The organism is Mesotoga infera (assembly GCF_900157305.1).
GTDB lineage: Bacteria > Thermotogota > Thermotogae > Petrotogales > Kosmotogaceae > Mesotoga > Mesotoga infera.
The window spans coordinates 1,092,792-1,554,164 of the sequence record NZ_LS974202.1; the positions used below are offsets into that span (position 1 = coordinate 1,092,792).

369 protein-coding genes, 4 tRNA genes, 3 rRNA genes, 5 pseudogenes and 3 CRISPR repeat arrays (1 of these 384 cut by a window edge) are annotated in these 461,373 nt (G+C 48.9%); of the genes and pseudogenes, 183 read left to right on the forward strand and 198 right to left on the reverse strand.

What is annotated here, in order from left to right; all coding sequences use genetic code 11:
• On the reverse strand, positions 1-164 hold the start of the coding sequence (locus MESINF_RS05025; protein WP_169698820.1) for a DUF2207 family protein. It extends 1,438 nt beyond the left edge of the window; only the first 164 of its 1,602 coding nucleotides appear in the window; its start codon is at positions 162-164; its stop codon lies off the left edge, out of view.
• Positions 165-226: 62 nt separating this feature from the next.
• Between MESINF_RS05025 and MESINF_RS05030 the strand changes: the two genes are divergently transcribed.
• From MESINF_RS05030 to rrf, 6 genes are all read left to right on the forward strand, one after another.
• Positions 227-1,015, forward strand: coding sequence for an HAD-IIA family hydrolase (locus MESINF_RS05030; protein ID WP_169698821.1), 789 nt, complete (start codon positions 227-229; stop codon positions 1,013-1,015).
• 23 nt (positions 1,016-1,038) lie between these two features.
• Complete coding sequence (locus MESINF_RS05035; RefSeq protein ID WP_169698822.1) at positions 1,039-1,602, forward strand: LemA family protein; 564 nt, start codon at positions 1,039-1,041, stop codon at positions 1,600-1,602.
• A gap of 5 nt (positions 1,603-1,607) precedes the next feature.
• Positions 1,608-2,615, forward strand: a complete 1,008-nt coding sequence (locus tag MESINF_RS05040; RefSeq protein ID WP_169698823.1) for a M48 family metallopeptidase — start codon at positions 1,608-1,610, stop codon at positions 2,613-2,615.
• A gap of 178 nt (positions 2,616-2,793) precedes the next feature.
• Positions 2,794-4,322: ribosomal RNA gene (locus MESINF_RS05045) — 16S ribosomal RNA — on the forward strand.
• 93 nt (positions 4,323-4,415) lie between these two features.
• Positions 4,416-7,342, forward strand: a 23S ribosomal RNA gene (locus MESINF_RS05050).
• A gap of 33 nt (positions 7,343-7,375) precedes the next feature.
• Positions 7,376-7,492: ribosomal RNA gene (rrf, locus tag MESINF_RS05055) — 5S ribosomal RNA — on the forward strand.
• Together the 16S, 23S and 5S rRNA genes form the textbook arrangement of a ribosomal RNA operon.
• Positions 7,493-7,560: 68 nt before the next feature.
• Here the strand turns inward: rrf and MESINF_RS05060 are convergent.
• From MESINF_RS05060 to MESINF_RS05090, 7 genes are all read right to left on the reverse strand, one after another.
• Positions 7,561-9,051, reverse strand: coding sequence for a S10 family peptidase (locus MESINF_RS05060; RefSeq protein WP_169698824.1), 1,491 nt, complete (start codon positions 9,049-9,051; stop codon positions 7,561-7,563).
• Between the two features lie 954 nt (positions 9,052-10,005).
• Positions 10,006-10,449 (reverse strand): poly-gamma-glutamate biosynthesis protein PgsC/CapC, encoded by a 444-nt coding sequence (locus tag MESINF_RS05065; protein WP_169698825.1) that lies wholly within the window; start codon positions 10,447-10,449, stop codon positions 10,006-10,008.
• On the reverse strand, positions 10,446-11,552 hold the full coding sequence (gene pgsB / locus MESINF_RS05070; RefSeq protein WP_169698826.1) for a poly-gamma-glutamate synthase PgsB: 1,107 nt from the start codon (positions 11,550-11,552) through the stop codon (positions 10,446-10,448). The genes MESINF_RS05065 and pgsB overlap by 4 nt, the downstream gene beginning before the upstream one ends.
• Positions 11,545-12,654 (reverse strand): poly-gamma-glutamate system protein, encoded by a 1,110-nt coding sequence (gene pgsW, locus MESINF_RS05075; RefSeq protein ID WP_169698827.1) that lies wholly within the window; start codon positions 12,652-12,654, stop codon positions 11,545-11,547. The genes pgsB and pgsW overlap by 8 nt, the downstream gene beginning before the upstream one ends.
• Positions 12,655-12,672: 18 nt before the next feature.
• A complete protein-coding gene (locus MESINF_RS05080) occupies positions 12,673-14,292 on the reverse strand; it encodes an OPT/YSL family transporter (RefSeq protein WP_169698828.1) in 1,620 nt (539 codons plus the stop codon).
• A gap of 138 nt (positions 14,293-14,430) precedes the next feature.
• The gene (locus MESINF_RS05085) at positions 14,431-15,186 is read right to left on the reverse strand and encodes an AAC(3) family N-acetyltransferase (protein ID WP_169698829.1); all 756 of its coding nucleotides are present in this window, start codon (positions 15,184-15,186) and stop codon (positions 14,431-14,433) included.
• A gap of 77 nt (positions 15,187-15,263) precedes the next feature.
• Positions 15,264-15,818 carry a hypothetical protein gene (locus MESINF_RS05090; RefSeq protein WP_169698830.1) on the reverse strand — a complete coding sequence of 185 codons (555 nt, stop codon included), beginning with the start codon at positions 15,816-15,818 and terminating at the stop codon, positions 15,264-15,266.
• Between the two features lie 506 nt (positions 15,819-16,324).
• Between MESINF_RS05090 and MESINF_RS05095 the strand changes: the two genes are divergently transcribed.
• Positions 16,325-16,732 (forward strand): hypothetical protein, encoded by a 408-nt coding sequence (locus MESINF_RS05095; RefSeq protein ID WP_169698831.1) that lies wholly within the window; start codon positions 16,325-16,327, stop codon positions 16,730-16,732.
• A gap of 148 nt (positions 16,733-16,880) precedes the next feature.
• Entirely contained in the window at positions 16,881-17,780 is a 900-nt protein-coding gene (locus MESINF_RS05100) for an HD-GYP domain-containing protein (protein WP_169698832.1), read from the forward strand.
• Between the two features lie 74 nt (positions 17,781-17,854).
• Here MESINF_RS05100 and MESINF_RS05105 read toward each other — a convergent pair whose 3' ends face one another.
• Both MESINF_RS05105 and MESINF_RS05110 read right to left on the reverse strand, forming a co-directional pair.
• Entirely contained in the window at positions 17,855-19,042 is a 1,188-nt protein-coding gene (locus tag MESINF_RS05105; RefSeq protein WP_169698833.1) for an anaerobic nitric oxide reductase flavorubredoxin, read from the reverse strand.
• Positions 19,043-19,196: 154 nt separating this feature from the next.
• Positions 19,197-20,372, reverse strand: a complete 1,176-nt coding sequence (locus MESINF_RS05110; protein ID WP_169698834.1) for an outer membrane protein assembly factor BamB family protein — start codon at positions 20,370-20,372, stop codon at positions 19,197-19,199.
• A gap of 224 nt (positions 20,373-20,596) precedes the next feature.
• On the opposite strand from MESINF_RS05110, the gene MESINF_RS05115 reads away from it, so the two are divergent.
• From MESINF_RS05115 to MESINF_RS05135, 5 genes are all read left to right on the forward strand, one after another.
• Entirely contained in the window at positions 20,597-22,183 is a 1,587-nt protein-coding gene (locus MESINF_RS05115; RefSeq protein WP_169698835.1) for an outer membrane protein assembly factor BamB family protein, read from the forward strand.
• Between the two features lie 177 nt (positions 22,184-22,360).
• Positions 22,361-24,601: a cation:dicarboxylate symporter family transporter gene (locus MESINF_RS05120; RefSeq protein ID WP_169698836.1), complete on the forward strand. Its 2,241-nt coding sequence runs from the start codon at positions 22,361-22,363 to the stop codon at positions 24,599-24,601.
• A 208-nt stretch (positions 24,602-24,809) separates the two neighbouring features.
• Positions 24,810-27,893 (forward strand): PD-(D/E)XK nuclease family protein, encoded by a 3,084-nt coding sequence (locus MESINF_RS05125; protein WP_169698837.1) that lies wholly within the window; start codon positions 24,810-24,812, stop codon positions 27,891-27,893.
• Positions 27,883-30,801, forward strand: coding sequence for a UvrD-helicase domain-containing protein (locus MESINF_RS05130; RefSeq protein ID WP_169698838.1), 2,919 nt, complete (start codon positions 27,883-27,885; stop codon positions 30,799-30,801). Before MESINF_RS05125 ends, MESINF_RS05130 begins: the two co-directional genes overlap by 11 nt.
• Positions 30,791-31,513 carry a PH domain-containing protein gene (locus MESINF_RS05135; RefSeq protein ID WP_169698839.1) on the forward strand — a complete coding sequence of 241 codons (723 nt, stop codon included), beginning with the start codon at positions 30,791-30,793 and terminating at the stop codon, positions 31,511-31,513. The genes MESINF_RS05130 and MESINF_RS05135 overlap by 11 nt, the downstream gene beginning before the upstream one ends.
• A 15-nt stretch (positions 31,514-31,528) precedes the next feature.
• On the opposite strand, the gene MESINF_RS05140 is transcribed toward MESINF_RS05135, so the two are convergent.
• A tRNA-Arg gene (locus MESINF_RS05140) sits at positions 31,529-31,605 on the reverse strand.
• A 14-nt stretch (positions 31,606-31,619) separates the two neighbouring features.
• Positions 31,620-31,710: transfer RNA gene (locus MESINF_RS05145), tRNA-Ser, on the reverse strand.
• A 219-nt stretch (positions 31,711-31,929) separates the two neighbouring features.
• On the opposite strand from MESINF_RS05145, the gene MESINF_RS05150 reads away from it, so the two are divergent.
• The gene (locus MESINF_RS05150) at positions 31,930-32,391 is read left to right on the forward strand and encodes a GNAT family N-acetyltransferase (RefSeq protein ID WP_169698840.1); all 462 of its coding nucleotides are present in this window, start codon (positions 31,930-31,932) and stop codon (positions 32,389-32,391) included.
• Positions 32,392-32,571: 180 nt separating this feature from the next.
• The gene (locus tag MESINF_RS05155) at positions 32,572-33,573 is read left to right on the forward strand and encodes an alpha/beta fold hydrolase (RefSeq protein WP_169698841.1); all 1,002 of its coding nucleotides are present in this window, start codon (positions 32,572-32,574) and stop codon (positions 33,571-33,573) included.
• A 154-nt stretch (positions 33,574-33,727) separates the two neighbouring features.
• On the opposite strand, the gene MESINF_RS05160 is transcribed toward MESINF_RS05155, so the two are convergent.
• Complete coding sequence (locus MESINF_RS05160; protein WP_231936874.1) at positions 33,728-35,491, reverse strand: transporter substrate-binding domain-containing protein; 1,764 nt, start codon at positions 35,489-35,491, stop codon at positions 33,728-33,730.
• Positions 35,492-35,850: 359 nt separating this feature from the next.
• On the opposite strand from MESINF_RS05160, the gene MESINF_RS05165 reads away from it, so the two are divergent.
• Positions 35,851-36,462 carry a non-canonical purine NTP pyrophosphatase gene (locus MESINF_RS05165; RefSeq protein WP_169698842.1) on the forward strand — a complete coding sequence of 204 codons (612 nt, stop codon included), beginning with the start codon at positions 35,851-35,853 and terminating at the stop codon, positions 36,460-36,462.
• Positions 36,463-36,993: 531 nt separating this feature from the next.
• Here MESINF_RS05165 and MESINF_RS05170 read toward each other — a convergent pair.
• Positions 36,994-37,380, reverse strand: a complete 387-nt coding sequence (locus MESINF_RS05170; protein ID WP_231936875.1) for a formylglycine-generating enzyme family protein — start codon at positions 37,378-37,380, stop codon at positions 36,994-36,996.
• 221 nt (positions 37,381-37,601) lie between these two features.
• On the opposite strand from MESINF_RS05170, the gene MESINF_RS05175 reads away from it, so the two are divergent.
• Positions 37,602-38,291 (forward strand): flavodoxin family protein, encoded by a 690-nt coding sequence (locus tag MESINF_RS05175; RefSeq protein WP_169698843.1) that lies wholly within the window; start codon positions 37,602-37,604, stop codon positions 38,289-38,291.
• 496 nt (positions 38,292-38,787) lie between these two features.
• On the opposite strand, the gene MESINF_RS05180 is transcribed toward MESINF_RS05175, so the two are convergent.
• The gene (locus MESINF_RS05180; RefSeq protein WP_169698844.1) at positions 38,788-39,240 is read right to left on the reverse strand and encodes a type II toxin-antitoxin system RelE/ParE family toxin; all 453 of its coding nucleotides are present in this window, start codon (positions 39,238-39,240) and stop codon (positions 38,788-38,790) included.
• A 407-nt stretch (positions 39,241-39,647) separates the two neighbouring features.
• Here MESINF_RS05180 and MESINF_RS05185 point away from each other — a divergent pair, with 407 nt between their 5' ends.
• From MESINF_RS05185 to MESINF_RS05195, 3 genes are all read left to right on the forward strand, one after another.
• Positions 39,648-40,064 (forward strand): helix-turn-helix domain-containing protein, encoded by a 417-nt coding sequence (locus tag MESINF_RS05185; RefSeq protein WP_169698845.1) that lies wholly within the window; start codon positions 39,648-39,650, stop codon positions 40,062-40,064.
• Positions 40,065-41,957: 1,893 nt separating this feature from the next.
• Entirely contained in the window at positions 41,958-42,512 is a 555-nt protein-coding gene (locus MESINF_RS05190) for a hypothetical protein (RefSeq protein WP_169698846.1), read from the forward strand.
• A gap of 322 nt (positions 42,513-42,834) precedes the next feature.
• The gene (locus MESINF_RS05195; RefSeq protein ID WP_169698847.1) at positions 42,835-44,250 is read left to right on the forward strand and encodes a DUF1254 domain-containing protein; all 1,416 of its coding nucleotides are present in this window, start codon (positions 42,835-42,837) and stop codon (positions 44,248-44,250) included.
• 389 nt (positions 44,251-44,639) lie between these two features.
• Here the strand turns inward: MESINF_RS05195 and MESINF_RS05200 are convergent, their stop codons facing one another.
• The 12 genes from MESINF_RS05200 to MESINF_RS05255 form a co-directional block, all read right to left on the reverse strand.
• Complete coding sequence (locus MESINF_RS05200) at positions 44,640-46,337, reverse strand: aldehyde ferredoxin oxidoreductase N-terminal domain-containing protein (RefSeq protein WP_169698848.1); 1,698 nt, start codon at positions 46,335-46,337, stop codon at positions 44,640-44,642.
• Complete coding sequence (locus MESINF_RS05205; protein WP_169698849.1) at positions 46,334-47,284, reverse strand: DMT family transporter; 951 nt, start codon at positions 47,282-47,284, stop codon at positions 46,334-46,336. The genes MESINF_RS05200 and MESINF_RS05205 overlap by 4 nt, the downstream gene beginning before the upstream one ends.
• A 60-nt stretch (positions 47,285-47,344) precedes the next feature.
• On the reverse strand, positions 47,345-47,989 hold the full coding sequence (locus MESINF_RS05210) for a class II aldolase/adducin family protein (RefSeq protein WP_169698850.1): 645 nt from the start codon (positions 47,987-47,989) through the stop codon (positions 47,345-47,347).
• A gap of 19 nt (positions 47,990-48,008) precedes the next feature.
• Entirely contained in the window at positions 48,009-49,046 is a 1,038-nt protein-coding gene (locus tag MESINF_RS05215; RefSeq protein WP_169698851.1) for an NAD(P)-dependent oxidoreductase, read from the reverse strand.
• Positions 49,047-49,059: 13 nt separating this feature from the next.
• A complete protein-coding gene (locus MESINF_RS05220; protein ID WP_169698852.1) occupies positions 49,060-50,559 on the reverse strand; it encodes an FGGY-family carbohydrate kinase in 1,500 nt (499 codons plus the stop codon).
• Positions 50,556-51,563, reverse strand: coding sequence for an ABC transporter permease (locus tag MESINF_RS05225; RefSeq protein ID WP_169698853.1), 1,008 nt, complete (start codon positions 51,561-51,563; stop codon positions 50,556-50,558). The genes MESINF_RS05220 and MESINF_RS05225 overlap by 4 nt, the downstream gene beginning before the upstream one ends.
• On the reverse strand, positions 51,544-52,500 hold the full coding sequence (locus tag MESINF_RS05230; RefSeq protein WP_169698854.1) for an ABC transporter permease: 957 nt from the start codon (positions 52,498-52,500) through the stop codon (positions 51,544-51,546). The genes MESINF_RS05225 and MESINF_RS05230 overlap by 20 nt, the downstream gene beginning before the upstream one ends.
• Positions 52,501-54,015, reverse strand: a complete 1,515-nt coding sequence (locus tag MESINF_RS05235) for a sugar ABC transporter ATP-binding protein (RefSeq protein WP_169698855.1) — start codon at positions 54,013-54,015, stop codon at positions 52,501-52,503.
• Positions 54,016-54,114: 99 nt separating this feature from the next.
• The gene (locus MESINF_RS05240) at positions 54,115-55,026 is read right to left on the reverse strand and encodes a substrate-binding domain-containing protein (RefSeq protein WP_169698856.1); all 912 of its coding nucleotides are present in this window, start codon (positions 55,024-55,026) and stop codon (positions 54,115-54,117) included.
• 19 nt (positions 55,027-55,045) lie between these two features.
• A complete protein-coding gene (locus tag MESINF_RS05245) occupies positions 55,046-55,987 on the reverse strand; it encodes a sugar-binding transcriptional regulator (protein ID WP_169698857.1) in 942 nt (313 codons plus the stop codon).
• A gap of 412 nt (positions 55,988-56,399) precedes the next feature.
• Entirely contained in the window at positions 56,400-56,633 is a 234-nt protein-coding gene (locus MESINF_RS05250; protein WP_169698858.1) for an IS3 family transposase, read from the reverse strand.
• Positions 56,634-56,644: 11 nt separating this feature from the next.
• Positions 56,645-56,911, reverse strand: coding sequence for a transposase (locus MESINF_RS05255; protein WP_169697945.1), 267 nt, complete (start codon positions 56,909-56,911; stop codon positions 56,645-56,647).
• Positions 56,912-56,947: 36 nt separating this feature from the next.
• Between MESINF_RS05255 and MESINF_RS05260 the strand changes: the two are divergent.
• Positions 56,948-57,457, forward strand: a pseudogene (locus MESINF_RS05260) (ATP-binding protein).
• A gap of 250 nt (positions 57,458-57,707) precedes the next feature.
• Here MESINF_RS05260 and MESINF_RS05265 read toward each other — a convergent pair.
• The 5 genes from MESINF_RS05265 to MESINF_RS05285 all read right to left on the reverse strand — a co-directional run bounded on the left by MESINF_RS05265 (position 57,708) and on the right by MESINF_RS05285 (position 66,188).
• Positions 57,708-59,084 carry an acyl-CoA thioester hydrolase/BAAT C-terminal domain-containing protein gene (locus MESINF_RS05265; RefSeq protein ID WP_169698859.1) on the reverse strand — a complete coding sequence of 459 codons (1,377 nt, stop codon included), beginning with the start codon at positions 59,082-59,084 and terminating at the stop codon, positions 57,708-57,710.
• A gap of 194 nt (positions 59,085-59,278) precedes the next feature.
• Positions 59,279-64,117, reverse strand: coding sequence for a DUF4011 domain-containing protein (locus MESINF_RS05270; protein ID WP_169698860.1), 4,839 nt, complete (start codon positions 64,115-64,117; stop codon positions 59,279-59,281).
• Between the two features lie 516 nt (positions 64,118-64,633).
• Complete coding sequence (locus MESINF_RS05275; protein WP_169698861.1) at positions 64,634-64,813, reverse strand: type II toxin-antitoxin system RelE family toxin; 180 nt, start codon at positions 64,811-64,813, stop codon at positions 64,634-64,636.
• 143 nt (positions 64,814-64,956) lie between these two features.
• Positions 64,957-65,457 (reverse strand): nucleotidyl transferase AbiEii/AbiGii toxin family protein, encoded by a 501-nt coding sequence (locus MESINF_RS05280; protein ID WP_169698862.1) that lies wholly within the window; start codon positions 65,455-65,457, stop codon positions 64,957-64,959.
• Positions 65,454-66,188, reverse strand: a complete 735-nt coding sequence (locus MESINF_RS05285; protein ID WP_169698863.1) for a DUF6577 family protein — start codon at positions 66,186-66,188, stop codon at positions 65,454-65,456. The genes MESINF_RS05280 and MESINF_RS05285 overlap by 4 nt, the downstream gene beginning before the upstream one ends.
• Before the next feature lie 283 nt (positions 66,189-66,471).
• On the opposite strand from MESINF_RS05285, the gene MESINF_RS05290 reads away from it, so the two are divergent.
• Positions 66,472-67,065, forward strand: coding sequence for a site-specific integrase (locus MESINF_RS05290; RefSeq protein ID WP_169698864.1), 594 nt, complete (start codon positions 66,472-66,474; stop codon positions 67,063-67,065).
• A gap of 38 nt (positions 67,066-67,103) precedes the next feature.
• Here MESINF_RS05290 and MESINF_RS05295 read toward each other — a convergent pair whose 3' ends face one another.
• From MESINF_RS05295 to MESINF_RS05340, 11 genes are all read right to left on the reverse strand, one after another.
• Entirely contained in the window at positions 67,104-67,523 is a 420-nt protein-coding gene (locus MESINF_RS05295; protein WP_169698865.1) for a 5-methylcytosine restriction system specificity protein McrC, read from the reverse strand.
• 256 nt (positions 67,524-67,779) lie between these two features.
• Positions 67,780-68,907: an ISL3 family transposase gene (locus tag MESINF_RS05300; RefSeq protein ID WP_231936876.1), complete on the reverse strand. Its 1,128-nt coding sequence runs from the start codon at positions 68,905-68,907 to the stop codon at positions 67,780-67,782.
• Positions 68,907-69,353 carry a transposase family protein gene (locus MESINF_RS13655; RefSeq protein WP_231936877.1) on the reverse strand — a complete coding sequence of 149 codons (447 nt, stop codon included), beginning with the start codon at positions 69,351-69,353 and terminating at the stop codon, positions 68,907-68,909. The genes MESINF_RS05300 and MESINF_RS13655 overlap by 1 nt, the downstream gene beginning before the upstream one ends.
• Positions 69,354-69,641: 288 nt before the next feature.
• Entirely contained in the window at positions 69,642-70,499 is an 858-nt protein-coding gene (locus tag MESINF_RS05305; protein WP_169698866.1) for a hypothetical protein, read from the reverse strand.
• A gap of 137 nt (positions 70,500-70,636) precedes the next feature.
• Entirely contained in the window at positions 70,637-72,049 is a 1,413-nt protein-coding gene (locus MESINF_RS05310) for a zf-HC2 domain-containing protein (protein WP_169698867.1), read from the reverse strand.
• A 35-nt stretch (positions 72,050-72,084) separates the two neighbouring features.
• On the reverse strand, positions 72,085-73,629 hold the full coding sequence (locus tag MESINF_RS05315) for a hypothetical protein (RefSeq protein WP_169698868.1): 1,545 nt from the start codon (positions 73,627-73,629) through the stop codon (positions 72,085-72,087).
• Between the two features lie 225 nt (positions 73,630-73,854).
• A complete protein-coding gene (locus MESINF_RS05320; protein ID WP_169698869.1) occupies positions 73,855-74,589 on the reverse strand; it encodes a hypothetical protein in 735 nt (244 codons plus the stop codon).
• A 25-nt stretch (positions 74,590-74,614) separates the two neighbouring features.
• Positions 74,615-77,353 (reverse strand): WD40 repeat domain-containing protein, encoded by a 2,739-nt coding sequence (locus MESINF_RS05325; protein ID WP_169698870.1) that lies wholly within the window; start codon positions 77,351-77,353, stop codon positions 74,615-74,617.
• Positions 77,350-77,850 (reverse strand): hypothetical protein, encoded by a 501-nt coding sequence (locus MESINF_RS05330; RefSeq protein ID WP_169698871.1) that lies wholly within the window; start codon positions 77,848-77,850, stop codon positions 77,350-77,352. The genes MESINF_RS05325 and MESINF_RS05330 overlap by 4 nt, the downstream gene beginning before the upstream one ends.
• 805 nt (positions 77,851-78,655) lie before the next feature.
• Positions 78,656-78,991, reverse strand: coding sequence for a type II toxin-antitoxin system PemK/MazF family toxin (locus MESINF_RS05335; protein WP_169698872.1), 336 nt, complete (start codon positions 78,989-78,991; stop codon positions 78,656-78,658).
• Complete coding sequence (locus tag MESINF_RS05340) at positions 78,976-79,173, reverse strand: hypothetical protein (RefSeq protein WP_169698873.1); 198 nt, start codon at positions 79,171-79,173, stop codon at positions 78,976-78,978. Before MESINF_RS05340 ends, MESINF_RS05335 begins: the two co-directional genes overlap by 16 nt.
• A gap of 243 nt (positions 79,174-79,416) precedes the next feature.
• On the opposite strand from MESINF_RS05340, the gene MESINF_RS05345 reads away from it, so the two are divergent.
• Together MESINF_RS05345 and MESINF_RS05350 are read left to right on the forward strand one after the other, a co-directional pair.
• The gene (locus MESINF_RS05345; protein ID WP_169698874.1) at positions 79,417-79,710 is read left to right on the forward strand and encodes a WGR domain-containing protein; all 294 of its coding nucleotides are present in this window, start codon (positions 79,417-79,419) and stop codon (positions 79,708-79,710) included.
• Positions 79,711-79,805: 95 nt separating this feature from the next.
• Positions 79,806-80,399: a site-specific integrase gene (locus tag MESINF_RS05350; RefSeq protein ID WP_169698864.1), complete on the forward strand. Its 594-nt coding sequence runs from the start codon at positions 79,806-79,808 to the stop codon at positions 80,397-80,399.
• Between the two features lie 62 nt (positions 80,400-80,461).
• Here the strand turns inward: MESINF_RS05350 and MESINF_RS05355 are convergent, their stop codons facing one another.
• The 9 genes from MESINF_RS05355 to MESINF_RS05395 all read right to left on the reverse strand — a co-directional run bounded on the left by MESINF_RS05355 (position 80,462) and on the right by MESINF_RS05395 (position 98,645).
• Complete coding sequence (locus MESINF_RS05355; protein WP_169698875.1) at positions 80,462-81,715, reverse strand: McrC family protein; 1,254 nt, start codon at positions 81,713-81,715, stop codon at positions 80,462-80,464.
• Between the two features lie 67 nt (positions 81,716-81,782).
• Positions 81,783-84,017: an AAA family ATPase gene (locus MESINF_RS13725; RefSeq protein ID WP_169698876.1), complete on the reverse strand. Its 2,235-nt coding sequence runs from the start codon at positions 84,015-84,017 to the stop codon at positions 81,783-81,785.
• A 624-nt stretch (positions 84,018-84,641) separates the two neighbouring features.
• Positions 84,642-85,568 carry a DUF4268 domain-containing protein gene (locus tag MESINF_RS05365; RefSeq protein WP_169698877.1) on the reverse strand — a complete coding sequence of 309 codons (927 nt, stop codon included), beginning with the start codon at positions 85,566-85,568 and terminating at the stop codon, positions 84,642-84,644.
• Positions 85,569-85,808: 240 nt separating this feature from the next.
• A complete protein-coding gene (gene brxL / locus MESINF_RS05370) occupies positions 85,809-87,824 on the reverse strand; it encodes a protease Lon-related BREX system protein BrxL (protein WP_169698878.1) in 2,016 nt (671 codons plus the stop codon).
• 15 nt (positions 87,825-87,839) lie between these two features.
• Positions 87,840-90,053: a PglZ domain-containing protein gene (locus MESINF_RS05375; protein ID WP_169698879.1), complete on the reverse strand. Its 2,214-nt coding sequence runs from the start codon at positions 90,051-90,053 to the stop codon at positions 87,840-87,842.
• A 4-nt stretch (positions 90,054-90,057) separates the two neighbouring features.
• Positions 90,058-93,852: a BREX-1 system adenine-specific DNA-methyltransferase PglX gene (gene pglX / locus MESINF_RS05380; RefSeq protein ID WP_169698880.1), complete on the reverse strand. Its 3,795-nt coding sequence runs from the start codon at positions 93,850-93,852 to the stop codon at positions 90,058-90,060.
• Between the two features lies 1 nt (position 93,853).
• Positions 93,854-97,348 (reverse strand): BREX system P-loop protein BrxC, encoded by a 3,495-nt coding sequence (gene brxC / locus MESINF_RS05385; protein ID WP_169698881.1) that lies wholly within the window; start codon positions 97,346-97,348, stop codon positions 93,854-93,856.
• Positions 97,349-97,372: 24 nt separating this feature from the next.
• Complete coding sequence (locus MESINF_RS05390) at positions 97,373-97,906, reverse strand: hypothetical protein (protein WP_169698882.1); 534 nt, start codon at positions 97,904-97,906, stop codon at positions 97,373-97,375.
• The gene (locus MESINF_RS05395; RefSeq protein ID WP_169698883.1) at positions 97,890-98,645 is read right to left on the reverse strand and encodes a hypothetical protein; all 756 of its coding nucleotides are present in this window, start codon (positions 98,643-98,645) and stop codon (positions 97,890-97,892) included. The genes MESINF_RS05390 and MESINF_RS05395 overlap by 17 nt, the downstream gene beginning before the upstream one ends.
• 1,034 nt (positions 98,646-99,679) lie before the next feature.
• Here MESINF_RS05395 and MESINF_RS05400 point away from each other — a divergent pair.
• Positions 99,680-99,817 (forward strand): hypothetical protein, encoded by a 138-nt coding sequence (locus MESINF_RS05400; protein ID WP_169698557.1) that lies wholly within the window; start codon positions 99,680-99,682, stop codon positions 99,815-99,817.
• Positions 99,818-100,013: 196 nt separating this feature from the next.
• Positions 100,014-101,282, forward strand: coding sequence for a group II intron reverse transcriptase/maturase (ltrA, locus tag MESINF_RS05405; RefSeq protein WP_169700841.1), 1,269 nt, complete (start codon positions 100,014-100,016; stop codon positions 101,280-101,282).
• A gap of 317 nt (positions 101,283-101,599) precedes the next feature.
• On the opposite strand, the gene MESINF_RS05410 is transcribed toward ltrA (MESINF_RS05405), so the two are convergent.
• From MESINF_RS05410 to MESINF_RS05455, 10 genes are all read right to left on the reverse strand, one after another.
• Complete coding sequence (locus MESINF_RS05410) at positions 101,600-103,426, reverse strand: PfkB family carbohydrate kinase (protein WP_169698884.1); 1,827 nt, start codon at positions 103,424-103,426, stop codon at positions 101,600-101,602.
• Positions 103,427-103,431: 5 nt separating this feature from the next.
• Positions 103,432-104,436 (reverse strand): hypothetical protein, encoded by a 1,005-nt coding sequence (locus MESINF_RS05415; RefSeq protein ID WP_169698885.1) that lies wholly within the window; start codon positions 104,434-104,436, stop codon positions 103,432-103,434.
• A 27-nt stretch (positions 104,437-104,463) separates the two neighbouring features.
• Positions 104,464-105,045, reverse strand: a complete 582-nt coding sequence (locus tag MESINF_RS05420; protein ID WP_169698886.1) for a D-sedoheptulose-7-phosphate isomerase — start codon at positions 105,043-105,045, stop codon at positions 104,464-104,466.
• 3 nt (positions 105,046-105,048) lie between these two features.
• Positions 105,049-105,975, reverse strand: coding sequence for an ROK family protein (locus MESINF_RS05425; RefSeq protein WP_231936878.1), 927 nt, complete (start codon positions 105,973-105,975; stop codon positions 105,049-105,051).
• Between the two features lie 27 nt (positions 105,976-106,002).
• Positions 106,003-109,119, reverse strand: coding sequence for an alpha-mannosidase (locus MESINF_RS05430; protein ID WP_169698887.1), 3,117 nt, complete (start codon positions 109,117-109,119; stop codon positions 106,003-106,005).
• A 58-nt stretch (positions 109,120-109,177) separates the two neighbouring features.
• Entirely contained in the window at positions 109,178-110,332 is a 1,155-nt protein-coding gene (gene aar, locus MESINF_RS05435) for a bifunctional L-alanine/L-glutamate racemase (protein ID WP_169698888.1), read from the reverse strand.
• A gap of 21 nt (positions 110,333-110,353) precedes the next feature.
• Positions 110,354-111,193 carry a carbohydrate ABC transporter permease gene (locus MESINF_RS05440; protein WP_169698889.1) on the reverse strand — a complete coding sequence of 280 codons (840 nt, stop codon included), beginning with the start codon at positions 111,191-111,193 and terminating at the stop codon, positions 110,354-110,356.
• The gene (locus tag MESINF_RS05445; RefSeq protein ID WP_169698890.1) at positions 111,190-112,074 is read right to left on the reverse strand and encodes a carbohydrate ABC transporter permease; all 885 of its coding nucleotides are present in this window, start codon (positions 112,072-112,074) and stop codon (positions 111,190-111,192) included. The genes MESINF_RS05440 and MESINF_RS05445 overlap by 4 nt, the downstream gene beginning before the upstream one ends.
• A 115-nt stretch (positions 112,075-112,189) precedes the next feature.
• A complete protein-coding gene (locus tag MESINF_RS05450; protein ID WP_169698891.1) occupies positions 112,190-113,440 on the reverse strand; it encodes an ABC transporter substrate-binding protein in 1,251 nt (416 codons plus the stop codon).
• 30 nt (positions 113,441-113,470) lie between these two features.
• A complete protein-coding gene (locus tag MESINF_RS05455) occupies positions 113,471-114,622 on the reverse strand; it encodes an ROK family transcriptional regulator (protein WP_169698892.1) in 1,152 nt (383 codons plus the stop codon).
• Between the two features lie 893 nt (positions 114,623-115,515).
• Between MESINF_RS05455 and MESINF_RS05460 the strand changes: the two genes are divergently transcribed.
• Complete coding sequence (locus tag MESINF_RS05460; RefSeq protein ID WP_231936879.1) at positions 115,516-116,790, forward strand: ATP-binding protein; 1,275 nt, start codon at positions 115,516-115,518, stop codon at positions 116,788-116,790.
• Positions 116,791-117,341: 551 nt separating this feature from the next.
• Here MESINF_RS05460 and MESINF_RS05465 read toward each other — a convergent pair.
• Both MESINF_RS05465 and MESINF_RS05470 read right to left on the reverse strand, forming a co-directional pair.
• Positions 117,342-117,417: transfer RNA gene (locus MESINF_RS05465), tRNA-Pro, on the reverse strand.
• An 86-nt stretch (positions 117,418-117,503) separates the two neighbouring features.
• A complete protein-coding gene (locus tag MESINF_RS05470) occupies positions 117,504-117,965 on the reverse strand; it encodes a hypothetical protein (RefSeq protein ID WP_169698893.1) in 462 nt (153 codons plus the stop codon).
• Between the two features lie 298 nt (positions 117,966-118,263).
• On the opposite strand from MESINF_RS05470, the gene MESINF_RS05475 reads away from it, so the two are divergent.
• Entirely contained in the window at positions 118,264-118,635 is a 372-nt protein-coding gene (locus tag MESINF_RS05475; protein WP_169698894.1) for a NifB/NifX family molybdenum-iron cluster-binding protein, read from the forward strand.
• Between the two features lie 27 nt (positions 118,636-118,662).
• A complete protein-coding gene (locus tag MESINF_RS05480; RefSeq protein WP_169698895.1) occupies positions 118,663-119,025 on the forward strand; it encodes a PadR family transcriptional regulator in 363 nt (120 codons plus the stop codon).
• An 8-nt stretch (positions 119,026-119,033) separates the two neighbouring features.
• Here the strand turns inward: MESINF_RS05480 and MESINF_RS05485 are convergent, their stop codons facing one another.
• A complete protein-coding gene (locus tag MESINF_RS05485) occupies positions 119,034-119,801 on the reverse strand; it encodes a DeoR/GlpR family DNA-binding transcription regulator (RefSeq protein WP_169698896.1) in 768 nt (255 codons plus the stop codon).
• A 245-nt stretch (positions 119,802-120,046) separates the two neighbouring features.
• Here MESINF_RS05485 and nagZ point away from each other — a divergent pair, with 245 nt between their 5' ends.
• From nagZ to MESINF_RS05545, 12 genes and pseudogenes are all read left to right on the forward strand, one after another.
• The gene (nagZ, locus tag MESINF_RS05490) at positions 120,047-121,585 is read left to right on the forward strand and encodes a beta-N-acetylhexosaminidase (RefSeq protein ID WP_169698897.1); all 1,539 of its coding nucleotides are present in this window, start codon (positions 120,047-120,049) and stop codon (positions 121,583-121,585) included.
• A complete protein-coding gene (locus tag MESINF_RS05495; RefSeq protein ID WP_169698898.1) occupies positions 121,582-122,190 on the forward strand; it encodes a BPL-N domain-containing protein in 609 nt (202 codons plus the stop codon). The genes nagZ and MESINF_RS05495 overlap by 4 nt, the downstream gene beginning before the upstream one ends.
• Positions 122,184-122,918 (forward strand): SIS domain-containing protein, encoded by a 735-nt coding sequence (locus MESINF_RS05500; RefSeq protein WP_408631263.1) that lies wholly within the window; start codon positions 122,184-122,186, stop codon positions 122,916-122,918. Before MESINF_RS05495 ends, MESINF_RS05500 begins: the two co-directional genes overlap by 7 nt.
• An 18-nt stretch (positions 122,919-122,936) precedes the next feature.
• Positions 122,937-124,610 carry a glycoside hydrolase family 10 protein gene (locus MESINF_RS05505; protein WP_169698900.1) on the forward strand — a complete coding sequence of 558 codons (1,674 nt, stop codon included), beginning with the start codon at positions 122,937-122,939 and terminating at the stop codon, positions 124,608-124,610.
• Positions 124,611-124,624: 14 nt separating this feature from the next.
• Positions 124,625-125,899, forward strand: a complete 1,275-nt coding sequence (locus MESINF_RS05510) for an ABC transporter substrate-binding protein (RefSeq protein ID WP_169698901.1) — start codon at positions 124,625-124,627, stop codon at positions 125,897-125,899.
• Positions 125,900-125,952: 53 nt separating this feature from the next.
• Positions 125,953-126,843 (forward strand): carbohydrate ABC transporter permease, encoded by an 891-nt coding sequence (locus MESINF_RS05515; RefSeq protein WP_169698902.1) that lies wholly within the window; start codon positions 125,953-125,955, stop codon positions 126,841-126,843.
• Positions 126,844-126,855: 12 nt separating this feature from the next.
• Positions 126,856-127,704 carry a carbohydrate ABC transporter permease gene (locus MESINF_RS05520; protein WP_169698903.1) on the forward strand — a complete coding sequence of 283 codons (849 nt, stop codon included), beginning with the start codon at positions 126,856-126,858 and terminating at the stop codon, positions 127,702-127,704.
• Between the two features lie 3 nt (positions 127,705-127,707).
• Positions 127,708-128,667, forward strand: a complete 960-nt coding sequence (locus MESINF_RS05525) for an N-acetylglucosamine kinase (protein ID WP_169698904.1) — start codon at positions 127,708-127,710, stop codon at positions 128,665-128,667.
• The gene (locus MESINF_RS05530; RefSeq protein ID WP_169698905.1) at positions 128,651-129,778 is read left to right on the forward strand and encodes a hypothetical protein; all 1,128 of its coding nucleotides are present in this window, start codon (positions 128,651-128,653) and stop codon (positions 129,776-129,778) included. The genes MESINF_RS05525 and MESINF_RS05530 overlap by 17 nt, the downstream gene beginning before the upstream one ends.
• Complete coding sequence (locus MESINF_RS05535) at positions 129,759-130,853, forward strand: M20/M25/M40 family metallo-hydrolase (protein ID WP_169698906.1); 1,095 nt, start codon at positions 129,759-129,761, stop codon at positions 130,851-130,853. The genes MESINF_RS05530 and MESINF_RS05535 overlap by 20 nt, the downstream gene beginning before the upstream one ends.
• A gap of 65 nt (positions 130,854-130,918) precedes the next feature.
• Positions 130,919-132,033 (forward strand): annotated as a pseudogene (locus MESINF_RS05540) (CaiB/BaiF CoA transferase family protein).
• 742 nt (positions 132,034-132,775) lie between these two features.
• Complete coding sequence (locus MESINF_RS05545) at positions 132,776-133,795, forward strand: SIS domain-containing protein (protein ID WP_169698907.1); 1,020 nt, start codon at positions 132,776-132,778, stop codon at positions 133,793-133,795.
• 75 nt (positions 133,796-133,870) lie between these two features.
• Here the strand turns inward: MESINF_RS05545 and MESINF_RS05550 are convergent, their stop codons facing one another.
• The 4 genes from MESINF_RS05550 to MESINF_RS05565 form a co-directional block, all read right to left on the reverse strand.
• Entirely contained in the window at positions 133,871-135,208 is a 1,338-nt protein-coding gene (locus MESINF_RS05550) for a cyclic 2,3-diphosphoglycerate synthase (RefSeq protein WP_169698908.1), read from the reverse strand.
• A 155-nt stretch (positions 135,209-135,363) separates the two neighbouring features.
• Positions 135,364-135,552 (reverse strand): hypothetical protein, encoded by a 189-nt coding sequence (locus MESINF_RS05555; protein ID WP_169698909.1) that lies wholly within the window; start codon positions 135,550-135,552, stop codon positions 135,364-135,366.
• Positions 135,553-135,567: 15 nt separating this feature from the next.
• Complete coding sequence (locus MESINF_RS05560; protein WP_169698910.1) at positions 135,568-136,632, reverse strand: HesA/MoeB/ThiF family protein; 1,065 nt, start codon at positions 136,630-136,632, stop codon at positions 135,568-135,570.
• Between the two features lie 98 nt (positions 136,633-136,730).
• The gene (locus MESINF_RS05565) at positions 136,731-138,461 is read right to left on the reverse strand and encodes an ABC transporter ATP-binding protein (protein WP_169698911.1); all 1,731 of its coding nucleotides are present in this window, start codon (positions 138,459-138,461) and stop codon (positions 136,731-136,733) included.
• A 217-nt stretch (positions 138,462-138,678) separates the two neighbouring features.
• Between MESINF_RS05565 and MESINF_RS05570 the strand changes: the two genes are divergently transcribed.
• Both MESINF_RS05570 and MESINF_RS05575 read left to right on the forward strand, forming a co-directional pair.
• The gene (locus MESINF_RS05570; protein WP_169698912.1) at positions 138,679-139,332 is read left to right on the forward strand and encodes a hypothetical protein; all 654 of its coding nucleotides are present in this window, start codon (positions 138,679-138,681) and stop codon (positions 139,330-139,332) included.
• Positions 139,333-139,505: 173 nt separating this feature from the next.
• Positions 139,506-140,795 (forward strand): ArsB/NhaD family transporter, encoded by a 1,290-nt coding sequence (locus MESINF_RS05575; RefSeq protein WP_169698913.1) that lies wholly within the window; start codon positions 139,506-139,508, stop codon positions 140,793-140,795.
• 902 nt (positions 140,796-141,697) lie between these two features.
• On the opposite strand, the gene MESINF_RS05580 is transcribed toward MESINF_RS05575, so the two are convergent.
• The 3 genes from MESINF_RS05580 to MESINF_RS05590 all read right to left on the reverse strand — a co-directional run bounded on the left by MESINF_RS05580 (position 141,698) and on the right by MESINF_RS05590 (position 143,111).
• Positions 141,698-142,096: a putative toxin-antitoxin system toxin component, PIN family gene (locus tag MESINF_RS05580; protein WP_169698914.1), complete on the reverse strand. Its 399-nt coding sequence runs from the start codon at positions 142,094-142,096 to the stop codon at positions 141,698-141,700.
• Positions 142,080-142,328: a type II toxin-antitoxin system Phd/YefM family antitoxin gene (locus tag MESINF_RS05585; protein WP_169698915.1), complete on the reverse strand. Its 249-nt coding sequence runs from the start codon at positions 142,326-142,328 to the stop codon at positions 142,080-142,082. Before MESINF_RS05585 ends, MESINF_RS05580 begins: the two co-directional genes overlap by 17 nt.
• 363 nt (positions 142,329-142,691) lie before the next feature.
• A complete protein-coding gene (locus MESINF_RS05590) occupies positions 142,692-143,111 on the reverse strand; it encodes a group II intron maturase-specific domain-containing protein (RefSeq protein WP_231936849.1) in 420 nt (139 codons plus the stop codon).
• A gap of 56 nt (positions 143,112-143,167) precedes the next feature.
• Here MESINF_RS05590 and istA point away from each other — a divergent pair, with 56 nt between their 5' ends.
• Together istA and istB are read left to right on the forward strand one after the other, a co-directional pair.
• On the forward strand, positions 143,168-144,259 hold the full coding sequence (istA, locus tag MESINF_RS05595; RefSeq protein ID WP_169698555.1) for an IS21 family transposase: 1,092 nt from the start codon (positions 143,168-143,170) through the stop codon (positions 144,257-144,259).
• 1 nt (position 144,260) lies between these two features.
• A complete protein-coding gene (istB, locus tag MESINF_RS05600) occupies positions 144,261-145,037 on the forward strand; it encodes an IS21-like element helper ATPase IstB (RefSeq protein WP_169698556.1) in 777 nt (258 codons plus the stop codon).
• Positions 145,038-145,179: 142 nt separating this feature from the next.
• Here the strand turns inward: istB and MESINF_RS05605 are convergent, their stop codons facing one another.
• The gene (locus MESINF_RS05605) at positions 145,180-145,317 is read right to left on the reverse strand and encodes a hypothetical protein (protein ID WP_169698557.1); all 138 of its coding nucleotides are present in this window, start codon (positions 145,315-145,317) and stop codon (positions 145,180-145,182) included.
• 458 nt (positions 145,318-145,775) lie between these two features.
• Between MESINF_RS05605 and MESINF_RS05610 the strand changes: the two genes are divergently transcribed.
• On the forward strand, positions 145,776-146,363 hold the full coding sequence (locus MESINF_RS05610) for a TetR/AcrR family transcriptional regulator (RefSeq protein WP_169698916.1): 588 nt from the start codon (positions 145,776-145,778) through the stop codon (positions 146,361-146,363).
• Positions 146,364-146,446: 83 nt separating this feature from the next.
• Positions 146,447-146,896, forward strand: a complete 450-nt coding sequence (locus MESINF_RS05615) for a hypothetical protein (protein WP_169698917.1) — start codon at positions 146,447-146,449, stop codon at positions 146,894-146,896.
• A gap of 153 nt (positions 146,897-147,049) precedes the next feature.
• On the opposite strand, the gene MESINF_RS05620 is transcribed toward MESINF_RS05615, so the two are convergent.
• Together MESINF_RS05620 and MESINF_RS05625 are read right to left on the reverse strand one after the other, a co-directional pair.
• Positions 147,050-149,344 (reverse strand): hypothetical protein, encoded by a 2,295-nt coding sequence (locus MESINF_RS05620; protein WP_169698918.1) that lies wholly within the window; start codon positions 149,342-149,344, stop codon positions 147,050-147,052.
• A 71-nt stretch (positions 149,345-149,415) separates the two neighbouring features.
• Positions 149,416-150,741, reverse strand: a complete 1,326-nt coding sequence (locus MESINF_RS05625; RefSeq protein ID WP_169698919.1) for a hypothetical protein — start codon at positions 150,739-150,741, stop codon at positions 149,416-149,418.
• Positions 150,742-151,098: 357 nt separating this feature from the next.
• Between MESINF_RS05625 and MESINF_RS05630 the strand changes: the two genes are divergently transcribed.
• The 6 genes from MESINF_RS05630 to MESINF_RS05655 are packed head-to-tail and all read left to right on the forward strand — an operon-like array spanning position 151,099 to position 156,912.
• Positions 151,099-152,079, forward strand: coding sequence for a LacI family DNA-binding transcriptional regulator (locus MESINF_RS05630; RefSeq protein ID WP_169698920.1), 981 nt, complete (start codon positions 151,099-151,101; stop codon positions 152,077-152,079).
• A gap of 14 nt (positions 152,080-152,093) precedes the next feature.
• Positions 152,094-153,344, forward strand: a complete 1,251-nt coding sequence (locus tag MESINF_RS05635) for an extracellular solute-binding protein (protein WP_169698921.1) — start codon at positions 152,094-152,096, stop codon at positions 153,342-153,344.
• A gap of 19 nt (positions 153,345-153,363) precedes the next feature.
• Positions 153,364-154,248 (forward strand): carbohydrate ABC transporter permease, encoded by an 885-nt coding sequence (locus MESINF_RS05640; RefSeq protein WP_197712711.1) that lies wholly within the window; start codon positions 153,364-153,366, stop codon positions 154,246-154,248.
• Positions 154,245-155,063, forward strand: a complete 819-nt coding sequence (locus MESINF_RS05645; protein WP_169698922.1) for a carbohydrate ABC transporter permease — start codon at positions 154,245-154,247, stop codon at positions 155,061-155,063. The genes MESINF_RS05640 and MESINF_RS05645 overlap by 4 nt, the downstream gene beginning before the upstream one ends.
• A 6-nt stretch (positions 155,064-155,069) precedes the next feature.
• Positions 155,070-155,957: a glycoside hydrolase family 130 protein gene (locus tag MESINF_RS05650; RefSeq protein ID WP_231936881.1), complete on the forward strand. Its 888-nt coding sequence runs from the start codon at positions 155,070-155,072 to the stop codon at positions 155,955-155,957.
• A gap of 4 nt (positions 155,958-155,961) precedes the next feature.
• Positions 155,962-156,912 carry a glycoside hydrolase family 130 protein gene (locus MESINF_RS05655; protein ID WP_169698923.1) on the forward strand — a complete coding sequence of 317 codons (951 nt, stop codon included), beginning with the start codon at positions 155,962-155,964 and terminating at the stop codon, positions 156,910-156,912.
• Between the two features lie 698 nt (positions 156,913-157,610).
• On the opposite strand, the gene MESINF_RS05660 is transcribed toward MESINF_RS05655, so the two are convergent.
• From MESINF_RS05660 to MESINF_RS05670, 3 genes are all read right to left on the reverse strand, one after another.
• Positions 157,611-159,293 carry a dipeptidase gene (locus tag MESINF_RS05660; RefSeq protein WP_169700873.1) on the reverse strand — a complete coding sequence of 561 codons (1,683 nt, stop codon included), beginning with the start codon at positions 159,291-159,293 and terminating at the stop codon, positions 157,611-157,613.
• A 268-nt stretch (positions 159,294-159,561) separates the two neighbouring features.
• Positions 159,562-161,049: a hypothetical protein gene (locus MESINF_RS05665; protein WP_169698924.1), complete on the reverse strand. Its 1,488-nt coding sequence runs from the start codon at positions 161,047-161,049 to the stop codon at positions 159,562-159,564.
• 329 nt (positions 161,050-161,378) lie between these two features.
• Positions 161,379-161,687: a thioredoxin family protein gene (locus tag MESINF_RS05670; protein WP_169698925.1), complete on the reverse strand. Its 309-nt coding sequence runs from the start codon at positions 161,685-161,687 to the stop codon at positions 161,379-161,381.
• A gap of 61 nt (positions 161,688-161,748) precedes the next feature.
• Here MESINF_RS05670 and MESINF_RS05675 point away from each other — a divergent pair, with 61 nt between their 5' ends.
• The 4 genes from MESINF_RS05675 to MESINF_RS05690 all read left to right on the forward strand — a co-directional run bounded on the left by MESINF_RS05675 (position 161,749) and on the right by MESINF_RS05690 (position 165,853).
• Complete coding sequence (locus MESINF_RS05675) at positions 161,749-162,291, forward strand: NUDIX hydrolase (RefSeq protein ID WP_169698926.1); 543 nt, start codon at positions 161,749-161,751, stop codon at positions 162,289-162,291.
• A gap of 4 nt (positions 162,292-162,295) precedes the next feature.
• Positions 162,296-163,459, forward strand: coding sequence for an iron-containing alcohol dehydrogenase (locus MESINF_RS05680; RefSeq protein WP_169698927.1), 1,164 nt, complete (start codon positions 162,296-162,298; stop codon positions 163,457-163,459).
• A gap of 281 nt (positions 163,460-163,740) precedes the next feature.
• Positions 163,741-164,376, forward strand: coding sequence for a hypothetical protein (locus MESINF_RS05685; protein WP_231936883.1), 636 nt, complete (start codon positions 163,741-163,743; stop codon positions 164,374-164,376).
• Positions 164,377-164,758: 382 nt separating this feature from the next.
• On the forward strand, positions 164,759-165,853 hold the full coding sequence (locus MESINF_RS05690) for a KamA family radical SAM protein (protein WP_169698928.1): 1,095 nt from the start codon (positions 164,759-164,761) through the stop codon (positions 165,851-165,853).
• Between the two features lie 23 nt (positions 165,854-165,876).
• On the opposite strand, the gene MESINF_RS05695 is transcribed toward MESINF_RS05690, so the two are convergent.
• Entirely contained in the window at positions 165,877-166,614 is a 738-nt protein-coding gene (locus MESINF_RS05695; RefSeq protein ID WP_169698929.1) for an acyl-[acyl-carrier-protein] thioesterase, read from the reverse strand.
• A gap of 106 nt (positions 166,615-166,720) precedes the next feature.
• Between MESINF_RS05695 and MESINF_RS05700 the strand changes: the two genes are divergently transcribed.
• From MESINF_RS05700 to MESINF_RS13665, 5 genes are all read left to right on the forward strand, one after another.
• The gene (locus tag MESINF_RS05700) at positions 166,721-167,065 is read left to right on the forward strand and encodes a DUF3795 domain-containing protein (protein WP_169698930.1); all 345 of its coding nucleotides are present in this window, start codon (positions 166,721-166,723) and stop codon (positions 167,063-167,065) included.
• Complete coding sequence (locus MESINF_RS05705; RefSeq protein ID WP_169698931.1) at positions 167,062-167,964, forward strand: lamin tail domain-containing protein; 903 nt, start codon at positions 167,062-167,064, stop codon at positions 167,962-167,964. The genes MESINF_RS05700 and MESINF_RS05705 overlap by 4 nt, the downstream gene beginning before the upstream one ends.
• A 249-nt stretch (positions 167,965-168,213) precedes the next feature.
• On the forward strand, positions 168,214-169,239 hold the full coding sequence (ltaE, locus tag MESINF_RS05710; protein WP_169698932.1) for a low-specificity L-threonine aldolase: 1,026 nt from the start codon (positions 168,214-168,216) through the stop codon (positions 169,237-169,239).
• Positions 169,240-169,730: 491 nt separating this feature from the next.
• Positions 169,731-169,868 carry a hypothetical protein gene (locus MESINF_RS05715; protein WP_169698557.1) on the forward strand — a complete coding sequence of 46 codons (138 nt, stop codon included), beginning with the start codon at positions 169,731-169,733 and terminating at the stop codon, positions 169,866-169,868.
• Positions 169,846-170,226 (forward strand): hypothetical protein, encoded by a 381-nt coding sequence (locus tag MESINF_RS13665; RefSeq protein ID WP_231936884.1) that lies wholly within the window; start codon positions 169,846-169,848, stop codon positions 170,224-170,226. The genes MESINF_RS05715 and MESINF_RS13665 overlap by 23 nt, the downstream gene beginning before the upstream one ends.
• 158 nt (positions 170,227-170,384) lie before the next feature.
• On the opposite strand, the gene MESINF_RS05725 is transcribed toward MESINF_RS13665, so the two are convergent.
• Positions 170,385-174,068 carry a leucine-rich repeat domain-containing protein gene (locus tag MESINF_RS05725; RefSeq protein ID WP_169698933.1) on the reverse strand — a complete coding sequence of 1,228 codons (3,684 nt, stop codon included), beginning with the start codon at positions 174,066-174,068 and terminating at the stop codon, positions 170,385-170,387.
• A 1,433-nt stretch (positions 174,069-175,501) separates the two neighbouring features.
• Here MESINF_RS05725 and MESINF_RS05730 point away from each other — a divergent pair.
• Genes MESINF_RS05730 through MESINF_RS05755 form a run of 6 tightly spaced genes read left to right on the forward strand, consistent with a single transcriptional unit; the run spans position 175,502 to position 181,635 of the window.
• Complete coding sequence (locus MESINF_RS05730) at positions 175,502-176,473, forward strand: LacI family DNA-binding transcriptional regulator (RefSeq protein ID WP_169698934.1); 972 nt, start codon at positions 175,502-175,504, stop codon at positions 176,471-176,473.
• Complete coding sequence (locus tag MESINF_RS05735) at positions 176,470-177,687, forward strand: ABC transporter substrate-binding protein (protein WP_169698935.1); 1,218 nt, start codon at positions 176,470-176,472, stop codon at positions 177,685-177,687. Before MESINF_RS05730 ends, MESINF_RS05735 begins: the two co-directional genes overlap by 4 nt.
• Positions 177,688-177,745: 58 nt before the next feature.
• Complete coding sequence (locus tag MESINF_RS05740) at positions 177,746-178,618, forward strand: carbohydrate ABC transporter permease (RefSeq protein WP_169698936.1); 873 nt, start codon at positions 177,746-177,748, stop codon at positions 178,616-178,618.
• Positions 178,615-179,433, forward strand: a complete 819-nt coding sequence (locus tag MESINF_RS05745; RefSeq protein ID WP_169698937.1) for a carbohydrate ABC transporter permease — start codon at positions 178,615-178,617, stop codon at positions 179,431-179,433. The genes MESINF_RS05740 and MESINF_RS05745 overlap by 4 nt, the downstream gene beginning before the upstream one ends.
• The gene (locus tag MESINF_RS05750) at positions 179,430-181,301 is read left to right on the forward strand and encodes a beta-galactosidase (protein ID WP_169698938.1); all 1,872 of its coding nucleotides are present in this window, start codon (positions 179,430-179,432) and stop codon (positions 181,299-181,301) included. The genes MESINF_RS05745 and MESINF_RS05750 overlap by 4 nt, the downstream gene beginning before the upstream one ends.
• A 52-nt stretch (positions 181,302-181,353) precedes the next feature.
• Entirely contained in the window at positions 181,354-181,635 is a 282-nt protein-coding gene (locus MESINF_RS05755) for a hypothetical protein (RefSeq protein ID WP_231936885.1), read from the forward strand.
• A 389-nt stretch (positions 181,636-182,024) separates the two neighbouring features.
• On the opposite strand, the gene ltrA (MESINF_RS05760) is transcribed toward MESINF_RS05755, so the two are convergent.
• From ltrA (MESINF_RS05760) to MESINF_RS05770, 3 genes are all read right to left on the reverse strand, one after another.
• Positions 182,025-183,293 (reverse strand): group II intron reverse transcriptase/maturase, encoded by a 1,269-nt coding sequence (gene ltrA, locus MESINF_RS05760; protein ID WP_169700841.1) that lies wholly within the window; start codon positions 183,291-183,293, stop codon positions 182,025-182,027.
• Between the two features lie 196 nt (positions 183,294-183,489).
• Positions 183,490-183,627 (reverse strand): hypothetical protein, encoded by a 138-nt coding sequence (locus MESINF_RS05765; RefSeq protein WP_169698557.1) that lies wholly within the window; start codon positions 183,625-183,627, stop codon positions 183,490-183,492.
• A gap of 813 nt (positions 183,628-184,440) precedes the next feature.
• Positions 184,441-185,415: a tocopherol cyclase family protein gene (locus MESINF_RS05770; RefSeq protein WP_169698939.1), complete on the reverse strand. Its 975-nt coding sequence runs from the start codon at positions 185,413-185,415 to the stop codon at positions 184,441-184,443.
• A gap of 155 nt (positions 185,416-185,570) precedes the next feature.
• Between MESINF_RS05770 and MESINF_RS05775 the strand changes: the two genes are divergently transcribed.
• Genes MESINF_RS05775 through MESINF_RS05790 form a run of 4 tightly spaced genes read left to right on the forward strand, consistent with a single transcriptional unit; the run spans position 185,571 to position 189,386 of the window.
• The gene (locus MESINF_RS05775) at positions 185,571-185,969 is read left to right on the forward strand and encodes an OsmC family protein (protein WP_169698940.1); all 399 of its coding nucleotides are present in this window, start codon (positions 185,571-185,573) and stop codon (positions 185,967-185,969) included.
• Positions 185,970-186,012: 43 nt separating this feature from the next.
• Positions 186,013-187,875: a thiamine pyrophosphate-dependent enzyme gene (locus tag MESINF_RS05780; RefSeq protein ID WP_169698941.1), complete on the forward strand. Its 1,863-nt coding sequence runs from the start codon at positions 186,013-186,015 to the stop codon at positions 187,873-187,875.
• Positions 187,876-187,884: 9 nt separating this feature from the next.
• Positions 187,885-188,460, forward strand: a complete 576-nt coding sequence (locus MESINF_RS05785; RefSeq protein ID WP_169698942.1) for a 2-oxoacid:acceptor oxidoreductase family protein — start codon at positions 187,885-187,887, stop codon at positions 188,458-188,460.
• Positions 188,461-188,477: 17 nt separating this feature from the next.
• Positions 188,478-189,386, forward strand: a complete 909-nt coding sequence (locus tag MESINF_RS05790; RefSeq protein ID WP_169698943.1) for a carbohydrate kinase family protein — start codon at positions 188,478-188,480, stop codon at positions 189,384-189,386.
• 146 nt (positions 189,387-189,532) lie between these two features.
• Here MESINF_RS05790 and MESINF_RS05795 read toward each other — a convergent pair whose 3' ends face one another.
• Positions 189,533-190,474, reverse strand: coding sequence for a right-handed parallel beta-helix repeat-containing protein (locus tag MESINF_RS05795; protein ID WP_169698944.1), 942 nt, complete (start codon positions 190,472-190,474; stop codon positions 189,533-189,535).
• A 529-nt stretch (positions 190,475-191,003) separates the two neighbouring features.
• On the opposite strand from MESINF_RS05795, the gene MESINF_RS05800 reads away from it, so the two are divergent.
• Together MESINF_RS05800 and MESINF_RS05805 are read left to right on the forward strand one after the other, a co-directional pair.
• Entirely contained in the window at positions 191,004-191,432 is a 429-nt protein-coding gene (locus MESINF_RS05800; RefSeq protein ID WP_169698945.1) for a MarR family winged helix-turn-helix transcriptional regulator, read from the forward strand.
• Positions 191,433-191,535: 103 nt separating this feature from the next.
• Positions 191,536-192,369 carry a permease gene (locus MESINF_RS05805; protein WP_197712713.1) on the forward strand — a complete coding sequence of 278 codons (834 nt, stop codon included), beginning with the start codon at positions 191,536-191,538 and terminating at the stop codon, positions 192,367-192,369.
• A gap of 267 nt (positions 192,370-192,636) precedes the next feature.
• On the opposite strand, the gene MESINF_RS05810 is transcribed toward MESINF_RS05805, so the two are convergent.
• From MESINF_RS05810 to arsB, 7 genes are all read right to left on the reverse strand, one after another.
• Positions 192,637-193,326, reverse strand: coding sequence for a cytochrome c biogenesis protein CcdA (locus MESINF_RS05810; RefSeq protein WP_169698947.1), 690 nt, complete (start codon positions 193,324-193,326; stop codon positions 192,637-192,639).
• A complete protein-coding gene (locus MESINF_RS05815; RefSeq protein WP_169700876.1) occupies positions 193,323-193,880 on the reverse strand; it encodes a thioredoxin family protein in 558 nt (185 codons plus the stop codon). Before MESINF_RS05815 ends, MESINF_RS05810 begins: the two co-directional genes overlap by 4 nt.
• A gap of 111 nt (positions 193,881-193,991) precedes the next feature.
• Entirely contained in the window at positions 193,992-194,678 is a 687-nt protein-coding gene (locus tag MESINF_RS05820; RefSeq protein ID WP_169698948.1) for an aromatic aminobenezylarsenical efflux permease ArsG family transporter, read from the reverse strand.
• Positions 194,679-195,164 carry a nitrophenyl compound nitroreductase subunit ArsF family protein gene (locus MESINF_RS05825; RefSeq protein WP_169698949.1) on the reverse strand — a complete coding sequence of 162 codons (486 nt, stop codon included), beginning with the start codon at positions 195,162-195,164 and terminating at the stop codon, positions 194,679-194,681. It lies immediately after the preceding gene.
• Positions 195,165-195,237: 73 nt separating this feature from the next.
• A complete protein-coding gene (locus MESINF_RS05830) occupies positions 195,238-196,008 on the reverse strand; it encodes a metallophosphoesterase family protein (RefSeq protein ID WP_169698950.1) in 771 nt (256 codons plus the stop codon).
• Positions 196,005-196,331, reverse strand: a complete 327-nt coding sequence (locus tag MESINF_RS05835; protein ID WP_169698951.1) for an ArsR/SmtB family transcription factor — start codon at positions 196,329-196,331, stop codon at positions 196,005-196,007. Before MESINF_RS05835 ends, MESINF_RS05830 begins: the two co-directional genes overlap by 4 nt.
• A complete protein-coding gene (gene arsB, locus MESINF_RS05840) occupies positions 196,328-197,389 on the reverse strand; it encodes an ACR3 family arsenite efflux transporter (protein WP_197712715.1) in 1,062 nt (353 codons plus the stop codon). The genes MESINF_RS05835 and arsB overlap by 4 nt, the downstream gene beginning before the upstream one ends.
• Before the next feature lie 177 nt (positions 197,390-197,566).
• On the opposite strand from arsB, the gene MESINF_RS05845 reads away from it, so the two are divergent.
• The 7 genes from MESINF_RS05845 (at position 197,567) to MESINF_RS05875 (ending at position 201,747) form a co-directional block, all read left to right on the forward strand.
• Complete coding sequence (locus tag MESINF_RS05845; protein WP_169698952.1) at positions 197,567-197,929, forward strand: putative zinc-binding protein; 363 nt, start codon at positions 197,567-197,569, stop codon at positions 197,927-197,929.
• 50 nt (positions 197,930-197,979) lie between these two features.
• A complete protein-coding gene (locus MESINF_RS05850; RefSeq protein ID WP_231936886.1) occupies positions 197,980-198,198 on the forward strand; it encodes an ArsR/SmtB family transcription factor in 219 nt (72 codons plus the stop codon).
• Positions 198,199-198,204: 6 nt separating this feature from the next.
• Entirely contained in the window at positions 198,205-198,684 is a 480-nt protein-coding gene (locus tag MESINF_RS05855) for a permease (protein ID WP_169698954.1), read from the forward strand.
• The gene (locus MESINF_RS05860) at positions 198,681-199,214 is read left to right on the forward strand and encodes a permease (RefSeq protein WP_169698955.1); all 534 of its coding nucleotides are present in this window, start codon (positions 198,681-198,683) and stop codon (positions 199,212-199,214) included. Before MESINF_RS05855 ends, MESINF_RS05860 begins: the two co-directional genes overlap by 4 nt.
• An 18-nt stretch (positions 199,215-199,232) precedes the next feature.
• Positions 199,233-200,348 (forward strand): permease, encoded by a 1,116-nt coding sequence (locus MESINF_RS05865; RefSeq protein ID WP_169698956.1) that lies wholly within the window; start codon positions 199,233-199,235, stop codon positions 200,346-200,348.
• 14 nt (positions 200,349-200,362) lie between these two features.
• Complete coding sequence (locus tag MESINF_RS05870; protein WP_169698957.1) at positions 200,363-200,602, forward strand: thioredoxin family protein; 240 nt, start codon at positions 200,363-200,365, stop codon at positions 200,600-200,602.
• A gap of 284 nt (positions 200,603-200,886) precedes the next feature.
• The gene (locus tag MESINF_RS05875; protein WP_169698958.1) at positions 200,887-201,747 is read left to right on the forward strand and encodes a DegV family protein; all 861 of its coding nucleotides are present in this window, start codon (positions 200,887-200,889) and stop codon (positions 201,745-201,747) included.
• 1,136 nt (positions 201,748-202,883) lie between these two features.
• Here MESINF_RS05875 and MESINF_RS13815 read toward each other — a convergent pair.
• Together MESINF_RS13815 and MESINF_RS05880 are read right to left on the reverse strand one after the other, a co-directional pair.
• Positions 202,884-203,254, reverse strand: a pseudogene (locus tag MESINF_RS13815) (hypothetical protein); the annotation flags it as partial.
• A 645-nt stretch (positions 203,255-203,899) separates the two neighbouring features.
• Positions 203,900-205,099, reverse strand: coding sequence for a DDE-type integrase/transposase/recombinase (locus MESINF_RS05880; RefSeq protein ID WP_169700878.1), 1,200 nt, complete (start codon positions 205,097-205,099; stop codon positions 203,900-203,902).
• A 235-nt stretch (positions 205,100-205,334) separates the two neighbouring features.
• On the opposite strand from MESINF_RS05880, the gene cas6 (MESINF_RS05885) reads away from it, so the two are divergent.
• From cas6 (MESINF_RS05885) to MESINF_RS05910, 6 genes are all read left to right on the forward strand, one after another.
• Positions 205,335-206,048: a CRISPR-associated endoribonuclease Cas6 gene (cas6, locus tag MESINF_RS05885; protein ID WP_169698959.1), complete on the forward strand. Its 714-nt coding sequence runs from the start codon at positions 205,335-205,337 to the stop codon at positions 206,046-206,048.
• 4 nt (positions 206,049-206,052) lie between these two features.
• Positions 206,053-207,591: a type I-B CRISPR-associated protein Cas8b1/Cst1 gene (gene cas8a1 / locus MESINF_RS05890; protein ID WP_169698960.1), complete on the forward strand. Its 1,539-nt coding sequence runs from the start codon at positions 206,053-206,055 to the stop codon at positions 207,589-207,591.
• Positions 207,588-208,709 carry a type I-B CRISPR-associated protein Cas7/Cst2/DevR gene (cas7i, locus tag MESINF_RS05895; RefSeq protein WP_169698961.1) on the forward strand — a complete coding sequence of 374 codons (1,122 nt, stop codon included), beginning with the start codon at positions 207,588-207,590 and terminating at the stop codon, positions 208,707-208,709. The genes cas8a1 and cas7i overlap by 4 nt, the downstream gene beginning before the upstream one ends.
• Before the next feature lie 11 nt (positions 208,710-208,720).
• Positions 208,721-209,515, forward strand: a complete 795-nt coding sequence (gene cas5 / locus MESINF_RS05900; RefSeq protein WP_169698962.1) for a CRISPR-associated protein Cas5 — start codon at positions 208,721-208,723, stop codon at positions 209,513-209,515.
• Positions 209,512-211,836: a CRISPR-associated helicase Cas3' gene (gene cas3 / locus MESINF_RS05905; RefSeq protein ID WP_169698963.1), complete on the forward strand. Its 2,325-nt coding sequence runs from the start codon at positions 209,512-209,514 to the stop codon at positions 211,834-211,836. Before cas5 ends, cas3 (MESINF_RS05905) begins: the two co-directional genes overlap by 4 nt.
• A 278-nt stretch (positions 211,837-212,114) precedes the next feature.
• A CRISPR array of direct repeats spans positions 212,115-215,774; the repeat unit is 30 nt; unit sequence GTTTCGAATCAACCAAAGAGGGATATAAAC.
• A gap of 681 nt (positions 215,775-216,455) precedes the next feature.
• On the forward strand, positions 216,456-218,618 hold the full coding sequence (locus tag MESINF_RS05910; RefSeq protein ID WP_169698964.1) for a hypothetical protein: 2,163 nt from the start codon (positions 216,456-216,458) through the stop codon (positions 218,616-218,618).
• Between the two features lie 570 nt (positions 218,619-219,188).
• Here MESINF_RS05910 and ltrA (MESINF_RS05915) read toward each other — a convergent pair.
• Both ltrA (MESINF_RS05915) and MESINF_RS05920 read right to left on the reverse strand, forming a co-directional pair.
• Positions 219,189-220,457, reverse strand: a complete 1,269-nt coding sequence (ltrA, locus tag MESINF_RS05915; RefSeq protein ID WP_169700879.1) for a group II intron reverse transcriptase/maturase — start codon at positions 220,455-220,457, stop codon at positions 219,189-219,191.
• 196 nt (positions 220,458-220,653) lie between these two features.
• Positions 220,654-220,791 carry a hypothetical protein gene (locus MESINF_RS05920; protein ID WP_169698557.1) on the reverse strand — a complete coding sequence of 46 codons (138 nt, stop codon included), beginning with the start codon at positions 220,789-220,791 and terminating at the stop codon, positions 220,654-220,656.
• Positions 220,792-221,841: 1,050 nt separating this feature from the next.
• Here MESINF_RS05920 and cas6 (MESINF_RS05925) point away from each other — a divergent pair.
• The 10 genes from cas6 (MESINF_RS05925) (at position 221,842) to MESINF_RS05970 (ending at position 232,007) form a co-directional block, all read left to right on the forward strand.
• Positions 221,842-222,576, forward strand: coding sequence for a CRISPR-associated endoribonuclease Cas6 (gene cas6, locus MESINF_RS05925; RefSeq protein ID WP_169698965.1), 735 nt, complete (start codon positions 221,842-221,844; stop codon positions 222,574-222,576).
• A gap of 4 nt (positions 222,577-222,580) precedes the next feature.
• The gene (locus MESINF_RS05930; RefSeq protein ID WP_169698966.1) at positions 222,581-224,341 is read left to right on the forward strand and encodes a TIGR02556 family CRISPR-associated protein; all 1,761 of its coding nucleotides are present in this window, start codon (positions 222,581-222,583) and stop codon (positions 224,339-224,341) included.
• Positions 224,342-224,362: 21 nt separating this feature from the next.
• Entirely contained in the window at positions 224,363-225,313 is a 951-nt protein-coding gene (gene cas7b / locus MESINF_RS05935; protein ID WP_169698967.1) for a type I-B CRISPR-associated protein Cas7/Csh2, read from the forward strand.
• Positions 225,314-225,324: 11 nt separating this feature from the next.
• Entirely contained in the window at positions 225,325-226,047 is a 723-nt protein-coding gene (gene cas5b, locus MESINF_RS05940) for a type I-B CRISPR-associated protein Cas5b (RefSeq protein ID WP_169698968.1), read from the forward strand.
• Between the two features lie 62 nt (positions 226,048-226,109).
• Entirely contained in the window at positions 226,110-228,389 is a 2,280-nt protein-coding gene (gene cas3, locus MESINF_RS05945) for a CRISPR-associated helicase Cas3' (protein ID WP_231936905.1), read from the forward strand.
• Positions 228,386-228,883: a CRISPR-associated protein Cas4 gene (gene cas4, locus MESINF_RS05950; RefSeq protein WP_169698970.1), complete on the forward strand. Its 498-nt coding sequence runs from the start codon at positions 228,386-228,388 to the stop codon at positions 228,881-228,883. The genes cas3 (MESINF_RS05945) and cas4 overlap by 4 nt, the downstream gene beginning before the upstream one ends.
• Before the next feature lie 4 nt (positions 228,884-228,887).
• Positions 228,888-229,877 carry a type I-B CRISPR-associated endonuclease Cas1b gene (gene cas1b / locus MESINF_RS05955; protein WP_169698971.1) on the forward strand — a complete coding sequence of 330 codons (990 nt, stop codon included), beginning with the start codon at positions 228,888-228,890 and terminating at the stop codon, positions 229,875-229,877.
• A 3-nt stretch (positions 229,878-229,880) separates the two neighbouring features.
• Positions 229,881-230,150 (forward strand): CRISPR-associated endonuclease Cas2, encoded by a 270-nt coding sequence (gene cas2, locus MESINF_RS05960; protein ID WP_169698972.1) that lies wholly within the window; start codon positions 229,881-229,883, stop codon positions 230,148-230,150.
• Positions 230,151-230,167: 17 nt separating this feature from the next.
• On the forward strand, positions 230,168-231,226 hold the full coding sequence (gene cmr1, locus MESINF_RS05965) for a type III-B CRISPR module RAMP protein Cmr1 (protein WP_169698973.1): 1,059 nt from the start codon (positions 230,168-230,170) through the stop codon (positions 231,224-231,226).
• Positions 231,216-232,007, forward strand: coding sequence for an RAMP superfamily CRISPR-associated protein (locus MESINF_RS05970; protein WP_169698974.1), 792 nt, complete (start codon positions 231,216-231,218; stop codon positions 232,005-232,007). Before cmr1 ends, MESINF_RS05970 begins: the two co-directional genes overlap by 11 nt.
• Here MESINF_RS05970 and MESINF_RS05975 read toward each other — a convergent pair.
• Positions 231,914-233,008 carry a transposase gene (locus tag MESINF_RS05975; RefSeq protein WP_169697944.1) on the reverse strand — a complete coding sequence of 365 codons (1,095 nt, stop codon included), beginning with the start codon at positions 233,006-233,008 and terminating at the stop codon, positions 231,914-231,916. The two genes, MESINF_RS05970 and MESINF_RS05975, sit on opposite strands and share 94 nt — an antisense overlap.
• Positions 233,009-233,107: 99 nt before the next feature.
• Here MESINF_RS05975 and MESINF_RS05980 point away from each other — a divergent pair, with 99 nt between their 5' ends.
• From MESINF_RS05980 to MESINF_RS06000, 5 genes are read left to right on the forward strand one after another with little or no spacing between them, the layout of a single operon-like run.
• Positions 233,108-233,671 (forward strand): hypothetical protein, encoded by a 564-nt coding sequence (locus MESINF_RS05980; RefSeq protein WP_169697926.1) that lies wholly within the window; start codon positions 233,108-233,110, stop codon positions 233,669-233,671.
• A complete protein-coding gene (locus MESINF_RS05985; RefSeq protein WP_169698975.1) occupies positions 233,664-236,642 on the forward strand; it encodes a CRISPR-associated protein Csx11 in 2,979 nt (992 codons plus the stop codon). The genes MESINF_RS05980 and MESINF_RS05985 overlap by 8 nt, the downstream gene beginning before the upstream one ends.
• Positions 236,639-237,565 carry a type III-B CRISPR module RAMP protein Cmr4 gene (cmr4, locus tag MESINF_RS05990; RefSeq protein ID WP_169698976.1) on the forward strand — a complete coding sequence of 309 codons (927 nt, stop codon included), beginning with the start codon at positions 236,639-236,641 and terminating at the stop codon, positions 237,563-237,565. The genes MESINF_RS05985 and cmr4 overlap by 4 nt, the downstream gene beginning before the upstream one ends.
• A complete protein-coding gene (locus MESINF_RS05995; protein ID WP_169698977.1) occupies positions 237,565-237,963 on the forward strand; it encodes a hypothetical protein in 399 nt (132 codons plus the stop codon). The genes cmr4 and MESINF_RS05995 overlap by 1 nt, the downstream gene beginning before the upstream one ends.
• Complete coding sequence (locus MESINF_RS06000) at positions 237,963-238,787, forward strand: RAMP superfamily CRISPR-associated protein (RefSeq protein WP_169698978.1); 825 nt, start codon at positions 237,963-237,965, stop codon at positions 238,785-238,787. The genes MESINF_RS05995 and MESINF_RS06000 overlap by 1 nt, the downstream gene beginning before the upstream one ends.
• 174 nt (positions 238,788-238,961) lie before the next feature.
• Positions 238,962-247,636: direct repeats of the CRISPR family, unit length 30 nt; unit sequence GCTTCCAGACTACCTATGAGGAATTGAAAC.
• 1,027 nt (positions 247,637-248,663) lie between these two features.
• On the opposite strand, the gene MESINF_RS06005 is transcribed toward MESINF_RS06000, so the two are convergent.
• From MESINF_RS06005 to MESINF_RS06040, 8 genes are all read right to left on the reverse strand, one after another.
• Positions 248,664-249,158, reverse strand: coding sequence for a putative toxin-antitoxin system toxin component, PIN family (locus MESINF_RS06005; protein ID WP_231936887.1), 495 nt, complete (start codon positions 249,156-249,158; stop codon positions 248,664-248,666).
• Positions 249,109-249,381 (reverse strand): AbrB/MazE/SpoVT family DNA-binding domain-containing protein, encoded by a 273-nt coding sequence (locus MESINF_RS06010; RefSeq protein WP_169698979.1) that lies wholly within the window; start codon positions 249,379-249,381, stop codon positions 249,109-249,111. Before MESINF_RS06010 ends, MESINF_RS06005 begins: the two co-directional genes overlap by 50 nt.
• A 633-nt stretch (positions 249,382-250,014) precedes the next feature.
• A complete protein-coding gene (locus MESINF_RS06015; protein ID WP_169698980.1) occupies positions 250,015-251,499 on the reverse strand; it encodes a hypothetical protein in 1,485 nt (494 codons plus the stop codon).
• Between the two features lie 292 nt (positions 251,500-251,791).
• Positions 251,792-253,138 carry an AAA family ATPase gene (locus tag MESINF_RS06020; RefSeq protein WP_169698981.1) on the reverse strand — a complete coding sequence of 449 codons (1,347 nt, stop codon included), beginning with the start codon at positions 253,136-253,138 and terminating at the stop codon, positions 251,792-251,794.
• Between the two features lie 368 nt (positions 253,139-253,506).
• The gene (locus MESINF_RS06025; protein WP_169698982.1) at positions 253,507-253,668 is read right to left on the reverse strand and encodes a hypothetical protein; all 162 of its coding nucleotides are present in this window, start codon (positions 253,666-253,668) and stop codon (positions 253,507-253,509) included.
• Between the two features lie 911 nt (positions 253,669-254,579).
• Positions 254,580-255,224 (reverse strand): class II aldolase/adducin family protein, encoded by a 645-nt coding sequence (locus MESINF_RS06030; RefSeq protein WP_169698983.1) that lies wholly within the window; start codon positions 255,222-255,224, stop codon positions 254,580-254,582.
• Positions 255,217-256,728 carry a xylulokinase gene (gene xylB / locus MESINF_RS06035; RefSeq protein WP_169698984.1) on the reverse strand — a complete coding sequence of 504 codons (1,512 nt, stop codon included), beginning with the start codon at positions 256,726-256,728 and terminating at the stop codon, positions 255,217-255,219. The genes MESINF_RS06030 and xylB overlap by 8 nt, the downstream gene beginning before the upstream one ends.
• Before the next feature lie 189 nt (positions 256,729-256,917).
• Positions 256,918-257,088, reverse strand: coding sequence for a hypothetical protein (locus MESINF_RS06040; RefSeq protein ID WP_169698985.1), 171 nt, complete (start codon positions 257,086-257,088; stop codon positions 256,918-256,920).
• Positions 257,089-257,232: 144 nt separating this feature from the next.
• On the opposite strand from MESINF_RS06040, the gene MESINF_RS06045 reads away from it, so the two are divergent.
• Genes MESINF_RS06045 through MESINF_RS06065 form a run of 5 tightly spaced genes read left to right on the forward strand, consistent with a single transcriptional unit; the run spans position 257,233 to position 262,506 of the window.
• Positions 257,233-258,243, forward strand: a complete 1,011-nt coding sequence (locus tag MESINF_RS06045; RefSeq protein WP_169698986.1) for an autoinducer 2 ABC transporter substrate-binding protein — start codon at positions 257,233-257,235, stop codon at positions 258,241-258,243.
• Positions 258,244-258,286: 43 nt separating this feature from the next.
• Positions 258,287-259,777, forward strand: coding sequence for a sugar ABC transporter ATP-binding protein (locus tag MESINF_RS06050; RefSeq protein ID WP_169698987.1), 1,491 nt, complete (start codon positions 258,287-258,289; stop codon positions 259,775-259,777).
• Complete coding sequence (locus tag MESINF_RS06055) at positions 259,755-260,762, forward strand: ABC transporter permease (RefSeq protein ID WP_169698988.1); 1,008 nt, start codon at positions 259,755-259,757, stop codon at positions 260,760-260,762. The genes MESINF_RS06050 and MESINF_RS06055 overlap by 23 nt, the downstream gene beginning before the upstream one ends.
• Positions 260,749-261,741 carry an ABC transporter permease gene (locus MESINF_RS06060; RefSeq protein ID WP_169698989.1) on the forward strand — a complete coding sequence of 331 codons (993 nt, stop codon included), beginning with the start codon at positions 260,749-260,751 and terminating at the stop codon, positions 261,739-261,741. The genes MESINF_RS06055 and MESINF_RS06060 overlap by 14 nt, the downstream gene beginning before the upstream one ends.
• A gap of 24 nt (positions 261,742-261,765) precedes the next feature.
• Positions 261,766-262,506: a DeoR/GlpR family DNA-binding transcription regulator gene (locus MESINF_RS06065; RefSeq protein WP_169698990.1), complete on the forward strand. Its 741-nt coding sequence runs from the start codon at positions 261,766-261,768 to the stop codon at positions 262,504-262,506.
• An 80-nt stretch (positions 262,507-262,586) separates the two neighbouring features.
• Here MESINF_RS06065 and MESINF_RS06070 read toward each other — a convergent pair whose 3' ends face one another.
• The 14 genes from MESINF_RS06070 to MESINF_RS06135 form a co-directional block, all read right to left on the reverse strand.
• Positions 262,587-262,784 (reverse strand): hypothetical protein, encoded by a 198-nt coding sequence (locus MESINF_RS06070; RefSeq protein ID WP_169698991.1) that lies wholly within the window; start codon positions 262,782-262,784, stop codon positions 262,587-262,589.
• A gap of 762 nt (positions 262,785-263,546) precedes the next feature.
• Positions 263,547-264,740: a glucoamylase family protein gene (locus MESINF_RS06075; protein ID WP_169698992.1), complete on the reverse strand. Its 1,194-nt coding sequence runs from the start codon at positions 264,738-264,740 to the stop codon at positions 263,547-263,549.
• Complete coding sequence (locus MESINF_RS06080) at positions 264,737-265,993, reverse strand: glucoamylase family protein (protein WP_169698993.1); 1,257 nt, start codon at positions 265,991-265,993, stop codon at positions 264,737-264,739. Before MESINF_RS06080 ends, MESINF_RS06075 begins: the two co-directional genes overlap by 4 nt.
• 4 nt (positions 265,994-265,997) lie before the next feature.
• Entirely contained in the window at positions 265,998-266,903 is a 906-nt protein-coding gene (locus MESINF_RS06085) for a carbohydrate ABC transporter permease (RefSeq protein ID WP_169698994.1), read from the reverse strand.
• Positions 266,900-267,769 carry a carbohydrate ABC transporter permease gene (locus MESINF_RS06090; protein WP_169698995.1) on the reverse strand — a complete coding sequence of 290 codons (870 nt, stop codon included), beginning with the start codon at positions 267,767-267,769 and terminating at the stop codon, positions 266,900-266,902. The genes MESINF_RS06085 and MESINF_RS06090 overlap by 4 nt, the downstream gene beginning before the upstream one ends.
• On the reverse strand, positions 267,766-269,895 hold the full coding sequence (locus MESINF_RS06095) for a DUF5696 domain-containing protein (protein WP_169698996.1): 2,130 nt from the start codon (positions 269,893-269,895) through the stop codon (positions 267,766-267,768). The genes MESINF_RS06090 and MESINF_RS06095 overlap by 4 nt, the downstream gene beginning before the upstream one ends.
• Positions 269,885-271,867: an NHL repeat-containing protein gene (locus MESINF_RS06100; RefSeq protein ID WP_169698997.1), complete on the reverse strand. Its 1,983-nt coding sequence runs from the start codon at positions 271,865-271,867 to the stop codon at positions 269,885-269,887. Before MESINF_RS06100 ends, MESINF_RS06095 begins: the two co-directional genes overlap by 11 nt.
• Positions 271,868-271,875: 8 nt before the next feature.
• Positions 271,876-272,745: a carbohydrate ABC transporter permease gene (locus MESINF_RS06105; RefSeq protein WP_169698998.1), complete on the reverse strand. Its 870-nt coding sequence runs from the start codon at positions 272,743-272,745 to the stop codon at positions 271,876-271,878.
• A 4-nt stretch (positions 272,746-272,749) separates the two neighbouring features.
• Positions 272,750-273,550 (reverse strand): carbohydrate ABC transporter permease, encoded by an 801-nt coding sequence (locus MESINF_RS06110; RefSeq protein WP_408631269.1) that lies wholly within the window; start codon positions 273,548-273,550, stop codon positions 272,750-272,752.
• A gap of 88 nt (positions 273,551-273,638) precedes the next feature.
• Positions 273,639-276,263 carry an extracellular solute-binding protein gene (locus MESINF_RS06115; RefSeq protein WP_231936889.1) on the reverse strand — a complete coding sequence of 875 codons (2,625 nt, stop codon included), beginning with the start codon at positions 276,261-276,263 and terminating at the stop codon, positions 273,639-273,641.
• Positions 276,264-276,454: 191 nt separating this feature from the next.
• On the reverse strand, positions 276,455-277,765 hold the full coding sequence (locus MESINF_RS06120) for an ABC transporter substrate-binding protein (protein WP_169698999.1): 1,311 nt from the start codon (positions 277,763-277,765) through the stop codon (positions 276,455-276,457).
• Between the two features lie 27 nt (positions 277,766-277,792).
• Positions 277,793-280,168, reverse strand: coding sequence for a GH36-type glycosyl hydrolase domain-containing protein (locus MESINF_RS06125; protein ID WP_169699000.1), 2,376 nt, complete (start codon positions 280,166-280,168; stop codon positions 277,793-277,795).
• A 503-nt stretch (positions 280,169-280,671) separates the two neighbouring features.
• Positions 280,672-282,729: a glycoside hydrolase family 3 N-terminal domain-containing protein gene (locus tag MESINF_RS06130; protein ID WP_169699001.1), complete on the reverse strand. Its 2,058-nt coding sequence runs from the start codon at positions 282,727-282,729 to the stop codon at positions 280,672-280,674.
• The gene (locus MESINF_RS06135) at positions 282,713-283,729 is read right to left on the reverse strand and encodes a LacI family DNA-binding transcriptional regulator (RefSeq protein WP_169699002.1); all 1,017 of its coding nucleotides are present in this window, start codon (positions 283,727-283,729) and stop codon (positions 282,713-282,715) included. Before MESINF_RS06135 ends, MESINF_RS06130 begins: the two co-directional genes overlap by 17 nt.
• A gap of 131 nt (positions 283,730-283,860) precedes the next feature.
• On the opposite strand from MESINF_RS06135, the gene MESINF_RS06140 reads away from it, so the two are divergent.
• From MESINF_RS06140 to MESINF_RS06165, 6 genes are all read left to right on the forward strand, one after another.
• The gene (locus MESINF_RS06140; RefSeq protein ID WP_169699003.1) at positions 283,861-285,969 is read left to right on the forward strand and encodes a beta-galactosidase; all 2,109 of its coding nucleotides are present in this window, start codon (positions 283,861-283,863) and stop codon (positions 285,967-285,969) included.
• Positions 285,970-286,020: 51 nt separating this feature from the next.
• Positions 286,021-286,818 carry an electron transfer flavoprotein subunit beta/FixA family protein gene (locus tag MESINF_RS06145; protein WP_169699004.1) on the forward strand — a complete coding sequence of 266 codons (798 nt, stop codon included), beginning with the start codon at positions 286,021-286,023 and terminating at the stop codon, positions 286,816-286,818.
• The gene (locus MESINF_RS06150) at positions 286,811-287,809 is read left to right on the forward strand and encodes an electron transfer flavoprotein subunit alpha/FixB family protein (protein WP_169699005.1); all 999 of its coding nucleotides are present in this window, start codon (positions 286,811-286,813) and stop codon (positions 287,807-287,809) included. Before MESINF_RS06145 ends, MESINF_RS06150 begins: the two co-directional genes overlap by 8 nt.
• A complete protein-coding gene (locus MESINF_RS06155) occupies positions 287,806-289,212 on the forward strand; it encodes an FAD-binding oxidoreductase (protein WP_169699006.1) in 1,407 nt (468 codons plus the stop codon). The genes MESINF_RS06150 and MESINF_RS06155 overlap by 4 nt, the downstream gene beginning before the upstream one ends.
• 26 nt (positions 289,213-289,238) lie before the next feature.
• Positions 289,239-289,895, forward strand: coding sequence for a class II aldolase/adducin family protein (locus MESINF_RS06160; protein ID WP_169699007.1), 657 nt, complete (start codon positions 289,239-289,241; stop codon positions 289,893-289,895).
• Between the two features lie 70 nt (positions 289,896-289,965).
• Positions 289,966-290,307 (forward strand): cupredoxin domain-containing protein, encoded by a 342-nt coding sequence (locus tag MESINF_RS06165; protein WP_169699008.1) that lies wholly within the window; start codon positions 289,966-289,968, stop codon positions 290,305-290,307.
• Positions 290,308-290,712: 405 nt separating this feature from the next.
• Here MESINF_RS06165 and MESINF_RS06170 read toward each other — a convergent pair whose 3' ends face one another.
• A complete protein-coding gene (locus MESINF_RS06170) occupies positions 290,713-291,255 on the reverse strand; it encodes a hypothetical protein (protein WP_169699009.1) in 543 nt (180 codons plus the stop codon).
• 170 nt (positions 291,256-291,425) lie between these two features.
• Here MESINF_RS06170 and MESINF_RS06175 point away from each other — a divergent pair, with 170 nt between their 5' ends.
• Entirely contained in the window at positions 291,426-292,202 is a 777-nt protein-coding gene (locus tag MESINF_RS06175; protein ID WP_169699010.1) for a phospholipase C/P1 nuclease family protein, read from the forward strand.
• A gap of 86 nt (positions 292,203-292,288) precedes the next feature.
• Here the strand turns inward: MESINF_RS06175 and MESINF_RS06180 are convergent, their stop codons facing one another.
• A complete protein-coding gene (locus tag MESINF_RS06180; protein WP_169699011.1) occupies positions 292,289-293,194 on the reverse strand; it encodes an alpha/beta hydrolase in 906 nt (301 codons plus the stop codon).
• Between the two features lie 172 nt (positions 293,195-293,366).
• Here MESINF_RS06180 and MESINF_RS06185 point away from each other — a divergent pair, with 172 nt between their 5' ends.
• The 3 genes from MESINF_RS06185 to MESINF_RS06195 are packed head-to-tail and all read left to right on the forward strand — an operon-like array spanning position 293,367 to position 295,824.
• Positions 293,367-294,938: a hypothetical protein gene (locus tag MESINF_RS06185; RefSeq protein WP_169699012.1), complete on the forward strand. Its 1,572-nt coding sequence runs from the start codon at positions 293,367-293,369 to the stop codon at positions 294,936-294,938.
• A 15-nt stretch (positions 294,939-294,953) separates the two neighbouring features.
• Positions 294,954-295,442, forward strand: coding sequence for a GNAT family N-acetyltransferase (locus MESINF_RS06190; RefSeq protein WP_169699013.1), 489 nt, complete (start codon positions 294,954-294,956; stop codon positions 295,440-295,442).
• 7 nt (positions 295,443-295,449) lie between these two features.
• Positions 295,450-295,824, forward strand: coding sequence for a VOC family protein (locus MESINF_RS06195; RefSeq protein ID WP_169699014.1), 375 nt, complete (start codon positions 295,450-295,452; stop codon positions 295,822-295,824).
• A 36-nt stretch (positions 295,825-295,860) separates the two neighbouring features.
• Here MESINF_RS06195 and MESINF_RS06200 read toward each other — a convergent pair whose 3' ends face one another.
• A complete protein-coding gene (locus MESINF_RS06200) occupies positions 295,861-296,730 on the reverse strand; it encodes a GNAT family N-acetyltransferase (protein ID WP_169699015.1) in 870 nt (289 codons plus the stop codon).
• Positions 296,731-297,248: 518 nt separating this feature from the next.
• On the opposite strand from MESINF_RS06200, the gene MESINF_RS06205 reads away from it, so the two are divergent.
• A complete protein-coding gene (locus MESINF_RS06205) occupies positions 297,249-298,613 on the forward strand; it encodes an ATP-binding protein (RefSeq protein WP_231936890.1) in 1,365 nt (454 codons plus the stop codon).
• 286 nt (positions 298,614-298,899) lie between these two features.
• On the opposite strand, the gene pepT is transcribed toward MESINF_RS06205, so the two are convergent.
• From pepT to MESINF_RS06220, 3 genes are all read right to left on the reverse strand, one after another.
• Positions 298,900-300,144 carry a peptidase T gene (gene pepT, locus MESINF_RS06210; RefSeq protein ID WP_169699017.1) on the reverse strand — a complete coding sequence of 415 codons (1,245 nt, stop codon included), beginning with the start codon at positions 300,142-300,144 and terminating at the stop codon, positions 298,900-298,902.
• Positions 300,128-301,492, reverse strand: coding sequence for an MFS transporter (locus MESINF_RS06215; RefSeq protein WP_169699018.1), 1,365 nt, complete (start codon positions 301,490-301,492; stop codon positions 300,128-300,130). Before MESINF_RS06215 ends, pepT begins: the two co-directional genes overlap by 17 nt.
• A gap of 155 nt (positions 301,493-301,647) precedes the next feature.
• Complete coding sequence (locus MESINF_RS06220; RefSeq protein ID WP_169699019.1) at positions 301,648-303,489, reverse strand: alpha/beta fold hydrolase; 1,842 nt, start codon at positions 303,487-303,489, stop codon at positions 301,648-301,650.
• 197 nt (positions 303,490-303,686) lie between these two features.
• Between MESINF_RS06220 and MESINF_RS06225 the strand changes: the two genes are divergently transcribed.
• The 4 genes from MESINF_RS06225 to MESINF_RS06240 all read left to right on the forward strand — a co-directional run bounded on the left by MESINF_RS06225 (position 303,687) and on the right by MESINF_RS06240 (position 306,696).
• On the forward strand, positions 303,687-304,460 hold the full coding sequence (locus tag MESINF_RS06225) for a GNAT family N-acetyltransferase (protein WP_169699020.1): 774 nt from the start codon (positions 303,687-303,689) through the stop codon (positions 304,458-304,460).
• 114 nt (positions 304,461-304,574) lie between these two features.
• Positions 304,575-304,985, forward strand: coding sequence for a nuclear transport factor 2 family protein (locus MESINF_RS06230; protein ID WP_169699021.1), 411 nt, complete (start codon positions 304,575-304,577; stop codon positions 304,983-304,985).
• Positions 304,986-305,099: 114 nt separating this feature from the next.
• On the forward strand, positions 305,100-306,308 hold the full coding sequence (locus MESINF_RS06235; protein WP_169699022.1) for an L-lactate MFS transporter: 1,209 nt from the start codon (positions 305,100-305,102) through the stop codon (positions 306,306-306,308).
• Between the two features lie 49 nt (positions 306,309-306,357).
• Complete coding sequence (locus MESINF_RS06240; protein WP_169699023.1) at positions 306,358-306,696, forward strand: hypothetical protein; 339 nt, start codon at positions 306,358-306,360, stop codon at positions 306,694-306,696.
• Here the strand turns inward: MESINF_RS06240 and MESINF_RS06245 are convergent.
• The 4 genes from MESINF_RS06245 to MESINF_RS06260 form a co-directional block, all read right to left on the reverse strand.
• A complete protein-coding gene (locus MESINF_RS06245; protein ID WP_169699024.1) occupies positions 306,693-306,974 on the reverse strand; it encodes a metal-sensing transcriptional repressor in 282 nt (93 codons plus the stop codon). The two genes, MESINF_RS06240 and MESINF_RS06245, sit on opposite strands and share 4 nt — an antisense overlap.
• 1 nt (position 306,975) lies before the next feature.
• Positions 306,976-307,182, reverse strand: coding sequence for a heavy-metal-associated domain-containing protein (locus MESINF_RS06250; protein WP_169699025.1), 207 nt, complete (start codon positions 307,180-307,182; stop codon positions 306,976-306,978).
• Positions 307,183-307,195: 13 nt separating this feature from the next.
• Positions 307,196-309,616, reverse strand: a complete 2,421-nt coding sequence (locus tag MESINF_RS06255) for a heavy metal translocating P-type ATPase (RefSeq protein WP_169699026.1) — start codon at positions 309,614-309,616, stop codon at positions 307,196-307,198.
• 584 nt (positions 309,617-310,200) lie between these two features.
• Positions 310,201-311,712: a YifB family Mg chelatase-like AAA ATPase gene (locus MESINF_RS06260; protein WP_169699027.1), complete on the reverse strand. Its 1,512-nt coding sequence runs from the start codon at positions 311,710-311,712 to the stop codon at positions 310,201-310,203.
• A gap of 90 nt (positions 311,713-311,802) precedes the next feature.
• Here MESINF_RS06260 and MESINF_RS06265 point away from each other — a divergent pair, with 90 nt between their 5' ends.
• From MESINF_RS06265 to MESINF_RS06275, 3 genes are all read left to right on the forward strand, one after another.
• Positions 311,803-312,285 carry an NUDIX domain-containing protein gene (locus MESINF_RS06265; protein ID WP_169699028.1) on the forward strand — a complete coding sequence of 161 codons (483 nt, stop codon included), beginning with the start codon at positions 311,803-311,805 and terminating at the stop codon, positions 312,283-312,285.
• Between the two features lie 77 nt (positions 312,286-312,362).
• Positions 312,363-312,899, forward strand: a complete 537-nt coding sequence (hpf, locus tag MESINF_RS06270; RefSeq protein WP_169699029.1) for a ribosome hibernation-promoting factor, HPF/YfiA family — start codon at positions 312,363-312,365, stop codon at positions 312,897-312,899.
• A gap of 69 nt (positions 312,900-312,968) precedes the next feature.
• On the forward strand, positions 312,969-314,474 hold the full coding sequence (locus MESINF_RS06275) for an Rne/Rng family ribonuclease (RefSeq protein WP_231936891.1): 1,506 nt from the start codon (positions 312,969-312,971) through the stop codon (positions 314,472-314,474).
• A gap of 12 nt (positions 314,475-314,486) precedes the next feature.
• Here the strand turns inward: MESINF_RS06275 and MESINF_RS06280 are convergent.
• The 4 genes from MESINF_RS06280 to MESINF_RS13730 all read right to left on the reverse strand — a co-directional run bounded on the left by MESINF_RS06280 (position 314,487) and on the right by MESINF_RS13730 (position 316,575).
• A tRNA-Val gene (locus tag MESINF_RS06280) sits at positions 314,487-314,561 on the reverse strand.
• Between the two features lie 147 nt (positions 314,562-314,708).
• Complete coding sequence (locus tag MESINF_RS06285) at positions 314,709-315,539, reverse strand: ABC transporter permease (RefSeq protein WP_169699030.1); 831 nt, start codon at positions 315,537-315,539, stop codon at positions 314,709-314,711.
• On the reverse strand, positions 315,536-316,330 hold the full coding sequence (locus MESINF_RS06290) for an ABC transporter ATP-binding protein (protein ID WP_169699031.1): 795 nt from the start codon (positions 316,328-316,330) through the stop codon (positions 315,536-315,538). The genes MESINF_RS06285 and MESINF_RS06290 overlap by 4 nt, the downstream gene beginning before the upstream one ends.
• 116 nt (positions 316,331-316,446) lie before the next feature.
• Positions 316,447-316,575 (reverse strand): hypothetical protein, encoded by a 129-nt coding sequence (locus MESINF_RS13730; RefSeq protein WP_269460647.1) that lies wholly within the window; start codon positions 316,573-316,575, stop codon positions 316,447-316,449.
• Positions 316,576-317,253: 678 nt separating this feature from the next.
• On the opposite strand from MESINF_RS13730, the gene MESINF_RS06295 reads away from it, so the two are divergent.
• Genes MESINF_RS06295 through MESINF_RS06305 form a run of 3 tightly spaced genes read left to right on the forward strand, consistent with a single transcriptional unit; the run spans position 317,254 to position 320,465 of the window.
• On the forward strand, positions 317,254-318,882 hold the full coding sequence (locus tag MESINF_RS06295) for an ABC transporter substrate-binding protein (protein WP_169699032.1): 1,629 nt from the start codon (positions 317,254-317,256) through the stop codon (positions 318,880-318,882).
• Positions 318,883-318,913: 31 nt separating this feature from the next.
• On the forward strand, positions 318,914-319,837 hold the full coding sequence (locus tag MESINF_RS06300; RefSeq protein WP_169699033.1) for a prenyltransferase/squalene oxidase repeat-containing protein: 924 nt from the start codon (positions 318,914-318,916) through the stop codon (positions 319,835-319,837).
• Between the two features lie 19 nt (positions 319,838-319,856).
• The gene (locus MESINF_RS06305; RefSeq protein WP_169699034.1) at positions 319,857-320,465 is read left to right on the forward strand and encodes a bifunctional 4-hydroxy-2-oxoglutarate aldolase/2-dehydro-3-deoxy-phosphogluconate aldolase; all 609 of its coding nucleotides are present in this window, start codon (positions 319,857-319,859) and stop codon (positions 320,463-320,465) included.
• 113 nt (positions 320,466-320,578) lie between these two features.
• On the opposite strand, the gene MESINF_RS06310 is transcribed toward MESINF_RS06305, so the two are convergent.
• Positions 320,579-321,274, reverse strand: a complete 696-nt coding sequence (locus tag MESINF_RS06310) for an aspartate/glutamate racemase family protein (RefSeq protein WP_169699035.1) — start codon at positions 321,272-321,274, stop codon at positions 320,579-320,581.
• On the reverse strand, positions 321,271-322,527 hold the full coding sequence (locus MESINF_RS06315) for an alpha/beta hydrolase family protein (protein WP_169699036.1): 1,257 nt from the start codon (positions 322,525-322,527) through the stop codon (positions 321,271-321,273). The genes MESINF_RS06310 and MESINF_RS06315 overlap by 4 nt, the downstream gene beginning before the upstream one ends.
• 206 nt (positions 322,528-322,733) lie before the next feature.
• On the opposite strand from MESINF_RS06315, the gene MESINF_RS06320 reads away from it, so the two are divergent.
• The 4 genes from MESINF_RS06320 (at position 322,734) to MESINF_RS06335 (ending at position 327,576) form a co-directional block, all read left to right on the forward strand.
• Complete coding sequence (locus MESINF_RS06320; protein WP_169699037.1) at positions 322,734-323,747, forward strand: phospholipase C/P1 nuclease family protein; 1,014 nt, start codon at positions 322,734-322,736, stop codon at positions 323,745-323,747.
• Between the two features lie 72 nt (positions 323,748-323,819).
• Positions 323,820-324,863 (forward strand): M15 family metallopeptidase, encoded by a 1,044-nt coding sequence (locus MESINF_RS06325; RefSeq protein ID WP_197712717.1) that lies wholly within the window; start codon positions 323,820-323,822, stop codon positions 324,861-324,863.
• A 32-nt stretch (positions 324,864-324,895) separates the two neighbouring features.
• Complete coding sequence (locus MESINF_RS06330) at positions 324,896-325,954, forward strand: uroporphyrinogen decarboxylase family protein (protein ID WP_169699038.1); 1,059 nt, start codon at positions 324,896-324,898, stop codon at positions 325,952-325,954.
• A 308-nt stretch (positions 325,955-326,262) separates the two neighbouring features.
• Positions 326,263-327,576, forward strand: a complete 1,314-nt coding sequence (locus MESINF_RS06335; protein WP_169699039.1) for an MFS transporter — start codon at positions 326,263-326,265, stop codon at positions 327,574-327,576.
• 59 nt (positions 327,577-327,635) lie between these two features.
• On the opposite strand, the gene MESINF_RS06340 is transcribed toward MESINF_RS06335, so the two are convergent.
• The 10 genes from MESINF_RS06340 to MESINF_RS13780 form a co-directional block, all read right to left on the reverse strand.
• The gene (locus tag MESINF_RS06340) at positions 327,636-328,787 is read right to left on the reverse strand and encodes an MFS transporter (RefSeq protein WP_169699040.1); all 1,152 of its coding nucleotides are present in this window, start codon (positions 328,785-328,787) and stop codon (positions 327,636-327,638) included.
• A 122-nt stretch (positions 328,788-328,909) separates the two neighbouring features.
• A complete protein-coding gene (locus MESINF_RS06345) occupies positions 328,910-329,539 on the reverse strand; it encodes a hypothetical protein (protein WP_169699041.1) in 630 nt (209 codons plus the stop codon).
• Position 329,540: 1 nt separating this feature from the next.
• Positions 329,541-329,744, reverse strand: a complete 204-nt coding sequence (locus MESINF_RS06350; protein WP_169699042.1) for a helix-turn-helix transcriptional regulator — start codon at positions 329,742-329,744, stop codon at positions 329,541-329,543.
• A gap of 915 nt (positions 329,745-330,659) precedes the next feature.
• Positions 330,660-331,481, reverse strand: coding sequence for a MurR/RpiR family transcriptional regulator (locus tag MESINF_RS06355; protein ID WP_169699043.1), 822 nt, complete (start codon positions 331,479-331,481; stop codon positions 330,660-330,662).
• A complete protein-coding gene (locus MESINF_RS06360) occupies positions 331,460-332,659 on the reverse strand; it encodes a glycosyltransferase family protein (protein WP_169699044.1) in 1,200 nt (399 codons plus the stop codon). Before MESINF_RS06360 ends, MESINF_RS06355 begins: the two co-directional genes overlap by 22 nt.
• Positions 332,660-332,680: 21 nt before the next feature.
• Positions 332,681-333,976, reverse strand: a complete 1,296-nt coding sequence (locus MESINF_RS06365) for a carbohydrate ABC transporter permease (protein WP_169699045.1) — start codon at positions 333,974-333,976, stop codon at positions 332,681-332,683.
• Positions 333,970-334,842 (reverse strand): carbohydrate ABC transporter permease, encoded by an 873-nt coding sequence (locus MESINF_RS06370; RefSeq protein ID WP_169699046.1) that lies wholly within the window; start codon positions 334,840-334,842, stop codon positions 333,970-333,972. The genes MESINF_RS06365 and MESINF_RS06370 overlap by 7 nt, the downstream gene beginning before the upstream one ends.
• Positions 334,843-334,899: 57 nt before the next feature.
• On the reverse strand, positions 334,900-336,195 hold the full coding sequence (locus MESINF_RS06375; RefSeq protein ID WP_169699047.1) for an ABC transporter substrate-binding protein: 1,296 nt from the start codon (positions 336,193-336,195) through the stop codon (positions 334,900-334,902).
• Between the two features lie 1,239 nt (positions 336,196-337,434).
• A complete protein-coding gene (locus MESINF_RS06380; protein WP_169697944.1) occupies positions 337,435-338,529 on the reverse strand; it encodes a transposase in 1,095 nt (364 codons plus the stop codon).
• Positions 338,530-338,693: 164 nt separating this feature from the next.
• Positions 338,694-340,775: direct repeats of the CRISPR family, unit length 30 nt; unit sequence GTTGAGCGAGAACCATAGTGGGATGGAAAC.
• Between the two features lie 56 nt (positions 340,776-340,831).
• On the reverse strand, positions 340,832-341,926 hold the full coding sequence (locus MESINF_RS13780; RefSeq protein ID WP_408631264.1) for a transposase: 1,095 nt from the start codon (positions 341,924-341,926) through the stop codon (positions 340,832-340,834).
• Between the two features lie 730 nt (positions 341,927-342,656).
• Here MESINF_RS13780 and MESINF_RS06395 point away from each other — a divergent pair.
• The 12 genes and pseudogenes from MESINF_RS06395 (at position 342,657) to MESINF_RS06450 (ending at position 355,831) form a co-directional block, all read left to right on the forward strand.
• Positions 342,657-342,794: a hypothetical protein gene (locus tag MESINF_RS06395; RefSeq protein WP_169698557.1), complete on the forward strand. Its 138-nt coding sequence runs from the start codon at positions 342,657-342,659 to the stop codon at positions 342,792-342,794.
• Positions 342,795-342,990: 196 nt separating this feature from the next.
• Positions 342,991-344,261: pseudogene (gene ltrA / locus MESINF_RS06400) on the forward strand (group II intron reverse transcriptase/maturase).
• A 398-nt stretch (positions 344,262-344,659) separates the two neighbouring features.
• Positions 344,660-345,613, forward strand: a complete 954-nt coding sequence (locus MESINF_RS06405) for a sugar-binding transcriptional regulator (RefSeq protein ID WP_169699049.1) — start codon at positions 344,660-344,662, stop codon at positions 345,611-345,613.
• Positions 345,610-346,419 carry a BtpA/SgcQ family protein gene (locus MESINF_RS06410; protein ID WP_169699050.1) on the forward strand — a complete coding sequence of 270 codons (810 nt, stop codon included), beginning with the start codon at positions 345,610-345,612 and terminating at the stop codon, positions 346,417-346,419. Before MESINF_RS06405 ends, MESINF_RS06410 begins: the two co-directional genes overlap by 4 nt.
• Positions 346,416-347,903, forward strand: a complete 1,488-nt coding sequence (locus MESINF_RS06415; RefSeq protein ID WP_169699051.1) for a sugar ABC transporter ATP-binding protein — start codon at positions 346,416-346,418, stop codon at positions 347,901-347,903. The genes MESINF_RS06410 and MESINF_RS06415 overlap by 4 nt, the downstream gene beginning before the upstream one ends.
• Positions 347,900-348,859, forward strand: coding sequence for an ABC transporter permease (locus MESINF_RS06420; RefSeq protein WP_169699052.1), 960 nt, complete (start codon positions 347,900-347,902; stop codon positions 348,857-348,859). The genes MESINF_RS06415 and MESINF_RS06420 overlap by 4 nt, the downstream gene beginning before the upstream one ends.
• Positions 348,860-348,873: 14 nt before the next feature.
• Positions 348,874-349,782 (forward strand): sugar ABC transporter substrate-binding protein, encoded by a 909-nt coding sequence (locus MESINF_RS06425; protein WP_169699053.1) that lies wholly within the window; start codon positions 348,874-348,876, stop codon positions 349,780-349,782.
• Between the two features lie 59 nt (positions 349,783-349,841).
• Positions 349,842-351,284: a xylulokinase gene (locus MESINF_RS06430; RefSeq protein WP_169699054.1), complete on the forward strand. Its 1,443-nt coding sequence runs from the start codon at positions 349,842-349,844 to the stop codon at positions 351,282-351,284.
• Between the two features lie 1,189 nt (positions 351,285-352,473).
• The gene (locus MESINF_RS06435) at positions 352,474-353,136 is read left to right on the forward strand and encodes an ABC transporter permease (protein WP_169699055.1); all 663 of its coding nucleotides are present in this window, start codon (positions 352,474-352,476) and stop codon (positions 353,134-353,136) included.
• Positions 353,137-353,148: 12 nt separating this feature from the next.
• Positions 353,149-354,282 (forward strand): betaine/proline/choline family ABC transporter ATP-binding protein, encoded by a 1,134-nt coding sequence (locus MESINF_RS06440; protein ID WP_169699056.1) that lies wholly within the window; start codon positions 353,149-353,151, stop codon positions 354,280-354,282.
• A gap of 4 nt (positions 354,283-354,286) precedes the next feature.
• Complete coding sequence (locus tag MESINF_RS06445; protein WP_169699057.1) at positions 354,287-354,928, forward strand: ABC transporter permease; 642 nt, start codon at positions 354,287-354,289, stop codon at positions 354,926-354,928.
• 18 nt (positions 354,929-354,946) lie between these two features.
• Positions 354,947-355,831, forward strand: a complete 885-nt coding sequence (locus tag MESINF_RS06450; RefSeq protein WP_169699058.1) for an ABC transporter substrate-binding protein — start codon at positions 354,947-354,949, stop codon at positions 355,829-355,831.
• A gap of 50 nt (positions 355,832-355,881) precedes the next feature.
• Here the strand turns inward: MESINF_RS06450 and glnA are convergent, their stop codons facing one another.
• Positions 355,882-357,279 carry a type I glutamate--ammonia ligase gene (gene glnA, locus MESINF_RS06455; protein ID WP_169699059.1) on the reverse strand — a complete coding sequence of 466 codons (1,398 nt, stop codon included), beginning with the start codon at positions 357,277-357,279 and terminating at the stop codon, positions 355,882-355,884.
• A 703-nt stretch (positions 357,280-357,982) separates the two neighbouring features.
• Between glnA and MESINF_RS06460 the strand changes: the two genes are divergently transcribed.
• Entirely contained in the window at positions 357,983-359,488 is a 1,506-nt protein-coding gene (locus MESINF_RS06460; RefSeq protein WP_169699060.1) for a bifunctional metallophosphatase/5'-nucleotidase, read from the forward strand.
• A 309-nt stretch (positions 359,489-359,797) separates the two neighbouring features.
• Positions 359,798-360,940, forward strand: a complete 1,143-nt coding sequence (locus MESINF_RS06465) for an MrcB family domain-containing protein (RefSeq protein WP_169699061.1) — start codon at positions 359,798-359,800, stop codon at positions 360,938-360,940.
• 107 nt (positions 360,941-361,047) lie between these two features.
• On the opposite strand, the gene MESINF_RS06470 is transcribed toward MESINF_RS06465, so the two are convergent.
• Genes MESINF_RS06470 through MESINF_RS06485 form a run of 4 tightly spaced genes read right to left on the reverse strand, consistent with a single transcriptional unit; the run spans position 361,048 to position 364,202 of the window.
• Positions 361,048-361,959: a TPR end-of-group domain-containing protein gene (locus tag MESINF_RS06470; RefSeq protein ID WP_169699062.1), complete on the reverse strand. Its 912-nt coding sequence runs from the start codon at positions 361,957-361,959 to the stop codon at positions 361,048-361,050.
• On the reverse strand, positions 361,956-362,567 hold the full coding sequence (locus MESINF_RS06475) for a DedA family protein (RefSeq protein WP_169699063.1): 612 nt from the start codon (positions 362,565-362,567) through the stop codon (positions 361,956-361,958). Before MESINF_RS06475 ends, MESINF_RS06470 begins: the two co-directional genes overlap by 4 nt.
• Positions 362,564-363,355 carry a J domain-containing protein gene (locus tag MESINF_RS06480; protein WP_169699064.1) on the reverse strand — a complete coding sequence of 264 codons (792 nt, stop codon included), beginning with the start codon at positions 363,353-363,355 and terminating at the stop codon, positions 362,564-362,566. Before MESINF_RS06480 ends, MESINF_RS06475 begins: the two co-directional genes overlap by 4 nt.
• On the reverse strand, positions 363,348-364,202 hold the full coding sequence (locus MESINF_RS06485; RefSeq protein ID WP_169699065.1) for a DUF5685 family protein: 855 nt from the start codon (positions 364,200-364,202) through the stop codon (positions 363,348-363,350). The genes MESINF_RS06480 and MESINF_RS06485 overlap by 8 nt, the downstream gene beginning before the upstream one ends.
• 167 nt (positions 364,203-364,369) lie before the next feature.
• On the opposite strand from MESINF_RS06485, the gene MESINF_RS06490 reads away from it, so the two are divergent.
• Together MESINF_RS06490 and MESINF_RS06495 are read left to right on the forward strand one after the other, a co-directional pair.
• On the forward strand, positions 364,370-365,128 hold the full coding sequence (locus tag MESINF_RS06490; RefSeq protein WP_169699066.1) for a GNAT family N-acetyltransferase: 759 nt from the start codon (positions 364,370-364,372) through the stop codon (positions 365,126-365,128).
• 150 nt (positions 365,129-365,278) lie between these two features.
• A complete protein-coding gene (locus MESINF_RS06495; protein ID WP_169699067.1) occupies positions 365,279-365,518 on the forward strand; it encodes a hypothetical protein in 240 nt (79 codons plus the stop codon).
• 112 nt (positions 365,519-365,630) lie between these two features.
• Here MESINF_RS06495 and MESINF_RS06500 read toward each other — a convergent pair whose 3' ends face one another.
• From MESINF_RS06500 to MESINF_RS06545, 10 genes are all read right to left on the reverse strand, one after another.
• On the reverse strand, positions 365,631-366,737 hold the full coding sequence (locus MESINF_RS06500; protein ID WP_231936894.1) for a formylglycine-generating enzyme family protein: 1,107 nt from the start codon (positions 366,735-366,737) through the stop codon (positions 365,631-365,633).
• Between the two features lie 470 nt (positions 366,738-367,207).
• A complete protein-coding gene (locus MESINF_RS06505; RefSeq protein WP_169699068.1) occupies positions 367,208-367,963 on the reverse strand; it encodes a transposase in 756 nt (251 codons plus the stop codon).
• Between the two features lie 645 nt (positions 367,964-368,608).
• The gene (locus MESINF_RS06510; protein WP_169699069.1) at positions 368,609-370,087 is read right to left on the reverse strand and encodes a xylulokinase; all 1,479 of its coding nucleotides are present in this window, start codon (positions 370,085-370,087) and stop codon (positions 368,609-368,611) included.
• Positions 370,088-370,258: 171 nt separating this feature from the next.
• Positions 370,259-371,188 carry a sugar ABC transporter substrate-binding protein gene (locus tag MESINF_RS06515; protein WP_169699070.1) on the reverse strand — a complete coding sequence of 310 codons (930 nt, stop codon included), beginning with the start codon at positions 371,186-371,188 and terminating at the stop codon, positions 370,259-370,261.
• A 26-nt stretch (positions 371,189-371,214) separates the two neighbouring features.
• Complete coding sequence (locus MESINF_RS06520; RefSeq protein WP_169699071.1) at positions 371,215-372,156, reverse strand: ABC transporter permease; 942 nt, start codon at positions 372,154-372,156, stop codon at positions 371,215-371,217.
• Positions 372,149-373,663, reverse strand: a complete 1,515-nt coding sequence (locus MESINF_RS06525) for a sugar ABC transporter ATP-binding protein (RefSeq protein WP_169699072.1) — start codon at positions 373,661-373,663, stop codon at positions 372,149-372,151. The genes MESINF_RS06520 and MESINF_RS06525 overlap by 8 nt, the downstream gene beginning before the upstream one ends.
• 2 nt (positions 373,664-373,665) lie before the next feature.
• Positions 373,666-374,460, reverse strand: a complete 795-nt coding sequence (lsrF, locus tag MESINF_RS06530; protein WP_197712718.1) for a 3-hydroxy-5-phosphonooxypentane-2,4-dione thiolase — start codon at positions 374,458-374,460, stop codon at positions 373,666-373,668.
• Positions 374,453-375,436, reverse strand: a complete 984-nt coding sequence (locus MESINF_RS06535) for a zinc-dependent alcohol dehydrogenase (protein ID WP_169699073.1) — start codon at positions 375,434-375,436, stop codon at positions 374,453-374,455. The genes lsrF and MESINF_RS06535 overlap by 8 nt, the downstream gene beginning before the upstream one ends.
• The gene (locus MESINF_RS06540) at positions 375,433-376,398 is read right to left on the reverse strand and encodes a sugar-binding transcriptional regulator (protein ID WP_169699074.1); all 966 of its coding nucleotides are present in this window, start codon (positions 376,396-376,398) and stop codon (positions 375,433-375,435) included. Before MESINF_RS06540 ends, MESINF_RS06535 begins: the two co-directional genes overlap by 4 nt.
• Before the next feature lies 1 nt (position 376,399).
• The gene (locus MESINF_RS06545; RefSeq protein ID WP_169699075.1) at positions 376,400-377,128 is read right to left on the reverse strand and encodes a class I fructose-bisphosphate aldolase; all 729 of its coding nucleotides are present in this window, start codon (positions 377,126-377,128) and stop codon (positions 376,400-376,402) included.
• 198 nt (positions 377,129-377,326) lie between these two features.
• Here MESINF_RS06545 and MESINF_RS06550 point away from each other — a divergent pair, with 198 nt between their 5' ends.
• Positions 377,327-379,036, forward strand: coding sequence for a M3 family oligoendopeptidase (locus MESINF_RS06550; RefSeq protein ID WP_169699076.1), 1,710 nt, complete (start codon positions 377,327-377,329; stop codon positions 379,034-379,036).
• Between the two features lie 99 nt (positions 379,037-379,135).
• A complete protein-coding gene (locus tag MESINF_RS06555; RefSeq protein ID WP_169699077.1) occupies positions 379,136-380,929 on the forward strand; it encodes a WD40 repeat domain-containing protein in 1,794 nt (597 codons plus the stop codon).
• 227 nt (positions 380,930-381,156) lie between these two features.
• On the opposite strand, the gene MESINF_RS06560 is transcribed toward MESINF_RS06555, so the two are convergent.
• Together MESINF_RS06560 and MESINF_RS06565 are read right to left on the reverse strand one after the other, a co-directional pair.
• Positions 381,157-381,783, reverse strand: a complete 627-nt coding sequence (locus tag MESINF_RS06560; protein WP_169699078.1) for a glycerol-3-phosphate acyltransferase — start codon at positions 381,781-381,783, stop codon at positions 381,157-381,159.
• Positions 381,776-382,855, reverse strand: coding sequence for a glycosyltransferase (locus MESINF_RS06565; protein WP_169699079.1), 1,080 nt, complete (start codon positions 382,853-382,855; stop codon positions 381,776-381,778). Before MESINF_RS06565 ends, MESINF_RS06560 begins: the two co-directional genes overlap by 8 nt.
• A gap of 188 nt (positions 382,856-383,043) precedes the next feature.
• On the opposite strand from MESINF_RS06565, the gene MESINF_RS06570 reads away from it, so the two are divergent.
• Complete coding sequence (locus MESINF_RS06570) at positions 383,044-384,426, forward strand: MATE family efflux transporter (protein ID WP_169699080.1); 1,383 nt, start codon at positions 383,044-383,046, stop codon at positions 384,424-384,426.
• Between the two features lie 7 nt (positions 384,427-384,433).
• On the opposite strand, the gene MESINF_RS06575 is transcribed toward MESINF_RS06570, so the two are convergent.
• Both MESINF_RS06575 and MESINF_RS06580 read right to left on the reverse strand, forming a co-directional pair.
• Complete coding sequence (locus MESINF_RS06575) at positions 384,434-385,339, reverse strand: isoaspartyl peptidase/L-asparaginase family protein (RefSeq protein ID WP_169699081.1); 906 nt, start codon at positions 385,337-385,339, stop codon at positions 384,434-384,436.
• Positions 385,340-385,517: 178 nt separating this feature from the next.
• Positions 385,518-386,381, reverse strand: coding sequence for a MurR/RpiR family transcriptional regulator (locus tag MESINF_RS06580; protein ID WP_169699082.1), 864 nt, complete (start codon positions 386,379-386,381; stop codon positions 385,518-385,520).
• Positions 386,382-386,674: 293 nt separating this feature from the next.
• Between MESINF_RS06580 and MESINF_RS06585 the strand changes: the two genes are divergently transcribed.
• The 4 genes from MESINF_RS06585 (at position 386,675) to MESINF_RS06600 (ending at position 391,562) form a co-directional block, all read left to right on the forward strand.
• Positions 386,675-387,655: an ABC transporter substrate-binding protein gene (locus MESINF_RS06585; protein ID WP_169699083.1), complete on the forward strand. Its 981-nt coding sequence runs from the start codon at positions 386,675-386,677 to the stop codon at positions 387,653-387,655.
• A 143-nt stretch (positions 387,656-387,798) separates the two neighbouring features.
• Entirely contained in the window at positions 387,799-389,493 is a 1,695-nt protein-coding gene (locus tag MESINF_RS06590; protein WP_169699084.1) for an ABC transporter permease, read from the forward strand.
• Between the two features lie 4 nt (positions 389,494-389,497).
• Complete coding sequence (locus tag MESINF_RS06595; RefSeq protein ID WP_169699085.1) at positions 389,498-390,577, forward strand: ABC transporter ATP-binding protein; 1,080 nt, start codon at positions 389,498-389,500, stop codon at positions 390,575-390,577.
• 1 nt (position 390,578) lies between these two features.
• Positions 390,579-391,562, forward strand: a complete 984-nt coding sequence (locus MESINF_RS06600) for a phospholipase C/P1 nuclease family protein (protein WP_197712649.1) — start codon at positions 390,579-390,581, stop codon at positions 391,560-391,562.
• Here the strand turns inward: MESINF_RS06600 and MESINF_RS06605 are convergent.
• The 8 genes from MESINF_RS06605 to MESINF_RS06640 all read right to left on the reverse strand — a co-directional run bounded on the left by MESINF_RS06605 (position 391,496) and on the right by MESINF_RS06640 (position 403,419).
• Positions 391,496-394,654, reverse strand: coding sequence for an HD domain-containing phosphohydrolase (locus tag MESINF_RS06605; protein ID WP_231936646.1), 3,159 nt, complete (start codon positions 394,652-394,654; stop codon positions 391,496-391,498). The two genes, MESINF_RS06600 and MESINF_RS06605, sit on opposite strands and share 67 nt — an antisense overlap.
• Before the next feature lie 242 nt (positions 394,655-394,896).
• Positions 394,897-396,207, reverse strand: a complete 1,311-nt coding sequence (locus MESINF_RS06610) for a metallophosphoesterase (protein ID WP_169699086.1) — start codon at positions 396,205-396,207, stop codon at positions 394,897-394,899.
• A 137-nt stretch (positions 396,208-396,344) separates the two neighbouring features.
• A complete protein-coding gene (locus MESINF_RS06615) occupies positions 396,345-397,415 on the reverse strand; it encodes an ABC transporter ATP-binding protein (protein ID WP_169699087.1) in 1,071 nt (356 codons plus the stop codon).
• A gap of 14 nt (positions 397,416-397,429) precedes the next feature.
• Positions 397,430-399,106, reverse strand: a complete 1,677-nt coding sequence (locus tag MESINF_RS06620) for an ABC transporter permease (RefSeq protein ID WP_169699088.1) — start codon at positions 399,104-399,106, stop codon at positions 397,430-397,432.
• Between the two features lie 59 nt (positions 399,107-399,165).
• On the reverse strand, positions 399,166-400,146 hold the full coding sequence (locus tag MESINF_RS06625; RefSeq protein ID WP_169699089.1) for an ABC transporter substrate-binding protein: 981 nt from the start codon (positions 400,144-400,146) through the stop codon (positions 399,166-399,168).
• Between the two features lie 29 nt (positions 400,147-400,175).
• On the reverse strand, positions 400,176-401,036 hold the full coding sequence (locus MESINF_RS06630; RefSeq protein ID WP_169699090.1) for a MurR/RpiR family transcriptional regulator: 861 nt from the start codon (positions 401,034-401,036) through the stop codon (positions 400,176-400,178).
• A gap of 16 nt (positions 401,037-401,052) precedes the next feature.
• Positions 401,053-402,582, reverse strand: coding sequence for an alkaline phosphatase family protein (locus MESINF_RS06635; protein ID WP_169699091.1), 1,530 nt, complete (start codon positions 402,580-402,582; stop codon positions 401,053-401,055).
• A 9-nt stretch (positions 402,583-402,591) separates the two neighbouring features.
• Positions 402,592-403,419 carry a sugar phosphate isomerase/epimerase family protein gene (locus MESINF_RS06640; protein ID WP_169699092.1) on the reverse strand — a complete coding sequence of 276 codons (828 nt, stop codon included), beginning with the start codon at positions 403,417-403,419 and terminating at the stop codon, positions 402,592-402,594.
• 262 nt (positions 403,420-403,681) lie between these two features.
• Between MESINF_RS06640 and aglA the strand changes: the two genes are divergently transcribed.
• From aglA to MESINF_RS06665, 5 genes are read left to right on the forward strand one after another with little or no spacing between them, the layout of a single operon-like run.
• Entirely contained in the window at positions 403,682-405,088 is a 1,407-nt protein-coding gene (gene aglA / locus MESINF_RS06645) for an alpha-glucosidase AglA (protein ID WP_169699093.1), read from the forward strand.
• Between the two features lie 19 nt (positions 405,089-405,107).
• On the forward strand, positions 405,108-405,686 hold the full coding sequence (locus tag MESINF_RS06650; protein ID WP_231936647.1) for a DNA-3-methyladenine glycosylase I: 579 nt from the start codon (positions 405,108-405,110) through the stop codon (positions 405,684-405,686).
• 60 nt (positions 405,687-405,746) lie between these two features.
• The gene (locus MESINF_RS06655; RefSeq protein WP_169699095.1) at positions 405,747-406,721 is read left to right on the forward strand and encodes a DUF5700 domain-containing putative Zn-dependent protease; all 975 of its coding nucleotides are present in this window, start codon (positions 405,747-405,749) and stop codon (positions 406,719-406,721) included.
• Between the two features lie 25 nt (positions 406,722-406,746).
• Positions 406,747-407,904 carry a beta-aspartyl-peptidase gene (gene iadA / locus MESINF_RS06660; RefSeq protein ID WP_169699096.1) on the forward strand — a complete coding sequence of 386 codons (1,158 nt, stop codon included), beginning with the start codon at positions 406,747-406,749 and terminating at the stop codon, positions 407,902-407,904.
• On the forward strand, positions 407,879-408,367 hold the full coding sequence (locus MESINF_RS06665) for a flavodoxin family protein (RefSeq protein WP_169699097.1): 489 nt from the start codon (positions 407,879-407,881) through the stop codon (positions 408,365-408,367). Before iadA ends, MESINF_RS06665 begins: the two co-directional genes overlap by 26 nt.
• Before the next feature lie 74 nt (positions 408,368-408,441).
• Here the strand turns inward: MESINF_RS06665 and MESINF_RS06670 are convergent, their stop codons facing one another.
• Positions 408,442-409,113: a class I SAM-dependent methyltransferase gene (locus MESINF_RS06670; RefSeq protein ID WP_169699098.1), complete on the reverse strand. Its 672-nt coding sequence runs from the start codon at positions 409,111-409,113 to the stop codon at positions 408,442-408,444.
• Positions 409,114-410,079: 966 nt separating this feature from the next.
• Here MESINF_RS06670 and MESINF_RS06675 point away from each other — a divergent pair.
• Together MESINF_RS06675 and MESINF_RS06680 are read left to right on the forward strand one after the other, a co-directional pair.
• Entirely contained in the window at positions 410,080-410,577 is a 498-nt protein-coding gene (locus MESINF_RS06675) for a type II secretion system protein (RefSeq protein WP_231936648.1), read from the forward strand.
• Between the two features lie 135 nt (positions 410,578-410,712).
• Positions 410,713-411,198, forward strand: coding sequence for a prepilin-type N-terminal cleavage/methylation domain-containing protein (locus MESINF_RS06680; protein WP_169699100.1), 486 nt, complete (start codon positions 410,713-410,715; stop codon positions 411,196-411,198).
• Between the two features lie 211 nt (positions 411,199-411,409).
• Here the strand turns inward: MESINF_RS06680 and MESINF_RS06685 are convergent, their stop codons facing one another.
• From MESINF_RS06685 to MESINF_RS06695, 3 genes are read right to left on the reverse strand one after another with little or no spacing between them, the layout of a single operon-like run.
• Positions 411,410-412,420, reverse strand: a complete 1,011-nt coding sequence (locus tag MESINF_RS06685) for an acyl-CoA dehydratase activase (protein WP_169699101.1) — start codon at positions 412,418-412,420, stop codon at positions 411,410-411,412.
• A gap of 21 nt (positions 412,421-412,441) precedes the next feature.
• On the reverse strand, positions 412,442-413,533 hold the full coding sequence (locus MESINF_RS06690) for a 2-hydroxyacyl-CoA dehydratase (protein ID WP_169699102.1): 1,092 nt from the start codon (positions 413,531-413,533) through the stop codon (positions 412,442-412,444).
• Complete coding sequence (locus tag MESINF_RS06695; protein ID WP_169699103.1) at positions 413,530-414,519, reverse strand: acyl-CoA dehydratase activase-related protein; 990 nt, start codon at positions 414,517-414,519, stop codon at positions 413,530-413,532. The genes MESINF_RS06690 and MESINF_RS06695 overlap by 4 nt, the downstream gene beginning before the upstream one ends.
• 205 nt (positions 414,520-414,724) lie before the next feature.
• Between MESINF_RS06695 and MESINF_RS06700 the strand changes: the two genes are divergently transcribed.
• On the forward strand, positions 414,725-415,612 hold the full coding sequence (locus tag MESINF_RS06700; RefSeq protein ID WP_169699104.1) for a DUF4382 domain-containing protein: 888 nt from the start codon (positions 414,725-414,727) through the stop codon (positions 415,610-415,612).
• Here the strand turns inward: MESINF_RS06700 and MESINF_RS06705 are convergent.
• Positions 415,595-416,686, reverse strand: a complete 1,092-nt coding sequence (locus MESINF_RS06705; RefSeq protein WP_169699105.1) for an RNA-guided endonuclease InsQ/TnpB family protein — start codon at positions 416,684-416,686, stop codon at positions 415,595-415,597. The two genes, MESINF_RS06700 and MESINF_RS06705, sit on opposite strands and share 18 nt — an antisense overlap.
• A 193-nt stretch (positions 416,687-416,879) precedes the next feature.
• On the opposite strand from MESINF_RS06705, the gene MESINF_RS06710 reads away from it, so the two are divergent.
• From MESINF_RS06710 to MESINF_RS06745, 8 genes are all read left to right on the forward strand, one after another.
• A complete protein-coding gene (locus MESINF_RS06710; RefSeq protein WP_169699106.1) occupies positions 416,880-417,557 on the forward strand; it encodes a hypothetical protein in 678 nt (225 codons plus the stop codon).
• A 5-nt stretch (positions 417,558-417,562) separates the two neighbouring features.
• Positions 417,563-418,240 carry a response regulator transcription factor gene (locus tag MESINF_RS06715; protein ID WP_169699107.1) on the forward strand — a complete coding sequence of 226 codons (678 nt, stop codon included), beginning with the start codon at positions 417,563-417,565 and terminating at the stop codon, positions 418,238-418,240.
• Between the two features lie 5 nt (positions 418,241-418,245).
• Positions 418,246-419,523 (forward strand): HAMP domain-containing sensor histidine kinase, encoded by a 1,278-nt coding sequence (locus tag MESINF_RS06720; protein WP_169700907.1) that lies wholly within the window; start codon positions 418,246-418,248, stop codon positions 419,521-419,523.
• A 146-nt stretch (positions 419,524-419,669) separates the two neighbouring features.
• Entirely contained in the window at positions 419,670-420,188 is a 519-nt protein-coding gene (locus MESINF_RS06725; RefSeq protein ID WP_169699108.1) for a type II secretion system protein, read from the forward strand.
• Between the two features lie 284 nt (positions 420,189-420,472).
• Complete coding sequence (locus tag MESINF_RS06730; protein ID WP_169699109.1) at positions 420,473-421,756, forward strand: metallophosphoesterase; 1,284 nt, start codon at positions 420,473-420,475, stop codon at positions 421,754-421,756.
• 775 nt (positions 421,757-422,531) lie between these two features.
• Entirely contained in the window at positions 422,532-423,125 is a 594-nt protein-coding gene (locus MESINF_RS06735; RefSeq protein WP_197712650.1) for an isochorismatase family protein, read from the forward strand.
• Positions 423,122-423,913 carry an NAD(P)/FAD-dependent oxidoreductase gene (locus tag MESINF_RS06740; RefSeq protein ID WP_169699110.1) on the forward strand — a complete coding sequence of 264 codons (792 nt, stop codon included), beginning with the start codon at positions 423,122-423,124 and terminating at the stop codon, positions 423,911-423,913. The genes MESINF_RS06735 and MESINF_RS06740 overlap by 4 nt, the downstream gene beginning before the upstream one ends.
• Positions 423,914-423,918: 5 nt before the next feature.
• Positions 423,919-424,869: a radical SAM protein gene (locus MESINF_RS06745; protein ID WP_169699111.1), complete on the forward strand. Its 951-nt coding sequence runs from the start codon at positions 423,919-423,921 to the stop codon at positions 424,867-424,869.
• 80 nt (positions 424,870-424,949) lie between these two features.
• Here MESINF_RS06745 and MESINF_RS06750 read toward each other — a convergent pair whose 3' ends face one another.
• Both MESINF_RS06750 and MESINF_RS06755 read right to left on the reverse strand, forming a co-directional pair.
• Positions 424,950-426,188, reverse strand: coding sequence for an anaerobic sulfatase maturase (locus MESINF_RS06750; RefSeq protein WP_169699112.1), 1,239 nt, complete (start codon positions 426,186-426,188; stop codon positions 424,950-424,952).
• 745 nt (positions 426,189-426,933) lie between these two features.
• A complete protein-coding gene (locus MESINF_RS06755; RefSeq protein ID WP_169699113.1) occupies positions 426,934-427,083 on the reverse strand; it encodes a hypothetical protein in 150 nt (49 codons plus the stop codon).
• 120 nt (positions 427,084-427,203) lie between these two features.
• On the opposite strand from MESINF_RS06755, the gene MESINF_RS06760 reads away from it, so the two are divergent.
• Together MESINF_RS06760 and MESINF_RS06765 are read left to right on the forward strand one after the other, a co-directional pair.
• A complete protein-coding gene (locus tag MESINF_RS06760; protein WP_169699114.1) occupies positions 427,204-427,800 on the forward strand; it encodes a GerMN domain-containing protein in 597 nt (198 codons plus the stop codon).
• 250 nt (positions 427,801-428,050) lie between these two features.
• Positions 428,051-429,766: an HD-GYP domain-containing protein gene (locus MESINF_RS06765; protein WP_169699115.1), complete on the forward strand. Its 1,716-nt coding sequence runs from the start codon at positions 428,051-428,053 to the stop codon at positions 429,764-429,766.
• A 44-nt stretch (positions 429,767-429,810) separates the two neighbouring features.
• On the opposite strand, the gene MESINF_RS06770 is transcribed toward MESINF_RS06765, so the two are convergent.
• The 4 genes from MESINF_RS06770 to MESINF_RS06785 all read right to left on the reverse strand — a co-directional run bounded on the left by MESINF_RS06770 (position 429,811) and on the right by MESINF_RS06785 (position 431,826).
• Positions 429,811-429,957, reverse strand: coding sequence for a hypothetical protein (locus MESINF_RS06770; protein ID WP_169699116.1), 147 nt, complete (start codon positions 429,955-429,957; stop codon positions 429,811-429,813).
• A 70-nt stretch (positions 429,958-430,027) separates the two neighbouring features.
• A complete protein-coding gene (locus tag MESINF_RS06775; protein ID WP_169699117.1) occupies positions 430,028-430,174 on the reverse strand; it encodes a hypothetical protein in 147 nt (48 codons plus the stop codon).
• A 591-nt stretch (positions 430,175-430,765) separates the two neighbouring features.
• Positions 430,766-431,296 carry a chromate transporter gene (locus MESINF_RS06780; protein ID WP_169699118.1) on the reverse strand — a complete coding sequence of 177 codons (531 nt, stop codon included), beginning with the start codon at positions 431,294-431,296 and terminating at the stop codon, positions 430,766-430,768.
• Positions 431,293-431,826: a chromate transporter gene (locus tag MESINF_RS06785; RefSeq protein ID WP_169699119.1), complete on the reverse strand. Its 534-nt coding sequence runs from the start codon at positions 431,824-431,826 to the stop codon at positions 431,293-431,295. The genes MESINF_RS06780 and MESINF_RS06785 overlap by 4 nt, the downstream gene beginning before the upstream one ends.
• 210 nt (positions 431,827-432,036) lie before the next feature.
• Between MESINF_RS06785 and MESINF_RS06790 the strand changes: the two genes are divergently transcribed.
• The 8 genes from MESINF_RS06790 to MESINF_RS06825 all read left to right on the forward strand — a co-directional run bounded on the left by MESINF_RS06790 (position 432,037) and on the right by MESINF_RS06825 (position 440,921).
• Positions 432,037-432,657, forward strand: coding sequence for a PRC-barrel domain-containing protein (locus MESINF_RS06790; protein ID WP_169699120.1), 621 nt, complete (start codon positions 432,037-432,039; stop codon positions 432,655-432,657).
• A 7-nt stretch (positions 432,658-432,664) separates the two neighbouring features.
• On the forward strand, positions 432,665-433,210 hold the full coding sequence (locus tag MESINF_RS06795) for a hypothetical protein (protein ID WP_169699121.1): 546 nt from the start codon (positions 432,665-432,667) through the stop codon (positions 433,208-433,210).
• Between the two features lie 42 nt (positions 433,211-433,252).
• On the forward strand, positions 433,253-433,975 hold the full coding sequence (locus MESINF_RS06800) for an ABC transporter ATP-binding protein (RefSeq protein ID WP_169699122.1): 723 nt from the start codon (positions 433,253-433,255) through the stop codon (positions 433,973-433,975).
• Positions 433,956-436,976 (forward strand): FtsX-like permease family protein, encoded by a 3,021-nt coding sequence (locus MESINF_RS06805; RefSeq protein WP_169699123.1) that lies wholly within the window; start codon positions 433,956-433,958, stop codon positions 436,974-436,976. Before MESINF_RS06800 ends, MESINF_RS06805 begins: the two co-directional genes overlap by 20 nt.
• A 15-nt stretch (positions 436,977-436,991) precedes the next feature.
• The gene (locus tag MESINF_RS06810; RefSeq protein WP_169699124.1) at positions 436,992-438,110 is read left to right on the forward strand and encodes a PP2C family protein-serine/threonine phosphatase; all 1,119 of its coding nucleotides are present in this window, start codon (positions 436,992-436,994) and stop codon (positions 438,108-438,110) included.
• 76 nt (positions 438,111-438,186) lie between these two features.
• A complete protein-coding gene (locus MESINF_RS06815; protein WP_169699125.1) occupies positions 438,187-438,528 on the forward strand; it encodes an STAS domain-containing protein in 342 nt (113 codons plus the stop codon).
• Positions 438,529-438,586: 58 nt separating this feature from the next.
• Entirely contained in the window at positions 438,587-438,940 is a 354-nt protein-coding gene (locus MESINF_RS06820; protein ID WP_231936906.1) for an ATP-binding protein, read from the forward strand.
• A gap of 232 nt (positions 438,941-439,172) precedes the next feature.
• A complete protein-coding gene (locus tag MESINF_RS06825) occupies positions 439,173-440,921 on the forward strand; it encodes an ABC-F family ATP-binding cassette domain-containing protein (RefSeq protein ID WP_169699127.1) in 1,749 nt (582 codons plus the stop codon).
• A gap of 16 nt (positions 440,922-440,937) precedes the next feature.
• Here the strand turns inward: MESINF_RS06825 and MESINF_RS06830 are convergent, their stop codons facing one another.
• From MESINF_RS06830 to MESINF_RS06855, 6 genes are all read right to left on the reverse strand, one after another.
• Positions 440,938-441,498 (reverse strand): DUF1700 domain-containing protein, encoded by a 561-nt coding sequence (locus MESINF_RS06830; RefSeq protein ID WP_169699128.1) that lies wholly within the window; start codon positions 441,496-441,498, stop codon positions 440,938-440,940.
• On the reverse strand, positions 441,485-441,814 hold the full coding sequence (locus MESINF_RS06835) for a PadR family transcriptional regulator (protein WP_169699129.1): 330 nt from the start codon (positions 441,812-441,814) through the stop codon (positions 441,485-441,487). Before MESINF_RS06835 ends, MESINF_RS06830 begins: the two co-directional genes overlap by 14 nt.
• Positions 441,815-441,856: 42 nt before the next feature.
• Positions 441,857-442,924, reverse strand: coding sequence for a DUF4097 family beta strand repeat-containing protein (locus MESINF_RS06840; RefSeq protein ID WP_169699130.1), 1,068 nt, complete (start codon positions 442,922-442,924; stop codon positions 441,857-441,859).
• Positions 442,925-443,128: 204 nt separating this feature from the next.
• Positions 443,129-443,836, reverse strand: a complete 708-nt coding sequence (gene araD / locus MESINF_RS06845; RefSeq protein WP_169699131.1) for an L-ribulose-5-phosphate 4-epimerase AraD — start codon at positions 443,834-443,836, stop codon at positions 443,129-443,131.
• A gap of 62 nt (positions 443,837-443,898) precedes the next feature.
• Positions 443,899-445,404 (reverse strand): L-arabinose isomerase, encoded by a 1,506-nt coding sequence (araA, locus tag MESINF_RS06850; RefSeq protein ID WP_231936649.1) that lies wholly within the window; start codon positions 445,402-445,404, stop codon positions 443,899-443,901.
• A gap of 145 nt (positions 445,405-445,549) precedes the next feature.
• Positions 445,550-446,320 (reverse strand): protease inhibitor I42 family protein, encoded by a 771-nt coding sequence (locus MESINF_RS06855; RefSeq protein WP_169699132.1) that lies wholly within the window; start codon positions 446,318-446,320, stop codon positions 445,550-445,552.
• Between the two features lie 207 nt (positions 446,321-446,527).
• On the opposite strand from MESINF_RS06855, the gene MESINF_RS06860 reads away from it, so the two are divergent.
• Entirely contained in the window at positions 446,528-448,060 is a 1,533-nt protein-coding gene (locus MESINF_RS06860) for a histidine kinase N-terminal 7TM domain-containing diguanylate cyclase (protein ID WP_231936650.1), read from the forward strand.
• A gap of 30 nt (positions 448,061-448,090) precedes the next feature.
• On the opposite strand, the gene MESINF_RS06865 is transcribed toward MESINF_RS06860, so the two are convergent.
• From MESINF_RS06865 to MESINF_RS06900, 8 genes and pseudogenes are all read right to left on the reverse strand, one after another.
• The gene (locus MESINF_RS06865; RefSeq protein WP_169699133.1) at positions 448,091-448,714 is read right to left on the reverse strand and encodes an SGNH/GDSL hydrolase family protein; all 624 of its coding nucleotides are present in this window, start codon (positions 448,712-448,714) and stop codon (positions 448,091-448,093) included.
• Positions 448,715-448,743: 29 nt separating this feature from the next.
• Positions 448,744-449,877: an amidohydrolase family protein gene (locus MESINF_RS06870; RefSeq protein WP_169699134.1), complete on the reverse strand. Its 1,134-nt coding sequence runs from the start codon at positions 449,875-449,877 to the stop codon at positions 448,744-448,746.
• The gene (locus tag MESINF_RS06875; RefSeq protein ID WP_169699135.1) at positions 449,877-451,196 is read right to left on the reverse strand and encodes a glutamine synthetase family protein; all 1,320 of its coding nucleotides are present in this window, start codon (positions 451,194-451,196) and stop codon (positions 449,877-449,879) included. Before MESINF_RS06875 ends, MESINF_RS06870 begins: the two co-directional genes overlap by 1 nt.
• A gap of 69 nt (positions 451,197-451,265) precedes the next feature.
• Positions 451,266-452,801 (reverse strand): phytoene desaturase family protein, encoded by a 1,536-nt coding sequence (locus tag MESINF_RS06880; protein ID WP_169699136.1) that lies wholly within the window; start codon positions 452,799-452,801, stop codon positions 451,266-451,268.
• The gene (locus tag MESINF_RS06885) at positions 452,798-454,690 is read right to left on the reverse strand and encodes a phytoene desaturase family protein (protein ID WP_169699137.1); all 1,893 of its coding nucleotides are present in this window, start codon (positions 454,688-454,690) and stop codon (positions 452,798-452,800) included. The genes MESINF_RS06880 and MESINF_RS06885 overlap by 4 nt, the downstream gene beginning before the upstream one ends.
• A gap of 167 nt (positions 454,691-454,857) precedes the next feature.
• Entirely contained in the window at positions 454,858-455,721 is an 864-nt protein-coding gene (locus MESINF_RS06890; RefSeq protein ID WP_169699138.1) for a fasciclin domain-containing protein, read from the reverse strand.
• A 464-nt stretch (positions 455,722-456,185) separates the two neighbouring features.
• Positions 456,186-456,971 (reverse strand): annotated as a pseudogene (locus tag MESINF_RS06895) (formylglycine-generating enzyme family protein).
• 313 nt (positions 456,972-457,284) lie between these two features.
• A complete protein-coding gene (locus MESINF_RS06900; RefSeq protein WP_169699139.1) occupies positions 457,285-458,214 on the reverse strand; it encodes a class I SAM-dependent methyltransferase in 930 nt (309 codons plus the stop codon).
• Between the two features lie 228 nt (positions 458,215-458,442).
• Between MESINF_RS06900 and MESINF_RS06905 the strand changes: the two genes are divergently transcribed.
• Positions 458,443-459,057, forward strand: coding sequence for a DUF6305 family protein (locus MESINF_RS06905; protein WP_169699140.1), 615 nt, complete (start codon positions 458,443-458,445; stop codon positions 459,055-459,057).
• 109 nt (positions 459,058-459,166) lie between these two features.
• Here MESINF_RS06905 and MESINF_RS06910 read toward each other — a convergent pair whose 3' ends face one another.
• The gene (locus MESINF_RS06910; protein WP_169699141.1) at positions 459,167-460,093 is read right to left on the reverse strand and encodes a GNAT family N-acetyltransferase; all 927 of its coding nucleotides are present in this window, start codon (positions 460,091-460,093) and stop codon (positions 459,167-459,169) included.
• A gap of 100 nt (positions 460,094-460,193) precedes the next feature.
• Complete coding sequence (locus MESINF_RS06915) at positions 460,194-461,285, reverse strand: glycerol dehydrogenase (RefSeq protein ID WP_169699142.1); 1,092 nt, start codon at positions 461,283-461,285, stop codon at positions 460,194-460,196.
• Positions 461,286-461,373 lie beyond the last annotated feature (88 nt).

Below are 461,373 nucleotides of genomic sequence, written 5' to 3' on the forward strand. Positions count from 1 at the left end.
CTCAAAAATCCGTTTCTATCTAGAGTCGCCTTTATATCAACGGAGCTTATTTTGTAAGGGGCGTTTTCCCTCCAGTAACCGTTCCCCATCGCGACGAACATGAAGAAGCCGCTCACTATCATAAAAATGATGAAAAAATCCTTTCTCTGGAATCTCCTCTTCAATTTATCTCACCCTCTGCATTATACTCTTATATAGTTGTTCCAACTGAAACCCGGAGGTAGAGATGCTAAAAAGTAAAAAGCTGTTCGTTTCCGATATGGATGGAACCTTTTACCTGGGCGACAAGTTGCTGCCCGGTAGCTTAGATTTTGCCATAAAAGTACGTGACATGGGTGCCCGGCTCGTGTTTCTCACGAACAATTCCTCACGTACACCTGATGAATATATCAGAAAACTGACCAAAATGGGAGTGAACAGAGAGTTATTCGAAGTCTATACATCGGGCGAGGCTACCGTTCGATTCTTGATGGAAAAGTATCCGGGCAGACGCGTGTATCTCCTTTCAACTCCTTCGGTCAGAGAGATGTTTCACAGAGCCGGTATAAACCTGGTGGAAGAGGATCCTGAAGTGGTAGTTCTCACTTACGACACCACCATAGATTTCGGCAAGATCAGAAAAACGGCCCTTTTTCTCAGAAAGGGAGTCGCATACGTGGCCAGTCACCCCGACATAAATTGCCCGACAGAGGAAGGTCCCGTTCCAGATGTAGGAAGTTTTATAAGTCTCTTCGAGAGTTCGACCGGAAGAAAACCGGACTGGATAATCGGGAAGCCGAGCCCCACGATTCTCGAGATGCTTCTGGAGGACTATTCTCAGACCGCCGACGGGTGTGTCATAATCGGAGACCGCCTCTACACCGATATAGAATGCGGTTTGAGGGCCGGGGTAGATGCAATTCTGGTACTTTCCGGAGAAACTACGCCCGAAATGGTTTCTCCAGATCATCCTTACATTATTGCAAATGATGTGGGAGAGATTGCAAAACTGATTAGTCAGGAGTTTACTGTATAATTCTGATAGCTGGAGGTGATTGAATGGTCATTCTTTTTATCGTACTAGGTATAGTTGTTGTTCTCGCTCTTTGGATAATAGGTGTTTACAACAACCTGGTCACCCTGAAGAAGAGAGTCGAGAATGCATGGTCTCAAATCGATGTGCAGCTCAAGAGAAGACATGACTTGATTCCAAACCTTGTAAATTCCGTAAAGGGATACATGAAATTCGAACAGGAAACGCTGGAGAAGGTTATGCAGGCCAGAGCACGCGCAGTATCGGCCCAGGGCGTGGGGGATAAGATAAAGGCCGAGCAGGAACTCGGCGGGGTGCTCGGAAGATTGCTCGCCATTGTCGAAAACTATCCCGATCTCAAGGCCAACACCAATGTCTCTCAACTCATGGAGGAACTGACCAGCACCGAGAACAAAATATCCTATGCCAGACAGTTCTATAACGATTCGGCGACTAAATTCAATACCAAGATCGAAATTTTCCCAAACAACATAGTGGTGGGTTTCTTCGGTGGCAAATTCGAAGCCTTCCCGCTTTTTGAAGTCACTGAAGGCGAGAGAGAAACTCCCAAAGTAGATCTTTCATTCTGAGGGATATGGCCTTTACAGTAGATTTCTACGAACAGGGCAGAAAAAACGTGAGAAAGACCATCGTTCTCGTGGTGGTCTTTCTCGTCATGATGGCAGCCTTTGGACTGATAATCGATATAATCTTCGGAATACTGCCGATCTTCACCCTGATATTTCTGGTGGTCGCTCTGGTACAACTTCTGATATCGTTGAGCTCGGGGAAGGAGATAGTTCTAAAGTCGGTTAGGGCAAGAGAAGCGCGGCAGGACGATCCTGAAGAGAGACAACTGAAAAACATAGTCGATGAGCTGTCTCTTGCGGCCGGGATGGCGAAGCCGCCGGAAGTGTACGTTGTTGACGACGATACGGTAATAAACGCCTTCGCGACCGGCAGAAAATCCGAAGATTCGGTTATCTGTGTCACGAGCGGTTTGTTGAAGCAGCTTGATCGCGAAGAGACGTCCGGGGTAATCGGCCACGAATTGAGTCATATCGTGAACAGGGATATTCTAATAATGACGCTGATTTCGGCGCTTCTGGGCGCTGTCGTGATAATCCAGCTGATGGCCTTTAGGGCTTTGATAGCCTATGTGAGGTTCGGCGCTTTCGGCGCGGCGACCAGATCGAGAAGGTCTTCAAAGAAAGGTGATAACTCTACGCTCGTGATACTGGCCTTCCTCGCGGCCGTTGCGGGATTGGGGGCCGTCTTTTCCTTCATCGGAAGGTTGTCGCTTCTGGCAGTCTCCAGAACAAGAGAGTACTTCGCCGATGCCAGAGCGGTGGAGCTGACCAGAAACCCGGTCGGACTTTCTAGGGCTCTCAGAAAGATAGTCACAAACTCGCAAAAAATGAAAACCGCCAACATCGCCACTGCCCATCTTTTCATATCCGACCCCCTTAAAAGGCACATAAACAACAAGAGCTCTTTCTTCGCATCCCTCTGGAGTACACACCCTCCGATCGCAATGAGAATCTCGATACTCGAGAACCGTTCGCTAAAGGAGGTGGAAAGCGAGCTCGCAAGTTACCTGTAGACCCAAAAACGAATTCACCTGTACAACGCAGATAAGGAAACCAATCTGTAACTTGACAGTGAAGGGAGGTACTGGTAGTATAGGAATTGCTGACGCGGAAAGGGAGCGAAGGCGAAGGTGGAAGGAAAGGGTCATTGAAAAATGGATAGCAATCCAGCGAGTTTCAAAGAATGAGTCATGGATGGAGGGTTTGATCCTGGCTCAGGGTGAACGCTGGCGGCGTGCTTGACACATGCAAGTCGAACGGTATGTGGCAACACATAGAGTGGCGAACGGGTGAGTAACACGTGGGAACGTATCTTTTGCAGGGGGATAACTGACCGAAAGGACAGCTAATACCGCATAAGTCCGGGAGGAGAAAGGTGCAACAGCATCGGCAGAAGAGCGGCCCGCGGTCCATCAGCTAGTTGGTGAGGTAAGGGCTTACCAAGGCGACGACGGATAGCCGGCGTGAGAGCGTGGCCGGCCACAAGGACACTGAGATACGGGTCCTACTCCTACGGGAGGCAGCAGTGCGGAATTTTAGATAATGGAGGGAACTCTGATCTAGCGACGCCGCGTGCAGGAAGAAGGTCTTCGGATTGTAAACTGCTGTGGTAAGGGAAAAATGCTATGTAGAGTGGAAAGCTACATAGAGGGATGGTACCTTACTAGAAAGCCCCGGCTAACTACGTGCCAGCAGCCGCGGTAATACGTAGGGGGCGAGCGTTACCCGGAATCACTGGGCGTAAAGGGAGCGTAGGTGGCCTAACATGTCAACTGTGAAAACCCGGAGCTCAACTCCGGACTTGCAGTTGAAACTGGTAGGCTTGAGGACGGTAGAGGAAGACGGAACTGCCAGTGTAGGGGTAAAATCCTTAGATATTGGCAGGAACGCCGGTGACGAAGGTGGTTTTCTGGGCCGGTTCTGACACTGATGCTCGAAAGCCAGGGGAGCGAACGGGATTAGATACCCCGGTAGTCCTGGCCCTAAACGATGTTCACTAGGTGTGGGGAGCGGAAAGCTCTCCGTGCTAAAGCTAACGCGATAAGTGAACCGCCTGGGGAGTACGCCCGCAAGGGTGAAACTCAAAGGAATTGACGGGGACCCGCACAAGCGGTGGAGCGTGTGGTTTAATTCGATGCTAAGCGAAGGACCTTACCAAGGTTTGACATGCTAATGGTAGTGAATTGAAAGAGGAACGACCACACTATGTGTGGAGTTAGCACAGGTGGTGCACGGCCGTCGTCAGCTCGTGTCGTGAGGTGTTGGGTTAAGTCCCGCAACGAGCGCAACCCCTGCTCTTAGTTACCAGCGGTAAGGCCGGGTACTCTAAGAGGACCGCCGCCGACGAGGCGGAGGAAGGGGGGGATGAAGTCAGGTATCGTGCCCCTTATATCTTGGGCGACACACGCGCTACAATGGGTTGGACAGAAGGGACCAAGACAGCGATGTGGAGGAAATCCTCAAACCAACCCCCAGTTCAGATTGCAGGCTGAAACCCGCCTGCATGAAGCCGGAATCGCTAGTAATCGCAGATCAGCCAAGCTGCGGTGAATACGTTCCCGGGTCTTGTACACACCGCCCGTCAAGCCACCCGAGTTGGTAACACCTGAAGATGAGTATCCTAACCGAAAGGAGGGAGCTTGTTTAGGGTGGGATTGGCAAGGGGGGCTAAGTCGTAACAAGGTAGCCCTACCGGAAGGTGGGGCTGGATCACCTCCTTTCTAAGGAGTTTATGGATTGCTATCCATCTTTGAGTTACTCTTCTGGTCATTGAAAAGTGCATAGGGAAGAAAGATAGGAGCGAGTTAAAGAAAGGTAAAGGTAGAAAGGGCTCACGGAGGATGCCTAGGTAGCGGGAGGCGAAGAAGGGCGTGGCCAGCTGCGAAAAGCCGCGTGTAGGTGCAAGCGACCGTAGAAGCGCGGATGCCCGAATGGGGAAACCCACCAGGTAGAGACACCTGGTATCCCGAAAGGGAAGCGAACCTTGCGAACTGAAACATCTTAGTAGCAAGAGGAAGAGAAATCGAAGAGATTCCCTGAGTAGCGGCGAGCGAAAGGGGAAGAGCCTAAACCGATGCAGTGTAAGCGTACGGGCGTTGCTGGATCGGGGTAGAGGGATATTGGCGGGCCTGACCGTACAGGGCCGGATGAAGCGAAGGGCTAGTCGAATTACCTTGGAAGGTAAACCGGAGAAGGTGAAAGTCCTGTAGGCGAAAGCTTAGAGCTAGTCTTGCTAATATCCCGAGTAACGCGGGGCACGAGGAATCCCGCGTGAATCTGGGGAGACCACTCTCTAAGGCTAAATACTACCTGCTGACCGATAGAGGAAAAGTACCGTGAGGGAAAGGTGAAAAGCACCCCGGGAGGGGAGTGAAAGAGTACCTGAAACCGTGAGTCTACAATAAGTGGGAGCACGAGAGTGCGACCGCGTGCCTTTTGATTAATGAGCCTGCGAGTTACCGTAACTGGCGAGGTTAATCCGAGAGAGGAGGAGCCGAAGGGAAACCGAGTCTTAACAGGGCGGGAGTCAGTTGCGATAGACCCGAAACCGGGTGAGCTATCCATGGGCAGGTTGAAGGTGGGGTAACACCCACTGGAGGACCGAACCAGTTAGCAGTAAAAAGCTATTGGATGACCTGTGGATAGGAGTGAAAAGCTAACCGAACTCGGTGATATCTGGTACTCCTCGAAACGTGTCTAAGCACGGCCTTGCATGGTTAGTGGAGGGGGTAGAGCACTGATTGGGCTAGGGGGGCGACCTCCGACCTCAGTCAAACTTCGAATACCTCTACTCAAAGTGCAGGAGACAGACTGCGAGCGATAAGGTCCGTAGTCGAGAGGGAAACAGCCCAGACCACCAGCTAAGGGCCCAGAGAGATAGCTAAGTGTTAAAGGAAGTGGAGAGTCAAAGACAGCTAGGATGTTGGCTTAGAAGCAGCCATCATTAAAAGAGTGCGTAACAGCTCACTAGTCGAGACTCACCGCGCCGAAGATGTAAGGGGGCTGAAGCTATCCTCCGAAGCTGTGGAACAGGAAACTGTTGGTAGAGGAGCATTGTGTAGTAGGGAGAAGGTAGACCCGTGAGGGCTGCTGGACGAGACACAAGAGAGAATGCAGGCATGAGTATACGAAAGGAGAGTGAGAATCTCTCCCCCCGAAAGCCTAAGGGTACCTGGGGAAGGTTCGTCCGCCCAGGGTTAGTCGATACCCTAAGGGGAACCCGAAAGGGGTAACCGATGGGAAACCGGTTAATATTCCGGTACTGGCGTAGCACGAGTTATGGGGTGTGACACAGGAGGATAGGCGTTGCGTACTAGTTGCATAGTGCGTCTAAGTTTCGAGTCCGATGATCGCGGCAGGGAAATCCACCGCGGGAGGGTGAGGGACGAATGGGAGTTTCTTCGGGAGCAACAACGTTGAGTTCATACTGTCGAGAAAAGCATCGCATAGCGTTGAGTGTTGAGCCAATCGTTCTGAAAACCGACACAGGTAGGCAAGCTGAGAAGGCTAAGGGGAGCGGGATAACTCCTGTTAAGGAACTAGGCAAATTAGCCCCGTAACTTAGGGAGAAGGGGTACTCTGGTTGGTTAATAGCTGACTGGAGTCGCAGTGACAAGGCAGCGGCGACTGTTTACCAAAAACACAGGGCTCTGCGAATTCGATAAGAAGACGTATAGGGTCTGACGCCTGCCCAGTGCTGGAAGGTTAAGGGGAAAGGTTAGCGCGAGCGAAGCTTTGAACCGAAGCCCCAGTAAACGGCGGCCGTAACTATAACGGTCCTAAGGTAGCGAAATTCCTTGTCGGGTAAGTTCCGACCTGCACGAATGGCGTAACGATCGCTGCACTGTCTCAACAGGAGACCCGGTGAAATTTCAGTCTGGGTGAAGATGCCCAGGACTCGCAACTAGACGGAAAGACCCCATGGAGCTTTACTGTAGCTTGGTATTGTGCTTTGTTGTATGGTGTACAGGATAGGTAGGAGGCGGAGAACCCGGTTCGCCAGGATCGGGGGAGCCAACGGTGGGATACTACCCTCTATACAACGGAGTACTAACTTGTGGATGTGGAAAGCATCGCAAGGACAGTGCTAAGTGGGCAGTTTGACTGGGGCGGTCGCCTCCCAAAGAGTAACGGAGGCGCGCTAAGGTTGGCTCAGGTTGGTTGGAAATCAACCATAGAGTGTAAGGGCAAAAGCCAGCTTGACTGTGAGACTGACAGGTCGAACAGGAGGGAAACCTGGCCCTAGTGACCCTGCGGCCCTGAGTGGAAAGGCCGTTGATCAGCGGATAAAAGCTACCCTGGGGATAACAGGCTTATACTGCCCGAGAGTTCACATCGACGGCAGTGTTTGGCACCTCGATGTCGGCTCATCGCATCCTGGGGCTGGAGCAGGTCCCAAGGGTTAGGCTGTTCGCCTATTAAAGCGGTACGTGAGCTGGGTTCAGAACGTCGTGAGACAGTTCGGTCCCTATCTGTTGCGAGCGTAGGAGACTTGAGAAGGGTAGCCCCTAGTACGAGAGGACCGGGGTTAGTGGACCTCTGGTGAATCAGTTGTCGTGCAAGCGGCAGTAGCTGAGTAGCTAAGTTCATGAGTGATAACCGCTGACAGCATCTAAGCGGGAAGCATGCTTCAAGACTAGGTCTCTCAGGATCGTTCGAGAAGAGGACGTAGATAGGCTGGAGATGTAAGCATCGTGAGGTGTTGAGTCGACCAGTACTAATCATCCGATTCCTTTACCTTTATTCCCTGTGCACTCTTGAGTGACTAGATATTCTGGGTGAAGATACCGGGGCGGGAAACACCCGGCTCCATACCGAACCCGGCAGTTAAGCCGCCTCGGGCCGATGGTAGTATGTGGGCAACTGCATGCGAGAGTAGGTATCGCCCAGATGTTTTCAAAAAGGAGAGTCTTTTGACTCTCCTTTTATTTTTGCTTTGCCGGAAATCTTCCCGTAAGTTCATCTGTTGTAAAAATCCCGCAGGTCCTCCAGGAGCTGCTTTTGAGCCTGTGGATTGAAGTAGATCATGTGTCCGCCGGGATAAACTTTGTGGGTTATATTTTTTTGCAGGGATTTGGGTATCTCCAGATGGTTCAGACTGTAAGCCACCGATTCGTAGGGACATTCCAGGTCGAATCTACCGCTGGCGACGAAAACTTTGAAGTACGGAGCCCTGATTATAGCCTGGGCGAGCGCCTTGCTGGCGTCGGGGTATCCCGTGTTTAGCGAGTCGGGACTCACTGGAGCCGGTCTGCCGCTCTCCCAGTTCCAGTTGAGATAGACCTCCGCGTTGCCGCTACGGTAGGGTAATGTAGTAAGATAGCCTAGCTCTCTCTTGAAATAGTCGTTGGCACATGTTTTTAGCTGACCTGAAAGAGCGAACATGGCTTCATCGTTCGAATCACCTACATAAGGGCCGAAAGCCGTTATTCTGGCATCGTACATACTCAAGGATCTTCCCTCTTCCTCCAGCAGGAGAGTGGCGAATTCCACGGCGTTAACCCTCAAATCTCTTTTATAAAGGACTTCGACGTCGATTCCTGTAAAATCGCCGAGCTTCGAAGCCGCCTCCCATTTTCTCTCCTCGGAAAGCCCGCTTCCTTTCCACAGTGAGACTATGTACTCCTCTTCCACCCACTTTCTGGATAAATCGATAGCTTTCTGAAGATCAGTCATGAGGTAAGCCGGCAACTTCCCGTGGTACCAGGCGGCCGCAGTATAGGTCGGGATCGATAACGCCAGCGCGGTGTCGTCCATTGAACTCCACTGAATCGTTCCGAGATCGAAGACCGGCGAGATGAAGATGATGCCCTCGGGGAAAACTCCAAGGTCCTGCAAATAGCTGGCCAGGTACGAACCACGAATACCTCCGTAACTCTCGCCGAGTATGTACACGGGAGAACGTCGCCGGCCGCTCCAGTCGAGGTAAGACTGAATGAAACCGGCAAAGACTGCCACGTCTTCCTTTACATCCCAGAAACGCTGTGGATCGATTCCGTCGGCAACTTCGCTGTATCCCGTACCAACGGGGTCAATAAACACCAAGTCGGTTACGTCCAGCAGAGTGTAGGGATTATCCACCAGACTGTACGGCGGCGCGGGGATCTCAGTGCCGTCACCGCTCCTGTCTACAACTCTGGGACCGAAGGCACCTAAATGGAGGAACATGGCTGCGACACCGGGACCGCCGTTGAAGGCGAAAGTCACGGGTCTTGAGGGGTCTTCTCTTTCCAGCAACCTTTCGTACGAGACGCTGAAGATCCGTACCATCTCTTTTCCATTCTGGTCTGCCACGGGGAGAAGTCCCGCCGTGACTGTGTATGTTATGTTCTCACCATCGATTACAACGGTGTTTGTTTTACTTACCTCGTTGATCTGCTCGGTGGATAGAGCTACAGAGAAAGCGACCAAAAACAGAAAGAAAACTAAGAACGTTCTTTTCCCGGCCATTCGAAACACCTCCTTTGTATTATTATAGTCTTCATGTCTTCTTGTAGTAGGTGTCTTCAAATGTACTGATGTGCAATCTGCGTATCAGATAGTCAACGTAATGGAGGTTACAGGTTAGAAAGTCTAGATCTTCACATCTTCACACCTTCACACCTCTCCCCTCCTACCTCTCACCTCGGATTTACCGAGAACCTGGACGCGCAGCGTCGGAACGATGAACGGTTCTTTTGCTCTTTCCAAGGACCGGGATCCACTCCTTAGAAACCCGTGATTCTGAGTCAAGCTCAGAATGACGAGAAGGGAGAAAGACTGTCATCCCGTGTCATCCCGTTAACCGCTCCCATCCTGTCATCCCGTAGTGCTCCTATACGGGATCCCGCTCTTACCGTTTTTCGCGAAGACCGGGATTCTGGCTAGGAACATGCCAGGATGACGTGAGGGGAGAGCCTGCCCTGAAATGCTCCTATTCAGGGTTCCTATTCAGGGTCATCCCGGACCCCGATCCGGGATCCACTCCTTAGAAAACCGTGATTCTAAGTCAAGCTCAGAATGACATCAAGTGAGTCCGGCATGACGTTAGGGGACTGTCATCCCGTGTCATCCCGTAGTGTTCTTATACGGGATCCCGCTCTTCTCGCTCGTCTCTAACCAGAGGTAAGAGGAATGAGGTCAGAGGTAAGAAGATCAAAATCTCGCTCTTCTCGCCTCACACCTCTACCCTCTCACCTCTGGTTCCGCTCTTTCGAAGGACGGAGATGCCGGATCAGGTCCGGCATGACGTGAGGGGACTGTCATCCCGTATCATCCCGTTAACCGCCCCCATCCTGTCATCCCGTAATGCTCCTATACGGGATCTCGCTCTTCTCACTCTTGCAAAGGACGGGTCCATGCTCTGGGGCACTGGACGCCTGACGGCCACTAATAATCCTCGTAACGTTCAGTCTTTGCCTGCGCTTATAGCAGAGACAGCCCCTTAAGAGATATGTTCAAAACCCACACGAGGAGCGTAACGAAGGCCAGTGAAAGCGAGGTCTTTACAACGCCCTGTCTGTAGAAATCGTTGGCGATCAGACCCGGTACCACCGTACCTATAACGGTCGAAAACAGTTCGAGAGGCAAATTCGGCACCAGAAGAGTATCGAGAGCCAGTTTCACGAAGACCCCCATCGTTATTCCCAGAGCGAGCCTTTTTCTACCGTAGAGTATCAGATACCGCTGGAGGAAGTTCAGAATGATGAACGTCAAAAGCCCCACGGCCCAGGTATAGACGAGCCGCAAAGGCTGATCTATGAATATGAAGAGATAAACCGGCGTTACGATGCCCCCTGCGGAGAGGCCCGTGATCCACCAGAAAAGCGTACTGATCACTACTCCTATCGAAAATATGGCCGGGTTCATTCGATCACCTCCAGATTGCTCAACCACTGTACCAGACCTCTTATATTGCCAAATCCGAAAACTATATCGTCCTTTTGCAGAAACTCCTCTATCGACTCGCAGTCTTTAACCTTCCTGTAACTGAGACCTTTGAACTTGTGCACAGGAATCGAACCCCTGATCATCAGATTGTCGAACTTTCTGGTGAAGGGCTCGAAAACCAGTGCCCTGTCGGGTCGATCGTCTCTGGAGTTGAAGAACCCCACTACTCTTCTGCCGGGGAAGTCCGCCAAGGTCTTCTCCAGAAGGTAGGTCGTGGAACGTATATCGTTGGCGGCGAAAGCATTCGCGAGAATCGCTCTGCCGTTACTGAGCTTCAGCCCGAGGTATCTGAACGTGCCAATGTCTGGCAGTACTCTCGCCATTCCTTCCATCGAAGCCTTTTCATTCAGCCCGAAAATCTCGATAACCCTCTCGATGAGCCGCAAATTGTCAGGATGCGGCGTGAAGGCCATTCCTTTGTCGGATATCGTTCCCTCTCCGACGCCGAGTAGCTGGCTTCCAACTTTTTCACAATGAGTTCTCATAATTTTCAGGGCACCATCGCCGAGATCGCCGACGAGGCACTTTTTGTTACCCGGCACGGAAAGCGAGAGTACCCCGGCTGTTGCTTCTTCGCTCGCCCCGATCTCTTCTATGTGGTCGGGATAAGCGTTTGTGATCACTGTGAGATCGGCGTCAAGTATCTTTCCACTGGTCAGTTGCATCTCGGGCCTGATCGCCATGCACTCTACGACGAGTGCATCGCATTTCAATCTTCCGGCCTGCTTAAGCGCCCTGTATTGCTCCTGTATATTTGCAGGACCTCTTCTCTTTATTTCACGATGACTGCCATCGGGCATTATCCAGAGTGGTACCGTACCGGTTGTCTTGGCCAGCACACGGTAACCGTTCCCTGACAACGCACCGTGGATCAGCCTGACAGTCTCGCTCTTTCCCCTGGTACCGTTGACCTGGACAACGATCTTCAGTCTCTTCCTCCGTCGTCTGAGGACCAGCTTCTCGACGACGAGAACCGTCAGCAATGAGAGGAACGCGACGAACGAAAGAATCAGGTTACTCATTTTTCACCGCCAGTTTGCCCGCGATAAGCGACAGGATCATTAATGCCAGGAAAAGCAGCGCCAGGGGTAGCGAGTAGCTATCGATATAATAAACACCGCTCTTTCCGGGTTCCGGGAGCGGCACAGGGTCGATCGGTATTCCATTTTTTAGGGCCAGATCGCGGATGTTGAGCAGGTGAATGAAGGGCACTCCGCGAGAGGCGTATTCAAAAATCAGACCCCTATCCTCGCCTGAGGGGATATTCTTGAGGGAAGTTATTAGCCCGTTCTCGAGACTGAGGGCCGCGGGACTCTCTCCGAAGTTCGGACTGGCGCCTCCGACGTTCACGAAGACTTTAGGAAGACCTCCTGCGTGTTCGGAGTAGATCTTAAACCTCGCGTCTATACTTTTCTGAAGCGTGTCTTCGTGTATGAAAGTCTTTCCGCTTGATAGAGCGATTTCCGTCATTTTCTCGACCGCCCCCGGGAAGAACATACCCCGGGCGTTGTCGTTGTTGCCGCCAAGAGAAACGGCTATTAGACTGTCACGCAGAAGACCTTTCTCAACGAGCCTTTGTAGCATCCTGATGAATGTGAAATCCGGATGAGTCGCCCCGTGCTCCGAGGCTCCGATCGAGTAGATCAGGAGAGGCTCCAGATTCATCACTTCACAGGCGCAGAGGGTAGCCAGCACCAGCGAAGGGAAAGAACCGCTCGCACCTATGGCCACCGGGTCTCCCTTCCTCAAACCCAGCTCCTTGAAGTACTTGACGAGCAGCGCGGCGAAATCCGGATTCGTCGATGTCCTCTTGGCCTGGAGATTTCCAAGCGTCGTAGTGAGCACGGTGAACTCGGGACCTATGAGTCCCGTGCCGTTGGGATCGAGAAGCGGGTCTATCTCTATACCGAGCGAAAGTCTATATGAAGAGATCTCTCGAGTGGCCTCCATCATCAAGCTGGCGGCCGCTAGCTGGGTGCTTATGAAAGGTGTCTCGCTTCTTTTCGCTGAAGAGGTGAGAAGAAAGAAGGAAATCAATCCTATTACGACTCCGACAGAGAGCCATTTCAAAGAAACTCCTGTCTTGTTCAATCCGGAAAGACTCACGAAAGAATGACTTTTCAAGATAACTCCCCTTTTAATTCAACTTACAGTCAGGACTCTTATTATCGCTATAAGCACTCCGGCGATTCCTTCGCCCCCAAGAAGACCCGAGGAAATCACGAGGCCTTTATCCTTCGACGACGGTCTGAACTTTCCGACCAGCAGGTTCAGCAGTCCGCCCAGAAAAGCCGCCGACGATATCTCCATCGGCAGGTATAGTCCGATCCCCAGAGTCATTCCGGGCAGCTTCAACAGGTAGATGATTATGCCCATCATAAGGCCGAAGAAGAAGGCCGTAGGATCCGGCAAACCGCCGACCATAGTAGATACGGCGAAAGCCTGGGGGGCGGGCAATTCCGTCCCCGGGCCGAAGGCGCCGTATGCTCTGAACATTATGAAAAGCACGACGACTGAAACGACGGCGCCGACTATACCTCCCACAGTTTCGGCGACGATCTGTGCCTTTGGGTCCGTTTTCAAAAGGTGCCCGGACTTGAAATCGTTCAATACGTCTCCGGCCAGCCCACAGGCCACCGCAACGACGCCGGCGATCATGAACGATTCAATGGTACCGGGTGTCGCCACGATTTTCACGGCCAGGAGGACGATGATACCGAAGATCTCCATCGGGTTTATTCCTGACTGGCCGGTTATAGAAGCTGCCATCGCCGTTGTCAGCCATACTCCGATGATGGTGAGCAACGCCGGGATCAGAGTCATCTCACTCAGCGTTGTCAGAAAAACCGCAACTGCGGCGAAGACAATGGGAATCCAGCCGGAAAGGGGGTTTTTCGCGTTTTTTTCCGGTCTGAAGATCGGACCGTAAATCTCTCTCGCTTTCGGCGCGATGCCCTTTAGCAGTATCCCTATACCCGTCCCAACCATCAGACCGATACCGAGACTGTCCTTGAAAGCTCTGGCCGCAGCGATATCTGCAAACCAGCCCAGTCCGACACCGACCGGTATTATAAAGAAGTAACTGAGAGCGGCGCCGAGAAACCATACGCCCGTGAAGAGCGGACCGATTATATAGCCAATCCCAACTGCCATCGGAGATATCCAGACGCCGAAAAAGATATTTCTCGCGTAAAGCCAGGCCGAGGACCAGGCTCCTGGAATCCAGCCAAACCAGTCTCTTATGGCGACGAAAATCGCCGCCACTCCCATGGTAGAGAAAAGGTATCTGGCTTTGCTGCCGCCTTCGTCGCCGGCGACGATCGTCTCGTATGAGGCGATTCCCATTGGAAATGGGAGTCTCTCCCTTTCTACGAAGTACTTTCTTATGAGTCCAGTGAAAATAACGCCGAGAACCGTTCCAGAGAGCGTCAAGACGAGGAGTGAAAGAAAACTCATACTGGCGTTCGCGTCGAGAATCCATATCCCCGGAACCGTGAAGGCCAGTCCACCGGCTACCATCGAACCTGCAGACATAGCCGTGTGCGTGACGTTTACCTCGTTGAGGTTCGTATTGCCCAGGGCTTTCAGTATCGCCAGAGACATAACGGCGACGAAAATCGTGGGCCATGGAAGGGCTCCCATCCGCAGGGCCACATACATAGAGCTGGTGGTTATCACGACCGAGCCGATGGCTCCGATTACGAGACTCCTGAGAGTCAGCTGTCTGTTGCCATCTTTCTCCAGAGAAACGTTCCCGCTCAAAGCAGTCTGCCTCCGTCCGTATCCTTATAATGACCAATTATACATTACCTCCGGAAAAGCTTCCCGGAGAATGAAGGTGACACATCTTCTCGCAACGAACCGGAAATATCTCCTTTCAAGTATTGCCGACGGATATCTCTACCCTTCGAGTGTCCTATCGACAAAAGCCAGTTCGTTTTTCTTAATCTCTTTGAGCGCTTTCTCCCAGAGAGGAACGGCCTTTAGTGCGTAGCATTCGGCCTTCAGCACTCCTCCCCTTATCATTTCGTCTTTCGTAAGAAGCTCTGCGATCCTGTCGTACCTCTGAACGTACCCCTTGAAGTCGTGGGTGAGGTAACTGGCGGAGTACTCCGATCCTTTGCCGGTTACGATGGTGTACGAAACCTCCCCGTTGAAAAGGTATGGCGGTTTCACTAGCTCCTCGACCCCGTGCATCAGTGTGTTCGGCCTCAATCCACATCCAATGAAAATCACGACTCCATCTTTCTCGACAAGCTTTCTGAAGGGCGATCTCTCACCCACCGGGGTCCTGTCCTTTGCGTGTTCGACCATTACGACTTGCGCGAGTGGACCGAAGGCACAGACCGAGTGGGTAGGATGCACGCTTCTGATTACCCCTTCACTTTTTCTGAAGGCTTCGGGAATAACTCCGACGTTGGAAGGTGTTCTCTCCAGATCGAAGAGAGGTCTTTCCGGCGTTACGCGCTCATAAGAAAGGGCGGGCATCATCACCGTGATCCCTCTTTCCGCGAGTCTCGCTACGGCCTCAACGACTGCCGAGGGGCCCCCATGAACACGGCCCATGGCTGAAAGCGACGAGTGAATCATCGCCACTTTCGCACCGTCGATGAGTCCAGCGATGGCCCGTTCTATTTCTCGTATCTCTTCGAACAACTACACTACCTCCCCACTTTCAACGTGAAAAAGGACTTAAAAATCGGCCTTGATTCGACGACTTCACGTGCACTACGTTACCAATGCCATGAATATTTGACTTCGGCAGCGTCTCTTCCGCCAGGAGAGAGGGGATATTCGAAGAGAAGCGTTTCCGCGTTTCGATCGAAAGAGGGCTTCGGGCCGAACATATGATTCCACGTGTTCACGTACACAACCGGTCTCTGCTCTAGGAAGAGAATCTCATCGGCTGTTATGTATGCCGAGCCGTGAAGATCTCGCGTATCTTCGAAGCGGTGATCGCCAGCAGAAACGCCGGGAAACTCTATGCCCTGGAGGGAACCATCGGCGTTCAGGCAGAGATAAAAGGTCTCGATATCGAAAATACGGCCGTATCTGAAAAACCTGTAAATATCGTACGGGATATCCGCCAGCCAGCACGGGTGATCTTCGTCTTTGAACACAACGGTCACCGAAATCTTCGAGGCGTCGACCGATTCTTCACAAAAAACCTCCACGATCCCATTCTGACTATCGAACGAAGGTTGAGAGAAGATTGGCAAAGGTGTCTGCAAAGCCGCTATAGATACAGTTGCCAAAAACATAATCAGCACCGAATTGAGAAATTTCATGACACTCTCCCCCTGTACACGAAATTAGTTTTAAACATCAATCTACTCACTCACCACTACCAGTTCTTTCATGGATCTATTCTATCTTTTTGAAGCGTCAACTGCTATCTTTTATCTCTCCGGCCAAACCTTTCGCGGCAGACGTATAAAGTGTGGTTGGAGGCTCGAAGAAGAACTCCGCATCGGACTCCTTTCCACAAAAAAACCGGTGTGAATAAAATGGTACGCTGCTGTTGAAAATCGAAGCGATCCCGGGGAACCTGCTGCCTGACACTTTCAATATCGAAATTCTCTTGGTTTGTTAAATCGCAAAAAGAAAGTTGAGCTATAATATGGTTTTGATAACCGGCTTTTCTGACTGATTTTTTGCGAACTAGTGTTTCCAGGCAAGAGGCTTCTCGATAGTCCCGATCTATTCGTCAGCGATTGAAGAAGTATTTTGAAATCTAATGATTTTATGATATGATTTATACGCATGAGTAAATAGCAGAAAAGAGGTGACAGTTATGCGGACCCGATTAATAGTGGTTTTTTCTATTTTATTGCTCTTCTTGACAACGAGCGTCCTTGCTTACACTCTCGAGGATGCGCAATCGGTGGCGGATAGAGCTAACTCGACGGTTGAGACGCTGATCGCCAGCGCGGAAAAAACTGCGGAAGTCCTCACAGAAAATTATAAGAAGCTCGCCGAGACGTTCAAAGATAGCGAGTATTCGTTGTCTCTTCTGGAGGAAAATTACAACAGAACAATCTACATTCTCGGTACCGGTCTGGCTGAAACGGCCTTTAAAATCAGCTCGGCAGCCATTGACAAGATCGCGACGATGGGATATAAGGCCGTATGCTATTATATTCCCATCACCCTTGGAAACCAGGTTTTCCTGATCGATCCCATAATAATCATCGACGACTGATTTCAATAGTTTCAACCCATACAGGCCGCGAAGTAATCGTGGCCTTTTTATTTGAAGCGCATTGGGGTACCCATATCTGTGCTAAACTCTATATTGATGATACGAATATCCGGAAAGTAATATCGATTTCATTGTTATCGGGGGGATTATGACGGATTTTATCGTTAGAAAGTCCGGAGAAGCAATCGAGAGAGTTGTCCAAAAAAGCGGTTCGCTTTCCCTTCTCGGTCAGGGAGATGGCGTGGAAATACTTATACAGGAGATTAAAGAAGGTTCTTTAAGCTATCTCGAACCGTACGGAGAGGAACTTCTCGAATTTTACTACATTCTCGAAGGAGAAATTTACTGCCATTGCGAATATGGTGAGATGATCCTGAAACCGGGAGATTACTTCTATGCCCATAACCTGAAAGCACCCGTCGAAATAAAGCCGCAAACCGACGCTAAGCTCATATATGTGTCTTCGAGAGCCCTTTTTAAGCACATAAGCCATAACATATCCGTGTTCAAGGAGATACTCAAAAAAGTCGAAAAGAAGGACGCATACACGCATGGCCACGGAAAGAGGGTCAGAGATGTCTCTCACGCGATAGGAAAGAAACTCGGCCTCGATTCCAGAAAGCTGGAAAGGCTGGCGATGGGCGCACTTTTCCACGATATAGGCAAAATAGATATACCCGATGAAATACTCAAAAAGCCAGCCAGATTGAACTCCGAAGAGTTCGAACTCATAAAGAAGCATCCGATATATGGCTATAAGATGGTATTGAACACACCGCTTGAAGACACGTCTGACATCATACTCCATCACCATGAGAGAGTCGATGGATCGGGATATCCCGATGGTATTCCGGGAGAACTGATGACGATCGAATCGAAAATAATCGCCGTTGCCGATTCTTTCGATGCGATGACTTCGATCAGACCGTACAGGGAGGCCATGACCGACGAGGATGCCCTTCGGGAGATCAAATCGCTCTCTGGCACACTTTACGACCCGATAGTTGTCCAGGCACTGGAAGAGTGCCTTCGCGAAGGCCTTATCTAGCATCGTCTTGCCCACACACAACAGGATAAAAAAACAAGGGGCCGATTATCCGGCCCCTTTTTTGTATCTATTTTTTAGAGCTTTGCGGCGAACTCTTTGCCGAACCGCTCGCAGTCTTTGAGGTTAATCTCATCAGGATACCAGAGCTTCTTGAGGCCCTCCTGAATCACTTCGAAACCCGCATCTTTGACGAACGCGCTGAGAACATCTACCGACTCGCCGCTCCAGCCGTAAGTTCCGAAAACGGCCGCTTTCTTTTTCTTGAAGGCCAGGCCCTTTATCTCGTGCAACATTCCCGAGAGCGGGGCGAGGATCCCTTTGTTTACCGTGGGAGAGCCGAAAAGTACGGCCTTCGCCCTGAAGATTTCGGTCACTATGTCGTTTTTATCGCTCTTTCCCGCGTTGAAAAGCTTTATTGTCACGGTTCCGTCTGTCTGGTGGATGCCCTTCGCGATCGCTTCGGCCATCTTTTTCGTACCGTCCCACATCGTATCGTAAACGATGGTCACCTGGTTCTCCTGATAATCTCCGGCCCACTCGAGATACTTCTTGACGATCTGGGCCGGATCCTTTCTCCATATCACTCCGTGGCTGGGACAGATCATCTTAAGAGGCAGCTTGAAAGCGAGTACCTCTTCTATCTTACGTGTAACGAGCTTGCTGAAAGGAGTGAGTATGTTGGCGTAGTATTTTATCGCTTCCTGGTAAAGCTCGGCCTGATCGACCAGATCGTTGTAGAGAAGCTCGGTCGCGTAATGCTGGCCGAAGGCGTCGTTACTGAAGAGAATCTCCTCGCCGTCGAGGTACTCGAACATCGAATCGGGCCAGTGCAGCATTGGGGCTTCAACGAATGTGAGCGTCTTTTTTCCGAGTTTGAGAATATCTCCGGTCTTAACGGTCACGAAGTTCCAGTTTTCGTGGAACTGCCCCTTGAGGGACTTGACTGCGTTGGCCGTACAGTAAATCGGCGTATCTGGTATTTCGCGCATCAGGGCGGGTAAACCTCCACTGTGGTCTATCTCTCCGTGGTTGGCGATTATGTAATCGATCTTCGAGAGATCGATCTCCTTCTTCAGTTTTTCTACGAATTCTTCTCCGAAGGGCGACCATACCGTATCGATGAGGGCAACCTTCTCGTCCCGCACGAGATAGGAGTTGTAACTGGAACCCCTGTGTGTCGAATAATCCTCGCCGTGGAACTTCTTCAATTCCCAGTCAACCTTTCCAACCCAGGTTACGCTTTCGCTTATTTTCACTCCCATAACAACACCTCCCGTGTATTTCGATTTAATTCTACCTTATTTGACGGGATTCAGCGGTAACATTTGTTACACTCTTTTCCTGTTTTTCGGATTCAAAGAAAAAGATGCACCGAAAGCGGAAAGGTGAGGATTTCAATACCTTTGGCGGATATTTTCAGTCAATGTTTCCAGTGCGCCTTTGGTCTATTCCGTACATGGGCCACATTCCCGCGGGGGCCCCATCGGTTTTAAGAGAGACTAGCTGGCTCCAGGTACCGATATCCACGAGCGTGGCGGTGAAGTACAGCGTACCATCGTCCGTCATGAGGGGGGAGCCGGCGCTGTTGCGCCCCATGCTGGAGAGTTTTGACACTCCTCCGTCGCGATCTACAACGTACAGTCTTGAATCGTCCCAGCCCAATAGATAAGCCAGGCCTTCGGACGACAGGACCGGGGTGGAAAAGATCGTGGTGCCGAGAGAGACCGTCCACTTTATCGATCCGGCCGGAGAGATGGCGTACAAAGTCCCCTCGTTGGTGCAGAGATAGACAGTCCCGTCCAGTCCTACAACCGGGCTGGAGGCTATGGCGCTGTCTCCACCGGGTTTTGCCGGAGCCAGTCTTAGAGTCCAGTCGAGCGTCCCCTCCAGGGTGTCCAGGCAATAGAGATATCCGTCGTGGCAGGCGACATATACGTTTCCCTCCCCGTCCAAAGCTGGACTGGAGTAGAAACCAACCGACGGAGCCTCAGTCTCGAAAACCCATAAGGGCTGCCCGTCTTTGATCGCAAAAAAACTGTGAGTTTCACTGCCACCTGTTACCAGCGTGCCGAAGAAGGCCGTTCCGTCTCCCCCTATCGCAGGCTTGGACCAGATCTCTTCACCCGTATCGTAATGCCAGAGTTCCACTCCCTCAGGCGATACGCAATACATGGTGCCACCGGTTGTTCCGAAATAAAGATTACCCTCGCCGTCGATCGAAGCGTCGCGAACGGTGTGGTTTCCAGAAGGCTGTGACGGAAAGGACCACAACAGAAACCCTTCGGGGGAGATCTTGAGCAGCCGGCCGCCGGTTGTTCCGATATAAATGTTTCCGTATTCGTCGATAGAGGGATTGCTGCTGAACCATTCTCCCGATCCAAGACCGTAAATCGAAGCGGATTTGCCGGTATGTGTGAAAGCGTAAAGATCCTCCTGCGTGGCGGCGTACACAATCCCCTCGCCGCTCATGGCCGGGCTGCTGAACTGGAAAGAGCCCCTGACTCTGGAAGTCCAGCTCCAGGGCGAGAAGATCGGCACACAGCCGGAAAGAATCAAAAGAACGATGAACGAAAGAAACAATAGCCTGCGCATCAGGCAACAACTCCCCGCGAAAAAAAGGATCTGTACTGAGATTATATCAATCTCCGGAGCGGTAACCGAACGAGTGCGGGAGAAAAACTCGAGTAAATCGATTCCAGATAGGCATTTGATCGGCAGCTATTCGTTGAATTGTATTGTATAATCATGCGTTTGAAGCAAAACATACGAGGGATATCCTGGATAAAGACGGCAAAAAAATCGCTGAAGAGGGAAAGATGCTCTGGAGATTCCCGAAAAACGCCGGTGAAAATATGGGGAGCATTCAGGGAGGCCTGGCGATGAACGACGGGGGATTGCTGCTGGTTCCTTCTACCGGCTGGCAATTCTACGCCGTTCAAACCGACGCACGCGGATTGGGAGAAATCCCGTGGCCCAGGTACGCCTACAACAGTCAAAACACTTCGGGTATATCGTACATTCCCTCTTCCCTGTCCATAACCATGAAGAACGCACCGCATATCCTCAGAATGGAAGGCGAGAAGGTCACGCTGGAGGTGGAAGCTGCCGGTGGAGTAAAACCCTATACCTACCAGTGGATGCGAGGAGGCTTTCCCATAGCTGGCGCGAATGGATCTACCTGTACTATCGAAAATCTCGAGGTAGAAGACGAAGGCGAGTACTATGTAATTGTGAGGGACAGTTTCAGACCCCATCCAAAGGTGCTGACCTCTAATACCATAAAAATCGAAGTGAATTCGACCCGGACCGGTGAGAAGAGATGGACCATATACGACTCGTTCGCTCTCAGCCCGGCCGTTGACGGCTATGGATACCTCTACGCCATCTCGAGATCGAGAACCATGTACCGGTTGGTAGTCGAGAGCGGTGAAGCAGCGTATGTACTGCCAACGAAAAACTCTTACGGAACGCCGGTGATATACCAGAGCCATGAAGAGAGTCCAATTTTATTGACCTTCAACGAAACAACCGATAGAATAACTGCCTTCGACGCCAACCGCTTCGACAAACTCTGGGAAGAGGCATTGTACAGTTTCGAGTTCGGCAATTTCGGAGTAGTTGGAGACACGGTCATGGCCATTCGAAGAGAAATGATCTATTCGCTGAACTGCATCGACGGAAAAAGGGGCAAAAGTTTGGTCAGTAATATCATAGCCCTCCCGCTGGAGTTTTCGATGACCGGACCGGGAAACGCGTTCTACTTCGGGACAGAGAACAAAGAGGTTGTAACTCTCTATATTGATCCGGTGGGAGCTTTGCGATGGAGATACTCCACCGTCGGGAGAGTGGTCTCCCCGATCGCGATAGACAGCGATTCGACTATCTATTTCACGTATGACCTGGGCCGTTTCTACGCTATCGATGCCGGCGGGAAGGAAAATTGGACGTACGATCTCACGGAGGGCAAAAAAGTCGATCTGAACGGGGTGACGGCTAGCCCGGTTGTATCCTCTGGAGGGCTCGTGTATGTGGCGGCCGACAACGGAAAAATCTTCGCTTTCGATAGATCGGGCAAGAGGAAATGGGTCTTTCAGGCAAACGGAAGTGTATATTCAACCCCGGTTCTGGGCAACGACGACAGGATATATATCTGTACCAGTTCGGGGACGGTGCACGCTTTGAATTCCATAACCGGAGTCGAAGAGTGGAAGTACAGTCTCGGAAACTACCGGATACTGGGAAGTCCGGTTCTGTACGAAGGAAAGCTCCTGGTCGGCTCCGAACCGCTGGATGAAAAGGGCACCGGGAAACTCGTTGCCATCAACGTCTCCAGTACGGGTCTCGATTCCGGACCCTGGCCGAAATACCGGCAGAACAACATGAATACCGCTGCCATTGATTAGGCCAGATAAAAACACACTTGAGAGCGCCTGTACAGTAAGGCAAGCTCCCTTCTGTCCCGGTCGTTTTACGAAATCTAAAAACCTTAGAATTGTAGTTGGATGCCTTTCTATGCTCTTTATAACCATCCGTGAATGCTATAATTCTCTAAATTGGTGGAAATTATGGGGGGAGACCGAATGCGAAGAATGATTTTGCTTTTCTTGATTGTTTTAATGGTTTCTCTGGTTTTCGCGGGTGAATTCAGGAGTATAGAAGCTATAAAAGCTTCCGGAGAGCTGAGAATACTCCAGACTGAGAATTACTGGTATCCCTTCTATTATCTGGACGAAGAGGGAAAGCTCGGGGGAATCGACGTCGAGCTTGGGAAGGACATCGCGGCCGCACTCGGGGTGAAGCCTGTCTTTATCCGGGCCATCGCGACACACGAGACGCTGGCCACACATCTGAAAGAAGGCGAGGGCGACATAATACTCAGCTATTACTCCTACTCCCCTTCCAGAGCCTCTCAGGTTTATATCTCGCGCGATTATCTGGTACAGAACCTGTCGCTGCTGATAAACAATCAGATACTTCAAAGGATAAAAAACGAATTAGATGAGCTCACACCCGAGAAGCTCGTCGAGAGCCTGAACGATCCGTCGATCTCCGTGCTGGTGATGATGGGAACGGTTTACGAGAAAATCGCCCTTGAACTTTTCCCCGGTGCGAAGATATTCAGTATCGGGACGACGGAAAACCTTGCCGGGCTTCTCTTCGAGAAAAATTACGATGTTTTTTTCATGAACGATCTCTGGACCGAGACCTTTCTGGTGAAGAATCCCTCTCTACTGATCCATTATTCCATCTACCGCCTCCCTTCGGAGGATCAGATCGTGGTGGGCGTCAACCCTGCCAATGCCGATCTGCTCGAGTGGATCAACCGGTTTCTGGACAGCGACTACAACAGGACGCGAGAGTATCTGAACAGGTACATCGATTACGAGTTGATCGCAAAGCTCCATCGAGAAATTTCAGCAGAGAGTCGGGTAAAGTTGCTGCTGGAAGATCCTTACAGATGGATAGTACTCTTTCTTATCCTCTTGCTGGCCTTTCTGGTCGTATGGAGCAGTCAGAAGAAGATCAAGAAAAAGAGTGAAAACGGTAAGGCTCCCCATTGGCTGCTGAACATCTGGACGATCCTCTTCGCGATGGTTCTCGGGTTCTACTCGGGTGGCGCCTTCCCGGACATCGTCGAAGGTCTCAGTCCGCTGGGTGAACTCTTCTTCAACTACATGTTGCTCTGTGGACTTCCGATCCTGTTCTGCGTGGTCACGCTGAACATCCTCAGGCTTCTCATGAAATCCGGAGGCGGGGGCTTCCTTTTGAAATTTCTGGGGGTGGTGCTCGTCTTTTTCGTCCTGGGAGCTTTGATCGGAATAGTCGTGGCGATGATAGTCGAGCCGGGAACAGGCGTCCCCAAAGAATCGCAGGAGGCGCTGGTGGTATCCATGAAGGCGACCAACCCCTTCGAGGAAGTTAACGTAACGACCGGCTCGATCCTTTGGTCCCTTCCAACCAACATGATAAGCAACAGCATAGTCAGGGCCTTCGCCGAGAACAAGACGCTTGCCATCGTCTTCTTCTCGATCATTCTGGCCTTTGCCATTAAATTCGTTAACGACTCCAAGAGAGAAGCGATAATCGATTCACTGGAGACGGTCGGAGAGATCTTCATATTTCTCTTCAGGCTTTCCTATTACATACTTCCTTTCGGCATTTTCAGTCTCATGTTGAGCCAGGCATCGGTCTTCACCGGAGACACCAGTGTTATGAAATCGCTCATAATGCTTATAGGCTGTCAGTTTCTCTGCTTCGTCGTCTGGTTTATCTTCTCGACAGTGTTGGGGGCGAAACTGGCTAAAATGTCGCCCCTCGAGTATCTTGGAGCCATAAAGAAGCCGACGATGCTTCTCTTCGCTCTCATGTCTTCGGTGGCGGTGATCCCCGAGGCCCTTCACACGAGCGAGCAGGTAGAGCAATTCAACGATGAGAATCAGAGGGGGGTTTTGCCGCTTCTGGTGGTTATGCTCCAGCCGCACACCGTTTCGCTTTTTGCGGTCGTGGCGATCTTCAACCTCCAGCTGCTGGGTCGCAGCCTCGGCCCTATGGATTATATGTATATAGCTATATCCTCGATCATCGCTGTTATAGCGACGATAGGAGTTCCAAGTCCACTGGACCTCTTCACCATTTCCATGGTCGTTCTTCCCTTCAATATCCCACCGACACAGGCGATCTTTTTCATGTTGCCATGGATGTACACGGGGAGGAGGCTGGAGGTTATGGGTATGATGATCAACAATTTCGCGGCGGTGCAGCTCTTCAGAAGCAAGAAACCGAAAGAAAACCTGTCTCCGGCTGCCAAAACCCTCGAATGAACCCGAATTTACAGCCGGCTCTCATGGCATGCTCCAGTACATCATCCCAGACGAGAACTCGACAATCTTTCTCGCCTAATAACGTCCCGGCCATAATATACCGTTTTGAGCCGGGACCCATGGAACTTTGAGGAAGCGGGAAAAGAATCCCGACAGGCCCTTTCAACGTTACAGGTGATAAAATTGTATCGCTGACAGGGGGTGTCCCATGAAGTTGTCTTTGTTTTTCGGACCGACCGCTTCGGGAAAGACAGAAACTATTCTCTCACAGCTCGAAAAAGTCCACAGGGCCGATCCCTTTTCTTATTACTTCGTCGGTCCGTCGGGTGACCATGTACGCTATTTCAGGGAGAATTTCGTGTCAAGGGTTGGCACGATTAACTCCTCCAGGTTTCTCGCCATGGACCAGTTCGCCGTCAATATATTCAGATTGCTGAATCCCGGTTCCTATCATATAAGCGACTACATCATAAGATTGGAAATCGGAAACGTCCTCGAGAAGATGGGAAAGAGAGAGCTCATAGACTCGACCATGTTCATAGACTACATACTCGAGATGATCCACGACGTGAAGGAGCAGGGAGGTTTCACCGAGATCTTCGCCAGTGACGACGAGGTGGTCTCGACGCTGATTGATATATACCGGACCCTTCAGGAGAGGTTCGCGCAGAACACCATCTTCGACACGTTCGACGCTTACACCGGGATAGAGGAGCGCGCCGACGAGATACACAAAGGCGAGTTCGGCAGGTACCTTTTCATAGACGGGTTTCACGATTTTAGCCCGGCGATTTCGAAATTCTTCGGCTCCGTCTTCCCCTCTTTCGAGGAGATCTTTATAACTATCCCCGACGACCCCGACAGGGAGGAACTGTATTCGGAGGTCGCCTCTATCAGGAGATTCATAGAGGATTTCGAGAAGCGGACTCCAGATATCGAGGTAAGCAGGATCTTCCTCAAGGAGAAGCATTACCCGGTTAAGCTAGAACACTTCATGTCGAATCTCTTTTGCGAGAATAAAAAGGCCGGACTCTGCCCGGCCGTGGAGGTAACGGCCTTTCCGGATCTCTTCTCGGAGGTGGAATGGACTGCCAGGCTCGTAAAGAAATACCTGGTCGATGGCTATGAACCGGGAGAGATTTCACTGATTGCCTCCGATTTCCAGATCTACGACAGGCTCCTTTCTCAGAAATTGCGCGAATACGGCGTCCCCTGGAGAAGCGAAGGCGATGAGCCGCTGCTCTCCTCTCTGGCCGTCAAGAAGCTTATATTGCCGCTTGAGGCTGCCGTCCTCGGCTTTCCGCCAGACAAGATTATAGCCATGGGTGACAGTGGCTATGGCGGGGAGATCGACGCCAGGTTTCTCGAGATGGCGGCCACCATGTCGCGAATAATATACGACAGGGCTCACGTCAGGCTGAAGTTGGAAGAGAGGCGCGCTTCGTGGGTAGAGCGGCTGGAAAAGTTCATTGAATTCACCTCCAGAAGGCGTGATGCGGTTCTCTCACTGGCTGAAGACGACCTGGATAGCACGGCGGCCCTGGAGATGGACGAGACTATCCGCAGGGTGAGGGAAGATTTACTTCCGGCCGTCGGCAGGATCTTCGATAAACTCCGGCCCTTCGAGAGTATGCGTATGAGACCGGTCGGGGAGTACTCACAGATGTTCGCCGGCTGGGAGAGAGATCTTGCCATAATCGATTCGTACAGGAAACTCGACCGGAACGACGGCGAGGGCGAACTCCGGGCTCTGAAAGAGTTCTTCGACAGGGTTCTGCCCGAACTGGAACGCATTCTTCTGTTTATGAACCGTCCCCGGATAGCTCCGGCGGAGTATTATTCCTATCTCATGCTGATGCTCAGGAAAGAGAGCTACCCGGCCTCACGCAGCATAGCCAACAGGGTAGAGATACAGTCGCTCCTCAAGTCGCGTTTCTCGAAGAGGAAGGTAAAGATCTTCCTGGGCTTCGTTGATGGGGCGTACCCCTACGTCAAACTGAATCCGCTGTACAGCTTCACGCAATACAGCGAGAGCCGGCCGAAGGATCTTCTTCTCACGCGCGAGAAACAACAGAGGCTGAACCTCTATCTTTCAATAACGACGGCGGGCGACGCGATCCACTTCACGTTCCCCGAATCGACAGTCGAAGGTGAGCCGATCCTGCCCTCTCCGTATCTCAAAGACATACTGGATAGCTCGGGGGCGACCGTTCAAAAGCGCGGCCTGATAGCCGGGAAACGTCAGGGACTGATTCCCGAGCTGAAAGACGCGATGAGCCGTCTGGAACTGGATGTGGCCGCCTCGAAATACTTCGACGGTCCCTTCTGGCCCGGATTGAGGGAAAGATTCGACCTGCAGAGACTGGAGGCCTCGCTTATAGACTTCAACAGGGAGTTCAGTTGGGAAGTGAGGGATCTCGAAAAGCTCCGCAAACATCTGGGGGAGACCTTCTCTTTTTCGAGGCTTAAATCCTACGACGACTGTCCCTTTCTCTTCTTCCTCTCGTACGTAGCCGGACTCGATCAGAAAACCGACCATATCTTCGAGCTAACTCCCCTGGACGAAGGGAACGTCTATCACGCAGTGTTGAGAGATTACTTTTCTGGTAGGGGCGAAGAGTGGGAGGGCTCACTGGCCGAGAACCTCACCAAATACCTCCTTCACGACAGCAGCGTCGTCTTCAAATTCGAGTTCGCAAGATTGAGAGAGATCCTTCAGGAATATATAACGATCCGCGAATCGAAGAGGCCCCGGCTGATGAGCGGAGAGTACTACCCGTTCGATTTCGAGAAGGGCTTCGGACTCAACGGAACCGCAAGGGTGGAAGTGATCCCCGGCGTCTATCTCAGAGGAAAGATCGACAGGGTTGATCTGGACGAGACGAGCGATTCTATATACATCATAGATTACAAAAGGGGCAACAGCGGAGATAAAGAGCAGCTGATCCTCTACTCGCTGGCCGCGGATACGCTCTTCGCCGACAGCGGCTATACCGTTGCCGGCGGTGTCTTCAAAACGCTGACCGGAAACACCGTCAACAGGGCGGCCTTCAAAGTCGAGACGATCAACGGCGAAAGGGTCTGGCGCTTCGTCGGGGGTCGCGGCGAAGGCGGCGATTGGAGCGAGAGCGATGCGCTGGCCTGGGTTAGGGGGATAACGGAGGGATTGTACGCAGGGAAGTTTACCCCGATCTGCCTTTCCCAGAGTGGCAAGTGTTTCAATTGCCGTTTCAAGAAGATGAAACGTGTGGCCACATGGAGGGATGGAAAGGAGTTTGCCGATGAGGAGTGACATCTTCATATCCGCCTCGGCGGGTACCGGAAAGACCTACAACCTTGTCAAGAACTATATAGAGGTCTTCGAAGAAGCCTTCAGACGGGGCGAAACCCTGGATGTCCACAACGTAGTGGCCATAACCTTCACCAACAAGGCGGCCAAAGAGATGAAAGACCGTGTCATAAGCTGGATCGACGATCGAATCGCCCTTGGACATCCCGGCAAATGGAAAACTCTCAGAAACAGGCTCACTTACGCCTGGATCTCCACGATACACTCCTTCTGCGAGAGACTTCTCCGCGAGAGCGCCCTCTTTTTGGGAATCGATCCGGGCTTCCAGATACTGAGCGGCATGAAGAGGGTGATGCTGGAGCAGCAGACCGTTCGAGGCTTTTTCGAAGAGAACCTTGAAAAACTGGAGCCCTTGATCGAACTCACCGGACTCGACGAGGCCTTCAAAATCTTCAGAGACTCGCTTTCGAAACTCAGACACGAACTGGCCGTTCACCCCTCTCCTGCCGGCTATTCCAGTTTGGAGCTGGGGGAACACGCCGAAAAAGTCATGGCCGGTTCGGAGTGTTTCTGCGTGAACTTCCGCGAACTGCTCGACAGGTACGAGGCCCGCAGTTATAGGATGGGCCTGGTGGATTTCGATCAGCTGCTGACCAAGACCCGCGACCTGCTTCTTCAGATGCCGCAGGTCAGGGAGAAATACAGAGAACGCTTCAAATACATACTGATCGATGAATTTCAGGATACCGACGAGCTGCAGAGCGAGATCGTATCGCTCCTAAGGAAGGAGGGCATGAATTACTGCCTCTTCGTGGGCGACGCGAAACAGTCTATCTACAGGTTCAGGGGAGCCGATGTGACGATCTTCAACAGAACTATGGACGAATTCAAATCCAGCGGGCGGGAAGCGCTCCACCTGACAGTCAACAGGCGTTCACACCCGGTGCTGGTCGAGTTTCAAAACCGCCTCTTCCAGAAGATCATGCCCCCCGACTATTCTGGCGATTACTTCCGCTCCGTCTATGAAAAGGAGGTAGAGGCCCTCCCTTACGAAAGCGACGAACTGCTCGAGAGGATAAGGCTGATCCGGAGCGAAACGTCCGACGATTCGAAAACCGTGGCCGCCGCCATCAGGGCGCTGCTTGAGGAGGAGATCCACTTCAGGCGAAAGGATGGAAGCTGCCTGAAACGCAAGATAAAGCCGGGCGATATCGCGATACTGCTCAGGACCTTCTCGAGGGTTTCGAACTACGAACAAGCGCTGGAGGAGCTTAACATTCCCTTTTACACGGTCGGAAGCAAGAACTTTTACGACAGACCGGAAGTTGCCGGACCGTTGGCCTGGCTAGATCTGCTGGTGGATCCGCTGGACGACTGGAACTTCGTGACCTTCCTCCTCTCGCCCTCGTTCGGTTGCTCGCTGGACGACATCCTCTCGCTGAGGAGTCTTCCGGGATCCAAGGGAAGACCTCTCTACTATGCGATTCAGGAGAGTAAAGAAAGCAAATTTATACACCTCAAAGAGCTCTTCGACAAATTCGCTCAACTGAAGCACGTGTTTTCTCCCAGCGAGATACTGGAAAGATTCGTCTCGGAAATCGACTATCTGGCCAGACTTGCGACGCTGAACGGCGCTGAGAGAATGATCGCAAACGTTAGAAAGATGCTTGAACTGGCCAGGGAACTGGACAGACTGGGGAGCTCTTTGCGCGAGCTCTCTTCAAACCTCAAGGCCTTCGTCGATTCTAGTGAGGAATCGGAGGCCTCTCTCGAGACTGAGGAGTCCGACAGCGTCAAAATCATGACCGTCCACAAATCCAAGGGGCTGGAGTTCCCGGTCGTTGTGCTGGCCGACCTCTTCTGGAAAGAGAAGGGGTCGCTCAGGAGGATACTCTTCGACGACAGGGGTTTCATTATCGTCAAGGAAAGCTCCGGCAGGAGGAACGAAGAAGAGACCGTACCTGGAAGGCTCCTTTCAAGAGAGGAGCAGAAGAGCTTCGAGGAAGAGAAGAGAACGCTTTACGTCGCCCTGTCTAGGGCCAGAGATATGCTACTCATGAGCGCCAATGGAAGGGGCAACGCCACCAGACCCTGGTCGAGGATGCTGGGGGGAACGCTCCTGGATATCGAATCGGGCGAATTGCTGCCAGAGATGGAAGATATAGTCTCTCAATTCGAGCCGGTCAGGCTTGGGCCTCTTCCGAAGAGAGAGGTAGAGGAAGGTTACGAGTTGCCGGATGAAAGGTATGTGCTTCCCGTCGAGGACCGATCTTACGTCAAGTATCTCTCCCCGACGGCTATCACGGCCGATATCGACGACGAATTCGAACTCTCCGACAGAGGCGGGGACGCCGGGCTGGGCAGAAAGTCTATGGACCTGGGAACGCTGGCCCATAGTCTGCTGGAGCCGCTGGGAATTAGAGGCATACATGGAACCTCTCCCTCTCTCGGAGCGATACTGGACGGCGGAATGCCGGCCACGGTCGACAGGATAAGATTCACCCGGGAGGACCTAAACGGGGTAAAGCGCGTTCTGGACGGACTGAGGGACCATAGAATCATCAAAGAGATAGAGGAGAGTCAAAGGGCCATGAGCGAGGTTCACTTTCAACACGGTTTCCGGAAGTACGTATTGATGGGAATCGTTGATAAACTATACCTGAAGGATGGAGAATGGAAGATCGTAGATTTCAAATTCGCGCGAAAGAATCTCTCGAACATAGACAAATACAGGTTCCAGATGGAGTTCTATCTCTATATGCTGAGGGAATTTCTTTCGCCGGTCGAGGCGACGCTTTTTTTCCTCAAAGACGGCGAGATCGAAACCGTGAGATTGGCAAGGCCGGAAATTTTCGAAAAGAAATTGATAGAGAAAATAGTCGAAAGCGGGGGTGATAGAGGTGAATCTTAAGCCATCGAGACGGGCGTTTTTTATCAGGTACATCATTTTTCCATATTACTTCGTTCTGGGCATCATCTTCTATTTGAATTTCGACCTTTCGGGGATCGACGGCAACAACAGGCTCTTTCTTATTTTCGGCTGGATAGCCCTCACGGTTATACCGGGGGTACTTCTCGCCTTCTCGCGGAGGAGATTCGGCTGGTTTTTCTGGCCATCCCTGATCAACACGGCGGGATGGTTAGCAAGGTTTATCTTTCCCGAGAATATCTACATGGACTTCAAACCCGTGTTCGATAACGGGCCAGTTCTGCTCTTCATGATCGTGAGTTTGATAGCGATAATCTATCTCGAACTGTACAGAAACACCTTCAAGTACGATCTAAGCGAGAAAGGCGTCGAGATAAGCTTCGGCTTCTTCGGCGCCAACACTCATATGATAGTGTCCAAGCATATAACCAACGTAATGCTCAAACGAAACTTCCTGGAGCTTCTTCTGGGAGTGGGCCACGTCATACCGGTCACCTCCTCGGGACTTGGAACGGGCGATAAGGGAGTCGTCGGCGGTTTCACTGGCGACACCGGAACGAAAAACGTCAGGGGTGGGGCTTTCATAGGAAGCACGGCCTCCGAAAAGGAATTCGTGGCCAATCCCAAGAACTGCATCTACGGTGTCTCAAAGCCCAGAAAAGTCATGGATTCGCTCAAGGAGTTGGTACTTTGAAGTGATAAAGGGATATGGCGTGCCCGGGGCGATTTGAACGCCCGGCCTCCAGATCCGCAGTCTAGCGCTCTATCCAGCTGAGCTACGGGCACCCACAACAATACAATGGCGGAGAGAGAGGGATTCGAACCCTCGGAGGGTTAAACACCCTCACGTGCTTAGCAGGCACGCGCCTTCGGCCTCTCGGCCATCTCTCCACCCTACAGAGTTCATTCTATCACGCTGACCTGAAGGTGTCAAGGCAACGCGTGTTCGATAATTATCTTTCAAAGCCCTTCAGCCAAGCCTCTCAGCGTTAATGACGCGCCTGAAGACGCCGTTGTTTTCGAATGAAACTCCCCCCTTCGGGGATCTGGCAACGCAAAGCACCTGCACTGGGCATAAAGAGAATTACACGAAAACTGCCGGAGGTAAAAATGACGATTAGAGAAGTGAAAATGGAAGACGCGGCCAGCCTGAGAGAGCTCCTCATAGACATCGGGTGGTTCAATCAGGGCAAGATAGCCGAAGAGGGTTTCATACAAAAACTTGAGATAATGGTCTCCTGGAATATAGAGGGGGAGGATCATCTGTTACTGGTTGCCGAAGAGAATGGCAGGATTATCGGCTACGTGGCGATCCACTTCATACCGTACCTGTTTATGGGCGGTCCCGAAGGCTACATCTCCGAATTGTTTGTCAAAAATGACGCCAGAGGAAAGGGAGTTGGTTCCAAACTGCTTTCCGAAGCCGTCAAAGAGGGTATATCGAGAGGTTGCTCGAGATTGCAACTGGTTAACATGAAGAACAGAGAGTCCTACGCACGCGGCTTTTACACGGCGCGGGGTTGGAGGGAACGGGTGAATGCCGCCGATTTTGTGTACGAAATAGATGACTAAAACTCAAGGAAACATCGACATGGGAGAGTAATCTTTCCCGACTCCCGGAATAACCGAAAAAGTTCTTCACTTACCTGCAAAGACCGCGGTTCGGACGGTGGGTTCATGGTATTGACCGAAAGTCGCTCCGAAGTTTATACTTGTTATGATCACAGACCGCAGACAAAGGAAGGTGAAGAGATGAAAGCGAAAATTAAGTTCCTGCCATTGCTTCTGGCAATGATCGCGTTGTTTGTTACCAGCGCTTTTGCAACAAAGCAGTACACCGTCGTTAAGGGCGACACCCTGTGGAGCATCGCCCGGAGGTACGGCGTGGACTGGACGGAAATCGCATCCTTCAACGGTATCGAGAACGAGTACTCCCTGAAGGTGGGGACGATTCTGAAGATTCCCCATAGCTTTTCGGAACAGACCGTTCTGATCACAAACGGCGACCACGAAATTCCGGCGGTCGTGTGCATGCCTGACGGAGACGGTCCCTTCCCGGCAGTCGTAATGCTTCATGGAACGGGTTCGAACAAGGACGAAGCGGGCGGAGGCTATCTTTTGACAGCGCCGGCCCTTGCAAAAGCGGGGATCGCCAGCATTCGTTTCGATTTCATCGGCAACGGTGACAGCAAGGCCGACTACATAAACTACAACTTCACGTCGGCCGTATCCGACACCAACGCGGCATTCGATTATATGGCCGGACTGAAAAGTATCGACCCCAACCGCATCGGTGTTATGGGCTGGAGCCAGGGCGGAACGATTGCCATGCTGGCCGCCGGCCATAACCGCTCCTTCCGGTCGGTAGTCTGCTGGGCAGGCGCCCCCGATCTCAAGTTGATAGGAACGGCCGAGAACTATGAAATCGCCAAAGCCAACGGCTATTACGAACTCACCTTCGACTGGCGCCCGTCGTTGAAGCTCGGTCTTCAGTGGTTCGAAGAAGTGTATAACACTGATGTTTTGCAGGTCTTCTCTAATTCCTCCGCCCCCGTGCTGGCTATCAACGGTGCAATGGACACCGTGGTCGATCCAGTCAACGCACAGCGCATAGTCGATGCGTCCAGTAACAAAAACTCCAGAGTACTCCTGATAGAAGGCGCGGACCATACGTTCAACATCTTCACCGGCGACATGACGGCTTTCAACAAACTCATCGCCGCGACTGTTGACTGGTTCGCAGATACTCTCTGACCCTTTTCATGGTGGAAGCTCGAGTTCTCAAGAATCAACGGTGATGGAAGACGCACTGCCCGATCTCTTTGTGAAGGATTCGAAGCGATACCGTCATAGACTCTCTAAAATGAAACGGCCGGGAAGAAACCCGGCCGTTTTTTGTCCACTTCTACTATTCCACTTTGACGTTTATCGCGAAGGTCTTTATCGGGTGTACGCTCTCCCAGGGTCTCCGCAGCGAAAAGACGATCACGCACTCTCCCGGACGTTCGGCCCGGAAGGTCCATTCCACTTCATAGGGGGCCCCCGTGAGACTTTCCTTTCCAGTATCTACGACACCATGTTTTACAAAAGCCAGTGAAAGCACATTCGGGTTGGAAATCCCCACATCCCAAACGTAACCGGTGCTCCCATTTTCTTCGAGTGTCAAGCTTGCCAGCTCCCCGATTTTCAGCGAGTTGACTACCGACTGCAGCATGACGGTAGAGGGTGTCGAAGACTGAAATAGCAACGGCGTGATCAGCACATTGGGAACATATTTACGAAGAATTTCTTCGAAACTGCCGTCGCGTTTCATGCTGTCAAGCGTCTTTTGCAGACTCAAAACCGTCTCCGGGTCGGTGCCTCTGGAGGCCGCGATGTAGAAATAGTTCGTCTGGATTTCGAGCAGACGGTCTAGATTCTCCATCTGGTAACCGGCGTTCTGCACCAGTTCGCTGACGGTGAGATCGGTGAATATCGCGAGATCGGCTTCGCCGCTCATCAGCTGCCGCACGGTGTCCAGAGGATCCAGAAAACTCTTCAGATTCGTGAAGCCCAGATCTATAAGGAGCTGTTCGGTCCACCAGTCCTTTGTAGTGGCGATCGTTCCGACCTTCCTGGCTTCTTCGAGATCGGCGGGAGCTACTGACGAACCGGCCCGCCCGTAAAGGTAAGCCGTGTTCCTGCCAACCGGTCCGATCCACTCGAAGAGTGGCTTTCGAAACTCCGTCTGATCCATACTGAAGAGAAGAACGTTGGGCAGGTTCGAAGCCAGTTCATAGCCTATCGTCCACGGAACAAGGAAGATCTCTTCTTTCATACCGTTTCGATCCATGAGCTCTCTCACTATCTCGATCACAAAGCCTTCAGGTTCTCCGTCGCCCATGTATGTAACGGGCGGATACTCCTCAGTGAGCAGGGTATAGATACCGGGAACGGGACGGCCCGGCAGCCATTTTTCATAAAGTCCAGCAAAGTCGCCGGAACTTTTCAAACTGTCCAGCGCCTCCTGCCACATCCGAAGGGTATCGAGCGGTACATCCTTCGAGAAACCTATATAGGTCATATCGAGGTCAAGAACGATCGTAGCGTGCAACTTTGAAGATTCAGGTATGTTCTCCGTCAGATGCTTATAGACATCGTAGTTGAAGGGTGCCAGGTCGATGCCGCCCTCCAGAAGGCTCTTCAACAAAGTCGTCTCGTCGTCGAAGATCACCGTATCCAGACCCTGTTCGGCCAGGAGTTGCTGGGAGTAATACCCCCGCACGGCGCCGACTTTCCCCGCTTTTCTTGCATCGTCTATCGAACGAATGTCTCGAGAATCATCGCGGGCGTAAAGGTATGTGGGTGTTACCGCGATAGGACCTACCCAGTTGAACTGGGATTTCCGCTGCGGGGTGAATACTAGCGTGGGCAGGGCGTACTCACCACCGTCCTGCAGCTTCGTGTAAGCCTCTTCAAAGGGCATAGCGACCATTTCCGCTTCAAGCCCGAATTCAGACGAGAGCAATTTTACAAGTTCGACCGCAAGACCCTTGAGCGAGCCATTTTCCTCGTAGCTGAAGGGGCTGTAAGACGGGTTGACGAGAAAGGTCACCCCCCGCGCCATCGCCATGGAAAGCGGGAGAGACGCTAACAACAGAAGAAAAAGTATCCTGCGCGAAATTCGCTTCACTTCATCGCCTCCCTTTTCAAACCTTTTTCAAGGCATTAATACAATATATCACACAAATATGCGACAACAGAAAGGAAATCTTGTTATGGAACAGGGTAAATATATACAACTGACTCCTACACGCCTCAACTTGCAAGTTGCGAACTATACCACCTGGAACGGTGGTGGATTGTGGGTAAGAGCAAAAGAACCGTTGTTGGTGGTGAGTTGGCGCAGCGTCGGAACGATGGATGCAGGATCGGTGCCCGGCATGCGGGAAGGAGGATCGATATCCAGAGCGGCTAATGTCTCTTCTCACTGTCCAATCCGTGTCATGATAATATCTTTTATGGTTCCATAAATGCAACGGAGGTCAAACAATGGAACTGATATATGCGACTACCAACATAAGCAAAATAGAATATATGCGAAGAATGCTAGACGGTCTGGGGATCGATATACTCGCGCCGGACAGGGATATCGCGCTCCCGGAGGTACCCGAGGAAGGCGACACCCCGGCTGAAAATGCGTACTTAAAGGCTCAAGCGTATTATGAAGCGATCGGAAGACCTCTCTTTTCATGCGATTCAGGTCTCTACATACAGGGTCTAGATGAGAAGAGACAACCCGACCCGAGAGTCAGAAGAGTCAACGGCAGAGAATTGAGCGACGAAGAAATGATTGAGTATTACTCGAAACTCGTCAAGGAGCTCGGAGGAATGGCGAGGGCGAGTTACAGAAACGCGATCTGCCTTATTATTGATCATGAGAAAGTCATAACTTACGATGGGGAAGACCTGGCCGAGAGTTTCCTTCTCGTCGATAAGCCACACGCGATAAGAAAACCCGGCTTTCCCCTCGACTCTCTATCGGTAGAAATCGGCAGCGGCGAGTACTTCGTCGAGCTCTATGAAAAGGGAATGATCAACAGCAATGGTTGCGATGCGGGTTTCAGGAAGTTCTTCACTAACTTAAGCCACAACTTCAGATAATCCAAGCTCACACAATTTTTTAGCCATGGTGACCCAACAAGATACGGTGAGAAAAGTGAATTCGCAACTCGAGAATTCAATTTCTCAGCCAGAATGTGGATTAAATGGGCTTGTTTGAGGATCAGCAAAAGCAAAACAGAAGCATATAATAACAGTGGCATTATCTGTCGCCTTAAGGAGACGGTTTTTGCTCGCTATATTACCGTGGAGGTGATCAAATGATGATAATTGCCAGCTTAATCCCACTCTTTATCGTAGGTTTTGTTATTGCCGAGATTGTTGTAATAATCTACTCGTTGGCGCTGATCATAAAGTATTTTTAGAAACTGAAATTAACGGGTGGGCGCTGCCGCCTTCAGTCAGAAACTGTACTGGAATTCTCGATTGTGCAATCTGATCTATCGGATTCTGGAACAGTTATCCCCGGCGACAATCCAGGCAGCGTCTAGAGGTCCAAACATCTTTGTTGTGCAGAATATATGAAACTCCAATTCCACCAGCCGCTTCTATACAAACCAGTGTCGTAGCTGGCTACCTGATCCGATAGGCGGTGTTGTGTGGTTCGGGCTTTCCAACTCGCAGAAGGCAGTCGCGATTCGCCACACGTGCGTTCGACGCATCGTCGTCCCAGCTACCACCACGCACCCCCCGGCCGGAACCAGCTGTACTGTTGTACGGATTAGTCTGCGCAGAACTGGAGTAATCTCCATACCAGTCGCTGCACCATTCCCACACGTTACCCGACATATCGTATATTCCAAGCTCGTTCGGCGCCTTCTTCCCAACTTCCTGGGGTTGTCTCCCTGAATTGTCTTTGTACCAGGCAACATCACCGACGTTATCGCTCCCTGCGTACTTGTATCCCTCAGTTTTGTTTCCGCCTCTGGCCGCGTATTCCCATTCGGCTTCTGTCGGCAATCTGTATCCGAGTACCTTTGTTATGTCTGTCGTTACTCTGCCGTCTTTGTCCAGTAGGTTTCCGTTGCTGTCGTACGCTTGCTGATTCGTTTATCCACACTTCTGGATCCAGGAGTCGATGTGACAGGGTCAGCATCTTTCTGTGGATGCCTTATAGCTCATATAAAGAATATAATCTATTTAGAAGACCTGATCCCGTCTTTTTGAAAGGAGATGAAATGATGAAAGCAGTTGTCTTCAATGGTAGCCCAAGGATGGAAAGAGGCTTCACTTCAAGACTGTTATCTCCGCTCCTGAAAGGAATTCAAAGTGTGGGATGTGATACCGAACTCTTCTATACCAGCACTATTTCACCACGACCTTGTAGTTGCGGGACTATGCACTGCTGGGACAAAGAACCGGGAATCTGTTGCATAAATGATAGTTTGCAGCCGATTTATCAGAAGATCAAAGAATCTGAGATTCTCATTCTGGCTGCTCCGGTTTACATTCCTCTGCCGGGAGAGATGCAGAATCTCATAAACAGGCTATGTCCTATGATAGATCCAGTGCTTGCCATTGTCGATGGCAGGACGAGAGCAAAGATGAGAGCCGGATGGAAGACGGAGAAGATTGTGCTGATATCCACAGGCGGCTGGTGGGAAAAGGAAAATTTCGACACTCTCATAAGAATCGTGCGTGAAATCGCGGAAAATGCGAACATAGTGTTTTCCGGAGCGATAATCAGGCCGCATGTTCACCTAATGTTTGACAGGGGAAAGCCAACAGATGAGGGGAAAGAGATACTCCTCAAAGTCGAGGAGGCGGGTCAAGAACTTGTGAGAAAAGGGACAATAGATGATGCTCTTCTAAACTTCATTAGCCGGCCGCTCGTCTCTCATCAGAGATTCATCGAAACCTGGAACAGTTGAAGGATTTTCTGGAAAATGCTTTTTCGTGAATTCAAACGGATAAATATGAGAAGAATTCGCAGCCAGTGAAGACTTCGCCAGTATCACTCCGCGGGACCAATTACCCGGTGGCTCATTTTGTCTCACAAATCGCCCTCAGACCCCGACAAATCGTAGCGCTCTCGCAGGGAAGATAGATCGCGATCCCTCTAAGCAGCGTTGGCTGAACCACTATGTCGTATTCTTTTTTATTCAGCGTCGTCGTCTTTGAGCTCAATCTTCTGCGAAGCTTCAAGCTTCTCAACTATAGACCCTTTCAGAGAGATCATATGTGAAGCTAATACCAGGAACATCAAAAAGAGCTCAATGAACAGGAAAGCTAACACATTCAATAAGAGGATAAACAGGACTGGGACAATGAAGTACACAATTTGCTCGCGGTAGATCACACAAAAAATTGTTGCTAAGAAAAGCAGAGCGCTCACAATGAACAGTACTATCACCTCCACCAGCAGAATTACTTATGCTTCTCAAAGTACTCCTGATACCTGGAAAGAGCAACCTTTATATCCTTATTTTGCCTCTTGTCGTCTGACTTAAAGCACGCATTGAGAAACACAACTTTTTTGTTCTTGGAATCAACCGAGAAGTAGACTCTTAGGTGCTTTCTCAGTTTGCTTGAATACTCTCTCAACTCATACAACTTGTCTCCTTGCTCAACTTTCTTGATCTTTGGCTTCTTACCCTTTATCATTTCGACCTGCAAGCCTTTGCCTCCCTGGAGCCTCTCGATGATATTGACAATATTCTCTGCTGTAGATGGGTCTGATTTTACCAGTTCCAAAATAAATCCCCCGACAAAATCGCGGTTTATGTCTTCATCAAACAAGTAAACGGAATAATCCTTCCATAGAAGCAATTCTTCTGAACCCTTTGTGGAGCTTACTTGCGTGAATTTCTTGTCTTTCATACAATCACCTCCAGCAGGATCTTCGAAAATATTATACACGTTCCGGGTCCAAAAGTCAAGGGCCATTTTTTACATTAGTAATATTGGGCCCACTCAACATTATTATATAAAGCCCTATAATTCTTATATAATAAGGATCATACTAAAAGATAAGCACATAGGTGAGTTATAATAAAAGTAATACAAAAGTTATATATAATGAAAAGTAATACTTGGGTTATATATAATAAGAAGTAATACTTAAGTATGTCATACCAAAAAAATAGATATCCTAAGGAAGATTTATAGTTAGCACTTGTAGTAGTAATAAAGATAGAAACCAAACCAGTATAGGTATTGATTTATATTATCATATGTGATAATATACTGATGTAAGTGAGTAATTAATCTAGAAGGTGGTGTTATAGATGACAGGATTCGATAAACTCAAGGCTAATCTTATGAAGAATTCGGAGTTTGCAGCAATTTATAATGAGAAGAAACCACTGAGAAACTTCATAGATGAACTGATCGAACTCAGAGTCGAAAAAGGTATGACCCAAAAGGACCTTAGCGAACTCACAGGTATAAGCGTTCCGAATATCTCCAGGATAGAGTCTGGGAAACAGAATTTATCGTACAAAATGATGTACAAGCTAGTGAGTGCCCTCGGCGGCAAGATAGCTCTCACTCCAAAAGCGGATAACTACATTAAGCTGTCCGAAGAGGCTTCAGAAATGCTCACTGAACTGAGCCAGCAGGCAGACACCACCCCGGAGGAGTTTCTGAATTCTCTTATAGAAAAGGCCGCCAAGGATTCCACAGCTGCCGGTGTGAAAGGCTAAAAGCCTGGTGACGAAAGTGATTGTTGCCTATCACCACTACTTGTCGATAATTTCGACTCATAGGCAAGGTGAATAGATCGTCCGTCAAGATTGGCGGGTTTGATTTAACCGGTTTTGTGAAAACCACAAAAGATGCCTTTATAGTTCCCTCGAATGATCCTGAATGAAGTCCCGGTGGCATTCATTGTCTGCCAGAAAACTTGCCGATCTGGTCAAAACTTCGCTGCAGATGTTCTTTCCTTTTCACATTTCAGGTTGGTGTTGACATGAACTTCTGAGATTGAAGACCATTATGGGCTAGTTCATGAGTTATGAGGAAGAATCCGCAATAGCCTGCCCTGATGAGCCTGTCCTGAAGTGTTCCTATTCAGGGTTTCTATTCAGGGTCATCCCGTGGTGTCCCCGTACTGTCATCCCGGGCTTCGACCCGGGATCCACTCCTTAGAAAACCGTGATTCTGAGTTAAGCTCAGAATGACGGGAAGGGAGTAAGACTGTCATCCCGTAGTGCTCCTATACGGGATCTCGCTCTTCTCACTCTTTCGAAGGACGGAGATGCCGGATCGGGGTCCGGCATGACGGGAAGGGAGGAAAGACCGCGAAAATGGGGACTGACGGGCTCCTGACGTCTGTCCCGTTTTTCGCGAAGACCGAGCATGACGTGAGGGAGGAAGAACGTGATTCTGGCTAGGAACATGCCAGAATGACGTGAAGGGACTGTCATCCCGTGTCATCCCGTAATGCTCTTATACGGGACCCCGCTCTTGCTCTTTCGAAGGAGCGGAGATGCCGGATCGGGGTCCGGCATGACGGGAAGGGAGGAAAGACCGCGAAAATGGGGACTGACGGGCTCCTGACGTCTGTCCCGTTTTTCGCGAAGACCGAGCATGACGTGAGGGAGGAAGAACGTGATTCTGGCTAGGAACATGCCAGAATGACGTGAAGGGACTGTCATCCCGGGCTCCGACCCGGGATCCACTCCTTAGAAAACCGTGATTCTGAGTCAAGCTCAGAATGACGTCAAGTGAGTCCGGCATGACGGAAAGGGAGGAAAGACCGCGAAAATGGGGACTGACGGGCTCCTGACGTCTGTCCCGTTTTTCGCGAAGACCGAGCATGACGTGAGGGAGGAAGAACGTGATTCTGGCTAGGAACATGCCAGAATGACGTGAAGGGACTGTCATCCCGTGTCATCCCGTAATGCTCTTATACGGGACCCCGCTCTTTATATGTGGAGTGGAAAACCTGTCGGTACGGATATCTTCGAGACTTTACGCGAAAAGGCGAATCTACCTCAATGGGATAACTTTAAGAAGAAAGAGTACGCAATCTTCAGCAGATCGGGCTTCACAAAAGCTGTAATCGAAGAAGCGAAGTCAGATAGATCTCTGATACTGGTTTCTGGAGACAAACGAATCGTTTAATCTCCCTCCTGTGCATGGCAAAATCGAAACGGTTCTTCCTAATAACCTATGAACTAGCCCAACTGACCTCGTAGACTATTCGGAAATGAGACAGAGACAATCAAGCGACTCTTCGATCTGGGAGTCCTTTTTGATAATCTGGCAAGTATCAAGGCGTTCAAATCATTCTCGTTCAACAACAGCTACTCTCCGGAAGACGCCATAAGAAGTTCAGCGAAGGTAGCGTGTCTTGTTCAGTTGCTCAAGACCGGCAAGGAAAGTCATGAAAAGTTTCGAGAAACGATCGACTTGCGTGATGTCAATATCGTCAGCAGGAATCGACTGGAGATTTCCGGCATTGATCCTCGCGAGATTTGCTATTATTTGATATTGAAAATGTGTAGGGAGCCCCAGTTTTTTCAGGTTTGGCAACATACACTTCCGGATCGTTGATCTTAGGCACTTCAGCTCCTTCGATGGAGGTGAAATCTATGAGCAAGAGAATAAAGCTTATTTCATTACTGACAGCGGCAATTATTATCCTTGTTCTTGGAGGATGCGTGCTGCCTCGATTCATGCACAACACTCTTATCGAGAGAATGATCGCGGCCGCAAGAGAGTATCTGGCACAGAACCATCCCGAATTCAACCTGAAGCTGTTCGCCGTCTATGCTTCTACAGACGAGGATCCAGAACCTTTTGAAAAGGCCGATGATCTGGCGTACTGGAGATTGATTTTTTCGGATTTCGATCTCTCCAAGATTGTTGAAGCCATTTATAAGGATGGATCATGGACCTCAAAAGTTGTCGACGATATCTGGTATGAGGATGCGGTTCTCGTTGATCCGCTTTACATAATCTTCGACATTCAGGACGCCATAAACATCATTCATAACCGCAACCCCCTCTTGAAGTATCTCGGGGTGTATTTCCATCTCCCACTTGATCCGAACTTCAAACATCCGCAATACAAGTTCAAAATAGAAGACGGTGGCTTTGTGATCTTCAACTCAGTAACAGGCGAATTCGAGTTTTCCGATTATTGAAATCTGCCAGAGAACTATAACGGCTCTCAGCCGCAGGAGTCAATAATACCTGCCGGTAGGGCTTCTAATATCCGCCCCTTCGCCGATTTTTCGTCATAATTACGAGTTGCCGGAAACTTCTGCCTGTTTTGAGAGCCGTAAAAACTCAGGAATAACCGCTTTTCCTGCGAGATATTTTTCTGTTAAGAGTCTGCTTTTTCCCCTGATTTAGAATCGTTCTGCAGTACAATAGGTCGTGTGCTTTCAAAACCGTAGCCACACATTTTCTCTTCTGCCGAAGCCCTTACATTCTTTAATTGGAGTGCACAAGGGGGTGTGGAAAGTGTCGCAATGCAAGAATCTGATCACGCTTGTCATTCTCTGTCTCTTCCTGTTTTCTTCTCCAATTGCAAACGCAACGGAACTGACAACCGATTTCGAGCAAGCAAAGGAAATCGCTAAGCAGGCCTACATCTTTGCTTATCCAATGTTGGAGGATTTCAAAACCATGTTCATCCAGGCGATCGATCCCGGGCTATTCAGCATGTTCTATCACAAAAGGGAGCTTCGCGGACCTGATTACAGAGAAGTTGTCCGGCCGAATAACGACAGCATCTATTCCAGGCTCTGGCTAGACCTTAGATCGGAGCCTGTTGTTGTAAGCATACCGGCAGTAGAGGACCGTTATTACTCATTCGAGATGATCGACATGTACACACATAACTTTGCCTACGTTGGCACAAGAACCACCGGAACGGGTGCGAGAACATTCGTGATATCCGGCCCTTTCTGGCATGGTGACACGCCTTCCGGAGTCGATGACGTCTTCCGCAGCGAGGGCAATTTTGTCCTGTGCCTGGTTCGGATTTCGGTCAACATGCAAGTCGAAGGCGACCTTGAGAAGGTTTTGGTAATACAGGATGAGCATGAGATTCAATCTCTCAGTTCGTATCTTGGGGAAGAGGCTCCGCCGGCGGCAGACCCCGCTATCTTCCCGACCTATGACAAGACGAAGGCTGAATCCGCGGAGTTTATCTCATATTTCAATTTCCTTCTGGGCCAGCTGCAAATACACCCAAGTGAGAAGGAGCTGATAGAGCGGTTCGGCAAGATAGGCATTGGTCCGAACCTCCCATTCGATGTCAATGCTATGCCATCAGGCATAAGAGAGGCAGTGGAGGAAGGGATCAAGGAAGCTCTGGAGATAATTCAGAACCCGGAAGAAATGGTGGGAATATCGAAAAACGGCTGGAATCTGAGTATCTTCGGCAATCGAGAAGAAATGCAGGGAGAGTATGAACTGCGGGCAGTGGCGGCTTATCGCAGCCTGTACGGGAACAGCCTTGAAGAAGCATATTGCCCAAATGGGCTGGTAGATGAAGACGGAGATGCTTTTGATGGATCGAAATTCAAGTACGTTCTCTCGTTCAATAGCGATGAGGTTCCGGCAGTTGAACCAAAAGGATTCTGGTCAATCACGATGTACGGCGAAGATCAATTCCTGGTTGCCAATGAGATAAATCGCTATTCGATAGGCGATCGTACAGATATGAAGTATGGGGAGGACGGTTCGCTGGTTATCTATATTCAGCATGAGTCGCCAGGCGCAGACAAGGAATCTAATTGGCTTCCCGCTCCCGATGGAATCTTCTCACTCACCATGAGAATATATCTTCCTTCATGGGAAGTGCGGGATCCTGTTCATTGTCTGGTTCCAGTGAAGAAATCTGGAGCTGTCGATAGTGGCGGCAAACCGTGAAGAGTCCGAAATTGAGCCTGTTTTTTGAATGCTGGGGTAATCCGTGACGGATACACTTTTTACAGAGCGGTGGTTGGCAAGACTCAACTTATGCACTTTGACTTAACCTGAAGAAAACAGAACAGGGTCTTTGAAAAAGACACGAAACCACCGTATATTCGTGGTGGCCAGACCATACAAAAGGATGATTTCATGCCCACCACGAATATATCACAGACTAACATCGGATATCATCGATTCAGTTCACTACCTACATCTCGAGAATGTTGAGCTCTCAGTCCCTTTCCACAAGAGACCTTTCATACGCGAGAGTAGATTACATCTCTAGATTCCTCCAGGAGAATTCTCTCGAGTTCAAGTACATTGCTAATTCTTTCGGTTTTAAAGCTTCACTTTCTGATTTCAAGTCCTTTCAGTATCTCTGGTGCTGCTCGAAGCTCAGAATTTGGTACATCATACTTGTTACCACGACTGTCTTCTTCTTCAATAAAAAACTCCGGCATTAAATTGTGTCTGGAATTCAATCCACAGGCCTCGTTGAATTTCATCTCAAGAGTGATAGTACTCTTGGCAATTTCGAAGATATCTTCTTTAGTTATTTGCTCATTGTAAAAGAGATTCACCAAAGTTGCAATAGTATCAAGGTTTTCTTCTGTAGCACCTACATATATGCAGAGAAATATATCAAAAGCTGTGTACATTATTTGTCTATATAAAGACTCCGCAACTTGGCCCTCTCCATTTCTAACGTCCACTTTGCTAACTGCTGGAAAAACGTTTCCAGCTGTATGATCAGCACCCATTGTTGAAGTAGCATAGGTTGTTCCTGTACCCTTAAGACCTCTTGGGTCATAAGCGGCCATGGATTGGTTTTTGATAGCTGGAACTCTTGTTATGCCGAATACTTTTCCCAGTAGGCCTGACCCAGAAGCAAGAAGTCTTCCAAAAGGAGAGAGAGATCTAATCTCATGCGTTAGGGCGCTAAAGCTTTCAGCATTACCAAATTCTGCGAGTCCAGCTTCCGCTGCTACTGCAAATGAGGCACCTGTCTCAATTGTATCAAGGCCAAACTCGTCGCAAAATCTTTCAAGCGGTACCACTTTATCGAAGTTGAAGATTCCTAAATTAGAACCTAACATTACTATTGATTCATACTCGAATCCCGAAGTAACATATTCTCCATTCTTGTCATGAATAATGTTTGAACATCGAACCACACAACCTTTGGAGCAGGCATGCCCCATCCTTCCTCCTCTCGATTTCAGTTCATCAACGATATTCTCGCCGGACAACGCTAGAGCTTCTTCTGAAGATGACTCTCTATAATTTCTGATTGGAAGGGCTCCGAGTCTGTTAATATAACTCACTAGAGAAAGATTACTGAATAAGGTCATGTTCACCTTGCTCTTTATTATTCTTTGCGCGAAATCCCTAGATACTTTGAGGAATTCTTTTTTTGTATCTTCAGGAGGCATAATCATAGGAGAGCCTGGTTCCAAGAAAATAATGGCTTTTATGTTCTTGCTTCCCATGACAGCTCCCATTCCCCCTCTGCCTGCATGACGAGAAGCATGCCCTTCAAGATCGTTGCCCGAAATGGTGGAGTTAATCAACTTATTTTCACCGGCAGGTCCTATTCCAAGTATGCCGACATTTTTTCCATATTTCTCGTAAAGCTTCTCAAACAGTTCGTAGTTCATAAGACCCTTTAGCTCAGGAGCTTTTTCGAATCTGCAGTTTCCTTTGTCTATTATCAATACTGACAGTTCTTCAAGTGCGCCAGAAACTGTTATTGCTCTTATACCACTTCTAGCAATCAGATCAGGAACTCTCCCTCCTATGTTCGATTCCTTTATTCCTCCTGTAAGAGGACTCTTCGCACCAATTGAAAGCCTATTTGAATTCGGCACTGGAGTTCCTGCAAACGAAGCCGGACATATTACAAGTACGTTCTTTTGACTGAGTGGATGTATGTCTGGTTGGACATATTTAGCTATGAGCCTTGATGAAAGAGTTCTTCCTGCAACAAAGTGTCTGTATTCTTCTTTGTTTGAAGATTTTTTGTTCAGATCAATATTTAAAATCATGTAACAGCCTCCTTATCTTTCGAAGCCTTACGATGGTAGTTTACAATCATTATCCCTATTGCGACTAGAAACAGAGCGGCAGGTAGTGCAGGGGGTATTACTTCACCCGGAACAATCAATGATGAAATCAAAGTTCCCGCTAAGGGCACTATGAACTTGTATACTGTGATTTCACCCGCTTTGTTATATTTAAGGACAGAATACCAAAGCGGGAAGATTATCGAGGAAATTGCTCCCGAATAAAGTATGAGTAACCAACCTTTTTCTGATATATGTAAAATGTCACCAGGTTTCATGAAAACCAGCCCAATTAATAGAAGAATTAGGGAGCCCACAATCATTTGCCAGGTAGTTACAATAATGGGATTCGCTTCTCTAGATATCTCCTTTGCCATAAAGTAACCTATAGCCGACACAAGTCCAACAAGGATAAGTAGAAACTCTCCGTTCATTTTGAAGGTCCAACTCATTCCTTCATCCCAATTTGCAAGAGCTATACCCGAGAAACCAATAATAAGTCCTATGAATTTTGTGAGATTGATTTTGTCGTCTTTATAATAGAAGTGGCAGATTATGATGAGAAAAAAGTTGAGAGTCGAAGTGAGTATTGATCCCTTCGAACCTGTTGTGTTCGCCATTCCAACGTATAGAAAAATGTACTGCAGAATGGTTTGGAAGAATCCTAACACTATAATCCTTGGGACAAGCTCCTTTTTAACTAGAAGTTGATTTCGAAACGCAAGAAGACTAATACAAAGGAGAATTGCGGAAGCTATAAGAAATCGTAAACTTGCAAGAAATATTCTCGCTGGCACCGAAACAGACTCGACTCCCAACTCTGAATAAATCAGTTTTATAACTGGAAAGGCGCTTCCCCAAAGAATTGATATCACTATTGTAAGAGGGATGACAGTGATCTTCTTAGTTAAGAATGATTGTACAGTCATTTTTTCTCCTTTGGAAAGGCGAGAACAGAGTCTTCTAAAAGCCTGTCCTAGTTTCTTCTATTACTTTTGTCCGTAAGAGGTTTTGATGTACTCTCTCAATTCGTCACATTTTTCAGGAGATATTGGATACACTTGGCCAACGCTTCTTGCTAGAATATATATTTGAGCACAATGTTCGACACTAACACAAGTTTTCAATGCCTTAGCAAGAGATTCATCTGCTGCAAGTTGGCCATGATTTGCCATTAGAACCGCCTTCCTGTCTCCAAGCGCATTCACAACATTCATGGCAAGCTCCATACTACCATGCCTTGCATAGTCGGCAACTTCGATTTGCCCTCTCATTAGAACAACACTTGACTCAATTTGGGGCAAAGGTTGCCTTGTTATTGAGAGAGCCGTTGAGTAAAGTGAATGAGTATGGATTATGGCATTAACATCCTTTCTTTTTTTGTAGATTTCTCTGTGCATACCATGTTCAATGGATGGTCTTCTTTTCCCTTCAATTACTTTCCCATTCATGTCAATCAGCACGATATCATCCGGTACTATCTGTTCGTAGTCAATACCACTTGGAGTTATCAGGTACATATCACCGTTCTCTCCTACTCGCATGCTCAGGTTGCCACCCGTACCGTGTACCAGACCACTCTTGAAGACCTTTATTCCGTACTCGATTAGTTCTTTCTTTTCTGCTTCAAACATTTCGTCCACACCTCCTTATTCAGATTACCCTATACGGAATCTCAATGTTATTTGCATAAGCTAGGATACTTTCCAAAGCCATTTTCGAATGATGTGTTATTACGTCTAAGCTTGCACCACCAATATGAGGCGTAATTATGAAATTATCAAGTTTTAGGAAAGGATCATCGAGAGCTATCGGTTCGTAATAGAAGACATCAACGGCCGCACCTGCGATCCTTTTTTCTTTAAGAACTCTATAAAGAGCGTCGTGATCAACTAAGGCTCCTCTAGCTGTGTTTATAAGATACGCCGTGTCTTTCATTTTGAGAAACTCTTGCATACCAATCATCTTTTCGGTCTCTTTTGTTACACTAGCATGAAGACTTACAAAATCTGATTCGGATAGAAGTTCGTCCATTGAAGAGGGTTTGGCTCCAATTCTTCGAATTTCATCTTCAGAGACATAGGGATCGAAAACCTGTACATCCATTCCAAGAGCTATCGCCTTTGATGCAGTTTTTCTTCCTATTGCACCAAGACCAACAAGACCTAAGGTCTTCCCTTGAATATCAAATCCTCTAAATCTAATGTATGGTATAACTGCCAGTTGTGGATCTGACCAGATGACGTCTTTGCCCTTGGCGGCTACATTGGTCATTTTGTCGACTGCCGCCGTTCCATCTTTTATTGCTTCGAAAGATTGGAATAAATTCCTCGCTGAGCAAATCATAAGCGCTATGACAAGTTCCGCTACGCAATTCGCATTTCTCGCCGGTGTACATGTCACAGTTATGCCCTTTTCTTTGCACGCATTAATATCTACATTCACAGGATTCCCGCGCGTAACCACTATTAATTTGACGCTATCAGTTGCTTTGATAATTGCCCTGTTAATCTTGTCTGCACTTATTATCAAGATTTCTGGTTCTAGGGCGTTTATCTGTTCGATCATAACGCTTTCCGAAAGGAAGTTTTTTTCTCCCGCTGCCCGACCTTTCAAGGTTATTATAAACCCCTTCTCGAGCGCTTCTAGAGTCTTATTGTCTAGCTCGGATGTAATGAGAATCTTCTTCATGACATTCCTCCAGTCATGTTATGCTAATCATCTTTGAGTACCATTGTTTCCACATTTCAAATTTCTTATTGTAGAAGTCACCCACCATGTCCTCATTTGAGGAAAGTCTGCTTAGTGAATTCAATAATGCTTTCTCAATTTCAGAGTCCTTCTCTCTGCCTATTATTGAAGCACCTAATGAAGTAGTATCGAGGTTGTCAGTAATTAATAATTCGTTTTCTCTCAATATTCTTGGAAGGATAACTCTTAGTAAGCTATTTCTTGATGCACCTCCTGTTAGTATGATTCGCCTTAGGCTAATGTTTGATATCTCCTTCAGCTGTTCTATGTTCGCTTTTATTGCAAAGGTCAGGTTCTCTATATATCCTATCAGAATTGCACTAAAGATATTGACTCGCTCATCGTAAAAGGAGAGAGAGATCGGGAGATCTTTGCCCTGTGAAACGTCAAATATACCAGGGCCAAGGAAAGCCATTGTGTCAAATGATCTATCTGCATTGATTGAAATAATCTTATCTAATTGTTCACTAGTAAGAGATAGACTATCATCGAATTGCGAAAGCAATTCTTGGAGATCATTCTTAATCTTTCTGAACATTAGACCTGTCTTTCTGCAGTTACTCTCAAGTGTCCAGAGATCGGGTAGATACGGACAAGTCCAAGTTCTACGCCGGTTATCTAATATGGGGGAATCTGTAACTAGCTGTACAGGAGTCGTGGAACCATTAACAATTACAATGTCTCCAGGTTCAAATCCGCCCGACCCAAGAACTGCTGACTGAGTATCGGCCATAGAAATCTTGACATCAACACTTTCTGAGATTCCGATTTCTCGGGCTAGTGAACTGCTAACAGATCCGACTATTGTACCTGGCTTCTCGATTTTTGCAAGCCGAAGATGTGAAAGCTCAAGCAATTCGATAATTTGATGCGACCAAGTTCTCTTTCGCACATCAAAAAGCATTGACTCCGAAGCATTTGTCTCCTCAGACACTGATTCATCCTTATTCTTTCCGAGCAACTTATATACAATCCATTCATTAAGCATCATGAATCGGCTGATCTTTGTATACGTTGAAGGCGCTTCGTGCTTGAACCAAAGAAGCCGCATGGCCGGAAAGTAGCAGTCCGGCCAATGGCCAGTTATATCGTAGATTTCCTCTTTAGTGCTTCTAGGAAGTGATTTAGCAATTTTAGATGCCCTAGAATCAATGTTAGGACAGGCAGACAAGACTCGATCTTCTCTATCCAAAAAGACGCAGCCTTCACGCTGGCTTGTAACTGCGATCTCAGAAATTCCTGCTGTAAGGTCTGGCCTAAATCGTAGACTTCGCATCATTTGAATTAGCAACGCCCACAGGGTATCAGTATCAATTTCCTTTGCGCCAGGAATCTCTGACGTCAAGTACTCGAACTCCTTGTATTCTTTGTGGATAATCTGCATCCTCTTATCAACGATGCATATATGAATCCCACCTGTACTAACATCTATTGTTAGCGTCGAGCTACTCAAAACAAGCGGCTCCTTTCATAGCGCTTCTTCATGACAGAAACAAGTAGCATGATCAAAATTATCAGACCCTTGGCAAACTCTTTCCAGTAGAAAGCGAGTCCCATCAATGTAAGGCCATTTGCGACCGTAGCCATGACAACTGCACCAAAAAGCGTTCCAAATACATTTGGTCTGAAGTTCCTTCTTGACATTATTGTACTCAAGTACGCGGCACCGATGGCGTCCCACATGTAGGAATGACCTACGAGTGGCTGACCTGAACGTATCTGAGAGCAGAGAATTATTCCGCCTATAGTTGCACACAAAGCACTAATAAAATAAGCAGCTCCATAGTAAAGCCTTACAGGAATGCCGGAAGCTCTTGAGGCCTTAATACTCTCCCCACATGCATAAAGTCTTCTTCCATATTTGCTCTTCTCAAGAAACAAATAGAGCAACAAGGTAAGTATTATGAGAATCAAAATCGGATTTGGGATTCCGAGAGTGCTACCGCGATATATTTGATTGAGAGCAGGAGGGGCGGGATAAAGATAGACTGGGAGCCCTCCCCTTGTGACACTCTTTTCTATACTGTTGCCAATAAATAGCACAGATATCGTTGCTATAAACGGATTCAGATTGGCTTTTGCAATTAAGAAAGCATTTACTAGTCCGACAGCAACTCCAACTAGGACCGCAAGAAGTATTGAAAGACCAAAGTTCATTCCGGCTGTAACGCCGCTTGCGACAGTAATTCCGACAAGCCCCATTGTTGTTCCTGGAGTAAGATCAATGCCCTTTGCTACAAGTGCTAGCATTACCCCATATGCAGCTGGTGTTGTTATAGAAAGTCTCAGAAGAATGTCGGAAATGTTGTCCCACTTGAAGAATGAGCTACTCGTTATAGCAAAGAAGATCACAACACCAACAAATCCGATTATTATGCTTCCATTTACCAGAAAATCAATAGCTTTCCGGGACGTAGTACTGCTGGTTGATATCACACTACTTTTCGAGTTGGACAATTTCACCACTCCCCATAGCATTTGTTATGACTACGACAATCACTAGACAACCCTCAATGAGTTTTATCCAGTATGAGCTGACACCTGAAAGTGCAAGTCCATTTGCCAAGAGTGCCACGAAAAGAGCACCTACAACAGCTCCCGGAATAGTTATGACGTTTTTTCTAGAAATCGACATTCCGAAAAACACTGACAGTATCACTTCATTCAAATTAGTGTACGCAGCTTCTGGAGTATAACCTGAAAGCTGTGACAGGTAAACAAGTGAGACAATCCAAATGCATACCCCCATTGCTGCGAAGGAACTAAAACGTAACCTTTCAACCTTGAGACCGGCCTTTCTTGCAGCTACCTCATTCCCTCCCACAGCATATAGATGCATACCAAACGCAGTTTTGTGAACGAGCAAGTACATCATTAGAAAAGACAGGCCAAGAATCCATACAGGGAGAGGAACTCCTATAAAGCTCTCAAATCTGATTGTTTGAAAGAACGAATGCGAAGTTGTCAGAAAGTAAGCCTTGCTTATAGCTTTCTCAAGACCGAGAGCAGCTAACATCGTTGATATTGTGGTTAACCAAGGATGTATCTTCAATTTGATTATCAGGAAAGCGTTTGCCAGTTCAAATCCCAAAGCAATTGCTAGTGCTGTTATCAACACAACTGGAATTGGTATTTCAGCGTGAACCATTCTGATAGACGTTACTGATACGACCCCAATTATTCCTACAAAAGAAAGATCAAATGATCCTGATAACATAATTGTTCCAAGCCCCATAGCCGGTATTGCTACAAAAGTGGCGGAGACAATTACGTTCATTAGATTGTCGAATCTCAAGAAGCCCGGGGATACGATGATCAGATAAATTATTACTGAAGAGAATATTCCAAAAGTGATGTAACTCTTGAATTTTGTGATTCTCAATGCGTTTTCCATTTATGACACCACACTTCCGGATGATCCGATAGCATTCTTCAGAAGTATATCTTCATCTATGTCTTTCACATCAAGAGTGACTCTATGTTGCCCATCCTTCAGAATCATTACTCTATCGCAAAGCATTTTGATCTCCTCATATTCTGGGGTGATTATTATTATCGATGTTCCTTCTGAAGATATCTTCTTTAGGAGACGATAGATTTCCAGTTTAGCCTGAACATCAACCCCCATAGTTGGATAATCGAGTATTAGAATCTTGAGAGGAAATGCTAGCCATCTTGCAATCGCAACCTTTTGCTGATTACCACCACTGAGGAAGCTTACTACTGTTTTCGCGCTTCGTGTACTTATCGCCAAATCTTTTATCATCTGATCTGCAATTTCTAGTTCGGATTTTTTATTTACAAAACCGACTGGGGAAAATGCATTTAGATGAGAAAGGGTTATGTTTTCGGCCAATGTAAATGTCCTAACCAAGCTTTCTTCCTTTCTATCTCTAGGAACATATCCGATTCCTTTCCTTATTGCATCGGTCGGCTTTCTAATGTGCGTTTCCTTACCGTTCAGCTTGATTTTTCCTTTTTTTGGTAGCAACCCGTAGAATGCTCGAACCAATTCAACTTGACCTGCTCCCTCAGCACCGAAGAGTCCAAGAACTTCACCTTTATAGAGCAAAAAGGAGATCTTGTTAATTCTTTCAGTTTCTAGATCCTCAACTTCAAGCATGATTTCGTCGGAAACCTTTCTCTTTTCTCCTTCACTTCTACTAGCAATCTGCATATTTCCACCCGTCATATGGCTAATGATCTCGTCCTCATTGGTTTCTTTGAGATTGAGATCAACGATTTTCTTTCCATCACGCATTATCGTTATTGAATCGGCTATCTCAAATATCTCTTCAAATCTATGACTAATATATATGATTGTTATTCCATGAGATCGAAGTCCACGAATGATTTCGAAAAGTTTATCGATTTCTTTAGCTGAGAGGGGAGCTGTTGGCTCATCGAATATCATTATCTTTGGTTCTCTTACAAGTGCTTTTGCAATCTGAACTAACTGTTTCTCAGAAACGCTGAGATCTCTTATAAGTTTTCTTGGATCAATGTCTATGCCTATCTTTCCTAGTAGCAATTGATGTGCCTTTTCATTCATGTCTCTCCTGTCAATGAATGCCCTCACTGTGCCTCGGGGTTCGTTGTTGAGCATTATCGACTCTCCGACAGTGAAGTATGAGACCAAATCGTTCTCCTGATATATTGCTTGGATTCCTTCAGAATACATAACATCTGGTGTTATATGGCTGAAATGCTTTCCCTCGATTTCGACACTCCCAGAATCAGGAGTATAGATTCCCGTCAGGATCTTGATTAGCGTGGATTTGCCTGCGCCGTTTTTTCCAACTATGGCTCTTATTTCACCCTTTGGAACATCGAAGTCTACTGAGTCCAAGGCAAGAATACCCGGAAATCTCTTTGTGATTCCTTTCATATTGAGTAATGATTTATTCATTTCGACACCTCAATGTTCTCTTAATATTGAGCCCCGTCGTCATTTCCAGACGGGGCTTTTCCTTAAAAAACTGAGAGCTGACTAGTTGAAGAATTAGCCCTACTTTAGAAGATCCTTTACATTTTCTGTAGTAACCAAAATGTGATCTACAAATCTGAGAACTGGAACTTCCTTTCCAGCAAGGAGATCCATTGCGACTTCCGCACAGGTCTCACCTATTTTGTAAGGTTGCTGTGCTACTGTAGCTACAAAGGAGGAGTTAGGATCAGCAATCATTTTCAGAGCAGTAGGATCTCCGTCAAAGCCATAGCACTTGGCATGATATTGACTTCCCATATCATCGATTGCTTGTGCAGCCCCTATCATTGGCTGATCGAAGAGAGACCAGAAAGCATCTATCTCTGGATGGGCTCTCAACATGTCTTTTGTTTTGTTGTAAGCGTCAGGAACTGTTCCCGGAACAACGTAAGCTTCTTCGGCTACCACTTTGATGTTTGGATATTCGCTCAAAACCAAATCGAAGCATTTCTTTCTCAATTCGGCTATTGGACTGCCTGGTCTGAAGAAAATTCCAACTTCGCCTTCACCTTTTAGGTCAGCTACCATTCTCAAAACAAGCTCAACCATTGCAGTCATGTTGTTTGTTGAAACATTACACTGACTGTAGACAGACTGAAAATCAGCTGTAACTACCTTAATACCTTTTTCTCTTGCGATCTTCAATTCAGGCTCAATTACATCTCGATATCCCAGAATTACGATCAGAACATCTACATCTCTCGAGATCAAGGTCTTTACATCGTTCAGCATCTTCTCAGGTCTTCTTTCACCATCGAATGCAATGACCTCAGCCCCTAGTTCTTTTGCCTTTGCAATTGCTCCATTGTAGGCCTGAATATCCCAATCATGCTCTGTGCCGATAACAGAAATTCCAATCAATGGTGCATTAGCGAACATTACAGCAGAAAGCATTAACACGACAGCAATCACTAACAAAGTTCTTGTTTTCATTTCATTACCCCCTTTCGGATTATTTGGAACTCGATCTAGATTTGTTCTCAAGGATTGTATTTGCAGTGCTTTCATCAGTTATAAGTACATCTATTAGATTTCCTTCAAGTGCGCCCTGGATCGCCTCGGCTTTTTCGATGCCCCCAGCTACTCCAATGGTCTTTCCTGGTGTCTTTACATCCGCACCAATAACTCTCCTGTTTAGTTCTTCGCAGACAAACTTGCCTTCAATGTTGAACCATCTTCCAAGAATATCTCCGACCGCACCCTTTGATTTAAGCAATTTCATCTCCGCCTCATTTACAATGCCGCTGTTCAAGTTTCTATTTATGGTACTACCTATTCCTACTACCGAAATTTCAACCCTCTTAATAATTTCAAGTACCTCAGACACGGCTTTCTGTTTCACCACGGTATCTACCGCCTCTACTGTATCGAGTTTGTAAGGAACCCAAAGACCATAATAAGGAACTCCAAATCTATCCGAAAACTTCATCCCAATGCTCGTGGGGTTCGAAGAGTAATTCCTAAGCAAATTCCCCAGTAGAGAGACCACCTTGAAATCTTTCTTGAACGTAATTGATGGATCGACATAATTCGGAAGGTGACTTAGAGTTGCCCCGTTTCCCAAACCAAGAATGCTTATCTTCTCGAGTTGAGGAGACAGGTAATTGGCTGCGGCGCGAGCAAGACTTCTCCTGAGTTCCTCACTATCTTCGGCGGTAGGTACAACGACAGCATCGTGAATTGAGAATACCTTTCTCAGCTTTCCCTCAACCGAGAGCAGGTTATGAACAGAATTGAGGATTTTTACCTGAACCAAGCCCTGTTCCTTTGCTTTGCTCAGAAGTCTCTGCACCTTCTGTCGTGACATCTTCAAGATAGAGCTGATTTCGCTTTGAGTCTTGTCCTCACAGTAGTACATCCAAGTGACACGAATCATCATATCGTATTCGAACATTTGCTCACCTCATTGGGCATTTACTCGATAATTATAAAGTCCTTTCTCAAAATAATCCTAAAACGATTAGGATGTATTATACGTAGTCTAAGGCTTACAGATGCAATTAATGGAGAAATCCTCATTTTTTGGTAGCTGCTAGAGATAAGTGTGTATGGAAAAGTCGAAATGCTTCTTCCTAATACTCAACTTTGGCAGCAATGATATGCCCCCAAAAGTGAGACAAGTATAAAGAGAAAGTGTTGCATAAAGAGTGTCTCAATAGTGATGATTCACAGCGAATCATCACTCGCGAATCAGTAACTGAGAATATGGAATCTGATCGGTGTTTCATAAGCGATACTCGAATGTGGTCTTTGACAATTATGCTCTTTGATCCAGCCATAGATAGCCTAATTAATCTCTTTCAAGGTCATTGCGAGCAGATCCTGTAGACCTTCTTGTGATTGACCTTAATGCCTTCTCTCTTGAGGAGAACGTGAATCCTTCTGTAACCATATTCCGGGTGTTCGTAAGCGATCACCGCCATTGTGGATGATAATGGATCTATCTTCGAAGGGGCCAGCAACCTGTAGAGCTTGGCTCTGGATATTGAGAAGCCTTCACAGATGATCCTGGCTGGCAAACCGAACTCCTTCAAGAACATCACCGCATCTCTCAAGACTCGTTTTTTTTAATGAACTCCCTGAGAGCCTGGTTTTCCAGCTCCTTCTCAACTACAAGCTTTCTTAGGGATTCGTTCTCCTCCTTGAGGACAGCCATTTCTTTTGCCTGATTTGAAGATAGACCGCTGTAGTTGTCTTGCCAGCGATAGTATGTGCTTGTGCATATGTTGTACTTTCTGCAAACGGCAGTCACTGAGGTCATCTTTGCTTCCGAGAGGATCTGAATTATCTTCTCGATTGAGTACTTTTTCCCTTTCATTTTGGTTCGCCTCCCTTAGTAAGTCTATCATTTACCTTGTATCATTTTAGGGGAGCAGACCAGAAAGAGAATGTCGTTCTGCTTGGACCTCCCGGGGTTGGAAAAACACATCTGGCAGTAGCCCTGGGAATGGAAGCGCTCAGAGAAGGGAAGAAGGTTTACTTTGTGAATGCAATATCGCTTGTGGACAAGCTGAAGAAGGCCTTTTCTGAAAGACGGTTCGAAAAGACGATAGGTTACTTCAAATCGATTGAGCTACTCATTGTAGACGAGTTGGGGTATCTCCCACTTGAAAATGAAGGTGCAAAGCTCTTCTTTGAACTGGTGAGTGAGAAATACGAAAAGGGAAGCATAGTCCTTACTTCAAACAGAGGCTTTGCAGAATGAAACAGAATCTTTGAAGACGAGATACTTGCAACAGCCGTTCTTGACAGACTATTGCATCACTGTACCATTGTCAACATACGAGGAAAGAGTTACAGGCTTAGAGAGAAACAGAAAACCGGTCTTATTGGTACACAATTGATTAGTTTGCCTGGTCATTGATTTCACAAAAATCGTTGATGTTTTTCCACATTTCCGGTTGATGTTGACACTTCAACAAACCTTCTCTGCTCTATACGGAAGAAGCGAACTGAACCGATGACATCCGAGATAATCTGTGATATATTCGTTGTGGGCATGAAATCATCCTTTCGTATGGTCTGATCACCACGAATATACGATGATTTCATGCCTTTTTCAATGACCCTGTTCTATTTCCTTTTCTAGGTTAAGTCAAAGTGCATAAGTTGAGCTAGTCACTATCGGTCAGCAATTCACGATGCAGAAAATCAATGACCTTTTCCCAGGAATCTCGAGCCGCCCTGGCCGCATCTTCCGCTGTTCCTCCCAGTCCTTCCCAGACACTTATGGTAGGCAGATAAAACTGGCGCATAGTAGTCGGATAGTAAGGGTATGTAATCAGCATATGTCCACCGTTGTCGTAGCTCAGGAGCTCATAATAACGGGAATGGTTATTAGCCTGAAGTCTATCGATTGTGACTTTGGATAGTATGTCAGATGGCCAAACTCCGTCACCGGGATTGCCTATGAGCAGAAAGGCGGCTTTTGATTTTTCCACCTGAATGGTAGCCGCTTCCAGAGAGTCGGACTGCATTTTTAAGCTGTACAGGAAAGAAGATGAACCAAGATAGGGTGTGCCGTTATCTTGAGCTTCCTTGAACCGTCGCAGAGAATCTTCATCCTCCATGAACTTCAGGTAAGGAAAAGGCTTGCCTTGATACGTCCAGGCAGGGCTCTCGCTGGAGCCTATTCCCTGCCAGATAACGCCGCTGGGGGTATATCCAACCACCGCTTTAATCTGGGGAAAAAGGGACGCTGCCAGGATAGCCAGCTCGCCTCCCCGGGAAGCTCCGATAATCCCAAAGCTGTCGGAGACCACGTTCGGTTGCCTGGCCAACCAGTTCAAGGCTTTTTCGATAGTCTCCAAAGGGATATTTTCCAGCGTTGGTGGCAAACCTTCAGCCCCAAAATAGCCCAGCGCCAGAGTAGGAAGTCGGGTTTTGGAAGCAATAATAGCCGCCCAGGCTTCTTTTACGCCACCCTCGGAACCCCCCAGAACGATAAGCGCCGGTGTAGGCTTGCTAATCTCGTGGGGCATCAGGAAGACTCCGACAATCTCATCGGAAACTTCCAGTCGATCGAGATTGTGATTGACAATTCGGGTAACGACCTGTTGGTCTTTCTCCTCTCCATCTATAAATAAAGCTATTGTAAAAGTAGGCGGTGTAGCGAATGGAGAGACCATATTGCTTGCAGGCTTACAGACCATGGACCAGAATAATCCGGCTGGGTCCACACCACGGTAGGAGCCTTCTATCGGAGCATCCCGCGAAGGATCGACGGTTCCGTTTTTATCCGCCTGGAAAGATGCTTCAGACGACCAAGTATTACCAAACTGGTCCTTCCCGGAAACGATGAGTGTTGCAATCTGTCCAGCCGTAAGCCCTGTCACTACAATATTCACAGGGTCGCCGAACAATACTTCTTGCGGTGACACATTGAGTTTAGCTTGCATAGGTGTAGCCGCTTTTGCCGTCTTGGTAAATGAAGGAAACAGTAGCCCCAAGAGCAATACTTCTATCAAGGCTATTGTGAAGAGTTTTTTCAAGTGCCACTCCCTCCTTTAATCACCGTTCTCAGGTAAAGTCATGTAACATTTATTGTTATGATATTTCCATTATAGCATTAACACTATTACACCTCTGCCAAATTCCTCATCCACCCTCTACGATTTATTTCGCTTCTCTCCTGTCTTACGCCCTTTTCTCCGTTCTCCAATATATGCTGAGGAAGAACCTGTTTTTATCTTCCTATACTGATCTTCTCTCCTTGAACTTTGATTTCATGGTTGCGAATCAGAAAATCGATTTCTTTGCCTATAACATTCGATATGATAGCCCCCATTCTTTTGAAACCGAACAGTCCGGCTACATCTCTTTTCAAGTCCTCTTTAGACATTGTGAACGCGTTCTTCAAACAAAGTTTAATCGCTTCTTGGATCTCGACCGGAGCGATGTGCTCAGGCTTTCTTATATCGTCTTTGCTGGCCGATTTCCTTGGAAGTATCTTTTCGTTGCGCTTGATCAAGAAATCTCCCTGAAGAACGTACGAATCCCTAGGAAATTGTGTCATAACGTATTCCCTGAGACTCTTACGCGAGATATTTCCAGACTTGGTGTACATATCCCAAGTCATCATCTGAAGTCGCTGAGGATTCGTCTCATAAAACGAGGCAATCCTCGATACAACTTCATCAAGGTGAACGGGAGCTTCTTTTTCAATAATCGCTTTCATAAGGACATGCATGTAGACAATCTTTTGCGATGAAATCAATCTGTTTAAGTCGAACATCGAAAATTTTTCGTATTCGGGAAGAGTCATCTCTTCTCTTTTTATCGACGGCAAACGGTTTTCGATCGCTGACTCTTCCTGACTGTGAGGATATTCAACCTTCCCAGAAGAAGAGCTCACGGCTTCTATTTCTGCAATAACCCTTTCAATTTCCGATTTTCTGTCGAAGACCCAGTCCCTTGACCATATTCTTATAATCTTCCAGCCGAGTCTTTCGAGTACTTGTTGACGAAGTCTATCTCTGTCTCTGGCTGTCCTTGCCGAGTGGTACATGGCGCCATCGCATTCGATTCCGGCGATGTATTTTCCCGGGTGTTCTTTATCGACAATGGCGAGATCTATTCTATAACCGGAGCATCCCACCTGCTTGTGTACATTGAAACCACGGGCAGTAAGCTCTTCATATACCTCTTGTTCAAATGGCGACTCGAACTCACCAGCCGTGTACTCTGCCTCCTTCAGAAGGAATTCCCTGCTTCCTCCCCGCTCAGCGTAGTTCAAATACTCTCTTAGCGCTTTGACTCCTGGAGTTTGGATTTCAGCAGGAATGTCACTTCCCTTAATTGAGCTTACAACGATCACCCTTTGTCTTGCCCTGGTTATAGCAACATTCAGTCTTCTCTCTCCTCCGCTTTTGTTTAGGGGGCCAAAGTTCATGGTCAGCTTTCCCGAAGCATCTCTACCATATCCAACGCTGAAGATCATTTCATCTCTTTCATCACCTTGAACGTTTTCGAGATTCTTCACGAAGAACGGTTCCTGCCTGTCTTCTTTGAAGAAACCTTCTAGAGACTGATTCTGTGAACGTAGTTCTTCAATTCGATCAAGTATTGCCGTCTGCTGGGCCTCGCTAAAGGCGACAACTCCCAGAGATACACCCGGCTTTCTTTCCGCATGGTTCATAACCATCTCTGCCACTCTGCGGGCTTCTTGTAGATTCTTTCTGCTCTTGGCCCTATCATAAACTCCGTCTGAAACGTATTCAAAGGAAATTCCAGAATCGAGTCCGTCGAAATTGCTGCCGGGGAAGGTACTCAGTCGATTCGAGTAGAAGTGATAGTTTGAGAAGGCTATCAGTGATTCATGGCGGCTCCTATAATGCCAGAGAAGCTTCTTCTCAGGAAGTCCCGCCGTGCTACATTCATCTAGAATACTCTCAAGGCTCTCGAGATCAAACTCTTCATCTGCCAGTTCGGCTTCATCAGGTTCAGAGATTTTAAAGAAACTTGTGGGAGGCAGCTGTCGGTTGTCTCCCACGACTACCACTTGTTTAGCTCTCATGATTGACCCCACCGCGTCTTCAGGAAATACCTGGGAAGCCTCATCGAAAATGGCAACGTCGAATTTGAACTTCTCTGGATCGATGAAAACACTAACCGAAAGAGGGCTCATCATCATGCATGGTTTCAAAACTTGAAGTAGATTTGGTATTTCTGAGAACAGTCTCCTTATCGATTTGTTTCGTCTCTTTTTTGCGATCTCTCTCTTAAGAATTGAAGTCTCGGCACTTCCAGAGTTCACAAGATTGGCAACGGGAACCCTCTGAGCGAGCAAAGAAGCGAGTCTCTTTCTGGCGTACAGCTGTTGCTTCGAATCGAGAACCCGGAACTTTTCAACAAGAAGATTATGATCGCTTGCGGAGAATGAGTTCAGTATTTCATCGTTGTTATAGAACGCTGACAAGAGCTTGCTATAAAAGCTCTTGAGGAAGACCTTTACGAGCATTCCGGGCTCTACTTCATTTGTCTCTGCTCTTTCAAGAAAGTCTTCCAGCCCGGAGCTTCTAAGAGCGATCATGCTCTTTTTCATTGACAGCCAATCATCTAGTCTGGGAAGGGAATCATGGAGTCTATTTATGAATTCCTCAAACCCTGAGAAGTCGAAGAGAGACTTACCGTCTGAGAATGGCTCTGTGTTTACCATATCGAAGAGATTCTCCAGCTCTATGTACAGTGCTTTCAGTGTTGAGATTACACGCTCTATCCAGTCACCCGCTCCTGAGAGAGATTGCGAGGTGCTGGATCCGTATGGTAGAACAGCAAAGTCTGAAAAATAATCAAGGAGTTCCTTAAGATCTGATTCGCCATTCCTAAGAGCCTTTTCGAAATTATGGTAGCACTCGTAGAAACTCTCGATGCCGCCTTTCGAGCTGTCGAGAACAGTTTGCAACTCCTTTTCGTCACAGGCCTTTGTAATCGTTCCACACTGGGAGAGAACTCTTTCCGCCTTTTGCATATCTTCAACGATTGTCTCGCTACTGAAAACTCCGTCGTATTTAAGCGAGGAAAGAATACGGACATTCTTCTTGTAACCCCCAAACAACCTACCGAAGAAGTTATTGTATGAACCCGAGAACTTTCTCTGAAGCTCTTTGTGATTCAACTGAAGAATAGCCGGTCGATATTTGCTGAGCAATGACACCGTCTCCTCGAATGACTTCACAGACTTCAAGGCATTATTTATTCCCAAGAGCGAGCTAACTTTATCGAACTGACGGCTGACATCCTTATGCGAGGCCAAAGTGTTTTCAATCGACTCTTTTAGCTTCATAAATGACTCTCTGCGTTTCGATGGAACGTCTTCGATGATTACTGTAATATCCGAAAGGAGATCCTCCGCAAGTTTCAAGACTCTGGTTTCCTTTGAGCTGTCATTCTCAAAGATTTTGAGAATCTTCGATAGCTTTGAATATACATCCAAGAACTTTTCATTCAAAGCCGACCTCGATTCCAGGGACACTTCTTCGCAAATTCTCCGCAGTTTCGCGATTATCTCTTTCATCCTTTCAAGAGACTCGCGCAGACGCATAGCGAAAAAGGCATCCGGTGCAAGTGCTTTGACTTTGTCGAGAACGTCGTTTTTGTAGTTTCTGTACATTTCAGCGCGACGCTCAAGGTTACCAAGATCGCCGATAATCTCATCTAGTTGCTCTCGTGTTATCTCCTGTGCATTTCTAAAATCGAAACTCACTTGAGGAACATCATGTAGTACGGCGAGCTTTCCGTGAAGATCAAATGCCGAGATCTCAAGACCGGCCCGTTTCTCGTGCAGCCTTTTAACATAGTTATTGAGCCTATTTCTTATTTCCTTCAATCTAGATAGCTCATGCTCAAGATTCTTTGTATCTACCGCATGATTGTTCGCTTCATTAAGTACTCGATCCAGTTCATCCAGTACCACTCTCTTTCCGGTCTTTTTACTGTGAAGCTCCAGACAGAAATCTCCCAATCCACAATCATCCAAACGCCTCTTGACAACCTCAAGAGCCGCCATCTTCTCGCTGACAAACAACACTCTCTTTCCCTGACTAAGACACTCTGCAATGATGTTTGCTATCGTCTGGCTCTTTCCGGTTCCGGGAGGACCTTGTATCACGAGGTCCTGACCCTTCTTAACTGCAATGATAGCCTCTTGTTGACTGGAGTCGGCATCCAGTATCTGATAAGAATCAACAGGATCAACTATTTCATCCAGATCTTCAGTCAGGTCGGACTCGTAATCTTTAACATCCGAAGGCTTTCCCTCTGCGATGGTTCTTAAAACAGAGTTCTTGTATATCAGTTCCACATAGTTCTCAAGGTCCTTGTACATAGCAAGCTTTGCAAAAGAAAAGATCCCCAGAGCAACGTCTTCGATGACTGTCCAGCCCTCGATCGGTTCAACTAGCTTTTTAACACTGAGGAACAAATTACTGAGAGTCGATTTATCGGGTGATGAGTCCTGATCGAAGGCGGGATTAATATCAAGGCCGAATTCCTCCAGCTTCTCAGTAAGCGTTGGATTGAGCACTATATCATCATCGATGATCCTAACCGTATAGGAAGAAGCGATCGTTTCGCGGTCAATCGTAACTGGAACAAGCAACAGAGGGGAGATCACGAAGTTTTTGCCATAATCTACTTCTTTCCATCTAAGGAATCCGAAAACCATGAACAGAGTGTTTATCCCCATCTCCTCATAAGACGTTCTTGATCTGAGCTTCAGTCTGCTCAGAACAAGATTCATCTCCTTTTCTTCACGGTCGGTCAGTATCTGGTTTGATTTAGGGGAAACAAAGTTTTGAGTTACTCGCCTTTCATCATCTTCGCTTACCGTGGGGAGAGGAATGAAGCTCATCTGTTTTTCTTGAAGAACAACCTTTTCGAAAATCTCATCGATTGAAGGTTTGATCAACTTCAGATTGCTCGTCTTGCTTTGCCTGAAGTTGATAAGCATATTTCTCATCGAGAGATCTAGCAATGCCTTCTTCCACTTCTCGATCTTAACCGAAACAGCATCATTACTCTGCAATTACATCCCTCCTGACGAATGGGTCATACAGCTTCTGCCGCAAAAGAGCAAAAGAAATCTGGAAAGCGCATAGACAATGACTCAACCCACCAATAGCTTGGAAATATGTGATGTTGCAAGTCTTATTCATCCCGATCGACAGAACTTGCCGGCCCTATAATAGACATCACCAATAGCGAGATTCTCTGAGAATCAGCTTTTTAGACAGTACGAACAGTCATGAGTTTACATGGCTTTAGTCGTATTAGATTCTGGGCATTTGTTCAGCATGATTATATCAGTTTTGTGAACACACAAAAAATGTGAAGAACCTCGATATGCATGAGTTGAGACTTCGAAATCCCGTTAAACACCTGGTGACACTACAAACCGAAGGATTTCTTCTACGAGAGTATCGGGGGTATGGTCTCTATTTCTTTCCTCAGGAGCTGACGTGTATCCATTAGACCGCCCCCTTTCAATGTGATCATATCATCGCCAAATCATCCAGGTATTCAGCCTGTGTATAAAGCGGGACTATCTGTAAATATCCTCCAGCCTGATTATTATGATAATCAAAATCACGAACTCATCTCCCCGGAGTTTGAAGATGATTCTGTAATCTCCGACTCTCAGCTGAAGGAGTCCATAGTATTTGCCGGTAAGGCTTCTAACATAGGGTTTCTTGTCGGTTTTTCCATCGTAGTATCTGGACACGCCGACCGATCGGCCGGCTCGAAAGTAGATTCTCCACGCAAGCGCCTGATTTCACTCGCAGGTAACTGGAACCTACTGTTCGACCAACTTCAATGCGTTGAATAGATAAAAGAAGGCTTCTGGATCTGCCTTCTTCAGCTTGTTCAGCTTGCTTCACGAGCGGTCACCAACACGTCCGGCGGTGCTGTCTCTATTACCCTATGCCTCACAGGGACTTTCAACAGCGACCTCGTGCCGACCTCCTGGTAAAGGATGTCCAGAAAGACTGCCCGTTCTCTCCCGTCCAGCACCGATTCCCTCACGAATCCATAGTGAGCTTTGGGAACATCCGAGGGAGTCTTGCGTTCATCCTCGAACCAGCTTTTGAATACGCCCTTCTTGCAGATTGCATCGAATATATCCTCGAGGCCTTCCCGCTCATCGCGGAGCAATATGTCTATGTCCAGCGAAAACCTGCTGAAATTATCCAGCAGAAGCATAAGAGACGTCCCGCCTTTGAATATGAAGTCGAGGCCTTCAACGGAAAGCTGTTCGAGCAACGTCAGCGCCATTATGCTCTTCTCGACTATTCCGGGATCGTTCTTCTTGTAGGATTTCATAACCGCATCCAGCCATTGTCCGGTAGCGGAGTTCTTTGTGATCATATGCTCTCCCCTTCTTGCTCAATAAGTCTGTTGACCTCTTCCAGCCTTCCACGGCGGCTCGCATATCTTCTGATCGTGCTCAGGCTCACATCGTAATCGGTCAAAGCTCTCCTGTATATGTTGCGCAGCTCCTCTCCCTGGAAGGATACGAAGAGATCCTTATCGCAGACAAGATCGACAAGTATCTTCTCCAGCTTCGGAATGGAGACGTCACCAGAGGACGTTATAGGGGCTTCGGTCACAAGCGGCCTTACAACGAAACACTTCTCGCACCCGAGGATGTAGTTGTCTATCTCTTTCGGAGTCGGATCGATGAAAACCCGGGAGCAGGAAGCTTTGACGAATTCAAACACTGCCTTCTCTGTATCTCGCTCACTCTCTATGATCACTATCGAAGAGAGAGCCTGGTGAACCGTGAACTCGTTCAGCCATCTGCTGTCCCAGACACACAGGCTCTCCAGGTACGGGAACCTCTTCCGGAGCTTCTTGGATAAACCTGCGAGTTCCTTCGATACGGCAGGCTCGAACTCCCGCTTGCTTCCGGCAGCGTATAGGCCTCTTCTGACGTTTCTCACGAGCCCCTCTCTCTTCAGTCGGTGGAGCTTTGCGTGAAGAGTCCCAGCCTTCGCGTCGGGGAAACGAAGACTCAGCCTCTTAACCAGTTCATCGGTTGTCAGAAACCGATCGTTCTCGAACCAGTTTCTTATATCGCTTTGGTCAATATAGCTCATAGAAATCACCTGCAATTAACGGCAATATATAGTTATCATTGCCACTTATATATTATAGCATAGCGTCTTTCTTTCATACGCTTGCAGAAGTTATGCTTGGAGTCACAGACCCAAGAGGACCCGAGAAGTTGGAAGACTGGAAGGATCGCGCCAGCAATTAAGGCGGGCAGATTCCTCTGTATTAAACGCGCCGTGCTGAAAGTTTTGTCTCCGGGCATATAGGTGAGGTTTTGAGGGTACCGCACAAGAAAACGCGTTACAGGGCATTTTACGAGGTGTAGTTATGGAGGAAGTCCAGCCGATACGAGACACTAAGAAGATCGACGCGATGAAGTCAATAATGAAGGGTGAATCCAACTACCGGGACCTTCTTCTCTTCACTCTGGGTATTAACACCGGCCTGAGGATCTCTGATATTCTCGCTCTGAAGTGGAGCAGCTTCATAAACGGTGGAAGTAGACTTCTGAAGGCAGGGGATCAGCTGAATGTAATGGAGATCAAGACGAAGAAGGTGAAGACGTTTGTTATAAACAAGTCGGTCGCGGAAGCGTTGAAGCTGTATTACGATTCTCTCGATAGTGTATCTCCCGAGGATCCTGTATTTCTGTCACGAAAAACCGCTAAAGGCGAACTGAAACCCATAACACGCATCGCCGCCTGGCAGATGCTGAATAGATATGCGAATATGGTCGGACTGGATGAGGGGATCGGCACGCACACGCTCCGCAAGACCTTCGGCTATCACCTGTACAAAAAAGGCGTGGCTCTGGAGTACATTCAAAAGATGCTTAACCATTCCTCGCCGGCGATAACCCTGCGGTATATTGGTATCACCCAGGAGCAGCTTAACGATATCTATGTGGAGCTGAACTTATAACAGCTGGCTACTCCTACGATGTCGGACCGGTATTATCCTTAAGGCCATAGAGCCTCCAATATCTGCGTCTTCTCGCGCTTGCGGGCTACTCCTTGCCCGGCGCTCGAAGCCACAGCATCTGTAACCTCAGACAGAATGTCGGAAATGCTGCTATCGGGATTTCTGAGGTCAACGAAACGCACGTCAACCTTAACGTTGTCATTGGAGGCGTATCTGATATCGGTCCTGCTGATCCTGTCGGAATAGGGATAAAGCAAGACAATCCTGTCGGCCCCGTACTTCTTGCCATATGCGTACATCTGGTACATATCTAATTGCGAAATACCACTGTTTCGCTCGGTATCTGAGAGGAGTTTCCATTTTGTATCCATAACGACTTTATGCTTACCGAATTCCAGCACAATATACGGGCGAAGAGCAAAGGCGCGCCTGGGTGTATCAAAGAGGCTATAAGTCATATCCTGAGTCCTGATGTTGATACTTGAAAATAGGAGTCTGACCCTGTTTTTTTGGTCCGAAAAATATCAAGGTAAATTCTGCTGTGCCAAACACGGAAATAGAGAAGTATCTCCAAGTGTTTTTTGGTCTCTCTGTCAAGGACTCACAAGAAGCGCTTGTTAATCTAATAGAACTCGGTTTTCTAAAGATAAGCTATTATCGCTGGAACTCGTGTGAATGGCAAAATGGAAATGGTTCTTCCTCACAATCTATGAACTAGCTCATAATGGCCTTCAATCTCAGAAGTTCAAAGGAACATCTGCCATACATTATCCGTTTAATCACCTTTATCTTGTTTATAACGCCTTCTATGATTCCGTTGCTGAACTCGGTTCTTATCGCATTCTTCACCGCTTCAATGTCTCTCTCTACCGACATGATGAAAGTGTTCAGCTCGCGGATGTTGTATCTCTTTACTTCTGAGAGCCAGTCCTCAAGTCTCGATTCATCTTTGCCCTTCAATATTTCTCTGAACCTGTTCACAGCCGAGTACAGGTTCTGTAAGTTACCGTCGGTTTCTATATACTCTTTCATCTTCTTCTGATCTGCCTCTTTGAATTTCGAGATGTCTTTGTTCAGAAGCGAGATCAACATTCCTCTTCTAAGCGTTGATTCAGGTGAAGTCTTTCTATGTCTCCTTCCCAGACCTTCGTTATATTCAGCCAAAAAGGCGCTTAAGCTTCTGTAAGAACCTTTGTAAACGTCTTTTGCGATAGTTCTGAATATGTAAACTATCTTCTTTCTTTCGTGGTTGAGGGCAATTATGGTGTCCTTGTATGGATCGAGAATGCTTTTTCTTTCTCTTGAGGCGTTCACAAAGCGTCCCTGGTGCTTTATGTATTTGATTGCCGTCTTAATGTCTATCTTGAGTTCTCTAGAAATGGCATTCGCTGAATAGCCGTTGAGGTGCATTTCTTTCACTGTCCTGACAAGCTCATTCTTTGCCTCTTCTCTATCTTGCTTTCTGATTGCAGCTTTGGTGAGCTTTTTCGCTTTTTGATCGGTTGGGGTGATGGATGCTTCCAGCTTTATCCTCACAGGTATTGTACGCTTTATATACTCCTTTGCCCCATCGACCAGGTTCTTTACCAGGTGAAAACGATCACTCACCTGCATCGCCTCGGGAAAAGCTTCTCTTATAGCTTTTGCGTATCCGATCGATCCGTCTCTTGAAACCACTTCTATCTCGGGATAGCTTTTCAGCCATTGGACAACTGAATCTGTATCTCTCGATGGAATCATGTCCACAACCCTCGAAGTTTCATAGTCCACTATTAATGTGCCGTAGGTCTGCCCCTTCTTGATCGCGAAATCATCTATGCAGACTATCCTTGACTGAGTCATTACTTGACTGCTGTTTTTTTTAACATCCTCAGTATCGTATCGTCCGATATCTCGACAAGCCCATTACTGACAACTCCCTCTGCTTTCAGAGCGCTCATGTTGGCTGCCAGTTCGATTATTCTTTCGTTCAGCCTTTTCGTTCTTCTTCCATAGTCCTCCACGAAAGAGTATCTCTCTGCGAATTGCGACTTAGCGCACTCTGGATTCTTGCAGAAGAACACCCTTCTCTGCAATACTATCCTCACCTCTTTGTCTTGAACCGGCAGATCGGCAATTGTCTTGATATATATCTTGTGTACACTCCTCGATTTCGCTCCACAATACGGACAGATTGCTTCTTCCCTCGCCATCTTCGTATGTAACTCTATTCTGTTCTCGTGAATCACTGTTTCGGTCAGTACTAAATCCCGGTCAAGTGTCTTCAGCATCTCTTCCAAGTTCCTCATCCACCCTCTACAACTTATTTCGCTCCTTATCCTAATTTTACACCGTTTTCTCTTTTCCCTCATACATACTGAGGAAGAACCATTTCCCACTTGCCAAAAACAAACTCGTCTCCTAAATGGGTTCATGATGCTGGTTGGAATTATTTAGTATCATCGAACCTGCAATGAGATCATTTGGAGCACTTGGGAAAGGGATGTGAAGAATAATAACATCTATCGAGACCTTCTTTCACTATAGAGACACCCTATGTTTATAGGAAAAAGCGCGGCGTAAAGGCCGCGCTCAATTCAAAATTCGTACTGCATTTCTTTCCATCCACCTTCAGGTATTTGAACCTGTACCGGCAAAGGCTCTGGAATATCTTCCCATTTGTAATCAGTCTTTGCTGAGTTCATTTCAGAAATGATCTTATCAACTTCCTGCTGCTTCAAGAACGCTTCTTCGATCGACTTTGCAGTTGCCATTAGGCTCTCAAGCTTGGATTTACTTCCGGTATACATTTCTGCCTGATCCTTCAAAAATGATCGTTGCATCTTATTGTTTTGTAGTATTATTTTGAATTGTACAATCTTGTTTTCCCATTCCATGATATCAAATTTCAACTTGTCTATCGTCGCCCTGGAATTTTCGACCAATTGCTTCGTGCTTTCATAATACTGTCTTTTCAAGTCTACCGTCTGGGCTTTAAGAGAGGTTTCGGTGTTAATATGTGAAAGATTGATCTGGTGTTCTCGCAGACTGGCGTTTACACCTCCTATTTCTACTACCTTGTTAAGATCAGACTCTCCCGCATATGCACTCAGTTCTTCTTGAAGTCTGTTAGCTTTTCTTGCAGATAGATTGTAATCTTCCAAAGCCTTTTTAAAGTCTTCTTCGACTCCTTTTTCCTTTAGATTGGCCTCGGCGAGCTTTTCAATATATACGATTTGTTCGTTCTTTAACTCCACAACGAGTTGTTCGGCAGCTTTTATTGCTTTTTCATTAGCTTCCACCTTGTTTGCCATGTCATCTAGCGTCTTCTTGATTGCCAGATATTCCACACTCCCGCTAGGCCTATTAAACCACCAAAGAGCTCCACCAATTCCAACTCCAGCAATGCAAACCACTATAATTACTAAAAGTGTTGCAATTCCTTTCTTACGCATATAACACACCTCCCCTTTTGGAGTACTTTGCCTGTTTTTTCTTCAACACCCTTCTGAACTATATTGGTGCTATGGCTGTGTTATTATTCCTGTTCAAAATTTTTCAACTAGAATTAAACTAAATCTTTATAAAAGCCTTAGTTGAACATATTTCTGGGAGATTCTTCCTGAGAAATTCTCAATATCTCTTCCCAGAATTGCCATTCGATGTTCTCCAGCATCTTGTCGATAGTGGAGAGTTTCTTAATTGAATCGGCAAAGCTTAACTGCATTTCGTAATTGATTAATCTAATTTCCCACAAGTTCAGACTGTTAGACAAATTCTGCAAGTATTTCCCGCTGTAATACATGGTTTCATTGTAGGTATCAAGCTTTGATGAACTGATATCGTAGTTCTTGTAGATAATCGCTCTAAGGTTATCGAGTCTATTGAATAATTGCTTCCTGTAATTCTCAATGTTTCTGTTTTCCATTACCAAGAAGAAAGCAAGAGCTGCTAATGCAGACAAGCCAAGTCCAGTTGCCCAGTAAGCCGGTTTTCTCGAGAAGCGGGAGGTTTTTGCAACTCTTTCGGCTATGATAATATCATCAACTTTCGACAAACCTATGATCAAAGTGGCGCTTATGATATCGTCCCCTAATTCCGGATCAATTCTTATCGCAATTGAATACCCAGCTAAAGCTTTTTTTATTTGCTTTTCAATTGTAGCAAAATTAAGACCTCTATTAGAATCTAGTTTCGACGTACGGAAAATTATTGCCACTGATTTTCTCGAGTTACTTCCCGGGAGCTTTTTTAGGATGTTTTTGATCTTCTTAACTAGAGTCAAGGGGTTGAGTACATGCTCGACTCTTTCTATCATTGCATATAAGAAGTTGTCTGAGAGCATACAAAACTCGTTATCACTAACGAATAGCATAGCTTTCGAACCGAGTTGGCTGAGAACATCCAATCCTAAACGACAGATTTCTTCAGGTGATCTCCTAATTGAAGGAAATCCCACGGGGACTAGCAGTTTTTCACTGACTTCTCCGACTGCAATTATGAATCTCTTAAGCTCCTCAGTACACATAAGGCCTGTGCGTGATGAGAATACCAAGGTGAGAACTTTTGTACCATTGCTTTTGGCAATTGCGATTCTCTCTATGTAATCACCGCTGACAGCCCCATAAGAAGCATCTACAAGCAGTAGAAGATACTCTGTGTTTTCAAGAGCATTACCGAAGAGAATCTCTCCTTCCAGTACAAAGCAGGTTCGTCTGTCCATATATGAAACACACCTGGCACACTCGACCCCCGATAACCCTATCCCACTTATCACGATCCTTTTGTCGGCTTTTTTGAGATTTTTCAACGTATCAATAGACCAGTTGTTCAGAACCTGGATTCTCTTTTTTGATTCCTCGTAGATTTTCCTACAAGATTTACATCCCTTTATATGTAACTCCATCACAACCTTCTCCATAGGATCCAGCTCTCCGGAAACCATCTTTAACACTGTTTCTTGATCTACATGAGGGGTAATTATCTTGTCAGTTTTCGAACTCATTTCTATCACTCCTTCCACTCAATTTCTGATCAAAATCACTTCAACATGTGAATGCTTAAGAACTTTACCCATTTTCTGACTATCTCAATTGAATCTTGGCCGTCTTTGAAATATTCCTGCAAAGGGGTCTGCAAACAAGGTATTCGTAGGTAGCCTCTTTCTTTCAAGTGTTTTTTATAGAATCTATCTCTTCCAACAAAAAAGAAATTATCTTTTTGTGCTATTCTTTTGAACTCGGCGAACAGCGATTCATTAAGAGTAACCTGTTCAGTGATATCAAATTGCGATATTACTGATAAGTACTCCTTCTCTGCAAGATTTGTGAGTTCCTCTATTTTCATTTTCGAATACTCATTAATAAAAGTCGATTCCTCAATTTGAAGTACTTTTATAAAGAAGTAAGCTATCTTCTGCCAAGGGGTGCACTCATCAAACTTGATGAGTCTGTAAAGGAAGGTGTTGAAATCCTGCAAAGCCACAATTCTTGCTAACATTTCTTCTTTAGGATCTACTGCATCTGGATTTTTAGTGATTTCTATGAAGGTTGTCTCGTTTTCTTTATCGGATGAAATTGAACTGTCCAGTGATAATACCAGGTTATCCTGTGAGTATGAAGATGGCCAAATTTCATCAATACGTTTCCTTCCCTGTTCAAAATCATTCAGCATTCTCATCAGAAAGTTTTTTAGCTCTTCGAAAGTCCCACTTATTGATGAAATCATAGGAACAAAAAGCAAGCTTAGCCAAGAGTCTACAAAATCCTCGATATTTATCCCTGCAGTCCCATGGCTACTATTCAGAAAATCGCAGATCTTTCTGATTTCCCTTCTCTTGAGCGATTTATACCTCTGACATTCTAAGCTACAATCAAAAATGCCATGTGATTGCTTGAGAATTTCGTAACTCCTTTCGTTCCTAGTACTCAAAAGCCTTTTCATTATTGTTTGAATCCATGTTGACAAAGCTGCCTTTTGAGGATTGTATGTATGCAAGGATCTTTCCACTTCTTTCAGTAAAAGGGATAACAATTCGAATAGTTCGCCAGCGCTCGGCCAATAGGGGGCGAAGAAATTTTTTAATGGAAATTTTATACCGTTCACTACCTCTAACCGCAAAGGCTCGAGAAATTTATTCTTTTGGTCGTTCTTGGTACCAGCAGAAGAGCCAACGGTTTTTTCGTCCAGTTCTTTTCTGTACAATTTGTAAATGATATCTTTATCAAATAACTCCGTAAAATTCTGACTGTACATTACTTTATCCTTGAGCTCTTTAAGTATTAGAACCACGGAGTAGATAGCTGCAAGGTTCTTAATAAGCAAGATTTGTCTTTCAAGTGCCTTATCGCTGTTTGTAGCCTTTTTTATATCGTTGGCCGGCCTGCAGTGGTCTTTCTTATTAATATGCCTAGCACATAGAACTATCAGAAGATCGTTCTCAAGCTTCATATGCTCTTGCGGGGTGAAAGAATTCAACATAATTTTCTTTGCAAGTATTATAGATCTGGAGATATGAAATTTTGCAGCCTTTCCATACTCTTCAAACCATTCATGAAATCCAATTCTTTCGTACTCACATTTCATTTCACTCTTCCTCCGTGGCCGGATTTTTCTTCTGACCCTTCTAATTGCAATCAAAAGACTATCCTTGCTATTGGACATCAGCAAAGTAAAAAGAGAGCTCCCACAACTCATTATTGGTGTACTAGTTTAGAGAGAAAACTCTCTTTATCTATATGTAATAAATAAACAATATAAAATTGCATTTTCGACCTTTATCTTTTCTTTAAATGCTTTTTACCCATAAATCTATCTGACCGACATTCTAGAAAAGTACCCCTCGAACTGGTTCATAAAAAAGATTCTCATTTCAGAATAACTAATATTTCTCTTCAAGTAGCTTTCGTAAAGAACAAGTCTAGTCTGAAATTCTTGATTCATGTCATCAGCCTTTTTTCGTGAGGCCACTTCATCAATGACCTCTCTTGAGTATTCTTTTGTGAACAGATCTCTCACAGTAAAATAAGATAGTATAATTGATAGTATCCCTGTCCCATAGTACAGCGATTGGTCATATGAATATAAATAGTAAGTAATTACACCACTGGCTAAAGCAGCAGCTCCAAGAAAAAGTGTTCCAAATATTGCTCCATAATCCGTTGAACGTTCGAAAATAGTAGTCTCCTGTGCAGTATATTTTCTGAAATAGATATTTGAAGGATATGGTAAAGGAAATATCGAAAGACTTATTCCATTCTCATAAACCGAGCCATCAAACAATCTGTGTTCAATGAATCGCGAATCTTTGATAGTAACAGAAACTCTGATCGCTCCATGTTGGTCAAGAGGAACATAATACAAAGTCTGCCTTCCTGAATCAAGTAGAAGATAGTCTTTTCTGAATGGACTTTCAATTAGCAAATTAAGTCCTTCAACATCCAATTTAAACTCACTGGCAACGGACAGCCTTACTGGCGCTATAGAAGAGAATGCAATTGTGCAAAAGAGCATTTGAATTGTTATAATAGCTGTGAGTATTTTCACTTTCTAACACCCCCAAAAAATGTAATTACCAGCGGTAATCGTTAGGTGAGACCGGTAGAGCTGCATTGAGAAGTTCATCCAAAGCTTTGAGCGAGTTATCTATCTGGTTTTCATCAAAACTACTAAGATGTTCATCAGCCTTGACCTTCACATATAGTTTTTCCAATTCATCAAGAGTTCGCTTCGTAAGTGTAATAAGGGTACTTCTCTTCGAAAGTAGGTCTTCCAAGACTGAGAGTCTGTAAGCTTTGGCATTGGTTGTCTGAACCTTATAAGAACACCATTCATCAATTTTCATATTGATGCTTTCAAGCTGAAGAGGTAGTAAGCTTATCCTTTTTGATAGCTCTTGATGCCTTATTATCAGTTCAGTTGAAGAATTGCTGTATCCTTCAGGCTGCTCGACAAAGTTTTTCCCCTCTGTGTTAATCAATTGGAGCTTCGAAGGCAAAAGGCCGAACCAATTAGCAAAATAAGCTACTACAATGGCTGCTGAAATCAATAATATCAAAATTCGAATTGCTTTAATTCTGAAGATCAGAATCAGTAGAAGAGCAAATATAAATATTGAAACTAATACCGCTATTATATATGTTGTATTCGAAACCATTGCAGTGATAAGAATATAGTCGCCGTTGCTCAACAAGGCTTCAATATATAAAGGATATTTGAATCTCGGCACTGGCTCGAAAGAGAGTTGTAGAACATTTCCATCCACAATTTTTCCCGGCAAGAAGTATATAACTTCGGTGTCGTTACCACTGTCTGAGGATAGTCTTATCCAGAGCATATCGTCAAGTTCAACTGGAACTTCTACAAGAAAAGAGTTTTTAATTATATATCCGATAGATAGTTTTGGAATTCTAGCAATTTTAAGAGGTCTAGATCCTGGATCGTAAGGGATTGTAACTGTATATGAACTATAAGGATCGTTAAGTAATAAGCTGTTTCCTCGATCACCTGTTTTTATCTTTTCCACAAGTTTCCCAGAAGTGTAACTTACTCCACCAAGTAAGAGTGGCTCACTTTCAGATTGCTTTGCACTGAATATAACAGAGTCCTCCAAAATGAAATAATCAACCAAGATAGAAGAGAAATAGTTCTTTGATACCCAACTACTCAACTCGTCTACGAGATACTCAGTCTCATTTTCTCCAATTATCGAAACTAATTGACCAAAGTTTTCAGAGAGTTCGTTAGTAATGAACATCTTCCTTGGAACAAGTTTGAGGTCTATAGTTAAGCTAGAAGAATTACCGAAACCATCTGTTGCTGTGATCTTGTATTTTCCTGTACTATTAACCCGAATAGGAATAGAGCTCACGTTGCTCGAGGCAAATGTGAAGGATTTTCGATTGTCAAGATTACTTACAGTGATTATAAAAGAGCCGCTGTTATCACTGGCAGAAAGATGTAGTGTTTTCTCATGGCCCAATTCACTGTGCTGAACAGTGTTTGCGGTGAGAAATGGAGGAGATGTGTCGGGTTCAAAGTTGGAAAGTAGACTCTTCAATATTCTCTTGTCTCCAGAATAATAGTAGTTCAAATCTTCATTGCTTATAGAGATCTTGTCTCCAGCTTTATACTGTTCAAAGGGTTTAACAACCCACATGTACTTCAGAATTTGAAATTCTCTGGTAGTAGTTTTACCTGAAATATCTACTGCATCAACGGTATATTTTCCAGCAAATTCAACAGAAATATTGAACTCGTTTGCTATTGAAAGTTCCTCACCATTGACTCTAACTCCCAATATATAACTATCATCCGAAACCGAAAAACTTAAAACCGTTCTGCTTGAAGGTTCAAAGCTTTGAATAGTGTTTCCGTTTATCTCTGGCTTTTGAGAATCGTAAATGAATTTCTGAAATCCTTTATTTGAAGCAATATAGATAGTATCGCCAACAATTTGAAAACTGGAGATCTTACTTCCAGTTTGAAAAGAAACCAATGGAAGAAATGTCTGTTTCTCCCAAATTTTAACTAAACCATCGCTAGAAGACGATATAAAAATATCTTTGGAAAGCAATTCAATATCAGTTACTTTGTCATTATGACTTTGATAACGGTATCTTTGTACTAGGTTCTTATCATATTTTATTATTGCTCCATCAGATGTTCCTACAAGAATCTCACAATCGTTGGTAATAGCCATGGAAGTTATGAAAGCTTCATTTTCCAAATACTCTGACTTGATAAGAGTATGTTTATAGTACGACCAGGTCTTTATATACCCGTCGATTCCAGCTGTAACTAGTTGTTGTGTACTATCACAAAAGCAGATAGCAGTTATAGTCCCTTTATGTGCAAACCATGGAGAGGGGCTAGAAGCTTTGTAGTCGTGTTCGTAATTCCAGATCTCAAGTGTGCCATCAACCCTCCCAACTATAAGTTCCCCGCCATATATATATGCACTTGAAATTCCCGAAGAAATTTTCATACTTTTTATCAATTGCCTCGTTGATAGATTCCAGATATCCACCATCCCTGTCTTTGTGATTATTATTAAATTATCGGAAGAATCAGGTTCAAAAAAAGCTGCTTCAATTTCATCAAAAGTAAGACTAAACAAATTATTATCAACTGTATCCAATACAATAATCTGACCATTATTATTTGCTGAAACTACAAGAGTCTCTTCAGAATTTTTAAAAACAGATATGCCTTCATTTCTAGAAACTGTCAAGATATTTGGTAGAAGTGCTAGAAGAATTTCTGAACAACAGAGTATTAATAAGGTTGAGAGAGAAATTACTTTTCTCAAATTCTCACTTCCTTGTTGTTCCACACGTATTTATAACTCTTCTCTTGTTCTCTGCTCTTACTACATACTCCCATTCGACCTCTGTTGTTAACCAATATCCAATCACCTATACAAGCCATTATTTGATGTCGACAGAAGGTTTTCATACCCTCTGCAACGTCGTCCAGGTCGGTTCCCGTCCATTTGATTATCGTATAGCAGCTTGAAAACAGGCTTATCATAGGGTCGAGAGAAGTGAGCATAGCTATGTCTATTAGCGTGTCTTTGTAGAAGGCTTTCAGTTTCTCTTCGTCTTTCAGCTCGTTGAAGTAGGTGCTCGTTCCGAACAGATGATCGAACATCGTGAGAGGTTGCTCTGCAAGGAAGGTCTTAATCTCTCTTCCATTGAGATCCACCGTATCTCTTGGAAAATACAGGGTTCCAACCACATACGCAGATGCAGTTGTTGAAACAATCAAAAGAAATGCAAGTACCGCCATAAGAATTACCCTGTTCACAATCACACCCCCAGTAAAGGGTGCATCGCTCAGGTCTGCAACTGTCTCTGTCAAAGGTATTAGGCGGATAAGATTAAGTGCAATGCACTCATATGATTAATATACCACTTGTTACATTCTGCACAAAGGAATATTCATTTGTGTGAACTTCCATTTCTGCGATTTGTTAATTGGTGGATAGGTCTATTTCATCACTTTTTATCAGTCTTCGAGTCTCGATTTCATAAACGCATCTTCCGGCCAGGCAATCGAAGCCACAGCAGAGGATACCGTCCCGTAAATACGGAGTCCGAGGAGTTTCATTTTGTATCCATAACGACTTTATGCTTACCGAATTCCAGCACAATATCTGGGCGAAGAGCAAAGGCGCGCCTGGGTGTATCAAAGAGGCTGTAAGTCATATCCTGAGTCCTGATATTGATACTTGAAAATAGGAGTCTGACCCTGTTTTTTTCTTTGAGAGTGTATAGACCACGCCCGACAGAGGTTATGACTCCGCGCCTTTTCAGAGCATTCAGTCTGGTACGGATAGTAACCGGGCTTACCTCTTCTCCGGGAAGAGTAAGAAATGGCTTGAGCTCCCCGGTAGTGACGGAGTCCCTATCTTTAAGCTCTGAACTTATTCTTTCGCCACTCCACTTTGAGGACCAGGTCTTGTCTTTCAAATCGATCAACTCACTTATAGAACAACTGGCAATTTCTAAATATATTGCCGTTTGTTCTGATTATGGCAGAGGCAATCCATCCACCACCCAATAGCGGAATCCTTTGCGATCATATACTCTCCTGGTTCACTATTAGCTGTTTATCTCTTCTGAAGTATATCTACTACTGAAGATACTATTTTTTCTAAGGTTTGATGGGTGACCCTGCCAGCTCTGTATAATACTATTCTCTTATCCGCAGTGAAAACCTTGTTAGGTCTCACGTTGCTTGGTTGATTCAGACCACCCTGTATGAAATCCACCTGGTCGATAACTATTGCAAGCTCATCTTTAATTGTCCGGCTTGTGATCTGACACATTATGATATCATCGCCGCCGGCATCCGCGATAACTAACGCAGGTCGCTTTTTAGCTCCGGTGAGATCAGAGAAAGGGAAGGGAATTACCACAACATCACCCTTTACAGGTTTTTCCACGCTATATCCTCTTCTTCCCTTAGCCAATCCCTGGCAAGAGCCGACTCCGAAGCATCCAGCAGCTCACAACTTAAGGCAGGCAGATTCCTTTCTTTCAATGCCTTCACAAACCGAAGGATTTCTTCTACGAGAGTATCGGGTATGGTTTCTATTTCTTTTCTCAGGAGCTGACGTGTATCCATTAGATCGCCCCCTTTCAATGTGATTATATCATCGCCTTATCAATCCGAATCTCTGGCTTCACCAGGTAACCTAACACAAGAGGCTTGTGTTAAGTTCGCTGGTTCTTCCCTTTCCCTGACCCTTGAAGGCTTTCGGCCGGATCACTCCGGGCAGCTTTTACAGCTCCCGATTTTGTATTTAACTGATAATTGAGTATGATGGATTTAAGTTAATTACATCGAATCCATCCCGGAGGTCCGCAATTGCCATCGATTTACCTGGAGAAAGTGATACCCGAGAGTAATATGAGACGGTTCTATTTCATTAGCGACGAACACCAGACCACGTTTGTCGGTTATCCTGTCACCATTATTTTCGGAAGGATCTCCGAACGCGCGACGTTCGTGACTAAAGTCTTCCCGACGGAGGCCAGGGCACGCAGGTATTTCAACAGGCAGATGCGTATAAGGCAGAGGCGTCGTTACGCAGTGGTCAAGCCACCGTACCTGAGGGAGAAGAATGAGAAGCCCATACAGCTGGGCCTTCCTCTGTATTAAACGCGCCGTATTGAAAGTTTTGCCGCTCGGCATAGGTAAGATATGAGGGTACCGCACAAGAAAACACGTTACAGGGCATTTTACGAGGTGTAGTTATGGAGGAAGTCCAGCCGATACGAGACACTAAGAAGATCGACGCGATGAAGTCAATTATGAAGGGTGAATCCAACTACCGGGACCTTCTTCTCTTCACTCTGGGTATTAACACCGGACTGAGGATCTCGGACATACTCGCCCTGAAGTGGAGCAGCTTCATAAACGGTGGAAGTAGACTTCTGAAGGCAGGGGATCAGCTGAATGTAATGGAGATCAAGACGAAGAAGGTGAAGACGTTTGTTATAAACAAGTCGGTCGCGGAAGCGTTGAAGCTGTATTACGATTCTCTCGATAGTGTATCTCCCGAGGATCCTGTATTTCTGTCACGAAAAACCGCTAAAGGCGAACTGAAACCCATAACACGCATCGCCGCCTGGCAGATGCTGAATAGATATGCGAATATGGTCGGACTGGATGAGGGGATCGGCACGCACACGCTCCGCAAGACCTTCGGCTATCACCTGTACAAAAAAGGCGTGGCTCTAGAGTACATTCAGAAGATGCTTAACCATTCCTCGCCGGCGATAACCCTGCGGTATATTGGTATCACCCAGGAGCAGCTTAACGATATCTATGTGGAGCTGAACTTATAACAGCTGGCTACTCCTACGATGTCGGACCGTCACTATCCTGAAGGCCATAAAACCTCCAATTTCTACTGCGTCTTCTCGCGCTTGCGGGCTACTCCTTGCCCGGCGCTCGAAGCCACAGCATCTGTAACCTCAGACAGAATGTCGGAAATGCTGCTATCGGGATTTCTGAGGTCAACGAAACGCACGTCAACCTTAACGTTGTCATTGGAGGCGTATCTGATATCGGTCCTGCTGATCCTGTCGGAATAGGGATAAAGCAAGACAATCCTGTCGGCCCCGTACTTCTTGCCATATGCGTACATCTGGTACATATCTGATTGCGAAATACCACTGTTTCGCTCGGTATCTGAGAGGAGTTTCCATTTTGTATCCATAACGACTTCATGCTTACCGAATTCCAGCACAATATCCGGGCGAAGAGCAAAGGCGCGCCTGGGTGTATCAAAGAGGCTATAAGTCATATCCTGAGTCCTGATGTTGATACCTATACCGACAAGCTTGCGAAGCTTCACCGCCACAAAACTCTCGAACACCTTTTCCATAGGAAAGAGAAGCGCAAGCGCAACTCTGCTGCCAGCAAATGCTGTGAAGCTATTCCCCAGCAAGAAGACACGACACCAAGACAGAGCCTTATCATAGTGGTTCATGCTGCGATCGGTCAAACACTTCGAAAAGTCCTCATAGTAGCTTTCAGTATAATCTACCCTATCAAAGAGAGTAAGCAATTGAGAAGCATGTTGGCGGTTACGGCCGTCATGTGTGGCTTTAAGAAGAAAGCGAAGCGTGGACTTGATCAGACGGTTCTCCGGTCTGTTCATATTGAAATCATCGTAGAGAACGTAGAATCGCTGTTTGTTTACCAGATTATACTTGATGTTCTGCGAAGTCAAAATCTTGCCTTTGTAGAACTTCTCATTTGCTTCAACTGGCGTGTAATCTGATTTAAGGCCCTGTTTCGCAAGTGCAGTCACCTCGTCCAGGAACATCTTAATGAAGATCTCAAAGAGGTTTAGTCGATCCACATGAAGACTAGACACGTTGAAATCTTTGAACGTGATATCTCTTAAAGTCTTAAGCATCTCAAGAAAGATACGCTTTGTGGCATCTTCGCTGATCTCGTCGCCAGCGATTTTTGGCAGGATCTCGATTACCGTCCCATCAGTCATCGCTATCAGTCCAACGTAATTCCGAGCAGTTATAACCTTGCCAACACCTCTTCTAGCTGATAGCGAAAGAAGTTCGATCGCCTCAGTTTCCTTTTCAGAGACATTGGCGAGAATAAAGTTCTCCAGTGCTTCAAAGGTCTTATTAGGCAAGGCCCTATACCCATTTACCGTCTTTTCACAGGTAAACCCGCTGTATTCAGTTATAGTGTAAGTCATCTCACATTTGCCTATAGGCTTCAATCATCTTGAAGGCCTCTCTGTTCACCTCGTAATACTCCGGGAAATCTATTTCGGCACTACCAAACAGATCAATAGTGTCGCTCTTTTTCACGATGAAGCGTGTGCTATCGTCAGGCTTTCTGTTGTCTCCCAATACGAGCTGGATCTTCTCGTAGTCATCGTAGAAATACTCCTGCAAGAGAGGAACTATGCTGTTTTCAAAAATCTCCGCAAGAGTCTCAATAGTCGCGCTTTTCCTAAGCGGTAGCAGATAGGAATGCCCGATCGTATGCTCACGATCTAATAGAACAGTGATGCGCTTGTTAATCGTATCGAGCATTTTGGCAATGTTGATATTCTCCACATGTACACCTTCGAGTGTCGTTGAGTCTGGCTGCATTTCGACAAAGCTGAATCTGCGGCGCAATGCGGAGTCTATCAATGCGATTGAACGATCGGCAGTGTTCATGGTTCCGATGATATAGACATTATTAGGCACACCGAAATCCTGCCCGGAGTAGGGCAGTTTTGCACGTAGCTGCTCACTTGCACCTATACGCTTCGAAGGTTCAATCAGCGTTATGAGCTCGCCGAAGATCTTGGAAATATTGCCGCGGTTAATCTCATCTATTATGAAGACACGGTTTGGTATCTTAACTTTCTTTGTGAATAGATCTGGCTTCAGACTCCTGAGCATCTGCAATACATCCGAGACGGAAATAGACAATTTGTACACAGTCGAAAGCGTCATTGTTCTCCCGCCATTGAGGTCGACTATATCCTCGTTAATCCCTTTTACTAACCACTTGACATTCCGTACCCGTTTATACTGCGGGTATTCGTCGTGCCATTCCGGCTCGCCGGTGATAACACCAATAGCATCGATCGTCTTGCTCGAATAGCAAGAAAGAACAATATCTCCAATCTGCATCCTGTTGTAAAAGGCGCTAAGTACGTTACTTCCACCGTGCTCTCCAAAATCCGTAGCATCAGATATGTTTTCTCCGTATTCGTCCCATCCAATGCGAATGTGGTTATTCTCCATACATTCGGTCCGAGTCAGATTATCGCCTGCTGCTTCAAGAGAAACCTTCCATACTGTTGGGTTCTTCCCAATTCCCAAATCTGCGTCCGCCTTTCCTCCGACAGGTTTCCCGGCATTATCGCAGAACGCCTTGAAGATTCCATCGTGAATCTCGTATTCAATTTCCTTGTTGGCATCAGCTTTCTCTTCCGGGGAGACAACGGGACGAATCCCTTCTATGAACTCCTCGTAGCTGAAAGATTGGTGGAAAGTCGTGAAGGCAATTAGTCCATCGTCTTTGTATTTTAGATAGCGACCGAACACTTCTCCGTAGTCCTCAGACTTCACTTCGGCAATAGTTTTGTCCTCAACAATAGCAACTGCGTACCGAATAGCGCTGTAGGTTTTCCCCGTTCCAGGGGGTCCGTAGAGAATAGTATTCTTCGCAGTTATCAATTTCTGATCTACATCTTCAACACCAGGTGGATTTGGAACGTCAACTGAAGGCCGAGGTGACGGACCTCCTCTTTCAATCCAAGCCTTATATGACATCTCCGGGAATGACAAGCTGGGTATTTCCTTACTAAGTTCATTTTTCAAAGCGCCTAAGAATTCTGCATATTCACTGCCGGTGCAATGGGTGCTGGGTAAGTCTACGGAGTAATGTTCAGAAATGTACTTGCGGGAATTGGTGTCAAGCGCGAGAAATACATTCGGTCTAATCCAGAACAGGCCCATCGTGACATATGTCAACCCGTTGCCTTTTACGGCAACGGCCTTGTCAAAAGCCTCTTTGAATTCGTTGGAAAAAGTATTTGCATCGGCTGATTCCAAGGCGTAAATGAAAAGGTTCCACATTTCATCATCACCAACAAAAAACGACCGTCTGTTATCAAGAACAGGTATTCCAACAAATTGTGTTGGCGCAGGGATTTTCACTCCGAACTCGTCGCCAAGTATTTTCGCCAAAAGGGTTCTATTTGCATCTGTTGTCCCGCGATTTATTACTCCCATTACTGAGAAAGGATCGATCCGATGCTGACGTGGCCCCCACCAATCTTCTCGGTCAAAATGAAGATATTTCATCAGCGGCTGATCCGACGCAAGCTTCTTTATCACGTTGAATAGTTCGCCCGGCTTATCCTTAAATTCCAGTAGTCTATCGGCAAAAGTCTCGTAAAACGGAACCCATTGGAATCCACTATCCAAGAGTATCAACTCCTTTGCATGGCTATTTGCGTAATTACTCGTTTCTTCTATTACCTATCCTTTAATCAGCGACTTAACGTTAATCCCCGGGATCGAATAGATGAGAACTATTGATTGATACCGTAGTCTATCAGCCAACAATAAAGCAGAACTCGATCTTAAACGTAATACTCTTATGCGAAATACAAAGGAGTTTGTATGGCTCGTTCCCTTGACCCGGCTTCATGTGCACAACCAAATAAAAACACCTGCCCCCTCGTGAAGATCTCATTTGTAGCCTCTCGCAAACCGGTGATCGATTCAAGGAGACAACCTATCTCCGGTAGTTGCCAAAATGAATTCTGTCACTGTTTTTCCACCTGTTTTCACGCTTAAGTGTCCAGCGTATTATCAGTCACGATTCTTTGCTAAGCAGAAGCCAACACCCCTCCAATTTGCAGAACCACTAGATCCCATGATTCACTCCGCTCCGAAGAGTCCTCAAAAAATCTATTAGTAATTCCGGAAAACCATTCAAAACATCCTTTGTCTTACAGCTACTAGGAGGGGAATATACATAGATTCATGAGAATTCTTGAATACCAAATTATCACACTGAACTATTCTCTCTTTCATCGTGGATGGTTAGTTGTCATACTTTTTCGCAATGTTGCGAAGCTTCAATGCCATATCGCAGAGCCAATCGAATTGTTTGGGCCAAGCGCTTTCGCCTTTCTTTATATCACCATCTCGCAGAACAAGGATTCGACACGCCTTATTTGCTGTACGCCATTCAATCGAACTTCCAAGTTCTTCTTCAATGGCATCCTTATTCGCTCTGAATTTCTCAAATCGTTCTTTATCATCATCGATATAAATCTCTACTCCCAGTCGCTTCTTCTGCGTATTGGCGGTAAGAGCGATGTGATAAGCAGAGTTTCCCACACTCAAGTCGTACCAGTGTTGAGGACTTGCCTTCCGTTTTGAGAAGGCTCTTGAGAATTCTGGTCTAGCAAAAGCATAATCACAAAACGCCTGCCAGAAGTCCAGCTGAAGTTTCTTGGTATCGGACAACCCTTCAGATGCCTTCACAATCTTAGACCAATCATTGGGACGTTCAATTACATTGAATTTCGGGGCTGGCAAAGAATCGTTTATTCTCCAAAGCTCAATTTCTATTAAGAAGAATCCAATATTCTCGTCTGTGTGTTGGTTAATCCACTCAACTGCTTGTTTGTGCTCATCTCTTGCTCTTTTGACAATCCACACAATCACTTCGGCTCCCTTACCTGAAGCGTAGGTGATTATCTTACCCAAGTGGTCATGGTTTGTATCTTCCAGCTGGTTTTCGATAATGATTTTCCGACCTGTGCCGTCTTCAGTTCCATAGAGATCGACATTGAACCCTCCAACAGGAGATTCTAGTTCTTCGAAAACAATATCAATACCGATTGCTTCACTAAGTAGGACCAGATTCTCTTCTTGAGCTAACCATTTGGAAAAGTCATGCGTCTCATGTTGCCAGATTGTTCGTAAATCATCTACGCGTTCAATTCTACCCAGCGCTGGCATGCAGTTACCTCCTTGTTTCGCAAAGAACTCTCTGAACCCTTCTGTGGACAATCCGCTTAGCAAGAAAAGCAAAAGTAGAAATGCTAGAACAAAATCGCCTCAATACTCTTTAGCGATAAGGCTTTCTTCACAGTATTATTGTTTTCACTTAGGTCCTTTCGGTGCATTAACTACTCGTCATTAATTCTCGTTTCATTCCTCTTTGATAATTCGGATGTTCTTTAGCCCCAGTTGCAGCCCTCAATCCTCCAGCCTGGCGCGCATAAAGGCATCTTCCGGGCCGGCGATGGGTATCGGGATGATTTTCGAGATCGTGTCCATCGAGACGCTAGACAGGTTTCCCATCTGCTCCAGAGGTATGGTGACTGCCCTTGCACCGTTCTCGGCGAGCATAGTGACCCTGTCGGCGAAGGACAGTGTGGTCTTAAGGCTTCCGGTTATAGTCATATCCCCTATGATCCCCAGCCCCTTCTTCAGCGTGTTTCTGTGTATGGCCGAGAGTATGGAGACGAATATGGCGACGGTTATGTCATCGCCCACTTCACTGCCTATCATAGGGGTTAACTGTACTGCTATGTCATAGTCTTTCAAAGCCGAGTTGGATGGCAGGTACTTGCGCTGGTTGGAGGCTATGCAGGAGACCGTTGTCTTCAGCGCCTCTTTGGCAGGCGTCCCGCCACCGCTTATGTTCTGCTTCCCCGAGCCCGGTACTACGATACTTTCGACTTTCAGCAGCGTGGTCTTTCCACCGGCTATCGAGACGGTATAAACAACCCCCGGAGGAAGAGGATCCTGAGAGATGAGAGCTTTGCTGCCGCCTTCGTTTACGGACACGTAGGTCTCTTTCTTGCTCTCTTTGTCTATATACGAGAAGTTGGTGTCCCAGAACTCGAGGCCTCCCAGTTTCTTCAGCTGTTCTTTTACACGTCTCCTGCATTCTATGGCGAAGGAAAGAACACTCTCTATCCCCTCTTTCGTGTACTCGCCGTCGGGATAGAGGAGTTTGAGAAGGCCCGAGCAGGTCTTGCGTACCGCCTTCTCGTCCCTCCTGTTCAGCTGGCTCCCCAGATTGAAGTGTCTGTCCGGTACGTTTACCGCAGAGGTGCCCCTTAAGGATCTCATAACTTCCGAGAGGTAGTCTATGGCAAATCCGAAGTGGTCGGTGAAGAGGTCCGCTCTCAGTTTCTCCACTTCCCAGCCTGGGAGGTAGGCGTGTATCCTGTCGAGTAAGGCGGTATCTTGCATCTCCACGGGGAATGGCTCAAAGAGGTGCGACATCTTCAGTAGCGTCTGCACATCGTCGTTTATATTCCCGTTGAAGACTATCCCGGCCTCGGCCACTACCTCCACCTTTCTGGCGAACGAGCCTGCCTCCATAAAGTCTTTGAGCATCTGCAGCGCCTGTTTGTCCTTGAACTGTATGCCGGCGACTTCATCAAAAGCTATAAGGTCCCACTCTCCCACGAGCCCTACCTTGCGTGTGGCTATGTTGTAGAAGAGCTGTGCGACGGTCGTATTGCCTCCGGATAGCAAGAACGAGTACGGCGAGATTTCACGGTAGATGTACGATTTACCCGTAGCCCTGGGTCCAAGCTCCACGAGGTTGTAGTTCTTCTCCACCAGAGGGACGAGTCTGAGGAGTTGAAAGAGCTTCTGTCTCTCGTCCATTTTCTTCGGCTCCAGGCCTATCGAGCGGATTATGAGGTCTATCCACTCCTGTGTGGTGAACTCCTTTCTCCTTTCCACGAACTGGTCGCGTATGAAGTTGCTCAGCTGTATTGGGTGTATCTTATCTACCACGAAGGGTCTTCCCGGGTAGGTGTTGTGGTCGTAGATCAGATCGATTATCGCCCACATTCCGCCCAGAAGCATCTTCGGGTGTTCCTTGACCAGAAAGTCGCTTATCACTCCGTTGCGTATGCTCAGGTTCTGGAGGCCGGCAACGTATTCGTTCTGCTTTATGTCAAGCCAGGCGTCTATCCTGTCGATCACCCTGAAAAAACCCTTGTCACGAAGCTGCATTTTGACCAGTTCTGCCATATCCGGCCGGAGGAAGTGTTTCTGGAGGATCTCTTCTACGTTTTCCACGCCCTTAATATTCCTCGGGTCTGAGAGGTCGGCGTAAGTCCCAAGCAGGTGCTCGAGGACGTATGTGGGCACGTTGTAGCCTATCTTGAGGTTCCTCACGAGTGATTTCTTTATCACGTATTCGGGGTATATCTTCAGCACTTTCAGGTCAAGGGCGTCCAGTTCCACGTGCGTGTCCTCCTATCAGAAGAGCCGCTCTCTCGTCGGAAGGTATTTGCATTCTACCCAGTCCAGTAGAGCTCCGTCTTCTAAGTCTCTTATCTCTATTTTGAATGTGTCACCGCTCTTTGCAGCTATTTTGAGCGTCTGCCTCGTCTCATCTTCTACCGGTTCGTCCAGTTCGATCCTCTCGTCCAGACACTGTATGTACACTCTCGGAGCGCTGCCGAAGAGGTCTTTTTCGGGGAAGAGGAGTATGTCGAAGCGGTCTTTCTGGACTGTCTTCAGTCTGTCTTTGTTTCCTATCTCCACTCTCCAGCGCTTCTTCCCTTTGATCGGTGTTATTACCAGATGCGGGATTATGACTTCCTGATGTGTTATACCGCCGTGCCAGAAGTGGCCGCCGTAGTCTTTGAATACGTTTCCGCTGCCGGCGTACAGCACGAAGCTGCTGCCGGCCTGTTCGTACTTCCCCTCTTCGGGTTTGACACTGTTCAGGCTATACCTTACTCCGGCTGAGTAGCTCCCCGTCCCGTCCTGTTTGACTTTCTCCCCTTCGAGCGGGAGGTAAAAACCGTGGTCGCTTGTGAAGTGTACCTCATACCCCCTCTTGAGCAGTCCGTCGGCCAGTTCTGAAAGGTCGGCAATTATCCCGTCGTAGAACTTTATCAGGTCGTCGTGGCCCATAGAGTCTATGTCCCTTGTCTTTATAACTATCTTCTCGGCTTCCGGTAATCTGGTGCCCATTTCGACTATCTCGACCCCGGGTACGAGCTCTTTGAGGTTCTCCTCTCTGCTAGTCACATTATCCAGTATTCTGCCCGTCTCTTTGTCACGGATAATGACTCTCCTGTCCTTGAGGCTCTTTTCAATATGCCCAGATGAGTATAGAGCGCCCATTCCCACGGGCGTTTCGGTCGGTGTCGCCGCCAGTACAGGGTCGTACTCTGTCTTGACTTCTCTCTTGAGTTTGAGATCGCGGGCAAGTTCATACCTTAGAGCGTCCACGACGATGACCGCCTTCTTGCCCTCTCCTGTAAGTATCCGCCTCAAAAGGCCGGCCTGTTGGGGCTCTATTGAGGGTTCGTAGTAGTTGGTCCAGTGGTTTGAGATCACTTCGTTCAGCTTTGAGAGTCTGTCTGAGGCCCATTTCTTCAGTCTTTCGGGCAGGTGTGAGCCTCTGAGCTTTCTGTACAGCGAGTCGTAACGCCAGAGTCTTTCTTTGTAGGCCTTGAGAAAGCTCTCGAGTGAGTCTATGCCGCCGAGGTCTTCATCTTGAAGAAGAGGTTCGAGACTTGCGAGTTCTTCCCAGTAGATACCGGCCTCTCTGTCCTGTTCTCTTTTCTTGCGTTTCCCGGTGCGCTCTTTTGCAAAAGCTATGACTTCCTCCGCATCTTCCCCATTCAAAAGGGCGTCTATCCTTCTTTCGTACAGCTCAAGCTCTATGGAAACAAACGGGTGTTTGTAGTCGCGCTCGAAGGTGTCTATGTTTTTCAGAAGTTCGTCTTTATGGCTCTTTTCAAATCTCTCCGCGTGCAAATGTATGCTGTCTGAGTATGTGCTAGAGTCTGCCCATTCGTTGTAGTAGTCGAAAAGTTCGTCGCCCGGTCTGCTCTTGTAGGAGGATTGGAGTATCTTCTCGCCTATCTGCGTCGATGCCTCTTCCGGTGATGACGATGCCACGAGTTTAAGGCCGAAGGTAGTGTTTGCAAAGTGTATGAATACAAACTCTCGCTCCGCTTGAGTGAGGCTCTCCGCATAAACGCTGTTATTAAGGAGTTCCCAAAGGCTTGCCCTCAATACTTTGCTTATATTCTCCACACCGCGTGCCTTGAGGTCTTTCCACCAGTCTTCGTCTTTGGACAGACCGTACCTGACAAGGGAGACGAGGAAGTCTTTTTTGAAGTCTTTCCGGTCGATCCTCAATTCACTCAACAGGTTTATGGCCGAGACTAGCTCTCCGTTTCCCCTGTCCCAGTATTCGGCGAGGAAGACGAGGTCTTTCTCGGACCTGTTGGCTATGTAAATGAGGACTTTTCTACCCGATTGTGCAAGGCTCTCGGCCTCGAGCATAGTGAGGTACTCCCTGTCCATATCCGTCAGGGTCAGGCAGTGCCAGCCCCTGTCCTCGAAGTATGAGAGGCTCTCTCCAAGTAAGAGATCGGAGTCTTTAAGGACGACGGGTATGGAATCGTCCAGTCTCTCGAGTCTAGCCAGTACGGTATTAAGTAAGTGCATAGTGTTACCACTCCACTTTCAGCATTTTATCCACCAGCTTTGTGCTGAGGGGGTTGTATTTGAGCAGGCCCTTCTTCTGGAGGGGCGCTATGTTTTTGGCCACTCCTCCGTCTATCTCGGGGAGGTAACAACCGTCAGAGAGTTCGTCAAGCGAGATCGCCAGTCTCTCGAGCTCTTCCATCCTCTCCATTAGCTTTGCCCTCTTCTTCTCGTCGGTCTCGGTGGCGAGCGTGTTCTCCAGTGTCATTTTGACGTGGCTCAAATATTTGGATTTCAGGAGGAGCATTCTGTCGTAGCACCATATGTGATGCAGCACAAAGAAGTTTACGCTGCCTTTGTCGGACACCAGATGCCATATTATTGGCCTGTTCATAAACCGCTTCGAGTGGTCTTTGAAGAAGTCTTTTAGCAGGTATTCCTCCAGTTTCTTGCCCAGCAGGTTTTCTACTTCGTTATACGTGTCTCCAATGCCGAGAGCGCGCCATTTCTTCACTATTCTTGTGGGCAGTGAGGGCTCGGCACTGTCTGTTGACAGTGATACTATCCCGTCGTTGTCCTCGCGCAGTATATCCAGTGTGAGCGCCTGTATGTGCTCGGAAAGTACGTCCTTTACGGCTTCTTCGGGTAGGGCGTCAATTTTCGACAGCTCTTCGGCTACGGTAACTGGACTGACTTTAAGCGCGCCGGCGAGCTCTTCGACGATCCCGAACTCCATCCCCGTTATGGCCTCGCTTTTGCCCGAACCCCTGTCGTGCCTGTGCTTGAGATAGAGTTTTCTGAGTTTCTCCCTCTCTTTTTCGGTCAGTTCGCGCCGGGGATATGCACCGACGGGTATGCCTTCCGATTCAAGGACCTCGAGAACGGCAGCGTAGAGGTCAGAAGAGCCGTCCTGCGTCCTTCGTCCCAGATCGTGGACCCGTCCTTCGTTAAGAGCAGAAGGCGCATCTTCCGTGAGCGACCCCAAGAGCCCGGATTGTGTAATCACATCTGAAAGTGTCAGGTCTTCGGGCAGGAGTCCATACAGTTTGAAGACGAGTTCGTCGTTCACCGCTTCGTTTATAAGAAGTCTCGCCTCGAGCTCAGCCTTATGGATGAAGAACTTCTTCAGGGCGTCTTTTACCCTCACTTGCCCGCCCTCTTCTCTTAATTCTTTCAGTCCCCAGCTCAATGGGTCGTGTTTGAAGTCGCGTTCCATAACGTGGAAGCTGTACAGCTCTTTCTTTAGCTCTATGCAGTCCCGAGCGAGAGAGGAGAGAGTAACCGAGTTGAGCGTGGAGAGTGGAGAGTGGGACGAGAGACCGCCGAGAAGGTCACGGATTTCGGCAGCGCTTATGGCTTTACTCCCGAGGGTTGATGGTTCGGGAATTGGTATGGTTTTCAAGTCTCCAACTTGGAAGTCAACGTTTGGTCTTATTGACAGAGACATATATGAAAATAATTTCGAGGTCAGTACCGACAGAAACTCCCAATCTGAGCCCATTATGGGAAAGATAGCACTTCCCTTTACATCAAAAATGTGGTTGATGGGCATTTGCCTATAAGTAGGACCTGAACTGGTCGTTAAAGTATAAGTCAACCCCTCTCTGAAGTAGTCGGATTCGTTAGTAACTACAAAAGAATAATTTCCTTTCAAGTATGGGAATTTCTCTACAATAGATTGTTTTATCTCTTTCCCATCGTCTTCCCAGTCAACTACCCACCACAAATTCCCGTACCACTTGTTGTAAGGCCCGCCCTTAGCATAGGGTACCCATTTCTTTCTATCACTCTTGTAATCAAGCGAGATGTCTTCCTGCTTCACTTCCCACCAGAAGCGAAGGAAACGGTCATTATTGCAGGTAGATAATCCGTGAGATACGTTGGCATACTTCATCAGGGGCTTGTACTTCTTGAACAGCTCCCTTATCCTATCGCTTATCCAGTGAACGAAGGGATAGCCCGGGATCTTCTTGAACTCGGACTGGTTCAATGTATAGGCCCTCTCCGGTACTCTGCCTGCGAGCGTCTCACTTATCGTCCTGACTTTTTCGCCGTAGTCGAGATCCTTCACACTGTGGAAGGATGTTTCCAGATGCCCGTTGCCCCTCTCTATGGCGAACATAACGGTGTTGACTATCTCGCCGCCTATACTCCTGAAGGCTCGCGGCCCTAGATGAACCAGAGATGAGATCCTCGCTTCCTCCAGAAGGAGCTTCCTTAGCTTCTCGTGTGAGGATATGAACATAAACGACTGCATAGTAACCATCCCAAGAAAGCCTCTCTCCCCGGTCAGGTCAAGACACTTCTCAATGAAGGCAGAGTACATATCCGATTTCGAGTCCGGGTAGTATTCCTTCAGGAAGGTCTTCATATCTTCAGAGAGTGTGCCCGAGTCTCTGTAAGGCGGATTTGTCACAACAACATCGTATTCGCTCAACAAAAGCCTTATCGCGTTGAACTGCTTTGCATAGTCGCTGTTAAGGAGAGCCGAGACGGCGTCTGCCTGTACCGGTAACTTCTCTTCTATCGTGTTGACCATCTTCTGTATGAGTCTGTCCATCGACCTGTCGGTGGAGGCCTCCATAAGAACCGCAGTCTTCTCTATCTTCTTTTTCTTGCCTGCCGGCTTCATTCTGAAGAGGGAGCCGATCATATTGAGCTTTTTGAGGCTCGTGAGTGTTTCCATAAGGTTGCGGATCACAGGGTTGGTGAGGTCGGAAAGGCCCATTGAGATCATTAGGTCGGATTCGTCGAAGTGATCCATAGATAAGGCATAGAGATTCGATCTCGTAAGTTTGGTCTTCCTAGACAGATTCTTGGCCTTCAGATAGAGACTCAATGCCGTCAGTTGTATCGCCCTGTCATCTATGTCCAGACCGAAGAGGTTGTTCTCAACTATCTTCCGGGGTATATCTTCGGTGTGCCCGGAATCGAGATACATCTGGTGCAGGAGGTCCATAGCGTAGAGAAGAAAGTGGCCACTCCCGCAAGCCGGGTCCATAACGGTTATCTCCTCGACAGGTTTCTTATCGCGGCTCTTTACCGGTACAGTTGTGTCGTAATACTTCAGCGAGTTTCTTAAGGGGCTTTCGGGGTGCATCTCCAGCCAGTAACGGCCCAGCGTGTTGTCGAGTATGTATTTGACTATGTAGTCTTCAGTGTAGAACTGGGTGACACTCACGAGTTTGTAAGAGGAATCGACCTTCTTTTTTGCCGAAATTTCAGCGTAGATTCTCGCTTTTTCTGCTTCCTGGTAATACTGATAAATCCAGCCGATTATGTCGTCTTTCAGCCATTTCTCCGGGTCTATGGAGTTAATGAGATCGATCACCGTAACGGTGTCGTTTGGACGCGGGAGAAAGCCGTAACGGCTGCCGTTGTAGAGCTGGGGAAGTTCCTGTGACAGCTCCTGAAATATCTCTCTGAGGACGTTGTTAATGCCCTGTCCCGGCTCACTCCGGGCCTGCGGGTTTCTGCTGAGATACAGGTAATGTGCCTCGCTCTTTCCGCCGGTGTCTATGCTCTTGGTAACATACGTCCTCTCCAGCAGGCCCCGCGCTTCCATCGCTTTGAGCCCGACGAGCCTGTTGAGAGTGGTGAACGAGGCCTCCTGAACGAACTTCTCTCTGGCTTCTTTAATGCCCAGTTGCTTTTCATCTGCCTGCACTATCGGGAGTATCTGCTCACGTAGCCCTTCAGAGCCAGGGAAGGCCCTGCCCATATCGCCGCTCTCCGTAATCCCGCACTGTTTAAGAAGGAGCGGATACGATCGCTCCAGTGTCTCGCGTATCTGTATTATCGTCTTTTCTAGATCGGCCATATCAGTCCTCCAGCTCTATTTCTATCTCTGTGTTATCGTTCAGCGTCAGTTTCTCAAGCTCTCTCTTCAGTTGCAGATATGTGAGTCTTCTCTTGAGCTTTAATCTCTCACGTCTGACCGGCGGAGGCGTGGTAACGGGTCTCTCTTCCATAAACTTCTCATAAGAGGCCTTCAACCCTTCAAGTTTGCCCTTGAGGCTCGCTATCTCCAGAACGGCCTCACGGAAGCCTATATGGCAGTGCTCGCACTTTGAGGAGAAGCGTATCTCGAGTTCGTTGCAGGGAGAATTCGGCGCTTTGAACCAGCTCTGGTCCGCCGCCCTCTTACCCAGCTGGTTTCGCTCTTCACGTATGGAGTCGAGGTACTCTTCTATCTCGCTCAGCAGTCGGTCTCTTTCGTTATGGACGGGGTTGAAGTAGCCTTTGTAGGTGTTTCTTAGCTTCTCGAAGATACCGTCCAGATCGGTGCCAAATGAGGCGATGCTCGGGAGAGTGTCTCTATACTCCTTCACCAGCGCAGATAACTCTTCAGACTGCCCGTCGTCGAACTCTCTCTTGGCTATCTCGCCATCTATGTCTTTCAAAAAGCCCCTCTGCTTCTTTATCTTCTCGTAGTTTTTCTTAAGGAAGTCTTCGGTCTTGTCTGCGATTTCCTTCAGCTCCCTTAAGATAGTCCTCTCCTCCAGTAGTTTGTCAAGACAGTCGTGGCCGCCCCCGACAAGCAGGTTTATAAGTCCCTTCGTCTTGTCCAGCTCCCAGTTAACGGCCGCACCGAGCTCTTCCATCTTTCCCTTGAGTTCTTCAAGGGTTCTGTACAGACGTTTAAGGCCATCGAGGGCGTGAGTTATGAACTCGCTCCTTGGTGACTGGAGCGAGAGTTTCCCGTCGTCCAGCAGAGGGTTTATAAGCTGTATTAGTCTGTTCCTGTCTTCTGTCGAGAGCACAACGCTCTTGCGTATCTTTGCATTTTTGAACTCGCCGACACTCTTAAATGCCTTGTGCACTTCGGGCTTGCCGTACGAGTCTATGTTGTTCAGCGTTATCTTGCCCCCGCGCATAAGGCAGGCCACAGAGTACATAACCGTCTCCTGAGTCCAGCCGTATGGAGGAGATGTGAACTCCTCCAGCAAGTCCGCGCCCGTCCTGTCTTCTTTCAATGACCGTATAACGGGCGAGATTATCTTGTGGGTCTCTATTAGCTCGCCATTCTCGTCGAAGACACGGTGGTCATCGTCAACCCGCACTGTCTTCAACGTGTTCTGCGGTCTGGTCAGCACGTCCTCTATGTCTTTGGACTTCGCAGTAGTGGCGGTAATGTCAGTATAGTAAGCAGGGATAACCCTGTCTTTTATGAACTCCTTGAGTTTGTAAAGTATGTTGCCACCGGAGATTAACTCACCCACATAGACGAGCTTTCCCTTCTCGAAGCTGTGGCGGATCTCTCCGGTCAGCTCTCTCTTCTTGTTTTCCATAGTCTCCGAATACTTTGCGAGTATCTCTCTGGTGTCACCGCCTGTCTTGTATGTGCGGAACGAGTCTAAAGAGACCTCCAGCCTCTTTATCTCGCGGGCCAGCGTGTCTATTTTGTCGTTTTCCTCGGGTATTAGATAGACCGTATCGGCGTGGTTCACAGACTCGAACTCTATACCCTCCACATTCGCCCCGGTGAATGAAGCGACACTGACTTTTAGGCCCTTTTTCTTGCTACTGATCGAATTACCTTCAAAGAGCCACTCTACGGGTACGCTTGGGCCGTCTCCGTACTGGATCTCTCTGTAATCCCTGTGGTTGGATATTGCCTGAAGCTGCCTGACTATCTCTTCGTTTCTTTTGGGTATGTCTATGATGGTTTCATTCATCTCTTTTATAAACTCTCTCTCGAGATCGGTCACCAGATCTATCTCGCCGTTATAGCGGGTCACGTATCTGTTATCAACTAGATAGTCAATAACGTCCCTGACTTCTTTGCCCAGATCGTACTCTTTGTCGTAGATGCTTTTCACGAGCAGCCGGGTTATGACCGTCTCGCTTGCCTTTATCTTCGTCAGGTTCTTCAGGATATGGAGAGTCTTGAGTATGTCGGAAGCCTTTACGTTTCTGCCAAGGTAGTCGTCGGCGCTTCTTACAAGCGCCATTACTTCAGAGCCGAAGAAGCCCGGTCCGAGTGCGTCGAAGAGGTCGGTGGCGTTCACCATCCTGCCAAACTCTTCATCCTTCAGGTTCTTCAGTATGAAATCGACCAGAGAGATAAACTTGCGGGTCGTTGCCTGCTGGTAAGATTTCCCTCTGGCGTTCTGCACAAAGTCCGGTATGAGCTGGAAATGGTAGGGATGGAAGGGATAGTAGTTCATAAGGTCGTCTTTGGTTTCGGTCTTTTTGTAGCTTCCTTCCGTGTTGCTCAGTGTGGTTATGTTACCCTGATTGTCTCGCATCGTCTTCTCAAAAAGCGGCTCTGTCTCTATCTTTTTCTTCAGCAGCCTCTCACGGGCCACCTCGTCCACGTTCTCGGAAGTTAGGTCTAGCCTTACCTCGAAGCGGTCGGTCAGTTTTCCGAGTTTGTGCTTGTCGAAGTTGCTGTTGGCTATTAACTGGTCTAGCTTCTCCTGAGAGGTCACTATAAGCCTTACCGAGCCCTTACCTTTGGACGAGAAGGCTTCGGCCACCGCCTGTAAGGCGAGTATCCTGTCGTCGTTGTCTTTTATTGAGGTCACGTACTGGCCTATCTCGTCTATGATGAAGACCAGGCGTTTCCCTGTCTTCTCTGTATAGGCGACGCAGTGATCGGCAAACTCACCGGGCGTGAGATTTTTGTATTTGTCCACCGCCGATCTAAGGAAGTCTTTAGCCTCTTCCAAGCTGTACCCGAGCCGTTCTGCCATAACGCGCGATACGAGGCGGCGGAACTCGCCAGCATTGGTGGTTATTTTGCCGTAGTCGTCTCCTCCGGCCTTTATGAGCTCTCTTATCTTTTCCAGATGGCCGAACTCGTCCAGTTCATACTCCATAATCGCGACGCTCGGGACGCTAGAGTAACCGCCCGCCTGAAGGAGTTTTTTGAACATCACCTGCTGTACGGTATCTTCGGTCATAGAGCCTTCGCCTATTATCTCGAACATTATCACCGTGGCAGGTATGCTGTTGAGAGCGCTTATACTTGCCTTGAGGAATTCGGGGTTTGCGCAGCTGGCTACCCTTTCGTTGAAGAGCTCGCGTGCCGTTATGCCCCTGGGCAGGGCGTGATTGGAGAGCAGGTAGCCCAGTATCTTGGCAAAATATGACTTTCCCGAGCCAAAGAAGCCCGAGATCCAGACGCCTATCTTTTCGGTGGATGGGAGCTTATAGTTCAGGAGAAAATTCTCGAGATGGCTCTCTATTTGGTGAGTCACTATGTACTGGGAGATTTCCTTCTGCTCGAGTTCAAGGTTCTGATCCCCCGCTTTTATGACCAGAGGGACTTCCTCAGCTATGTTTATCTTCAGAAGATCTTTTATTTTCATTACCCCGACCCCCTACTGTCTATTTCAGATCACTAAAGCCCTGTAAACCGATGTCGTGTGCCTTCCGTCTAGAAATGTGAGGATATGGTCCTTCCTCTTTCCCGGATAAATAAAGAGGGCGGGATTGGCGAGATTGCCGGTCACGCCCTCGATCAACGGGTTGAGACCAAAGAAACCGTTGAGTATCCCGAGTCTGTGTACGGCCGTTATAGGGTTCGCCTTTGAAGACTCGACGATACTCTCGATAAGACCGTTTAGCAGTAGCTTTGAGAAGTCGCCTATGCTAGACTTCCCTAGAAACGAGAAGTCGTCCTCCAGATTCTCCATACCATAACTCTTAGCAGTCTCTACGAGTTTAGCCCCGAAATTGAGCAGGTTTATCCTGCCCTCGAAACGCATCTTCAACTCACGTACCGCCGTCGCCTCTTCCTTCGGAGCTACTATGAGGACTATTACCCGGGAACCTTCCGTCTCGCTGACGAGTGAATCCGCCCTTGAGAGCTTGTCTGAGACCATATCCAGCTTCTCTGAGAGTGTGAGGTTATCGCGCAAGTGCATCGAGCAACACCTCGAAGTCTATCTTCGGCTCAAGCCTTACAACGTCTCCTGCCATAGCGAACTCTATGATCCCGGAAGCGTTCAGCCCCGCAAGGTAAGAGAGGAGATCCCTCTCGTCCAGAAGCAAGTATTTGAAATCGTCTGCCTTCAAAATGGCGGAAGGTGAAAGTTTTGAGTTGAAGAGGAAGTACAGGACCGCGGTAACGCTCTCTCGTTTAGGGCGGAAAAAATGCAAATCTATATTCTTGCCGTTAGATTCGGCCATACCGAGCTTTGATGTTATTGAGAGGTAGTTTGTTATCCTCTTGTCAGACATATACTTTGTGAAGCCCGCCTTCTTGACGATAAACTCGACTACGTCTTCACGTAGCAGGAAGGGCTCTCCCCTGTGGTAGGCAGGATATATATGCTCGAGTGTGAGCGCCCTGGCGAGCGAGTCCCTTTCGCAGTTCTTCCAGAAGAGCAACTCACGTTTTATCTGCGTCTCTATTACGTCGGAAGTCATTATGCGCGCAAAGACGTCCAGCGCTGAAGGAGTGAAGCCCCTGACGTAGTCGCCGATTAGCCAGTTGGCTATATTGCCTCTGTACTCTCTCGACTTGTTGAAGGGATCGTCTTCCACCAGGTGTTTTCTGATCTCTTCGGCATTTCTTCCCTTTATTACTTCGCCCATTATGTAGATGACATTGTCCAGGTGATCGAACGCTTTATCCAGATGTGTTCTTGAGTTCGGTTGCATACACTGGGACCTCCGTGTCGGGTAACTGGATTATAACAACTATATTGTCGTTTGAACAAGTGTAGAATCTGACAGGATAAACCCTTGTGGCACAGTTAGAAGCCGAATCGGTGTTTACGGGACAATTATCCTCTTCGGTACTAAGATACCTGAGGAATTGGAGAAAGATATCGAGCGTATCCTTGAAAGACTGTTATAGCGGCTTATAAAAGATACTGCCTGTTATCTGTTTAAAGCCATTAGCCTGACGCCGTGAAACCCTTCGCTCACGAGGCGGACCAGCGGTAAGAAGATCAAGAACTTTGCGCTCTTCCAACCTCACGCCTCCGACCTCTACTCTTTCATTGCGTCAGTTCCGCTTCGCGGGCAGAATATCGGTGGAGAGTGGGGAGAAAGAGCGTTATCGAGAGTTGGCTGCCGGTTGTTGGTAAGAACGAGATCCCGTATAGGAGTACTACGGGATGACACGGGATGACGGTACAGGGACACCACGGGATGACAGTCTCCTTACGTCATCCTGACGCGCTCCCAGTCAGGATCCCGGTCTTCCTCCCTCACGTCATGCCCGGTCTTCGCGAAAAACGGGGACAGACATGAAGAGATTTGTCAGTCCCCATTTTCGCGGTCTTTCCTCCCTTTCCGTCATGCCGGACCCCGATCCGGCATCTCCGCTCCCTCGAAAGAGCGGGAAGAGCGGGGTCCCGTATAGGAGCATTACGGGATGACAGTCTTACTCCTTTCCCGTCATTCTGAGCTTGACTCAGAATCACGTGCGCCCGGCATGGTACACAACTATAGGGTGAAAGACCCGAATGTGGGGAGTCAAAGAAGCATTAGCCAGAGGCAAGGGTGTCACTGGTAACGGTGAATCTGAAGGAAGCCCGAGGCAAAGTCCGGAACTGAACGAAAGTGAACCAGAGATGGCCGTTACAGAGGGTAACCCTGCGAGATAAGGGAAAGCCCTGACTCCAGCTGTAAAGGTTCGGATGGCAGGATTCGGATGAAAGTGGTGTATCTTACCCGGGGAAGTCCTCATGAGTCCGAAAGGGGTAACCGTTAGCAAGGAGGAGATCCAAGTTAAGGGAAAGCTCAGGAGGATGGCAGATGAACCCGTAGTAGTGAAGAACCTCTCCGAAAGGAGAAGGGACCTTGGCTATAAGCCAAGGGGGTGATGAGGAGGTCGAAAGGCTCCATCACTTGCGAAGGGGAGAAGGATCGAAGAAATGTGATCGGAAGACAGTGAAGAGACTTAGGTCAGACAGTTAAAGACAAGGTACATATTCCCGGGAGGGTAGAGAAGCCAGTCATTAATTGTCGCAACAATATCTGAGGCTGGAGCTGTTGGAAGGGAGCATGCAGGAGAAAGAGATGAAGTATTACAGTCTAATCGACAAAGTCTATTCGAAGAAGAACCTATTGAAAGCCTATCACAGGGTAAACTCCAACAGAGGAGCTCCTGGGATAGACGGAGTAACCGTAAAATCATTCGGGGAGAAACTCCTTGAAGAAATCGAGAGATTATCCGAAGAAATCAAGAGCGGTGAGTACATGCCCATGCCACTCAGGAGAGTAGAAATCCCAAAAGCAGATGGTAAAACAAGGCAATTGGGAATACCTGCTGTGAGAGACAGGGTGGTACAACAATCTCTCAAGGAGATACTGGAACCTATATTCGAGGAAAGATTCCATCCCTCCAGTTACGGTTACAGAAAGGGAAGAAATGCCTGGCAGGCGGTGGAGAAGGCGAAAGCTTTTGCATCCAAATACGGTCTGTGCAATGTAGTGGAACTTGACCTGAGCAAATGTTTCGACACTCTGGATCATGAGAAGATAATAGACTCCGTAGCAGAGAGAGTGAGTGATGGAAAGATACTCAAACTCATACGCGCAATGCTGAAGAGCGGAGTAATGGAAGATGGAGTCTGGAAGGCAACAGAAACTGGCAGTCCACAGGGTAGTGTAATAAGTCCCCTGCTGGCGAACATCTACCTGGACGAGTTCGACCAGAAGATGAAAGCCAGAGGAATAAGGATAGTCAGATATGCAGACGACATATTAATCTTCTCGAAAACCCAGGAAGAAGCCCGAGAGTTTCTGGCAATCGCGATCAACATACTGGAGATTGACATGAAGCTCAAGGTCAACAGAAACAAGACGAGAATCACAACACTGGAGGAGGGCTTTCACTTTCTTGGCTTCGAAATAAAAGGCGAGAGAGTTGGGATAGAGAAATCCAGATTGAAAAGGTTCAAGGGAAAGGTCAAGGGACTTACAAGAAGGAACCAGAGCACACCGGTAAAGGAAATAGTGAAAGAGCTAAATCCACTGTTGAGAGGATTTGCCAGCTATTTCAGGATAGTAGACTTACAATCTACCTTGAGAGGGCTTTTGAGCTGGATAAGGAGAAGGCTTAGAGCCATCATACTACACCAGTGGAAGAGCACAAAGAAACTGAACAGAGTCCTTAGAAGGGCTGGATGGGAAGAGAAAGTCAATTTGAGAATGAACAAATGGCGCTCTTCTCACACAAAAGCAGTCAATTACGCCATTCCCAACAGGTTCTTTGAAGAGATGAACTTATTCGATATGACATCGTACTATCATCCCCTGTCGAAGTATCCGATACTCGATCCATGAGCCGTGTACGAGGCCCGTACGCACGGTTCTGTGAGAGGACGAGGGGCTCCGCCCCTCTCCTACTCGATGTTCTTTCCTCTGTCTTGAACCAGGAACGAGGAACCTGGACTCGCAGCATCGGAACGAGAAACTGCACGAAGGACGGGTCCATGATCTGTGACGAACAACGAAGGACGTCTCCTCGAAGCTTACAGCGTCTCTTTTTGCTCGCGAAGCGGAACTAGCCAGGCATAGCCTGACTGGCTTGCGCCAGCAGATTGGCTTTAAAAACGCCTCCTGCCGAAGGCAGTCTCATGTCTTTCAATTCGCAGCCGTAATCAGATCTTATTCTTGAAGATCAGTTTCGCAAGCGAGGCTCCGGTTGAGAAATCCGGAATTATCACATCTGCCCCGGCTTTCTCCAGTCTTTCAAATTTCTTTTTGTTCCAGCCAAATCCAGCCTTTTCGTTTGAGGCAACCCCTATGGTGAAGGCTCCGACTTCTCTGCCCACAGTAATTTCGACTGGTCCATCACCAATTACCACGAGTTCGTCAGGTCTTATTCTCTCCTCTTTCATGAGCCTTTCAATGACTTTCTTTTTCGAATACTCCTCGATGCTGTCTAGCGCTCCAAATACCCCGCCATTCATGTAACTGTGTACCCCTAGGTACTGTGATTCCTTTATTACATCTTCCTCATCGGTTCCCGATGCAAGCAGAAGAGTGACTCCTCCTTTTCGCAGCGTCTTTAGAAACCCAAGCGCTCCACGAAGCAGGTATTTGCTCTCCGCGTTTTCATTGATGCGTTCCTCCACTATCTTTTTCAAGCAGCCGGTATAGATCCTCTTGTACTCCAGCGGAGTCAGAATCTCGTTTGGTGGAACCAAACCGTACTCAATAACGAGCTTACGGAGTCCTTCCATTTGCAGGATTGTTTGAAGACCTGTGGTCTCGGCAATAAATTCATCTACCTCGACCATGATTCTTGAAAGCGCCTCTTCTTCAATCTCCTTCTCTCCTGTGATAAAACGTATCATGAGATCTCTCATAATTGGCTGCCAGCCCTCTCTGAGTAGAGAGATCGTGCCATCAAAATCAAAAAGTACTCGCTTAACATTGCCAGGAAGCCTGCAGCTGTTTCTGAAGATTGACGGATTGTCGATTTCGCAATATTCGGGTTCGCTCATCTCGGAAAGCGCCTGCCTTGAAAGCTTTCCCGTCCCCTTATGAGAGACGCAAAGTGCTGCGGCTTTTGTGGCCAATCTAGCCGAATCCAATAGAGGCTTTTCTCCGGAGCAGTGATCTACCGCGAGTGCTGCAATGTAAGCATCTCCCGCTCCGCAGACGTCTTTCACTTCTCCTTCAAGACTGAAAACCCGGTTCAACACACCACACTCGAAACAGAACGATCCGTCCTCGCCGGCGGTAACCACAACTGGAGATCTCACTTTCCGAGAGAAATCCGTCAAATACTGCTGAACCAGTATTTTGTGGGGAATTTCGCTTTCATCGTTGCCTATGATACCCATTCTCTTCAAACCAGATATGAATTCATTCATATTTGGCTTCACCAGAAAACCGGCGAAGGCCTCGGGCTTAGTCCTGGAATCCGCAACGAAGGTCTTGTCTCGAAATCTTGTGCTCATATCGAGAAGCCGGCATACTATCTCGCCGTCTATACAGCCCCTCCCTGGAATTTCTGCCTGGTCTTCGACTACGACGGCATCGACAGTCGGCACAAGAAGTTCGATTGCTCTTATCATCTCGGCCCTGCTGGTCTCGTTCAGACCAATCGGCGGAATGTCCAACCTTGGAAGATCCTCCTCTCCCGTGTTTGTGTTTATGAACTTAGTATAGACGGGCGTTACATGGGACTGCGATTTTATTAGGAACTGAGTGCAGATGCCATACTTACTGAGTTCTCTTTCGAGATCGTACTGCCTTCCGTCGCACCCTACAGGGCCTAGCACGATTACCTCTACATCTAGCATCGCAAGATTCTTCGCCACGTTTCCGGCTGCCCCGGGAGAATACTCCTCTTTGATTCCGGTTATCGTCATTAGCCCCGTCTCCAGGCTTGGTTTGGACAGAGCTGGGTCGTAATAGACGTATCTGTCTAGAAATAAGTCTCCGATCACAAGGATTTTTGGTTTCTTTTGATCCATTAAGCTTATGCCGACCTCCTCACAATCGACCTGTAAAATGCCGGCAGAGTCTCTCTGTGGTCGCCCTTTATGTAGTAACCAGCACCACCAAATGCTTCTGGAATTCTTGTAACGATCGATTTTATATCCCTAAAGTAATACGATGGAGCATTCTTGTTGTTCTTGGAAGTTTGTTCGAGATCAGCCTCTCTTATATCGAAGCTGGCCGTCGTAATTCCCTTTGGAGGCTTTCCAACATTTGCGGCCATCGAAATCGCCTTAAGTATCACTTCAACCCCTATCACGGCCGAACCGACAACTATTACTACTCCGCCGTTAACCAGTTTTGAAATCTCGTTGGCAAATATAAGAAAATCTCTTCCGGAGCAACCCCCAAGAGCCTCTCCATCAAAATAAGGGCTCATATGATAGATATCTGTTCCCACGGCGCAGTGAACACAGAGCGGAATATTCTTCTTGTATGCGCTATACTGAATCGATACCTCGGGATACATGAATTTCACCTTTTCGGGAAAGGGTTCGCCAGATATCAATCTGCCCATTGCCTCTCCATAACCAATACGAAGCCTGTTTCCATGGACAAGTGCCTGGTTTATGAATCTGTTCGTCTCTTCTGCAAAACCGAAAAGCCCTTCTGACAAGGCGTTTGGAATGCTCTCGGAGGTCTTTCCGCTGTAGGCCAGTTCGAAATCGTGTATTGTAAAGGCCCCGTTGACGCCAAGGGCAGAGATGATTCCCTTTTTTATGAGCGATGAAAGAAGCGGCCCCATCCCATTCTTGATTATATGGGCCCCGCTGAACATTATCACCGGTTTATCCTGACTCTTAGCTTCCACAACCTTCGAAGCCAGCTCTTCCAAGTCTCCTGACAAGTTGCTATCGACTTCATCGATCACTTTATTTTCATCGATCAAGTCTGAGATATTGACCTCGCTTGGTCTATCCTTAAGCGGATAGGTTCTTACACTTGAACTGTCAAATACCTCGAACTTTCCTTCGTATCTCATCATTCCACCTACCGTTTCATATCTGCCAATTCAACTTTTTTCAGCTACCATCGCTTCTATTAGCTGGCACAGCACGTGTCCCAGTGTTATGTGCGTCTCCTGTATTCTCGGTACATCCGTTGAATCAACCTTGAACAAATAGTCACAGCGATCGATCATGTCTCCGCCAGTCCTGCCAGTCATGCCTATTCTCAAAGATAGCCTTTTCCTTGCCACTTCGAGAGCTCTCAAGATATTGTTCGAGTTTCCGCTTGTGCTTATTGCTATCACAACATCCTCTTCTCTCAAAAAGGCTTCCAGCTGTCTCGAAAAGATCTGATCATATCCGAAATCATTCGGGATCTCGGTAAGAATCGAGTCGTTGCTGGGCAATGATACCGCCCTTATCGGTCTTCTCTCAATATAGAATCTTCCCACAAGTTCCGCTGCCAGATGAGCGGCATCTGCAGCGCTTCCTCCATTTCCCATGAAATAGACCGTACCACCGTTGCCGATTCTACGCGTAACCTCACGGGCAACCTCTAAAAGAGCATTTTCATAACGTTCAATGAAATCTCTTTTCACCCGTATGCTCTCTTCAAAGGCCTTTCGGGCCACGTCTTCAAGCTCCATCTCCTATCCTCTCCTTCCTCTTCGGCTGGCCACAATCAAAGCCGCATAATCACCTATCTTGTCTTTGAGCGCCGATAGGACAACTCTTTCTCTCGCCTTCTCGCCGATCAAAGACTCGTTGACCGCCTCTTTCATAGCGGACTCCAGCCATATTCCCTGAAGACGCCACGCAAGATTTCCAAGTATTATCCTGTCAGGATCTAAAATGTCCAGCAGTACGGCCAGTCCTTTGCCGAAGTAAGTTCCGCTTTCTTCAAGTACTGTGACGGCGTAAGGATCTCCCTTTAGGGCCATGCCTGCGATTTTCTCAGTGCTCGTTCCACGTATGAATCTCTCCGGGAATCTATAACTGGCGTACAGCGAAATCCCGGTCCCACTGCAATATGACTCCCAGGAACCATTCTTGCCGAAGAGCGAAGGTCCGTCTTCGGCCACTCTCATGTGGCCGACCTCTCCGGCTAATCCCTTCGACCCGTTGTACAGTTTGCCATCTATGATTATTCCTGCTCCAAGACCGGTTCCCAGCGTCAGAAAGATAATGTTTGAGAAACCCTTGCCCGCTCCAAGAATACTCTCTGCCAGAGCCCCCGCTCTTCCATCATGCTGAACGGTTACTGAAAAATGAAAGCGCTCCTCAAGCGGTTGAACTATGTTGACCGTCCCCCACCTGAGATGAGGAGGATTGAAAAGAGTCCCCGTATTTGAATCCATTGGACCTCCAACAGATACTCCAGCTCTTGCCGGAACTTCCCTCTTCACTAGAAGATCGATTTCTAGGGATAGTCTCTCTAAAAAGCTTTCAAAGCCTCTGTCGGGTTCGGTAGGAAACTCTCTTCTCCTGATGATATTCAGATCTTCATCGCCCAAAACAACTGCGGTCTTTGTGCCTCCAATATCTATTCCCAGTATCCTGCCTTTTACTTCATTCATCTTCATCACTTTCCATAGCTTCTATCTTCACTCAAAAATCAGAGTATGTATTCCGAACTGCCGGTACTCGAGTTGAACTCTACCATCTACAACAGGAAGTTCGCAGACTCTGTCTTCGAGAATGTTGGAAATCCAGCAGCGACTAAAGGGCAGGGAAGTTCTGACACTGGCGACTCCACATCTGCCTTCAACTTCGGCCAGTCTGAGCACATAACCGGTACTCTCGGAATGCTTCAGGGCGAGAACTTTTAGATTCCTGGCAGATATCTGAAGGCAATCTTCACTCAAATTGAGACTGCCTGATGCCAGAACTAGAGGCTTATTTAGACTTTCTGCTTCTGTAACTGCCTTAAGAGCGTCTGTGGAGTCATGGGAAAACAAGGAATAGGTGAAACCGTGCCTTCCCTCATCGGCGAAGAAATCGGGATAGATCGGCGATCTGAGAAGCGTCAATGAGACGTCTGAATTGCGGCAGGCATGACCGTACTTTCCGTCATTCAATATGGAGACGGCGAAGCCCGGTTCCGAAACCTCCACCCATCGATGCGCCGGAAATTCGAATCGCGCATCTTCGAATGAATTTCTGACCCTGGTGCTTCTGAGCGAATAACCGGCCGAAAGGTCACACTTGATTTCCCGGGTGAGAAGATTGATGGGAAAATTGGCCTTCAGCAAAGTCCTTCTTGTATGCCATTCGATTTCAGTTTCAATATCCAGTCTCTTTGAAAGAGCGTTCAGAACGTATCTCTGTATTATCGTGCTTCCCTCGTAATGATAGGTTGCTTGAACAACCTTTCTTACAGGACCGCTTTCTATCGTTCTCACTTCAGAAGCATCGAGCTTTCTTTTCGATCTGGCATAGTCATGATCGATATCCCAACCGTCCCAAGCAACGGGAATGTCTTTATATACATAGAGAGAGTTTCCCGGTCCCGAAAGAAGCGGCCTGTCAAGAGTCTTGTCGTAGGCAGATATGCTTCCGTCTGCATTTACTTCAACGATCAAGTAAGCGTTCTCCATCACGGTATCGTCGTCGGGCGCATGCCGATCGACTTTCTCGTCTATGTATTCGAATACTTGAGCGGAGAAAGGAGAGATCATCCCGCCCAAACTGTATACGGATTTCCCGTCATATGTTCTTTGGGAAGCGAGCTTCTTGCCGTCGGACCTTCGCAAACATCTTTCGTCTTCATCGGAAAAGATTACTTCTCGAGAAAAGGAGCTTGCATTGATAACGGTCTTGAATCTAGGATTCCCGTCGCTCCTAGAACTCACGAAGCCTTCAGAGATCTTATTCGTTTCCTCAATTACACCGCTGAGTTCACTTTCAGCCTGATGATGAACTTCGTTTATCGACGAGCCGGGAAGGATGTCGTGGAATTCGTTGTGAAGAAGCATCTCCCACAGCCTTCTAACTCTCTCGATCGGATATTCTTCTCTTTCGACAAGTAGCGCTCCAAATACCTCAAGTCTGTACAGCGCGTCTTCGGCCTCTTTGTGAAGCTTCTTAGTTCTTGCCTGAGTCGTGAAAGTGCCTCTGTGCAGTTCAAAGTAGAGTTCGTCATCCCAGAGGGGTAGCTCGACATCCTTCGGTAGATTCTCGTAGTACTTCTGCAGCGGGGCCATTTCAAGACTGGGCATACCAGGATAGTTCTTCAGCCGTTCATAGTACTCAAGCATTTCGTCGGTCGGACCCCCGCCGCCGTCACCGTATCCAAAAGTTGTGACGGTCTTGTTGTGAACCTGTTTGTTCTGGAAGTTATCCCATGTTCCAAGAATCGCTTCGGGGTTGATCATTCCGTTGTAGCCACCTTGAGGGTTATCGAAGAAATGACAGACAATCTCGCTTCCGTCCAGACCTCTCCATCGGAATAGGTCAAGGGGAAAGCGGTTCTTCTCATTCCATTTCAGTTTAGTCGTGGAGAAGTACTTTATTCCCGCCTCTTTCATGATCTGGGGAAGAATCCAGGAGAAACCGAAGACATCGGGCAGCCACGCCACCGAAGACCTGACGCCAAACTCCTCTTCAAAGAACCTCTGGCCGTACAAGAACTGTCTCGCGAGGGATTCCGCGCTGGCAATGTTGCAATCGCTTTCTACCCACATTCCGCCTATCGCTTCCCAGCTTCCCCGCACAATACTATCCCTGACTCTCTCGTAGAGGTCTGGATCGTTCTCTTTAAGATCCTTGTACATCTGTGCCGAAGACTGGATATACACGAACTTGGGATATTTCTCCATAAGTCTCAGAGCATTGGCAAAGGTTCTTCTGATCTTTCTTTTCGTTTCGTTGATTGGCCAGAGCCACGCATAGTCAATATGCGCCTGCCCGGTAACCTGAACAGAGCCTGTGGATCCGTGCTCCTCTGTAAGCTTCACTATTGAATCTTTCAGATTGTCGCACGCCCTCAATACCGTAACCCTGTAATCTTCAGGCAATTCGTTACCGCTCGACTTCTCGAAACTTGGGGAGCGCCAGAGATAATTGACGCTTCCGTATTGCTGCTGACCAAAAAGGGTGGGATTGTCGGGAGCGGTCTTGAAATACTCATCCGTCGATCTCGGCAGTTCAATTGCCGAGAGGCAAGCGCTGATGATTTTAAACAGTTTCTCGGCAAGCACGTCATCCTTTGTCGCTTCAAAGACATCTATTGCCACCATGAAATCGAGATAGGTCCCCGAAACCAGCTCATCTTCAAGGAGCAGTTCCGCAGCTTCAAAGACGGGGCCGGATAGATGGGTTCCGAAGAGTCCTTTCGGGACGGTCTGAATATCCAGAATATGGCGCTTTCCGTCCGCAAATTTCGTGACATCCAGGAGTTGGTGATAGACGTTTATCTCGCCATAAGAATGACCATCTACCATCACAAGACTCTCGCCTCCCGGGACGACTCTCAGAAAGAGCCTTTCGCCGTCTTTGAGCTTTTCTCTCTCAAAACTCGATCTGAACCAGACAGGAAAGCTTTCTTCATCCCAGCAATAACCGGCCGATATCTCCTTCCATCCTTCTTCAGGCGGAGTCTCCGAGCGCGATCCGCTGAACAGCCAGCCGTCGATCCTTTCTCTCTCTCTCACAGTATAGGGAAAGAGCTCAGACAGTTCCTTCTTGAGCCTTACGCATGACTCGGATCTAGAACGATACACAGTATCTCCTCCAATATCCTGGAAAGTCCTTTCTCATGAGCAGTCTGACAAGAACCACTCAGAGAGCTGATCTAATTGCGCTCTCAAGATCCTCGGAAAGGACTTCAATTTCCTCCAATCCTGCGTGAATCCGTATTAGAGAGACATTCTCACCGGGATCTCTGTGAGAAACCGCATAAGGAGAGACGAGGCTCTCATAACCGCCCCAGCTTACTGCCCTCCTGAAGAACTTGAGAGAGTTCACAAACCTCTTGATCCTGTCGATGTCTCTTGTTTTGAGCTTGAACGAAAAGAGGCCGGAACCTCCCCTCATCTGCTTTTTCGCAAGAGAGTACTGATCAGAAGATTCGAGCATCGGATACAGGACATATTCAACGGCTTCGTTTTCCTGCAATCTTCTGCTGAGCTCCATCGCATTCTGGAAATGAACCGGCATGCGGATGTGAAGAGTCCTGATTCCCCTTAGTATCAACCAGGCGGCAAAGGGATCGGGCACGGCCCCGGTATTTAGAAACTCCTTTTCGAAGATTCTCTTGATATCTTCATTCGAACCGGCAACGACACCGCCGACTACATCGCTGTTTCCGCCAAGGTATTTTGAAGCCGAATGCACCACTAGATCAACTCCGAAATCAATCGGATTCTGATAAATCGGAGTTGCCCATGTATTATCGATTATCGTCTTGATTCCCTTTGATCTTCCCAGCGAGGCCACTTCGGTCAGATCTTGAAGTTTGAAAGTGAATGTCGTTGGGCTTTCGAGATATATGATCTTTGTGTTTGGCCTTAGCGCCGCTTCAAGTTCATTCGCATCGCTTCCTTCCACAAATGTGTGTTCTACACCGAATCTCGCCATATACTTCGCTACATACGTGGATGTCCAGCTGTAGCAGTCCTTGATCGTCACTATGTGATCACCGCTCTGCACGAAGGCCGAAATACTGGAGACTATCGCAGCAACGCCAGATGCGAAAAGCTTTGCTCTCTCTGCATGCTCGAGCGCAGCCAATTTCTGTTCAAGAATGTTTACGGTCGGATTGTTTCCCCGAGTGTACAGAAAGTGGTTCGTCTCATCTGAAATGGCCGTTGAAAAATCATCAAAGTCCTTGAACGAGAAAATCGAAGTCTGGAACAACGGAGGATTGACCGCTCCAGAAGGTAAATCCTCTTCTCCAAGATAGTGCAAGATCTCTGTTATGTGCTTTCTCTGCATCCTAAAAATCCTCCAGTCCTTTTATCCTTTTATTGCGCCTTCGGTAAGTCCGGCAATTATATATCTTTGGGCAAAGGCAAACACTATCATCGTCGGCAAGAGAGAAATAACGAGTCCCGCGCTCAAGACATCCCAGCTTATACCTGCCTTTGAGATGAAGGAGTTCAGCGCAACTGGAACCGTCATCTTTTCATCCGAGAAGATGAACATCGAAGCCAGAAACAGCTCGTTCCAGATGTTCACGAAGGCAAAACTGAAAATCGCCGCCAGTCCCGGCTTGGTAAGGGGAAATACGACTCTGAACATTGCCTGCAGAGTATTGCAGCCGTCAATCACCGCGGCCTCCTCCAGCGAAACGGGGATCCTGTCAAAGAAGCTCTTTGACATGATAGTGCTGAAAGCAATTACCATGGTCACATAGAGGATGAACAGCGTAGAAAGTTTATCGGTCATCCCGTAATTTGCGAGCATTACAAACAGCGGAGCCATAAGTATGAACGACGGCACCATCTGCGTGAAATACATGGCAAGCAAAGTCCCGTTCCTGAATTTTTTCGCCTGAATTCGAGAGAGCGCATAGCCGCTGAACATGGATATTAGCATGGCTACGAAGGCCGCAACAAGCGCCACTATTGCGCTGTTTCGAAAGTAGACCCCGAAGTTTGCGAAACCAAAGAGCTTGGCGTAACTCTCAAACGACAACTTCGCAGGAAGATACTTCAGCGGAAAGGTGTAGATCTCTCTGGAACCCTTGAAGGATGTCACCGCTACCCAATAGAGGGGCAAGAGCGCAGCCAAAAGATACAGCCCGAGAGCGAAGATCTTCAATATCTTGCCTACAACTTTCATGAGCGCCTTCATAAGGTAACCTCCTTTCGGGAAGAGATTTTCAGGAATACAATCGCATAAAGCAGCAGCATCGACATTATTATGAAGCCAATCGCCGCACCCTGGCCGTAATCATAGAACTGGTAAATCCTGTTGATCATGTGAGTCGCCAATATTTGCGTCGAATTGGCCGGCCCCCCACCGGTCATTCCATAGATTATCTCAGGGAAATTCATGATCCACATAGTCCTTAGAAGGACCGTGCTGATAATGGTCGGCCTTATGTAAGGTATGGTTATTTTGAGCAATTGCTTGAACCTGTTGGCTCCATCGATTCTCGAGGCTTCGTAAAGCTCGTCAGGAACCGATTGAAGAGCTGCCAGCAGCATGATTGCGAAGTAGGGTATCCCATACCAGACGTTGGCGATTATCACTGACATCATCGCATACTTCGGATTAGAAAGGAAGCCGATAGGATTGCTTATTATCCCCAGCCTCACAAGAATATCATTTACTATCCCGAACTGGCCGTTGAACATCCACGCCCAGATAAGACCGATAGCAAAACCCGATACTGCCCACGGATAGAATACTAGAGCCGAATAGATTCCTCTGCCCTTGAAAGGCTTTCTCATCAGGAGAGCAAGACCAAAGCCGAGCCCGAATTGGAATACCAAAGAGAAAGAGACCCATACCAACGTATTGACAACTATTCTGAAAAAATCGAAATTGCGATCGTTTATTATTGCTTTGAAATTTCCAAGTCCTATAAACCCTATCTTAGAGAGATCGAACATATTGTAGCGTTGAAAAGCCATAACTCCGCCACGAATAATGGGAGTGTACGTGAAAACAATCAGGAGAATGAAAGCTGGAATCATCATTATGAAAAACTTCCAGAAGCTCTTTCTCAAATCCAACACCTCTCAGTAGACCGCTCTGAATACTTCAGAGAAACGGCACGGCGTCTAAATCATCGAATCTTTTTCCGCCGTGCCGAATCGTTAGTCAATCTCTTTCAGTTCTTAATCAGTCTGCCCAGTACTCGGCCCATTTAGCCGCAACGGCTTCGATCGTTGTCTCGCCAAGGAGGAGTGACTGCATATCCTGCTGATGAATCTCGGGCCAACCCGGCCACTTTTCGGAATCTAGAGGATATGACGCGAAGATGTACTTCTCCGGATGGCTCATCATGTAACTCCATGCCGTGTAGACGCCGGAGCTGAAGTATGGATCATTCTCATATGTGGAAGAATGGATTGGAAGCGGGCCGTAACTCTTGCTGTAGTATGCGTTAACCTCGGGGCTAGAGATATATTTAATGAACTCCCATGCCTCTTCCTTGTGCTTCGAGTATGATGGGATTCCCAGCCCGCTGAATCCATAGTCCAGATAAGCTTTCCCCGAAGGACCTACTGGAACCGGGACCACTGTGTAATGCTCTCTTCCAAGCATCTCGTCTACTAGGGCAACCGTATCCGGGTCCTGAATAAGGAACGGAGTAATTCCCGACACAAAGGCATTGACCTGTTCGTTGAATCCCCAGTTGATTCCGTCAGCGGGAACTCCTCCTTCGAAGAGTCTCACATACATCTTAAGTCCCTCAAGCGCCCTCGGGTCATCGAAGTAGACATCTCCGGACTGAGTCTTATAGATATTGGCCGCATCGATGTCACTCAAGAATGATGTGGCGATCAGATCAGAGAATTTGAACTCCCAGGACTTTCCTCTGAATCCGAATCCGAACTGATTCTTGTCCGGATCCGTGATCTCTATACAGAGTTCAACCAGTTCGCTCATCGTCTTTGGAATATAGTTGACGCCTAATTCTTCGAGGACGTCCGTTCTCACGAAAAGTCCCTTGATGAAGAAAAACTGCGGCACGATGAATGCAGTGTCATCTACCGTTCTTGCGGCCTGATTCGCGACGAAAGTGAGAGTGTCATTGTGCTCCCAGCCAGCCAGATAGCTCTCAAGGTTCTCCAGCTTTCCGTTGTTCACGAACTGCTTCACTGTGTAGTCCCTGACTTCGATGATGTCAAGGGGCTGGTTGGTATTGAGCATGAGCGTTGCCCTCTGATCGGCCTGCTCATAAGGCGGAGATATGAGATTTATCTTGATATCCGGATTCTTGGCCTCGAAATCTGCGATGATTTCCTTGATTACCTGTGTCCTCGCAGGACTCGTAAGAACCTCGATGAAATTGAGCGTGACTACGCCGAATGAAAACACTCCGATTAACATTACCAGTAGCAGCGAAATAAAAACTCTCTTTTTCATTTGCATGCCTCCTTTTGTAGTTTTGTGGTGCTAATCTGTTAGTGCCTTGCTCATCAAGTAACTGAATATCGCATAACTCGCGGCTCCGGTCGAGAATGCTTCAAATTGGTCATTGTTGCCCTCCAAAAGCCGAACTCGATCTCCTGAAAAGAGGTTGGATTCGAAAGAGCTTTTCAAAGCTTCGAAGAAGATCTCTCCAAAATCCAGAAGTTTTCCATTGACTACTACGGCTTCCGGACCAAAAATGTTGGAAACAAGCGCCGCAATCCGACCCAGTTCATCGCCGACTCTTCCGATCACAGAGGCCGTTCTTCGACCTAAGGCAGATCCTTTGCGGAGAAACTCATCGATACTCCCGAGATTCTCTCCAAGCTCAGAGTTAAGAGCCGAGACAATTGTATCCAGACTCAAGCCGCTGTTATCGATTGGCTCATCACAGAAGCTCTTAAGAAGAGCGTAGCTGATCTCTCCAGAATAACCGAAACTCCCGCTGTAGATCTCATCTTTCAGGATTATTCCGGCGCCAATTCCTTCGTCGAAATACAGACTTATAAAGGAACTGATGTCTCTGCACTTTCCGAAGCATTTCATGCCAAAGGCCGCGCCATCACTGTCATTAACGAGAAAGACAGGAAGGCCAAACTTCTTCTCCGTAATCTCTCCTATCGCAAAATTACGCCAATCACTCAGACCAAATGGAGAATAGACTACCCCACTCTTCTTGTCGAGTGGGGAGGGAGCCCCAATTCCAATAGCATCTACCCTGGTTTCATTCCTGTAAGACTCATTAATCAGTCTTTGAACAACATCGAAGAGATTGGCCGTGGCATCGGCCCTGGTCTTGTTCGAGACTGACTTAACACACGAAGCGAGAAGCTTGCCGCTAGCTGACATGACCACACCTGTCGTACTGCCTCTTGCGAGGTTCACTCCGACAACTGTTGCAGCATCACTGGGTATCCTCACAGGAATCGGCGCCTTGCCGACAAGACCCATCTTCTCACCCGGAAGCTCTTCAGCTATCCCGAGATCAATCAGCGATGCAACAATCGAGGAAATCGTAGTCTTTGTTAGCTCTGTCTGCCTCGCGAGCTCGACCCTTGGTGTGCCGGGCTTTGCGAGGAGAAGCTGGATGACTCTTCCGATGTTTTTTCCTTTAAGGTCGCTGGGCTTGGATATCACTCGCTCACCTCAAGCAACTAAAGAAATCTATTTAGTAATAGTCTATTACTAAATATTATATACTATTTATCCACTAAATAAAAGGAAATTCAAGTCAAATTATGTTCATTTAGAGACGGTTAAACCCGCTGAGGAGTGTTCAACATTCGATTTCACCTAAGGACCTCTCTCGAGAGTCCATCACTGAGGGCAAGTCAAAAAGTTAAGTGCCAATCATATACTGGTGCTTGTACGAATGCTGTGGTTAGCCCCTGAAAAACATGATCTTTATCCTCCCTTGAGGAACTAATCATTACCCAAAAGTCAGGGAACTAAACAAAGATCATATCATGCTCCTTCTCCCTTGGCAGTACATGCTGTATTTGGCTCCTGATGATCCTGATCTTAAATCTTCCCTTGAGAGAGGAGGGCCACGAAGTGGCGGAGGGTGTTCTCTTGAGAGCAGAAGAGCGAGATCTTGGTTTTCTTACCTCTAACCTCTGACCTCATTCCTCTTACCTCTGTTTAGAGACGAATGAGAAGAGCGAGATCCCGTATAGGAGCACTACGGGATGACATTAGTGTCGCACTACGGTATGAAAGCCCCCTCACGTCATTCTGGCATGTTCCTAGCCAGAATCACGTTCTTCTTCCTTCCCGTCATGCCGGACTTGATCCGGCATCTCCGCTCCTTCGAAAGAGCGAAAAAGCGAGATCCCGTATAGGAGCACTACGGGATGACATGAGGGGGAGCGTTTCAGGGCAGGCTCTCCTTTAACGTCATCCTGACGCGCTCCCAGTCAGGATCCCGGTCTTCCTCCCTCACGTCATGCCCGGTCTTCGCGAAAAACGGGGACAGACACGAAGAGATTTGTCAGTCCCCATTTTTCGTAGGATCATTACGGGATGGCGGGATGCGAAAAAAACGAACTGAACCCGTATCCATCTCGAGCGGATTCGTTTTGCATGAGAACGAATATGTGCTATTATCGTTTCATGGCGATACGAAACGGGCGGTGAGCATTCTGAACACAGATGAGTTAATTCAATCGCTTGAAGAGATAAAGAAAAGGAAGGAAATGGAGCTTCCTAGATTGTTGAGGCCTTACTTCGAAGAAATAGATATGAAGAACAGGGCAGTACTGGTCTTTGGATCTCGTGGTGTTGGAAAGACTACATTCCTTTTGAACAGGTTCAGAGACAGAAGAATGCTCTACCTGTCGGCCGACAATCCTCTGGTCGCCACAACTGACCTCTGGAGTATAGCGAGTACAGCGTTTGTCAGGGGCTACGAAGGAATAATCGTCGATGAAGCTCACTATGCGAGAGACTGGAGCGTTCATTTGAAGGCCATCTACGACGCCTATCCGACAAAGCTAATAATAGCCAGCGATAGCAGCAGCCTTATACTGAGACAGGGTATTGCGGATCTCTCCAGAAGATTTTCCAGAGTCCGCATCCCTCTAATGTCTTTGCGAGAGTATATATACCTGAGAGATGGAGCGCTTTTGCCGCTACTCAGTCCATTCGCTCTCGACTCTTCAGTGGTCAAAGAGATAATGGGCAGTACAAACGTTCTGGCTGCTTTCGAGGAGTATCTTGACCGCGGGTTCAGGCCGTCATATCTGGAGTGGGACTACAAAGAGCAGATTGAACACATTATCGAAAAAACGATTCACGGCGATGTCCCGTTCTTTGTGCCTCAAATCTCGGATATTCACTTTAGATTGATGAGCGCCGTTCTGGGATTCCTGGCGATATCGAAAGTCCCTACCCTCAATATCGAGAGAATGTGCAGAGAATGGGGAATAGGAAAGAGAAAACTCTATGAACTTCTCTCGGTTATGGACGCAACGGGTATAATAAGGATAATTTTCAAAGAGAATGACAATCGAACCTTTTCCAAAGGCGAGAAGATATTCTTCGGCGACCCTTCTTTCTACTCCATAGGCTCAAAAAATACAGGCACAAGAAGAGAGGCTTATGTAGCCGAGGCCTTCGAAGACGCGGGTAGCAGAGTCTTCGCCTGCCCGGACGAGCGAAACGGGGACTTCCTGATAAACGAAACACTCGTTGAGGTGGGCGGAAAGAACAAAAAAAAGAAGCACGCAGACTTCGTAATAAGAGACGACACGGATGTTCCTCACTTGAACTGCATCCCGATGTGGATCCTTGGCTTTCAGTATTAGTAAATGAAACATGTTTTCGTGGTGCCAGTTCCGCTTCGCGGGCAGAAGATCGGTGGAGAGTGGGGAGAAAGAGCGTTATCGAGAGTTGGCTGCCGGTTGTTGGTAAGAACGAGATCCCGTATAGGAGTCCTGAATTTGATCATATCAGGACAGGCTCCACTGGATGACACGGGATGACAGCCCCCTCACGTCATTCTGGCATGTTCCTAGCCAGAATCACGTTCTTCCTCCTTCCCGTCATTCTGAGCTTGACTCAGAATCACGGTTTTCTAAGGAGTGAATCCCGGGTCGGAGCCCGGGATGAAAGGATGGGGGCATTCTGGATGCGTAACGTCGAGGACCGCTCTTTCCAAGGACGGGTCCATGATCTGGGACGACTGACGAAGGACGGCTCTTTCCGGTCTTCTCACAGACATCTTCCGATGCTTTTCATATCCATCGTCTCTTCCAAAAAGAAAATGCATCCGGGCCCATTTTATGTCGGGCTAAGATGCATCTTCTGTCTTTCTCGTTCAGAACTGACCTGAGATCAGTTCGCTGTGACGTTTTTGTGGTCGGGGCGACTGGACTTGAACCAGCGACCTTCTGCGCCCCATGCAGACACGCTTCCAACTGCGCCACGCCCCGTACTGGAAAATTGTATCATAACCGGCACTCTCTTTCAAGAGCGAGGCGGCATCGGGTGCGGTCTTTTCGAGCACCCCAGAATCGTTCTATTTGACTTCGAAGGTCAGAAAGTCAAGTTCTTTTCCGTTGTTGTCCGTATCGTGGAGTCTGAAATCGTACATTCCGGGTTTTGCGGGAGCCTTGAAGGTCATCGTCCCTTCGCTCATGCCGTTCAGGTATTTAAAAGTGAGATCGTGCTTGTCGTTTTCGGCCTCGCTTCCGTGTGGTATTTCGGAAGGCACTATTCCTATCCATGCGTTGGACGGTAGTGTCGTCGCGATGAAGAAACGTAGTTTGATCTCCTCGCCGGGAGTGAAGGTCAGCTTTTCGAGAGACATGTTGATCGAGTTGAGCGGTTTCGGCTCTTCGACTTTGTACAGTATGCTCTCGATGTCTTCCATGTTGTATTCGATCACCGTGCCGTCTTTCAGGGTTATTATTAGCCTGGCCGTAGAGAAGGCCAGCGTGGCTACAACTATTATCATGAAAAATAAAACGAATCTCTTCACAGAACCACCTCCAGTTGAGATTATAGAATATCGGCGGCCGTTATCACAGCTTTCACAAATGTGATGTTAAAATTTCCCGAGGAGGTGTTTGCGATGACTCTTACGAGTGTACTTGTCGCGGTATCGGTTCTGCTTACGATCGTGGGGCTGGTTTCTACAATCTATATGATGATTCTGATCTCCAAACTCTAGTTCTCTATCTCGATACCGGCCGGCCTGTTCCTCCGGTGTGGTTGTACACACGGTCTAGGTGTAATGATATAATATATGTAATATAAATATACCGAGGAGGAGAAACATGAAGATAGCTATACCAGTAATCGATAACGCCGGTCTTGAATCGAGAATATCCGAGCATTTCGGACACGCCCCTTACTTCGCGTTCGTCGTCGCGGAAAACGGTGGCATCCTCTCCCACGAAATAGTCTCCAACCCCTTCGAAGAACATCAGCCAGGTCAGATACCCGATTTCGTTAAGAGTCATGGAGCGAACGTTATAATCACGCGCGGTATGGGTTCCCGGGCCAAGCAGTTCTTCCAGGCACTGGGGATTGAGGCCATAACCGGCGCCGGAGGGACAGTGAAGGAGTTAGTCGAAAGCTATCTCGACGGCAAGCTGCAAAGCAGAGATTACGAGCCCGAGGGTCACGGACAACACCACAACCACTGAGGCTCTCGACAGGCGTGGAGGAGAGGGATGAGAAATATGAGGGGAAGTAGAATGGGTATGGGAAGGCCCTGGATCGAGCTTTATCTGCTGTTGCTAATAGCCGAGAAGCCGGCCCACGGATACGAGCTTTCAACCAGGTTGGAGGAATTCGAGGTTCCGATATTCAGCGTCGGTCAGATGGGAAATCTCTACCGTGTGCTATCTAACATCGAAGAGATGGGGTTGATAACCTCCGAGTGGGACACCGAGGAGGCCGGCCCGGCCAGAAAGATTTACAGGATAACCACACCGGGCCTCGAATATCTCAAGAACGCCGAGATGAGGATACGAAGATTCAGAGACAACATCGACGGCTTTTTGAAGAGAATAGAACAGCTTAAAAAGGTTTGAGCGGAAGGTCAGTCTTTCGCTATCACCAGGTTTAACCTTCCGGAGAGCTTACCGGCCGTCTCGCTGTCTATTAGGCCGTCCGTTATCATGCAATCGATCTCGTCCAGATCCACCGATTTGAAGGGAGCGATTCTGTGAAATTTGCTCGAGTCGCAGACTACAAAGACCTGTCTGGAAGAATCGACCATGGCCCTGTTCAGAAAAGCGCTCGATTCATCCACTGCGAAAACCCCACGCTCGATATCTACCGAGTTAGCCCCTATGAAGGCCTTATCCACCATGACGGTTCTGAGATACTCTATCGCGACGAGGCCGACGGTTGACATATTGTGCCAGTCGAGGTTTCCGCCCAGCAGCGTGACGCCCGGACCTATGTAATCGGCGGTCTCCTGGGCGATCGCAATGCTGTTGGTGATTATCTGAACGTGTTTTCCGCTTTTGACAAGCAGTTTCGCGATCTGGAGCGTCGTGGTGCCGGCGTCCAGTATTATCGTTTCGCCGTCTTCGATTCTTTCGAGCGCCGCCGCGGCGATTTTTAGCTTTTCCACGTTGTGCTGGTTGATACGCCTGTTGAAAGAGACCTCGAACCTCTTCTTGTTGCTCAAGACCGCGCCTCCGTGGAAGCGTTCGAGAAGCCCTTCGCTTTCGAGCTCGGCCAGGTCCCTTCGTATCGTCGCGTGGGAAGTGTTAACGATTTTGCAGAGCTCGTTCACGCTTATGCTCGAGTTGCTGGCTATCAGTTTCAAGATTTTTTCGTGTCTTTCCAGTTTGGTCATCTATCTTCCCCCAACGGTAAGATATTTTATGATAACACAACGTTCTGCACATTCCCGGTTTCGGATCGTATTTTCGCCGGTATGGATCTTTCCATTGTTTTTCACTCAATTAAAGACGTTTATCCGTCTTTCTTTTCTTTTTTCTTGTCCTTACTGTGTGTTCTGGTGGTTGATTTACTTTGATCGAAATATTAGTATTAGATCATAAACGATCATAAGATGCAAATCCTTTTTTCATTGGAGTGATGTTTATAAAAAGTATAAATTCAGGGATTATAAGTCGTTTCTTTTCTTTCGGTTTCGGATTAAACGAAGAAAAAGGAGCAATAGGTCCTTCGCTCATAAATCTGCTCGAAGAAGGTGTTTCGGCCTTTAACCTTTCGGCCAGGAACGTTGTGAACCCGCCGAGTCTATGGAACCTGATCGGTTTTATAAGGGAACGGTCGGGATCGATCCCTTTCATCATGTCCGATGAAGAGGGCGGACCGGTGAAGAGACTGGTGCCGGGTTTCACAAGGGGGATAAGCCATATGGGTCTGGCGAAGGCCGGCCCCTCCATGGCTTACGACATGGCCAATTGCATGGCCCGGGAAGCTTCGGCAGTCGGAGTGAACGTGTTTTTCAGTCCTGTCCTCGACTGCAACAGCGAGACAGCCAATCCGATAATAGGCATCAGGTCTTTTTCGGCCGATCCTCACGAGACTGCCCTCCTCGGCGCCGAGTTCTGCAAGGGTCTTCATTCGGCCGGCGTTTTGACTACGGGCAAACATTTCCCCGGCCACGGAGCCACCCGGGAGGACTCCCATCTCTGCCTGCCGGTGGTGGACATTTCCGAGAAAACCTTCCGCAGCGTACATCTCTTCCCCTTCGAAAAACTGATCGGGGAGGACCATCTTGATTTCCTTATGACGGCGCACATAGTCTATCCTTCGATCGACGATAAGCCGGCGACGCTTTCCAGAAAGATTCTCACCACCATCGCGAGGGAGGAGCTGGGGTTCACGGGCGTCATCATAACCGATTGTCTGGAAATGGACGCGATGAAGAAAATTTACGGCATAGAACGTGCCACGGTCGATGCTTTCAACGCCGGCGCAGATATGATTCTTCTCAGCCATACTCCCGAACTTCAAAGGAAAGCGATCGAGGCTATGAAGGGGGCTGTGGAGGATGGAACCATACCGATGCGACGCGTGAAGGAAAGTCTCTTGAGGATTGAAGAGACCAGGGAGAAACTCTCCCGCCAAGATTATCCATATTGCCGCGCCGACTTTTCAAGGGCGTTGTTCGCTCCCGACGATTCCCTGCAGAAGGCCCTTGCCGAAAAGAGCGTGGTGATCTGGAGAAACGGCGGGAATATACCCCTTGAGAAAAACTCCGCGATAGTGCTCGTCGAGCTGAGTCCCACGGTCACGGGTTTGAACGAAGTCGAGGTCTCAAGCTCGGTAACCAGGAAGATTGTCTCCCGCTTCTTCAAGATCGAGCGCAGTTACACCCTCGGTTACGATACACCGCCCGATAAGCTCGTCGCTCTGGAGGAACTCGTCAATTCGGGCGCTTCTCTGGTGGTGATAACTGCCTCGAGGGGCTCTGAACAAATAAAGCCGCTCAGGGAAACGCTCGAAAGGCTGGCCGGCAAGAGCGGGAAGTCCATTCTCATTTCTGGAAGAGATCCCTACGATGCCGATACTCTTGAAGCTTTCGGCGCGTCACTGGCGACGTTCGGCCTGCTACCCGATTCGATCGAGGCAGCCTGTATGGCTATCTGCGGAGAGTTGAAATGAACATCCTTCTGATTTCCGAGGAGGGAAGGTCGAAGGAAGCTCTGAAGGCCATGTTCAGCGAGCATGGTTTCTTCCTCGCGCAGACGCTAGAGGAAACTACGGATCTGGGTCGAGTCGATCTGGTTGTTATAGGCGCCGGCAGGGCGACGACCTTCGGATCGCGGCTGGGCCGTGGTGTGTTGAAAAAACTGGCCCGATACGTTTTCGAAGGCGGAAGGTATCTTGGGATATGCGCCGGCGCGTACCTTGCCCTCCAGCCTTACAACAGTGAAACAACCGGGTTCAACCTCTCTCCCAGAGAGGCGCTGGATATAGGTAACTGGAATAGGGGCTGCGGCGACGTGAAAATCAGCTGGGAGGGCCGGCCCTGCGTGGTTCATTACGAAAACGGACCGATCTTCGGTGGCGCGCCCGACGGTTGCGAGGAAGTAGTTGCGTTCTACATCGATGGTTTCGATGATGTCATGAAAGATGGAATCGCAGCGGTAAAGGGCCAGGCCGGAAGAGGCAGGTACTTTCTTTTCGGGTTCCATCCAGAATTGAAGGAAACTACCCGGTTCATGTTGGAAGAAGCGATCTATTTCCTTTTCCGGAAGGAGTGTTGAACTTGTGGAAGCAGTATTTTTCCAGACTGGAGAAGATTCTGGAAACGGTGGAAAGGAATGAAGGTTCGAAAATTGAGGAGGCGGCGCAGCTCATATTCGGAGCGCTCCAAAGGAACCGGCTTGTTTATGTGTTCGGCACCGGCCACTCCCATATGCTCGCCGAGGAGATGTTTTACAGGGCCGGAGGTCTAGTGTCGGTTTATCCGATTCTCGAGACTTCTCTCATGCTTCACGAAAGCGCCGCGCGTTCCAGCAAGCTTGAAAGGCTTCCCGGCCTGGCCCGGGTGATACTGGAGCGTTACTCCCTGAAGGAGGGCGACGTGATGATCGTCGCTTCAAACTCCGGAGTCAACGCTGTCCCGGTCGAGGTCGCCATGAGGGCAAGAGAACTAGGCGTCAGAGTGATCTGCATAACTTCCATAGCCCACTCTACCTCGGTGGAACCCAGAAACCCCGCCGGAAAGAGGCTTTTCGAGGTTGCCGACGTCGTTATAGATAATCATATTCCAATAGGGGACGGTCTTCTGGATATCTCGAACACGAAAGTGTCGCCGGCTTCTACGGCCGTGGGCGCGACCATACTCAATTCGATCGTCGGACAGGTGGCATGGCTTTATTCGAAGAAAGGGGAGCTTCCACCGGTTTTCAGCAGCGCCAATACGCAGAACGGCGACCTGGAAAACTCCGAGCTGATACAGATATACCGGAAAATAATTCCGATCTTGTAAACATAGGGAGGTGTTTGTATGAAAAGGTTCTTGATCCTTCTAGTTCTTCTCCTGTTGACGGTGGGATTGATGGCAATCGAGTTCGACGGAGCCGCCATAATGAAAATGGCGATCAATCTGAACACGAAGATCAACGATTCGGGTCGCGTGATTCCCGATACCATCGAAATTCCGGGAACCGATAGGAGCGTCTCGATGGAAGAGGCTCTGTATCTGATCGCCAAATGGATGGCTATATACGGTGCCAACGGAGAGAAGATAGGACAATTACCGGAATCTGTGCCGTACATCGAGGTTAAGGCTCCACAAAAGCAGCTCCAGGGCGAAATAGGCGGCATGATAAACTGGCCGGATATTTACGAGGTTTCCAAACAAATCACGGCGAAACTTGAGGCCGACCCGCTCATCCCGTCGCAGGTGGAGTTCCTTCTGAACGGCGAGAGTATGGCCGTCATGACTCCGGATATTCTGCTGTACGTACTGACGAGATCGGTGAACTGGGTGAACGACAACGGCAGCATGCCCAACTACGCATCGCTTAGAGAGGTTAGCGGACCCAGCAATTGGCCGCCGGTAGAGAAAGCCACTTCCGAAGTTATCGAGAAGATCCCGGGTAGCGAAGGAGAGATCAGGGCTGTGTGGGCCTGGTCAACCGATTTCATATCTTACGGCGTGGACAGGGCCGTCAATGAATTGAAAGAGGCTGGCTTCACGGATGTGTTCCTGCTTGTGAAGGGGACGGCGGGGCAGGTCTCGTGGCCTTCTGCGATCGCGTACGAGAAGATCTCCGATACGACGATACTCGAAAAGACCGTCGCGGCCTGCAGAGAGGTCGGGCTCAGAATACACGCGTGGTTCGTCGTGAACCAGGACCAGGCATATCTTAAGAGGTTCCCGGAATCCAAGATGTGGGGAGTTCCGATCGAGGAAGGCGCCGATCCTCAGAAGGCCGGCTCGACGGTGGACTTCGTTCAGGACACCCGTTACAGAGAGTACCTGATCGATCTAATGAAAGAGGTAATTTTGCTGTACGACGTCGATGGGATACATCTGGACTATATAAGGTATCCAACCGGAGCATGGGGCTGGGGCCCTTACAACATAGGCAGGGCCTGGCTCGAGGGACTCGATGTTGATTTCCTCATGGAGACGGCTAAGGAGACATGGAGCTCCGTCGGCGACAACAAGAAATTCATCGATCTGTACAGGCAGTTCATATATTTCGATATCAACCGCTGGGTAGAGATGAGAATGGACGACATAAGGGCTTTCGTGGAAGAGATCAAGGCCGGAATAGAGTCAGTGAAACCGGAGATAATCTACAGCGCCTCTCTTATGCCTGAAGGTGGAGACATAGACGCCGCCTCCAATGGATTCGCGATGGTACACTACGGTCAGAGGTACGCCGATTTTGGAGAACTATGCGATATAGTAATCCCGATGACGTACCATCTTGATTTCGGTGAGAAGGCAAACTGGGTCGCCGACGTGGCGACCGGAACCAGGGACGTTATGAAGTCCGACACCAAAGTCGTAATGGGCATTCAGGCTTACGATCTCTCACCGGCCGAATTGCAGAAGGCTATATACTACGCCAGAGGCGCAGGGGCCGACGGAATCATGTTCTTCAGGTTCGGTACGCTGTTCGGCAACGAAAATCTCAAAAACGCCATGCTGGAAGCTCTTAAGTGAGAGGGGGAGAGACTATGAAAGGTAAATTGCTTATTTTTCTCGCGATCGTGCTTCTCTCGACGTCGCTTTGTGCGAAGGAGATCACTTTCTGGTTCGCCGGAGGCGATCCCACTCTCGATCTTCCCGTGGTGCAGAGACAGGTCGAGGAATTTGAAAAGGAGACAGGCATAAAAGTCAAACTGGTTGTCGTGCCGTGGGCCGAGGATCCCCACACGAAACTGCAGGTGGCCATAATGTCGGGAAAGGCGCCCGATCTGGTGAAGCTCGGCTCTCCTTTCGAACATGTCCTGGCGCGCTTCGGCGTGCTCGAACCGCTAGACGGTCTCATCTCGGAGGAACTGAAGGAGCAGCTTCTTCCTTCCGTACTGACGGCAAGTTTTTACAGATCGATAACGCCGAAAGACATGACGGGCAAGCTGATATCTATCCCCTATTTCACGGATACCAGGGCGATCCTGTACAGAAAAGATATCTTCCAGGAGCGGGGCGTGCCGGAACCGATAGGCTGGACCTGGAGCGAGTTCGTCACGTACGCCAAACAGCTCACCTTCGACAGGGACGGCGATGGAAAGATAGATGTTTATGGTTTCGGAACGGCGGCCAACTACACTTACCAGGCGGTCATGTATGCCTGGCAGGCCGGAGGGGAGCTCATGGGAGCCGACGATAGACCGGCCTTCACGACGGATGAATTCAACGAAGGCATCAAGTTCTACGCCGATCTCTTCAACGTGCACAAAGTCGTTCAGCCGGGCGCGATAAACGTGGATCTATGGGACGTGAGGAGACAGCTCGCCGAGGGTACGATCGCCATGTACATAGACGCGGGCGATAGCGCCAAAGAGCTCCAGAAGATTTTGGGAGACAACCTCGGGGTGGGATTGCTCCCCAGGAACGAGAAAACCGGGAAATTCACATCCTACTTCGGCTCGGACGCTCTGGTGATACCGAAACAATCCAGAAACAAGGCCGAAGCCGCCAAGTTGCTCGAATGGCTGGTGGATAAGGACCGCATGACCGAATACTGTATCGTCTCGGGCTTTCTGCCGGCCAGACTCGACTCGGCGGCCGATCCGCACTTCTCGGACAGTCCCGTCGTCTCGATGTATCTCAGGCAACTCGAAGACGCGCACGCCTGGATAGCCCACCCTGAGGCCAACTTCATCGCCAGAACGTTGAGAGTCGAGATCCAGAACGCCATTTCCGAAAACTCCGATATCTCGGCGGCATTGAAGAGGGCTCAGGAACTCGTTGAGAAACAGTTGAAAGACAAGGGCTTTTTGAAATGAGAAGAGGAGAGAGCTCCGCTCTCTCCTTGTATTTTCTACGAGGAGGTTTATAGATGCCCAAACGCAGGCTCTGGCGCGATACTTTGGTGGCATATCTCTTCTGTGCGCCGGCTTATACAGTCTTCGTACTTTTCATATTCATACCGATAATCTGGGCTCTTTTCTTGAGTTTCTACGATTTCAACATAATGACGTTCCTCTTCCCCGATTTCGTGGGGCTGAGGAATTACCAGAAACTGCTTACAGATCGTTATTTCTGGCTGGCGTTGAAGAACACGGCCGTCTTCTCTATTATGTACGTTCCCATAAGCATTCTGGCCGGTCTCGTCTTCGCGCTGATGCTTCAGGAGAGATTCCCCGGGAGGAATATCTTCCGTCTCTCGATATTCATACCCAGTGTGATCTCCATGGTTGTTGCCAGTATAGTCTGGATGTTGATCCTATCACCCGGCTCTTCGGGGCTTGCCAACAGGCTTCTCGCGGCTTTCGGGCTCGAGTCGAAGGGCTGGCTTTCCGACTCGCGGCTGGCGATGTTTTCGATCGTTATTGTGATGGTCTGGAAGGACTTCGGCTACAATATGCTGATCTATCTGGCCGGTCTTCAAAACATTCCCGAAGAGCTTTACCAGGCCGCTGAACTGGACGGCGCTTCAAAGCTGCAGAGGATACTGAAGATAACTCTGCCTCTTTTGAAGCCGACCACCTTCTTTTTGAGCGTGACTACAATAATCGGATCGTTCCAGATATTCACTCCGATTTATATAATGACCGGGGGCGGTCCCGGGTACGCGACGACCACACTGGTCAACTATCTGTACACCAAAGGTTTTCAGGAGTTCGAGATGGGTTACGCGACGGCGATCAGTTTCGTTCTCTTCGTTATACTGCTGGGACTGACGATTGTCCAGAGAAGGCTTTCTCGCGACGCGGACACGGTCATATGAGGGGGGATTGGGATGAATAAAAAAAGCAAAAAGCTCATCTGTGGATTGGTGAGATACTTGGTCCTTATAGGAGTTTCCCTATTCACGCTGATGCCTCTTATCTGGACCTTCTCTACCTCCATCACTCCCGATACCGGCATAGTGACTTACAAGATAATTCCGAAATCCGTGACGCTCGATAACTACCAGGCCGCGTGGGATTATCCGAGGCTGTTCGACGAGAATGTCACGCTCGGGACCATGTTCCTCAACAGTATCCTGGTGGCCGGGGCGGTCACCCTGGCGAGCCTTCTCTTCGATTCCATGGCCGGCTATGCGCTGGCCAGAAAGCAGTTCTTTGGCAAGACTCTGCTCTTCTGGGCCGCGCTTTCGACACTCATGATCCCCTTTTACGTTATAGTGATACCCCTCTACCTTATAATACTCAGGATGGGACTGATAAATTCTTACACGAGCATGATAATCCCTTTCATGTCGAGCGGTTTCGGGGTCTTCATGTTCAGGCAGACGTTTTTCAGTATCCCCCTCGAACTGGAGGAGGCGGCAAGGATGGACGGCGCGAAGGACTTCTATATATACTGGAAAGTGATGCTGCCACTGGTCAAACCGACGATAGCCACGATGGCCATCATGAAGGTCCTCTGGTCGTGGAATATGTTTATCTGGCCGTTGCTGGTAATTCAGGATTACTCGAAGATGCCGATCAACCTTGGTTTGACCGTCTTCAGGGGACACAACATAACGCGCTGGGGGTTGATGAGTGCCGGTATGATAATCGCCACTATCCCGGTTCTGATTCTCTTCTTATCGCTTCAGAAGTGGTACATACAGGGACTCACATCGGGCGCCGTAAAGGGGTAGTTTATGGAGAGAGAGCTGTTCATAGGGATCGACGCCGGTGGATCTGAAACCAAGCTCGTGGCCTGCGACGGCCGGGGAAACCTCGTCGGCTATGGGAAGGGCGGACCGGCAAACCACCTCTCGGTGGGATTAGAAAGGATGAAAGAGTCGCTCGTGGAGGCGATGAAAGACGCGGGTTGCGACGGACTGCATTTCGAATCGGCTTACATAGGTTACTCCGGTCTGGGTATCTGGAGTCCCTCGGAGCTTCTCGAAAAGATAGGCCACGAGGTGATCGACACCGATAGACTGGCGATAAACAACGACTGCTACAACGCACTGTACGGAGGCTTTGGCGGCGAATCCGGCATAGTGGCCGTTACAGGCACCGGCTCGATGGTCCTCGCCATCGATGAAGACGGAGAGGTAACCAGGCTCGGGGGCTGGGGACACTTACTCGGAGACTGGGGCAGCGGCTTCAGGATAGCAATGGACGCCATACAGGTCGCGCTCAAAGTGCATGACGGGACAGTGGATTCCAAGCTGCACGATAAAATGATGAATTTTTTCGGGTTCGATTCGTCGAGAGCCATCGTCCGCTACTTCTACATAGAACAGCATTCAAAATCCGAGATCGCAGCCTTCGCGCCCGTTGTAATTGAAGCCGCCGTTTCCGGCGATCGCGAGGCCCGCAGGATAGTCGAGGCAAACGCCATAGAAGTAGCCAGAACGGCGGTCGTAATGTACAATAGAGTGGCCGTAGCTCCGAGACTGGCCGTGGTCGGCGGATTGAGCAAATCGGAGTTCTTCATGGAGCAACTCCGGTGGGGGGTCAGCGGCTGGCTGAAACTCTGCAAGCCACTGCTCCAGCCGGTTTTTGGAGCCGTTCTGATCGCCATGAACAACTTCCGAAAGGTAGATAAACCCGTACTCGAGAGACTCAGCGAAATATCCGGGGAGTACGAACGTGAAGGCCGGCTTTAGCGAGACCAGGATCGAGCCGGAAGTCGGGCTCGAGATGGCCGGTTACATCGACAGGGTGGAGAAGTCCTCGGGGATTCACGGACCGCTCGAAATGAAGACGCTGTTCATGGGAGACCGCGATCCCTTTTGGCTGGTCGCCGTAGATCTTCTCGGCATACCGGCCTCTTTCAGACCGAGCGGCACCGTAGCCGTCGCCACACATACCCACGCCGCGCCGGAACCGGGACTAATGACAGGTCAGTTGAATTCGACCTTCGATATTAGCCGCGACCGGGCAAGAAAGGCGGCCAGTCCTCTCTCCAGTATAGAATATATAGCCTTCGAGGTTGAGGGCGTCTGTTCGCGCCGCACAGGCGGCGAGCGGTCGAGCGTGTTAGGGGGAGAAATTCTTGTGCTCGAGTGCGAGACGGGGAGGACAGGGATAGTGATCTTCCCGTGCCACCCGACGGTTCTGGGGCCGGAAAACACTCTCTACTCGCCCGATCTGGCTGGCGGTATCCGTCAGGCACTTACCTGGAAGTTTGGCTTCCCCTTCATGTACTTAAACTCCTGCGCGGGAGATGTCAGCACGCGCTACACACGAGCGGGCAGATCTCCCGACGAGATAGAGAGACTCTCCTGTCTCTTCGTGTCCAGCATGGTCGAAACCGGTAGAAAGAGGATAATTCCATCTGGCACGTCATACAGCGAATACTCTTTCGAGATGCCCGTAAAATCGCCCGATGAAAAGCCCCCCTTCCCTACCAGACCCGAAGCGCTCCCGGGCTATAAACTGGCCCTGAAGCGGCTCGAATCTAAGGGACTGGAGAAGTACAGGTCGGCCAGGCTAGGCATGCTGGAGCTGGGAGAGATCGCCATGCTCTTTCTGCCATTCGAGCTCTTTCTCGACACTGGGGAAATCCTGAAGAGAATAGCCAAAAAGCGTTTTGAGATACCGCTGATCGTCTGTTACGCGCTAGGGTATCTGCCCTACGTCGTGCCAGCCGGAATGGAGGGGAGTTACGAATGGTACGCTTCGCCCTACGAAGAAAGGGCCGAAAGCCATTTGGTTAGTGAAGTAGAGAGCTTTTTGCTTGGCAGGAGGTTAAAAGATGGACAGGAGCTTTATTGAACTATTAAAGAGAATCTCGACGATTCCTTCTCCAACCTTCCGCGAAAAGGAAAAGGGAGAACTTATCGCCAGCCTCCTAGCCCGGGCCGGCCTGAGAGTATGCCGCGACGAGCTGTACAACGTGCTGGCCTGGTCGGGTGAGGAACTCCCGCGGTCGGTAATACTTATAGAGGCACACATGGACACCGTCTTCGATGAATCCGTCCCGCTGAGCTGGGTAGAAGATGATGGGACAATAAGGTGCCCCTCGGTCGCCGATAACTCCGTCGCTCTCGCCGCGCTGATTACGCTGGCGCAGAAACACTCTAACTGGCCGGATGCAGTTTTCGCGGCCACGACCAGGGAAGAGGGTCCGGGAAAGGGAGAAGGGATGAAGCGTCTCATAGAGGGGATTCTCGGCGCCGGAAGAGAGATCAAATACTCGATCTCGCTGGAAGGCATACCGCAGGGAAGGATCACATACACCGGCATAGGTTCTATAAGAGCGAAGGTTTCCATAGAAACGACCGGCGGCCACCCCTGGCTGGAACCCGCCGCACCCAGCGCCGTTCACACCGCGGCCGCCATCGTCTCGAAAATCGTCGATTCGAGCGGTTACAGAGAATCGCCAAAGACTACGGTTAACGTCGGAACAATATGCGGAGGTACGTTGCCAACCGTGAGGGCCTCGGAGAGTCACTTCACGCTTGATATAAGATCGGTTGACAGGGAGAGCCTCCATAAAACCTTCGATCTCTGCAAACGTCTGGCCGGTGATATCTGCGAGCAGGCAAAGGCCTGTATGAACTGGGAGATCATCAGCTCGCGAGACCCTGTAAGCCTCAGGGAAGACCACGAATTGATCGGGTATATCAAGAAGGTGCACCGTCGGCTGGGCATCGAAAGCCAGATACGACCGGCCGCTACCAACGCCAGCCTCCCGCTTTCGATGGGACTGGCGGCTGCAACGGTAGGGGTCTGCGATGGTGGAAAGACACACAGCAGGGAGGAATGGATCTCAAAGAAGGGAATAGAGAGAGGTATGCTCCAGCTCGAATATCTCCTGGATCTGTTGCAGAGAGGTGATGGTGCTTGAGCGGTCCACTGTCAGGTCTTAAAGTCCTGGACCTCACGAGAGTTCTCGCGGGACCCTTCTGTACAATGCTGCTGTGCGATCTTGGCGCGACGGTTATAAAAGTGGAGAGACCGGTAACCGGAGACGATTCGAGGAGCTTCGGCCCGATGGTTAACGGCGAGAGCGCCTATTTCATGAGTATAAACAGGGGTAAAAAGGGTATCACGCTCAACCTAAAAAGGGCCAGGGGTAGGGAGATTCTGCTCGAGCTGGCAGCCAGATCCGATATACTGGTGGAGAACTTCAGGCCGGGAACGATGGAAAGACTCGGCCTAGGATACGAAAGACTCAAAGAAAAAAACCCCGCTCTCATATACGCCAGCAGTTCGGGTTTCGGCCACTTCGGACCCCTTAAGGAAAGAACCGCTTACGACATCGTCATTCAGGGAATGAGCGGCATGATGAGTATCACAGGTCCGGACGAGGAAAACCAGAGCAAGGTCGGCAGCTCGATAGCCGATATACTTTGTGGAATCTTCACCGCTCTTGCCATAACGGCCGCCCTCAACAGCAGGCGAGAAACCGGCAGGGGGCAGTATATAGATGTGGCGATGCTCGATTGCATGATATCGGTGCTGGAGAATGCCATTCTCCGCTATTCTGTGACGGGCGAGATTCCCCGGCCACTTGGAAACCGGCACGCATCGATCGCTCCCTTCGGAACTTTCGAGTGTCTGGACGGAAAGATAAACATCGGCGTTGGCAACGATCAGTTGTGGAAAACCTTCTGTCGCGTGCTATCGATGGAAGAGCACGAGAAGGACGAACGTTTTTCGAAAAACACGAGCAGAGCTGAAAATGTCAATGAACTGACAAAATAATAAACGAAAAGCTCAGTGTAAAAACCGTTGATGAGTGGTTGAGAATATTCGAAAGAGAAGGGATCCCCGCCGGAAAAATCTGCACCATTGCCGACCTCTTCGAAAACCCCCAGGTGATCGCCAGAGAGATGATAGTGAACCTGTCTGTTGGAGAGAGGAAGATCGGTATGGCCGGAAATCCCTTGAAATTCTCCGAAACGCCCGTAAATATAGGTGTTCCGGCCCCAAAGCTCGGGGAACACACCGAAGAGATACTGAGAGGCCTGCTGGGAATGGAGAGCGATGAAATCGAAAAGTTGAGACGGGAGGGGATAATCTAGAGTGGAAGAACCGTCCATCGTCCGGCGTCCCGGAGCGTGAACCCGTCCTTCGAAAGAGCCTAGAGCACGAGCGGAGTACATCAATCCGTCATTCTGAGCTTGACTCAGAATCACGTTCTTCCTCCTTCCCGTCATGCCGGACCTGATCCGGCATCTCCGCTCCTTTGAAAGAGCGAGAAGAGCGAGATCCCGTATAGAAGCACTACGGGATGACAGTGCGGGGGCGTTGCGGAATGACAGTCCCTTCCCGTCATGCCGGACTTGATCCGGCATCTCCGCTCCTTTAAAAGAGCGGAAGAGCGAGATCCCGTATAGAAGCACTACGGGATGACAGTGCGGGGGCGTTGCGGAATGACAGTCCCTTCCCGTCATGCCGGACCTGATCCGGCATCTCCGCTCCTTTGAAAGAGCGAGAAGAGCGAGATCCCGTATAGAAGCACTACGGGATGACAGTGCGGGGGCGTTGCGGAATGACAGTCCCTTCCCGTCATGCCGGACTTGATCCGGCATCTCCGCTCCTTTGAAAGAGCGAGAAGAGCGGGATCCCGTATAGAAGCACTACGGGATGACAGTGCGGGGGCGTTGCGAAATGACAGTCCCTTCCCGTCATTCTGAGCTTGACTCAGAATCACGGTTTTCCAAGGAGTGGATCCCTGGAGCCCGGGATGACGGGATCGGTGCAATAGGGAAAAGGTTTGAGGTTTATTATTGTTATTGAATGACGATACTGAGGAGGCGTCGAATGATAACCAGGAATGAGATATTCGAGCAGCCGCGAAAGCATGGGATTCTCTCAAGAAGGTACCGTAGTCTTTCGCGGCCTCTGGTCGATTTCATAGAGAAGAATGGGCCTGCGTGCGTCGATTTTGTCGGCTGCGGAACTTCGTACTTTCTCGCCATGGGTTGCGCGAAGCAACTGGAAAGGCTTTCGAAGGGAAGGATCAAGTCGTCCTATTACAGCGGCTCGGAGATAATGCTCGGTCTTGCCGCGCCATCGAAGGGAGATCTGCTTATAGGGCTTTCGAGGTCCGGAACTTCCACCGAAACGCTCCTCGCACTCGAGAAGGCCCGCCGGGACGGCGTGAAGACCGCGGCCCTCACCTGCCATCCAGGAAGCGTAATGATCGAGATGGCCGATCTTCCAGTCGTGATGGATTTCATAGAAGAGTCGGCGATAGTGATGACGAAATCCTTCACGTCCATGGCCTTCTTCGTGAGCGCCCTTGCCAGAGAGCTGTTCACACCCGGTAGTCTTGACGATTACCTGAGCAACATCCCCGTGTCCTCCCGCGCAGTTCTTGACGGTTCGCTGAATTTTCTCGAGACTCTTGCGATAGCGGATTTTGATCACTTCGTCTTTCTGGGATACGACGAGTACTTCGCCGCCTCGATGGAGGGGATAATAAAGGTGACGGAGATGTCTCTCACCGAGGCCGACTGTTACCAGACGCTAGAATACAGGCACGGGCCGAAATCCAAAGTCAGAAAGAGCACTCTGGCAGTCGTTTCGGCAAACGAAAGATCCCTGGGCGAGGAGCTGGCGATGGCCGGGGAAATAGAAAAACTCGGCGGCCGGCCGGTGATAATATCCTGCGGAAAAGTCGAAGGGTTCGCGAACATAGTTACACGGTACGGCGGAAAAGACTTCGGCGACTGGTTCCTCAGAGCTGTACCGCTCCAGCTGCTCGGTCTAGAACGGGCGATCGCAAAAAACCTCGATCCCGATAGACCGAGGAACCTCACTAAGGTCGTTCAACTTTAGATGTAACGAGGAGCCGGCGGGAAGGCGTTGAGAAAAAAAGGGACCGCTCAAGGCGGTCCCTTCGGTAGAATCAGTTCAGATTTTGTGTTTCTTGAGGAATTCGTCTATGATCTCTTCCAGATTTGGTCTGCCTATTTCCTGAAGTTCGTAGCCTATCCTCACTGCCGGCTTGTTTATATCTATGACCCTTCTGAGATCTATCGGCGTGCCGATTATTACCAGATCTGCGTCGGCCTTGTTTATGGTCTCTTCCAGTTCTTTCATCTGTTTCTCGCCGTAACCCATGGCCGGCAGGATCTCGTCGATATGGTTGTACTTCTCGTACGTGGCCACGATCGAGCCGACAGCGTACGGTCTGGGATCGACGATCTCTTTGGCGCCGAACTTCTTGGCGGCCACCCAGCCGGCTCCGTATCTCATTCCACCGTGCGTCAGCGTCGGGCCGTCTTCGACCACGAGTACCCTTTTGCCCTTTATCTCAGATGCCTTGCCGCCTTCGATCATTATCGGGGAGGCGCCATCGATCACTATTGCGTCGGGGTTGTATTTGGCGATGTTCTTGCGGACCGTTTCGATTCCCTCGGGCGAGGCTGTCTCTTCTTTGTTTATCACCACGACGTCGGCCATCATGAGGTTGGTGAAGCCCGGGTAGAAAGTGGTCTCGTGACCGGGTCTGTGCGGATCCACGACAGTTATGTAGAGATCGGTTTTGTAGAAGGAGAAGTCGTTGTTTCCACCGTCCCAGATGATGACATCCACGTCTTCCTTTTCGGCCTCTCTCATGATCGCTTCGTAATCGACTCCGGCGTATATGACCGCCTTCCTGTCGATGTGAGGCTCGTACTCTTCTCTCTCCTCTATCGTGCATTCGTGTCTGTCCAGATCGGCGTAGTCGGCGAATCTCTGGACCTTTTGCTTCACGAGATCGCCATAAGGCATCGGGTGTCTTATGGACACGACTTTCTTTCCCTTAGCCCTGAGGATGTCGAGCACCCTTCTGGTGGTCTGGCTCTTTCCACAGCCCGTCCTGACGGCGACGATCGAGATCACCGGTTTCGAGGATTTTATCATCGTCTTGGAAGGCCCGAGCAGGATGAAATCGGCCCCGTGCGCGTTGGCAATGGCGGCCCTTTCCATTACGTACTGGTGCGGTAGATCGCTATATGCAAGGACTACCTGGTCTATCTTGTGCTGGTCGATCAGTTTTCCAAAGTTGTCTTCGGGCAGTATAGGGATGCCATCCGGGTAAAGCCTGCCGGCCAGCTCGGCGGGATATTTCTTGTCATCGATTCCCGGAATCTGGGTCGCCGTGAAGGCCACGACTTCGAACTCTTCATTGTCGCGGTAATATGTGTTGAAGTTGTGGAAATCTCTTCCGGCAGCTCCAAGTATCAGAACACGTTTCTTTTCCATTTTCTACACCTCCGTATTTCTTCCGTTATCTATAAGATTCTAGCAGTACATAAAGACAGTTTTCAAAAAGAACCAATCGCCCACAAAAAACAATAGGGGCCAAAAAACCCCTATATACGGCATTATGCGACGGTATGCGTGAGTATGCTGGCGTATCATCCTCCATTTGCCGCGCTAATTATAAGCACCTTCGATCCGACCGGAATGGTTTCGCCCTCTCTTATCAGCCGACCATCGGCCATTACAAGGACCGCCTCTCTCCTGAGACCCGTTTCTTCGACCAGCTTTTCAAGAGGCATCGCCCTGTCGAAGCTCCATCTTTTCTGTCCGTAAACCACTTCCATCGCCGTTTCACCTCTTCAATTGCAGACCTCGCAGCTTTCTCGTTTTCCGACATCGATCTCTTCGTACATGTCGTTCCTTAGGTCGAACCAGAAGACTTTCTCGATGGACCTTCTCCGGTTCAGGAAGTCGATCGTCACGGCCGCCTGGAGCATAGCCCCGAAGTAACTCGTGAAGGGCAATATGCCTTTCGGCGCGGTGGTATCCTTCCTGTCGTCGCCCATGAAACACCTGTAACAGGCCAGGTCGCGTCTCCTGAAAATCACGTAGCCGCTGAATCCTTCGACGGCCGAATCAACGTATGGAATTCCAGAGCGGTAAGAGGAATCGTTTATCTCGTAACGCGTACCATAATTGTCTACGCAGCTCACCACCAGGTCAGGTTTCTCGCTTCTGAGAAGACCTTCGGCAAAATGCTCTTTGTAGATCTTCACTCTCGCCGACGGGTACATCCTTGAGAGTTTCCTCTCGAGTATCGTCGCTTTGGGATATCCAACGTCACCATAATCGTACAATATTTGTCGGTGCAGGTTGTTAAGTTTTATTTCACCGGGCTCTACGATCGTGATATCTTTCAGGCCACGATCAAGCAGCAGCTTTATGAGCGGGGCTCCCAGGCCGCCGGCACCGACCACCATGACTTTTCCGGGCCGTCCGATGCGATCGAGACCGGCCGGGAGTTTCATGTTGAAGGCCTTTTCGTACTTGCCGTCCATAAACCATGAGAAGATCCTGCCCGCGATTATCGGAGCGTAGGTCACCGGCAGGGAATGGGGGAAGGAGATTCTCTTCTTCTCCTTATCGACGACAATTTCGAGAAGGGGACCGTCTTCGAAGATAACGGTCTCTTCCTGCCTGTATATGAGCGGAGAGTAGAAGGGGAGTATCTCCTGCCGGGGAAACTCCTTGGTTATTCCGGAAAGGCCACTCCTTATAAGCAACTCCGCCACGAGCTCTTCGAGCTCTCCGGAGATTCTTCCAAAGGTCTCCTCCGAGAGCTTCAACTGTAATCTGTCGTCGATCCCTTTCACCAGGAGCTGTCTCTCGTACCAGTTGAGCAAGAATTCACTTTCCATATCCATAACTCATCCCTCCCGTGGATCGAAACACAACACAAGTATATCAGCTATGTCTTTTCAGGGGAGGCCGTTCGAGGGGTCGCGAAACGCGGCGCCTGCTTTTACATATCCGGTATGTAGCCCTTGAATTGGGCTTTGTAGAGTCTGGCGTAGTGGCCTGAGAGTTTCAACAGTTCGGAATGGTTTCCCCTCTCTATTATTCCGTCGGCCGTGATGACAACTATCTCATCCGCGTTCTTTATAGTCGATAATCTGTGGGCTATTACCAGAGAGGTTCTTCCCCTCGAAAGCATTTCGAGAGAGGCCTGTATCTTCAATTCGGTCTCGTTGTCGAGAGAGGAGGTCGCCTCGTCGAGGATCAGAATCGGCGGATTCTTGAGGAAGACCCTGGCGATGGAGATCCTCTGTTTCTGTCCGCCGGAAAGCATAACGCCCCTCTCACCGACGTAAGAATCGTAACCTTTATCTAGCGTCATTATGAAGTCGTGTATATTGGCCTTCTTGGCTGCTTCGATTATCTCTTCGTCCGTCGCGTCGCCCTTTCCGTAAGCTATATTGTCGCGGATCGTCCCGGCGAAGAGGAAGACGTCCTGCTGGACTATCCCGATATTCCTGCGCAGAGAATGCAGCGTGACATCCCTTATATCCTTCCCGTCGATCGTGATTCTCCCTTCCTTAACATCGTAGAAGCGCGGTATGAGGTGGCAGAGCGTGGTCTTGCCCCCTCCGGAAGGTCCGACCAGGGCGATCATCTTTCCGGCCGGTATATCCAGAGATACGTTCTTCAGGACGTTTTCTCCGCCGTCGTAGGCGAAAGTAACGTTCTCGACCTTAACCTCTCCGATCACGTCTTTGAGTTCGACTGCGTTCGGGCTGTCGATTATTGAAGATTTGGTCTCCATTATCTCTATGAATCTCTCGAAGCCGGACATTCCATCCTCGTACTGCTGGGCGAACTGCATCAACCTCCTGATAGGCTGCAAAAACAATTCTATGTACAGAAAGAAGGCCACGAACGACCCGACAGAGATCTCGCCGGCGTACGTGAGATACCCGCCCATAGCCAGCACCGTGACCTTCAGAAGGTTCATCAGAAGGTCGATGCCGGTCGTCATCTCGGCCATAGATTTGAAGGCGAACTGACGGGATTCTTTGAACTCCCGGTTGCCCGTATCGAATTTGATCTTCTCGAAGTTCTCGTTGGTGAAGGACTGGGCCACCCTTATTCCGGAGATGCTGTTCTCCACTTGCGCGTTGACGTTGGCTATCTTCTTTCGCACGATCCTGAAGGCCTGAGCCATCTTCTGTCTCTTCTTCACGCCGAACCATATCATGAAGGGAATGTACATGAAAACTACCAGTGTCAATCTCCAGTCGGTCTGCACCAGAATGATGAAAGCGCCCGTCAGGGTGATCAAGGATATCAGCAGATCTTCCGGACCGTGGTGGGCGAGCTCGGTTATCTCTCTGAGATCGTTGACGATCCTCGACATTATCTTTCCCGTTCTCACCCTGTCAAAATAACTAAAAGAGAGGGTCTGAAGATGAGAGAAGATATCCTTCCTCATGTTGTATTCCATACGGACACCGACAACGTGGCCCCAGTAGTTCACGATGTAGTTGAACACAGCCCTCAACACGAATAGCAGGGCCATAACCACGGTGATTGTCGCTATACCCCGCATATTTCCCGAGGGGATATAGTCGTCGAGCGCCCTGCTCGTGAAAGTCGGGAAGACCAGATCTATGCCCGCGATCATGAAGGCGCAGGCCATGTCCAGAATGAACAGCCTCAAGTGTGGACGATAATAGGCGATAAATTTGCGAATCATTCAGAGCCTCCAGTAAAGTAAGGTAAGCGTCTCAATTTTACTCCCTCGCGCGAAGTATAACAAGCGAGCAAAAGGAAAACAGAAGCATCGTCCGGCTGGATATCACTTTCCACACTAAATCCCACAATCTCCCAAATTCTCACTGTATTTCTCCCAAATTCATTTACTAGAATGGGTTTGAAAGAAAAAGACAGCGGGAGTGGCGAAGGTGATAGGAATGAAAACGACAGTTTCACATACAGATAGATCAACCTTTGGAAAGAACGGCCAAGTGAAAGAAACGAGCAAAAATCGATTAAAAGAGCTGTTCTCCGAACGGAAAGTCAAGAAAGTCGGGGAGGTGGTTCTTACTGGAAGAGAGTTCATCAGAGAGAACTTGGAGAACTTGCCACAATCGATGACCATCGAGCAATTCATCGAAAAATACAACAGCTGGTACAGTCAGGGAACGATAGAAATTAGATTTCGGGACGTAACCAGGACCGAACATTACACGATGCAGAGCGACAGGAGACTTTCTCTGGATGAGCTGATATATTTCATGAAATTGTGGAAAGATGAAGGTCTTGAAAGAATTCTCTTTTACGAGACAAGAACGGAGAGCGACATTCCAACCGGCTGGGATGGAGCGGCTCTGGAAGATCTGAAAAGTCTCAAACCCCGGGAAGGTGAAAGAAAATTCTCGACAAGACAGGCAATACCATCGCAGAAAGTGCTCGTCCTTAGAATGTCGGATGAATTCGGTGTCAGGGTTACCGTTCTGAGAAACGTAACAACAGGCGGTAAGGTGCCACAAATCAGGAGATCGGCAGGTGATGAGATTATTGTAGAAAGAGCGATCGTCAACGAAGGGAACACGGAAATCAACTGAATACTTTATCCCCCCCAATTGAAAGTGAAATGAGTCAAGCGCAGAACCTTAAAGTGGAAACGACACAGCAACTGTCACAGAACGCCGTTTAGACTTCGTAAAACCTCCAATAACCCGGGCCAGATGGCCCGGGCTTCATATGGGTTTTGCAAAGAGCGCGTGTCGGGTTTACAATGAACAGTATGGACAAACTCTTTGTCGGCATCTATTTCATACTGGCCTTCACGCTCATAGTCTTTTCGAAGAAGCGGCGGGTTTTACTCGCCTTCACTGCCGGAATGCTGCTGGTAGTGCTAAAAGTCTCCGAAAGCATGCGCATAGAGACCATATCCGAATTCGTCGATTTCAACGCCATATTTTTGCTTATAGGTATGATGGTGATAGTGGCGATAATAAAATCGACAGGTTTCTTCCAGTACATAGCCATCAGGACTTTGAAGTGGACGCGGGGTAACATCATGCTCCTCTCGGCCCTGTTCGCCGCCCTGATCGCGCTCTTTTCGATGATCCTCGACAACGTGACCACCATGATAATGTTCATGCCAGTCATTTTCTTTGTCGCCGATGGAGCCGGCTTCAACCCCTTCGCCTTCACCACGGTCATGATACTGGCCTCCAACGTGGGCGGCTGCATGACGCTCGTGGGAGATCCACCGAACATAATAATCGGAAACGCATCGAAGATACCCTTCCTCACGTTCACGGCCCTGGTCTTCATTCCACTGGCCTTATCGTTTGCCGTGCTCTTGTTGATGTCGAGATTCAGCATACTCAAGAGCCTCGCCTCGCTCTCTCAAAACAACTCGGTGATAAAAGAGATGAGAACCGAGGGTGTCATAACCAATCCAAAGCTCATGATAGTCTCCCTATCTACACTGGTGATCGTTGTGATAGGCTTCATAATCCACAGCGTCGTCGATATAGAGATGTCGCTCTTCGCCATACTCGGCGCGGCCTTCCTGCTACTGTATACCGGCAAGGACTTCGATCACATGGCAAACGAAGTTGACTGGAACGCGATACTCTTCTTCATAGGCCTCTTTTCGCTCGCTTACTCTCTGGAAAGCTCGGGAATCGCCGGCGATCTCTCCCGGATAGCCATGAAGCTCGAAGGTAATCCAATCCTGCTCTCAAGCGCGATCCTGTGGCTCAGCGGCTTCATCGCCATGATCACCGGCGCCATACCAGTCGTGACGATCTTCATACCCATCGTGGCCAATCTCTCGGCCATATACCCGCTGCCCTACGACCTATGGATAGCACTGGCCCTGGGCGCAAACCTCGGGGGAAACGGCACGCTCACCGGCCACCTGGCCAACATAATAACTTTCGAAATGCTCAACAAAGAGGCCCGAAAGAAAAACACGTTTTTGGACTTCCTGAAGCTGGGCTTCCCGTTTTCCGTAGTTTCTCTCGCAATCTCGAACCTCTATCTCATAGTCAGGCTGCTCATGATTGGATAAAGGACTCTAAAATTTGGAAATTGATTTCCAATTCCGTGAAACGAATTTCCAAGAGTAAATTTTTGTGAAATCTATTTCCAAAACACGCGGTTATTCGGGAAATACACTTCCTTTTTTTAGGGAGTTATGAACATTGAATGTTCATAACTCGGTCCGAAATCTCTAAAAGCCTTATTTAAAGACAATCATAGCGATGTTCATAACTCAAATCGACGCATCTGGCTATCTAAGGCGATTTCCGCATATCGATTCGTATGGCGAACCTAGTTATGAACATGCCCACCGAGTTATGAACATGCGTCTCGAAGGAAAAAACGCCTGAAATATACTCCAGAAAACAAATACGGGCGTTTTGAGTTTTCTACATTCTACAATCGGCCATTCATGGTACACATGTGAGTTATCTACATTCAATGTAGAAAACTTTTGAGTTATGAACATGGGTCAAATTCGCTGCCACAAAAGCTTTGACTGAGTTTTCTACGAGTTTTCTACGAAGATTATTATTATTATTTATTTATATATCAAGAGAGAAATAATAAAAGAGGAAAGATAACTCTCTTGAGAGCAGCGGCGAGAGGCAAGTTATTGGAAAAATACGCGAGAAAAAAGAGTTCACTCCGCTCACGAGAAGGCGAAAGCGAAAATGGGGACTGACGATTCTCCTGACGTCTGTCCCCGTTTTTCGCGAAGACCGGGATCCTGACTAGGAACATGCCAGAATGACGGGAAGGGAGTAAGACTGTTATCCCGTGTCATACCGTTAACCGCCCCACTCATGTCATCCCGTAATGCTCCTATACGGGATCTCCTCTCCTCTCTCTCCTCCTCTCGAATCTTTTACCAAGAACCTGGACGCGCAGCGTCGTTGAGAAACCTCACTCCAACTCTTTTATGGAGCGTCAAAGAGAGTCCTTCAGATATTGTGATGGCGTCTTGCATTTTACATTACCCCGCAGTGCACTTTGCAGACAGAGCTTGTCCCCGGTTATAAGCAAGGCATTTCTGGCCGCCGCCAATGAAATGAAATGATTGTCCGGAGGATCAGCACTGAAACTAACTAACTGATAGTCATCGACAATCTCTACCACCGTTATGAAATACTCTACAAAGTTGGAAAGAGCTTCCAATTCAGCATTTCTACGCTTTCCCATCAATTTCACTATAAACCTTCGCAACTCTTGAGTGAATATTCCCGGTTCAATTACCTCTTGCTCCAGTGCTTTAATGATGGCCATGCTACATGTTCTGGAGCCAAGAGCCGCTGAAATCACAACGTTCGTATCAATAACTACCTTCATCTTTCATCTCTTTTCTTACCTCATCCAGAACTTCTAATCCCTCTTTTTCGCTGAGTCCAATCTTTCTCGCTTCTTCATGGGCTTTTGAAAGATAGTAATTCATCAAATCCTCCTTAGACAAGGGTGATATCTTCATGATCGGAACCCCGCGCCTAAGAATCAGAAGTTCTTCTTTGCTTTCGACAATCTCGCTGAACCTGTTTCGAATATCCCTAACATTAACAGTCTTCATAACAATCACCTCAAAACCATTGTATCACAAATATAATCTTTAGTGATACAAATGTATCACACTTGTTGTCGACCTGAATAACCTCCCCCTCGGCTACCCGCACCGTCATTTCGTGTCATACCGTTAACCGCCCCACTCATGTCATCCCGTAATGATCTTATACGGGATCTCGCTCAGAAGAGCCGTCCATCGTCCTGCGTCCCAGATCATGGACCCGTCCTTGGAAGAGCAGTTCCTTGTTCCGACGCTGTGCGTTCAGGTTACTCGTTCTTGGTTCAAGACAGAGGAAAGAGCGATCGAGTAGGAGAGGGGCGGAGCCCCTCGTCCTCTCACAGAACCGTGCGTACGGGCCTCGTACACGGCTCATGGATCGAGTATCGGATACTTCGACAGGGGATGATAGTACGATGTCATATCGAATAAGTTCATCTCTTCAAAGAACCTGTTGGGAATGGCGTAATTGACTGCTTTTGTGTGAGAAGAGCGCCATTTGTTCATTCTCAAATTGACTTTCTCTTCCCATCCAGCCCTTCTAAGGACTCTGTTCAGTTTCTTTGTGCTCTTCCACTGGTGTAGTATGATGGCTCTAAGCCTTCTCCTTATCCAGCTCAAAAGCCCTCTCAAGGTAGATTGTAAGTCTACTATCCTGAAATAGCTGGCAAATCCTCTCAACAGTGGATTTAGCTCTTTCACTATTTCCTTTACCGGTGTGCTCTGGTTCCTTCTTGTGTCGACATCAACAGTAAAATAAGAAAAACGCCGGTAGAAAATGTGAAAAAGCATCGGGAGAAATTGTGGACTAACATTTGAATATTCTCAGGCAAAAAGGGGGTATTCAGATGTTGGGAGAGAAGCAGGTCATTGAAATAAGAATACTTAGCAAGAGGGGAATTACAAACAGAGAGATAGCCAGAGAAATGGGCTGCCATGAAAACACAGTCAGCAAGTATTTGAAGGAGGATTGGAAGAAGATGAAGGGTATTTCAAAACTGGATCCTTACAAAGAGCACATAATCAAAAGGCTAGAAGAGTATCCGTCAATAAAAGCCACAGTGTTGTTCAAAGAGATAAAGGCTCAAGGTTACACCGGAGGAATGACGATAGTTCGGATGTATGTGCACTCCATACGTCCGGAGGATGAAATTGAGAGCACAAGATTTGAGACAGCTCCGGGCAGGCAATTCCAGGCCGATTGGGGAGAGGGTGAGACCAGGATAGGTGGAAAGTCGGTGGTGATAAAGTTCTTCACCATGGTCCTAGGATACTCGCGAATGTTGTATGTCCAGATAGTCAATGACGAGAAGCTTGAGACACTTCTTCAAGCTCACAACAAGGCATTCGAATACTTCGGAGGTTATCCACATGAAGGGCTGTACGACAACATGAAAGCCGTGGTCAAGTCTCTTGAGAGGAAGAAAGAATACAATGCCAAGTTCACAGACTTCGCAGACTTCTATGGCTTCAGGATAATAACTCATCGTCCATACAACCCGAAGGCCAAAGGGAAGGTTGAGAGGATGGTTCCGTATGTGAGAAACAACATACTGTATGCTCAAAGCTACTCAAGCCTCTCTGAATTAGAGAACACTCTTCTCGATTGGTTGGTCATTGCCAACCAGAGATTACATTCCTATCTAAAAGAAACCCCTCTCGAGAGGTTCGAGAGGGAAAAGGAACATCTGAATAAACTAACTAGATTCTATCCCTTGAGGAGATTAAACACAAGGCTGGTAAGAGAGTCCGGACAGGTCATTTACAAAGAAAGAGCTTACAGGGTACCTGAGAAATACACCGGCAAGAAAGTCAACCTGCAAACGGAAGGTCAGATGCTGAAGATTTATTGTGAAGATGATCTGATCAACAGCCAGCCACTCAAAGACCAGGTTGAAGTAAGGTCCTTGAAGGAATACCAGAAACTGGTGGGGGCATGAAATGGCATACGAAAAAGTGAGAGAGTTAATGGAATCGCTCAAGCTTACCGGAATGATGAACTCGCTGGATTTCTCTCTACACAATTGGGGCAAAGGAGAGAAAGATGTAACCGAGCTCTTGGAAGAATTACTGCTGGCTGAAGTAAAGGAGAAGAGTGAAAGAAGATATCTCACAGCTCTCAAATACAGTGGACTTCCATTTCACAAAACACTCGAAGAATTCGACTTCTCCTTTCAGCCTTCAATAGACAGGAAACAGATAATGGAACTGAAGAGCTTGAGATTCCTGTACGAAAAAGAGAATGTCGTTCTGCTTGGACCTCCCGGGGTTGGAAAAACACATCTGGCAGTAGCCCTGGGAATGGAAGCGCTCAGAGAAGGGAAGAAAGTTTACTTTGTGAATGCAATATCGCTTGTGGACAAACTGAAGAAGGCCTTTTCTGAAAGACGGTTTGAAAAGACGATAGGTTACTTCAAATCGATTGAGCTACTCATTGTAGACGAGTTGGGGTATCTCCCACTTGAAAATGAAGGTGCAAAGCTCTTCTTTGAACTGGTGAGTGAGAAATACGAAAAGGGAAGCATAATCCTTACTTCAAACAGAGGCTTTGCAGAATGGAACAGAATCTTTGAAGACGAGATACTCGCAACAGCCGTTCTTGACAGACTATTGCATCACTGTACCATTGTCAACATACGAGGAAAGAGTTACAGGCTTAGAGAGAAACAGAAAACCGGTCTTATTGGTACACAATTGATTAGTTCGCCTGGTCATTGATTTCACAAAAATCGTTGATGTTTTTCCACATTTCCGATCGATGTTTTTTCACATTTCCGATTGATGTTGACACACTGTCTTCCGATCACATTTCTTCGATCCTTCTCCCCTTCGCAAGTGATGGAGCCTTTCGACCTCCTCATCACCCCCTTGGCTTATAGCCAAGGTCCCTTCTCCTTTCGGAGAGGTTCTTCACTACTACGGGTTCATCTGCCATCCTCCTGAGCTTTCCCTTAACTTGGATCTCCTCCTTGCTAACGGTTACCCCTTTCGGACTCATGAGGACTTCCCCGGGTAAGATACACCACTTTCATCCGAATCCTGCCATCCGAACCTTTACAGCTGGAGTCAGGGCTTTCCCTTATCTCGCAGGGTTACCCTCTGTAACGGCCATCTCTGGTTCACTTTCGTTCAGTTCCGGACTTTGCCTCGGGCTTCCTTCAGATTCACCGTTACCAGTGACACCCTTGCCTCTGGCTAATGCTTCTTTGACTCCCCACATTCGGGTCTTTCACCCTATAGTTGTGTACCATGCCGGGCGCACGAGATGCCGGATCAGGTCCGGCATGACGGGAAGGAGGAAAGGACGGGTTCACGCTCCGGGACGCAGGACGATGGACGGTTCTTCTCGCTCTTCCCGCTCTTCATTCTGCAAAGAATCATATAAATCATTGCCCTTGAAATATAAAATAAGGCGTGATAGAATACTAACGAACGTTAAATATAAAGGTGCGTGCGATGGCGGAGAAGGATTTAAAAGAGAGAATCAAGGAAGTGGCGGTTGAGCATTTCAACAGAAACGGTTATCACGGAACGACGATACGCAACATCGCCAACGATGTGGGATGTTCTCTACCGATGATCTATTATTACTACAAGAACAAAAAAGAGTTGTTCGATGAAATAATCAAAAAGGAGTTCTTCAGCATTATAAAGAAGCAGGCTTCTCACCTGAAAACCTCCGGCATCGTGGATTTCTACACCAAGTTCATCAACGACCTGAACGCCCTGAACAACTACGATAAGCAGGTTTACCGGCTAGGGATAAAAGTTTATCTCTCCTTCGACGGCGACGATGAATTGATGAACCTCATGGATGAATGGGAAAAGACCATACTGCCCAGGCATTACAAGATTCTGCAGCCTCATCTGAAGAACACCGAAAACGACACGGCGGTTGTGCGGACTCTGGTGCATCTCATGGAAACGCTGATCGAGAACATAGTCGTGAAAAACAGATACTTGCCAGAGGGGGAGATCCGGGAAGAGATCGCCATCGTTCTGCGCGGTGTGGACGGTTCAATTCCCGATCCGCAATCACACTGAACGTAAGCCAAAATATAAAGATGCAGTTTTACTACATACACTTTACTAACGAACGTTAAAACAACAAAGAGGAGAGGAGAAAAGTGGAAATCGAAAAGAGACTCGCAATACTTCAGAACACATACGCGGTATCGGTGGCGGAGGCCGTCAACACGTACGACAGATTGAAGGCGCTGGAGGCGATAGTCGAGAGAAGAAAAGAGAGGCAGGCCCAGACGGCTCCATACATGAATCAACAGCTGGGCATAGAGAACGTAGAAGATGTCTTTTACAAGCTTTCGGAGATCTACGGCTGTGCGAACTGGGAGGTGGAGAAAACAGGGGAGGGCTATGTCGCCACAGCGACTTCATGCAAACTCTGCGCGCTTTCCAAGAAGATGGGCGGGGCGAACCCCTGTGATGGATGGTGTCTAGACCCCATGATCGCCATGTTGTCGGCGGCCGTTAAAATCGACTCCAGACACATAACTGTTGAGAGTACTTTAATGAAAAGCGATAAATGTAGAATGCTGATTAATACAAAATTTGAATAGCAATAGAAGCGAGTGAATCCAATTTGATTACTCAGAAATATCGTACAAAAAAGCCATTATGATTCCACACAAAAATTGAAACTTATCGTGTTGCGAACTATAGTTGATACAAGAAAGCGGGCCTTACGGCCCGCTTATTCTTGCGCGGGGAGATCACTTCCTTCTGAGCGTTATCGCGAATATATGGACGTTAGGGATCTGCGGAAAGACTATGGTTTTGAGTGGTCTGTCGAGAGTTTCGATGCACCGGTAGTAAAGCATGCATTTTATTCTCTCTATGTTTCCGGTGTTGTCGTATCTGGAGGGAAAAGTGAAGGCTATATCCTCGCCCATCGAGGGGCCGCCGCACCAGTCGGAGAAGGAGACAGAGATGTTCTGTGTGGTTCCATCCTCGTAAACCAGCATCGCCTGTCCCGTGTAATCGCCGTGGTTGGCCGAACCCAGTATGCAGATCCGGCTGAAAACCTCCGGAACGAAGGTAACGGCCTGGCCGGTCAGGCGCATGTTGTCCCTTCCCTTCGTCGTAATCGCAAATTCTACGCCGGAGATCTCCAGCCTGCCGTCGATGAGGCTCTTTTCCAGTTCCTGCGCGGGATAAGAGGCACCGAAGATGCCCTGCGGGTTGTCGAAATTCGAGCTTTTCCTTTCATCGGCCGTTGCCAGACCGTCGTTGTCGAAGAGCGCCCTCAGATCTAGGTGTACCTGGTCGAGATTCTCGATCAAATCAACGGCCACGGTCGGCACCTGAACGATCTTTCTCTCGGTAGATACGATTCTCCCTGGCAGCGCGGTCATTCCCTCTTCGTATCCGGGAACGGCCCTGTGATTCAAGACCAGTGTTTCGTCGCTCTCCGGTATGTACAGGGCGATCAGGTCGGGTAGAAACACCAGCTGATCGAGATCGAAGCTTCCCGACCCGACCTTTCCCCCCAGCGTGAGCGTCGAATCCTGACCTGTGCCGGTGATGCCACCAACTTTGAAGATCGAATTCCGGGCGATGGAAAGGGTCACTTCAGATCTCGACTCCCCCAGGCGGAGTGTGAAAGAGACGGGGCCGGTCTGAACATTGCCGACCCCGGCGAAGGCCGAATAAGGTACCGGAGGCAGCGCGACGCTCTCCCTCAGACTGAAGACGCCACTTACCTTCAGAGAGGCGTTTCCCGAGATCCCTGTGCCCTGAAATGTATCGACTTCGGAGAGGCCGGTCCTCATCGCTTCGGCCTCTATCACCTTCGCCGGTGTAAGCAACTCGATCGTGCCGGAGAAGTACTTTTCGTACTCGTCAGGCAATCTCGAAAGTCTTTCCAGCGAAAGCAGCATGGATATCGTCGATTCGGCGCCGGCATTTCTGTTTATGTGGGAGAATTCCATACCGTCGTACCCCTCCCCGTTCGGTCCGATCATGGACTGGCCAAGTGAGTTGAGACCGATGAACCAGCTCCCCAGAAGCGCGGTGATCGTCGCGATCTCGCGGTCATTCGTAATGGAGAAGAGCGTGTAGCCGGTCGAAATGGCCGCCTCTGCAGCATAGGCGATCTGAGGGAAGAGCTGGACGAAACCGCTCAGAGAATACACCGGACCGGCGCTGAGCAGAAGCATGGCGCCGTCTTTGAAGGCGTCGGCCGCTAGCCCGAGCATTTCATCATCTTCCAGCGCCAGCGCGGTCATCGCGAGCGCTTCGAGCTGTCTGGAGCCCCAGCCGTGCCAGTGAGGGACGTTCTCCTGCGGAGCGTTCTCGTCCACCAGACCTCTGAAGATCGAGTCATTATCGGTGATCAGTTTCGATCTAAGAGAACCGGAACAGCGTTTTATGAAGTTAAGCACTTCGAGGTCGTTGGAGATTCTGTAAAGCTCGACCGCGCCAAGGAGCGCTACCGATGAGATGTCAGTGTATCCCTGGATCAGGCCATCTCTTTCGTAGTTGAGTAAAACTCTGAAGGCCTTATGCGAAGCCCTGGCCAACTCCATGGAGTAGGAAGGGTCTCTCTGACTCAGCACCCAAGCACCCGTCGATAACGCCCAGAGCCCGCGAGCAGTCCACCAGTTGCCGCCTTTGCGCGAGGTGGGGCCGTTACGGTTTATCTTCCCGTCCGCGAAGATGAAATTGAAGAAGTCGCCGTCCACATCTTGCATGGCCAGAAGGAAGTCCAGGGCTTCCCGGGCCTTGAGATAATGAGACTCTTCGGCCGATTTCTCGAAGAGTCTCAGGTAGAGTATGGCGGCTCTGGCCACGTCGTCCACGCAGGTTACTCCCTCCCCCGGGGCCTGTGCGTGTCTGTAAGATCCATCGGGCTGCCGGTCGGCGTAGATCCAGTAGCCGGCCTCTACGCTCCCTTCTATATCGAACTCATCTCTCAGAAATTCGAGATGGCCCAGATCTAGCTCCACGTTTATTCCTGCGAGCGCAACGGGCAGCACTATGATGAACAAGGCCAGAATTTTTTTCATAAATATTCCCCCTTTCAAGAGTGAGGGCGAGCAAAGCTCGCCCTTAAACCGTTTTAGATGAATAGAGGTCTCTATTTTCCAAATACCAGGGACTGTATCTCCGCCTTCTTCAATTCGACGAACTCGATGGAATCGGCGATCGAATCGGCGTTATAGACCGAATAGACTTTCTGGAAGACGTAAACATCGCCGGCCACGAAATGCGCCACGTAATCTTCCCACTTGGAGGAGACGGCGCCCTTCGTGCTTTCGAAGGCGTCAATCTCACCGGGCATCCACTCGAAGAGTCCGTCGCGGAACTCCCGGCTCTCGTACACCCATGTCGGTCCGCCCATCCATTCCTGGTAGTTGGCGGTTATTGGAGGCACCCACATATTTATCTCGGCAATGCCCGTCTTGAGAGACGGCGAATAGTTGGCCCTCCAGCTCTCCTGAGAGGCGAAGATGTACGTTGCGCCCCACCAGAGAGGCCTCATTGAATCGACGGCGGGGAAGACTATGTACGGTTTATTGCCGGTGTACATGATAGCGTTTCTCTCCAACCAGTACTCGAGAGGGGTTATGTTCAGTTGATCGGCCCAGAGAAGTCTTCTGAAGACCGGAAGTGTGTGCACCGTATCTTCGGCGATGTCGGTGAGCGGTCTGGTCGCCATAATCTGCAGTTTCATTAGATCGGTGTAGGTGCCGAACTCGAAGGTGTTGCGGGAGATAATGTCGCCGTTGTTGAAGATCGTGGTGATGATCTTCTGAGTCAATCCGAGGAAGGGCTTCCCATCGAGCGTGCTGACAACGGTTACACCCACAGGTCCGGCCGGTAAAACCTCGACCCCGATGACCTGGAAGTCCCCTGAGGTCTTCTCCTCGTGTCTGCCGTATTGACCGTCAACATAGAAGGTAGAGCCTACCCAGCCAGAAACCCTTGCGATACCTATTTCATCGACGATCGTTCCTTCAACGGCGCCGAAGCCGGTCACTCTCACTAGTCCTTTGGCGTTCACCGTGGCCCTTATATCGCCCACTTCGACCAGCCAGTTACCGTCCTCCTCTACTACACTTCCCACCGCCTCGTAAGCCGGGGCCTGGATATCGAAGTCGTCGCTCACGACTATCTCGGCCGGTCCCGTTATGAGGAAGGAGAAAGTGTCTCCCGATGAAAGCCTCCCCGTAAGATCCGTGTCGTCGATCTGGTAAGGAATCTCCTTTCCGTCCTGAATCACTCTCAGCGAATCCCAGTTGGCATCGAAATCGACTCCGATCATGTCGAGGAGAGCGCTGAGACCTAGAGAAACAGGTATCGCCTCGCCCGTGAAAGAGTTGACGGAGACTGGAATCTTCACAGTCCCGGCCGCCAGAAACACTGAAACAACTATGAAGAAAAGAACGAAGAGCTTTTTCATGTAAACACCTCCCTGTGATCGTATGAAAACGCTTACATATCACAGTGATTATAGAATTATTCTGGTACGTTGATCTAAGACGAATAATGACAGTAATCGAACATGGTAGGAGAAAAAAAGTATTCATGAGCAATTATTTCATTTTTGCACATTGTTTTACGTATTTTGTATATATACAAGATTAAATTAGCACTTAAACTTATGATAATTATAGATATGATGAGATTAATTGGTTTAATGACATTTGATATGTCTTGAGATCCTATTATATCTGATATTTGAACATGAATATCATCGCTTTCAGAGGGTATAGTACTTTTAGAGATGTAAGCGTTTACATAAAAGGAGTGTTTTCTCATGGCGGCCAAGCTTTCAGATGTGGCAAAACTTGCGGGAGTCTCCACGGCCACTGTCTCCAGAGTCTTGAACGGTAGCGGGTATGTCTCGAAAAAAGCCAGAGAGAAGGTTGTTAGCGCGGTTGACGAACTCGAATACAGGCCTTCCAGGGTCGCGAGTTACCTGGCCAGCAAAAAACTGGATTTCGATATAGGCGTTCTTGCAGGAAAAAAGGTCTCTAAAATTCTCCGGGACAGTTCCGACCAGTTTTACACCATAGTATTCAAAGGGATTCAGGAGTTCTGTGAAGCCAACAATATGAATTACAGTCTCTTCACGGTTGAGGAGTTCCCGGGGGATCTTGACGGGTACCTTCTTGTGGGAGGAGAGATAAACGAGGAGAACGTTAAAAAGAGCAAGGCTACTGGAAAACCGGTCGTGCTGGTCGATCAATATCTGGCCGGGGTGAAAGTCGATTGCATAGTCTCCGATGGCTACGACGGGGCCGTTTACGGTATAAAGAAGCTCCTCTCGGGCGGATTGAAAAGGATAGTGAACATCCACGGTCCGCTCTCGCACTTCGGCTTCAAGGATCGTTACGACGGATACGTCGCGGCCATGGAATCGGCCGGTTATCTGCCCAGATCCTTCGAGTACGACGAGGACAACGACAACATGGGAGCGATCATAGATCTGATGCTTTCGAGATACGGACTCCCCGACGCCGTCTTCGGCTGTAACGACACGGCCGCGATAAGGGCGATGGAGGAGTTAAAGGCGCGTAATATAGGGATACCGGAAGATGTATCTGTCATGGGTTTCGACGACATAGTGAACGCGGCCGTGTCATCGCCGGCCCTTACGACCTTCAAGATATTCAAGCGAGAAATGGGCGTGGCGGCAGCGAGGAGGCTTCTGAATCTCTTGATGAACAGCGAGCCACACCCGATGAAGATATCGCTATTCACCGAGTTCGTAAGACGTGAGAGTACAACCGTGTAAAGGAGGTAATTACAGTGAAGAAGAGCATTTTCTTGATGTTGATTGTCTGCCTTTCGATCGCCGCGATCGGTGTCGAGTTGGTATTCTGGACCGCCCCTAATCCGCTTCAGGAGAAGTTCTGGAAAGAGACCGTCGCCGAGTGGAACGCCAACAACCCCGATATCCAGATCAAGTGGTCAACGATACCCGCTGCCGGGAGCTCCGAGGAAGCTATTTTGACGGCAATAGCTTCGGGCAGGATACCGGACATTTCCACCAATATCTTCTCGGGCTTTGCGGCCCAGCTTATAGAGGCCGACGTACTCGTGCCGCTGGATTCATTTCCGGATTTCTGGGATCTGGTGGATGCGAGAAAGATGAGACCTATCGTCGAGAAGTGGAAGTTTGGAAAGAATTACTATGTCTTTCCGATCTACTCCAACCCCATAATGATGTGGTGGAGAATGGACATACTCAGGGAACTGGGTTACGACAAGCCACCCAGAACATATTCAGAGATATACGAAATCAGTTCTAAGTATTCCATACCGAACGAGAGGTTCGGGACCCTCGTCGTGATGGGAAGGAACTGGTACGACCGCTGGTTCGACTTCATCACGTACTACTACGCGGCCAGCGGCGGGAAGCCGTACCTCGATGTCGAGAAGGCCAGAGCGCTCTTCAACAACGATGCAGGCAAGGAAGTGGTCGGCTTCATAGACAAAATGTTCCGCAACAACTGGACGGCCGTCGATCTCGGTTCCAATCCCTTCTACACGGGGGTCGTGCTCGGCGGCATCTTCGGTCCCTGGGAGATCAACCAGGCTAAAAGCCTCTTCCCCGACGTTTTCGACGATATAGTAATAACACCGCCGCCCGTTCCCGACAGTTATCCGGCCGATGAACCGATCTACACCTTCGCCGATACCAAGGGTCTGGTGATGTTCGCTACCTCCAAGCACAAGGAGGCCGCCTGGAAGTTCATAAAGTGGGTCTATTCAGACATAGAGAAGGACCGCAGATGGATGGAGACCACCAATCTACCGCCCGCCAGGGAGGACCTGCTGACTAACCCGATCTTCAAAGAGTATATGGACGGCAATCCCTACTTCGCGGCCTACGCGAGCCACGTGGCCTATGCGGTGCCGCCTGCGCTGACCACCAAGACCGTAGAGGTTCAGGATATAATGACGACGTTCCTGATTGAGACGATAATGTACGGAAAATCCGATCCGTTGAGCGCTCTGAGCGATTCGTCCAGCAGAGTGAGGAAGGAGCTGTTCTGATTCTATCATTAGCGGGTGATTGGCAGTGAAGAAAAGACTGAAAACGGTCGAGGCGATAAAGGGCTGGTCGCTCTCGGGGATGTATCTGGTCTATACGGCGATCTTCTGGGGCTACCCCTTCGTCTGGCTGATAATACTGGCGCTGTCGAAATGGAATTTTCTTACGCCCCGAAGGTTCATCTGGTTCGACAATTTCATAAAGCTTTTTCAGGACGAGCTGTTCTGGAGAGTCTTTATAAACACCTTCAATTTCATGCTTTACTTCATCCCCATAGTGATAAGTTTCTCGCTGCTCTTCGCGCTGGGCCTGAAAAGGGTGAAACTCTTCAGAACGTTTTTCATACTGGCCTTTCTCGTTGCCAACGTGTCTTCCGGTGTATCGTACTCGATTATCTTCCAGAAACTCTTCGCGGTGAACGGGCCGTTGAACGATCTGACGAGAGCCCTCTTCGGCGTTACGATCCCCTGGTTCAGCAGCCCGCAACTGGCAACGCTCTCGATCGCCATTATGGTCACATGGAAGTTCATAGGCTACTACGGGTTGATCTTCTTCTCGGGGCTGCAGGCTATTCCCCAGTCTCTGTACGAGGCCGCCGAGCTGGACGGAGCGGGGAAGTGGACGAAGTTCTTCAAGATCACCGTTCCGCTCCTGAATCCTTCGATAGTGATGGTTCTGGTACTCTCGTTAACCCTCACCTTCGGGATATTCACCGAGCCCTTCCTGATAACCGGCGGGGGTCCTATGAGAACGACTTACACTTTCCAGATGTTGATCTACTCGACAGCCTTCCAGAAGATCAATCCGGGGTACGCCTCCTCGCTCGCGATCGTTGTGGCGCTACTGAGCTACGGCTGCGTACTCCTGACCAGAAAGTTGGTCGAGAGGGAGGTGGAACTGGCATGAAGAAATTCTGGCAGATAGCGCTTTATGTATTTCTCTTTGTTGCCTCGATCCTCTGGATCTATCCCTATATATGGATGGTGCTTGCCTCTTTCAAGCCGGCGAACGAGATCTACGGACAGTTTCTGCCCAGCAGGCTCACGCTGGAGCATTACAGGTTCATTCTGCAGGCCGCCGACCAGATGGATCGTCCCTTCATGCTGGCCCTGGGAAACTCTATACTCATCTCGGTTACCGTTACGCTGGGAGTACTGGTGACATCGGCGCTGGTGGGATTCGCCCTGTCCAGGCTGCAGTTCAAGGGGAGGAACATGATCTTCAACTTCATAATCTTCCAGATGATCTTCCCCGGCTTCATGTTCGTTGTGCCGCTGTACGTGCTCATAAAGAATCTGGGTTTGATAGACACAAGGACGGCCGTCGTCTTGCCTTCGCTCGTTTCAGCCTGGGGCGTCTTCATGTTCACCCAGTCCTTCAGGGCCGTTCCAGGCGAGTATCTGGAGGCGGCGAAGATGGACGGGGCCAACGATCTCTGGATAATCGCCAGGGTGCTGGTTCCCCTCACCAGTTCCACCGCCTCGATAGTGGGGCTTTTCACCTTCATCGGTATATGGGACAATTTTATGTGGCCGTTGATAATCGTGAGCGATTACTCGAAGATGCCGCTATCGGTTTTATTGGCCAGCTTCAACATGCAGTACGGCAGCTACCTCGGGCCAGTGCTGGCCGGCTCGGTCCTGCAAACTATGCCGATGGTCATTATATTTCTGGTATTCAGAAAATACTTCCTGCAGGGAATATCTATGTCATTGAAATAGGGAGTGATGATTGTGCTGAAACTCGAAAGACACCCGCTTAATCCTCTGCTTTCGCCGATTTCTCATCACCACTGGGAATCGAGGTTCGTCTTCAACTGCGCCGTGATAAAGCGCAAGGGGCTGTTTCACATGATGTACAGGGCCCAGGGCGAGGACATGGTCTCAAGGATGGGATACGCCGTATCGACCGACGGGGTTCGCTTCAACAGGATGGAAAACCCCGTCTTCACACCGGCCAGCCAGTGGGAGCTTTACGGCGTGGAAGATCCCAGGCTGACGGAACTGGAGGGCCGGATCTATATGCAGTACACGGCCTACTCTCCACGAGGGGTCAGGATTTCCATGGCTTCGACGGAGAACTTCTTTCAATGGGAAAGGCACGGTGTGATAATACCGGACGTGGACAACAAAGACGCCGCGCTATTTCCAGAAAAGATCGCCGAAAGGTACGTTATGTTCCACAGAATAGAACCGGACATGTATCTCGCATTTTCGGAGGATTTAAGAAAGTGGACCGACTTCGTGTCTATTGCCGGACCAAGAAAAGACGGCTGGGATAACCTCAAGATAGGCGTAGGCGCTCCGCCAATAAAGACGGAGTTCGGCTGGCTCGTGCTTTACCACGGTGTGGAAAACACACCCCGGCCGACGTACAGACTCGGTTTCATGTTGCTCGATCTGGAAAATCCGCGCAAAGTTCTTAAGCGTTCGCAAGAACCTATCCTCGAACCGGAAGAGGAGTGGGAGGTCTTCGGCGGCGTTCCAAACGTGGTCTTTTCCGACGCCATGGTCGAGCACGAAGGCAAATACTATATCTATTACGGCGCGGCAGATAATCACATAGCGCTGGCCACGATAGAAAAAGAGAAAGTCTTCGACTGGATCGGGAGGTGATGTTTTGAAGTTTTTTTTGACTCTGGTGGCGATGCTCCTGTGCGTGGCTGCGCTTGGGGTCTCGATCAGGTTCGACGACCTTTACAGAGTCGAAAGATACTCGGATCTGCCCCTTCTGATGCCACAGGGTATAGGCTGGGAGAGCAAGGCCGTCTTCAACCCGACGGCGATAGTAGTCGATTCAATCGTGCATATGTTCTACAGATCGGAGGATTGGTCCGGTGTCGGCAGGTGGAACGGGACATCGCGCATAGGCAAGGCCACTTCGAGCGACGGCTTCGATTTCACCAGAGAGGCCTCACCGGCGATTGAGCCGACCGAAACCTACGAACTGCCCGGCGGCTGTGAGGATCCGCGAATAGTCAGGGTAGATGATCTGTATATAATGACTTACACGGGCTACGACGGAGGAAAGGCCAGACTCTGTATCGCGACGTCTCACGACCTTGCGACCTGGGAGAAACTGGGGCCGGTTTTCAGCAACGATACATGGTCGAAGTCAGGGGCGATCGTGCCTGCAAAGATAAACGGAAACTATTATATGTATTTCGGCGACTCGTCTATAAAACTGGCCTATTCGAAGGATCTGAAAAACTGGACCGTCTATCCCAGGCCCGTGCTGGAGCCGAGGCAGGACAAGTTCGACAGCAGGCTTGTAGAACCGGGGCCGGCGCCGCTGATAACAGAAGAAGGTATCCTGCTCATCTACAACAGCGCCGACTTCTCCACTATATACAGGCCGGGGGCAGCTCTGTTCGCCATAGACAATCCGAGAAACCTTCTCAAGAGAACCGATGTGTCGCTGATGGAACCGGAACTGTCCTGGGAAAAGCTGGGACAGGTGCCGAACGTTATCTTCATAGAGGGCGCAGTGGTGGTAGGAAATAGACTGATCCTCTATTACGGCGCCGCGGACACATATATAGGAGCGGCGGTGGTAGGACTGGCGTGGTAGGTTGTTGGTAAGAGCGAGACGCCACGCCCATCCTGTCATCCCGTAGTGCTTCTATATTGTCATCCCGGGCTCCGACCCGGGATCCACTCCTTAGAAAACCGTGATTCTGAGTCAAGCTCAGAATGACGGGAAGGGAGTAAGACTGTCATCCCGTGGTGCGCCAATCCTGTCATCCCGTAATGCTCCTATACGGGATCTCGCTCTTTTGCTCTTTCGAAGGACCAGGATGCCGGATCAGGTCCGGCATGACAGGAAGGGGGAAAGACCGCGAAAATGGGGACTGACGGGCTCCTGACGTCTGTCCCCGTTTTTCGCGAAGAACGGGATCCTGACTTGGAGCATGCCAGGATGACCCGAAGGGATTGTCATCCCTGGCTCCGACCCGGGATCCACTCCTTAGAAAACCGTGATTCTGAGTCAAGCTCAGAATGACAGGAAGGGAGTAAGACTGTCATCCCGTGGTGCGCCAATCCTGTCATCCCGTAATGCTCCTATACGGGATCTCGCTCTTTTGCTCTTACGAAGGACCGGAGATGCCGGATCAGGTTCGGCATGACAGGAAGGAGGAAAGGACGGGTTTTCTCTCCTCTCTCCACCTCTCGAATCTTTTACCAAGAACCTGGACGCGCAGCGTCGGAACGAGGAACCTGGGCGCAACGCGCCGGAACCGCTCTTTCCGCTCTCCACAAGCACAGTCTCTATTTGTTCCCCTTCTCGTAAGAAGTAGGTCCTTCAGACCAGTCCGTGCGATCCAACCAGTCTTGAGGATACCCGACAGGCTGAGCCATCTTCCCCTTTTCATTTATGAATCCATCGTTATATCTAACTATCAGGTACTCGGAAAAAGCCCACCACGCCTTGACGATTTCATCGAAATTGCCCGCGCAGAACTCCGTCAGATATTTTACGGCTTTCTCCGGCCTGGTAGAAATGATCCCGGCAACATACGACTCAACTTCTTGAAGACGACTCAGGGAAAGCGTTTCGTACTTTTCTTGCATCAATTTGATATCTTCATGCATATAACTGTATTTCAGGCCTGCCCAGTTCGAAACGAAGTTGAAAGCCCACCATGCGCTGTCCCTGCTGAACTTTGAGGTATCACAGACCTGCAAGGAATACGGGAGGGCGTTTACTCCTGCATAGAATGGGATGAAACAGGTGTCGGCCGGTTTGTCGAGCCCTATCCACATCAATCCTCCCAGCTGATCGGGAAGCCAGTCCCTTCCCTGACAGACGTAAGTGTATCCACAGTATGTTACCGAAATCGGCCTTTCCCAGGCCCCTCCCAGCTCACGGGAAGGGTCGCCAACGTCGCCCTGTCCATCGTACGGACCGTAAAATCTATCGGGATAACCGAACGGCCCGGCGGCTATTCCTTTTGTGAGGTCAAACTCCGTTCCTTCGTAGTGGTCTCTATAAAGGTTCATCACGTCTCTCACCGTGAGCTTTTTGTCCGGTTTTATCGAAAAGGGGTACTCTCGAGTGAATCCATCTTCTACCCATGGAGAGAGGTCCATCCCCGGGGCGATAAGAGAAAACAGGCGCCACACTCTTCGCAGGGAGTAATAGGGATGGTTGTACTCGCCGAGGCTGACGGTCCTTAGCCAGTCGAGGAGGCCATCTTCCGGCTTCCACCAGCCGTACTTCTCTGCGACTTCGTGAAGCGTCTTTCCGAAGAGAATGTCGGGGTCCTCGGGATCGATCTCCCTTATTCGGAACTGGTTGGCGGCTACAAATACCTCTCCGTCCGGTACTCTTTTTGCCACCCATAATCCCCCCGTGCCTTCCGGAGACGGAGCCATCTCAATTATCCACGCTTCGTTGGGATCGGCAACCGGGAGCGTCTCGCCCGTACCGTAATATCCATATTCCTCGATCAGGAAACCAATGAGCTCAACCGCCTCGCGGGCGGTCTTGCAACGCTCCAGGGCGACACGCGATAACTCGGAGGAATAGAATATCCTTCTACCCGGCTCGGGTCCGATCTGAATCTTTGCTCCATCGGTACATTCGCCAAACATCAACTGATGCTCGTTCATGATTCCGTACGATCCGTCGAAGTACGCGTAAGTATGTGGAACCTGTGGAATCATGCCGATAGGTATCGACGGAAGGTATTCTTTGGTGTTGTAGGCCGGAGCCCTTGAAGACACGATTCTCGGATAGATGAAGCTGTTGTACTGGGGGAACTCACCCACGGCGACTGCCGTGCAGTACACCGGCCTTAACGAGCCCGGTTCATGATCCTGTGCAGGCACATAGATGATTCTTTGATCGGAAAGATCATTATCGTCCGAATGGGCAACAATCATCGATCCATCGGCGCTCGCGCCCTTTGTCACAATTAACGTGGTACATGCAAAAGAAGTTGCAGCCATAAGAAGAAGAATCACGGCGCATACTGTACGAGCTTTCAAGTCATTCACCTCGCTTGGTTTGAAAGATATTTAATTCCCGACCAGTGACCAAAATCTAAATACACTCCCCAGGCGCAAGATCACATAACCAAATTGACGACTCTTTATCGAAGAGCGCCTCGAGCCGAAAATAATGCAGACAATTCTCTTTCCGTCTCGATTTTCGCTGAACATCTCTTCCCGCCGGTGGGGTTGGTTTTCTAGACTGCCCTGCATGCTCTTATCGCTGTTATTTATCTGGACTGAAGTGGATCACCTTGTCCATAAGTATCTCTTCATATGACGGCCCTACACCGGTCTCAGGATTCACATAAGCTCTGAACGCTATTCTCAGGCTATTGTAGGTAACCCTCTCAGAAGTAGGTTCTGGAATCACCAGACAGTAATCCTCATCATCCGGGTTTGACCTGGCGACTTTCCAGACATAGAAATACTTCGCGTTGGGATCGTCGGGCAGAAATCTCTCCGCGCTTCCAACAAGGCCTAGTTTGCTCTCGGCACTATGCTCGCTATGAACACTCGCGAATCCGTAGAGAATCCTTGACTCGACCGGCAGAAGATCCTCTACGAGATCGTTTGTATAAATAGTGAAATTCGAGTAAGTTGATTTTCCCGTGAGCGAGTGTACCGGACCAAAGACTATGGCGAAGTCATCGGGATCATCTCCCAGCGAGAAGGGATCGGTCCAGATATACACAGTGTCCCTGCTGTCTCCAAGAACGTCAGTGACGTTCTGAATAGCCATGTAACTGATCTCCACGGCCCTTTGAGTGCGAAGAGCATCGGCTTTGAGATTCGAGTACTCTTCAAGTATCGCTGCCTCCAGTTTGTCCATAGTTGGCTTTAGATCGAGTTCAGAATAATCACCCGTGTCTCTTGGAATCATGCTCGGCGTCGGGAATGGATCGGGTTCGATCGGTCTGGTGGGTGTGACACGCAAGACCCAACCTCGATAATTATGACTGTAAGGGGGTTTCACGACTAGTTTGCCATCCACTATAATGGGAGGATCCTGCACGTAGGTCTTGTCTTGGGGATTCTTGAACAACGCCAGGCGAATCACAGTTAGTAACTCATCGCAGTTCTGCTCAAGCCCCAGTTTCAGCATGCTTGAAGGAATAGGTTCGGTGTTGATCAGGCTCTGAGTGAAGCCCACTTTTGCCGCTGCGGCTCTCACGATCGCGTCTGTATTCTTATCGGGAGTGGATATGATCATCGTTGGAGCGTTGAAGACCGTTCCCTTTGTCTCGGGTAGGATCGATTCGCCCGTTTTGATCCTTGTCAAATTGATCGTGTCGCCTACACTTGCCAGGACGCGTTGCCGGCTGCTTTGACCGGGCAGATACTTGGACATAACAAACGTGACATAGCTGAAGTAAGTGACCTCGGGTGGAGTCCAGCCAATGAAGATAATCGCCTCGTCTTCCCTCAACCTGAAGGTGAATGGCAAGGTGTTTGGAACTGTCTGCCCGGGTGCCGGCGGCAAGAAGTATGCCAAGTAAGGATTTGAAGCGTTGTTTCCATAACAGCTCGGGATAAGGTAATTAGAAAAGAGTTCTAGCAGATCCCAAGTGTAAACCACACCCTGTTGAACGATAAAACCGTCTTCCTCGAGCTCTGAGATGAAGCTGTTAACATTCTCTTCAGTGAAGTAAGGGTCCAGCGAAAACAATGAGGCAGCAAGAAATAGCAGTAGAAGCGTTGCAAAACGTTTCATTCTCGGTTCCCCCCTGGGTTCCATTTACCCACATTAGTGATCTTCCCTGCGCTCTTTTTGAGAGTCAAGAACCACTTTCACATTTTGTGAACCATCACCGGGTTTCGCTTCTGCAACGCCCTTTGAGAAAACTATTAAATCAAGGGGAGAGGGAATTTGTAAAAAACCTCGCCCGTAAACGTGTTATTTCCCGCAGCCGGATATATTCGACTCCCTCTCAACTAATTCAGCATGATAGAAAAACAACGATTCAAAGACCAAGTACAGGGTAAATCCCGGTAAATTATAACACCCCCCTCTTTGAAACCAAACGTTCGCTGGAGGTGTGTTCACGTCAGACTGTCTATCCTCTCGAGGTATCTCACGATCTCTTCGATCGAAAAATACCTGCTCCACCTGTTACATTCCCGGCCTTCCAGAAGGATCAACACCGTAGGAACGGTGAAAACAGAATACTCCCCGGCCGTTTCGGGGTACTTCTCCGTATCGATACTCACGAACTCCCACTGCGGGAAGTCAACCTCCAAACTCTCGAGCTTTCTTTTCACGGCGGCACAGACACCACAGCCGTTGCTGAAAAAAACCACCAGCGTCTTCCCTCCGTGTCCTCTGAGCGCCCCGAATGTGAGCTCCTTCAAGTTCTCACCTCCCGTTAGTATTATAATTGAACAAAAGAGATCGGACTTAGGGGGAGAGTCTTTGGAAAGCACCACGGCGGTTCTCGTACCGGTTTTCAAAATTTGCGGCGATGACCATCTTGTCCTCACCAGAAGATCGCGAAAGATAAGCCATCCCGGCCAGATAAGCTTCCCCGGCGGTCACCGCGAGGACGGCGAAACGCTGCTCGAATGTGCGGTGAGGGAGATGGAAGAAGAGATAGGCGCCTCTCCGTCACGTCTCGAAGAGGTCTGTCCGCTGGGCGTTACAACGACGGTCACGTCCGGCAAGGTGATCGTTCCCTTCATCGGATTCATCGATCGCCCCTTCTTCAGATTGAACAGATCGGAGGTTGAAGATCTTGTCTTTCTGTCCATACCGGCGCTGAAGTACGTATCGTCCGAACCTATCGTCATGCCGAGCGGAAAGGTGACGATCAGGTACAGGTTCCCCGGCTTCATAGTCTGGGGGGCGACGGCGCGGATAATCGAGAGCTCGTTGGACAGGATAGTCGAACTCATAGACCTGCGGAACAGGGGGATGTCGCTCTGTAACAATGGATTTATTGAAAATAAAAAGGAGTGAAGAGATGCTTGATTTCGTATTCAGCAACGCAACCAAAATAATCTTCGGGAGAGGAACGGAAATGAAAACCGGCCAGGAGATATCGCGCTACGGCAAGAAGGTTTTGCTTCATTACGGCGGCGGGAGCATAAAGAAATCCGGTCTGTACGACAGAATAGTCGAGAGCCTTCGCAAAGCCGGTGTCGAGGCGATAGAGCTTGGCGGGGTGATGCCCAACCCGAGGCTTTCACTCGTCAGGGAAGGAATAGAACTGTGCAGAAAACACGGGATCGGCTCCATTCTTGCGGTGGGTGGCGGAAGCGTCATCGATTCGGCCAAAGCGATAGGCATAGGCGTTCCCTACACGGGAGACGTCTGGGATTTCTATTCTACCGGCAGGAAGGTCGAGGAGATGCTTCCGCTGGGAGTCGTTCTGACGATACCGGCGGCCGGCAGCGAATCGAGCGGCGGTTCGGTAATTACCAACGAAGACGGCCTTTACAAGCGCTCCGCAAACAGTGTCAACATGCGACCGAAATTCGCGATCATGAACCCCGAACTGACCTTCACCCTGCCGCCTTACCAGACGGCAGTCGGCGCTGTTGACATAATGTCGCACGTAATGGAAAGGTACTTCACCAACGTCAAAAACGTTGACTTCACCGATAGATTGTGCGAGGCAACGTTGAAAACGATGATAGTCAACACGCCGATCGTCCTGAAAGAACCCGACAATTACGAGGCCAGGGCCGAGATAATGTGGGCCTCGACGATAGCCCACAACGATCTTCTCGGGACCGGAAGGATCGGCGACTGGGCGACGCACGGCATAGAACACGAGTTGAGCGCCATCTACGACATAGCCCATGGCGGGGGACTGGCGATAATGTGGCCCGCGTGGATGAAGTATGTCTATAAGCACGATATAGAAAGGTTCGCGCAGTTCGCCTGCAGAGTCTGGAATGTGGAGCCGGATTTCAGGAACCCCGAAAAGACGGCCCTCGAGGGCATAGAGAGCCTGAAAGGCTTCTTCTTGAGCCTTGGCATTCCAGTAACGCTCACCGGCGCGGGTATTCCGTCGGACAGGTTCGAAGAAATGGCGCGAAAGGCCACCGAAAAAGGACCGCTGGGGAATTTCGTAAGACTCAAAAAAGAAGACGTGGAGAAGATTTACAGACTGGCGCTTTGAATCTGTATTGAGCGTTAGAAGCCGTGGCGAGTTGTGGGGGGCGCAAGAGCGCGAAAGTGAGCGAAAATAGGGACTGACGATTCTCCTGACGTCTGTCCCCGTTTTTCGCGAAGAACGGGATCCTGACTTGGAGCATGCCAGGATGACCCGAAGGGATTGTCATCCCGTAATGCTCCTATACGGGATCCCGCTCTTCCCGCTCTTCCCAGGGACGGCTATTCTGATTCCAATCTCCGATCTGATAAAATAAATTATAGTTGTTCTAAACAAGGAGGAATTATATGAAGCGATACTCTGTGGTTATGGCTTTCTTTGTACTGTCATGCACGTTGGTCTTCGCTCACATTCCCTCTTTCCTGAAAGCCGAGGATTTCTCAGGCGGCTCTTATTTCGTGGAAGATATCGATCTCTCGCAGATCTTTTATTACGAGTTCTCCGGAGAGGAGACGATCGTCTTCTCGTTCGAAGGTCTGCCAGGCAAGAACTTGCACATACTTTTCGGCGTGCCGGTGGGAGTTCCCGTAATGGAGACCACCTACTCCTTCAGACCGCGACTGGCCATATACAGGCCTGACGGCCAGCTGAAAGACGGCTTTGATTTCACGCAGACCGAGCCGGAGCTCATGTACGAATTCTTCGGAGACACCAATTCTTACAAGTATCTCGGCTACGACAGCCTAATGGAAGCGGAGGGAACTTACAGGATCGAGATCTCCTCGAGAGAGGCTGGAAGGGCGTGGATAACCTTCGGCTTGAGGGAAAGCTTCACGTTCAAACAGATCCTGATGCTGCCTGAGTGGATAAGACAGATAAGGGAGTTCCACTATATGAAGGGACTGGCCAGATGGGAGATTTACGGCCTCGCCGGACTCGGGATCCTCACGGCGGGAGTGATAGCGCTCATCGTGTTCCTCTGAAAGCGAAAGCGGCGGAAAGCGAAAACGGCCGATAGAAAATAGCAAAAGAGACGTCCTTTTCGACGTCTCTTTTTGTATTTTATCACGGATATTCTTTAAAGTCAACCGGTCTGGCGATTAACCGCGTGTAACTTATACATCCGGAAGCGCCTCGAAACGCCGTTTTTTGTACAGTTCCTATACCTGTGCCGGGTACACATCCAGAAAGCTCATGGGATATAATATATATTGAACGGTGTTGAAAATTTCGTATCGTAATTCTTTCTTAGTCATCTTATAGAACTGGCTGTTCGAACAATTGAACAGTTATATCGATCGAGTGCAGAGATACACTGAGTTTTTCACGCTCGACTAATCGAATCAACACGAAGGAGGTAGTGATTTGCAGAAACCAAAATACCTTACAAAGGTAGATTTGATCGAGGGGCTGAGCGAAGATCAGATCGAGCAGATGAAGGAAGTGACAGAGCGGTTCCCTTTCAGGGCCAACGACTATTACCTGAGCCTCATAGACTGGGACGACCCGAACGATCCCGTAAGAAGGATCATAATGCCGGATATCGAAGAGCTCGACGAGTGGGGGGAGATGGACGCCTCAAACGAGCATCTATACAGTGTCGTTCCGGGTCTGGAACACAAATACGAAGACACCGCCCTGCTGCTGGTTTCAAAGGTTTGTGGCAGCTTCTGTAGATTTTGCTTCAGGAAGAGGCTCTTCTCGACGGAAAACAGAGAAGTCGCCAGCGACGTCGGCCCCGGGATCGAGTACATAAGAAAGCACAGAGAGATAACCAACGTACTCCTCACCGGTGGAGATTCCCTGATCCTCTCAACCGACAAACTTTCCGACATAGTCGGGCGGCTTCGCGAGATCGAACATGTGGGAATCATAAGGTTTGGGAGCAAGATGGTGGCCTTCAACCCTTACAGGATAATCAACGATCCCGCGCTACCTGAGATGATCAGAAAGTACAGCACATGCGAGAAGAGGATTTATATCATGGCGCACTTCAATCATCCCAGAGAACTTACGGACGTCGCCTTGGAAGGATTGAACATTCTGAGAAATGCCGGCGCGGTCGTATGCAATCAGACTCCCATGATAAGGGGCGTTAACGACAACGTAGATACCATGGCCGAGCTCTTCAGGAAGCTGTCGTTCGCGGGAATCCCGCCCTACTACGTTTTCCAGTGCAGGCCGACCAGGGGCAACCACACCTACGCCGTGCCCGCGGAGGAGGGATACACGGTCTTCAAGAAGGCCATAGACAGGGTGTCCGGTCTGGCCAAACGAGCGAGGTTCGTTATGTCTCACGCGACGGGAAAGATAGAGTACGTGGGCATCGACGAAAACAAGATATACATGAAATACCACAGGGCGGCCGACCCGAGAAGGTACGATCTCTTCATGGCCTTCGACAGGAATCCCGACGCTTACTGGTTGGACGATTACGTCGATCCCGACTCACTGGTATAGAAAAGGCGGCCAAGGCCGTCTTTTCATAACCACTTCGTGCAGGCGATGGCGAGTTTCTTCCCGCCTGAAGTGACCCTGTGCAGACCGATTTTCAGGCCGTCCCGATCTTCGAAACCGCTTTCGATGAGCACTTCCTCTCCCTTCATCGATTCATGTTTGTACTGGATGCAGAGTTTCTTCAGCTCTTTGCTCTCGAAATCCCCGGGAACGGTCTGCATTATCCAGCGGACGTACGAGACGTTGTTGGCGTGACCGTTGGTGTCCAGATCCGACTGCCTCACTTTCAACACGTTTGAAAGATCGGGAAGCTCCAGCTCTGACAGGTCTTCGAATTCGAGCGGTTCGTTGAAGTCCTTCGACAGACCATAGACTTCGTAGTGCTTGTCGGCTATCCTCACAGGCCTGCGCTTTTGGGCATCGATGAGGATCCACTGGGATTTGCCATGCACTATGAGCGTTCCCGACTCGTCGATAACCTCGAAGCGCCTGTACGCGTAGAATTTATTCATAGAATGAGGAACCGTCCTCACCAGAAGCTTCTCCATGAAGGCCGGAAATCTCCGAATATCTATCTCCCAGCGAAGCAATAGCCACGCGTACCCGCTGAAACGCATCGTCTCGACATCGTGGCCGACTTCAACGCTTTGCAGGGTCACAACGTCGTTGAAATAGTCCATTATGGAGGCGATCGAAGCCTTCCAGTTTCCGTTCAGTTCGTAATACCTCACTCTGTATCTCTCTTCTGTGACGCGGGGATTCAAAAGAAAACCTCCAATTCTTTGCCGGACTTAAGCATATGAACGTGGTATGCTTTTATTAATTCAAATCTATCACGGTTTCGACGGGATGTCTTGAGAGGTATAGAAGATGCTGGCCTTCTGCGGAATAGACTGTTCAAACTGCCCGGTTTACAGGGCGACGATGACGAACGACGAGATCCTGAAGAGAGAGACGGCCGAGAAATGGGGCAGGGAGTTCGGCTTCGTTCTTGAAAAGAGCGAAATGACCTGCACCGGATGCCGGAGCGAGATACTCTTCAAACTGTGCTTCGACTGCCCTTTCAAGGAGTGCTGTTCGAAGAAGGGAATAGACAACTGCGGCCAGTGTGCCGAATATCCCTGTCAGACGCTGGAAAGGTTTCTTAGACCGATCCCCGAAGCCAGGGCGAACCTGGACGAAATCCATAGAAAGTTTCACGGAGGCACTTTATGAAAAAAACTCTCACCATATTAACTCTTCAAGCGATATTCGCCGCGATGATACTGGCGCTGACACTCGTTCCCGTGAGGGTCGAAACTGCCGGGGGTCCGAAGGACCTGACTTACGCCACCGAGTTCTTCGATCTCTGGAACGGGGTTCAGAATTACACACACGCGAAAGTGATCAACGTTGTCGATGGCGATACCCTTCTGGTGAGCATAGACGGCGTTGAAACCACCCTGAGGCTCATCGGGATCGATACGCCCGAGACGGTTCATCCCACCAAAGAAGTCGAGTTCTTCGGAATAGAGGCTTCGAATCTCGCCAAAGGCGTTCTCTCCGACAAAGAGATAATCATAAGCTACGACTGGAACCCCACGGACGTTTACGGAAGAACTCTGGCGTACGTTTGGCTGGAAGTCGAGTTCTACGGTTTCAAGCAATACGTCATGTACAATCTGCTCGGGGTCATCAACGGTTATGGACGGGCCTATCTGGCCTTCCCCTTCGACGAAAAACTTATGGATCTCTTCGCCCAGGCACAGGACATTCCGAGAACCCTCTCTCTCGGTCTCTGGAGCGAACCCGAGCAGGAAGAGGAAGAGATCTACTTCGACGGACCGGTTCAGATAGCTTATATAATGGCCGATTCTCTCGACGAATACGTGATGATATACAACATAGGCGACAAGCCAGTAAACCTGAAAGGCTGGCAGATACTGGCCGTCTCCAACGGCCAGAAATACACGTTCGATGACCTTATTCTAGAGCCGGGAATGGCGGTCCACGTTCACTCCGGTCCGCAGGCGAGCGTTAATGTATGGAAAAAAAGCTACATCTGGCGTAATAAAAAGGCCGAGGGCAGATTGTTCGATTCCTCCGGGAATCTTGTCTCGGTGTACTCTTATTGATGTTCTCCATCTGCGCGATGGATGAATTTTTCTGACGGAATTTAAGGATTAAGCAATCTATAAGAAAGTTAATCGATACTTCAACACAACGTATTATTAGCACAAATAAATTAGAATTGTTTTAGTTTATAACCCCCCTATCCCCCTTAGATAGGAACCCCATATAGTCCGGATCATCCGATCCGGCTTTTTTTATTTGTTTTGATCTATAATTATATGTAATCCTAACCAAATATCGGAGGTGCGCCCTTGAAATGGATTGACTTGAGAAGTGACACCGTGACGCTTCCGGGAGAAGAGATGCGCGCGGCCATGGCGAACGCCGAAGTCGGAGACGACGTTTACGGCGACGATCCCACCGTAAACCGTCTGGAAGAGATCGCCGCCCGACGCCTCGGAAAGGAAGCGGCCATCTTCGTTCCCTCGGGAACTTTCGGAAATCAACTCTCTATACTGACACATACTCTCAGAGGAGACGAGGTCATAATACCGGCCTCGAACCACATAATCGTTCATGAGGCCGGCGCTTCGGCCGTCATAGCCGGCGTCCAGATGAGAACGCTGGACTGCGACGACGGAATGCCCTCTGTCGATAGAATACTCAAAGCGATAAGGGGAGAGGACCTCCACTATCCCAGAACGGGATTGATCTGTCTGGAAAACGCGCATTCTAGTGGAAGGGTTCTCCCGATGGAATACATGAAAGAGGTGTATTCGATTGCCCGGGAGCGCGCGATTCCGGTTCATCTCGACGGAGCCAGAATATTCAACGCGGCCGTCTCTCTTGGAATAGATGCCAGAGAGATCGCCTCGAAAGCCGACAGCGTCATGTTCTGCCTCTCCAAAGGGCTTGGGGCGCCGATCGGCTCCATGCTGGTCGGAACGAAAGACTTCATCGCCAGAGCCCGGAAAGGGCGAAAAATCATGGGCGGAGCGATGCGACAGGCCGGGATCATAGCCGCGGCCGGGATCATAGCCATAGAGAAGATGATCGACCGGCTCGGCGAAGACCACGAAAATGCCCGGTATCTCGCGAAAAAACTCGGAGAAATCGAGGGCGTCGAAATCATGAGAGACAGACTGGACATAAACATGGTCTTCTTCAAACTCGACTCGGGCAGACCGAAGGCCATAGTCGAAGAGCTCCACAGGCAGGGAATAAAGATAAACCCGCCCGAGGGCGATGAATGGAGGCTGGTGACCAACCTCGACGTTTCACGCTCCGATCTCGAGACGTTCATCGATCGTTTCGCGAAGGCCATTAGATACCGCTGATCAGAAGAGCGGCCCTTGGAAGAGCGGGAAGAACCGTCCGGCGTCATCCAGGAGTATGGACACGTCCTTGGAGAACAGAAGAGCGGTTCCGGCGCGTTGCGCCCAAGTTCCTCGTTCCGACGCTGCGCGTCCAGGTTCTTGGTAAAAGACTCGAGAGGAAGAGAGAGAGGAGAGAAAACCCGTCCTTTCCTCCCTTCCCGTCATGCCGGACCCCGATCCGGCATCCCGTGCGCCCGGCATGGTACACAACTATAGGGTGAAAGACCCGAATGTGGGGAGTCAAAGAAGCATTAGCCAGAGGCAAGGGTGTCACTGGTAACGGTGAATCTGAAGGAAGCCCGAGGCAAAGTCCGGAACTGAACGAAAGTGAACCAGAGATGGCCGTTACAGAGGGTAACCCTGCGAGATAAGGGAAAGCCCTGACTCCAGCTGTAAAGGTTCGGATGGCAGGATTCGGATGAAAGTGGTGTATCTTACCCGGGGAAGTCCTCATGAGTCCGAAAGGGGTAACCGTTAGCAAGGAGGAGATCCAAGTTAAGGGAAAGCTCAGGAGGATGGCAGATGAACCCGTAGTAGTGAAGAACCTCTCCGAAAGGAGAAGGGACCTTGGCTATAAGCCAAGGGGGTGATGAGGAGGTCGAAAGGCTCCATCACTTGCGAAGGGGAAGGCAACAGAAACTGACAGTCCACAATTCCTCCCGATGCTTTTTCACATTTTCTACCGGCGTTTTTCTTATTTTACTGTTGATGTTGACAAGCACAAAGAAACTGAACAGAGTCCTCAGAAGGGCTGGATGGGAAGAGAAAGTCAATCTGAGAATGAACAAATGGCGCTCTTCTCACACAAAAGCAGTCAATTACGCCATTCCCAACAGGTTCTTTGAAGAGATGAACTTATTCGATATGACATCGTACTATCATCCCCTGTCGAAGTATCCGATACTCGATCCTGAGCCGTGTACGAGGCCCGTACGCACGGTTCTGTGAAAGGACGAGGGGCTCCGCCCCTCTCCTACTCGATCGCTCCTTTGAAAAAGCCCTCTCGTATAGTTTTTGATAACGATTAAGTGAATCTGTATAGAAGTTTCAGTCTCTCATCTCTTTGTAAATAACTAAGTGACCTTGTAGGCCTTGAATTCCTCCTTTCATTTCTGAGGCTCGTAAGCCAGGTTAACTCCTCTCTCGAGAAGTAATGTGATGTTTGTCATGTCTGTTCCGTCGGGTGTGAGATCCAGGAAGTTGAATGAGATATCCACATAGTCTCCTGAATCTATGCCAGTGTTATTCACTAGAGGTAGTATGTCCTGAATATCATTATTGCTTACACTCATCCACTGCAGGTTTTGAAGAGTTGCAAGAGGCGAGATATCGGCAATTTGATTACTTGAGCATTCGAGATGAGTGATTTGATTGAGAGATGCTAGTGGGCTCAAATCAGTTATCTGGTTTCCACCCATGAAGAGTGCGCTCAGGTTTGTCAGATACTGCAAAGGCTCAATGTTGGTGATCTGATTGCTGTAACCCCATATGCCTGTCAGGTAGCTGAGGTTCTGTAATGGACTCAAGTCGGCTACCAGATTATTCGAGAAGTCTAGACTATTAAGGTAAACCATACTTGCGAGTGTGGTTAGGTCGGTGATGTTGTTCTGATTCAGCCATATAGTTTGAATTTTCGTGTTCTCTCCAAGGAATAGTATATCGCTATTTTCTAGACCGAGCCCCACTAATGCAAGACTGTTGAGGTTTGGGATTTGGTTCACTACCGAGAGATTCGCGATGGGATTTCTTCCGGTGCTGAGGCCCTGCAGGTTTGGCAGCTGGGTGAGTATTGAGATGTCAGAGATGTTGTTTGTCTCTATGTTCAGGTACTCAAGTTTTGTGAGACTTGCGAGCGGAGAGATATCCGATATGTCGTTCTCGTTTATGTATAGAAATCTCAGATTGCTCAGATGTTCTATACCGGACAAATTCGAAATATTCCTCTGTTCGGCATGAAGCCCTTCAATTCCCAGCACTTCATTTGCGTAGATGGTTTCTCCTGGATCCTTTCCAATGTATTCGCAGACTACTTGCTTCAAGGCTTGATCTGGGAAGAAGACTTCCTCTCCGGATGTGAGAGTTGTGAAACTCCACACAGGACTCTCTGCAACGCCATCTCTTCCGTCTTTAGCCACGATTTTCCAGTAATACTTGCTTTCAGTCTTTAGCTGAACGTATTCTGAGATGCTTAGGGCATCGTAGTTATAATTCTCATGAATAAAGGCAAGAGAGTCGATATCGTTCGGATCACTCAAATACACTTCAAAAGAAAGAATATCTCCATCGTAATCAAAGCATCTCCAGCGAAGCGTTGAATTAAGCGAGATACCTGTGGCACCGTCAGTAGGGTCAGGATCGAATGGTGTAAGCGGAGGATAGTTTCCTGGATATTCAGGGTAAAAAGACCATATAGGACTTTCGAATGCATAGGTAATAGTTTCTCCGGGATGCAAAGGGTCTTCCATCGAGGGAAAGACCCTCCAATAGTAAACCGGATGTAGATTCAGAATGTGTTCCTGAGGAACTGCGACAGACGTAGCGTTCGTCGTAGTCTCAAAGACGATGAAACTGTCAAAATCATCCCTTGAGGTGCTGATTTGTACTGTGTAAATCAGCGTCTCTCCATCTGTGAAGGTCTCCCAGCTCAAAGTCGGAGTGAGCGAAACACCAGTACATCCGTCGCAAGGGAAAGGATCTCTCGGTTCACCGATAATGTCTGCTCTGAATATGAAATTGTATGTGTTGTTTGCCCTATCTTCCTGACTGCATTGGTAGTGATTGTATCTGCCAGAATCGTTCACATATAGCCAAGAATCATATTGTGTCAAGGGTATTGTTGCACCAACACTTGAATCATAACCAAAATCCTCAGGTGTCACCACACCTTGAATGCCAGTGTTTTCGGATCCATCGGGTTCTTTTCCGTGCATGAAGAAATAGAGCCGTCTGCTGGTCATGGCTGCTTCATACGGAGTCGCAAGCACGTAGCTCCCATCTCCCTGCATTCTGTACCATCTCCACGAGATTGACTTTAACTGTCCGTTAGGGTAAGCAGATGATTTTGACACTGCAAATATGAAACCTTCAAGGTAATCGTCTGGAGTCAGGAAGTCAAGATTGTCGAAATAGTAGACACTTTCATAATCATTTCCTAGTTCTAGGACGTAATCCCCGTTGAAGGGAGGAATCATCTCTCCCACTTCTTCCAACTGGAACCAGACTTCTCCCCAACCTGTCTCCCAGTGGAAAGGCTCCCAGTGGAAGCCCTCTTCACGTTCTCCACCAGGTACTTCTATCTGCCCCAACCCGTTTGGAAGCGTTAATCGTCCAGGAACTGAGGTCTCAACCATGGTTGGTAAACAAGAAGCATTCCTTAATCCAATCGCGTATCTAATCACAAAACGAGTAAACTCGTCAATTGGAATCTTAATTGGGTCTTCTATGTCATCGAAATCAATGTCCCCAGGATCGAACCATTTTGAATCCGTGACAATTGCAAACGTCCAATTCGTTTCAGGGTCTTCTTCCCTGTCATACAACCCGTTCTTGTTAATATCCGGGTTCAGGAATTTCTTAAGCGTTATGTCAAACATGCCGAAAGCCGCTAAGGTCTCGTATGAATGCCCAAGGAGATTGCACAGGTCCTGCCCAGTGATGAGCTCAGAAGTGAAAAGATCTCCATTTTGAATAAGATGACCCAGGTCTATTATGTCGTTTGCTGCATATGAAACCGGAAGAGTGTGAAGGCCAAGTTCGGCATCACCAATGAGTCCAAGAACATTAATCACTCCTCCTGATCTTTCAGTCACCCCAAAGACATACGTTCCGCCTTTGTCAAGCTGGACAGTATTAACGCCTTCGCTCAGAACTAAGCGACCGTAACAATCCTCCAAATCGATGTTTGTGTATACAAGAGAAAGCTCTGAATCTTCCTGCAAAGCAAAACCTGCTTGTGAAGGCTGGCCGATTGAGAACTTCAGAAGAAAACTCCCTTCTGGGACCACGATTTCAGATGTCGTGAAGCTCCATAAGGGCCCTTCTGTAGACGCTCCAAAACTATCCTTGGCTACTACTTTCCAGTAATATGTACTGGTATTCTGAAGGTCCGTTTCTAGCTCGAAATTATTCGTTTTGTGGTCCGCTGTCAGTTTGATGAAAACAGAGCTATCATTTGGTTCACTCAAATACACGTCATACGAGAGTTCTCCACCATCAGGGTCCTGGCAGTTCCAGTAGAGCGTAGGTCGTAGAGGTGTGTCGGTGGCACCATCGTAAGGAATAGGACTATCCGGTATCAGCGGTGGATTATTGATGAAATAGCCTGTTACTCGTATAACCGGATTGAGCATGAAAAAAGGATTTCTTCCGCCTCGCTTCATTAGCTTTATATCGAACTCATAGAAGACGTTTGTTAAGTCCTCCATCTGGAACGGATCGATCATCACGTTGATGTTGTTTCCTGAGACAGTGCAGGGATATTCAACATAGTCGATACTACATGTAGCGTCACCCGTAATAAGCTTTACTTTATAGAGGGTATCTCCGACTGATGCCCATATCTGCTTTAGGAAGTTATTCAGGCCATCAGTGAGTTCGATTGTTGATATTTCAAAATTGTCCAGAACTACCATACCTTTATTTGTTATGGCAGATACTTCAAGAACATCTACATATAAGAGTATATTGGAGTCGCTTGAAACTTGAAACTCACTTTCGGGAAGGTCACGTTTGAAGCATCCTGAAATTAATACCAATAATACCAACAGCATACACAGAAACAGTCTTCTCATACCCTGGTCCCTCCTCTTTCTAAGGAAAGAAAATGAGATGTATTACTAACCACAGTGTCTCTAGATATTTATCTGTATCAAACATGCAATATTTTGTATGTTTAGTGATACTCCAAGGTAATAACTGCAATAAGTATACTCCCAAATAATGGAGAAATATTCCAATCGATTGCACTATCACCACTAATCGTTATGTAAATCTTTCCGTCGAAACACAGGAATACTGAAATCCAGATCGATGATTTTCTGCCCTTTCGAAATCTGGCTTCTCATATCATAGTCGGCAAATCTGAAAGAGTGGAAATTGCTTGAAGCTAGACTCAATTTATGAACCTTGATTTAACAAAAGAACTGTCTCCATGAACAGCATCAGAAACCGCCCTTGGAAAGAGCGGGAAGAGGGGTTCCTCGTTCCGACGCTTCGTGCACGGGTTCAAGACAGATGAAAGCCCAGGATGCCGGATCAGGTCCGGCATGACGGGAGGGGAGTAAAGGCCGCGAAAATGGGGACTGACGATTCTCCTGACGTCTGTCCCCGTTTTTCGCGGCATGACAGGAAGGAGGAAGAACGTGATCTGGCTAGGAACATGCCAGAATGACATGAGGGGAGAGCCTGCCCTGAAACGCTCCCCCTCGTGTCATCCCGTAATGTTCCTATACGGGATCTCGCTCTTTAGTGACCCCATCCCGTCATCCCGGGCTCCGACCCGGGATCCACTCCTTAGAAAACCGTGATTCTGAGTCAAGCTCAGAATGACGGGAAGGGAGTAAGACTGTTATCCCGTGGTGTGCCCGTGGAGCCTGCCCTGAAATGATCCTATTCAGGGTTCCTATTCAGGGTCATCCCGTAATGATCCTATACGGGATCTCGCTCTTTTGCTCTTTCGAAGGAGCGGAGATGCCGGATCGGGTCCGGCATGACGTGAGGGAGGAAAGGACGGGTTTTCTCTCCTCTCTCTTCCTCTCGAGTCTTTTACCAAGAACCTGGACGCGCAGCGTCGGAACGAGGAACTTGGGCGCAACGCGCCGGAACCGCTCTTCCCAAGGACGGGTCCACGCTCCTGGACGAAGGACCAATGACGGCTCTTTTCGTTCTCTCCTCTCTCTCTTCCTCTCTCCTCTTCCCGAGTCTTTAACAGAGAACTTGGAGTGCGGAGAGTGGAGAGAAAGAGCGTCGAGAGTTCGTTTCGCTCAAGAGAAGGCGAGAGCGAAAGTGAGGACTGACGGGATCCTGATGTCCCATTTTCATAGGCTCGAAATAGAATCGAACATCCCCTAAGATTGAGTATAAGCTAGATTTCTTAACGTAAACACCTCTCTTTGCACTTATTCGGGAATGACAAACGTCTGTCAGGTTTACCCGTTAGCTACTAAGAATGTATAATGTTAACGTTAACTGTTAACGTTAACAGATATTTCTGGAGGTTTTTTAATTGAAAAGGGCCACGCTGCGTGAAGTTGCTTTGAAAGCCGGTACATCAATGATGACAGTCTCAAGGGTAATTAACGACAAAGAACCAGTCAGTCCCGAGACGAAAGCTAGGGTTCTAAAAGCGATAGAAGAGCTTCAGTATGAGCCTCATCAGGATGCTCGAAGTCTTCGTGGTGGCAAGACCGGTAGAATCGGTTTGATTGTCTCAGATATTAGAAATCCCTTCTATGCGCAAGTTGTCGGAGACATGGAGGATTTGGCAGAGTTAAATCGAATGGCAATAGTGGTAACAGATACAAGTCGCAAGCTTGCTCAAGAAAAGAAGGCAATAAAGTCATTGATGGACATTAGAGTTGATTCAATAGTTATTGCTCCAGAGGGGTACGAATCACAACATCTTCTTGAAGTCATAGATTCCGGAGTTGGACTTATTTCATTTGGAGTTCACTTTGACGATCCGAGAATCCCGGAGGTTTCGATTGATGAAGAGCAGGGTGCTTCTCAAGCAGGCAGATACCTTAGAGAGTGCGGAATAAAAAGTGTGCTGATATACATGGGTAATCCGCGAAAGCTAACCACACGCGGAAGGATAGACGGATTTATAAAGGGTTTTGGTCATGTTCCCGAAGATAGAATTACCTGCATGGAAGTTGACTGGAAGATTTCATGCGAAGCAGTTAGATCATTGAAGGAACTTCCGGAGGCCTTTTTTTGTTATAACGATATGATGGCTATGGGCGTTATCAAAGCTCTTATGGAAAGGAATATCGAAATCGGCAAAGATGTAAAGGTCATCGGGTATGACGATGTCTATATGGCGGAGATTGCAGGTCTTTCCACAATTAGAATTCCAATCAGACGGATGGTCGAAGATGCCTTCAAAATGATATTGAGTGGTAAATGGGAAAAAATCAAGTATGTTCCGGAGTTGATAATGCGCAAAAGCGCTCAAATAGGAGGTGACGGCAAGTGAAAAGGGTTTTTATGGTAATACTGCTTGTTTCTATGGCGTTGGTTGCTATGGGAGCACAGAAACTCGTGATTAACTCTTATATGTCCGATCCAGAACCGAAGAGAGTATTTGCTGAGCTGGTAGATCAGTTCAAAGAGCTCTATCCCGATTACGAAGTGACGGTGAACACTTTCTCACACGAAGACTTCAAGGTGCTTCTAAGGACGTGGTTAACGGCTTCGAATCCTCCCGATGTAGTAACATGGTTCGCAGGCGAGAGGATGCGCTATTTCGCAAGCAGGGATCTACTGGAACCAATAGGAGATATTTTTGAAAACGGTTTTGAAGCAGATTTTCCAAAGGCTTTTGTTAGTGCTTCCAGCTATGGCGACAAGATATACTTTGTACCACAGTCATGGTACTGGTGGGGTGTTTACTATCGAAAGTCAATATTCGAGAAGCTGGGAATAAGTGTACCTGTTACCTGGAAGCAGTTCCTTGACGTTTGCGAGACTCTTAAATCAAACGGAATTATCCCGATAACCATCGGAACGAAGTACCTCTGGACAGCGGCCGGTGTATTCGACTATCTGAATATGAGAGTCAACGGAATAGAATATGCTCTAAAGCTTACAAACGGAGAGATACCCTATAACGATGAGGGAATGAAGAATGTATTCGCTTATTGGAGACAGCTAGTAGACAAGAAGTATTTTCTTGACAACGCTACGTCATATACATGGCAGGAAGCAGCAAACTTCCTATTTACGGGAGAAGCGGCCATGTATCTTATGGGCCAGTTTATCAAGGATGTGGCACCCGAGAGCGTAAAGGAAGACCTGGACTTCTTCAGATTCCCCGTTATCGACGGTAATATTGGCCTTTACGAAGATACACCTATCGATGGCTTTATGATGCCGGCGAACGCAAAGAACAAAGAGGCAGGCAAGACCTTCCTGAAGTTCATAGCCTCCACCGAGGCTCAAGCATATTTCGCGTCTGAACTTGGAAGGCTCGCTGCAAACAAGCATGTTCCGGCTCCGGATGCTCACGCCCAGAAGGGTCTGGATATGATACTCGCTTCAGACGGAGTTATGCAGTTCTACGATCGAGACACCGATCCCGAGATGGCAAATGCCGGAATGAACGGCTTTGTTGAGTTCATGACCTTCCCGAACAGAATCGAGACCATCCTGAAAAACCTGGAAGCCGAGCGAAACAGGATCTATAAGTAATTTTCTCTAGTGTAGGGTGGGCGTTTTCTCGCCCACCCTATATTTTGTGGAGGTTGAGATGAAAGGTAAGAAGTGGGTTCCCTGGGCCTTTCTTGCGTTACCGTTGGCAATGTATTCTATATGGGTCATCTACCCAGTAGGTAGAACGCTCTTTTTAAGTTTCACCAATTGGGATGGAGTTTCCAGAACAATGAGGTTTGTTGGGCTGGAAAATTTCAAAGAGCTCTTCAACGATCCTTATTTCATCACTTCGTTAATAAACAACTTCAAATGGCTAATAGGATTTGCTCTCATATGTGTTCCAGCCGGCCTGGGAGTTGCTTTGCTTCTAGATCAGAAGTTTAAGGGAAACAAAGTTTACAAGACTCTAGTTTATCTTCCGATGACTCTCTCTTTTGTTGTTATAGGACAGATATGGTCATGGATATTTGAGCCGCGCAGCGGAGCTCTAAACAGTTTTCTGGCCCTTTTTGGAATTAAAGGAATTAGCTGGCTTAGTGATCCATCTATCGTTACTTACTCCCTTATCATGGCTGCCTCCTGGAGGCAAATTTCCTATGCGATGGTTCTTTATCTTGCCGGATTAAAGGGTGTTCCGCATGAACTAGTGGAAGCAGCCACAGTAGACGGCGCGGGTTCATGGAGGCGTTTCTGGAACGTAGTTCTTCCAATGCTAAGACCCGCAACCGTGGTTGCCGTAACCGTGAGTATTATCGACTCTCTCAGGGCTTTCGATATCGTGTATGTTCTTACAAGGGGAGGACCGTTCTATTCTTCATCCGTGATGGCAAATTATATGTATATAAAGGCCTTCAATAACTATCGAATGGGCTACGGTTCTTCAATAGCTACTATTCAATTTCTTATAACTCTTGGATTCATAATCTTCTATATGAGAAATGTTCTTAAGAGGGAGGCGGAGCGAGAATGAAGAAGACACTGTTCTATCTTTTTGCTACAATTCTCGTTCTCATCTGGCTTATGCCTTTCGTAATTTCCGCTTTCACTTCCCTGAAGAGCATGGATGAGCTGATGCTCGAAAAAAAGTGGTGGTTTCCTCCTAAAGAGATTAGACTGGAGAATTACTCAACAGCCTGGGACGATGCAAACATGGGTAGATACTTTATTAATACCTTTATCATTACTGTCCCTTCGGTTCTCGGCGCGCTCTTCCTTTCGAGCTTGGGAGCCTTTGCTCTGGCATGGTACGATTTCAGGTTCTCGAAAGTGGTGTTGATGGTATTTGTTGGAGGAATGCTGATTCCCTTTCAGATGTTGCTTATTCCGGTATATAGACTATCTATTTCGATGGGCATTTATGATAGATATCTTGGTGTGATACTATTCCACATGGCATTTCAACTGGGTTTTTGCACTTTTTTCTTGCGCAACTTCATGAAGACAATACCTGCAAGTATTTTTGATGCTGCAATGATAGACGGTGCTAACCACTTCATGATCTATCGCAGAATCGTCCTTCCGCTTGTGATTCCTGCTATGGCTGCGCTCGGAATCCTCGAGTTCACGTGGATATGGAACGATTATCTATGGTCTCTTATTCTCATTCAGAGCGACAAGTTCAAACCGGTCACCCTAGGTCTGGTTAATCTTCAAGGACAGTGGATAAGCAGCTGGAATGTAATGGCAGCGGGGTCTATAATTGCAGCGGTAGTGCCTCTAGTGGTCTTTCTGCTATTCCAGAGGTATTTTATAGAAGGACTTACAGTTGGGAGTGTTAAAGGTTGAATTGGTTTGGAGCGGCATATTACCCAGAACATTGGCCTCGAGAGAGGTGGAAAGAAGATGCCAGGATGATGGCTTATCTTGGCATAAATGTTGTACGAATTGGCGAATTCTCGTGGAGTGTAGTAGAGAAAAGTCCGGGAGATATTGATTTCTCTCTTCTAGATGAAGCCATTGAGGTTATCTACTCAGAAGGAATAAGAGTGATCATGGGAACTCCTACATGCACTCCCCCCCCGTGGCTGGTCAAACGTTATCCCGAAATACTTCAGGTTGATAGAGACGGACTTACCATCAATGCTGGAAGCAGGAGACACTATTGTTTCAACTCTCAAGTCTACCGGGAAGAGACGATCAGAATTGTGAAAGCCTATGTAGAACACTATGGAAGAGATCCCAGGGTGATCGCCTGGCAGGCAGATAATGAATATGGTTGCCATAACTCGACAGTCTGTTATTGTGAAAACTGTGCGATAGCTTTTAGAGAATGGTTAAAAAAAAGGTATGGCACTCTGGATAGACTTAATCAACGTTGGGGAACTGTATTCTGGAGCCAGGTATATCGGGATTGGGATGAGATCGATCCCCCAAGAAGAAGTCTGTCTTCTCCTAATCCCTCTCTCATGCTTGATTACAGGCGCTTCTCGTCTGATTCGGTGCTAGAGTATCATATCTTGCAGAGAGATATAATAAAGAAAGGATCTCGAGCGCCATTAACGCATAATTTCATGGTTAATTTCACCGAAATAGACTACAAAAAGATGGCCGAGAAGGTGGATTTCGTTTCTTGGGATAATTACGTAATGACAGATTACGATCCCGATCTTCAGGCATTGAATCACGACCTCATGAGATCGTTGAAAAAGTCGTCCTTTCTTGTAATGGAGCAGCAGCCTGGAAGGGTCAACTGGAGAGTTGTGAACGAGGCCTATCCTCCAGAGCAGATGGCTTTCTGGATTAAGCAATCAATGGCTCATGGGGCTTTTGGCTCTCTTGTTTTTAGATTCAGGCAACTACCGTTTGGTGCAGAGCAGTTCCATAGCGGTCTACTCAATTATGATGGCTCAACAACCGAAAGGGCAAAAGCTTTTGCAGAGACAGTTAAGGAACTGAGAAACTGGAAAATCGATAGACTAAAGAAAGAGGCCGCGATTTACATTGATTATGAGAATTTCTGGATAGGTGAGACCGATAATCTCAATGGAAACTTCAATCTCTTACAGGACGGTATTCTTCCACTTTATAAGACTATCAGAAGCTTCGGATACAATGTCGATTTCCTCTTTCCCGGAGATTCGCCATCCGGTTACTCCTTTGTATGTATTCCATCGGCTTTTAAACTTGATCCAGAATTTCTCGAAGCTCTTCAGGAGTTCGAAGGAAAGATATTTATCACAGCAATGACCTCACAGAAAGACGAAAATAATAACGTCCGTCTTCAGGATAACGACAGTTTTAAAAGATTAACGGGAATTAGAATCATTGATGCAGCGGGTATTAAAAACCCGGTTAGGATTTCCTTTGGGAAAGACGAATACATCGGAGGCTTTGTAATCGAAGCTCTCGAGTTGACTGATGGTTGCGAAGAAATGGCCGTTTATCTAGAAGGTCCCTTCAAGGGAAAACCGGCTATTGTAAAGAAAGGTAGATGCTATTACTTAAGTACAGTAGGAGACATAGAACTCTTCAAAGAGCTATTTGAGCTAGCGGGAATCAAGAGAATGGCCAATGGATCTGCCAGAGTCTTAAGAACTGAATCTAATATGGTTCTACTAAATCCTTTTCCGTACAACATCAGAATTCTGATCGATGGAGTAGTTCATAACCTTAGAGAATACGAAGTAAAAGTGGTTCTTCCTCAGCGTATATGAAAGAACAGAGATGAGGAAAAACTGCAATCACTATCTCAGAGGGACTCTTCATATGGCTAGTCTTGCTGCAACAAATAGCTCTAAATGGATGAAAAGATACTACGACAATAAAAAGAGCGAGGGCAAGAGCTCTGCTAATGCCCTCCGTGCATTGGCGAACACCATCCTCAAAATCGCCTTCGCCATGCTTAGGGATTTGACTCCCTACTCAGAAGAGAAATTCCTCAAGAGGAATCCTCCTTCTGATTATACTCCTTCTAGAAAGGAGAGAAAACAGAAACCTAAGCGCTCGCTGAAAGTATCTTCAGTAGCTACCTGCCGATCTACTGCTTGATCCTTTCTGTCTGCCTTTTTTATTTCTGTTGACATAGTAGAAGCCATTCGTCCAGAAGCGTGGACCCGTCCTTGGAGAAAGTGAAAGAGCGGTTCCTCGTTCCGACGCTTCGTGCACGGGTTCAAGACAGAGGAAAGACCAGGATGCCGGATCATGTCCGGCATGACGGGAAGGGGAGTAAAGGCCGCGAAAATGGGGACTGACGGGATCCCGACGTCTGTCCCCGTTTTTCGCGAAGAACGGGATCCTGACTTGGAGCACGTCAGGATGACGTGAGGGCGCTATCATCCCGTACCCCGATCCGGGACTCCTTAGAAAACCATCGAGTAGGAGAGGGGCGGAGCCCCTCGTCCTCTCACAGAACCGTGCGTACGGGCCTCGTACACGGCTCATGGATCGAGTATCGGATACTTCGACAGGGGATGATAGTACGATGTCATATCGAATAAGTTCATCTCTTCAAAGAACCTGTTGGGAATGGCGTAATTGACTGCTTTTGTGTGAGAAGAGCGCCATTTGTTCATTCTCAAATTGACTTTCTCTTCCCATCCAGCCCTTCTAAGGACTCTGTTCAGTTTCTTTGTGCTCTTCCACTGGTGTAGTATGATGGCTCTAAGCCTTCTCCTTATCCAGCTCAAAAGCCCTCTCAAGGTAGATTGTAAGTCTACTATCCTGAAATAGCTGGCAAATCCTCTCAACAGTGGATTTAGCTCTTTCACTATTTCCTTTACCGGTGTGCTCTGGTTCCTTCTTGTAAGTCCCTTGACCTTTCCCTTGAACCTTTTCAATCTGGATTTCTCTATCCCAACTCTCTCGCCTTTTATTTCGAAGCCAAGAAAGTGAAAGCCCTCCTCCAGTGTTGTGATTCTCGTCTTGTTTCTGTTGACCTTGAGCTTCATGTCAATCTCCAGTATGTTGATCGCGATTGCCAGAAACTCTCGGGCTTCTTCCTGGGTTTTCGAGAAGATTAATATGTCGTCTGCATATCTGACTATCCTTATTCCTCTGGCTTTCATCTTCTGGTCGAACTCGTCCAGGTAGATGTTCGCCAGCAGGGGACTTATTACACTACCCTGTGGACTGCCAGTTTCTGTTGCCTTCCAGACTCCATCTTCCATTACTCCGCTCTTCAGCATTGCGCGTATGAGTTTGAGTATCTTTCCATCACTCACTCTCTCTGCTACGGAGTCTATTATCTTCTCATGATCCAGAGTGTCGAAACATTTGCTCAGGTCAAGTTCCACTACATTGCACAGACCGTATTTGGATGCAAAAGCTTTCGCCTTCTCCACCGCCTGCCAGGCATTTCTTCCCTTTCTGTAACCGTAACTGGAGGGATGGAATCTTTCCTCGAATATAGGTTCCAGTATCTCCTTGAGAGATTGTTGTACCACCCTGTCTCTCACAGCAGGTATTCCCAATTGCCTTGTTTTACCATCTGCTTTTGGGATTTCTACTCTCCTGAGTGGCATGGGCATGTACTCACCGCTCTTGATTTCTTCGGATAATCTCTCGATTTCTTCGAGGAGTTTCTCCCCGAATGATTTTACGGTTACTCCGTCTATCCCAGGAGCTCCTCTGTTGGAGTTTACCCTGTGATAGGCTTTCAATAGGTTCTTCTTCGAATAGACTTTGTCGATTAGACTGTAATACTTCATCTCTTTCTCCTGCATGCTCCCTTCCAACAGCTCCAGCCTCAGATATTGTTGCGACAATTAATGACTGGCTTCTCTACCCTCCCGGGAATATGTACCTTGTCTTTAACTGTCTGACCTAAGTCTCTTCACTGTCTTCCGATCACATTTCTTCGATCCTTCTCCCCTTCGCAAGTGATGGAGCCTTTCGACCTCATCATCACCCCCTTGGCTTATAGCCAAGGTCCCTTCTCCTTTCGGAGAGGTTCTTCACTACTACGGGTTCATCTGCCATCCTCCTGAGCTTTCCCTTAACTTGGATCTCCTCCTTGCTAACGGTTACCCCTTTCGGACTCATGAGGACTTCCCCGGGTAAGATACACCACTTTCATCCGAATCCTGCCATCCGAACCTTTACAGCTGGAGTCAGGGCTTTCCCTTATCTCGCAGGGTTACCCTCTGTAACGGCCATCTCTGGTTCACTTTCGTTCAGTTCCGGACTTTGCCTCGGGCTTCCTTCAGATTCACCGTTACCAGTGACACCCTTGCCTCTGGCTAATGCTTCTTTGACTCCCCACATTCGGGTCTTTCACCCTATAGTTGTGTACCATGCCGGGCGCACGTGATTCTGAGTCAAGCTCAGAATGACGGGGAGGGAGTAAGACTGTTATCCCGTAATACCCCACTAATGTCATCCCGTAATGATCCTATACGGGATCTCGCTCTTCTCGTTCGTCTCTAAAAAGAGGTAAGAGGGGGAGAGGTCAGAGGTAAGAAAATCAAAATCCCGCTCTTCTCGCCTCACACCTCTACCCTCTCACCTCTGGTTCCGCTCTCTCTAAGGACCGGAGATGCCGGATCAGGTCCGGCATGACGGGAGGGGTTGTCATCCCGGACCCCGACCAGGGATCCACTCCTTAGAAAACCGTGATTCTGAGTCAGGCTCAGAATGACGGGAAGGAGGAAAATCGTGATTCTGAGTCAAGCTCAGAATGACGGGAAGAGAGTAAGGCCGTCATCCGGGGTCGGAGCCCGGGATGACAGTATAGAAACACAAAGTGATGACGGGATCGGGGCGTTACGCGATGACGGTGCGGCGCGCGGGACAACAGTGCGGGAGATTTCGTGGGTACGTGAAGAAGTGGCGCGTCCACCTCTCTGGTTCTAGGTTTTAATTCCTCCCCCGGGCCTTCAACTCGCCCACTACTTCGAGACCGGCGTCGCTTCCTGTGTCTTTAAAAACAGGTCGGCCGTTTTCGTACAGCTCGATAGAGATCTCCGATGTCAGAGTCTCGTTGATTCTCCCTCTCATGCTGCCGCGAACCGGCGACAGGAGGGACGCCCCTCCGGTTCTACGCGCGAAAACCTTCAGGAGGAAGCGCGACATGGCGATCTCTACGCGCACCGCGTCGCTGGAGACTTCGACAGTGCGAATTCTGGCCATTTTATAGGTTGTAAAGCGAAGAAGTTCGCCATCGCGCAGCAGACCGCACAGAAAGCCGGTGAAGCTCCTTCCAAGCCAGGGAATTCTCGCCACCGAAAGCATGAACGAAACGCCCGGTTCGCTGAAGCTGTTGCTTTGCATCCATATCCAGGCTTGCGGGAAGGATCTTCCCCAGTCCTTTTCGATATAACCCCTGCCACCGGTGAAGTCCCATCTTTGACCGTTAACCTCAAGCTGGCCTTCGAGAAGGTGGTCCATACTCACGACTCCGTGGTAGCACTCCATGAAGGGCACGAATGTGAAAGGTCCCATGATGCCCGGGGAAAGAAGACTCGAGGGCCATTTGAAGGATTCGAGAAACCTTACTTCCCCGCGTATGCGGTTTTCTGGACTCGCCAGGTCCAGCGAGATGCTCTCCGAGGAGAAGCGGCTCCCTCCAAGGTGTAGGTCGAAACGCTTCTTGTCGTAGCGGAATCGGTCGAAATCGTAAATGAAGTTGTCCGACCTCATCTCTTTCCCGAAGAGAAACTGAATGAAGGCGTGGGGCTTTTCCGCCTTCCCGGCAAGTGATACTCCCGGTATCACGGCGCACGATCTCTTTCTCTCTCGATCAATGAGCTTGAAATACCAGCCCTCGAAGAAATTCCCCTTTTTCGACTCGCCGTGATAAAGTGATGGATTGAAGACCGGTCTCAAGCTCATATTATTCCCCCTCCACGATATAATTATTTTACATAACTCATGTGCAAAGAAGAGGCGTTGGGTACAGTTGTCTGGACTGACAGTGTATCGAAATGCTAATATTTATAACGATAATACATTGCGAGAAGACACGACAGATGGAGAAGGAGGAGAAAATGGGTAGTAAAGTTCATTCTAGAGTGGAATTCGAAAACACGTTCAAAGGCACGGGAAAGTGCGACAACGGGCATACGGTGCCGATTGGATCGGGAGGTGCCGCCCCGTATGATCTTCTCACCATGGCCCTTTCCTCCTGTCTCTACTCGACTTTTCTCGATATCATGGCCAAGAAGAAGATAGAATTTTCAGGCGCCGAGATCGACGTCTCGGGCGAAAAGCGCGATGAAGTACCCACGACCCTGAAATATTGCAAAGTCACCGCCAGAGTGAGAAACGTGGCATCAAACAGCAGGGCCGGGGTGGAAAAGTCCTTCGAACTGGCTACCAAATACTGTTCTGTTTACCAGACATTATCGAAAGTTTCTCAGATGGACTGGGAAGTGATCTTCGAGTGAAAGGCGATCGGACAGGCCAAAAAGTGGAAAAGGCGGGATTACAATGAAAAGTATGGGTGAGATGCTTCTCTCAACAGGGGGCGGCTCCGAGATAGTGATAGGCAATACGGCCATCGTCAGGGCGATGCTCGAGGCGGGGGTGAGGGTTGCCACTTCATATCCCGGTTCGCCCACTCCCGAGATAGCAAGCGCGATAGCCTCTATTCCAAGAGAGAGAAATCCGATGTATTTCGAATTTTCGGTGAACGAGAAGGTGGCTACCGAGGTGGCCTTTGGCGCTTCTATCAACGGGCATCTGTCGTGCGTTTTTTTCAAGAGCGTCGGGCTTAACGTCGCCGCCGATACCTTCGTGCAACTGTCCATGATGGAACTGATAGGGGGCATGGTGATCGTTCTTGGTGACGATCCCGGAGCCAACTCCTCGCAGAACGAACAGGACAACAGGCATTACGCGCATCTTTCTTACACCCCTGTCTTCGAACCGGCCACACCTTCGGAAGTCTACGTGATGTTCAAACAGGCCGCCGAGCTTTCCAAGAAATTGAGAATGCCCGTCATCGTGAGGCTTTCGACCCACGTCTGCCACGCGAAAGAGAAGGTTGACTTCGGGCCGATGCCCGCTCACGAGCACGGCAACAAACCGCTCTTCAGCATGGAAAACGGCCCCTACATACCGATAGCGGCCGATGCCCTGAAAATGAAGAGGCGAGCCCTCCACAAGTTCTGGGCGCTTAAGGACCTGGTTGAAGAGCTTCCAGTCAACATTCTTGAGGACAATTCAAGCGAAAGAGGCGTGATAACGGCCGGGGCGCCGTACCTTTCCCTCATGGACGTGCTGGAAGAGGTTGAAGACAAACCAGACGTCCTGAAGCTGGGCATAGTTCATCCGCTGCCGAAAAACAGGATCTTACAGTTTCTGAAGGCTCACAAAGAAGTGAAGATCCTCGAAGAGCTCGACGATCTTCTCGAGAGGGAGATAAAGGCCTTCGCTTACGACAACGGGCTCTCAACAAGGATACTGGGTAAAGGAGATCTCGAAGACTGGATAGGGGAGTACACGCCCGATAAAGTGAGGGAGGTGCTTTCAAAGTGCTGGCCGGACACCTTCAAGCCCGTGAATGAGCCGGACAGCCCTGTAAAGCTAAACGCGCGACCGGCCCAGATGTGTCCCGGCTGCGGACACCGTTCGGCCTTTCATGCGATTAAGCTGGCCTTGAAAGATACAGACATAACGGTGGCCGATATAGGCTGCCACACGCTGGGTTATCTCGAACCGTACAGGGTAGGACAGGTTTTGCTTTGCATGGGCCATTCCACCGGTACGGCTGCCGGTCTTTCGATGTTCAACGATTCCCGAAGGGTGGTCGCCTTCCTGGGCGATTCCACCTTCTTCCACGCGGGCCTGCCCGGAATAGTGAACGCCGTTTTCAACAAACACAACCTCACCCTTATAATCATGGAAAACGGAACCACGGCGATGACCGGTCACCAGGACCATCCGGCCGTGGGCCGCAACTTCAATGATGTATCGCGAAAGATACCCGTCAGGCAGGTGCTGGAGGGTCTCGGCGTAAACAACATCCGCGAGATAGACACTTACAACCAGGCCGGCTTGAAGGAGTACGTCGAAGCGGCGCTCGAAGAGGAGGGCTTCAAGGTAATCATCGCCAAGCACCCCTGCATGTTGAAGTTCACCAGGGAGATGCGCAAAAAGGGAAAGAAACTGCCCCGACCGGTCAAGGTTGGTGAGAAGTGCAACCTCAAGTACGTCTGCGTCGGCCGGTTCGCCTGTCCCAGTTACCAGATAGCCGACGGCGGCAAAGTGTGGGTGCAGGAAGATCTGTGCATCGGAGACCGTTCCTGTGTCCAGACATGTCCATCGCAGGCTATAGAGCCGGTGGAGTGAGGTGAAGAGATGAACAAATTCGATATATATCTGGCAGGTGTCGGAGGTCAGGGGATCGGTCTTCTCAGCGAGACGCTCGCCCGGGCCGTCGATTATTCGGGGCAGCGAGTGATAGGCGCCGATACGCACGGTCTCGCCCAGAGGGGTGGCATGGTCTCTTCTCACCTTAGAATAGGCACAGGCGCCCATTCCGTGCTTATAACCAGATACAGCGCCGATCTTGTGGTGGCTCTGGAAAGGCACGAAGCCCTCAGGGGAACGCTCGATTACCTCAAAGACGGCGGAACGCTGGTCTATTACGATGCCGTATGGCAGCCCCTGGATGTGAGACTGCGCAGAGCGGCCCAGGTCAGGAACGAAGATATAGAGGCGGAGGCCGCCAGAAAAAAGGCGAAGGTGCTGAGAGTCTTCAAGGAGGACCTTGCAGACTCGAGGATGCAGAACGTGATAGTAATGGCCGAACTCTCGAAGGCGAAACTAATACCGGGCGTGGAGAAGGAACACTACATAGCGGCTTTGTCCGACCTCCTGAGTGGCCGGGCACTGGAAGTCAACCTCAAGGCCTTCGAGGAAGTCTCCGGATGAGTGACGGAGGTTGACCGGTGGCCTTCGATGTAGCAGTGATAGGAGCCATAGGCATAGACACCAACGTCTATCTCTACACCGACGAAGTCGATTTCTCGGTGGAAGCCAATTTCAGCCAGAACCTCGACTATATAGGCCAGGCGGGCGGTTACTCCTGCAGGGGTTTCAAAAAACTCGGCTACAATGTGGCCTTCGTCGGTTATGTGGGCGACGATTACTCGGGAAGATACATACGCGAAAGTCTCGAGAAGGACGGCATAGACACTTACTTTGGAATCGATCCGGAAGGTACAAAGCGAAGTGTCAATATAATGTACGGGGACGGCCGCCGTAAAAACTTCTACGACGGTAAGGGCTCGATGCAACTCAGGCCCGACCTGCTCGCCATCGGAGAGTACCTGGCCGGCACAAGGCTGGTACATATAAACATAGTCAACTGGACGAGGTATTTGTTGCCGCTGTTCAAGAAAGAGAACACGCTCGTCTCCGTCGATATACAGGACGTAGTCTCGGCCGACGATCCGTACAGACAGGACTATATAAAGGCCGCCGATGTCCTCTTCTTTTCGGCCGTGAATTTCCCCGATCCGGCGCCTCTGATCGAGAGGTTCATGGAGATCAGGAGCGACAGGATAGTGATCTGCGGGATGGGGAAGAGGGGTTGCGCGCTCGGGACAAAAACGGGGATAAGCTATTACCGGGCCGTGGAGCTTGAAGAGCCCGTGATAGATACCAACGGCGCCGGAGACAGTCTGGCGGTCGGCTTCCTTTCCAGCCACTTTTTACAGGGCTTCTCGCTCGAAGAGTCTATCCTCCGCGGCCAGATAGCCGCCAGGTACTGCTGCTCCAGAAAGGCGACCTCGAGCGACCTCATAACACGCGAACTGCTGGACAGATATTATATCGAAAAGCGTAAATTAGAGTGACTGTCGGGACCGGCCTGAGATAGGTCAAAAAAACTCTTCTTGCTACAATTTTTCTTCCTTACAAGCCTCGACAAGAGATGAATTCTCCTGTCCGGCAGGCCGCTGGTCCTAACTCACCTGTAGGAGGGCGTCTTCTTAGTCTTTTTCTAGTCACCCAAACCGGGTTTTATAATGAAGAAGTCTTCTTTCCAATAATAGATGGGGCAGATTTCTTCCGGCGAATCAAAAAGATTGCCTGAGCCAACTACTGTACCATTGAATTCAGTTCCTCCACAACCACATTCCATACACTCGACCAGATACAAATCTAGACCATGTCCCGAGTTGTTATAGAAAACGTTGTTTATTAATGTTACCAACGAAGCATTATTCAACAGCACCCCATTTTCCATGTTCCCCGTAATCGTGTTGCCGATCAGTGATCCGGTAGCTGTGCCATTTATCGCGGCTCCTATGGTGTTCTTATTGAAAGCGCTGTTTTTTATCGTGAATTTTACCCCGTTCGAGAGACTAACACCTGTGCCTGTTCTCTCAAAGGTCGTCCTTTCCACTTCAAGGTTTGTTTCGCCGTAGGAGTATATTCCCGCCAGATGGGTGCTAAGGTGCTCATCGTTCCCCATTCCAGCCAGAGAAGTGATGTATGAATCGACTATACTCAGTGTCATTCCGTTACCGCTGAAAGATACCCCGAATCTTCCTCCGGCGATAAGTGAGTTAACTATTTTACCGGTGGATCTGGAAACATTTACCGCAAGTCCTTCCGTCTCCACAGAGATATTTGCCAGTGAAAAATTGGAAACCCCTTTAAAGAAGACAGTCGGGCTTTCGATAGACGCGGCCTTTATAAACACTTCATCTCTTGAAGTTCCTTCTAGAGTGATGTTTTTGTTTATCGTTATGTTCTCGTTGTATATACCCGGAAGTATTTTTACTGTGTCACCCTCACTAGCGGCATCTATTGCGAGCTGAATCTTCTCGTACTGCCCAACCGACGGTCCAACAGTCAGAACTTTTCCGGCCGCTATAAGCAGAGAAAACGTGCATAAAAAAATCGATAAAAATATCCTTCTCAATGATTTGCTCATCATGCTCCCAACTCCTTGCATAAGAATTAATTATGGTGTCTCGAAAAGGAGCGAGTCAAAGTATTCAATGATGGCGCCGTTGAACTAAAACTAGAGGAGAGATCTAAAGAGATGTTACCATAAGATGCCGAGAAAAAGGAACTCACGGTGTACTATCTCTTGGTCTGGTCAACAAGCTAATAGTCTTTTCATCACCTGAGGATCGACACAAGATCTCTGGCACCGAAGATGGCAGAGACCTGTGAAGGATTCGAGCGTACTCTTCCACAGCCCATGTGATTCCAGCCAGTTCTAAGGCCACATATTCGAGAATAACAGGCCTATACCGGTTGTTGATATAAACGGAAAGGAGGGTCTAAGTGCAAAAAATACCGTGCGGCTAACAACTGGACCGAAAAGCTTCATTCAATGAGGCGCGAACCAATAGAGAGAATAAATTCTATGTTTGAAATTATTTTGGTTGACATTATCAACCATTTAGCGATATAATATTGGTTGACAGAATCAACTATACTAAAAGGGGCAATTATGAATGGAAAAGCGAATAGATGAAATACGTGATTTGATTCAGGAAATAGCCTGGCGCTTCGGAGACCATGAATTCAACGGAGAGTGCTGTGGAGGTCTGACGTTTGTAGAATTCATGGCGTTGAAAAAGATTAATGAGAGTGAATACCTGTCGATCCAGGAGGTGGGAAAAGCCTTAAATTTTACAAAGAGCGGAGCGACACGACTGGTAAACCGTTTGCAGGCGAAGAAATACATCAAGCGCGAGCGATCCAGCAAAGATGGGAGGGTTTGCTGCATCACTTTGTCGAGTGAAGGAAGAAACGCTCTGAATACAATCGCCGGGAAATATGGCGAATATCTTGAGAAAGTGCTGAAAGAGCTCGATCAAGAGCAGATAGAACTTCTGGGAAGGATACTGCAACTTCTAGCAAACATCACCAAAAGAGAATAATTCGTCTAATTGGACCACAGACTATCACGGAAGAAGGCAGATATACTTGAATAGTTTGGCGAATACTTTTAAATACTTTTTCACAATTCTAGCAGAGTTATCTTTGCTGTTCCTCGGCGTCAGCACGCTTGTGGCGTTGCTGCTGATGTACCTTCCCAAAGAGCGGATAAGAACCTGGATGTCCAAGAAGGGATTGTTGAGTTACTTAATAGGAGCGATTTTTGGCGCTTTAACTCCCTTCTGTGTGTGTTCAACCATCCCCGTGACTCTCGGATTGCTTGAAGCGGGGGTCCCTTTTGGTGCGGTAATGTCGTTCTTGATAGCATCTCCCCTTTTGAATCCGATCATACTCACTATGCTTGGAAGCCTCGCGGGGCTTAAGACTGCTCTGGTGTACTTCTCCATAGTATTCACGGCTGCCATCGCGTTTGGAATAATCCTTGAGAAGACCGGGGCATCAAGATACGTGAAGAATGTCCGAATAAAAGGAAAGGGAAATAGATCTGATGAAATCACAGGAAATTTCGGAACCAAAGTTAAGCTTTCTTTTATTAAAGCCTGGGAAGATTTCAGGGCGATCTTGATTTATCTCCTAATTGGTGTGGCTATCGGGGCGATAGTTTATGAATACATACCTGAAGGTTTTGTGTTTATGTACGCCGGGCCCGCCAATCCTTTTGCCGTCCCGGTGGCGGCAGTGATCGGCATACCTCTTTATATTCGCGCGGAGACCGCCATTCCAATCGCAGTATCACTGATGCAAAAAGGTATGAGTGTCGGAGCGTCGATGGCTTTGATCATCGGTGGTGCGGGAATGGCGATACCAGAGATGAGCATGCTTGCGAGTATTTTCAAGAAAAAGTTTGTCGTGATATTTATTGGGGTTATCTTCGCGACCGCCGTGGCTGGCGGCTATATGTTCGATATTTTGCTATAGATACAGTTCAGATTCGATACTGAATAGGAGGTGCTTGAAATGAAAGAAGGAGACGGGAAACGAATAATTAGCGCTTTTGCGAAAATGAAAAAGAGCAAGGGCAAGTCGTGCTGTTGTGACTTTCAACTTGAGGAGATACCCGAGAAGAACGGAACGCGACCGGAGGACTCCTCTGCAGAGTCGAATTGCTGCGAAAAAAGCGGAGAGCCGGAAAAATAATAGTCGGGGTTTGCCGAATGCCATTCGGCAAACCCTTTTTTATGAGCCCTAGAATCCAATATAGAACATATAGAAGCCAAGAAGAAGAATCAGCGATCCCATAACTATTTTAAGGACGTTGCTTATTCTGCCGTAATTCTTGCTTGCCGAGAGCTTTTGCACAAAGCCAATCGAAGTGCCGGCTAAAACCGCGAGAATACCATGTCCTATCGAGTACAGGAGCAGCAATAGTATTCCCCAAAGAACGCTTCCCTTTCCCGCAACTATGGCTAGCAGGACGATCAACACAGGGGTGGAACAGGGAGAAGAGAAGATTCCTGCGAGAATACCCGCCACGAATGCTCCGAAAAACCCTTTTTTGGTATTTTTAGAGATCAAGTAGCTTGATGGAATTATCTCGAAAAGGCCCCAAGTCTGCAAAGCCATGACCACCATCAAAACACCGAGGGCTATGTACCACCAGGATGTCGATGTACCGATCAGTCTTCCGGCAAGAGAGGCTGTCACACCCAGAACCGTGAATGTTACCGCCGCGCCAATTGCAAAGACTATCGAAAGCAAAAATGCCCGCTTTGTGCTCCTCTGACCCGTGCCTCCGACATAACCGACCACGAGCGGGATGCCTGAAAGCGCGCAGGGAGTGAGCGATGTCAGAATTCCCGCCACAAGTGCCAGCAAGGGGGCCAGCCAACCACTGCTGGCTATCAAATTCGATAGGCCTTCTAGAATACCGGTCATCTGCTTACCCCCATATCGGCCAAAATCGCTCGCATTTGTTCCTCGGTCAATCCGCCTTGGTGGGTGGTGAAAATATGTTGATTGTTTTCTTTTAAGGCGTACATCGTGAACTCAATGTCCATTTTGGCGCTGGGAACGTACGGAGTTCCATCTGAGTTTATAAGTATCTGCGTCGGTATCACCTGAACGGGGAATCCATTGGCTGCCTGTCGGTTTTTCCAAACATCTACGAATTTAATGATTGCTTTGCCACGCATTTCAGAGTTCAGAGTCTTCAGCACAGGCGCCATCTCTTTGCATGGAATACACGAATCGGCCCCGAAATCAATTATGATAGGAAGGCCGTACGCTTTTAATACATCCAGCTCGATTGAAGTCGCTTCAAGAGTGAAATTGACATCGCTGTACACCTTGTCAGAGTCATTTGGATTCGTACCAGCCGCCATATCAGACGTATCGAAATTTGAGTTGACATTCTTCATAAACCATATAGCGGCAACCGCAATCACTATACAGACTGGCACGATAATTCTAATGAGTTTTTTCTTGTTCATCAAAATCGATTTCCTCCACAGTATAAGTTATTTGTTTTAAGTGATCAAAACCGGACGAAGACAAACACAAATAACGAATTAAAGATGAATTGGCGAAAAGACCGGCTATCGTTATCGGAGGAATATCCTCTCTATACTCAGATATATCCCCAGGATTATGAAAACAGTGCCCGTGGCAGTTCGTGCCCAGTACTCGAACTGGCTCATCCGCTTGAACATGGTGGCCACCAGCTTCGCGCTGACCGCTATTCCAAAGGCGACGATTATCACGGGCAGCCCTGTGCCGACGCCGTATATGGCCGGTATCAACAGCCTCGACTGCTCGCTGACTGCCAGGGGAATCACGCTTCCGAAGAACAGCGCCGCCGATACCGGGCAGAAGGTCAGGGCGAAAAGCGAGCCTAAGGCGAAGGCGCCAAAAATGCCCTTGCTTTTGATCCTTTCCTGAGACCGGCTGTCCAGATTTCTGCCACGGTTTTTGAAGCTGAGCATCTCAAGCAGAAACATACCCACGATTATCATAATCGGTCCGATCAACTTGCCCATGTATTTTTGAAGGATCCTCGATAGCCATGGGGCGGCGGTCAGGCTCGATACGAGTATGGCGCCGATCACGACGTAGGTCAGGACTCTGCCGAGCGTGTAAACTATCCCGGCGGCCATAGATTTCGCGGGACTGCCTATATTTCTACTTATGAAGGAGACGGCCGCTATATTGGTGGTGAGGGGACAGGGGCTTATCGAGGTCAATATTCCAAACCACAGCGCCGATGCGAGAGAGAGAACGAAACCATCCATTCAGTTCACCTCCAGAAAGGAAGCTACTTCGTCCCGGACGTACTGGATGTACTCTTCCCCTTTTTCGGAAAGATCCCAGGCCTTCCAGAGCTCTTTCCATTCACCGGCTTCGTTGTTCTTGTAGCTTTGAATCACCAGGGTGTTGTACATGATGATATACTCATCAACATAATGATAATTTTCCGGGAGATCTATATTCACCACTTGCCATCTCAGCGTACCGTCCTCTACCCGTGAGGAGAAATAGGTCTCGAGAACCTTTTTCGCGTTAGACTCCATATCCAGACAGGTCTGGCAACGGATGGTCCCGTGGAAGTAATAGAGAGTTACATAATCTTTTGGCAATGCCGGATCTCCAGAATCGGTCGAACCGGCTTCAGGCTTTTGAACCACAGAGCTGAGTCTTATCTCATCGTACACAAAATAGGCGACGCTAACGACAACGAAGAGCAGTAAAGAGAATGTGGCCAGCTTCTTCAAATTCACTTTTCACCCCCAGCGTGACTTTCAAAAGAGATATTCCCGTGTTTTAGATTCGTTTTCGGCTATCGCGGCATGATCAGAGCGTGAACTCCATGCTGTTTGACTCGCCCGTGGATCCCATATCGTAACCTTCACCCAGCGCCAGCACCACCGACAGCTCGGCGGGAAGACCGGCCTTGGCTATCTTCTCGATCGTCGCTTTTCGATCGTATTCAACTCTCAAAAACTCGTATGAAAGACTGCCCCGATTTACATCGACTAACAGGTAACAGGCCCGCCAATCTCCGTCTTTCGGTCTGCCCACACTACCGTCGTTGAACAAAAGCTTCCCCTTTATCCAGCGGACCATCGGCAAATGAGTGTGACCGTTCACTACCACATCGCTCCCGGCTTTCTCGAGAAGCCTCTCCAATCTCTCGGGGGGAGTCGTTGGTTTTACGTATTCGAGAAGATGCTCCAGCGGGCTTCCATGAACCAGAAGAAAGCTCACACCCTCATCTTCGAACTCGATCGTGTGTGGCAGTCGGCGCAGGTACTCTTTAGACGTATCGGAAGTGTTGGCTATGGACCATTTTATAGACTCATCGCCCACACGCGTCTCCCTTCCGGGGTTGTAAGCGCAGCCGCAGCTCTCCTTTTCAAAGCCGATGGCGTCATCGTAGTTGCCCATTATCGTTGGAATACCCAGCTCCCTTATCTTGCCGACGACCTCTTCCGGCTGCGGACCGTAACCGACGAGATCGCCAAGACAGTAACACCTGTCGATTCCTCTTTTCTCCATATCTTCCAGCACGGCTTGGAGAGCCTCCAAATTTCCATGTATATCTGAAAAGAAGGCCAGCCTCATTTTGGATCACCACATTTTTTACGTCGCTCTCTCCTGATGATTCCGTAAGTTTCCACCGCAAGTTCGATAACCTCCTCGACGAAAGAAGGGATCTCCCGCAGGCTGTAGTATCTCCATCTCCCGTCCTTCCGCACGCTGATCAGCCCCGAATCGGTCAGCGCTTTCAGGTGCCTCGAAACGGTCGGTTGTGGTGATTCGAGCAGATCTTCGAACTCACAGACGCAGAGCTCTTCGTATAGCCTTATGAGCGCGAGTATCTTCAGATTCGTCGAGTCGGAAAGGCTTTTCATGACTTCAACGAGATCGACTTCAAGGGCTTTCAAGACTTCGTTCCTCCCCTCGAGAATTCGAAGAGCTCTCTCTTTTTCTTCATTATAGCCACCAGCGAAAGCATAACAGGCACTTCAACCAAAACCCCGACGACCGTGGCGAGTGCCGCGCCGGAATCCATGCCGAAGAGTATGAGGGCCACCGCTATCGAGAGTTCAAAGAAATTGGATGCCCCTATAAAAGTGGATGGGGCGGCCTCTGCGTAATCTATCTTAAAACGCTTCACGGCGAAGTAGCCTATGTAAAAGATGAGATAGGTCTGTATCATTAGTGGAAGGGCTATCAGCAATATGTGGAGAGGGTTGTCGATTATAGTTTTGCCCTGGAACATGAAGACCAGCACGAGTGTCAACAGAAGTCCGACCTTCGTGAAGGGGTCGAATTTCGGAATGAAACTTTCATTCAGGTACTTCTCCCCCTTAGACCTCGTCACCAGGCGCCGAGTAATGACCGCCAGGACCAGCGGGATAGCGACATAAAAGACGACCGACCAGAAAATCGTGGAGAATGGCACGGGAAATCCCGTGGATACGCCAATCAGAAGCTTCCCCATCGGGGCGAAGAGAAAGAGAATAAAGAGATCGTTTATGGCCACCTGAACCAGCGCGTAATTTATGTTGCCGCCGGCAAGATAAGTCCACACAAGCACCATGGCCGTGCAGGGAGCCAGTCCGAGCAGTATCATACCCGCGACATATTCATTTCCCAATCCGGTGGAAATCAGAGGGCCGAAAATCACTTTTATGAATATCCAGGAGATCAGCGCCATCGTGAACGGCTTTATCGCCCAGTTGACAATAAGCGTTACCAGCAGGGGCCTCGAGTTTTTTCGGACGTTGACGATCTCCCTGAACTCTATCTTGAGCATTATCGGGAACATCATGAAGAGAAGAACAATAGCCACCGGAATCGACACGTTTGCTATCTGCCAGTTCCCAAGCGTATCGGCGAGCCCCGGAAGAACGTTGCCCAGCAGAGCCCCCAGGACCATCGCGGCTGCCACCCAGACCGAGAGATACTTGCTGAATACATCGAGCTTCTGTTCCGACATCTTTTCCTCCATCATATTCATATATTCGAATATATGAATATGATATACGCCTATTGTTTTGCCTTTTTTCCACTTGTGTTAAATCTAATGATTCATAGTTGCACAAGTATGCAACAAGTGATATTATCCTGATGGTAAAGATGAAAGCTTTCGATATGAAAAACGAGGAGGGGAACAATGATGAGTATCGGTATTCTCCCTTGTCAGGGAAGCAGCAACACAGGCATGATGACCAATAAGGTAACGCTGAATAAGGTGGATGGGAAAGAATTCAAAACGGTATGCGCTTTAGGATTACCTCTTGGGATCGAAGGAATAATAAAGAACGCGAAGAGCAACGAAGGGTTTGTAGCGCTCAACGGCTGTCCAATAAAGTGCGCTTCGAAGGCATTGCTGAGCGTTGGCATAGATGATTTTAAGGAAATCACTGTGACCGACCTGGGAATACAAAAGAACGGAAACATGAAAGATGAGACGGGAATCGAAAAACTCAGCGATAAATTGGATGAAGTTGTTGAAAGCCTCAGGAAAATCCAATGAAGAGAGAAGTTCTAATATATAAGGCACTTTCCTGCGAATGGAGGATCAAGTTGCTGGAAGAATTGTCCGGAACGACCAAGTGCTCCTGCGAGCTGGATCATCTCTTTCCGGTTGACAAGACAACGCTATCCCGGCACATTAAGATGCTTGTTGATTGTGGTTTGTTGAGAGAAACCAAGAATGGCACTCGAAAAGAATTGTGCATTTCTGACGAGAGGATACTTGATGTAATTAAGCTGGTAAAAGATATAGCTTCAACCGGAGAGTGATGATAATTGTACAGCGTTTTTATATATACTTTGACCGGTGCTCTTCTGCTAATCTCTCTCGTTGTGAGCCGTAAAAAGACGCTGCTCGCCCTGAAGAAGGCATGGAAGTCCTTCGAGAACATACTGCCTGAACTCATCGCAATTATGCTCTTCGTCGGGCTTTTAATCGCCCTGCTCGATCCCGGGACTATATCGGCGTTGCTCGGAGACAACTCGGGGGTTCTCGGGCTCCTGATCGCCTCGGTGGTTGGATCCATAACGCTCATACCGGGCTTTGTAGCCTTCCCGATGGCCGCCATGCTTCTCAACAACGGCGCCGGGATAACCCAGATCGCGCTGTTCATTTCAACGTTAATGATGGTGGGCGTGGTCACCTTTCCGGTCGAGAGAAAGTATTTCGGAACGAAACTCACCGTTCTGAGAAATGCCTTCGCCTTCGCTTTCTCATTCGTGGTGGCCGGACTGATGGGGGCGATCTTGAAATGAAGGGCAGAAGGTATCTCTTTCCGTTGATAGTGGCCGTCGTGGTCGCGATTTTCACGCTCGTCGATAATCAGACAGGACTTAAAGCTTTAAGCATAACCGGTTCAAGCTTTCTTGAAATGCTCTCGGTCATTCCGCCCATATTTGTGCTTCTGGGGCTTCTGGATGTCTGGGTACCGCGCGAGAAGATAATAAAACATCTGGGAGAGGAGTCGGGCTTCAAGGGCATCGTTCTATCTTTCGTTCTCGGCGCGGCCGCGGCCGGTCCACTCTACGGCGCCTTCCCAATCGCGGCCGTCTTCATGAAGAAGGGCGTCAAGTTTTCAAACGTTTTGATTTTCATAGGCGCCTGGTCGACGACTAAAATTCCAATGTTCATGTTCGAAATGGGCGCTCTGGGTGTTGGATTCGCCCTGCTGAGGCTGGCGATAAACATCCCGGGCATACTCGTGATGGCCTTGCTTCTGGAGAAGATGACCGGCAAGGATCAGCGGGAAGCCATCTATATGCGAGCGAATAAACTCAGCGAATAAATCTGGAGGTGCCCCGGAATGGAAGGAAATCTTAAGAGAGAATTGACAAAATTCGGACTTTTAGCGGCGGGCTTTCTGGCTTTTTATTTCTTGCCCTTCTCGGAGAAGTACGTGCAGGAAGCCATAATCAGCGGTTTCACGATGCTCGGCTCTTATGCCAGGGAACACGTGCTTTTCTGTCTCGTTCCCGCGTTCTTCATAGCCGGCACGATAACCGTGTTCATACGCAAGGACGCGATACTCAAGCTGCTTGGACCGGGCGCTAGAAAGATAATATCATACCCGGTGGCGGCCGTGTCGGGTGGAATTCTCGCCGTCTGTTCCTGCACGATACTGCCGCTCTTCGGCGGGATATACAAGCGCGGAGCCGGCCTCGGCCCGGCCGTTGCCTTCCTCTTCAGCGGCCCGGCCATTAACGTGGCGGCCATATTTCTCACCGGCAACGCGATAGGCTGGGAAATGGCGATAATCAGGATGGTCGCCGCGTCGATTTCGGCGGTTTTCATAGGGCTAATAATGCAAAGCATCTTCAAAGAAAAAGGTTCAGGTGGCTTCGCGATGCAGGAATCGGGCGAGCAGATTTCCTGGCAGGAGGCCGTGGGCTTTCTCGCCCTGCAGATGACTTTCCTGATAGTCGGCGGCCTTAAGATAGACCCGATCGTCAAGGCTTCTATAATGATCGTTTCGGCCGTGGCGGTCTTCATCATGGCGATTCGTTTCAAGAGAGAGATGAGAAACTCCTGGATTGGCGAGACCTGGGACTTCGCCAAGAAGATACTCCCGTATCTCTTCTTCGGGGTTTTTGTGGCAGGCATAATATCCAGCGCGCTTCCTAAGAGTCTTGTAGAATCTCTTCTCGGCGGAAACAGACTTGGCTCGACTCTATTCGCTTCTGTTTTCGGTGCGGTGATGTACTTCGCGACACTAACGGAAGTTCCAATAGTCCAATCCCTAATGTCCCTCGGAATGGGAAAGGGGCCAGCTCTGGCTCTATTCCTGGCCGGCAACTCTCTCAGCCTGCCCAGCATGATAGTGATAACGAGGTTACTGGGAAGGAAGAAGGCCTTCACTTATTTCGGACTTGTGGTTGCATTTGCGACCATATGGGGATATATATACGGAAACTTAATTTAATAGGAGGTTAGATCATGAAGGTGGAGATTTTTGGCTCTGGTTGCCCCAGATGCAAGCAAACGGAAAAGGTGATGAAGATGGCGGTCGAAGAGCTTGGCACGAACGCGACCGTGGAAAAAGTGACGGATATGATGGTTATGATGGAAAAGGGAATAATATCGACCCCGGCGGTGGCGATCGACGGAGAGATAGTCCTCTCAGGGAAAATTCCTTCGCTGGAGGAAGCCAAGAAGCTCCTGAAAAACCGCCTTTGAAATGCCTTAATTAACTCTCGGCTCCCTGGCCGGGCGTGGATTGAGCCCGGGTAATATCGTTTTTTCAGGGTTTGACAATATCGGTGCGTGAACCGGCACATCCGGTTATCTCCAAATGTTATTCACCGTTCCGCGGTCTGTCGGAACGGGGCTTCTATTGTTACCCTGCCCGGGCGATATTCAGGCTATAATTGAAAGACATACCCGATGAACGCCGCCGGGGTTTCCGGCGTCTCAGATCTTGTATCACGCGTAATCACTATACTTCTCAGGGGGTCGATTGTATGATTGGCATAATCGTCGATTCTGGCTGCGATCTTCCAGAAGCGATCAAAGAAAAGACAAATGTGAGGGTCATTCCGCTCAAGGTAGTTCTCGAGGGAAAAGAATACAGAGACAACATAGATATCACCACCGAACAGCTGCTGGAATTCATGGAGAACAAATTTCCCAAAACTTCGCTTCCCGGTTATAACGATATCGGGCAGGCCTTTGAGAGCCTTTATAAAGAAGGAGTGAAAGAGATAGTCTTCGTCGGGATCTCAAGCGGGCTCAGTGGAACTCTGGGTCTCGTGAAAAGATTCTCCGAGGATTTTATAAAGAACAATCCCGACTCGAAAGTACATATAGTCGATTCGAAGAATATTTCGATCGCCTCCGGGCTGGTCGCCATGAGGGGCGTTGAGCTATCGGAGCAGGGCGCAACCTTCGACGAAGTTGTCCTTGCCGTCGAAGAGGCCGTGAAAAAATCCAAAGTCTTCTTCTGCATACCCGTTCTCAAGTATCTCAAAGCCGGCGGGAGAATAGGGAAAGTGAGCGCCACCATCGGCGACATACTCGACCTTAAGCCGGTGATAACGGTGGGAGAGGACGGAATCTACCACAGCGTCTCAAAGGATCGTGGAATGAGGCGGGCCGTGAACACCACCGTAAGAAAGCTTCTCGAATACATATCCGGGAAAAAGGCCAGGTTCGTGGCCGCCTATACCTCCGACAGGAGCGAGAAGTCTCTCGAATATTTCCGCACGATAGTGGAAACTCTGGAGAGCCAGGGGATAAAGAACATCATCACTGGCCAGATCTCCCAGTCACTCGTGGCTCACACCGGACCGGGTTTGATAGGCGTGGCGGCTCTGGTCGAATAAAGCCGCGCGCCACGAAAACACCGGGCGGAAAGACCCACGACCATTTGGCAGGGAGCGATACCGGATTCAAAACTTTCATCCCGTGAATGACTCCCATATTGTCATCCCGTGTCATCCCGTGTCATCCCGTAGTGCTCCTATACTGTCATCCCGGGCTCCGACCCGGGATCTACTCCTTAGAAAACCGTGATTCTGAGTCAAGCTCAGAATGACGGGAAGGGAGGAAAGACCGCAAAAATGGGGACTGACGGGCTCCTGACTAGGAGCATGTCAGGATGACCTGAAGGGGCTGTCATCCCGTAATGATCCTATACGGGATCTCGCTCAGAAGAGCCGTCCTTCGTTGTTCGTCCCAGATCATGGACCCGTCCTTCGTGAGAGCGTTAGGAGCATTTCCTCGACATTACGCATCCAGAACGCCCCCATCCTGTCATCCCGGGCTCCGACCCGGGATCCACTCTTTAGAAAACCGTGATTCTGAGTCAAGCTCAAAATGACGGGAAGGGAGGAAAGACCGCGAAAATGGGGACTGACGGGCTCCTGACGTCTGTCCCCGTTTTTCGAAGAACGGGATCCTGACTAGGAGCATGTCAGGATGACCTGAAGGGGCTGTCATCCCGTAATGATCCTATACGGGATCTCGCTCAGAAGAGCCGTCCTTCGTTGTTCGTCCCAGATCATGGACCCGTCCTTCGTGAGAGCATTGGGAGCAATTCCTCGACATTACGCATCCAGAACGTCCCTATCCTGTCATCCCGTAATGAACCTATACTGTCATCCCGGGCTCCGACCCGGGATCTACTCCTTAGAAAACCGTGATTCTGAGTCAAGCTCAGAATGACGAGAAGGAGGAAAGACCGCGATAATGGGGATTGACGGGCTCCTGACGTCTGTCCCCGTTTTTCGCGAAGAACGGGCATGACATGAGGGAAGAAGAATGTGATTCTGGCTAGGAACATGCCAGAATGACGGGAAGGGAGTAAGACTGTCATCCCGTGTCATCCCGTAATGCTCTTATACGGGATCTCACTCTTCTCGCTCTTTCGAAGGACGGGTTCACGCTTCGGGACGCCGGACGATGGACGGTTCTTCTCGCTCTTCTCGCTCTCTCCAAGGACGGGTTCACGCTCCGGCCATCACTTAACTTTGACAGTAAGAAGTCTGAAAACAGCCACACAATGGGGAAAATGAAAAGAAAAACAGACGTACCACCACAGTGGTCTTATCTTTAGTACTTTGAAGGCGTCGTAAGCCGTAAGAGTTGCCCATCATTTCAGTCCTTGCAAGAAAGCGTTTGTCTCATATCGTTATCCCCACCGCCCTTATCTCTTTCAAGTCTTCAAGTATTTCTACGTAAGAGAAAGGACTTCCAATCTCTTTCAGTTTTCTGCATAAGGCAGTCCCCATCACAAGAGCAAGGAAACAGATCTATGTGTCCCTTCACCCTCGCGCCTGTGCAATGGTATATAGGACGTAGATCGATTCAGCTCTTCAGTTCCCTGAAGGCCGGGTAATCTTGAAGCATAAAAAATAATAGTCTAGACTATTATAGTCTAGACTATTATTCCGATGATTTCCGGGTATTCTCCTTGAAAAACTTGCAAAGAAGCTCTCTGACTTGCTGGATGAAACCATTTTAGGGCAGGCTCCTCAGGACAGGCTATTACGGGATGACAGTCCTTCTTTCTTTCCGTCATGCCGGACTACGATCCGGCATCCCGCTCTTACGCACAACGCATAACACACCACCCACCACGCCTCTTAAGAGCACACATCGCTCGCGGCCCTGGCCATGTTCTTCTCCGACCACGAAAGCTGCTACGAGCTGCTGGGTATCTACAAAAAGAAAGTAAGCAAGATCGCCTGAGAAATACCGCAGACTCGAAAAAAAGCCGGAGGACAGTCTCTCCGGTCTTTTACTGGACTTTCGCATGAGTGCATCGGAGACCACCATTCCAATGAGGAAACCTCTTATAGGATCGGGATGATAGCTTTTTTTATAAAATGCCGGGCTTAGGGTCCGGCATATTGTTATTATATCCTTCTTAGGCTTGCTGCGCTTTATAGCGGGATTTGCTTGAAAAACACATTATCGCCGTAATGCATCAAAATTAAATCTACTCAAGAGAGAGTTAATGCATCAAAATAGAATCTATTCAAAATCGAATAGAAGGAGATTGAGAACACCTCCCTTTGAGTTAGATTTAGACTTCATTATCTGTATATCAACCAGTGATTCTTGAAAATGTGCTATATTACTCTTGAGTATATATAAATCTAGGGCTTCGTGAACCTTGCGAAGCTCATCTTTTTTTGTGGAGTCAATCCAGGGAGAGTTAAGAACTCTTTCGTAGGGAGTAGCGAACTTGTCGTATTTTTTCACTATTCTTGTACCATCTCTGGTCTTTTGGATCATCTTATGAGTAGGCTGGAAATGGTTGTTGTAGAGATTCAAGCTTGCATATAGCTCCTTCAAGATAGTCAGTTCCTCCAAAGTGTCGTATCTGTAATAGCCAACGGCCCTTCTGACCAAAGACCAATTCTTCTGTTCCACATGGGGATTATCGTTCTTGTTGTAACTCCGGGTTCTGGTAAAGACCAATCTTTCATCCAAGCAATACTTATACAAATGAGCATTAATAAACTCCGAACCATTGTCGGAATGAATTCCCAAAAGAGGGAAAGGAAGTAAAGCTCTCAATGCGATTATAGCTTCGAGGGTCCATCTTTGAGCTTTGTTCCTTATTGGTGCAACGACACTCCAACCACTGGCAACATCCACCATATTCAGGCTATAACAGAATTCTCCCGAACTATCACCTCCTTCGTGACCGACAAGATCCACCTCAACAAAACCTGGTTTTGTGTCATCCCATTCGTGATGAGTCTTTATCCTTATGTGTTTCTTCAAGAGAGTACCGGGTTTTGTATGTGACCTACCCTTCAGTTCCATCTTCTTCCTTTCACTTCGAAGAAGTCTATCCATTGTGGAGGAACTTATTTCCAAAAGCTTCTGCTTAACTTCTTCCCTCAAAGACAAATGACCATTCTTGTTCAGATTGTCTATCGCCTCTTCAATAATCGCTTTGAATCTCTTGCCGCAAGGAAAGTCCAGGATCTCCCATATCTCAACAAGTTTTCTCAATACTTCCAAATCATATTTCTTCTTTCTCCCGCGCCTCTTTGTGAATTTGCTTCTCTTGTTCTTCTTAGAATAACCCCTCCTAAGTATTAATGATGCATAGCTCCGGTTGTACTCAGTTACCTCAGTAAACTCGTTAAGAATTCTACTCTTCTCCTTCTTTCCAGACTTTCTGTACTTCTTTGAGTATTTCTCGATCAGTCCAGTCATGTCTATTCTCTTCATCTTCGCGTCAACCTCTTTCAACTTGTCATTCGCGAAGATTATCCCCTTTACCCTTACCTTTCGAGTAGTTTCATTTTTGATGCATCGTTACCCTTTTCAAGTAGATTTTTTGTGATGCATATCGGTCGCTTTGGAAAATGGCAGAGATAATGATATTATATCAATAAGAAAATAAGTTATATAGTCTGGATGTTATTTTTATTCTAGGGAGGTGAGTTTATTGAGATTCCAGATTATGTTGTCGGGAAGATCGGAGATTATTTCTCTCCCGCTTGATTACCGCTCCGGCTTCATTCATTTCTTTAAGAAGCTGGCGGAATCTTCCGAAATGATGGACATGTTCTATGCCCGTAAAAGTTATAAGCGGTTTTCTTTTTCGGTAAGGCTCGGTAGCGAAATGAGGATCGAAGGAGAAAGGCTTGAAGCGAAACTTCCTGCCATGGTTACTTTCTCAACGGGGGACCTGAGCGTCTTCAATTCGTTTCTCGGGTCTGCAACAAAGTTCTGGAGCTGGGAAGAGCCTTTGAGCATTTTCACCAACACGCTTTTCATTAGCGGCATTAATGTGCAGCGCCCTTTCCTAGTAAATAAGCCCTTTTTGAAATGCAAAAGTTACACGCATATCACTTTACGGGACCCAGAAAATCCCATTCTGTCACTTTCTACAAAAGACATGGAGAAATTCAATTTCACGCTAAATAGCTATATGAAAGAGAAGTTCACGGCCTTCACAGGCAGAATTCCGAAAGGCGAATTGTCTTTTGAAGCGGGAAGCGGCGAGTTCGAGCTAGTAAGGCATTATAACGGCTTTGTAGGGGGCTACCGGGGAGTTTTCGCCTTAAGCGGCCCTCCAGATTTGCTCCAGTTCGCTTACGATTACGGATTGGGGCATAGAACGGGCCAGGGGTTCGGACTGTTCTCGGCGGAGGTGTGATAAGATGGTATTCTATCCGTCAGATTGGCTATACAACGCTTCTGTGATCGGATTGGCAGTTGCCATCGCTGATTATTTCGAGGAGTCGGTTGTCAGTTTCAACGGCGATGGAACGATTACAATAGCCGACAGCTTCCTGAGCCATCTTTTCAAAAACCTGAAAGAGGCAAAAGATGATCTTCCTTCGAAACTGTCGGTGTCGCCTTCCAGTAGAGAAAGCGCAAATTTCGCCTCTCGCATCCCGCTTATGGCGTGGCTCTTTTTAAGAAGAGCCGCCGATCATATTAAAGAGGGGAACGCTTTCAAAAAGGAAAGGGAGAAGATAGAAGCCACCGATCTGAAAGATCCGCTCCCGGTATTCAATGCCATAAGGCCGAAATATTTCTTCAAGGACGGGCCGTTCGTGAACGCTATCGGCGCCGGGACGAAGGATGTCGCGGCTAGAGTGGCCGAACTATTCGGCTTCCCTGAAGAGCTGGAAGAGTATAGCCTTCATTGCAGCTTTTGTGGCAATTCTTTCAGAGTGCCAAAGGAAAAGCGGAGGCTCTTCATCGACAACATCCTCGTCGGCTATGCGGGCGCCTCCGTAAAAGAATTCCCTAACGCTTACTGGAATTTCGAGCCATCGACACCTATCTGCCCGGTCTGCAGCGTGGCAATTTTCTTTCACATCTTCGCGCTCCAGCAGTCTCCAGACAGGCAGTTCTTCTTCGTAAACTCGCCATCCTTTGCGCTTTCCAGGGAACTCATGAGGCAAATGGAAATATTCAGCAAAAAGCCTGACGGCGTATTCTTCAGAAACATCGTGGATAGGCTGACGAAAATCGCTGCAATCCAGACAGGCTGGGGGAGCATGGGGATAGAGATATACAGGATAATCGGAGACCCGCCGGGCAAGTATCAGGAAGTGAAAGTCACGAAGATAAGCCATGCAATCGTTGACAAATTAATGGCCTCTCCGTCGATCGGAGGGTATCTACGATCGATAAATTCTACCGGCCTGTACGAAGCCTTTATTGCCGAGGACTACGGAAAACTATTCCAGCTTCTGTACCTGGCTAACAAGCATAACGCGACCGGGGCAAAATCCAGCGCAATAGAAATCGAACGGCTCGTAGGGAGAACCGATTTTCGAGCGATTAGCGCAATGGCGGGTTGCCTGCCAGATTTGCTGTACGAAGGGATGGGATATGGAGGTGAAGAGATGGAACTAAAAAGGATACGGTCGGAAACCAGAGAAATTTTTAATAGCAGGGCTGTAAGGGCAAGTCAGGAAGGTGGCGAGGATAGGCTTTTATCCTCTATCGGAAGGATAGCTTATCAGCTGATCGAAAAGACGAGGCTGGGAAACAGACTCGAGGCCAACTACCTTCTCACACGGACCTTCACGGCCAACGGCGAGCCTCTCCCGAAAAGCCTGTGGGAAATCATAGCAACAGGCTCGGAGGAAGAGTTTAAGCTCGGGGTGTACGCGTTCATAGATACGGTCGCCGGAATATTGAAAGAAACGGAGAGCCAAAAAGTAAAGGAGGAAGGGAAATGAACGACACGAAAAACAACATGAAAGGCATTACCGGAACTGTTATTTTCGAGTCTTCCGCATTGAACAGGGACCAGAGCGTCGGCAATATCACGACTCTCAAAAAGCTAAGTGTCGGGACGGATTCATTCGTCTTCCTGAGCAGGCCGTGGGTTACCAATAAGCTATTCTCGACGCTCGCCGAAATCTATCCCGATAGCTGGAAACTCGGCGAGCTAACCTCTAGCAAAGGCGTAATACAACACAGGCTACTGGATACGCAGGATAAAGAGCTGAAAATTTTCCAGGACATAGTCAGGAGCGCAGAGCTGGACGCTTTTGGATATATGAGCACTGCCGCAAAACCTAAGAAAAGAGGAAAAGACACTCAAAAGGAGGAGGAAGGCCCTCAAGAAGAAGATAAAAGCTCATCCACCACGCTTTCGCGAAAAGCCGCCGTTTCTCTCACTAAGGCGATCGCCCTGTATCCCTGGAGGGGCGATATGTCTTTCTACGCCAATCACGCTTTTGTGAGCAGGATGAACGCAAGCACTGATAGAACGGCTGGAAAACTGGAAACCCCGAACCCTTATTCCCGCGAGGAGGATTACAATCTTTTCAAATTCTCCTTCACTATCGATCTCACCAGATTTGGGAAAGATCTCTGGGTTTTCGACGAAGCTACTATGAAAAAGCTTTCCGGCAATCTGAAGGAATTTGAGGAAGAAATAGTGAAAGCCGGGGGGAAGGTGCTCTGCGATACAAAAGCCGGATCAATATATTTCGAGCTTAACAAAGAGAAGAAAATAGAAAGGGTCCTACAGATACTGGATGTCATTAAAAATGGGCTTCTTGCCCAGTGCGCTGGGGAAAATTATGGCATACTCCCCTCTTTTATGATAGTGGCTGGCCTAAAGGCTCCGGTCCCCCTCTTCCATCCGGACATCTATTTCGACAAGGGCAGCGGTGAACTTTCCTTTTCCTCGCTATCTAGAACGATAGCCCAAAACGACTACATAATACGCGAAAACGGAACCACTCTTGTTCACGCCTCAGGGAAAGAGAAAATGGCCGGCTGGAAAGCGGAAGGCTCGATAGAGGACTGGAAAGACTTCATAGATAAGTTGAAAGAGTGTATGTGAGGGGTGCGTTAATGAGAGCCCTAAAGATAAAGGTATGGCAGGATTCTGCGCATTTTAGGGTCCCGCATACCACAAGGACACTTCAGACGCTTCCAGTGCCCATGTTTTCGACCTTGCTTGGTTTTCTATGCACCCCGCTCGACGAAGATGGAAGAAAGCGCCTTCTGGAAGGCATACAGCTCGCGGTATATTCGAGGCACACGGCAGGCTTCGAAGACAGAATCTGGTACAGGAACATGTCGATAAAGCAGCACTTGGGAAGGTTTGGCAGCAGAGAATCGCGCCTTGCCGACAACCGGGTCGAGCACGCAGGAGGACAGAGCCCCGTGACAATCGAGAGGCTTCATGATGTCACGACTATCATATACACTATATGCGATGCCGGGGTTATGTCGGAACTTGAAAGAATCTTTTCCGACGGAAGCATATCGCTCTCCCTGGGACTAGCCGAAGACACCGTTCTTGTAAGGGAAGCGCGGGTGATGGATTTTGGTGATAACCCCGAACCGTTCCAAGGAAAGGTTGATTTCTTCTCATGGCTTCCGGAAAGAAACGACGGCGAGGGCTTACCCTCAAACTATAATGAATTTTTTTCGCACATCCCCGGTAATACGAGGCTTGTGAGCTCCAGATACAGCATCGTAAACATAGGCGGGGTGGCGGTGAGGGATTTCACATACTCCCGGTGCAAGCTTTTTAGCCCCCGGGGGCTGCCAGTAAGTTTTACCGATCCGTACAGCTTTTACACCGACCATGCGGAAAAGATCCCGCTCTGGTTCGCCGTTCAAAAGGAGGTGGCACAGTGAAAGCGGAAGAGTTTATGGCAAAGTCTTCTCCCGCAATAAGTCTTATAGATCACAGCAAGGATGTAGAAAGGATTGCGAGTGGCCTTGGCGAACCAGCACTCAAACTTTTATCTTTGCTTCACGATGTGGGGAAGGTCTCGCCATCTTTTCAGAGAAAGCTGGGCAATGAGCGGTTCTCGGATATTGATCCGCGCTTTCAGCTTGATGTGCCGCACAACATACTCTCGCTGTTCTATATAGACAAGCGCAGGCTATACGAGACATTTGCGCAGGACAGCCGACTGATACTCTCCGCAATAGCCTTCCATCACTACAGGGAAAGCATGGGCCAGTACTTGTTAAGGCCTGGAAAACTGGCAGTTGCTGCTAAAGAAATGAAAGCTCACGAGGCGGAGATAAATGAAGCTCTATCCGGTTTGGACAGAGAATTTGGCCTTGGCGGGCTCTTGAAAATTGACTCGCAGATGATTGAGAGTATAATCGGTGGGGCTTCCTTGCTGGATATGGATATACTAATCCCCCCCTACAGGTTGGATTTCTCGATTATAAGGCAGGTTAAATCCATTGGGGCGACCCGCAGATTGGTCACACTCTCTGGCTTCTTGAAATATTCGGACCATCTGGCCTCATTCCTCGAAGACGCCGGCCAGAGGGATTTCAAGATACCCGAGATCCCGGACAGATATCCGGCCGTTCTCTTGCAAATGAAAAACTCGGGAATTCCCGACAGCGATAATTGGCAGAAACGTAAAATGACAACCGGGAACACCATATTGCTCGCGGGAACTGGCAGCGGGAAGAGCCTCTTCGCGCTCATGTGGGCCGGAAACAGGCAAATGATTTTCACTCTTCCTCTCAGGGCGGCGGTTAATGCTATGTACGGAAACGTGTCCAAAATTCTTGGGAGTGATACTACCGGACTTCTACACTCTGACGCCAATCTGCAGACCGACCGAAATGACGAAGAGCTGAACGGGTTCACTCTCGATCTGGCAAGGCAGCTTTCCCTGCCAAATATAATCACCACCGGTGATCAAATATTCCCTTCGGCCTTGAAATATCCGGGATACGACAGGATCTACGCCATAGCCTCCAGAAGCGCGGTAGTGATAGATGAAGTTCAAGCTTACAGCCCCGTAGCATCTGCCGTGGTCGTAAAGCTGCTGGAAGACATATCCGCCATGGGAGGAAAATTCCTTCTCATGACCGCCACACTCCCGCTTCATATAAAAGAGGAAATAGAGGCGAGGTGTACCCTGAACGGTGGCTTTGAATTTGTTGACATGTACGGTGAGCTCTTCGGAGGTACCAGGAAACACAGGATAGCGGTCGTTGGAAAGCCGTTGACAGAATCTGTGCCTGAGATCCTGGCCCGCTTGGGCGAGGGGAAAAAGGTCCTCGTAATAGCCAACACAGTCAAGCGGGCACAGGAGATATATCAAAAGCTCAAGGACGAAAATGGCGACACAAAAGAAAGCATCAGGCTTCTTCATTCAAGGCTGACTATGGAAGATAGGATGGAAAAGGAAAAAGAGGTTCTGGAAAAATTCCCTAACAGCCTGGAAGGCGAACCGGGAATACTCGTCTCCACGCAAGTGGTAGAGGCCTCGCTCGATTTATCTTTCGATTATCTATATACCGACATATCTCCAATAGACAGCCTTGTGCAAAGGATGGGAAGAGTCCTTCGGCACATACGCGAACCATTTGAGTACAAGGGCAGTGCCAATGTAATCATCCATGTGGCTCAAAATAAGGGAAAGATAGCAAACACAGAAGTCTATAACAATAGCTTGGTGGAATCCACCCTAAAAGCCCTTGCGAAATCTGCCGGAGTGGATAATTTTATACCCGAGCTCGGCGAAATGTACACTATTGAAGAGCCTCTAACCGAAGAAGACAAAAAAGAGCTGATCGAAACGGTTTTCTCAAGTTTGAAAGGAAGCGACTATCTAAACGAATTTGAAGAAGCGCTAAAGATTCTGGAGAGCGGCTGGTTGTCCGACAGGAAAGAAGAAGCACGTCGCATCTTCAGGGATATTTCTCAGACCGCTGTTATCCCGGAAACCCGTCTGAACGAAGCTGTGAAGTCGATAAGAGAAATGATAGGAATGGCTGACTGGAAAGGGTTCAAGAAAAACATAGTGGCTAAATTTGTGGTGAATGTGAGCCAGAATTCCCTCTGGAAAAGGGAAAAAACGGAACTGGTGAAACTGCTGGAACGTAGTTTTGGTATTAGCGACAGAAAACTGCTCCGTTACGCTAAAGGGATATACGTTGTAAAAGGTTTTACATACGACAGAGAGCTCGGCTTGAAATAACGGCTGTGGTCTTTGACAATTCCGTCGACCTGAAAAGAGGGCAAAACGCCGGGGGATCGACGCAATGGCTGGTTTCATATTGCAGAGCCATTTTTCGCGATCAAACTCCCGGGAGAAGTGCGTTGAAACTTTGCCCGCCTGTGCAAAAAAAGCGAGGTTGACGAAATAAAACGCAACATTCCTCTGAAAAGCCTTCGCAAGGGACAATATGGCTGATTATGCGGCGACTTCTAAAACCACCGGTTCATAAGCTTTTTTATTATAATAATAGTAAATGGGTTTCGAATCAACCAAAGAGGGATATAAACATTGCAGACGACTATGCACAACTAGACGTGATTAGAGTTTCGAATCAACCAAAGAGGGATATAAACATGGTTGTAGTACCATCTGTATATACAAATTGGATTCTCGTTTCGAATCAACCAAAGAGGGATATAAACCCACACTTTATGACAATGTTTTCAGTTCCGTTCAGGGTTTCGAATCAACCAAAGAGGGATATAAACGCTTTACCTACGACCCTACTCTTGTAGAGGCCGTGTTTCGAATCAACCAAAGAGGGATATAAACTAGTATTTTTCAAGCTCTTTCTTCACATCGTAGAGCGAGTTTCGAATCAACCAAAGAGGGATATAAACCTTCTCTCTTTTCCACGACGTTGCGCAAGCGAGCTGCGCCGTTTCGAATCAACCAAAGAGGGATATAAACACTGTGATTGAGAACTCTGGCAGATTGATTGTGTCGTTTCGAATCAACCAAAGAGGGATATAAACAACGAAAGAGCAACAGGAAGTTTTGAGTCTGGCGAGGTTTCGAATCAACCAAAGAGGGATATAAACTCAGGTGAGTTTCAATTTCGCCTGATAATATTAGGGTTTCGAATCAACCAAAGAGGGATATAAACAAAATCAGTTCCCCGGCGGAGAGGCTTATACTTTTGATCGTTTCGAATCAACCAAAGAGGGATATAAACAAAGCTCGAACGTGAGCACGCCCGCACTCGGACTTCCGTTTCGAATCAACCAAAGAGGGATATAAACCGCGCCCCTCTATGAACTTCTTTCTGAGTGACTTCAGTTTCGAATCAACCAAAGAGGGATATAAACCGACCGGCGGGATCCCCTCGAAAAACTCGACGATGTGTTTCGAATCAACCAAAGAGGGATATAAACGTTCTATTGTCTTCGTGAATGCCGCGTCCGCTTCTTGTTTCGAATCAACCAAAGAGGGATATAAACTACTTCAATTGCCGAGAAGTGTGCGTGAAGGATTCTGTTTCGAATCAACCAAAGAGGGATATAAACTTCAAACTGTCGTTTTCAGAGTCCGTCGGACACGTTTCGAATCAACCAAAGAGGTATATAAACACCGACACAGTCGGTACAAATGCAACTACCAGCTACGTTTCGAATCAACCAAAGAGGGATATAAACCTTCTCTTTTTTCGACGACATTTCGGAGGCGAGCTACACGTTTCGAATCAACCAAAGAGGGATATAAACGTTTGCGCTGATTCCGGCCCTCTCGGCCAGTTCTGTTTCGAATCAACCAAAGAGGGATATAAACCGTCATCCCACCATTCGTGTCTTGTTGCAGAGACGGTTTCGAATCAACCAAAGAGGGATATAAACACAACATGAGGGACTACCCAAACATAATACTGTATTGCGTTTCGAATCAACCAAAGAGGGATATAAACTTGCACGAAGCGGTACACGCAATGTGTGACACATTTCAGTTTCGAATCAACCAAAGAGGGATATAAACTTGTGATATTTCCGGGGCCATAAAGATATATCCCCCGTTTCGAATCAACCAAAGAGGGATATAAACGCAAGCCGGCGACAATAAAGATAGACGGTCCGAGTTTCGAATCAACCAAAGAGGGATATAAACTCTTTGCCGAGATGTCTCTGGATGACATGCCCTGGCGTTTCGAATCAACCAAAGAGGGATATAAACAAGGTACAGATTTTTTACCTGAAGGAGAAGTGTCTGGTTTCGAATCAACCAAAGAGGGATATAAACATATAAAAATTTTTCGTCGTAACAATAGGTTTGTTAGCGTTTCGAATCAACCAAAGAGGGATATAAACATATACCAGTGCATTTCTAACTGGAATGATTTCTCGTTTCGAATCAACCAAAGAGGGATATAAACGTAGGCCCGTCTCCGATCTCGTTGATATAGAGAAAGTTTCGAATCAACCAAAGAGGGATATAAACTCTTCAAATGTCTGATAGAAAAGAAGCATCTGGTCGTTTCGAATCAACCAAAGAGGGATATAAACCTCTCAACGACATCTCGGGATATGCCAGAAGCGGCGTTTCGAATCAACCAAAGAGGGATATAAACTACCTATTGATGAAGACTTCCCGAGTTTCGAGCAGGTTTCGAATCAACCAAAGAGGGATATAAACTCGGTCGAGTGATGTACTCCGTGCAGGCTGAGTGTTTCGAATCAACCAAAGAGGGATATAAACCTCTGACGAAAGCCTCTGAAAGTACGGGCGCTCCGTTTCGAATCAACCAAAGAGGGATATAAACTTCCGGCCCTCTCGGCCAATTCCTCTTGAGACAGTTTCGAATCAACCAAAGAGGGATATAAACCGAAACCGAGAAGCTCTCAAAAGCCAAAGACAATCGTTTCGAATCAACCAAAGAGGGATATAAACTATCTACGCACACCTCGAAAATCAATGGACTAGCGTGTTTCGAATCAACCAAAGAGGGATATAAACCCGGTATACCTATACGATCATTCAGGAATTACCGTTTCGAATCAACCAAAGAGGGATATAAACTTCTCCGCGAGAGCCATGAAAACGCTTGCATACGCCCTTGTTTCGAATCAACCAAAGAGGGATATAAACAGGAGAGGCTGGACTCAATAGGAAAATCCGAGAACGGTTTCGAATCAACCAAAGAGGGATATAAACTAACAATATAATCAGGATATTTATCTAGCTCCTCTAGTTTCGAATCAACCAAAGAGGGATATAAACCCGATCCAGCCTTGATATGATTGGCCTCTATGGCGTCAGCCGTTTCGAATCAACCAAAGAGGGATATAAACAATGTCTATCTTTGTCATCTGCAAACTCTATATTGTTTCGAATCAACCAAAGAGGGATATAAACCCAAACAGCTTGATGAATTTCGAGCTGTGATTGCTTTGTTTCGAATCAACCAAAGAGGGATATAAACCCCAGAACGAGGCGAAAGACTTGAAGAAGATTGCTCAGTTTCGAATCAACCAAAGAGGGATATAAACTTCTCCGCGAGAGCCATGAAAACGCTTGCATACGCCCTTGTTTCGAATCAACCAAAGAGGGATATAAACTAACAATATAATCAGGATATTTATCTAGCTCCTCTAGTTTCGAATCAACCAAAGAGGGATATAAACCCGATCCAGCCTTGATATGATTGGCCTCTATGGCGTCAGCCGTTTCGAATCAACCAAAGAGGGATATAAACAATGTCTATCTTTGTCATCTGCAAACTCTATATTGTTTCGAATCAACCAAAGAGGGATATAAACTATCTATATATTCACGTTCTTTTGTAGGAGGGTATAGTTTCGAATCAACCAAAGAGGGATATAAACGTGAAGTGTTGTCGCTGTTCGCACAGGAAACACGCGAGTTTCGAATCAACCAAAGAGGGATATAAACACATTCCGAATACCCCTGGATGATCGCAAACATCGAGTTTCGAATCAACCAAAGAGGGATATAAACTTGCTGGCTACCGCATGGATAGCCAGCGTAAAGCAGTTTCGAATCAACCAAAGAGGAATATAAACCTTCGATCTCTGTTTCTCGTAGGAGGCAAACATGGTTTCGAATCAACCAAAAAGGAATGTAAACTCCAAAGATAAACTTGAGCTGAAGATTATAACGTTTCGAATCAACCAAATAGGAATGATAAACAGGCTTAAGAGACTTGAATTTTTCCTATGAAAGGCGTAGCAAACGTAACTTTCGGATGTTAGCATTAACCTTGGAATCATAATTATCAAATAGTGAATTTAAACGATGTAATTTTTATTTGCTGCGAATTATCCAACGAGGAGTTAGAGCCGGTTTGTCCGGCTCTTTCGCTTTCAATCATCCACGACACCAGGGTATGGAACTGCCGTTCGGAAGAGCGTCTCTTCGGTACACGATTAAGAATAGGTCGATCTGCCCAGGGTACCTCTTTGATCATTCAAGACCCAAAAGCGGAAATTCGCTGACCTCGCTGTATCACTCTCCTTTCAAATGGTTTAGCTACAACAACTAAAAGACTGAAGCTGAAGATGAATAAGTCAGACTTTGAGATAAAAGAAAGATGCGAAAAAAAGCGTCCCATTTTGTATCCGAGACACCCTACATAAAAACGAAGTCCTCGAGATAACTTAATTGATAGGTTGACAACGCGAAATCCTTTACAGGCTTGAGGTAAAAGCGACCTCTGGCTTTCTTGGAAATCCAGCAGAACAAACATCAACACGCTCACGACCTTCACAATCTCTATAAACTTTTCGGGTCTGTGGGCTCGTGCGTTTTGTCTTTTTATGTTGAGCTCGGGATGATAATATTGATATCATTACGGATATTCGAGGTGGGATATGGATAGAGAGACGGTAAGACTGACACTTCTGGCCGAAGCGCTGGAGCTGAGCCGGAAAGACCGTATTGAATATTACGCATTCGATGAGCTGGACGCTTTTTTCGATAGAAAGAAAGCATTTGAATTCGCCGGGGCTTTGAAGCGCGGATTTTTGTTGGATCAGCCTTTGGAAGCGATAATGGAGAATGGTTTCTTCAGAGGTTATTTCGCGGGGCTTATGCTCTCGAGTGACAGCCTTTCTTATGAGAAGAAAGAAGAGATGGCGAGAATTCTTATGGAGAGGTTTCTCGTTGATTTGAAGAAAGTGGATGATGCGTTGCCGGGTATGGAAGAGTTTTTCGATTCTGCGAAGCGTTTCGAGAAGCTTTTCTTTCCGTTTTATAAGGATAATTATCGCGAGCGGGCGAAGATGGATTTTAGAGATAACTTACTGATGTACTGGTGTTTCAAGAATAGAGAATATTACATCCCTATAATCCTCTGGGGTAATGAACTGGCCTCGTTTCTTTGTGAGATCGCAGATAAGGAGAAGTTTGAAGGTGAGTGGGGAGAGAAGCTGAGAAAGATTTTGCCTCCGACCCTGGCCTATTATTCGATAGTCAAATTTGCTGGCTATAGTGTGGATATAAATCTTCCGAGGGCCGAAAGCATTACAAGTTCGCTGTTCCCAATGCTGGTGCTTTTGGGTAATGAGAAGTTGACTTCGCGACAGCTGTCGGAGTTTATAATGAGCATTGCCCATTTTACAACGATCGATGTTTTGCTTGTCCCGGTGGCAATGGTTGCCGGGGGAAGTGATGAAGAGAGGGCCAAGAGCATTGAGATTATCAACTGGATCTACACTTTGATGGACGATTCGATGCTTGGTTTGGTATTAAGCCTTTCCAGCGGTGTGGCTAGAAATGGCTTTCTGTACGAGCTAGTGATGTCTAACGATTTCGCTAATCTCTTTGACAGGCTGAAGATTCTCCTGGAAGGTCTTAGTAAGGATAATTTATCCAGTGCGCTTGCGGCTATTGCGAGCGCCCTTGATGAGAAGGAGGAGCCTAGAGATAGCGTTGAAAAGTTTATAGAGTATCTCATGACGCTTGAGCTTTCTTCGGGAGTCGAGGTTTCCGGGATTTTGCTCAGTAGAAAGTACGGGTTTGAGCATGAGGAGTTCTTCAAGAAGGGTGTGAATGGCAATATATACGGTGGATTCGATTATTCATTCTTAAAGAAAATTGCGCGCCACACTTTCAGCTTTCTCGATGAGCTCTACGAGCAGATGGTACTGGGTTATGAGAATAGATACAGGCCGGAATATATTATTACCAATGTTGAAGCGATGCTGGTACCCTCCTTTCTTTCATGCGAAGATGAAGAGATCGAATACTCGAGAGCGCCGATGTACACGCTTATAAACTCTGTGATGGAGCTCGACGATGCCGACGAGGTTTTCAATGCTATCGTGGCTTATTGTAAGAAGTATCCCTACAACTTTGAATTTGTAAATGCCCTAATGCTTGTGTCTGCATTTGAGGTCGATAATGTGATTAAGCTTTTGTTCGATGCCGCGGAAAGGGCTTATGGGATTCTGTCGAGGATCGTTGTTGACAAAGACGGGGATATATATCTCAAGGGTAGTGAAGAGAGCCCGTCCAATAAGGAGTTCGTGAATCTGATCGATAACTATGTGGACCAACTGGTCACGAAAAAGGATTATAGAAGGGTGCTGAAGGTTGCAGACACCGCCCTTCCACTTTTAAATTTGGAAGACTCAAAATCACTTCTCGCGAACTCTTTGATCGCTCACTGGAGGATGAAGGACTATAAGAGGTTGCCTGAATTGTTTGAAGAGGTCGATGACGAAAGCGACCCGAAAGCCCTGATGGTTATGGCTCTGATGAATTATGTCAATAAAGAGATAGACGACGCAGAAAGAATTATTCTGAATATTCTGGAGCAGTTTCCCCACTTCATCCAGTTTCTGCTCAGGAATGAAGAACCAACCAATGAAGACTTCGATAAAGAAGAAGAGTTTGACTATAAACACCAGAGAAAGATTGACGCACTGTTTCTCGCCGAAGAGTTCAGAGAGGACTGGTTTAAGCTCAAGGGCGCTAAGGAATGGCTGAAGAAAGTTCAGAAGGTCTTTGATGAGGTCAACACGGAGTGGTGAGAGACGTTGTGAGTAGTAGGTCGCGAGCCGGCAAGAGCTAGATGCCGGATCAGGTCCGGCATGACGGGAGGGGCTGTCATCCCGGGCTCCGACCCGGGATCCACTCCTTAGAAAACCGTGATTCTGAGTCAAGCTCAGAATGACGGGAAGAAGGAAAGACCGGGATCCTGACTTGGAGCACGCCAGGATGACCCGAAGGGGCCATCATCCCGTAGTGTGCCAATCCTGTCATCCCGTAGTGCCTGTCCTGATGAGCCTGCCCTGAAATGATCCTATTCAGGGATCTTATTCAGGGTCATCTCGTTAACGCCCCACTCATGTCATCCCGTAATGCTCTTATACGGGATCTCGCTCTTCTCGCTCTTTCGAAGGACCGGGATGCCGGATCAGGTCCGGCATGACGTGAAGGAGGAAGAACGTGATTCTGGCTAGGAACATGCCAGAATGACGTTAGGGGGCTGTCATCCCGGGCTCCGACCCGGGATCCACTCCTTAGAAAACCATCGAGTAGGAGAGGGGCGGAGCCCCTCGTCCTCTCACAGAACCGTGCGTACGGGCCTCGTACACGGCTCATGGATCGAGTATCGGATACTTCGACAGGGGATGATAGTACGATGTCATATCGAATAAGTTCATCTCTTCAAAGAACCTGTTGGGAATGGCGTAATTGACTGCTTTTGTGTGAGAAGAGCGCCATTTGTTCATTCTCAAATTGACTTTCTCTTCCCATCCAGCCCTTCTAAGGACTCTGTTCAGTTTCTTTGTGCTCTTCCACTGGTGTAGTATGATGGCTCTAAGCCTTCTCCTTATCCAGCTCAAAAGCCCTCTCAAGGTAGATTGTAAGTCTACTATCCTGAAATAGCTGGCAAATCCTCTCAACAGTGGATTTAGCTCTTTCACTATTTCCTTTACCGGTGTGCTCTGGTTCCTTCTTGTAAGTCCCTTGACCTTTCCCTTGAACCTTTTCAATCTGGATTTCTCTATCCCAACTCTCTCGCCTTTTATTTCGAAGCCAAGAAAGTGAAAGCCCTCCTCCAGTGTTGTGATTCTCGTCTTGTTTCTGTTGACCTTGAGCTTCATGTCAATCTCCAGTATGTTGATCGCGATTGCCAGAAACTCTCGGGCTTCTTCCTGGGTTTTCGAGAAGATTAATATGTCGTCTGCATATCTGACTATCCTTATTCCTCTGGCTTTCATCTTCTGGTCGAACTCGTCCAGGTAGATGTTCGCCAGCAGGGGACTTATTACACCACCCTGTGGACTGCCAGTTTCTGTTGCCTTCCAGACTCCATCTTCCATTACTCCGCTCTTCAGCATTGCGCGTATGAGTTTGAGTATCTTTCCATCACTCACTCTCTCTGCTACGGAGTCTATTATCTTCTCATGATCCAGAGTGTCGAAACATTTGCTCAGGTCAAGTTCCACTACATTGCACAGACCGTATTTGGATGCAAAAGCTTTCGCCTTCTCCACCGCCTGCCAGGCATTTCTTCCCTTTCTGTAACCGTAACTGGAGGGATGGAATCTTTCCTCGAATATAGGTTCCAGTATCTCCTTGAGAGATTGTTGTACCACCCTGTCTCTCACAGTAGGTATTCCCAATTGCCTTGTTTTACCATCTGCTTTTGGGATTTCTACTCTCCTGAGTGGCATGGGCATGTACTCACCGCTCTTGATTTCTTCGGATAATCTCTCGATTTCTTCAAGGAGTTTCTCCCCGAATGATTTTACGGTTACTCCGTCTATCCCAGGAGCTCCTCTGTTGGAGTTTACCCTGTGATAGGCTTTCAATAGGTTCTTCTTCGAATAGACTTTGTCGATTAGACTGTAATACTTCATCTCTTTCTCCTGCATGCTCCCTTCCAACAGCTCCAGCCTCAGATATTGTTGCGACAATTAATGACTGGCTTCTCTACCCTCCCGGGAATATGTACCTTGTCTTTAACTGTCTGACCTAAGTCTCTTCACTGTCTTCCGATCACATTTCTTCGATCCTTCTCCCCTTCGCAAGTGATGGAGCCTTTCGACCTCCTCATCACCCCCTTGGCTTATAGCCAAGGTCCCTTCTCCTTTCGGAGAGGTTCTTCACTACTACGGGTTCATCTGCCATCCTCCTGAGCTTTCCCTTAACTTGGATCTCCTCCTTGCTAACGGTTACCCCTTTCGGACTCATGAGGACTTCCCCGGGTAAGATACACCACTTTCATCCGAATCCTGCCATCCGAACCTTTACAGCTGGAGTCAGGGCTTTCCCTTATCTCGCAGGGTTACCCTCTGTAACGGCCATCTCTGGTTCACTTTCGTTCAGTTCCGGACTTTGCCTCGGGCTTCCTTCAGATTCACCGTTACCAGTGACACCCTTGCCTCTGGCTAATGCTTCTTTGACTCCCCACATTCGGGTCTTTCACCCTATAGTTGTGTACCATGCCGGGCGCACGTGATTCTGAGTCAAGCTCAGAATGACGGGAAGAAGGAAAGATCGGGATCCTGACCAGGAGCACGTCAGGATGACGTTAGGGGACTGTCATCCCGTGGAGCCTGTCCTGAAGAGCCTGCCCTGGAATGATCTTATTCAGGGATCAAATTCAGGACTCTTATACGGGATCTCATGTCGACATCAACAGTAAAACAAGAAAAACACCTGTAGAAAATGTGAAAAGCATCGATAGGAATAGGTGTGAAATCCCCCTCATTATAAACTTCCGGACAAGTAAAAATATTCCTACAAAATGGAACTTGTGTATCTTTGGGCTTATACAAACTAAATCAAGAGTGCTATTCATATCTATTAGGACGCCTCCTGGCTTTTGATAGGTATGACTGCGTATTTATCTTAAGACAGGAGCATCCTTTTTCAATTTTTTCTCTTCATCTTTTTCTTGATAACTTGCTAACTTGGCACAGGTCCAGGATGAGGCACCATATACTAGAGAAAATGTAGAATTTGTAATTCTTTCATTCTTTGTCGAGAAATATATCAATAATCGCCTTTACTTCCCACTTAATGGGCGCAGAGGGCTTTCTTTTTCTTTGGAAGACGTGAAGAAATGCGATAAGATTAAGTGCGATTATATTTTGCTAATAATTTACAAACAATGTGAATACATAAGAAATATGTCTTTTTGACCTACGTCATAGCTCATATCATAAATAATGTTTCAATCGCTTCTATTTAATCTAAAAGGAACATCTATAACAATACTTGTATCATGGAGGATGTGTTTTGAGACTAAGAGCTGTTTTCGACAACGAAAAAGGGATTTCTCTTCCCCTTAGTTATTCATATCTTCTTCAATCAGCGATATATGATGCACTTTCAAATTTGATTCCAGATAGTCATGATTTTGGATTGAATGTCAATGGAAGAATTTTGAGACCATTCACGTTCTCTCGGCTTGCCGGCCAAAGCCGACAGATTAAAGAGGGCTTTATAAGCTTTACTCCACCAATAAATCTGCATTTTTCATCGCCTCTTGAAGATTTCGCACAGGCCTTTGCAAACGGGCTGCTTAAAAACGGCGGAATGGAACTCAAAGGAGAAAAACTCGAACTGAAATCTATAGAAGTTGAGCCTGAACCACCTAATATAGGCTCTATAGATGCAAGAACAATCTCCCCTATCACAATTTATTCGACTCTTACAACACCCGATGGAAAAAAGAAGACTTACTTCTACAACCCGACAGAAAAGGACTTTACTGTTCAGCTCAAAGAAAATCTCAATAGAAAGGCAATCGCACTGGGTAGCCCTGTAAGAGCGGGAGAATCCTTCTCCTTCAAACTTGCTTCAAGACCAATTCAGCGTATTGTGAAATACAAAGACTTCGTCCAGATCGCCTGGGATTTCAGCTTCAAGTTGAATACAGATCCAGAACTGATAGCGATAGCTTTCGACTGGGGGTTGGGTTCAAAGAATGCGCAGGGTTTTGGAATGATAGAAATCGTAGAAAGGAGGTGACAAGGTGCTCAAATCGACCTATGACATTGGCCAAATAGTGGCCAAAGGAAAAGACGAAACACAAATGTACATAACTGATATTGGGGATGCTTACATTCACGAATTGGCCATAATACTCATAAAGAACGGAGAAACACTCCAATATTCCGGTTGTGAAAAAAGAGAGAAGACGCGCCGCAACTATCTCTTCCGTGAGAAAAAGGGGAACATCAAAATTCCTATCTCCCTTACTCTAAGGGATGCCGGTAAAGGAGCAGAAGTAATTCTAGAAAAGTTCATCAATTTCGGCGAACACAACAAAACTCCTATTGCCAGCAAAGTGGCTAGCGCTCTTTTAGAGTCAAAAGTAGCTATCTGCACATCCCTCGATGAGATGGCAGGAAATCTTCCAAAAAAGGAGGGAAGATTCTACACAGTTGTAATAAGAGAAGCAGACAGGGAATTATACCCTGGAGATCTTGATGAATTCAAAGAAATCTTCCTGAGAAACATTGTCAGTATGCCAAGTGATAATACTGGAATCTGCTTTGTTTGTGGAGAGGAGAAAGGCATCGGAATGAAGGCGAGCGACATTTTCAAGTTCGCATCTTTCGACAAGCCCGGGTTTGCCCACGAGATGGACGACAAAAACTACTATGTGAACATGCCTCTCTGTGAAGATTGCTTCTCAAAAATTTCTCTTGGTAAGAGAGTTCTAGATGAAGAACTTTCAATGAATTTCTACGCATCGAAGGTTTACATCATACCAAGGTTTCACTCTTCAGATAATGAACTGCTCGAGGAGAAGGTCAACGAAATAAGAGACATAAAGAGAATTTCTGATCTAAAAGATACTGTGAGAAAGGACAATCCTTACAGAAATTTTGAAACCTACATGCTTTATGACATTTCTGAAGGGTCATACTCCACTTTGAATTTCATCTTCTATACGGTGAACAATCAGGAGATGAAAATAAACCTCAGCATCTTAGACGTTCCTCCAAGTCGTTTGCGTAATATGTCTAGAAAGATTTCAGATATTGAAGGAGAACTACGGAATGTGTTTGGTACACAAGAATACTCGCCTTCCGTTCTATTTGGATCGATGTACGACGTCTTCAAAGACAACCGACTGAGAACCTTTTTCGATTACATTGAAGCGCTATTTAAAAATCAACGGGTTTCGTTAACCCCTTTAAAGAGAGGAACACTTGAACTCATTGGTTCAAAAAAACTCAGGGGTGAACCTTACGCCACCAAAGCCAAGCAACTTATCACTATTGCTCTTTTCATAGAAAGGCTTCAGCAAAATGTGGAAGGAGGTATCCCTTTAATGGAAAAAGACAGAGAAGACAGGATCAAGGAATTCTTCGAAAAGTATCCGGCCTTTTTCAGGACTGATGAAGAGAAATTCCTTTTCATCTTAGGCCAGATTCACTCGAGAATTGCGAGATTCCAAAGAGAGAAAAATATCGCAAGCACTGTCGATCTTAAGCTTAAGGCTTATAACATGAGACCACTAGACTTCATGAATCACTTTAAGGATCTAAAATGGAAAACGACACAGTACTCTAACGAAATGGATTTTACCAGAGTGTACGGACCAATCATGAACCTCTTTCAGATAGCCGACAAATACCTTATTCCAAGCGGCTATGACTGGAAAGCTTCTATTGAAGATTTGAATTATGCCTTCTTGGCTGGAGAGCTAGCAACTGGAGTCTTCAGGAGAGAAACCGATCAACTTGAACTTGAAACAGATACAGTTCAGGAAATTGAACAATAGAACTCTAAGGAGGAGATGAAAATGTCAATTAAGAACCGTCACGAAATTTTGTTTATCTATGATGTGAAAGATGGAAATCCAAACGGAGATCCGATGGATAGCAATAAGCCTAGGATGGATGTAGCAACTGGTGTAAATATAGTTTCTGATGTTCGACTGAAGAGAACTATTCGAGATCATCTAGCGGAAAAAGGCGAAGAGCTCTTTGTGTCAGGAGATCCAATAACCTCGGAGAAGAGGGCTTCTCTCTTGATAACTGATCTTACGGATGAAACCTACAATAAAAAAGCGGTTGAAGAAGCCCTCAAATTGCATAAACGAGAAGGGGCATCGAAGCTTCTTCTTGAGAAATGTATAGACTTGCGACTCTTTGGTGGAACAGTACCATTGACAGGATTAAACATGTCAATCACAGGACCCGTTCAGTTTCGTTTTGGTAGATCACTGCACGTGGTCGATCCTGTATTCACGCAAGGAACAGCCGCTTTTGTATCACAGGAAGGAAAGGAGCAAAGGAGCTTTAGGGAAGAGTGGACGCTCAACTATTCTTGTATAGCATTTTACGGAGTGATAAATCAGAATACAGCCCGGCATACGTTAATGAGTGATTTGGATCTCAATAAGATGCTTGATGCCATATGGAATGGCACTAGGGATCTCATCACTCGCTCCAAGATGGAGCAGCTCCCACGATTGCTCCTAGATGTTGTGTATAACGAGGGAGCCAACTTCCATATTGGAGAGCTCGACAAAGGAATCAAGTTTCAATCAGAAATAATGGAAGAGAAAGTCAGAGGCGTATCTGATTTCAAACTGGAGATATCAGGTCTCAAAGAGATGATTACTAAATACCACAGCAGAATACAGGAGATAAGATATAAGGTTGATCCCAGACTGAAGTTGGTGGAAAACGGTTCACCCTTCGATCTAGAAAATCTGCTCGAAGGAAAAATGAAACAATTGGCAGAGTGAGGTGAGGCCTTATGAAGGTCCTCGCTTTTGATATTTCGAGCGACTATGCCCATTTTCGACAACCATACTCGACAACATCCTCTTTGACGTATGCGATTCCTCCCAGAACAGCAGCTCTGGGTATAGTAGGAGCAATAGTTGGTATAGACAGTGGTGGCTTTGGTCAGAGTAAACACATTGCCGAGCTTGAAAAGGCAAATACAAAAATCGGCGTGCGGTTAATGAGAAAGGTCGAAAAGACACGCTTCAGTATTAACTATTCATATACAAAAGCTGATGCCTCGACCAAAAATGTACAGCATATCCAAGTCCCTGTTGAAATGGTAAAAGACCCAGTGTATAGATTCTATGTAACTGCAGATGTCAAACTTCTGGAAAAACTTGAAGACATGACGATCAATTCTGAATGCTATTACACTCCATATCTCGGAATAAGCGAATTCATAGCCCAAGTAAAGTATGTTGGAACTTACAGCGCTGAAGTAGAAACAGCAGACAAAATCTACACAGCTGTTCAAATGGCGAAGAGAACTAATCTTCTTTTCTCTAATGGTCAAAAGATATTCATGGAAACTCACGCAGCATCCATGAACAGTGAAAGGAGAGTTACCAAATACGTAGAAGTAGCTTATGAAGAGGAGGGTAATCCTTTGAAGCTGAGGTCTGTTGATCCTGATTCTCTGGTAGTGAAGATCTTTACAGAAACTGGCGAAGAGGCAGTGATGCTCTGGTGAGTACCGTAAGATCTCACCAGGAAAGGCTTCTGGAACACCATACACTTGGCGTATTAACTTTGATGGCTGAAGAAGTCGAAATCACCAGTAGATTCATTGACTATGAAAACTTCTTCGGTATTACCCGATCAGAGCTCAATACTCTCGTCAAGGGAATTTCCCTTTTCCACGACCTAGGAAAAGCGAGTAGCTACTTCCAGAAACATCTCTCTGGAATGAAAGTTGATAACGGGTTATCTCAACATGCAGTAATTGGGTCAATAGCTTTAGGACATTATCTTGATGGCAAAATACCTGATGAATTGGGAGCGACCATCTTGGTAGCGATGACAGTCGTAAAACATCATCATGGTAAAGCTAGGCCCCTTGAATCACTTATAGAATCCTTTGATGATAATCAAGGAGAGATAGAAAAAATTATCGGCACACTTAATAACGCATATCTTGATTGGATGGAGAAATCAATAGGGGAAAGGGTGAACCTAGATATGCCCTCCCTGGTTCCGAAGATAATAAAGTGGAAGAGAAACTATAGAAAGTTTAGAGAGAAAGCCGGTATCAGAAATTATGTGCTGTTCGAATACCTGTTTTCTTTACTCACATGGGCCGACAGAGTGGATGCAGCGTTCAATGACAATTACAACCACGAAAGGCAACATATTTCGCCGAATATTGTGGACATTTTCAGAACCTCAGAAGGATTTGATGAACCAAATACAGATATAGATCTGTTGAGAAACGCTTTCTATGAGGAAGCTATCTCGAATCTTGAATTCACTGTTGGTTCAATTAAAGGAAGGACTGGAATTGGTAAGACGCTAGCCACACTCTCTCTGGCACTCAAGAAGAGAGAGAGAACTCAGAAAGAAAAAGGCTACATTCCCCGAATTCTTTACTGTTTACCCTTTCTAAGCATAATTGACCAAACTTACGAAACTATCTCAAAAGTCCTCAAAACATCTGGAATTATAGAAACGTCGGACATATTGATGCAACAACATCATCTAACAGACCTTTCATATTCGAAGCAAATAAATGGAGGTGAGACCGAAGACTATGATACTTATCTCGCAGATATACTTCTCAATTCCTGGGATAGTGAAATTGTCATAACAACTTTCGTGAGTATTTTCCATTCGATGCTTACAGAAAAACGAAATACACGCTTCTTCAGACTTCCTGGTTCTATTATCATACTGGATGAAATCCAGGCTGTCCCTCCAAAATACTGGAAAGTAATTAGCGAAGTACTTGAACACCTTGCGAAATGGGGAGGCACAAAGATAATTTTCTCAAGCGCAACGATTCCACAGCCATTCTTCGTTTCTTCTCTTCCTCTGGTGCGTAGAGAGTACAGCCTTGACAGGTATGACGTGAAATACCTCGGAAAGATGAGCATGGAAGAATTTAAATACAGCATTCTTGAAGAAGCTGTCTCCGCAGCAATTAATAAGAAGAAAGCCTTGATGGTAGTCGCAAACACAATAAACTGCTGCAAAGAGTTATACGAATATCTAAAGGACTCAAGAAATATCAGCGATGAGAAAATCCACTGTTTATCATCGAATTTGCCACCCGCAGTCAGAAAAAACGTAATTAAAAATATAAAGAGAAAGAAAGGTTTTCAAGTCCTTGTGACTACTCAACTGATCGAGGCAGGTGTGGATATCAGTTTTGACTATTGTATAAGAGACCTCGGGCCTCTCGACAGCATTCTTCAAGTTGCAGGACGAGTGAATCGTTCGTGCGAAAAGAAGCGTGGTGAACTGTTGATTGTAGATCTTGTGAAGGAAGATTCAGGAAGATCTTTCTCCTGGATCTACAATAGCACGATAATATGGGCAACTCGAGATATTTTGAGCAATTTGGGGGCTTCTGTAGATGAACCGAAGATATACGAACTGGGAGATAAGTACTTCACTCAATTGGTGAACAAAGGACTTGAAAACGAATCTCTTGAGCTTTTGGAAGCTCTTGTCAATCTGGATTTTGACAAAATATCTGACTTCAGCCTGATTGAACAGATAAAAGGCTCTGTTACCATCCCGGTTTTTTTGGAAATCAATAATGACGCAAAACATTTCTGGAAAACTTATTGCGAAGTTCTAAGTGAAATACCCCCCAAAGAAAACAAATACCAATATCTAGCGCGAAAAAAGCAGGCTATAAGAAACTTGGCACCCTATGTAGTTAACCTTAGAGTCTTCTACTATCCCGGAGCAAAAACCTATGCTCTACCAGATATTCAACACGGCTTCAGCTATGTATCCTCAGATGACTTGAAATATTACTACGATCCTAAAACCGGCCTGAAATCAGATGATGGGAGTTTGTTCCTGTGATTGAGATCAATGGAAGTCTCATACTCTCGTACTCTAATTGCTATAGAGAAGCCTGGCTAATGGCTCACAGAATTATTCCGGAACAGGATAACACGTTCATTGCCCTGGGTCGTCTCATTCACGAAACCTCCTACGAAAACAGAGGAGAGAAAGATATCGCCATAGATAACATTCGGCTGGACATGGTCGAAGAAAAAAAGGGAAGAACTATCGTCAGCGAGGTAAAGAAGTCTAAATACTCCCTTGAAGGAGCCAGAGATCAGTTGCTTTTCTACCTGCTGCGCCTGAAAGAAATGGGAGTCGAAGCTAATGGCCTGTTACTAGTTCCAAAAGAGAAAAAGAAAATCGAAGTTAGCCTTAACCCGGATGAAGAAACCAGGCTGAAGAAAATGTGCGAAGAGATTCAGGATCTTGTTGAGGGGCCAATACCGCCTCTCGAAAGACCGCAAAACAAGTGCCAGAACTGCGCATACTACACTTATTGTTGGGTGTGATGACATGAAGCGAATGTTGTACCTCTTCACTTCGGGAAAGCTTTTGAGGATGAACAACACTCTTGTCTTCGAGAAAGAAGATGGAAAGAAGGTCCACCTTCCAGTCGAGCAGACGGATTCCATATGCGCTTTTGGAGAGTTGGATCTCAACAAAAGAGTATTGGAATTTCTGACCCAAAAACAGATCCCTCTCCACTTTTTCAATCGATACGACTACTATTCAGGGACATACTATCCAAGGGAGCACCTCAATTCCGGCTTCCTGATACTTCAGCAGGTTAATTTCTACAACGATCCGGAGAAACGGCTTGACCTTGCGAAGAAATTTGTCAGCGCCTCGATGACCAACATGCTTAATGTTCTGGCATACTACAATCGACGAGGAAAAGACCTGGAAAACGCGATCGAGAGCCTGAATTCATTGAAAGACCGACTGGTAGAAACTGCAAGCATCGACGAATCAATGGCCATAGAGGGCAACTTCAGAGATCTCTATTACAAGTGCTTTGATGCAATAATTGACAACTCCAGCTTCGAGTTCGTTTCAAGAACAAGACAACCACCCCTGAATAGACTCAACGCCCTAATAAGCTTTGGAAACACGATGCTCTACACTACAGTTCTAGGAGAGATCTATCGCACCCATCTCGATCCGAGAATTGGATACCTTCACACAACGAATTTCCGTAGCTTCTCTCTGAACCTGGATGTCGCTGAGGTCTTCAAACCGATTCTCGTAGACCGTCTGATCTTCTCCCTGATAAACAAAAAACAGATTCAGGCCAAACACTTTGCGAAGCACCTTGAAGGCATTTATATGAACGATGCCGGTAAGGAGACGTTCGTGAAGGAATATGACGAAAAGCTGAAGACAACGATCAAACACCCTGGGCTGAAGAGAAACGTCTCGTATCGCTATCTTATCCGTCTAGAGCTGTACAAAATAGAAAAGCACATCACAGGAGAGAAAGAGTATGTCCCATGGAAAGGATGAAGGATGTACGTGCTTCTAGTTTATGATATCGGCGAAAAACGCGTAAACAAAGTGCTGAAAATATGCAGGCAATACCTCGACTGGGTACAGAACTCTGTACTTGAAGGCGAATTGACAAAAGCAAGCCTGGAAACGCTCAAAAAACGCATTGAAAGAATTATGAACAAAGAAGAAGACTCGGTGCGGATTTACAAACTGAGGACGCAAGACGACCTGACGCTCGAAATATTGGGGATAGACAAAAAGCAAGTAGCCGACGATGGAATTATCTGAAAAGAGAGGTGCTAAAAGTGGGGAATGAACCAATCACATTTAGAATCAAAACCCTGACACCGCTATGGACCGGTGGGGCAGATGGAAAGATGGACAGAATCCACGAAACGGGAATTATCGGAAGTATCAGGTGGTGGTATGAAGTCATTGCTAGAGGGCTCGGCTATTACATTTGCGATCCGATTTCTGACAATCGCTGCAAACTATCCGGCAAAGAAAAAGACGGTGAAGAAAGGATTTCGAAGCTTTGTCCCGCCTGCTATCTGTTTGGAACTACAGGTTGGAAGAGAATGTTCAATTTGCCTGTAACGATCGATGGCAAACATACAATTAAAGGTAATGAACCCTTTTCACAGGCTACAACCAACAGCATCAACAAGAGCTGGTTAAGTAAGGTCTTTGAGAAGAACCGTTATGATATGAACTACTTCGGTTCGCTTGAGCTTAAAGTTCTTCCAAGGTGCGATAGACATCAAATTGTAGAGCAGCTTAAGGCTGTCCTTTCAATTATGAGCAACTTTGGTTCTCTTGGGGCTAAGCCTCAATTTGGTTACGGCCTCTTTAAACTCGCTGATCATACGGAAGAAACAAAAGAATCACTTCGGATGATCAACAGATTCCTTAAGGAAAATTGCTTTATCAAAAGAAGTGATGATAAGAAAGGCTTTTCGCTGAAGAACTACTGGAAAATCGAAACAGAAGTTGGAAAGTCTCTACCACCAGCGAACCTGGAGTATCTGGGCAAGAAAGGTAAGGATGTGTATATTCCGATGTCTTTTGAAGTGAGATATATGTTGCGAAAAGAATACCTTGAAAAATGCGGATCAAAAAAAGCCACAGCAGAGATCTTTGGAGGGACAAAAGGAGATAAATGGGCCAGTAAAGTCTTTGTTAGCAGTTTCTACAAAGAGGACCAGAAAAATGAGAAATATAAGTTGCGCATTTGGGGATTCACAGCAAGAGCTGTTTCGGAAATTGTTCGCGAAGCAATTGAAAGAGATTATGAGACTAATAACGATAGAGAGATTTTCTCTTTTGATGAAATGCTAAGTGAGGTGACACAAATTGATTCTTGACTGTAGTTCCAGCACCCTCTCTAAAATCAAGGAAGAAAGCATCATAAACCAACTCAAGGATAAACTCCAGAAAGACAAATCAGAAGAGAATGTGATTGCGGAAATTCTTAAAAAACTAAACGACTCAGAACTCTTGATTACTTTCAAATACCTCGAAGCCACAGGGAATTCCGATGGAGAAAACTACGTAAAACAGGTTTATGCGAAGAGAAGGAAAAGTGCGAACTGCGGAAGCTCTTTCGCTGATGAAACATTCCATAAAGTCGATGCGACAGCCATGGATATTCTCCCTCCATACTCATTCATTATCGAGTTTGCTTTTACTCTTGAAAAGCCTTACATCTCCAAGGATGATGAGAATTTCACGATTATTGAAAACTCCATAAAGCGAGAAAAGATTCTCGGTTGCCCATATATTCCAGGATCTACGTGGAAAGGCTGCCTTCGTTCAGCACTCTGGCATGAAGGTATGAAAGAAGATGACGAGCAAATCACTCGAATCTTCGGAAATGAGAGACAGAATAATGAAAGCTTTCGACAGGGCCGTCTTCACTTCTTTCCATCGTTCTTCGATAGAGTAGACTACGAAATCATAAATCCTCATAACAGGCAAACTCGTACCGGGACAAATCCAATACTCATCGAATGTATTCCTGCCAATGAAACCAGTAACTTCTCACTCCTGTCTCAACTTATGCACTTCGAGTTAACAAAGCGAGGAAGAAGGAAGTGGATAGAAGAGTCGCTAGCGGAAGAGCTTCGAGCTAATTGGAAGAAGTAATCGAATTTGATCAGTTCAAGGAAATCCCTGAGAGAGACCTGGTCTTTGACAGAGCGATAGAAGTTGGCGATCATCCATGTAGTGAAGGCAAGCTGGACAAGCTCTACATGCTTCTGAAAACTGGTAGAGGAGAAGACCTGAGCCTTGAGACCGAAGTTCTGCTTGACTGCTTTGAAGTAGGTCTCGATGTAGTTTCTCTTCCTATAATGCTCAAGGATCTCCCAATCGGTCAGAGAAGTATCGCTTGAGAGGATGATTCTGTTCTCTTGGTCTGTGTTATGAAAGACAAGCTTGACAGTGGCATTGTTGTATTTGGGTATCTTCACAATGATAGAAGAGAGACCGCGAGTTTTGTCTCTCAATTTGGACAGATGGAGCTTGCGCCCCTGAAAGATAACATTCAGTACAGGATTGAGTCTTCCGATTACTGTGAAACCCATTTCCATAGCCTTCAGAAATATCTCCGAGCAGAGTATTCCTCCATCCATCATGAGGATAGTATCTTTGAAGGGGATTCTCTCGAGCATTCGAATGAACTGGTCTGTGAGATTCTCTTCGTCTCTCAAAGAGGAGAAGAGAGGGAAGTAGAGTTTATCTTTCACCCAGCCTATAGCGCTCAAGAGAGAGACTCCACTCACGATTCTATTCTCTATGGTTGAGTAGAAGCTCCCGAGATTCTCGATTCTCTTTCCTCTCCTCTTCATGACAGTCTCGTCCAGAATGATGTACTTGAACTCGAGAAAATTCTCCTGGAGGAATCTAGAGATGTAATCTACTCTCGCGTATGAAAGGTCTCTTGTGGAGAGTGACTGAGAGCTCAACATTCTCGAGATGGATGACTGAGAAGAAGAACAGAAGGGGGCCAGTCTGCTGGTGTTCTTATGAGCGGACAGGAAGAGGGCACAGGAATACCCTTCAACAAACCTTCTCTGCTCTATACGTAGGAAGCGAACTGAACCGATGACATCCGAGATAATCTGTGATATATTCGTTGTGGGCATGAAATCATCCTTTCGTAAGGTTTCGTCACCACGAATATACGATGATTTCATGCCTTTTTCAATGACCCTGTCCTATTTCCTTCTTTTGGTTAAGTCAAAATGCATAAGTTGAGCCTGTATGTTCCCTTTGATCTTGTTGGAAAAGAATCAGTAGAGATCAAAAAGCAAATGCTTGAAGATCTAAAACTTGTTGTTGAAGGACTCGAAGCGATGTTCACAGTATATGGATTTGGTGCAAAGACCTCAAGCGGATATGGAATTGCCAGCAACAATATAAAAAACGGGAAAGTCTACACTGACATGTCTGTAAAGATAGAGCAAGAAAGCAAGGCAATGAAACTACCCGAGAATTTCCGGAAATACCTCAACGAAAACGGAACTGTAAAAGGCGAACTGATTGACAATTCAACAGGAACCCTGCTCAGCAATAAAAATTTTCAAAAGCAGAAGACAGAGCACGGTTTTCTGAGTGGTGATGAATTCTCAAAATTTAAACGCTGGTATGAGGAAAATGGTGAATCTTACATGAAATCATTGAGTGTCAAACACTCTCAACAAAACGCGGGAGAATTCGCGAGCTTTACTGAGCTTATAGACTTAACAAGGGCAATAGCCGATATGAACGCTCAACCAGATACAACGGGAGGTAATCCTGATGAGTAAAGACTTGACTGTCCTTGCAGAAAACAGAGACGTTTTGCTTACTGCTGAAATTGCATGCTGGTTGCACATGATAGGGAAGTATCACGAAGACTTCATAAGCGAAAAAAACAGGAAGCTAGATGCTATGGTTCCCTCCGAAATCATTGTGAATCCCATGATGAGTAAGCTTTTCGTGGATGATCTCACTTACGGAGCCTCAGAAAAGGTGGCTGATAAATGGGGAAATGACAGATCAATTGTCAAGAAAACAATAATCAAGGAGTTTATTGAAACTCACAAAGGAAAACCCCAAAATCCCTATCTGAGCTTGAATCGAGATGCGCATGGAAGGGGCTCGGGAACAGAAAAAGGGATTCTTGATGACGAAGCATATGAAGACCAAAAAAATAGGGCTAATGCTATCATATACCCATCTACCGCATTTGGTTTTGAAAATAACTACATGAACATTGACGAAATAGCTTCCGAAAGACATATTTTGTACAACTTTATACAACAAAAGCTAGATGCAGTTCGAAAACTGGCTGGGCAGAATAGTGCAGAGGACCTAAAAGTATGGAAGGTACTTAGACAGGAGTTTATCAGCACACTTCAGAGGCATTTCAGTAAAGCAATAGGAGACACTAGAAGACCTATAAATGACGTTACTCTTTGGGACCAGACAATATCTTCGGTAGCTTTTTTCAAAGCAGAGCTTGCAGAATCCTTGATCAATGGATATAAAGACCCTTTTGATAAAGACAAATACACTTTCAGGTACCTTCACGTGACTTTTGACGGTGAAAGCTATGTGGCAAAAGGAACTGGTATTGGCGACACAATAACTCGAAGAAAGCTTATCGACGAAGCATTTGATTCAGCAAAATTATTAATCGAGGTGGAGTATCCTCTCGGTTTAGAAATATACAGAGACACAAACGGGATAACTTTCTTAATTCCAGAGCTAAGTGAAAAACTGACGATTGATGACTTAGTTGTGAAGAAAGGGGTCAGTCTAAAGCAGACAATCTCAGAAAAGATCACTGCTTCAACTAACTGGGAAGTCACTCCGTTCTTCCATATCAGCGAAAGACCTTCAAGAAGTCTCTATAATTTGGGCTCTATGATATCAAAAAGGCCTGATGGCAATATTCCTTATCTGAAACTCAAAGAACTCTGGACCGAAAAAGCAGAGTTATGCTCTTCCTGCAATATAAGACCTATTGAAGCTAGCTCTCGAAAACGAGGGATTAAGTTTTGTGAAGAATGCTACAAGAGAATCACTGGCCGTGGAAAACAGTGGGTGGAAAACAGGAATAATCAAACCGTATGGATAGATGAAATCGCAGACTCAACGGGAAAAATCGCACTGCTTAGCTTTGGCTTCAGTTTGAACAGTTGGATCAATAAAGCACATAATCTTTCAACATTCGGAAACCTTAAGAAGACGGTTGGTTTCTCCTTCAAGGAACTCACGGAAGAGCTTTCAACATCAAACAAGCTAGATTGTATGCCAAATCTGAAGAGTATTGGAAAAAAACACGTCTTAAATGATCTTAAAACAGTTGATGGCCTTTATGACTTCATGGTGGGTTCTGAGGACCTCGAAGATAACAAAGCGCTCACAAAAAATGAAAAGCTGGCACTCGCAATTTGGCGGAAACCTCCTTCATTCGCAAGGGTTCGGAGAGTCTGGGAAACGACGAGTAAGTTCTGGGATGAGGCTCTTGTAGAAATCAAAGCAGTTATAAGTCCAATAACTGAAAGGATTGTTCTGAAAGTTCGGACAAATAATCTAAACCTCCCACCAAATAATGCCTATGAAGCCAAAGTCAATGAAACCAAATTCACTGTATTCTACGAGAACAAGAATCCTAAAGGCGCTGATGGACTTGAAAACTTCGTGATAATTGAGAATCTTGATCTACTAGCTAAGAAGCTCGGTGTAGAAATAAAGAAAGGCAGTCGAAAGGATTTAATTGATGAATTAATCAAAGAGTTTAAAGACAAGAACATAGACTTTTTCAGCTCCAACACTCCTTTAGAAGTACTCGCAAGTTCAAGAATCGAAGGCATCGAAATCGAATCGTGTAATTACTCCCCGGTAATCGAAATAACAAAAGACCCGGAAAGATTCATGGTTCTTGTGCCGGCTGATAAGGCTCTTGAAGCTGCTAAAAAGATAAAGGAAAAATATGAAAAGGAAATGGGAAAAGTCAGAAACCGCTTGCCCATGAATCTTGGGATCGTGTACGCGGGATATCATACGGCTCTTCCTGCCATCATGGATGCCGGGCGCAGGCTAATACAGATTGACAACAAAGAAAAAGAATGGATACTAACAAAGCAACCCGAAGAATACTCCAACTACTTCAAACTGTATTTTGAAGATCAGGTTTGGAAAATCCCCTCAAAGATGGGAGACTGTTCAGAAGATGTATGGTATCCGTATTTCTATGTTGATAATCTGGATAAAGTTGAACGGGAAAAAAGATGCCTTTCTTTCAAAGGCCCATCTGGTAATTGGCTAGTTCATGTTTCTCAGCTCAAAGAGGGGGATAAAGTTCTAGTCACACCTTCTTATTTTGATTTTGAGTATCTTTCTTCTGCTTCTCAGAGATTCGAAATCAGCTATAACGGCGAGAGTAGAAGGCGTTCAAAGGACAGAAAGCATCGTCCATACTATCTTGACGACCTGGATAAGATCGAAAGAGTATGGGTTATTCTCTCAACGAGACTTTCGAACAGCCAAATAAAGAAGCTGAACACTCTCGTTGAAGAAAAACGAAGAGATTGGACCGATTCACTTGGAGAAAAGGACGAAACTTTCAAGAGTTATGTAGAGAACGTCATTGACAATCTTAGATGGAAGCAATCCCTCGCAAAAGATGAGAAAGATACACTCGTTGACTTCTGTGTGAGCAGGAAACTAGCAGATGTGCTGGAAATTCACATGAGCATATTGAAGGATAAATCGGAGGTGGCGGAATGAACAATGAACTTTATAAGGAGGAAAAATTCGTTTTTATGACTCTTGACCCGATTCACATAGGAACGGGTGGGACTAATCTGGGTATAGTAGACAACACGATAGTGAGAGAAGCTGGCTCAAACATACCGATAATTCCAGGGACAAGCCTTTCAGGTGCGGCAAAGATGTTCGCTGCGATGCTTATGGGAGATCTGGACGCTGCCGGCAACAAAAAGCCCAAGAGTACTGAGAATCCAGTATCATACACTTTTGGGTATATAAATGGAAATGGTTCTGAACAGTCAAGCAAAGCTGGCGTTGTAAGCTTTTCCGATGCAAGAATAGTTCTTTTCCCGGTCTATTCATCCGAAGGAACGATCTGGGTTACGACCAAAGCTATGCTAAACGAAATTGGAATAGATGTGAAAAAACTAGATCTGGTTGAAGAAAAAGCTTATCACCTGGGTGGAGCAGGTGAGAACGGTAAAATCAAAATCGGCTGGCTATATATTGATGTAGAAAACTTAGCAGTAGAAAAGCCCAAACTTGATGGCTTGGCAGGAAAAAGCGAATGGCAGCTTATCGAACAGAAGATCTACATGGTATCAGACAAACTGTTCACGCAAATAGTCAATGACAACCTCGAAACAAGAACTTCCGTAGCGATCAATTCTGAAACCGGGGCTGCCGAAGATCAAGCTCTTTTCACATATGAAGCAATTCCAAGAGCCACATGGTTGATATCTAAGGTAATTCAGGATGACTTTAGATCGAACGGATTCGAAACCGCAAAGAATTGCCAAGTGAATGACAGAGTAAAAGACTGGAAATCCCCAATGGATGTCGTAAAAGCCGGCTTCAAAGTCATAGAATACCTTGGCATCGGAGGAATGACCACAAGGGGCTTCGGCAGAATGAAGATTATCTCTGGTGGTGAAAACTAATGAAGAACCTTGATTACATTGCAGCGAAATCAGGGCAAAATGTCTTAGCTGCTCTAAATAGCATGGATAAAAAAGAACTCGAGAAACTCATTAATGATGTTCTTTTGGTACTCCACGGCAACGGTGTTTACGCCTGTATCCTCTATCTCTATGCGAGAGAAAAGAAAAAAAGCGAAACAGCAGAGGAATTAGCAAAAGAATTACTGTGTTCTGCCAGAGAATCGTTGGGAATAGACTTCGAAAATTTGGATGAGAAGATGAAAAATCCAGAAAGCGTGCTCAGTCTGGTTAACGAAAAGATCTGCAACAACACCGATTCTCTCTTTCTTGTAAAGGACTTATGGGAAAGGACTCTCGTTTACGCCAGATATGGGGCCAAAGCGAAGGTGAAGAAATAATGGGTTGGAATTTACATAGAGTATTCCTTAAACTTCTTTCTCCGATGCATATAGGCTGGAGAAAAATTGGAAACCTTCAACAAACAAGATACTATGTTCCCGGTAGAACCCTCTGGGGAGCCTTGACCGCCAGGATTGCTAGAGACTGCGGAGAATTTAGCTACATGAAGACTGGCATAGATGTCGATAAATTTCTCAGATTCAGCTACTTCTACCCATCTGATAATGAAGAGAAAATCGACCTTTTCCCATGGACAGGAAAAGATGAGTTCGAATGGAAATTCATTGGAAGCACGGTAAACACTGCGCTAGATCTGGGTAAAAAAACAGCTGACGAGGGTAGTCTACATGAAACAGAGTATATAGCTCCAAAAACAAGAGATAGGAAACAAGTCTATCTAATTGGATATGTTTTTGAACATAAAGACTGCGGATTGAATTGGAAAGCTGCTCTAACAAAGTTACAAATAGGTGGTGAAAGAACATATGGCTGGGGTCGAGTAGGGATTGATGAATCGAAAGGCTGCGCTCGAGTTGCTGAAATTGATCTCGATGGATATGATATTGAACTCGACGGTGAATTTCCTATGATAAAACTCTCAGCCTCTCGTTCTGTAATCTCCCATGTACTCGCGGACAATCAAATAGATAACTTTGCATCAAGTGGCAACATAGAACCTCTGATTGGACTTGAGACAACTAAAGAAGAAAGATTCGGAGCAGAAATCTCAGCAGCACAAATATGCTGGACACCTGGAACTAAATTCAGTAAAGATCATACTTTTCTGATAGGCGAAAAGGGAATCTGGAAATCCAAATCATAATTTACTCCTCCGTCGACCCCTGATGCATGGAAAACACCGGGGGATCGACAGAAGTACTTGAATTCAATTCTTTTACTGTGGATAAGATTTACAAGAAATCGGTCTTTGAAAAACAGGCATGAACTGAATTTGCCTCAAAACACTGAAAATACTTTATAATCTATATAGTAACGGGCTTCCAGACTACCTATGAGGAATTGAAACACATTCGTGTACGCCGCTAATGAAGCGGAGATGACTAGCTTCCAGACTACCTATGAGGAATTGAAACACAAACTTTTCAACTTTGACGAGCATGAGAAGCTCGCTTCCAGACTACCTATGAGGAATTGAAACAGGAACGCAAGCTGTCTATTGACGTTCTCTATCTTGCCGCTTCCAGACTACCTATGAGGAATTGAAACTAGTCGGCCCACTCGAAACCTTCCAGTTTTTGAAGCTTCCAGACTACCTATGAGGAATTGAAACCTCCATACGTCTGAATATGCCTTGTACGAGTCGTTCCGCTTCCAGACTACCTATGAGGAATTGAAACTCTCTAATCAGTTGTAATCGCTGAAATCTAGCTAAGCTTCCAGACTACCTATGAGGAATTGAAACCTCGGATACCAATAATCCCTAAAATACCCTTCCGGCTTCCAGACTACCTATGAGGAATTGAAACTGATGAAACTAACGCTTTTCCATATAAGAGCAAAGGCACGCTTCCAGACTACCTATGAGGAATTGAAACTTTCTACGCCTTCCACAGCCCTACGAAGGACTGCTCCTGCTTCCAGACTACCTATGAGGAATTGAAACTCGCGGCGGTCGAAGCCGAGATCAAGGGTATCGCTTCCAGACTACCTATGAGGAATTGAAACGTCCACTTCTTGAGCGCTTCGTATCCGAGAATTATCTTTGCTTCCAGACTACCTATGAGGAATTGAAACCTGGATTCTGATCCATATATAAGGGAGTGGTGACGCTTCCAGACTACCTATGAGGAATTGAAACGCTTCTCTGCTATGTCAGTCACGGGCTTGGCTATGGCTTCCAGACTACCTATGAGGAATTGAAACACTTCTCCGTTTGTTTTGTTCCTACATATGACCTGCTTCCAGACTACCTATGAGGAATTGAAACCAGGCTTGCAAACTACGACATACGGTACAGAGACCGCTTCCAGACTACCTATGAGGAATTGAAACGCCAACGCTTCTTTGTCTTGCTTTTCCCATGCTGGCTTCCAGACTACCTATGAGGAATTGAAACTCTCGCCAGTCAACGTAGAGTTCGCCAGTCGTGTGCTTCCAGACTACCTATGAGGAATTGAAACTGAGCCATCTGATATTTCCAGACAGCTTCTTCACGCTTCCAGACTACCTATGAGGAATTGAAACACCAGCGCATAGAAAGCGCTGCTAAGTCTCTCTATCTCGCTTCCAGACTACCTATGAGGAATTGAAACATGTTGTATCAATGGTTGTAGTACCATCTGTATAGCTTCCAGACTACCTATGAGGAATTGAAACTAGTCAAATTGAAGACCGAACCCAGGTACGAGACGGCTTCCAGACTACCTATGAGGAATTGAAACTCCGCTTCTGCCAGTCTGTCCACGAAAGCCATAGCCTCGCTTCCAGACTACCTATGAGGAATTGAAACACATTCGTGTACGCCGCTAACGAAGCTGAAATGACTAGCTTCCAGACTACCTATGAGGAATTGAAACTAAATTTTTTAGTAGGGGTAACGGTTTGGTTTGGCTTCCAGACTACCTATGAGGAATTGAAACCTATCATGAATACGAAACTGCTGGAGACTACGATGTTCAGCTTCCAGACTACCTATGAGGAATTGAAACAGTTCAACCCTGCCGACGAATGGGCCGTTCCTGCCGCTTCCAGACTACCTATGAGGAATTGAAACCCGTACAAGTCAAGACCATCGTTTCTATCATCGCGCTTCCAGACTACCTATGAGGAATTGAAACGCACCTCACAGGTGTGGGGAATGAAACATATCAGGCTTCCAGACTACCTATGAGGAATTGAAACTCAGCTCCTGGAGAACTCGGGTATAAAGTCTCAGAGCTTCCAGACTACCTATGAGGAATTGAAACACGGCTTTGACACGGTACTTGTATTTTCGCCACGCTTCCAGACTACCTATGAGGAATTGAAACTCGTGTTGACTTCTTTGAGCTTCCTTTGGTACTGCTTCCAGACTACCTATGAGGAATTGAAACTCTTTTCTCCGGTCCATTTCAAACCGAGCCAGCCTAGAGCTTCCAGACTACCTATGAGGAATTGAAACACGAGAGCCGGGATTGTTTCGCTAGTTCCTGATGCATCCAGCTTCCAGACTACCTATGAGGAATTGAAACTCCAATTAGCTAGAAACGCTATTCCCATCGCAGCAGCTTCCAGACTACCTATGAGGAATTGAAACTTGAACCATTCATTGAGCGCGTACTTGTTGCTAGCGCTTCCAGACTACCTATGAGGAATTGAAACCCCAGAACCTCTCCAACATCACCGAGTGCTGACCAGAATGCTTCCAGACTACCTATGAGGAATTGAAACGAAAGAAACACGTGACCATCGAGCTGTTTGATGGCGCTTCCAGACTACCTATGAGGAATTGAAACTGCTCAAACGACAACAATACCGAGGAGAGGTCAAGCTTCCAGACTACCTATGAGGAATTGAAACATCGACCCGACCACCTCCTTTCTCCACAGGCCCCCAGGCTTCCAGACTACCTATGAGGAATTGAAACGCACAAAGTATTCTCCGGAGATTCAGAAGCAGACGCGCTTCCAGACTACCTATGAGGAATTGAAACCGGGCTTGGCTATGAACAGCACTGTCTCAAGCGTCGCTTCCAGACTACCTATGAGGAATTGAAACATCACAGCAGGGAGGACATTGTCCTTAGCCCACGCTTCCAGACTACCTATGAGGAATTGAAACGCTTGAGAATCTTTTCGGCTGCACGAATCGAGAGAGCTTCCAGACTACCTATGAGGAATTGAAACCGTCGCTCGGGTCGGAGCTGACGAAGCTAATTTCACCGCTTCCAGACTACCTATGAGGAATTGAAACTCCCATACCAACCATTCAGGCATAGTCAAATTAAAGCTTCCAGACTACCTATGAGGAATTGAAACTCCGCTGGTAGACGTTCACCTTCGATGAAGATATACAAGCTTCCAGACTACCTATGAGGAATTGAAACACATTGACTGCCCTGTTTGCTGAAACTTTCCAGCATCGCGCTTCCAGACTACCTATGAGGAATTGAAACTGAATCTGCCGCTTCGGTTATTTCACCGAGTATAAGGCTTCCAGACTACCTATGAGGAATTGAAACTTTCCCATTCTTGTTCCCTCCTTATGAAATTGTTCTGCTTCCAGACTACCTATGAGGAATTGAAACTCAGTAGTGTATCAACATCTGCAATTGTTACCAACGCTTCCAGACTACCTATGAGGAATTGAAACCCAAAGTCTGGTTCAATCCTGCAAGCATCCAGTTTTCAGCTTCCAGACTACCTATGAGGAATTGAAACATTCCTGCCAATTTCAACCCGTCTCTTCGCATTTCAGCTTCCAGACTACCTATGAGGAATTGAAACTACCTATCAATAATACCATCGCTTAAAATCGATTTTAAGGCTTCCAGACTACCTATGAGGAATTGAAACATCGGAGGCGGCGCGGAGGCCGGTGCCGCTTTCTCGCTTCCAGACTACCTATGAGGAATTGAAACTGGCTGCGAATTGTCGCTCCCAGGACACGGTTATGCTTCCAGACTACCTATGAGGAATTGAAACGCCTCTATTGCTGGCCGATATCCCCTTACGAAGCAAGCTTCCAGACTACCTATGAGGAATTGAAACTAGAGATTGATAATTATCTTTGTGATCTCCATAGGGCTTCCAGACTACCTATGAGGAATTGAAACTCAAGCCGCAGGTAATATGGTCGCCCGTGTCGGGCTTCCAGACTACCTATGAGGAATTGAAACACACTTGGTCTTTCGTTTATAATACTGATGACATTGCTTCCAGACTACCTATGAGGAATTGAAACTTTTTCAAGTGGTGAGTATCTTAATCACGTAGTATGGCTTCCAGACTACCTATGAGGAATTGAAACGTCTTTTTCATTGCGGCTATTCCCAATTCTTCCCGCTTCCAGACTACCTATGAGGAATTGAAACTTGTATTGGCGCTTGATGTATTCCGTAATACGGCTTCCAGACTACCTATGAGGAATTGAAACACTATTCTCTGAGCGACTCTTCGAGCGTCGTCTATGCTTCCAGACTACCTATGAGGAATTGAAACTCCCGAACTAATGTGTGAACCCAGTAACGGTGTTGCTTCCAGACTACCTATGAGGAATTGAAACCCAACCTCCTTTTAGGTTTGTCAATCATTTGTTTTTTGCTTCCAGACTACCTATGAGGAATTGAAACGCTTCGATATCCACTCTTCCAACGCGTTCCCAAGGCGCTTCCAGACTACCTATGAGGAATTGAAACCTGTCAAAGACACGGATCTGGGGATAAACGACTCTCTCGCTTCCAGACTACCTATGAGGAATTGAAACATACACAACTAACCTGAAAAACACCAGAAGTCAAGCTTCCAGACTACCTATGAGGAATTGAAACAGAGAAGCCGATATCTAATCTCCTCGACCAGGTTAGCTGCTTCCAGACTACCTATGAGGAATTGAAACTGAAAAAAATACAACCGTATACCTTTTCAAACGATCGAGCTTCCAGACTACCTATGAGGAATTGAAACTGGTATTTATTTAAGATGAGATGATGGACTCGGTGATCGCTTCCAGACTACCTATGAGGAATTGAAACACGTGTTCTATAAACAATAGATTACTATAGATATATGCTTCCAGACTACCTATGAGGAATTGAAACTTGATCGATACGCTAACATGTATCGGTCAGGAGACCCGCTTCCAGACTACCTATGAGGAATTGAAACACGGGTGTTGCGTGATGGTCTCCTTGGCAGGTCTAAGCTTCCAGACTACCTATGAGGAATTGAAACGTGTTAACGAGCCAGCCTTACCACTAGCAGGAGGAGCTTCCAGACTACCTATGAGGAATTGAAACCCCCCGGGGACCTTGACCTCCAGCTCGAAGCGCCGCCCGGCTTCCAGACTACCTATGAGGAATTGAAACCTCAAGTCACAGGAATGGACCTGAACTCTGCAAGCTTCCAGACTACCTATGAGGAATTGAAACAGTGCCGAGTTCGTAGTATCAAGGTACTTCTGAGAGGCTTCCAGACTACCTATGAGGAATTGAAACGAATATGAGCGGTTCGGCAGGGGACTACCCGGCAAGCTTCCAGACTACCTATGAGGAATTGAAACATATATCAAAATGATACAACTAATACTTGACAAAGTCGCGCTTCCAGACTACCTATGAGGAATTGAAACCTAGATCAAAATTCCATGCATCAGTTACCCCAGTTTCCGCTTCCAGACTACCTATGAGGAATTGAAACCATCCGTGGCTTTAGTAAGTTCTTCCCACGAAGCCTTGGCTTCCAGACTACCTATGAGGAATTGAAACAGAAACTCCAGGAGTACACTCCGGACGATATTATCTTGCTTCCAGACTACCTATGAGGAATTGAAACACGGTGGGGACGTGATGGTCTCCTATCTACGGTCTAGTGCTTCCAGACTACCTATGAGGAATTGAAACAGATGATTCCCGAGTTGCTTACATCTATGCAGAATTTAGGCTTCCAGACTACCTATGAGGAATTGAAACATGAAAAGTTCCGCTATTTTCGGCCTCCCGAGGGCGCGAGCTTCCAGACTACCTATGAGGAATTGAAACGTAGCATATCCGGCCTCTTTCAGTTCATCGAAGAAGATCGCTTCCAGACTACCTATGAGGAATTGAAACATAGCTTCTCCGTTTCTGAGCTGCTCCTGAGTCAGTTCTGCTTCCAGACTACCTATGAGGAATTGAAACGTTCCGCGCCCGCGATTGACTTTATTTTGAATAAACGCTTCCAGACTACCTATGAGGAATTGAAACTACGAAGTGCCTTCGCGGTTGACCCGCCAGGCTATGCTTCCAGACTACCTATGAGGAATTGAAACCTGCAAGTTTCTGAGCCTTGATTTGAGCCTGTTCTACCGCTTCCAGACTACCTATGAGGAATTGAAACCACATTATCGAACCACGAAGATTTTGACGCCTCGGCTTCCAGACTACCTATGAGGAATTGAAACGGATGTCGCCATTGGATAAGCGGATAAACTTCCGCACCGCTTCCAGACTACCTATGAGGAATTGAAACGCCAGCCAATTTTCAAATATTGCCTAATCTTGTTTTTCGCTTCCAGACTACCTATGAGGAATTGAAACTCAGGAACACAACAAAGATACCGATAAGCATAGGGCTTCCAGACTACCTATGAGGAATTGAAACTTCGTTGGTACTCCGCCTGTCTTGCAGCTTCGCCGCTTCCAGACTACCTATGAGGAATTGAAACTCAAAGAACACACAATACACGCAACTACCACACTACGCTTCCAGACTACCTATGAGGAATTGAAACCGCTTTGACTGGTGTACTTTGGCAATTTCTGGAGATTTGGCTTCCAGACTACCTATGAGGAATTGAAACCGCAGCATACGCAGTGCTAGGGGTGTAGAACTATGGCTTCCAGACTACCTATGAGGAATTGAAACCCCCATCCAGTTTCGAGAGCAGCCTGAACCAAAAGCTTCCAGACTACCTATGAGGAATTGAAACTTGGATGAAGCTCACGTGTGGTTTTTCTCAAGACAATGGCTTCCAGACTACCTATGAGGAATTGAAACAGAAACTCCAGGAGTACACTCCGGACGATATTATCTTTCGCTTCCAGACTACCTATGAGGAATTGAAACTTTGATCAAATACAATCGAAGAATCCATATTATAGAGCTTCCAGACTACCTATGAGGAATTGAAACTGTAACTTAAGACAAGCCCATGTATCAGAATCAAGCTTCCAGACTACCTATGAGGAATTGAAACACGGCGGGAGCGGCTCGTTCAACATTAACACTGTCCCGCTTCCAGACTACCTATGAGGAATTGAAACCAGAGCTCATCAAGTGACTGAATTCTAATATAGCATGCTTCCAGACTACCTATGAGGAATTGAAACGTTTGTCGTTCATGGTTTCACCTCCAGAATTTTGCTTCCAGACTACCTATGAGGAATTGAAACCAGGGCTTAAATACATTCAGGCCGGGCCGGACGAGCTTCCAGACTACCTATGAGGAATTGAAACCAACGATGAAGACGTTGTTCAGGGCGATCGCGTCGGCTTCCAGACTACCTATGAGGAATTGAAACTCTGTATCTTCACTTCTTTTAACTCTGAACCTTTTTTCGCTTCCAGACTACCTATGAGGAATTGAAACTTTGAGTCATCATCTCTAAAAGCAAACATATTGCCGCTTCCAGACTACCTATGAGGAATTGAAACTCTTCACGTGGCCGGGATCGGATTCGATGGATTCGCTTCCAGACTACCTATGAGGAATTGAAACTCCTCGCCTCTATCTGCCTTCTGAAGTCCAGCCCCGCAGGCTTCCAGACTACCTATGAGGAATTGAAACCTGGGGCTGCCGAGTACACTGCCTTTCACGACGCCGCTTCCAGACTACCTATGAGGAATTGAAACTCGAAGTGTTGAGAAATGAAGAATACGACATTGTTGCTTCCAGACTACCTATGAGGAATTGAAACATTGACTTCGGGCAAGGGCTTGATACTACAAGCCGCTTCCAGACTACCTATGAGGAATTGAAACTCGTCAAAACCAAGATTGAATGTGTCGCACATTGCGGCTTCCAGACTACCTATGAGGAATTGAAACCCCACTCGCCATCAAACTCGGTAGTCGTAGCCTCCACAGCTTCCAGACTACCTATGAGGAATTGAAACTGATAATTGGGTCGACCACCCACGAATAGGCCCACGCTTCCAGACTACCTATGAGGAATTGAAACAGCCTAGGCTTGGCTATTCCGCGTTCGTATTTGCGCTTCCAGACTACCTATGAGGAATTGAAACTATTCAGACGGTGGAGGAAGAGACACCTCCGGAAGAACGCTTCCAGACTACCTATGAGGAATTGAAACATCTCCATCATGGAGGCTGAAGAAGCGAGAAGAATCATGGCTTCCAGACTACCTATGAGGAATTGAAACCCCCATCCAGTTTCGAGAGCAGCCTGAACCAAAAGCGAGCTTCCAGACTACCTATGAGGAATTGAAACGATCCTTCTTCCAGCCGTTGTTCAGATCATGAAAACCGCTTCCAGACTACCTATGAGGAATTGAAACTGCGGACGGTTCGATTCCGTCCCTTGCCACCAGAGTGCTTCCAGACTACCTATGAGGAATTGAAACCTTTCTAATTTCATGCTGTCTGCTACTCTTTCGCTTCCAGACTACCTATGAGGAATTGAAACTTTCGACGCCGCAAAGAAGGCAAGGGAGCTGGTAGAGCTTCCAGACTACCTATGAGGAATTGAAACAGCACAAACCGCTAACAAACGGCCTTGAATATGCCGCTTCCAGACTACCTATGAGGAATTGAAACCCAAAGTCTGGTTCAATCCTGCAAGCATCCAGTTTTCAGAGCTTCCAGACTACCTATGAGGAATTGAAACTTTCAGAAATTCACTAAGTTCTTTTTCTGACGCGCTTCCAGACTACCTATGAGGAATTGAAACATTCTCGAAGGCTCAGGACGGACACAGAGGATTATATGCTTCCAGACTACCTATGAGGAATTGAAACTCCATTACGCACACAAACCAGAACGCGGTGTAAAAGGTAAATTGAAAGTAGACCACTTAGAAGAAGAACATGATTCTGAGTCAAGCTCAGAATGATTGGAAGGGAGGAAAGACCGGGATACCGAACACCGATCTGGCATCTCCGCTCATTCGAAATGGTAAGAACGAGATCCCGTATAGGATCATTACGGGATGACAGTATTGGTGTACTGCGGGATGACAGCCCCTTCCCGTCATGCCGGACCTGATCCGGCATCTCCGCTCTTTCCTCTGTCTTGAACCAGGAACGAGGAACCCGGACTCGCAGCGTCGGAACGAGAAACTGCTCTTCCAAGGACGGGTCCATGATCTGGGACGAACAACGAAGGACGGCTCTTCTGAGCGAGAACCATAGTGGGATGATAGGAGCGGTTGTTGGTTGTTCGTTGTTGGTTCCTGGTAAGAACGAGATCCCGTATAGGAGCATTACGGGATGACAGTACGGGGACACCACGGGACGACCCTGAATAGGAACATTTCAGGGCAGGCTCATCAGGGCAGGCTCTCCCTTCAGGTCATCCTGACATGCTCCTAGTTAGGATCCCGGACTTCGCGACCGGTTTTTCGATATCGGAGATAATAAGATGCTTAGAACCGCTAGACCATCATCACAAACGCTGAATCTTCTGAATATTCTTGAAAGCAAATTCCCCGATTTTTATCTTGCAGAGGGCACAGCTCTGGCGATGTACTGTGAACCCCGTGTGAGCTATTATCTGGATTTCTTTACAGCTGAGTCTTTCAGGCCAGTAGTGATGCTGGGGTATTTGAAGCGCCCACGATCCGGAATCTGGTTTTGATCATATTGGGGATGGAGTTTTTGTTTGCAGAAGGTAAATGCAGAACTCCACTTCACAGCGTTCATGTTTCGTAAGAAGCGGGTCTTTCAACGATCACTGGGTGAAATATGGGAACAAGTGAAACCTGGAAACTTTTTATTCGGGTTCTTTCTGTGTGATTTGATTGAAATTCCCGTGCCTGTCTTGAGTTCAGGATTCAGTTCGAAAGCCCAGGAATTTTCTGAGAAAATCTGAGGGTGTGACAATTGCAATTCCTTCAATTTCCTTTAGATCAAGCAGATGATGATCTCCAGATACAATGTATTTTGCACCCGCCTGAACTGCACATGTAATGAATTTAGTATCATCAGGGTCTTCGATACTGATTTTGATATCTTCAGGGCAGTCAATTACGATCGAGCTCAACCTCAGGTAAGATACCAACCTATCCAGCTGATCTTTATTGATCCCGGTGATGCGTAACAGTTTCGGTCGCGACAGGACATCTATCAGCTCTTGTAGAGTTTCTTCAGAGAAAGCAAGCTCAAAAACACCCTCTCTCCAGAGATCAAGGATTCTTGCAGGAGAACTCTTGCTGGATATGATTGCAGATATCAGAACATTGGTGTCTAGTACGACTCTTTCAATTTTTTGGTCACTTTTCTCTTCTCGACTCTTCGAGAGCTGTACGGATTTCTTCTTCAATTTCCTCTTCGGTGAAAGCCTGGGCGTTCGTCCTCACCTTCTGAACCAACTGAAAAAATTCGGACTTTGCCTTTTCTTTGTTAATCACGGCAACAGGCGTAAGCACGATTCTGCCGCCTTCTACTTCGACCTGTACATAGTCGCCTTCCTTCAGTCCAAGAGAATCGAATATCTGTTTTGGTATCGTGACCTGCCTGCTTCTTCCAGCTTTTACTAATTCCATATAATCACCTTTTCATATATTACTTTATTAGTATTATAGCATCTTGCACTTGTATATGCGAAAACGAGACCCCTGGAACTGGTCAGTTTCCATTTTCGCCGGAGCCATTCAGCCTTTGAAAGGGCAAGAACGGGATCCCGTATAGGAGCACTACGGGATGACGGTACGGGGACACCACGGGATGACCCTGAATAGGAACATTCCAGGGCAGGCTCCACGGGATGACAGTCCCCTCCCGTCATGCCGGACTCACTTGACGTCATTCTGAGCTTGACTCAGAATCACGGTTTTCTAAGGAGTGGATCCCGGGTCGGAGCCCGGGATGACAGTATAGGTTAATTGCGGAATGACAGCCCCCTTCCCGTCATGCCGGACATTGATCCGGCATCTCCGCTCCTTCGAAAGAGCGGGAGAACGGGATCCCGTATAAGAGCATTACGGTATGACAGTCTCTTCCCGTCATGCCGGACTCACTTGACGTCATTCTGAGCTTGACTCAGAATCACGGTTTTCTAAGGAGTGGATCCCGGGTCGGAGCCCGGGATGACAGTATAGGTTCACTACGGGATGACATGAGGGGGAGCACAACGGGATAACGGTGTGGGAGACGGGGTTAAGGTTTAAGATACACTTCTATTTCTCCTGCGAGAAATATATGACTTTATCCATGAGTATTTCCTCGTACGCTGCACTTACGGCCAGTTTTGGGTTTATATACGCTCTAAAGGCTACAAAAAGTTCGTTGTAGGTGATCCTCTCATAATTAGGTTCAGGCACTATGACGCAGTAATCCTCGTTATCCGGGTTAGTTCTGGCTATCTTCCAAACATAAAAAAGGTCGGCATTTGGGTCGTCTGGAAGGAACTGCTTCGCGCTTCCCTTAAGGCCGAGCTTGCTTTCCTCGCTCATTTGGCTGTTCACACTCAAGAAACCGAGCATTATCCTCGACTGCAGGGGTAGCAGGTCCTTCACGATATCGCCGGTGTAGAGTATAAAGCTCGAGTAGATGGATTTCCCGGTAAGGGAGTGTATTGGGCCATAAACGATAACAAAATCTTCGCCAGACTCAGAGAGTTCGAAGGTGTCGGTACGGAAGTAAACGGTATCTCTGGTCTCGCCGAATACATCCGTTATTGTCTGTATGCCGTGATAGCTCTCTTCGAACCACCTGTAGCTCTTCAGCTCGCTGAATTGCAGGCCTTCGTACTCCTTCAGGATGGCCTCACGCAACCTATCCATCGTCTTCGCCAGTTCGAGTTCGGAGGTGTCACCCGTAGCCCTTATCCTGAGAGGTGGAATCGGGAATGGATCGCTCTTGAGATCTTCCGGGGGTGTTACTCTGAAGACCCAGCCTCTGAAGTTGCTCTGATATGGTGGTTTCACGAGTATCTCTTTGTAGCCGACGAGCGGTGGATCGCTGGTATAAAACTCTCTATCGGCTTCATTTTCGAAGAAAGCTGCTCTGAAAAGGAAGGTCAACTCGTCATCATCGCGTTCCAACCCGAGTCTCAACAGGGCTGAAGGAAGTACTTCCGTATTTACTATTCCAACATCGAAACCAGCCCTGGCTATTTCGGCTCTCAGAACGGCGTCGGTATTCCTGTCTGGCGTGCTGATTATTATTGTTGGAGCGTTGAATTTCGTGCCTTTTGTTTCTTCCTTTATCGATTCGCCAGTGTTTATTGTGGAAATATTGATAGTGTCCCCGAGATTTCCGAATATCCTGTGAAATGCATCGTTATAGAATCTACCGGCGATAAAGGTCTGGTAACTGAAATAAACCAAAGGTGGTGGTGTCCAGCCGAGATAGATTATTGCCTCGTTCTCTTTCAGTTTGTAGGTCCAGGGGTACTTGTTGGGACTCACCTGACCCGGCCCTTCGGGAATAAGGTAGACGGCGTACGGAGAATCGGCGTTATTGCAAAAACAGCTGGGCAGTATATAGTTACCGAACAGGTCGGCCGGATTAAACAGGTACAGGCTACCTTCCTGAACTGTGAAACCCTGGTCCTCCAGTAGGTTTTTGAAGTGTTCGACGCTTTCCTGTGTGAAGTAATTATCGCTGGAAAAAAGGAATACGGCCAAGGACAAGATAAAAAGAATTGAGATTTTTCTCATTTTCCTACCTCCTCGGTTATCGGATTCTGTTTCGCTTGCTTGTGGAAAGCTCTTTATTGGACACATGATTATACAATACGTTATATGAATGTCTAGCATTTTAAATAGCGTGAATAACACCATAGCCTTTACCAAGAAAAGGCTTCGGTAAACCCGAGTCCAACAGCAACTCGGATTACTCTACAGGAAATCCCAGGTAAGGGTTCTTTGACTCTGGATTTAGAAACTCCTCCGGTTCTGGAAGCGCCTTGAACAGTTCAGATACTACATATCTTGATAAGCGTCATCTCCGTCATCCGGTTGATTCTTCTAGATCGCGCAAGTCTATTAGCAGAACTTCTTTCGGCATGTTCGCTTTGAAACCAGACTTGCTTATAATAACCGGTACTTTGACCCTCTTGTCAGGGATGTACTGCATCTTCTCTATCAGCTCTTCTGCTACTTCAGGTCCAACCGGAGCCTTTCTCCATTTGCACTCGAATACCAGAATTCTGTCGCTCGACTCTCCGATGAGATCTATCTCATAGGTCTTGTCCCTTGTGCCCGGAATTTTGCCCCAGTGTTTGCCGACTCTCTCGGGTAGAAAAGGGATTTTTTCGGCCCTGTAGAGATCCGGGACGAGTGACTTCACTGTTGATTCAAATGTTCTGCCAATATACTCTTCGAGATTCTCAATAGTATATGTTAGGGCCTGTTCGAAATCAAATTCAACGGCGTTCTGTCTTGAATAGATATACTTCATCCAGAATGAAAGGAAGTTGTCCTGAATAGTGTATCTCAGACCGCGTTTCGATCTTGAAAGGAGATTTTCTACCCGCTCGATTATTCCGTAGCTGTTTGTGAGCTCGGAAAGGTATTTCATCGCCTTTGTACGTTCCATACCCGTTCTGTCGACAATCTCGCCGGCATCTCTGTCAAAATAACCGATCGCCTCAAGCACGGAGAAGTAGCCCGGATGCTCCGTTCCGAACTCGCCAATAAGAAGGTTTTTACCCTCCTCCCGAAGGGGCGAGAATCTATCAAAGAAGAGTTCCCGAATCTTCTTCTCGAAAGAAGTCCTTTCTTCGAGAAGCCACAGATATTGAGGAATACCGCCGAGAACCGAGTACCATTCCAAAGCCTCTTCAAATGAATAACCGAAGCTCCGCATCATCTCCAGAGCATCCCTGAAGCGGAACTGGTTCAGCTCAACTTTGTAATCGCATCTTCCGAAGAGCGGTGCCTTATCGTCCAGAAAGATTCGCTTCATCATCCCTACATATGATCCACAGAGAATCAGCAAACCTCTTCCTGAATTCTCGTCCCATACTTTCTGAAGGACCGAAAAGACCGATTGATCAACTCTCATGAAGTTCTGAAATTCGTCGAAAATCACCACTTCTTGAAGCCGAAACAATGCCCTGAAGAAGCCTTCCCAATTGTCAAAGCTTCCTTCGAATATCTGTGAAGAGAAGTCTTTCAGCAAAGTCTCGGAAGAGCGGGTGTCAACAAAAAAGTATCGCGCGTCCGGATAGACCTTCTTCAGAAGAGTCGTCTTACCGATCCTCCTGCGCCCGAAGAGCGCGACCATTGTTTTCGACTTCCTCTTCGTGAGTTTCTCGAAAAACGCCATTTCATCGGCACGGTCAAAGAATTCCATCTTTGCCTCCAATTTGTATACTGGCCAGTAACTTACTGTATAGTATACAATTTTTGCGGTGGCTTTGACAAGACTTCTCTTGATACACTCACTTCACCAGCTCACGAATAACCAATAACCGCAATAACCACCGGGACTCACTCTTTTCGTTTTGTTTTTCTCATACAAAAAACATTCTAAATGGAGTTGAGTCCCTTTTCTTTTGCCTTATTTCCTTCCTCGCCTATTTATTGGATACGGTCCTACAATTATACGGTGAAACTGATAAAGAGTTAGTGTTCTCAAAAGTCTTTGACAGGCATGGCAATTATTGGTGTAATTATCAGACTCCTTTTTCCGTGCCTGACTCTTGCACGAAGTTGCCTCAGTTATCCCTTCATTTCTGGATGGCTCCTCAGATCAACAACTGACTGGATGATGAAAAGGCCGAGCATAATGACACCCCACATCAAAGAGGTCTTCCACGGCATCGCCACAAATCCGTAGTTCATCGCGCAATAGAGACCCAGGTAGGGCACTACCCACTTCAAGTTCTGCTTCATGTTTTCGCGAAAATGAGTCCCCATTTTCGCGCAGGATGACAGCCCCCTCATGTCATGCCGGATTCACTTGACGTCATTCTGAGCTTGACTCAGAATCAAGGTTTTCTAAGGAGTGGATCCCGGGTCGGAGCCCGGGATAACAGCCCCCTCATGTCATGCCGGACCCCGATCCGGCATCTCCGCTCCTTCGAAAGAGCAGGAGCGAGATCCCGTATAGGATCACTACGGGATGACTGGATGGGGGAGCATTTCAGGGCAGGCTCATCAGGATAGGCTCCGCGGGCATCAACGGGATTACGGGATTGGTGCACTACGCGATGACAGTTCCCTCACGTCATCCTGGCGTGCTCCCAGCCAGGATCCCGGTCTTCGCGAAAAACGGGACAGACGTCAAAAGCCCGTCAGTCCCTATTTTCGCGGTCTTTCCTCCCCTCACATCATGCCGGACTCACTTGACGTCATTCTGAGCTTGACTCAGAATCTGCTCTTTCAACCGTAAGGAACGGGATCCCGTATAAGAACACTACGGGATGACAGGATGGGGCACGGGATGACAGCCCCCTTCCCGTCATGCCGGACATTGATCCGGCATCCTCTTCGTAAGAGCAAAAGAGCGGGATCCCGTATAGGAGCACTACGGGATGACAGGATGGAGGCGTTCTGGATGCGTAATGTCGAGGAAATGCCCCTAACGCTCTCACGAAGGACGGGTCCATGATCTTGGACGAACAACGAAGGATGGCTCTTCTGAGCGGGATCCCGAGCAGCACTACGGGATTACGGGATTGGTGCACTATGTGATAACGGGATCGAAGCCGGGATTTACTAAAAGGCGGAAAAGAAAAGAGCCGACATCGGTCGGCTCTCGGCGATAATTCGATCGGTGTAAGGTTTAGGCTTCATTTCTGCCCGTAGTGATTCCTCACGAAGTCCTGCATCTTAAGACACTCTTCGTGGGATATCACCTGAGGGGTTCCTATGATTGTCGCCATGATAATCGTTTTTGCCGACTTCTCAAGTACCTCGGCCACCTTGAAGGCGTCTCCCAAGGTGCTTCCCACACAGACCGCTCCGTGGTTCGCGAGAAGCACCGCGTTATTGTTTCCGAGAGCTTCCACGGCGTTAATGGCCAGTTCCTCGGTTCCGGGAAGCGCATACTTTGCACACTTCACGCCTTCTCCGATTATTTGCACGAGTTCCTCCGAAACCGCGGGGACATCTTTTCTCGCTATGGCGAATGCCGTTGAGTACTGAGGATGAGTGTGAATAACCGCTCCCACATCCGGTCTATATTTATAGATCATTCTGTGAAGACCGTGCTCGATGCTCGGCTTTCGCTTGCTGTCGATGACAAAGCCTTTCATATCCGCCAGAACAATGTCCTCGGTCTTCAAGCAACCATAGCTCATACCGCTCGGAGTTATCAGGAAGCTTTCATTGTCAATTCTGACACTTATATTTCCCCAGGTTCCTACCGTCATACCCCGTTCTTCCATTCTTCTGCAGGCATCCAGCACCAGACCGGCAAAGTCTTCTCTATTCATCCGCATACGCCTCCAATTCTGCCATCATTGAATGTGTTCTATCGTAGATTCGCTTGTATATACCAAATAAGTTCTCGTATTTTTCTGCCCTAGCTGGATCGGGATCGACCGTCTCGACACGCCTCACGAGACGGGCTGCCTCCAGGGGATCGCGTATCTCCTTCATTGCGAGAAGGGTGAGTATCAGGTTGCCTATCGAGCCGGTGTCCTGGGTTTCGAGCGTCATGACTTTCTTTCCATAGACATCGGACTGGATTCTTCTCCAAACAGGGCTCTTGCTTCCTCCACCCATGACATTCACGCCGTCGAAACTCACACCCAGCTCTTCAATGACCTTCATGCAATCTTTTATTGAAAAGGAGACCCCTTCCATTATTGCCCGAACCATGTGGGCTTTGGAGTGTTTGATTGTGAGTCCGAAGAATACACCGCGAGCCTTTGAGTCCCAGAGAGGAGTTCTCTCTCCCATGAGGTAGGGGAGGAAGACCAGTCCCTCTGATCCGGGAGAGACTTTTTCGGCCATCGAGGAGTATTCGTCGAAGACTTCGTTGCTTCTGTCTTTGTCGAATGTGTTTCTGAACCACGTTAAGCTGGAAGCAGCGGTTTGAGTTATTCCCAGAATGTCCCAGTAGCCTTCCAGGGGATAGCTCCAGCACATAACTCTCTTTTTCGGGTCGATAACGGGTGTAGAAGTGCACGCCGCCACGACTCCGGCGGTGCCAACTATGCAGGACACTTCTCCTTCGCCGAGAAGACCGGAGCCTAATTCGGCTACGGAGTGATCCGAGCCTCCGTTGACAACCGGGGTTCCTTCCAGAAGACCGGTTTCCTTCCCCGCCCTGTCCGTTATGTGGCCCATTATTCTTGCCGAAGGCATTACGTCGGAAAGGAGATGACCGTCAAGGCCTATCAGGTCAAGGGCTTCGGGGCTCCATTTGTTGGTTCTTATGTCGAAAACGGCTGTCCCGGACGCATCGGACGGATCGGTGATTTTGTTGCCGGTCAACAGGTACTTTATGTAGTCCTTGGCGATCATTATCGACTTCGTTTTTGCGAAGACCTGTGGCCTGTGTCTTTTCACCCAGCAAATCTGCGGCGCCGCATATGTAGTTGTAGGAAAGTTCCATGTGAGTTCGAAGAGCCTGTCTGCCCTTCCATCCCTGTTCCATTCCTCTATTATTTCGCTGCTTCTCTGATCGAGCCAGGTAATCGAAGGGCCTATGGGGTTATCTTCAGAGTCGAGATAGACGTGTGTGTGCATCTGACCGCAGATCGAAATCGCATTTACAAGTTTGGGAAGACGGACGTCATGAGACTCGAGCTCTTTTATGCAATCGATGATCCCCTTCCACCAGAGCGCAGGATCCTGCTCGGCCTGTCCCGGTTGTTCAGAAATTATCGGATACTCGGCATAAGCGGATCGCTGAATCTCCCCATTCATGGAAACAAGAGTGACCTTGACTCCCATCGTTCCCAGATCGATCGACAGAATCCCTTCCTTCATTACTGCCTCCTGATATTCCATCTGTACCTGTGACCAATACTTTACCTATCGACATTGTGAGTAAAATGGATCAACAAGGTGATTACTTCATATCATCTATACTTATAAAGCTTACCAAAAAACTCGAGCGATGTGAAATCGGATTAGAGACAAGTAAGGATAGGCTCCTGCGATTACGACTGATACGGGTCAAAAACGAGCGTCGATCGCTATCTTAAAAAGCATTTTAGAAGCGACTTCAGTTACTGGAGCCCTGTTCATAATCGTTTTGAAAACTCGTTGTTTCTCTTGGGGAGTAACTACGGCCGATATCATACAAGAATCGAAACTATCGAAGGCTACCTGTCCTTGATCGGCCATAAGTCTCGATAATCAGATGTCTTCGGGTATGGATTTGAAAGAATGAATTGATAAAATGAGTTTGATCACAAGTTATCAGGTCAATGCTTCGAGTGTTTTCCACTGTTTATGATGGGCCGGTCAACCGGTCACATAGAAGGAGGGATGCGAATGAATAAGAAAATTCTGATGCTCCTGCTCTGTGTCTTGTTTGCAGTTGCCGTCTTAGCAACCAACTACGAAATCGCGGTTGTTGTTAAGATCGGTGGAATTCCCTGGTTCAACAGAATGGAAGTCGGTGTCAAAGATGCCGCTTCAAAACTCGGGGTGAACGCTTACCAGATAGGGCCTTCAGACGCAGATCCTGCTCAGCAGGTGAAGATAGTTGAAGATCTTATCGCAAAGGGAGTCGACGCCATCTGTGTAGTTCCTAACGACGCGAAAGCGCTCGAGCCTGTCTTTGAGAAGGCCAGGGCGAACGGCATCATTATCATCACTCATGAGTCGCCCGATCAAAAGGGTGGCGACTGGGACGTTGAAACGATAGACAACGTCAAGTTCGGAGAGGCGAACTTCGAAAGGCTCGCGCAGCTGATGGGTGGAGAAGGGGAGTTCGCGGTGTTTGTCGGCGGGCTCACGGTTCCGCTTCATAACTTCTGGGCAGATGTAGGTCTTGCTTACGTTGCAGAGAAGTATCCGAACATGAAGTTAGTGACTGAGAGAATCCCCTGTGGCGAAAGCGTGGAGCTCTCTTACCAGAAGACACTCGAGCTTCTCAATGCCTACCCGAACTTGAAGGGTATAGTCGGTTTCGGTTCTCTAGGCCCGATCGGTGCCTCGCAGGCTCTCAACGCAAGGAACATGAAGGGAAAGGTTAAGATTGTAGGTACGGTAATTCCGAGTCACGCAGATCCTTACCTGAAGCAGGGTTTGATGCAGTGGGGTTACCTGTGGGATCCAAAGGATGCAGGATTCGCACAGGTTTATCTCGCGAAAACACTGCTGGACGCTAAGAACGCTCTTGCGAAGGCCGGAATTCCGGCGGGTATTGTGCCGGCGGTCGTCGATGGCTTCGAGATACCCGGTCTTGGGAAGGCAACTATCGAAGGAAACATTGTCAAATTTGACGCGCAAGTCGATATAACTGCTGAGAACGCTCTTTCTTACGGGTTCTGATTTCGAGAGGGGGTCCGCCCCCTCTCTTTCCGGTGATGTAATTATGGCTGAGAAATTGTTGGAGTTGAGGAATATTTCGAAGAGATTCGGAGGCGTACTTGCCCTCGATTCAGTCGATTTCGAAATAGAGAAGGGAGAGGTCCATTGCCTGGTCGGTGAGAACGGTTCGGGAAAAAGCACTCTGATAAAGATAATCTCGGGCATTCATTCGCCCGATCCCGGCGGCGAGATATGTGTTGACGGCAGGAGAATAAGCCACCAGAAATCTTCAAATAGCGTAAGGGAAGGTATTCAGGTAATATATCAGGATCTGTCGCTCTTCCCGAATTTGACCGTGGCCGAAAATATCGCCATCTCTTCCAGAGTAGAAACTGGAAAACGCCTGATGAACTGGAAAGAGACCGAAGAAGAGGCCGTCAGAACTATGAAGAAGATCGGAGTTTCTCTCGATACTCGCAGGGAAGTCAGCCAGCTATCCATTGCAGAAAGACAAATAGTCGCTATCTGCAGGGCAATAAACGCGAACGCGCGGCTGGTGATTATGGACGAGCCGACCGCTTCTCTCAGTAAGAATGAAGTCCAGTCTCTAATTAAGGTGATCAACGAGCTTCAGAACAGAGAGATAGCCACGCTTTTCGTAAGCCACAAACTTGATGAAATAATGGCCGTGGCCCAACGAGTTACGGTTCTTCGCGACGGAAAGAAAGTCGGAGTCTTTGACGCTTCCGAGCTTACGAGGCAGAAGCTCTCATATCTCATGACGGGTAAAGAGTTCGAATACACGAAGCTTCCTCCATATTCCGGCGACGAAATCGTTCTTGAAGTGAGAAAGCTTTCCAGAACCGGCAATTACAAAGAGATCGATCTAAAGGTTCATAAGGGAGAGATAGTCTGTATTACTGGGCTGATGGGCTCGGGAAGAACCGAACTGGTGCTATCGCTCTTCGGAATGAACCCTCCCGACGAAGGAGAAATCTTCGTATGCGGGAGGAAGATCAATCCCACCGGCGCTGTGGATGCAATACGCGCGGGGATCGCGTACGTGCCCGAAGATCGACTGCAACATGGGCTTGTGATGAATCAGCCTGTGGGGAAAAACATAGTGCTTACGGTTCTCAAGAGAATTCTATCCAGAATCAGATTCATAAGCAAAGCAAAGGAAAGTATGGAAGTGAAGCGATGGATCGAAGAGCTCTCGATAAAGGTTCCGTCCGTCGATTCTCCCGTGAATACTCTTTCCGGCGGCAACCAGCAGAGAGTCGTGATCGCCAAGTGGCTTGCAATAAACCCGAAGGTTTTGATCCTCGATTCGCCGACGGTGGGAATAGATGTCGCCGCAAAAGACAGCATATATAGGATAATAAGAGAACTGGCAGCGGAAGGCATTTCAATTATCATGATAACCGATGAAGCCGAAGAAGCCATATACCATTCAAATACGACATACATAATGAGTGCGGGCAGAATAATCGGCAAATATAATTCCAGCGAGCTTACGGAGAAAGAGCTGTATGAGAAGATCAACAAGATCTAATTCAGGATTGAGAAAGATATTTGTCAAGAGCGAATTCTACCTCTTGCTTGTGATAGTCGCAGTGTCTCTGCTTTTCACCATTATGAAGCCGAGCTTTCTGACCTTCACCAATATCTACGGAATGGTGGAAAGCAATTCCTTCCTTGCAATAATGGCCGCGGGTGTACTCGTTGTGCTGATCTCCGGAGGGATTGACATTTCCTTCACCGCAATCGCCACTGTCGCACAGTATGTGATGGCTACGATTGTCATTCGTTGGGGAGGGAATATGTTCCTGGCCTTTGCGATAGGTGGCGCTGTCGGTATAGGCCTCGGTTTAGTCAACGCTCTGCTCATATACTTTCTGAGGACTCCGTCGATAATCGTGACGATTGCAACCATGAACCTGTTCTACGGTCTTCTCATATTCATTAGCGGCGGAACCTGGATCTATGGCTTTCCCATGTGGTTCATGGAGAGAAATCTTGTGAGATTTGGTGACAATCCCGGAATAACCATTCCGATTCTTGTTCTGGTGCTCTCTTTCATTCTCACATGGCTGATACTGAAGTACACCGCTTTAGGCAGAAACATCTACGCGGTGGGTGGCAACCAGGAAGCGGCGCGAAGAGTAGGTATAAGCGTTCTGAAGACGCAGCTTTTCGTTTACTGTTACATGGGCTTTCTAGCGGGGATAGCTTCTACGGTACAGGCGAATATGATGCTCACCGTGGCTCCCAATGCGCTTATGGGAAGGGAGCTCGAAGTTCTGGCCGCGGTGGTGCTCGGAGGCGCGAGTTTGGCCGGAGGTACTGGGAGCATCCTCGGGACGATTCTGGGATTCGGTCTAATAATCATCGTTCAGAACGGGTTGACGTTGTTAGGAATCTCTTCTTACTGGCACAAGGTCTTCGTTGGGGCCATAATTGTCATCAGCGTGGGAATAACGGCTTACCAGAGGAAACTGCGCGAGAGAAAAGGGGCGATAATCAATGTCGAAGAGTGACAATAAGAGAGGAATACTCTCGAAGAATTCCGAGATTCTCTCCCTGGGAGTGATTCTTGCGGTTCTCATCCTGCTGTTTTCACTCGCTCTCCCCGGCAAGTTCCTCAGACCCAGCAACCTTCAGTCTATGGCCTTCCAGCTTCCCGAACTGGGAGTGCTTGCCTTCGCGATGATGATAACGATGCTTACGGGCGGGATAAACCTATCCATAATAAGCTCGGCGAATCTCTCGGGAATAATCATGGCGATGATTCTGACTAGGAATGTGACTCCCAACATGGGAGGCGGTGACCTTGGCTGGATAATATTTCTGGCGATTCTCGCCGGAATGTCCATTTCGCTAGCGGTGGGTCTTGTGAACGGAATGATAATAGCGTATATAGGGATCTCTCCAATTCTTGCGACACTCGGTACGATGACGCTTCTAGAAGGAATAAGCCTCGTAATAACAAGGGGGTACGTGATTTCGGGCCTTCCCAGGAGCCTTCTGGTAATCGGCAACGGTACATTTCTGGGAGTTCCCGTCCCTCTGTTCATTCTGATAGCGGTCGCGATAGCGGTGGCGATATTGCTGAACAAGACGCGTCTGGGTCTATCCACTTACATGATTGGTTCGAACATCAAGGCGACCGGTTTCTCGGGTATAAACACGAACAAAGTGACTATTCTCGTATATATGATATCCGGTCTTCTTGCGGGTATCGCATCGCTTATAATGATAGCCAGATTCAACTCTGCAAAGGCCGGCTACGGTTCCTCTTATCTTCTGGTCACTGTGCTCGTTTCTGTCCTCGGGGGGATCAATCCGAACGGAGGCTTCGGCAAGGTTTCCGGCGTCTTTATCGGTCTCATCTTACTGCAGGTTATCTCAAGTGGATTGAACCTCCTCGGAATCAGTCAGTTCCTGACACTTGCATTGTGGGGAGCTTTGCTTCTCGGAGTCGAAACCCTGAGACTTGCAAAGAGAAGAGTCAGATGAGCGAGGTATGCTGGAGATGATTAGATGGCTTTAAAGAAGGAAGACAGAAGGCAGAACATCCTTAGCATTCTTGCCGAGAGAGAATCGGTCAACACTCAGGAACTCGCAAAACTCCTGGATATTTCTCTGATTACGCTCAGGAGGGACTTGAGGGATCTGCAGAAATCGGGTCTTGTGATCAACGGGTATGGAGTAGTAAGGGCGGTCAATCAGGAAACCGATCCCAGCAGCTTCTTCCTGAAAAGGCTCAGGGTAGAGAGAGAATCAAAGGAGATAATTGCCTCGAAAGCCATAGAATATGTTGAAGAAAACGATGTCCTCTTCATTGATGAAAGCACCACCTGCTATGTTTTTGCGTTGAGATTATCGAGAAAGTTCAAGAAACTGCACATAATAACCAATGGTATCAACATCCTGCTCGCCCTGTCTAAAGTACAGGGGTTTTCGGTTGAATCGAGCGGCGGAAGCCTCCAGTACGGATTCGATTCGCTTATTGGACCTAGAGCCGAAAGTCTCGTGAGCTCGATATACGCGAACAAGTTCTTCTTTTCGGCGGCCTCGTTCAGAAGCGATATAGGTACCTTCGAACTCAGCCCCTTTTCCGCCAGCATAAAGAGAAAGATGCTTCTGAATTCGAGCGAGAGAATACTTCTGATAGACAGCAGCAAATTCGATGTTATTGCCCCCTTCAAGATGGCCGAAGTTGGAGAAATAAACAGAATCATCACTGAAGAGAAAGATTTCATACCTTCACTTCATAGTTGAAGAATCTTCTATCGGAATGGTAAATAGGGACCCCCTTTTAACAAGCAAATAAACGCGACTCTTGCACGAAGTTACCTCAGTTATCCCTTCATTTCGGGATGGCTCCTCAGATCAACAACTGACTGGATGATGAAAAGGCCGAGCATAATGACACCCCACATCAAAGAGGTCTTCCACGGCATCGCCACAAATCCATAGTTCATCGCGCAATAGAGACCCAGGTAGGGTACTACCCACTTCAAGTTCTGCTTCATATTTTCGCGAAAATGAGTCCCCATTTTCGCGGTCTTTCCTCCTTCCCGTCATGCCGGACTCACTTGACGTCATTCTGAGCTTGACTCAGAATCACGGTTTTCTAAGGGGTGGATCCCAGGTCGGAGCCCGGGATGACAGTCTCTTCCCGTCATGCCGGACACCGATCCGGCATCTCCGCTCCTTCGAAAGAGTAAGAACGAGATCCCGTATAGGAGTCCTGAATTTGATCATATCAGGACAGGCTCCACGGGATGACAGGATGGGGACACCACGGAATGACCCTGAATAGGAGCATTTCAGGGCAGGCTCTCCCCTCACGTCATCCTGGCGTGCTCCCAGCCAGGATCCCGGTCTTCGCGAAAAACGGGACAGACGTCAGGAGCCCGTCAGTCCCCATTTTCGCGGTCTTTCCTCCCCTCACGTCATGCCGGATTCACTTGACGTCATTCTGAGCTTGACTCAGAATCACGGTTTTCTAAGGAGTGGATCCCGGGTCGGAGCCCGGGATGACAGGATGGGAGTGCCGAAGAGCGAGATCCCGTATAGGTTCATTACGGGATGACAGGATGGGGGAGCATTTCAGGGCAGGCTCCACGGGGGCGCTGCGGTATGACAGTCTCTTCCCGTCATGCCGGACTCACTTGACGTCATTCTGAGCTTGACTCAGAATCACGGTTTTCTAAGGAGTGGATCCCGGGTCGGAGCCCGGGATGACAGTATAGGTTCACTACGGGATGACGGCGCAGGGCACTGTTCACACTCCGGGGCTGGACGCTGGACGGCTCTTACGACCGCCGCGAGAAGCCCAGTCTTTCGAGGCCGGTTTTTATGTATTGGCTACCCATGGTCAGTTCCCAGATCATTCCGCTTCTGTAGTTTTCGATCATGAGCAGCGTTATTCCCTTGTCTATGCCGATGACCCTGTCAGAGACCCAGTTTCTGTCGAGGTTGTAGGCATCCAGAAATCCGTACTCGCTCCAGAGTTCCGGCACGTTTTCGAAGTAGTGTTTCACCGTCTCTTCGACTATCCCGGGGACGAAGACGATCGAGCCGAGCGCTCCGCAGGGCGGCACGGTTCCGTCGGTTCTGTGCGCGGTGTTGGATTTGGCCGAAGGCGGCGCTCCGAAATCCCCCCTGTAACCGTCCGGAGAGTCGCAGGCGGTGAGTCCCCACGATCTTTCGTGCAGGGTTCTGTAGTTTTTTTCCTCGCCTGAGCAGTACTTCCAGTTGGCCAGAGAGGCCCTTACGGAGTTTTCGAACCAGTCGATGCCGTCCCTGTCGCGTATTTTTCGGAAATCTATCCAGGCGTGGCTGAACTGGTAGGTGAAGAGCGAGCCTGTGTATGTGTGGATCAATTCCAGATCTTCGTAGGTTCCCCTGTCTCTGGCGAAGGAGTAGTAGAGCGATGGGTCCGTCGGGTAAGTCGGAGAGGCGGCGCCCAGCACGTACATGATTATCTGCTCGGCGTAGCGGTCCCACCCTCCCCAGAAGCCGCGTTCGTAGTTGTAGCCCATATAGAAGCAGTTTCTCTCTCCGTTCACGTACCAGGGGAAGTTCACGCGCCCGTATATGGTCCGGAAAAGCTCCGACGTCTCTCCGCCGAAATATTCGGCCGCGACGAGACCGCCCATGAGAAAGATCGCGGTGTCGATCACCGAGACTTCCGATCTGTAGGCCCTCCTGCCTTCGATCATATCTATGAAATGCACGAAGAAGCCTTCTTTCGATTCAACGTTGTTCAGGAAGCTTTTCAGTGTCTTTACAGCTCTCTCTTCGCCGCTCTTTCTGGTTATCCAGCCCCTTTCGACACCGGCCGGCAGGGCCGAGAGGCCGAAGCCCACCGAGGCGATGCTCGCCACGCTCCTGTCTTTCGTGTTGTCCCTTATCAGGCCGTAACCCCTGTCGGAAAGGGAGACCTCCTTCCAGAAAAAGTCGAACGACGATCTCTCTTCGAGATCCAGTATCTCTTCAAACTTCACCTTCGCTCCACCTCGAAACCAAGCCTGTCGAGCCCGTCGATTATGTATTCGCTCTCCATAAGTATATTCCAGACCAGATCGTTTCTGTAATTGGAGATCATGAGCAGCGTTATCCCCTTGTCTATGCCTATATAATCGGAGGCGAACCAGTCGAGGTCGAGGTTGAACGAGTCCTTCAGGCCGTACCTGCCCACCAGCTCCGGCAGTTCGTAATAGGCTTCGAGGGCCTCGATGGCCCTGTCCGGTAAAAAGACTATCGATCCCAGCGCGCCGGCCGGGGCGAGCGTGCCATCGACTCTGTGGGCGGTGTCGTTGTTTCCCGAGGGCGGCGTTCCGAGGAGTCCGTCGTATCCGCCCGGCCCGTCGCAGGCCGTGACCCCCCAGCCGATAGCGAAGCCGGCGAATCGATCGGCGTTGTCTTTGCAGTAGTTATAGCTGGCCAGAGAGGCCCTGACGGAGTTTTCGAACCAGTTGACGCCTCTTCCGTCGGTGAGATCTCTGAAATCTATCCAGGCGTGGCTGAACTGGTATGTGAAGAGCGAGCCGAACCAGGAGTGTATGAACCGCTCGCCTTTGTAAGAGCCCTGGTACCTTTTGAAAGAGTAGTAAACGACCGGATCGATCCTGTATTTCGGATTGGGGGCTCCGGCCGCCAGGACATAGAGCATGAGCTGCTCGGCGTAGAAGTCCCAGAATCCCTGAAAGCCCTTCTCCGGGTAGTAGGCCATGTAGAAGTAGTTGTTGCGGTAATCGATCATACCGTTCCAGTTGACCCTTTCGTACAGGGCCGAGGCCTTTTTGGCGACATCTCCGCCGAAGTACTCACCGGCCGTAAGGGCGCCGCAGAGGAAAATAGCCGTGTCGATCGTCGATATTTCGCAGTTCCAGGCCCTCTCGCCTTTATTGAAGTCGAGAAAGTGAAAGAAGAAGCCGTGGAAATTCTCCAGCTTCAGGAAGGTGTCCAGAGTTCTCGAGGCCCTTTCAAAGCCGTCCTCGTAACCGATCCAGCCCTCCTCGACACCGATCGGTATCGCGGTCAGCCCGAAACCCACGGCCGCGATGCTGGCTATCGACGGATTACCGGGAAACCTGTCTCGAACCAGTCCGTAGCCGGGAGAATCGTCGAGAGTGTTTGTCTGCTCCCAGAAATAAAGGAAAGAAGCTTCGTACTCCCTCTCGAGGTTCTGAGAACCCGCGGCGAAGACGCACAGTATGATTATAAGGGCGGTGAAGCAGTTTTTCAGGTTTTTCATTCGATCACTCCCCGGTTATGCCGGTTCTGTCTATGCTTTCGACGAACCAGCTCTGCGTGAAGAAATATATCATGAGCAGCGGGATCAGGGTCAGGAAGGTTCCGGCCATCACTATCGCTTCGTTGAGGTTCTTGCCCACCACCGAGTAGGGATCGGCCGGGTAGAGCCTCCTGAAAGTGACGGCGAAATTCTGGAGCTTCAGCGGCAGCGTGGCCCATTTCTCTCCGAGGTAGAGGGCCGTGAGCGTCGTTTCGTTCCAGTACCAGACGAGCGAGAAGAGAAAGGCTATTATGTACGCCGGGGTAGCCGAAGGCACGGCGATCCGGTAGAAGATCTTGAAAGTCGAGGCCCCGTCTATCTTGGCCGCCTCCTCGAGCGAGCGCGGGAGCATGTTGAAAAACTGGTAGAAGATCAGCACGAATATGGCGCTCCTGATCCCCTGCGTGAAGGTCGCCGGGAGTATGAAGGCCCAGATCGTCTCGAGGAGTTTAAGATCGCGGAACATAAGGAACTGGGGGATCATGGTAACCTGCGGGGGGATTATGAAGGTCGCCAGTAACGCCGCGAGCATTATCTTCTTTCCGGGAAAGCGGAAGCGCGAGAAGCCGTACCCGACGATCGAGGCCGAGATGGTCTGGAGGATCGAGGGCAGGACGGTCACGATGAGCGTCTTGATCAGGGTGGCCGCGAAATCCAGCACGCTGGCGGCCTCGCTGAAATTCCCGATGTAGAGCTTTGTCGGCAGCCATCTCACCAACGGGTTGACGAGATCCTCGGTGTCCATGAAGCTGTAGGATATTATGTATATCACCGGATATATGAAGACGAAGCCGATCAGCAGCAGGGTGAAATAGACCGAGGCCATGCCGGCCGCCGTCTTCACCTTCCTGTTCAGTCGTGGAACGTTCAAGACCTCTCGCCCCCTTTCTTTCTGTATATCACGTTGATCAGAACAAATAACCCGATGATCGCGAGCATAACCAGAAAGTAGATCCACGAAAGGGCCGAGGCGTAACCCAGCCCCCTTTCAGGTCTGTACATGTCCGTCTGTATCTTCTGGATCACGGCGTTCGTGGAGAAGGTGGAGACTGTCACTATCGTATATACGATGTTTATGAATGTTATAGGGATGAGAGAGGGGATCGTCAGCTTCCAGAGGATCTGCCAGCCCGATGCACCGTCGATCCTGGCCGCTTCGTACATGGACCTGTCGATCTTCTGGAGCGAGGCCAGGTAGATGAGGATCTGCACGCCCGAGAACCAGAGGATCACGATGAAAGAGCCTACGGCGAAGGCCAGCAGTCTGGCGATCGACGGCGGCAGGGTAGTCTGGAGGTTTACGAGAAAATCGAGTTTCGTGAGTCCCTCGAAGGTCATCGCGCCTTTGTCGGCCAGTTCGGCCAGGACCGGACCGCTGGAGATAATCACGGGGAGGAAGAAGATCGTCCTGAAGAGGCCCTGTCCCCTGATTTTCAGATTCAGCAGAAGCGCCACGGCCATGGAGAAGGAGATGATGACCGGTATATAGACGGCCATCTGAAGGGCGTAGTCGATCAACATTCCCGAAAACGTCACATCGGTCAGGAAGGCGTCCTTGTAATTTTTGAGTTCCACGAAGAAGGTGCGGATCCCGCCGGCCGTAACCCTGACTTCGTTGAGGCTCAGCCAGAAAGTCCTCACCAGCGGTACGAGCGTGAAGATCAGAAAACCTATGAGCCAGGGCGATATGAAGGCCAACCCCTGGAGCGCCTCTCTGGTCCTTATTTTCATTCTCATCTGTTCACCTCGACAACGTAGGAGAGAGGCTCTATCTCGAGATCTCCCGCTCTCGCCGGGTTTTCATTGTAGTTCAGCGTTATGGACGTTCCGTTGTCGTAGGTGTTTCTGAAGAGACCGGCAGCCACCTCGACGCGTTCGACGAGCCGCGAGTTGAGGGTATTTTCGAGGGCCTTCGATACGAAGTCGTAGGCGAACTCGATCTTCTCCCTCCAGTTTTCGTACTCTGTGGAGAAGAGGTCGGACGAGGCGGTCTCCACGAGTTTCATCGAACTCTCCGAAGTTATGTAAAAACTGGGGAAGAGCCCGTAATCGACGGCCCTGAGCAGTTCGCGCCTGAAATCGGACGTGAGGTTTACCGGACCGGTGAAGAGCCAGAAGGACTCCCTCAACACCGCCGGCAGAAGCGGGACGACGCTGTCTTCTATGAGGTAACCCGAATTCGAGACGGGGATGTCGGATATGTGTGAGGCCCGGGAGATCATGTAAAGGTTGGGGTTGTACAGTATCGGCCCGTCGAAGAGCGAGACCGTCTCCAGAAGGGCCTCCACGTTCTCAGTTCTGTTACTGTCCCTGGTAGAGAAGGCCAGTTCGGCGAGGTGGGCGAGGGCGAATTTTTCGATCCCGAGTTTCGAGAAGCTCTCGAGTTCTTCGAGTGCGAAAGAGACGGTCTCCCGCGGATCGATGATGAATCTCGGACCTTCGATCATTATCTGTTCCGATCTGTTCTGCGCGTAGCGGGCCCTCGATACGCCCCCCGATCCTTCATGAGCCGTCAGATAGTCCACGTAGAAATAGAATTCGCTCAGCCTTGAGATGTCCTCTATCGCTTTCCTCTCCAGGGGCAGGTGATCGGGCGAGGAGGTGGAGAGCCCCCCGGAGGTGTAGCCCCTCAAAACGACTACCGTCCGTTGAGAGTATTTGCCGACTTCGGCCAGTATTCGCTCCAGCTCACTCTGCGGAGTCATTATATGGACCTTTCTGCCGAAGGTGGTTTTTTCGCTTTCCGCTACCAGGAACTCCAGCTTCAGCGGGACGACCGGCTCGAGCCGCCGCGAGGGGATCAGTCCCCTAAGCAGGAAATCCTCCCTCGCTTTTGCGGCTATCCCCGACGGGGACGAGTTCGAGCCGTCGAGGAAGTAGAATCTCAACGCCGGAGATACGGGATTTCTCTGCGCCTGAGGTATGCTGACGCCCTCGCCCTTTTTGTTCAGGAGCTTTCTGTACATCTGCCTGTATATGAATCTTGTGGTTATCCAGTTGAAAGGGGTGACTATGCCTGATTTGTAGGCCTGTACCTCGGCGTAGAGATCGCCGCCCGTTATCACTCCGAGTAAGGCAGCCTCGCCCGTCGTTACCGCGTAGAAGGGCAGGGTTATTCTCTCTGGATCGGCCACAGTATCCAGGCTTAAGGTCGTCGGGATGTCGACGAAGCCTTTGTCCAGTCCATACACCCTCGCGACGAAGGGCGAATTTGCGATCGTCTTTTTCGAGAGGTCGAGCTCGGCGCCAATGCCGTCGGGGATGAGGAAGCTTCCGGGCACCGTTCCTTTCGATGCGCCCATGAAGGGGTACAGGTAGAGGGAGGTCAATTTGATCGCGCCCTCTTCGACACCCGTGACCGATATATCCAGAAAATCGACCCCGAGGGTATATTTGACCTCGATGACGGCCCCGACATCGGGGAAGGCGATGGCCACGCTGAAGTGATCGGAAGAGACGTCTACAAAGCTGGTTTCGCCGTCCCTGGCCGAGTTAAGCCGTCTGACGGTGTTCCTGCCGTCTATGTGTTCGAGCGTTACGCCCGAGCTGAAGAAGGCCTGCCAGACGTTGTTGATCGATCTGTCGGCCTCCTCCAGAACCGAATGCCAGGTTTTGCCGTTCCTCAGATCGACGAGCTTTATTCCGGCCGATTTTCTGTCGAAGTACAGCTCGAGATTGTCGTTCGCGAGAACCTTTTCGAAGGCCGGCCTCTCGAAGGTGTAAGGCCTCTGGACGAAAACCGCCGGGGGCGTTCCCGACGATTGGCCGGGTTTGTAGCCGAGCAGAAGTCCCAGAAGGACAGTCGCCAGCACCAGAAGCGCTATCTTTATCGCGTAACCGACCACGGCCCTGTTAACCCGCATGGAAGATCAGCTCCTGGACGATCGAGACGAAGAAATCGATCTCCTCGCGCAGAAGTATGAGCACGAGGAAGATAAGCAGCGCGAGAAGAAGCATCGCGAAGAGCGTCAGCAGAACGTTTTTCACCGTCTCGCCGAAGGTGAAGTTGTGAACCTGGGAAATCACGATCAGGAGCATAACGAGCGACCAGACGTTCAGGGCCTGCATCGAAAAGGTGTATATGAAGGCCTCGTTGAGCGTCAACAGGTTGGTCACGAGCGCCAGAGGCAGGGAGAAGAGCAGGATAGGCAGGAAGGCTTCGATCGTGCCTATGTATATGTGTTTGAAAGTTCCCTCGCCCTCGGAGATCTCGCTCACCAGAAAGTTTCCAACTATCCAGAGAAAGAGCAGCCTGTAAGTGTCGTAGAAGAGCGCCAGAAAATCGATGTTGCGTGCCCTGAAACCCACAAAGAGTGGCGATGCCAGATAGAGGATCAATACGTTCTGAACGTACATCCATATGTAAAGCAACGTCGCGGTAGAGAAGGAGACCGCCCCGTTTCTCTTCATCTCGTAAACGGCGTCGAAGGGGTTCTTCAGGAATTTCAGTGAAGCCTTCAACTCCCTCAACAGTCTGAACTTCATCTCTCCGCCTGCCCTGGCGCGCGGCTTTATCTTCCCCTGTCGCTTGAGGACCGAACGGACGAGATCGAAAACGGCCAGCGCCACCAGCGCCACGAAGAGAAGGCCGACGACCTTCTGGAGCCAGTCGTTCCTGAGATGCCAGAAGGCCTCCGAATAGCCCCGCATATCCTGCGCCAGCGAGAAATAGTCGAAGGCCTGCCCGTAGTTGTCCCTCTTGAACTCTATGTTGCCCAGTACTTTGTAAGTCAGGAGAAAACCGCTGTTCAGCTTCTGTATTTCCCGCCAGATAGCCTCTCCCTCCAGATACATCCCCTGGTTGTAATAACTTACACCTTTCAGCACCAGGCTGCCGAAGGCCGTGGGCGAGAAAACAGTGATCGTTCCGTCCTCTTTGTCTAGAACGTATATCCTGCCGTCCTCGGCCACGTCGATCGCCACGGGAGACCTGAGCAGTCCCCTCCTGTTTTCGTAGTAGCTCTGGCCGCCGAAAAGAAAGAGTAGATTCCCGTACGAGTCGTAGATGAAGATCAGGCCGTTCGAGCTCAGGGCGTACACGTTCCCGAACGCGTCTATGTCTAGATCGATGAAATCGGAGCTGGAGAAGTCTAGCTCGCCGTATATGTTCGTGCCGGCTACGTTGAACCTCTTTATTGCTTTGTCCGTGAGGCCGGTGGTAACCGTCCAGACAAGGCCGGAGTCGTCCACCACCAGATTGCCCGGCGAGGGCGGCTTTATGCGAAGAAGCTGCTCTTTTTGAGTCTGTGTGAAGAGTAACCTCTGGAGGATCATCCTCAGCGTTACGTCGGGTTCGTTCGCCCCGAAGAAACTGACGAACTTTCCGTCCCTGTTGAAAACGACCAGTCCGTTCGTGACTCCCTGGCTGAGAACATAGACGTTCCCGCGCCTGTCCGCCGCCACCTTCAGCGGGATGAAGTCGTTGCTCTTGCCGTAAAGCGGCGAGTCGGGTCTGGTCAGCACGCCGGTTTGTACTCCCCGTCCGTCGTATTTGTAAACCTTTCTGGCCCAGGAGTCTGCGATGTAGATCGTCCCGGACTCATCCACGTAGATCCCCTGCGGGTTCAGCACCTCCCATTCGGCCAGGTAGCTAACTTCTTTGCCGTCCAGCACGGCTATCCGGGAGTTGCCGGAATCGGCCACGTACAGCTTACCGTCCCTGACGAAGAGGTCCTCCGGAGAGAGGAACTCCCCGTACAGCACTTCGGTCGGCTCGAAGGCCTCCTGAGATTTAACCAGGAACCGGCCGATCCCGACGGTGTACGTGTTATAGGAGACATTTCCGCAGAGCGCCGCCGCGGCCATAAGGAAGACGAGAGTGATCAGCCTCTTCATCGCGGGCCTCACTTTATACCGGAATGGGCCATGGTGTTCATCACCTTGCTCTGGGTGAATATGAAGATGACGAGGCTGGGCAGGAACATTATGAGACCGGCCGCCGCCGCTACTCCCTGTCCGGCCACCGCGCTGGTGGAGCTGGTTAGCGTTGACATATAATAGGCGAAGTTCTTCAGGCTCTCCTGGTTTATGTAGAAATTGGAGGCCTCCACGGAGCTCCAGGCCGTCTGGAAGGAGAGTATGGCGATCGTCGCGATCGCGGGTTTGGTGAGGGGCAGTATGATCTTGACGTATATGAACCAGTCGTTGGCGCCGTCGAGTTTCGCCGCCTCTATGAGCGAGTCGGGTATCTGATCTATGAACTGCTTCACCAGGAAGAGGCCGACGGGCATGGCGAGGTTGGGAAGTATGTGAACCAGAAAGTTGTCCACCAGCCCGGTCCTGGCTATTATTATGTAGCGCGGTATCATTACGGCGATCGGCACGAACATGAGCGCCAGCGTGTTGATTTCAAAAAGCAGTTTCTTGAGTCTGAACTGCTTCTTGGACAACACGTAACCGGCCGCCGTTCCCACCAGGATAGTCGCCAGGACCGTGAGGAGAGAGATCAGCAGACTGTTGAAGAGGTATCTGCTAACCGGTATGCCCGACTGGGTGACCGCGTTGAAAAGCGCCTTGAAGTTGTCCCAGGTGGGGTTCCTCACGAAGATTCTCGGCGGGAAGGCGAAGAGTTCGTTCGGCGGCTTGAAGGCGTTCATGAAGATGAAGATTATCGGCAGCGACATGAAGACGGCCAGGGGTATGAGGATCGCGTAAAACTTTATCTGGCTCCTGTGAAACCTCTGCGGGTTTATCTTCGTACCCTGAAAGGCCATCTTTTCACTCCCTTTCTCCGAAGATCGACCATACGAACTTCGAAGAGATCCATATCATGAGCAGAAGCATGACCGATATCGAGGCGGCGTAGCCCATCTCGTATCTTAAAAAGCCATAGTCTTCTATATGGTTTACTATGAGCTGACCGGCGTACTGGGGCGTCGGGTTGGAACCGGAAAGCAGAACGCCTATGTAACCGGCCTGGAAGGTCGAGACGACCGACATCACCGCCCCGAAAAGCATCTGGGGCTTCATGAGCGGTACGGTTATGTAGAAGATCTCCTGCCAGCGTTTTGAGATTCCATCGACGTAACCGGCCTCGTAAAGCTCCGGGTCGGTGTTGAGCACGCCGGCGAGCATGGCGAGAAAGCCGACGCCCATACTGCTCCAGAGGGTCACTATTATCATCGTGATCATGAGGTACTGCGGCGACTGGAGCCACTGCACCGGCTGGTTTATGAGACCGAGGTTCATCAGGAGGCTGTTCAGGTAACCGGACTTGTCGCCGCTGAAGATCGTCAGCCAGATCACCTGCATGGCCACTCCCACCGTCATCGAAGGCGAGTATATGATCAGCGCCAGAATCGTTCTGGGTGCCCTGGGGATCTGTGCCAGCATCCAGGCGAGGAAGAAGGAGAGGGCGTAACCCAGCGGTCCGACTATGAGGGCGAACTTGATGGTGTTGGGAAGAACGTACTGCATGAAAACATCGTCGTACGTGAAGAGGGAGATATAGTTCTTCAGTCCCACGAAATCGGGAAACTGGATCGTGTTGAAATTGGTGAAGGAGAGAAGCACCGCCATTATTATCGGTACGATTATGAATATGGTGAAGACCACCGCATACGGCCCCAGAAAGGCCAGTATCCACTTCCCATCGGCTCTTTTCAGCTCACTCACTCCACCAGGCCAGTATTTTTTCGAGATCGGGGATCTCGTATTCTCTGACTTTCCTGCCGTTCACGACGTAGCCGAACTCCTCCATCTTCCTGAGGATCTCTCTGTTGATCCTCTGCACGGCATCGTCAACGGCCACCCTTATCGGTCTTCCCTCGAGAACGACCCTGTTCCAGATGTTGCTAATTTCGCGCTCCAGGATGTAGGTCGCCGGACTCCTGGGGACTTCCTGGAGCCACTCCCACTGTTCTCGTATCGCTTCTTTGTCCTCGTGGGGAAGCGGTACGTCCTCGAAGGCGAACCTGTTCGAGGGGAGGATCAGATACTCCAGTCCGTACGTGCTGAGAACCTGGAAGACGAAGCGAGATTGGGTCTCCTTTGAGAGCCACCATTTGAGGAACTGCCAGGCCTCTTGCGGGTGAGCGGTGTCGCCGAAGATCGCCACGGCCTGGGCCGAGCCGGTCTGCCACCTCTCTATGTCCCCGTGAGCGACCCCGGGCGAGGGGGCCAGCCCCCAGAGGCCTTTCAGCTCGGGAGCGGCTATCATAAGCTGGACATAGGTCGCAAGATTGCTTATGCCGATCGGGATATCGGCCTTCCTGAAATGCTCGAAGAAACTGGATACCTGAAGCGGCATGCCGTATATGGCGAAGAGGTCGGTCATCTCCCGGATCGCCTCCAATCCTTCCTTCCTGTCTATCGCGGTGCTCAGCCCGTCTTCGCTGTACAGCCTCGCATGGTGCTGGAAGAAGAAGGGAGCCGTGGTCATGAAGGCCTTGGATGAGGCCGTCCCTCCGATCGGAATATAGTAGTTCAGGCCGTTTCTGTGCAGCTCCGGCAGTATGAGCTTTACCTCCTCCCAGGTCGAGGGCACCGGAATGTTGAGCATGCCGAGCACATCTTTTCTGTAAAAGGTGAGATAAAAATCCTGCGTCTCTGGCAGACCGTAAACTTTGCCCTCGTACATGAAGGGAAGGAAGGTGCCGGGCATGAAGTTGCGGGCGAAGATCGTGAAGTCCTCGAAATCCGAGAGGGCCAGAGCCGCGCCCCTTATCCCCATCTCGAAGGGTATCCAGTTGCTTATCCCGAGGGCGATGTCCGGCGACTTGCCGGCCGCGTTGGCCAGGATCAGCTTCTGTTCATCCTTGATGATCGATAGATCAACCACTATCCCCGTTCTGGGGGTGAAATCGTCGTCCACGAGCTGCTGGATTATGTCCGAGTACTGTCTGGCCCTGTTTATCCAAACTTCCAGAACCACCGAACCATCGCTCCCCCCGGCTTTGTACCGGGCCGGCTTGAAGGAATCGACGAACCTCTTGATCCCCTCCCAGAGAGAGGCGAAGATGGAGGCCCTCTTGAAAGAGGGAGCCGTTTCGCCGGCGTAAATATATATGCGGTCGAGCGTGAGCGGCATATTCTGGAAGCCGTTCAGGGCGACTGAGAGTTCCGAGACGATCGATCCGACGCTTCCAACCAGCAAATCGAGCTTTTTCGGTATCTCGTCGGGAGCTTTCATAAGCCTCTCCAGAAGCATTATGGCCGTTCTGAAAGAGGTCAATTCCTGTGAATCTTCGTTGCCGTTTATCCGGGATGCCTCCGAGTATTCCCGTGCTAGCTCCTCTCTCATGGCGGCCAGAGTTTCGTCTATCCCGGGGAAGTAGTCCTCGATCTCCCACTCCACATTTCTGTCGATATTGCCCCCGCCCGTGAGATATCTTATCTGCAGGGCGAAGTCGTTTATTTGAGATATCATAGTTTTCAAAGTCATCAGGACGCTTTCGTAAACGCTCACGTTGACGGTGATTCCAAGCGTGTGTCTGCCAGCGGTCAGGTAGAGCTCCAGGTTCTCTCCGTCGCTTTCGAGAGTTTCTATCTTCCAGACGGTCGAGGAATCGAAGGGATAACTTTCGAGCTCTTTATACGGCACTGCGCCGTCTATAGTTATCTTTCTGAAGACTCTCATCTTCGATTTCGAGTCCTGAATGTATTTGAAGGCTATACAGTAATATCCGTCGGAGGGAACCTCGAATTCATAGAAGACGGCCTGTCCGCCGTTCTTCCACGAGGCTCCGCCAAAGGTGTTTAGAAGCGATCGATAAGTGTCGAAGGGAACGACGTCGAGACTCCTGTTCGCGATCGCGTTGATGGTGGTGTCGCTCTTGTAAGAAGGGTGTTCGGCTTCCACTATCGTGATGAAATCGCCTTTCGGCCGATCCGCACCGGGTTTCGCGTAAGCGGGGATCTCCTCGAGCGACAGAACCTCCACCGAGTGCAGGGTTATCTCTCCGGAGAGGAGTGTCAGCTTCACCGTATTTTCGCCCTTTTCGAGAGAGAAGAGCAGCGGTTGCCTGAAAAGACTCGAGGAGTCTCGCAGCGTATAATCGAGCGGATTCGGGAGAATCGTCTGAGAGGGCAGTACTTCGTCCCCGTACCTGTTCAGCGGAAAGTCCAGCGTCTCGTATTTCCAGTACTGAACGAGCGTCACTCTCTGCGCCTCGAGGAACTGATAAACGCCGTTTATCTCGATGGAGACCTCCGGGGGGAGGATCGAAGAGCCGGTAACCGTGTAGCCGAGCCTGATGGCATAGTGGCCGCCCTCGTTCAGATATATATTCAACTCGAGGCCGTCGTTTCTCCGGAGGTTTTCAGAAAGGGGCGGCGAGGCCCAGACGGTCCCGCCGCCGTAAGAAGGGGTAATATCCGGCAAGAGCGTGGAGTACGGAATCGCGAGATTCGCGCTCAGTGAAACGAGAGCCAGAAAAAGAAATGTCAGCAGCGCTCCGCCCTTGCTTATGGTTCCCTCTCCTTTCAGTCTGTCATTATCGCGATCTTCTCGATGGCTTTCCTGTATTGCTCGTTGGCCAGCTTGTTGAGCTGACCGGCGTAGTCTGCTATGTTCACGTTACCCCTCATGCTGTTCCATATCACGTCGCCTATCGAGGCGTTGTCGTTGTCTCCGACCTTGATTCCGGTGGGCGCCGTCCAGCGGGACTGGATATAGCCGGGGACTATCTTCACGCCCTCGACGATGCCTTCGGAGATTCTGGCGAAGGCTTCATCGATTCCCGGGAAGAGCTTCTTGACCTTGAAGTATTCATCGAGAACGTCCTGCTCCGTGGTCAGAGGCATAGAGGTCCACTGGTTGGCCGTGTCGATCTCCAGTCTTTTGAGAATACCCTCTTTGGCGAAGGTTATGTACTTGGCGAATTCGTAGGCCTGCTCCGGGTATTTAGTCGTCTTGGAGAGGACGAAGAAGTCTCCCACAACGGTCACCTTGCCTTCGGGTACGCCGATGAAGCGGCTCGGGAAGGGCAGCGTGGCGAAAGAGGCCGTGTCCCATGTGCCCGACCATCTGATCGCTATCTTGCCCTGGTTCCAGACGTCTCCGTACCAGCCGGCGTTGTACTGCTGTTTCTGCTCATCCGGAAGGCTGTCGAAGACGAACTTGCCGTCGAAGAACTGCTTGGCGATCTTGACGCCTTCTATGAAGGCCGGGTGATCGAGGTTGTACTTCTCGCCGTCCCAGGTGAAGTAGCCAAGCGCGGGGTCCTTGGTCGCCGGGAACCATTCGGGGATCTGGACCTCTTCGGCTATGCCGAGGACGCCGTCCCTGGGGATGGTGAGCCTCCTGATCGCCGATAGCATCGTGTTCCAGTCGGGAGCGTAAGGCAGCTGCGGAACGTTGTAGTTGGTGAAGAGGTCTTCGTTGACGAAGTATCCGAGCATATAGAAGCCCGAAGGAATGGCGAAGACCTTTTCGTTATAAACGGTGGCTCCCCTCAGCGGAGCGGGTATGTTTTCCCACTCGGTATCTTTCGCCGTCATAGCCGTTATGTCCAGCGCCCAGTCGTTCACCAGCGCCATGGGGATGTTCGGAATCATTATGACGTCGGGCAGCTTCCCTGCAGCGGCCGCGGCAATCAGTGAGTCTTCGTACTTGCCGTAATCGAGATCGGCGAACTCCACCTTGATATCCGGGTGAGTCTTCATGAACTCCTCAACTATCTTCTTCTCGATGTCCAGACTGAGATTCCAGTTGGCATAGACGATCGTTACGGCCTGTGCCATGGCCGCCGTAACGAGCAGGATCACAAGACCTATCATCACTAGCTTTTTCATACTTTCCCCTCCTTTTTCAGTGAGTCTTTACTTCTTCCCCAATACAACCACTACTTTGTGAGTTTCACCGTCGTTTACGATCGGAACCTTCGGATCGCCTCCCTTCCCATCGACCGTTACGGTTGCGACTGAGTATGAGAGATTTTCGGGGTTTCTTACCTCTATTTCGTACACGGTCTCTTTGAATTTCCTCGTGTATTTGAAGCCTTTCCAGTGTGGCGGTATTACAGGATCTATCTCTATGAAACCGTCTTCCACCCTTATCCCGAGTATCCAGTTGACGGCCACCCGGTGGAGCCACTGGGCCGAACCGGTGTACCAGCTCCAGCCACCCCTTCCGTACATCGGAGAAACCGGCCCGTCGGAATTGCCGCAGGTGACGTACGGTTCGGCCATGTATCTGTCTATATCCGCGCTCCTGTTGGGCGGGCAGATGCCTGAATAGGCTTTGTAGGCGCTGGCGGCGTCCTTCATGAGCGCGAAGGCCCAGACCGCCCAGGTGGCCGCGTGTGTATAGACACCGCCGTTCTCCCTCAGCCCGGGAGCGTATCTGGTTATATATCCTATATCCGGCGCCGGCTTCGTGAAGGCCGGATAGAGCAAGAGGGCGCCGAAGTCTTTGAGGAGAATCCTTCCCACCGAATCCATGGCGACGGTCTTTCTTTCGGAATCTGTTATATCGCTTATCACGGCCCAGGTCTGGGCGTTGAGGAAGATCTGCCCCTCTTCGTTCTCCTTCGAGCCGATCTTGCCGCCGTCGTCTTTGGTCGCGCGGATGAACCACTCGCCGTCCCAGGCGTATTCGTTCACGGCGTCCTTCAGCGATTGCATCACGTCTCGGCACTTTTCGGCGAAGGTCACGTCTCCCCGCTTCGTCGAAAGAGGCAGGAACCGCTCGAGCAAAAGGTACATGAATTGAGCCAGCCAGACGCTTTCTCCCTTCCAGTCGCTGCCCACTGCGTTCATGCCGTCGTTCCAGTCGTGATCTCCTATAAGAGGCAACCCGCGGGGTGAGAAGCGCTTGAAGGATTTCTCGATGGCCAGCCTGCAGTGTTCGTAAAGCGTCGCCGAACCGCCATCGACGAAGGATACAACTTCATCCAGTGCGCCGTAGTCCAGGGTTTCCCTCACATACTGCGATGTGATGAAGGGGAGCCACAAAAGGTCGTCCGAACAGCCCGTCCTCGGACCGCCGCCCCCCATGGTGAACCACCAGTGAAAGACGTCCCCCTCTCTGAACTGGTGCTGCGCGTGGAGCAGGATCTGCTTCCTCATGAGGTCCGGATCGGCGGCGAGGAAGATCTGCGAGTCCTGCAATTGGTCCCTGAAGCCGTAACCGGCCGATACCTGGTAATAACCGGACTTGCCCCACAATCTGCCCGAGATCGCCTGGTACTTCGACCAGTAATTGGTCATTATATTCAACGCAGGGTCGGGCGTTTCGACCTTCTCGGCCTCCAGCAAACCGTCCCACATCTCTTTTACTTCCGAGAAGAGCCGTCTGGAAGCCTCGAGGGAGGTGTGGGATTTCAGAAGTTCTTCCGGGTCCTCCTCGCCGATTATCGCGGTGCCGGTGGTGAATACGACGCTCTTCGACTGTCCCGGAGCCAGAACCACCTCGACCCGCAGGGCGGCGCAGGGATCGCCGAACCTGTCGCACTTTCCCGGCAGTTCGTCCTCCAAGAGCGCGGCTGGCCTCTCCTGTGAGCCGTACATCCCTATGAAAGATTCCTTGTCGCAGGTGTAGGACTTCACCGGTTCGCTCACACCGTGAAAGGCGATCTGGTTCCAGTCGGTGTTGTTCCACCTCCCCTTTCCGTCGGGAAACTGCCCCAGGTACTTCCTTACATGAATTGCGTTATCTCTGAAGGCCGGTACGATGAAGAGCTTGTGAAACTCCCTGTGCTCGTCGGGGAAGTTGCCGAGAACCCACTCGAAGTAAGATGTGATGTCGAGTCTCCGGGTGGTGACGCCCTCGTTCTTCAGGGTTATCTCGGCCAGTTCCACCGGTGTCTTTGCCGCCACGAAGACTTTCATCTCTGAGTAGATATCCTCCACGCGGTGGCGGTAGATGGTGTAGCCCATCCCGTGGACCGCTTCGTAAAGAGAGTATTGGGCCATCACCGGCTTCCAGCCTGCCGACCAGAACCTTCCGCTCTCCCTGTCGCGTATGTAATAGTACTTGCCCCAGTCGTCCCTGATCAGGTCCTGGTAAGATCTGGTAATCCTGTTCTGGCCGGCGTTGCCCCGCCATGAGTAACCGCTCCCCGTGTGGGAGGCGATCATGGAGTAATCTCCGTTGCTTATAACGTTCACCCAGGGGCGGGGAGTTCGCGGATCGACTATCACGTATTCCCTACCGTCCGGGGTGAAATACCCGTACTTGCTCTCGAAAAGCCTCACTTTTCACACGCTCCTCAAAAGACGGCCTCGCCGGTTTCGCGCCTCTTCCGCTCCCGTTAACCCCTGTCGAGCCGGACGATCAGGCCCTTTATCCCCTCGACCGTCGCTTCGAATTCAAGATCTCCGGTCTTCACTGTGATTGTTTTGTCGTAGTTTTTGAGGAAGAGAAAATCCCTGCCATCGCCTTTCCCGGGCCAGACATCGACGGACTCTCCCTCTCACCGCATCTTTCGACTTTCAGGCGGCCGCGGATGCGCTCTTTGCCACGTCCGTCACGCTCCAAAGACACCGGGAGGAGAAACCTCTCCCGTCCGCCGATGACGAACCTCCATCTCCGCATTCAACGCGTTTCACCACGCACCTCCTGCTGAAACTAATTGAAACGTTTCAACGGCATTTCAAGCTTATCATACCGGAGAGGACCGAAAAAAATCCCGTAAACTTCGAAGAAGTGTGAATATTCTCACCCACGGTTGAATAAATGAAAAATCCTCTGTATCTCTTCAGATCAATTCGAAACAGCCCTTCAGGTGTTCGACGCTGTTGCGCCCGAGGAAGACCTCGAACCGCCCCTTTTCTAGGACGGGCCTAAAGTTTTCGTCGAGGAAAGTTAGCGTCTCCTCCGTTATTTCGAACTGTACGGTCTTCGATTGGCCGGCCTTCAGGAAGAGCTTTTCGAAGCCTTTGAGCTCCATCACCGGTCTGGTGACGGAGGCCGTCACATCCCTCACGAAGAGCATAACCGTCTCGGAGCCGTCGTAATCGCCGCGGTTGGTGACACGCGCGCTCACTCTCAGCTCCTCTCCCCCCTTGAGAGAATCGGTCGAGAGCGCGAGATCTTCGTAATCGAAATCCGTGTAGCTCAAGCCCCAGCCGAATGGGAAGAGCGGTTCGTCCTGGATATCTATATACTTCTTGAAAAGCGGGCGGCCCGTGTTTTTCCTGTTGTAGTAGATCGGTATCTGACCGACGGCGGTCGGGAACGTCATTGTCAATTTCCCCGAGGGATTGTGGATGCCGTAGAGGATTTCGGCAAGCGCGTTGCCCGCCTGATGGCCGGGCTGCCATAGCTGGAGGATCGCCGGCACGTTCGCCTCCTCCCAGCTCAAAACCAGAGGTCGGCCGCTCACCACGACCAGCACGACGTTCTCGTTGACCTCCATGACCGATCTTAGAAGCCGCCTCTGGGCCGCGGGTATCGTTATGTCTGCCCTGGAGCGGTTCTCGCCGCTCATCGAGGACGTCTCGCCCAGAACCATCAGCACTACCTGCGCCTTCGCCGCGATCTCGCGGGCCTTGCCGATGCCGCCCTCTATGTCGGAGTTTATTTCGCTACCCCTCTCGTAGAGGAACTCCTCTCCGAGGTTCTCCAGACCTTCGAGAACTGTCACGCTCTCCTGTGCCTCGACCTGTCCGGCCCAGCAGCCGAGCATGTCGGGCCTGTCGTCGGCCAGCTGGCCTATCACCGCCAGTTTCGTCCCCTTTCGCAAAGGCAGAAGATCCCGGTTCTTGAGCAGAACCATTGACTCGCGCGCCGCCTTCAAGGCCAGTTCTTTCGCCGCGGGATTTTCAAGGCTCAACCGGCGTGCCTCTTCTATCACGAATCTCTTTTTGCCGAAGAGCCCGAGTCTCTCCTTCAGCTTCAGGACTCTCCACGCCGCTTCGTCGATCTCCTCGATCGTGAGCTTGCCCTCCCGGACGAGCTCTTTAAGATATCTCTCATAGACTCCAGAGTTCATGTCTATATCCACCCCGGCTTTGAAGCCCAGCCGGGCCGCCTCCCTTCCGTCGGAGGCTATCGAGTGGTTCACCAGCTCTTCCACCGATTCCCAGTCGCTCACCACAACTCCCTCGAAGCCGAGCTCGCCCCTGAGTATGCCCCGTATAGCTCGCTCGTTACCCGAAACGGGAATTCCGTTGAGATCGTTGAAAGAGGACATCACCGACATCACGCCGGCCTTCACCGCCGCGTCGAATGGTGGCAGGTAGATCTCCCGGAGCGATCTCTCGGAGATGTCAGCCCCGTCGTAATCCCTCCCGCCCTGCGGAGCGCCGTAGGCCACGTAATGCTTGGCGCAGGCGGCAATTTTCGGCAGATCCTCCCAGTCGTTTCTCTGGTATCCCCTGACCCTCGCCCTCGCCACTTCGCTTCCCAGATAGGGGTCCTCCCCGGCCCCTTCGGCGACCCTGCCCCACCTCGGATCCCTCGAAATATCCACCATGGGGGCGAATATCATGTTGATACCCTCCATGGCCGCCTCGCGCGCCGACAGGGCGCACGTCTCCTCTATGAGCCCCATATCGAAGGAACAGCTCAGTGCGAGGGGAATGGGAAAGATCGTCCTGAATCCGTGAATTACATCGTCGCCAATTATCAGGGGGATGCCCGTCGGCGAGTCGAGGGCTATATTTTGCCTCGACTGCGTTTCTTCACCCCTGTTGTTCAAAAAGGAACCGATTCTTCCCTCGGCCAGCGCTTTCTGTTGGGCTTCTCCGTACTTGCCGTACATCACCAGCTGGCCGATCTTTTCCTCGAGTGTCATATCACTCAATCTCTTCATGTGCCACCCTCCCGGTCGAATCTCTCACCACCAGAGTAACGTCGAGATTGATATTGCTCACCTCGTCGTACTTGCCAAAGATCAGGCTTATAAGCATGTGCGCGGCGAGCGAACCGAGCTGGTACATCGGCCTCCTCACCGTGGTCAGCTTCGGGGTTATGTACGAGGAGAGTTCTATGTCATCGAAACCGACGAGAGATACATCCTCCGGCACTCTCAACCCGAACTCGTTTAACGCCTTGAGCGCGCCTATGGCCATCTCGTCGTTGGCGCAGTAGAAGGCCGTGGCGATCTTCCTGCCACGGTTCGCCTCCAGATAACCGCTCATCGAGCTGCGGCCGGACTCCTCGGTGAAATCGCCTTCCAGAACGTCACCGGCCACAACGTTGAGCCCGAACTTCTTCATGGCCCCGGTGAAGCCCGAATACCGCTCCCTGGCGTCGAGCGTGTCCTTCGATCCCTTTATGAAACCTATCCGCCTGTGGCCCAGTTCCTGAAGGTGTCTGACGACTTCGTACGAGCCCCTTTCGTTGCCTATCCGAACGCTCCTCACTCTCTCGCTCCTCAGTACCCTGTCCAGCGTGACGACCGGGAAGTCCCGGGAGAAGCGTTCGACATCCTCGGACTTGACAGCCGGGGTCATTACGATGAGGCCATCGACGATATCGTTTTTGAGGAACTTGGCGACATCCTGACGGCGGTTCTCCAGCGTGCAGTAGATCAACAGGTTGTAACCCATGTTGTGAAGAACATCCTGGATACCCTTCACCAGAGAGTCGTAGAAGGGGCCCTTTATTTCATGGACGATGAGCGAAATGAGATCGTACTTCTCCTTCTTGAGGCTCCTGGCGAAGGTGTTGGGAACGTAGTTCAATTCCTTCGCGGCCTTAAGCACTTTCTGCCTGGTCTCTTCGCCTATCCTGTTGCTGTTGTTCAGGACGTAGGAAACCGTGGAGATAGAAACCCCCGCGAGCCTCGCAACGTCTTTTATAGTCGCCAAGGTTATCCCTTCTTTCGTTGAAACGTTTCAACAAATTATACTATTTTTCTAACCCCGTCCAAAATCCCGGCGGGGAATAACCGGGCTATAATTGTCTGAGAGTTTCAATGGCCGTTGCGAAGGTGATAAAAATGAAAGAAGAGAAGTGGTCGAAGATCTGTAAAACTCCCCGGGTGATCTCGGCCGAGATCCATTACTTCAGGCTCGAGGCGGGGGAGTGGAGAGACAGGATCGAAAAAGCGAAGGAGGCCGGCTGCGAAGCGATAGCCTCCTACATTCCCTGGCTCTGTCACGAGAGCGTCGAGGGCAGATTCGATTTCACCGGGAGGCTTGACCTGAGAGCCTTCGTGGAGCTTGTGAAAGAGCTGGGGCTTTACTTCATAGCCAGGCCGGGCCCCTTCGTGATGGCCGAGCTGAAAAACGAAGGGATCCCTCACTGGCTTTACGATAAGTACCCCCATCTCAGACCCGTCAGCTGGGAGGGAAGAAAAGTCGAGAGCGCCATGGTTACATACAACCACCGGGATTTTCTCGCGGAGGTTGGAAAATGGTACGACAGGGTGGGAGAGATCCTCGGGCCGTTGCTGGTCGGCAGGGGAGGAAACGTTATCGCCGTCCAGCTGGACAACGAGATAGGCATGCTCCAGTGGATAAACAACACGCCCGATCTCTCGGACTTCACACTCGCCAGGTTCATAGATTGGGTCACAAAGAAGCGCGGCAGCGAACCCTACGGCTTCCCGCTCGAAAAGAGCGATGGAACTTACAGGCTCCTCCGCAGCCCGGGGGAAGATTTCTCGCTGGAGTTCATACGCGACTTCGGCCAGTTCACACGCGAGGATTACAGAGAATACGTGCAGAACCTTAAACGGCTGGCCATGAGGGCCGGTATCGAAGGCGTGCCCTATATAGTCAACATTCACGGTACGTCCGAAGGGAGGGGCTTCACCTTCCCGGTAGGTATCAGCCAGCTTTACAGGGCCTGCGACGACGAAGAGGTCTTCCCCGCGAGCGATATCTATCTGGGAGATCTCTCATTGAGAAACTTCCAGGACCTGTACACGATAAACGAAATGCTCGCGGCCTCCTTCGGGAATGTTTACGGTTCCATGGAATTCGAGTGCGGAGACGGCAATTACGGTGACAACTACGGGCAGAGGATCGACCCCTACACTCTTGAGCACAAGCTGAAGCTCTGCATTGCCCAGGGAAACAGGTTGATCAACTACTATCTCTTCACGGGAGGGAGAAACTACATCCTTGATCCCGAACCGCTCGACGGCAACGGGAGGATAGCCTTCACCGGCGAGCACCACGGCTTTGCGGCCCCGATCTCTCCTGCGGGCACGGAAAACTACACCTATCGCTTCCTGAAGGAGGCGACACTCTCCCTCAAACCTCTGGCGAAAGGCACGGGCAATCTCTCGGTGATCCACGATCCTCTCACGGTAGCCTTCATTCCGGACTATTTCATGAGCGAGTACCATTACGGTGCGAGGTTGCGAGAGATGGTTTCCGATCTCCAGACTCACCGGGCGGGCAACTTCTGGGACAGCTTTCTCAAGGCGCTCCTGCTGCTGGGATACCGTTACGACGTGAAGAATATACAGGACGGAGAGATCGACCCCGAAGGGCTGCTGATCCTTCCATGCGCGAGGTATCTGGACTTTGCGATCCAGAGAAAGATCGCCGATCACATCGAACGCGGTGGAAGGCTGCTGATTTACGGGGAGCTGCCTCTCTTCGATATGACCGGTAGAGCCTGCAGGGAACTGGTCGAAGCTCTGGGTATAACTCCGGGGGAGGCTTACCGCTCCTCTCACAGGCATTTTCTCTCGGTGAAACCCTCGGGCCTGCCGGAACTGGCCACGCATTTCGCCCGGGCCTTCAAGATAGAGGGTGGCGAAGAACTCGCCGTAATAGCGCAGAAGGGTGAAACTTGCGCCGCCAAACTGGGAAAGACGACGGTCATAACGGCCCATTTCAACTGCAACACCGGCTTCTTCGGCCGGATTCTCGAGGGCTACCGATTGAAGCCGAAGATCTCCATGACGGGCGATTCTTTCGGGGTCTTTCCAGTCGTGAGTGTCGGCGATCGTGGAGAGAGGCTGGTTTACGTCTTCAACGAAGATAATTTTGAAAGGCGCGTGGGGCTTCGCTTCGAAGAAGAGCCGCTTTTCGGTGGGAAGGAGCTACTTCTCAGGGCGAGGGAGGTGGCTGCGGAGATGAATTACCCCTGAAGCTGTATTAATATATAGACATATGAACCTAATTTTGAAGGGGGAGTAGCGTTGAGGATACTAGTACTTCTTAAACAGGTGCCCGACACCGACGAAGTAAAACTCGACCCCGAGAACGGAACGATGATAAGGGAAGGAGTCGGGACGGTGATTAACCCACTCGATCTGCACGCGCTCGAGAGCGCCATAAGGATCAAAGAGAGTGGGGAGCACGAATTGACCGTCGTTTCCATGGGGCCTCCCGCCGCCGAGGAGGCGTTGCGCGAGGCGATAGCCATGGGTGCAGACAGGGCCGTGCTGCTGACGGACAGAAAGTTCGCGGGAGCCGATACATGGGCTACCGCGAAGACCCTCTCCGCAATGATAGGGCTGGAAGGGCCGTACGACCTGATACTCGCCGGCGAAAAGGCCACCGACGGAGAGACTGGACAGGTTGGGCCGGAAACGGGAGCCATGCTCGGTGTACCCGTCATCACCTATGTTTCCAGGATAATCGAAGTCGGCGAAGACGGGATAGTGGTGGAGAGAGAAGTGGAAGACGGCAGAGAAACCTGGAAAGTGCCTTATCCCGTGCTTCTCTCGGTGACCAAAAACGTCAACGAGCCGCGCCTCCCCACGCTGAAAGGAAAGAAGAAAGCCAGAAACGCGAATATAGAGAAAATGGGCAGCGAGGCTCTGGGGCTTGAGCCATCGACGATCGGCCTCATGGGTTCACCAACGAGGGTCGTCAAGATAAACACGCCCAAGCTCTCGCGTCAGGCGAAGCTTTACGAAGGAAGCGAACTGATCGAGGGCATCGCCAGGCTCAAAGCTCTCCTGAAGCCGTACCTGGAGGTGAACCATGAGTGAGATATGGGTGATCGCCGAGAAAAGGGGTACTCAGATACATTCCAGCACCTACGAACTCCTCGGAAAGGCCAGGGAGCTGGCGTGGAAGAGGGGTTCATCCGTCGCGCTCGCTCTTCTGATACAGGAAAGGCCGACGGAAGAGACCTTCAGGAACCTCTTCAGGGGAGGAGCCGACAGGGTGATGATCGCCGTCGATAAAAGCTTCGAGAGGTTCGACTTCGGGCCGTACATAAGGGTTTTGAAAGAGATGGTCTCGCAAAGACCGCCAGAAGTGATTCTGGCCCCGGCCACCACTTCGGGCCGCACGTACATGCCCGGTCTGGCGGCGCTTCTCGGCACCGGCCTCACAGCCGACTGCACCGGGCTGGATATAGAAGAGGGAACCGGCAACCTGCTCCAGACCAGACCGGCGATAGGCGGCAATATAATGGCGACCATAAAGACCCCAAAGCACAGGCCCCAGATGGCGACAGTGAGACCGAAGACCTTCTCCCCGCTCGGTGAGGTTTACAGGGAGCGGGGAGAGATCGTTGACTTTCCGGTGAGACCGGAACTCGTCGAAAGCCCGGCCAGACTACTGAAGTTCGACTCGATCGGAGAGGGCGAGAAGGGCGTCCAGGACGCCGAGATAATAATCGCCGGCGGAATGGGACTGAGAAGGATGGAAAACATGGCGCCCATATACAAACTGGCCAGAATGATAAACGGCACCGTAGGCGCTTCCAGAAAGATCGTGGATTCCAAATGGATAGGACACGAAGCCCAGGTAGGTTTGAGCGGCCACACGGTGAAGCCGAAGATATACATAGCGGCCGGTATCTCCGGGGCCGTGCAGCACATCGCCGGAATGCAGACCTCCGAGTTCATAGTGGCTATAAACAGGGATAGAAACGCCGCGATCTTCAACTTCGCCGATATAGGACTCATAGGAGACGCCACCGAGATACTGACCCAGCTGGTCGAGGCCATGGAACTGGAGGTGCGCAAATGAAGTACAACTCTCTGAATCTCGAACTTTTGAAGGAGCTCCAATCCATGCTCGCGGTGCCGATCAAATACGATGAAGAGACGCTTGAAAGATATTCCAGGGACGAGACGGCCGAATTGAAGGCCGTGAAGCCCGAAGTGGTCGTCTTCCCAGTGAGCACCGAAGAAGTCTCCGACGTGATGAGATTCGCCAACAGGCATTTGATACCGGTAACCCCCAGGGGCGCCGGCACGGGGCTTTCCGGCGGGGCCGTCCCGGCCTTCCACGGCATAGTGATGAGCCTGGAGAAGATGAACAGGATACTCGAGTTCGACGCAGCCAACATGATGATAACGGTCGAACCGGGCGTCATAACCGGCGAGATACAGAAACTGGCCGACAGACACGGGCTGGTGTACGGCGGAGATCCCTGCAGCAGCGAGAGCTCTTCGATCGGCGGAAACATCGCCGAAAACGCCGGCGGGAACAAGGTCATGAAGTACGGGCCGACCGGCTACCACGTTTACGGACTGGAGGTCGTCCTCCCGTCGGGCGAGGTGACCCGTCTGGGCGGAAAGATGATCAAAGACGTCAGCGGCCTCGACCTCATACACCTGATAGTCGGATCGGAGGGAACGCTCGGCATAGCGACCAGGATAACGCTGAGGCTCCTGCCCAAACCTAAATACTCCGTGGCCCTTTTGATACCTTTCCCGGACATAGACACCGCGATCGCGGCCGTTCCGAAGCTCATGACCGGTTCGGGAGTGGTGCCGACCTCGCTGGAGTTCATGGACGCCTCCTCGATAAAGGCCGTCTGCAGCTTTCTCAACATGGAGTTCCCCTACGCCGACGCCGGAGCCCACCTGATAGTCGAGGTCGAAGGTAGTAGCAAAGACTCGGTCTTCGACGACTACGTCAAACTCGGAGAGAGCGCCATAGAGGCCGGAGGACTCGAGGCCTTCGTCGCCGACAACAGAAACACGCGCGAAAAGCTCTGGAAGGCCCGCAAATCGATAGCCGAGGCGCTGGCCTCGATCAGCCCGGTTCATTGCATGGAGGACGTATCGGTCCCGATGGCGAGCATACCCGAGCTGATAAAGTTCTCCGAGGAGATCGCCCGCGAGAGGGGTCTGGAGATGATCGCCTTCGGCCATGCAGGCGACGGTAACGTCCACGTATCCTTCATAAAGGGCGACATGCCCGAGGAGAGATGGAACGAAGCCCTCCCGCTGGCGCTGGAGGAGCTTTACGCCAAAACCACCGGGCTCGGGGGCTGTATAAGCGGCGAACACGGGATAGGCCTGAAGAGGAAGAAATACCTGGCCTCTATAACAGACAGGGCCCAGCTCGACCTGATACGGGGTATAAAGAGAGCCTTCGATCCGTCGTACATACTCAATCCCGGCAAGATAGTCGATCTATAAAATACATATACGTTTGGAGGCAGACGATGATAAGAGAGAAACTGGTCGAGTACGCTAAACTGGCCTGGGACAGAAAACTCACCGAAAGCACCGGCGGCAACATGAGCGTACGCCACGGAAGCGAGATCCTGATTACCCCCACGACGGTGATAAAGCACTTTCTGGTGCCAGAAGATATAGTCACGATGACTCTCGAAGGGAAACAGACCGGGGGCTGGCGGAAGGCCTCTTCGGAATACAGGATGCACCTGAGGATCTACGAAAAATGTCCCGACGTGGGGTCGGTCTTCCACGCCCATCCCGCCCACGCCACGGCCATGGCCGTTATGCAACGTGCGATCCCGGTCAACACCCTGCCCGAGGCGGCCCTGACGCTGGCTCCCATAACCTACCTGCCCTACAAAATGCCGGGAACGGACGAATTCGCCGATGCCTTCAACGAAGGTCTGGAAATGGGTTCGCGTGTCTTTGTGCTTCAGAACCACGGTGTGACGGCGGCCGGAAAGGATATCGAGGAGGCTTACGCCAAGCTGGAAACGCTCGAGTTTCTCGCGCAGGTCGCCTTCCTTTCCGGGGCGAAACCGGGCTATCTCGAAATACCGACCGAAGACATACTGCTCTTTCTGGAGCACGTGCTCGGCCGGAAGGTCACCGACTACAGGAGCGATTACTGGTTCAAATAATCGCGTCATGGAACCCTCCTGAACTCTCCGGATCGGGAGGCTCGAGGAGGGCCGAACACGTACCGTTGGATTGAAACCGTACAACCCCACCGGAATGCCTCCCGTCGCCTCATCGACGGAGATTACCGGAGATCTTGCGTCCCGGGCCGAATTAGATCTCCGGCTCGTCGTGGTCGCCCCTATAACGGCCGACTTCTACCGGGGCGAGAGCCACGATCTGGAAATAGAACTGGTCGGACCGACTGCCTTCAAAGGATCCTTTGAAAATGTCGCTTCCGGGGATCTCGCAACCGCGACGATCGCCTCCCTGAAGGCAGGAACATACGAGATAAGGACGAAGTGGGGGGACGCGAGCAGAATCTGGACCATCGAGCTGAACGGCGGTGAATCGACCGTGAGATTCATGATGTGAGGGTGAACTCTTAACCTTTCGAAATTATCCCGGTAATCAGCCTAAAAATCCCGTTCAAAATTCACGAACGGGATATTTTCCGCCAGAGATGGACCCGCGATCACGGTCTTTCCTCCTTCCCGTCATGCCGGACTCACTTGACGTCATTCTGAGCTTGACTCAGAATCGCGGTTTTCTAAGGAGTGGATCCCGGGTCGGAGCCCGGGATGACAGTTCCTTAGGGTCATCCTGACATGCTCCTAGTCAGGATCCCGGTCTTTGCAAAAAACGGGACAGACGTCAGGAACCCGTCGGTCCCTATTTTCGCGGTCTTTCCTCCCTTCCCGTCATGCCGGACCCCGATCCGGCATCCCCGTCCTTGGGAAGAGCGAGAAGAGCCGTCCAGCGTCCCGGAGCGTGGACCGCTCAGACCCCCGCTTGAGGATTACTGTAAACGGCAAAATACAGTCTCTGTATAAGGCGCTTGTGGTACATGACATCGCGCCGTTCGAAGAAGATCTTTTCCACCGAAGTCCAGATGAAGACCCAACTGGTTATGACCAGTATCTGGTCGATCACGTACGAGGCCGTGAAGGTCATCGTCGCGAGAAAAGTGGAGACTCCCATGATGACGGCGCCGATCGCCAGCATTATGAGGCCGATTCTTGTGAGTCTCTTCATATCCCTGTCCAGATAATACAGCCGGGGAATCAGTTCTTTCTTTACGGACTCTCGAAAGGTATCCAGATCGCCCGTTCCCGCATCTTCACATTCTACGACGACTACAACTCCCCTGTGGAGAGGAAGATACCGGGTTCCATCTTCCAGGTTGTCGATGATTTCGCGAATTTCCTGCTCATCCGGGAGGAAGTTCGAGACCTTCAAATGAACGGTATCGTCTTCCGCCTCTTCGGAATAGGCCTTGACTCTTTCATCCAGCTCTTCTATCTTCTCCTTTATGTCTCTCAAGGGTACCTTTCTGTTTATGTCACTCTCCCCCTTTTCACTGTTTTCATAGAGTATATCATTCGAGACGGATCAAAGGGCTTTTCTTTCACGGTGTACTCATTCAACCGGGTAAGAGAGATATCTGTGCTACCATTGATCATACCGGGTATTCGGCCCGCGCGGGGTGAATTATGAAGGCGACTCTTCTACTGCTATTTCTGATAGCCTGCTCTCTTTGTCTGGGATGGAGTTTCTTCACCCACAGCAAGATAGCCGTCGCGGCTCTTGAAAGTATCGAGCCTTCGGTGCTCGAGACGATCAGCGGGGGTCTGCCCTTACCGCTTTTCAACGAATGGATAGGATTGCAAACATCTTTCGTCGATGTTGACAGGTACTTCGTGAGAGATCTAGTCCCCGGTCACGGCTTTCGTATTCATAATTATCCTGGAATAGAGGGGCTGACGATGTCGGAGATTCTCGAGCTTCCGGGAATGCCAAGAAACGCCCTCGGCGCCCTCATAACGGCCTTTTTTGATGTCAGAAATCTCGCCCGATCGGGCGACTTCGCAGGAACTTCCTACTCCATCGCAAGGCTTTTCCACTTTGCCAGCGATCTCACAATGCCTCTCCACGTAGTGAACAACAGCGACGGTCAATTAACCGCTCAAGCGGGACTCCATGTGAGGATCGAATCGATCCTGGGCAATTTCTTCTTCAGGAGTGAAATGTTCCTCAGGCAAGGGCCGCGCATCTTCAAAGACGGGGAGATCCCCGCGGTGCTTTTCGAAAGCATCCGCAAGTCGATGGAACAGTCTAAAGTGTTCGAGGCCGCCGACATGAAAAGAAAGAGCGACACCGCCTACAGGTTCGCCGCGCTCTGGCGGGACGTAAAGGAAGTATTCATCGAAGCCACGAGCAGGGCCGTATATCTATGCGCCAGCCTGCTCATGAGCGCGCTTTCTCTCTAGGCCAGGGTTCAAGTCCTCTCCGGTTCCTTACCCAAGACCGTTCTCAGATGCAAGTACGCTTTAGAGCAAGGTTAGAGGCGAGCGGCTCATGAGAGGCCGCACTCCTCCAGAAAGCTCCGGATTTGGACGGCGTATCGGGCAGGATCCGTCGCTATCGAGGAAGCGTGACCGGCTCCGGGTACAACGAGGAGTTTTTTCGGGCCGGTCTTTTTGGCTTCGTACATTTTTCGGCTCATGAAAGCCGGCACATACCAGTCGTCGGAGCCGTGAACGAACATCACCGGCGCCCTGACTCCCCCGACAGCCTTTATGGGGCTTATATCCGCGAAGCTCATGCCCGTTCTGACACGAGTGATGAGACCGGCAATATCCATGAAGGGAAAGGCCGGAAGATGGAAATCCTTTTCGACTCTTATCTTCAACAACTCTTTGAGATCGGAGAATCCACAATCGGCTATGCAGAACGATATTTTCTCATCAATCGCCAGATACTGGAGCGCGATCGCCGCGCCCATCGATTCGCCGTGCAGGCCGACGGTCGTTTCCTCTCCCGTTCTCTCCAGAACCCACTCCTTGACGGCTTTCAAGTCGTACTTCTCGTAGTGGCCGAAAGTGGTGTCTTTACCGCCGCTTTTGCCGTGGTTTCTGTGATCGTAAGCCATCACGTTGAACCCAAGATCGAGAAAGATCCTTGCGTATTTCATCGATCCGAAGAGCGAGTAGGTTATTCCGTGGCAGATGATCACGGTCTTTTTCGAGGCGTCGCATGGAAGGTATATGGCGTGTAACTTATAGCCGTAGGGCGAGTCGATCCAGTGCTCCTCCTTCGCAAGTTTATCGTACCAGACAGGGTCGAACCTGCTTTTATCGATCTCCATTCTGTACGTCTCTTCGTATGGAACGCAGCGCGGCTTTATGACCTTGCTTGAAAAAACAAAACCGGCCAGAAGCAGAAAAGCGAAAACCGATAAAGCGATAACGGCAATAATCATATCTCTCCCTCCATCGACTGAACCGCCGGTACGGTTCAGGGGTTAAAATATTACTGGAACGGTATAAAGCGAAAAAACATTTGCCCAAGAACAGATAGATCTTTTCTCAACCACCGCAAAAAGGGGGCGTAACTGAATGAAAAGCGAGCACTGGAAAAACCGGCGTTTTCGGTTGCTGCTTTACGTATTTTTCGGTCTGGCATTTCTCGTTCCTTCTCTCATCATACTAAACAATACCCCATCGATCGTCAATTTGGAAAGCAATTTTGATACTTTGAGAGCGATCGTTGGCATTATTGTACTGATTCAGGGCGCTTTACTGGCAACGGTAGTGATTGTGACCGTGCTTTCGGCGATCATGATCGCCAGCACTTATTCGACCAGACTTCTGTACATGTTCGCCCGTTTCCCGGATAGTTATTTCGTCGCTTGCCTGTTCGCCTTCAACGTGGTCTTTGGCACGCTCCTTCTTGCGAGCTTTCCACAGGCCGGATCGGTCTTGATCAAGGTCTTTATTTCGAGCGGCCTTCTTGCCATATCCTTTTTTGTGCCGTATTTGATTCGGCTTCTGGGGATCATGCAACTGGAAAACGTACTTAGCACCCTGAAAGCGAAGGGAGTCAACACGACGAGGGCAAGCGAGACGGTGAGAATTCTCAAGATACTCGTGCATCTCACCGAAAGGGCCGTCAACGAGAACGATCGGGATGCTTTCTGCGCCATCGTGTCGGCCGCCAGTGAGGTGGCCTCGAGCGCCATTTACAGGGGTGCCGGATCTGAGAACGAGATCTCGAAATGGATAAGAAATCTGGTGGATAACCTCAGGAACTTCACCCTTGAACTCCTGAGAAGGGGCCAGAGCGAGACCGTGATTTCGCTTCTGCAGGCCTACGAAGACCTTGGCGTGGCCCTGCAGGAAGTGAACGAAAACTGGGACTGCCTCGTGATGGAGCTCCTCAAGGATCTCCAGTATATAGATGAGATGTCGCTCGAGGTCGATTTGAGGAATCGAGTGAGCTTTCAAAAGAAGATACGGAAGGCTATAATCGCCATACTCAAGGCCGGTCCCGTCTCTTCAGCGGCCAGTGAAATATTTTCCAGTTCCTTCGTCTCCCTGAACAATCTCCTCAATTCCGGGTGCCTGAACCTGACCTCGAAGGACGAGCTCTCCTCGGTTCTTCAGACGATCAAAGATATGTCGGAGATCGAGGGCAGGTTTTTCAAGGCGAAGATTCTGCCCAACAGTCGCTGGGAACTGGTGCTGGCCGGACTGGCCGAGCAGAAAACCAACAGAGAGATCATGGAGGAGTTGAGAAAGGCCATCGAGAAATCTATAAAAGGTTACGTCAAGAACGGGCAGTGTATCCTCGCCTTCGAAAGGCTTCAGAAGATATACGAAAACTCGCGCGCTTTCAGGGGCTTTTTCGAAGGTTTTTTCGACGCCTCGCTGCTCAACGAGTTCATAGGGAACGCCTGCCCGGTGAAGATCACGGAGGCCGCTATCGGAACGATGCGGGATTTCATTCTTGACAATATTTCCATCGACAAGAGCTTCCTCACCGATACCGCGGTCCGCCTTTCGAATCTCGAATCGATGGGAATCAAGAAGACCGCTCTCGAGATCTTCAGAGATCTTCTATCGCGCCTGGATGCCATGAGCAAGACCTGTACCAACGACAAAAAGATAGACTCGAACAAGACCAGGGAAATAGTGGAGAAGGAAATCTTCGAGAGACTCGCATGAATTTTGGGGGATTCTATGGTAAGACTGGAGAAAATGGCCGCAGAGGATTTCGACGCGTACATTGAAAAGCTCACGGCGAATTATGCGAAGGATAACGTTCGATCCGGCAGATGGACCAGAGAGGAGGCTCTGGAGAAATCGGTCAGCCAGATAAACTCTCTACTGCCGGAGGGGATCGAAACACAGAACCATGTTTTTTTCAGCATAGTCGATGAAGGGACCGGCGACGCGGTGGGATACATCTGGCTCCATGTCGCGCCCGGAGAAGGCCATAAGAAGGCCTTCATATACGATCTAATAATTTTTGAAAAGTTCAGGAAAAGGGGCTACGGCCGCTCCGCCCTCGTTGCCCTGGAAGAGTACGCGAAAGAAAAGGGAATAGCCAGCATCTCTCTCCACGTATTCGCCCACAACGCGGCTGCCTTTTCGCTTTACAGGAAAATGGGCTACGAAGTTACCAGCATGAATATGATAAAGAATATACCGGATACGCAAATGGAGTGATGAGAAAGTGGAGAAGAGAAATAACCCCATAGTTTACTGGGAAATCAACGCAAAAGACGGACCGGCCCTGGCTGAGTTTTACCGGGATGTCTTTGGATGGGAGAGTGCCGTGGACGATACCGGCTTTCACTCGTTCAAGAGTGGGAACGCCGGAGGCATAGACGGCGGAATCTTCACCGGCAAAGGGCTTCTCCCGCCCCACAGGGCTTTGTACATAGAAGTCGAAGATATAAGGGAAGTTCTCGAGAAAGTCTCAAAGCGCGGGATCGAGATTCTGCAGGGTCCCTTTGAATCGGGTAACGCGATTCTCGCCTTTTTCAGGGACCCCGAAGGCCATATGCTGGGTCTGATCGAAAGAAAACCTATCCAGAGCGAGAAATGAAACCCGGCGAATATTGAGCCTCCCGATCCAGCAGGATCATGGATCCAGATCCATTCCGTAGCAGATCCTGGTGCCTACCCTCGTGAATCCCTCCTTGAGGTACAGAGAAAGGGCCTTTTCGTTTTCGGCGTTCACCGAGAGTACACTGTCCAATCCTAATCGCTGAGACAGTTGAACAGCCCTGCGCAGCAGCGCCCTGCCCAATCCCCTTCCCTGGTACTCGGGCAGTACGGCTATCGGCCCAATCTCGAGCATTCCGTCTTCGGTTATTTCACTGAAAAAGAGTCCCACTGGAGTGCCTTCAAAATAAAGCAATTGAATGCCCTCCGCCGGAATGTTATACTTTTCGATCATCGCCGAGACCCGGTCGGGTTTTATGTCGATATGGCCGGCGATCTTCTTGAAAGCGCTGTTGACTATATGGCAGTAAAGCTCTCCGTCTTCTCTCTCGTCGAAGGTCACGAAATCGACCCCCTCTTGAACGGGGACCTGAATATTCGTCATTTTTCTCTTCATGACAAATGAATAGCGCTCGATCTCAAAGCCCAGTCCTTCGAGCACGCGCTGGATTTTTGGCCCGGGCGGAACGAAGAGATAGACGTTAATCACCACCCCCGTGGCTTCTGCAAGGACGGCCTCGAGCAGGCTCCTGTAACCGGCCGGTTCCGATTGAATGGAGTGAAAAATCATGAACCTTCCCTTTCCGGCTCTCCTGTATTGCTCTTCCAGCATGAGCGAGGCGGCGCCGCAGACCCTCAGATCTTCATCGTAGAGCAGAAAGGAGGGGTGATCGTCGTCGATAGTGAAATCATCACCGGGGAGATACGAATCGTCGTGTTCTCCCCCGTATTTGTGGCAGTAAGAAAGAAAATCCTTCAAATTGCCTTCGCATACACGTTCTACCAAATTCGCCGCCTCCCTCTAAGAACGGTCGCTGGTTGTGAGTTGTGCATGGTGCGTTGTGAATTGTGGGTGGTGTGAAAGAGCGAGATGCCGGATCCACTCCTTAGAAAACCGTGATTCTGAGTCAAGCTCAGAATGACGGGAAGGGAGGAAAGACCGCGAAAATGGGGACTGACGGGCTCCTGACGTCTGTCCCGTTTTTCGCGAAGACCGGGATCCTGACCAGGAGTATGTCAGGATGACGGGAAGGGACTGTCATTCCGTAATGCCGCCACACTGTCATCCCGTAATGCTCCTATACGGGATCTCGCTCTTTTGCTCTTTCGAAGGACGGGTCCACGCTCCGGGACGCCGGACGATGGACGGTTCTTCTCGCTCTTCTCGCTCTCTCCAATGACGGCTCTTCTCTCCTCAGTCTCGCTCTCTTTAGCAAGGAGGTTTAATCCACATAATTCTCATAATTTATGGATTATTAATCCATAAAAAGCAAAGAAGATAGTATTATTTACTTGGTGATGAAGATGGATTTTTCGACAGTAGCATTCTACAATCCATGGTGGGATGAAAAAAGCAAAAGCACAGACTACGCTTTTCATCTGGTTGACAAGTACGAGAGTAGCTCATTCAAAAGAGACTACAACGGGTTGTTTGATCTGTCTGGAAATAACCTGTATATCGTCAGGGGTCCACGTCAGATTGGAAAGTCTACTCTACTGAAATTCACCATAGCAAACCTCCTGAAATCGGGAGAGAGGCGCTCAGTACTCTATCTCCCGCTGGATACAATATCCAGAGCCGATGAGCTCAGAAGCCTTTTGATTCAATATCTTCAATTCTCCAGAAACGAAAAGAAGCGATATATATTCATCGATGAAATCACGATGGTCGATCAGTGGCAACGCGCAGTCAAAGAGGTCCGAGACAATACGGAGATGGCCGGTGACTTCTTTGCTCTGTCCGGCTCCTCTGCAAGCGACTTAAAGCGATCATCTGAAAGGCTTCCGGGTAGAAAAGGGCAAAGTGGCGCAGATATTCTCCTTCTTCCGTTGACTTTCAGAGAGTACCTGAGCTGCAAGAAAGTTGACGGACTTCCGAAATGTCAACCCGAGGACATTCTTAAAATGGTTCCGGCAGACTCTTTTGAGCTGCTCATTAAGAACGAAATTCTTAAGACTGAATTCTTCAACTACATAGCTTCTGGAGGATTTCCGTCGGCAGTTGAAGCTTATGCAAAAGGCGAAAGTCGCGAGACTCTGGTAAGAACTTTCTGGGAGATCTTGATAGGAAACATAGAAAGGTATGGCCTTTCAAGGGCAAAACTCATCCAGATACTTACATATGTCTCTACCAGACTCTCATCAAGGTTCTCCTGGAACAGCGCGGCAAGCGAGACGGAAATAGACACAAAGACATTTCAAAAATACGTTGAAGTGCTTGGAATCGACTACTTACTCCTTACCCTCAAGCACATGGATCAAAAAACACATCTCACTTCAGAAAAGAAACAGAAGAAGATATATTACTGCGACAGACTAATCAGCGACGTAGTCTCGCAAAAGCTTGGTCTTCAGCTCGACAGGAGCGCGATACTGGAGAACATCATGACGACCAACTGCGTATTCGCCTTTGGAAAGAACCTTGACAACGGACTTGATTCGATTACTGAAGTCGGTTACTGGTACTCAAAAGAAGGGAAGGAAATCGACCTGCTGGTGAAAAACGTTCCGATAGAGCTAAAGTACCAGAACAGCATAATCCCGCAAGATCTCTCGACCATAAAAAGACACTTCAAGAAGGGGATAATCCTTTCGAAGCATACTCTTGACCTCTCAGGAGATATAAAAATACTGCCTCTTCACATCTTCCTCGCGATTACTGGAGAGTAAAACCTTCCTGGATTACCCGGGCAAAGTGACTTAACGCCGTCATTCCGTGATGTCCCCGCGGAGCCTGCCCTGAAGAGCCTGCCCTGAAATGATCCTATTCAGGGTCATCCCGTGCACCCATCCTGTCATCCCGTAATGATCCTATACGGGATCTCGTTCTTCTCTCTCTTCTCACTCTTTCGAAGGACAGGGATGCCGGATCGGGGTCCGGCATGACGGGAAGGACTGTCATCCCGGGCTCCGACCCGGGATCCACTCCTTAGAAAACCGTGATTCTGAGTCAAGCTCAGAATGACATTAAGTGGGTCCGGCATGACGGGAAGAGCTTGCAGATCTCCACTATCACCTCGACGGCCTTCACCATGGACTCGATCGGCACGTATTCGAAACGGCCGTGGTAATTCATCCCTCCGGTGAAGATGTTTGGCGTGGGCAATCCCATGAAGGAAAGCCTCGCCCCATCGGTGCCTCCCCTGACCGGCTCTATAACAGGTTCGATTCCCACGTTTCTCATAGCGCGGGCCGCGATGTCCACGATGAACATGACCGGTTCGATCATCTCCCGCATGTTTCTGTAAGAATCCTTGACGGTCACGCTGACAGTGCCTTCCCCGTATTTGGCGTTGAGGAAAGCCGCCGCGTACTGCATCAATCGCTTTCGGTTTTCGAACCTCTCGCGCGAGTGATCGCGTATTATATAGTTGAGGTTCGTCTCCTCGACCGTGCCGGCCATGCTGGTCAGGTGGAAGAAGCCCTCCCTGCCCTGCGTGGCCGCGGGCGTCTCGGCAGCCGGAAGCAGGCTTATGAACTCCGAGGCGATCAGCATCGAATTCTTCATCCTGTCCTTGGCCGAGCCCGGGTGTATGTTCAGACCCGTTATCTTCACCTTCGCGCCGGCCGCGTTGAAGGTCTCGTACTGGAGCTGGCCCAGCGCGCCCCCATCGACGGTGTAAGCGTAATCGGCGCCGAATTTCTCCACGTCGAAGTGATCGGTCCCCTTGCCGACCTCCTCGTCCGGAGTGAAGCAGACCCTGATCTTGCCGTGTTTTATCTGCGGATGCTCCATGAGGTACTCTAGCGCCGTGACGATCTCGGCGATCCCGGCCTTGTCGTCGGCGCCCAGAAGTGTCGTCCCGTCGGTTACTATCAGTTCCTGGCCCCTGTAATCCAGCAGCTCGGGGTAGGTAGAAGGATCTAGCACTATCCCCTTCTCGGGATTGAGCGTTATCTCTCCGCCTTCGTACCTGACTATTCTTGCCTTGACATCCTTCCCGCTAGCGTCCGGGCTGGTGTCCATGTGAGCCACAAAGCCGATCACCGGCACCCTTGCATCGGTGTTGGCTCCAAGCGTGGCCATTACGTAGCCGTGCCCGTCCAGCGATACCTCTTCCAGACCGAGCCCCTCCAGTTCGTCTCTCAACAGTGCCGCGAGTTTAAGCTGACCTTCGGTCGTCGGGCTCGAGTCGGAATCGTGGCTCGAAGTCGTTTCGACCGAGACGTACCTCATGAAGCGGTCAATCATCCTTTTCATCCACATCACTCCTTCCCTTTTTCCTCTTTCTATTCAACTGTACCAGTATATCCACCATTTCGCGCGGCCTCGCCGCCAGCCTGTTTGCTATGACTGAGGCCGAATTGAATATCATACCGGCCACTGACCGCTCCTTTCTGGTCTTCACTCTCCTCAGCAGAAAGAGCGAGAGCCCCCTTAGCACGAAGGTGACGAAGAAGAGGATTTGAATGCCGTAAAACCTCATCCCCAGAATCTCCCAGCCGAATTTGTTCAAATAGGAGGCCAGAAACCCTCCGGCGAGAGAGCCGACCAGAGCCGCCCCGCCGTTGGCGAAGGAGAGCAGCGCGTAGTACGACTCGGTATTCACCCCGTCGAGGAGATCGAGCATCGTCGTGAAGAGACAGAGGTTTATGGCGCTCCAGGAGATCGTGCCGATCAGAGTGTCGATATAGAGAAGATAGACCGTCTGCTCGTTCATGAAGACCCAGAGGATAATCTTTATGAACGCGCCGAACACGCCGAACTCGAGCACAGCCTGGCTCCCTATTCTGTCGGCTATCTTGCCCCAAATGAAATAGAAGACCATCGTGAGGAGCGAGCTGAAAACATTGAGAATGCTCAAGAACGAATAACCCAGCTTCATATTTACCAGCTCGTGATACGAGAAAAACGGCGAGGTGATCGCTATCGAAAAGCTCCAGAAGGCGTAAAATACCAGATAAGGCATGAACTTCCTGTCCTTCGTGACGGCCCTGAAGAGTCCCCTGCCGTAGGTGATCTCCCGCGGTGGATCGTAATGGAAACCCAGCAGCACAAGGCTCACCAGTGCGCTGATCGTCCCCAGCACGGTGATGATAAGAAAGCCGCGCGTGCCGGGAACGGCGTCCAGCAAGAAGGAATAGAAGAGAGTTATGAGCATGTTCGTGATCGTGAAGATAATGTTCCTCGAGCTGAAAAACTTCGCGGCCCTCTCCCTCGGGGCGACGTCCTTCATGAGGGAGACCCAGAAATTGCCCGTAAGGCTCGCCGCCATAGAGAAAAGGGCCATGATTATCAGCAGGATCGACTGCCGGTTCATCCCAACGGCCAGGGTCACGGGAATGAAGGCCGTCGAAAGCCTGCTCACCGTGGCGAAAATCATCATCGCCCTCTTCCTGTTTCCTATGAGTCGCATCATGGCCGGAGCCAGAAGCTGGACGAACTGCGAAATCGTCGGGAGCACTCCCAGAAGCGCTATCACGGGCTCGGAAGCGCCGAATTCAAGAGCGAGGCCGGTGCCCAAAAAACCCTGGGTTATCAGAAAGAACCCGTTGTATATCGAGCCTTCGAATATAGAGAGTATCTGTGTGCGTTTAATTTTGTCCAATTGAGACATCTCCGGCGCTGCTTGTGAAGTATTACCATTATAGATCAAAGGGCCTGCCGAATCCAGCAAACTAAACTAATGCGCTTTGAATTAAACCGTGGAAAAGCGAAAGATGCGTCCTTCGTTGCTGTTCCAGAGCCTGGACAGCTCCCCCCTCATTCTATTTTCAACGTAATCCTGTAAGTATCTATCGATTGATCCGGCGATGCGGAACTTCCATAAGACAGCTCCAGAACGCCCTCCCCTCTCTCCACGGTTCTAAAATAGAAAACCGAATATCTGACTTCTTCAAAGTATTCGATGAAGGGATCGGAGAGTAGCTTCAACTGTTCTGGAAGTTCCTCGCGTAAATACCAGGTTTCATCGCTCGACGAACCGTTCTTCAATTTCAAAATCAACATCTGGTCGAGTTTTAGAGCTATATGGCGATCGTTGTCGCTGTCCCTGGCAATGTAAATGTCATGAACGGGTTCGGCCACCGTTATCGTCGCCCCGAAGGTCCTCTCTGGAGGTGTTTCCTCCCAGGGTCTTCCATAGGAGAATTCTATATAGGCGGTTCCGTAGTTGATACCCTCGAAATAGTAACGCTGCTGGATGGTCCCGCCCACGGACGGGGTGTTTTCAGGTATCAGATACTCGTTTTCCTTCGTCTGACGGAGGATAGAAGAGGTGGTGGAGGTTATTCTCCATGACATACCAGTTCCCGTGGTCACGTTCAATGAAACCTCTAGAGGTATGGCTAGATCTACCGAGAAACTCTTCCCGTTATCGGATTCGTCGATAGATAGAACCTCCCTTTCCAGAAGCGGCACAGAGATCCCGACCCTGTAGGTCCCTATCGGTTCATCGTTCCAGCAAGAGCAATAAGAGAGAGAAATGTCGGTCTCTCCGGGGCCTATCACCCTGAACTGAAAGACCTGGTAGCCGCCGCCCGTCGTTCCCGGTTCTTCGTAGAATGGTTCGGAGAGAAGCCTCAAGACGCTTCCGTCGAACTCTTCGAGCCTCCAGGAGTAACCTGTCCCCGGACTCGAAGGGAGTGAAATGGTGAAGTCGCGGCCAATTTCAAGATCCATATCGACCCCGTTGTCTTTCTCGCCGAGCGAAACAATTCCAGACAAAATATCAACGGCTCTTCCAGATAAATCGTGTTCGGGGCTGCTTTCTTGTTCCGCTTCAACCCTCCGGAGAAAATCTCCGATTATCATATTGAAACCCTCACTCTCTTCAAGCATGGGAAAGTGCGCGCTGTTTATGAATGTGACGAACTCGCTCTTTGGGGAGAGTTTCTGGTAATCGATGACTTTATCGACTCCTGGAAAATTGTACAATCCCGTGCAGATAAGCACCGGCATTCTGAGATCGGATAGGCCCGAGGAGATATCCAGCCCCCTCAACTCACCGGTTACTCCCGGGCCGTCACCCCAGAACTGATCGTAAATGTCGCGGTTTATGTCCTCTACGGTCGTCTTGAGTTTTGATTCTATATCTCCCCTGTAATTCAGGAAAAGCAGCTTCAGCTTATCGGGTACGGTGTCGTTTTGGAGCGTATATTCTTCGATCAGCAGGTCTAATTGAGGAATCGAGAGTATCGGATTCACAAGTACCAGGCTCGACAGTTCCGCCGGCCTCGCAAGAGCGTAATAAACGGCTATCAGGCTCCCGAAGCCGTGTCCCATTAAATGGAATCTCTCAAGTTCCAGCTCGTGAACGATCGCCGACAACTCGGAGATGTAATATTCCAAGCTCAAATCCAAGGAGCCGACGTCGCTGGATTTTCCGCTTCCGGCCGAATCGTAGAGAACAGTTTTTCTTCCCGGGAGTATATCTTCGAGATAGCTGCCACTTATTCCCGGGCCGTCACCTATCACTACTACGGGAAGACCTTCGGCTTCGCCGATTCTGAAGAATATCTCATTACCGTAAAGCTCTATACTTCCGGTAGTGGCAACCGTTGCGGCCGCGATGAAAAGAAAGAGAATTAAAGATGGTTTATACAATTGAACCTAACCTCCCCAGATGAACTGACGAACGAACATCGATACAGTAAAATTATATAACGCGCTGAGGTCGGGTTCCCTTCCGAGGGAGATATGTCCGGTCAAATTCAACCGGTTGCCTGATTTACTTGAAAATGATGCAGCGATAATATACCCTATTCTCATGTGGCGAATGACAGATGTTGGGCGTGATAAGGATGAGAAGGATCCCCGGTAACGAATGGAAGATGTTGATTCCCTTTCTGTCTGCGGAGAGGGAGTTCAACGTTTTTATGATCGGCGACATAGAGAATACCCCGCCAGAAGCCGAACACATGGAAATCTTCGTCGAAGGCGAACTCGAGAATCCCGCAGGCGTTCTTCTGAGATATTACAGGTTTTTTATCGTCTATTCCAGTGAAAGAATGGATCATGCCGGAGCGGCGAAGATCATAAAGGATTTTGAAAAGGCTATCGTATTGAGCGGAAAGGCCGATTGCATAGATGCGATAGCTCCACATTTGAGGGAAATAACGAAAGAAGAGGCCACGATGCATCTAGCGCTTCTCAAAGAGCCAAACCTTGAGGAGAACGACCTGCCAATCAGGAGGGCGACTATGAGCGATGCGGGAGAGCTTCTTGCCCTCTTAAATTCGATAGAAGAGTTTCGAGCGACCGAAGAGGAGTCCTTTCTCTCATCGCTAGAGAGTGGAACATCCAGAAGATATATAGTCGAAATGGACGGCAGAATAGTTTCTACGGCCGCCAGTACCGCGGAGAGTTCCGATATGGCTATGATCATCGGAGTTGCGACTCACAAAGATTACAGGAAACGAGGACTGGCCTCCAAAGTCGTGTCGAAGCTCTGTTCGGATCTACTGAATTGGGGAAGGACTCCCTGCCTGTTCTACGATAACCCCGAGGCCGGAAAGATTTACAACAGGCTGGGCTTTCGCGAAATCGGGAAATGGAAGATACTGTATTTCAGGTAAGTTTGATCTTTGACGGTATTCGACGGTCTGGATCGCGTGAATTCAGACAAATCCTCGTAGGTCGTCCCCCTTTGATGTTAAAATCGGAATGAAGAGATCAAGCGAGGTGCATTGATGGAAAGAAAAGATATGTCGGCTATGGAAGTTCTTGAAGCTTATTTCGAAGCTTACAGAAACAGAGACCTTGAAACCATCGCGACACTTTGCGACGGTGATATCATTTATTTGAGCCCGGAGGGACTAGTCGCGGAAGGTTTCGAAGCCTTCTCAAGGCTAATCCAGGGTGAGTTCAACTCTTTCGGAGTTCTTTACGAACCTTTCCTCTGGCAGAGCAGTATCGAAAAGTCCGGCGAATGTCTTCTGTTGTGGAAACGTGGAGTTAAGTTAGCCAGAAACGCCGCTTTCAGGAGAGTCGAGATTCAGGGCTCCACGCTCCTAATTCGATCAAAGGGGATATGGAAGATCGCCTGTATTCAGTATTTTGTGCCTGTCTCTTTCAAAAGCCTGTTAAGCAGGAAGAAGTAGTCCTTACTTTTCAAAACTATCGTGTCATAGTAAAAAACGGGGTAAGTTGTGCTACGAACCAATGAAACGGATCTGCCCGATGTGCATTTATTTTTTAAGGAGGACAAATCTGTCGTGAACGATCTAAAAAAAGCTTGGCTCGTAGTTTACAGTGGGTTGGGAGTTAACTTGACCCTTGGAGTGCTTTACTCCTGGAGCATCATCTCCGCAGCTTTAATGGACAATTATGGTTGGAGCGCAACACAGACGCAGATCCCCTATATGTTGGCTTCCGCGGTTTTCGCGCTCACGATGGTCCCGGGAGGAAAGTTGCAGGACAGGCTCGGACCAAAACCGGTGCTCTTAATATCTTCGGTGCTGGCCGGTCTGGGATTCATTCTCTCCGGACTCAATCTCACGGTTGTGGGGCTCGCTTTGTTCTTCGGCGTGGTCTTCGGTCTGGCCATGGGTTTCGGTTACGCTTCGCCCACGCCCGCCGCCGTGAAATGGTTTCACCCCGAGCACAGGGGCTTGATTTCGGGCATAGTTGTAAGCGGTTTCGGCCTCGCGCCCGTTTATATCGCCCCTTTGACCAGTTCTCTTATAGGAGTGATGGGACTCCCGGCAACTTTGATCACCCTTGGGATAATCTTCTTCTTGGTCGTGTTCTCGCTCTCTTTCGCCATTTCAAATCCGCCGCCCGGTTTCCAGAGAATCGAACTGAAGAAGAGACCGGCGAAGGTCCATCAGATAACGGCAAAGGATTACAAAGTTGGCGAGATGGTCAAGACGGTTCAATTCTACCTTCTCTGGACCATGTTTTTCTTCGGGACTTTCGCGGGCCTGCTCATAATCGGCCAGATGTCGAAGATCGGGCTCGAACAGGCTTCGATCAGCAACGGATTCCTGCTGGTCGTCGTTTACGCCATCTTCAACTTCATCGGACGGGTTACTTGGGGAACCGTATCGGATTATCTCGGAAGAACGGTCACGCTTTTGACCATGTTCCTAATACAGGCGATCGTCTATTTCTCGTTCGCCGCTCTCACAAACCCGGTCGCTCTGTTGATAGGCAAGAGTCTCGTCGGTTTTACCTTCGGCGGAATGCTGGCCATATTCCCGGTGATCACCGCCGATTTCTACGGGATGAAGAACCTGGGAGTGAATTACGGGGTGATGATAACGGCATGGGGTGTCGGAGGCATACTGGGTCCCCTTCTCGGAGGCATCGCGCGCGACATCACGGGCGGTTACGAGATCAGTTATCTGGTATCTGCCGTACTCAGCGTCGCTGGCGCGGCGATCAGTTTGCTAGTGAGGCATCCCGATAGAAAATCGCGCTAATTAAAACCCGAAGAGACTCCGTTTTTTGAATCACTGATGGAGGTTGAATATGCCAGGTAAAGTCGAAAGATTGGAATCGATACGCAGAACACTGGCGATTTTGCTGGACGACGTGCAGTGGAAACTGGACGATGTCGTCCTGACCATAGGGGACCTTATAGACGAGGAGAAGAAGCTCTCGCTGGATGCTCTGAAAAACCTCGGAATGTTGAAGAGAGAGAGACGGGAAATGCTTTCTATCTATCTGAAAGCCGTAGAAGACAGAAACGAGATAGTGAAGAGAATGGTGGAGGATCTCTGGGACGTTCCGGAAAATAATCTCAAAGAAGCTCTCGAAAAGCTTAACGAACTTCTGAAGGAAGAGCGAGAACCTCCGGGACCGGCCTAGAGGCTCTTCTCTATGTACTTCATAAGCGTTTCAAGTTCTTTTATCTTCTCATCTACCTCGCCGGTTTTCGCCGCCTCTCTCACACAGGTTTCTATGTGCCTGTTTACAACAGAGGTATTGGCCTTTTTAAGGAGCGAAATCACCGCCAGTAGTTGTGTGGATATGTCTATGCAGTATCTCCCGTCCTCTATCATTCTTATTATCCCGTCTATCTGGCCCCTCGCTGTCTTTAGTATTTTGAGCGCCTCATCGTGTTTATGATGGGAATGATTCTCCATATCAATCTTCGATTCCCTTCAGGACATATCCGGCTTCGTCTATAACTTCTCTCAGAAATTCTCTATCCAGCTCCACGGAGCTTTCCACAACGGCCGATCCATCGTCCAGATCGACACTGGCTTTTTTGACACCCTCGATAGAACTCAAGGCCTTTTCCACTCGCATCTTGCAATGGTTACAGCTCATACCTTCGATTATCAGTTTCATCCTGTCTCCTCCTTTATATTTTAATCCTCTTCAGCCTGAGCGCATTCATCACGACACTGACACTGGAGAAGGCCATGGCCGCACCGGCTATCATGGGATTCAATCTTAGACCTAACGCTGTATAGAAAAGCCCGGCCGCAACGGGAATACCTATCGTGTTGTAGAAAAAGGCCCAGAACAGGTTCTGCTTGATATTCCTTATCGTCGCCTTTGAAAGGTTTATTGAGTTCACCACGTCGTTGAGATCGTCTTTCATGAGAACGACATCGGCGGCCTCTATCGCGATGTCTGTACCCGAACCGATGGCGATTCCCACGTCGGCCGCCGCAAGAGCCGGAGAATCGTTTATCCCGTCTCCCACCATGGCGACCGTGAAGCCTTTCTCTTTCAACTGTCCGACTTTCTCCGCTTTGTGCTGAGGCATAACTTCCGCGATCACCCTGTCAACCCCAACCTGTGCCGCTATTGCCCTGGCCGTTCTTTCGTTGTCTCCGGTCATCATATAAGTCTCTACGCCCGATCTTTTAAGTTTTTCTATGGCTCTGACCGACGAATCCTTTATTACGTCGGCGATCCCCAGGACGGCCATCGCTTTCTCGTCGTAAGAGGCGACGACCGGCGTCTTTCCGAGTTCGGAAAGGGAACGAACGAGTTCATCGACCTCCTTTCCCGTGGTCCCTATAAAACCGGGGTTCCCCAGCTTCACCTTCCCGCCGTTTATTGTGGCGCTTATCCCGCCTCCGGCAACGGCCTGAAAATCCGATACTTGCAGCAGATCGCCTTCGTAACCGTCTAGTATCGCCCTGTCCAATGGATGGGAACTTCTGCTGGCTATGCTCGCGACCAGTCTGGCCGCTTCCTTTTCGGTGAAGCCGTTCAATACCTTGAAATCGACCAGCTGCGGCTTTCCTCTGGTGATCGTGCCGGTCTTGTCGAAAATGACGGCATCGACTTTATGGGTCGTCTCAAGAGCCTCGCCGTTTTTGAAGAGAATTCCCATTCCGGCTCCGCGTCCCGTCGCGACCATGATCGCCGTCGGTGTGGCCAGTCCAAGGGCACAGGGGCAGGCTATGACCAGCACCGCGATCGTCATCGACATGGAAAAGGTGAAGCCGTAGCCCAGGGCTATCCAGCTCACGAAAGTGACAAGGGCGACCACCAGAACGAATGGAACGAAGTAGCCGCTAACCGTGTCCGCAAGGCGTGCGATCGGGGCTTTCGAGGCCTGGGCCTCTTCGACCATTTTTATGATCTTCGACAGAACGGTGTCGCTTCCCACGCGAGAGGCCCTTATCTCTATTGCGCCGTTTATGTTCACCGTGCCGCCGGTCACTTTCGAGCCTTCTCCGACATCTACGGGGATAGATTCTCCCGTAAGCATCGATTGATCGACCGAAGCGGTCCCGTCGATAACCGTTCCGTCAACGGGAATCGACATACCCGCCTTGACCAGCAATACATCCCCCGCTTCGACTTCTTCGAGAGGAATTTCGACGAACCTCTCTTCACGTTTCACCAGTGCCTTCTTCGGTGCCAGGTTCATCAACTTTCTTATAGCCTCCGAAGTCTTTCCTCTCGACAGGTTCTCGAAGTACTTCCCCAGAGAGATCAGCGCGATTATAACTCCGGCCGATTCGAAGTAAAGATCGCCGGCGTAATTGTGGTACCCTGAAGCGATCTGCACGGTCGCAAAAACACCGTAGATAAAGGCTGCACCGGTTCCGAGGCCTACCAGAGTATCCATATTTGGGTGGCCCCTGAAGAGATTTGGAATTCCCTTGAGGTAGAAATCTCTCCCGGCGATTATTATAGGGAGCGTTAGAAATAGCTGGACAAGCGCGAAGTTCAAGGGATTCATGTGAGGATCGATGAAAGAAGGCAGTTTCAATCCCGTCATATGACCCATTGCGATAATCAGGAGAGGAATGGCGAAGACAATAGAAACGAGGAATTTCTGTTTATAGCTCTTGATCGCGGCTTCCTTTTTAAGTCTGGATTGCTCGGAATCGGAGTTTGTAAAGGCGCTCGCCCGGTATCCGGCCTTTTCGATTGCCTCCTTTATCGAAGATATCCTCAGCTTATCGGGATCGTACTTGACGGTTGCCCTTTCCGTCGCCAGATTGACGGAGACCTCGCTTACGCCTTCGAGCTTTGCGACAGCCTTTTTCACCGCCGAAACACAGGCCGCGCAGGTCATGCCGTCTATCTCGAGCGTGACTATTCTCTCTTTGCTCACTTCTTCGAGCTCATATCCGGCCTTCTTCACAAGATTGAAGAGCTTCTCCTCGTCGAAGTCGCCCGAGAGTTCGAATGTCAACTTTTCGGTGGAGAGGTTGACCACCGGACTGGACACACCCTCAACCTTCGATGCCGCCTTTTCGACTGCCCTTACACAGGCGGCGCAGGTCATACCTTTGACAACATATTCTTTCATGGCGACCTCCAATCTGGACACGATCTATCAACCCACTCCCCGGGGGGAGGGGATAATATAATAATACAACATTTTTTATCAGATTTCAACGGGCCGGTATATTTAGCGGAGAAAACTGGTTGTGAAGAGCGGTTCTTAGTAATTAAGGAGCGCGAGAGGAGTAGAGAGGAAGAGAGAGAGGAGAGAAAACCCGTCCTTTCCTCCCTTCCCGTCATGCCGAACCTGATCCGGCATCCTGGTCCTTCGTAAGGGTAAAAGAGCGAGATCCCGTATAGGAGCACTACGGGATGACGGGATTGGATACGGGATGGCAACCCTTCGGGTCATCCTGGCGTACTCCTAGCCAGGATCCCGGTCTTCGCGAGGCGAGGAGAACGGGATTTTGATCTTCTTACCTCTGACCTCATACCTCTTACCTCTGTTTAGAGACGAACGAGAAGAGCGAGATCCCGTATAGGAGCACTACGGGATGACACGGGATGACAGCCCCTTCACGTCATGCCGGACACCGATCCGGCATCTCCGTCCTTCTCGTGAGCTGAGCGAACTCTCGACGCTCTTTCTCGCGTTTTGCGAACAATCTATCACGTCTTCTTCCTGTACTGTATCGCCTCGGCGATGTGCCGGGCGAGAACCTTGCTTTCTTCGAGGTCGGCTATGGTAAGGGCGACTTTCAGGACCCTGTCTATAGCCCGGGCCGTCAATTTCATCTTGTCCACCGCGCCCGATAGCAAAGACCTGGACGTCGTATCCAGATTAACGTATTCCTTCAGCAGGGAGTGCCCAAGCTGGCTGTTAGAGAAGAGGTTCATTCCTCTGTATCTCTCCAGTTGCCTGCTGCGTGCCCTGACGACCCGCTCCCTCACACTGGCGGAGCTTTCAGCGGTAGAGGTTTCCATATACTTGTCGAAGTCCAGACGGGGCATATCGACGAATATATCTATCCTGTCCTCCATGGGGCCGGAAATCTTTCTGTTGTATCTCTGTATTTCATACCAGGAGCATGTACACTCTCTGGTCTTGTCTCCGTACCAGCCGCAGGGGCAGGGGTTCTGCGCCGCCACCATCATGAATCTGGCCGGATAAGTCACTGTGAGCTTGGCCCGCGCCACGGTTATGACTCCATCTTCCAGAGGTTGCCTGAGAGCCTCTATAACATCTCGCCTGAATTCCGGGAACTCGTCCATGAAGAGAACGCCGTTGTGAGAGAGGCTTATCTCACCGGGTCTCGCGTCGTTTCCGCCACCGACTATGGAAGTCGTGGAAGCGGTGTGGTGGGGCGACCTGAAGGGTCGCTCCTTTATCAACCCTCTATCACCCAGGAGACCGGAAACGCTGTAAATCATGGTCGTTTCTATTGCCTCGTCCATCGTCAACGGCGGGAGGATCGAGGGGATTCTTCGGGCGAGCATCGTCTTTCCACATCCGGGTGAGCCTCTCAACAGAAGATTGTGACCTCCGGCGGCAGCAACCTCCGCGGCTCTCTTGGCGAACTCCTGGCCTTTTATCTCCGACATGTCGGGAGTGTCAAGGTTTCTAAGCTCCGGCTTTTCGTATTTGATCGGCTCCTTGCGGATCTGGCCGTTCAGAAAGCCGATGAGTTCGTTGAGATTATCGATGGTATAAATGGTCAACTTGTCCACTATCGAAGCCTCGGTCTTATTTGGAGCCGGGAGAACTACCTTGGTACCGTTTGCCTTTCTGGACAGAGAGAGAAGTATGGGCAACACGCCCCTGACCTTTCTTAAACTTCCGTCGAGCCCAAGTTCCCCGAAGAAGATGAAGTCCGAAAGGTCGGTTTTGATCTGCGCGGTGGCCTTCAATAATCCCACCGCGATCGGAAGGTCAAGGTAAGAACCCTCCTTTTTAACATCGCTCGGAGCGAGGTTGACCGTGATCCTTCCATTCGGGAGTTCGATCCCTGAGTTCTTCACGGCGCTTTTTACCCTCTTCTTACTCTCTTTGACCACCGTGTCGCCCAGTCCCACTATATCCATGTCCTGGACCAGAGACCTGCTATCTATATCGAGTTCGACAAGCACATCCATCACTTTGAGGCCCATGGTCGTGATTGTTCTAACCCTTGAATAGCGCATTTTATTACCTCCAATCCTACCTATGATTCTATCATCAATCATGTGGGCATAAATGATATACTTATTTTGAGGGATGATTGAGGTGCGACCATGAAGAGTACACATCGTGTAAGCGTGAGAGCCTTAGTTTTGAAAGACAACTCAGTTCTTCTTGTTCGTCATGCTCATCAAGACAGACCTCCTTTCTGGTGTTTCCCCGGCGGATTAGTTGAAGAAAACGAAGATCTTCTATTTGCGGTTCGAAGAGAGCTTGTCGAAGAGACCGGTATCTCGGTAGAACCTCTATCCGTGGTTGCACTGCAGGAGTTCAGAAAGGAGAAGCTGCTGGAGGTGATATTCCTCTGTAATTACACGGGTGGTACCGTCTCACTTGGGAGCGATCCGGACAATTCCGGCCCGCCGGTACTGGTAGATGCCAGGTGGGTGCCCATCGAGACTCTAGGTTCGTTCCAGGTGCATCCGGCGGAGTTGATTCCCCATTTGATCGAGTATGGAGGCAAAATCGGAGCGGGCCGTTTCTTCTCCGTTTCCAGTAAATACTCGATGATTCAAAACCTTGCCGGTGAGGTGTAGCAGGTATCACCGCGTACGATTCTTTGGTGCAAGTGGCAACAAAACTTCAGTCACATCACTGCGAGAGGAGGGTTATCATGGATTACAACATCTACTCAAAGGACGTAACAATAACAGATTCCATGAAAGACTACATCGACAAAAGGTTCTCAAAAGTGTCAAAAGTTGTGAACGAAGAAAAAGTGATCTCTATGGATCTCCGGTTGTCGAAGGTGAGAGCCTTTTACAATGTCGAGGCTACCGCCCATCTTCCAGGGGTAGTTCTCAGGGTCGAGGAGAAGGGAAGCGATTTCTACACGGTGGTCGATGCGGCATCCGACGCTTTCGAGAGAAGGCTGAAGAGATTCAAAGAGAGAACTAGATTCAAACACAAGAATGGCATTAAGGAAAACCTTGAATCTGTTCCCTCCCAGTTCGAAGAAGAAGAACAGTTTACTACGATAACCAGGAGAAAGAGATTCACGATCAAGCCTATGACCGAAGAAGAGGCTCTACTACAGATGGAGATGCTGGGACACACCTTCTTCGTTTTCAGAAACATCGTCACCGATGAAGTGAATGTCATCTATACCAGAAAAAACGGAAGTCTTGGAATAATAGAGATGAACGAATGACGACACGGCCACCATATGGTGGCCGTCTTTTTTTTGGCGGGCTCGGTTATAATATACAGAAGATCTGCAATGTTCAGAAGCAATGAAAGGGCGGTGGCAACAATCAAGAACAGAACTCAGACTATCATCTTCAGCAGGGTTGAGGATGAAGTCAGGATCGCCTCGGTGGATTCCGATCAACTCGAAGAGATATTTTTCGAGGACATGGATAGCGAGAGCGTTACAGGAAATATCTACCTTGGAAAAGTCGAAAACGTCGTTCCCAGTCTCGAAGCGGCCTTTGTGAATATAGGTATCGGAAGAAACGCCTTTCTGAGATTTAAGGATGCCTCCGGCCAGCAGAAACTCGAGAAGAACCAAAAAGTACTCGTACAGGTTAGCAAAGACCCGATAGGTTCGAAAGGGCCTCAGATAACTTTGAAGGTCAGCATACCGGGCAGGAGCCTCGTTTATACACCCTTTTCTAAACACATAGGCATTTCGAAGAAGATCTCCGATTCCCAGGAAAGGCACAGGTTGACAGCTGTGGCGAAATCGCTTCTCGAGAGCAAAGAGGGTGTGATCTTCAGGACGGCTTCCTACGGGCTCGGTGAGGAGACCATAAAAGACGAGCTGGAAGGGCTCAGAGAAAACTGGAAAAAGATAAATGAAACCTTCAAGCGCGGGCGAAAACCCAAGATTCTCTACGAAGAACCTTCGTTCGTAGAGTACATCCTCCGCGAAAGGCTCACCGAGAGCACAAAAGAAATCGTCGTCGATTCGGAAGAACTATGGCACGAGGTGGTGGCCGGGATAAGCAAATTCAAGGCCGGCTTCAAACCGGTAGTCAGATACGTCGAAGGAGATGCCTTCGCAACCGAGGACATCTACGAGAAGCTCAAGATTCTCTATACTAGAACGGTCGCTCTCCCCGGCGGCGGAAATATCTATATCGACAGAACCGAGGCCATGACGGTCATAGACGTCAACTCGGCCGGCAACCTCTCTGGAAGCGATGTCTCGGAGACCTCCCTGAACACAAACCTGGAAGCGGCTTCGGAAATCGCGAGGCAGCTCCGGCTGAGGAACATCGGCGGTATCGTCGTGATCGACTTTATAGATATGAAGACCGATGAAGACAGGCAAAAGATCATATCCAGTCTGAGCAACGAATTCAAGAAAGACAAGGCGCGGACCATGATCATGGGTTTCACCAGACTCGGTCTTCTCGAGATGACCAGAAAGAGATCTACTGCCGCGATAGGTTCCAAACTTTACTCTTCCTGCCCCGTCTGCAAGGGAACGGGAAGGATAGAATCGCCGCGGGCCGTTTATCAGAGGTTGCTCAAAGACCTGACGCGCGGTTTCCAGGATCAGACGATAAATGGAGCTTCGGTGCAGGTTTATCAGAATATGTCGGGGATACTCACGCCGGAGACCCAGAAAAACCTCCTGAAGACTCTCAAAAAAGAAGTGTCGGTAAGTTTCACATGGCCGGTTCCCACGACTTACGACATCAAGTTTATCAAAAAGCAGGAACAGCCAAAAAAAACCAAGAAGCAGGAGAAGAAAAAAGAAAAGAAGGAGTCGGCCTGACTCCTTCCTCGTTGGTGGATGCGACAGGGATCGAACCTGTGGCCTCTTCCGTGTGAAGGAAGCGCTCTTCCGCTGAGCTACGCATCCGTACAGTAGATTCTATCACCGGTCGGGCCGACTGTCAAGTTTTCGACAGTGAAGAGAGTTGCCGTCGATGGGCCTCTATCCGGATACGGATACCATAGCGGGCGAAGAGCGATGAAATGACTCTGGAGCAAGGATATAAGCCCGTCTCTATCCGCTTCTTTTAAGGACGCCTTTCCGTTTGGCCCAGCCCTCCATCTTCCTGAAAAAGAGCAGACCCGATGGAAGGAGTAGCCCTCCCAGAAGTATCAAAGGCCATATATCTCCCCACATTTCGATCATGCCCTTGCCTTCGAGTATCGACGATCTCATTCCTCTCAAGGCATATGTCGCGGGAGACAACCTCCCTACCTGCTGCATCCACTGCGGCAGTACATCGACTTCGTAATAGACCCCCGAGAACATCAGAAGGAGCGCCTGAAATATGTGGACTACCTGGGCTCCCTTCTCGGGCGATATCAGAGGCAACACGGCCGCGACTATTCCCAGACCGACGAAAGAGAAACTGGATACCGCAAGGATGCCGACCGCGGAAAGCAGATTGGCCTTCTCCAGATTCAGATCGAAGAAGATCGATACCGCCAGCAGAATCAAACCGCTCCTTAGAATCCCGTAAAGTATTGCGTAACCGCAGGTACTCAACAGGTGCGTCGCTCTTCTCACGGGTGCCATGAAAGTGTACTCTATAGTCTCTTCCCAGCGCTCCCAGGCAACGGTCTCGGCAACTATCTCGAAGAGTATGGAAAGATAACCCCAAAGAATCGATCCCAATAGCATGTACAGTATAAGGTAACTCGTATCCAGTTTAGTGCCGGAGAAGGCTTCTATGCCTTTGCCTATGAAACCCATGGTGACGGAGTTGGCTATCGTGTACACAAAAAAGACCAGTTCCCATTTCCAGTATCTTTTGGTGAAATTGAAGTTTCTCTCTATAAAGGCCCAAGAGGCCCTAAGCTCTCTTGCAAGCGCCTGCGAACTCATGCCGTTTCTACCTCCTGGTACTGCGCATCCTCAAGGGACATTCCCGTGTGCTCCATGAAGACATCCTCGAAGGTCGGGTTGTCCACCTTTCCTCTGAGCTGGTTCTTCAGCTCCTGCGGCCTCCCTTCTGCGACGATCTTACCCAGGTGAATTATTCCCACATAATCACAGAGCTTTTCGGCTTCTTCCATGTCGTGGGTGGTCAGGAGCATGGTCGTGTTCATATTTAATTTCACGTCTCTTATGAGTGACTGAACATCTCTCTTGGCTCTCGGATCGAGCCCCGTGGTCGGTTCGTCCAGAAGAAGCATCCTCGGTTCGGTCATGAAAGCCCTGACGATGGCGACTTTCTGTTGCATACCTCTCGAAAAGTCTTCCAGCGGATCTTTCAATCTCTTTTCGTCCAGACCGAAACGTTCGGAAAGATAGTAGATCTTCTTTATGGCTTCTCTCTTGGAAATGCCATAGAGACCGGCCGAGAAGGCCAGATTCTCTATGGCGGACAGTTTCCTGAAAAAACTCGCCTCGACGGAGACCCTGTTGATGAGCTTCTGAACGACTCCCGCCTCTTTTTCCACATCGTGCCCGAAGACGGACACGCTGCCCCTGTCGGGTATCAAAAGAGTCGAAGCGATCCTGATGAACGTCGATTTGCCCGAGCCGTTCGGCCCCAATAGTCCGTAGATCTCTCCCTCTTTTATCCTCAAGCTTACTCCCTTGAGCGCCTTGATCTCTTTCTTGTTTTTCTTGAAAAGTTTAACCACGTTATTCGCGAAAAGCGCGTCGGCCATTACGCACCTCCATCAAAGATAATGGGGCCTGCTGAACTTGCTTTCGATCTCGACTTTCTGTCTTTCAACTATTCCATCTATGAAAATCTCTCTCGAACCTCTATAAATCTTTTTCATCACGCCACCTCCTGGCGACTATCCTGGGGAAACTCCATGATACTATCCGGTCTATCTATGAAGGGTGGAAGTACAACACTACAACCAATACGGTCCTTTCTGATCTCTCCGCTTAACGCTATTTTCATTGTTTCACCCCCTGCGCTTTCGAACCGGGTTTCATGGTCCCCGTTTCATCCCTCAAAGCCAGAAACAGTAAGGACCAAAAACCTCGTTCTCTCTCTGCTTTTTCTGAATCTTCTTCTGTTCCACTTTCTCGATTCTTTCGATCTCTACCTTAACCGACATAACTCCACCTCCTGGAGAAATGGTTGACAAAAAAAAGGACCGTGGCTGTTACTCGCCACGGTCCTTCAAACATCGTCTATGGTTATACGTCTTTATACCTCACACGACGGATGAAGGCGTGGCAGAATGCGGCATCACCGGAGACCCTGTTAAGGGTGGTGGAAAATCCGGTCTTAAGTCTCATCATCATTCCATTACGCCTCCTTTCGAATAGTTTCTCTTTCGCTTGACTGATTATAGCATAAACTATGGAGAAATCAAAAGTCAATTCCTAAATATTATTGAATCCGGATTTACTTTTTGACACTTATTTAGTACTGCAATAAATAACTTTGCCTTTGTCGTTGAAATATCTTTTATCATCGCTCCGAAAGAATCAAAAGACTGAACTATCCTCGAAAGATATCAGTCAATTTCTATAATCCGCTCCTACCAGTATCCCGATACTCAAAACGTTCTTTTCCATAGAGCGGGTAATTTCGATATAATTGAGCTGATGAAAGTTCTGGAGGTTGCCCGTGCATAAAATTTCGACTGTTGTTTTACTCGCGCTGCTCGCCGCCACGTTACTATCGAGGGATTTGACGGTTCGATCTAACAACTCATGTTTCGACCTCGAAGAAATTTCCGGTGGATCCATCTCTCTCCCGATAGATACTACCGGCCACTTCCTACCGGGCCTTGAGCTGGTCCGGGGGGATCTCTGGGTAACGGCCGCCACTCAGGACCCGCTTTTTTTGAAGCTTAGCGGTGATAGAATCGAGCCTTCGCTCGTAGAAGAATGGGAGTGGAGGGACGGGAATAAAGAGCTGTATATAAGGCTTAGAGATGACATCCGCTGGTTCGACGGAACTCCGATTACTACGAGCGATCTGGAATATTCGTTGGCGATCTGGAAAGCTAGCGAAGACTCGCGACTCTACAAGATTCTGAACAATCCCGCTTACGTGAAGATGAAAACTTTGGATAGCAAGAGCGCCGTTTTCTATTTCAATCGGCCATTTCCCGAGTTCACCGGTTATCTAAGGACGGGATTGCTGGCCAGACACATCTACGAAGGGAAGCTTGGATTGAAACCTGGAGAGGTGTCTGCCAGCCAGTATTCGGGCAAACCTCCCCTGGAGGCCACCTCAGGACCTTTTTATCTGGCGGAGGGGAGCAAGAAGGGAAATATAATACTCAAGAGAAATCCCCAATGGCACGGTGGAAAAGGCTCGGAACACTACCCGCTATACTTCACCGAGTGGCCCGAACATGCCCTTCTTGACGAAATAAGACTGATAGAAGAGGCCGATCAGGAAGAGAGAATAAAGATGTTCCTGAACGGTGAGCTAAGCATGCTCTTCAACGAAGAAAACGCCGCGACGGAGCTCATAAACGGCGCAAAGAATGGAAATTACAGATACGAATTCACTCCCGACGGTTCTTATTACGCTTTGATTCTCAATCACAGGAACGAATTCCTCTCTAAGAGCTCTGTGAGAAAGGCCCTGAGAATGGCTCTGGACGTCGAGAAACTGTCGGGAACGATCGGGATCGGCTCTACCGGGGCCCTTCTGCCCATAGATGCCCGAACAGCTCTTCTTCAAGAGCTCTTGACGCAGATCGGAGAGTTTCCCTACGATGCGGGAAGAGCAAAAGAGCTCCTCGCGGGTGCCGGGTACGGGAAGGGATACACCCTTACGATCAAGGTTCACCAGGGAGTAGATAAGAAGTTCACGGACATGCTGGCGAAGATGTGGAAGGAGATCGGAGTGGATCTGAAGGTGGAGAGACTCGACTGGGGAAGTCTGCTAGGCGACGTGTATTCGGCCGACTACGATCTGGCCTTTTTCAGGGTTGAAGCATTCGATTATCCGGAGATCGCTCCCTGGGCGGTTGAGAACGCCGACGACTTAAAAACCGGCTGGGAAGTGGGATATGTGAATCCACAATTGTTCAGAATAGAGAGAAAAGCTATTACCGAGGGGCTATGGAAGAACAGGATCCCGTACTACCTGGGAGCCATGAAGTTATGGCTCGAAGATATGCCGATCATAGTGATATCCTATAGTCAGAAGGTCACGTTCTGGAGGCGAGAATTGAATGGACCGGTACCGGGGAGTGGAGAACTGTTCGACAACCTGGCCGAATGGTTCGTGCGCTGAACGGTTTCCGGAAATCGAAGGAGGGCGAAATTTGCTTGTATTGAGAAAAGAAGATCTCTGGAAGATCAAGTATTTCATGCAGGATTATGGCAGAGATCTTGAAAGAAAGCTGTTCTCCTATCTATACGAAGAAGATCTGTGCGATAAGGTTATCGAGGAGCTATCCAGATACCAGAACGAAGACGGTGGCTTTGGAAACGCGCTAGAACCTGATTTTAGACTTCCGCACTCTTCACCGATGGCAACATCGGTGGCCTTTCAGATTATCGTGAAACTCGATTGCGACAGCGCCCCCAAGCGGGAGATGATTTCCAGGGCCATGGCATATCTGGAGAAGACCTTCATACCTGAAAGAATGGGCTGGTTATCGGTGCCGGAGAGTGTCAACGATTTTCCGCACGCGCCCTGGTGGCATTTCGACAGCGAGAGGGGCATGTCTCCGATAGACATAAACTGGGGCAACCCGACGGCCGAAATCATAGGTTACCTTCATCGTTACAGGGAGTACACTTCCCTGGATGTGGACGCGCTGATCGAGAACGCCATCGAGTACCTGAACGGAATGAAGGAATTCGTTTCCTTCCATGAAATCTTCTGTTTCGAGAGGCTTCACAGTCAGCTCGACACGGAGAGGGCCGAAAGACTCGAGAATAAAATCGTTCAGGCGGTGAGCAATCTCACCTGTTGTGACGAGGATGAGTGGAAAAGCGAGTACACCGCCCGACCGCTCGATTTCGCCACCGGTCCGGACAGAACTTTCGGCATCGACGGCGCGCTGATAGAGAAGAACCTCGACTTCTACGTACAGGCTCTTCAGAGCAACGGCAGAATCAAACCCGCATGGTCGAAGAACATTTACAACGGAGACCTCGCCCCGGCGTGGGATGAATGGTCAGCGATCCTCACTCTCAGGGCGCTCGAGACTTTGAGGAACTTTGGAAGAGTTGTTCTATAAAGTGAAAGGAGGAGAGCGCATGAAAGAGATAATCCAATCGGAAAAGATAATGGCCGTGATCAGAAGCGATTCGGTGGACCGCTGCTTAGAGATAGCCAGGAGTTGCTACCGCGGAGGGATAAAAATACTCGAAATAACCTTCACTGTGCCCGACGCGGCAAAAGCTATTTCGATAATCTCCCGGGAGCTTCCGGAGGCTTACGTCGGCGCAGGGACGGTTCTGACTGATGAACAATTCGATCTTGCCGTCCGCAGCGGAGCGAGATACGTTGTCAGCCCCCATCTCTCCGAAGAGCTCGCGATACACTCCAGAACGACCGAGGCTCTTTATCTTCCTGGAATAATGACTCCCACGGAGTATGTGAAGGCAACCGGCCTCGGGCTCTCGATGGTGAAGGTCTTCCCGGGAGATGTTCTCACGCCGGCGTTCGTGAAGTCTCTCAGAGGTCCCTTCCCGGAAGCCAGATGTGTGGTCTCCGGTGGCGTCAGTCTGGAAAATATAAATCTATGGTTCAAAGCCGGCGCTGCAGCCGTCGGAATCGGCTCCGATCTCACGAAGGGAACGCCCGCGCAGATAGAGGAAAGGGCAAGACAGTATTCTCAAAAAATCAAGGATCTCCGGTCATGACCCTCGCTTTGACCGTTAAATAACCTTCGATAGTATCGTTTAATGATTAACGACGCTAGTCGAGCGATATTATGCCGTATTCTGCCTCCCTCCTTTAGGAGGGAGATGCGAATTCAACCGTCCGCGAGCGCGAACTGCGCGGCCGCGGCCGCGTGAATCGCCGTGGTGTCGAAAACGGGAATCTCAACGTCTGACTGCTTTATAAGAAGGGGGATCTCGGTACAACCGAGCACCACTCCTTCGGCTCCTTCACTCTGGAGTTTCGAGATTATCGATTTATATATCTCTCTTGATTCTTTCGTGAAGACTCCCCTGCAAAGCTCCTGAAAGATTATCCCGTCCACGCTCTCCCTGTCACGCTCTTGGGGCACGATCACTTCTATCCCGCGTCTGCCGAAAGCGTCGCGATAATAACCCCTCTCCATCGTGAAGCGTGTCCCGAGAAGCCCGACGGTCTTGAGGCCGGCCGCGTTTATTCTCTCCGCGACGGCTTCCCCGATTTGAAGGACTTTCAATCCCGACGCTTCTTCGATCTCCCTGACCAGCAGGTGCATAGTATTTGTACATATCACCAGGAAGTCGGCCCCCGCCCTCTTCAAATCTCTCGATACACCTTCAAGAACGCGGGAGATCCCTTTCCAGTCGTTGAGCTTCATCATGTCGGCCACCGGCTGGAAGTTTATAGAAACCATCACGCAATCGGCCGAGTGGAGACCGCCGAGTCTCTCTTTGACGGCTTCATTGAGCAACCGGTAGTACTCCAGCGAAGATTCCCAGCTCATGCCTCCCAGCAATCCGATCCTCTTCACGATCTGACACCGAAGACTTCATCCAGCCAGTCGAGAAGGACGGCGTTTGAGAGGGGGAGATTGCTGAGCTGGCAGTGTGAGTCGGCCCCTTCGGCCTGCGTGAAGACTCTCAGGCTCGAAGGCCCAGAAACGCCTTTGACGGCTTCTTCTGCCTGTTCCATCGCACCGGGTCCCTCGCCCTGGCTCACCATTCCCAGGAAGGGCGAGCGGATGTTCTTTATCGCCTCGCCAACGGTGAATTCCTTCATCCTCTCGAAGGCCGCGAACATTGACCTCTCTCCGTAACGCAGGATGATGTTGAGAATCTGGAGTTTCTTACCCTTGCCCAGATACTCCTCCGGGATTTCATCGATGTAGTCGAGCCCTATGTCCTGCGGCGAGTTGATGGCTTCTTCACCGGCCACGCCGATCATGTATTTGTAGATGTCCGTTATGGGCGAATTTGAGATCAAAGCCCTGATTCGGGGCTCGTGAGCGGCCGCCCGCAACGAAAAATATCCGCCGAGGCTTATACCATAAAGGGCTATCTTCGAGGGATCAACGTCGCCACGCGAGAGCAGATAATCTACCACTTTTGCCACGGCCACTTCGAAATCCGGCCTGAAGGGCGTTTCGGTAGAGAATCTCCTCATGCCCACCTGACCCGGCCCGTCGAAGAGCAAAACAGCGTAGCCCCTGTTCAGCGCCGCCGCCCCGCTCTGGAAATACATCTCTTCTGAGGTTCCGTCGAAGCCGCTCATCATAATGATAACTCTCTTTTTTGTCTGGGAGTTTTGTGGAAGCGGCGAGATCCAGTACGCGGGAATGAAATCGTCTCCGTAAGGTATTCTAACGGCTTCGAACTCGAGATTTGCCGTTCTGAAGGCGTATATGAAGCAATCTCTGCTCTCCATGCCTATGTACCTTGTTTTTGAGTCCCTCGGGTCTCCGTAATATTCGGCGGCCCTGAAATAGCTCGAAGCCCTCAAGAAAGCTTCATGTGCGCTCTTCATTCTACCCTTCTGCATCAGATCCAGACCCAGCTTTTTTGACCTGATGGCCAGCTCTTTGAACTGCGCCACCCAGGTTTCGGGCTCTTCGGGCCTTATAGCCGGCACGATCGATAATATCTCGCCGACCGTTCCTCCGCCATAAGAAACCACTCCAAGCGACCTCAAGAGTTGAAAGTTGAACTCAATATCTTCGAATCCCCGGATATCAAATGAACCCCGAAAAACCCTCGCTATTTCTCCTTTCCCTTCATTCGAAGACATTCCGACCACCTCCCTTGAAAGATTCTATCTGAATACTAGCAGATACAACCCTTATTGTACCGTGCAAAAACAAACGGGACAATCAATTATATAAACTCGCGAAAGCGCGCCCCACTCTCCGTTCAAACTGACTATTCGTAATGAACCCGGAGTTTTAAGCAAAAAAAGCCAATCCTTCTGTTATTATGAATCCGGAGGTGTTGATTATGAAAAAGACGGTTCTATTTTTGTTTATCATGTTAGCCGTTCTGGGATTTGCCTGGTCCGGGCACGACGCACTGACCTATATGATTGTCTCGAAACTCTCCTTGCCTTTGGAGGAATATGTGCAAATAACCCCATATACATACGCTGATGTGGAGGATACCCATCCCTACAATCCCGCGATAACCGGGTTCTACGATTATCTCGGCAAGAACTATCTGCCAGAGGAAGACAACGATCTCTTCACACCGGTCTTTTCCAATCCCGAACCGGTGAACGGTGCGGCCCCCCTGTGGCAGATACTTTCCGTTTATGCTTATGAACCGGACTTGGGTATGGACAAAGAATTGCCGATGGAGGGGGTCGAGAAACTCCTGGGAGACAGCCAGGGCATCCGCCATATGGAATACAGGCTTCTGTGTTTCATCAGGGTGGGGGAGGTCACCGACATGGTGCAGTACTTCAGCGACCTTTCCGAGCTGGCCTACGGCAGGGGAGATCACTACTGGGCTTACAGGTTCATGGCCAGGGCGATTCATTACCTTGAAGATGTGGGGCAGCCCTTTCATACCTTTCCCGCTCCCTTCTTCGAACTGCTGAGGCTGCCGTTCAACATGGACAAGTGGCTGACCGTCTTTGCCAAATATCACTTCGCTTACGATTTCTACGGCGGCTACCTGCTCTGGGAACAGTACGGACCGCTGGTGAAGGCCATTGACGAAGTGCCGGCCAAGACCATAAAGAGCCCGAGACAGGCGGCCAGCGATCTCAGAGGCTTCTCGAGGGGAAAGTTGAATCCCGTCTATTATGAACTGAAGCATCTCATGAAGGACGAACTCGAGACTGAAGAAGTGGTCTGGCTGGGAAAGAGTTATTTTGACGAACTCGCTCGGGCAGGCAAGACGGAAAAACTGGATAAAATGACCGTGGAGATTCTCAGAGAGACGGCCTCTTATGTGAAGGGCTACGTTAATTATATGTTCGACAGGTTCGAAGCGATAGATTCGAATATGTGAAGTTCGCTTTATACAAACCCTCCGATAAGCCCTATCCCGTATAGATAGATCATTTGACCTGGAGGTGGAAAGATGAAACGACTGGTTCTTTTCTTTGCGCTCTTGCTGACAGTTTCGCTGTTCGCCGTTTCCGCGGCGGTGGAGGACGTCGCCTCTTCGCTCTTTGGAAGGTACGAAGGGGCCGAGACGCACTTCTTTTTCAGAGAGATTGACTCCTCGCTCCAGTTGCTTGTGAAAAGCAGCGATGGAGAACTCATCTTCAACGGGTCGAGATATCTGCCGGTCGAATGCGCGGAGTTATGCGAGGACAATTATCTCTGCGAACCCAATCCGTTCAAATTCACGATCATAACCTTCGGCAGGGACGAAGCCGACATGGGAGTGAGCTGCGTCGCCGGAGGAGAGGTTTTCAGAAGAAAATTCTACGGACCGGAGGGAGGAGATGTCTTCAAGATAACACCCGTCGAATCAATAGATAAACTGCTTCCGATAGCTCTGGAAGCGACTCCGCCGGTCGAGGCCGGTACTTTTCTGCCGCACGACCTCGTGGAAGTGACCTTGCTCGATCCCTCGATAAAGCTGGATATACGATATGCCAGACACGACAACTTCATGGGAGTTCCCCTCTATTCACAAGAGAGAGCCTTTCTCCAGCGACCGGCCGCACAAGCCCTTGTGAAGGCGAGCGAGCTCTTGAGGTCGATGGGTTACGGACTGGTGATCCACGATGCTTACAGACCCTGGTATGTCACAAAGATGTTCTGGGACGCGACTCCTGACGACCTCAAAGAGTTCGTCGCCGACCCTCAGAAAGGTTCCCGACACAACAGGGGCTGCGCGGTCGATGTCTCTCTATACATACTGAGTACTGGAGAGTTTATCGATTTTGGCGGCGGTTACGACGAATTCTCTGAGAGGTCGTACATAGATTATCCCGGCGGCACGGGCCTGCAGAGATGGTACAGGGAGCTTCTCAGGGAGACCATGGTCTCCGTCGGCTTCGAACCTTTGCAGGAGGAGTGGTGGCACTTCGATTATCGCGACTGGAAGAGCTACACTATCGCAAACCTGACCTTTGAAGAGCTGGTCTCTCTCCAGGAGAGTTCGGGCTTTTAGATAGACCGGTTTTCAGTTCGGGAGGTATTATCTTGCATCAACGACCGGATTTTTCGACCATGCTGGACGCGCTCGGGCGCGCGAAAGAGCCCAGGCGCGTGCCTTTTTTCGAGCTCTTCGCCGACGGAGAGATAATCGAAGAGGTGATGGGTTTCAAACTGGCCGATCCCGCCGGGGAAAGCGGGAAGTACTTCGATCAGCTGGTGAGTTTCTATTATGAGCTGGGGTACGATTATGTGCCTTTCTATCTCACGCCCCGCTTCCCGCTCGCCTACCAGATAGAGAGCGAGGACACAGCCCTTTACAGGCGTTCCAGAAGAAAATGGGTGAACGAAAAGGACGGTCCGATCCGGTCTCTCAAAGACCTGAAAGAGGCTCACTGGCCAGAGCCGGAAGAGGCCTTAGATTTCGAACTCTTCAGAGAACTCGGGGAACATCTCCCTTCGGGCATGAAAATCATAGGCGGGGCCGCGGGAGGACCCTTCGAGCATGCGAGCATGCTCCTCGGTCTGGAGAGGTTCTCGCTGGCGATTTACGAAGAACCGGAGCTGGTCGATGAGCTCGTCGGAAGAATCGGGAGGGTACTGGTGGGCGCGGCGAGAATCATCTCCTCTTTTGACTGCGTGGGGGCGTACTGCTTCGGCGACGATCTTGGCTACAAGACGGCCACGATCTTCTCGCCCAAGCATCTCAGAAGACTGGTCTTCCCATGGTACAGCGAAATCGCCCGGATCGTGCACACGGCGGGCAAGCCTTTCATACTTCACAGCTGCGGCAATCTGACCGCCGTGATGGACGACATAATTGCCACCGGAATAGATGCCAAGCATTCATTCGAGGATATCATCACACCGGTCTCTCTGGCAAAAAAGCTATGGGGCTGGCGGATCGCCGTTCTCGGGGGCGTCGATGTCGATTTTCTCTGTAAGGCCGACCCGGAAAGCGTAAGAAAACACACCCTGAAACTGCTGGAAGAGTGCGCGCCGGGTGGAGGCTACGCCCTGGGAACGGGTAACACGGTCGCCAATTACATACCTGTGAAAAACTATCTGGCCATGCTTGCGGCCGGTAACGAATTCAATGGCCGCTGAACCGGAACCTTCTTCACCGGTGAATCGGATTTCCGCTTCCCTGAAAGTTTTTAAGTCGTATTTGAGTATTATGCACTTCTTGTTATTTATCTGTGTTTTTTCGGAGCACGCTGACTGAAGGTTTTTTTCAGGAAATATGCCAAACATGACCGACAATGAGAACTGTGAAACTCTAATTGAATTTGGAAAAAAGAGCTGAAAATTATAAAAATTGTCCATAATATAAAAATTATTTATATATGACTTGATTTATTGATATATATTATGATATTATCGGATCATCTAAGAAATATATCTGAGGTGATCGTATGAAAGATCTCGGGAGAAACTTCTGGCTTTACGCGATTGGTAGATTGGTGTCTTTGATAGGGAGTGGCGTTCAATCTCTGGCGATCCCGCTTTATATACTCGATCTTACCGGTTCGGGAACGATCATGGGGACTTTCATGGTGATAACCATGCTTCCAAGGATTCTCTTCGGCCCTATCGCGGGAGTTCTGGGAGACCGGTTCAATCGAAAAATGATAATGATATACATGGACTTCGCGCGCGGGGCGGCGATTCTTGCGATGGCCGCACTGGCGGGCGCTAATAGTTTGACCATAACGGTTCTTTTCATCTTCCAGCTTTTGATATCCACTTTCGATATCTCCTTCGACCCCGCCACCGCGGCGATGTTGCCCGACATCATAGATAGCGACAAACTGCTCAGGGGCAACTCGATACTTGGCGCGATAAACTCCCTATCATACATAATCGGCCCGGTGCTGGGCGGGATACTTTACGGAATGTTTGGAATAGAGGCGGTTCTCATCCTCAACGGCGCCTCGTACATCGCGTCGGCCATCAGCGAGATCTTCATAAGGTATCAACAAACCACAGAGAAGGGCAAAATATCCTTGAAGAGCGTATTCAAGGATATTGTAGAAGGTGTTGGCTACATGCGAAAGATCAACGGTCTCATCCTAGTTATGGTTTTCGCTATGCTTTCGAACTTCCTTCTATCCCCCTTCTTTTCGGTGGTCTTTCCGTTTTTCGCCAGAACGATCGTGGGGTTCACCAGTGAACAGTACGGTTTTCTTCAATCGGGCTGGGTAGTGGGAGTACTAATCGGAAACGTGATACTCGGAACGCTTCTGTCGAAGAAGAGACAGGGCAACCTCTTCGCGATGGGTCTTACGGCCGAAACCCTGATACTCTTTCTTCTGACCGTGTTCTTTTTCCCGTACTTCATCGACCTGTTCGGCTGGGCCAGCTGGCGGTACTTCGCCGCTCTTGGACTTCCCATACTCGTCACTGGCATTTTCAACGCTTTCGTCAACACGCCCTTGAACACGTTGTTCCAAAAAATCGTTCCCACCAATTACAGGTCGCGAATCTTTTCGGTAATATCCATCCTCACTCAGATAGCTACTCCTCTGGGTGCGGCGATCTACGGTTTTGCCGTTGACCGCGTGCCGGTACACTATTTGATACTTGTATCGTCCATATGCAACGCCTTGCTCACGCTGGTATTCCTCTTGAAGGGCATGACGAAGCTCTTCGATGGGAAGACCCCCGACAGCGAGAGGGGTCTTGTCGAGAAATCCGTAGAAGCGGTGAAAGAAGGGGCTAGCCTTTAGCGGCAACGCTTTTCGCGAGAAGTTAATCAACGTTCCACGCCATCAAAAGCCGGAGTGTTTCAGCCTCCGGTTTTCTCTTTGTATTTCACTCTTGAATCGATCCTCTTCAACAGACCGATGAAGAATACGATACCGGCCGCCGCCATCCCGGCTACCCCGAAGTATCTGAAGGCGATGGTCACCGAAAGCCTTTCGATCAGAAAACCCCCTCCAATCGAACCGGCGATGAAGGTCAAACCGGATCTCACCACCCAGAAGACGCTCTGGGCAGAAGTCAGATGCTCTTCGGGCAGCCTGAAGTGGATGTAATCGAAAAGCGAATAGTACATGAGGATATACGTGAGTCCATGAAGCGTCTCGGCGAGATACAGGGATACCACGCTCGTGGTGAAGGATATTAGTATCATTCTGACGCCTATCACACCCATGCCGATCTCAAGAACGGCCAGATTCCCGATTCTGGATATCAATCTATCGGCATAAAGAAGAAAAGGTATCTCCGATATAGCGGTTATCGCGAAAATAACTCCCACGGTAGAGACATCCATACCCCTCTCTCTGGTCAGAAGAGGTATGAAGGAATTGTGGAACGAGTTGAGAGTTATGCCCAGGAACATGCCGGCGGTCATTACCGAGTACTCAAAAAGCGTTCCATCGGCCTTTTTCTTCTTCGACGGTCCGCGCGAAGGACCGGCACCGTCACCTTTCAGGCCGATTATCATGGCCGAGAGAGAGACCACCAGAGAAGTTGCCACGAAAAGCCATACGAAAGAACTGCCCAGAACCACGCTCAGGCAGAAGGAAGTGACGGCGAAACCGACCGTTCCGCACAACCTTATTCTATCGAATCGACCGCCTGTCAGTTTGATTCTGGACATGATCAAAGAATCTCCGATCGGAACGATCCCCGAAAAGAAAAAGGAGAAAACAAGCATGAACAGAAGGTTTGTCGTGAAATCTCCGGCCAGGAAGACCGGCCAGATGAGGAAGGCAGTGGCGATCGAAACAACGTAATAGATACGCCTCTCGCCTATCTTTGAACCCAGTTTGAACCAGAAAGGGCTTGACACGAGCGACACGATGGGAAGCACGGCCATAAGAAAACCGACCTGGACCGAAGAGTAACCTGCCAGATCGAAGTACTGGCTCAACATGTTCTTGGTCGCCAGGCAGGCGTATATCAACGCTTCAAATAAAATAATCCCGGGCATTGTACTGTCCTTCACATTCGATAAGGCAATTATATTACCGGCGGCGGGAGTTTATATGAAGGAGAGACTTTAACTGGCAAAGGAATAAAAATAGCGTTGTACCCTGCGGAGAAGCGAGCTCCTCATTCCTTGCCGAAAGACCTTACGAAAAGAAAGGAGAAGGGTATCACAAAAAGCGCATAAACCATGACCATAGTCACCCTGTCGAAATTGTTCCAGTAAACGAGTGTGGCCACAGCTATGAAGGCTAAAAAGCTCAGTCCGAAATACTTGCAGCGTTTCGAAAGCTCCGTGGCGGCCAGGATGGCTACGCCGGGAATGATCTCAATCGCGGTCGTCACGCTAGAACCGTGAGAGAGGACGGCGAACCCGATAAATATCAGTCCCACCGTCCTGCCTATGATCGAGATCGACTGTTTCCGCGAAAGCGAAAGGCCGGCCGAAAAAATGGCTTTTGCGGCGAAGGGAATGAGAATGAAAGATATGAAACAGTCGGTACCTATCTCGTACCTCATGCCCGTGTAGAACATCGCGAGGAGAAAAACGATGGCAAGTGCGATGTTCGAAGAAAGATTGTCTATGGCTTTTTCTCTTTCATCCAGATCTTCAATCAGACCTGACATTCTCAAAATCGGAAAGAGGAAAAGTCCGGTCAAGAGAAAGGAAAACCATGGGCTGACAGTCTGGATAAGTGTAAGTGCGACTGAGACGAGTATCACGTCGAAAACCAGAATGAACGTCTTTAGAAGCATATCAATCACCTTCTTCGATAATGAACAAGTCTTCCACTGTGCAACGCAACGCATGCGAGATCTTGAGAGCAAGTTTGACAGAAGGATTGAACCGTCCCTTCTCAATCGCGATGATCGTCTGTCTGCTAACCCCGACAAGCTCCGCAAGAGATTCCTGAGTTATCTCGTCGTTCTTGAACCTGAATTCGCGCAGTTTGTTTTTCACATACTTCACCTGAGACTATTGTACATAATACTTTACATTATGTAAAGTATTATGTACATAAGAACGAGAAAACAAATTACGGTACAACATTACAGGAAGGTAGAAAAAGGAGCCGTGGTGAGCGAAAGGAGAGTTCGCTCCGCTCACGAGAAGGACCGGGATGCCAAATCATGTCCGGCATGACGGGAAGGGAGGAAGAACGTGATTCTGAGTCAAGCTCAGAATGACGTCAAGTGGGTCCGGCATGACAGGAAGGAGGAAAGACCGCGAAAATGGGGACTGACGGGCTCCTGACGTCTGTCCCGTTTTTCGCGAAGACCGGGATCCTGACCAGAAGCATGTCAGGATGACCCAAAGGGGCTGTCATCCTGTGGTGTCCCCGTACTGTCATCCCGTAATGCTCCTATACGTGATCTCGTTCTTCTCGCTCTTGCGAAGGACCGGGATCCACTCCTTAGAAAACCGTGATTCTGAGTCAAGCTCAGAATGACGTCAAGTGGGTCCGGCATGACAGGAAGGAGGAAAGACCTCGAAAATGGGGACTGACGGGCTCCTGACGTCTGTCCCGTTTTTCGCGAAGACCGGGATCCTGACCAGGAGCATGTCAGGATGACCCATAGGGGCTGTCATCCTGTGGTGTCCCCGTACTGTCATCCCGTAATGCTCCTATACGGGATCTCGCTCTTCTCGTTCTTTCGAAGGAGCGGGATCCACTCCTTAGAAAACCGTGATTCTGAGTCAAGCTCAGAATGACGGATTGATGTACTCCGCGCGTGCTCTAGGCTCTTTCCAAGGACGGGTTCACGCTCTGGGACGAATGACCAAGGACGTTTTTCGCTCTTCCCGTTCTCTCCTCTCTCTTCCTCTCTCCTCTTCTCGAGTCTTTAACCGAGAACCTGGACGCGCGAATCGAGATCACAGATATCTCTTCTTGTCCAGTGTCCTATCGACTTTTTCAAGAGTTTTCAGCGTGTCGTCCCTCATTTTGATAACTTTTTCCAGCAACAACTGAATTACGACCAGCTGGCAGACTCTTGGTTGCAGCTGGGGTATGCCTGTCTCGTGACCGCCCTGGGCGACGTAGATGGTCTCTTTCGCCGCGTTCACTATCCTCGAGCCGACTCCCCCGGTTATCGCTATGGTGTAGGCGCCAGAATCGGTGGCGACCTCGATGGATTTCACCGTGTCCCGTATATTGCCGCTGGCCGAGATGCCGAAGACTATATCTCTCTCGTTCAGCGAAACGGCCGTCATGATCTGGAGGTGCGGATCGGTGTAGTAAGCCGTCGAGAAACCGGCCCTCATGAAGAGCGTGGCTCCGAACTCGGCGACGATTCCGCTCGAGGCAACCCCGAAGAATATCAGTCTGTTCGCTTTTACGATTCGCCTGGATATTCCGTCGAGCTGTCTATCGTCCAGCAACTGGTTCTGCTGGTTGAGCGCGCCGATCAATTCCGAGATCAACTCGTTCTTGTCGGCGTACACGACAGGAGTGGAGAGAGAAAGCTCTCTGGCGAGCTGTATCTTGAGGGACTGGTAACCGTCGAAGCCCAGTTTTTTCGAAAGCCTGAAGATCGTGGTCTCACTTGTTCCGGCCAGAACGGACAGCTCGCTGATGGAGTGGTGAATCACGTCGTCCGGGAAGTCAATGATATATCTGGCGGCCTTCTGTTCGGCCGGATTAAGACCTTTGAGCATAGCTTTCAATTTTCCGTTTATCGCGTATTCTTCTCCCATATCTTCCTCAACTCTTCCTTGGTGTTGACGAATCTCTCGAGCAGTCTCTCGGTTTCGCGTTCGGCCTCTTCCTGGTCCATCTCAAGCGTTCTGGTGACGAAATCGGCCACTCTTGCGAAGTACACGGGCACCAGAAGCTCTATCAGTTTATTCCTGAGTTCTCTCCTCCTGTAAGCCGATGAGATTCTGTACACGACCTCGACCCACAGATCATCGGTTACCATCGCGTTCTCCTTAGAGAAGGTCGAGAGTTTCCGGGTGATTTCGCCTCCAAGGACGCTCTCGCTGAAGTCCAGCCTTGTCCGGACGCCATCGTAACATTTTCCCATCATGTTGGCCAAATCCACCTGTAAAGGTTCGGCCTCTCCCCCAACCACATCTCCGTAAACGGGCGCCGTTTCGTATCCTGAAACCGCTTCCCACTTCCGGTGGTATTTTTCCATCAGATCGAACAGAGTGCCGACGACTTCCTTGAACATGTTTCCCAGCTGTTTGCCCGGGTCTTTTACGTCGTGGATCTTGCTCCCGAGAGCGGCCTGGTATATCTTTCCACTGGCCTCGTTTATCGCGGAAGTCGTCATCCAGATATCGATACCGAACCTCGATATATCGGAGTTCCATGTCTCTTCCGGTACCGACATATAATAGTCTATCATCTCTCTGCCAACGCCGAAGTCGCCGCCGATAGGCTGGCGCACTTTTCTTCCGTAAAGCGATGTGGTTAAAGGATAACAGATGCTGTTGGTGATGGTTCCGTCGTATTTATGCCGGATATAATAAGGAGCCACGTACGAAGCGTCCAGATCGATAATCGGACCGGCCAGTCTCTCTATCCAGAAGGGCTCGACGCTCCTTAGGTCGGAATCGAGAAAGACCACGGCCCTGGCGTCCAGACGGCTCGCGAGTCGCAGTATAGATCTCATCGCGCTTCCCTTGCCGGATATTCCCGTGTACTTGAACGAAAGGAGATCCAGGCCCATAGAGTTGGCCGAATAAAAGGATCCCTCCGTTCCGTCACTGGAGCCCCCGTCGGAGTTCACTATGCAGCTTCTCATTTTAGGGAAATACTCCTTTAGACCCTTGGAAGCGATTTCGACGACGTGCTTTATCGTGGATCGGTTGTTGAAACTGGGTATGCCCACCACAATATCGTATGAATCGTTCTTCAAACCGGACAAAATAGAACCTCCCATTCCGTTTTATTCTTTGACTCCTCCAGCGGTGAAACCGGATGTGAGATACTTCTGCATAAGGCTGAATATAATTATTATGGGGATCGCCGAGACCACAGAGGCCGCCATCAGCCTTCCCCACACCGCGTGCGCCGAACCGGAGAAAATGCTAAGACCAATAGGCAATGTGAAAAGATCTTTGTAAGACTTCAAACCTAGAAAGGCCGAAGCGAATAAGTATTCGTTCCAGCCTATCATGAATGCGTATATATAAACTGTGGCGATCGCGGGCAGTGAAAGGGGTATAACTATCCTGAAAATCGCCTGAACGCGCGAACAGCCGTCGATAATAGCCGCTTCCTCAATCGAATAGGGTATGGTCCTGAAGTAATTACCCAGCATGTACAAAGAGACCGGTAGAGTCTGGATAACGTAAACCATAATCAGATAGACACTCGTACCCAAAGGCGAGGAGAGAATTCCTAGCTTGACTGCCATCTGGTAAAGCGGGACCATTATCACGGTACCTCCGAACAGATACACGAACAGCACCGACCTCTGCACCATGCCTCTGCCTTTGAAACGGAGCCTTGAAAAGGCATAGGCTCCCAGAATGGCTACAAAAAGGCTTATCATGGCCGACACGCCGGCGAACATGAGGGAATTTACCAGATACTTCAAGAATGGAAACTCGCTGGCCTTCTCCTGGATTATCTTGTTTTTCTGCGCCTGATAGGCCGTGAGTTGCGATTTGGCCCTTTCCAGCCCCGCGGTTATCGACTCGTCTGTCAGCGCCTTCTCGATTTCGTTCCTGAGGTCTTTGAATTTCTTCACATCGTTGGCGCCAAAGATCGCTTTCATGTTCTCTTCCAGCAAGACCGCCTCTTCGGTGCCGCTCTTCATGGCTCTCTGAGTGAAGATTTCGCGGTCTTCTACCTTCATTCCGCTGAAGTCTATGACCAGATCGACTATATCCCTCAGTTCTCTCTCCTTCTCTTTGAGCTGCACGTCGTGCACGTATTCGATGTACGCTTCTCTGGATGAGGTGATCTCCTCCAGCTCGGCGATCTTCTTCAACACTGGCTCGAGGTTGGCCCGCGTTATTTCGTCGCCGAAAAACTCCGTCTCGCTGCTTTGAATCAATCCGAAGATCTCCTTGTAATTTCTGGTGGTGAAATCGGAAAAGCTCATCTTGTTTGGATCGTAGTCGGCTTTCAGAGATACGTGTATCATGAAATAGAAGGGCACCAGAATGAAGAAGCATATCAAAAATATACCGGTGAAAAACAGCGCTTTCTTGAATGGCGAGGCTCTCTTCACCATTTCAGCACCTTCTTCACATACATAGTGATCAGGCCGAGCATTATAACCATCAGAACGGTCGCGATGGCCGCGGCCACACCGAACTCGGGCGATGTTGTCCCTATGACCCTCTCGTATATGAAGATCGGCAACGTTCCGGCCTTCTTGCTTATCAGATACACCTCATCGAACTTGTAGAAATTCCAGATACCCCTCATCAAGGCCACTGCGCCCATAACGAAGTAGAGCTCGGGCAATGTGATATTGGTGAATTTTTTCCATGGCGTCGCCCCGTCCATTTCGGCGGCCTCGTAGTATTCGTCGGGAATCGATTGCAATCTTGAGAGGATCATGAGATAGACGAAGGGAAAATTGCGCCAGATATTGAAAACAGAGGCCACGATGAAGGCGTTGTTCGAGTTGTTCAGCAGATCAAGCTGTGGCGATATCCATCCGAGCTGCCTGCCGAATATCTCGACGAAGGGGCCGAGACTCGGGTCGAAGATGTATTGCCACGAGAAGACTATCGAAATCAATGGCGTTATATATGGTAAAAGAACTATTGTTCTCACGATCGATCTACCTTTGAACTCCTTGTTAAGCATCAATGCGACTCCAAGACCCAGCAGAAGACTTCCGCCGACCGTCATGAGCGTAAAGCCGATGGTTATGAAGAAAGACTTCCAGAAGGCCCCGTCTTTGAGGACCCGCAAATAGTTATCTATCCCCACGAAAGTCGATCTCGTTATTCCGTAATCGAAAAAGGATATATAAATGTTATAGACGACCGGGTAGAGGATCAGCACCATAAGAAGAACGACCGTAGGCGACACAAGTCTCCAACCGAGCCTGTTTTCATTTTTCAACATAGTGGAAACACTTTGCATGGGAAACGACCTCCAAAAAAGGAAGGCCCCGATCAACCGGGGCCTTCCCGGAAGACACTACCTTCCAATCAATTTTCTAATATCATCTCTCCAGAAGGTGAGGACCTCGTCGGGCGTTGCGTTGTTGTCGAACATCATTACTATTCCGTTGCCTATCGTGAAGGCTCCGGATATCTTTCCCATTTCAGGGAAGACTCTGCCTTCAACGTATCCGAACTTCTCGATATTCTCCAGCCCATAGATTATCGATTTTATCTTTTCGGCCCCATAGCTCTTGTAAATTCCCTTCGGGTCGTTCATGAAGGCTTCGCTCTCGGCGATCGAGGATCTGGTAGGAAGCATGCCGCCCGGGGCCATGTGTATGTACTTAATATAATTTTCCGGCTTGAACATGAAATCGAGGAATTTGAGCACATCGAGCTTGTTTTGCGAGGTCTTCGTCACTGCGAGGGAAATGACCTGCCCGAACGAGGAAGACCTGCTGTTGGACATGAATGGAGCGAACTCGGTGTTCTTAACCATGTTCGGATCGAACTCGCTTATTATGGTCGTCTGGATCTCGGCGAGCGCCAGATCGTCCATAACGTACGTGGAATAGAAGAACATCGGCGTCTTGCCGGCGAGATAGAGTTCTCTTGCCTGCTTCCAGTAGGTGTGTCCTGGAGCGGAATAAGCGCCGAGGTCTTTGTAGTACTGGAGAACCTCTTTCATCTGCGGTGAATTTATGATTACGTTACCGTCTTTGTCGAATATGCGAGCGCCGTTCGAAAGGGCAAATATGGTGAATACCTGTTCTGCGTAAGCGTCATTCGACTTTCCAAGAACGATGCCGTACATTCCGTCCTGGGGTTTGTGGAAGTATTTGGCGGCTGTCATTATCGATTCCCAGGTCGTCGGGGCTTCAAGACCCGCAGCGTCGAACCAGTCTTTTCTGTACCAGATACCCTGCACCCATCCGTGGTAAGGAATGGCGAAATACTCGTTTCCCGCCGGTGTGATCACAAACCTGGTAGCGCCGGTGTAGAAATCGCCGGCATTGCTTATGAACCTGGTCGGTATGGCCGTGTCTAAAAGGCCGTCGGCACCAAGCCCGAGAATAGTCTCTGCGCCCGCCTCGATCACATCGGGCAGAGTCCCGGCCGCCGCCGCCGCCGCTAGTCTCGAGAACATCGCGTTCTCTTCTATCGCGACGACTTCGACTTTGATGCCTGTCTCGATCTCAAAGGATTCCATGATCTGCGCAATAACCTGTTGCCTGCTCTCCTCTTCCTGGGTGTGCCAGTAAACCAATCTGGCGCTGGCCGTGACCACCAGGAAAATGACAAGAAAAGCTACAAAGAAAAATTTTTTCACCTTAACCACCTCCGAAGGAATATTTTTTCATATCAAAATAATAACAGGAACTCGATCGCTGGCAAAAACCTGTGAGCTATGAAGAGAGATGTCTAGAGACGATGAGAGCGCTTCTGAGGTGATTAATGGAATAAATCGGCCACGCGAAAATCTAGGACACGTCAGATTCCGCTTTCGCCCTCGCCTTCTCGCGAGCGAAGCGAACTCTCGAAGCTCTTTCTCTCCACTCCAAGTTCTCGGTTAAAGACTTGAGAAGAGGAGAGAGGAAGAGGGAGGAGAGAACGGGAAGAACGAAAAACGTCCTTGGTCATTCGTCCCGGAGCGTGAACTCATACTTGGGAAGAGCGGTTCCGGCGCGTTGCGCCCAAGTTCCTCGTTCCGACGCTGCGCGTCGAGGTTCTTGGTAAAAGACTCGAGAGGAAGAGAGAGAGGAGAGAAAACCCATCCTTTCCTCCTTTCAGGTCATCCTGACGTGCTCCCAGTCAGGATCCCGGTCTTCGGAAAAACGAGGACAGACGTGAGGAGCCCGTCAGTCCCCATTTTCGCGGTCTTTCCTCCTTCCCGTCATGCCGGACCCGATCCGGCATCTCCGGTCTTTCATCTGTCTTGAACCCGTACGCGAAGCGTCGGAAAGAACAACCGCTCTTACATAATCCCAAATTCAGTTAACACCTTAACACAAACCCTGTTCACGCTTCGCTTTTTACCCGGTTTTTTCCATTTTTCATTCACCCGACCTATTGTTTGATCCTCTCTCGCAAGTATCCTCATAAAAACAATCTCAGAACTTCGTACGCTATGCTTATTGTCGCATCACTTTGCGTTTCTTCGATTTGGGTTAACTCCATTTTGCGGAGTATCCCGATCGGTTTATTCAGTTTCGTCGATATGCCCCTTAGAACTTTAATGACACGCATTAACTTCAGCGTAATTTCATCTCGTCGGAGCGATTGTATACCATCTGCGTCCCTTTTTCTTTCCTGTTCTAGCTTTTAGACTTATTTTGAATAATTCCTGTACAGTTTACATTGACCCGACAGAAAAAAGGTCGATCGACTTTCAGTAAATGGCATTATTTGCTACCGGCAGAATGCCCGGGACAGCCCTGGTCCGCTTGACTCCTCCTAAAAGAAACCTTTTACCGAGGGCGCTGGGCGGGGTTCAGGAGCGATTTGACTTTACCCCCTGTAATCCTGTATAATTTTTTGTAATAAAGGCTGTTGAGCGAGAACCATAGTCTCAACTTATGCACTTCGAGTTAACAAAGCGAGGAAGAAGGAAGTGGATAGAAGAGTCGCTAGCGGAAGAGCTTCGAGCTAATTGGAAGAAGTAATCGAATTTGATCAGTTCAAGGAAATCCCTGAGAGAGACCTGGTCTTTGACAGAGCGATAGAAGTTGGCGATCATCCATGTAGTGAAGGCAAGCTGGACAAGCTCTACATGCTTCTGAAAACTGGTAGAGGAGAAGACCTGAGCCTTGAGACCGAAGTTCTGCTTGACTGCTTTGAAGTAGGTCTCGATGTAGTTTCTCTTCCTATAATGCTCAAGGATCTCCCAATCGGTCAGAGAAGTATCGCTTGAGAGGATGATTCTGTTCTCTTGGTCTGTGTTATGAAAGACAAGCTTGACAGTGGCATTGTTGTATTTGGGTATCTTCACAATGATAGAAGAGAGACCGCGAGTTTTGTCTCTCAATTTGGACAGATGGAGCTTGCGCCCCTGAAAGATAACATTCAGTACAGGATTGAGTCTTCCGATTACTGTGAAACCCATTTCCATAGCCTTCAGAAATATCTCCGAGCAGAGTATTCCTCCATCCATCATGAGGATAGTATCTTTGAAGGGGATTCTCTCGAGCATTCGAATGAACTGGTCTGTGAGATTCTCTTCGTCTCTCAAAGAGGAGAAGAGAGGGAAGTAGAGTTTATCTTTCACCCAGCCTATAGCGCTCAAGAGAGAGACTCCACTCACGATTCTATTCTCTATGGTTGAGTAGAAGCTCCCGAGATTCTCGATTCTCTTTCCTCTCCTCTTCATGACAGTCTCGTCCAGAATGATGTACTTGAACTCGAGAAAATTCTCCTGGAGGAATCTAGAGATGTAATCTACTCTCGCGTATGAAAGGTCTCTTGTGGAGAGTGACTGAGAGCTCAACATTCTCGAGATGGATGACTGAGAAGAAGAACAGAAGGGGGCCAGTCTGCTGGTGTTCTTATGAGCGGACAGGAAGAGGGCACAGGAATACCCTTCAACAAACCTTCTCTGCTCTATACGTAGGAAGCGAACTGAACCGATGACATCCGAGATAATCTGTGATATATTCGTTGTGGGCATGAAATCATCCTTTCGTAAGGTTTCGTCACCACGAATATACGATGATTTCATGCCTTTTTCAATGACCCTGTCCTATTTCCTTCTTTTGGTTAAGTCAAAATGCATAAGTTGAGATAGTGGGATGGAAACGCGTTCTTTTCAATGAGGTACATAAGCAGAATAGAGTTGAGCGAGAACCATAGTGGGATGGAAACATTGTGTTCAGGTATTTCGGGAAGTTGTAGGCTGCGTTGAGCGAGAACCATAGTGGGATGGAAACTCGGTATGGATATAGTGGTTCCATATCTGTTGTCCGCGTTGAGCGAGAACCATAGTGGGATGGAAACATTATAAGACCCAGTGCAACACCTACTGCCGTGCCGAGTTGAGCGAGAACCATAGTGGGATGGAAACTAATTGCCCTTCATCTGTACTTCTCATCGTGCCATCTCGTTGAGCGAGAACCATAGTGGGATGGAAACTGAAGTATTGTGCTTGCCTGTTGCCCAGTTGCCTCGAGTTGAGCGAGAACCATAGTGGGATGGAAACAGTGCAAGGTTACGGACATTGAGAGGGCTTGGGGCGAGTTGAGCGAGAACCATAGTGGGATGGAAACAGACAATAAACTCATCTGATAATTCTTTCTCTGCCTTGTTGAGCGAGAACCATAGTGGGATGGAAACTAAGTTAAAACTTAAATATTTTAAGTTTTTATATAAGTTGAGCGAGAACCATAGTGGGATGGAAACTTATAAATGGGGATAATGTCTAACGTGTCAGAATTGGTTGAGCGAGAACCATAGTGGGATGGAAACTAAATGTTAACCCCTATCTGGGCTAGAGCAGTCTCGTTGAGCGAGAACCATAGTGGGATGGAAACATTACAATTGACCCTTAGAGCAAATTAGTACGAGTTGAGCGAGAACCATAGTGGGATGGAAACGGATACTCCTTTTTTAAGAGGTCAACATCTACTCTAGTTGAGCGAGAACCATAGTGGGATGGAAACTTGTATGTGCCGCCGTACTTATCCCCGTCGAACACGGGTTGAGCGAGAACCATAGTGGGATGGAAACGAACCACCAGAAACAAACGGATTTGCAAGCACAGGGTTGAGCGAGAACCATAGTGGGATGGAAATATGTATGCTCCGAGCCACTTTGTGTTCTTGAATTCGAGTTGAGCGAGAACCATAGTGGGATGGAAATAGTTTTGGAGTTATAGAATCTCTCCATGATTTTATATGTTGAGCGAGAACCATAGTGGGATGGAAATTAGATACCGCACTGGCTAGTGGATTCGTTTGTTAGCAGTTGAGCGAGAACCATAGTGGGATGGAAACGCAAGAGTCCTCAACACGTACCTCCTATTCAGTGGTTGAGCGAGAACCATAGTGGGATGGAAACCCGAGCCTGAAAGGCGAGATAATTCTCAATTCATGTTGAGCGAGAACCATAGTGGGATGGAAACGCGAAAGAACCGCGCAACGCATCGTAAACACGCTTAGTTGAGCGAGAACCATAGTGGGATGGAAACCCATTATAAATGGGGATAATAGCCAAGGTATCATGAGTTGAGCGAGAACCATAGTGGGATGGAAACATAGACTTTATTATGAAAGCTTCTTTCCCGTCCGATAGTTGAGCGAGAACCATAGTGGGATGGAAACGTTATTGAACTTAACATCAATCGGGGGCAATTCTTCCGTTGAGCGAGAACCATAGTGGGATGGAAACGTCCCTTCCAGTTCCAGTACAACCAGCCATAGGTTACGTTGAGCGAGAACCATAGTGGGATGGAAACTTGGCTGGAAGTCTTCAATTTCGCACGCTGAGTTCCTAGTTGAGCGAGAACCATAGTGGGATGGAAACTTGAACTTTCTGCTCCAGTGATCGGTTGTTGGTATGGTTGAGCGAGAACCATAGTGGGATGGAAACTTTTCGTCTTCAAGTTTTATTTTTGCCCATATATTGGTTGAGCGAGAACCATAGTGGGATGGAAACGGCATTTCCAAGAATCTTTCACCAGCAAGACTCTTGTTGAGCGAGAACCATAGTGGGATGGAAACCCGCTCAAGAGCCGCCTTGTCACTTCACGGGCTGAAAGTTGAGCGAGAACCATAGTGGGATGGAAACAAGTTCTCCCACGGCTCACCTGCGAGGAGCCTTCTTGTTGAGCGAGAACCATAGTGGGATGGAAACGCGCCTGCTCGGAGCTGCCAATAACCAAAGCTCCGGTTGAGCGAGAACCATAGTGGGATGGAAACATTTTTGTGCCGCGCTGAGTTTTACTTCAAGCTATCCGTTGAGCGAGAACCATAGTCTCAACTTATGCACTTCGAGTTAACAAAGCGAGGAAGAAGGAAGTGGATAGAAGAATCGCTAGCGGAAGAGCTTCGAGCTAATTGGAAGAAGTAATCGAATTTGATCAGTTCAAGGAAATCCCTGAGAGAGACCTGGTCTTTGACAGAACGATAGAAGTTGGCGATCATCCATGTAGTGAAGGCAAGCTGGACAAGTTCGACATGCTTCTGAAAACTGGTAGAGGAGAAGACCTGGGCCTTGAGACCGAAGTTCTGCTTGACTGCTTTGAAGTAGGTCTCGATGTAGTTTCTCTTCCTATAATGCTCAAGGATCTCCCAATCGGTCAGAGAAGTATCGCTTGAGAGGATGATTCTGTTCTCTTGGTCTGTGTTATGGAAGACAAGCTTGACAGTGGCATTGTTGTATTTGGGTATCTTCACAATGATAGAAGAGAGACCGCGAGTCTTGTTTCTCAGTTTGGACAGATGGAGCTTGCGCCCCTGAAAGATAACATTCATCACAGGGTTGAGTCTTCCGATTACTGTGAACCCCATTTCCATAGCCTTCAGAAATATCTCCGAGCAGAGTATTCCTCCATCCATCATGAGGATAGTATCTTTGAAAGGTATCCTCTCTAGCATTCGAATGAACTGGTCTGTGAGATTCTCTTCGTCTCTCAAAGAGGAGAAGAGAGGGAAGTAGAGTTTATCTTTCACCCAGCCGATAGCGCTCAAGAGAGAGACACCACTCACGATTTTATTCTCTATGGTTGAGTAGAACTTCCCGAGATTCTCGATTCTCTTTCCTCTCCTCTTCATGACAGTCTCGTCCAGAATGATGTACTTGAACTCGAGAGAATACTCCTGGAGGAATCTAGAGATGTAATCTACTCTCGCGTATGAAAGGTCTCTTGTGGAGAGTGACTGAGAGCTCAACATTCTCGAGATGGATGACTGAGAAGAAGAACAGAAGGGGGCCAGTCTGCTGGTGTTCTTATGAGCGGACAGGAAGAGGGCACAGGAATACCCTTCAACAAACCTTCTCTGCTCTATACGTAGGAAGCGAACTGAACCGATGACATTCGAGATAATCTGTGATATATTCGTTGTGGGCATGAAATCATCCTTTCGTATGGTCTGATCACCACGAATATACGATGATTTCATGCCTTTTTCAATGACCCTGTTCTATTTCCTTCTTTAGGTTAAGTCAAAGTGCATAAGTTGAGATAGTGGGATGGAAACACTGCAATATAGTCTTCTGGTATTTTTCTCATCTTTTGTTGAGCGAGAACCATAGTGGGATGGAAACGACGGATATTGAGCGGAAGATTTGCGAATTCCTTGGTTGAGCGAGAACCATAGTGGGATGGAAACGTTCTTCCAGAGAACCAGTATTATGACCGCCACAAGTTGAGCGAGAACCATATTGGGATGATAAGAGCGGTTGTTGGTTGTTCGTTGTTGGTTCCTGGTAAGAACGAGATCCCGTATAGGAACACTACGGGATGACAGTACGGGGACACCACGGGATGACAGTCTTTCCTTCCTTCCCGTCATTCTGAGCTTGACTCAGAATCCCGTGCGCCCGGCATGGTACACAACTATAGGGTGAAAGACCCGAATGTGGGGAGTCAAAGAAGCATTAGCCAGAGGCAAGGGTGTCACTGGTAACGGTGAATCTGAAGGAAGCCCGAGGCAAAGTCCGGAACTGAACGAAAGTGAACCAGAGATGGCCGTTACAGAGGGTAACCCTGCGAGATAAGGGAAAGCCCTGACTCCAGCTGTAAAGGTTCGGATGGCAGGATTCGGATGAAAGTGGTGTATCTTACCCGGGGAAGTCCTCATGAGTCCGAAAGGGGTAACCGTTAGCAAGGAGGAGATCCAAGTTAAGGGAAAGCTCAGGAGGATGGCAGATGAACCCGTAGTAGTGAAGAACCTCTCCGAAAGGAGAAGGGACCTTGGCTATAAGCCAAGGGGGTGATGAGGAGGTCGAAAGGCTCCATCACTTGCGAAGGGGAGAAGGATCGAAGAAATGTGATCGGAAGACAGTGAAGAGACTTAGGTCAGACAGTTAAAGACAAGGTACATATTCCCGGGAGGGTAGAGAAGCCAGTCATTAATTGTCGCAACAATATCTGAGGCTGGAGCTGTTGGAAGGGAGCATGCAGGAGAAAGAGATGAAGTATTACAGTCTAATCGACAAAGTCTATTCGAAGAAGAACCTATTGAAAGCCTATCACAGGGTAAACTCCAACAGAGGAGCTCCTGGGATAGACGGAGTAACCGTAAAATCATTCGGGGAGAAACTCCTTGAAGAAATCGAGAGATTATCCGAAGAAATCAAGAGCGGTGAGTACATGCCCATGCCACTCAGGAGAGTAGAAATCCCAAAAGCAGATGGTAAAACAAGGCAATTGGGAAGTACCTACTGTGAGAGACAGGGAGGTACGAACAATACTCTCAAGGAGATACTGGAACCTATATTCGAGGAAAGATTCCATCCTCCAGTTACGGTTACTGAAAGGGAAGAAATGCCTGGCAGGCGGTGGAGAAGGCGAAAGCTTTTGCATCCAAATACGGTCTGTGCAATGTAGTGGAACTTGACCTGAGCAAATGTTTCGACACTCTGGATCATGAGAAGATAATAGACTCCGTAGCAGAGAGAGTGAGTGATGGAAAGATACTCAAACTCATACGCGCAATGCTGAAGAGCGGAGTAATGGAAGATGGAGTCTGGAAGGCAACAGAAACTGGCAGTCCACAGGGTAGTGTAATAAGTCCCCTGCTGGCGAACATCTACCTGGACGAGTTCGACCAGAAGATGAAAGCCAGAGGAATAAGGATAGTCAGATATGCAGACGACATATTAATCTTCTCGAAAACCCAGGAAGAAGCCCGAGAGTTTCTGGCAATCGCGATCAACATACTGGAGATTGACATGAAGCTCAAGGTCAACAGAAACAAGACGAGAATCACAACACTGGAGGAGGGCTTTCACTTTCTTGGCTTCGAAATAAAAGGCGAGAGAGTTGGGATAGAGAAATCCAGATTGAAAAGGTTCAAGGGAAAGGTCAAGGGACTTACAAGAAGGAACCAGAGCACACCGGTAAAGGAAATAGTGAAAGAGCTAAATCCACTGTTGAGAGGATTTGCCAGCTATTTCAGGATAGTAGACTTACAATCTTCCTTGAGAGGGCTTTTGAGCTGGATAAGGAGAAGGCTTAGAGCCATCATACTACACCAGTGGAAGAGCACAAAGAAACTGAACAGAGTCCTTAGAAGGGCTGGATGGGAAGAGAAAGTCAATTTGAGAATGAACAAATGGCGCTCTTCTCACACAAAAGCAGTCAATTACGCCATTCCCAACAGGTTCTTTGAAGAGATGAACTTATTCGATATGACATCGTACTATCATCCCCTGTCGAAGTATCCGATACTCGATCCATGAGCCGTGTACGAGGCCCGTACGCACGGTTCTGTGAGAGGACGAGGGGCTCCGCCCCTCTCCTACTCGATGTGCGCCCGGCATGGTACACAACTATAGGGTGAAAGACCCGAATGTGGGGAGTCAAAGAAGCAGCGGATAATGTGCGGCAGATGTTCTTTTGAACTTCTGAGATTGAAGGCCATTATGAGCTAGTTAATAAGCTATGAGGAAGAACCATTTCCCACTTGCCAAAAACATACTCCGTTGCCGAGTACGCTCGAATAATAGTAACTAGAATTAAATAAACATGGTTAAGCCCAATTATCTTGAGATATCTTCACTTTGCTGATTTTGAAACTGACGAGATGAGATGTAGAATACATGAAAGAAATTGCAGAAAATATTTGCAGGAGGTATTTATGTACGCACCCTCTTTGATGATAAAGGCCTCTGAGCTCTATTACTTCAAGAAGTGTTCTCAGAAGGAGATAGCCGAAACTCTTAAGATCTCTGTTCCGACTGTGTCTCGAATCCTTCAGGAAGCTATAGACAGTGGAATTGTAAAGGTTAAGATCACCAATATATTGAAAAGGGTTACGCAGATGGAAGAGTCTCTAAAAAAAAATTATGGCCTTGACGGAGCAGTTGTGGTAGAGTCTCCTCTTGACCGTGATGACTGGCACATAAAGAAACTCTTAGGAAAGAAAGCAAGTGAATTGTTCTTCGAGATTGTTTCTCCTGGCAGCAAGGTAGGAATCGGAGCGGGAGGAAGCATATTTGAGATGATAGAGTCCTTTGATGGTGAAAGGAGCATTCCGGGCATTCAGCTGATCCCACTAATGGGTGGGTGGGGATTGCAGAATCTTCAGAATGAAACAAACAAATTGGTTGGCTCTATGGCTTCGATATTGAGGTGCACTTTTCAACTCCTTCTTGCGCCGGCGATAGTGAGCAGTGAGAAAATAAAGGACGTTTTCCTTAATGAACCTCAAATTTCGGCAATAGTCCAGATGTGGGATGATCTTGACACAGCGATATTCTCAGTGGGACCTGAAATTGAGTACAGCATTTTCCCTTCGATCGTAAAGTACCCCAGTATTGTTAAAGAAATCAAAGAAAGAGGCGCTGTGGGTGATATTGTGGGAAGAATCATCGACAAAAACGGTGAGGAGATGGATATCAGTTTTAATCGGCGTATGATATCGATTCCATTCGAGAAGCTTATGGCCATTAAGAATAGAGTTGGAATTGGAGGAGGTTCTAGAAAGATTAGAAGTGTGAGTGCCGCAATAAAGAAGAGGATTGTTAATTATCTAATTACCGATTCGGAGACATGCAAATATATTCTTGAAAACGGAGGTAAAGAGCTGTGAATATTCTAGAAGAGATGTTTGGAGTGAAGAAACCAATAATCGGGATGGTGCACTTTCCGCCGCTTCCAGGGTCGCCTCTCTATGATTCTGGAGGCGGTATGAAGAAGATTATGGACATCACCCTTAGGGATACAGAAGCCCTCCTTGAAGCAGGTTTTGATGGTGTAAGCTTTAGCAATGAAGGAGATAGGCCGTACATGTCCAATGTTTCAAAAGTCACTGTGGCCGCTATGAGCGCACTTATAACCGAGGCGAAGAAGGTCGTCGATAGACCTTTTGGACTTTCCGTTCTGGCAGATCCCGAAGCGGCGATTTCTATCGGGACAGCGGTTGAAGCCGATTTCGTGAGGACATTTCTTTCGTGGGTCTTTGTCGGCGATTGGGGAATGGTCGATCCCGACGCGGGTAAGCTTCAGAGATTGAAGGCTTCCATTAATGGGGAGTTTAAGGTTTTCGCAAACATAAGCGGTCACACCGAACCACTGGGCGGAAGAAGACTCGAAGATATCGCGCGCGGGGCGGTCAAATTCGGACTAGCAGATGCCGTATGCCTTGCAGGTACAACTGCAGGGAGCGAGATCCCTGAGGAGGATCTTCTAATGGCCAGGAAAGGATCAGTGGGGAGACCCGTTATTGTAGGAACGGGAACTACAATAGACAATATCGAGAAAATGCTGACTTTAGGCGATGGCATAATCATGGGTACTAGCGTCAAGGTAGACGGAGATACATTTAAGCCGGTAGACAAGAAAAGGGCTAAGGAATTCATGGAGAAGGCAAAGCATCTGAGGGAGAAGCTGCCATGAAAATTCTCGAAATTCAGGAATTGACAAAGGCATTTCCTGGAGTTGTCGCTCTTGATTCCGTAAACATGGATCTTGAAGCCGGAGAGATCCATTCTTTAGTTGGCGAAAACGGTGCTGGTAAGTCAACACTGGTAAAGATTCTCGCAGGCGTTTACAGGCCGACCTCAGGCCGTTTCTCTCTCATGGGAGAGGAGATGCATTTCCATTCGCCAAAGGATGCCTCCAAGCACATAGGCGTGGTTCATCAGGAAAGAGAGCTCGTACCGCACTTTTCAGGGTATCAGAATCTCTTCTTAGGTTTAGAAGAGACGAAGGCTGGTTTTTTAAAAAGAAGAGCGATGATTTCTAAAGCCAGGGAGTTTATATCCAAATATCATCTGGATGTTGATATGACCCTCCCCGCAAAGCAGCTGGGAAGCGGTCAGCAGGAGATGCTTACAATACTCAAAGTACTTTTCAGAGATCCAAAAATTATTATCTTCGATGAACCTACTGCTCCCCTGAGTATAAAGGAGATTGAAATACTATTTACGCTCATCAGGGATTTGAGGTCGAAAGGAATGACGATCCTCTATATCTCCCATCATCTTTCCGAAGTTCTTGAGATCTCAGATAGAATAACCGTACTCAGAAACGGGAAAAAAGTTGCTACGGTCGAAAACGGCGATCAGATTAGCGAGCGGAAGTTGATCTCGCTGATGATTTCTAAGGACCTGGAAAACCAGTACCCCAAAACCAAAACAGAGATAGGCAAAGAGGTTTTTTCTGTTAAAGACTATTCCAGCGTTCGATCGAAGTTCTCGAATATTTCGTTCTCGATAAGAGAGGGCGAAATCGCGGGCTTCGCGGGTCTGGTTGGGGCAGGCAGAACTGAGCTCGCCAAATCTATCTTCTCAGGCGCTAAGCACGAATCGGGGGAGATTACTCTCAATGGGAAACGTTTCACTTCGAAGTCTTCCGGCCAGAGTGTAAGAAAGGGAATAGCCATGATTCCAGAAAACAGGCGTGCTGAAGGCCTCTTCGTTCAGATGTCCGTGAAGGATAACCTGATCGTTCCGCACCTCTCTTCGCTATCTAAAATTGGATTCACGGTCCGAAAGGACATCAATGAATATGTTGGAAAGGCAATCAAGAGGTTTTCAATAAAAGTGTCTTCGCCTGAACAACTGGTAAGGACTCTCAGCGGCGGGAATCAGCAGAAAGTCTCTGTGGGCAAGTGGATGGGAGAAAACGCATTGGTTTGGATATTCGATGAGCCAACTCAGGGCATTGATGTTGATGCTAAGACCGAGATCTACAACATAATGGGAAGTCTTGCTAAGAACGGAGCAGGGATTTGGTTTATCAGTTCCGATCTACGCGAACTTGTTGCAATCTCCGACAGGATATACGTGATGAAGGGATTCAAGATACTGGGTGAGTTTGTTCCTCCTTTCGATGAAGAAGAGATCCTCGCCTTGATGATAGGAGAGAAGAAATCATGACTAAGAAGAAAATTAAGATTCAACAGTTCTTGACGCAATTCGGAACAATAATCGCTTTAGTAGCAGTCTTTATTGTTTTCACTTCTTTTGTTTCTGGATTCATACAGGTCAAAAACTTGCTCAATATACTTCGGCAGATAGCACTTCTCGCGATAATTTCTGAAGGTTTTACTATGTGTTTGATTGTTGGAGAACTCGACCTATCATTTGCGCATGTTGCAAGTCTAACTAGTGTAATTGTTGCGGGACTCATATTCTCTGGAATGAATCCTCTATTGGCAATAATAATCTCACTATCTGTTGGAGCAGCCTTTGGAATAGTTGCAGGGTTGTTAGTCACAAAAGTTGGAATTCCATCACTTATTACGACATTGGCGACAGGAATAATTGCTACTGGGCTAATATACGCATATACAAAGGGTGTTTCCTTTTATGGAAAGATGCCCGATTCCTTCCTTGCTCTTGGCAGAGGTAATGTTGGTCCGATACCATCACTTGTAATCATAATGCTCTTAGTAGTCTTTGCAGCTCATCTAATGATAAACAACATGAAGATTGGGAAGTATATGCAGGCTACTGGCGCCAATAAGATGGCAGCCAGACTTGCTGGAGTCAACACGGACAAGTACAAGATTCTTGCCTTAGTTCTCTCCGGTACGGCCGCTTCGATCACTGGAATTCTTTTGACTTCGAAACTCGGTGCGGCCAATCCTGAAGGAGCTACGGGGTTCATGATGGATGGCTTCGCTGCCGCTCTCCTGGGAGAGACGGTTCTTAGCGTAGGGAGGGCAAGTCCTTTCGGAACATTCATCGGGGCCCTTATGATCGGTGTCTTGAACAACGGAATGACATTGGCGGGGGCGCCCTACTATATGCAGGACATTACAAAAGGAGCAATAATAATTCTTTCGGTTACCATAACTTCCATCCAAGCAAAGATGCTGGAGGGAAAATGAAGGAGGCGATTTAAGTGAAAAGGTTTCTTGCTGTTCTATTAGTAACTGTTATGATCTCAGCATCAATGTTAGCGGTGAAGATTGGCTTCATTGCAACAAATTTCTCTTCTGAATCACAGGCAAGAGTATTGAATGAATTTGTGAAAATCTGCAGTGAGAAAGGTTGGGATCTTGTCCAGCTTAATTCTATGGGATCAGATGAAACACAGTCCACTCAGATCGAGAATCTCGTTCAGATGAATGTAGACGCTATTGTACTTGCAATGGGCCATCCCAATGTTGTTATTGATGCACTTCATAAGGCTTTTAATGCAGGCATTCCGGTAATCACAATCGATTCTGGATACGTTGACGGAGTCGTTGCAGACATTACTTCGGACAACTTTGTAATAGGTGCTAAAATGTCAACTTACCTGATGGATTCTCTGGGCGGCAATGGTAACATAATAGTCATCAAGTTCGTCAAGCATTACGGAACAAGAAGAAGAGGCTCCGTTCTTGATGTAGTCCTCAAAGAGTATCCGGGAATAAATGTTCTGGCTGAATACAGTGTCGTTGCATCTGCGAGATTCATGGACGATACTAGATCGGCTATGGAGACCTTTGCACTCAAGTATGGAAATAAAATTGACGCGGTCTGGTGCGCATTTGACCAGTTGGCTTACGCAGCGGCAGACGTTCTTGCTGAGTACGGAATTACTAACGCTCTGATCGTTGGTGCGGATGGCAATGAGGAAACATTCAGAAGGATTGCTAGTGGCAACATGACGGCAACAGTGGCGCAGCCCTTCGAGGGAATGGCTTCCACGGCAGCAGAGATTATAGACAAGATTCTTCAGGGAGTCGATCCTGCAGAAGCTGCTGGAAGAAAGATAATATACGCAGATGCGCCATTAATTGACAAGTCGAATCTTCCAGAGTAATTTTATGATCGTAGACGCCCGTGCAAACGGGCGTCTGTTTCTAGAATGAGGTGAGTATTTTGTATCTTGGCGTGGACATGGGGACTTCTTCAATAAAGGCGACTTTGCTGGATGAAAGGGGAGCTATTGTAGAAAGATCTAGGGTTGAGAGTACCGTTATAAGCCCAGAAGAGGGCTTCTTTGAAGTAGAGGCAGAAAAGAACTGGTGGTTAGGTTTCAGGAAGGTTCTAGGATCTATCTGTCGAGACATCGATGTGAAGAGAATCGAAGCTCTCTGCATTAGTTCAGTGTGCGGAACATTTGTCCCTGTAGATAATGAACTGAAGCCTTTATACAATGCTATCCTTTACGGTATAGATACAAGAGCGACAAATCAGATTGAAAGGCTAAACAGGTTTTTCGGAAATGAATACCTCAAGAATCATCTTGGAGGAGAATTCACAACTCACTCAGTAATTCCAAAAATCCTTTGGTTAAAAGAGAATAGACCTGAAACCTACGAAAAGACTTTTCGATTCGTTGAAAGCAACAACTTTGTCTCTGGACGTTTGACAGGGAAGACAACGTGGGATTTTCCGACTGCTGCGGGAACAAGATTGCTTGATTTTGAAAGCCGTGATTTACCCAAGGAAATCATTAGAAAGGCGGGTCTCGATGAAAACAAGTTTCCAAGACTTTCGTGGCCCCTCAGTATTATTGGCAGGGTAGACGCTTCATCATCAGAGGAAACTGGTTTGAGTAATGGAATCCCGGTCGTTACCGGTGCCTGCGACATCAATGGAGAGGCGATGGCATGCGGCGGTATAAATCCCGGTGATTTGGTCGTTGTTTTCGGATCTACTACGAGCATGCTACTTACTACCGGCGAACTTCATCTTCTTGATGGCTTTACTCCTGGAGCGTCGATTCTGGAAGGCACATATAGGCTTGGTGCAGCCACTTCCTCTGGAGGTCGTTTCGTTGGATGGATTAAGGAACTGCTCCATTCGGAAATCGGTGGAGATAGAGATGAAGGTCCGACGGGAATCATAATTCTGCCATACATTGATGGCGCCAGGGCTCCATACGATAATCCTTCCGCCAGGGGTGTCATTTTTGGACTACAGAAGACCGACGACAGAAATAAGCTCTTCAAGGCTTCTCTGGAAAGTCTTGGGTATGAGATTGATCTTCTTCTCAGGAGACTGAAAACAGTGTCACATGTTCCAAATAAGATACATGTGCTTGGAGGAATGACTGCAAGCAGACTTCTTCTTCAGATTGTTGCAAACATCACCGGAAGAGAGCTATACGTCTATAGGGACATAGACGCATCATATGGAGACGCAATAATGGCGATGACAGCTTATCATGCTTATTCTGACATAACTGAATTAGATTCAATTAAAGAGCAGAGGAATAACTCCACTAAGATTGTACCAGATCAAGAACTGCACTCGAAATACAGAGTTCTGTCACAAAAATATGAAGCTCTCTACTCTTCGATAAAAGACATCTTCTAACAGTCGGTGATGAGCAATCTCAAATATTGATTCAAGATATCTCAAGACAATTGTTTACAGCCTATAAATTATTATTGAGACAAACTCTTTTTCCACTAACCTCAGTGGGATGATAAGAGCGGTTGTTGGTTGTTCGTTGTTGGTTCCTGGTAAGAGCGAGATCCCGTATAGGAGCACTACGGGATGACCCTGAATAGGAGCATTTCAGGGCAGGCTCCATGGGGACACTACGGGATGACAGTCTTACTCCCTTCCCGTCATGCCGGACCTGATCCGGCATCTCCGCTCTTTCCTCTGTCTTGAACCAAGAACGAGGAACCTGGACTCGCAGCATCGGAACGAGGAACTGCACGAAGGACGGGTCCATGATCTGGGACGAACAACGAAGGACGGCTCTTCTGAGCGAGAACCATAGTGGGATGATAAGAGCGGTTGTTGGTTGTTCGTTGTTGGTTCCTGGTAAGAGCGAGATCCCGTATAGGAGCACTACGGGATGACAGTATTGGTGTACTGCGTGATGACAGCCCCTTCCCGTCATGCCGGACACTGATCCGGCATCTCCGCTCCTTCGAAAGAGCGGGAAGAGCGAGATCCCGTATAGGAACATTACGGGATGACAGGATGGGGGCGGTTAACGGGATGACAGTCTTACTCCCTTCCCGTCATGCCGGACCTGATCCGGCATCTCCGCTCTTTCCTCTGTCTTGAACCAAGAACGAGGAACCTGAACGCGCGGTGTCGGAACGAGGAACCGCTCTTTCTTGTTGATTTGGGCTAATTTGTAGAATCTTGAATTATGTCCGCTTATTAAATTGTGCTAATATTCATCAATCAAATGACTTTTAAAAACGGTCTCTGCTATTACTATTATTACTACGTTTCGAAAAACTCTATATCTATAATCATCTTCAAATGAGCTTTATAACTATCGTATTTTTAGCAAATGTTCATAAGCGTGCCAATATCTTAGTCATATATATGGTATAATCCGGTTGATGCAAAAGTCAAAAGATTTAACTCAATTAATTAATAGACTACGCTATACATCTATTTATAATTCGTAAGTTCTTGCATGACCTTTTGGATTGTGCCTGGGAATTCGCCGAATTTCATCCGCAATCGTTTATCGTGATGGCTAAATAGTAGCTATAAATAAAGGATTTTCCTGTGGAGTTTGAAAGGAGAGAGAATGGGCTTTTTTGAATACTTGTTCGAGAATTACGACCTCGCAATTGTTGAACTGCTGAATCATCTGAAGATAATAGCTATTGCGCTTCCGATAGCGATAGGTGTCGGTGTTCCCATTGGCATATTTGTATCAAGAAACAAGAGGTTAGCTGGAATAACTCTATATTTGGCCAGTGTGTTAATGACTGTTCCCAGCCTTGCGCTTTTTGGCATCATGGTTGTCTTGCTTGCGCCTCTAAAGGCCGGTATAGGAGTAATCCCAGCCGTGATCGCTCTTGTCATCTATTCACTGCTTCCGGTAATCAGAAATACCGTGGTGGCCGTTGGTTCGGTAGACAGAAGAATGATCGAAGCGGCCAGAGGAATGGGAATGACAAACAGGCAGATACTTTTCAGGATAAGTCTGCCGCTCACCATACCTACTATTATGGCCGGAGTCAGAAATGCCGCGGTAATGGGAGTTAGCGTTGCAACGATCGCTTATCTTATAGGCGCCAGAGGACTCGGTTACTTCATTTTCGCCGGTCTTGGAAGGTCAAGATTCGGCATGATCATGCTCGGGGCAATCATGGTCTCCGCGCTGGGGATAGGGATGAATTATGGGCTTCTTTGGCTGGAAGAGGCCATTACGCCAAAGGGATTGAAAATTGAACGCGGAAAGTAGGGAGGAAGTCGAGTGTCGATAGAATTCAGGAAAGTTTCCAAAGAATATGAGAGCGGATTTAGGGCTGTTGATAACCTTGATATCACTTTTGAAGACAAGAAACTAACAATACTTATCGGTCCATCCGGGTGTGGCAAAACCACGACTTTGAAGATGATAAACAGATTGATCGAGCCCACAAGTGGCGAGATTTTGATTGATGGGGTCTCTCAGAAAGACATCGATCCAATTGTTTTGAGAAGGCAGATAGGCTATGTAATACAGGAAATCGGACTCTTTCCGCATATGAGCGTATTCGACAATATCGCCGTCGTTCCAAGATTGTTGAGGTGGGACGAATCCAGGATAAAGGAACACATATATGAGCTGCTAGATCTGGTCAATCTTGAACCGGAAGAGTTTGCAGAAAAGTATCCCGCCCAGCTGTCTGGTGGACAGAGGCAAAGGGTCGGAGTTGCGAGGGGATTGGCGTCCGATCCGAAGATTGTACTCATGGATGAGCCTTTCGGGGCGATTGACCCGATAAACAGAGAGAAGCTGCAGGATGGATTCCTGGAGATACAGTCAAAAATCGAAAAGACGATCGTGTTTGTCACTCACGATATACGGGAGGCAATAAAACTCGGAGACAAAATCGCGATACTCGATGAAGGCAAGCTTGTACAGTATGCCGACACAATGGAAGTGATCAATGAGCCGGCAAATGAGTTTGTCGAAGATCTTTTGGGTGCCGATAGGGCTCTTAAAGGCCTTGAATTGCTCAGAGTAAAAGACAACTACATCACAGATATCACTAAAATCGTCTACGGGCAAAACGGAATAACCGTTGGCGAAGCAGTGAAAACTCTTAAAGAAACTGAGAGAAAGTACTCTTTTATTGTCGATAGTAAGGGAAAACTAAAGGGTTATGTGTTGCTGAAATCCCTGCTAAAAAAACCAGAAGATACGAAACTGGGCGGCGAGTTGATCAGGAAGATCGAGACGATACAACCCCATTCCACGCTTATGGAAGCGATGTCGCTCATGATGAGCAGCGGACTCTCATCGTTACCCGTGATTGACGACAGGAACACTCTGCTTGGCATCCTTCGGTTCAGGGATCTGACAAAAATCGTCAGTTCATACAGTTCCGTCGCGGAGGAGTGATTCAATGGGCGTATTCGAATATATGTCAAGAAACTCCGAATATATACTGGAAAAATTTCTGGAGCACATCTTATTATTTTTATCTTCCTGGAGTATAGCCGTTGTAGTCGGTATAGCAATCGGAGTCTTTGTTACAAGACCCGGAAAGAGGAAGATCGGCAGAATTGTGCTTGCAGTGACAGGGGCAACTCAGGCCGTTCCCAGTATCGCAGTAATTGCCCTGGTCTTCCTGTTCATGGGAATTGGCGCAACACCCGCTGTCTTTGCGCTCTTTCTATACAGTCTAGTTCCGATAGTCTTCAATACCGCTTCGGGCTTGATGAGTGTATCACCGAAGATGAAAGAGGCCGCCAAAGGAATGGGCATGAAGGACAGGCAAATACTCTGGAAGGTTGAGTTTCCAGTAACTATTCCAACAATGCTATCGGGAATCAGGAGTTCTGCGACGATAAATATTGGTACGGCTGCTATTGCGGCTTCAATTGGAGCCGGTGGACTCGGGGAGATTATTTTCACAGGGCTTCGAATGAGTAGGGGTCCGATGATAATCGCCGGAGCCATTCCCGTAACGATACTGGCAATAGCGGTTGACATAGTCCTCGGTCTTTCTGAAAAAGCGATAACTTCGAAAGGCCTCAGAGTATAGAACACGGAGGTGTAGAAATTGAGAAAGGTACTGTTAATCACGACGATAATTTTAGTCATCGCAGCTATTTCATTTGGTCAGACGAGACTGAATGTGGGCGCGAAGAACTTTACCGAGCAGTATATTGCCAGTAGCATGATATCACTGCTTTTAGAGGATGCCGGGTTCAGAGTCACAGAGACCTTCGGCATGAGCTCGTTCGTTGCCAGAAACGCTTTGATAACCGGTCAGATCGATCTGTACGCAGACTATACGGGAACTGCCTGGCCGACATATCTTGGCCACGAAGTGATGATAAAGGATCCGATAGAGCTGTATGAAGCAGTCAAGGCGGAAGATCTCGAAAACGGCATAGTATGGCTCGATATGGCCGGCTTCAACAATACGTACGCCCTTGCGGTAACAAGGGAATACGCCACCGAGCACGGGCTCAAAACACTTGAAGATCTTGCCGAACTCACTCACGAGAAGTCCGATCTCCTCTTTGGAGTAGTCTACGAATTTCTTGAAAGAGACGACGGTTTCTGGCCAATGAGCGAAATGTACGGGTTCAACGTGAAAAGAAATCAGGTAAAGACGATGGAAATCGGCTTAACGTATGAAGCGCTTGCAAAGAAGCAGATCGATGTTGCCATGGTCTTTTCGACGGACGGAAAGCTCGAGAAGTATGGGCTTTTGGTGCTGGAAGATACAAAGAACTTCTTTCCATTCTATAATTTGGCTGTAACGGTAAGAAAAGACGTGCTCGACAGGAACCCGGAAATCGCGGATATACTGAGACCACTTTCAGTCTATTTAACTGAACCGATAATGATAAGGCTTAATTACCTTGTCGATGCCGAAGGTCTTGAACCCGATGAAGTCGCCCGAAACTTTCTGAAGGGTCTCGGTTTGATTAAGTAAGAAAAAGGAGCCGCTCTTGGGGCGGCTCTTCTTATATGTTCCTTATATTCCTAAAGGTCGTAGTAAAGCTTGAACTCGGCTGGCGAGGGAACACTGTTAACGTATTTGATCTCCTTTTCCTTCAGAGACGTCCATCTGCTGATCAGATCCTCCGGGAAAGTACCCTTAAGATAATCATTGTCCTCGGCTAACCCGTTAATCGCCGCCTTCAAATCAGACGGGAAGAACCTTATGCCCTTCTTTTCCTCTTCGGAGAGATTGTAGATATTCGATTCGATCGGACCGAAGCCCATTTCCGAGGGATTCATCTTCTCTTTCACGCCGTCTATGCCTGCGCAAAGCATGGCAGCTATTCCATAATAGGCGTTGCAGCTGGCATCAAGAGTTCTGTATTCGATCCTTGCCTTGGCAGGGTCCTTGACGTATCCGGGTATCCTGACGGCGGCACTCCTGTTGCCCCTGGCGAAGACGGCACATATCGGCGCTTCAAAACCGGGAACGAGTCGCCTGTACGAATTCGTGGAAGGGTTTCCGAAAGCCAGAAGAGAACCGGACAGAGAATGAAACAGTATCCCGGCCGTGTAGGAAAGGGCCATTGAACTCAGTCCACAGTATTCATCCCCGCTGAACAGATTCCTTCCAGAACCATCTCTAAGAAACTGATGCACGTGCATACCGTTGCCGGCCTCAGCAAAGAGTGGTTTGGGCATAAATGTCACGGTAAGTCCATGGCGATACGCGAGATTCTGCAAAACATACTTGGAGATCACGATAGAATCTGCGCTGCTTACTGCTTTCTGGAAGAGAAACTCTATCTCGTGCTGCGCGCTGCTGACTTCGTGGTGGTGGTACTTTACGGGAATGCCCAGTTTCTTCAGAGTCAAGACAACCTCGTTGCGGAACTCCGCCATCGAGTCGGCCGGAGGGCACCGGTGGTAACCGGATTTTTGATCGACTCTCGTCTCCTTAGAAAGAGTCCCGCTATTCCAGTAACCTTCAGATACCTCGACTCTATATCCGGCGCCGCTGGCAGATACGTCGTAAGAAACGCCTTCAAAGATGTGAAATTCGAGCTCGGGTCCAAAGAGAGCCTCGGCTGCGCCTACCGTCCTGAGTTTGCCGACGGCGCTTTTGAGAACATTCCTGGGATACTGCATAAAGGGCTTCCCATCGCTTGTCTTGATCACATCACAGAGAAACGAGAGCGTGGTGGCTTCGTAAAATGGATCGACGAAAGCGGTATCGGGATCGGGGACCATTATCATATCGCTGTCTTCCACTGTGGCATAACCGAAGTTCGAAGCGTCGAAACCGATTCCCTCTGCAAAGATGCTGTCGTCAAGGCGGTCTCCCGGAAGCATTACATGTCGAAGTCTTCCGTTTATATCCACAACCTTCAGATCGATGAAATCGATTTTCCCGTTGTATTTCATTAGCGATTCCTGCATTATGCACCTCCAAGATTGCGATCCGTGTTTAGTATTGTACATTCAAAAGAAACGGGCCTCAATTCCGACTATACTCTTACAGAGTCGTTGAAGAGGTTCTATGCCGCTCTATATTGTTCATTCTATTCTGTAAAAAAGTATGCTCTGAAGATGACGAGAATGACCTGAAGGGAGGAAAGACCGGGATGCCGGATCGGGTCCGGCATGACAGGAAGGAGGAAAGACCTCGAAAATGGGGACTGACGGGTTCCTGACGTCTGTCCCCGTTTTTCGCGAAGACCGGGACTTCTTGGAAAACCGTGATTCTGAGTCAAGCTCAGAATGACGGGAAGGGAGTAAGACTGTCATCCCGTGTCATCCCGTAATGCTCCTATACGGGACCCCGCTCTTTATATACGAGATCTCGTTCTTCTCGTCCGTCTCTAAAAAGAGGTAAGAGGAATGAGGCCAGAGGTAAGAAGATCAAAATCCCGCTCTTCCCGCCTCACACCTCTACCCTCTCACCTCTGGTTCTGCTCTTTCGAGGGAGCGGAGATGCCGGATCGGTGTCCGGCATGACGGGAAGGAGGAAGAGAGCCTGCCCTGAAATGCTCTCTAACATTGTAAGTCTGGAAAATTCTCGCTCTTTAACAGGTCTTACAAGAAGGGCTTAGTAACTCACAGCGATGCTAGAATTAAAATGATTACTAAAGGAGGTGATAGAATGAGATCTAAATTACTGATTCTCGCAATTATACTCCTTTGCGTTCTGTCGTTCTCTACTACCATTAAGATGTATCATGTCACTGACTACCATTCTCATGCGATTCCCTTCTACTCTGAAGGACAGCATGGATTTGGTGGAATCGCCAGGATCATAACTTACCTGAGAGAAAAGTCTGTGGACGAAAGCACGCTTGTGTTTTGCGGTGGAGATATGATAAACCTCGGAACCCCTGCGTGGTCCGACAAATTTCACGCGATAGAGCTGCCGTGGTTCAACAATATCTTCGACGCAATGGCTTTCGGAAATCACGATTCTGAGTATGGCCCGGAGGACTTCCAAGTAGTGTGGAGGCAATTGACGTATCCGATTCTTGGGGGAAATGTTCTGGATGCAAATGGTTCGCCTGTTTTCGAGTACCTCGGTAAGCGGTATCTTGTTTTTGAAGTTGAAGGAAAGAGGATCGGCGTCTTCGCGCTGGCCGGCTCCGATTATAGCGGCCTTGTGAAACCCGCCGCCAGGCCCGTTGAGGGAGCCACATTTGGAGATTTCATGGTGACAGCCACCGAGATTGTCGAAGAGATGAAAGCCGAAGAAGTAGATTTGATTGTATTTATAGGGCATGCCGAATATGAAGAGACACTCGAAATGGCGAGAAAGGTAGAAGGAATAGACCTGATTTTCGGTACGCACAGTCATCTAAAGATCCCTCTCACAAAGATCGATGGAACGGATACGTACTTCATCTCTCCTTACCAATACGGAACATATGTTTCGGAGGTAGTGGTTTACTTTGGAGCGGATGGCAAGAAGAGTATCTCGGGTTCACTTGTTCCAATGGATTCTTCCCTGCCTGAAGATCCAATTGTTGCCGGTAAAGTTGAAAGGCTTCAGTCGGAACTGGAAAGTGATCCGGCATTTGCCTACCTGTTCGAGTGGATAGGTGAAGTCGAGACCGAGCTGTCAGTTGCTAACGTCAATACGGGAGAATCGGTGTTGGGCAATTTCGTGATGGATGTCATAAGGGAGGCATCGGGAGCGGACGTGGCCCTTTCGACTTCGAGCAGTTTCAGAGCATCAATCGCTCCAGGATCCATCGTTTATGAGGATCTTAAGAACGCCCTTCCCTACGTCAATATAATCTATGTCTATGAAGTCAAAGGAGACACGCTTGAGAAGATTCTCAATCACTCGATAAGCCAGAGCGGCACCGGATTCTTCTCACAGGTCTCTGGAGTGCGTTTCGTGATAAGCAATGGAAAGGCCACGGCGGTTGAAGTTCAGGCAGATACGGAATGCCCGGACAGCTTCGAGCCTCTGAATCTTGAGAAGACCTACCTGGTCGCCACAACCAATTACCAGGGACTTTTCGCTCCGGGTTATAAAGACCTGTTTGCAGGCTTAAAATACACCGATACGGGATTGGATGTCCAGAAACTTGTCAAAGAGTACATGCAGAACAACAGTCCTGTTCGTGCGGCGCTCGACGGGAGAATAATTAAATAGCCAAAGCGGGGGTCGGAAGAGCTTAAACCGATACTCGGAGCGGTGAACGCTACTTAACGCTCTTTTCAAGCATGAGCCCGTTATTCTGGAAAATACAACGACTTACGTCTCTTTCTCTCTTCCGACCTTCTATCATTCCTCTTATCTCATGAGCCTGACATCTGCTGCCCTTGTTGGAACGAGAAACCGGTTCCGTTATCGACAGGCGTTTTCATTTGGAATATGAATTAGTTTAATGATACGCTCTAATTAGTCAAGCGGCTTTTTCAATTTTGCTTAGAAGGTGGGCGATGTCAATGAGGAGGGCTTATGCAGGAAGCCATTAACAGGATTCTTGACAGGTATCTTGTTGAGAAGAAAAAAAGTTTTGCAAACAACAAACTGGCAGACTATTTGAGGGGGCATGCCAGCGAAACGGTTCAAAAAGTCGTCGATTCGAAGTACCCGGGTCAGTTCAAAGTATCGGCTTCCGCCGGTCAGGGTAGATGGGCGGAGATTCCCTGGATAGGGGTATTCGATAAAGAGATCACCGAATCTCCTATGCGAGGCTATTTTGTGATGTACTTTTTCAGGTCGGATATGTCCAGAGTATTCCTTTCTCTCAATCAGGGCTGGATGTTTTTCAGAGATACTTATGGATTGGAGCTGGCCAAGGAGAAGATATCCACCGCGGCGAGGGCTTACAGAAAGCTGCTCGGACCCATCGGTCAGTTCGGCTATGAGAGCATATCGCTCGGAACGGAGAGAGAGCTTGGAACCGGGTACGAGTTGGGCCACATCTGCGGTAAGAGATACGAAAGGGGAGCGGTTCCCGACGATGAGACACTGAGAAGAGACCTGTTGGATATCGTGGATATTTACAGAAGGCTGAAAACGATTATCGGTACTGAAGCGATCGAAGAGAGAGTCAAGGCGATAATAGTCGAACAGGAGAAGATTCCGGATATTTCAGGTGAAGAGATTCTGGAAATTCCCGAAAAGATCGATTTAGAGTCAGTTACAGAGGTTGTTGCTGGAGAGTCAAAATTCATTGACAGGGTCGGTGATGACTTGAACACTCGTGAGGTAAGCGAGAGGGCAAAACTGTCCGGTGTAGAAACGGAGAAGTATCTTTCCGCGCTTGAGAAAGCGGGCTTTTTTTCATCTGAAATCGTCGATGGCGAGCGGTTTTATCCGGTCGAGAGTCCGGCGTTGGTCGCAAAGTTGGCGGCCTTTTCCGGTCAGGGCTTTTCGATCGAAGAGGCCATCGAAATTATCAAAGGCGGAGGCGCGATAGAGGCGAAAAAGCTGAAGGACCTGGAAAGAAAGGTTGAGAAGCTGTCAAACAACGTCGATTCTCTCTCCGCCCAGATTCAGGGATACTTAAGCAAGGTCAATCAGCAAACGGAAAGGAAAGGTTTCTGCTACCATTTCAAAGCGGCTTTCAAGAGCCTGGGAAAAAAGAAAAGCTGAGATTACTTTTCGGTTTATGGCACAGCCCTGGGGCATATTCTACTGGCGGGAACGGGCCCAGGTTAATTCATCCGGAAGCTCCCCTGCATTCAAGTCTTGAAGGAGTGTCAAAGCGTCTTTCTGAGGTATTCGTCGAAGTCAACCGGAAAGTTGTGGCCCATATTTTCGTAGATCTTCAGTTGTGAATTGGCTCCTTTTTCTCTGGCCATTTCGTGCAGTTTCACAGTTTCATTCGCGAAGGGGTCTCTGGCTCCGACGATGAATCTCAAAGCGCATAGCCCGGGAAAGCTCCCTATCTTTTCTCTGTACTTTTCGACTTCCCTGAAGGCGCCCACCACGATTATCGCCATGCGCGGGATTAGAATCCTTTCCAGGACCAGTTCGAAGGCCAGTCTTCCTCCCTGCGACGCGCCGGCGATGACGGTGTCGTTTTCGGTAAAGCCTCTTTTGGCCAGATAGGCCTTTATCAGGCTGGAGGTTTCTTTCTTTGCCAGCTCCATGTCGTCCCAGCAGTAGAGTCCCGTGCCCACGGTTTGAGAGGACTGTATTGCTACGAAGCTTTTATTCAGTGTGGGAACGGTTTCTCTGAAGTATTCCGAGATCTCCCCGGCGCCGGTCATCTTCATGTGAAGGGCGAAGAGCACGCCGTCAGACTTTTCCGGCGCGAATTCCAGCAGGACCGGTTTGCTGGCTTTTTTGGCTTTATCCCCGCGTTCCTTCAGGACTTCTACGACTTTTTCGAACCGGGACGTACCCCGCAACGCTTTCAGATCCTCTTCTTTTTCCAGCAGTCCGGCATCTATCCACTGGTCGGAAGCGGCGAGCTCCTCCAGAGCTTCCACGGCCTGTTCGTTCCTGCCCAGTAATCCCTGCATGCAGGCCTTCCAGTATTTGGTTTTGCATGCTTTGTCGGGAAAGATCGAATCGGCCTCTTGCACTATTTTCAGTGCCTCTTCGAGCCTTCCCCCGTTATAAGCTTCGAAGAAGTTCTTCTGGTAATCGTAGAAGTTGCCTTTCAACGATAGTCACTCCTTTCTTTGCCCATTCGGCTCTTTATACTCTTTCCGTATATCCTTGCCGCAAGCAGGTAGAAAACCGCGAAAATGAGGGCAATCAGAATGGCCAACATTCTGGAATGCTTTATGAAGATATCACCCAGATAGACTCCGCCGATCGTGAAGACTAGCGCGTATATGACATCTCCCAGCGAGAAGAGTAATATGGCCCTGATTTTGCGGGAGCCGCTGAAGCCGGCAAAAACAGGCACGTACTTTCCGATAACCGGTATCATCACTTTCGAGAAGAGATAGAAAAGCGCCGGAGATTTCAGAAAGATAGCCGTTCCGGCTATCATGAAGTTCTTCAGCCACCTTACGCTCTTTCCGGTGGAGTAATTTCCCACCAATCGCCCGGAAAGGTACCGGCCAATGAAGATGAAGGGTATGTCCGTTACGACCAGCGCAAGAATCGAGAGCGATACGACCTGTAAGAAACCGAGCAGCCCTGCCGCCACGAAGATGCCTCCGGCGACGATGAAAACCGGTATCCCTGACTGGTCGATTACGGTTCCAAAAAAGACGAGCAGATAGCCGTACTCGCTTATGAGTTCCAGGGCGCGTTCCATCAACAGCAGTTGAACAGCAGGTCCAGCAGGACGCATGTGGCGCAGGCCGCGGCGGTGCCGGCATCTTTCTTATCTATGTACGTTCCACCGACCCTCCATGTCTGATCGCGTCGTCTCAGCATTTCGTTGTTGGGATCTATCCTTCTTACCTCATCCCATGCGGCTCTCGCCTCTTCTTTATAGCCTATCGTTTCATACTGGATGGCCAGAAAGGCCAGGTAGTTCGGGTTTCTCCCGCCCATTTCGATAGCCTTATTTATTGCCGAGATGGCATCTGCGTGTCTGCCGAGCTCGGCACTGCTGAAGGCCAGATATGCATAGATCGCTTCTTCCCTCCCACCTCTGGATATGGCGGCGTTCAGATCTTCGATGGCGTTGTTGTGGTTGTTTTGCTGGTAGCGGGCCATTCCTCTTATGGCGTAGGCTTCGTAGCGGGAGGGGTTCATACCGATGGCCTTTGTGCAAAGCTGGACGGCCCTTTCCCATAGTCTTTGGGATAAATCCCCTGTGGCCTGTGCGATCAGAGCTTCATAGCTGGAGGCCGTAGAGGAGCTGTACCGCGAGGAGGCTACGCTGGCATTGCCGCCATCGTACTGGCGGCGTTTTTCAGGGTTGCCCAGTACCTCGTAGGCCTCGTTTATCTCTTTCATCTTCTGCTCGGCCAGCGACTGGAGTGGGTTGTTGGTATGTCTATCCGGATGGTACATCTTCACCAGTTCGCGATATTTGCTCTTTATCTCTTCGTCCGAAGCGTCGGGTCTGACCCCGAGGACTTCGTAATAATCAGGCATCTTTAACCCCCTTGTTGTACTTCTCCCTCGCGAGGGCAAGTTTGCCGACTACGAAGGAAAAAGTGCTGTCGATTATTTCTGTGAGGCACCGGTCGGTGCCGAACTTTCCACTGAGGGGAATCGCCTCCAGTGAAGAGTATACGCTATCTTCGACGTACTCGGCAAGGTTCGGTCCTTCGTGACCGAAAAGTACGTTGAAATCGCCGTGTCTTCTATCGGAATGGTAGTCTTCAAGAGCGTCGATAAGATACATGACCCTGAGCATTTCCCGGGCGATCTCAAGGCTTCGTTCAACCTTTCCGGCCGACGTGAAGAATTCGGCTATTAGCTTCGAAGCGAATCGGACGAATCCTTCCAGCCTCTCTAGCGGATTCGACGCCTCCTTCCTCTCGAGCTCGAGATTCTTCATACACTCCCTCTTCAATCCGTCGAGTGGGATTCCCCTCTGTCGGAGTTTCGCTCCGAGCTTTGCAAAAACACCTCTGAAAAGCGTGTCGAATAACCTGGATTTCACTCCCCGCCTCTCATCCAGCTCTTTGTCCCATCTGGCGAAGAGAACAGTTATAAGCGAGAGGTCGGCCAGAGGTTCGAAGACTTCAGGGCTGGAGACCAGAACCTCGACTCTTTTAGGTTGCATCACACATCTTTTTTTAATGACCTTTTCTTCGTCCACCGGAGGCATGAAGCCAGATTGAAGCGCGAAAAAGAGCGGGTCGTTCTGAAGAAGAAGTGCGGCCCTCCTGCCGTAGGTATTTCGTAGAGAATGACAGAGCGAGCAATATATTATCCGGTACTGTCTCTTCGACTGTGCGGAAAGCGCGGCCCCAGGCCTGAAATAACCCAACATCTTGTCTCCTTCGGGAGCTGGATCGGTTGTTGAGATTATATCGGAAGGTGCATAGCCAGTCAATTGCACGATCATAATGAAAGCCGGTTGATACTCAACCGGAAAACCTATAATATCAGTACTAGATCGACAAATATTACACGGGCGAGGTGAAAGAGATCGAAAGCATGAAGATTTACTACTACGGCGATCAGTGTCCCTGGAATTCATGGGCGCGCGGAGAGGCGAAAAAGGCTGCGGATTATCTGAGGTTATCGATTGAGGAGTTCGACATCACACATCTATCGCCCCCCGTCGGGCTCTTCTTCCCGTTCTCGATCCTCCTGAAAGGCATCACGATTGCCGGTCCCGTTCCCGCTCAACGACTGATAAAAATCTTAAAAACCGGGAAACCATCTGAATATTTCGAGCCGTATTCGCCAAACCCGAAGGGATCGTGCGACTCCATAAGGCTCTATTCGGGCGAGACGATCGTAGATGCGTGCCGCATATGCACTAACGGCGATAACTTCGGCATAGCCGAAAAGGGGGCCTGGCTGGAGAGGTTCGGCGGCAAAGATCACCTCTGCGCCGGAGCCGTGGCCTACTCGGGCGGCAGACCCGTAGCCTTCTGCGAGGCTATTCCCTCTCTCGAGTCACCTTACGCTATCCCGGCCGAAGACTCAATGGCCTTTATAAATTGCATTTACAACGCCATAATTGAACCTCTTGACTACAGGGTCGGATTGCTTGACTTTTTTCTTGGACGGCTGAGAACTCTGGGATATTCAAAGGTCGGCGTTCTCTCGGGGCTTCGCGCTCCCTTCCCGAACGGTCCCGAATCCTTCTTTCTTGAGATGGGGTTCACCCGGACGCGAAGAATACCCGGTACGATACTTATGAATTCCGGCATCGACGAGATAGTCTTTCTGTCCAGAGAGCTCTGAGATCCCTGCTAAAGGCGGAATCGATCGATATCTTTCAAACTCGATTTCTGCCGATGTACCCATTTGGCACCTTATCGCAGTTATCCATCGTTGAATCGCCATCTGTCAACTGTAAGTTCTAAGTGATGCTCTGTTTTCGAGATAAAACTCATGGTCGAATACGGAATGACCCCGCTGGAAGCTACTATGGCGGCTACAAAGATGAACTCCGAGCTCTCTGGAATCCAAGAGTTTACCGGGGCCCTTTCTCACGAATATCATCACTCCGGAAGGGCCTTTCTGAGGAGACCTGTGGAACTAAAAATCCAGGATCAAGGGGACTTAATTTACTCTCGTTTTGAGGTGCAGGAGATAGAATTTATAACCGGTATGGTCATTCAGGTCTCCTGATTGTCCCGCAGGAATGCAGCAAATCTTCAGCCTTCTACAAGCATCAAATTCCAGGATTACGACTCTTCAATCTCAAAAAGGACTCCTTCTCGTGTCAGCATCATGAAAAAAGCTATTCGGCAGTTATCGCTATACGGAATCCTACACCGTCTCGCTTATATGTCGGATCGAGTTTCTCGCGATCGGCGACTCTCACCAACCTCTCAATACTGAAAAAACTTCCCCCTCTGATAACTCTCTCCGTACCAACGCTGACAAATGGATTTGTCTTAGCCTGAGAAGTGTACGCTGAGTACATATCGCTACACCACTCGTGAACGTTGCCGCTCATATCATAAATCATGAGTACGTTAGGCGTTTTCAGTCCTATCGGCCAGGTTGTTATCCTCCCGACATTTTCGTTGTATGAATTTTCGCGGTACCAGGCAACATCACCGGCGATGTCGCCTCCCGAGTATTTGAATGGCGATTTGCTTTTTCCGCCTCTTGCCGCATATTCCCATTCAGCTTCGGTTGGCAGGCGGTATCCCACAACTTCCGAGGGATTTAAGGTGATCTCTCCGTCAGAATCGAGAAGATTTCCCAGGCCGTCATAAGCAATTGGGAGTCCCGCTCTTTCGCTGAGCCAGTTGCAGTAACTGATCGCATCCCACCAGGATACAAAAATCACCGGTCGTTTGCCCCGCCCCCATCCTGCATCTGCCGGTTTCGTCCTTTCTGTATCATCGCAGAACGCATCGAACTCGTCGAAAGTCACCTGATACTTCCCGATGTAATAGTCATACGTGATGGTTACGTCGTGTGTTGGGGTTTCATCGTCATAACCGTCTCCCCAGGTGTCTCCCATCGTGAATTGTCCACCCTCCACCAGAATCATCTGTTTTATAGAGGTGAAGTTCCACACAACAATATTCGAAATAGCATTTTTATCGTCAATTGCCCTGACTTCAAAAGTGTGAGCTCCAGATGTGTAATCGTTCCATGTATAAGTGGTTTGAAGGGCAACATCTTCCCAGATCAGCCCGTCTTTTCTGCATTCGTACTTTTTGATTGTTCCATCCGGATCATCTCCGCTCCATGTGAAAGTTCCAGTCGTTGTTTCGACTATTCCTTCAAGTCCACTGGCCTTCTGAACTACGGGAGGTTGATTTTCCTTCTTTGGACACCCCGTAAGAAACACGATCGCTGTAAGAATAAGAATAGCAAGGAGCTTCTTCATACTTTTACCTCCTCTCCGGTGTTCTCAATTCCACACATGATAACAAACAAATATGCCTCTTTGAACCTCATAAGGTTCTTCGTTGGTTTACTCCAAACTGTATGGGAATCTGGTTTCAAAGCCTTAAAAAACCATTCCATATGTACTTCTTGAATTTAATGATAGTTCAGAGAATTGGTCCGTGTTTTTTAGTCTATCATACATAATTGTCCTGGCAAATAGCGAACATCTGTCAGAAAAAACGGAACTCTGCCAAGTAATAAAGAGCATTCGAAAGTGCCGTCTTTTTTGCGCCCTCGACGAAGATCGTCATTTGTAAAGGATATTTGGGTATGAGAAGATTCCTGATCCTCCCTCAATTAGACACCATATCCAATAAACAAATCAGCAACAATTGAGGTAATCCAGAATAGGGTCATTAAGCACAAACTTCGAGAAGGCAAGAGTAACAACCGTTAGAAACAGTGCCGTTACTCTGGACAGGAGATCATCTCTGCCCCCTTTTCTGGGAATCTCCAATCTGACTCTTTCATTTTCTGGAACAGCCTCTCTATCTTCCATCGCTTTGAATATGTCTGTGAGTGCTTCTGCTTGAAGCTCGAATCCTTCTTTCTCGATTTCGGTCTCACTATGGCCCTTAGATCGCCTTCTTTGGTGAATTGGGACAAGAAGTTCCCTTTGAAATATCCCCTATCGGCTATAATCAGACCGTTGAGATTGTCGAGCATCTCCTTTCCAACTCTAGCATCGTCTTCGTTGGCCTGGGTCAGCTTGAATTTGACGGGTATCCCTTCTTCAGTAATTATGAAATGTCCCTTCTTTCCCCAAAAGAATCCGTCCCTGTTCTTGCCGAACTTCAGATTCTTACACTTTTTTATCCCCTGACTGGTGATGTCCTTTATCGGTGTCGAGTCGATTATGTATGTTCCGCCTTTTATGCTTTCTATGATTCTCCTGCTTATAGCTTCAATATCTAGCCTTCTCAGTCTATATGATAATGTCTGCCTGGACGGAAGCTCACCTATCACTTTCAGCAGCCTCTTCTTTCCTTCGATCATTTTGTACATCTCAACGATTGAGCTACAACGGAAAAGTATGAAAATCACATACAACAACACTATCGTTCTGTCCGAGTACTCTCTGGGTCTTCCTTTAACCTGCCTGTGCGCAGGTATTATCTCTCTCACCGCTTCCTTCACTTTTCTTATGTCCTTTGGTGTTATCATTTCTTCGGGACTCTCTCCTTTCGTTTTGTTTTTCTCATACAAAAAACATTCTAAATGGAGTTGAGTCCCTTTTCTTTTGACTTATTTCCTTCCTCGCCTATTTATTGGATACGGTCTTACAAATTCCTAATAATAGAAGTCGCAGCGATTTAGTTTGATTTTTTAATCATTATCTGACAATTCATATATTTACTTTTCGAATAAAATTGTGGTCGATCATTTGATATTATAAACAATTTTTTGTTATAATTAGTTTCACTGATCTAACCATGGATTGAGAGATTTTGATTCTGCGGATAATAGGGGGATATTAGTAAAATGAGGCTCGTTCCGAGAGCAAAAACCGAAGTCAAGAGCTTGAAGTTCTCTGTAGGTGTGTTGACAATCGTAATGATCGTTGCAAGTATTTACACAACATACTGCGTTGTAACACGATACGACATGCTAATCCAAAACCCAATATTGTGGAGCCTTGTCGCGGGTGTATATGTTTTTACGGGCCTGTCAGTAATCTATTATCTTATACTTGGCAGAGCCTATAGAAAGATGAGAAATAGTTTCTGAGCTCTTTTTGCCTTTATCCAGAAAAAAATGGCCTTGAAAGGGGCTAAATAATAGTGCATTTTTCTATGATGAATAATTCTTTCAGTTGAAAAAGCCGATGTTCGCTGTATAGAGTTCTTTAAAGGTATTTTTTCTCTCTTTCATGTAAAAACTGTATTCGGCCCGGGGTTCCACCCGGTCGTACTTTTTCTTTATATCTTCAACGACTTTTTCGAGAGCCTTGCCGCTCGTGGCGGATAGAGCGATCAGGGCGGCGCCTGTCGCCGAGTCGTACTGGCGGGGCGAGACCAGTAGTTCGTGGTCGAGCAAGGTGGCGATCAGCTGTAGTAGAACTTCGCTCCTTGCACCGCCGCCTGAAACGCAGATCTGGTTCGGTTCGAGCGCCGTTCTCTTTATTTCGTCATCTATCATGCTTATGTCCAGGGCAATGGCTTCGAAAACCGCACTCAAGATCTCTTTTCTGCCTGTTTCCATGGACAGCCCGAAGAGAATTCCTCTGGCTCTGGGGTTGTTGAAAGGGGTGCGCGCTCCTCCAAAAAACGGTAGCAGGATCATGTTTGATGGTTCGTATTCTTCCGCTCCAAAGCCCGACAACAGACTCTCTTTCTCGTACCTGTCAAGGCCGAACAGTCTGTCGGTCACCCAGTCAGTGAGGAGGCCGCCGCAGCTGGTAGCGCCACCGGCGGTGAATGATCCCGGGACGGCACCGGTTTCCACGAATAGGGCGGGTGATCTTACAGGTCTGTCGAGACACTGGATGTAAATCGAGGTCCCTCCAAGCGAGATGGAGACGTTTCCTGGCTCGAGGCAGGCGTTAGTTATGGTGTCGGAGCAGGCGTCTCCCGTTCCTGTGAAGACCGGGGTCCCATAACCAAGACCCGTTTCTTCGCAGGCCAATCTCGTTACCGTACCGGTAAGATCCGTTGCCCATTTTATATCGGGAATAATATCTGTCGAAAGGTCTGCGTGATCGAAGGGATCTTTGAAAATTTCCAGGGTGTTGAGGTTTATGAGGTTGCCCGCCGAAAGGGAGAACATATCCGAGGCAAATTGGCCGGTCAATCTGAAGGCTATGTAACCGTTCGCGGTCAAAACCCGGGTTGTCTTTTCGAATATCTGTGGTTCGTTTTTTCTCATCCAGAGGATCTTTGGAAGGATAGACTGGCTTGAATACTCTGTGTAAAGTGGATTGTCTCCAAACTCTCTCATGAAGTCGTTGAGTGATTCGATCTCTTTAACGGCCCTCTGATCGATGCCGTACATGAAAGACTTTCGCAGGGGTATTCCATCGTCCGATACGGGTAGTACGTTCGGACACATGGAGCTGAGTCCTATCGCTTTTATGCTCGAGAGGGAAATCTCTTTGCCCGCCATCGCGGTCAATTTCAAAAAGTCCTGCCACCACACCCGGGCGTCCTGCTCTGGATAGCCGTCATCGGAAAAGCTCTGTGAATGAGTGACCTTTGCGCTTGCGACAATACGGCCTTCTAGGTCTATGATAGATATCTTACTCGAAGTCGTACCGATATCGTATCCTGCGAAAAGCTCTCTTTCTTTCACGGCCGATAAATCCTCCCTCTCTAGATCGTACACATCAATCACGGGCAATAAAGAAAAACGGGGGAGCCTTTGCATTTAGTTAATCCTCGAATCGTATCTACCCTTCGAATACCGACAAAGCATATGGCTGCAAAAGACCCCCGAAAGCGCGTTAGTACTTCTTTTAGCTCGTTATTTCAGATAATCCTGAGCGTTCGCCGAGGTGATAAGAGGTGCGTCCATGTATATTACCCTTACGGCCCCGATGACTTCTTCGGGGCTGTTCCCCTCGACGACTATCTTCTGTATGAGTTCGGCAGCTTTGATGGCTGAATCTCCGAAGGGCTGCAGGATCGTGGCTACGACGGCCGTGTTGTTGGCAGCTATCATTTTTATGTTTCTTTCGTTGCCGTCAATTCCGACCACGAACATATCTTCTTGAGTATAGCCGGCCGCCTTGATCGCCAGAGATACCGCATAAGCCGGGTCGTCCCAGGCGCACCAGACCGCGTCGATCTTGTCACCGTACTTGAGCAGATACGATTCCATGGTTCTCTGTGCGTCTTCCACGAATCCCGCCGGCGGCAGGTGATGGACTTCGAGCACTTTGATGTTCGGCTCTTCCGTCAGTACCACGTCCAGCGCCTTTCCTCTGAAGCGGGTTCCATAGAATTGATCGAATTTGAATACTATGATGTTTCCCTTGTGGTTCAGTCTGTCGACCAGGTATGTGGCAATCTTTGCGCCCATCTCCCAGTTGTTGGTGAGAATATCGGCAGTCAGCAGGTCACTGTACTCTGAGTCGATTCCGATCACGGGAATGCCAGCCTCTTTCGCCGCGGTGAGCGAGGAAGTCAGCGAGCTCGCCTGTCCCATGGCGACCACTATGAGATCTACTTTCTTCGACACGTAGTTTTCCACCAGATTGTTCATCGTCTCCCAGGAGCCTGCGGAGTTCGAGACGTAAATGGTCCAACCGTTGGTCTTTGAAATGGCTTCGAGATTTTGGGCGATAGTTGCCTGAGTTACCGCAGAAAGGTTGGCCGCGACGAAGCCGATCTCGACACCGAAGGCCAGAGAAACGAGTAACATAATCGCAAGAACAAGAACTACCTTTTTCATAGTTACCACACCTCCCGTTGTTTGCCTTAGAAGCTCTCAGAACTTCTGAATGAAGTCATCGCGACAGCCAGAATTATGATCGCTCCTTTGGCGATGTACTGAAAGAAATACGACACTCCCATTATCACTAGACCGTTGTTTATAACTCCGATGATCAAAGCTCCCACAAAAGTTCCCGGCACGTTCGGCCTGCCCACCTTGATCGTGGTCATGCCCAGAAAGGAGGCGGCTATCGCATCCATGAGATAAGCGTCACCCGCGGTCGGCTGTCCAGATCCCAACCTGGAGGCTAGAATACAGCCGGTGAAGGCCGCGAGGGCGCCGGAGATTATCATTCCGACCACGCGGAGAAGCCTGACGTTGATGCCCGACAGGAAGGAGGCTTTCACACTGCCCCCTATTGAGTACATCCACTTTCCCATCTTCGTCTTTTCCATCGCGAAGGTGAAGACGACTATGACCACCGCCATTATGAAGACCTGGACGGGGATTCCCAGAACTCTTTTCTGCGCGATCGCGAGGAAGGAATCGGGGAAGATCCCGTAAACCTCTTGACCTCTGGTGAACATGAAGTTGATACCGGTCGCGATCGTACCGAGGGCGAGGGTTGCGATGAAGGCGGAGATCTTCAATCTGGTGATCAGAATTCCTGCGATCACGCCGAAGAGCGCGCCCATGCCCACCGTTATGAGTATGGAGCCAAATACGCCCAGGCCTTTCAAAATCAGAGAAGTCACTATAACTCCCGAAAGGCTCGCCACCGATGCGATAGACATGTCAAAATCACCAGGTATCATACAGACGGTCATCCCGGTCGCTATTATCGTCAGCATGGAAATATGGGAGAGGATATTTATGAGATTTCTGGAAGTGAGAAACGTTTCGGTCATGATCGAGAAAAACACTACTATGCCGATCAAGGCTAGAATAGTGCCGTACTTCTGAAAGAGCAGCCCTATCTTATTCATCTTTTTCACTCCTTGCGGCGAGACTATCGCTGAGCGCATTTTCGAGAATCGAGTGTTGGTCGTACTCCCCTCTTTTGAATTCCGCCGTGATCCTTCCCAGGCGCATGACATAGATCCTGTCGGCTATGCCCAGCAATTCTCTGATATCCGAGGAAACGAACAACACCCCGCAACCCTTCTTCGCAATTTCTTGCATTATCCTGTAAAACTCGCTCTTGGCTCCGACATCTATTCCCTGGGTTGGTTCATCGAATATGAATACCCTGGATTCCGGTCCCAGAAGCCATTTCCCCAGAACCACCTTCTGCTGGTTGCCACCGCTCAGGTGGGAGATGATCGTCTTCAGCGACGGAGCCTTTATTTTCAGTTCGCTCGATACTTTGCCGGCCCTGGCTCTGGACTCTCTAGAGTTGATCACACCTAACCTGGTCAACGTTCCAAGGAATGGGGAGGTCAGGTTGTCTATAACCGACATATCCTGGACAACCCCCTCCCTCCTTCTGTCCTCCGGGCAGAGATAGACACCGGCCCTCATGGCTTTCGATGGGCCTTTTATCCTGATTTTTTCGTTGTTTATCGTTATTTCGCCGCTATCGATTTCGTGGGCGCCAAAGATCGATTTCATGAGCTCCGTCCTTCCAGAGCCGACCATTCCGAAGAAGCCCACTATCTCTCCCCTCTTCACCTCGAAGGAGATATCCTTCAACCCGAATCTCGCCACGTTCAGATTCGAAACCTTGAGAATTTCCTCACCGATTTCTGAAGACCGCTTGGGGTATTGATCAACCAGATCCCTGTTGGTCATGAGCTTTATGAGGTCGCGTGTTGATAGTTCCGAAGAAGCGAAGGTGCCTTCGTAGCAGCCGTTTCTGAGGACGGAGATTCTATCGCAGAGGTTGAAAACTTCGTCCAGATGGTGGGAGACGAAAATGATGCTTATGCCGGACTTTTTTAGATTTTTGAGTATCTCGAAAAGGTTGTCCGTATCGCTTTGGGTTATCGAGGCAGTCGGCTCATCTAAAACCAGTACCTTTGAATTCATGCTCAGCGCCCTGAGGATCTCGACCATCTTCTGCTTTGCAACACTTAGAGTTCCGACCGGAATACCTAGCGGCACTACGATTCCGTACTTATCACACAGTCTCTTCGTGTCGGATTTGATCTCCCTGCCTTTCAGCACAGAAAGCCGGGAAGGTTCCCTACCCAGCCAGATGTTTTCCTCGGCAGTGAAAAACGGATCCAGAACGGTGTCCTGATAGACTACTCCTATGCCCCTGTGAAGGGCATCGGAAGGACTGCTCAATTTTACAGGCTTGCCGAACAGTCTGAGTTCTCCCGAAGTCTGTTGAAAGACTCCGGCGAGTATATTTATGAGCGTGGATTTTCCGGCTCCGTTTTCACCGACAAGTCCATGAATCTCTCCTTCTTCCAGAGAGAAGTCGATATTGTCGAGAGCAACGACCCCGGGGAACTCCTTCCTGACCGAGATCATTTCAACAACCTTCATGATTATCTCCCGAAGTGTTTCGAGTAAGCCTCTTCGGCGGACACGCCATCGTTGACTATATCCTTCAAGGCCAGTAGCATCTCTACCGGTCTTTCGTGCTGCCAGACGTTTCTGCCCATATCGACCCCGCGTGCTCCTGCCCTGGTGGCGTTTTCGGCGATCTTCAGGACATCCAGCACCGAATCCATTTTCGGACCGCCGGCGATGACTATGGGTATGCCGGCCGCTGCCTCGACGACCTTCTCGAATTTCTCGTCGCAGTAATACGTTTTGACGATATCGGCTCCCATCTCCACGGCAACTCTCACAGCCAGCGAAAGATATCTGGGATCGGTTTTGCGCTCCCGGTCCTTACCGATCGCAGTTACGGCCAACACCGGGAGACCGTAGGTTTCACATTCATCACAAAGCTGGGCCAGGTCGCGTATAGTAGAGTGTTCGTTTGGAGTGCCGACGTAAATCGAGGTAGCGACGGCATCCGCAGACAGTCTCAACGCTTCGATAACCGTTGTTGTTATGCTTTCGTTAGTCAAATCTTCTCCGGCGATGGTCGCCGCGCCGCTCACTCGAAGTACGATTCCGACGTGCCCGTTCGGTGTGTAGCAGTTTCGCAGTATCCCTTTGTTGAGCATTATGGAATCGGTGAACGACGTGAGCTTATCTAGCATCTCGGCCGGTCTTTCCAGACCCTGCATGGGACCGAGAGCCATACCGTGATCGAGAGCCAGCATTATAGTTTTTCCGGATCTGTTGAATATCCTTGAGAGTCTGTTTGCCTTACCGAACAACTCACTCACCAACCTTTATTCCGACTTTAATAGACCTGCCCTCTACGGCGTCTTTGAAGGCCTCTTCGAAATCGGAGAATTCATAGATTCTTTTTGTGAAAGGTCTCAAATCGAGCTTGCCGCTATTGATAAGTGCGATGGCGGCCATGAAATCCTTAGAGGCAAAGCCCGTGGTACCGGTCAATTTCACACCGTTGTAGTGAATTATATTGGGATCGAAGAGAGCTTTCGTCCCTTTCGAATAGCCGCCGAAGAGTACCATGTTTCCGAATAACTTCACTTTTGGCAGATATTCATCGATCAATTCTGGAACGGGCGCGGTGAGTACTATCGAGTTGTACTTGCCCGTATCTCCGCTGGAAATGGCGAACCCCAGTTCTTCGGCCAGTTCTAGCCTCCCTTGCCTTTTATCGGTGATTACCACAGTCTGACCGTAAACGTCTCGCAAGGTCATAGCGTTCAGCATACCCATTATCCCGGCCCCGACGACCAGTGCCGAATTGCCAGGCTGCAGCTCCATATGTCTGCAGGAAGTCAATGCACAGGCCATGGGTTCCGCAAGGGCGGCCTCTTTAGCCTTGTCTTTCGCAACCTTTGCAACTCCCTTCCTGGCGTAACCGGCATCGATCGAAAGAAACTCGGTTATGGCTCCGTTACTGGGAAAGTCTCTGTTTCTACATCCCTCGGGGTAACCGTTGATACACTGCTCGCATTCCCCGCAGTTCACGAAGGGTGCTACAGCCACATAATCACCGACTTCGAACTCCGTAACGTTCCGACCGGTTTCGTCTATCCTTCCAGAACATTCGTGGCCAAGTATGGTCGGAGGCTTGATCATCGGGTGTCCCTGCTTATAGGTCTTTATATCTGTAGAGCAAATGAAGGAGTAGAGTATCTTGACAAGAATTCCATCTTCTCCAATTTTTGGCTTTTCTACATCTCTGATTGAGATCTTTCCGATTCCTTCGTACATCACTGCCTTCATCCACGCACCTCCTGCTGCGTAACTAGCATCTGGGCTGTCCTTATATCCGTGAAGAGAGTGGTTATGTAACCTCTTGAAAGGGCTGCCCGTATTCCGTCTACTTTGTGCTCCCCGCCGCTCAAACAGATCCTCTCGGGAACTTTTAGCATATCGTTGAAGGGGATTCCCAGAAGAACCTCTTCGATGTTCTGGCAGACTATTTCACCGCTCTTGCCCATGAAACGAGAGACAATATCGCCGACAGCGTGCTTTCTGACCAGTTCGAGTATCATATCGCCGGGAAGGTTTGAGTCTAGAACGGCCGACATTCCAGCCGGAGCCCCCAGACCAAATATGACCGCTTCGAGGTTCGACCACTCGGCGATGGCCGTCTGGACAGACTGTACCTGCTTCATGATTTTCAACTGCTCCTGATTGTTGAAAATCGCGGGAGCGGCCAGAAAAATAGGGGTCGCTCCCAGAGAACCGGCCATTTTCTCGACGATGTTGTTGATCTGATAAGTCTTTTCCGACTGTCCGAGACCTCCGAGGAGCGGTATTATCTTCATCTCGGGAAATCTGGCGAGATTATCCGGTAGGCTCATTACGGCCTCATAAACGGTCGTACCCCAACCCAGCCCGATATAACGCTTGCCTTCGAGCAGCTTCGTAAGGTTTTTCTGGAAGGAGAGAGCTATCCTCTGCTTTATCTCCTTGTCGGTCCCCTTTATAGAGGCTACGACATGGGCTTCCCTTATGGCGTATTTCTCTACTATTTCTCTCTCGAGAGAGGAGAGATCGAAAGATTCCGGCCCGACGAGCTCGATCTTCACCATTCCCAGTCTGCGGGCGCTGGTGAGCAATCTGGAGACTTTCGACCTCGAAAGTCCCAGCTCGGCGGCTATCTGCTCCTGGTTCATCTCGTTGATGTAATACATCTCTGCGGCCCTGTAAGCTAGACTGACTTCATCCATCTTCATCATCTTACCTCGAAGCGAATACCTCTCTGACTTTCTTCAAGAAGCCGGTTCTGTCCTTTTCTTGAAAGAGGTTTCGACCTATAGCCGCGCCTTTAGCACCAGCTTTTGCCGCGTCTTCGAGAGAAACGAAGAAATCCCGGTTCTTCTCGCCCCCGGCTATGATCACGGGAACGGGACATGATCGAACGACCTCGCCGTAATTTGCGGTCATCATGGTCTTTATAACGTTCGCTCCGAGCTCGGCTCCTATCCGCGAAATATTCGCTATAACTTCTGGAGAGGAGTAGTCTTCCTTCCTGTAAGGCAGCATCTCGGCTATGACTGGTATCCCGTACCTCTGGTAATCCCAGACGGCTTTCGAAAGAGCGTGGAGGGCATCGGAGTCTCTCTCCTGACCGACGATTCCCATAACTATTACCGCGTCGGCTCCAAGCCTCAGTGCCTGTTCCGGATCGAGAAAGTATTTCGTGTTGCCGATATCGCCCGATAAAGCCGAACCGGCGTGCGTTACCCTTATAATAAGAAGTTTATTCGCATTGAAAGAAGCGATTCGCGAAACCACTCCGGGGTTCAGCAGTATTCCGTCGATGTCGAGAGTTTCAATCTCGCTTATATAGCGTCCGATATCCTCTAAACCCAGCGGAACACCGGCGAACTGGCCGTGATCGGCTGCGGCAACGATCAGAGAACCACGAGAAAACATTCTATCCAATCTTCTTTCCAGGCCATTCATAAAGTTCCTCCATTTCTTTTGCACAATTGTGCATCACATTTTTTCAATTCAAACCTATGATATCACTTTTGAAAGCGTCAAGTCAAGAATGTAAAAAAAGTACATTAACAGGTATGGAAAAACCTTGCCGGAAAGAAAGTGTTTGTGGCAAAATCTTTTACGTCGCTAATCTGACAAATCGGTACGGGAGGTAAAGGAATGGCAGATGAGAAGATTGTGAAGCAGCCACGCAGGTATTTGCCGGAGGACCTCGATCTTTCGGTGTGGAAGAACGTCGAGACCGAGCTGAAGAGACTGGAAGAGTATCCTGTGGACAGTGTTAACTCTCTGGAAGAGTTCCTCTACAGATGGAGCGAACTCTATATGGCGATCCAGGAGCAGCTTGCCTGGAGGTACATAGAGATGACGAGGTTTGCCGACAACGAAGAAAAGAGGAAGAACTATTCTAACTTCTATGCCGGGGTGTTCTCCAGAGCCGAACCCTACAAAATGAGGCTGCTGAAGAAGTATTATGACAGTCCCTACAGGGCCGAGCTCGACACTTTAAGGTACGAGAATTTTGACAGGATAGTGGCCAACACCATCGAGATGTTCAGAGAGGAAAACCTTCCGCTCGAGGTAAAGGAAAAGGAGTTATCCTCCGCTTATGGCGCTACGATAGGCTCTTTGACGGTAGAATACGCTGGTAAGGAGTACACGCTCTCTCAACTCTCCAAATTCCAGCAGGAGCCAGACAGAAAAGTGAGAGAGGAGACATGGAGACTCTCGATGGAGAAGCTTTCAACTGTCCACGACAGGTTGGAGGAGCTTTTTGATCAGCTGAAGGAGATCAGGATACCTCAGGCCAAAAATGCAGGTTTCGAAAACTACAGAGATTTCATGCATGCCAAGAAGAACAGGTTCGTCTATTCGGTCGAGGATATCTTCAGATTTCACGATTCAGTCGAGGCCGTGGTCGTACCCTTCGTGAAAAAACTGAACGAGAGTAGAAAAAAAGAGATCGGAGTGGAATCGCTCAGACCCTGGGATACACAGGTAGAACCCTCGGGAAAAGTATTGAAGCCCTTCGACGGCATGGATGACTTCATAGGAAAGGCCATCGCCGTTCTCTCCAGAGTCGACAGACAGTTCGGTCTCAATCTACAAAAAATGAAAAATACAGGACTGCTGGATCTGGAAAATAGAAAGGGGAAGGCTCCCGGGGGTTATAACTACCCGCTGGACGAAACGGGGGCGCCCTTCATATTCATGAACGCCACCGGAACGCCGGGCAACGTCAGAACTATTCTCCACGAATCGGGCCACGCCATGCACTCCTTCTCGACTGTGGGCGAGAGAATAATACTGTACAGACACACAACGCACGAAGCGGCCGAGCTCGCCTCGATGTCGATGGAACTGCTCACCATGGATCACTGGGACGAATACTACCCTGACAGCGAAGAACTGAAATTGGCGAAAAAAGAGGAGCTGACCGGAACTATAAGCTTCCTGCCCTGGTGCATGACGGTCGATGCCTTCCAGCAGTGGATCTACTCCAATCCCGACCACACGCCCGACGAGAGGGACGAGAAGTTCGCCGGTATCTTCGCCAGGTTCGAAGGCGGGATCGATTGGTCAGGTCTAGAGCGGGAGCGGCGAATCCGCTGGCTGCTTCAGCCCCATATCTTCACCAACCCCTTCTACTACATAGAGTACGGTATCGCCCAGCTCGGAGCCCTTGCCATATACAGAAATTACAGACTCGACAGGGAAAAGGCCATAGCCGATTACAAGAGGTTTCTCTCTCTGGGATACTCCAGACCTCTCGATGAACTGTACGAAGCGGCGGGGATCAAGTTCGACTTTTCGAAGTCATATATATCCGAGCTGGTCAATTTCGTCGGGGGAGAGATAGAGCGGCTCTAGAAAAACGATCCGATCGTAGTTTTATTTGCGGGGAGCAGAGTCTCGAAAACAGGATTCGCGGAGGGCCGTTGAGAATAGAATAGTTTAGGAGGTGAGATAATGAAAAAGATACTCATAATTCTATTTCTGACTTTGATACCGCTCTTCTTATTCGCCCAGACCGAAGAATTGAAAGCAAAACTGGCCGCCAACCCCGCGGATATAGAAAGCCTCGAGGCGCTTCTTAAGATTTACGAAGAAAACTACGATTACAACAGCTATATCAACACCGTGATCGAGGTTGCACATGCCCTCACGGAGATACCCGAAGGCATGGTGGCGATCTTCGAGAGAACGATCGAAAAGGCTCTGGAAAACTATTACTCGGAGCAGGCGAGCGAACTATCGAAAATATACTTCGATAATTTCAAGAACAGGAAATCGCTTCTCTACTATTTACGCAGTCTAAACAGCTCCTGGTATCTCAGCGAATCCGACGTCCGTTATGCCGTGACATCGATCGAGAACGAGGATCACCTGGAACTATACAAGTATCTATACGAAGAGTCCAAAGAACTGTACCCGACCGATCTCTCGTTGATCGTGTCGAAGATCCTGGTCGAAGATTTCGGAGAGAGCGAGTTCCTGATACCCTATATCGAGAATCTGTTCTACGATGGCGACTTCACGACCGCCGAGGAGCTGCTCATGGAATATTCCCAGGATCTGGCCGAGGAACCGATGTATTACTTCTTAAAAGGTCTGTTGGCCCTGAACTATGGCAACTACGACGAGGCTGTTGAGCTGTTCCTCCAGGGAAAAAGTTTCAACGACGAAGCTGCGCTGGGAAATGCCACAGAGATACTGGATTACATCTATATTCCCGATTATGTTTCCGAGCTGTTCAGGGCGATCGTTCTCTCCAGCGGCGAGGCATCGCTGCAGAATAATCTTCAGTCATACATGATCAGACACGAAGAGCTCGACTGGATATACTCCTGGCTGTCGAGAGTTCCGGCCCCCAAGAAGATTGACGAGCTGCTGGAAGGAGAAGAGGTAGTTATCTCATACAACACGCTCAATATGGATTACGAGACCGGAAGCGTCGGTTTCTTCGATATCGAAGGAAACCTCTTCGGAAGTCTAGCAGATGCTATTTACGGACAATTTCTCGATTCAAAGACTTTCGTCTATATATCGCTGCAGAACGAGAGGGTCGTGGTTGAAGGAGAGAGAAAGGCCAGATTCAACGGATACACTGTATATTCACTTTCCCCCGATCGCTCGAAATTCCTGCTTCTGGATAATTACGGTGAGAAGATCGTCATGATTGGACCGGAATTGACTCAGATCTGGTCGGCCGACGGTGATTTTGGAATGATACCGGTCTCTTGGTCGCCCGATGGTTACAGGGTGGCTGTCTCCACCGATTACGATGTTTTCTCCATATTCAACGCCGACACCGGCGAGGTGCTCGAAACAGTGGAAGGATGGTACGATCTAGTTTTCCTTTCCAACGACAACGCTTACGCGATAGATTATGACGGCAACATCGTCGACCTGTCGACGGATGAGCCGCTCAAAACAGCAAAAACAGCTGTCTGGGCGGAGTTTGGAAGCGACAACAGGATCATCTATTTTATCCCACCGGAAGAGTACGGCGATTTCTCTTACATCGCCCTCCGGGTGTACGATCTTGAAACCGGTACCGACCGGGTACTCGGCAACAGGGTGCTCTGGATGGACGCGCCGGTTCCTTCGATCAAGGTGGAAGGACCTTACATCTACTTCACCGAAAAGGATACCAACGGTATGCACAGAGTTCTGGTCATGGATTACACCACCAACGAACTTCTCTTCGAAAGTATGCCGAGTTACGATGTTCTGATCTTTCCCGATGTAAGACCGGAATAAAAGCGTTATCGAACCACCAAAACAAGACCGGAGGGTAAATTCCCTCCGGTTTTTTTCTGGCAAGGCTCTAGAAGCCGGGTTTTTACGATAGAATACAAAGGGAGGTGACTTTATGCTTACTTTGATATCTCTGGCCGTCGGTGTTGTTCTGGTGACTGTACTCGGTGTTGTCTTTTACTTCATTATCGCCAGATGACCCCGGTCCATTTTGATAATTTTCGCCCGATTCAACGAGCGTTTCTTTTTGAGCCCTGGTTGACGAGAATCGCTTTTATATCCCTCTGGTGCCTGTAGAAAAGTATCGCCATATTCATGCACCATACGGGCAGCAGATAGGGAATACCGCGCATAAGAACGTAAACAAGAACGGCGAGCATGCCAACCATGACCCTCGCGGCGTCGTCGGCGGGAGTTGTTTTACCTTTCTTTCTGATCACCCTCGTGAGAGAAAAGATGGTGAAGATCGTTCCGAGTAACACCGGGACCTCCCACCTTGTCAAAGCCGACCAGATACCGAAGGTCACCGCAACGGCCTTCCCCCCGGAAAACTTCAGGAAAGGAGAGAAGGCGTGGCCGAGAACGGGCGCGACCGAAACTATCGCCAGACGCCAGTTCTGTAAGATCCCCAATTCCACGACGAAAACCAACGGAACATAGCCCTTGAGAAAATCCAGAACTATGCCGGCCATCCCCCACTTCCAGCCGAAGACCCTTCCCAAATTGGAGCCGCCGGGATTACCGTCCCTGGTTTGCCTTATGTCCTTTCCCTTGATCTTCCCCAGCCAGTACGAGAACATAATCGAACCCACGAAGAACTCCAGAAGAAAGAGAAGAAGAAAGACGGGCTCAGACATCTATATCCCTCCCCTTCCAGCTTACCCGTTTGAAAAGCAGGGTTCTCAGACCTGAGTAGATAAAGGTGTAGAAGAAAAAGAGAAAATAGACCGGAAAGATGAGGGCGTGGCCTATCGAGAAGGAGCCGATCTTCCTTGAGTACAGGTAGATCTGGACGGCATAAGCCAGATACATGATGATGAACGCTATGAATTGGATCTGGAAACCTAAGGCGACGGGAAGTCTCAGGAAGGTGGAAAAAACTCCTGTGATCCACAGGACCATCATTATGAGTGTTAGAGGCGGTGTAGAGCCGGCTCCCTTTGCGAAGTTCTTTCCCCAACCCTTAAGAACCTCCCCGATTCCGCCCGGGTACATCCTGAAACTGATCATCTCGCCTCCAAGAGTGTTGCTCACAGGGAGTCCGTTTTTCCAAAATGTCCTTCCCAGACCGATATCGTCAAGAACGTTGCTTTTTATAGCTTCGTGACCGCCGAGACTGGCATAGTCGCTTCTCGAGCAGACCATGCAGGGACCGAAAGCTCCCGGTGGGTTCCTTTCGCCGGCCATGAAATTTCCAAGCGAAGCGACCACTATGAGATTGAAGACCAGCGAGAAGCTCTCGTAGAACCGTTCCATTCTGTGGTAAGGCTGGACGGAAAACAGGCCGCCTTTGAGCTCTTGAAGGTTGACGATGGTACCTAGCGCTTCAGGAGAGAGCTCCACGTCCGCGTCAAGGAAGACCAGAACGTCTCCAACGGAGGCGAGGTATCCGTTCCAGCAAGCCCATGATTTGCCTATCCATCCCGCCGGTGGATCGGATTCGAGCTTGACAAGCTTGACATTATAGCCCGACACGATCTCCGCAGTTCCGTCCGAAGAATTGTCGTCCACGACGATCACTTCGTGTGGAACGGTCTTCTGCTTCGAAATCGATTCCAATAGTTTCCCGATATTCTTCTCTTCGTTTCTGGCCGGAATTATGAGAGAGATTTTCCTTCCAGCGCCGTCATCATTCAAATGCGAGGGTTCCAAGACTTTTGGCCTGCCGAAAATCAGCAGGCCCGTTAACCAGGCTATCAAGGTGAACAAAAATATGATCAGAGACTTCCCCTCCCGCTACAACTTTATAGAACAATTCTAGCATTTCTGCTTCTCATGCAAAGAAACCGCCGGAAGCAAAACATTGTGTTGACCGAACATGGAAGCTTCATTCTTAATAATTCCTGCTAGTAGTGTATTATTGATAGAACAAAGCTTCGTAATACGGAGGTATCGTCTTGAAGTTCAGCAGTTCGGAGGAGAGGGCCAGAGCTCTGGGAAAGATGAAGATCCCGTCCCTTTTGATCGGACTCTCCATACCGTCTATCATAGCCATGTTGACCAACGCCATCTATAATCTAGTAGATGCCTTTTTCATCGGGAGGATCGGAACGAGCGCGATGGGCGCTATCGCCATCGCCTTTCCAATATTCAATCTTATCGGCGCCGTCGGTCTCACTTACGGTGTCGGCGGCGCTTCGTACGTTTCCAGATTGCTGGGCGCAAGAGATAAGGAGCAGGCCGACAGGGCCGCTTCCACGGCCTTTTTCACCAGCCTGGCGACGGGAATCGCCTTCACCGTCCTGGGACTTACCTTCCTCGATCCTTTGCTCAAGGCCTTCGGCGCCACGGAAACGATCATGGAGTATGCCAGAGAGTACACGATGGTAATAATCATGGGATCGATTCTTAATATGATGAACATGACCATGAACAACCTCGTGAGGGCCGAAGGAAACGCGCCGAGATTCATGATGGCCATGGTGTCGGGAGCCCTTCTAAACGTCGCCTTAGACCCACTCTTCATCTTCGGCTTTGGCATGGGGGTGGTCGGCGCCGCGCTGGCCACGGTCATTTCCCAGTCCGTATCGACCATGATACTTCTGGAGTACTATCTGCGCAAGAAGAGTTATACACGTCTGTCGATAAAGCTCTACAGGTTTTCGCTTCACATTTACGGCGAGATCTTCAAGATCGGCCTGCCAACCTTTCTAAGGCAGTTTCTATCGAGCTTCTCGGTTGCCCTGTTAAACAACGCGGCGGCCGTGTACGGCGATCACGCCGTCGCCTCGGTTGGAATCACCATGAGGGTGCTGATGCTGGGGATGATGGTTCTCTTCGGTTACGGCCAGGCTTTCCAGCCCGTTACCGGCTACAACTACGGTGCGAAGAATTACTCTAGGATATTTGAAGCACTCAAGTTCTCACTGATAGTTACTACGGCCTTCGCGATCGTGTTCGGAATTGCGGGCATGGTCTTCCCCGGTATGATAATAAATATATTCAGCGACGATCCTAAGGTCATAGAAATCGGTTCGCAGGCTCTCAGAGCCGTGAGCATCTTTTTCCCGACCTTTGGCTTCGTTTTGACATTCAACTATCTCTTCCAGGGCATGGGAAAGGGACTATCGGCCGGTATCCTCTCTATGGCCAAGCAGGGGATATTCCTCATACCGGCCGTGATAACGCTGCCCCGGATCTTCGGGCTAAATGGAGTCATATACGCACAAACAGTAGCAGATTTTTTCACACTGTTCGTCGCCGGGATCCTCGCCATAAGAGCGATCAAGAAACTCAGAATAGAGAGTCGATCACAGGTTGCCGACGGGAGGGCCGGATAAGGGTGAGTCAAAAAGTGACCGGTTTATGGCCTTCCTTTACATAGGCCCAGGACATATCTCTGGTGGTATGACCTATCCCTATATTTGCATACCGATCGATCGCGATCAGTCCGCATTCGCAATCGAAATATTTGGCCCTCTCCAGCGCCAGGTCGACGGCCTTTTGGGCCGGGTATTGCTCCATGAAGAAGGCAACCAGCCTGCAAAGCGTCAGCTTTATTATCTTTTCTCCGTGCCCAGTTGCCGAGACGGCTCCGAAATTGTTTGCGTAGGTTCCGGCGCCGATTACGGGAGTATCTCCCACCCTTCCGAAAGTTTTCATCGCGATTCCGCCCGTGGAAGTGGCTGCGGCCATTTTTCCGTTGTCGTCTATCGCGACAGCCCCGGAGGTTGAGTAATACCCCGGTGTCTTTCTGGCCAGTGAGATGGTTCTGGAGAAGCGCAAGTTCTCGCCCCTCTCGATCTTTTCCATATTCCTTTGCCACTGCAGCTGTCTCGCAGGCACTACAAGGTTCTCCTCGCGCGGGAACCCCATGATCCGGATGAACTCCTCCACTTCCTGGCCAGACAATAAAACGTTGTCCGTCTGCTCCATGACAGCTCTCGCCACCTCTATGGGATGGAGGATTCTCTTGATACCGGAAACAGCGCCCGCGTTCAATTCACTATCCATGATCGCCGCATCCATCTCAACTTCGCCCTTCAAGTTCAGTACAGAACCTTTTCCGCAGTTGAAAGCCGGGTCTTCCTCCATCTTCTTTACGGCAGCGACCACACCCTCTATGGAGCTTTTTCTTCTGTTTAGAATTGAAAAACCGACTTCCAGAGCTTCAGCTATTCCCCTCTTATGACTCCTGTGATCCTCTTCGCTTTCGAAACTACCGGCCCCGCCATGAACCACGATAGCTTGCATGAGAACACCTCTGTTACATAAAATAAAAACTCCTCGCAACGTATCGCCGGGATATTCGCCGGTAGAACTCTAACCGGCGAATGAGATACCCGGACCAGCATTTCCCCGCTTCGATTCCTGAAAACGCCTGCAGCCAATCCAGGAAGGGCGCAGCCGTAAAATGGAACGACTTTCAAACTCACTTTTCGAACTGAGAGTCTATCAAAGAATAACCCTTTTCTTCTACCTCCCAGAGCGTTTTCATCTCCGTCATTCCCAGTTCCTTCTCGCTCAGGATCAGGAAGTTGCCTATCACTTCGATCAAGGCTATCGGTCCCACAAAGGAGTTGCCGAACAACAGGGAGTTGTTTTCACAAACGATTTTCGAACGCGCCTGAGAATAAACCGGACACTCTACCGAGTCCGTGATCAGAAAAACCTCCACATCTTTCTCTCTTGCGTAACGAACAATGTACTCGATTTCTTTCGAGTAGGGCGGAAAGGTCATAAGAATAAGTATATCGTTCTTCTCCATGAGTTTGATCTTGTATGAGAAATCGGAGATCGAGCCGTCCAGCAACCAGGTCGGTTTTCTCTGGAGCACCGATAAAGTGTACTGCATAAGAGATACGATATGCCTGGTCGCACCGAATCCGGCGAAATATATATTTCTGGCCTTACCTATAGCCCTGACCCAACTCAGGAGTTCCTCCTCTTCGATGCTCGAAAGGGTTTTCCTCAGATTATCGATCTCGTTTCTCGCAAGCTCCTGCAACTGCGCACCTACGGTCTTTTTATCAAGGTCCGTTGTGGCGATTTTTTCGTATGGTTGCAGTTTCTTCTTCAGATCGCTTTGAATGCGCTTTTTCAGTTCATTGAAACCGGAAAAACCTATCGTTCTGGAAAATCTTACGATCGATGCTTTGCTGACACCGGCCATAGAACTGAGACTCTCTATGGACGTGAAACCCATCTCCGTGTAATTTCTCAGCACACATGATGCGATCTTCTTGTTTACGGGCGAAAATTGACCCATCATTTCCGAGATCTTCTTTGAAACCATCCGGTACCTCCCGGCAAAAAAGGAGCTCCCCTATCCTGTCAAATTCGAAACTTGGGAAACTGATGAAACTATTATTTCAATATAGTACCACCATGAAATTGTAGTTTCATACTCTAAAAATTGGTGATTTAATGGCCTAGAAGTCGACTAAAAGCGATTATAGCTATATATCTTCGATTATCGAACAGAATCGTTTGCTTAATTCTTGTGATAGCCGGGGAACGTTGACAGCTTCCAGATCTTTTCCTCTTCAGGTAGTCGATGCTAAAATATACATATAGGAGGTGTAAATCATGAAACGTGTTCTTATCTTATCTCTATTTGTAATGTTCGTTGCGGTAACCTTTGCAAATTTGGTTGTGTACTCTAGCGTAGATGAGGCTAATGCCAGGAAGATACTCAACGCCTTCGTCGAGCAGACGGGAATAGCTGTCGATTTCGTTTTCCTCTCTTCAGGCCCGGCACTGGCCAGGATCGAGGCCGAAGCTAACAATCCACAGGCCGATGTCTGGTTCGGCGCGCCGCTGGAAAACCATATTATTGCCAAGGAACGTGGTCTTACCCAGTCTTACAAGACTCTCAGTGTATACGGAGTCTCTCCTGAGTTCTACGATGTGGAAGGCTACTATCACCCGATCTATATGAATCCTCTGGGGATCGGAATCAACACCGCGGTTCTGGAACAGATCAAAGCTTCGATGCCTGTAACATGGGAAGATATCCTCTCCCCCAAACTGAGCAGAATGATCCAGTACCCCAACCCGCAATCCTCTGGAACGGCTTACAGTCTAATCACAGGACTCGTTCAGATATACGGGGAAGACGGTGCGATCGACTATCTCAAAAAGCTGGCACCAAACATACAAACCTACACCCAGAGTGGGACCGGGCCATCCAAAGCCGTGGGACCTGGACAGGTAGCGATGGGCATTCAGTTCACGCCGGCCTTTTTCCAGTTCATGGAACAGGGTTACCCCGTTAAAGTTGTCTTCCCTAAAGAGGGAGTTCCCTACGAAGTGGCTTCCGTGTCTATACTCAAGGGCGCCAAGAATCTGGCCGATGCGCAGAAATTGATCGACTGGGTTGTATCTAAAGCCGGCCAGCAGCAGATCGTGGATCAGCAGACCTACTTCTACCCGATAAGATCGGACGTTGACTTTGGAAACCTTCAGCCACTTTCGACCATCAAGTTGATTTCGGTCGATCCAGTTTGGGCAGCCGAAAACAAAACCAGGCTCATCGAGAGATGGGTTAACGAAGTTCTTCCTTACTGATTCAATAATAGAAAGACTTTCCGGGAGCTATGAAGCTCCCGGTTACGTTTATATAGTTTTTAAGCAACTACGGGAGGGCAAGCGTCGGTTCACACCCACCTACAGGTTAAAAGCGATTTCGAAGTATGTCAGGGGGAGTTTTTGTGGCTTTCAGGAGTGAAGAGACCAAAAATAGATTGCTCAATCTTCTCAAGGACCCTGTTCTGCTTATAACTATAATAATCATTTTTGCCGCACTGGCGATATTCATCATCTATCCGATTTTCAAGGTTTTCTCGGCGAGCCTCACGAACAGAAGCGGACAGTTCGACCTGAGCGCCTACACTAAGGCCTTCTCCAACAGGTACATGAGGCAGGGCTTTTTCAACAGCCTTCTTGTCGCGGGGCTCACGGCCTTTTTCGGAATGCTGATCGGTTACATTTTCGCCTACACCATCAATAGAACAGACATCCCTTTCAAAGGATTCTTTAGAACGGTGGCCATTCTCCCGATAGTTTTTCCGCCCTTCATAGGGGCGCTGTCGATAATCATGCTGTTCGGCTTCAACGGACTCATAACGGCCGGGATATTTGGTATCCGGAACTTCCCCGTTTACGGTCTCTGGGGACTCATGATGGCCCAAGTGGTCTGCTTCTTCCCGGTCGCCTTCATCACGCTCGACGGTGTCATAGGCACTATAAGTCCGACGTTAGAAGATGCGGCCTTCAACCTGGGCGCAAACAGATGGCAGGCCTTCCGCAAGGTGATACTCCCGATGTCCATTCCCGGTATCGCCAGCACGATGCTGGTGTTGTTCATAGAGTCGCTGGCAGATTTCGGCAATCCTCTGATTCTTGCAGGTAGTAAGTTCCCGGTACTCTCGGTGCAGGCATATCTCCAGATAACGGGGATGTACGACACCCGTGGAGGCGCGGCGCTGGCGGTGTGGCTACTCTTTCCATCGATAGTCGCCTTCATAATTCAGAAGTACTGGGTCGGAAAGAAGAAGTACGTGACCGTAACTGGAAAACCGACCACCTCGGTTCTCAAGAGTGTGAACAGACCGGTTAAGTGGTTGCTCTTCTCACTCTGCATGCTGATGGCAGCTTTCACTCTGACTATCTACGCCACGATCTTCTGGGGGGCCTTTGTAAAGGCCTGGGGCATGAACAACACGCTGACGCTGGAGAACTTCAGGTACGTCTTTGACGTCGGCCTCGAAGCGATCAAGGATACCCTTATCATCGCCTTCACATCTACGCCCATTTCGGCGCTTCTGGGAATGGTGATCGCCTTTCTGCTGGTCAGAAAGCTATTTCCCGGCAGAAAGCTCATGGAGTTCACATCCCTGTTAAGTTTCGCCGTTCCCGGAACGGTTATTGGCATAGGCTACATCCTGGCTTTCAACACGAAGCCCTTTCTGCTCACCGGGACTTTGGCGATCCTGGTTTTGAACTTCGTCTTCAGATACGTCCCCGTCGGTATCCAATCGGGGGTGGCCCTGCTCAACCAGGTCGATCCGGCGATCGAAGAAGCCGCCTACACGCTGGGTGCGGATAACCGTCAGGTCTTCACGAGAGTTACGCTACCTCTGATAGTTCCCGCCTTTTTCTCAGCCTTGGTCTTCGCCTTCGTCCGGGCGATGACCGCCATAAGTGCTGCTATCTTTTTGGTATCGGCCCGGTGGAATCTGATAACTGTTCAGATTCTCAGTCAGAGCGATTCCGGCCGTCTTTCGGAGGCCTGCGCCTTCTCTGTGATACTGATAGCGATGATAATGGCCTTCATACTGGTGTTGAAGATTTTCCTCAAGAACAAGGTCAGTCTTTCCGGAAGTGAAAGCATGGGACAGGGGTGATGCTATGAGTTTAATTCTGAAAAACGTGAGAAAGGTCTTCACCAGTTACGGTGTGGAGACTGTAGCCGTAGATAACTTCGATCAGGTGATCGAAAAGGGGCAGCTAGTGACGTTGCTCGGCCCGTCGGGTTGTGGAAAGACTACCACGCTTAGAATTATCGCAGGTTTCGAGGTCCCCACCAGTGGAAGGGTTCTTCTCGATGAGAGGGATGTGACGAACCTCCCCCCCAACAGGCGAAACATTTCGATGGTCTTTCAAAGTTACGCGCTCTTCCCTCATCTGACGGTGGAGGAAAACATCGCCTTCGGCCTGAAACTGAAAAGGCTGGATCGCTCCGAGATGAGGAGAAAGATTATCGAGATGACCGATCTGGTGGGGCTTAAGGGTCTTGAAAAAAGGAGGCCGGATCAACTGTCCGGCGGTCAGCAACAGAGGGTGGCTCTGGCCAGGAGCCTGGTCATGGAACCCAGCGTTTTGCTCTTCGACGAACCTCTTTCTAATCTCGACGCGAAGCTGAGGGAAACGATGAGGCTGGAAATAAGGCGTATTCAGCAGGAAGTGAATATCACGAGCGTCTATGTTACGCACGATCAGGTCGAGGCCATGAGCATATCGGACGTGATAGTTGTCATGAATCAGGGAAAGGTCATGCAGATCGGCAGTCCGTTCGATATATACGCCCGTCCCGAAAACAGCTTCGTCGCCGATTTCATAGGCCGGGTCAACTTCATCGACGGAACGGTGGAATCCGTCGATGGCGATACCGTGGTTGTTTCGGCAGGAACGACCGGCAACAGGATAATCGGAAAGAAGGGAACCGAACTCGCTATCGGCGAGCCGGCCAGGGTGGTGCTGCGGCCCGAGTCGCTGTCGGACCGAAAGGAAGAGCGGATCAATTCTTTGAGCGGAAAGGTGTTGAAGTACATCTTTCTCGGCTCGAACGTCGAATACGAACTGGAGCTGTCCGACGGTAGGAAGATAAACGCGGTTACCTTCAACCCGATCGAGCGAAAGCTGCCGGTAGTGGGTAGAGAGACGGAACTCTACTTCTCCAGAGAGAGCGCCTGGGTGATAAGAGCTTAAAATGGACGGTCACGACGCACTGACTTATTATTGTCTCGATCTGGAGAGCGATTACATTAACGAGAGTGTCGAAATAACTCCCTACTCTTACGCTGGCGACGATCCTGGACCTTACAACCTTGCCCGAAGCGCTTTCGAGGATTATCTAGGCGAGCAGTACATGGTTGATTCCGACCATGAGCTTTATCGTCCCTTCTTCGATAACTGCAAACCGGCCGATGGACGGGCGCCGGTGTGGCAGATTCTAACGGTTTACTCTTACGAGCCGGATTTCGGAATGGACGGTAAAATGGTTCTCTCGCCACTGCAAAGGCTAATGGGTTCCAGTCAGGCCTGGCGCCACGAAGAGTTCCACATGGGACTGCGTTTTGGAAGGGTTACGGAGATGGTTGAGTACTTCGACAGACTCAGCCGGATCGCCTTCCAAAGGGGCGATCGCTACTGGGGCTTCAGATTCATGGCCCGGGCCGTACATTACCTCCAGGACAGCGGCACGCCTTACCACACCTCGCCAGGGACTGCGCGAGATATTTTAAAGATACCGTTCGCCTACAGAAGACAGTTCCGGAAGATAAGCAACTACCACAAATTCCACGATAGATACACGGGCTACCGGCTTTGGCGTGGGTACGCGCCGTTTTTGAAAGCTATCTGGTCGGCGGTTCCCTCGCCCGGCTTCAACGATCCACGAAGGTTGGCCATAGAGGCCAGAAATCGCGGCTTGAAACTGGTGAAAGATCTTCAGTCCAGTATAAGGGCAGTCGCCGGAGATGAATTCGACACTATTGACGGATTCAAGGGCGACAGGGCTTACTTCGACAAAATTTCTAGAGAGAGAGACACGAAAGAACTTGACTCGATCACGGTGCGTTTCCTGTCAGGAATGGCGGAGCTGGTGAAGTCGTACTTGAAGACGATTCATTCACTGAACTCGAAGCCTTCTTTGAAGATCTCCAGGCAGGCCTTTACTACGGTAGGATCGTAAAGCCGCCCCGCGTTTTTTCTTATTTCCTTCAGAGCCTCTTCGATTCCTAACGCGGCCCTGTACGGCCTATGTGAGGACATCGCTTCCACAACATCGGCCACAGCGATTATCCTGGCCTCCAGGCACACAGAGTCATCGGTGAGTTTGTCTGGATAACCAGAGCCATCCAGCCTCTCGTGGTGTTGCCTGACTATTTCGGCGATCGGCCACGGGAAGTACACTTCCTTCAAAATCTCGTAACCCTGTCTGGCGTGCTCCTTCACCAGCTCGAATTCGATCTTGTTCAGCTGAACCGGCTTGGTGAGTATCTCGGCCGGCACGGCGTTCTTCCCTATATCGTGTAGCAGCGCCGCCACCCTCACCGACTCCGTTCTGTCCTTTCCCCGGATATCATCGGCGAACACTCTTGCAGCGATCGCCGTGGCAAGTTCGCTAACTCGCTTCTGATGACCGTAGGTGTAGGGATCCCTCGATTCGACAAGGGCCGAGAGAGTCCTTATGAGAGACTCCAGACTTTTTCTGACAGAATCTTCAGCTTTTTTCCTTTCTGTTATATCGACTATCACGGCCACAAAGACTTTTCCCATATTGTCGTCGTGGAGTTGCAAACGCACCTCGACGGGATACTTCGTGCCGTCCTTTCTCGTGTGAACGGTTTCGAAGACCACCGAGCGGTTCTTACCGTTTTTCAAGTATTCGGTGATCTTTTTGAATTCGTCGGGTGAGGTCTCTTTTTTGAGATCGAGTGGTGTCATCTCCTTCAATTCATCCATCGAGTAACCCGTGTTCTCTATCGCTCCACGATTTGCCAGCAGAAAACGGAGCGTTTCGTGGTCGAAAACGTATATCTCGTTCACCGACCAGTCCAGCACTCTGCCAAGTCGGGTCGCCATGATCTCGGAGAGCTTTCTATCTGTTATGTCCAGAGCGATACCACCGATCATGGGAGTATCGCTCCCGGAAGAGATCGGGAACTTCTGCATGAAGAAAATCCTGTCCCTGCCGTCGGCGCATCGGGCCATTAATTCTTCAGAAATGCTCTTTCCGAGCCAGATGTTCCTGTCATGCTCCAGCATGGATCTACCCCATTCACCGGTTAGTAACTGATCTGCGCTCTTTCCAAGAAAGTTCCTGTCGATCCCGAAATATTTCTCCATGTACTTGTTGAAATAGCTGAGCCTGAGATCTCTGTCCTGCATGAAAACGGCTCCGGGAAATTTGTCCATGAAGAGTGCGAATCTCTTTTGAAGACTCTCTCTCTCGTTTTTCAATTCGATCTTACTTATGGCCAGGGCTATGTCGTTGGCTATCTCTCCAAAGAGCGACCTCTCTTCGAGGTCCTGTGCAAAGTTCTCCGGCATTATGGCGGCGATGAAGCCGAAAATTCTATCGGCACTCTTCAAACTCTTCAATAGAACCACATGCTCTGTCTGGTCGTCATCGTAGAGACTGGACCTGCGATACTCCTCGTTCGAGATCATCAAAACTTCATCGCTGGTAAAAACCCGGGTTATGAACGAAGGGAGAATAATCTCTTTGAAGGCCATATTCATTTTCTCGAGCCTCTCTCCTTCGAATCCCGAACTTGACCAGTCAACAACTTTCATGTTCTCATCCATAATGACGAGGAGAGAATTATCGTAGCTCCTGAGTCGGGTGAGGAGGTCGGTTATCTTCCTGATGAGCGTGCCCCTGTCCTCTTCTCTCACTATAAGCTGGTTTATGCTCCTTATAGATAGAAGAACTCTATTAAGATGCTCTAGCTTCCTCCTGTTACGCAGCGAGAGGATCCCGTAAGAGAGATCTCCGGAAAGCTCCTCCAGAAGACGAACTTCCTCTTGATCGAAGGCGTTTTCATCGGTGGAGTATATGTTGAGGGCGCCGATGGTCTCCTCTTCTATCTTCAAAGGAAGCGATATCGCGGACTTGAGCCCGTAACTGTCGACCACAACCTTCCAGGGAGAGTACTCGGGGTTTTTATCTATCGAGCTCTTTATAACGGTCCTGCCGGTCCTCACCGCCGTGCCGACAGCGCTCCTGCCCAGCTCGCTCTCGTCGAAAGTGACGCTGATCTTCTCTGGATAAGTTTTTGCCAGGCCACTCGAAACAACAGGCTTCAAGTCGCTGCTGGAGGGAACTTTGTAGGCTATCCAGGCGAGTGCATAACCGCCTAACTCCGTGGCGATGGAGCACGTTCCTTTGAGAAGCTCCTCCTCGTCGGTCACGCGTACCAGGAACTGGTTGACTTCGCTCAGGAAGGAAAGCGCCCTGTTGTACCGCCTCAGCTGGTCCTCGATCCTGTGGTGTTCGGTGAGGTCGGTGTGAGTGCCCACCATCCTCAAGGCTCTGCCCCGAGCATCCCGAAGAACCACCTTTCCGCGGTCGAGAATCCATTTGTACGAGCCGTTCCTGGTCATAACTCTGTATTCGACCTCGTAATAGGGTATCTCGCCGCTCAGACACCTCCGCAGTTCTCTTTCGACTTTTTCAAGGTCGCCCGGAAAGACTCTCGATTCCCACTCCTCTAACCTGTTCTCTATTTCATGGTCAAAGTAGCCCAGCATCTCTTTCCATCTTTGCGAGAAGTAAACCTCTCCCGTCTCGATATTCCAGTCCCAGACTCCTTCCCTGCTAGCCTCGATCGCGAAACTCAGCCTTTCTTTGCTCTCTGTGAGTTCGTTGAAAAAATTCACACGTTCTATAGTGCTTGCAAGATTGTGCGCAACCGTCGCTAGAAGCTTTTCCTCTTCTGGTAGAAACTCCGGGTGCTCGCCGCTTTCGGCTGGGAAATAAGAAACCTCTACGCAACCGGCCTCACGACCTCCGATCAGCAGTTTGCACCCGATAGATCTATCGGGGAACCATTCCTCTCTTGAAGAATAAACCCGACCGTCTATTAGTACCCGTGAAATCGCACTGTCGGGAAACTGGAAAGCCGGGGGAAGAGTCTTTAGAACCGCCCCGACGGCCTCTTCGACAGTTCTGGAATCGGCCAGAAGCCGGGAGAGAGTATAAAGACAATTTAGCTCCTTTATTCTTTCTTCGAGAGCCTGCAAGGCGTTCATTGAATGGTTATAAAATCCACGATCCAAAATGAACTCTCCTCAAAAACAATCTATATGGCAATCGTACCATTTTTTCTCCGATTAATCGTATATGTTATAAGACTTGCAACCGAGTTACAGACAATTATTCAGACGGACACGCCGCTCACGTATTTTCAAGCGGTAATTGGGATTGTCAAATCATCGAAAGAGTCCCGTTCAAATACCCTCTACATTGAAGGTATCGGACGGTATGTGATATGTGTCGCGCTTTTCCAGAAACTACCATCTCACCCGTCAAATCCGGACGTCCGGGTTATTGAAGGGATTTCGACGGCGGGAGGCTTTTTTCGCAACGATATCAGAAACCTCTGCAGGAGCGTGAGTTTGGTGGAAGGCGTCTTGTCGATCCTGTGGTATTCGATCACCGTGTCTTTACCGTCGTATGATATGACGAAGTAATTCAGGTCGTACCGGGGGTAGAAGATTGCCGGGAAAGGCCAAATAAAAGATTTCACCCTTTCCAGCCTTTCGAGCCATGTGCCCGTGTTGATAACGTAACGATCGCCATCTTTCAGGAGAAAGGGATTGTGTGTGTGGCCGAAGATAAAGAATTTTACCGACCTGTCGCTCTCGAAGACCTTTCTCGCGCCTTCCAGATAGGCCCGCTCTTTTTCGGCCTTCTCCTTTTTCTCGTAAACGAGACCGTACCGCTTGAGCGCCGACTTTATGTCCCTGAAAACTATGAACAGCGGGATCGAGACCACCACAAAAATGATCAGAATCAAAACGTCTATTCCGATGATTGTATCCACAACACTGCCCACCACGCCAAAGGGTTTGAGAAAATCTTCGTAGAGATACTGTACGCTGTTGAGTCCAAAGATATCGAGGATTCCGAGCATAAAGAGGACTATACTGACCGCGAAAAAGAAGAGAAAGGGAACGATGGCCAGCCTCAATAAGGGATGCATCTCCAGATAGAAGTAACTAGAAAACATCCATCTTGGCAACGCGTTCAAAGGCTGCACACATCGAACGTTAACCAGCCAGTTCTTTCTGCCCATTCTGGATATAAGGCCGGCGAGCGACAGAAGGTATCTCGTTATGTAAAAACCGGCCGGTCTGCATAGTTCAGAGCCGGGCACTTCGATTTCGTTGAACTTGTCGTGTTGGTGGCCGTGCTCTATCCAGATCTTCTCGTCGGCGATCTCCCTTATCAGGTGTTGGTTTTCATCCAGAAAGATGTTATATTCGCCGAGTTTTTCTTTCGAGCCGGGATAGCCGAGCACAGTGTGATCGTGGTTTCCCACTATGTAGGTTATCCTTACGGATTCACCGGCCTTCCTGAAGGCCTGGAAGACATCGGCGTACTTGTCTAGAACGAAGTCAAGTTGAACGGGTCCTTCAACGGTGGATAGTTCCCAGAAACCGAAAAAATCGCCGGCGATGATCAGTTCGACGTCCTCACCGGAGTCCCCGGTCTCGCTCAGCGAGTTCAAAAAACCTATCAGCTCGGATTTGAAGGTTACATCCTCGAGTTCACCGTCTCCGCCAATATGTAGATCGCTGATAATGTAGTACTTCTTTTTTTCTCCCATTCGATGCCCCGCGGTCTGGAAAATCAGCTGCCCTTTTACTTTATCATACTTGTGAATTCTTTCGCGTCCGAATTTTGAGATGCGGAGATCGAACTACTTCCGGCTACAATCCTCAAAAACTTTTCACGACTACGATCTTACTTGAAGAGCACATAACTTTCAAACCGAAGCCCCACGGTCTGCCCAAGCTCGAACTCCTCGCCGGAGGAGGCTTCCACACGGATCTCTTCTTTTCCCAGCGCCACGCGGTAATCTAGTATATTGCCAAGATAGACTTTTTTGGTCACTTTTCCTCTTATTGAGCTGCTATCGGGGGAGACCAGCTTAACGTTCTCGGGCCTTATGGCAAAGACGAACCCCCCTTCGCTGCTCTTTCCGGTGTTTTCGGGATTCACTTCGAAAGGCGGCGTCTCGGGTGAGGATGGAAAAGAGGCCATCATTCGACCTTCTCGTTCTGTAACATCTATCTTCAAGAAGTTTATAAGGCCGATGAAGTCGGCGACGAATTGGTTTTCGGGCCTCTCGTAAAGGTCCTTAGGGGTTCCGAGTTGCTGCACTCTGGCGTTGTGGAGCAGGAGTATCCGATCTGACATGGCCATGGCTTCTGCCTGGTCGTGTGTGACGTAGATTATCGTGACGCCTATGCGTCGCTGAATGTCCTTTATTTCGAAGCGCATCTCCTCGCGCAGTTTCGCGTCGAGGTTGCTGAGAGGTTCGTCGAGTAACATAACGTCAGGTTCCATGACCAGCGCCCTGGCCAGAGCCACGCGCTGCTGTTGACCGCCCGAAAGCTGGTGAGGATAGCGTTTCTCCATGCCTGTCAGCTTAACCATGGAGAGAACCTTCATCACTCGCTCTTTCATTTCTTCGGCGCCGGTCTTCTTTATCTTCAACGGATAGGCGACGTTCTTGAAAACATCCATGTGCGGCCACACGGCGTAGTTCTGGAAGACCATGCCGACGTTCCTCTCTTCCGGCGGAACGAAGATCTTTTTCTCCACCGACGACACGAGTCTCTCGCCGATGAAGATCTCCCCGGTCGTGGGCATATCGAAACCGGCGATCATTCTCAGTGTGGTTGTCTTTCCACAACCCGAAGGACCGAGAAAGGAGAGAAACTCGTGGTCTTTGATTTCCAGGTCTATATTATTGACGACATTCACATCACCGAACGATTTCGAAAGTCCCTTGAGAACAACTTTTGACATTCAACTCGCTCCCCTCATATTCCGACTTTTCCTCTGGTTAGCCACTTCACCAGAAGGTTTCCTGCTATAACGATCAACAAAAGAAGTGTGGCAAAGGCGGCCGATATCTGCACATATCCGGCCTCCTGCATTTCGAACACGGCGACTCCAATAGTTACCGTCCTGGGTCCCCAGAGGAGTATGGACATCGTAAGTTCCCTCAGGGTCGGCATGAAAATCAAAAACCAGCCGGCCACCAGGCCAGGTCTTATCAGAGGCACGACTATATCTTTCAGCGAAGTGAACCAGCTGCCGCCCGAGATCCTGGCCGCCTCTTCAAGGGAGGTGTGTATCTGCTCCAGAGAGGCCGACGTCGTTCTCACGGCAAAGGCCACGTAATGGGCAACGTAGGCGAAGAGGAGTATCCAGAAGGTGTTGTAAAGATTCACCCCGTAACTGCCAGACCAGGCCAGTATCATAGCTATCGCCACGACCGTGCCCGGTATCGTGTAAGGTATCTGCGCAATAGTTTCAAGGGCCTTGCGGCCTCTTATTTTCGTTTTAACGCTTATATAAGCGATCAAGGAACCCAGGACCATACAGATCGTCGCGGCCGAAATGGCCAGCAGGAAGCTGTTCTTCAGGGCGTCTTTGGTTAGCCCGTACTCGAAGAGAATGTACCTGTAATTCCTGAAGGTGAGGTTCTCCCAAGTTATATCGGCACCCCAGGCATCCAGCAGCGATGTGAGACCTATTGAAAAGAAGGGCATGATGACGGTTATAAAGACTACCACTAAGGCGACGATAAGGCAGGGTATCTTCCAGGCACCCAGATCGAGAGTCTTCGGTCTCATGCTCTTTCCGGATATGAGGGTGTACTGTTTCTTCTTGAGGTAGAAATTGTTTATGAGCAAGGCTCCGACCGAGATCACCATCAACATTATCGACAGGGCCGAAGCTGTGGCTATTCCGTTGAAACCACCGCTGTGCATGTACGAATAGATCATCGTCGTAAGAACGAAGACCCTCCCCTGCATTCCCACAAGCGCCGGAATGCCGAAGTTGGCTATACTCGAGGCGAAGACAAGGAGCGCTCCGCCCGCTATGCTTGGAGCTACCAGTGGAAGCGTGATATCGCGCATTATCTTCATCGTCTTCGATCCGCACGTTCTTGCAGCCTCCTCGAGCGTCGGATCCATCCTCTCGAGAGCCCCGGCCACGGTTATGAACACGAAGGGATAAAGGTATAGCGTCATCACCCATATGAGGCCCGGCATGGTGTTGACGTTGAAGACGTACCCTTCTATGCCGAAGATCGACTGGATAAGTCTGTTTATATAACCGTTGCGCCTGTTGAGCAGCTGAGACCAGGCGATCGCTCCTATGAAAGGCGGAATCATATAGGGTAATATGAACAGTGTTCTGAAGAGCTTCGCGAAAGGGAGGTTGGTTCTAGTCACCAGCCAGGCCAGAGGCGCTCCAAGCAGAACCGAAAAAAGCGATGTGAAGAGACCTAACTTTAGACTGTTGAAGAGAGCCGTATAATTTCTCTTCGCCTGAAAGACGGTAGCGTAGTTTTGAAGCGTGTAGGCCCCGTCGAATTTGAAGCTGTTCAAAAACAGCAGCGTCAGGGGAAAAACCACGAGAATGGCTATCACCACGAAAGTCCCGCCCAGAATGAAGGGATCGGCCTTGATCTTTCTCTGCAACAAGAGTACCACTCCTCAGGATGAAAGTAAGGCCCGGCCGTGAGAGGCCGGGCCGAAAACCGTCAGAACAGCATGATATCGGAGAAGTTCGCATTGATCTCGGCGAGCCCTTCTTCGATATATTTCCAGTCAATTTCCATCGCCTGTCCCAGTATCTCGCCGGCGGGCGGCGTATTGGCCGGGGGATTAACGTCGCTCCGGACCGGAACCAGTGAACCAAGCTCGACCTGTGCCTTCTGGCCATCGATCGAGAGGATGTAGTTGACGAACTTCATAGCGGCCTCCATCTTCTGCGATGACTTCAAAATCGCAATGGGGCTCGGGATGGCTATCGTGCCGTCGGTGGGGTAGATGATATCGATCGGGCTACCTTTGACATTGAGGTCGCGCGCAATGTAGTCGAGAGTCATGCCTATCGGGAACTCTCCGGCCGCTACCTTCTGCGCGACATCGCTGTTCCCTCTGACAACTACTGCCTCATTCTTTCTTAGATCCTCGAAGTATTTCCAGCCATATTTCTTGGCCAGCGCGCCGACCGCGGCGACGGCAGCGCCCGAGTACTCGGGGTTTGGCACTACGTAGTTGTCGTACCACTTTTCATCCGTCAGTTCCTTCCAGGATTTGGGAGCCGTTTCCGGCGTGAGCGCCTTGGTGTTGTAGGCTATAACCATGTTGATAAGCCTTCCAGCGTAGTAATAGCCTTCCGGATCCTTGAAGTTCTCCGGCAGTGCCGAGGCCTCCTCGGGGTATATCTGCGCCAGAAGACCCTGTTTCTTCAGAGTTTCATAGTAAGAGAACTCTGCGACCCAGAGAACATCGGCCTGTATATTGCCGGACTGCACTTCGGCGGCGAGCTTGGTCTGGATGGTTCCGGTACCGGATCTGAAAACTTCCAGCTCGATACCGGGGTTTGCAGCCATGAAAGCATCGGCGATAGCCGTCATAATTTCCGTTGGAACCGAGGTGTAAAGCATTATCTTCTCGGTTCCAAAAAGCACCGCGCTACAGATCAGTAGCAGAATTACAATTACGTACTTTCTCATTAGACAACCTCCTGCACCGGCCCGGGAAACTATTCCTTCCCGTTAAGCCCGAAAATTTTAGGGATCTCATCCAGTTTTTTAAGCGCTTTAAGTTTCTCTTCGTCCCTCTCGGCAAGATAGAGAATAAGTACGTTGAGTATGGCCATCGGAACGACGAGCGAGTTCAATAAGGGAACCGGCCCTCTATTGGCGACCAGTGTTACATCCGATCTCAAAGCCAGTTCCGAAACGGTGCTGTGAGTGAGTGCGATAGTCGGGATTGCCCTGGCCCTTGCGTAATCGAAGGCCCTGAGTATGTCCTGTGAGCAGCGAAAGAAGCCTATACCGAAAAGCACGTCCCTGTCGTTCATGAGAAGAAGCGTCTCGTAGAAGCTTTTCCCGCCGCCGGTGACGACCCGGGTATCGATTTGCATCCGTCTGAACCTGAATTCGAGGAACTTGCACAGCGATTCCGATACGCCCTGACCGGTCACGAAGACCCTTTTTGCGCCTTCGATAAGATCGACGGCACGATAAAATTCATCCGACGAAACCCTGGAAATGCCCTCCTTAAGGTTCTCGACCTCGGCCGTCAACAGTCGCTCCAGAGAAGTTTCGCCGGACTTTATCTTTCTCACCGTCGCCGACATCTTCTCGGCCGGAGTCAACCTCTCCTTTATCAGATCCTGGCTGTGCTGTCTGAGATCTGTGAAGCTTTCGTATCCGATCGATCTGGCGAACCTTATTACAGTCGTTTCACTGACTCCCAGCCTCGCCCCCAGCTCTTTGGGAGAGACGAAGGCGATGTTTTCCCAGTTTTCGAGGATACTGTCGGCGATGAGCTTTTGGGACTTAGTGAGGGTTGGATAGACCTCCCTTACCCTATCGAGAATAGTCATGTCTCTTTCCAAGAGCCCTTCCTCCCGTTTATAGCCCGTAATAGCATTCGCCTTTACCTTCCACGAGTGCATCATACACCGGCTTTGTTTTCCCTGTGTAATCTTTGCTTCTGTCCAGTGCGTAACCCCTTCCAACGGCTGTTACTACTTCGGTCTTTCCGAGTTCTTCGCGGTATTTCTCGAGTAAAGCGACGGCGCTTTTCGGCGGCGCGCTACGGCCGTCGAGTATCAGGTGTGAAAAGATTCTCTCTACATTCCTTGATTTTGCCACCTTCGAGATCGACAGAATCTCGTTTATATTCCCGTGAGAGCTGGCCTCCGAAAGCATACCTATAAGATGAAGGGAGGCTCCGTCTTTTATATCGTTCAACACCCTTTCGAGAACCGGGTTGTCTTCGAAGCGGCGTTCTATGACTCTCATCAACCTGAGTTCGTCCTGTTCGATCAACCTTCCTGCCCCGATGGTAAGATGGCCTGTCTCGGAGTTGCCGCTCCTTCCGTGGGGAAGTCCAACGTATTCCTCGCTGGCCATAAGCCTTGTGAATGGGAACTTCCTCTTCAGGAAATCGAGGTTCGGAGTGGAGGCGGCCTTGAGAGGATTGATAGAGGGATCGTCGTTGCCCTCCCCCCAGCCGTCCAGTATGACCAGAACCACGCCGCTTGATACGGGAATTCTCTTGAGAAGAGAGCGGCCTGTCATCTCCTCGGGCTTGCGGATGTTCATCAGCGAGAGTATCGTCGGTGCCACATCGACCAGAGACCCACCGTTGATTATGTCATCTTTTCCGAGCATGGGATTGACCACTACGAAGGGGACCGGCGCCGTCGTGTGTGAGACAGAAGGTGTGTCTTCATCGGTAAAGCCTCTTTCCATTAGGCCGTGATCGGCTGTGACTATCAGTGTGCGTCCGAGAGATTTGGCCTGACTGTAGATCGCGCTCAGCGCTTTATCGATCTCTTCTGCGGCCTTCACCTTCAATTCCATTTCCTGGAGATGGCCTATCACGTCGCCGGCCGGGAAGTTGATTATGATGAAATCGTACCTGTCCATCGCCTTCACCACTGCCTTGCCGATCTCGGCACTCTTCATCTCCGGGTGATTCTTGAAGTCCTTCCAGCTCGGTATGATTTCGGCCACCTGACCGGGGTAGAGACGACTGTGCCGGCCGTTGAAGAAGAAGGTAACGTGAGACTCCTTTTCAGACTCCGTCACCGCGAGCTGCTTCTTACCCTCACCGCTGAGAATTTCGCCCAGTGTCCTTTCCGGCCTGACCGGCGAAACTATTGGCTCTATCTTCGAGAACTTTTCATGGTACTCTACCAGCGGCACGAAACGGAGCCTCGAAAAGTCGCGTACCGGAAAGGCCGCGAAACGCTTTTCCACGAAACTTTCCATCAGCTGGACTTCTCTCTCCCCCCTTCGGCAGCAGAAGATAACCGTATCGCCGTCCTGAATTCTTCCCGGCCTTTTATCTCCGTCACACGCAACTAGAGGCGGGATCCAGTAATCGTTTAGACCTTTATCGTATTGCCTTAGTATCGCTTCGCGGAGATTCACAAAATCACCTCATAAATTGGAAAGCGCCTCTTTCCACCGGTGGATGACGTTCATGTTCTCTTCCAGTACCCTCATTCCATCTCCCGGTACGAAGCCTTCGATCGATACGGTGCCCCTATAAAATTGCGATAGTTCCTTCAGCACAGGCAGAAAATCGTATGCTCCTCTGGAGAGGGGAAGGTGAACTTTCTCCAGACTGGAGTTGCTCACGTGTACGTTGTAGATCTTTTTAAGCCTCTTCATATAATCAACGATACTCACGTTCAATTGAGCGGGCTCAATGGAGCCTTTGTAGTGGGTTGCGGCGTGGGCTATATCGAAAGTCGTTCCCAGTGAGTCGAGATTGACGATGTCGAGAAGAGCGTTAAGATCCTCCGGAGCTATCACCAGTTCGCCCGGTTTCCTTTCCATAACTTCCACCCCGACTTTAATTCCCAGCTCTTTTGCCTTTTTACCGATCCTGAAAAGAGCCTGCGTCTGTTCCTCGAAGAAATCCTCCGGGCTGTCCTTGGAAGAGGACATATGTCCCGGGTGAACCGTTACGACTTCTATGCCTAGCCGGTAAGCTATCTCGAGAGCTTCGAGCGTCTGCCTGACCGACTCGGCCTTTATCCCGGGGTTGGAGGAGGTGATGTTGACGTCTCTGGTGGGAGCGTGAAGCGTACGCTTCAGCCCCATAGAATCCATGAAGCCGCGCAAATCTTCCAGCGAGGATCTCTCCTTCCACAGATGCTCGACCCAGATCTCAACGCCATCGACCTTCTTCTGCGCGAAGATTTCGAGCGCGTCCTTCAAAGGAAAATCTATCAGTACGTTGGAACTTAAAAGAAAATCCATCGTCTCATCTCCATATTGAAGCTATTGCTGCAAAGCTAATAAGTATTTCGGCAATAATGAAGCTATCACTTCAGCAATAGGATATCACACGAGACCTCAAAAAAAGAAACGCACCAGGAAAATATCGAACGTAAGAACCTGGACGCACGCGTCGGAATGAACATCCCCCTTACTGCTTTTTTTGCTCTTCTATACACACGGTTTCTCTTATCTATGATCAGATGTTATTATTGTTTCGAATATTTTCCTGGGAGGGATCATCTTGTCAAGAGTAAAGATAAGCATTATCGGCGCCGGCAGCGCTGTCTTCTCGCTCAGGCTGGTGAGCGACCTGTGTAAAACCCGCGGTCTCCACGGGAGCGAAGTGACTCTCATGGATATCGATGAGAACCGGCTGAAGGCGGTACAGATCCTCGCTACAAAATTCGCCTCGGAGATGAAAACCGAATTAACCTTCAAAAGCACGACCGACCTTCAAGAGGCTATAAAGGGAAGCGACTTCGTGATCAACACCGCGCTGGTAGGCGGGCACGCCTTTCTCGACAGAATGAGGGCGATCGGTGAGAAGCATGGTTATTTCAGGGGTATAGACAGTCAGGAGTTCAATATGGTCTCGGACTATTACACTCTGACCAACTGGAACCAGCTCTCATACTTCCTCCAGATCGCCCGAACGATGGAAGAGCTCAGCCCCGACGCATGGCTTCTTCAGGCTGCCAACCCGGTCTTCGAAGGTACCACTCTGATTAGACGCAATAGCAAGATAAAGATGATAGGCTTCTGCCATGGTCATTACGACGTCTTCGAAGTGGCAGAGACTCTCGGTCTTGAGAGAGAGAAGATAGACTGGCAGGTCGCCGGTGTGAACCACGGGATATGGATGAACAGGTTCAGGTACGAAGGAAGAGACGCCTATCCTATCCTAGACAGATACATCGCCGAAAAGGGTGCGGAGCCTTTCAGGCCGGTCAGTCCCTTCAAAATACAGATGTCACCGGCCTCGTTGGAGATGTACGGCTTCTACGGTATCATGCCAATCGGCGATACGGTAAGGAACAGCAGCTGGAAGTACCACTACGATCAGGAGACACTCGAGAGATGGTACGGAAGCCCATGGGGCAGTCCCGATTCGGAACCGGGCTGGCAATGGTACAAAGATCAGCTAGGTCAGATCACACAGGCCACGATGGGACTGGCCCAGGCTATTGCCTACTATCCACAGGCTAGCCTCGAGATGCTCGTGACCGAGGGTGCGAAGAGCCTCTCGGGTGACTTCACAGGCGAGGCGATGAAGCTCTACGATCCCTCCCAAATGAGCGGCGAGCAGCACATACCATTTATAGACGCCATAGTGAACAACAACGCCTCAAGATTCGTGGTCAACACTCTTAACGAAGGTACGATAAGTGGAATCGACGACGATGTCGCCGTAGAGGTCACGGCCGTCGTCGATAGTCAGGGCATCCATATCGAGGATGTGGCTCCACGTCTGCCAGACAGGGTGATCGACTGGTATCTCAGACCGAGGATAATGCGCATGGAGTGGGCGCTAGAGGCCTTCATGAAAAAAGATCCCGGTTTAATAGTCGAGATCTTAATGAGGGATCCCAGAACTACCTCTTACGAGCAGGCGAGAGGCGTGGTCGAGGAGATCTTCGGAGCCTGGTGAAACGATGGAAACGATCGGTTTGGAGGAAAAAACTCGCTGTCCATGGGCTTATGGAGGCCCTCTATATATCGACTATCACGATAACGAGTGGGGCGTTCCGGTTCACGACGATATAAAACTCTTCGAGTTTATGATTCTCGAGAGCGCGCAGGCTGGCCTGAGCTGGATAACGATTCTCAGAAAGCGCGAGAACTATCGCCGGGCCTTCGCCGATTTCGACCCGGAGGCTGTATCAAGGTACGGAGAAAGAGATATCGAAAGGCTTATGAATGACCCTGGAATAGTCAGAAACCGCCGCAAGATAACGGCCGCCATAAACAACTCGGCGGCCTTTTTGAAGGTCCGGGAAGAGTTTGGAAGCTTCGATAGCTACATCTGGAGCTTCACGGGTGGAAAGCCAGTGACAAATTACTGGACGGGGCAGAACGAGGTCCCGGCGGTCACGGAAAAGGCCGTGGAGATCTCTAAAGACCTCAAGAAGCGGGGCTTTTCCTTCCTGGGTCCGACAATAGTTTACGCTCACATGCAGGCCACCGGGCTGGTCAACGACCACCTCGTATCCTGCTTCAGGCACGCGGAGATATCTAAAATGCTTTGAAGAAGACCGTTGCGGATTGGAAGAATGGTATAATCTGAAAAAAGGTTGTGAGGCGATAGTATGGAATGGTTGCACATAGAGCCGATACTTGATCTTATAGAACTCGTCGATACGCCCTCCTCTCTCGAGAAGAGGTTGAGTTTCATCATGAACTCACCCCTGAGGCATATGTTCGGCCAGTTTCAGGTGCCGGAAGAAGAGGCCAAAAGATGCCTGGCCGCGGCCCTTTCGGGAGAGGAAGATCACAGCGGACTTTCGAAGGACTGCACTGAGCTTATAGCATATATAGAAAACATAAGAAAGCGTGAAGAGGAACTCAGACTCTTCTTCGGCCTGATGGGCAAGCGCGAGGCCTCTATAAGAGAAGAAGCCATAAAAATGGCCCGGGAATATCTGCCGCCTTCGGCCTCCTTCGAGAAGCTGAACGTTTACTTCGTGCCGATGCCCTACAACGCCAACGCCGATAATCTTGGCGTCTATTTCGACCCGATCTTCGCCATGGACATCGGGCTGGACGCCATCACCGGAGTTATGGCCCACGAAGCGCACCATATAGGCAGAAACTCCGTCACTTCGGAGCGTCTGGAATTTGGCGATAAACCTCTCGAAATGCTTGCTTACAGGTTCATGTGTCTCGAGACGGAGGGGATCGCCAATCTCGTCAACGACGCTTCGAAAATCCCCTCCTTGAAAAGGATAGCCCTGACCAGAGCCAAAATCATGGCCGAGTTCGAGAAACATCTCGAGCTCCTCCAGGAGGTCTTTTTGAACCTCGCCGGGGGAGTCATCACCGAAAGGGAGGCCCGCGCTCTCATGTCCCGGAGCTGGTTCACAACGGGCAGCCTTGCGCCCATCGGCATGAAAATGGCAATCGAGATAGAGAACGAGTTTGGAAAGGAAAACCTCGTGAAAACCGTCGGCGACACCGTGGCCTTCTTGAAAGCTTACCAGAAAGTGGCTCTGAAGAAGAACTACTACCTTCTCGAAGACGAAACTTTCGACAACCTGGAAAAGCTTCTCAAGGCCCGTCCATAATTATCTATCGCCGGAGGTGAATCCGATGCTTTTGCTCATTAAAAATATAAGCGTTTACTCACCCGGGCCGATCGGGAAAATGGATATGCTCGTCGGAGGCGAAGAGATACTGAAGATCTTCGAAAACATACCCTCGAGCGATATACTTTCAATGGGAGGAAGACTCGTCGATGGGACCGGCATGATAGCCGTACCGGGCTTTGTCGATGGTCACACACATCTCATAGGGGGCGGTGGCGAGGGCGGCTTCTCCACCAGAACTTCCGAAGGTTTTGCCGGGCAGTTCATAGATGTCGGAACGACCACGGTGGTCGGTATGCTCGGCACCGACGGCATCACCAGGGACCACGCCTCGTTACTGGCCAAAGTGCGCGACTTCAACAACGAAGGAATCAACGCCTTCATGCTCACGGGCTCTTACAGGTACCCGCTCAAAACTCTCACCGGCGACTTGATGAAGGATATAGTTCTGGTGCCCGAGATAATCGGTGTGGGAGAGGTGGCCGTTTCCGATCACAGAAGCAGCAATATGACCGCTGCAGAGCTCCAGCGAATGGCCATGGACGCCAGGGTCGCCGGGATGCTTTCGGGCAAATCCGGGGTGACGGTTCTCCACATGGGCGACGCCCGGGCCGGGTTGAAGCCGCTAATGGAGGCCACCGACGACGGGACACTTAATCCGAAGCAAATCATCCCGACCCACATAGACCGCACCGAAAGATTACTGGCCGAAGGTCTGAACTGGGTGAAGGAGCGTGACGGCTACATAGACTTCACCGCCGACGAAAACCGGACTGCCCATACCCTGGCCGATCTACAATCTCGCGGCTACAACTTTGAAAGGTTCTGTGTCTCCTCGGACGGGCTCGGCTCAATGCCCCTCTTTGATGAGCAGAAGAATCTGATCGGTATAAGATCCGGTCCAGTCGATACGCTCAGAAAAACCTTTGTGAGTCTCGTGAAAGAGCACGGACTCGAAATTCACCGCGCCCTAATGCCCTTCACATCTAACCCCTCGCGTTTCTACAAACTCGACTCGTCCGGTCTGGGATTCATAAAGGAAGGCAAAAAGGCCAATTTCCTTATCCTGAACGACGAACTTGAAATAAAGGGTGTCTTCTCGAAGGGAAGATTCCTGAAAGAGGGAGGTTCATTATATGACCGGAACGGCTGTGTATTATAGTTTCACCGGATCAACGGAAGTTATCGCAAAGAGCTTTTCCGAAAAATCGGGCTTCAAACTCTTCAAACTGGAAGACAGAGAAAAAAGAAAATTCGCTCCCGCTTTCGCATCGATACTCGGCCTGGGGACGGCTCTCAAAGAGCCACTGCCGGACATAAAAAACGTCGATTTCCTGGTCCTGCTGACGCCCATCTACGCCTGGCATCCCTCGGCCCAGATGAACACGTTCATAAAAAAAGCCGGCATCGGCGGCAAAAAACTCTTTCTTGTAGGTGTTGGAGCCGGCGAAACCAACGAAAAGGCCATGGCGCGCTTCTCCAGTAAGGTGAAAAAGCTGGGCGGACAGGTGGTCGGAACCAAGACCTTCAAGGGCGTACAGCTTGGAAAGAACTACAAAGAAGTGGAAGCGGAGCTGCTGAAATCGGGCGAAGAACTGGCAAAAACAACCGACAGCCTCACCTGACGCGCCAGCGGGCAACAACGCGAAAACCACCGGAGTGAGAAGCTCAAGAATGTCCGGCGAATAACTCCGGCGGATCAAAGACTAAACCGGGTCGTATTTCTTTTCTGTACGTATGTCGTATAGCGCAGATTATCAGTGTAGATAACCTCCAGACCGGTCTTTTCTCCAATGACCCTCATCGTTTGGGGAGTATAGAAAGAGATATGACTCATATCCCTCATATAGTACCAGTTCAGGAACTCCTCCTCGCTTTCGGGGTGGAAGAGAGTCATTATCGATAGAACACTTCCTTCCCCCATGCACTTTTTGAAGATTTCGAAATGCTCGAGTGGATTCTGGAGGTGTTCGATCACTTCCGTCGAGGTTATCATGGCGTAGGTCTTCCCCTCGTAAATCCTGTCAGGCGAGAAGAAGAGATCGTAAATATCCATCGAAAAGCCGTAGTCCCTCTCCAGAATCGTGGCCAGCACGGGAGAAGGGCCGCTGCCGTAATCAAGACCTCTCTTTCCCCTGCAGAAAGGAATCACCGCTTCCTCTATGAATCTCTTGAAATAAGCCACATAACGCGGATCGTCTATACTGTTGTTGTGCCTGCTGTATATCTCAAGCTCTTTTTCCCGTGTAATCAACGAATTCTCATCCTTCGAGATGAATCCGCACTCGTGACAGTAGTAGTATTTCAACCGGAACTTCCTGTGGAGCATCTCTGCAGTGGGCGAGCCGCAGATCTTGCAAAAATCGTTCATCTCCTCCTCCTGTGTTCATAAAACAGTGGTCAGAGGTCCATGGTCAGAGGTATGACAGAGCGATAAGATCCGAGCTTTTAATCTGACCTGTCGTCTCCAGTCTCTTTATAAGTGTACACCCTCCTCCCTGTGAGAACTGTTGCTCGTGTGGGTTGTGCGTTGTGGATCATAATGCTCCCGTACTGTCATCCCGTAATGCTCTTATACGGGATCTCGTTCTTCCCGCTCTTTCGAAGGACGGAGATGCCGGATCGGAGTCCGGCATGATGTGAGGGAGCTGTCATCCCGTAGTGCTCCTATACGGGATCTCGTTCTTCTCGTTCGTCTCTAAGCAGAGGTAAGAGGAATGAGGTCAGAGGTAAGAAGATCAAAATCCCGCTCTTCTCGCCTCGCGAAGACCGGGATCCTGACTAGGAGCATGTCAGGATGACCCGAAGGGGCCATCATCCCGTTAACCGCCCCCATCCTGTCATCCCATGTTCTCCTATACGGGATCTCGCTCTTTATATATGGGACCCCGCTCTTCCGCTCTTCCCGTTCTCTCCTCTCTCTTCTCTTCTCGAATCTTTAACCGAGAACCTTGACGCGCAGCGTCGGAACCGCTCTTCTCATGCTGTTTTGCTCTTCTCGGAGGACGGTGAACGGAGAACGGCTTCTATGCTCTTCCACCCTTCGCTCCTTCTAAGGACGGTTCTTCCTGCTCTACTGCGGAAATCAATTTCACACTTTTCGAGCTTCACTGGAAACCACTTTCCCTTTGTTCGATTAATGCAATCGGTCGTACGATAGCAAACCAGAACAACTTCGCGAATCGCAATGCGCTGGAATTAAGAATACATCGGACATATTGTCTAATAAATGTATATTAAGATCTATATCGTAACATTAGATCGATTATAGAGTGCTATGTTACATACTGACACGATAATGCTATATATATGTCAGCTTAGATTAGGAGGCGTAATGATGAGTAGAAAAAAAGGGTTCTCTCTGGTTGAACTGTTGATCGTACTCGCCGTGATGGCAGCACTTATCGCAACAATCACACCCGTGGCGTTGAATGCCATCAAGAAATCCAAGGCAACACAGGTAGCACAGAACTTGAAGACACTTGCGAGTGCAATTGAAAATGCAGCTTATGTGAATGGAGTAAACGATAACCACGTTCTTAAAGCTGGTACAACAACACCAATAGTATTATCTGATCTTGGAAGGGATATTGATCCTGAAAAGTATGGTGTCTGGTATACTGGAACATCTAATAAACCAGGAGAATTCGAGGTTTTGATCTTCTATAAAGGTACAGATGTCGATGCAAAACTAGTCAATCAAACAATGCCTAATGCTACAGATACCAAACCTAATGAATTTGATAGTATTGCTGGAAACAACCAACTTGGGTCTAAATCATTACCTAATACCAAGGAAGGAATATTCTATACTCTGACATTTTCCGTCTATTGATGGCATAATCGATAAATTTTTATTGAATCACAAGGCCCTCAAATCGAGGGCCGTTTGGTGCTTCCAGTTTGTTGGCACACCCTTGCATATAACTGTTCAGATGGATAAACCAACAAACAGGAGGGATAGTATATTATGAAAAACAGAAAAAAGGGATTCTCGCTGGTTGAGCTTTTGATCGTTCTCGCGGTTATGGCCGCATTGATAGCGACAATCACACCGGTGGCGTTGAATGCAATCAAGAAATCCAAGGCGACACAGGTAGCACAGAATATTAAAACATTGGCAAGTGCTTTAGAGAATGCAGCTTACGTAAATGGAATAACATCCGATGGACTGATTGCAGGTCCTGGTGGAACCAGCGCTGTTACAATTGATCAGCTTGGTAGAGATATAGACGATACAAAGTATAGTGTAGCTTATGCTCAAACAGGTGGTAGTTTTACAGCAGTTATATATTATATAGGTGCAGATGCTGACATAAATGTAGTGGATGATATTCTTCCATTAGCAACTAATTCAGCAACTAAACCAGACGGAACATACTCGACTACTCTTGGAAGTGCTTCTTATACATCAACAGATAGTATATATTATCAGATAACTTTCACCGTCTATTGATAACCTCCAATAAACCAAAGCCCTCTTCGGAGGGCTTTTTTATGTTTTACCAGTTGCCGTATTCAATTCAATCCATCGAGAATATAAGAGCTTCGCTTGCCAATGAGATTTTATGCACGAAAGATAGAAGCTAATTTTTCGCCCTCTCGAAGCTCGCTTCATCTGATTCTCCCAAGTACCGCCTTTAAGATAATCCGGCAGATCTTTAGAATCACTTGACGGTGACTTTCGAGTCCTTTTTCCCATTCGAGCCCCTGGTGGTGCTGCGTAATTGCTCCTGCCATTTGCCGCATCTGTCGCCCCAGACTGCCACGACTTTGCCGTCGGCTTTTGCGTTTATCACTTCGCAATTGTTTGAGCAGCCGTTGCAGATGAAGCTCGAGGGTCTGAAGTCTGTGTTGAGGTAGTCGAAGCCCCTGAAGGTGCTTTCCCGCCCGGTTCTCTCGACCTCTTCTCTGGCAAGTATGGCCGCACCGATCGCGCCCATGACATCGTAGTTGGCCGGAACTATCACCTCGCATCCCATCGCCTCTTCGAAGGCTTTTTTGATCCCCTTGTTGGCCGCGACGCCTCCCTGGAAGACGAACGGGGGTTCGAGCTTCTTTCCCCTTCCGAGGTTGTTTATGTAGTTTCTAACCAGCGCCCTGCAGAGGCCCCAGATTATGTCTGGCTTCGAAAAGCCGTACTGTTGTTTGGCGATCATGTCGGATTCGGCGAAGACGGTGCACCTCCCGGCTATCCTGACCTCGTTCTCGGCCTTCAGCGCAAGGTCTCCGAAGTTCTCGATCGGTATGCCGAGCCTCTCGGCCTGATGGTCGAGGAAAGAGCCGGTACCGGCGGCGCAGACGGTGTTCATGGCGAAATCCACGACCATTCCGTCTTTTATGAGTATTATCTTGGAGTCCTGTCCGCCGATCTCGAAGATCGTTCTAACGTGCGGGATTTCTCTTGAGGCGGCCACGCCGTGCGCGGTGATCTCGTTTTTGACTATATCGGCCCCCAGCAGAACCCCTGCCAGCTGTCTGCCGCTGCCGGTTGTCCCCACACCCAGCACGAGGGGCTCTCCCAGCTCTTCTCTCAGCCTGGACATCGCGAACTTGACGACGTCCATCGGCTGGCCGTTGGTCCTTATGTAGTACTTGAAGAGTATGTTTTCGCTCCCGTCAAGGGCCACGACGTTCGTACTTACAGATCCTACATCCACTCCGACAAATATCTTCATATCTCCACCCACCCGTAGATACTACGCGGTTTTTGCGGCCATTTTCTTCCGCTTGCTGTTTTTGATCAGGTCAACGAAGGCCTCTATTCTCGTCATGCTGTTGGCCTTGCCGCTCTGCTCGTCTATCGCCAGGGTCAGGACCGGGATGCCGTAATCTTCCGAGATCCTCGGTATGATACTCTGGGAAACCAGTTCAGGCAGACACGCGAAAGGCATCAGGTGAACCACTCCATCGAAGCCCCGCTTGCTGTAATCCACGATGTGGCCGACGTTCTGCTTGGCGTGGCCACCGATTATTATCTTTATGTAATCCTCGCCCATCTTGAGGATTTCCTTCTCCCTGCCCTTGCCGAAAAAGTTGTGATCGACCCATTCGCCTATATACTGTGATCTTTCGGCCTCACAGCCGAGACTGCAGAGTGTGTTCTCTATATCCATATTTATGCTCGACTCTATGACGACGAAGATCTCGCCGACCACTCCTATACGTATTTTATCCCTTTCGTCAACTTCTTCAAGCTTTATGGAAGCGAGCAGCTCTTTCGCCTCTTCGTAGGCCGTCTCCGTCTCTTTCATGGTCCAGCATCTGTCGTAGGAACTCCTGATCTCCTCGAAGGCTTTGAGACACGAGCCATGCACCGTCTCGTAAGGAATCATGGTGTGTATCTTCTTGTCGAATTCGTCGAGATCTTTCAGCATCCGCAGTATGACCCTGCCGGTCGAGATGACCTTTCGTAGAGAGTTCTTGCCTTTCAGCCTGAAGAACTTCGATACGTCGCCGCGCAGGTCGCGCTTGATCGAGTCGAAGATTATCAGCTCGACATCGTAGCCCATATGCCTGAGCGTTCTCTCGTGGAGTTCGCCGTAGAAACCGGCCCTGCACGGCCCGTGCCCTCCGCTGGTTACTATTATTCCCGCCCCCTGCTCGCAGGCCTCTATGTAGTTGCCCATCAACATCTTGTAGGGGAAACAGGCGAACTCGGGACTGTTTTTCGTCCCCAGGTCTATCGTCTTCTGCGTCGGTCTGGGAGGGACTACAACTTCGTAGCCCAGCATCTCCAGGAGCTTTTTGTAAACAAGCACGTTTCCCAGGTAGGGAAAGGAGTACTTCATACCGCATCACCCACCGGAACGGTCTTTCTCTTTAGCATGTCCACGAAGGCCTCGACCCTCGTCTGGAGGTGGTTCTCGCCCGTGTGCTCGTCTATCCTCACCGTCATGAAGGGAATCCCCGAATCCTCCGACTCCAGCTCGAGGAGCTTGCCCAGGAAGGCGTCGGGGCCGCAGCCGAAGGCCGTGACGTGTATCACCCCGTCGACCGATCTCTCCCTGAACATCTTGTATGCTCCTCCAAGCAATTTATCGCTGAAGGTCCAGAAGAGACTTTTCTTCATCTTCTTTATATATCTCTTAAGCTCTCTATTGGAAAGCATCTCGAAAGTCAGCACGTTGATTCCGAGCTGTCTCAGCCTCTCGGTCACATTCATGCTGACGAACTCGTCGTAAACGTCGTAAACGTATCCCAGAAGACCTATCTTCGGCCCGTCTATCTTCACGGGTTCTTTTATCCTGTTGGGATTCTTGAGTCCCTCGAAGGCTTCGGCGATCGTCCTGCCGCCCAGGCCGAGCTTTCTGAACTTCCGCCAGACCTCTGCGCCCTTCCTGCAGGCCAGCTCGATTCGCTTATCCGAGACGGCCAGCTTTTCGGCTATGGAGTAATACATCTTCGGGGAGAATATATTCTCCGACCTGGATTGAACGTCCATGGTCAGAAGCTTTCCGGCTACCCCTGGAATGCTGTGCCTGGCCATGTCTGGCAGTCCCATGAACTTGGGGCAGAAATACTTGCCCTTTTCCACCGAGGCCATGCGGGGTATGAAGACATAATCGACCCCGCTTTTGAGTAACTGGAGAACGTGACCGTTGAATATCTTTATGGGGACGCAGATCTCCGGTACCGAGACCCCTATCCCCATATCGACGGTTTTCTTGTCTGTACTGTGCGAAACCACCACTTCCGCACCGAGTTCTTTGAAGAACTCCGTCCAGAATGGACCGTAATAGTAATAAAGCAAAGCGTTAGGAATACCTATTTTCATCTGCTTTCTGCCTCGCCCATCCCGTCCACGAACAATCCGACATCCCGAACTGGACAGTTTATCCGATCATACCAAATATAGCATTATACTCATCTTTTGTACCGCTTTTAGTGTTAAAGCTTTGACCTCTTTAATTTCCCTTTAATTGCGTACCCGCTATGCTCGATTTGTGAACTTTCAAATCACGAAACTGGAGGTGTCTGCGATGAAGAGAAACAGTTTTTTCCTGCTGGTAGTTCTAACGATCTTTCTGGTCAGCGGTTGTTTCAACTTTCCCGTTCCGAAACCCGATGAAAACGGCACGGTCAGGGTGTCGCTGACCGACGCCGTCATTCCCCTGGAGGATATTGAAAAGCTGGAGGTTACCATCGAGAGCATGGTGCTGTACGGCGCCGACGGTGCCACGCTCACAGAACAGACCCCGCTGATCGTTCTCGATGAAGCCATAACTGTGGATATCATGACCCTTATCGGCGAGGAGATAGACCTGGGCGTGTTCGAGGCAAGCGGTATATACAACCAGCTGAGGATGGAAATAAGCGAGGCTACTCTAACCGCCAACGGCAAAGTCTTCCCCGTCACGGTCAATTCCGGTTCACTCAAGATCAACAATCTGGGCATAGATCTGAGCAAGGACGAGGACACCTTTCTGGTGCTGGATTTCGACCTCTCAAGATCCCTCAAGATAAACGGCAAATGGGAAGAGGCGAAGGGCGGAAAGGAGGGCCACGAGGATAAAGTGCACATGACGCCTGTGATACATATCCGCCACGGAAGTCTTTACGATGTGACCGGTATCGCGACTCCGACCGGTGAGGCCTCGCCGCTTCTGGTCGCACTCGTGCCGGAAGAAATCGGTGATACGCTCCTCACCTTCACACACACGGATACGCCGAAGTGGGAAAAGGGAGAGTTCCGCTTCTGCAAGGTCGCTCCCGGAAGTTATACGCTCAAGTTCTTTGACAATTACACCGATGAGGGTTTCGATGTCGATACCAGTGCGCCACTTTACACTTATCCCGAACCCGTGGTTGTTGTCGATAGGGATCTCTCTCTTGGTACAATAGTTCTTGAGTCAACTACCCCCGGCTAAAGCCGGGAGCTTGTAGCTCAAGGAACTGGCTACTTTAGGGCTTGTTGACGAAAGCCCATTCGTAATCGCTAGGTGTGCACTACGAATATTGTAAGCGGCATTAGTATCAGCATTGGCAACGTGTCCACATTGTTCGCAACGGAAACTATGTTTGTCTCTATTGGTCTTTGAAATATGTCCGCAAATAGAACAACGCTGAGAGGTATATTTGGGATCTATGTACACCACCTTTACACCTTTCGCCAACGCTTTGTACTCGACAAACTGCTCTAGTTGGTAAAATGCCCAGTTGGATATTTGAAAATTGGTCTGTTTGCGATAACTTTTTATACGTTCACGTATATTGGCCAAATCTTCAAATACTAGAGTATCTCCAGGGTTCAAACTATTTACCAACAGTTTAGAAATACAGTGATTCACATACTTCATCCATCTTTGCTCTTTGCCAGATAGCCGTTGCAGAGCACGTTTAGCACTCTTTGTGCCTTTGGCTTGCAGTCTTGCTCTAAGATGTTTGAAGCGCCGCCTTGTATGCTGTATTTCTTTTCCAGATATTTTTATGTTGTTGGTAGTAGCCACGATATTATATATGCCTCTATCTACACCAACAATTTTAGAATCACTGTTGGCTAAATCGTCGGGATCAGGCACATCGTTTTTGATGGATATATCCAGATAAAACGTTTTGTTCCTCTTGTTGAAGTATAGTGTAGCGAACGTAGGTTTCTGGTCCAAAAGCAAGTGGCGCTGATAATTACCTATTGCTAATGGTATATGCAGTCTGCCATTTATTGTGGACAAAGAAACTGTCCAGGAGTTTACATCGAGTGAAAATATACGCTGGTCATAATCTACAGATGTTGCCTTAAAATGGCGTGGACACGATTTCTTCTTCCTTGTAGACTTCATAGCCTGGGCAACACGAGCGATGGCTCTAACTGCTAAATTGGCAGTCAAGCCAAATCTGTCCCTTATCTCCTTGTAAGACTCGTGGTGTATTTTGAATTGATTATGTATACCTTTTATGTAGGCGATATCGAGAGTGTAGTTGCAGGCATCGGCAAACTTGTGCACGGTGTCCTTAAGTGCATTGTAAACATCACTGTTATATTCAACTTGTAGTTTGCAACGTACGCTCTGCACTAATTTCTTGATATATATCACCTCATAGTTGTTGTAACACATATATACAAAAATAACAACGAAAGGTAGGTGAAGGCGTCATTCCTCACCGGGCTGAAGCCCTGTGTCTCCTGACGCCATTTCTATGAGGAGAGTTATAAGGGCACTGGCCGTTTCGGTGCTGATTTTCCTTTCGATCTCCGTCCCCGGACAGACGACCCTGCTGGAGGCCGAGCAGGAGTTGCTAAACCAGTTGCTCGAAGGCGGAGAGCCGTTTCGCTTTCTCGATCTTGAACTGATCGACCTGGCTGTAAAAAAGGCCGGAGGGAACGTTCGCGCCCTGTACTATCTCCCTTCTGAAGGGACGCTTATCGTGATAACCGATAGAAACTCTTTCAGGCTGACCCCTGATCTGGAGATAGCTACGAGCGAAAAGTTTGAGACACCGCTGGCGGGAGTGAACGTGAAGCTCTCGCTCATAGACGCCTTTTCGCTGGTTTCTCTTCAGACCAGAGAGGGAATTCTTGGACTTTATCTGGAAGCCAGAGAGAGCGGCCCTTTCTGGCACGTTATAACCGAATCCAGCGCCTACACTCTCGGCGCAGCCTTCGCTTCAACCGTCAGCGTCTCTGATACGCGAAGCGCTCTGAACGCCGTTTCTGAGAAGATCAAGAAAGAGAAAGAGAAAGCGATGGCCGAGAAACCCGGCCATCCCGAGGAACCCGGTCAGTCAGACCAGCCGGGTAAACCGGAAGAACCCGGCCGACCGGACGATCCTGGCAAATCCGACGACACTCCCGGCAAGGGAAACGGGAAGAAATAGACACCATGAAGTTGCTTATTATCGAGGACGAGAGAAAACTCTCCGACAATATATCCGATTTTCTCAAAGGCGAGGGCTACTCCGTCGATGCGGCGTTCGACGGTGAAGAAGGGCTGGATCTGGCGCTCGAGCGAAGCTACGATTGCATAATCCTGGACATTCTGCTCCCGGGTATGGACGGCCTCTCGCTATGCAAATTTCTCAGGGAAGAGATAAAATCCACCGTGCCGATACTCATGCTAACGGCGCTGGGTGAGCTTGACAACAGGATAGAGGGGCTAAATGCCGGCGCCGACGATTACCTGCCCAAACCCTTCGATCTTCATGAGCTTCTTGCCAGGATCAAGGCGCTCCTGAGAAGGGCAAATCTCAGGGGCGGCGAAAGGATAGCCTGCGGTGAGCTCGTTCTCGACTCCAGAAAACAGACCGTTTTCTACGGCGAGAGACCGATCGAACTGAGCGCAAGAGAATTCTCGATTCTCGAGTTATTTATGAGAAACCCCGGAACGGTCTTCACCAGAGAGGAGATTACCGACAAAATCTGGGAGAGCGGCTACGAACCTCGCAGCAACATAGTAGACGTTTACATCCGATACATACGCAAAAAGCTCGAAGCGTTGATGCTCGACCACATAATAGAAACCGTTCAGGGCAGGGGATACAGGTTGAGGGAGAAGCCGTGAGGTCCATGACTATCAAGAACAAAATCACGCTCCTCTACCTTGCCACATACGGCTCGGTCGTCTTCGCGCTCAGCATAACGCTCTTTATGATATTCAGAACGCTCGAATATAGGAGGATAGACGGCTTGTTGCTATCTTTCCACAACGATATAGTAAATACCTATAAGTACGCCGGGGAGGGCGAGAAAAGGCTCCTGAGTCTGGCCGGCGACGAAAATCTCGGCTTCGCTCTGTACGCCGGCGAAAAACCGCTGGCGAGCTTCCGGATCGAACCGGGCGTGTTGTCTTCCGTAGGTTTTGGAACGGGAACGGCGGGTGATTACCGCTACCGGGCGAGTCTGGAGAGTATCGAGGGCGTGGACCGGAAGGTAGTGACCTTCTACAGACTGGAAGAAACCCGGGCCCATTTGAATAACCTGCTGCTGATTATAATTCTCTCGGCAATCTTTACCCTGCTCTTTGTGAGCCTGGTGGGGATGGCCTTCACCAGAAAGCTCATGAAGCCAATTGAACAGGCGGGAGATCAGCTCGAAAGGATCAGCCGTTCCGAGATCGGCGGTGCGAGGGTGAAGGTTGAAAACACCGGCCAGGAAATAGAGAAACTCCAGCTCGAGATCAATAGGGCGCTCGACAGGATAGAAAGACTCGTCCAAGATACACGCCAGATGTCCTCGAAAATAGCCCACGAACTGCGGACTCCGCTGGCCATAATGAAAACGAGTCTTCAACTCTCGATTGAGAAGAACTCCTCGCCCGTGGAGATGAGACTCTCGCTCAAGGGCATAATGAATGAGCTCGACAAATTGATAAGGATGTCTGAGGGTTTTCTCCTGCTCTCAAGGATCGAAAGTGCCGTACCGCTGGAAATGGCCAGGGTGGATCTCTCCGGACTGCTTCTGGAAACGATCGAAAAGATAATGATACTTTACCCCGGTGTGGAGTTTGCGCTCGACGTAGCACCTGCCATCGAGATGCGTGGAGTCTCTCACATGATAGAGCACGCCATCATAAACCTCCTTGATAACGCAGCAAGGTACACGACCGACGGTTCGGCGAGTGTGCGGCTTTCAACCGGAGAAGGGCACATAGTTCTGGAGGTTACAAACAGGGGTCGAAAAGTCGAAATCGAAAGGCCCGGTATGCTGAGCGGATCCTCTGGAGCAACTGGAAACGGCATAGGTCTCACAATTGTACAGGAAGTGGCAAAACTGCACAAGGCCCTACTCCTCTACGAACACCGGGACGGAATAAATTGTTTCACTATCAGATTCCCAGTTCGATAGGCTTAACCGTAAGGTGTGATTCGCTCGATTCAGTTTACTTTCCAAAACTCTTAACACCCACCCCCTCCACATCCATACGATTCAAAGTATAATTTAGGTAGTAATCTTTGCTATTTTGACGATCTAAACATCTCAGGAGGGCATAAATGATTTTCGCGACCCGAAGAAAGAATGGTTTCTCCCTGGTCGAGCTGTTGATAGTCCTCGCAGTCATGGCTGCGTTGATATCGACGATCACGCCCGTGGCGATGAACGCGATAAAAAAGGCCAAAGCAACTCAGGTGGCTCAAAATCTGAAAACGCTTTCGAGCGCTCTTCAGCACGCCGCATATCTCAACGGAGCGAACTCCGCCGGCCAGATAAAAAGCCACGGAAATACCCCTATAAGACTGAGCGACCTCGGCAGAGATCTTCCAAAGGACTCCAGTGGTAATGATCTTTACGGTTTTGCTTACACCAGAACCTCGGGCGGCACTTACTACGCAGTGGTGTTTTACGCCGGCGGCGACGTCGATCTGGCAACGGCGGGCGAAATCTTGGGCAACCAGAGTCTGGAATACACTTCCACAAATCTTGACGCCGACGACTCGCTGATAGAAGACGGCGCACCTTACCGATCCAGTGCAAGCGACGTTTACTACTACTTCTACTTCACGATATACTGATCGGTAAAAGCGGGATGCCAGGCCCCGACACGGCATCCCGCTCTTATCCACTACCCATCGCTCCACTCATCAGGACTCCCAAGAACACACTCTCCACAGCTAATTCAAAGTTGATTTTATAAGTAACTGGCCTGTATTTGCAGTATACTGGTTGTTGATCTATATACGGAAGATTATATCGATAGTTGGAGGCTACTAAATAATTAATGGCATTGACTTTGCTTCATTGGCGCTTTCTCTTTTATCTCCAAGAACTCTAAGCCTGACAAATAGGAGGAATTTCTGTGAAAGGATCTAAGAAAAGATTCGTTTTTGTACTTGTCCTGGTGCTTTTTTCGTCTGTGATGATCTCCGCCGATCTGACAAGAGAAATCGAACCGCTACCTTTATGGGAAAAGGAATCCGCTCATGAAGCCTACAGGGTAGTTGTTATAAGTGATTTACATCTAGGAGTGGATGACAGTTTTTCCGAAACAGTGAAGAACAAAGACCTGATCGCTGAGTTCTTGGAACGACTGGTTATAAGCGACATCGACGAGCTTGTCATTGCAGGTGATATGTTTGACGAGTGGTTCGTACCGATATCGTATGAGCCACATAACGATCTGGGAGCTTTCTTCGAGCGGGTTGTAGAAAATAATGCTTCGATTGTTGTGGCTTTTGAGAAGATCATCCAAAGCGGCATTATCGTGGCCTATGTTCCGGGTAATCACGACCTTCTCTTGGACGAAGAAACGCTTGCGAAATTGATTCCCGGAATTGTCCAGGCCCGTGATGTTGATGGTCTGGGAATTTATCGCACGGGCATGCGCTCCGAGATTGCCATTGAGCACGGTCATCGTTATGATACTTTCTGCGCACCCGATATTTTGTCCAACAAAGAAATAACTGGCGATTACGCCTCATTCTTACCCCCCGGTTATTTCTTCACCCGAATCGCATCTACATCTGTTGCGGAAGGCAAATCGGCGCCAAAGAAGGATTTCCCTGAGATCGAAGCCCCTTCAAAAGAAGATGCGGATCAGCTTGATGCCTACACGTATTACAATATTTGGCTGTGGGCTATGACGACCTTTTCCATCAAAGCCGATTTCGACGAAAAAGCAATTTACGTCGGCGTTAATGGATACGACAACAGTTTTTCGCTGAGCGATTTGCTGCCAACTGTCCAGGATGATGGCTCAATAAGCGCCGTGTTATACGCGAACGTCCAAAGACGTTGGGACGAAGTGCAACAGATCAACAGAGTAGCCGTTAAGAATCCTTATTCCCAAGCTACTGCCGGTGCGATTGACCATACATTCTTAGACGAACAGGCTGTCAAACAGTACTTTGATCTGGATTCGACCGTTGATGTGGTCGTCTTCGGGCACTCGCATGTGCCACTCGTCAATCGCTACGAAAATGAGTACGACAAAGAAAAAGTATATGCCAACAGCGGTACCTGGATTGACGAAAATCTGATCGGTCTGGAAAGGTGCTTTGTAGTTATTGAATCCGGTGAGCAGTTCACAGACGTTCGCCTGATGGAGTATCATGCCGATGGAACTATAAGCGATACCGAATAAAAAGTGAGGACTATGCTCTAATATAAAAACCGGCTTTCAGCAATTGAAACAGTGGTGGGAGCCGGTTTCTTTTAGTTTCTTCGCTGCCCAAATGGTGTCCAAATTAGATCCGAATCACACTTCGTCCAAGAGCGTGGACCCGTCATTGGAGAGAGCGGAACCAGAGGTGAGAGGGTAGAGGTGTGAGACGAGAAGAGCGGGATCCCAGGTCGGAGCCCGGGATGACAGCCCCCTAACGTCATTCTGGCATGTTCCTAGCCAGAATCACGTTCTTCCTTCTTCCCGTCATTCTGAGCTTGACTCAGAATCACGGTTTTGGTTTTCTAAGGAGTGGATCCCGGGTCGGAGCCCGGGATGACCCTGAATAGGAGCATTTCAGGGCAGGCTCTCCCCTAACGTCATTCTGGCATGTTCCTAGCCAGAATCCCGCCTTTTCCTCCTTCCCGTCATGCTGGACCCGATCCGGCATCCCGGTCTTTGCTCCCTTCACGTCATCCTGACAGGCTCCTGGTCAGGATCCCGGTCTTCGCGAAAAACGGGACAGACGTCAGGAGAATCGTCAGTCCCCATTTTCGCGGTTTTTCCTCCTTCCCGTCATGCCGGACCTGATCCGACATCTTGCTTTTACCCACTACTCACTACCCATCACGCTTCTTAAGAACTGTGAACGTCCATTCATTACCCTCACCTTTGCCAAGCACTGGATGCCTTTTCCTGTCTTGTCATATGGTGATAGAATTGTTTAATTCGGACTCTTCGGGGAGGAGATGAAACCGTGCTTACGAAAGCTCTGTTCGAAGAGAGTTTTGGTCGCGAGCGCAAGAAGCACAGACCTGTGCTTTACTCCCCGGCCTTGCTGGTGATCGATCTTCAAAATTACTTCAGCGACAGAAAATCACGGGCCTATCTGGAAGGAATCGAAACGGTTGTGGCCAATACGGGCAAACTCATAGAAGGATTCGTTAGCTGCCGCTTACTGGTCGCTTCGACTGTCCACAGAGGCGGCTCGAAGATGATGGAGGAGTGGTGGGGCAATACCGTCGCCGATAACTGGGCCGTTCCTCAGTTCAGTGATTTTCCCCTCTTCTACAAGGATAGTTATGATGCTTTCCACGGAACAGGGCTTGACGCCTTTCTAAAAGATAGGGGGGTGAACCAGCTCGTGATTTGCGGCGTAAGAACGCACCTGTGCTGCGAGACCACGGCGAGATCGGCCTTTGTAAAGGACTACAGAACGGTGATGATAGAAGATGCCCTGTGCGATAAAGATGTCGATCAGCATGTCCGATCTCTTAAAAACCTCGCAAGCGGCTTTTCAGCCGTGTCAAACACCCTGGAGATTCTTGAATTGCTGAGGAGGCGTTTATGATCAAGACGGTGGGAGTCGTCGGAGCAGGACCGGCCGGTGTCGCGGCCGCGATAATGCTCAAAAGATACGGAATCGAAGTGCTGCTTTTCGAACGTAGAACCGTAGGCGGTCTCCTCAACAACGCCTGGCGTGTAGAAAACTTCCCTCCGCTCGAACCGTGCACCGGAGAGGAGCTCTGTCGAAAGCTGGAAGATCGCCTAACCGACAACGACATCGCGATAATTAATGAAGAGGTCACGGCCATTCGCGATAGAATCATCGTTACCCGCAGGGCCCGATACAAGGTGGATTACGCTCTGGTGGCCACCGGTACCGCACCGAAGAGGCTTCCCACGCTCGAGACCTGCTCAAGGGTGGTTTACGAATACAGGGATATCCCCCCGGGAACTGAAGTAATCGCGATCTACGGTGCCGGAGATATGGCCTTCGACGGTGCCGTCAGAGCAAGCCTGAGAGGGAGTAGAACATTGCTCTTCTCCAGAAGCGAGACATTGAGGGCAATAGAGCCGTTGAAAGCATCGGCGGAGAAGGCGGGAGTCGAGTTGCACCGCGCCGAATCTATCCTGCGGGTTGAACCGGACGAAGCATTATTGAAGATAACGACCTCGCTGAACGTCTATTCGGCCGACGCCTTACTTATCTGTATTGGCAGAGAATCACTGATTCCAAGGATTGATTCGGACAGATGCGAGATAATCGGCGATGCCAGGGGCGAAATCTACAGACAGGCCTCCATAGCTATCGGAGACGGAATAAAAAGCGCCATGAAAATAGCACTGGAAGGGTGATGATAATGAAGATAATAGAGAGTTTCGGAAAGGAAGAATTGGCTATCGTGCATACGGGTGAGACTTCACGGGCTTCGTGGGTGGAGTTCGTCGAATCTCTGCAGCCACCGCTTCCACGCGAAGAGAAGTGGGTTCTGATCGTATCCACGATGGATGGCTGCCCTGTTCAGTGCGCCTTCTGCGATGCCGGTGGAGCGTACAGGAGAAACCTCGGCAGTGAAGAGATACTGGAACAGATAGACTACATGGTGAGCCGTAGATACGGGTCAACCGTTAACGTGAAGAAATTCAAGATCCAGTTCGCGAGAATCGGAGAGCCTGCACTGAACCCTTCGGTTCTGGAAGCGCTCGAAATGCTTCCCCGGAAGTACGACGCGCCGGGCCTTCTCCCCTCGATCAGCACTATCGCTCCGGCAAGCTCGAAAGGCTTTTTTGAAAAGCTGTACACGATAAAAGAGAGGCTTTACAGGGGAAGGTTTCAACTCCAGTTCTCGATACACTCCACCGACATATTCCAGCGCGACTGGCTGATTCCCGTAAGAAAATGGAGTTTCGAAGAGATAGCCGATTATGGATCTATCTTCTGCGGTCCGACCGACAGGAAGATAACTTTGAATTTCGCTCTTTCTACCCGGTCTCTGGTCGATAGCGACATAATTTCTAGATTTTTCGACCCGGGCAAGTTTCTCGTGAAGATAACGCCTGTGAATCCGACGTACCGCTCCCATGAAAAGGAAATCAAGACGGCGGTTGAAGACGACGGCTCGTTACTTTTGCACGAGAGCTTCGTGGATGGTCTGCGCGCGAGGGGCTTCGAGGTCATAGTGAGCGTGGGTGAGCCCGAAGAAAACCGTATAGGCAGCAACTGCGGGCTGTACATTCGCAGGCACATCGACAGAATGAAGAAAAGCCCCGAAATGTATTCCTTCGTAAAATCGAAGGGTGGTATTGAATGATCGGATGGTAACTGCGGTGTATTGAAACGATATCCTGTTTTAAAGCCTTAAACAAAACTGAAGATACCCTGCAGTGCTACTCACCGGCTGGATCTGAAGGCCTCGGCAAGCTCTTTCATGTACGGATCGATGTGACTGAAGTAAAGTTTCAGTCCGCTGCAGAGGTAATTAAGCCCGGCCTCTCCTTCGGGTGTTCTTACGAATCTGTTTTTCGGACATTCTCCGTGACAGGCAAACAAGTATTCGCATCTTTGACAGTAATCGGGAAGCGTCGCTGCCTTGGAAATACCGAATACCGTCTGCGACGTAGAGTTCACCATATCGATCAACCTCTTGTTCATTATGTTTCCCAGCAAGTGTTCGGGATATACGAAGTGATCGCACGAGTAGATACTTCCGTCGGCCTCTATCGCCAGCGCGCGTCCGCAGGTTTCGGCGAAGATGCACAGCGAAGACTGCATACCAAGCCACTGGCCGAGGGCGCACTCGAAAAGAAAGACAAAGACGCGGCCGATATCGTTTCTGTACCAAAGGTCAAAGACACCGTTCAAGAAGCGCCCGTAATCCTGTGGAACCACCGACCAGTCTGTTGCGATCGACCCAGCTTTTGACGGCAAGGCCTCGTTCGTACCGATTATAGGCATCGAATCCTCGGCCATGAAAGTTGTGGGCCTCTCCTTGAATATCTTTGGCTCGACCAGCGGAATGAACTGTATTCTCGTCGAACCTACCGAATCTCTCAGAAAGCGATACACCTCACCGGGGAATTTCGCGTTGATCCTGTTGACAACCGTGAGCGTGTTGAAATCTATACCGTATCTATGAAGAAGTTTTGTGGCGTTGAAGACTCTCTTGAAAGTGGGCCCCCCATCTTTCGAGACACGATATACGTTGTGGAGCCGCTCGGGACCGTCGATGCTTATGCCGACCAGAAAGTTGTACTCTTTGAGAAACTCGCACCATTTCTCGTTCAGCAAGGTTCCGTTGGTTTGCAGGTCGTTGGCTATTTTTTTACCCGGAGGGCAGTACAGCCTTTCGTATTCTATTACCTTTTTGAAGAAATCTATCCCGAGTAAAGTGGGCTCTCCGCCCTGCCAGGTGAAGACAATCTCGGAAACGTTCTGAGAGTTTATGTACTCGTAGATGAACCTCTCCAGTACTTCTTCGCTGATAACGTTCCTGCTGTTGATCAATTCCTGTTTGTGAAGGTAGAAGCAGTAAGCGCAATCTAGGTTGCACAGCGCCCCGGTTGGCTTGACCATAACATGAAAGGCCTGTACTTTGTGCTGATTATTTCTCTTGAGCGGTTCCTGTCCCATATTTTACCTCCGGCCGATTGAACTCCGGTAACTTCAAGCCTTCCCGTCAACTCTGGAGACTCCACCGCCATCAAGTTGGACTCGCTTCCTTAACGCCCGACCGCGAGCGGGTTCTTCGATACAATGATACAGGAAAAATGTACCTAAATATACTGGAGCGGAAAGAACGGCAGTTTGTTCCGACGCTACGCGTCCAGGTTCTCGGTTAAAGATTTGAGAAGAGGAGAGAGAGGAGAGAACGGGAAGAGCGGAACCAGAGGTGAGAGGGTAGAGGTGTGAGGCGAGAAGAGCGGGATTTTGATCTTCTTACCTCTGACCTCATTCCTCTTACCTCTGTTATCGTTTACGTTTACCCTCGCTCTTCCCAAGGACGGGTCCATGATCTGGGACGGTGGACGGGGGACGGTTCTTCTGAGCGAGATCCCGTATAAGAGCATTACGGGATGACACGGGATGACAGTCCCTTCCCGTCATGCCGGACACTGATCCGGCATCCCGGTCTTTGCTCCCTTCAGGTCATCCTGACGTGCTCCTAGTCAGGATCCCGGTCTTCGTGAAAAACGGGACAGACATGAAGAGATTTGTCAGTCCCTGTTTTTCGTGTCTTTCCTCCCTCACGTCATGCCGGACCCCGATCCGGCATCTCCGTCCTTCGGAAGAACGAGATCCCGTATAGGAGCATTACGGGATGACACGAGGGGGAGCGTTTCAGGGCAGGCTCATCAGGGCAGACTCTCCCTTCAGGTCATCCTGACGTGCTCCTAGTCAGGATCCCGGTCTTCACGAAAAACGGGACAGACATGAAGAGATTTGTCAGTCCCTGTTTTTCGTGTCTTTCCTCCTTCACGTCATGCCGGACCTGATCCAGCATCTCGATTTTACCCGCGACCCACATAACACACCACCTACTAACCACGGCTCTTAAGAGGCTTGAAACACATAAGTTGAGTACCGGGGCCTCCATCATCGACATAAAATGTATAATTGAAGTGTCATTGATTGAGAGGTGAGTTTAATGAGGGTTAGAAAGCAGCAATCCTTTCCGGTCTTCAGGATCATCTTAATTTCCAGTCTGGCAGTCTCTTTAGTCCTCCTTGTGCTGTTTCTGATGCTTTTACTGAAGACCGGAAGGCTTGAGAAGACTCTTCAGGCTCTTGAAAAGAAGTACGCCGCCCTTGAACTAGAATTCAGTGCCGTAACCGGTACGCAAAAGACGATGAAGATCAGCCTTTACTATTACAATGAACTTTTGGACAAGGCGATCAACGGCGATGCCGTCTGCGATATAAACGCGGTTATTCCTGTCGAAAGGTCCCTTCCTTATTCTCAATCACCGATAAACGATGTTGTAAGGCTTTTAGTAAGGGGAGAATTAACGAAAGCTGAAAGGGATCTGGGGTTCAAAACGGAGTTCCCCGGCAGGGAGCTCCAGTTTCTCGGGGCACGTCTGGAAAACGGAGTTCTCTACTTGAAGTTCTCCGATCCCTCCGATTTCACATCGGGAGGGGCTTGCCGGATCGCTCTTCTGAGGGCACAGATAGAGAAGACCGTGATGCAATTCGACACTGTGAAGAGAGTCGTATATGAACCCGAGACGCTTTTTAAGCCTTAGGAGAGTCAACGACGATATTCTGTCAGTATCGAGACTCCCGTTTTTCGACCATTTTGGCCTATCCAGGTCATGTCTTGCTGTATGGAGTATTTTTAAGATTGCGTTCATCGAATTGATATCTTTCGATATTGAATCCAGTTTACCCGGAGCGACGATTCAGTAGTCCGGAGTTTTTTTGTCTTTGGCCTTTGATCGAGCGATCAGCCGCCATATGACGTGATAGAATATTTCAGGGAAGAGGAGTTGCATCTTGAAAAATTTCAGAATAAGAGACCTGGCTTTGCGGTTCAATTATGATAGCCCTTCGATCTTTAGATCGGAGGTAAGAGCCATAGATCGGGACGAGTCTCTTTCTGCAGAGGAAAGAGAGTTCCTCTTGGCTCTGGACTTTGCCTATGCGAAAACCTTCGATGAAGAACCCGGTCTTACGATACAGGATTCGGACATAGACTCGCTGGCTAAAGGGCTTTATGCGCTCTCTTATTTCTACGCACGCAACTCAGAGGATAAAATAGCCTACATGGTTTCCAGGCTGGGAGTCGATTTGATAGCTCCGAAGTGTTCAGCCGAAAACTCTATAAACTTGCGGATGCTTCACATGATGACCTCTTTCGAAATGGGATTCGCAAAAGAGACTCTTTCTCTCTTTCACCAGCTTATAGAACAGGAACGGTTCGTTCCCGGTGCGAAGAAGTTCGAGTATTATAACAATCTGGGGCTGGTTTCCACACAGCTGCAGACCGGCGACGATCCTTGGGAACTTTACGAAAAGGCCAAAGCCGAAACACGCTCGCCAGTTAGGGCTACGATCGTTCAGTTAAACATAGCCGATTATCTTTACTCTCAAAAGAGGTTCGAAGAAGCGCTAAACGCGCTGGAAGAGACGGTCGAAATCCCCGACTTCGACTCCGTAAACGGTTATAGATTGATGCTCAATTTGAAGATAATGCTTCAAATGAACGATCTTGCAAATGCCGGTAGAGTGGCCGAACAACTCGAGGCCTTGATACACTCCAGCAGCAGTTGGACAGACATTGCAGTTTCGTATATATTTCTTGGACATTTCTTTTCAAGAGTGAAATCCATCGAAAAGGCCAGATATTATCTAAATCTTCTCAAGTCACTGCCCGATGAGTGTGTAACCAACTATATACTGGGCGAGACTCTAATTCTTGAAGCTTCGTTGATGCACAACCGCGGCGACTATTTCAAAGCCCTGGAAAACTCGCTCAGAGCCTTCGAGTCGCTGAGCGTTTACAGTACCATATCGCCACACCTGAAAGACTTCGTCAACAACCTCTTCGAAAGTTTGGTGTCGGTGTTCAACCAGCTAATGTACGAACTAAGGCGGAAAGACGATTATACCGCTCTCCACACGCTCAGAGTCCTGAAACTCTGCTATGGCTTTGGAAAGAGTCTCTCTCTGGAAAAGATGGACCTTTTCAACCTCTCTATAGGCGCGATGCTTCACGACTACGGAAAGGTCGATATCCCATACGAGATTCTCAATAAACCTTCCCTGCTCACAGACGAAGAGTATTCGATAATAAAATGCCACCCAATCTACGGCGACAAATACCTGGGAGATCTCCGCTTCCCCGGCACGGTGAGAGATATAGTCAAGCACCACCACGAGAGAATCGACGGGAACGGTTACCCCGACAACCTTATGGGAGACGAGATCCACTACCTGGTCCAGATAGTAGCGATAGCAGATGTTTACGACGCTTTGACCACCGATAGACCCTACAGAAAAGCACTCTCGCGTGAGGAAGCTCTATCGTATCTCAAAGAAAAAGGAGGCCAGATAATCGAAATCGGTCTCCTGAGGAAATTCATCTCATATGTGAGAATGAACGAAATCATCGTGAAACATGAAGAACTAAACAGTATATGGAATATAATTATATCCGAATTTTTCAGAGTGACTGATATCAATGAAACGGCCGATATGCGAGGCCAGTGAGGGGGCAAATGTTCCGTAAAGAACCTGCCGTCGGCCGGTCCTTATCAAGCGCCCTCTGGAATCTTCCAGAAACCCGGGCCGCCGTCGGCGGTGATCGCATCTTCGGGGATTTTCCAGAAACCTGGACCTGCAAAAGCTACCGTGCCGAACGCTACCATACCTATAAGAAGAATTGCTATCATTTTTTTCATCACTTCAACCTCCCTTAAGCCCTTCTAATAATCACTGATTGAAATATAGATGATCGAAAGCCCTGCCGAATCAAGCGCCCTCTGGAATCTTCCAGAAACCCGGGCCACCGTCGGCGGTGATCGCATCTTCGGGGATTTTCCAGAAACCTGGACCTGCAAAAGCTACCGTGCCGAACGCTACCATACCTATAAGAAGAATCGCTATCAACTTTTTCACTTCAAACACCTCCGATTTTAGTAGTTTCAAAACATCAGGAACTGCTCTTACCTTTGAAGCCAGCTAATGCGGTTCTTCTTCTTCGGGGATCTTCCACATAGAAATACCTCCTTGTCAGTTGTTTGAGTGATATTTAGCTGAAATAATAACTACTTTTCATAAAAATACCTTCATCATTACCAGTGAAAAAAAGCTATATAGCCAATCGCTCGAGATAACTTATAATCGTGTCATTCACCACAAAATTGAGATTTCAAGTACATTTTAAATTTTTTAGATTGATATTTCAAAAGATAGTAGCAGAGAGATAAATAGTATTAATTGGGTTTAAATGGCCATAATCGCCTTTAATCGCTTCAAGATAACTAAAAAAAATTATATTAATCAATAGAGTATCCAAAATGATTAAATCTATTGAATCATATTTTATTTACTGTTGATACCAGTTGATTTACGGTTGTTTTCGATAAAAAACGATCGTTGAATTGATTCGAATACTATCATCTAAGTATTCAATCTTGTTAGGATTGTTCAAAACTGCTGAAAGGCGTTGCGTCAAAAAGAGGAGTCGATATAAGTTGATTCTCGATTTTATCCGTTTATAAGTCTCCAGAAGATACCGGCCACTCCTGTGCCCAGAACTATCCAGATCACGGAGGGTTTGTAGCGATAAAGCACATAGAAGGCGACCAGCCCGGTTACCACGGCGAAGAGGTTGTTAATCGATTCGATGCCTATTCTGAAGGTGGCTGCCAGTATGAGCGAAACGATCGAAACCCGCAGCGCGTTGAAGACCAGCGCCGTATCTATCCAGCGAGAGAGTATCTTGAGAAGTTTTAAAATCAAGAAGATCCAGAAAACACTCGGAAGTACGACACCTATCGTCGAAATGATTGAACCGACCGGCCCGGCTATCCTGTAGCCTATGAAGGTGGCCGAGTTAATGGCTATCGGCCCGGGGGTCATCTGAGAGATAGAGATCAGATCCAAGAACTCCGGCAATTCCAGCCATTTATTCACATTGACTATCTGATCCTGAATGAGGCTCAGGGCTCCATACCCTCCGCCAAAAGCGAGAAATCCAATCTGGAAAAAGGCCCAGAAGAGCTCCAGATAGATCATCTTTTGAGCCTCCTGTCTATGAAATACACACAGGCCGAACTGATCAGCAGTATCCAGATAGAGGAGAAGTTCAATAGAACTATGGCCGCCGTACCGGCTGCGATTACCGCGAGGATCGGATATTTCCTGACATTTTTCTTAATTAGTTGCAAAGATAAATTTGCGAGAATTACCGTTACGCCAACCCTGGCTCCCATGAAAAACCCTTCGAAGACTGGCAGATCGGCGAAATCGGTGAAAAAACTGGCGATAACCAGTATTATCAAGAATGGGGGCACTATGGAACCCAGAACGGCCACTACGGCTCCCCACAGACCCGCGAGCTTTGTGCCAAGGATCATGGCCGTGTTAACGGCTATCACCCCCGGCACCGTCTGGGCCGTCACGATCACGTCCATGAACTCGTCTTCACCCAGAAGTTTGTACTTATCTACGATGAACTCCTTAATCACAGGAACCATCGCGTAGCCGCCGCCTATGGTGAAGGAGCTGACTTTCACAAATATCATAAACAGCTTGAATAAACTCATACAAGTGTCAACCCTCATAATTTTAGTCGTGTCTGTCTGCCCCATCGATGTATGAATCGCACCAGGACTCAAGCGCTCCCTGGCCTTTAAATGCACGGCCAATCAAAGATATTTTACAACCTTGCGCTTTTTCTTGCAGTCTTATACACTAAAACAACATCAGAGAGTATGCCGGGCATGTTAAACTTGTCTTTAAAGGAGGTGAGATAAATGGAGAACAGAATAAAGTGGGGCGCCAGGGCGGTCTCCTCCGACGGAAAGGACCTTGGAAAGGTTATCCGGGTTGTGATACACCCAAAGAACAACGAAGTGACTCACATCGTTATCGAGAAAGGGGTATTCAATAGATTGGCCAAATTGATCCCGATAGCTACCGTTTTCTTCGCGGCACCCGACGAAGTGCGTTTGAAGATCGACTCCAAAAACGTTGAATCCCTTCAGGATTATGAAGAGACATTCTTCGTAACTGGCGAAGAGATCGAGAATCTGGAAAGTGGAGTTACCCCTGTTTACTGGCTCAGACCGGTCGGAGATTACGCCGAACTGTATCCCCTTCCTCCCCTCAACACATCGATAAACGTACCCAAGGACACCAAATCTTTGGAACCCGGCTGCGATATAGTCACTGTCGAAGACAAAACAATCGGACGGGTCCGCAGTTTCGTCCTGAACGACGAAGGAAAGATAACCCACGTCGTGGGCGATATCGGTGGTTTCGGTTCGAAGTCCAGAAAACTCATACCCATAGACTGGGTGGAAGAGATAGACGAAGCGAAAGTTCTGGTTTCCGCTTCAGCGATAATGATCGAAAAACTACCTGAAATGGAATGATCTGAATTTGTTGGTTTATTATCTGGTCTTTTCAGTGGTTCTTTTCGCTCTAAATTTCTCCAGAGGTGTGCGGGTAGATCTCGTGTTTTTCTTTCTTCCTGCAGTCATCTTACTGGATTACTATATCGTTCTCGGCCTTCCCGGGAGTTCCTTCGCCGGCAGGGTCGCCCTGTTCGTGCAGAAGGCCGACAACCTGCTTAATTTCAGAAAAACCTTCGAAGAAGAGACAAAGGGAAAGTTGATAGATTCGGAAAACTTGAAAAACCTCGAGCAGGTCGTAACTTCGCTCGAATCCAGATTGAGAAAACCGACCGAAATCCAGAGAAAACTGTACCTCTTTTCCATATATGCGGCCCCGCTCTTCCCGATGGCGGTGATGCTTTCTTCTATTCTTCTGCAAAGGGGAACAGAGCTTTACGCAGGCCTATTCTCTTATGGAGCCTCCTTCATAATCGTAATTCTTGCCAGAAGAGCCTTCAGAACGCTTGAGAATACTATTGAAAAGTTAAACAACGAGATAAGAAAAGCAATTGAAGATATATCGTATAATTAGAACATCGTTTTCTGGCTGTTCGATCGAAAGGAGATGCTACCAATGACGTTTGTTGAAGTCAGGGACCTGAGCAAGACTTACAGGTCCGGTGAAGTCGTAGTTGAAGCATTGAAAGGAGTTTCGTTTGATATATACGAGGGTGAAATTCTTTCGATCCTCGGTCCTTCGGGCTGCGGGAAGAGCACTCTTCTAAACTGCTTATCTGGTATAGATGAACCAACTAGCGGAAAAGTGATAATAAAAGGCATCGATCTCCACTCCCTTAGAGACGATGAAAAAACGCGTTTCAGGGCATTGAACATGGGCTTCGTTTTCCAGTTCTACAACCTCATCCCCGTTCTGAGATCGGTCGAAAACGTCGAGCTGGCCATGTTGACGATAGGAAGCAGTCAAAAGAAGGCGAGAAAGGCCGCTATGGATATACTGGCGAAGGTAAATCTCGATGGACGGGCGACTTACCTACCCTCGCAGTTGAGCGGCGGAGAGAGACAGAGAGTATCCATAGCCAGGGCTCTAGTACACAGACCTGCGATAGTCTGGGCCGACGAACCTACCGGGGCTCTGGACACGAAAACCAGCACCGAGCTCATGAACCTTATCATTGAGCTGAACAAAACCTTCAACCAGACCTTCGTAATAGTTACACATGACGAAAGGGTATCGAACTACTCTAACCGTATTTTGCATATGGATAGCGGAAAAATATTGAAGATAGACGAAAACCAAAATTTGAAGGTGTCTCAGAATGCTAATTCAAATTCTTAGCATCCTGGTTGGAGCCGCGACTGTCGCGATAGTCGTCTCCATGATCTTCAATCCGGTGATATTCAAGATAGGCTTCAGAAATATCTTCAGGAGAAAGGCCGACACATTGCTGGTGATTCTCGGCTCGCTAATAGGTACGGCTCTGATAGTCGGCTCTATGGCGATGAACGATTCCTTCCAGAAATTTCTGCATAACCAGATAGAACGGAGCAACGGCGAGATCGACGAGTTTGTTTTCATTCCTTCGGAAAACCGGACCATAGCGAAGGAGTTCATACCCAACGGAGAGATTGAAGCTCTGGTGAAACACTTGCTTCAGGATTCGAATATCGATGGCATTCTCCCGCTATTGAGTAGAAACGTCACGGCCGGCCGACCGGGAGAGACGAGAGCACAGAACGGAAAATCCGTCCAGATATCACTCATCGGCGTTAAACCCGAAAACCTGACGGAATGGCCCGATTCGAAAGGCGTGGTCGATCCATCAAGCCTCTCAAGTGCTGACGGTATCGCCAGTGTGGTCATAAACGAAGAGCTGGCCAATTCGCTGGCTCTATCGGTGGGTGATACGCTGGAGATAATGTCCGATGCGGGACAGAGGTTGCTTTTCTGGATAGAACTCCCCAAAGTCCAAATCTCCGACATAGTCAAAGGCGACGGTCTGCTTTACTACCAGGTTGAGGCGAACAACCAGCCTCCAAACGGGTTCACAATGCTTGCCGATATAGACACCGCGAGAGATTTGCTCAAAATAAATGTTCCCGATTATTACAATGGCCTTCTGGTATCAAACAGGGGGGATTTTCTAGGCGGAGTCAAGTTGACCGATGCGGTAGCGGCATCTATAAGGGAGATCGCAGGTGGCGACTTCAAAATCGAGACACCTAAGAAAGACGCGCTCGATATGGCTGATCGGGGCAATATCGGTCTTTTGTTCCTCATGTTGAGCGTTTTTGCGATTTTTGCGGGAACACTGCTTCTCTCAAACATATATCTCATGCTTGCCCAGGAACGAAGGATGGAGCTCGGTACATTGAGAGCGATAGGCTATTCAAGGCGTAGAGTCTCCAGAACGATCCTTTACGAGGGTTTCTTCTACTCTGTGTTCTCCTCGGCCATAGGGGTGGTAACGGGAGTAGCACTGGCAAACTTCATATTCGAGAGCTTCGTCAACCTTTTCACAGATATAACCGCTCTGATACCCTTCGAAGGGGCTGCCACGGTGTTCAGCTCCATACAGAACTCCTTCGGATTTTTCGTCCGACCGGAGTCGATCTTCTATGGATTTCTTCTGGGTCTGATAATACCCATGATAATAGTCGTCTATACGGGAAGGAAGATATCCAGAACCAACATAGTTACGGCGGTCAGAAACATACCCGACGAGATGGATCAGAAGAGCAGGTTCATGATCAACATTATGGCCTCGCTGGGTGTGTTGGTATCGATCATCATGGCTTACAGCGGTTACTCGGCCGGAAACGCCACGCTCTTCTTCGTTGGAGTCGTCTTTACCGGGCTGCTCTTCCCTGTGGCGATACCGCTCAAGAACAAAAGAACGATCGAGTCGCTCTTTTCCATAGGTGTGATACTCTTTACGATGTTCAGCAACTCCTTCTCCCTTATTGCCGAAAATAGCGGAGGTTCAGTCTATCTTGTCGTGGCAAAGGGCGGGGCCATTCTCTTCGCCGGTCTCTTCCTGATAGTCTATAACCTCAAGACCTTCGAGTACATACTCAACAAGATCTTCCAGAAAACGAGATCGGCGGCGCCGGTCTTCAAGATATCTATAGCTTTCTCCGCCAGGAACCGTGTCAGGACAGGTTTAACGATAGCCATGTACGGCGTCGTCATCTTCGTTATAACGCTGATTTCTATCATCCCCTACTCCCAGGAACAGGTTCTCGTTAAGAGTAGAGACATGATATTCGGGGGATACGATGTAGGTATCTTCTCGCTCTCTACAAGAAACATGGTCTCCTTCAGCGATCTGCAGTCAAGAGGCGAAGTCTCGGCCCTCACCAACATAGAGAGCATAAGCGTGGCGATGAAGAGAGAAGAAAGATACGTCCGTGAATACATGTACGGACTGGACGATAGTTTCATAGTCAACAACAAGTTCACGGAAATAACGTTCGATAAAGACAAATTCAAGAACTCCAGAGAAGTATGGGAGTATTTGCGATCGAACCCCGATACCGTAGTGGTCTCTTCCAACGTCATTCCCGGAATACTCCCCGGAGATACGGTCGAGTTGAGAAGATTGATTCAGCGAGAGGAAGATACCGGCGGTATGTCGTCTTTCTTGATGAGAGGCATGAGCGACGTCATGATCGGCGAGGAGCGGGTCAAAATGACGGTCATAGCCACGCTTCCTGAAAACACGATAACGTACATGAACGGGATATTCGTGTACAGGGGAAACATCCCCGAATCCATCGACGGGAAGGTCTCGATCAGGAATTACCTCTTGAATTTGAGGGGAGAAACGCAAGAAGAGAAAAAGGCAAGTTTCGAATCTTTGAAAAACGCTATGGGTTCGGGAAGTCTCTTTATGATCTTCGTTGACGATATAATAAAGTTGACGACAACGATTATACAGGGAACGATAAGCATTCTGAGATCCTTCCTGTACTTCGGTATGCTCGTTGGAATAGTCGGTATAGCCATAATTATGTTCAAGGCTCTTTACGAACGCAAGAGGATAGTCGGTATGCTCAAAGCCATAGGATTCACAAAGAAGATGGTCTTCGCCTCTTTCGTTCTGGAAACGTCGTTCATAGTCGTAATAGGGATCGTCCTTGGAATAATAACCGGCACCCTCACCAGTGTGGAAATCTATGCCTCGCCGTTGATGCAGGGTATGGCTCTTTCCATTCCCTGGGACCAGTTGCTGGGAATGTCGCTGATTTTCTACATCGCGTCGCTGGTTTCCACTATAATACCGAGCTACATCGCGTCAAAGATACCACCGGCAGAGGCGTTGAGGTATTTCGAATAAAAAGGAGGTTCTCGAATGAGCAGGATACTCGTCGTGGATGACGACCGGGCGGTTCGAGTTCTCTTGAAATCCATACTCGTCAAGGACAGTCACGAAGTTATCGAGAGCCCAGATGGGAGTTCGGCGCTGGTGGCGACCAGAGAAGAACGACCCGACTTGATCTTGCTCGATCTCATGCTCCCCGATTATAACGGATTGGAAGTTCTGTCGGCACTCAAAGAAGACAGAGATCTGGAAGCAATACCGGTGATAGTTCTCACAGGTTCGTCCGACCGCCAGAGCAAGCTGACGGCCTTGAGTTCGGGAGCTGTCGATTTCATATCCAAACCCTTTATGTCGGAGGAGGTTCTGCTAAGAGTCAATACACAGCTCAAATTGCACAACCTCATAAAGTCTCTGAGGGTAGCGGTGGACAACCTGCAGAGCGATGTTCTGGCAGCAGGGAGAATTCAGGCGGCCCTCGTTCCTCAGAATGCTCTCCAGGGACTGAAGATGGAATGGATCTACTCTCCCTCGTACAGGGTGGGAGGCGATATATTCGACGTCGTAAAACTGGGAGAGGAAAAGTTCTTCGTATATCTGGCCGATATGTCTGGTCATGGTGTGAACGCGGCGATGCTTTCGGTAATGGTCCACAGGTTCATCGAGGATTACAGGGGAGGTATTGGAGAGGGGGAATTCGACCTCAAGGACTTCATGGCCGAACTGGACGGCAATTTCAAGTTCGAGAAGTTCAACCTCTTCTTCACGATCATCTCGATGATCATAGATACATCGAGTAAAAAACTTCTATTGTGCAACGCCGGGCATCCCTCTCCTATGCTGATGGAAAATGAAAGGCTCAGGGTTCTCGAAAACAAGGAAGGTCTGATAGGCATGAATATGATACGTGGATCTATCGAAGAGATTAACCTTTCGGAAGGGGACAGATTGATTCTCTACACGGACGGCTTCACAGAGTCCACTAACGAAGACGGAGAGATGTTCGGTGAGGAAAGGCTGCGGAATATCCTGCTGGGCTGCCGGGATATGAGCCTTTCCGCAACCATAGAGAATCTTAGAGATCGTTTCGAAAAGTTCAAGGGAAGCAAGAAAGCCGAAGACGATGTCTCGCTACTCCTGATAGAGTTCTAGAGTAGAGGATCTCCACGTCTAAGAAGGTGAGTTGAAAAAGGAGGGATTCCACAACGTAGTAGGTTGTGGGTGCATTATGTTTAAATTCGAACTGCTCAAAAAAAGTATAGGCGTAATTTCCCTGGAGAAACCCATCAGAATTACCGGCGAGACTTCGGCCAGTTTTCGCAAATGGTACGAAAGCAAGGATCTGGCCATTTGTTCTGCCGTGATAATCGACGGAAGCAACATCCAGTTCATAGACTCGATGGGAATTGCCGCGTTGATCAGTATATACAAATCTCTGACGACAAAGGGAAGCAACCTCCACCTTGTGAACCTGTCCCCGGAGATTAAAAAACTCCTGGCCACGCTCAGACTGGACAGGCTCTTCCAGATTCACGACGGTACAGTCGAAGAGGCTACAAAGTCTCTGTAAACACAGTTGAATGAAGCAGTCGAAGCAGCGTTTCTCAGTTAGACCTCTTATGAAAGAGGTGGACTTGGTTTCATCCAGAATAACGGAAATAGTCAAAAAGGTGGCCGGCGAAGAGTTTGGCTTCAGGGCCGGCCTGGTCGTCACCGAGGCCTGTGTGAATATTGTCAAGCACGGTGATCTTGGAGAGGAAGAGAGAATCGAGATAGAGCTCAGCTTCGAAAACAGCTATACGAAGATAGTTATCGAAGACGCTTCGCGAGAGTTCAATCCCCTCGATGTGAGCGATCCAAACCTCAACAACTTCGAGCTCCTTCAGAAGGGCGGGATGGGAATTTACCTCATAAAAAGATGCTCCAGGAAGGTTGAATACGCGTATAAAAACAACAAAAACATCCTCACGATCATTATTTGATTCCTAAAATCAAGGCCGGACAACTTGAATCGGCACGCAGAGATATGTTATAAAGTACACAGGTCATAACTATAAAGGTGCAGAAATGAAGAAACTACCCCGATAATAGGCACAACTGAATATCACTTTTCCGTGATTGACTCCTGTTAAGCATTTCCATCGTTTTTCGGCTTCTCAGCCAACACCACATTGAATAACGGGAATTTCGCAGGCCATAATGGAGGTGGTTTCTTTGCTACACGTAAAAGATCTATCCGTATCGTTCGACAACCTCGATATTCTGAAAAAAATAGATCTCGACCTGTCGCCCGGGGAGGTACTGGCGCTCACCGGCCCCAACGGCTGCGGCAAAACGACTCTTCTCAGGTCGATAGTCGGCGAGATCGCCCTTTCCGGCGGGAGTGTGCAGATCGAGCGTGGTTACTGGCCCGTTTATGTGCGGCAAGAAGATATAGATTACCGCGGAAGCACGGGCAACTACCTGTTCGGTGCGAGACCGGAGCTGTTGAAATTGCGCGAAAAGCTAGAGGCGGCCGCCGATCCACTCGCGCACGCCGAGTACATAAACGAGTATCACGCGATCGGAGGCTTCGATTTCGAAGAGGAGATAGTTCTGACGCTCGTGGATTTCGGCTTCGAGAGAGACGAGATCCATAAAGGGTTCGACGAACACTCGCAGGGTCAAAAGAGGCTTCTCTCTATAATGAGAGCGCTTCTCAGCCGATCGAAGCTCCTCCTGCTGGACGAGCCTACCAACCATCTCGACATAGCCATGACACTGAGGCTTGAAGAGATCATCAGCAGACTCAAAAGAAGGGGAACGGGAATAATCGTGGTCAGCCACGATCGTACTTTCATAGACAGGGTGGCCGACAAGACGATCTATCTGAAGTTCGGTCAATCGCTCTCGGTAAACGGTGGTTACTCGCTGATGCTAGAGCATCTGGAGAGCGATTCCCTCTCCAGACAGAAAGAGGCGGGAGAGATCGACAGGAAGATTCGTCAACTTGAGGCCGAGATAGTGAGAAGGAAAAACTGGTCGGCCTCCAAAGAGGCCTCCAAAAGGCACGCGAGGGATAAAGGCTACGTTGGACATATGGCCGCCAAACAGGCCAGACGGGCGATGGCCGTTCAGAAAAGAACCGGAAAACTGATCGATGAACTGAAGGAAAAAAAGCCCTTCGTGGAGAAGCCCCTCTCTTTCTCTCTTTCAGATTACACCGTTTCCAGGAGAAAGATGGTGAGCGCTGAGGATATTAGCTTCTCCTACGAAGCGGACGAGATCATAAGCGGGGCCTTTGTGGATATAGACACCACCGACAGAGTGGGGATAATCGGGCAAAACGGTTCTGGAAAGACGACGCTTATGAAGTGTCTGATCGGTGAGCTAGAGCCTTCATCCGGAAAGATTTACAGGAACGAAGGCGTCAGATGGGCCTACATTCCCCAGAACGTTCTAAATTTCTTCGAGAGGAAGACGCTGATCGAAGAGTTCCTCTCAACCGGAATAGAGGAGGAAAAGCTGAGAAGTCACCTCGCGAACATCCGTTTCAGGAGGGAGCGGGCGATGGCCAGAATATCCGATCTGAGTCATGGAGAGTTGATGAGGGCCGCCTTGCTCAAGGTGATCGCCTCAAAGGCCGAATTTATATTCATGGACGAACCCACCAACCATCTAGATATAGAATCGCTCGAAGTCATGGACGACTTATTGGCGGGTTTCCCTGGCGGATTCGTGTTCATAAGCCACGACAGACGCTTCATAGCCAGTCATGGCCAGAGGCTCTTTTTCATCGACCGGGGTATTCTGAAGAGTTTCCAAAGTACGTCCAGAGTAGATGTTCGCCTTTTCAGGCAGATAAGCGACGACATTTCTTATGCCGCGCGTGAGGCCGAGATGAGGCGGAGACGATCACAGGACGATTGGGAGAGCGTCGAGAAAGCCCCGCCCGAAGAAAAAGATGAAGATACTGAAGACTAGAAGGGTACTAGCCCTTCTAGCTTCCCTTGAAAACATTTATGTTCCATTTCAAGAACCTAACGGTCAGTCCCAGAACTCCGTTCCAGATCTTTCCGGACATGAAGAAGATGGCCAGCCCTATGAAGAAAAGGCCGAAGCTGAAGAGAAGCAGTTGTAGCTGAGTCACGTCGAATGGTAGATTTACGAGGTACGGAAAAAAGAACAGTATGAACGGACTGGCGACGAAGGCCGCGGCAACAACGTAAAGCGAGAGAACGAGCGCGTACAAAACTATGAAAAAGGGCAGGGAAACAACAAGGTTGAAGAAACTCAGCCCGATTATGCTCACGATCGCCGCGCCGATGCCCCGTCCTTTTCCGGATTTCTCTTCGATACTGCTGACTCTGTACTCTGCAGTTATGGCACGGGCAATTTTCTCGGGATCGCCGAGTGCGCGCGATATCTCTTCTTCGCTTTTGCCGGCCTTTTTCCCTTCCCTGAAATGGTCGCGGTAATCCTGAAGGAGTTCCTGCCTCTCAACAGCGGAGAGGGAGCCAAGTCCCTTTTCGAGCAACCTGATGTATTCAAATTCCTTCATTGTCAACCTCCCCGCCGATGAGAGCGTTCACACTTTCGGCAAACTCTCTCCAATCTCTTTTCAGATCCATGAATCTCGATCTTCCCGAATCGGTCAACCTGTAGTATTTTCTTGCCGGTCCTTCACTGGATTCTATTATATATGAAGAGAGCAGGTTTTCTTTCTGGAGTCTCTTCAAAAGAGGGTATATAGTGCCTTCGGAGATCTCGACAGCACTAGACACCCTCTCAACCAGCTGATAACCATAGCAATCTTCCTTGTCAAGAATGCTAAGAACACAGAGATCTAAAACACCCTTTTTCATCTGGCTATCCAAGTGAAACACCCCGTAACAGAAACAACCGCCCGGTTCTGGTCATTATTTCTTCTTTAAAACTATGTCGGCGTTGCTGGTTCTGAGAGTTATATCCAGATCGCTGCCGTTGTTCAGGTTTCCCTTTATGCTGGTTTTGCTCATGCTCGATACGGTTATGGAGAGCCCGGTTATATCTACCCTGCCGTTTGAGGTCGAGGCATCGATGTAGGCCCGTATATCTTCGGGAACGAAGAGCACTATCTGACCGTTCGAAGAGGTCAGCTCGAGCGTTCCCTGCGACGGGAGCGCAGAATTCACCGTGACCTTGCTGTTGGAGGTCCTGAAGCTGTTCGTAGTACCCATAAGGGTGCAGTCTGTGATATTGATGGATCCATTGGAGGTCAGCGCGCTAATATTCGACGAGGAATTTTCCACGTTTATCGACGCATTCGACGTGGTAATCCGAAGGTCGCCTTCCAATCGCGTACCGGTGAATGAGCCGTTGCTGCTCTGGAACTGCATCGGACCTGTTATGTCTCTGGCGTTGATCGGTCCGTTCGAAGTCTCCGCGACCACTCTCCCGTTTATGGAATAAACCTCAATACCACCATTAGAACTTTCTACGTTTATATAAGAGTTCAACGAGGCCGCTTTCATCTTACCGTTGCTCGTTCTGGCCACTACCTCTTCCAGCAGTTCGATGGGAACACGGAGATATATAGAAGCACCCTGTCCCCTGAATTCACCGGTCTGCTGGAGCCTCGGTGTAACGATTTTTAGCAGTCCATCCAGAACAGTCACCACCGGCTTCGTTTCCTCGAAGTATTTCTCCTTGAGGTCTTCCGAGGAAACCTTCACGGTTTGTTTGACTTCAAGAGATATAAAACTCTCTTCCCACCCTATAATTTCTACTTCGCCGTTGAGAGTGTAGATATCTATCGATTTGATCGCGTCATTGAGCGATTCTTGATAGCTCCTGTCGAAACGTTGGCCGTCTAAAGACCAGCCGAAGTCGAAACCAAAATCAATACCGGCCGGTCCGATGGCCACTGCCACTCCTATAAGTATCAGACCGATAGCCAGCAGAATCCCCACCCATGCTACACCTAGCTTTCTTTCAAAACCTTTCAATTAGATTACCTCCCGATTCGTCCGGCGAAGAGGCCGGATTTCTATTCAGCGAATAATATAACACCCATTACCTGGTATTGCAAGGTACTGTATGGAGTCGTCGCATTAAGTTTTTGTTAATGTTTTTTGAGTGGGAAGAGTCGTCGTTGGAAAGAGTGTTGTGAGCGAAAAATGGGGACGAATCCCTCGATGTCCCCGGTCAGATTAATCGTTACCCAGTGTTTCTTTCTGACCGTAGTAGGCGTTCTTTCCATGCTTTCTCGAATAATGCTTATCGATTATATACACAGGAAGGGTTTCAACGTCGCTTTTCAGCATCTTCGTCAAGAAGGCCATCTTCGCCACCTCTTCAAGAACTATACTGTTGTTTACGGCGTCATCCACACTTTTGCCCCAGGTAAAGGGAGCGTGCCCGGCCACGAGGACTCCGGGAGTGCTCAAGTAATCCCTTCTGGCGAACGTCTCGACGATAGCTCTGCCGGTGTTCATCTCGTAGTTTTCTTCCGTTTCTTCCTCACTCAGGAATCTAGTGCAGGGTATTTCGTTGTGGAAGTGATCGGCATGGGTCGTCCCCAGAGAAGGGATCGGTAACTTCGATTGGGCCCAGGCCGTGGCCCATGTTGAATGTGTGTGGACTATGCCGTTTACCCCCTCGAAGTTTCTGTACAGAACGATATGGGTCGGTGTATCTGAGGAAGGCCTCAGCTTTCCCTCCAGAACATTTCCATTCAGATCGACCACTACCATCTTTTCGGGTGACAGTTCGCCGTATCCCACCCCGCTGGGCTTTATTACCACGAGTCCCTTGCTGCGGTCAATACCACTCGCATTGCCCCATGTCAGAATCACTAAACCGGCCTCGACCAGCCGTATATTGGCCCTGAAGACCTTTTCTTTGAGCGCTTCCAGCATACTCTGATTTCCTTTCGCATCACTTCAACGGCACTTCTGAATAAGCAGCGTTCACTGCTTTATCACAGTTTCCGCAATTTGTAGTAGATATCGCCGTTTCTCAGCTCTCTTTTGAAGTCACGTATTTTCGTCTCTCCATCTATAACGACGAACTCTATATCGAGCATTTCGCAAAGGTCTTCCAATTGCTCGGTATTGACAACGTAGCTCAGACAGGAATGGTGCGCTCCTCCCGCCAGTATCCAGGCCGTTGCCGCTGTGGGAAGATCGGGCTTAGGGATCCATAGCACTCTGGCCACGGGAAGCCTAGGCATCTCTTCCTCCTGACGCCTTTTTACGACCTCTACTTCGTTGACGATCATCCTGAATCTATCTCCGAACTCCACGATACATACCTGGACAGCCTCTCCCTCTCTGGCATCGAAAACAGATCTCGCTGGAGCTTCTTTGCCTCCTATCGAAAGGGGGTGAACTTCGAGAGAAATCGGGCCATCTGCGAGAGATTCACACACTTCTAGCATATGAGAACCCAGTTCCTTCATGTTACCGGGTTCAAAATGGTATATGTAATCTTCCATGAACGATGTTCCACCCTCTCTGCCAGTGGCCATGACTTTCATCGTTCTTACCAGCGCGGCCGTTTTCCAGTCTCCTTCCCCTCCGAACCCGTAGCCGTCTCTCATAAGCCTTTGAACGGCCAGTCCAGGGAGCTGGCGAAGGCCGTACAGATCCTGAAAAGTAGTCGTGAAGGCCTTGAACGGACCTGTATCCAGAAAACGTCTGAGGGCTATTTCAATCCTTGCCGCCTCATGCAAAGAACTCTTAAACTCTTCCTGGGAAACGGAGGATCTGGTGAGATGATATTCCTGCCCGTACTGTTTTACGAGAGCTTCTATTTCGCTTTTTTTTACTTTCTTTACCAGCTTTATGAAATCGCCCATGGCGTAGCCGTGAACTTCGTATCCGAGATCTATCTGGGCATCGACTTTATTGCCTTCGGTGACGGCGACGTCTCTCATGTTGTCACCCAGTCTCGCTACCTTGAGGTTCTGCATTTCATTCCAGCCGAGCGCTGCCCTGATCCAGTTTTCAACTCTTGTGATCATTTCGGGGTTCTTCCAGTGGCCCGCTATAACCTTCCGCCTTATATCGAGCCTTGTGGCAGTAAAGCCAAACTCTCTCCCGCCGTGTGCCGATTGGTTGGTGTTCATGTAATCCATATCTAGGCTCTTCCACGGGATCTTCTGGTCGAACTGGGTGTGGAAGTGAAGAAAGGGTTTTCTCAAGGCTTTAAGGCCGGCGATCCACATCTTTCCAGGCGAAAAAGTGTGCATCCAGGCCATCAGTCCTATACATCTGTCGTCGCCGTTGGCTTCGTTCATGAGGGTTCTGATCTGCTGCGACTCTTTCAAGACGGGTTTCCATACAATCTTTACCGGCAACCCGGCCTGGTCGTTCAAATACTCGACCAGTTTCTTCGAGTTGCTCTCCACCTTTTTCAGTACTTCTTTTCCATAAAGCTCCTGGCTTCCTGTTATAAACCATACTTCGAGACCTTCAACTCCCACGGTGATTGATCTCCTTTCTCGATAATCGAGCTGGTATTTATAGTATATATCCTGCACCGCGACTTGTCGTTCGGTGCAGGATATAAGGCTATGATGTTACTAAGGCGAAGATGCGAAATTCGTAACGATACCGGACCCTTCGGATTTATCTGGCTACCGTGATTCCGACGAGCAACGTTTTGTTGTGTTCGCTTTCTTCCCAGGGCCTGGAGTAAGTGAACCTCACCAGAGAGATGCCCGCCTTGAGCGCTTGGAAGTCGAAGGCGACGTTAACCGGCGCGCCAAGAACTTCCTGCCGCCCTCCCAAGTCAACAATGGGGGCCACTCCAGGCGAATCGCTTTCTGTCAGCAAGGAGCGCTCGACCAACCTGAGTACGGCTGTATCGGAAACTTCTGCCCGCCAGGAGTAACCGGTTGAAGGGTTCTCCTGAAGAATTACCCTTGCCAGCTGCGACATTTCGACCTCACCTGACGAACTACCGAGGATGTTCACGTACTGCGGAACGCACTCGCTCAGGCTGCCGTCGCGGACTTCGACGTTGTACACTCTCACGTCGATCGCCGTCTCTTCGCCTTCCCATGCTCTGAACAGCTTGAAGACCAGAGAAAAGAAGCCGCTCTTGTTGGGAGAAAAGAGCCAGGTGACGGTAGAGGGGCTACCGGCCATTACGGGAGTATCTACTGAGCTTTCAACAGTCTCCTTCGAAACGAGCGTCAGAAAGGAAGGATCGGAGACTTGATAAGACCAGGTGTATCCCGTGGAAGCGTTTTCAACCAGCTCGACTTTCAAACGCTGCTCAATACTCACTACATCTATAATCGCCGGAATAGTAACGATATCTTCCGATATACCGGAAAAGAGCATTGTGGAAATCACAGTCAAGACTGAAAAAATTACTATTGCCGATCTTCTCATAACTTCAAACCTCCAGTATTCGTTGTGGTTGCGGATTTATAAGGTTGCTCAATTCTCCGGACCTTTCGTTTTAGACCGGACTTCCACGAGAAGGGTTCTATAACCGGTCACCATGATTTTCCGAAAAGTGTGGAATACCGATTCCGGGAATTCTTTTGGATTGGAAATGTATAATACTTCTGACGCTCTCTGAAGGGAAGGCTATCTATGAATCCATTTGCCTTGTTGATGTTCATTACCACCGTATCTTGCGGCTTGCTGGGAATGTACAGCTTCTATAAACGGGAGTTGACAGGAGCGCGGCCTCTTGGTTTTCTGATGTTTGCCATCGCCTGGTGGTCCGCTATGTACGGTCTGGAACTTCTGAGCAATGATTTGCAGCAGATGCGTCTGTTGAACAGGATCTCCTATCCGGCGATCGTTTCGCTACCGGTTTTCGTCTTCATGTTTGTCATGGCGATTCTGGACAGAAGAGAATGGTTCACGGTCAAAAGAGTTATCCTGCTTTTCATAGTGCCCACGATCGTCGATCTGGCCATGTGGACCAACGAATTCCACTGGCTTTTCTACAGGGTTAGCGAGATAGATACACAGTGGCCCTTTCCCGTCCAGAAACTCGTCCACGGTCCGCTCTTCTGGATCAATATCGTTTATACTTACGTGCTTCTAATATGCAGTATAGTATTGCTTCTCAGGGAGTGGTTCTATTCAGAGAGAGCTTACCGAACGCAGCTGGGCATTGTACTTCTGGGCATGGCCTTCCCGATACTTGTGAACTTAAACCACCTTTTCAAAATCCTTCCGGTGGGATATATCGACCTGACTCCGGTCGCTTTTTTCCTGACCGCTCTGTTCGAGGCTTTGAGCATTTTTAGATTCAGGTTGTTCGATCTACGGCCCATCGCCAAAGAGACCGTGATCAGTAATCTGGAGGACGGGATAGTCGTTATCGACAAATCGGGCACACTAATAGACGTGAATCCCGTATCGGTAAGGCTTCTCGAAATCGATGGGGATAAAGCGCTCGGACTCTCCATAGACGACGCCTTTTCCCGGATACCAACTCTGCTGGATTTTATTGAATCGACGGACTCGCGATCAGAGTTGGTGATAGGAGAGAGGATCATTGAATCCAGAAAGACTTCCATAATGAGCAAACGCGGAAAACTTAGGGGGCATATTGTTCTTCTAACGGATATAACCGACCACAAAAGGACCGAAGAAGCTCTCAGGAAAAGCCAGGAGATGTACAGGACGTTGGCCACAACCGATATGCTCACGGGCGTGCTGAACAGGTATTCACTGGAACAGCTCCTGGAGGGTGAAACCGAAAGGTCCAGCAGGTATGGAGAACCGCTTTCGGTGATAATGTTCGATTTAGACGACCTCAAGAAGATCAACGACACTCACGGTCATATTGTTGGGGACAACGCCCTTAAAGCGATCAGCTTTCAAATTCTCTCTAAAATCCGTAAAAGCGACTCTCTAGGCCGCTGGGGAGGTGATGAGTTCTTGATCGTGGCTCCCTCCACCGATCTAGCGGGAGCTCTTGAAATGGCCGAAAAGTTGAGGGCGGAAATCGATTCCGTAGAGTTCGAAGCGATCGGGAAACTGAGTATCAGCATGGGTGTCTCATCGCTTGAAATGGGTGAGAAAGACTACGACGGGCTTTTACGCAGGGCCGACAGGGCCCTGTATGAATCCAAGAAAAGAGGTAAAAACAGGGTAATGGCCATCTAGAAGACCGCCCGATATAAACTGCTCGTGGTTCTATGAAACTCCCACGGCTTTCAACCAGTGTCTCGCGATCAACGCATGGCCCTCCGGGGTCGGGTGGATTCCATCTTCGGCCCAGAAAGAAGTCTCTCTCTTTGTGGCAGCCGCCGCGAAGATTCCATCCAGCGGAACGTACACGGCTTTGAACTCTCTGGCCAGCCTGCGTATTATCTGTATCTTCGGTCCCAGGTCTTCCGTCCACATTTCCATCTCTCTGTAAGCCGGTAGATAAAAGGGTTCCATAATGATCAACGATGCACCCTTAGAAGCTGCCGATTGGAGCAAGTATCTGTAGTTGCTCTCGAAGAGTGCCGGTTCGGTCCTGTCGTCGCTGTCGTAAAAGCGCCAGCAGTCGTTTATTCCTATCAGGATAGAGACCCAGTCCGGCGAAAGATCCAGACAATCATCTTTCCAGCGGTTTTTGAGATCTTTAACCCTATCGCCTCCCACGCCCCTGTTCAGAAATTCGATCCTCATTTCCGGAAAAAGTGAACCTATCATGCCGGAGACGATCGCGGGATAGCCGCTTCCAAGATCGAAAAAATCGTCTCTGTCTCTCCCGGTATCGGTTACGCTATCGCCCTGAAAAACAACTCTCTGCTCTCTCTGAAGAAGCATCTCCTTACCCCCTGTATGTATCGTTATTCTTATGATTCACCTTTCACGGATCGGGCCACTCCGTAAAGCCCCTCCGAGTTTTCTTTCAATATCCTTGCAGCCGCTTTCAACGCTTCGTTCAACGTCAATTCTCCGCACTGGATAGATCGCTCCAGAGACAACCCTACGGCCCTTCTGGCCCAGGTTGCGGCCAGATAGAAACCTTCTGGCATGAATCTAGCGTCGGAGGAATAACAGATCTTCGTGACCGGCGCGATCTCCAGCATCTCTCCGATCACTGCTTCCATACCCGCGACACTTAGAAGGGGAACGGAGAGGCCGAAATCGATATAGACCTCCGGATAAATCGCGGCAAGATACGCCGCTTCCCGTGTGTACGGGTAACAGTGGAGCAGAACCAGCCTGGTCCGCGAGTACTTATCTTCGTCGAGCAGAGGTTTAAGATGAAGCGGATTCGATTCGCGCAGATCGAGGTCGGAATCGCCCCAACCGGTGTGTATCTGCAAAGGGAGATCCCGACCCCTGCAGACTTCGAGAGTCAGTTTGAAGAGAAAACCCAGCAGCCTTCCATCGGTCAACCTTCCGGTGTTCCTCTCTTTTTCAACTAAGTAGCCGTCTCTGGCCGCTCTTTTGTCGTGCGATCCGATTCTCAGACCCGATCTGTAAGCTATTATGCTTTTGTAAGCCACGACGCTCCCCGGTGGATTGAGGAGTGCATCTCTGAAATCCGACAGGAAAGAATCGAAAGAGATTGAGTTTTCGAACAAGGCTTCGGCAAGACTTTCGATTCTCAAAGCCCTGTAAGTGTTCACAAAACTTGAGTGCCATTCCAGAGGCCGGGTTCGGTGGAACCAGAAGCCGTCGTCCAGAACGACGCCGGAGATATTAGCCTTTTTGAAATACAGATCGGCCAGTTCGGCCTGTTCCATCTTTTCACGCCTATTCCTGATCGCCTCGATCGAGGGATCGCATTCAAGAACGGCGGCGATATCCTTGAGACTTCTCTTGAAGGCGAGTGTCTCGCCTGCAAAAGATTTCAGATATTCCCTATCAGTGCTCTCGGTGAATATCCCTTCGATAGGATATTCCTTGAGCCATGCGGGGAGGAGAAGATTGTGTGCATGACCGTCGAAAACGGGAATTGACGATAGATCCAGTCCCATCAGAACCGCTCCAGTAGAATTTGGCGCTCTTGAGCGATCGTCAGTTCGGCCATAGTCTTCCATTCGGCTCTCTTAACCGCCAGATAGGCCCGGGACAGATCTTCGCCCAGGGTTTTCAGAAGGTACTGGTCGTTTTCAAGTGTATCCAGCGCAATGCCTAAAGAGGATGGAAGGGGATCGATCCGGCTATGGAAAAGCTCCTCGCCATTCATTAAGGCCGGGTCGCTCTGCAGATTGACCGGCGGTAGGACTTTTTTCCTCAGTCCGTCAATCCCGGCGAAGATCACCATTCCCAGGGCGAGGTACGGATTGCTGGAAGCGTCCACGCTCTTCAATTCGACGTGACCGGCGACGCTGCCGGAGGGATCTGTCGGAACCCTCAAAGCGGCTTCTCTGTTGTCCAAACCCCAGCATCTGTAAGCACCGGCCCAGCAGGAGGGCTTTATTCTCCTGTAAGAGTTTGTGGTCGGCGTCGTCACGGCCATGAGAGAGGGGAGATGTTCCAGAAGCCCAGCCATGAAATAGAGCGCAACCTCCGAAAGCTCACCGTTATGGTCCCTCATTACGTTTTTTCCGTCTTTCAAAAGACTGAAATGCAAATGACAGCCGCTGCCTCCGAACTCTTCGAAAGGTTTGGGCATGAACGAGGCTATTAGACCGTTTCTCGCCGCGGTGGTCCGGACGGTTTCCCTGAAAGTGATCTGGTTGTCGGCAGCCTCGAGCGCAGGAGCGTGGGCTATGACGACTTCCTGCTGGCCCGGTCCCGATTCGGCGTAGTATCTCTCGACGGTCAGGAATTGGGCCTTGAGATTTTTGACTATATCGCCCACAACCTTCGAGTTGAGGTCCATCGAAAAGGAGCTTGCAAAAAGCGTATTGTCCACCGGATCCAGAGACCTGTCGAAGAGATAGAACTCATTCTCGAAGGCGGCTCTCATTGTGAAACCGAGCTCGTCAAGAGCCTTTATGGACCTTTTCAGAAAAAACCTCGGACATAAACTCCACTCGCATTGACCGGTGAAGAGATCCGAAATAACGCTCGCGTGCCCCTGGGTATAGGGAAGTACGTTCAGAGTATCCCAGTCCGGGTTTAGCCATATCTCACCAATGGGCATCAGTCCGCTTTCAGGCACCACGCCGTCGTACATGACAGGCACCCCCTGTTGCGCGCGAGAGATACCTGCTACCGCTTCAAAATTATCTTCGAGCGAATCGATGTCGATCGATTTGGCCCTTATCACGTTGGCGTTATCGCACCAGAGAGACCTTACAAACTCTACCTTTGCGCTTTTTAGCGCTTTTATGAGTGCCTTTTTCAACCTCGATACCTCCGTTATCTATCCGTCCACCTAAAATAATCCTGCGGTGTCTTCTTAAAGAAGTTAACTTTACGTCCGGGAGATATTCAAAACTCTATCAGCGGCAAGTTTGGCTGTAATCAGGCAAACCGGCACTCCCGCCGGATCGAAGCTCCACTGACCTATCTGAAAGAGATTCCTTACTGGCGTATCGATCGATCTCTTCATTTTTCTGAAGTCCCTCAAGGGAAAAGTCTCGGATGGATGGTAGTTCCATCCTGTAATAGAACCACCGCTGTTGAGGGTTTTCTCTTCCATGGTGAAGGGAGTGGATACTATCCTGAATTCGATCTTCTCTTTCAACGATGGATAAAGCCTAAAGAAGTTGGCCATTACATCGTCGGCGGCCTGTTCCTTAAGACGTTCATATTCCGCTCTGGAAACACTTCTTCCCCAGCCGTTCATGGCCTTCTGAGTCGTATTGACATTAAGAATTATCCCCGTCTTGCCGGCTGGAGCGAGAGAAGGGTCTCTCATGCAGGGAATGCTGATCTCCATTCCCGTAGTTTTGAAGTACTCCGGCGATTCATAGTCACAGTACTTGGCTGCAGCAGGAACATAGATTATGTGTTCCACATGCTGGTCAAGATTCTCTGGAGCTGTGTCAACCCCCATAAATACGGAGAAGACAGAGTCGGAAACCTGCGCTCTGTTAAGCCTCTGAAGGAAATCTAGATCTACGGAATTCTCCGGGAGCAACTTGTTGTATAGCCTCTTCGCATCGGCTGCATTCACGATAACCGGAGACTCGATCTCCTGACCGGTATCTGTAACCACTCCGGCCGGTGAACTGCGTTCGAGAAGAATCTTAGTAACTTCGGTATTTGTGAGTACGGTGCCCCCACTTTTTCTTATAAACTCTGCAAGTTCGAGGGGTATCTGTTCTATTCCTCCTCTGGGATAGAAGTAATCCCTGAAAACCGTCGGGTAGGCCAAACCAAAGAACGCGGGAGTTCCTTCGAAGAAGGGCTCGTCTATGATACTGACAAGCTCATCGTCGGGGATTCTAACTTTGAGGAAATCCCTGAACGGTATATTGTTGTATTTCAGTTTCTTCAGGAAGCCCAGAAGCTTCTTACCGTTCTTGAGAAACCAGGGAATTGATTTCAACTTGGTCAGAAACGTAGTCTTTCCGTAAAGCGGTCCTGACATTCCTGATAACGAACCCATAAAGCTGTTCAGCTCTTCCATTTCCTTAAGTAGATCCTCTATGCCGGATCTGCTTTCGGGAAAACGTTCACCGAGGAAGTCGAAGTACTCCAGAAGACTTTCGTCCGACTCCATGGAAAACACTTTGTCCTCGAAGCCAGCGTACACTCTGTTCTTTACGAAATTTAGCTTATCCATGATGCCGAAGTTTTCAAGCATTGGAAATAAAAGCCCCGCGTTTTCCACTGCTTTTATTCCGCTGTCGAAATGGTATCCGTTATATTCGAAAGAGGAGAAATAGCCTCCGGGTTTTTCCGATCTCTCTATCAATATGACTTTTTTGCCGGCCTTTGCTATGAAAGCCGCACAACTCAGACCCGATATTCCCGCGCCGATTACGATACAGTCGTATTTCATCTTATCACTTCCTTTTCCAGCCAGCTAAGAAGCCTTTTAATTGGGACTGACCTGTCATCGAAGGAGAGTCTTCTGCAGCTCTTCTCGCAGTATCCCGGGCAGTCGGCGCAATCGGTGCTCCCCTCCGTCTCTAGAAGCCGTCTCTTCGCCCCCAGAAAGTTTCCCGACTCCAGACGCCTTAAAATACCCCGAATATCCTTACCATCGGGACACTTCATCTTGCAGCCGGGGATTTCGCACAGCTGACAGTAGCCGCTAATCAAAGGGACCGTCTCGCGATCGAGCGCGGTATTTTCGAGATCCACCGCTTTCCTCTTTTTTTCTGAAAGATAGTGAACCCTCTCGATTTCGGGCTCTCTGTAACGGTACTCCTTCATTCTCGAATCCCTGAGAATCAGGTTTGCGGCCCCGATACCGGAGACCGTGACCGCCGGCGTCCCCATTCCCATCACGGTCGAATCACCGCATATGAACAGGTTTTTCCATTCGCTCCTGGCGTGAAGTCTCTTCAGTAATTCCTGGCCGATGGACTGCTTCGGGCCTCCGACACGGCCTTCGTTCTTTAGCGTGTATCTCTCGATTGTAAGCGGCGTGGCCGTTTCCAGATGTTTCAAAGAATCCCTGAGTTGGGGGAATTTCTTCTCGACCAGCTTCAGAACTCTCTCGGTCTCTGCTTTTTTCATCTCTTTGTACTGTTCGGTGCCCCGCGGCGGCCACTTCTTCTTTGACGGAGCGATCATGGACATTACATGAGTGCCTTCCGGGCAGATCGATGGATCGTCGATCGAGGATATATAAACTGTGACATCACTCTCGGCTATCTCATCGAACTCCTCGACGAACATTTCGACGGGATTAGTTCCGGTCGGAACGGCCGAAGAATCGACGGCGGCGTAAACGACGATCGCGGGGAAGGTTGGCTGGAGGGATTGAACCCATTTCAGCTTCTCTGGCCTGATGTGTTCTTTTGGGATTATCCCTCCGTAAAGATTCCATACCGTCCCACCATAGATAACATAGTTCGACCTGATCTCGCTTCCGTCCTCGAACTTAATACCGGCCGCTTTGCCATCTTCAAAGAGGATCTCGTCAACCCTGTTCTCATAAAGCAAGTAGCCGCCGTTTCTCTCAATTGACTTTTCAAGTTTGTTCGGGATCATCTGGGAGGAACCGGCCGGATAGAAACCACCACCCTCGTGATTGTCTATGAACATGGTCACCGCGAGAATGCCGGGCGTCTCTTTGACTGTTGTATAACAGTAGGTGGAAGTGAGAACATCGAAGAACTGATAAAGCTCTTTTGCTTTTGGGTCGATGAATTTGTTCATGAGCTCTTCGGTGCTCTTGAAGAGCAGTCTGATCATCCTGGCCTGCCGCACCGGGTGCCTGAGCAGGGCTTTGAGACTGTCACTCCTCTTCATTTCAGTCGGAGGTACTACCACGGGATCGGCCACGATCACATTGTGATAGAAGTCGGCGAGATAGTCGTAAAACTTTCTGAGCTGGTCTTCATAGCCGGGGAAGTGCCTCCCGAGCTCGCTAATGAATCTGTCGAGATCCGGCCAGAATATAATTCTTTTCTCTCCAAAGGTCACGGAGTAAAGAGTCTCATGCCTTATCACGTCGATGTCCTCTCCGATCTCGTTGAAAACGAATCTGTGAGAGTTAAAACCACGGTTGCCGAATCCGAAAACCATTCCTACCGCAGAATCGAAAGTGAAGTCGTTTCTTCTGAAGATCGAGCAACACCCGCCGGGAAGATAATGCTGTTCGGCGACCAGCACCTTGAGACCCCTGTTCGCCAGTAAAGAGGCTGCCGCAAGGCTTCCGAGCCCAGAACCGATCACTGCAACATCGTATCTACTATCTGGAAAGAAACTGCCTTTCATAGGTACCTCCGGTTAAAATATCTCTGGTTCTCAACTAATAAGATTCTAAATTATGAGAAAGCTCTTTTCCTAGCATTTTATAGTAGGTCTAATTAAAAGGCGGAGCCTTAGACTCCGCCAGCTACATGGAACTAATCGTTTTTGCCGGTCTTTGGGTTATACAGAGATCACTGCGGGATCATAACTGCGTCGATTACGTGTATTACACCGTTTGCCGCTATTATGTCTGTAGCTACTATTTTCGATCCCTGTATTTTTACTTCGTTCGGGTTGACGGTAAGCTGGCCTCCGTTGAGAGCCGTCAGCGATCTCATGTTCAGAACATCTTCAGCCATATATATTCCAGGAACTACGTGATATAGGAGAATATTCTTGAGAGCGGGAATGTCTTTCAAAAGTGATTCTATGGTTCCTTCGGGCAGTTTGGAGAAGGCTTCATCGTTCGGTGCGAAGACCGTGAAAGGACCTTCACCCATTAGAGCTTCTACAAGAGAGGCTTCCTGGAGGGCTGTTACGAGTGTTTTGAAAGTACCGGCTTCAATTGCTATCTCTGGGATTCTTCTAGTTTCTTTTTCAGGAGGAAGTATTACCGAGTCTATAACATGAATCACTCCGTTGCTCGCTTCTATATCTACTGCTGTAATCATTGCGTTGTCAACATAGACCTTACCGTCTTCAACTTTTATGGGGATAGCGCTGCCCTCCGCGGACTTTAGATATTCAAGAGACACTACATCTGTCGACATGTACTTTCCTGGAACCAGGTGATATGTAAGTATTCTGGTTAGAGCGGGTATATCGTTCAGGAGGCTTTCAATAGTTCCTTCGGGGAGCTTTGCGAAGGCTTCATCCGTGGGGGCAAAGACTGTGAATGGTCCTTCGCCCGTTAAAACTCCTGCAAGGCCAGCCTTTTCAACTGCTGCAACAAGAGTGGTGAAATTACCGGCAGAAACTGCTAATTCAACGATATTCTTGGAGAAACCTGTGAATACTAATCCAATCAGAACCAACACCAGAAATACCTTTTTCATAATCATCACCTCAAATTAGAATTTTTATTTCTGTTTTTAAAAACTAAATCGCTGACAACTTGATTTTACTCCACCAATATCATTGCTGTCAATTAAGTAGCGAACAATTTATATTGAGCGATAGAAACTCCGATGTGGCTCTTCTGAAAAACTATACACAAATAATCAAACGAATGCTTAATTGATTCTTAATCGATGTTTTACAAAACGAAATTGGACAAAAGATCCTAAAATAGGCAGGGAATAGAAAGAAAGTTTGAAAGACTGAATTCGAGGGATTTGTTGTTCTGGATGACTTGCTTTCGAGAGAAAACACGAAGATTAAGACTGATACTTACCGGATGCTGTGAATGACTTCTATTCAACGGCGAAGTACGCCCCGGTTATCTTCAAACCTCTCCGGAGATCGAAAAGAGTTGTCCTTATCTCCACTTCGCGTTATAGAAGTATCTATCGATCGCGCATCATGGCGCTTTCCTGCAAAAACGAAATCCAAAGAAATTATTTGAGCTGCCGGGATAGGCATAACCTCTATAAGAAACGCGTGAGCATGTCACATCATCCCCGAAGCTGCCACCGCGAACAGGCTTCATAGAACCGGTACCGACATAAGGATTAATACGTACAGAATCGGTATAAAGCGCATGCCAGTCACTGCACCATTCCCAGACATTCCCGGACATATCGAAGATTCCCAGTTCATTTGGGATTTTCTTTCCGACCTCCTGTGACTTTCCTCCCGAATTCGATGGATGCCAGGCTACCTGGTCAAAGTCGTCGCTACCAGAGTATATGTATCCCCGACTCAAATTTCCACCGCGTGCTGCAAACTCCCACTCCGCTTCGGTGGGCAACCTGTACCCTACGACTTTCGATACGTCTGTCGTCGTATTACCTTCAAAATCAAGCAGCTGACCCTCGTCTGGCTCACCGAGTGTTCTGTAAGCGACCGGAAGGCCTTCCTTTTCGCTCAGCCAGTTGCAATAGGCTATCGCGTCCCATCAGCTCACATTCGTGACCGGTATTGTTTTCACTTCCGGCCCAACTATTTCTATATCGCCCGCCTTACCGGAAGCCTCAAGAAAAAGAAAATACTCTTCGAAGGTAACCTCGTACTTGCCGATGTAAAAGTCGTACTCAATGATGACTTTATGCGTCGGCTTCTCGTCGCTGGCCCCAACATTGTGTATATCACCCATCGTTAAACTTCCCTTTTCTACAACGACCATCTCATTCAGCGAGAAAACCATCACCGAGAAAACAACCGCTAGCAGTGTTATAAGGAATTTCTTCACCCTTCTCACCCCTTTTTGCACTTGTTTTTCTCCTGGCGATCACAGATCAAAGTTTTTATTCTCTGCTTGAGTCTTATCTGGCTGGTTTTCATTCTACCTTTGGGAAGTGTTCGACACAACTGGAAAGCGATTCTATGAAACGTCTGCATTCAAGAAGATTATAGCACCGGCGACTTACTTTGCTTACCTAAAATTGTCAGAGCAAGGGCTTGTGACCGTGAAAAAGATTCACATCGATAACCCACAAGTTGTCATTTCCAGCACTAAACTATTCGGCAACTATGATCTCGAAATTCATGGTTGTTGCAGTCACAGGCAGTTGATCCGGTCTGATTCCCAGAATCATGGATTGAGGTGTCGGTTCGGCTCTTGCCTTAATGACATTCTCCACGGTTACATTCCATCCAGCTTCTTCAAGGCCTTCGACGAAGAGATGCGAAACGTGAAGATTCCTTTCCTTAACATATGCTAGATTCGGATCGTCTTCCTCGAAAAAGATGCACAGAGTAATCAGCTTCCTTGAAACTCTTCGGCTCTCCGTAAAGACTTCTCTGGAGTTCTCCATGTTCTGAAATCCCGCCGCACTTACAATTAAGTCCAGAGAATCGTTTTTGAACGGCAGTTTTTCGCCACCGGCGATAATCTGATAAACCCTGTCTCCCCAACCTCTGTATCTCAAATACTGAAGGAGTCCAAAACTGCTCGATGGGCTTATATCCGCTGATAGGTAATCTCGCTCCGTATATGTGAGGAGTTCTTCAAGAAGGCCGCCCATACCTGTGGCGAGATCCAGTACGACACCACTCTCCTTCTTTATGAGTTCGACGGTATGGTGGACGCTTTGAACCATCGCCCTGTTGTATTCCTCTGTGTATATGGCCTCTCTTGAACTTTGCATAAGCCTCTTGAATTCATCGAACTCTCCGCGGTACCACAGGGCGACGGCCTTTATTAGTTGATCGGCGGGAGAAAGCTGCTCTTCGGGGGTCTCAAAGAACCGTTTTTCAATCTCCTCCTGGCCGTTCATGAAGCCCTTTCCGACCATCTCCCACTGGTCCCTTCCTGACAACAAGAAATCATAGACTCCCATTCGCTTATTGAATCTCTTGCCGCAAAAGGAGCACATGAAACCATCTTCTTGCCTTAAAAGAGAAGAGCCACACGAAGGACACTGCAACAAACTCTCTATTTCAATCATGATTTTCTCCCTTCTTATAAGCATCCGGTAAGTATTTTACTATCTTTCCCGACGATTTAAAAAGTTATGCGCACCTTTGGAAAATCAGTCCGTGACAAACGAACCAAAAAACGAAAGCGCGGGAATTTCCAATTCTAGCCGGATATTAAAATTCGGCAGGCACAGAGTGGACAAATCTGATAAAATTGGTCATATTAAATGAAAAAAATATTATTTGGAGGGGAAAACATGAAGCGAAAAATTGTGAGTTCTATCATACTGGTCATACTGGTTTTGAGCGCAACAACTGCTCTTTCAAGCGGGCCTGTACAGATAAAGCCACCGATTCTGGCAACGGCCGTTGGCGATGGAGAAGGCTCGGTAATCTTGAACCTCGTCTGCGGATGGAAGGGAATAGAATGCGAGTCGGTTCTCGATCTGACTCCTGCCGCGCTGGAGGAGAGACTGGGTGAAATCGACGGCCCGGGGACGCTTGTTGTCGCCACCGGGGCTATTGTGGAGGGCGATCTCTATACGATTTGCAATATCGAGAAAATGAGCATAGAAAAGGAGTCGTCGAGAATAGAGGGGTTGATCGACGTCGCGAAATCCAACAGAATTCCGGTGATCGGTCTTCACATCGACCGGGGAATAACCTCTCCCGACACCGATCCTGGCAAGTCTTTAGATCTTATCATGCCTCACGCCGATGCCATAATTCTTGTCACACACATCGGCATGGACGAGTATTTTGAAAAGATCGCCACAGCCGGCACAATACCATTGATCGTGATCGACAACTCAGATAAACTCATAGAAGCTCTCGAGGTGCTATTCTCTATGAATCTGGGTGAGTGCGAATAAAGCGCGCCGGTTGAATTTCGCTTCCGGGTTGCTGTAATGTGCAATGGCTTTACGGCAATCCAGAAGCTAATAGATTTTTATCCGGGCAGTCGGTATAAGTGATAGAAGATCAGAATTTCTTCAGCCAGGGTACGTTGAGGTCGCAGACTGGAGAGACCGCCGAATCATACAGAGCGTTTGCGGCCGTGGAGTAGCCCCCCACGAAGACCCTTACCGCACCCATTCTCTTCAATCTGTGGAGTCCTTCGGTCATCATGGCCTTCCCCAGACCTCTCTTGTGGTACTCCGGCATAACCCCGACAGGCTCGTAACATGCGGTCCTGGTGACGTCGTCGTACCATATCGTGCAGAAGCCTGCAATCTCGCCGTCGGGAGCAACAGCGACAATATCCAGATCCCGCCTGTACATGGGCTGTTTCTGGATGTTGAGATACCATTCCCAGCCCTTGTATTTTTCATCTGGCTCATCCGGGTGAAAGGCCCTCCATGAAGCCCAGCTTCTGGAAGGGAGTTCTTCTTCAATTCCAAGAGAGCGTATCTCGAAGCCTTCCGGAATATAGACTTCTGCGATTTGACCGCTCAGGTCTCGTCGATGCTGATGTTCCGGCCAGTCACCTTGCGAATAACCTCTTCTCTTCAAAATCCCTATCCTTCGTTTGTCCTGGGAGTCGGTGAACACCCAGAGGCTTCTGAGGCCGTCTTTCTCACTGAAAAAATGCCTCTCCGAGATTTCTAACATTTCTTCCTCCAGTTCCTTGCAGTCGAAAGATGGATGTACCTGTAGATGGGTTTCGCCAGGTCCATCACGGTTGACGGCCGCCACTATCCTGTCATTAGAATCTTCCCAGAAGAAAATACAGTCATTCAACGAGTCGATTTTCAGACAGTTCTCCATCACATGCCAGCGCCAGTAATCCAGTCTGGCCAGATGCCAGGAGTATTCGCGCAGTCCGTTGGCTTTGAATACTTCTCTCAAGAACTCTCTCAGCTTCCAGTAATCTTCTTCGCATTCATATCTTCGTATTTTGAATCCCATCTCATCACCCACGCTTCTAATCAATACTGGATTGTCCTATTCTATGATAAAGCCGGGCGGATTCCTCACGCCCGGCATGGTTGACTTGCTGGAAAATTATCTATTCTTGCTTGCGGTATTTTCCGTACGCGTCCGCCGCTTTTATGGCGGAGAACACGGTTTGGGGGGTGATTTCAACCAGTTCGTTGTGAATCGTTTCGCCCTCCGCACAGGAAGCGCTTGCGACTTTCATCAGCTGCTCATCGGTAACGTTGCCCAGACCGATTTCCGCCAGAGTCGTGGGAAGTCCGACCGTTTCACAGAAGTCGTAAACTTCATCGATAACTGCCGGATCCTTCCCCGTCAGGAAAAGCGAAGCGAGAGTTCCCACGGCCACTTTCTCTCCGTGAAAATACCTGTGAGTCTCTTCGAGCACAGTTAGACCGTTGTGTATAGCGTGGGCCGCTGCGAGTCCACCGCTTTCGAATCCCAGTCCGCTTAATAGAGTGTTGGCCTCTATGACTTTCTCGAGGGCGGAAGTTACGATATGCGTTTCACAGGCGTTCTTAGCCTGTTCGCCATACCTAAGAAGAGTCTCGTAGCAAAGTCTCGCAAGAGAATATGCCGTCATAGAACCGGGATTGCCGGTCATGTTATTTGCATTAGCAATTTCACAGGATCTCGCTTCAAACCAGGTTGCAAGGGCATCTCCCATTCCCGATACGAGAAACCTGGCCGGTGCGTCGGCGATTACTTTCGAATCGAGCAACACAAGATCGGGGTTCTTCGGAAGGAAGAGGTACCTCTTGAATTCTCCTTCGGGAGTGTAAATGACCGAAAGCGCGCTGCAAGGCGCATCGGTCGAGGCTATCGTCGGAACCACGGCGACTGGTATTTTTAGATTGTGCGCGACGGCTTTGGCCGTATCCAGAGCCTTTCCTCCCCCAATACCCACGAGAACTTCTGTCTTGCCTTTTGCAATAGCGGAGAGCCTATCGATCTCTTCATCGGAGCATTCGCCACTAAACTCGATTATCTCGGCGGAAATTTCTTCCAGCAGAGACGCCTTGATAGAAGGTATTATCTTCTCGAACACGAATGGGTCGGCTATAACGAATGCATTATCACCAAATCTCTTCAGCTCCCTTCCCAAAGCTTTCAGTGCGTCAGGCCCCTGAACGTACCTTCCAGGGAATATCGTGGTTCTTATCATTAGCTAACACCTCCTTTTCAACAAAATTATAACCCTAAAATAAACAAAGTTTGTGAAAAAAAGATCAATATATTCCCAGAAGTTTTCA

Excerpts from the sequence above, each read along its gene's own strand:
- MESINF_RS05030 (WP_169698821.1), top strand. The coding sequence starts at position 227 with ATGCTAAAAAGTAAAAAGCTGTTCGTTTCCGATATGGATGGAACCTTT.
- MESINF_RS05035 (WP_169698822.1), top strand. The coding sequence starts at position 1,039 with ATGGTCATTCTTTTTATCGTACTAGGTATAGTTGTTGTTCTCGCTCTT.
- MESINF_RS05040 (WP_169698823.1), top strand. The coding sequence starts at position 1,608 with ATGGCCTTTACAGTAGATTTCTACGAACAGGGCAGAAAAAACGTGAGA.
- MESINF_RS05060 (WP_169698824.1), bottom strand. The coding sequence starts at position 9,051 with ATGGCCGGGAAAAGAACGTTCTTAGTTTTCTTTCTGTTTTTGGTCGCT.
- MESINF_RS05065 (WP_169698825.1), bottom strand. The coding sequence starts at position 10,449 with ATGAACCCGGCCATATTTTCGATAGGAGTAGTGATCAGTACGCTTTTC.
- pgsB (WP_169698826.1), bottom strand. The coding sequence starts at position 11,552 with ATGAGTAACCTGATTCTTTCGTTCGTCGCGTTCCTCTCATTGCTGACG.
- MESINF_RS05090 (WP_169698830.1), bottom strand. The coding sequence starts at position 15,818 with ATGAAATTTCTCAATTCGGTGCTGATTATGTTTTTGGCAACTGTATCT.
- MESINF_RS05095 (WP_169698831.1), top strand. The coding sequence starts at position 16,325 with ATGCGGACCCGATTAATAGTGGTTTTTTCTATTTTATTGCTCTTCTTG.
- MESINF_RS05100 (WP_169698832.1), top strand. The coding sequence starts at position 16,881 with ATGACGGATTTTATCGTTAGAAAGTCCGGAGAAGCAATCGAGAGAGTT.
- MESINF_RS05105 (WP_169698833.1), bottom strand. The coding sequence starts at position 19,042 with ATGGGAGTGAAAATAAGCGAAAGCGTAACCTGGGTTGGAAAGGTTGAC.
- MESINF_RS05110 (WP_169698834.1), bottom strand. The coding sequence starts at position 20,372 with ATGCGCAGGCTATTGTTTCTTTCGTTCATCGTTCTTTTGATTCTTTCC.
- MESINF_RS05115 (WP_169698835.1), top strand. The coding sequence starts at position 20,597 with ATGCTCTGGAGATTCCCGAAAAACGCCGGTGAAAATATGGGGAGCATT.
- MESINF_RS05120 (WP_169698836.1), top strand. The coding sequence starts at position 22,361 with ATGCGAAGAATGATTTTGCTTTTCTTGATTGTTTTAATGGTTTCTCTG.
- MESINF_RS05125 (WP_169698837.1), top strand. The coding sequence starts at position 24,810 with ATGAAGTTGTCTTTGTTTTTCGGACCGACCGCTTCGGGAAAGACAGAA.
- MESINF_RS05130 (WP_169698838.1), top strand. The coding sequence starts at position 27,883 with ATGAGGAGTGACATCTTCATATCCGCCTCGGCGGGTACCGGAAAGACC.
- MESINF_RS05150 (WP_169698840.1), top strand. The coding sequence starts at position 31,930 with ATGACGATTAGAGAAGTGAAAATGGAAGACGCGGCCAGCCTGAGAGAG.
- MESINF_RS05155 (WP_169698841.1), top strand. The coding sequence starts at position 32,572 with ATGAAAGCGAAAATTAAGTTCCTGCCATTGCTTCTGGCAATGATCGCG.
- MESINF_RS05165 (WP_169698842.1), top strand. The coding sequence starts at position 35,851 with ATGGAACTGATATATGCGACTACCAACATAAGCAAAATAGAATATATG.
- MESINF_RS05175 (WP_169698843.1), top strand. The coding sequence starts at position 37,602 with ATGAAAGCAGTTGTCTTCAATGGTAGCCCAAGGATGGAAAGAGGCTTC.
- MESINF_RS05180 (WP_169698844.1), bottom strand. The coding sequence starts at position 39,240 with ATGAAAGACAAGAAATTCACGCAAGTAAGCTCCACAAAGGGTTCAGAA.
- MESINF_RS05185 (WP_169698845.1), top strand. The coding sequence starts at position 39,648 with ATGACAGGATTCGATAAACTCAAGGCTAATCTTATGAAGAATTCGGAG.
- MESINF_RS05190 (WP_169698846.1), top strand. The coding sequence starts at position 41,958 with ATGAGCAAGAGAATAAAGCTTATTTCATTACTGACAGCGGCAATTATT.
- MESINF_RS05200 (WP_169698848.1), bottom strand. The coding sequence starts at position 46,337 with ATGATTTTAAATATTGATCTGAACAAAAAATCTTCAAACAAAGAAGAA.
- MESINF_RS05205 (WP_169698849.1), bottom strand. The coding sequence starts at position 47,284 with ATGACTGTACAATCATTCTTAACTAAGAAGATCACTGTCATCCCTCTT.
- MESINF_RS05210 (WP_169698850.1), bottom strand. The coding sequence starts at position 47,989 with ATGTTTGAAGCAGAAAAGAAAGAACTAATCGAGTACGGAATAAAGGTC.
- MESINF_RS05215 (WP_169698851.1), bottom strand. The coding sequence starts at position 49,046 with ATGAAGAAGATTCTCATTACATCCGAGCTAGACAATAAGACTCTAGAA.
- MESINF_RS05230 (WP_169698854.1), bottom strand. The coding sequence starts at position 52,500 with ATGGAAAACGCATTGAGAATCACAAAATTCAAGAGTTACATCACTTTT.
- MESINF_RS05235 (WP_169698855.1), bottom strand. The coding sequence starts at position 54,015 with ATGAATAAATCATTACTCAATATGAAAGGAATCACAAAGAGATTTCCG.
- MESINF_RS05240 (WP_169698856.1), bottom strand. The coding sequence starts at position 55,026 with ATGAAAACAAGAACTTTGTTAGTGATTGCTGTCGTGTTAATGCTTTCT.
- MESINF_RS05245 (WP_169698857.1), bottom strand. The coding sequence starts at position 55,987 with ATGTTCGAATACGATATGATGATTCGTGTCACTTGGATGTACTACTGT.
- MESINF_RS05250 (WP_169698858.1), bottom strand. The coding sequence starts at position 56,633 with ATGTTCTTGAAGGAGTTCGGTTTGCCAGCCAGGATCATCTGTGAAGGC.
- MESINF_RS05255 (WP_169697945.1), bottom strand. The coding sequence starts at position 56,911 with ATGAAAGGGAAAAAGTACTCAATCGAGAAGATAATTCAGATCCTCTCG.
- MESINF_RS05280 (WP_169698862.1), bottom strand. The coding sequence starts at position 65,457 with ATGATCACAAAGAACTCCGCTACCGGACAATGGCTGGATGCGGTTATG.
- MESINF_RS05285 (WP_169698863.1), bottom strand. The coding sequence starts at position 66,188 with ATGAGCTATATTGACCAAAGCGATATAAGAAACTGGTTCGAGAACGAT.
- MESINF_RS05290 (WP_169698864.1), top strand. The coding sequence starts at position 66,472 with ATGGAGGAAGTCCAGCCGATACGAGACACTAAGAAGATCGACGCGATG.
- MESINF_RS05295 (WP_169698865.1), bottom strand. The coding sequence starts at position 67,523 with ATGACTTATAGCCTCTTTGATACACCCAGGCGCGCCTTTGCTCTTCGC.
- MESINF_RS05300 (WP_231936876.1), bottom strand. The coding sequence starts at position 68,907 with ATGACTCAGTCAAGGATAGTCTGCATAGATGATTTCGCGATCAAGAAG.
- MESINF_RS13655 (WP_231936877.1), bottom strand. The coding sequence starts at position 69,353 with ATGAGGAACTTGGAAGAGATGCTGAAGACACTTGACCGGGATTTAGTA.
- MESINF_RS05305 (WP_169698866.1), bottom strand. The coding sequence starts at position 70,499 with ATGCGTAAGAAAGGAATTGCAACACTTTTAGTAATTATAGTGGTTTGC.
- MESINF_RS05310 (WP_169698867.1), bottom strand. The coding sequence starts at position 72,049 with ATGAGTTCGAAAACTGACAAGATAATTACCCCTCATGTAGATCAAGAA.
- MESINF_RS05315 (WP_169698868.1), bottom strand. The coding sequence starts at position 73,629 with ATGAAATGTGAGTACGAAAGAATTGGATTTCATGAATGGTTTGAAGAG.
- MESINF_RS05340 (WP_169698873.1), bottom strand. The coding sequence starts at position 79,173 with ATGGATACACGTCAGCTCCTGAGAAAAGAAATAGAAACCATACCCGAT.
- MESINF_RS05350 (WP_169698864.1), top strand. The coding sequence starts at position 79,806 with ATGGAGGAAGTCCAGCCGATACGAGACACTAAGAAGATCGACGCGATG.
- MESINF_RS05365 (WP_169698877.1), bottom strand. The coding sequence starts at position 85,568 with ATGCCAGCGCTGGGTAGAATTGAACGCGTAGATGATTTACGAACAATC.
- MESINF_RS05375 (WP_169698879.1), bottom strand. The coding sequence starts at position 90,053 with ATGCACTTACTTAATACCGTACTGGCTAGACTCGAGAGACTGGACGAT.
- pglX (WP_169698880.1), bottom strand. The coding sequence starts at position 93,852 with ATGGCCGATCTAGAAAAGACGATAATACAGATACGCGAGACACTGGAG.
- brxC (WP_169698881.1), bottom strand. The coding sequence starts at position 97,348 with ATGAAAATAAAAGATCTTCTGAAGATAAACATAGCTGAGGAAGTCCCT.
- MESINF_RS05390 (WP_169698882.1), bottom strand. The coding sequence starts at position 97,906 with ATGCACTTGCGCGATAACCTCACACTCTCAGAGAAGCTGGATATGGTC.
- MESINF_RS05395 (WP_169698883.1), bottom strand. The coding sequence starts at position 98,645 with ATGCAACCGAACTCAAGAACACATCTGGATAAAGCGTTCGATCACCTG.
- MESINF_RS05400 (WP_169698557.1), top strand. The coding sequence starts at position 99,680 with ATGAGTCCGAAAGGGGTAACCGTTAGCAAGGAGGAGATCCAAGTTAAG.
- ltrA (WP_169700841.1), top strand. The coding sequence starts at position 100,014 with ATGAAGTATTACAGTCTAATCGACAAAGTCTATTCGAAGAAGAACCTA.
- MESINF_RS05410 (WP_169698884.1), bottom strand. The coding sequence starts at position 103,426 with ATGGATCAAAAGAAACCAAAAATCCTTGTGATCGGAGACTTATTTCTA.
- MESINF_RS05415 (WP_169698885.1), bottom strand. The coding sequence starts at position 104,436 with ATGATGAGATACGAAGGAAAGTTCGAGGTATTTGACAGTTCAAGTGTA.
- MESINF_RS05420 (WP_169698886.1), bottom strand. The coding sequence starts at position 105,045 with ATGGAGCTTGAAGACGTGGCCCGAAAGGCCTTTGAAGAGAGCATACGG.
- MESINF_RS05425 (WP_231936878.1), bottom strand. The coding sequence starts at position 105,975 with ATGAATGAAGTAAAAGGCAGGATACTGGGAATAGATATTGGAGGCACA.
- aar (WP_169698888.1), bottom strand. The coding sequence starts at position 110,332 with ATGCAGAGAAAGCACATAACAGAGATCTTGCACTATCTTGGAGAAGAG.
- MESINF_RS05440 (WP_169698889.1), bottom strand. The coding sequence starts at position 111,193 with ATGAAGGCGCTCATGAAAGTTGTAGGCAAGATATTGAAGATCTTCGCT.
- MESINF_RS05450 (WP_169698891.1), bottom strand. The coding sequence starts at position 113,440 with ATGAAAAAGAGAGTTTTTATTTCGCTGCTACTGGTAATGTTAATCGGA.
- MESINF_RS05460 (WP_231936879.1), top strand. The coding sequence starts at position 115,516 with ATGCGAAAAAAACGAACTGAACCCGTATCCATCTCGAGCGGATTCGTT.
- MESINF_RS05475 (WP_169698894.1), top strand. The coding sequence starts at position 118,264 with ATGAAGATAGCTATACCAGTAATCGATAACGCCGGTCTTGAATCGAGA.
- MESINF_RS05480 (WP_169698895.1), top strand. The coding sequence starts at position 118,663 with ATGAGAAATATGAGGGGAAGTAGAATGGGTATGGGAAGGCCCTGGATC.
- MESINF_RS05485 (WP_169698896.1), bottom strand. The coding sequence starts at position 119,801 with ATGACCAAACTGGAAAGACACGAAAAAATCTTGAAACTGATAGCCAGC.
- nagZ (WP_169698897.1), top strand. The coding sequence starts at position 120,047 with ATGTTTATAAAAAGTATAAATTCAGGGATTATAAGTCGTTTCTTTTCT.
- MESINF_RS05495 (WP_169698898.1), top strand. The coding sequence starts at position 121,582 with ATGAACATCCTTCTGATTTCCGAGGAGGGAAGGTCGAAGGAAGCTCTG.
- MESINF_RS05505 (WP_169698900.1), top strand. The coding sequence starts at position 122,937 with ATGAAAAGGTTCTTGATCCTTCTAGTTCTTCTCCTGTTGACGGTGGGA.
- MESINF_RS05510 (WP_169698901.1), top strand. The coding sequence starts at position 124,625 with ATGAAAGGTAAATTGCTTATTTTTCTCGCGATCGTGCTTCTCTCGACG.
- MESINF_RS05515 (WP_169698902.1), top strand. The coding sequence starts at position 125,953 with ATGCCCAAACGCAGGCTCTGGCGCGATACTTTGGTGGCATATCTCTTC.
- MESINF_RS05520 (WP_169698903.1), top strand. The coding sequence starts at position 126,856 with ATGAATAAAAAAAGCAAAAAGCTCATCTGTGGATTGGTGAGATACTTG.
- MESINF_RS05525 (WP_169698904.1), top strand. The coding sequence starts at position 127,708 with ATGGAGAGAGAGCTGTTCATAGGGATCGACGCCGGTGGATCTGAAACC.
- MESINF_RS05535 (WP_169698906.1), top strand. The coding sequence starts at position 129,759 with ATGGACAGGAGCTTTATTGAACTATTAAAGAGAATCTCGACGATTCCT.
- MESINF_RS05545 (WP_169698907.1), top strand. The coding sequence starts at position 132,776 with ATGATAACCAGGAATGAGATATTCGAGCAGCCGCGAAAGCATGGGATT.
- MESINF_RS05550 (WP_169698908.1), bottom strand. The coding sequence starts at position 135,208 with ATGGAAAAGAAACGTGTTCTGATACTTGGAGCTGCCGGAAGAGATTTC.
- MESINF_RS05555 (WP_169698909.1), bottom strand. The coding sequence starts at position 135,552 with ATGGAAGTGGTTTACGGACAGAAAAGATGGAGCTTCGACAGGGCGATG.
- MESINF_RS05560 (WP_169698910.1), bottom strand. The coding sequence starts at position 136,632 with ATGGATATGGAAAGTGAATTCTTGCTCAACTGGTACGAGAGACAGCTC.
- MESINF_RS05565 (WP_169698911.1), bottom strand. The coding sequence starts at position 138,461 with ATGATTCGCAAATTTATCGCCTATTATCGTCCACACTTGAGGCTGTTC.
- MESINF_RS05570 (WP_169698912.1), top strand. The coding sequence starts at position 138,679 with ATGAAAACGACAGTTTCACATACAGATAGATCAACCTTTGGAAAGAAC.
- MESINF_RS05575 (WP_169698913.1), top strand. The coding sequence starts at position 139,506 with ATGAACAGTATGGACAAACTCTTTGTCGGCATCTATTTCATACTGGCC.
- MESINF_RS05580 (WP_169698914.1), bottom strand. The coding sequence starts at position 142,096 with ATGAAGGTAGTTATTGATACGAACGTTGTGATTTCAGCGGCTCTTGGC.
- MESINF_RS05585 (WP_169698915.1), bottom strand. The coding sequence starts at position 142,328 with ATGAAGACTGTTAATGTTAGGGATATTCGAAACAGGTTCAGCGAGATT.
- MESINF_RS05590 (WP_231936849.1), bottom strand. The coding sequence starts at position 143,111 with ATGCTTTTTCACATTTTCTACCGGCGTTTTTCTTATTTTACTGTTGAT.
- istA (WP_169698555.1), top strand. The coding sequence starts at position 143,168 with ATGTTGGGAGAGAAGCAGGTCATTGAAATAAGAATACTTAGCAAGAGG.
- istB (WP_169698556.1), top strand. The coding sequence starts at position 144,261 with ATGGCATACGAAAAAGTGAGAGAGTTAATGGAATCGCTCAAGCTTACC.
- MESINF_RS05605 (WP_169698557.1), bottom strand. The coding sequence starts at position 145,317 with ATGAGTCCGAAAGGGGTAACCGTTAGCAAGGAGGAGATCCAAGTTAAG.
- MESINF_RS05610 (WP_169698916.1), top strand. The coding sequence starts at position 145,776 with ATGGCGGAGAAGGATTTAAAAGAGAGAATCAAGGAAGTGGCGGTTGAG.
- MESINF_RS05620 (WP_169698918.1), bottom strand. The coding sequence starts at position 149,344 with ATGAAAAAAATTCTGGCCTTGTTCATCATAGTGCTGCCCGTTGCGCTC.
- MESINF_RS05625 (WP_169698919.1), bottom strand. The coding sequence starts at position 150,741 with ATGAAAAAGCTCTTCGTTCTTTTCTTCATAGTTGTTTCAGTGTTTCTG.
- MESINF_RS05630 (WP_169698920.1), top strand. The coding sequence starts at position 151,099 with ATGGCGGCCAAGCTTTCAGATGTGGCAAAACTTGCGGGAGTCTCCACG.
- MESINF_RS05645 (WP_169698922.1), top strand. The coding sequence starts at position 154,245 with ATGAAGAAATTCTGGCAGATAGCGCTTTATGTATTTCTCTTTGTTGCC.
- MESINF_RS05650 (WP_231936881.1), top strand. The coding sequence starts at position 155,070 with ATGATTGTGCTGAAACTCGAAAGACACCCGCTTAATCCTCTGCTTTCG.
- MESINF_RS05660 (WP_169700873.1), bottom strand. The coding sequence starts at position 159,293 with ATGGCTGCAACTTCTTTTGCATGTACCACGTTAATTGTGACAAAGGGC.
- MESINF_RS05665 (WP_169698924.1), bottom strand. The coding sequence starts at position 161,049 with ATGAAACGTTTTGCAACGCTTCTACTGCTATTTCTTGCTGCCTCATTG.
- MESINF_RS05680 (WP_169698927.1), top strand. The coding sequence starts at position 162,296 with ATGCTTGATTTCGTATTCAGCAACGCAACCAAAATAATCTTCGGGAGA.
- MESINF_RS05685 (WP_231936883.1), top strand. The coding sequence starts at position 163,741 with ATGAAGCGATACTCTGTGGTTATGGCTTTCTTTGTACTGTCATGCACG.
- MESINF_RS05700 (WP_169698930.1), top strand. The coding sequence starts at position 166,721 with ATGCTGGCCTTCTGCGGAATAGACTGTTCAAACTGCCCGGTTTACAGG.
- MESINF_RS05705 (WP_169698931.1), top strand. The coding sequence starts at position 167,062 with ATGAAAAAAACTCTCACCATATTAACTCTTCAAGCGATATTCGCCGCG.
- MESINF_RS05715 (WP_169698557.1), top strand. The coding sequence starts at position 169,731 with ATGAGTCCGAAAGGGGTAACCGTTAGCAAGGAGGAGATCCAAGTTAAG.
- MESINF_RS05725 (WP_169698933.1), bottom strand. The coding sequence starts at position 174,068 with ATGAGAAGACTGTTTCTGTGTATGCTGTTGGTATTATTGGTATTAATT.
- MESINF_RS05740 (WP_169698936.1), top strand. The coding sequence starts at position 177,746 with ATGAAAGGTAAGAAGTGGGTTCCCTGGGCCTTTCTTGCGTTACCGTTG.
- MESINF_RS05745 (WP_169698937.1), top strand. The coding sequence starts at position 178,615 with ATGAAGAAGACACTGTTCTATCTTTTTGCTACAATTCTCGTTCTCATC.
- MESINF_RS05755 (WP_231936885.1), top strand. The coding sequence starts at position 181,354 with ATGGCTAGTCTTGCTGCAACAAATAGCTCTAAATGGATGAAAAGATAC.
- ltrA (WP_169700841.1), bottom strand. The coding sequence starts at position 183,293 with ATGAAGTATTACAGTCTAATCGACAAAGTCTATTCGAAGAAGAACCTA.
- MESINF_RS05765 (WP_169698557.1), bottom strand. The coding sequence starts at position 183,627 with ATGAGTCCGAAAGGGGTAACCGTTAGCAAGGAGGAGATCCAAGTTAAG.
- MESINF_RS05770 (WP_169698939.1), bottom strand. The coding sequence starts at position 185,415 with ATGAGCTTGAGACCGGTCTTCAATCCATCACTTTATCACGGCGAGTCG.
- MESINF_RS05775 (WP_169698940.1), top strand. The coding sequence starts at position 185,571 with ATGGGTAGTAAAGTTCATTCTAGAGTGGAATTCGAAAACACGTTCAAA.
- MESINF_RS05780 (WP_169698941.1), top strand. The coding sequence starts at position 186,013 with ATGAAAAGTATGGGTGAGATGCTTCTCTCAACAGGGGGCGGCTCCGAG.
- MESINF_RS05785 (WP_169698942.1), top strand. The coding sequence starts at position 187,885 with ATGAACAAATTCGATATATATCTGGCAGGTGTCGGAGGTCAGGGGATC.
- MESINF_RS05795 (WP_169698944.1), bottom strand. The coding sequence starts at position 190,474 with ATGATGAGCAAATCATTGAGAAGGATATTTTTATCGATTTTTTTATGC.
- MESINF_RS05800 (WP_169698945.1), top strand. The coding sequence starts at position 191,004 with ATGGAAAAGCGAATAGATGAAATACGTGATTTGATTCAGGAAATAGCC.
- MESINF_RS05810 (WP_169698947.1), bottom strand. The coding sequence starts at position 193,326 with ATGACCGGTATTCTAGAAGGCCTATCGAATTTGATAGCCAGCAGTGGT.
- MESINF_RS05815 (WP_169700876.1), bottom strand. The coding sequence starts at position 193,880 with ATGAACAAGAAAAAACTCATTAGAATTATCGTGCCAGTCTGTATAGTG.
- MESINF_RS05820 (WP_169698948.1), bottom strand. The coding sequence starts at position 194,678 with ATGGATGGTTTCGTTCTCTCTCTCGCATCGGCGCTGTGGTTTGGAATA.
- MESINF_RS05830 (WP_169698950.1), bottom strand. The coding sequence starts at position 196,008 with ATGAGGCTGGCCTTCTTTTCAGATATACATGGAAATTTGGAGGCTCTC.
- arsB (WP_197712715.1), bottom strand. The coding sequence starts at position 197,389 with ATGTCGGAACAGAAGCTCGATGTATTCAGCAAGTATCTCTCGGTCTGG.
- MESINF_RS05845 (WP_169698952.1), top strand. The coding sequence starts at position 197,567 with ATGATGAGTATCGGTATTCTCCCTTGTCAGGGAAGCAGCAACACAGGC.
- MESINF_RS05860 (WP_169698955.1), top strand. The coding sequence starts at position 198,681 with ATGAAGGGCAGAAGGTATCTCTTTCCGTTGATAGTGGCCGTCGTGGTC.
- MESINF_RS05865 (WP_169698956.1), top strand. The coding sequence starts at position 199,233 with ATGGAAGGAAATCTTAAGAGAGAATTGACAAAATTCGGACTTTTAGCG.
- MESINF_RS05870 (WP_169698957.1), top strand. The coding sequence starts at position 200,363 with ATGAAGGTGGAGATTTTTGGCTCTGGTTGCCCCAGATGCAAGCAAACG.
- MESINF_RS05875 (WP_169698958.1), top strand. The coding sequence starts at position 200,887 with ATGATTGGCATAATCGTCGATTCTGGCTGCGATCTTCCAGAAGCGATC.
- MESINF_RS05880 (WP_169700878.1), bottom strand. The coding sequence starts at position 205,099 with ATGACTGGACTGATCGAGAAATACTCAAAGAAGTACAGAAAGTCTGGA.
- cas8a1 (WP_169698960.1), top strand. The coding sequence starts at position 206,053 with ATGGTATTCTATCCGTCAGATTGGCTATACAACGCTTCTGTGATCGGA.
- cas7i (WP_169698961.1), top strand. The coding sequence starts at position 207,588 with ATGAACGACACGAAAAACAACATGAAAGGCATTACCGGAACTGTTATT.
- cas5 (WP_169698962.1), top strand. The coding sequence starts at position 208,721 with ATGAGAGCCCTAAAGATAAAGGTATGGCAGGATTCTGCGCATTTTAGG.
- MESINF_RS05910 (WP_169698964.1), top strand. The coding sequence starts at position 216,456 with ATGGATAGAGAGACGGTAAGACTGACACTTCTGGCCGAAGCGCTGGAG.
- ltrA (WP_169700879.1), bottom strand. The coding sequence starts at position 220,457 with ATGAAGTATTACAGTCTAATCGACAAAGTCTATTCGAAGAAGAACCTA.
- MESINF_RS05920 (WP_169698557.1), bottom strand. The coding sequence starts at position 220,791 with ATGAGTCCGAAAGGGGTAACCGTTAGCAAGGAGGAGATCCAAGTTAAG.
- cas7b (WP_169698967.1), top strand. The coding sequence starts at position 224,363 with ATGTCAATTAAGAACCGTCACGAAATTTTGTTTATCTATGATGTGAAA.
- cas5b (WP_169698968.1), top strand. The coding sequence starts at position 225,325 with ATGAAGGTCCTCGCTTTTGATATTTCGAGCGACTATGCCCATTTTCGA.
- cas3 (WP_231936905.1), top strand. The coding sequence starts at position 226,110 with ATGGCTGAAGAAGTCGAAATCACCAGTAGATTCATTGACTATGAAAAC.
- cas1b (WP_169698971.1), top strand. The coding sequence starts at position 228,888 with ATGAAGCGAATGTTGTACCTCTTCACTTCGGGAAAGCTTTTGAGGATG.
- cas2 (WP_169698972.1), top strand. The coding sequence starts at position 229,881 with ATGTACGTGCTTCTAGTTTATGATATCGGCGAAAAACGCGTAAACAAA.
- MESINF_RS05975 (WP_169697944.1), bottom strand. The coding sequence starts at position 233,008 with ATGCCCACAACGAATATATCACAGATTATCTCGGATGTCATCGGTTCA.
- MESINF_RS05980 (WP_169697926.1), top strand. The coding sequence starts at position 233,108 with ATGCATAAGTTGAGCCTGTATGTTCCCTTTGATCTTGTTGGAAAAGAA.
- MESINF_RS05985 (WP_169698975.1), top strand. The coding sequence starts at position 233,664 with ATGAGTAAAGACTTGACTGTCCTTGCAGAAAACAGAGACGTTTTGCTT.
- cmr4 (WP_169698976.1), top strand. The coding sequence starts at position 236,639 with ATGAACAATGAACTTTATAAGGAGGAAAAATTCGTTTTTATGACTCTT.
- MESINF_RS05995 (WP_169698977.1), top strand. The coding sequence starts at position 237,565 with ATGAAGAACCTTGATTACATTGCAGCGAAATCAGGGCAAAATGTCTTA.
- MESINF_RS06000 (WP_169698978.1), top strand. The coding sequence starts at position 237,963 with ATGGGTTGGAATTTACATAGAGTATTCCTTAAACTTCTTTCTCCGATG.
- MESINF_RS06010 (WP_169698979.1), bottom strand. The coding sequence starts at position 249,381 with ATGGAATTAGTAAAAGCTGGAAGAAGCAGGCAGGTCACGATACCAAAA.
- MESINF_RS06015 (WP_169698980.1), bottom strand. The coding sequence starts at position 251,499 with ATGAGAAAAATCTCAATTCTTTTTATCTTGTCCTTGGCCGTATTCCTT.
- MESINF_RS06020 (WP_169698981.1), bottom strand. The coding sequence starts at position 253,138 with ATGGAATTCTTTGACCGTGCCGATGAAATGGCGTTTTTCGAGAAACTC.
- MESINF_RS06030 (WP_169698983.1), bottom strand. The coding sequence starts at position 255,224 with ATGAATAGAGAAGACTTTGCCGGTCTGGTGCTGGATGCCTGCAGAAGA.
- xylB (WP_169698984.1), bottom strand. The coding sequence starts at position 256,728 with ATGAAGGAAGGGATTCTGTCGATCGATCTGGGAACGATGGGAGTCAAG.
- MESINF_RS06040 (WP_169698985.1), bottom strand. The coding sequence starts at position 257,088 with ATGGCCGATCAAGGACAGGTAGCCTTCGATAGTTTCGATTCTTGTATG.
- MESINF_RS06045 (WP_169698986.1), top strand. The coding sequence starts at position 257,233 with ATGCGAATGAATAAGAAAATTCTGATGCTCCTGCTCTGTGTCTTGTTT.
- MESINF_RS06050 (WP_169698987.1), top strand. The coding sequence starts at position 258,287 with ATGGCTGAGAAATTGTTGGAGTTGAGGAATATTTCGAAGAGATTCGGA.
- MESINF_RS06055 (WP_169698988.1), top strand. The coding sequence starts at position 259,755 with ATGAGAAGATCAACAAGATCTAATTCAGGATTGAGAAAGATATTTGTC.
- MESINF_RS06060 (WP_169698989.1), top strand. The coding sequence starts at position 260,749 with ATGTCGAAGAGTGACAATAAGAGAGGAATACTCTCGAAGAATTCCGAG.
- MESINF_RS06065 (WP_169698990.1), top strand. The coding sequence starts at position 261,766 with ATGGCTTTAAAGAAGGAAGACAGAAGGCAGAACATCCTTAGCATTCTT.
- MESINF_RS06070 (WP_169698991.1), bottom strand. The coding sequence starts at position 262,784 with ATGGGGACTCATTTTCGCGAAAATATGAAGCAGAACTTGAAGTGGGTA.
- MESINF_RS06080 (WP_169698993.1), bottom strand. The coding sequence starts at position 265,993 with ATGAAAAACCTGAAAAACTGCTTCACCGCCCTTATAATCATACTGTGC.
- MESINF_RS06090 (WP_169698995.1), bottom strand. The coding sequence starts at position 267,769 with ATGAGAATGAAAATAAGGACCAGAGAGGCGCTCCAGGGGTTGGCCTTC.
- MESINF_RS06095 (WP_169698996.1), bottom strand. The coding sequence starts at position 269,895 with ATGCGGGTTAACAGGGCCGTGGTCGGTTACGCGATAAAGATAGCGCTT.
- MESINF_RS06100 (WP_169698997.1), bottom strand. The coding sequence starts at position 271,867 with ATGAAGAGGCTGATCACTCTCGTCTTCCTTATGGCCGCGGCGGCGCTC.
- MESINF_RS06105 (WP_169698998.1), bottom strand. The coding sequence starts at position 272,745 with ATGGCCTTTCAGGGTACGAAGATAAACCCGCAGAGGTTTCACAGGAGC.
- MESINF_RS06110 (WP_408631269.1), bottom strand. The coding sequence starts at position 273,550 with ATGGCGGTGCTTCTCTCCTTCACCAATTTCAACACGATCCAGTTTCCC.
- MESINF_RS06120 (WP_169698999.1), bottom strand. The coding sequence starts at position 277,765 with ATGAAAAAGCTAGTGATGATAGGTCTTGTGATCCTGCTCGTTACGGCG.
- MESINF_RS06130 (WP_169699001.1), bottom strand. The coding sequence starts at position 282,729 with ATGAAGAGATTGAGTGATATGACACTCGAGGAAAAGATCGGCCAGCTG.
- MESINF_RS06140 (WP_169699003.1), top strand. The coding sequence starts at position 283,861 with ATGAAAGAAGAGAAGTGGTCGAAGATCTGTAAAACTCCCCGGGTGATC.
- MESINF_RS06150 (WP_169699005.1), top strand. The coding sequence starts at position 286,811 with ATGAGTGAGATATGGGTGATCGCCGAGAAAAGGGGTACTCAGATACAT.
- MESINF_RS06155 (WP_169699006.1), top strand. The coding sequence starts at position 287,806 with ATGAAGTACAACTCTCTGAATCTCGAACTTTTGAAGGAGCTCCAATCC.
- MESINF_RS06160 (WP_169699007.1), top strand. The coding sequence starts at position 289,239 with ATGATAAGAGAGAAACTGGTCGAGTACGCTAAACTGGCCTGGGACAGA.
- MESINF_RS06175 (WP_169699010.1), top strand. The coding sequence starts at position 291,426 with ATGAAGGCGACTCTTCTACTGCTATTTCTGATAGCCTGCTCTCTTTGT.
- MESINF_RS06180 (WP_169699011.1), bottom strand. The coding sequence starts at position 293,194 with ATGATTATTGCCGTTATCGCTTTATCGGTTTTCGCTTTTCTGCTTCTG.
- MESINF_RS06190 (WP_169699013.1), top strand. The coding sequence starts at position 294,954 with ATGGTAAGACTGGAGAAAATGGCCGCAGAGGATTTCGACGCGTACATT.
- MESINF_RS06205 (WP_231936890.1), top strand. The coding sequence starts at position 297,249 with ATGGATTTTTCGACAGTAGCATTCTACAATCCATGGTGGGATGAAAAA.
- pepT (WP_169699017.1), bottom strand. The coding sequence starts at position 300,144 with ATGAAAAGGATGATTGACCGCTTCATGAGGTACGTCTCGGTCGAAACG.
- MESINF_RS06225 (WP_169699020.1), top strand. The coding sequence starts at position 303,687 with ATGAGAAGGATCCCCGGTAACGAATGGAAGATGTTGATTCCCTTTCTG.
- MESINF_RS06230 (WP_169699021.1), top strand. The coding sequence starts at position 304,575 with ATGGAAAGAAAAGATATGTCGGCTATGGAAGTTCTTGAAGCTTATTTC.
- MESINF_RS06240 (WP_169699023.1), top strand. The coding sequence starts at position 306,358 with ATGCCAGGTAAAGTCGAAAGATTGGAATCGATACGCAGAACACTGGCG.
- MESINF_RS06245 (WP_169699024.1), bottom strand. The coding sequence starts at position 306,974 with ATGGAGAATCATTCCCATCATAAACACGATGAGGCGCTCAAAATACTA.
- MESINF_RS06250 (WP_169699025.1), bottom strand. The coding sequence starts at position 307,182 with ATGAAACTGATAATCGAAGGTATGAGCTGTAACCATTGCAAGATGCGA.
- MESINF_RS06255 (WP_169699026.1), bottom strand. The coding sequence starts at position 309,616 with ATGAAAGAATATGTTGTCAAAGGTATGACCTGCGCCGCCTGTGTAAGG.
- MESINF_RS06260 (WP_169699027.1), bottom strand. The coding sequence starts at position 311,712 with ATGCGCTATTCAAGGGTTAGAACAATCACGACCATGGGCCTCAAAGTG.
- MESINF_RS06265 (WP_169699028.1), top strand. The coding sequence starts at position 311,803 with ATGAAGAGTACACATCGTGTAAGCGTGAGAGCCTTAGTTTTGAAAGAC.
- hpf (WP_169699029.1), top strand. The coding sequence starts at position 312,363 with ATGGATTACAACATCTACTCAAAGGACGTAACAATAACAGATTCCATG.
- MESINF_RS06275 (WP_231936891.1), top strand. The coding sequence starts at position 312,969 with ATGTTCAGAAGCAATGAAAGGGCGGTGGCAACAATCAAGAACAGAACT.
- MESINF_RS06285 (WP_169699030.1), bottom strand. The coding sequence starts at position 315,539 with ATGAGTTCGCAGGCGCTTGCAAGAGAGCTTAGGGCCTCTTGGGCCTTT.
- MESINF_RS06290 (WP_169699031.1), bottom strand. The coding sequence starts at position 316,330 with ATGGCCGACGCGCTTTTCGCGAATAACGTGGTTAAACTTTTCAAGAAA.
- MESINF_RS13730 (WP_269460647.1), bottom strand. The coding sequence starts at position 316,575 with ATGAAAATAGCGTTAAGCGGAGAGATCAGAAAGGACCGTATTGGTTGT.
- MESINF_RS06305 (WP_169699034.1), top strand. The coding sequence starts at position 319,857 with ATGAAAGAGATAATCCAATCGGAAAAGATAATGGCCGTGATCAGAAGC.
- MESINF_RS06315 (WP_169699036.1), bottom strand. The coding sequence starts at position 322,527 with ATGTCTTCGAATGAAGGGAAAGGAGAAATAGCGAGGGTTTTTCGGGGT.
- MESINF_RS06320 (WP_169699037.1), top strand. The coding sequence starts at position 322,734 with ATGAAAAAGACGGTTCTATTTTTGTTTATCATGTTAGCCGTTCTGGGA.
- MESINF_RS06325 (WP_197712717.1), top strand. The coding sequence starts at position 323,820 with ATGAAACGACTGGTTCTTTTCTTTGCGCTCTTGCTGACAGTTTCGCTG.
- MESINF_RS06335 (WP_169699039.1), top strand. The coding sequence starts at position 326,263 with ATGAAAGATCTCGGGAGAAACTTCTGGCTTTACGCGATTGGTAGATTG.
- MESINF_RS06340 (WP_169699040.1), bottom strand. The coding sequence starts at position 328,787 with ATGCCCGGGATTATTTTATTTGAAGCGTTGATATACGCCTGCCTGGCG.
- MESINF_RS06345 (WP_169699041.1), bottom strand. The coding sequence starts at position 329,539 with ATGCTTCTAAAGACGTTCATTCTGGTTTTCGACGTGATACTCGTCTCA.
- MESINF_RS06355 (WP_169699043.1), bottom strand. The coding sequence starts at position 331,481 with ATGGGAGAAGAATACGCGATAAACGGAAAATTGAAAGCTATGCTCAAA.
- MESINF_RS06365 (WP_169699045.1), bottom strand. The coding sequence starts at position 333,976 with ATGGTGAAGAGAGCCTCGCCATTCAAGAAAGCGCTGTTTTTCACCGGT.
- MESINF_RS06370 (WP_169699046.1), bottom strand. The coding sequence starts at position 334,842 with ATGCAAAGTGTTTCCACTATGTTGAAAAATGAAAACAGGCTCGGTTGG.
- MESINF_RS06380 (WP_169697944.1), bottom strand. The coding sequence starts at position 338,529 with ATGCCCACAACGAATATATCACAGATTATCTCGGATGTCATCGGTTCA.
- MESINF_RS13780 (WP_408631264.1), bottom strand. The coding sequence starts at position 341,926 with ATGCCCACAACGAATATATCACAGATTATCTCGAATGTCATCGGTTCA.
- MESINF_RS06395 (WP_169698557.1), top strand. The coding sequence starts at position 342,657 with ATGAGTCCGAAAGGGGTAACCGTTAGCAAGGAGGAGATCCAAGTTAAG.
- MESINF_RS06405 (WP_169699049.1), top strand. The coding sequence starts at position 344,660 with ATGTACGCACCCTCTTTGATGATAAAGGCCTCTGAGCTCTATTACTTC.
- MESINF_RS06415 (WP_169699051.1), top strand. The coding sequence starts at position 346,416 with ATGAAAATTCTCGAAATTCAGGAATTGACAAAGGCATTTCCTGGAGTT.
- MESINF_RS06420 (WP_169699052.1), top strand. The coding sequence starts at position 347,900 with ATGACTAAGAAGAAAATTAAGATTCAACAGTTCTTGACGCAATTCGGA.
- MESINF_RS06435 (WP_169699055.1), top strand. The coding sequence starts at position 352,474 with ATGGGCTTTTTTGAATACTTGTTCGAGAATTACGACCTCGCAATTGTT.
- MESINF_RS06445 (WP_169699057.1), top strand. The coding sequence starts at position 354,287 with ATGGGCGTATTCGAATATATGTCAAGAAACTCCGAATATATACTGGAA.
- glnA (WP_169699059.1), bottom strand. The coding sequence starts at position 357,279 with ATGCAGGAATCGCTAATGAAATACAACGGGAAAATCGATTTCATCGAT.
- MESINF_RS06460 (WP_169699060.1), top strand. The coding sequence starts at position 357,983 with ATGAGATCTAAATTACTGATTCTCGCAATTATACTCCTTTGCGTTCTG.
- MESINF_RS06465 (WP_169699061.1), top strand. The coding sequence starts at position 359,798 with ATGCAGGAAGCCATTAACAGGATTCTTGACAGGTATCTTGTTGAGAAG.
- MESINF_RS06480 (WP_169699064.1), bottom strand. The coding sequence starts at position 363,355 with ATGCCTGATTATTACGAAGTCCTCGGGGTCAGACCCGACGCTTCGGAC.
- MESINF_RS06485 (WP_169699065.1), bottom strand. The coding sequence starts at position 364,202 with ATGTTGGGTTATTTCAGGCCTGGGGCCGCGCTTTCCGCACAGTCGAAG.
- MESINF_RS06490 (WP_169699066.1), top strand. The coding sequence starts at position 364,370 with ATGAAGATTTACTACTACGGCGATCAGTGTCCCTGGAATTCATGGGCG.
- MESINF_RS06495 (WP_169699067.1), top strand. The coding sequence starts at position 365,279 with ATGGTCGAATACGGAATGACCCCGCTGGAAGCTACTATGGCGGCTACA.
- MESINF_RS06500 (WP_231936894.1), bottom strand. The coding sequence starts at position 366,737 with ATGAAGAAGCTCCTTGCTATTCTTATTCTTACAGCGATCGTGTTTCTT.
- MESINF_RS06505 (WP_169699068.1), bottom strand. The coding sequence starts at position 367,963 with ATGATAACACCAAAGGACATAAGAAAAGTGAAGGAAGCGGTGAGAGAG.
- MESINF_RS06515 (WP_169699070.1), bottom strand. The coding sequence starts at position 371,188 with ATGAAAAAGGTAGTTCTTGTTCTTGCGATTATGTTACTCGTTTCTCTG.
- MESINF_RS06520 (WP_169699071.1), bottom strand. The coding sequence starts at position 372,156 with ATGAATAAGATAGGGCTGCTCTTTCAGAAGTACGGCACTATTCTAGCC.
- MESINF_RS06525 (WP_169699072.1), bottom strand. The coding sequence starts at position 373,663 with ATGAAGGTTGTTGAAATGATCTCGGTCAGGAAGGAGTTCCCCGGGGTC.
- MESINF_RS06535 (WP_169699073.1), bottom strand. The coding sequence starts at position 375,436 with ATGAAGGCAGTGATGTACGAAGGAATCGGAAAGATCTCAATCAGAGAT.
- MESINF_RS06540 (WP_169699074.1), bottom strand. The coding sequence starts at position 376,398 with ATGATGAAGATGGATGAAGTCAGTCTAGCTTACAGGGCCGCAGAGATG.
- MESINF_RS06545 (WP_169699075.1), bottom strand. The coding sequence starts at position 377,128 with ATGAATGGCCTGGAAAGAAGATTGGATAGAATGTTTTCTCGTGGTTCT.
- MESINF_RS06550 (WP_169699076.1), top strand. The coding sequence starts at position 377,327 with ATGGCAGATGAGAAGATTGTGAAGCAGCCACGCAGGTATTTGCCGGAG.
- MESINF_RS06555 (WP_169699077.1), top strand. The coding sequence starts at position 379,136 with ATGAAAAAGATACTCATAATTCTATTTCTGACTTTGATACCGCTCTTC.
- MESINF_RS06560 (WP_169699078.1), bottom strand. The coding sequence starts at position 381,783 with ATGTCTGAGCCCGTCTTTCTTCTTCTCTTTCTTCTGGAGTTCTTCGTG.
- MESINF_RS06575 (WP_169699081.1), bottom strand. The coding sequence starts at position 385,339 with ATGCAAGCTATCGTGGTTCATGGCGGGGCCGGTAGTTTCGAAAGCGAA.
- MESINF_RS06580 (WP_169699082.1), bottom strand. The coding sequence starts at position 386,381 with ATGGTTTCAAAGAAGATCTCGGAAATGATGGGTCAATTTTCGCCCGTA.
- MESINF_RS06585 (WP_169699083.1), top strand. The coding sequence starts at position 386,675 with ATGAAACGTGTTCTTATCTTATCTCTATTTGTAATGTTCGTTGCGGTA.
- MESINF_RS06595 (WP_169699085.1), top strand. The coding sequence starts at position 389,498 with ATGAGTTTAATTCTGAAAAACGTGAGAAAGGTCTTCACCAGTTACGGT.
- MESINF_RS06600 (WP_197712649.1), top strand. The coding sequence starts at position 390,579 with ATGGACGGTCACGACGCACTGACTTATTATTGTCTCGATCTGGAGAGC.
- MESINF_RS06610 (WP_169699086.1), bottom strand. The coding sequence starts at position 396,207 with ATGGGAGAAAAAAAGAAGTACTACATTATCAGCGATCTACATATTGGC.
- MESINF_RS06615 (WP_169699087.1), bottom strand. The coding sequence starts at position 397,415 with ATGTCAAAAGTTGTTCTCAAGGGACTTTCGAAATCGTTCGGTGATGTG.
- MESINF_RS06625 (WP_169699089.1), bottom strand. The coding sequence starts at position 400,146 with ATGAGAAAGTACGTAATTGTAATTCTGCTACTGATCTGTAGCGCGGTG.
- MESINF_RS06640 (WP_169699092.1), bottom strand. The coding sequence starts at position 403,419 with ATGGATTTTCTTTTAAGTTCCAACGTACTGATAGATTTTCCTTTGAAG.
- MESINF_RS06655 (WP_169699095.1), top strand. The coding sequence starts at position 405,747 with ATGGAATGGTTGCACATAGAGCCGATACTTGATCTTATAGAACTCGTC.
- iadA (WP_169699096.1), top strand. The coding sequence starts at position 406,747 with ATGCTTTTGCTCATTAAAAATATAAGCGTTTACTCACCCGGGCCGATC.
- MESINF_RS06665 (WP_169699097.1), top strand. The coding sequence starts at position 407,879 with ATGACCGGAACGGCTGTGTATTATAGTTTCACCGGATCAACGGAAGTT.
- MESINF_RS06670 (WP_169699098.1), bottom strand. The coding sequence starts at position 409,113 with ATGAACGATTTTTGCAAGATCTGCGGCTCGCCCACTGCAGAGATGCTC.
- MESINF_RS06675 (WP_231936648.1), top strand. The coding sequence starts at position 410,080 with ATGAGTAGAAAAAAAGGGTTCTCTCTGGTTGAACTGTTGATCGTACTC.
- MESINF_RS06680 (WP_169699100.1), top strand. The coding sequence starts at position 410,713 with ATGAAAAACAGAAAAAAGGGATTCTCGCTGGTTGAGCTTTTGATCGTT.
- MESINF_RS06685 (WP_169699101.1), bottom strand. The coding sequence starts at position 412,420 with ATGAAGATATTTGTCGGAGTGGATGTAGGATCTGTAAGTACGAACGTC.
- MESINF_RS06690 (WP_169699102.1), bottom strand. The coding sequence starts at position 413,533 with ATGAAGTACTCCTTTCCCTACCTGGGAAACGTGCTTGTTTACAAAAAG.
- MESINF_RS06695 (WP_169699103.1), bottom strand. The coding sequence starts at position 414,519 with ATGAAAATAGGTATTCCTAACGCTTTGCTTTATTACTATTACGGTCCA.
- MESINF_RS06700 (WP_169699104.1), top strand. The coding sequence starts at position 414,725 with ATGAAGAGAAACAGTTTTTTCCTGCTGGTAGTTCTAACGATCTTTCTG.
- MESINF_RS06710 (WP_169699106.1), top strand. The coding sequence starts at position 416,880 with ATGAGGAGAGTTATAAGGGCACTGGCCGTTTCGGTGCTGATTTTCCTT.
- MESINF_RS06715 (WP_169699107.1), top strand. The coding sequence starts at position 417,563 with ATGAAGTTGCTTATTATCGAGGACGAGAGAAAACTCTCCGACAATATA.
- MESINF_RS06720 (WP_169700907.1), top strand. The coding sequence starts at position 418,246 with ATGACTATCAAGAACAAAATCACGCTCCTCTACCTTGCCACATACGGC.
- MESINF_RS06725 (WP_169699108.1), top strand. The coding sequence starts at position 419,670 with ATGATTTTCGCGACCCGAAGAAAGAATGGTTTCTCCCTGGTCGAGCTG.
- MESINF_RS06740 (WP_169699110.1), top strand. The coding sequence starts at position 423,122 with ATGATCAAGACGGTGGGAGTCGTCGGAGCAGGACCGGCCGGTGTCGCG.
- MESINF_RS06745 (WP_169699111.1), top strand. The coding sequence starts at position 423,919 with ATGAAGATAATAGAGAGTTTCGGAAAGGAAGAATTGGCTATCGTGCAT.
- MESINF_RS06750 (WP_169699112.1), bottom strand. The coding sequence starts at position 426,188 with ATGGGACAGGAACCGCTCAAGAGAAATAATCAGCACAAAGTACAGGCC.
- MESINF_RS06755 (WP_169699113.1), bottom strand. The coding sequence starts at position 427,083 with ATGTGGGTCGCGGGTAAAATCGAGATGCTGGATCAGGTCCGGCATGAC.
- MESINF_RS06760 (WP_169699114.1), top strand. The coding sequence starts at position 427,204 with ATGAGGGTTAGAAAGCAGCAATCCTTTCCGGTCTTCAGGATCATCTTA.
- MESINF_RS06770 (WP_169699116.1), bottom strand. The coding sequence starts at position 429,957 with ATGAAAAAAATGATAGCAATTCTTCTTATAGGTATGGTAGCGTTCGGC.
- MESINF_RS06780 (WP_169699118.1), bottom strand. The coding sequence starts at position 431,296 with ATGATCTATCTGGAGCTCTTCTGGGCCTTTTTCCAGATTGGATTTCTC.
- MESINF_RS06785 (WP_169699119.1), bottom strand. The coding sequence starts at position 431,826 with ATGAGTTTATTCAAGCTGTTTATGATATTTGTGAAAGTCAGCTCCTTC.
- MESINF_RS06790 (WP_169699120.1), top strand. The coding sequence starts at position 432,037 with ATGGAGAACAGAATAAAGTGGGGCGCCAGGGCGGTCTCCTCCGACGGA.
- MESINF_RS06800 (WP_169699122.1), top strand. The coding sequence starts at position 433,253 with ATGACGTTTGTTGAAGTCAGGGACCTGAGCAAGACTTACAGGTCCGGT.
- MESINF_RS06805 (WP_169699123.1), top strand. The coding sequence starts at position 433,956 with ATGCTAATTCAAATTCTTAGCATCCTGGTTGGAGCCGCGACTGTCGCG.
- MESINF_RS06810 (WP_169699124.1), top strand. The coding sequence starts at position 436,992 with ATGAGCAGGATACTCGTCGTGGATGACGACCGGGCGGTTCGAGTTCTC.
- MESINF_RS06815 (WP_169699125.1), top strand. The coding sequence starts at position 438,187 with ATGTTTAAATTCGAACTGCTCAAAAAAAGTATAGGCGTAATTTCCCTG.
- MESINF_RS06830 (WP_169699128.1), bottom strand. The coding sequence starts at position 441,498 with ATGAAGGAATTTGAATACATCAGGTTGCTCGAAAAGGGACTTGGCTCC.
- araD (WP_169699131.1), bottom strand. The coding sequence starts at position 443,836 with ATGCTGGAAGCGCTCAAAGAAAAGGTCTTCAGGGCCAATATACGGCTG.
- MESINF_RS06855 (WP_169699132.1), bottom strand. The coding sequence starts at position 446,320 with ATGAGAAGATCGGCAATAGTAATTTTTTCAGTCTTGACTGTGATTTCC.
- MESINF_RS06860 (WP_231936650.1), top strand. The coding sequence starts at position 446,528 with ATGAATCCATTTGCCTTGTTGATGTTCATTACCACCGTATCTTGCGGC.
- MESINF_RS06865 (WP_169699133.1), bottom strand. The coding sequence starts at position 448,714 with ATGCTTCTTCAGAGAGAGCAGAGAGTTGTTTTTCAGGGCGATAGCGTA.
- MESINF_RS06870 (WP_169699134.1), bottom strand. The coding sequence starts at position 449,877 with ATGGGACTGGATCTATCGTCAATTCCCGTTTTCGACGGTCATGCACAC.
- MESINF_RS06880 (WP_169699136.1), bottom strand. The coding sequence starts at position 452,801 with ATGAAATACGACTGTATCGTAATCGGCGCGGGAATATCGGGTCTGAGT.
- MESINF_RS06885 (WP_169699137.1), bottom strand. The coding sequence starts at position 454,690 with ATGAAAGGCAGTTTCTTTCCAGATAGTAGATACGATGTTGCAGTGATC.
- MESINF_RS06890 (WP_169699138.1), bottom strand. The coding sequence starts at position 455,721 with ATGAAAAAGGTATTTCTGGTGTTGGTTCTGATTGGATTAGTATTCACA.
- MESINF_RS06900 (WP_169699139.1), bottom strand. The coding sequence starts at position 458,214 with ATGATTGAAATAGAGAGTTTGTTGCAGTGTCCTTCGTGTGGCTCTTCT.
- MESINF_RS06905 (WP_169699140.1), top strand. The coding sequence starts at position 458,443 with ATGAAGCGAAAAATTGTGAGTTCTATCATACTGGTCATACTGGTTTTG.
- MESINF_RS06910 (WP_169699141.1), bottom strand. The coding sequence starts at position 460,093 with ATGGGATTCAAAATACGAAGATATGAATGCGAAGAAGATTACTGGAAG.
- MESINF_RS06915 (WP_169699142.1), bottom strand. The coding sequence starts at position 461,285 with ATGATAAGAACCACGATATTCCCTGGAAGGTACGTTCAGGGGCCTGAC.